Source organism: Cytobacillus citreus, assembly GCF_018343665.1.
Lineage (GTDB): Bacteria > Bacillota > Bacilli > Bacillales > Cytobacillaceae > Cytobacillus > Cytobacillus citreus.
In genome coordinates, this window is the sequence record NZ_JAGYPM010000002.1 from 1 (window position 1) to 388,360 (window position 388,360).

The 388,360-nt window shown below is 38.4% G+C and carries 342 protein-coding genes, 3 tRNA genes, 1 rRNA gene, 5 pseudogenes and 6 riboswitches; of the genes and pseudogenes, 256 read left to right on the top strand and 95 right to left on the bottom strand.

All coding sequences use genetic code 11. The features are described 5' to 3' along the window. Positions 1-21: 21 nt before the first annotated feature. The 9 genes from KHA94_RS06345 to dnaA form a co-directional block, all read right to left on the bottom strand. A 16S ribosomal RNA gene (locus tag KHA94_RS06345) occupies positions 22-1,572 on the bottom strand. Positions 1,573-1,875: 303 nt separating this feature from the next. Then, positions 1,876-2,967 carry an HD-GYP domain-containing protein gene (locus tag KHA94_RS06350; RefSeq protein WP_213101332.1) on the bottom strand — a complete coding sequence of 364 codons (1,092 nt, stop codon included), beginning with the start codon at positions 2,965-2,967 and terminating at the stop codon, positions 1,876-1,878. 97 nt (positions 2,968-3,064) lie between these two features. Beyond that, entirely contained in the window at positions 3,065-5,584 is a 2,520-nt protein-coding gene (gene gyrA, locus KHA94_RS06355; protein ID WP_213101333.1) for a DNA gyrase subunit A, read from the bottom strand. Between the two features lie 374 nt (positions 5,585-5,958). Continuing rightward, positions 5,959-7,881, bottom strand: a complete 1,923-nt coding sequence (gene gyrB / locus KHA94_RS06360; protein ID WP_213102226.1) for a DNA topoisomerase (ATP-hydrolyzing) subunit B — start codon at positions 7,879-7,881, stop codon at positions 5,959-5,961. Positions 7,882-7,984: 103 nt separating this feature from the next. Beyond that, entirely contained in the window at positions 7,985-8,233 is a 249-nt protein-coding gene (gene remB / locus KHA94_RS06365; protein WP_213101334.1) for an extracellular matrix regulator RemB, read from the bottom strand. A gap of 9 nt (positions 8,234-8,242) precedes the next feature. Next, positions 8,243-9,361, bottom strand: a complete 1,119-nt coding sequence (recF, locus tag KHA94_RS06370) for a DNA replication/repair protein RecF (protein WP_213101335.1) — start codon at positions 9,359-9,361, stop codon at positions 8,243-8,245. Positions 9,362-9,399: 38 nt separating this feature from the next. Next, on the bottom strand, positions 9,400-9,609 hold the full coding sequence (gene yaaA / locus KHA94_RS06375; protein ID WP_213101336.1) for a S4 domain-containing protein YaaA: 210 nt from the start codon (positions 9,607-9,609) through the stop codon (positions 9,400-9,402). A 184-nt stretch (positions 9,610-9,793) separates the two neighbouring features. Beyond that, on the bottom strand, positions 9,794-10,930 hold the full coding sequence (gene dnaN / locus KHA94_RS06380; RefSeq protein WP_213101337.1) for a DNA polymerase III subunit beta: 1,137 nt from the start codon (positions 10,928-10,930) through the stop codon (positions 9,794-9,796). Positions 10,931-11,105: 175 nt separating this feature from the next. Beyond that, positions 11,106-12,452 (bottom strand): chromosomal replication initiator protein DnaA, encoded by a 1,347-nt coding sequence (gene dnaA / locus KHA94_RS06385; protein WP_213101338.1) that lies wholly within the window; start codon positions 12,450-12,452, stop codon positions 11,106-11,108. A 960-nt stretch (positions 12,453-13,412) separates the two neighbouring features. Between dnaA and rpmH the strand changes: the two genes are divergently transcribed. The 11 genes from rpmH (at position 13,413) to KHA94_RS06440 (ending at position 24,379) form a co-directional block, all read left to right on the top strand. Continuing rightward, complete coding sequence (gene rpmH, locus KHA94_RS06390; RefSeq protein ID WP_053478303.1) at positions 13,413-13,547, top strand: 50S ribosomal protein L34; 135 nt, start codon at positions 13,413-13,415, stop codon at positions 13,545-13,547. Between the two features lie 102 nt (positions 13,548-13,649). Then, a complete protein-coding gene (gene rnpA / locus KHA94_RS06395; RefSeq protein WP_213101339.1) occupies positions 13,650-14,015 on the top strand; it encodes a ribonuclease P protein component in 366 nt (121 codons plus the stop codon). Between the two features lie 214 nt (positions 14,016-14,229). After that, on the top strand, positions 14,230-15,006 hold the full coding sequence (spoIIIJ, locus tag KHA94_RS06400; RefSeq protein WP_213101340.1) for a YidC family membrane integrase SpoIIIJ: 777 nt from the start codon (positions 14,230-14,232) through the stop codon (positions 15,004-15,006). Then, positions 15,003-15,623: an RNA-binding cell elongation regulator Jag/EloR gene (gene jag / locus KHA94_RS06405; RefSeq protein WP_213101341.1), complete on the top strand. Its 621-nt coding sequence runs from the start codon at positions 15,003-15,005 to the stop codon at positions 15,621-15,623. The genes spoIIIJ and jag overlap by 4 nt, the downstream gene beginning before the upstream one ends. Positions 15,624-15,942: 319 nt before the next feature. Continuing rightward, complete coding sequence (gene mnmE / locus KHA94_RS06410; protein WP_213101342.1) at positions 15,943-17,328, top strand: tRNA uridine-5-carboxymethylaminomethyl(34) synthesis GTPase MnmE; 1,386 nt, start codon at positions 15,943-15,945, stop codon at positions 17,326-17,328. Between the two features lie 359 nt (positions 17,329-17,687). Next, entirely contained in the window at positions 17,688-19,580 is a 1,893-nt protein-coding gene (mnmG, locus tag KHA94_RS06415; protein ID WP_213101343.1) for a tRNA uridine-5-carboxymethylaminomethyl(34) synthesis enzyme MnmG, read from the top strand. A gap of 3 nt (positions 19,581-19,583) precedes the next feature. Beyond that, the gene (gene rsmG, locus KHA94_RS06420) at positions 19,584-20,300 is read left to right on the top strand and encodes a 16S rRNA (guanine(527)-N(7))-methyltransferase RsmG (RefSeq protein WP_213101344.1); all 717 of its coding nucleotides are present in this window, start codon (positions 19,584-19,586) and stop codon (positions 20,298-20,300) included. Positions 20,301-20,492: 192 nt separating this feature from the next. Next, the gene (noc, locus tag KHA94_RS06425) at positions 20,493-21,416 is read left to right on the top strand and encodes a nucleoid occlusion protein (protein WP_213101345.1); all 924 of its coding nucleotides are present in this window, start codon (positions 20,493-20,495) and stop codon (positions 21,414-21,416) included. 395 nt (positions 21,417-21,811) lie between these two features. Next, on the top strand, positions 21,812-22,573 hold the full coding sequence (locus tag KHA94_RS06430) for a ParA family protein (protein ID WP_213101346.1): 762 nt from the start codon (positions 21,812-21,814) through the stop codon (positions 22,571-22,573). Continuing rightward, positions 22,566-23,405, top strand: coding sequence for a ParB/RepB/Spo0J family partition protein (locus KHA94_RS06435; RefSeq protein ID WP_213101347.1), 840 nt, complete (start codon positions 22,566-22,568; stop codon positions 23,403-23,405). The genes KHA94_RS06430 and KHA94_RS06435 overlap by 8 nt, the downstream gene beginning before the upstream one ends. A 260-nt stretch (positions 23,406-23,665) precedes the next feature. Beyond that, positions 23,666-24,379 carry a DUF554 domain-containing protein gene (locus tag KHA94_RS06440; protein ID WP_213102227.1) on the top strand — a complete coding sequence of 238 codons (714 nt, stop codon included), beginning with the start codon at positions 23,666-23,668 and terminating at the stop codon, positions 24,377-24,379. A gap of 108 nt (positions 24,380-24,487) precedes the next feature. Here the strand turns inward: KHA94_RS06440 and yyaC are convergent, their stop codons facing one another. Next, entirely contained in the window at positions 24,488-25,117 is a 630-nt protein-coding gene (gene yyaC / locus KHA94_RS06445; protein ID WP_213101348.1) for a spore protease YyaC, read from the bottom strand. A 507-nt stretch (positions 25,118-25,624) separates the two neighbouring features. Here yyaC and KHA94_RS06450 point away from each other — a divergent pair. From KHA94_RS06450 to KHA94_RS06570, 25 genes are all read left to right on the top strand, one after another. Then, the gene (locus tag KHA94_RS06450; RefSeq protein ID WP_213101349.1) at positions 25,625-26,527 is read left to right on the top strand and encodes a mechanosensitive ion channel family protein; all 903 of its coding nucleotides are present in this window, start codon (positions 25,625-25,627) and stop codon (positions 26,525-26,527) included. Beyond that, on the top strand, positions 26,527-26,724 hold the full coding sequence (locus KHA94_RS06455; protein ID WP_057772405.1) for a DUF951 domain-containing protein: 198 nt from the start codon (positions 26,527-26,529) through the stop codon (positions 26,722-26,724). The genes KHA94_RS06450 and KHA94_RS06455 overlap by 1 nt, the downstream gene beginning before the upstream one ends. A gap of 600 nt (positions 26,725-27,324) precedes the next feature. Beyond that, positions 27,325-28,425: a redox-regulated ATPase YchF gene (gene ychF / locus KHA94_RS06460; protein WP_213101350.1), complete on the top strand. Its 1,101-nt coding sequence runs from the start codon at positions 27,325-27,327 to the stop codon at positions 28,423-28,425. 232 nt (positions 28,426-28,657) lie between these two features. Beyond that, positions 28,658-28,945, top strand: a complete 288-nt coding sequence (rpsF, locus tag KHA94_RS06465) for a 30S ribosomal protein S6 (RefSeq protein ID WP_213101351.1) — start codon at positions 28,658-28,660, stop codon at positions 28,943-28,945. A 113-nt stretch (positions 28,946-29,058) separates the two neighbouring features. Continuing rightward, on the top strand, positions 29,059-29,562 hold the full coding sequence (gene ssb / locus KHA94_RS06470) for a single-stranded DNA-binding protein (protein ID WP_213101352.1): 504 nt from the start codon (positions 29,059-29,061) through the stop codon (positions 29,560-29,562). Positions 29,563-29,615: 53 nt separating this feature from the next. Beyond that, positions 29,616-29,852, top strand: coding sequence for a 30S ribosomal protein S18 (rpsR, locus tag KHA94_RS06475; protein WP_213102228.1), 237 nt, complete (start codon positions 29,616-29,618; stop codon positions 29,850-29,852). A gap of 724 nt (positions 29,853-30,576) precedes the next feature. Next, positions 30,577-32,577, top strand: coding sequence for a methyl-accepting chemotaxis protein (locus tag KHA94_RS06480; RefSeq protein ID WP_213101353.1), 2,001 nt, complete (start codon positions 30,577-30,579; stop codon positions 32,575-32,577). 210 nt (positions 32,578-32,787) lie between these two features. Then, the gene (locus KHA94_RS06485) at positions 32,788-33,723 is read left to right on the top strand and encodes a YybS family protein (RefSeq protein ID WP_213101354.1); all 936 of its coding nucleotides are present in this window, start codon (positions 32,788-32,790) and stop codon (positions 33,721-33,723) included. Between the two features lie 75 nt (positions 33,724-33,798). Continuing rightward, positions 33,799-35,772 (top strand): DHH family phosphoesterase, encoded by a 1,974-nt coding sequence (locus KHA94_RS06490; protein ID WP_213101355.1) that lies wholly within the window; start codon positions 33,799-33,801, stop codon positions 35,770-35,772. Further along, a complete protein-coding gene (rplI, locus tag KHA94_RS06495) occupies positions 35,769-36,218 on the top strand; it encodes a 50S ribosomal protein L9 (RefSeq protein WP_213101356.1) in 450 nt (149 codons plus the stop codon). The genes KHA94_RS06490 and rplI overlap by 4 nt, the downstream gene beginning before the upstream one ends. Before the next feature lie 456 nt (positions 36,219-36,674). Further along, positions 36,675-38,039 (top strand): replicative DNA helicase, encoded by a 1,365-nt coding sequence (dnaB, locus tag KHA94_RS06500; RefSeq protein ID WP_213101357.1) that lies wholly within the window; start codon positions 36,675-36,677, stop codon positions 38,037-38,039. 243 nt (positions 38,040-38,282) lie between these two features. Then, positions 38,283-39,575, top strand: a complete 1,293-nt coding sequence (locus KHA94_RS06505; RefSeq protein ID WP_213101358.1) for an adenylosuccinate synthase — start codon at positions 38,283-38,285, stop codon at positions 39,573-39,575. A gap of 1,101 nt (positions 39,576-40,676) precedes the next feature. After that, positions 40,677-40,752 (top strand) — tRNA-Lys (locus KHA94_RS06510). 10 nt (positions 40,753-40,762) lie between these two features. Continuing rightward, positions 40,763-40,834: transfer RNA gene (locus KHA94_RS06515), tRNA-Glu, on the top strand. 148 nt (positions 40,835-40,982) lie between these two features. Then, positions 40,983-41,055, top strand: a tRNA-Phe gene (locus tag KHA94_RS06520). Positions 41,056-41,450: 395 nt separating this feature from the next. Then, entirely contained in the window at positions 41,451-42,926 is a 1,476-nt protein-coding gene (locus tag KHA94_RS06525) for a peptidoglycan DD-metalloendopeptidase family protein (RefSeq protein ID WP_213101359.1), read from the top strand. 567 nt (positions 42,927-43,493) lie between these two features. Beyond that, positions 43,494-44,204, top strand: a complete 711-nt coding sequence (gene yycF / locus KHA94_RS06530; RefSeq protein WP_213101360.1) for a response regulator YycF — start codon at positions 43,494-43,496, stop codon at positions 44,202-44,204. A gap of 9 nt (positions 44,205-44,213) precedes the next feature. Beyond that, on the top strand, positions 44,214-46,043 hold the full coding sequence (gene walK, locus KHA94_RS06535) for a cell wall metabolism sensor histidine kinase WalK (protein WP_213101361.1): 1,830 nt from the start codon (positions 44,214-44,216) through the stop codon (positions 46,041-46,043). Beyond that, entirely contained in the window at positions 46,040-47,362 is a 1,323-nt protein-coding gene (locus tag KHA94_RS06540; protein ID WP_213101362.1) for a YycH family regulatory protein, read from the top strand. The genes walK and KHA94_RS06540 overlap by 4 nt, the downstream gene beginning before the upstream one ends. Further along, complete coding sequence (locus tag KHA94_RS06545) at positions 47,349-48,152, top strand: two-component system regulatory protein YycI (RefSeq protein ID WP_213101363.1); 804 nt, start codon at positions 47,349-47,351, stop codon at positions 48,150-48,152. The genes KHA94_RS06540 and KHA94_RS06545 overlap by 14 nt, the downstream gene beginning before the upstream one ends. A gap of 6 nt (positions 48,153-48,158) precedes the next feature. Then, positions 48,159-48,953, top strand: a complete 795-nt coding sequence (locus KHA94_RS06550; protein ID WP_213101364.1) for an MBL fold metallo-hydrolase — start codon at positions 48,159-48,161, stop codon at positions 48,951-48,953. Between the two features lie 212 nt (positions 48,954-49,165). Beyond that, complete coding sequence (locus tag KHA94_RS06555; RefSeq protein WP_213101365.1) at positions 49,166-50,392, top strand: S1C family serine protease; 1,227 nt, start codon at positions 49,166-49,168, stop codon at positions 50,390-50,392. A 231-nt stretch (positions 50,393-50,623) separates the two neighbouring features. After that, complete coding sequence (locus KHA94_RS06560; protein WP_420828147.1) at positions 50,624-50,803, top strand: CxxH/CxxC protein; 180 nt, start codon at positions 50,624-50,626, stop codon at positions 50,801-50,803. An 80-nt stretch (positions 50,804-50,883) separates the two neighbouring features. Then, positions 50,884-51,363, top strand: coding sequence for a 23S rRNA (pseudouridine(1915)-N(3))-methyltransferase RlmH (gene rlmH / locus KHA94_RS06565; RefSeq protein ID WP_213101366.1), 480 nt, complete (start codon positions 50,884-50,886; stop codon positions 51,361-51,363). Positions 51,364-51,642: 279 nt separating this feature from the next. Next, on the top strand, positions 51,643-52,284 hold the full coding sequence (locus KHA94_RS06570) for an SGNH/GDSL hydrolase family protein (RefSeq protein WP_213101367.1): 642 nt from the start codon (positions 51,643-51,645) through the stop codon (positions 52,282-52,284). A gap of 479 nt (positions 52,285-52,763) precedes the next feature. On the opposite strand, the gene KHA94_RS06575 is transcribed toward KHA94_RS06570, so the two are convergent. Continuing rightward, positions 52,764-54,143: a sensor histidine kinase gene (locus KHA94_RS06575; RefSeq protein ID WP_213101368.1), complete on the bottom strand. Its 1,380-nt coding sequence runs from the start codon at positions 54,141-54,143 to the stop codon at positions 52,764-52,766. A 9-nt stretch (positions 54,144-54,152) separates the two neighbouring features. Beyond that, complete coding sequence (locus KHA94_RS06580) at positions 54,153-54,863, bottom strand: response regulator transcription factor (RefSeq protein WP_213101369.1); 711 nt, start codon at positions 54,861-54,863, stop codon at positions 54,153-54,155. Positions 54,864-55,036: 173 nt separating this feature from the next. Between KHA94_RS06580 and KHA94_RS06585 the strand changes: the two genes are divergently transcribed. The 3 genes from KHA94_RS06585 to KHA94_RS06595 are packed head-to-tail and all read left to right on the top strand — an operon-like array spanning position 55,037 to position 58,005. Further along, positions 55,037-55,804: an ABC transporter ATP-binding protein gene (locus KHA94_RS06585; RefSeq protein WP_213101370.1), complete on the top strand. Its 768-nt coding sequence runs from the start codon at positions 55,037-55,039 to the stop codon at positions 55,802-55,804. After that, positions 55,791-57,626, top strand: a complete 1,836-nt coding sequence (locus KHA94_RS06590) for an FtsX-like permease family protein (protein ID WP_213101371.1) — start codon at positions 55,791-55,793, stop codon at positions 57,624-57,626. Before KHA94_RS06585 ends, KHA94_RS06590 begins: the two co-directional genes overlap by 14 nt. Before the next feature lie 25 nt (positions 57,627-57,651). After that, positions 57,652-58,005, top strand: coding sequence for a YxeA family protein (locus KHA94_RS06595; protein WP_213101372.1), 354 nt, complete (start codon positions 57,652-57,654; stop codon positions 58,003-58,005). 413 nt (positions 58,006-58,418) lie between these two features. On the opposite strand, the gene KHA94_RS06600 is transcribed toward KHA94_RS06595, so the two are convergent. The 3 genes from KHA94_RS06600 to KHA94_RS06610 all read right to left on the bottom strand — a co-directional run bounded on the left by KHA94_RS06600 (position 58,419) and on the right by KHA94_RS06610 (position 60,255). Then, a complete protein-coding gene (locus tag KHA94_RS06600) occupies positions 58,419-59,111 on the bottom strand; it encodes an LrgB family protein (RefSeq protein WP_213101373.1) in 693 nt (230 codons plus the stop codon). Further along, positions 59,081-59,485, bottom strand: coding sequence for a CidA/LrgA family protein (locus tag KHA94_RS06605; RefSeq protein ID WP_213101374.1), 405 nt, complete (start codon positions 59,483-59,485; stop codon positions 59,081-59,083). Before KHA94_RS06605 ends, KHA94_RS06600 begins: the two co-directional genes overlap by 31 nt. A 116-nt stretch (positions 59,486-59,601) precedes the next feature. Next, complete coding sequence (locus KHA94_RS06610) at positions 59,602-60,255, bottom strand: GntR family transcriptional regulator (RefSeq protein WP_213101375.1); 654 nt, start codon at positions 60,253-60,255, stop codon at positions 59,602-59,604. 436 nt (positions 60,256-60,691) lie between these two features. Here KHA94_RS06610 and KHA94_RS06615 point away from each other — a divergent pair, with 436 nt between their 5' ends. The 5 genes and pseudogenes from KHA94_RS06615 to KHA94_RS25880 all read left to right on the top strand — a co-directional run. Further along, positions 60,692-61,018 (top strand): replication protein, encoded by a 327-nt coding sequence (locus tag KHA94_RS06615; RefSeq protein ID WP_213101376.1) that lies wholly within the window; start codon positions 60,692-60,694, stop codon positions 61,016-61,018. Between the two features lie 214 nt (positions 61,019-61,232). After that, the gene (locus tag KHA94_RS06620; RefSeq protein ID WP_213101377.1) at positions 61,233-61,547 is read left to right on the top strand and encodes a DnaD domain-containing protein; all 315 of its coding nucleotides are present in this window, start codon (positions 61,233-61,235) and stop codon (positions 61,545-61,547) included. Between the two features lie 280 nt (positions 61,548-61,827). Beyond that, the gene (locus tag KHA94_RS06625; protein WP_249365383.1) at positions 61,828-63,432 is read left to right on the top strand and encodes an alkaline phosphatase D family protein; all 1,605 of its coding nucleotides are present in this window, start codon (positions 61,828-61,830) and stop codon (positions 63,430-63,432) included. Between the two features lie 321 nt (positions 63,433-63,753). Further along, positions 63,754-64,569: a pyrroline-5-carboxylate reductase gene (proC, locus tag KHA94_RS06630; protein WP_249365384.1), complete on the top strand. Its 816-nt coding sequence runs from the start codon at positions 63,754-63,756 to the stop codon at positions 64,567-64,569. A 216-nt stretch (positions 64,570-64,785) separates the two neighbouring features. Beyond that, a pseudogene (locus KHA94_RS25880) lies at positions 64,786-64,983 on the top strand (hypothetical protein); the annotation flags it as partial. A 251-nt stretch (positions 64,984-65,234) separates the two neighbouring features. On the opposite strand, the gene bla reads toward KHA94_RS25880, so the two are convergent. After that, entirely contained in the window at positions 65,235-66,173 is a 939-nt protein-coding gene (gene bla, locus KHA94_RS06635) for a class A beta-lactamase (RefSeq protein WP_420828148.1), read from the bottom strand. Positions 66,174-66,707: 534 nt separating this feature from the next. On the opposite strand from bla, the gene KHA94_RS06640 reads away from it, so the two are divergent. Together KHA94_RS06640 and blaI are read left to right on the top strand one after the other, a co-directional pair. Continuing rightward, positions 66,708-68,477, top strand: coding sequence for a BlaR1 family beta-lactam sensor/signal transducer (locus KHA94_RS06640; RefSeq protein ID WP_213101380.1), 1,770 nt, complete (start codon positions 66,708-66,710; stop codon positions 68,475-68,477). 61 nt (positions 68,478-68,538) lie between these two features. After that, positions 68,539-68,922: a penicillinase repressor BlaI gene (gene blaI / locus KHA94_RS06645; protein WP_213101381.1), complete on the top strand. Its 384-nt coding sequence runs from the start codon at positions 68,539-68,541 to the stop codon at positions 68,920-68,922. A 306-nt stretch (positions 68,923-69,228) separates the two neighbouring features. Here blaI and KHA94_RS06650 read toward each other — a convergent pair whose 3' ends face one another. After that, positions 69,229-70,134, bottom strand: a complete 906-nt coding sequence (locus KHA94_RS06650) for a LysM peptidoglycan-binding domain-containing protein (protein ID WP_213101382.1) — start codon at positions 70,132-70,134, stop codon at positions 69,229-69,231. Between the two features lie 594 nt (positions 70,135-70,728). On the opposite strand from KHA94_RS06650, the gene KHA94_RS06655 reads away from it, so the two are divergent. The 5 genes from KHA94_RS06655 (at position 70,729) to KHA94_RS06675 (ending at position 76,608) form a co-directional block, all read left to right on the top strand. After that, positions 70,729-70,977 carry a hypothetical protein gene (locus tag KHA94_RS06655; RefSeq protein WP_213101383.1) on the top strand — a complete coding sequence of 83 codons (249 nt, stop codon included), beginning with the start codon at positions 70,729-70,731 and terminating at the stop codon, positions 70,975-70,977. Positions 70,978-71,337: 360 nt separating this feature from the next. Further along, positions 71,338-72,342, top strand: coding sequence for a LacI family DNA-binding transcriptional regulator (locus KHA94_RS06660; protein ID WP_213101384.1), 1,005 nt, complete (start codon positions 71,338-71,340; stop codon positions 72,340-72,342). Positions 72,343-72,559: 217 nt separating this feature from the next. Next, positions 72,560-73,969 (top strand): hypothetical protein, encoded by a 1,410-nt coding sequence (locus KHA94_RS06665; protein WP_213101385.1) that lies wholly within the window; start codon positions 72,560-72,562, stop codon positions 73,967-73,969. Further along, a complete protein-coding gene (locus tag KHA94_RS06670) occupies positions 73,970-75,391 on the top strand; it encodes an aldehyde dehydrogenase family protein (RefSeq protein ID WP_213101386.1) in 1,422 nt (473 codons plus the stop codon). It begins immediately after the preceding gene. 14 nt (positions 75,392-75,405) lie between these two features. Beyond that, a complete protein-coding gene (locus KHA94_RS06675) occupies positions 75,406-76,608 on the top strand; it encodes an iron-containing alcohol dehydrogenase (RefSeq protein ID WP_213101387.1) in 1,203 nt (400 codons plus the stop codon). Positions 76,609-76,778: 170 nt separating this feature from the next. Here the strand turns inward: KHA94_RS06675 and KHA94_RS06680 are convergent, their stop codons facing one another. Next, the gene (locus KHA94_RS06680) at positions 76,779-77,018 is read right to left on the bottom strand and encodes a S8 family serine peptidase (RefSeq protein ID WP_213101388.1); all 240 of its coding nucleotides are present in this window, start codon (positions 77,016-77,018) and stop codon (positions 76,779-76,781) included. 70 nt (positions 77,019-77,088) lie between these two features. Here KHA94_RS06680 and KHA94_RS06685 point away from each other — a divergent pair, with 70 nt between their 5' ends. The 7 genes from KHA94_RS06685 (at position 77,089) to KHA94_RS06715 (ending at position 84,227) form a co-directional block, all read left to right on the top strand. Next, positions 77,089-77,445: a nucleotide excision repair endonuclease gene (locus KHA94_RS06685; protein ID WP_213101389.1), complete on the top strand. Its 357-nt coding sequence runs from the start codon at positions 77,089-77,091 to the stop codon at positions 77,443-77,445. A gap of 171 nt (positions 77,446-77,616) precedes the next feature. Further along, entirely contained in the window at positions 77,617-78,489 is an 873-nt protein-coding gene (locus KHA94_RS06690; protein ID WP_213102231.1) for a TRM11 family SAM-dependent methyltransferase, read from the top strand. Between the two features lie 373 nt (positions 78,490-78,862). Next, positions 78,863-79,699 carry a DMT family transporter gene (locus KHA94_RS06695; RefSeq protein WP_213101390.1) on the top strand — a complete coding sequence of 279 codons (837 nt, stop codon included), beginning with the start codon at positions 78,863-78,865 and terminating at the stop codon, positions 79,697-79,699. A gap of 36 nt (positions 79,700-79,735) precedes the next feature. Continuing rightward, positions 79,736-79,888, top strand: coding sequence for a hypothetical protein (locus tag KHA94_RS06700; protein WP_249365386.1), 153 nt, complete (start codon positions 79,736-79,738; stop codon positions 79,886-79,888). Positions 79,889-80,129: 241 nt separating this feature from the next. Next, positions 80,130-82,454, top strand: a complete 2,325-nt coding sequence (locus KHA94_RS06705) for a DUF11 domain-containing protein (RefSeq protein WP_213101392.1) — start codon at positions 80,130-80,132, stop codon at positions 82,452-82,454. A gap of 739 nt (positions 82,455-83,193) precedes the next feature. After that, a complete protein-coding gene (locus KHA94_RS06710) occupies positions 83,194-83,685 on the top strand; it encodes a hypothetical protein (protein ID WP_249365387.1) in 492 nt (163 codons plus the stop codon). A 26-nt stretch (positions 83,686-83,711) separates the two neighbouring features. Beyond that, positions 83,712-84,227, top strand: coding sequence for a hypothetical protein (locus KHA94_RS06715; RefSeq protein ID WP_213101393.1), 516 nt, complete (start codon positions 83,712-83,714; stop codon positions 84,225-84,227). A gap of 84 nt (positions 84,228-84,311) precedes the next feature. Here KHA94_RS06715 and KHA94_RS06720 read toward each other — a convergent pair whose 3' ends face one another. Beyond that, positions 84,312-84,938, bottom strand: a complete 627-nt coding sequence (locus KHA94_RS06720; RefSeq protein ID WP_213101394.1) for a sterol desaturase family protein — start codon at positions 84,936-84,938, stop codon at positions 84,312-84,314. Positions 84,939-84,959: 21 nt separating this feature from the next. Next, positions 84,960-85,643, bottom strand: a complete 684-nt coding sequence (locus KHA94_RS06725; RefSeq protein ID WP_213101395.1) for a GntR family transcriptional regulator — start codon at positions 85,641-85,643, stop codon at positions 84,960-84,962. A 457-nt stretch (positions 85,644-86,100) separates the two neighbouring features. Here KHA94_RS06725 and KHA94_RS06730 point away from each other — a divergent pair, with 457 nt between their 5' ends. Next, a complete protein-coding gene (locus KHA94_RS06730) occupies positions 86,101-87,603 on the top strand; it encodes a malate:quinone oxidoreductase (RefSeq protein ID WP_213101396.1) in 1,503 nt (500 codons plus the stop codon). 389 nt (positions 87,604-87,992) lie between these two features. Here the strand turns inward: KHA94_RS06730 and KHA94_RS06735 are convergent, their stop codons facing one another. The 3 genes from KHA94_RS06735 to KHA94_RS06745 all read right to left on the bottom strand — a co-directional run bounded on the left by KHA94_RS06735 (position 87,993) and on the right by KHA94_RS06745 (position 91,773). Further along, positions 87,993-88,736, bottom strand: a complete 744-nt coding sequence (locus tag KHA94_RS06735; RefSeq protein ID WP_213101397.1) for a glycosyltransferase — start codon at positions 88,734-88,736, stop codon at positions 87,993-87,995. A 1-nt stretch (position 88,737) separates the two neighbouring features. After that, positions 88,738-90,129, bottom strand: a complete 1,392-nt coding sequence (locus KHA94_RS06740; RefSeq protein WP_213101398.1) for a GMC oxidoreductase — start codon at positions 90,127-90,129, stop codon at positions 88,738-88,740. 462 nt (positions 90,130-90,591) lie between these two features. Further along, positions 90,592-91,773, bottom strand: a complete 1,182-nt coding sequence (locus KHA94_RS06745; RefSeq protein ID WP_213101399.1) for an MFS transporter — start codon at positions 91,771-91,773, stop codon at positions 90,592-90,594. An 80-nt stretch (positions 91,774-91,853) separates the two neighbouring features. Between KHA94_RS06745 and yeiL the strand changes: the two genes are divergently transcribed. The 9 genes from yeiL to KHA94_RS06790 all read left to right on the top strand — a co-directional run bounded on the left by yeiL (position 91,854) and on the right by KHA94_RS06790 (position 101,293). Further along, positions 91,854-92,525, top strand: coding sequence for a transcriptional regulator YeiL (gene yeiL / locus KHA94_RS06750; protein WP_213102233.1), 672 nt, complete (start codon positions 91,854-91,856; stop codon positions 92,523-92,525). A gap of 101 nt (positions 92,526-92,626) precedes the next feature. Beyond that, positions 92,627-92,881, top strand: coding sequence for a zinc ribbon domain-containing protein (locus tag KHA94_RS06755; RefSeq protein WP_213101400.1), 255 nt, complete (start codon positions 92,627-92,629; stop codon positions 92,879-92,881). 189 nt (positions 92,882-93,070) lie between these two features. Next, a complete protein-coding gene (locus KHA94_RS06760; protein WP_338030754.1) occupies positions 93,071-94,588 on the top strand; it encodes a spore germination protein in 1,518 nt (505 codons plus the stop codon). Further along, positions 94,566-95,654, top strand: coding sequence for a GerAB/ArcD/ProY family transporter (locus KHA94_RS06765; protein WP_249365388.1), 1,089 nt, complete (start codon positions 94,566-94,568; stop codon positions 95,652-95,654). The genes KHA94_RS06760 and KHA94_RS06765 overlap by 23 nt, the downstream gene beginning before the upstream one ends. A gap of 5 nt (positions 95,655-95,659) precedes the next feature. Further along, positions 95,660-96,781: a Ger(x)C family spore germination protein gene (locus tag KHA94_RS06770; protein ID WP_213101402.1), complete on the top strand. Its 1,122-nt coding sequence runs from the start codon at positions 95,660-95,662 to the stop codon at positions 96,779-96,781. 134 nt (positions 96,782-96,915) lie between these two features. Further along, entirely contained in the window at positions 96,916-97,512 is a 597-nt protein-coding gene (locus KHA94_RS06775; protein WP_213101403.1) for a TetR/AcrR family transcriptional regulator, read from the top strand. 62 nt (positions 97,513-97,574) lie between these two features. Further along, complete coding sequence (locus KHA94_RS06780; protein WP_213101404.1) at positions 97,575-98,720, top strand: MFS transporter; 1,146 nt, start codon at positions 97,575-97,577, stop codon at positions 98,718-98,720. A 226-nt stretch (positions 98,721-98,946) separates the two neighbouring features. Further along, positions 98,947-100,572, top strand: coding sequence for an ATP-binding protein (locus tag KHA94_RS06785; protein WP_213101405.1), 1,626 nt, complete (start codon positions 98,947-98,949; stop codon positions 100,570-100,572). Next, positions 100,565-101,293 carry a response regulator gene (locus tag KHA94_RS06790; RefSeq protein WP_213101406.1) on the top strand — a complete coding sequence of 243 codons (729 nt, stop codon included), beginning with the start codon at positions 100,565-100,567 and terminating at the stop codon, positions 101,291-101,293. Before KHA94_RS06785 ends, KHA94_RS06790 begins: the two co-directional genes overlap by 8 nt. A 296-nt stretch (positions 101,294-101,589) precedes the next feature. Here KHA94_RS06790 and KHA94_RS06795 read toward each other — a convergent pair whose 3' ends face one another. Beyond that, on the bottom strand, positions 101,590-102,624 hold the full coding sequence (locus KHA94_RS06795; protein ID WP_213101407.1) for a 2-hydroxyacid dehydrogenase: 1,035 nt from the start codon (positions 102,622-102,624) through the stop codon (positions 101,590-101,592). Positions 102,625-102,647: 23 nt separating this feature from the next. Beyond that, the gene (locus tag KHA94_RS06800; protein WP_213101408.1) at positions 102,648-103,706 is read right to left on the bottom strand and encodes an AEC family transporter; all 1,059 of its coding nucleotides are present in this window, start codon (positions 103,704-103,706) and stop codon (positions 102,648-102,650) included. Between the two features lie 392 nt (positions 103,707-104,098). Here KHA94_RS06800 and lpdA point away from each other — a divergent pair, with 392 nt between their 5' ends. The 7 genes from lpdA (at position 104,099) to KHA94_RS06835 (ending at position 115,781) form a co-directional block, all read left to right on the top strand. Continuing rightward, positions 104,099-105,505, top strand: coding sequence for a dihydrolipoyl dehydrogenase (lpdA, locus tag KHA94_RS06805; RefSeq protein WP_213101409.1), 1,407 nt, complete (start codon positions 104,099-104,101; stop codon positions 105,503-105,505). 199 nt (positions 105,506-105,704) lie between these two features. After that, positions 105,705-107,162 carry a DASS family sodium-coupled anion symporter gene (locus tag KHA94_RS06810; RefSeq protein ID WP_213101410.1) on the top strand — a complete coding sequence of 486 codons (1,458 nt, stop codon included), beginning with the start codon at positions 105,705-105,707 and terminating at the stop codon, positions 107,160-107,162. 62 nt (positions 107,163-107,224) lie between these two features. After that, positions 107,225-110,065, top strand: a complete 2,841-nt coding sequence (locus tag KHA94_RS06815) for a 2-oxoglutarate dehydrogenase E1 component (RefSeq protein WP_213101411.1) — start codon at positions 107,225-107,227, stop codon at positions 110,063-110,065. 230 nt (positions 110,066-110,295) lie between these two features. Beyond that, positions 110,296-111,513, top strand: a complete 1,218-nt coding sequence (gene odhB, locus KHA94_RS06820; protein WP_213101412.1) for a 2-oxoglutarate dehydrogenase complex dihydrolipoyllysine-residue succinyltransferase — start codon at positions 110,296-110,298, stop codon at positions 111,511-111,513. A 2-nt stretch (positions 111,514-111,515) separates the two neighbouring features. Further along, positions 111,516-112,709, top strand: a complete 1,194-nt coding sequence (gene sucC / locus KHA94_RS06825) for an ADP-forming succinate--CoA ligase subunit beta (RefSeq protein WP_338030756.1) — start codon at positions 111,516-111,518, stop codon at positions 112,707-112,709. Positions 112,710-112,735: 26 nt separating this feature from the next. Further along, positions 112,736-113,638 (top strand): succinate--CoA ligase subunit alpha, encoded by a 903-nt coding sequence (gene sucD / locus KHA94_RS06830; RefSeq protein ID WP_213101414.1) that lies wholly within the window; start codon positions 112,736-112,738, stop codon positions 113,636-113,638. Positions 113,639-114,165: 527 nt separating this feature from the next. Further along, a riboswitch (ZMP/ZTP riboswitch) is annotated at positions 114,166-114,245 on the top strand. 148 nt (positions 114,246-114,393) lie between these two features. After that, positions 114,394-114,474, top strand: a riboswitch (glycine riboswitch). A 107-nt stretch (positions 114,475-114,581) separates the two neighbouring features. After that, positions 114,582-115,781 (top strand): phosphoglycerate dehydrogenase, encoded by a 1,200-nt coding sequence (locus tag KHA94_RS06835; protein ID WP_213101415.1) that lies wholly within the window; start codon positions 114,582-114,584, stop codon positions 115,779-115,781. Between the two features lie 226 nt (positions 115,782-116,007). Here KHA94_RS06835 and KHA94_RS06840 read toward each other — a convergent pair whose 3' ends face one another. Both KHA94_RS06840 and KHA94_RS06845 read right to left on the bottom strand, forming a co-directional pair. Further along, positions 116,008-116,676: a hypothetical protein gene (locus KHA94_RS06840; protein ID WP_213101416.1), complete on the bottom strand. Its 669-nt coding sequence runs from the start codon at positions 116,674-116,676 to the stop codon at positions 116,008-116,010. A 146-nt stretch (positions 116,677-116,822) separates the two neighbouring features. Continuing rightward, on the bottom strand, positions 116,823-117,236 hold the full coding sequence (locus KHA94_RS06845; protein WP_213101417.1) for a MarR family transcriptional regulator: 414 nt from the start codon (positions 117,234-117,236) through the stop codon (positions 116,823-116,825). A gap of 303 nt (positions 117,237-117,539) precedes the next feature. On the opposite strand from KHA94_RS06845, the gene KHA94_RS06850 reads away from it, so the two are divergent. Together KHA94_RS06850 and KHA94_RS06855 are read left to right on the top strand one after the other, a co-directional pair. After that, positions 117,540-118,796, top strand: a complete 1,257-nt coding sequence (locus tag KHA94_RS06850) for a DUF445 domain-containing protein (RefSeq protein ID WP_213101418.1) — start codon at positions 117,540-117,542, stop codon at positions 118,794-118,796. 592 nt (positions 118,797-119,388) lie between these two features. Beyond that, a complete protein-coding gene (locus tag KHA94_RS06855) occupies positions 119,389-121,797 on the top strand; it encodes an Ig-like domain-containing protein (RefSeq protein WP_213101419.1) in 2,409 nt (802 codons plus the stop codon). 231 nt (positions 121,798-122,028) lie between these two features. Here KHA94_RS06855 and KHA94_RS06860 read toward each other — a convergent pair whose 3' ends face one another. After that, positions 122,029-122,658, bottom strand: a complete 630-nt coding sequence (locus tag KHA94_RS06860; protein ID WP_213101420.1) for a GNAT family N-acetyltransferase — start codon at positions 122,656-122,658, stop codon at positions 122,029-122,031. Positions 122,659-122,780: 122 nt separating this feature from the next. Here KHA94_RS06860 and KHA94_RS06865 point away from each other — a divergent pair, with 122 nt between their 5' ends. Then, positions 122,781-123,581 (top strand): MerR family transcriptional regulator, encoded by an 801-nt coding sequence (locus KHA94_RS06865; RefSeq protein WP_213101421.1) that lies wholly within the window; start codon positions 122,781-122,783, stop codon positions 123,579-123,581. Positions 123,582-123,944: 363 nt separating this feature from the next. Here KHA94_RS06865 and KHA94_RS06870 read toward each other — a convergent pair whose 3' ends face one another. From KHA94_RS06870 to KHA94_RS06880, 3 genes are all read right to left on the bottom strand, one after another. After that, the gene (locus tag KHA94_RS06870) at positions 123,945-125,177 is read right to left on the bottom strand and encodes a polysaccharide deacetylase family protein (protein ID WP_213101422.1); all 1,233 of its coding nucleotides are present in this window, start codon (positions 125,175-125,177) and stop codon (positions 123,945-123,947) included. Between the two features lie 44 nt (positions 125,178-125,221). After that, positions 125,222-125,962 carry a hypothetical protein gene (locus KHA94_RS06875; protein ID WP_213101423.1) on the bottom strand — a complete coding sequence of 247 codons (741 nt, stop codon included), beginning with the start codon at positions 125,960-125,962 and terminating at the stop codon, positions 125,222-125,224. Positions 125,963-126,158: 196 nt separating this feature from the next. Continuing rightward, on the bottom strand, positions 126,159-129,242 hold the full coding sequence (locus tag KHA94_RS06880) for an efflux RND transporter permease subunit (RefSeq protein WP_213101424.1): 3,084 nt from the start codon (positions 129,240-129,242) through the stop codon (positions 126,159-126,161). Between the two features lie 95 nt (positions 129,243-129,337). Between KHA94_RS06880 and KHA94_RS06885 the strand changes: the two genes are divergently transcribed. Next, positions 129,338-130,171, top strand: coding sequence for a TetR/AcrR family transcriptional regulator (locus KHA94_RS06885; protein WP_213101425.1), 834 nt, complete (start codon positions 129,338-129,340; stop codon positions 130,169-130,171). Positions 130,172-130,566: 395 nt separating this feature from the next. Here KHA94_RS06885 and KHA94_RS06890 read toward each other — a convergent pair whose 3' ends face one another. The 4 genes from KHA94_RS06890 to KHA94_RS06905 all read right to left on the bottom strand — a co-directional run bounded on the left by KHA94_RS06890 (position 130,567) and on the right by KHA94_RS06905 (position 133,829). Further along, positions 130,567-130,938, bottom strand: a complete 372-nt coding sequence (locus KHA94_RS06890; protein ID WP_213101426.1) for a VOC family protein — start codon at positions 130,936-130,938, stop codon at positions 130,567-130,569. A gap of 322 nt (positions 130,939-131,260) precedes the next feature. After that, the gene (locus KHA94_RS06895; RefSeq protein WP_213101427.1) at positions 131,261-131,893 is read right to left on the bottom strand and encodes a queuosine precursor transporter; all 633 of its coding nucleotides are present in this window, start codon (positions 131,891-131,893) and stop codon (positions 131,261-131,263) included. Between the two features lie 14 nt (positions 131,894-131,907). Continuing rightward, on the bottom strand, positions 131,908-132,408 hold the full coding sequence (gene queF / locus KHA94_RS06900; RefSeq protein ID WP_213101428.1) for a preQ(1) synthase: 501 nt from the start codon (positions 132,406-132,408) through the stop codon (positions 131,908-131,910). 126 nt (positions 132,409-132,534) lie between these two features. Beyond that, positions 132,535-132,581: riboswitch (PreQ1 riboswitch) on the bottom strand. A gap of 114 nt (positions 132,582-132,695) precedes the next feature. Beyond that, entirely contained in the window at positions 132,696-133,829 is a 1,134-nt protein-coding gene (locus KHA94_RS06905) for an MGDG synthase family glycosyltransferase (protein WP_213101429.1), read from the bottom strand. A gap of 240 nt (positions 133,830-134,069) precedes the next feature. Between KHA94_RS06905 and KHA94_RS06910 the strand changes: the two genes are divergently transcribed. The 3 genes from KHA94_RS06910 to KHA94_RS06920 are packed head-to-tail and all read left to right on the top strand — an operon-like array spanning position 134,070 to position 137,137. Then, positions 134,070-135,404 carry a UDP-glucose dehydrogenase family protein gene (locus KHA94_RS06910; protein WP_213101430.1) on the top strand — a complete coding sequence of 445 codons (1,335 nt, stop codon included), beginning with the start codon at positions 134,070-134,072 and terminating at the stop codon, positions 135,402-135,404. A 23-nt stretch (positions 135,405-135,427) separates the two neighbouring features. Next, positions 135,428-135,958: a phosphatase PAP2 family protein gene (locus KHA94_RS06915; protein WP_213101431.1), complete on the top strand. Its 531-nt coding sequence runs from the start codon at positions 135,428-135,430 to the stop codon at positions 135,956-135,958. Between the two features lie 36 nt (positions 135,959-135,994). Further along, positions 135,995-137,137, top strand: a complete 1,143-nt coding sequence (locus tag KHA94_RS06920) for a glycosyltransferase family 4 protein (protein WP_213101432.1) — start codon at positions 135,995-135,997, stop codon at positions 137,135-137,137. 84 nt (positions 137,138-137,221) lie between these two features. Here the strand turns inward: KHA94_RS06920 and KHA94_RS06925 are convergent, their stop codons facing one another. From KHA94_RS06925 to KHA94_RS06940, 4 genes are all read right to left on the bottom strand, one after another. Beyond that, the gene (locus tag KHA94_RS06925; RefSeq protein WP_213101433.1) at positions 137,222-138,229 is read right to left on the bottom strand and encodes a FecCD family ABC transporter permease; all 1,008 of its coding nucleotides are present in this window, start codon (positions 138,227-138,229) and stop codon (positions 137,222-137,224) included. Further along, on the bottom strand, positions 138,226-139,236 hold the full coding sequence (locus tag KHA94_RS06930; protein WP_213101434.1) for a FecCD family ABC transporter permease: 1,011 nt from the start codon (positions 139,234-139,236) through the stop codon (positions 138,226-138,228). Before KHA94_RS06930 ends, KHA94_RS06925 begins: the two co-directional genes overlap by 4 nt. A gap of 72 nt (positions 139,237-139,308) precedes the next feature. After that, complete coding sequence (locus KHA94_RS06935) at positions 139,309-140,229, bottom strand: iron-hydroxamate ABC transporter substrate-binding protein (RefSeq protein ID WP_213101435.1); 921 nt, start codon at positions 140,227-140,229, stop codon at positions 139,309-139,311. Further along, complete coding sequence (locus tag KHA94_RS06940; RefSeq protein ID WP_213101436.1) at positions 140,180-141,025, bottom strand: ABC transporter ATP-binding protein; 846 nt, start codon at positions 141,023-141,025, stop codon at positions 140,180-140,182. Before KHA94_RS06940 ends, KHA94_RS06935 begins: the two co-directional genes overlap by 50 nt. A gap of 145 nt (positions 141,026-141,170) precedes the next feature. Here KHA94_RS06940 and KHA94_RS06945 point away from each other — a divergent pair, with 145 nt between their 5' ends. Next, positions 141,171-142,220 (top strand): NAD(P)/FAD-dependent oxidoreductase, encoded by a 1,050-nt coding sequence (locus tag KHA94_RS06945; protein ID WP_213101437.1) that lies wholly within the window; start codon positions 141,171-141,173, stop codon positions 142,218-142,220. A gap of 66 nt (positions 142,221-142,286) precedes the next feature. On the opposite strand, the gene KHA94_RS06950 is transcribed toward KHA94_RS06945, so the two are convergent. Both KHA94_RS06950 and KHA94_RS06955 read right to left on the bottom strand, forming a co-directional pair. Then, complete coding sequence (locus KHA94_RS06950; RefSeq protein ID WP_213101438.1) at positions 142,287-143,576, bottom strand: NCS2 family permease; 1,290 nt, start codon at positions 143,574-143,576, stop codon at positions 142,287-142,289. Between the two features lie 244 nt (positions 143,577-143,820). After that, on the bottom strand, positions 143,821-145,002 hold the full coding sequence (locus tag KHA94_RS06955) for a NupC/NupG family nucleoside CNT transporter (RefSeq protein ID WP_213101439.1): 1,182 nt from the start codon (positions 145,000-145,002) through the stop codon (positions 143,821-143,823). 395 nt (positions 145,003-145,397) lie between these two features. Between KHA94_RS06955 and KHA94_RS06960 the strand changes: the two genes are divergently transcribed. The 3 genes from KHA94_RS06960 to KHA94_RS06970 all read left to right on the top strand — a co-directional run bounded on the left by KHA94_RS06960 (position 145,398) and on the right by KHA94_RS06970 (position 147,826). Then, positions 145,398-145,730: a PadR family transcriptional regulator gene (locus KHA94_RS06960; RefSeq protein ID WP_057772569.1), complete on the top strand. Its 333-nt coding sequence runs from the start codon at positions 145,398-145,400 to the stop codon at positions 145,728-145,730. 1 nt (position 145,731) lies between these two features. Further along, on the top strand, positions 145,732-146,760 hold the full coding sequence (locus KHA94_RS06965; protein ID WP_213101440.1) for an HAAS signaling domain-containing protein: 1,029 nt from the start codon (positions 145,732-145,734) through the stop codon (positions 146,758-146,760). 88 nt (positions 146,761-146,848) lie between these two features. Further along, the gene (locus KHA94_RS06970) at positions 146,849-147,826 is read left to right on the top strand and encodes a carbohydrate kinase family protein (protein WP_213101441.1); all 978 of its coding nucleotides are present in this window, start codon (positions 146,849-146,851) and stop codon (positions 147,824-147,826) included. A gap of 94 nt (positions 147,827-147,920) precedes the next feature. On the opposite strand, the gene KHA94_RS06975 is transcribed toward KHA94_RS06970, so the two are convergent. Then, positions 147,921-148,592 (bottom strand): lysoplasmalogenase, encoded by a 672-nt coding sequence (locus tag KHA94_RS06975; protein WP_213101442.1) that lies wholly within the window; start codon positions 148,590-148,592, stop codon positions 147,921-147,923. A 451-nt stretch (positions 148,593-149,043) separates the two neighbouring features. On the opposite strand from KHA94_RS06975, the gene KHA94_RS06980 reads away from it, so the two are divergent. Further along, complete coding sequence (locus KHA94_RS06980) at positions 149,044-149,442, top strand: HU family DNA-binding protein (RefSeq protein WP_213101443.1); 399 nt, start codon at positions 149,044-149,046, stop codon at positions 149,440-149,442. A 482-nt stretch (positions 149,443-149,924) separates the two neighbouring features. Here KHA94_RS06980 and KHA94_RS06985 read toward each other — a convergent pair whose 3' ends face one another. After that, positions 149,925-150,455, bottom strand: a complete 531-nt coding sequence (locus KHA94_RS06985) for a hypothetical protein (protein WP_213101444.1) — start codon at positions 150,453-150,455, stop codon at positions 149,925-149,927. A gap of 611 nt (positions 150,456-151,066) precedes the next feature. On the opposite strand from KHA94_RS06985, the gene KHA94_RS06990 reads away from it, so the two are divergent. Further along, the gene (locus KHA94_RS06990; protein ID WP_213101445.1) at positions 151,067-151,321 is read left to right on the top strand and encodes a hypothetical protein; all 255 of its coding nucleotides are present in this window, start codon (positions 151,067-151,069) and stop codon (positions 151,319-151,321) included. On the opposite strand, the gene KHA94_RS06995 is transcribed toward KHA94_RS06990, so the two are convergent. Next, on the bottom strand, positions 151,315-151,698 hold the full coding sequence (locus tag KHA94_RS06995) for a hypothetical protein (protein ID WP_213101446.1): 384 nt from the start codon (positions 151,696-151,698) through the stop codon (positions 151,315-151,317). The two genes, KHA94_RS06990 and KHA94_RS06995, sit on opposite strands and share 7 nt — an antisense overlap. Before the next feature lie 178 nt (positions 151,699-151,876). Between KHA94_RS06995 and KHA94_RS07000 the strand changes: the two genes are divergently transcribed. From KHA94_RS07000 to KHA94_RS26240, 23 genes are all read left to right on the top strand, one after another. Next, a complete protein-coding gene (locus KHA94_RS07000; RefSeq protein ID WP_213101447.1) occupies positions 151,877-155,101 on the top strand; it encodes a DEAD/DEAH box helicase in 3,225 nt (1,074 codons plus the stop codon). A 328-nt stretch (positions 155,102-155,429) separates the two neighbouring features. Then, positions 155,430-155,885 (top strand): hypothetical protein, encoded by a 456-nt coding sequence (locus KHA94_RS07005; RefSeq protein WP_213101448.1) that lies wholly within the window; start codon positions 155,430-155,432, stop codon positions 155,883-155,885. Positions 155,886-155,926: 41 nt separating this feature from the next. Then, a complete protein-coding gene (locus tag KHA94_RS07010; RefSeq protein WP_213101449.1) occupies positions 155,927-156,856 on the top strand; it encodes an NERD domain-containing protein in 930 nt (309 codons plus the stop codon). Positions 156,857-157,663: 807 nt separating this feature from the next. Next, a complete protein-coding gene (locus tag KHA94_RS07015; RefSeq protein ID WP_213101450.1) occupies positions 157,664-158,518 on the top strand; it encodes a MurR/RpiR family transcriptional regulator in 855 nt (284 codons plus the stop codon). After that, on the top strand, positions 158,511-159,491 hold the full coding sequence (locus KHA94_RS07020; RefSeq protein WP_213101451.1) for a serine hydrolase domain-containing protein: 981 nt from the start codon (positions 158,511-158,513) through the stop codon (positions 159,489-159,491). Before KHA94_RS07015 ends, KHA94_RS07020 begins: the two co-directional genes overlap by 8 nt. Positions 159,492-159,678: 187 nt before the next feature. Then, positions 159,679-160,968 carry an ABC transporter substrate-binding protein gene (locus KHA94_RS07025; RefSeq protein WP_213101452.1) on the top strand — a complete coding sequence of 430 codons (1,290 nt, stop codon included), beginning with the start codon at positions 159,679-159,681 and terminating at the stop codon, positions 160,966-160,968. A gap of 234 nt (positions 160,969-161,202) precedes the next feature. Next, on the top strand, positions 161,203-162,153 hold the full coding sequence (locus KHA94_RS07030) for a carbohydrate ABC transporter permease (protein WP_213101453.1): 951 nt from the start codon (positions 161,203-161,205) through the stop codon (positions 162,151-162,153). A gap of 12 nt (positions 162,154-162,165) precedes the next feature. After that, a complete protein-coding gene (locus KHA94_RS07035; protein ID WP_213101454.1) occupies positions 162,166-162,990 on the top strand; it encodes a carbohydrate ABC transporter permease in 825 nt (274 codons plus the stop codon). Further along, a complete protein-coding gene (locus KHA94_RS07040; protein WP_213101455.1) occupies positions 162,977-163,978 on the top strand; it encodes a BadF/BadG/BcrA/BcrD ATPase family protein in 1,002 nt (333 codons plus the stop codon). Before KHA94_RS07035 ends, KHA94_RS07040 begins: the two co-directional genes overlap by 14 nt. A gap of 21 nt (positions 163,979-163,999) precedes the next feature. After that, positions 164,000-164,914 (top strand): N-acetylmuramic acid 6-phosphate etherase, encoded by a 915-nt coding sequence (gene murQ / locus KHA94_RS07045; protein ID WP_213101456.1) that lies wholly within the window; start codon positions 164,000-164,002, stop codon positions 164,912-164,914. Between the two features lie 190 nt (positions 164,915-165,104). Then, positions 165,105-165,839, top strand: a complete 735-nt coding sequence (locus tag KHA94_RS07050) for a sulfite exporter TauE/SafE family protein (protein ID WP_213101457.1) — start codon at positions 165,105-165,107, stop codon at positions 165,837-165,839. A 145-nt stretch (positions 165,840-165,984) separates the two neighbouring features. Further along, on the top strand, positions 165,985-166,830 hold the full coding sequence (locus tag KHA94_RS07055; protein WP_213101458.1) for a VOC family protein: 846 nt from the start codon (positions 165,985-165,987) through the stop codon (positions 166,828-166,830). Between the two features lie 228 nt (positions 166,831-167,058). Next, a riboswitch (cyclic di-GMP riboswitch) is annotated at positions 167,059-167,163 on the top strand. A gap of 97 nt (positions 167,164-167,260) precedes the next feature. Then, positions 167,261-167,824 carry a helix-turn-helix domain-containing protein gene (locus tag KHA94_RS07060; RefSeq protein WP_213101459.1) on the top strand — a complete coding sequence of 188 codons (564 nt, stop codon included), beginning with the start codon at positions 167,261-167,263 and terminating at the stop codon, positions 167,822-167,824. A gap of 86 nt (positions 167,825-167,910) precedes the next feature. Next, a complete protein-coding gene (locus tag KHA94_RS07065; protein WP_338030757.1) occupies positions 167,911-168,648 on the top strand; it encodes an EAL domain-containing protein in 738 nt (245 codons plus the stop codon). 373 nt (positions 168,649-169,021) lie between these two features. After that, positions 169,022-170,722, top strand: a complete 1,701-nt coding sequence (locus tag KHA94_RS07070; protein WP_338030716.1) for a methyl-accepting chemotaxis protein — start codon at positions 169,022-169,024, stop codon at positions 170,720-170,722. 199 nt (positions 170,723-170,921) lie between these two features. Continuing rightward, the gene (locus KHA94_RS07075; protein ID WP_213101462.1) at positions 170,922-172,190 is read left to right on the top strand and encodes an MFS transporter; all 1,269 of its coding nucleotides are present in this window, start codon (positions 170,922-170,924) and stop codon (positions 172,188-172,190) included. Between the two features lie 327 nt (positions 172,191-172,517). Next, positions 172,518-173,726: an MFS transporter gene (locus tag KHA94_RS07080; RefSeq protein WP_213101463.1), complete on the top strand. Its 1,209-nt coding sequence runs from the start codon at positions 172,518-172,520 to the stop codon at positions 173,724-173,726. A 233-nt stretch (positions 173,727-173,959) separates the two neighbouring features. Further along, positions 173,960-175,642 (top strand): M14 family metallopeptidase, encoded by a 1,683-nt coding sequence (locus KHA94_RS07085; protein ID WP_249365391.1) that lies wholly within the window; start codon positions 173,960-173,962, stop codon positions 175,640-175,642. A gap of 190 nt (positions 175,643-175,832) precedes the next feature. After that, complete coding sequence (locus tag KHA94_RS07090) at positions 175,833-176,366, top strand: sigma-70 family RNA polymerase sigma factor (RefSeq protein WP_213101464.1); 534 nt, start codon at positions 175,833-175,835, stop codon at positions 176,364-176,366. Then, positions 176,359-177,381 carry a DUF4179 domain-containing protein gene (locus KHA94_RS07095; RefSeq protein WP_213101465.1) on the top strand — a complete coding sequence of 341 codons (1,023 nt, stop codon included), beginning with the start codon at positions 176,359-176,361 and terminating at the stop codon, positions 177,379-177,381. Before KHA94_RS07090 ends, KHA94_RS07095 begins: the two co-directional genes overlap by 8 nt. 323 nt (positions 177,382-177,704) lie before the next feature. Beyond that, positions 177,705-177,899 (top strand): hypothetical protein, encoded by a 195-nt coding sequence (locus KHA94_RS07100; RefSeq protein WP_213101466.1) that lies wholly within the window; start codon positions 177,705-177,707, stop codon positions 177,897-177,899. A 241-nt stretch (positions 177,900-178,140) separates the two neighbouring features. Next, the gene (gene msrA / locus KHA94_RS07105; protein ID WP_213101467.1) at positions 178,141-179,097 is read left to right on the top strand and encodes a peptide-methionine (S)-S-oxide reductase MsrA; all 957 of its coding nucleotides are present in this window, start codon (positions 178,141-178,143) and stop codon (positions 179,095-179,097) included. A 280-nt stretch (positions 179,098-179,377) separates the two neighbouring features. Beyond that, positions 179,378-179,512 carry a hypothetical protein gene (locus KHA94_RS26240; RefSeq protein WP_275950868.1) on the top strand — a complete coding sequence of 45 codons (135 nt, stop codon included), beginning with the start codon at positions 179,378-179,380 and terminating at the stop codon, positions 179,510-179,512. A 65-nt stretch (positions 179,513-179,577) separates the two neighbouring features. Here KHA94_RS26240 and KHA94_RS07110 read toward each other — a convergent pair whose 3' ends face one another. After that, on the bottom strand, positions 179,578-180,180 hold the full coding sequence (locus tag KHA94_RS07110) for a TetR/AcrR family transcriptional regulator (protein WP_213101468.1): 603 nt from the start codon (positions 180,178-180,180) through the stop codon (positions 179,578-179,580). A gap of 437 nt (positions 180,181-180,617) precedes the next feature. Here KHA94_RS07110 and KHA94_RS07115 point away from each other — a divergent pair, with 437 nt between their 5' ends. From KHA94_RS07115 to KHA94_RS07125, 3 genes are all read left to right on the top strand, one after another. Continuing rightward, a complete protein-coding gene (locus tag KHA94_RS07115) occupies positions 180,618-182,192 on the top strand; it encodes an AMP-binding protein (protein ID WP_213101469.1) in 1,575 nt (524 codons plus the stop codon). A 62-nt stretch (positions 182,193-182,254) separates the two neighbouring features. Beyond that, positions 182,255-183,562, top strand: a complete 1,308-nt coding sequence (locus tag KHA94_RS07120) for an MFS transporter (protein WP_213101470.1) — start codon at positions 182,255-182,257, stop codon at positions 183,560-183,562. A gap of 119 nt (positions 183,563-183,681) precedes the next feature. Beyond that, on the top strand, positions 183,682-183,984 hold the full coding sequence (locus KHA94_RS07125) for an SRPBCC family protein (RefSeq protein ID WP_213101471.1): 303 nt from the start codon (positions 183,682-183,684) through the stop codon (positions 183,982-183,984). 83 nt (positions 183,985-184,067) lie between these two features. On the opposite strand, the pseudogene KHA94_RS26620 reads toward KHA94_RS07125, so the two are convergent. Beyond that, positions 184,068-184,379 (bottom strand): annotated as a pseudogene (locus KHA94_RS26620) (DeoR/GlpR family DNA-binding transcription regulator); the annotation flags it as partial. 395 nt (positions 184,380-184,774) lie between these two features. Between KHA94_RS26620 and KHA94_RS26625 the strand changes: the two are divergent. The 5 genes and pseudogenes from KHA94_RS26625 to KHA94_RS07160 all read left to right on the top strand — a co-directional run. Then, positions 184,775-185,301: pseudogene (locus tag KHA94_RS26625) on the top strand (IS1634 family transposase); the annotation flags it as partial. Between the two features lie 469 nt (positions 185,302-185,770). Next, positions 185,771-186,208: a hypothetical protein gene (locus KHA94_RS07145; RefSeq protein WP_249365392.1), complete on the top strand. Its 438-nt coding sequence runs from the start codon at positions 185,771-185,773 to the stop codon at positions 186,206-186,208. 329 nt (positions 186,209-186,537) lie between these two features. Further along, positions 186,538-187,492 (top strand): annotated as a pseudogene (locus KHA94_RS26630) (IS1634 family transposase); the annotation flags it as partial. 692 nt (positions 187,493-188,184) lie between these two features. Beyond that, complete coding sequence (locus KHA94_RS07155) at positions 188,185-189,357, top strand: ParM/StbA family protein (RefSeq protein ID WP_213101474.1); 1,173 nt, start codon at positions 188,185-188,187, stop codon at positions 189,355-189,357. 9 nt (positions 189,358-189,366) lie between these two features. Then, a complete protein-coding gene (locus KHA94_RS07160; RefSeq protein WP_213101475.1) occupies positions 189,367-189,978 on the top strand; it encodes a hypothetical protein in 612 nt (203 codons plus the stop codon). A gap of 143 nt (positions 189,979-190,121) precedes the next feature. Here KHA94_RS07160 and dapA read toward each other — a convergent pair whose 3' ends face one another. Beyond that, a complete protein-coding gene (dapA, locus tag KHA94_RS07165; RefSeq protein WP_213101476.1) occupies positions 190,122-191,021 on the bottom strand; it encodes a 4-hydroxy-tetrahydrodipicolinate synthase in 900 nt (299 codons plus the stop codon). A 126-nt stretch (positions 191,022-191,147) separates the two neighbouring features. Next, positions 191,148-191,327: riboswitch (Lysine riboswitch) on the bottom strand. Positions 191,328-191,404: 77 nt separating this feature from the next. Next, positions 191,405-191,782, bottom strand: a complete 378-nt coding sequence (locus KHA94_RS07170; RefSeq protein ID WP_213101477.1) for a VOC family protein — start codon at positions 191,780-191,782, stop codon at positions 191,405-191,407. Positions 191,783-191,977: 195 nt separating this feature from the next. On the opposite strand from KHA94_RS07170, the gene KHA94_RS07175 reads away from it, so the two are divergent. From KHA94_RS07175 to KHA94_RS07185, 3 genes are all read left to right on the top strand, one after another. Further along, positions 191,978-192,487: a cupin domain-containing protein gene (locus tag KHA94_RS07175; protein ID WP_213101478.1), complete on the top strand. Its 510-nt coding sequence runs from the start codon at positions 191,978-191,980 to the stop codon at positions 192,485-192,487. A gap of 128 nt (positions 192,488-192,615) precedes the next feature. Continuing rightward, entirely contained in the window at positions 192,616-193,902 is a 1,287-nt protein-coding gene (locus tag KHA94_RS07180) for an MFS transporter (RefSeq protein ID WP_213101479.1), read from the top strand. 56 nt (positions 193,903-193,958) lie between these two features. Beyond that, positions 193,959-194,948: an ornithine cyclodeaminase family protein gene (locus tag KHA94_RS07185; RefSeq protein ID WP_213101480.1), complete on the top strand. Its 990-nt coding sequence runs from the start codon at positions 193,959-193,961 to the stop codon at positions 194,946-194,948. A gap of 407 nt (positions 194,949-195,355) precedes the next feature. Here KHA94_RS07185 and KHA94_RS07190 read toward each other — a convergent pair whose 3' ends face one another. The 3 genes and pseudogenes from KHA94_RS07190 to KHA94_RS07200 all read right to left on the bottom strand — a co-directional run. Further along, entirely contained in the window at positions 195,356-196,846 is a 1,491-nt protein-coding gene (locus KHA94_RS07190) for a peptide MFS transporter (RefSeq protein ID WP_213101481.1), read from the bottom strand. Between the two features lie 271 nt (positions 196,847-197,117). Beyond that, a complete protein-coding gene (locus KHA94_RS07195; RefSeq protein WP_213101482.1) occupies positions 197,118-197,624 on the bottom strand; it encodes a hypothetical protein in 507 nt (168 codons plus the stop codon). A gap of 16 nt (positions 197,625-197,640) precedes the next feature. After that, positions 197,641-198,059: pseudogene (locus KHA94_RS07200) on the bottom strand (hypothetical protein); the annotation flags it as partial. Between the two features lie 185 nt (positions 198,060-198,244). On the opposite strand from KHA94_RS07200, the gene KHA94_RS07205 reads away from it, so the two are divergent. Further along, positions 198,245-198,730: a PaaI family thioesterase gene (locus KHA94_RS07205; protein WP_213101483.1), complete on the top strand. Its 486-nt coding sequence runs from the start codon at positions 198,245-198,247 to the stop codon at positions 198,728-198,730. A 304-nt stretch (positions 198,731-199,034) separates the two neighbouring features. Here the strand turns inward: KHA94_RS07205 and KHA94_RS07210 are convergent, their stop codons facing one another. Beyond that, entirely contained in the window at positions 199,035-200,453 is a 1,419-nt protein-coding gene (locus KHA94_RS07210; RefSeq protein ID WP_213101484.1) for a PAS domain-containing sensor histidine kinase, read from the bottom strand. A gap of 445 nt (positions 200,454-200,898) precedes the next feature. Here KHA94_RS07210 and ybaK point away from each other — a divergent pair, with 445 nt between their 5' ends. From ybaK to KHA94_RS07225, 3 genes are all read left to right on the top strand, one after another. Then, a complete protein-coding gene (ybaK, locus tag KHA94_RS07215; protein ID WP_213101485.1) occupies positions 200,899-201,381 on the top strand; it encodes a Cys-tRNA(Pro) deacylase in 483 nt (160 codons plus the stop codon). A 338-nt stretch (positions 201,382-201,719) separates the two neighbouring features. Then, entirely contained in the window at positions 201,720-202,820 is a 1,101-nt protein-coding gene (locus KHA94_RS07220; protein WP_213101486.1) for a PRK06851 family protein, read from the top strand. Between the two features lie 252 nt (positions 202,821-203,072). Continuing rightward, positions 203,073-204,065, top strand: a complete 993-nt coding sequence (locus KHA94_RS07225) for a hypothetical protein (RefSeq protein WP_249365395.1) — start codon at positions 203,073-203,075, stop codon at positions 204,063-204,065. A gap of 63 nt (positions 204,066-204,128) precedes the next feature. Here the strand turns inward: KHA94_RS07225 and KHA94_RS07230 are convergent, their stop codons facing one another. After that, entirely contained in the window at positions 204,129-205,484 is a 1,356-nt protein-coding gene (locus tag KHA94_RS07230; RefSeq protein ID WP_420828149.1) for a YjiH family protein, read from the bottom strand. A gap of 170 nt (positions 205,485-205,654) precedes the next feature. Here KHA94_RS07230 and KHA94_RS07235 point away from each other — a divergent pair, with 170 nt between their 5' ends. The 3 genes from KHA94_RS07235 to KHA94_RS07245 are packed head-to-tail and all read left to right on the top strand — an operon-like array spanning position 205,655 to position 208,291. Continuing rightward, positions 205,655-206,458, top strand: a complete 804-nt coding sequence (locus KHA94_RS07235; protein WP_213101487.1) for an ABC transporter permease — start codon at positions 205,655-205,657, stop codon at positions 206,456-206,458. A gap of 3 nt (positions 206,459-206,461) precedes the next feature. After that, positions 206,462-207,268 (top strand): ABC transporter permease, encoded by an 807-nt coding sequence (locus tag KHA94_RS07240; RefSeq protein ID WP_213101488.1) that lies wholly within the window; start codon positions 206,462-206,464, stop codon positions 207,266-207,268. A gap of 15 nt (positions 207,269-207,283) precedes the next feature. Continuing rightward, positions 207,284-208,291: an ABC transporter ATP-binding protein gene (locus KHA94_RS07245; protein ID WP_213101489.1), complete on the top strand. Its 1,008-nt coding sequence runs from the start codon at positions 207,284-207,286 to the stop codon at positions 208,289-208,291. 390 nt (positions 208,292-208,681) lie between these two features. Here KHA94_RS07245 and KHA94_RS07250 read toward each other — a convergent pair whose 3' ends face one another. Further along, a complete protein-coding gene (locus KHA94_RS07250) occupies positions 208,682-210,001 on the bottom strand; it encodes a short-chain fatty acid transporter (RefSeq protein ID WP_213101490.1) in 1,320 nt (439 codons plus the stop codon). A gap of 375 nt (positions 210,002-210,376) precedes the next feature. Here KHA94_RS07250 and KHA94_RS26245 point away from each other — a divergent pair, with 375 nt between their 5' ends. Continuing rightward, positions 210,377-210,502, top strand: coding sequence for a hypothetical protein (locus KHA94_RS26245; protein ID WP_275950869.1), 126 nt, complete (start codon positions 210,377-210,379; stop codon positions 210,500-210,502). A 176-nt stretch (positions 210,503-210,678) separates the two neighbouring features. Here the strand turns inward: KHA94_RS26245 and KHA94_RS07255 are convergent, their stop codons facing one another. Together KHA94_RS07255 and KHA94_RS07260 are read right to left on the bottom strand one after the other, a co-directional pair. Then, a complete protein-coding gene (locus KHA94_RS07255) occupies positions 210,679-212,436 on the bottom strand; it encodes an ABC transporter ATP-binding protein (RefSeq protein WP_213101491.1) in 1,758 nt (585 codons plus the stop codon). Then, on the bottom strand, positions 212,426-213,199 hold the full coding sequence (locus tag KHA94_RS07260) for a MerR family transcriptional regulator (protein ID WP_213101492.1): 774 nt from the start codon (positions 213,197-213,199) through the stop codon (positions 212,426-212,428). Before KHA94_RS07260 ends, KHA94_RS07255 begins: the two co-directional genes overlap by 11 nt. Before the next feature lie 160 nt (positions 213,200-213,359). Here KHA94_RS07260 and KHA94_RS07265 point away from each other — a divergent pair, with 160 nt between their 5' ends. From KHA94_RS07265 to KHA94_RS07280, 4 genes are all read left to right on the top strand, one after another. Then, on the top strand, positions 213,360-213,551 hold the full coding sequence (locus KHA94_RS07265) for a hypothetical protein (protein ID WP_213101493.1): 192 nt from the start codon (positions 213,360-213,362) through the stop codon (positions 213,549-213,551). Positions 213,552-213,613: 62 nt separating this feature from the next. Next, positions 213,614-214,273, top strand: coding sequence for a DNA alkylation repair protein (locus KHA94_RS07270; RefSeq protein ID WP_213101494.1), 660 nt, complete (start codon positions 213,614-213,616; stop codon positions 214,271-214,273). Between the two features lie 130 nt (positions 214,274-214,403). Continuing rightward, entirely contained in the window at positions 214,404-215,261 is an 858-nt protein-coding gene (locus KHA94_RS07275; protein ID WP_213101495.1) for a Cof-type HAD-IIB family hydrolase, read from the top strand. Positions 215,262-215,286: 25 nt separating this feature from the next. After that, complete coding sequence (locus tag KHA94_RS07280; protein WP_213101496.1) at positions 215,287-216,348, top strand: PQQ-dependent sugar dehydrogenase; 1,062 nt, start codon at positions 215,287-215,289, stop codon at positions 216,346-216,348. 171 nt (positions 216,349-216,519) lie between these two features. Here the strand turns inward: KHA94_RS07280 and KHA94_RS07285 are convergent, their stop codons facing one another. From KHA94_RS07285 to KHA94_RS07295, 3 genes are all read right to left on the bottom strand, one after another. Further along, positions 216,520-217,167 carry a TetR/AcrR family transcriptional regulator gene (locus KHA94_RS07285; RefSeq protein ID WP_213102238.1) on the bottom strand — a complete coding sequence of 216 codons (648 nt, stop codon included), beginning with the start codon at positions 217,165-217,167 and terminating at the stop codon, positions 216,520-216,522. A gap of 370 nt (positions 217,168-217,537) precedes the next feature. Beyond that, on the bottom strand, positions 217,538-218,566 hold the full coding sequence (locus tag KHA94_RS07290) for an ABC transporter permease (protein ID WP_213101497.1): 1,029 nt from the start codon (positions 218,564-218,566) through the stop codon (positions 217,538-217,540). Beyond that, on the bottom strand, positions 218,517-219,287 hold the full coding sequence (locus tag KHA94_RS07295) for an ABC transporter ATP-binding protein (RefSeq protein WP_213101498.1): 771 nt from the start codon (positions 219,285-219,287) through the stop codon (positions 218,517-218,519). Before KHA94_RS07295 ends, KHA94_RS07290 begins: the two co-directional genes overlap by 50 nt. A 303-nt stretch (positions 219,288-219,590) precedes the next feature. On the opposite strand from KHA94_RS07295, the gene KHA94_RS07300 reads away from it, so the two are divergent. Together KHA94_RS07300 and KHA94_RS07305 are read left to right on the top strand one after the other, a co-directional pair. After that, a complete protein-coding gene (locus KHA94_RS07300; protein ID WP_213101499.1) occupies positions 219,591-220,310 on the top strand; it encodes a Crp/Fnr family transcriptional regulator in 720 nt (239 codons plus the stop codon). A gap of 94 nt (positions 220,311-220,404) precedes the next feature. Then, complete coding sequence (locus KHA94_RS07305) at positions 220,405-220,857, top strand: SRPBCC family protein (RefSeq protein WP_213101500.1); 453 nt, start codon at positions 220,405-220,407, stop codon at positions 220,855-220,857. Positions 220,858-220,971: 114 nt separating this feature from the next. Here the strand turns inward: KHA94_RS07305 and KHA94_RS07310 are convergent, their stop codons facing one another. The 4 genes from KHA94_RS07310 to pdxK form a co-directional block, all read right to left on the bottom strand. Further along, on the bottom strand, positions 220,972-221,316 hold the full coding sequence (locus tag KHA94_RS07310; RefSeq protein ID WP_213101501.1) for a rhodanese-like domain-containing protein: 345 nt from the start codon (positions 221,314-221,316) through the stop codon (positions 220,972-220,974). A 23-nt stretch (positions 221,317-221,339) separates the two neighbouring features. Next, positions 221,340-222,005 carry a bacillithiol biosynthesis deacetylase BshB2 gene (gene bshB2 / locus KHA94_RS07315; protein ID WP_213101502.1) on the bottom strand — a complete coding sequence of 222 codons (666 nt, stop codon included), beginning with the start codon at positions 222,003-222,005 and terminating at the stop codon, positions 221,340-221,342. Between the two features lie 206 nt (positions 222,006-222,211). Beyond that, on the bottom strand, positions 222,212-222,556 hold the full coding sequence (locus KHA94_RS07320) for a YojF family protein (protein WP_213101503.1): 345 nt from the start codon (positions 222,554-222,556) through the stop codon (positions 222,212-222,214). Positions 222,557-222,741: 185 nt separating this feature from the next. Beyond that, on the bottom strand, positions 222,742-223,569 hold the full coding sequence (pdxK, locus tag KHA94_RS07325) for a pyridoxine/pyridoxal/pyridoxamine kinase (RefSeq protein ID WP_213101504.1): 828 nt from the start codon (positions 223,567-223,569) through the stop codon (positions 222,742-222,744). A 147-nt stretch (positions 223,570-223,716) separates the two neighbouring features. On the opposite strand from pdxK, the gene KHA94_RS07330 reads away from it, so the two are divergent. The 5 genes from KHA94_RS07330 to KHA94_RS07350 all read left to right on the top strand — a co-directional run bounded on the left by KHA94_RS07330 (position 223,717) and on the right by KHA94_RS07350 (position 228,447). Next, on the top strand, positions 223,717-224,388 hold the full coding sequence (locus KHA94_RS07330) for a response regulator transcription factor (protein ID WP_213101505.1): 672 nt from the start codon (positions 223,717-223,719) through the stop codon (positions 224,386-224,388). Then, positions 224,385-225,743: a sensor histidine kinase gene (locus tag KHA94_RS07335; protein ID WP_213101506.1), complete on the top strand. Its 1,359-nt coding sequence runs from the start codon at positions 224,385-224,387 to the stop codon at positions 225,741-225,743. The genes KHA94_RS07330 and KHA94_RS07335 overlap by 4 nt, the downstream gene beginning before the upstream one ends. Before the next feature lie 352 nt (positions 225,744-226,095). Then, positions 226,096-227,010: an ABC transporter ATP-binding protein gene (locus KHA94_RS07340; protein ID WP_213101507.1), complete on the top strand. Its 915-nt coding sequence runs from the start codon at positions 226,096-226,098 to the stop codon at positions 227,008-227,010. Continuing rightward, positions 227,010-227,720, top strand: coding sequence for an ABC transporter permease (locus KHA94_RS07345; protein ID WP_213101508.1), 711 nt, complete (start codon positions 227,010-227,012; stop codon positions 227,718-227,720). The genes KHA94_RS07340 and KHA94_RS07345 overlap by 1 nt, the downstream gene beginning before the upstream one ends. A 1-nt stretch (position 227,721) precedes the next feature. Continuing rightward, positions 227,722-228,447 carry an ABC transporter permease gene (locus KHA94_RS07350; RefSeq protein ID WP_213101509.1) on the top strand — a complete coding sequence of 242 codons (726 nt, stop codon included), beginning with the start codon at positions 227,722-227,724 and terminating at the stop codon, positions 228,445-228,447. Between the two features lie 34 nt (positions 228,448-228,481). On the opposite strand, the gene KHA94_RS07355 is transcribed toward KHA94_RS07350, so the two are convergent. Further along, entirely contained in the window at positions 228,482-229,171 is a 690-nt protein-coding gene (locus KHA94_RS07355; RefSeq protein ID WP_057773185.1) for a response regulator transcription factor, read from the bottom strand. Between the two features lie 363 nt (positions 229,172-229,534). Beyond that, complete coding sequence (locus tag KHA94_RS07360; protein WP_213101510.1) at positions 229,535-230,476, bottom strand: c-type cytochrome; 942 nt, start codon at positions 230,474-230,476, stop codon at positions 229,535-229,537. Positions 230,477-230,881: 405 nt separating this feature from the next. Here KHA94_RS07360 and fdhD point away from each other — a divergent pair, with 405 nt between their 5' ends. The 13 genes from fdhD to KHA94_RS07425 all read left to right on the top strand — a co-directional run bounded on the left by fdhD (position 230,882) and on the right by KHA94_RS07425 (position 243,719). Then, positions 230,882-231,628, top strand: a complete 747-nt coding sequence (gene fdhD / locus KHA94_RS07365) for a formate dehydrogenase accessory sulfurtransferase FdhD (RefSeq protein WP_213101511.1) — start codon at positions 230,882-230,884, stop codon at positions 231,626-231,628. A 60-nt stretch (positions 231,629-231,688) separates the two neighbouring features. Next, positions 231,689-234,661: a formate dehydrogenase-N subunit alpha gene (fdnG, locus tag KHA94_RS07370; RefSeq protein WP_213101512.1), complete on the top strand. Its 2,973-nt coding sequence runs from the start codon at positions 231,689-231,691 to the stop codon at positions 234,659-234,661. Then, positions 234,661-235,479, top strand: a complete 819-nt coding sequence (locus KHA94_RS07375) for a 4Fe-4S dicluster domain-containing protein (protein WP_213101513.1) — start codon at positions 234,661-234,663, stop codon at positions 235,477-235,479. The genes fdnG and KHA94_RS07375 overlap by 1 nt, the downstream gene beginning before the upstream one ends. Beyond that, the gene (locus KHA94_RS07380) at positions 235,472-236,143 is read left to right on the top strand and encodes a formate dehydrogenase subunit gamma (protein WP_213101514.1); all 672 of its coding nucleotides are present in this window, start codon (positions 235,472-235,474) and stop codon (positions 236,141-236,143) included. Before KHA94_RS07375 ends, KHA94_RS07380 begins: the two co-directional genes overlap by 8 nt. 155 nt (positions 236,144-236,298) lie before the next feature. Then, a complete protein-coding gene (locus KHA94_RS07385; protein WP_213101515.1) occupies positions 236,299-237,096 on the top strand; it encodes a formate dehydrogenase accessory protein FdhE in 798 nt (265 codons plus the stop codon). A 19-nt stretch (positions 237,097-237,115) separates the two neighbouring features. Further along, positions 237,116-237,718 (top strand): molybdenum cofactor guanylyltransferase, encoded by a 603-nt coding sequence (gene mobA / locus KHA94_RS07390; protein WP_213101516.1) that lies wholly within the window; start codon positions 237,116-237,118, stop codon positions 237,716-237,718. Between the two features lie 38 nt (positions 237,719-237,756). After that, the gene (locus KHA94_RS07395) at positions 237,757-238,986 is read left to right on the top strand and encodes a molybdopterin molybdotransferase MoeA (RefSeq protein ID WP_213101517.1); all 1,230 of its coding nucleotides are present in this window, start codon (positions 237,757-237,759) and stop codon (positions 238,984-238,986) included. 12 nt (positions 238,987-238,998) lie between these two features. Further along, positions 238,999-240,936 carry a molybdopterin biosynthesis protein gene (locus KHA94_RS07400; RefSeq protein WP_213101518.1) on the top strand — a complete coding sequence of 646 codons (1,938 nt, stop codon included), beginning with the start codon at positions 238,999-239,001 and terminating at the stop codon, positions 240,934-240,936. Positions 240,937-240,964: 28 nt separating this feature from the next. Then, positions 240,965-241,432, top strand: a complete 468-nt coding sequence (locus KHA94_RS07405) for a molybdenum cofactor biosynthesis protein MoaE (RefSeq protein WP_213101519.1) — start codon at positions 240,965-240,967, stop codon at positions 241,430-241,432. Further along, positions 241,425-241,658, top strand: a complete 234-nt coding sequence (gene moaD / locus KHA94_RS07410) for a molybdopterin converting factor subunit 1 (RefSeq protein ID WP_213101520.1) — start codon at positions 241,425-241,427, stop codon at positions 241,656-241,658. Before KHA94_RS07405 ends, moaD begins: the two co-directional genes overlap by 8 nt. 18 nt (positions 241,659-241,676) lie before the next feature. Continuing rightward, positions 241,677-242,696, top strand: a complete 1,020-nt coding sequence (locus tag KHA94_RS07415) for a MoeB/ThiF family adenylyltransferase (RefSeq protein WP_213101521.1) — start codon at positions 241,677-241,679, stop codon at positions 242,694-242,696. A gap of 309 nt (positions 242,697-243,005) precedes the next feature. Further along, complete coding sequence (locus KHA94_RS07420) at positions 243,006-243,299, top strand: YwdI family protein (protein ID WP_249365397.1); 294 nt, start codon at positions 243,006-243,008, stop codon at positions 243,297-243,299. A 48-nt stretch (positions 243,300-243,347) separates the two neighbouring features. Continuing rightward, positions 243,348-243,719 (top strand): DUF423 domain-containing protein, encoded by a 372-nt coding sequence (locus KHA94_RS07425; RefSeq protein ID WP_213101522.1) that lies wholly within the window; start codon positions 243,348-243,350, stop codon positions 243,717-243,719. A 130-nt stretch (positions 243,720-243,849) separates the two neighbouring features. Here KHA94_RS07425 and gerQ read toward each other — a convergent pair whose 3' ends face one another. Both gerQ and hemQ read right to left on the bottom strand, forming a co-directional pair. Beyond that, positions 243,850-244,323: a spore coat protein GerQ gene (gene gerQ / locus KHA94_RS07430; RefSeq protein ID WP_213101523.1), complete on the bottom strand. Its 474-nt coding sequence runs from the start codon at positions 244,321-244,323 to the stop codon at positions 243,850-243,852. A gap of 583 nt (positions 244,324-244,906) precedes the next feature. Beyond that, the gene (gene hemQ, locus KHA94_RS07435; RefSeq protein WP_213101524.1) at positions 244,907-245,653 is read right to left on the bottom strand and encodes a hydrogen peroxide-dependent heme synthase; all 747 of its coding nucleotides are present in this window, start codon (positions 245,651-245,653) and stop codon (positions 244,907-244,909) included. Positions 245,654-246,124: 471 nt separating this feature from the next. Here hemQ and pta point away from each other — a divergent pair, with 471 nt between their 5' ends. Both pta and lipL read left to right on the top strand, forming a co-directional pair. After that, complete coding sequence (gene pta / locus KHA94_RS07440) at positions 246,125-247,102, top strand: phosphate acetyltransferase (protein ID WP_213101525.1); 978 nt, start codon at positions 246,125-246,127, stop codon at positions 247,100-247,102. A 260-nt stretch (positions 247,103-247,362) separates the two neighbouring features. Continuing rightward, positions 247,363-248,199, top strand: coding sequence for an octanoyl-[GcvH]:protein N-octanoyltransferase (gene lipL, locus KHA94_RS07445; protein WP_213101526.1), 837 nt, complete (start codon positions 247,363-247,365; stop codon positions 248,197-248,199). Between the two features lie 228 nt (positions 248,200-248,427). On the opposite strand, the gene KHA94_RS07450 is transcribed toward lipL, so the two are convergent. Next, the gene (locus tag KHA94_RS07450; protein WP_213101527.1) at positions 248,428-249,165 is read right to left on the bottom strand and encodes an RsfA family transcriptional regulator; all 738 of its coding nucleotides are present in this window, start codon (positions 249,163-249,165) and stop codon (positions 248,428-248,430) included. A 314-nt stretch (positions 249,166-249,479) separates the two neighbouring features. On the opposite strand from KHA94_RS07450, the gene KHA94_RS07455 reads away from it, so the two are divergent. From KHA94_RS07455 to KHA94_RS07465, 3 genes are all read left to right on the top strand, one after another. After that, positions 249,480-249,704 carry a YuzB family protein gene (locus KHA94_RS07455; RefSeq protein ID WP_213101528.1) on the top strand — a complete coding sequence of 75 codons (225 nt, stop codon included), beginning with the start codon at positions 249,480-249,482 and terminating at the stop codon, positions 249,702-249,704. A gap of 156 nt (positions 249,705-249,860) precedes the next feature. Continuing rightward, on the top strand, positions 249,861-251,174 hold the full coding sequence (locus tag KHA94_RS07460; RefSeq protein WP_213101529.1) for an HD domain-containing protein: 1,314 nt from the start codon (positions 249,861-249,863) through the stop codon (positions 251,172-251,174). 22 nt (positions 251,175-251,196) lie between these two features. Then, complete coding sequence (locus KHA94_RS07465; RefSeq protein ID WP_213101530.1) at positions 251,197-251,706, top strand: YwgA family protein; 510 nt, start codon at positions 251,197-251,199, stop codon at positions 251,704-251,706. Between the two features lie 226 nt (positions 251,707-251,932). Here the strand turns inward: KHA94_RS07465 and KHA94_RS07470 are convergent, their stop codons facing one another. Beyond that, on the bottom strand, positions 251,933-252,118 hold the full coding sequence (locus tag KHA94_RS07470; protein WP_057772753.1) for a 2-hydroxymuconate tautomerase: 186 nt from the start codon (positions 252,116-252,118) through the stop codon (positions 251,933-251,935). Positions 252,119-252,679: 561 nt separating this feature from the next. Here KHA94_RS07470 and KHA94_RS07475 point away from each other — a divergent pair. Continuing rightward, on the top strand, positions 252,680-253,336 hold the full coding sequence (locus KHA94_RS07475; RefSeq protein WP_213101531.1) for a site-2 protease family protein: 657 nt from the start codon (positions 252,680-252,682) through the stop codon (positions 253,334-253,336). 150 nt (positions 253,337-253,486) lie between these two features. After that, entirely contained in the window at positions 253,487-253,999 is a 513-nt protein-coding gene (locus tag KHA94_RS07480) for a YwhD family protein (RefSeq protein WP_213101532.1), read from the top strand. Positions 254,000-254,311: 312 nt separating this feature from the next. Here KHA94_RS07480 and KHA94_RS07485 read toward each other — a convergent pair whose 3' ends face one another. Beyond that, entirely contained in the window at positions 254,312-256,375 is a 2,064-nt protein-coding gene (locus tag KHA94_RS07485) for a transglycosylase domain-containing protein (protein WP_213101533.1), read from the bottom strand. Positions 256,376-256,645: 270 nt separating this feature from the next. On the opposite strand from KHA94_RS07485, the gene speE reads away from it, so the two are divergent. The 5 genes from speE (at position 256,646) to KHA94_RS07510 (ending at position 261,140) form a co-directional block, all read left to right on the top strand. Then, a complete protein-coding gene (gene speE, locus KHA94_RS07490) occupies positions 256,646-257,476 on the top strand; it encodes a spermidine synthase (RefSeq protein WP_213101534.1) in 831 nt (276 codons plus the stop codon). A 130-nt stretch (positions 257,477-257,606) separates the two neighbouring features. Beyond that, complete coding sequence (gene speB / locus KHA94_RS07495; protein WP_057772763.1) at positions 257,607-258,482, top strand: agmatinase; 876 nt, start codon at positions 257,607-257,609, stop codon at positions 258,480-258,482. A 196-nt stretch (positions 258,483-258,678) separates the two neighbouring features. After that, positions 258,679-259,116 (top strand): YwiB family protein, encoded by a 438-nt coding sequence (locus KHA94_RS07500; RefSeq protein ID WP_420828150.1) that lies wholly within the window; start codon positions 258,679-258,681, stop codon positions 259,114-259,116. Next, positions 259,113-260,783 (top strand): arginine--tRNA ligase, encoded by a 1,671-nt coding sequence (gene argS / locus KHA94_RS07505; RefSeq protein WP_213101535.1) that lies wholly within the window; start codon positions 259,113-259,115, stop codon positions 260,781-260,783. Before KHA94_RS07500 ends, argS begins: the two co-directional genes overlap by 4 nt. A gap of 201 nt (positions 260,784-260,984) precedes the next feature. Then, positions 260,985-261,140: a XapX domain-containing protein gene (locus KHA94_RS07510; RefSeq protein WP_338030758.1), complete on the top strand. Its 156-nt coding sequence runs from the start codon at positions 260,985-260,987 to the stop codon at positions 261,138-261,140. Between the two features lie 31 nt (positions 261,141-261,171). On the opposite strand, the gene cls is transcribed toward KHA94_RS07510, so the two are convergent. Then, the gene (gene cls / locus KHA94_RS07515; RefSeq protein WP_213101536.1) at positions 261,172-262,374 is read right to left on the bottom strand and encodes a cardiolipin synthase; all 1,203 of its coding nucleotides are present in this window, start codon (positions 262,372-262,374) and stop codon (positions 261,172-261,174) included. A 217-nt stretch (positions 262,375-262,591) separates the two neighbouring features. On the opposite strand from cls, the gene KHA94_RS07520 reads away from it, so the two are divergent. The 10 genes from KHA94_RS07520 to KHA94_RS07565 all read left to right on the top strand — a co-directional run bounded on the left by KHA94_RS07520 (position 262,592) and on the right by KHA94_RS07565 (position 278,306). Further along, positions 262,592-264,682 (top strand): (Fe-S)-binding protein, encoded by a 2,091-nt coding sequence (locus tag KHA94_RS07520; protein WP_213101537.1) that lies wholly within the window; start codon positions 262,592-262,594, stop codon positions 264,680-264,682. 732 nt (positions 264,683-265,414) lie between these two features. Further along, entirely contained in the window at positions 265,415-266,602 is a 1,188-nt protein-coding gene (locus KHA94_RS07525) for an acetyl-CoA C-acetyltransferase (RefSeq protein WP_213101538.1), read from the top strand. A gap of 274 nt (positions 266,603-266,876) precedes the next feature. Beyond that, positions 266,877-267,728: a 3-hydroxybutyryl-CoA dehydrogenase gene (locus KHA94_RS07530; RefSeq protein ID WP_213101539.1), complete on the top strand. Its 852-nt coding sequence runs from the start codon at positions 266,877-266,879 to the stop codon at positions 267,726-267,728. Positions 267,729-268,148: 420 nt separating this feature from the next. After that, positions 268,149-269,279, top strand: coding sequence for an acyl-CoA dehydrogenase (locus tag KHA94_RS07535; protein WP_213101540.1), 1,131 nt, complete (start codon positions 268,149-268,151; stop codon positions 269,277-269,279). A gap of 91 nt (positions 269,280-269,370) precedes the next feature. Further along, on the top strand, positions 269,371-270,510 hold the full coding sequence (locus tag KHA94_RS07540; RefSeq protein ID WP_213101541.1) for an acyl-CoA dehydrogenase: 1,140 nt from the start codon (positions 269,371-269,373) through the stop codon (positions 270,508-270,510). A 238-nt stretch (positions 270,511-270,748) separates the two neighbouring features. Further along, a complete protein-coding gene (locus KHA94_RS07545) occupies positions 270,749-271,393 on the top strand; it encodes a TetR/AcrR family transcriptional regulator (protein WP_213101542.1) in 645 nt (214 codons plus the stop codon). 171 nt (positions 271,394-271,564) lie between these two features. Next, the gene (icmF, locus tag KHA94_RS07550) at positions 271,565-274,831 is read left to right on the top strand and encodes a fused isobutyryl-CoA mutase/GTPase IcmF (protein WP_213101543.1); all 3,267 of its coding nucleotides are present in this window, start codon (positions 271,565-271,567) and stop codon (positions 274,829-274,831) included. 289 nt (positions 274,832-275,120) lie between these two features. Further along, positions 275,121-275,309: a hypothetical protein gene (locus KHA94_RS07555; RefSeq protein WP_213102296.1), complete on the top strand. Its 189-nt coding sequence runs from the start codon at positions 275,121-275,123 to the stop codon at positions 275,307-275,309. Positions 275,310-275,865: 556 nt separating this feature from the next. Next, positions 275,866-276,441, top strand: a complete 576-nt coding sequence (rpoE, locus tag KHA94_RS07560) for a DNA-directed RNA polymerase subunit delta (protein WP_213101544.1) — start codon at positions 275,866-275,868, stop codon at positions 276,439-276,441. A gap of 260 nt (positions 276,442-276,701) precedes the next feature. Continuing rightward, the gene (locus KHA94_RS07565; protein WP_213101545.1) at positions 276,702-278,306 is read left to right on the top strand and encodes a CTP synthase; all 1,605 of its coding nucleotides are present in this window, start codon (positions 276,702-276,704) and stop codon (positions 278,304-278,306) included. A gap of 645 nt (positions 278,307-278,951) precedes the next feature. Here the strand turns inward: KHA94_RS07565 and KHA94_RS07570 are convergent. Further along, on the bottom strand, positions 278,952-279,479 hold the full coding sequence (locus KHA94_RS07570; protein ID WP_213101546.1) for a DUF2529 domain-containing protein: 528 nt from the start codon (positions 279,477-279,479) through the stop codon (positions 278,952-278,954). Between the two features lie 226 nt (positions 279,480-279,705). Here KHA94_RS07570 and KHA94_RS07575 point away from each other — a divergent pair, with 226 nt between their 5' ends. The 46 genes from KHA94_RS07575 to nuoN all read left to right on the top strand — a co-directional run bounded on the left by KHA94_RS07575 (position 279,706) and on the right by nuoN (position 325,210). After that, positions 279,706-280,080 carry a response regulator gene (locus tag KHA94_RS07575; RefSeq protein ID WP_213101547.1) on the top strand — a complete coding sequence of 125 codons (375 nt, stop codon included), beginning with the start codon at positions 279,706-279,708 and terminating at the stop codon, positions 280,078-280,080. A 308-nt stretch (positions 280,081-280,388) separates the two neighbouring features. Further along, positions 280,389-281,246 carry a class II fructose-bisphosphate aldolase gene (locus tag KHA94_RS07580; RefSeq protein WP_213101548.1) on the top strand — a complete coding sequence of 286 codons (858 nt, stop codon included), beginning with the start codon at positions 280,389-280,391 and terminating at the stop codon, positions 281,244-281,246. 81 nt (positions 281,247-281,327) lie between these two features. Continuing rightward, on the top strand, positions 281,328-281,972 hold the full coding sequence (gene fsa / locus KHA94_RS07585; RefSeq protein WP_213101549.1) for a fructose-6-phosphate aldolase: 645 nt from the start codon (positions 281,328-281,330) through the stop codon (positions 281,970-281,972). Between the two features lie 338 nt (positions 281,973-282,310). Further along, positions 282,311-283,597, top strand: a complete 1,287-nt coding sequence (locus tag KHA94_RS07590) for a UDP-N-acetylglucosamine 1-carboxyvinyltransferase (protein WP_213101550.1) — start codon at positions 282,311-282,313, stop codon at positions 283,595-283,597. A 121-nt stretch (positions 283,598-283,718) separates the two neighbouring features. Beyond that, complete coding sequence (glpX, locus tag KHA94_RS07595; protein WP_213101551.1) at positions 283,719-284,681, top strand: class II fructose-bisphosphatase; 963 nt, start codon at positions 283,719-283,721, stop codon at positions 284,679-284,681. A 603-nt stretch (positions 284,682-285,284) separates the two neighbouring features. Continuing rightward, the gene (gene rho, locus KHA94_RS07600) at positions 285,285-286,553 is read left to right on the top strand and encodes a transcription termination factor Rho (RefSeq protein WP_213101552.1); all 1,269 of its coding nucleotides are present in this window, start codon (positions 285,285-285,287) and stop codon (positions 286,551-286,553) included. 212 nt (positions 286,554-286,765) lie between these two features. After that, on the top strand, positions 286,766-286,972 hold the full coding sequence (gene rpmE / locus KHA94_RS07605) for a 50S ribosomal protein L31 (protein ID WP_213101553.1): 207 nt from the start codon (positions 286,766-286,768) through the stop codon (positions 286,970-286,972). 69 nt (positions 286,973-287,041) lie between these two features. Beyond that, positions 287,042-287,659 carry a thymidine kinase gene (locus KHA94_RS07610; protein WP_213101554.1) on the top strand — a complete coding sequence of 206 codons (618 nt, stop codon included), beginning with the start codon at positions 287,042-287,044 and terminating at the stop codon, positions 287,657-287,659. Between the two features lie 259 nt (positions 287,660-287,918). Next, positions 287,919-288,356, top strand: a complete 438-nt coding sequence (locus KHA94_RS07615) for a hypothetical protein (protein WP_213101555.1) — start codon at positions 287,919-287,921, stop codon at positions 288,354-288,356. Between the two features lie 223 nt (positions 288,357-288,579). Continuing rightward, positions 288,580-289,569, top strand: a complete 990-nt coding sequence (locus KHA94_RS07620; protein ID WP_213101556.1) for a DMT family transporter — start codon at positions 288,580-288,582, stop codon at positions 289,567-289,569. A 172-nt stretch (positions 289,570-289,741) separates the two neighbouring features. Further along, the gene (locus KHA94_RS07625) at positions 289,742-290,404 is read left to right on the top strand and encodes a GntR family transcriptional regulator (protein WP_213101557.1); all 663 of its coding nucleotides are present in this window, start codon (positions 289,742-289,744) and stop codon (positions 290,402-290,404) included. A 468-nt stretch (positions 290,405-290,872) separates the two neighbouring features. After that, positions 290,873-291,946 (top strand): peptide chain release factor 1, encoded by a 1,074-nt coding sequence (gene prfA, locus KHA94_RS07630; RefSeq protein WP_213101558.1) that lies wholly within the window; start codon positions 290,873-290,875, stop codon positions 291,944-291,946. Then, complete coding sequence (gene prmC, locus KHA94_RS07635) at positions 291,939-292,814, top strand: peptide chain release factor N(5)-glutamine methyltransferase (protein WP_275950870.1); 876 nt, start codon at positions 291,939-291,941, stop codon at positions 292,812-292,814. The genes prfA and prmC overlap by 8 nt, the downstream gene beginning before the upstream one ends. 239 nt (positions 292,815-293,053) lie before the next feature. Continuing rightward, a complete protein-coding gene (locus KHA94_RS07640; protein WP_213101559.1) occupies positions 293,054-293,605 on the top strand; it encodes a manganese efflux pump MntP in 552 nt (183 codons plus the stop codon). 603 nt (positions 293,606-294,208) lie between these two features. Further along, the gene (gene spoIIR / locus KHA94_RS07645) at positions 294,209-294,901 is read left to right on the top strand and encodes a stage II sporulation protein R (RefSeq protein ID WP_420828157.1); all 693 of its coding nucleotides are present in this window, start codon (positions 294,209-294,211) and stop codon (positions 294,899-294,901) included. Positions 294,902-295,183: 282 nt separating this feature from the next. After that, positions 295,184-295,624, top strand: a complete 441-nt coding sequence (locus KHA94_RS07650) for a hypothetical protein (RefSeq protein ID WP_213101561.1) — start codon at positions 295,184-295,186, stop codon at positions 295,622-295,624. 176 nt (positions 295,625-295,800) lie between these two features. Beyond that, complete coding sequence (locus KHA94_RS07655) at positions 295,801-296,844, top strand: L-threonylcarbamoyladenylate synthase (RefSeq protein ID WP_213101562.1); 1,044 nt, start codon at positions 295,801-295,803, stop codon at positions 296,842-296,844. A 155-nt stretch (positions 296,845-296,999) separates the two neighbouring features. Continuing rightward, positions 297,000-297,452, top strand: a complete 453-nt coding sequence (locus tag KHA94_RS07660) for a low molecular weight protein arginine phosphatase (protein ID WP_213101563.1) — start codon at positions 297,000-297,002, stop codon at positions 297,450-297,452. Between the two features lie 10 nt (positions 297,453-297,462). After that, positions 297,463-298,758, top strand: coding sequence for a methyl-accepting chemotaxis protein (locus KHA94_RS07665; RefSeq protein ID WP_213101564.1), 1,296 nt, complete (start codon positions 297,463-297,465; stop codon positions 298,756-298,758). 239 nt (positions 298,759-298,997) lie between these two features. Beyond that, positions 298,998-299,438: a ribose 5-phosphate isomerase B gene (gene rpiB, locus KHA94_RS07670; RefSeq protein ID WP_057772831.1), complete on the top strand. Its 441-nt coding sequence runs from the start codon at positions 298,998-299,000 to the stop codon at positions 299,436-299,438. Between the two features lie 101 nt (positions 299,439-299,539). Further along, positions 299,540-300,115: a TIGR01440 family protein gene (locus KHA94_RS07675; RefSeq protein WP_420828151.1), complete on the top strand. Its 576-nt coding sequence runs from the start codon at positions 299,540-299,542 to the stop codon at positions 300,113-300,115. Between the two features lie 162 nt (positions 300,116-300,277). Next, on the top strand, positions 300,278-301,519 hold the full coding sequence (locus tag KHA94_RS07680; RefSeq protein WP_213101565.1) for a serine hydroxymethyltransferase: 1,242 nt from the start codon (positions 300,278-300,280) through the stop codon (positions 301,517-301,519). Between the two features lie 353 nt (positions 301,520-301,872). Then, positions 301,873-302,502: a uracil phosphoribosyltransferase gene (upp, locus tag KHA94_RS07685; RefSeq protein ID WP_213101566.1), complete on the top strand. Its 630-nt coding sequence runs from the start codon at positions 301,873-301,875 to the stop codon at positions 302,500-302,502. 317 nt (positions 302,503-302,819) lie between these two features. Next, positions 302,820-305,054: a S8 family serine peptidase gene (locus tag KHA94_RS07690; protein WP_213101567.1), complete on the top strand. Its 2,235-nt coding sequence runs from the start codon at positions 302,820-302,822 to the stop codon at positions 305,052-305,054. A gap of 391 nt (positions 305,055-305,445) precedes the next feature. Then, complete coding sequence (locus KHA94_RS07695) at positions 305,446-305,586, top strand: AtpZ/AtpI family protein (protein WP_338030759.1); 141 nt, start codon at positions 305,446-305,448, stop codon at positions 305,584-305,586. Between the two features lie 6 nt (positions 305,587-305,592). After that, positions 305,593-305,964, top strand: a complete 372-nt coding sequence (locus tag KHA94_RS07700) for an ATP synthase subunit I (protein WP_213101568.1) — start codon at positions 305,593-305,595, stop codon at positions 305,962-305,964. A 20-nt stretch (positions 305,965-305,984) separates the two neighbouring features. Continuing rightward, entirely contained in the window at positions 305,985-306,698 is a 714-nt protein-coding gene (atpB, locus tag KHA94_RS07705) for a F0F1 ATP synthase subunit A (RefSeq protein WP_213102243.1), read from the top strand. A gap of 77 nt (positions 306,699-306,775) precedes the next feature. Beyond that, positions 306,776-306,988, top strand: a complete 213-nt coding sequence (atpE, locus tag KHA94_RS07710; RefSeq protein WP_057773197.1) for a F0F1 ATP synthase subunit C — start codon at positions 306,776-306,778, stop codon at positions 306,986-306,988. A 138-nt stretch (positions 306,989-307,126) separates the two neighbouring features. Then, positions 307,127-307,639: a F0F1 ATP synthase subunit B gene (locus KHA94_RS07715; protein WP_213101569.1), complete on the top strand. Its 513-nt coding sequence runs from the start codon at positions 307,127-307,129 to the stop codon at positions 307,637-307,639. Beyond that, positions 307,636-308,172 (top strand): F0F1 ATP synthase subunit delta, encoded by a 537-nt coding sequence (locus KHA94_RS07720; protein ID WP_213101570.1) that lies wholly within the window; start codon positions 307,636-307,638, stop codon positions 308,170-308,172. Before KHA94_RS07715 ends, KHA94_RS07720 begins: the two co-directional genes overlap by 4 nt. 24 nt (positions 308,173-308,196) lie before the next feature. After that, positions 308,197-309,708, top strand: coding sequence for a F0F1 ATP synthase subunit alpha (atpA, locus tag KHA94_RS07725; RefSeq protein WP_213101571.1), 1,512 nt, complete (start codon positions 308,197-308,199; stop codon positions 309,706-309,708). A 194-nt stretch (positions 309,709-309,902) separates the two neighbouring features. Next, positions 309,903-310,760, top strand: a complete 858-nt coding sequence (locus KHA94_RS07730) for a F0F1 ATP synthase subunit gamma (protein WP_213101572.1) — start codon at positions 309,903-309,905, stop codon at positions 310,758-310,760. A 68-nt stretch (positions 310,761-310,828) separates the two neighbouring features. Next, positions 310,829-312,250, top strand: coding sequence for a F0F1 ATP synthase subunit beta (gene atpD, locus KHA94_RS07735; RefSeq protein ID WP_213101573.1), 1,422 nt, complete (start codon positions 310,829-310,831; stop codon positions 312,248-312,250). A gap of 22 nt (positions 312,251-312,272) precedes the next feature. Further along, positions 312,273-312,680 (top strand): F0F1 ATP synthase subunit epsilon, encoded by a 408-nt coding sequence (locus KHA94_RS07740; RefSeq protein ID WP_213101574.1) that lies wholly within the window; start codon positions 312,273-312,275, stop codon positions 312,678-312,680. Positions 312,681-313,247: 567 nt separating this feature from the next. Continuing rightward, positions 313,248-313,955 (top strand): DNA alkylation repair protein, encoded by a 708-nt coding sequence (locus tag KHA94_RS07745; protein WP_213101575.1) that lies wholly within the window; start codon positions 313,248-313,250, stop codon positions 313,953-313,955. A 720-nt stretch (positions 313,956-314,675) separates the two neighbouring features. After that, positions 314,676-315,050, top strand: coding sequence for an NADH-quinone oxidoreductase subunit A (locus tag KHA94_RS07750; RefSeq protein WP_275950871.1), 375 nt, complete (start codon positions 314,676-314,678; stop codon positions 315,048-315,050). After that, positions 315,041-315,553 carry a NuoB/complex I 20 kDa subunit family protein gene (locus KHA94_RS07755; protein ID WP_057772860.1) on the top strand — a complete coding sequence of 171 codons (513 nt, stop codon included), beginning with the start codon at positions 315,041-315,043 and terminating at the stop codon, positions 315,551-315,553. Before KHA94_RS07750 ends, KHA94_RS07755 begins: the two co-directional genes overlap by 10 nt. A 3-nt stretch (positions 315,554-315,556) precedes the next feature. Further along, a complete protein-coding gene (locus KHA94_RS07760; protein WP_213101576.1) occupies positions 315,557-316,831 on the top strand; it encodes an NADH-quinone oxidoreductase subunit C in 1,275 nt (424 codons plus the stop codon). Positions 316,832-316,834: 3 nt separating this feature from the next. After that, positions 316,835-317,935: an NADH-quinone oxidoreductase subunit D gene (locus KHA94_RS07765; RefSeq protein WP_213101577.1), complete on the top strand. Its 1,101-nt coding sequence runs from the start codon at positions 316,835-316,837 to the stop codon at positions 317,933-317,935. Continuing rightward, positions 317,935-318,942, top strand: a complete 1,008-nt coding sequence (nuoH, locus tag KHA94_RS07770) for an NADH-quinone oxidoreductase subunit NuoH (RefSeq protein WP_213101578.1) — start codon at positions 317,935-317,937, stop codon at positions 318,940-318,942. The genes KHA94_RS07765 and nuoH overlap by 1 nt, the downstream gene beginning before the upstream one ends. Positions 318,943-318,982: 40 nt before the next feature. Continuing rightward, entirely contained in the window at positions 318,983-319,402 is a 420-nt protein-coding gene (gene nuoI, locus KHA94_RS07775) for an NADH-quinone oxidoreductase subunit NuoI (RefSeq protein ID WP_213101579.1), read from the top strand. Beyond that, the gene (locus tag KHA94_RS07780) at positions 319,399-319,920 is read left to right on the top strand and encodes an NADH-quinone oxidoreductase subunit J (protein WP_213101580.1); all 522 of its coding nucleotides are present in this window, start codon (positions 319,399-319,401) and stop codon (positions 319,918-319,920) included. The genes nuoI and KHA94_RS07780 overlap by 4 nt, the downstream gene beginning before the upstream one ends. Continuing rightward, positions 319,917-320,231, top strand: coding sequence for an NADH-quinone oxidoreductase subunit NuoK (nuoK, locus tag KHA94_RS07785; protein WP_213101581.1), 315 nt, complete (start codon positions 319,917-319,919; stop codon positions 320,229-320,231). Before KHA94_RS07780 ends, nuoK begins: the two co-directional genes overlap by 4 nt. A gap of 84 nt (positions 320,232-320,315) precedes the next feature. Further along, complete coding sequence (gene nuoL, locus KHA94_RS07790; protein ID WP_213101582.1) at positions 320,316-322,178, top strand: NADH-quinone oxidoreductase subunit L; 1,863 nt, start codon at positions 320,316-320,318, stop codon at positions 322,176-322,178. After that, positions 322,175-323,686 (top strand): complex I subunit 4 family protein, encoded by a 1,512-nt coding sequence (locus tag KHA94_RS07795; protein WP_213101583.1) that lies wholly within the window; start codon positions 322,175-322,177, stop codon positions 323,684-323,686. Before nuoL ends, KHA94_RS07795 begins: the two co-directional genes overlap by 4 nt. 6 nt (positions 323,687-323,692) lie before the next feature. After that, positions 323,693-325,210, top strand: a complete 1,518-nt coding sequence (gene nuoN / locus KHA94_RS07800) for an NADH-quinone oxidoreductase subunit NuoN (protein WP_213101584.1) — start codon at positions 323,693-323,695, stop codon at positions 325,208-325,210. A gap of 92 nt (positions 325,211-325,302) precedes the next feature. Here nuoN and KHA94_RS07805 read toward each other — a convergent pair whose 3' ends face one another. Then, the gene (locus KHA94_RS07805) at positions 325,303-325,473 is read right to left on the bottom strand and encodes a hypothetical protein (protein WP_213101585.1); all 171 of its coding nucleotides are present in this window, start codon (positions 325,471-325,473) and stop codon (positions 325,303-325,305) included. A 1,500-nt stretch (positions 325,474-326,973) separates the two neighbouring features. On the opposite strand from KHA94_RS07805, the gene KHA94_RS07810 reads away from it, so the two are divergent. The 5 genes from KHA94_RS07810 (at position 326,974) to KHA94_RS07830 (ending at position 332,298) form a co-directional block, all read left to right on the top strand. Beyond that, positions 326,974-327,222, top strand: coding sequence for a DUF1146 family protein (locus KHA94_RS07810; RefSeq protein WP_213101586.1), 249 nt, complete (start codon positions 326,974-326,976; stop codon positions 327,220-327,222). Positions 327,223-327,801: 579 nt separating this feature from the next. Beyond that, complete coding sequence (locus KHA94_RS07815) at positions 327,802-328,545, top strand: YwmB family TATA-box binding protein (RefSeq protein ID WP_213101587.1); 744 nt, start codon at positions 327,802-327,804, stop codon at positions 328,543-328,545. A 33-nt stretch (positions 328,546-328,578) separates the two neighbouring features. Beyond that, a complete protein-coding gene (gene murA / locus KHA94_RS07820) occupies positions 328,579-329,892 on the top strand; it encodes a UDP-N-acetylglucosamine 1-carboxyvinyltransferase (RefSeq protein ID WP_213101588.1) in 1,314 nt (437 codons plus the stop codon). A gap of 243 nt (positions 329,893-330,135) precedes the next feature. Next, positions 330,136-331,167 (top strand): stage II sporulation protein D, encoded by a 1,032-nt coding sequence (spoIID, locus tag KHA94_RS07825; protein WP_213101589.1) that lies wholly within the window; start codon positions 330,136-330,138, stop codon positions 331,165-331,167. A 231-nt stretch (positions 331,168-331,398) separates the two neighbouring features. Continuing rightward, a complete protein-coding gene (locus KHA94_RS07830) occupies positions 331,399-332,298 on the top strand; it encodes a stage II sporulation protein SpoIIQ (RefSeq protein WP_213101590.1) in 900 nt (299 codons plus the stop codon). 245 nt (positions 332,299-332,543) lie between these two features. Here KHA94_RS07830 and KHA94_RS07835 read toward each other — a convergent pair whose 3' ends face one another. Then, positions 332,544-333,188, bottom strand: a complete 645-nt coding sequence (locus KHA94_RS07835) for a LysM peptidoglycan-binding domain-containing protein (protein WP_249365399.1) — start codon at positions 333,186-333,188, stop codon at positions 332,544-332,546. A 763-nt stretch (positions 333,189-333,951) separates the two neighbouring features. Here KHA94_RS07835 and spoIIID point away from each other — a divergent pair. The 8 genes from spoIIID (at position 333,952) to KHA94_RS07870 (ending at position 340,593) form a co-directional block, all read left to right on the top strand. Then, positions 333,952-334,224, top strand: coding sequence for a sporulation transcriptional regulator SpoIIID (gene spoIIID / locus KHA94_RS07840; RefSeq protein ID WP_057772888.1), 273 nt, complete (start codon positions 333,952-333,954; stop codon positions 334,222-334,224). Between the two features lie 673 nt (positions 334,225-334,897). Beyond that, positions 334,898-335,899, top strand: a complete 1,002-nt coding sequence (gene mreB / locus KHA94_RS07845) for a rod shape-determining protein (protein WP_213101591.1) — start codon at positions 334,898-334,900, stop codon at positions 335,897-335,899. Between the two features lie 236 nt (positions 335,900-336,135). Then, a complete protein-coding gene (locus KHA94_RS07850; protein WP_213101592.1) occupies positions 336,136-336,957 on the top strand; it encodes a flagellar hook-basal body protein in 822 nt (273 codons plus the stop codon). 231 nt (positions 336,958-337,188) lie between these two features. Continuing rightward, positions 337,189-338,031, top strand: a complete 843-nt coding sequence (locus KHA94_RS07855; RefSeq protein WP_213101593.1) for a flagellar hook-basal body protein — start codon at positions 337,189-337,191, stop codon at positions 338,029-338,031. Between the two features lie 15 nt (positions 338,032-338,046). Then, positions 338,047-338,319 (top strand): DNA-directed RNA polymerase subunit beta, encoded by a 273-nt coding sequence (locus KHA94_RS07860; protein ID WP_213101594.1) that lies wholly within the window; start codon positions 338,047-338,049, stop codon positions 338,317-338,319. Positions 338,320-338,487: 168 nt separating this feature from the next. Then, positions 338,488-338,613: a hypothetical protein gene (locus tag KHA94_RS26250; protein ID WP_275950872.1), complete on the top strand. Its 126-nt coding sequence runs from the start codon at positions 338,488-338,490 to the stop codon at positions 338,611-338,613. A gap of 957 nt (positions 338,614-339,570) precedes the next feature. Then, on the top strand, positions 339,571-339,993 hold the full coding sequence (gene fabZ / locus KHA94_RS07865; RefSeq protein ID WP_057772902.1) for a 3-hydroxyacyl-ACP dehydratase FabZ: 423 nt from the start codon (positions 339,571-339,573) through the stop codon (positions 339,991-339,993). A gap of 288 nt (positions 339,994-340,281) precedes the next feature. Further along, entirely contained in the window at positions 340,282-340,593 is a 312-nt protein-coding gene (locus tag KHA94_RS07870; protein WP_213101595.1) for a hypothetical protein, read from the top strand. 64 nt (positions 340,594-340,657) lie between these two features. Here KHA94_RS07870 and KHA94_RS07875 read toward each other — a convergent pair whose 3' ends face one another. Next, a complete protein-coding gene (locus tag KHA94_RS07875) occupies positions 340,658-341,092 on the bottom strand; it encodes a YwpF-like family protein (protein ID WP_213101596.1) in 435 nt (144 codons plus the stop codon). Positions 341,093-341,421: 329 nt separating this feature from the next. Here KHA94_RS07875 and ssb (KHA94_RS07880) point away from each other — a divergent pair, with 329 nt between their 5' ends. The 6 genes from ssb (KHA94_RS07880) to KHA94_RS07905 all read left to right on the top strand — a co-directional run bounded on the left by ssb (KHA94_RS07880) (position 341,422) and on the right by KHA94_RS07905 (position 345,192). Next, complete coding sequence (gene ssb, locus KHA94_RS07880; protein WP_213101597.1) at positions 341,422-341,781, top strand: single-stranded DNA-binding protein; 360 nt, start codon at positions 341,422-341,424, stop codon at positions 341,779-341,781. Between the two features lie 4 nt (positions 341,782-341,785). Continuing rightward, positions 341,786-341,986, top strand: coding sequence for a hypothetical protein (locus KHA94_RS07885; protein WP_213101598.1), 201 nt, complete (start codon positions 341,786-341,788; stop codon positions 341,984-341,986). Between the two features lie 664 nt (positions 341,987-342,650). Then, positions 342,651-343,448, top strand: a complete 798-nt coding sequence (locus KHA94_RS07890) for a MerR family transcriptional regulator (protein ID WP_213101599.1) — start codon at positions 342,651-342,653, stop codon at positions 343,446-343,448. A 22-nt stretch (positions 343,449-343,470) separates the two neighbouring features. Continuing rightward, on the top strand, positions 343,471-344,115 hold the full coding sequence (locus KHA94_RS07895) for a methyltransferase family protein (RefSeq protein WP_213101600.1): 645 nt from the start codon (positions 343,471-343,473) through the stop codon (positions 344,113-344,115). Between the two features lie 542 nt (positions 344,116-344,657). Then, positions 344,658-344,987, top strand: a complete 330-nt coding sequence (gene ssb, locus KHA94_RS07900) for a single-stranded DNA-binding protein (RefSeq protein ID WP_213102246.1) — start codon at positions 344,658-344,660, stop codon at positions 344,985-344,987. A gap of 4 nt (positions 344,988-344,991) precedes the next feature. Then, positions 344,992-345,192, top strand: coding sequence for a hypothetical protein (locus KHA94_RS07905; RefSeq protein WP_213102297.1), 201 nt, complete (start codon positions 344,992-344,994; stop codon positions 345,190-345,192). Between the two features lie 191 nt (positions 345,193-345,383). On the opposite strand, the gene KHA94_RS07910 is transcribed toward KHA94_RS07905, so the two are convergent. Together KHA94_RS07910 and KHA94_RS07915 are read right to left on the bottom strand one after the other, a co-directional pair. After that, a complete protein-coding gene (locus tag KHA94_RS07910) occupies positions 345,384-346,481 on the bottom strand; it encodes a copper resistance D family protein (protein ID WP_213101601.1) in 1,098 nt (365 codons plus the stop codon). Positions 346,482-346,484: 3 nt separating this feature from the next. Next, the gene (locus KHA94_RS07915; RefSeq protein WP_213101602.1) at positions 346,485-347,033 is read right to left on the bottom strand and encodes a copper resistance CopC family protein; all 549 of its coding nucleotides are present in this window, start codon (positions 347,031-347,033) and stop codon (positions 346,485-346,487) included. 182 nt (positions 347,034-347,215) lie between these two features. Here KHA94_RS07915 and KHA94_RS07920 point away from each other — a divergent pair, with 182 nt between their 5' ends. The 3 genes from KHA94_RS07920 (at position 347,216) to KHA94_RS07930 (ending at position 349,461) form a co-directional block, all read left to right on the top strand. Next, the gene (locus tag KHA94_RS07920) at positions 347,216-347,536 is read left to right on the top strand and encodes an ArsR/SmtB family transcription factor (protein WP_213101603.1); all 321 of its coding nucleotides are present in this window, start codon (positions 347,216-347,218) and stop codon (positions 347,534-347,536) included. A gap of 98 nt (positions 347,537-347,634) precedes the next feature. Next, positions 347,635-348,717, top strand: a complete 1,083-nt coding sequence (locus tag KHA94_RS07925; RefSeq protein ID WP_338030721.1) for a heavy metal translocating P-type ATPase — start codon at positions 347,635-347,637, stop codon at positions 348,715-348,717. A gap of 123 nt (positions 348,718-348,840) precedes the next feature. Then, complete coding sequence (locus KHA94_RS07930) at positions 348,841-349,461, top strand: class I SAM-dependent methyltransferase (protein WP_213101604.1); 621 nt, start codon at positions 348,841-348,843, stop codon at positions 349,459-349,461. 99 nt (positions 349,462-349,560) lie between these two features. Here KHA94_RS07930 and KHA94_RS07935 read toward each other — a convergent pair whose 3' ends face one another. The 7 genes from KHA94_RS07935 to KHA94_RS07965 form a co-directional block, all read right to left on the bottom strand. Next, positions 349,561-352,383 carry a DEAD/DEAH box helicase gene (locus KHA94_RS07935; RefSeq protein WP_213101605.1) on the bottom strand — a complete coding sequence of 941 codons (2,823 nt, stop codon included), beginning with the start codon at positions 352,381-352,383 and terminating at the stop codon, positions 349,561-349,563. Beyond that, positions 352,376-353,992, bottom strand: coding sequence for an SWIM zinc finger family protein (locus KHA94_RS07940; RefSeq protein WP_213101606.1), 1,617 nt, complete (start codon positions 353,990-353,992; stop codon positions 352,376-352,378). Before KHA94_RS07940 ends, KHA94_RS07935 begins: the two co-directional genes overlap by 8 nt. A 589-nt stretch (positions 353,993-354,581) precedes the next feature. Then, entirely contained in the window at positions 354,582-354,800 is a 219-nt protein-coding gene (locus tag KHA94_RS07945) for a DUF2922 domain-containing protein (protein WP_213101607.1), read from the bottom strand. A 79-nt stretch (positions 354,801-354,879) separates the two neighbouring features. Further along, entirely contained in the window at positions 354,880-355,098 is a 219-nt protein-coding gene (locus KHA94_RS07950) for a DUF1659 domain-containing protein (RefSeq protein WP_213101608.1), read from the bottom strand. Between the two features lie 213 nt (positions 355,099-355,311). Further along, a complete protein-coding gene (locus KHA94_RS07955; RefSeq protein ID WP_213101609.1) occupies positions 355,312-355,581 on the bottom strand; it encodes a hypothetical protein in 270 nt (89 codons plus the stop codon). A 48-nt stretch (positions 355,582-355,629) separates the two neighbouring features. Continuing rightward, on the bottom strand, positions 355,630-356,514 hold the full coding sequence (locus tag KHA94_RS07960; protein ID WP_213101610.1) for a helix-turn-helix domain-containing protein: 885 nt from the start codon (positions 356,512-356,514) through the stop codon (positions 355,630-355,632). Positions 356,515-357,478: 964 nt separating this feature from the next. Then, positions 357,479-358,033 (bottom strand): 3D domain-containing protein, encoded by a 555-nt coding sequence (locus KHA94_RS07965; RefSeq protein ID WP_213101611.1) that lies wholly within the window; start codon positions 358,031-358,033, stop codon positions 357,479-357,481. Positions 358,034-358,672: 639 nt separating this feature from the next. Here KHA94_RS07965 and KHA94_RS07970 point away from each other — a divergent pair. Further along, a complete protein-coding gene (locus KHA94_RS07970; RefSeq protein WP_213101612.1) occupies positions 358,673-359,947 on the top strand; it encodes an L-cysteine desulfidase family protein in 1,275 nt (424 codons plus the stop codon). Positions 359,948-360,516: 569 nt separating this feature from the next. Here KHA94_RS07970 and KHA94_RS07975 read toward each other — a convergent pair. Together KHA94_RS07975 and KHA94_RS07980 are read right to left on the bottom strand one after the other, a co-directional pair. Next, positions 360,517-361,722, bottom strand: a complete 1,206-nt coding sequence (locus KHA94_RS07975; protein WP_213101613.1) for a homoserine dehydrogenase — start codon at positions 361,720-361,722, stop codon at positions 360,517-360,519. A gap of 112 nt (positions 361,723-361,834) precedes the next feature. Further along, positions 361,835-361,941, bottom strand: a riboswitch (SAM riboswitch). A 67-nt stretch (positions 361,942-362,008) separates the two neighbouring features. Next, positions 362,009-362,572, bottom strand: coding sequence for a competence protein ComK (locus KHA94_RS07980; protein WP_213101614.1), 564 nt, complete (start codon positions 362,570-362,572; stop codon positions 362,009-362,011). A 337-nt stretch (positions 362,573-362,909) separates the two neighbouring features. On the opposite strand from KHA94_RS07980, the gene KHA94_RS07985 reads away from it, so the two are divergent. The 4 genes from KHA94_RS07985 (at position 362,910) to KHA94_RS08000 (ending at position 367,453) form a co-directional block, all read left to right on the top strand. Next, positions 362,910-363,398, top strand: a complete 489-nt coding sequence (locus KHA94_RS07985; RefSeq protein WP_213101615.1) for a sigma-70 family RNA polymerase sigma factor — start codon at positions 362,910-362,912, stop codon at positions 363,396-363,398. Positions 363,399-363,786: 388 nt separating this feature from the next. Next, positions 363,787-364,539, top strand: a complete 753-nt coding sequence (locus tag KHA94_RS07990; RefSeq protein WP_213101616.1) for a hypothetical protein — start codon at positions 363,787-363,789, stop codon at positions 364,537-364,539. 93 nt (positions 364,540-364,632) lie between these two features. Further along, positions 364,633-365,769: a plasmid pRiA4b ORF-3 family protein gene (locus KHA94_RS07995; protein ID WP_213101617.1), complete on the top strand. Its 1,137-nt coding sequence runs from the start codon at positions 364,633-364,635 to the stop codon at positions 365,767-365,769. 301 nt (positions 365,770-366,070) lie between these two features. Beyond that, complete coding sequence (locus KHA94_RS08000; protein ID WP_213101618.1) at positions 366,071-367,453, top strand: S41 family peptidase; 1,383 nt, start codon at positions 366,071-366,073, stop codon at positions 367,451-367,453. 342 nt (positions 367,454-367,795) lie between these two features. Here the strand turns inward: KHA94_RS08000 and KHA94_RS08005 are convergent, their stop codons facing one another. Continuing rightward, positions 367,796-368,263 carry a MarR family transcriptional regulator gene (locus KHA94_RS08005; protein ID WP_213101619.1) on the bottom strand — a complete coding sequence of 156 codons (468 nt, stop codon included), beginning with the start codon at positions 368,261-368,263 and terminating at the stop codon, positions 367,796-367,798. 182 nt (positions 368,264-368,445) lie between these two features. Between KHA94_RS08005 and KHA94_RS08010 the strand changes: the two genes are divergently transcribed. From KHA94_RS08010 to KHA94_RS08025, 4 genes are all read left to right on the top strand, one after another. Beyond that, complete coding sequence (locus tag KHA94_RS08010) at positions 368,446-369,165, top strand: DUF6022 family protein (RefSeq protein ID WP_213101620.1); 720 nt, start codon at positions 368,446-368,448, stop codon at positions 369,163-369,165. 1,656 nt (positions 369,166-370,821) lie between these two features. Then, a complete protein-coding gene (locus KHA94_RS08015) occupies positions 370,822-372,924 on the top strand; it encodes a methyl-accepting chemotaxis protein (RefSeq protein WP_213101621.1) in 2,103 nt (700 codons plus the stop codon). Between the two features lie 223 nt (positions 372,925-373,147). Next, positions 373,148-374,965, top strand: coding sequence for a coiled-coil domain-containing protein (locus KHA94_RS08020; RefSeq protein WP_213101622.1), 1,818 nt, complete (start codon positions 373,148-373,150; stop codon positions 374,963-374,965). A 504-nt stretch (positions 374,966-375,469) separates the two neighbouring features. Then, positions 375,470-376,900 carry an IS4 family transposase gene (locus tag KHA94_RS08025; RefSeq protein ID WP_213101623.1) on the top strand — a complete coding sequence of 477 codons (1,431 nt, stop codon included), beginning with the start codon at positions 375,470-375,472 and terminating at the stop codon, positions 376,898-376,900. Between the two features lie 268 nt (positions 376,901-377,168). Here the strand turns inward: KHA94_RS08025 and KHA94_RS08030 are convergent, their stop codons facing one another. Continuing rightward, entirely contained in the window at positions 377,169-377,807 is a 639-nt protein-coding gene (locus KHA94_RS08030) for a glycine zipper family protein (RefSeq protein ID WP_213101624.1), read from the bottom strand. Between the two features lie 462 nt (positions 377,808-378,269). Between KHA94_RS08030 and KHA94_RS08035 the strand changes: the two genes are divergently transcribed. After that, positions 378,270-378,605, top strand: a complete 336-nt coding sequence (locus KHA94_RS08035; RefSeq protein WP_213101625.1) for a RepB family plasmid replication initiator protein — start codon at positions 378,270-378,272, stop codon at positions 378,603-378,605. On the opposite strand, the gene KHA94_RS08040 is transcribed toward KHA94_RS08035, so the two are convergent. Further along, positions 378,579-379,010: a terpene synthase gene (locus tag KHA94_RS08040; RefSeq protein WP_249365400.1), complete on the bottom strand. Its 432-nt coding sequence runs from the start codon at positions 379,008-379,010 to the stop codon at positions 378,579-378,581. The genes KHA94_RS08035 and KHA94_RS08040 overlap by 27 nt on opposite strands. Positions 379,011-379,435: 425 nt before the next feature. Beyond that, entirely contained in the window at positions 379,436-380,263 is an 828-nt protein-coding gene (locus tag KHA94_RS08045; protein WP_213101626.1) for a TrmB family transcriptional regulator, read from the bottom strand. 148 nt (positions 380,264-380,411) lie between these two features. Between KHA94_RS08045 and KHA94_RS08050 the strand changes: the two genes are divergently transcribed. Next, positions 380,412-381,308: a DMT family transporter gene (locus KHA94_RS08050; protein ID WP_213101627.1), complete on the top strand. Its 897-nt coding sequence runs from the start codon at positions 380,412-380,414 to the stop codon at positions 381,306-381,308. 649 nt (positions 381,309-381,957) lie between these two features. Here the strand turns inward: KHA94_RS08050 and KHA94_RS08055 are convergent. The 3 genes from KHA94_RS08055 to KHA94_RS08065 are packed head-to-tail and all read right to left on the bottom strand — an operon-like array spanning position 381,958 to position 383,955. Next, a complete protein-coding gene (locus KHA94_RS08055; protein ID WP_213101628.1) occupies positions 381,958-382,224 on the bottom strand; it encodes a hypothetical protein in 267 nt (88 codons plus the stop codon). Next, positions 382,225-382,974: an Ig-like domain-containing domain gene (locus KHA94_RS08060; protein ID WP_213101629.1), complete on the bottom strand. Its 750-nt coding sequence runs from the start codon at positions 382,972-382,974 to the stop codon at positions 382,225-382,227. Further along, positions 382,975-383,955, bottom strand: a complete 981-nt coding sequence (locus KHA94_RS08065) for an Ig-like domain-containing domain (protein WP_213101630.1) — start codon at positions 383,953-383,955, stop codon at positions 382,975-382,977. It lies immediately after the preceding gene. Positions 383,956-384,845: 890 nt separating this feature from the next. Between KHA94_RS08065 and KHA94_RS08070 the strand changes: the two genes are divergently transcribed. Beyond that, positions 384,846-387,017 (top strand): hypothetical protein, encoded by a 2,172-nt coding sequence (locus tag KHA94_RS08070; protein WP_213101631.1) that lies wholly within the window; start codon positions 384,846-384,848, stop codon positions 387,015-387,017. Positions 387,018-387,185: 168 nt separating this feature from the next. Here the strand turns inward: KHA94_RS08070 and KHA94_RS08075 are convergent, their stop codons facing one another. Together KHA94_RS08075 and KHA94_RS08080 are read right to left on the bottom strand one after the other, a co-directional pair. Then, positions 387,186-388,007, bottom strand: coding sequence for an IS3 family transposase (locus KHA94_RS08075; RefSeq protein ID WP_213101632.1), 822 nt, complete (start codon positions 388,005-388,007; stop codon positions 387,186-387,188). Positions 388,008-388,033: 26 nt separating this feature from the next. Continuing rightward, positions 388,034-388,336, bottom strand: a complete 303-nt coding sequence (locus KHA94_RS08080) for a helix-turn-helix domain-containing protein (protein WP_213101633.1) — start codon at positions 388,334-388,336, stop codon at positions 388,034-388,036. Positions 388,337-388,360 lie beyond the last annotated feature (24 nt).

The window sequence follows — 388,360 nt, forward strand, 5'->3', positions numbered from 1 at the left end:
AATACTTCTATATATCCTTAGAAAGGAGGTGATCCAGCCGCACCTTCCGATACGGCTACCTTGTTACGACTTCACCCCAATCATCTGTCCCACCTTAGGCGGCTGGCTCCTTACGGTTACCCCACCGACTTCGGGTGTTACAAACTCTCGTGGTGTGACGGGCGGTGTGTACAAGGCCCGGGAACGTATTCACCGCGGCATGCTGATCCGCGATTACTAGCGATTCCGGCTTCATGCAGGCGAGTTGCAGCCTGCAATCCGAACTGAGAATGGTTTTATGGGATTCGCTTAACCTCGCGGTCTCGCAGCCCTTTGTACCATCCATTGTAGCACGTGTGTAGCCCAGGTCATAAGGGGCATGATGATTTGACGTCATCCCCACCTTCCTCCGGTTTGTCACCGGCAGTCACCTTAGAGTGCCCAACTGAATGCTGGCAACTAAGATCAAGGGTTGCGCTCGTTGCGGGACTTAACCCAACATCTCACGACACGAGCTGACGACAACCATGCACCACCTGTCACTCTGTCCCCCGAAGGGGAACGCCCTATCTCTAGGGTTGGCAGAGGATGTCAAGACCTGGTAAGGTTCTTCGCGTTGCTTCGAATTAAACCACATGCTCCACCGCTTGTGCGGGCCCCCGTCAATTCCTTTGAGTTTCAGCCTTGCGGCCGTACTCCCCAGGCGGAGTGCTTAATGCGTTAGCTGCAGCACTAAGGGGCGGAAACCCCCTAACACTTAGCACTCATCGTTTACGGCGTGGACTACCAGGGTATCTAATCCTGTTCGCTCCCCACGCTTTCGCGCCTCAGTGTCAGTTACAGACCAGAAAGTCGCCTTCGCCACTGGTGTTCCTCCACATCTCTACGCATTTCACCGCTACACGTGGAATTCCACTTTCCTCTTCTGCACTCAAGTTCCCCAGTTTCCAATGACCCTCCACGGTTGAGCCGTGGGCTTTCACATCAGACTTAAGGAACCACCTGCGCGCGCTTTACGCCCAATAATTCCGGACAACGCTTGCCACCTACGTATTACCGCGGCTGCTGGCACGTAGTTAGCCGTGGCTTTCTGGTTAGGTACCGTCAAGGTACCGCCCTATTCGAACGGTACTTGTTCTTCCCTAACAACAGAGTTTTACGATCCGAAAACCTTCATCACTCACGCGGCGTTGCTCCGTCAGACTTTCGTCCATTGCGGAAGATTCCCTACTGCTGCCTCCCGTAGGAGTCTGGGCCGTGTCTCAGTCCCAGTGTGGCCGATCACCCTCTCAGGTCGGCTACGCATCGTTGCCTTGGTGAGCCGTTACCTCACCAACTAGCTAATGCGCCGCGGGCCCATCTGTAAGTGATAGCCGAAGCCATCTTTCAGCTTTCCTACATGTGTAGAAAAGAATTATCCGGTATTAGCTCCGGTTTCCCGAAGTTATCCCAGTCTTACAGGCAGGTTGCCCACGTGTTACTCACCCGTCCGCCGCTAACTTGCGAGAGCAAGCTCTCACAAGTCCGCTCGACTTGCATGTATTAGGCACGCCGCCAGCGTTCGTCCTGAGCCAGGATCAAACTCTCCAATAAATTGTGAGTTGATTAGCTCATAGTATCTTTTTAATAAAAAGACTAAAAGAATTAACGTTGACGTTTTTGTTCGTTCAGTTTTCAAAGAACAATGTTTCTATTAATACCATCGCTCAGAAGCGACTTTATTAATATATCATTTTTTCATATATTACGTCAACACTTTTTTAATAAATTCTTTTTAAAGAATCTCATTTTCTTTTGCTGACCTGGATAAGTATATCAGGATAATAATCCTTTTTCAAGTGTTTTTTTAAAAGTGTTCGTATCGCCTTATTAAAAAAAAGACCGCATTTTAACGGTCTATTGCAATACTTCTTCTATATATAGTTGACGATTTTTCACTAAATTCAGGATTTCCTCTGTATTATTAATTTTCACAAGAGGCCTAGTTGGTGATTTTTCTTCTATAAAAAGAATTTCTGCAATTTGCCCATCAGAAAGCTTTACACTGCTTCCTATTGAGAAAGTCATAAAGCCAGATCCTATTGCATGCATAGCTGCAATATCATATTTTCCAAACATATCTTGCAGCATCATTTCTAGCACTTTGAATGGAGATTGTTTTCCTCGGTAAAGCCTATTGCTGCTCATGGCGTGAAATGTATCAGCTACGGCAATAATTTTTGCGAATGTATTTATTTTACTGCTTTGTTCTCCAAAGGGATATCCACTTCCGTCTAATCTTTCATGATGCTGAAATATACCTAACTTTGTACTTTCCCTTAAAATGGATATATTTTGAACCATTTTATAGCTGTAAGCTGGATGTTTTTTAATCTCATCAAATTCCTGTAAAGTTAATATAGAATTTTTAAGCAGGATCGATGGTTTTACTTTGGCCATTCCTGCATCTGACAAGCATCCTCCGAGAGCTAGCTGGACTATATCTCCTTTACTAAACTTTAATTTTCTTCCTATAAAAGCACTTAACAGCCCGACAGCAACTGAATGCTGAAATAAATATTCTTCATTTGTAGATAAATGGTGTAAATAGAATAGGTCAGATGGACAGGATTCTGATTTCTCAATTAGGGGAATCAGAATATTTCTGATTTTTGAAATATCAATAGGCAAACCAGATTGCCAATTTTTAAATTCTTTTTTATATTTTTGAACTCCAATAAGAAACATATCTCTTAATTCTGCTTCTTGCTCCGGTACTATTATTATTGTTTTACTTTTTCCTTCGTCCAATGGTTCTATTGGATTAAAAGTTTTACCGTTGACCATTAAGCTTTCAACTGCTACAGAATCAATAAGAAATACCTTTAATAGTTCTATTAATTCATTCGAAAGTACTGTCTTTTTGTCAATAATTGGACGAATCGTTAAGCTGAATACATCCTCAGATAAAATACATCCTTCTTGCAATTCATTTACTCGCACACGCACAGTTTTCCACCCCAAATGTCATGAGTCCTTAATCCTATCCTACCCCATTTCGTGAAAAAAGAGGAACACAAATTTTGTGTCCCTCTAATTATTATTCTTATTCTTCCTCGTTTTCAGCTTCTAGAGGAAGTGATTCAGCGTTTTCTAATGGTTTTGTTAACTCTTCTTCAGGTTTATCTTCTTCTTTTTCAACCTTCGCCACGGTGGCTACAAACTCATTGATATTTTCATCTAAACGAATAAGTCTTACACCTTGTGTGTTACGTCCCATTGTGGAAATATCGCCGACAGCCATACGAATAAGGACCCCGCCTGTTGTAATGAGCATCAGATCTTCTTCTCCAGTTACAGCTCTCATTGATACAAGATTTCCATTTTTCTCGGTAATATTACATGTTTTAATCCCTTTTCCGCCTCGTCCTTGAATGCGGTATTCTTCGGAAGGAGTCCGTTTCCCATAACCATTTTTCGTAACGATTAATATTTGGGAATTCTCTTCTAATACTTCCATTCCTACTACTTCATCGCCATCGCTCAAATTAATTCCCTTCACACCAGTTGCTGTACGTCCCATAGAACGAACATCCACTTCTGGGAATCTAATAAGAAGACCTTTGCTTGTTCCAATAATAATCTCTTTATTTCCATCTGTTAGACGGACAGAAATCAATTCATCATCTTCTTTTAGATTCAATGCAATTAATCCATTGTTTCTAATATTAGCAAATGAAGTAAGAGGAGATCGCTTAGAAATACCTTGCTTCGTTGTAAAGAATAAGAACCAATCGTCTACAAATTCTTCTATAGGAATAATGGCGTTAACCCATTCATCCTTCTCAATTCCGCTTAGCAGGTTAACAATCGGAATCCCTTTTGCTGTTCGGCTAAATTCTGGGATCTCGTACCCCTTAGACCGATAAACTTTTCCTTTATTCGTAAAGAATAGAATTGTATCATGAGTAGATGTTGTTATTAAATGCTCTACAAAGTCATCCTCATTTGTTCCCATACCTTGAATCCCGCGGCCTCCGCGTTTTTGAGCTCGGTAAGTGGATACTGGCAGACGCTTAATATAGCCTTTATGTGTTAAAGTAATGACAATATTTTCTTGAGGAATCAAGTCTTCATCTTCAATTTGTTCAATTCCTCCCGCAACAATTTCAGTGCGGCGCTCATCATTAAATCTTTCTTTAATTTCAAGTAATTCTTCACGGATAATTTCAAGTACTTTTTCCTCATCCGCTAAAATTGCTTTAAGTTCTGCAATTAATTTCACTAAGTTTGCATATTCTTCTTCAATTTTTTCTCGTTCTAATCCTGTTAAGCGTTGAAGACGCATATCTAGAATCGCTTGTGCTTGCTTTTCTGAAAGGTCAAACTTAGTTATGAGACCCTCTCTGGCAATATCCGCTGTCTGGGAACTGCGAATAAGAGTAATTACTTCGTCTAAATGATCAAGAGCAACCCGTAAGCCCTCTAAAATATGAGCCCGAGCTTCCGCTTTTCTTAATTCAAATTCTGTCCTGCGGCGGATAACCACCTTCTGATGGTCAAGATAATGCGCCAAGCATTGCTTTAAGTTTAATACCTTTGGTTCACCATCTACTAACGCTAGCATATTAATCCCAAAGCTCGTTTGCATGGCTGTTTGCTTATAAAGATTATTCAGTAAAACACTAGCATTGGCATCTTTTCGGACTTCAATGACAATTCTCATACCTTCACGATCTGATTCATCACGGAGATCGGATATGCCATCAATTTTCTTTTCTCTAACGAGTTCCGCAATTCTCTCAATTAATTTCGCTTTATTAACTTGGTAAGGAATTTCATTAACAATAATTGTTTCTCTACCATTTGCTTTTTGTTCTATCTCTACTTTGGCTCTTAAAGTGATCGAGCCCTTTCCAGTTTCATAAGCTTTACGAATACCGCTTCTTCCTAGAATCATACCTGACGTTGGAAAATCTGGTCCAGGAATAATATCCATTAGCTCTGGGATCGTAATATCAGGATCCTTGCTCACAGCTAAAACCCCATCAATCACTTCTCCTAGCTGATGTGGTGGGATATTTGTCGCCATTCCAACCGCTATTCCAGATGTACCATTCACTAATAGATTAGGGAATCTAGCAGGCAAAACAACTGGTTCTTTTTCTTCTCCATCATAGTTATCTTGAAAGTCAATGGTATCTTTATTAATATCTCTTAAGAGTTCCATTGAGATTTTCGACATACGTGCTTCCGTATAACGCATTGCAGCTGCAGAATCACCATCAACAGAACCAAAGTTCCCATGTCCATCTACAAGCATGTAACGGTAGTTAAAATCTTGGGCCATCCGCACCATTGTTTCATACACTGCTGAGTCACCATGAGGATGGTATTTACCTATTACATCCCCAACGATACGTGCTGATTTTTTATACGGCTTATCAGAATGCATTCCAAGATCATGCATCGCATATAAAATACGGCGATGTACTGGCTTTAAACCGTCACGCACATCAGGAAGAGCACGTGAAACAATAACACTCATAGCATAGTCAAGGAAAGATTCACGCATTTCCTCACTAATATTTCTTTCCTTTACTTGGGGCTTCGGAGTTTCAGCCATTTAAAGAACCTCCCTTAATAAGTGAAACTTCCTACAGTTCATTTTTTTTTTTGTGCATGAATCTTAGAAAACCAGGATTTATCCTGGTTTTACTAAAAAGATAAAAAAGTATAACTTTTCTCGAGTTAGAGAAATGTCTAGCTCCAGCGCCTACCCCCGAAGTACAGGACGTACTAGTGTCGACAATGCGACAAGGACGTCGCGTTTTTGTCGACCTCAAGGTCATAAGCCAGTCCGCCAAGAAGGTTAAAGAACAACCTTCCTGTCGGCCCGTCTTATGCTTGCCTTAGGGTGAGCACTACGGAAAGCTCCATAGAGTAATCATCGCAGTAACAATCTGTACTTTGATTGTTCCGAAGGCGCTTGCGCTTTTCTTATATATCTAAATTCTTTACATACAAAGCATTTTCTTCAATGAACTGACGGCGGGGCTCTACTTTATCCCCCATTAGAATTTCAAAAGTTTCGTCTGCTTCAATTGCATCTTCAAGACTTACTTGCAGCAGGGTTCTTGTCTCTGGATCCATTGTTGTCTCCCAAAGCTGTCCTGCGTTCATTTCTCCCAAACCTTTATACCGTTGTATATTCGGCTTAGGTTGACTTGATAAATTTGCAAGAATTTCTTCAAGCTGTGAGCTATTATAGGCATACTCGATTTTTTTACCCTGTTGTACTTTATATAGAGGTGGCTGTGCAATATATACATAACCAGCTTCAATTATTTGTCTCATATAACGGTAAAAGAATGTTAATAATAGAGTACGTATATGTGCACCATCGACATCCGCATCCGTCATGATCACAATTTTATGGTATCTCGCTTTTGAAATATCGAAATCTTCACCAATGCCTGTACCAGCAGCTGTGATCATGGCACGAACTTCATTATTGGATAGAATTTTATCGAGCCGTGCCTTCTCGACATTCAAGATTTTCCCTCTTAATGGGAGTATCGCTTGGAAGTGGCGATCGCGGCCTTGCTTAGCAGATCCACCGGCAGAGTCACCCTCAACAATAAATAATTCTGAAATAGAAGCATCCTTAGAAGAACAGTCTGATAATTTCCCTGGCAGACTTGATACTTCAAGCGCACTTTTTCTTCTAGTTAGTTCTCTCGCTTTTTTGGCAGCATCTCTTGCCCTTGCAGCCATAAGTCCTTTTTCAACGATTTTACGAGCTGTCGTCGGATTTTCTAGCAGGAATTTTTCTAATGCTTCTGAGAAAACTGTATCAGTAATAGCTCTTGCTTCCGAATTTCCTAGCTTTGTTTTGGTCTGCCCTTCAAATTGAGGATCAGGATGCTTGATCGAAATAATCGCCGTCAACCCTTCGCGAACATCCTCACCAGACAAATTAGCATCGTTATCTTTAAATATACCGTTTTTACGGGCATAATCATTAATGACCCTTGTTAGGGCAGTTTTGAAGCCGACTTCATGGGTTCCGCCCTCATAGGTATTAATATTATTGGCAAAGGAATAAATATTGCTTGTATAGCCATCATTGTACTGAATAGATACTTCAACATTAATTCCTTCCCGCTCACCCTCAATATAAATCGGTTCTTCGTGAAGGGCTTCTTTTGAACGATTCAAATGCTCAACGTATGACTTTATTCCGCCCTCATACATGTATTCAAGTTTTTTATTTTCTTCTCGTTTATCCTCAATTGTAATTTTGAGTCCACGATTTAAGAAGGCTAATTCTCGAATTCTATTTGCTAACGTTTCAAACTCATATACAGTTGTTTCTGTAAAAATTTCTGGATCTGGCTTGAAATGAATCGTGGATCCTGTGTGATCGGTCTCGCCGATAATCTTTAGTTCCTCAGATACAACCCCGCGTTCAAATTTTATATAGTGAATATGTCCATCACGATGAACATAAACTTCTAATTCTGTAGAAAGTGCATTTACAACTGATGCACCCACTCCGTGTAAACCACCAGATACCTTGTATCCGCCACCGCCGAATTTCCCTCCTGCATGGAGGACAGTCATGATGACTTCTACAGCTGGACGACCCATTTTCTCCTGAATACCCACAGGGATTCCGCGTCCGTTATCAATTACGGTAATACTATTATCTTTCTCGATGCACACATTAATTTCTGAACAATATCCGGCCAATGCTTCGTCAATACTATTGTCTACGATTTCCCATACTAGATGGTGAAGACCTTTCCCACTCGTAGAGCCTATATACATTCCGGGACGTTTCCTTACTGCTTCAAGACCCTCTAGAACCTGTATCTGATTCGCATCATAGGACTGTTCCTGCACAGCCTTTTGCTCCATTGACACATCGATCACCTACACTTTCATATGCATTACTTCAATATCAATAATTTATAAAAAAGCTTGGCGTGCTTGTCTTCTTGTAACGCCAAACTGTTATCTTTTAATATTCTTGAATTGTTGATCTATTGGAACGCTTTTTTAATGTACCTGAAGCCAATGGGGAAAAATAGATTTCCGTTGTGGTAATAACCACTGATTTGTATGACCCTTTCGAGAGGTTAATGATAGTGTGCTTTTGACGTTCTAAAAACTCTTCTATCGTTTTAGAAGAGCTGACACTTTGTTTATCAATAATGGCAATAATATCTTTGGACTGAACTAAAATATCTTCTCCAACATGGATGTACAAAGGCTCACCTCATTGAATCTTTATCATGCTCCCGGCTTCCACCTTAAAAGTAGCAGCCTCCTTTAATGTTTGATGATCAATTCCATCTACGCTTGTCGTTGTGACGAAGGTTTGTACCTTCCCTTGGATTGTATTTAGCAGATGAGATTGTCTGTAATCATCAAGCTCAGATAGAACATCATCTAGAAGGAGAAGTGGATATTCGCCAATTTCTGCATGAATGAGTTCTATTTCAGCAAGCTTAACAGATAAAGCGGTTGTTCTTTGCTGCCCCTGGGATCCAAAGGTTTGCACATCACGCCCGTTAACATAAAAGAGTAGATCGTCTCGATGAGGTCCGAACATCGTTACACCACGTTCTATCTCTCTATTCTTTATTTTACCAAATTTATCCTCATATACATTTATCATTTTCGACAAATCTTGATCTTCTGATACATCAGCGGACGGCTTGTACTGGATTTTCAATGATTCTAGCCCCCTTGATATTCCCTCATGAATCGGTTTCGCCCAATTTTCTAGCAGGTGAAGGAATTCGAAGCGCTTTGAGATGATTTTTACTGCACACTGTATATATTGTTCTGTCAATATTTCAAGCATCGTATGGTCTGTTTGCTTTTTCATTTGCAGCTGCTTTAAATAGTGATTGCGCTGCTGAAGAATTTTTTGATATTGGCTTATATCATGCAAATAAACGGGAGATACTTGACCAATTTCCATATCAATAAAACGTCGTCTCACTTGAGGGCTGCCTTTTACAAGATGAAGATCCTCTGGTGCAAACATGACAACATTCATATTTCCAATATATTGGCTTAATTTTTGCTGCTCAATATGGTTGCATTTTGCCTTTTTTCCCTTTTTAGAGATCACTAATTGCATAGGCAATGATCCGCTTATTTTTCGGACCCTACCTTCTATTTTAGCATACTCTTCGTCCCAGCGAATAAGATCTTTATCATTTGAGGTTCGATGCGATTTTGCCATGGCTAAAACATAGATTGATTCCATGACATTTGTTTTCCCTTGTGCATTTTCTCCTAAAATCACATTCACCTTATTTTCGAAGTTTACCTCTAGCTCATTATAGTTACGATAATTTTTTAACAGCAAATGCTCTATATGCATGGACGCTACATCCTTTTAAATATAACTCTCTACTTTCTTTAAACAATAACAAACAAACCAAAGCCTGGAATGTTTATTTGATCTCCCGTACGGAGCTTTCTTCCTCTTCTTTGGTCTTGCTCGCCATTAATAAATACTTTATATTCACTTAAAAACCATTTAGCCATTCCGCCTGACTGGATAACATCTGCAGCCTTAAGTAATTGACCTAATGTAATATACTCGGTGTCTATATTAATTTCTGTCATATTGTCACTCTTTCTGATTGTTTGAAAATCAACAATTTCTAGAATGGGATCTAATACTTTATTTTACTAAATAATTGACTAATATACAAAGAAAAGCTTTAACACTCCTCAATGTTGAAGCCAAGTTCCTTTAAAAATGAAGAGCTACCAGCTTGATCTGGCAGCTCTTCTTCTGCATAAATTTCTAATAGGTTCTTACTGGCAATATGAGCTGGAGAATGGAATTATCATTGATGGGGCGAATAACAAATGGTCTCATCGCACCTGTGAAACTTATTTTAATTTCTGATCCTTCCAGTGTTTTTAGTGCGTCAATCATGAATTTAGCACTGAAGGATATCTTTAGCTCTTCTCCTTCAATTGATTGACTCTGTAGCTCTTCAACAACATGTCCGATTTCTGGTGTATTTGAGGATATTTCAATCACTTCATCTTCATTTGTTGTAAATTTAACGACATTATTTCTTCCTTCTCTAGCCAATAAAGAAGCACGATCAATGGCATGTAAAAATTCCTTCGTGTTCACTACAACATCTGTTTTGCTTTCCGTTGGAATAAGTCTTGAAGTATCAGGATAATTTCCTTCTAGTAATCTAGAGAAAAATAAAAGGTGTTTCGCTTTGAATAAAACTTGATTTTCTGTAATAACGATTTCAACTAATTTATTCGTATCGTCTAATATTTTACTTAATTCGTTTAAGCTTTTTCCTGGGATAACGACATTATAGTGTTCAGCAGTTTCTGTCTCGATGCTCGCTTTTCTTAAAGCTAAGCGATGGCTATCTGTTGCAATACAGGTTAATTCACCATTTTCTACCCCCCAGTTTACACCTGTCAAGATTGGGCGTGTTTCTGAGGTGGACACTGAAAAAACAGTTTGACGAATCATAGCTTTTAAAAGATCTGTAGGAATTTTAATCACATTTTCTTCTGTTATTTGTGGTAACAGAGGATACTCTTCCGCATCTAAGCCGTTCAATTTGAATTCCGATTTACCTGAACGGATGATTGTTTGCAATTGATTTTCTACATGAATTTCAACAGAGTCAGTTGGCAGCTTTTTCACGATTTCACTAAAAAACTTCGCTTGAAGTACAATGGAGCCAGTTTGTTTAATTTCTGCAATTTCATCTCCGTCTTCTTCTTTTGGAATAAATGATTCAATCGAAATATCAGAATCACTTCCTGTTAATGTTACTCCCTCTGATGTCGCTACAATTTTGATACCAGTTAATATTGGAATAGTTGTACGGCTCGTTACTGCTTTCATTACATCTTGAACGCTTTGAACTAAACGATCCCGTTGGATTATAAATCTCATTTTTTAATCCTCCGTTTTGAGCATTTTTTATATATTTTTAGTATATATTTTTCTTTTAAAAATACTAGAAGTACTAGTAGGACTTGTTAACATGTGGATAACTGCATTTTTGAAAGGAAATACAGTCTATCCACATGTGGACAGACTGTGTGTAACCTCTATGATGTTATGCACACTATACTTTTAGTACTTCATGAATTTCTTTAATCTGTTTTTGGAAATGAGTATCTGTTTGTATTAATTTTGATATTTTTTCATGTGCATGAATTACTGTGGTATGGTCTCTTCCACCGAATTCTTCTCCAATCTTTGGCAAAGAAAAATCTGTAAGCTCTCTTGATAAGTACATAGCGATTTGCCGTGGAAAAGCAACTGATTTTGTTCTTTTCTTCGCTTTAAAATCCTCTAATTTAACATGATAGTGTTCTCCGACAACGCGCTGGATATCTAGAATGGTGATCACCTTAGGTTTTGAGCTTGGGATGATGTTTTTAAGGGCTTCAGCTGCTAAATCGGCGTTGATATCTTTATTAATTAAGGATGAATACGCGACAACGCGAATAAGAGCTCCTTCTAATTCACGGATATTGGAATCAATTTGATTAGCGATGTAAAGCATTACTTCATTTGGGATATCCAATCCTTCAGCCTTCGCTTTTTTGCGGAGAATAGCGATTCTTGTTTCGAGATCAGGTGGTGTTATATCAGTAATGAGGCCCCATTCAAATCTTGAACGAAGTCTATCTTCAAGTGTAGGTATTTCCTTTGGCGGACGATCACTTGAAATGATAATTTGCTTGCTTTCCTCATGCAATGTATTAAAAGTATGGAAAAATTCCTCTTGAGTTGATTCTTTTCCGGCCAAAAACTGAATATCATCAATAAGAAGGACATCTACTTTTCGATATTTATTGCGAAAATCGACAGCCTTATTGTCACGAATCGAATTAATAAATTCATTGGTAAATTTTTCTGATGATAAATAAACTACTTTAGCTGATGGATTATGATCTAAAACATAATGGCCAATAGCGTGCATAAGGTGAGTTTTCCCTAGACCTACCCCTCCATAAATAAATAATGGATTATAGGCTTTAGCTGGTGCCTCAGCTACAGCCAATGATGCAGCATGAGCAAAGCGGTTTCCTGAACCAATGACAAACGTATCAAAAGTATATTTTGGATTAAGCATGTTTAAAGGCAATTCAGGATGCTCTTCCTCTTTGTCTAGCTTTTTTGGCGGATTTGAGGGATTCAATCCTTCTTCGCTTTGATTTTGAGGAATAATAAATTTTACTCCTAATTCTTCTCCAGTAATGTCGTAGAGAATTCCAGAGATCAGTTGGGAATAACGTTCTTCTAGCCAGTCACGAGCAAACTCATTTGGCGCTGTGATCACTAAGCTGTCACTTTTAAGAGAGTGCGCTTTTGTCGACTTCAGCCATGTTTCATAACTTGGTTTGCTTATTTTCATTTCGATGCTGGCAAGAGCTGTATTCCAAAGATCCGCAATGTTCTCCAATTGAAAGCCCTCCTTTGCTTTTTGCTATTAAAGAAAATGAAACTTTGGATGTAAAGCATTCATACATTGCGATAAAGTAAAACTTCAATCAGCAGAGGGATTCGATTCAAAGGACTTGATAGTGCAGACGCGTAGCATTGGACACCAAGTTTTTTTGTCTGCTTTCCATTCTCACTGATCGTGCTTTTACGGGATATTGCCCCCTTAGTCCTTAGGTCAACCATCCCTAAATATCGTGCTTTAGAATGATACATCCAAAAAAAATATAGGTTATACCACCAGTACAACCTATATTTTTATAAATATACAAGCCTGTGTATGTGGAAAAACATATAATAAGGAAGAAAAATAGGATTTCGACAATATCCACTATCTGTGGACAAGGTTTTACAACCTCTTAGAATAACTCATCCACAAGTTATCCACAATCTGTGGATAATGAAGTTATGCACATAGAATTATTAAGTGTGAAAACACAAATATGATAACAGATATTCCTAAGAGGTGCAACGTTTTTTCAGATTTTATCCACAAGCATAAGAGCCTGTGGACTTAAATTGTCCACAAGGATTGATTGTGTGAAAAAGCTGTAAATATGTGCTGTGGATAATAAAAAACATGTCGAAAAATTATCCACACAGTGAAGTAATAACAAATAATTGGAGAAAATTACTTTTTTAATAAACAAATTTTTAAGTGACATAGCTTTAAAAAGAGGGTAAAATTTCTAGGTGGATATTTAGAATAATATGAATAGCTTTCTTGAATAGAAAACTGCCTAGCTTCAAATGAGGCTTTTGCAGCGCCCACATCTAATAGACGCAGGGCTAAAAAAAAATTAGATAGGTCTGAGTCTGATCAAGGCGCATACGATATTCTTCCAGTTGACAACTTTCTAGTTACATCTTTATAATTAGTAAGACTGTCTTTAACAGCTATTCCTCAGGGAGGTGTCATATAATGAAAAGAACTTACCAACCAAGCAAACGTAAAAGAAGTAAGGTTCATGGATTCCGCAGCCGCATGAGCACTCCGAACGGACGTAACGTCCTTGCTCGTCGCCGCCGTAAAGGAAGAAAAGTATTATCTGCTTAGGCCACTGAAACGTCAGTGGTCTTTTTTTCCATAATCTAATAGATATTATTTTTTCCATTGTAAGTGAGCTTACGCTTTTCTATGAAAGGGTAGGTAAAGGTCATGAAAAAAGAATTTAGAGTAAAAAAAAATAAAGAATTCCAAGAAGCCTTTAAAAAAGGAAAATCTTTTGCAAATCGGCAATTTGTTGTGTACTCGCTTAAAAAGCCAGATCAAGAGCATTTTCGGATTGGTCTTTCAGTGAGCAAAAAGATTGGAAACGCTGTAACAAGAAATCAGATCAAACGATATGTTCGTCAGGCTTTTCATGAGCTGGAACATGAGATACATAATCAATATGATTATATTATTATTGCGCGAAAGCCAGTTGCTGATATGGGATTTCATGAAATAAAAAAGAGTCTCATGCATGTATTAAAGATTTCAAAGGTTTTGACTAAACAAATGCCTGGCAATAATGATAAATAGTCATATTTTTAAATCCGATAATGAAATCAAAAATCAACGATTAATAAATTTCCTTTATAAAAGACATGATCTTTTAAAAATGTTACTATGTATTTAAGTTTGTTTTTCCACAATCTTCTGAATTAGTATAGTGATCATAGCTTTTCAGAAGGGGATAAATGAGGAGATACATTTTTCATATACAATTTCCATAGTAGTAAGGAGGAATAACCGTTTGAAGAAAAGAATACTTCTAGTATTCGGTTTAATTTTTGTGATGGCGCTGCTGTCAGGCTGTTCAGAAATTAATCAGCCGATTACATCCCAGAGCGAAGGCTTTTGGAATCAGTACATTGTATATCCGCTTTCACTTTTTATAATAAAGGTTGCAGAAATTACAGGAGGCAACTACGGCTTATCGATTATTCTCGTAACAATTACCATTCGCCTAGTTTTGCTTCCATTAATGATTAAACAGACGAAAAGCTCGAAGGCAATGCAGGCAATACAGCCTGAAATGCAAAAATTAAAAGAAAAGTACAGCTCAAAGGATCAAAAAACGCAGCAAAAGCTGCAGCAGGAAACGATGGCATTATTTCAACAGCACGGTGTAAATCCATTAGCTGGATGTTTCCCATTATTGATTCAGATGCCAATTTTAATGGGGTTTTACCATGCGATTTCTCGAACACAAGAGATCAAGGCTCATTCATTTTTATGGTTTGAGCTTGGTGCTCCAGATCCAATTTATTTATTGCCGCTCATCGCAGGTGTTACAACTTTCATTCAGCAAAAGATGATGATGGCAGGAACTGCCAATCAAAATCCGCAAATGGCTATGATGCTTTGGTTGATGCCGATTATGATCATCGTTTTTGCCATCAACTTCCCGGCAGCACTTTCATTGTACTGGGTAGTAGGTAATATCTTTATGATTGTTCAAACATATTTTATTAAAGGTCCGGAGCTGAAAGCGACAGCAACGGGTAAAGCAGGAGGAGCAAAAAAGTGAAACAAGTAACTGCTACGGGGACTACCGTCAATGAAGCAGTAAAGTCTGCTCTAGCTCAGTTACAGACATCCGAAGATCGCGCAGATATTACTATTGTCGATGAAGGTAAAAAGGGCATTTTTGGAATTTTTGGTTCACGACCTGCAATTGTTAAAGTTATAAAGAAGCAAGATCCGATTGAAGAAGGTAAGAAGTTTCTCTTAGAAATAAGTGAAAAAATGGGTGCTCAAATTGAAATTGAAGAAATAAATGATGGAAGGAACATCCAATTTATTCTCTCAGGGGATAAAATAGCCTTATTCATAGGAAAAAGAGGACAGACTTTAAATTCATTACAATATTTAACACAGCTAGTTATGAATCGTTATTCAGATCAATATTTGAACGTTTTGCTCGATGCAGAGGATTATCGCAAAAGACGCAGCGAAACGCTTATTCAGCTAGCGGAACGACTTGCACAAAAGGCAATTAAAACAGGAGAGAATGTGGCTTTAGAGCCGATGCCATCCTATGAACGTAAGGTTATTCATACGGCTCTGGCAGAGAATAAGAAGATAAAAACTTTTTCCAGTGGAAATGATCCGCATCGCCATCTTGTGATTGCGCCAAATAAATAAATGTTAGGAACCCAATCATTTGATTGGGTTCTTTTTTTGGCAAATAAAAGGGTATAGGAAGAAATCGTAGCTATTATTGTTATTCACATGTGGATAAGTTAAAATAAAACATATTTATTCTTGGTGGTTGTGGATAAAGAACCTTAAACTAAAAAAAGTTAATCTTGTGGACAAGTTTTGGGCTTCATCAAATTTTTTATAAAAAAGTCATACTTGTTTTCTAAAAAAAAGGCATGTGATATTCTATTAATTTGGAGAAATAAATAATGAAATTTTTAGCTAGTAGATAAAAGCTTTGAATGAAACGAGGTGGAATGGAATGGAGTTTGATACAATTGCAGCGATATCAACACCAATGGGAGAGGGAGCCATTGCTATTGTGCGGTTGAGTGGTGATGATGCCATCGCTATAGCGGACAAGATGTTTAGAGGAGTTGGAGGAAAAAGGCTTAAAGTGGTAGCGTCACATACTATTCACTACGGCCAAATGATTGATCCGAAGACAAATGAAATTGCTGAAGAAGTAATGGTGTCGGTTATGAAGGCTCCGAAAACCTTTACGAAAGAGGATGTAGTTGAAATTAACTGCCATGGTGGGATTGCATCTGTTAACCGGGTGCTTCAGCTGCTTTTAAGTAATGGAGCAAGACTTGCAGAGCCAGGTGAATTTACGAAGAGAGCCTTCTTAAATGGACGGATTGATTTATCGCAAGCGGAAGCAGTGATGGATTTAATTCGGGCAAAAACCGATCGAGCAATGAATGTCGCTTTAGGTCAAATGGAAGGGCGCCTTTCAAAGCTTATTAATAAGCTGCGGCAGGAAATTTTAGGGACGCTTGCACATGTAGAAGTGAATATTGACTATCCTGAATATGATGATGTTGAAGAGATGACCCATCAGCTTTTATTAGAGAAGGGCACCTATGTCAAAGAGGAAATTGAAAAACTGCTCCGTACATCTCATCAGGGGAAAATTTTACGTGAGGGTTTATCAACGGTTATCGTCGGGCGTCCGAATGTAGGGAAATCTTCATTATTGAATAGTCTTGTACAAGAAAATAAAGCAATTGTTACGGATATCCCAGGAACGACACGTGATGTTATTGAAGAGTATGTGAATGTTCGTGGTGTGCCATTAAGATTATTGGATACGGCAGGAATACGTGAAACAGAAGATATCGTGGAGCGAATCGGTGTGGAAAGATCCCGGCAAGTATTAAAAGAAGCGGATCTTATTTTGCTTGTTCTTAATTATTCGGATGCTTTAACTGAGGAAGATGTGAATTTATTTAAAGCTGTTGAGGGTATGGATGTTATAGTCATTGTCAATAAAACAGACTTGCCGCAGCAGATTGATATGGACCGTGTTCAAGAACTTTCACAAAAACATAAGCTTGTTTCAACATCCTTACTAGAAGATAAAGGAGTAGACGAACTAGAAGAAGCAATTGCTTCTCTATTTTTCGAAGGCTCAATCGAAGCGAGGGATATGACGTATGTATCCAATTCACGTCATATCGCCTTATTGAATCAAGCATTTAATGCGATGGAAGATGCTCTTATGGCTGTTGAAATGGGAACACCAATTGATATCGTCCAAATTGATTACACTAGAACATGGGAACTTCTCGGAGAAATAATTGGAGATAGCGTCCATGAAAGCTTGATCGATCAGCTATTCTCCCAATTCTGCTTAGGGAAATAGAAAAGCGGAGAGCGCCTGTTTATTCAAGGAACGCAGACTAAGTACGCCACGTCCTGTGGCAACGTCTGCATGACCCTCTTCCTGCGGGCCTCAAGCTTAAGACGAGCCGGCGTGAAGGTCGTACTTTACCTTCATGACGGATTGGCTTAAGACCTCGAGCTGATGGCGCTCGGAGCTAGACAAATAGAAAAGCGGAAGCGCCTTGTACACCCCCGACAAGCACAAGTCGAGCCTCTCAGAAAGGTGTTTTTTACCTTTATGAGAGGATTGGCTTGTGACCTCGAGGGGGTAGGCGCTGCAGCTAGACAAATAGAAAAGCGAAGGAACCAATACAAGAAATAAAAAAAGGAGGCAGCATCATGCCATATGAAGCTGGAACATATGATGTCATTGTCGTCGGGGCAGGTCATGCAGGCTGTGAAGCTGGCCTTGCGTCCGCCCGTATTGGAGCAAAGACATTAGTTGTCACCATTAATTTAGATATGGTTGCTTTTATGCCATGTAATCCGTCAATCGGAGGACCAGCAAAAGGGACCGTAGTTAGAGAAATTGACGCTTTGGGTGGGGAGATGGCTAAAAATCTAGATAAAACCTATATCCAAATGCGTATGCTGAACACAGGGAAAGGCCCAGCAGTCCGGGCATTAAGAGCACAAGCTGATAAGTTTATGTATCAGCATGAAATGAAAAAGACACTTGAAAATGAACCGAATCTAACGCTTATACAAGGTATGGTTGAGCAATTGATTGTGGAGGATGGTGTTTGTAAAGGGGTTATTACAAAAACAGGTGCCGTCTATCAATCGAAAGCTGTTATTATAACGACAGGGACATTTTTAAGGGGAGAAATTATATTAGGGGAGCTGAAGTATTCAAGTGGTCCGAATAATCAGCAGCCATCTATTAAGCTTTCTGAGCATCTTGAGGAAATCGGTTTTGAGCTTGAACGCTTTAAAACAGGTACACCTCCACGTGTTAACAGTCACACAATTGATTATAGTAAAACAGAAATTCAACCTGGTGATGATACGCCGCTAGCTTTTTCTTATGAAACGACCAAATTTATTACAGATCAGCTGCCGTGCTGGCTTACGTATACAAGTGAAAGAACACATCAAATAATCGAAGACAATTTACACCGGTCCCCGATGTATTCAGGAATGATTAAAGGGAAAGGGCCACGTTACTGTCCATCCATAGAAGATAAAGTGGTTCGTTTCAATGATAAACCACGTCACCAAATTTTCTTAGAGCCGGAAGGGCGGAATACGCAAGAGGTTTATGTTCAAGGTTTATCGACAAGCTTGCCAGAGGAAGTTCAGCATGACCTCCTCCGCAGTGTTCCAGGCTTGGAAAACGCTAAAATGATGCGTGCAGGATATGCGATTGAATATGATTCTGTTAGACCGACTCAGCTATGGCCTACATTAGAGACGAAAAAGGTAAAAAATTTATATACAGCAGGGCAAATTAATGGTACTTCCGGCTATGAGGAAGCAGCTGCACAGGGTCTTATGGCAGGGATTAACGCCGCTATGAACATTTTAGGAAAAGAAGAGGTTATTCTGAGCCGTTCGGATGCCTATATTGGGGTTATGATTGATGACCTAATTACAAAAGGAACACAGGAACCATATCGCTTGCTGACTTCACGTGCTGAATATCGCTTATTGCTGCGCCATGATAATGCTGATTTACGATTAACAGAGCTTGGATATTCTGTCGGTCTTATTAGTGAAGAGCGTTATAAAAAATTTCTTGCTAAGAAACAATTGATTGAAGCAGAAATTGAGCGGTTAAAAAGTATTATCCTTAAACCGTCAATGGATGTTCAAGAGTTAATTAATAGTCAAGGCGGTAGTGAATTAAAAGATGGAATTCGGGCATCGGACCTTTTGAAACGACCAGAAATGACATATGAGCATATTTGGAAGCTCGTTCCTGGTGAAGAAAAGCTCGATCATGAAGTTGAAGAACAAGTGGAAATTCAAATTAAATATGAAGGCTATATCGAGAAGTCGCTTCAGCAGGTTGAACGATTAAAGAAAATGGAAGACAAAAAAATCCCTGATAACATTGATTATGATGCTATTACAGGTCTTGCGATGGAAGCAAGACATAACTTAAAAGAAGTCATGCCATTATCCATTGCGCAAGCCTCTCGAATCTCTGGTGTGAACCCTGCTGATATTTCGATTTTGCTTGTTTATATTGAGCAAGGACGAATTGCCAAGGTATCAGGAAAGGAATAGCAAATGAATACAGAACAATTTATAGAAGCGCTGGCAGCGAAGGGAATCAACCTTTCGCCCCAGCAAATTGAACAATATGAGATGTATTATTCGATATTAGTGGAATGGAACGAGAAAATGAATCTAACCGCTATTACAGATAAGTCAGAAGTTTATTTAAAGCATTTTTACGATTCTATTACTGCTGCTTTTTATTTTGATTTTAATCAGCCATTTCACTTATGTGATGTAGGAGCAGGTGCAGGTTTTCCGAGTCTGCCGATTAAAATTGCCTTTCCTGAATTAAGGATTACCATTGTCGATTCTCTTAATAAGCGAATTGGCTTTTTAGAGCATTTATCGAAAGAACTTGGATTGAAGAATATTCAATTAATCCATGATCGTGCAGAAACATTTGGTCAGAAAAAAGAATATCGTGAGACCTTCGACGTTGTTACTGCTCGTGCTGTCGCAAGACTTTCCGTTCTTAGTGAACTATGCCTGCCACTTGTGAAAACAGGCGGCACATTTGTAGCGATGAAAGGTGCAAGTGCCAGGGAAGAATTAGATGTAGGAAAAAAAGCGATAGCCATTCTTGGCGGAAGATTGCAACAATCTTATTCCTTTACACTTCCTAAGGAAGAAAGTGAACGGAATATATTAATCATTAATAAGGAAAAGGCTACACCGAAAAAATACCCAAGGAAACCTGGGACTCCAAACAAAACTCCAATTGAATAGTATTACGTTTTTAAAAGAAATATGGCATAATTAGTCTGTATGTATATAGCGTACTAAAATGAATTTTGCCAGCAGATGGTGTAATAGTGGTGTTTTTTATTGAAAAAACTTAATTATTGCTGATTTTCGGCAGGACTTGTCAATATTATCGAGAATATGTAATAGGGAGTTTCGTAAAGGTGGTGTAGGGTGATGAAGCATTCTTTTTCACGCTTTTTTGGCCTAGGCGAAAAGGGAGAACAAGCAGAAATAGAAAAGCAAGAACAAGCAGAATTAGAAAAGCAAGAACAAGCAGAAATAGAAAAGCAAGAACAAGTGGATATTGAGAAGATAGCGGAATTCGAAGAAATAAAGAAAATCCCCATTGATCATATTGTTCCTAACCGTTTTCAGCCAAGAACGCTATTTGATGATGAAAAAATTGAGGAACTGTCACGAACGATACATACACATGGCATTATTCAACCGATTGTTGTTCGAGAGTTTGAAAATGGCCAGTTTGAAATAATTGCTGGTGAACGTAGATGGCGGGCCATGAAGAAGCTTGGCTGGGACGAAGCTCCAGCCATTATTAAAAATTTAAATGATACGGAAACGGCATCTGTTGCATTAATTGAAAACCTGCAAAGGGAAGAATTATCCCCGATTGAAGAAGCCGTTGCATATGGAAAACTATTGGAATTACATAATCTAACGCAAGAGGCATTAGCCCAGCGTCTAGGAAAGGGACAATCAACCGTTGCGAACAAGCTTCGGTTATTAAAGCTACCTCAAGAAGTTCAGGATGCATTATTGTGTAAGGCGATTACAGAGCGCCATGCTCGTTCTCTAATTCCACTTAAAGATCCTGAGAAGCAAGTGAAGCTAGTTGAGGAAATTATTGAGAAAAATCTAAATGTCAAGCAGACAGAAGATCGGGTTGTTCGGCTTTTAGAGCAAAATAATCCTAAACCAAAGCCAAAAAGAAAAGCATTTAGCAAGGATATGCGAATTGCGGTTAATACAATCCGTCAATCATTAACAATGGTCTCAGATAGCGGAATTAATTTAGATTCCCATGAAGAAGAATTTGATGAATTCTATCAAATTACAATCAAAATTCCTAAAAAGAAATAATAAAAATAATGACCTATGAGAAATTAAGCAGACTTCTTGTTTAATTTCTCATCTTTTTTTACTGCAAAAATCCCTTCAAATCATTTATTTCTCCAGACCATAATCTACTACTAAGTGTTGGTTGCCCACACGATGTGGTTCACAAAGACGTAGCCACAGGACATGGCGTTCTTAGTCTTTGTTCTTCAAAATCAGGCTTTTACAAACAGTTAACCTAAATCTATTTATGTGTGTTCTTTGAATTTTAGATGGTTAGGGTTTTACTGTCCGTTAATCTGCGATAAAATAGAATACATGATTGCTAATTTACAAGCTTGCCAGATAATTTTCCAATTAAACTAAAAACTATTCATAACAAATAGAAGATGAAATTAATAATGAAAGTAGGTGACATCGTGGGCAAAGTAATTTCGATTGCAAACCAAAAGGGCGGAGTAGGAAAAACAACTACCTCCGTTAATCTTGGTGCATGTTTAGCATACATAGGAAAGAAAGTCCTGCTAGTGGATATTGACCCTCAAGGAAATGCAACGAGCGGGGTAGGAATTGAGAAAGCTGATGTAGATCAATGTATTTATGATGTTTTAGTAGATGATGTTGAAGCGACGAAGGTCATTCGCCCGACATCTGTTGAAAACCTATATGCGATCCCTGCAACGATACAGCTTGCAGGAGCGGAAATTGAATTAGTGCCAACGATCTCAAGAGAAGTTAGATTAAAACGAGCATTAGAGGAGATTAAAGAGGATTTCGATTATATTATTATTGATTGTCCACCTTCACTAGGCTTATTAACGCTGAATTCTTTTACAGCATCAGATGCTGTCATTATTCCTGTTCAATGTGAATATTATGCACTTGAAGGGCTAAGTCAGCTTTTGAATACTGTTCGCCTTGTTCAGAAGCACTTGAATCATGATTTAAAAATTGAAGGTGTATTATTGACCATGCTTGATGCGAGAACGAATTTAGGTATTCAGGTCATTGATGAAGTGAAGAAGTATTTCCAAGATAAAGTATATAGAACCATAATTCCTCGTAATATTCGTCTAAGCGAAGCGCCAAGTCATGGTGAACCTATTATTACTTATGATCCAAAGTCCCGTGGAGCTGAGGTGTATATAGATTTAGCAAAGGAAGTGGTTTCAAATGGCTAAAGGTTTAGGGAAGGGACTTAACGCTTTCTTTACAAACATGGAATCTAAAGAGGAAGCAGTTAGAGAGATAAAATTGAAAGAGTTGAGACCCAATCCTTATCAACCACGGAAGGTATTTGAGGAGGAAGCCATCGAAGAGTTAAAGCAATCAATATTAGAGCATGGGATTCTTCAACCGATCATTGCACGAAAGAGCATTAAAGGCTATGAAATTGTAGTAGGTGAAAGACGTTATCGCGCTGCTAAGGCTGCGAAATTAGAGACAGTTCCAGTTGTGGTAAGAGAATTAAATGAGCAGCAAATGATGGAACTTGCGATATTAGAGAACCTGCAGCGTGAGGATTTGTCTCCGATTGAAGAAGGAGCTGCCTACCAGCTTTTAATGGAAAAACTAAAAATAACCCAAGAAGAGCTTGCAAAACGATTAGGCAAGAGCCGTCCACATATTGCTAACCATATTCGTTTACTTTCATTGCCGCCCAAAATTCAGACTTTGATCTCTGAAGATAAAATTTCTATGGGGCATGGCCGTGCATTATTAGGTTTAAGAAACAAAGATAAGCTAATGGCAGTAGTTGAAAAGACGATTAAGGATGGATTAAATGTTCGTCAATTAGAGCAGCTTATCGGGCAGCTAAATAATGTTTCACGTGAAACAAAGAAGCCTGTCCAGAAGAAGGATGTTTTTATTAAAGAACAAGAAACCTTTTTACGGGAGAGACTTGGTACAACGGTTAATATTAAACAGTCTAACAATAAAGGGAAAATTGAAATTGAATTCTTTTCAAAAGAAGACTTAGATCGAATTTTAGAGCTGTTAGAAACAAATTAACACCTTTTATAAGCCATCATAAGGATGGTTTATTTTTTTTGGCTAAAACGAGAGTTTATTAGCGTACTAAGGTCGATGTGAGTTTTCGATAAAGTCTGTGCTAAAAAGATCACATAAGTAGAACAAATTTATCGAAAATAAATAAATTGAAAGTTTTAAAAAACACGAAATTTTTAAAAAATGATTGTAAGAGGCTCTTCTTCGTGGTAGTGTATGTAAATAATATTCGTATGACGAAATTTTGGAGTAAGGTGAAAAGGATGTTTCTTCTTGGTACGCTTGTAAATGGATTGTTAATCATTGTTGGTACTTTATTAGGTAAAATGCTGCATCGGATTCCTGAAAATATTAAAGGAACTGTTATGCATTCAATTGGACTGGCTGTGATCGTTCTAGGTCTGCAAATGGCCTTGAAGGGCGAGGATTTCTTAGTTGTGATTATTAGTTTGGTATTTGGGGCTGTTATTGGGGAGTATTTTGCTTTAGAGAATAAACTGAATACACTTGGGGATTGGCTAGAAAGGAAAATGGGCTCAAGCAGCCAGGGCAGTATTTCTCAAGGGTTTGTTACCGCTACTCTCATTTTTGTCATCGGTGCAATGGCGATTATTGGTGCATTAGATAGTGGGATTCGTGGAGATCATGATGTTCTTTATACAAAAGCTATTATTGACGGTTTTACTGCCTTAATATTGACGACGACATTAGGGATAGGCGTTCTCTTTTCAGCTATCCCCGTGGTAATTTATCAAGGACTTATTGCTCTTTTCGCGACACAAATTGATCAGTTTGTACCGAAGCTGCTTATGGATAGCTTTATTAAAGAAATGACTGCGACTGGCGGAGTGATGATTTTTGCCATTGGATTAAATTTGACTGGGCTAATAAAAATTCGTGTCGCTAACTTACTACCGGGTATTTTTGTTGTAGGGGTAATAGTGACAATCATGTATTATTATCAATTATATTTTTAAAGAATGATTGTGCACAACATTAAAGAAAAGGAGAGAATTGTCTTTTCTCTCCTTCCGTTATTATCATGATATTATTGCGTTAGCATTGACATAATAGAAAATAGGTGTTCAAATATGTTCTTGCTCAGAATCTAAATCCCATTTAAAGGAAGTTAAAATATGCTTTGGCTCATAGGCTAAGCTTGCTTTATAAATCCCATTTGCGATGATTTTTGCCATATTTAAGACAAGATGGAGCCTTGTATTTTGCAGGACGAAAAATTCCATAAAGCCGCTGACATTGACAATTCCTGTTATATGCATATGACCAACCTCTGGAAGCTCTTTATTTACACCAGCTCCGGGCTTTACAGGTCCCTCTCCAACTTGAATGACTCCAACACTTTTTAACCGTCCTAAACATGCATCAATGCCGATAATAAAAGGATTAAAATGTTTTTTCTTAATTTCCTCTAGTTTTTCTGTTAAATTCACTGCATGAATAGGATTTTCAAGCGTTCCATATACAAAGAAGGATGATATCTTTTTTTCCTCTAAAAATGTACCAATCAGTGGACCTAATGAATCGCCTGTAGACCGATCGGTTCCAATACAGACAAACACAATAGGACGGCTGCTAATTCCAGTAGGCAATAAATGGATAATTTCTGTTGCGAGCTTAGTGGCAGCAGTCAAATCATCATGCATGATCTTCAAAGTGCCGTCCTTTTTTTCAAACAGATTATGTTTTAAATTCATTGGTTCCACCCCTTTATATAAGAAAAACGCAAGCGCCTCGATCGACCTCAGGCATAGCGACGAGTAGGTTGTTCTTTAACGTTCTTGGCGGACTGCTATGATATCCGACGTATAGGACGAAGCCTTACTTGTGGAGCTAGACATTTCTCTAACTCATAAAAAGTTACGCTATCTAATTATTAAAAAACTCTCGCTAATCTCCATATTTCTAACAGTATACGGATAAAAATAGGAATCTATACATGCTGATAAGATTTGTTAAGTAAAACTATGTTGAAAGTCCTAAATACATATAAAACAGTAAAAGGAAGAGGTGTATCGCTACAAAATATGAATAGAAATTGTTAAAATAAATTAGTCTTTTTCATCTTTTTAGAGTCTTTTCTACTCTATGTTGCTTGCTAGAGAAAGATGAAATAAGCTTTAATAAATCAATAGGAATTTTTTAAGGGCTATGAAATCATTTAAATTTTATTGCCCGATCTATAAAGAAGTGCAGGTGAGAGAATGAGCAATATTGAAATGTTTATAAACAAACAATTAGAAAATTTTTCTAAAGAAGATGTGTGGATGGCAATTGGAGAAAGCATCTTAAAAATCTTTTTAATTATTATTTTAACGAGCCTTTTTATTAAAATAGGGAAAATGATCATTCATAAAATTTTTGAGGTAAGGGATCGCAGCTCACTTATTCGTACATCCGATCGTCGAGAAGCAACTTTAGTGAAGCTGTTAGTTAACATTCTGTTTTATTTTGCTTCCTTTTTTTCCTTCATAATGATCTTGGAAACGGTGGGGATTGACGTAAAAGCCTTGTTAGCAGGGGCTGGAATTGTTGGCTTAGCCGTTGGATTTGGTGCACAAAGCCTGGTGAAGGACGTTATAACCGGTTTCTTTATCATTTTCGAAGATCAATTTTCTGTTGGGGACAATATTCAAATAGATCAGTTTACAGGAACCGTTGTGGAGATTGGACTAAGAACAACAAAAATCAAAAATTGGACAGGTGAGGTCCATATTTTACCAAACGGAAGCATTAATCAAGTAACGAATTTTTCATTGAATAATAGTGTCGCCTTTGTAGATGTGAATATTGCATATGAAAGCGATATAAATAATGCTGAAAAAGTATTGCAGGAATTATTAGAAAAAATGCCTGAAAAATATGAGGATATAGTCAATCCACCAGAATTATTGGGTGTTCAAACAATGGATGTCTCGAATCTCACGCTTAGAGTAACCTGCGAAACATTGCCAACAAAAAATTTCTATATTGCTCGGCAATTAAGAAAGGAAATTAAGCAATGCCTTGAGGAGAATGGGATTGATGCTCCGTTTCCTCGTCTGGTTATGTATTCTCGGAGTGAAGTGAATCTTAAGAAAACAAAAGGTGAATTGGGGGGGCCATAATGGAGCAAAAGGAGTTTAACTTAAATGATGTTGTCGAAATGAAAAAACAGCATCCATGTGGAACGAATCGGTGGAAAATTATTCGGATGGGCGCTGATATTCGGATCAAATGCGAGGGCTGTGCTCACAGTGTATTAATCCCTCGTAGGGAATTTGCACGTAAAATGAAAAAGATCCTTGTGAAGCATGAGGAATAAAGCGCGTGCTTGCGCTTTTCTTATTGTCTAGCTCCAGGCACCATCGGCTCGAGGTCTTAAGCCAATCCGTCATGAAGGTTAAAAAACAACCTACACGCCGGCTTGTCTTAAGCTTGTCGCCGATAAGCGGGTGCCTTGCGCTTTTCTTATTGTCTAGCTCCAGGCACCATCGGCTCGAGGTCTTAAGCCAATCCGTCATGAAGGTTAAAAAACAACCTTCACGCCGGCTTGTCTTAAGCTTGTCACCGATAAGCGGGTGCCTTGCGCTTTTCTTATTGTCTAGCTCCAGCGCCTACCCCCGACGTACAGGACGTACTAGTGTCGACAATGCGACAGGACAGGGAAAGCTTCGTCAGCGACACATCGCACGACCAAAAGAGAAGCTTTTGGGAGGACGTCGCGTTATTGTCTACCTCGAGGTCACAAGCCAATCCTCCCAGAAAGGTAAAGAACACCTTTCCGTGAGGCTCGTCTTGTGCTATGCCTGAGGGTGACCAAGGCGCTTGCGCTTTTCTCAGTTACTCTCTATAATTGTGAGGGACTAAATGACTGAATGAAAGCTGATTTTAATAGATATTTACTATTTGAGGAGTGACATGGATGGCTTTAACAGCTGGGATTGTAGGGTTGCCGAATGTTGGAAAGTCTACATTATTTAATGCTATTACTCAAGCGGGAGCGGAGTCAGCGAACTACCCGTTTTGTACAATTGATCCAAACGTTGGGATTGTAGAAGTACCAGATGAGCGCCTAAATAAGCTAACTGAGCTTGTACAGCCGAAAAAAACAGTTCCGACTACATTTGAATTTACTGATATTGCTGGAATTGTAAAAGGGGCAAGTAAAGGAGAAGGTTTAGGAAATAAATTTCTATCACATATTCGTGAAGTAGACGCTATATGCCAGGTTGTTCGCTGCTTTGCGGATGATAATATTACCCATGTTTCAGGCAAAGTTGATCCGATTTCTGATATAGAAACGATTAACCTAGAGCTGATTTTGGCTGATCTTGAATCAGTTGAAAAGCGCATTGCTCGTGTTGGGAAATTGGCGAAGCAAAAAGATAAAGATTCGGTGTTTGAGCTTGAGATTCTTGAAATGTTAAAAGAAGCCTTTGAAGCGGACAAGCCTGCTCGTACAGTTGAATTTACTGAGGAGCAAATGAAGGTTGCAAAGGGACTTCATCTTTTAACGATTAAACCTGTTTTATATGTAGCAAACGTTGGAGAAGACGATGTTTCAGATCCAAACTCGAATGAATATGTTCAGCAAGTGAAAGAGTTCGCGAAGAATGATAATGCTGAAGTTATTGTCATTTGTGCAAAAATCGAGTCAGAAATTGCAGAGCTTGAAGGGGAAGAAAAAGAAATGTTCCTTCAAGAGCTTGGAATCGAAGAATCTGGTCTTGACCAGTTAATCCGTTCTGCTTACCATCTACTTGGCTTAGCGACTTATTTTACCGCTGGTGTTCAAGAAGTACGTGCATGGACGTTTAGAAAAGGAATGAAAGCTCCGCAATGTGCAGGGATTATCCATTCCGATTTTGAAAAAGGCTTTATCCGTGCGGAAACGGTATCCTATGATGATTTATTATTTGCTGGCAATATGGTTGCTGCACGTGAAGCAGGTAATGTTCGATTAGAAGGAAAAGAATATATTGTTCAAGACGGGGATGTTATCCACTTCCGTTTCAATGTGTAAAAGGAATCTCTGCAGAAAAATTTCTGCAGAGATTTTTTTTAGAAAGATAAGAAAGTATAAATTTTAGGGTCTATCACAGTCGCTTAGGCAGTTTAATAATTGTTCTTATTTAAAGTAAAGCATGCATTGCAAAAATGGTTATTATATGCTATACTTTCATCTTGTGAGTAATGAACAATTGCTCCTTGCCCTTTATGAAAAGGGCCGCTTAGACCAAAAGGAGGTGAATGTGATGAGAAAGTACGAAATTATGTACATCATCCGCCCAAATATTGAAGATGAGGCTAAAAAAGCTGTAATTGAGCGTTTTAACTCAATCTTAACTGAAAATGGCGCGGAATTGACTGAATCAAAAGATTGGGGTAAGCGCCGTTTAGCTTATGAAATCAATGATTTCCGCGATGGCTACTACCAATTAGTAAATGTTAATGCTGAAGCTACAGCTGTTGACGAGTTCTCTCGTTTAGCGAAAATCAGCGAAGACATTATCCGTTATATCGTAATTAAAGATGAGAAATAATAGATAAACACTTTTAACTATGAGAGTTCAAAAAGGAGGATAATCTGAACTTTTTGAACATCCTCTAAAATGTTCCATGTGAAACAATCGTTGGAAGGAAGGAGTTGATTCTGATGATGAACCGCGTTGTTCTTGTCGGACGTTTGACAAAGGATCCTGATTTACGATATACACCAAATGGAGTAGCGGTTGCTTCATTCACTCTTGCGGTTAATCGTACATTTACGAATCAGCAGGGTGAACGAGAGGCTGATTTTATTAACTGTGTTGTTTGGAGAAAGGCAGCTGAAAATGTGGCAAACTTCTTAAAGAAGGGAAGCCTTGCAGGTGTTGATGGCAGAATTCAAACTCGCAGCTTTGATGGTCAGGATGGAAAACGTGTATACGTAACAGAGGTTATGGCTGAAAGTGTTCAATTCCTCGAGCCGCGTAATAGCGCTAGAGCAGAAGGTGGAAATTTCGGTGCACCTAGAGATCAGGATTTCCCATTTGGAAATAACAACAATCAGAGTCAACAAAATAACAGAAATAATCAAGGGTATACACGTGTAGATAACGATCCATTTGCAAATGATGGTGGCCAAATCGACATTTCAGATGATGATCTGCCGTTCTAACCTGTTTTATTTTTGAACGAAATAATCATTAAAGGAGGGAAAACACAATGGCTATGGGAGGACGCAGAGGCGGCCGTGCAAAGCGCCGTAAAGTTTGCTTCTTTACAGCAAACGGAATCACTCACATCGATTACAAAGATGTAGATCTTCTTAAAAAGTTCATTTCTGAGCGCGGTAAAATTTTACCTCGCCGTGTAACTGGTACTAACGCTAAATACCAACGTAAATTAACAGTTGCGATTAAGCGTGCACGCCAAATGGCATTACTGCCGTTCGTTGCAGGTGAATAATTCTTAATAATCAAAAGCACAACAAGGACATTAAAATCCTGTTGTGCTTTTTTATTTCACATGTTCTTTGACATCAATGATTAGGATAAGGGTGGAGAATTATTATAATTACTCTTTAAGTTGCTCCAAATAATATAAGAACCATTCTCCGTTTCTACTATGATTACTCCTGTTTGCCCATTATTTGTATTATACAAGGTTGTTCCTTTTGTAACTTAGTAGCTGGAAAATTTCCAAAAAGAAGTAGATATGTTTTAACTTTTTTAATTTCCCCAATTTTTCCCCTTTGTTAAACTTACTCTTTTCTTTTTCAAACCATTCAAGTTCCGTAACATTAGAATAAATACGGCCCTCATATTTGATGATATCCGCATCTTTACCTTGATTTAGAATATCCCAAGCTGTTCTCCTTCCATCACACTAATAAGCCCATTCCCACTAAAAGAAAACAAAATAGAAGTAGAACAATTATCATACTCTGCTACAAGAAATCCATTAAAATACCAGATATACATTACTGATTATTCTCGAAATTAAAAATTTTGAAACAAAATATAAAGCTTTGTTTTTATGTTACTATTATCATGGTAAAAATGTAGGTGTTTTCATTACAAACTCAAGGTGGCATAAGCGAATTAAAGTCTTTATTAGCTAATAAATAAGTTCATGTTCGCAAAGACCCACCCCATTTATCATATTTAATACATATTAGTGGAGGAAAGATATGCTTAAATCAATTAAAGGCAAAATTATTTTATTATTTGTCCTGCTCTTAATTGTCACTCTGTCAACTGTTTCGGTTTTTGTTGGCTACCAAACAAAATCACAGTTTGAAAAAGACGTAGTTCAGCAAACAGAAAGTATTGTCTCTGAAATGAATAATACAATTGAATTATTTGCTAAGTCTTATTCTAATAGCATTCAGTACATAGCTGCATCCAAGCAAGTAATAGATTTTGTGAAATTTACAGAAAATCCTGAGTACAGCCAAGCATCAGCAGATTTAGAAAAAGAATTCGAAAATTTCATTGATAAGTATGAGGGTGTCACTTCCATTTATGCAGCAAGCGAAAATAAAGATTTAAAAATTATTCCTGCTGCTGATTTAGGCTCAGATTTTGATCCAACAACAAGAGATTGGTATAAAAATGCAGCCGAAAACCCAGATGGAGTTGTTTGGAGTGAGCCGTATGAGGACCACGCTGCAAAGAGTTATGTGGTAACTGCTTCCTATGCTGTTAAAGAAGGCTCTAAAGTTATTGGGGTTGTTGGCCTAGATATCCAACTAAAGGATATTACGAATATGATCAGTAAATTGGAAATAGGCTATAATGGCTATCCATTTGTTTTTTCAAAAGAAGGAGTAGCAATTGTTCATCCTTCTAAACAAAGTGAAAACCTTATAGACCTTCCTTTTATTAAGTCCATGTACGAGGATCAGGACGGGAAGGGCGTTGTTGACTATGAATTTGAAGGCGATGGTAAGCTGCTTGTTTACCATACGGTTCCAAGTACATCATGGAAGGTTGGGACAGCTTATTCCTATAAAGATCTGCTCGCAAGTGCAAAGAGCATTCAACTGAACATCTTGATTATCTCTATCATTGCGCTCGTTTTTGCAGGTGTTGTTACCTATTATGTAACAGCGAAGATTACGAAACCAATTTTCATCTTGAAAAAGGCTGTGAAGCAGGTAGCTGCTGGAAATTTAACGGTGAAAGCAAATATCTCTTCTAAAGATGAGATTGGCGAATTAAGCCTGGATTTTAACGATATGGTTGAAAATATGAGATCATTGCTGACAGTTGTTCAAACATCCGTTAATAATGTAACCATTTCAGCTGAAAGCTTAAGTGCTGTATCTGAAGAAACGAATGCTTCCAATGAGGAAATTGCAGCTGCCATTAATGAAATTGCCAAAGGGGCTACACAGTCTGCTGCGGAAGCGGAAACAGCCAATACGTTATCAGGTCAATTGAGTAATCAAATTAATGATATTAGTCATCATACTGGTCAAATGAATTCTTTGGCTGAGAAAGCGGATGAAATAAATCGTTCTGGCATCAGTCAAATTAGCCAATTAAAGGAATCGTTCGAAACATCGAAGGGCTTCCTTGATTCAATGGAAAATGTTATTCATGACTTAGAAAATAAAATTAAACAAATTGAAATGGTTTTGTCCACAATTACAGATATTAGCTCGCAAACGAATTTATTAGCGTTAAATGCAAGCATTGAAGCAGCTCGCGCTGGCGAATATGGAAAAGGGTTTGCCGTTGTGGCTGAAGAGGTTAGAAAGCTTGCAGAGCAGTCTGTTGCAGCAACAGATGAAGTGAAAAAAACGATCACAGATATTCAAAATGGTGCGCTCTTAGCCGTGGATTCGATGAGCAAAACAATGGAAAACTTTGATCAGCAATCAAAGGTTGTTCATGAAACCGAAACGAACTTCCACTCTATATCTGATCTAGTTGAGAAAATGAAGCAGTCCATCATCTATATTTATTCTCAGGTTGATCAGGTGACAGAAAATACAGGTGAAGTTGTAAGTGGTATCCAAAGCATGGCAGCCATGGCAGAAGAGTCTGCAGCATCTTGTGAGGAAGTGAGCGCCTCAACAGATGAGCAAGTTCATGCCTTCCAAACAGTTGCAGAATCAGCGGAAACATTAACGGAGCTAAGTAATGAATTAGAAGAAGTAGTGAATAAATTTAAGCTGAAATAGTTGAGGAGGGGATATGATTTAAGATATCCCTTCATTAGCCTGAAAAAGTATTAAATTATACTATGTATACACTTTAAAGGGATATCGTTTAAGATATCCTTTTTTAGCTGATTAGGGAAGTTTAAAATTATCGTTAAAAGTTGAACCGAACAATAATACTAGCTAAAATAGATTTTACGGGTGAAAAATCCCGGTTTAAGGGGTGAGATATTGAGAAATGTACATAAGTTAACTGAAGGTGCTGTTTTATTAGCTGCTTTCGCTGTTTTATTGTTAATAACGATCTATATTCCATTTTTAGGGATTGTCAGCAATTTATTTTTAGCCGTTCCTTTTATATTATTTGGCACAAAAAATACGCGCATGTATGCTGTCGTTTTTCTCATTGCTTCTCTCATGATTTCGCTAATTGTGGGAACAATTCTAGCTATTCCGCTGACCCTTTCCTTTGGAATGACTGGACTCGTCATTGGGCAATTAATCAAAGAGGGGAAAAGTCGAACCAGCTCGTTTATTGCAGCTACACTTGTTTTCCTCATAACTCTATTATTACAATATGCAGTTGCTGTTGTCTTTTTCAACATAAACTTTATTGAAGACATTATGAGTTTGATGACGGAAGCCTTCAATCGTTCGAGGAGTATGCTTGAAGCTTTTGGTCAAAATCCAGCAATCATGGAACAATTTGAAGCAGCGTTAAAGATGTTAGAGTCACTGACACCAAGCTTGTTCGTATTAGCCTCCTTATTTGCTGTCATTCTGATCGAATTAGTTTCATTTCCAGTTGTCAAAAGATTTGGCGTCAAGGTGGAGAACCGGAAGCCATTCAGAGAGATCGTCTTTCCTAAGAGTATTCTATGGTATTATTTAATCACTATTTTGGCCACTTTAATCTTTAAGCCTGAGGAAGGAAGCTATTGGTTTTTAGCGTTAGTCAATATTAGCTTCATTCTTCAGCTTTTGATGGTGCTGCAAGGTTTATCATTTATTTACTATATTTGTTATAAAAAAGGCATGTTAAAGGGAATTCCTATTATAGCAACAATCTTCACTTTCATTCTTCCAATTTTTCTTTATATTGTGAGGATATTAGGTATAATTGACTTAGGGTTTGATCTAAGAAAGAGATTTGAAAAGAGTGAGTAAATGTATGTTCAAGAGGAGGACTATTTCCTTAGACGCTGACCATACTCTAAACACTACTGTTTGGGAGCTGAAAACATGCCTTCATTTTTAGAAAAGCGGTCCATTCGATATCCAATTTTTGGATTGATAGGCATATTAGTGGTTCTTCTCGGAGTATTGGCGTATTATAACTGGATTTTTAGTCTCATTGGAGTACTTCTAGCTGTTCTGCCCTTTTACTTTATTTTTAAAATGGACTATATACAGAAAAAGAAGACCGAGGAGTATATATCCACTTTATCTTATCGGGTAAAAAAAGTCGGTGAAGAGGCTCTCTTGGAGATGCCGATTGGAATTATGCTGATTAATGATGATTATTACATCGAATGGACAAATCCATTTTTAACGTCATGTTTTGATGAAGATACGTTAGTGGGAAGATCTCTTTATGATGTGGCCGATTTGCTTGTTCCATTAATCAAGCAAGAAGTGGAAACGGAAATCATTACTCTTCACGATCGGAAATTCCGTGTCATTCTAAGACTTGAAGAGCGCCTGCTTTATTTTTTTGATGTGACAGAACAAACAGAAATTGAAAAGCTGTATCAAGAAGAAAGAACCGTACTATCCATTATCTTTTTAGATAATTATGATGAATTAACGCAAGGAATGGCTGACCAGACAAGAAGCAGCCTGAATAGCATTGTCACATCTATTTTGAATAAATGGGCCACAGATAATGGCGTCTTTCTAAAGAGAATATCTTCTGAAAGATTTATTGCTGTCTATAATGAACATATTCTTCAGCTTCTTGAGAAGGGGAAATTCTCCATTCTTGATGAAGTTAGAGAGACAACATCTAAGCATAATGTTCCATTAACCTTAAGTATTGGAGTCGGTACAGGTGTATCCTCGCTTCCTGAACTCGGTGTTTTGGCACAATCAAGTCTTGATTTAGCTTTAGGGCGTGGCGGCGATCAAGTGGCGATTAAGCAGACGAATGGGAAGGTAAAGTTTTACGGAGGAAAAACAAATCCGGTCGAGAAGAGGACTCGTGTGCGTGCCCGCGTAATAGCTCATGCTTTAAAAGAGCTAATCACTGAGAGTGATAAGGTTATTATTATGGGTCATCGAAATCCAGATATGGATGCAATTGGAGCAGCCATTGGGATACGAAAAATTGCTCAAATGAACCAGCGAGAGGGTTATATTGTCCTTAATCCAAACGATATTGATACGGGCATTCAAAGGCTAATGACAGAAGTTCAAAAGAATGAAGCGATGTATTCGAAGTTTATTACACCTGCGCAAGCATTAGAAATAGCAAGAGAAGACACGTTATTGGTTATTGTAGATACGCATAAGCCATCCATGGTTATTGAGGAAAGATTAATTCAAAAAATAGATCATGTTGTCGTAATTGATCATCATCGCCGAGCGGAAGAATTTATTCATAATCCATTGCTTGTATATATGGAACCCTATGCCTCTTCAACGGCGGAGCTTGTGACGGAGCTTCTTGAGTACCAGCCTAAATTTGCAAAGGTTGAAATGCTTGAAGCGACTGCTCTATTAGCAGGAATTATCGTCGATACAAAGAGCTTCTCATTAAGGACTGGTTCAAGAACCTTTGACGCGGCATCATACTTGCGTTCTCTAGGGGCTGACACAGTACTCGTGCAGAAATTTTTAAAAGAGGATGTAAATACGTACATCAAACGAGCGAAATTAATTGAACAGGTGTATTTTTATCGTGAGGGTATTGCGATTGCAAAAGGGCAGCAGAATCAGGAATTTAGTCAAGTGTTAATCGCACAAACGGCAGATACTTTATTAACGATGGATGGTGTTCTTGCTTCTTTTGTCATTTCGAAACGATCAGAGCATTCTGTTGGCGTTAGCGCACGATCATTGGGAGATATTAATGTGCAAGTTATTATGGAAAGTCTTAATGGCGGAGGGCATTTAACGAATGCAGCCACCCAGCTTGCAGATCTTTCAGTGGATGAAGTAGAAGTGCAATTACAAGCTGCTATTGAAGAATATTTGGAAGGGAGCAAAAAGGAATGAAGGTTATTTTCTTAAAAGATGTTAAAGGAAAAGGCAAAAAAGGCGAAGTGAAAAATGTAGCTGATGGCTATGCGCAAAACTTTCTTATTAAACAGGGTTTAGCCGTTGAAGCAAATCAGGCGAATGTCAGCACATTAAATGCCCAAAAGAAAAAAGAAGAAAAGCTTGCTGCAGAAGAGCTTGCTGATGCAAAAAAACTAAAGGAAAAAATGGATAAAATCACATTAGAATTCTCAACAAAAGCTGGAGAAGGCGGCCGTTTATTCGGTTCTATTACGAGTAAGCAAATTGCTGAAGAGCTCCAAAAGGCTCATAATATAAAAATTGATAAACGAAAAATTGAACTGACCGATGCAATCCGTTCATTAGGCTATACGAAGGTTTCTGTAAAGCTTCATGCTGAAGTAACGTCTACATTGAATGTCCATGTAAAAGAAGCAAACTAAATTTGGAAGTTCCATTACCAAATATACATGATAAAATAGAATAGCATGAAAAAATGTGATCGGTTCTCGCTGGTCACATTTTTTCTAAGTTTATTAATGATTGGTGAAGCTACCAAAATGAATAGATTATCGTAACTCTTTCTAAGCAGGTATTACTGTATTTCTATAATTATCTAGCTTCAAGCGCCTAGTCCAGACATACAGGACTTACTAGTGCCGACAATGCGACACGACAAGGAAAGCCTCGTCAGCGATACATCGGACGACCAAAAGGGAGCTATTGGGAGGACGTCGCGTTATTTGTTAACCTCGAGGGTCCGCCCAGAAAGTTAAAGAATAACTTTCCTGTCGGCCTTGCACAGGATGTGCTGACGCCGATGTTCGCCACAGGACGTGGCGGCCTTTAGTCGACGTTCCATTTGAAGCTTTCGCATTTCTATTAAGGAGGTTAATGAGATGAGTGATTTGATTGCTGATCGCCTTCCACCGCAGAATATGGAAGCGGAGCAGGCGGTTCTTGGTGCTATATTTCTTGAGCCATCTTCCCTCACTTTAGCTTCTGAAATATTGATTCCTGAGGATTTTTACCGTGCAGCCCACCAAAAGATCTTTAATATCATGCTAAAGCTGAATGATGAAGGGAAAGCGGTAGATTTAATTACAGTTACGGAGGAGTTAGGAGCTGCAAAGCTTCTTGAGGACACTGGCGGCGTTAGCTATTTAAGTGAGCTTGCTGGGTCTGTTCCAACAGCTGCCAATATTGAATATTACGCAAAAATTGTTGAGGAAAAATCTTTGCTACGCAGACTTATCCGTACTGCAACAGGGATTGCTCAAGATGGTTATTCTCGTGAAGATGAAGTAGAGGCTCTTTTAGGTGAAGCAGAAAAGAGTATTCTAGAAGTGGCGCAACGTAAAAATGCAGGAGCCTTTCATAATATTAAGGATGTACTTGTTCGCACTTACGATAATATTGAAATCATGCATAACCGCAAGGGCGATATTACCGGAATAGCGACCGGGTTTACGGAGCTTGATAAAATGACAGCAGGGTTCCAGCGCAACGACTTGATCATTGTAGGCGCCCGTCCTTCCGTTGGTAAAACTGCCTTTGCCTTAAATATTGCTCAAAATGTTGCCACAAAGACAGGAGAAAATGTCGCGATTTTTAGTCTTGAAATGGGTGCAGAGCAGCTTGTCATGAGGATGCTCTGTGCTGAAGGAAATATTGATGCACAAAGGCTTCGTACAGGTTCGCTTACAGACGAAGATTGGGGTAAGCTTACTATGGCGATGGGGAGTCTTTCAAATGCGGGTATTTTCATAGATGATACACCAGGCGTACGGATTACGGATATCCGTTCTAAATGCCGCCGCTTGAAGCAGGAGCATGGTCTGGGTATGATTTTAATTGACTATTTACAGCTTATTCTCGGAAGCGGGCGGTCAGGAGAAAACCGTCAGCAGGAAGTATCGGAAATTTCACGTTCATTAAAACAATTGGCTCGTGAATTACAGGTTCCGGTTATTGCTCTTTCTCAGCTATCCCGTGGGGTGGAACAACGTCAGGATAAGAGACCTATGATGTCAGATATTCGTGAATCCGGAAGTATTGAGCAGGATGCTGATATTGTTGCATTCTTATATCGTGATGATTATTATGACAAAGAATCAGAGAATCAAAATATAATTGAGATCATCATTGCTAAACAGCGTAATGGTCCTGTTGGTACTGTATCGCTTGCTTTCGCTAAAGAGTATAATAAATTCGTAAACTTAGAGAGACGCTTTGATGATTCTGCTGTTCCTTCTGGTGCGTAGAGAACTAGTTTAATGGCTAGTTCTTTTTCTATTTTCATAATTTGGAATATTGACGAACGAATTTTCATATTTTCATTGAAACGTTCGTGTTTTATTGACTTTTGGCTGTGTAAATTGATAAAATGAGAATGTTTGAAATGGATATAAGAAAACACCACTTTTTGTGGTGACACATGAAATAGAACATTTTGTACATTATAGAGCAGGATAAAAATGATTAGGAAATTCGGAGGTGCTTTTAGTATGTCATCAGTAGTTGTAGTAGGAACACAGTGGGGAGACGAAGGTAAAGGAAAAATTACGGATTTCTTATCTGAAAATGCTGAAGTCATTGCACGTTATCAAGGTGGAAATAATGCGGGTCATACGATTAAGTTTAATGGTGAAACTTATAAGCTGCATTTAATTCCATCAGGAATTTTTTACAAAGATAAAATAAGCGTAATTGGAAATGGAATGGTTGTAGACCCGAAAGCTCTAGTTAAAGAACTTGCCTACCTTCACGATAAAGGAGTTACAACTGACAACCTCCGTATTAGCAACCGTGCCCATGTTATTCTGCCATATCATTTAAAATTAGATGAAGTTGAAGAAGATCGTAAAGGCGCGAATAAAATTGGAACGACTAAAAAGGGAATTGGCCCTGCTTATATGGATAAAGCAGCTCGTATCGGAATCCGAATTGCTGATTTATTAGATCGTGAAGTTTTTGAAGAAAAGCTTGCCCGTAATCTTGAAGAAAAGAATCGATTATTCGAGCGCATATATGAAACACAAGGAATTACGAAAGAAGAAATCTTAGACGAATATTATGAGTATGGCCAGCAGATTAAGCAATATGTGTGTGATACATCTGTTGTTCTTAATGATGCTCTTGATGAAGGCCGCAGAGTCCTTTTTGAAGGGGCACAAGGTGTGATGCTTGATATTGACCAGGGTACGTACCCATTTGTTACCTCTTCAAACCCTGTTGCTGGAGGCGTCACAATCGGTTCTGGTGTGGGTCCTTCGAAAATTAAGCATGTTGTCGGAGTATGTAAAGCTTATACAACACGTGTTGGAGATGGTCCTTTCCCAACGGAGCTTGATAATGAAATCGGTCATCAAATCCGTGAAGTCGGCCGTGAATACGGTACTACAACAGGTCGTCCTCGCCGTGTTGGCTGGTTCGATAGTGTAGTTGTTCGCCATGCTCGCCGTGTAAGTGGACTTACAGATTTATCTTTGAACTCAATTGACGTATTAACAGGCATTGAAACACTGAAAATCTGTGTCGCTTATCGTTATAAAGGGGAAGTGATTGAAGAATTCCCTGCAAGCTTAAAGGTTTTAGCCGAATGTGAGCCAGTCTATGAAGAACTGCCTGGTTGGACAGATGATATTACTGGCTGTAAATCATTAGACGAGCTGCCTGTAAATGCCCGTCATTACATTGAGCGTGTATCTCAATTAACAGGTATCCCACTTTCAATCTTCTCAGTTGGTCCTGACCGCACACAGACAAACGTAGTGAGAAGCCCTTGGCGTCAAAACTAAAAGCGATAGATTGAAAAAAATCTGTTCATAGATCAAAACCGCAGTGCAATTCGAAAGAGAATTTACACTGTGGTTTTATTTTTACTCTTTGTAAATGTTGATCTATCTTAAAGCTTAATCGTACCAGTGAATCGGAAAAAAGGAAGCAATCGGTCACGAATAAAGACTAATCGTACCCATGAAGTAGAAAAAAGAGAGATATCGGTCACGAATAAAGGCTAATCGTACCCGTGAAGTAGAAAAAAGAGAGATACCGGTCACGAATAAAGACTAATCGTACCCGTGAAGTAGAAAAAAGAGAAATACCGGTCACGAATAAAGAGTAATCGTACCCGTGAAGTAGAAAAAAGAGAGATACCGGTCACGAATAAAGACTAATCGTACCCGTGAAGTAGAAAAAAGAGAGATACCGGTCACGAATAAAGGCTAATCGTACCCGTGAAGTAGAAAAAAGAGAGATATCGGTCACGAATAAAGACTAATCGTACCCGTGAAGTAGAAAAAAGAGAGATATCGGTAACAAATAAAGGCTAATCGTACCCGTAAAGTAGAAAAAAGAGAAATACCGGTCACGAATAAAGAGTAATCGTACCCGTGAAGTAGAAAAAAGAGAAATACCGGTCACGAATAAAGAGTAATCGTACCCGTGAAGTAGAAAAAAGAGAAATACCGGTCACGAATAAAGGCTAATCGTACCCATAAATGAGAAAAAAAGATACCGTGCATGATGAAAATATCTCTACACCTCTTAATTACGAACACAAGTTGAATGCTAGCCTACATATCTGATAAAAATTATTTAATGGAAAATAAGAATACAAAGTCAAAAAAAACATTCAAATGAGAAGCCCTATTCTTATTGATTGTAATAAATTTATTTTTTTAAAAGGCATTGCACTCCTATATAACTCTATGATAATATAAAAAGCGTCGTCATAAAAGTATATGAGCCATTAGCTCAGTCGGTAGAGGATTGCGAAAGTTTACAGTCCGAAGCGATACATCCTCGAATAGTAAGCTGTAGCAATCTGCAACAAATCACAAAGAGATTTGGAGCACATTTCGACTACAGATAAAATAGAGGAAACAGTACTTTATACCGAGCCATTAGCTCAGTCGGTAGAGCATCTGACTTTTAATCAGAGGGTCGAAGGTTCGAGTCCTTCATGGCTCACCATGTTTTTTTAGGCCCGTTGGTCAAGCGGTTAAGACACCGCCCTTTCACGGCGGTAACACGGGTTCGAATCCCGTACGGGTCATGGAAAATGACAAATCAGCAGATTTTAAAAGATTGCAGTCCGAAGCAATGCTTCCCGAATAGCAAACTTTTAAAATCTGCGACAAATCGCGCAGAGATTTGGAACACAGTTCGACCACAATTTAGATTTAGGAAACTACATCATATACGGCTCAGTAGCTCAGTCGGTAGAGCAAAGGACTGAAAATCCTTGTGTCGGCGGTTCGATTCCGTCCTGAGCCATCAAAAAACGCAAACAAAAGGAGTATGATAACATTCATACTCCTTTTTGTTACACAAATGTAATATATCTCCTATTTTTTTACTGGCAGCTTTCTCTCTACAATACAATTTTCTCTACTATCTCCGCTTTAAGAAAATCCTCAAAAACCCAATAATATTAGGATTAATTTACTATTATTCTTCTTTTTTTCTACAAATAACAGCATTATTTTTTCATAAAAATGGTAATAAATTGTCATTAATTATACATTTTTGTTACATTATCAAGTTTACTAGTAAATTGGAATCGTTTTATGGTAGAGTATAAAAGTGTAAAATTTTTCTGGAAATAATTAATAGTTACATAGCACTATATGAAAGTGTATTTTGTTGCCTTAGTCTAGGAGGATGTAACAATGCAAGATTCGAATAAAAACTTTACGCAGATAAATAATCATACATATAAGAATATTAAAAATGCATTAAAAAAGACAGCAATTACGGCTATTGCTGTGGCTGGGATCACATTTACTGCTGGTGTTTCAGCTCATGCTAGTGCCGAAAAGCTAACAACTGTCTATTATGTTTATATAGATGACCAATATATAGGAACTGTTACTGATAAAAGCAAAATTGAAGACTTAATAGACAAAAAGGTAAAAGAAGAGGAATCTGTTTATAAGAATTTGAATCTATCATTGAATTCAGAAGTGTCTTTCGTACCAGAGCAAGTATTCCATGCTAACTCTGTGGCAAATAATTCACAAGTAGCCGAAGAGATTAAAAAGGAAATTAGTGTACAAGCAGATGCTTCTGCTCTAATCATTGATGGAAAACCGGTTGCCTATGTTGAAAATAAAGATAAGGCAAAGGAAGTTCTTGATCAGCTTAAATTAAAATATGTTTCAGAGGCTGATTTAAAAGCAGTGGAAGCAAAAAAAGCTTCTGATGCTGTTACATTACCACCGTTAAAAGAAAATGAAACTCGTATCTTAGACGTTCGACTATCTGAAGAAGTTTCAGTTTCTGATGAAAAAGTTGAACCAGCTAAAATTATGTCTGTTGAAAATGCGGTCAAGCTTCTCGAAAAAGGATCATTAGAAGAAGTTAAGTATAAGGTAAAAGAAGGGGATGTGCTTGGTGGAATTGCCAAAGCTCATAACTTAACTACGAAAGAGCTTCTAGCTATTAATCCTGGATTAACAGAAGAATCAACACTGCAAATTGACCAGGAACTGAATGTAACGGTTTTAAAACCATTTGTTCAAGTTATTATTGACAAGGAATACTATACAAAAGAAGTTATGCCATTTGAAAAAGAAGTAGAAGAAACTGAATCTATGTTCAAAGGCGATACAAAAGTTAAGCAAGAAGGGAAAGATGGGATGCGCGCAGCAACCTATCGCATATCTGAACAAAATGGAACAGTCATTACGAAGGAATTAGCAAAAGAAGAAGTTCTTCAACCACCAGTTAAACATATTATTCTAAAAGGGACGAAGGTTATTCCGTCTCGAGGTGAAGGCAACTTTATTTGGCCAACAGGTGGCGGATATGTTTCAAGTAATGTTGGATATCGTTGGGGAAGAATGCATAAAGGAATCGATATTGCAAGGCCGAGTGATCGTACAATCAAAGCAGCTGATAATGGGGTCGTTGTTTCAGCAGGCTATGATGGCAGCTTCGGAAATAAAATTGTAATCGACCATCAAAATGGCTACCGCACCATTTACGCTCATCTTTCATCGATTAGTGTGAATCCAGGCCAAGTCGTATCAAAGGGTTCTAAAATTGGGGTTATGGGATCTACTGGAAATTCAACAGGTGTCCACCTACACTTTGAGCTATATAAAAATGGAAGCTTACAAAATCCATTAGATTATATTCGCTAATTAAAATCTGTTAAAGTCTCTAGTTTCGGAACTAGAGACTTTTCTTGTTGAATAGGAAATAATAAAATTCGCTAACTGTTGATAACTTGAGATATAGTTTATCTACGTTCAGCTCCAGCACCTACCTCCGACGTACAGGACGTACTAGTGTCGACAATGCGACAGGATAAGGAAAGCTACGTTAGCGAAACATCGCACGACCAAAAGAGAAGCTTTTGGGAGGACGTCGCGCTTTTGTCGACCTCGAGGTCATAAGCCAGTCCGCCAAGAAGGTTAAAGAACAACCTTCCTGTCGGCCAGTCTTATGCTTGTCGGAGGTGAGCACAAAGGAAAGCTTCTTTGAATATTCATCTCAGGAACAATTTGTCCTTTAATTGTTCGAAGGCGCTTGCGCTTTTCTTATTCAAAGCAATCCCTAAATTTACCTTGACTTATCGAAGGTTCTTCCATGTAAAATAGATGAATTCATATTTATAACATGATAAAGTAAAATTGAGAACATACATTGAAAATACAAAATCTAATAGATCCAAAATAAAAATTGATATATTTAAAAAGGAGAACACTATGGAAAGAAAAATTCTAGTTGTAGATGATGAGAAACCAATTGCGGATATTCTGCAATTTAACTTAAAAAAAGAAGGCTTTGAAGTGTTCTGTTCGTACGATGGAAATGATGCGATAGAGAAGGTTGAAGAAATTAAGCCAGATTTGATTCTGCTTGATATTATGCTTCCGCAAAAGGACGGAATTGAGGTTTGCCGTGAAGTAAGGAAAAAATATGATATGCCGATCATTATGCTGACGGCAAAGGACTCAGAGATTGATAAAGTCATTGGACTAGAGCTTGGTGCTGATGATTATGTGACGAAGCCATTTAGCACGAGGGAGCTCATTGCTCGAATTAAGGCTAATTTAAGACGACACTCCCAAATTGCTGCAAATACAGCTGAAGAAGAGGAAACAAATGAAATTACGGTTGGCTCCTTGATCATTCATCCAGACGCCTATATTGTTTCGAAGCGTGGGGAATCGATTGAGCTTACTCATCGTGAGTTTGAACTGCTCCATTACTTGGCCAAGCATATTGGACAAGTGATGACACGGGAGCATCTGCTTCAAACCGTATGGGGCTACGATTATTACGGAGATGTTCGTACAGTCGATGTAACGGTTAGACGCCTCCGTGAAAAAATAGAGGATAACCCAAGTCATCCAACATGGATCGTCACGAGAAGGGGAGTTGGGTATTATTTGAGAAATCCTGAACAGGAGTAAGGACATTCAATGAAAAAAGTAGGTTTTTTTCGTTCGATTCACCTAAAATTTGTCATTATCTATGTGCTGCTTATTTTAATTGCTATGCAGATTATTGGTGTTTACTTTGTGAGGCAATTAGAATTTACGCTTAAAGATAATTTTAAGACAACTATCCAAGATCGGGTCAATTTGCTTGCTTATTATCTAGAGGAACAGATGATGAAGGTGCGAGTGCCAGATGAAGACGAGACTCTTGAGGATGACGTAAAAAAATTACTGAGGGATTATTATTCTGAGGATATCAACGAAGTTCAAGTAATTGATGCCGATACGTTAAAAATTCTTGGAACCTCAGACCCTGATAATCAAGGCATCGTAGGTCAACGAACGACGGAAAATTTAGTACGGATGACGATTGCTACAGCTCAGCCAGTAACGGAGGACTTTATCGACCCTAATACGGGCAATAGAATTTGGGTTCTTGTCACACCCATTAAGATAGATGGGGAAGTGAAGGGTGCGATTTATCTCGATGCAAAAATTGAAAATGTATATGATCAATTGAAGCAAATTAATAATATTTTCATTTCTGGAACAGCGATCGCCCTTACCATTACAGCTATTTTAGGTGTTCTTCTTGCTCAAACCATTACTCGTCCGATGTCAGATATGAGAAGGCAAGCCCTTGCAATGGCAAAGGGGAATTTCTCAAGAAAGGTTAAAGTGTACGGAAATGATGAAATTGGTCAATTAGCGATGACCTTTAATAATTTAACGAAGAAATTGCAGGAGGCACAGGCGACAACGGAAGGGGAGCGACGCAAGCTTTCATCTGTACTTTCGCACATGACAGATGGTGTGATTGCAACAGATCGTAAAGGCAGGGTTATTCTGATCAATGAGCCGGCTGCTGAAATGCTGAATGTTTCACGTGAAACAGTATTGTCAACACCGATTGTGTCTCTGCTTGGCCTTGAAGAGGATTACACGTTTGAAGAATTGCTCTCTGAACGGGACTCCGTTATTTTAGATTTCAGCAATCCAGCAAACACGTTGATATTACGAGCAAATGTATCTGTGATTCAAAAGGAAACTGGATTTGTTAATGGACTCATTACAATCCTCCATGACATAACTGAGCAGGAAAAAATTGATATGGAGCGACGGGAATTTGTTGCGAATGTTTCCCATGAGCTAAGAACGCCATTAACCACAATGAGAAGCTATTTAGAGGCTCTTGCAGAAGGAGCATGGCAGGATGATGAGATTGCTCCAAAATTTCTAGATGTTACTCAAACTGAAACCGAGCGGATGATTCGTCTTGTCAATGATCTGCTCCAGCTTTCGAACATGGATAGTAAGGATTACAAGCTTAATAAAGAATGGATCGATATTATTTCTTTCTATAATCGAATTATTGACCGCTTTGAGCTATCAAAACAACAGAATGTAACATTTGAGCGCAAGCTTCCTGTTCATTCAGCATTCGTTGAAATAGATGGGGACAAGCTTACTCAAGTTATTGATAATATTATTTCGAATGCCTTGAAGTACTCTCCAGAAGGCGGCAAAATTACGTTCCGTCTTGAAGAGAAGAATGATATCGTCGTTATCAGTGTCTCTGACCAAGGAGTAGGGATACCGAAAAACAATATTAATAAAATCTTTGAGCGTTTTTACCGAGTGGATAAAGCAAGAACGAGGAAGCTGGGCGGTACTGGTCTTGGGCTTGCCATCTCTAAGGAAATGGTGGAAGCACATGGCGGTGAAATATGGGCAACGAGCAAGGAAGGAAAAGGGACGACCATTTCTTTCAGCCTGCCTTACCTTCGGACTGAAGAGGATGATTGGGAATGACTTATGAAAATATTAAATCACTCATATTAGTCATTTTAGTAGGCTTTAGTGTGCTTTTAACATGGAGCATTTGGACGTACCAGCCAAATTATGAAATTATGGAAAAAGCAAAAACGGTTCAGGAAGTAGAAATTAGTGCGCCGAAAGATGCAAAAGAAATTATTAAACCGGATCGGATTTATTACCATTACGATAAAGACAGGCATTATGGGACGATCGATCCAAATGAAATAGAAAAAGTAATGGCAGAGATTAGCAGATGGGATTTTTCTGATTTTGTCAATATCTCAAGTCAAATAAAAAATTATTCATCTTTCATCCATAATCCTGGGAATGCGGTTATTCTATTTCCTGATTCGATTCCAACTGAATTTTTTCGAACAATTATTAATACGAAGGAAAAAAAGATCCCTGAATTCTATTTCGATCGAATTGTCATCGATTTAGAAGAAGTACAGAAGGATCATGGCTTTGTCTATTTTGTTTCTACAGAAAATGAGGAAGTCTACAGAAGCCATGTATCAGCATCGTTCGTGCATAACTTTAGAAATAGCTTCTTTAAAAATGCCGAATACAGTCTGAAATATGCGAAGTATTTCCCTTATAAGACGGGAAATGATCGAATTCTATTCTTGCCTGTGGAAGAAACGAAAATGCAGCGATATCAATATTTATCAACACCTTTAGATTCTGAGAAATTTATGAATGCCTTATTTAAAAATCCAAGTGTCGTTCAGAAAAATCATCCAACCTCTGGGGAAGAATATACGAACGGATCAAGCCTAATGCGTGTGAATGATGATGAAAGCACGCTTCAGTATATTAATCCTGTTGAAAACAATGAGAGTTCTTTTATTTCTAATAATCTTTTAAAAAGAAGCATTGATTTCATTAATGAGCATGGCGGCTGGACAGATAATTACCGGTTTGTATCCATGGATGAATTGAATCATCAAGTGCTTTTCCGCCTTTATGACGACAAAGGGTATCCCGTTTTTAGCGAGGAAAGCGGTATTTCTGAAATAAGCCAAACATGGGGTCAAAATGAAATCTATAAGTATTTCCGCAGTAATTTTTCTATCGGTTCAAGGGTGGAAGCGTCAGAAATGACATTAAGCTCTGGGGAGGAAGTCATACAGTTTTTGGAATCGGAAGGATATAACATGGATAACTTAGAGGATCTCGTACTGGGATACACCATGGAAAAAAATGCAAGGATCCTGTACTTGGAGCCTTCCTGGTATTATCGATACAATCATACATGGAGTAAATTATCGATGAATGAAATAGAAGGAGGGCCTAACCATGGATTGGAGTAGGATCAAAACTATTTTCATCTTAACCTTCCTTGTGCTTGATATTTATTTAATGTATGAGTTCTTTACATTGAAGGATTCAAGTCAGTATGAATATATAACGGAAACATCCTTAGAAAAGAAGCTTCAGGCTGCCGAGATTGAGTATAAAGAGCTTCCGAAAAACCATACGAAAGATATGTATTTAAGTGCGAAACCGAAGAATTTTAATAATGAACTAATCGAGTCATTAGAGAAAACAAAGTTAAAAGGCCAGGATCTTGAAGTGAGCACGGACAATGCCTTAAAGTCTATACTTGATAAGCCGTATGACCTCAAAGATAAGTTTGAAGTGGCAGATGTCAATTCCTTTGTCAAAAATAATGTTTTGAATGGCGATCAATATCGTTTTTGGAAGAAGGAAGGAAGTACTATTTACTATTACCAGCAATTTAACGATAAGGTTTTTTACCATAATAATAACGGTCAATTGGCCATCTACTTGACTGAAGAAAATGATATTGCGTCCTATCGGCAAACGATGCTTGAGGATATTGAAGAGATTTCTAAAGAAGAGAAGATTATTCAACCTTTAAAGGCAATTGAAGCATTGTATGAAAATAATTCTCTGGAGCCTAAGAGCAAAATTACAAAGGTTGAGCTAGGGTATTTTACTTTTGATCAAACGAGCACGACACAGGTTTTGACACCTGCATGGCGTTTTGTTATTGAAGATAAAGAGGACTTATTTGTCAATGCCTTCGAGGGGCAAGTTTTCCAATTAAACACCGAAGATAAAAATATAGTGGAGTGAGAGAATATGTCTTTACAATTCAGCGTTCTCGCGAGCGGAAGTACGGGGAATGCCATCTTTGTCGAGACGGAGGACCATTCATTTTTGGTTGATGCGGGATTGAGCGGAAAGCAAATGGAAGCTTTATTTCAAAAGATTGATCGAGATATGGGGAAACTCTCCGGATTATTAGTGACACACGAGCATAGCGACCATATTAAAGGAGTCGGGGTGCTAGCCCGCAAGTATAAATTGCCAGTCTACGCAAATGAGAAGACATGGAAGGCAATGGACAGTTTAATTGGACAAGTCCCTGTGGAACAGAAATTTACCTTTGAGATGGAGACAGTGAAAGCATTTGGCTCTTTAGAAATTGAATCCTTCGGTGTATCACATGATGCTGCAGATCCGATGTTCTATGTCTTTCATCACCAAGGCAAGAAGCTTGTCTTAATTACCGATACAGGCTATGTCAGTGATCGGATGAAGGGACTGATTTCTAACGCGGATGCTTATGTGTTTGAAAGCAATCATGATGTTCAGATGCTCAGAATGGGACGTTACCCATGGAGCATTAAGAGAAGAATTTTAAGTGATGTTGGCCATGTGTCCAATGAGGATGCAGCAATTGCGATGGGCGAAGTGGCTGGAGATCGGACGAAGCGAATTTACTTAGCTCATTTAAGCCAAGATAATAATATGAAGGATTTAGCGAGAATGTCTGTATCGCAAACACTCGAAAGCAGAGGAATTATTGTGGGAGAGCAGTTTGAATTGTATGATACAGATCCGAAGATTCCGACTGCATTAACAGCAATCTAGGATTAGAGTAAGGATGAGAAGTCTATAGGGTACATGGGCAGAAATTTGATTTTTTTATTGGATCAATTTCTGAATGCGTGCCTATAGGCTTTTTTTAGTAGATTTTTAATAGATTCTTTAAAATGATTGATTATAATATTGAATTAGGAGGAAGAATAAGTCTTAGCACTTATTTCTTACACAGTAAAGAATGAAGAAAGGAATGGTCCAGTATGGGTTACTATGATCAAGAAGATTATGAAAACAGTAATAAGAAGCAAAAGGGAAATAAGGGCGGTTATTTTTTGGCGAGCCTTGTTGGGGCAATTCTAGGTGCCATTCTTGTCATTATTGCCATCCCGATAATTTCAGGTTCTGATGTTTTTCCATTTTCCGCGCAGCCGGATGAACAGGTGCAGGAAAACGCCGATAATAAAGGCAATATTCCTACACAAAATGTATCCTTGAATGTAGTATCTGATGTAACAAAAGCGGTGGATAAAGCAGGAGATGCTGTTGTTGGAATAACCAATATTCAAACGACCAGCTTCTGGGGAGAAGGCGGAAGTGTGAATGAACCGGCTGGGACTGGATCAGGCGTGATTTATAAAAAGGCTGGTAACAAAGCGTATGTTGTGACAAATCATCATGTGATTGAGAAGGCTAACAAGCTCGAGGTTACTCTCGCAGATGGGACTAAGGTGCCCGCTGAGCTTAGAGGCAGTGATATATGGACGGACCTTGCCGTTCTTGAAATTGATGAAAAAAATGTGAAAAAAGTTGCTGAGTTTGGTAACTCTGATGCTTTAAAGCCTGGCGAGCCAGTTATTGCAATTGGAAATCCTCTTGGCCAGACCTTCTCAGGCTCTGTTACACAAGGAATTATTTCCGGAGTTGAGCGTACAATCCCTGTAGATATTAATGAAGATGGAGTTGCGGACTGGAATGCAGACGTATTGCAAACAGATGCTGCGATCAATCCAGGAAATAGTGGAGGAGCTTTAGTCAATATTAAAGGACAAGTTATCGGCATTAACTCGATGAAAATTGCTCAGCAAGCGGTAGAAGGCATTGGTTTGGCCATTCCGATTAATTCTGCTCAGCCGATCATCAATGATTTAGAGAAATTCGGAGAAGTGAAAAGACCTTATATGGGCGTAGAATTAGTATCAGTGAATGAGATTTCTAGGTATCATCAGCTTGAAACCTTAAAATTGCCAAGTGATGTCAATTATGGTGTGGCACTAAGAAGGGTTGTTCCAAACGCACCAGCTGCTCAAGCAGGATTGAAGGAGCTTGATGTCATCGTTGAAATGGATGGAGAAAAAATCAATGATGTTGTCGATCTTAGAAAGCTTCTCTATAATAAAAAGAAAATTGGCGACCAATTAGAGATAAAATATTACCGTGGTGGAAAGCTTCATAAGACAACCTTGAAGCTTAGAGAAGAGACGTTTTAATTAAATTGTTTTGCGGGGCAGGAAAGCGAAAAAATTGCTTTCCTGTTTTTTTAACGCCAAGTTTCTCTAATAGGGAAAAAGACGGATATTAACATTGTGCATAACATTGGATAGGGGTCGACACTTTCGATTTAGGTTCTGTTTTGTTAAGATGTAGTGTGGATAAGTGAAAAGAATAAAATTAATAGAAATTATCCACAATTCGAATAATGAGAATAGGTGTATTTGTATATGAAAGGATGGAAGAAAATGATTTATAGTTGTGAGGAACACATTGATATAGCAATAGATACAGTCGTTGACGAGCACGAAACCTTCCCGATTTTAACCAAGATTTCAGAGGGGGAAAAGTTATCAACAACCTGTGAATATTGTCGAAATTCAGCAGTATATCTTGTGGCGAACGAATGATCCCACACAATATGTGGATAGAAAATGTGGATATGTGTATAACTTATGTGGATATCTTGTTTGTAAAGTGAGGATTACGTGTGAATATCTCGATTATTACCGTTGGAAAACTAAAAGAAAAATATTTAAAGCAAGGAATAGACGAATATTTAAAGAGACTTTCGGCCTATGCCAAAATGGACATCATCGAGGTTCCAGATGAAAAAGCGCCAGAAGAACTAAGCGAATCCGAAATGCTGAAAGTCAAACAAAAGGAAGGCGAACGCATCTTAGCAAAAATCAACCCAGATGCCCACGTCATTGCCCTTGCGATTGATGGGAAAATGAAATCATCAGAAGAGCTTGCTGATGGAATAGATAAGCTAGCCACTTACGGGAAAAGTAAAGTAGCGTTTGTGATTGGTGGATCGCTTGGGTTGAGTGAGGAAGTGTTGAAGCGAGCGGATGAGAAATTAAGCTTTTCGAAGATGACATTTCCGCATCAGTTGATGAGGTTGGTTTTGGTGGAGCAGGTTTATCGTGCGTTTAGGATTATTAGGGGGGAACCGTACCATAAGTAAATGAGGTTTTTTTATTTTCATTGAACAATAGCCCTAATTCCTTTTGGAAGTAGGGCTATAATAATTTTTAGGAGGAATGAAAATTGAATTTTTATGGATAACAATAATTAATTACAACTACCATTCCTAATAAATAGTCTAAAATAAGTGCCTGTCGCCACCCGCATTTTGTCGAATGCATCGATATTACTCGGGGAGTGACAGGCACTGCTCTTATAGTTCCGAATCGTAACTGATTTGAATACTATAAGAATAAAAATTTACCACTTGGGGTGGAATATGGATTTCAATCTATTACGTTATCTTGCGATAGGCGATTCCCTTACTGATGGTATCGGCGTTCCTTTTTTGGACCCAGGATTTGTTGAATATTACAGAGGCCTAAGTCAGCGAATTTTAAAAAAGCCTATTCTTTATCAAAAATACGCGAGGTCAGGTGCAACGACGGGGGATGTTTTTATGATGCTCCATTCCCCTTTTGTAATGGAATCTGTAAATTGTGCAAATATCATCACGATAACGGCTGGAGGAGATGACTTAATAAACGCTGCTAAAGGATTGATTATAAATGGAAAAGAAGCGAATATATCTCATGTTATTAAACAAACCCAGAATAATTACTCAAAAATAGTAGAAAGAATTCATCATCTAGACAAACAAGACAAGTACATTTTACGGTTAACGAATTTATATACTCCGTTTCCCGATATTCCTATAGCAGATGAAGCAATTAAAGCGTTTAATTCAATGATTAACAGTTTTGGTCGGGAAACGAATGTTAAAGTAGCTGATATCTATAGTGCATTTAAGGGGAATGAAGAAGCTCTATTATCAAAAGGAGGGGTCCACCCTAATAGTGAGGGGTATTATCAAATGGCATTAGCTTTAAGTAGGCTCGGATATTCCCCATTTAAAGGTTAAAGGGTATTATAGAAACTTTCAATTCAAAAAAACCTCATCTATATACTCTAAACTGAACCGTATCATAAGTAAAATGAGGTCATTAATATTTAATTATTTAAGGAGTACTTTTTACATAGAAAGGAGCTCACTTTTAGTAAACTAAATAAATAAGATTTTAAAACAAGGATTATAAAAAGTATTGAGCTTTATCTATTGAAAGATATTTGGTATTGTATAATTTTCTCTCAATTGATGAAGCTGTTGATAGTTAACCTTTTACTTAAGGATGAAATAATTTCTCCTGAAGAGTGTTAATTGCACAAATAGCTTTTTTGGCTATAGATGAATTGCCGGCTTATTAAAGCAGACTGAATCAAATAGAATCCTGCCGGAGATGTAACAATGGTGAGACGCCGCAGCAAGATGTCTCGCCTGTCACACGCTCAAAAGCGAGGTGTATTCAGCCTGCTGATTAACTAGCTGCAAATAGAGACTTTTTATTCATTCAACTGAATCTCCACAGTTGTCCCAATGCCAATCTTGCTTGTTAAGCTTACTTTCCCGCCATGTGCCTCGATAATATCTCTTGAAATGGCCATGCCGAGACCTGTGCCGCGAATGTTGCCAGTATTTGTGCCCCGATAGTAGCGTTCGAAGATTTGTTCCAGGTCATCTGCTGGTATGCCTTTTCCGTTATCTTCAATCGTTAGGTTGTCTGTATTGATGCGAATCGTTACGGCAATGTTTTCGTCATTATGGATAAGCGCATTGTATATGAAATTTAAAATCGCGCGTTTCATGAGATGACGGTCGATATTCCACTTCAAATCCGGTGAATCACTAATGAAGGAAATCTCGTATTGCCCAAATTGCGGATCATTTAATAAATCAATGACAATTTCGCGCACAAAACTTTCCAGTCGTGTTTCCTGCAAGGTGAGGGGCATTTCCTGATTGCGGAGACGCATCGTTAAATTAAAATCATCAAGCAGGTCTTTCATATAAATTGATTGACGTTCAATGACTTCGGAGTATTCCAAACGCTCCAATTGCGATACGTCTTGATCACGAAGTAATTCTGCATATCCTCGTATCGAAGCTAGCGGCGTTTTTAAATCATGAGAGACATTGCTGATCCATTCATCACGCATCTTTTCCAATTTTAGACGTTCTTCTTCATGTGCCTGCAGTGTTTGCGATACATCATTTAAATTTGAAAAAACAGGCTTGTAAATACCGGGCTTTTTCGTTTCTTGTACGGTAAAATTCCGTTTTTTGAGCTGCGAAATCCGGTCAATGATATTGGAGACAGGCTTTGTTAGAACGGTACTAAATAATAAACCAACGAGCATGGCAATGAATAAATCGACGATTACAATTGCTAACAAAGACATGGTCGCATAGGAAAAAACAGTTTTAGGATCCATCATGAATACGACGCGTTCTTCTTTCGAATCAGGGACACCAATCAAATAGCTGTATGATTCAAATTCTCCAATGAAATAAGTATTTAATTCATCGTCCATATATTTATATTTGTGGATGAGTTCAATTGGGCTATAATGTGTTGAAAGATCTTCCGGTGCAAGATAAGAAGATTGAACCTGTCCGTTCTGATCTAAAATCTGTATCCATCCTCCGAATACCCGTAGTGCTTCAATGCCTTCTTCGGAAACAACAGGCTCTCCATTTTCAAGCGATATATACTTGTCAAATCCGCGTGTAAAGGTTTCGCCTGAGTTCTCGGTCACTTCATCGATTCCGTGTTTCTGCTGATAAAAAAGCATGCCAATTAAAATAAATGTATTAAGGAAGATAACGATAAAGACAATGCTCAGCACCGAAATCAAGTAGCGGATTGTTAATTTCCATTTCACCTCAATCACCTATTTCACGATAAATCTATAGCCAAGCCCTTTGACTGTTGTAATGAAGGCTGGCTTTGAGGGGGTTTCTTCAATTTTTTCACGGAGCCTTCTAATATGAACCATCAATGTATTGTCTGCCCCATAAAAATCCTCTCCCCAAACTCTTTCAAACAGTGTTTCTTTGCTGATGATCCGGTTTGGGTTGTGCATAAAGCACGCCAATAAGCCGACCTCTTTTGCCGTTAGTTCAAGAAGCTCACCATTTTTCGTTACTTCCGTTTCGTCATGATTGATTGTAAACGGACCGACTGTCATCGCTTTGTTCGCATTTGTCTGCACAGACATTTCCATCGTATATACGCCTGCACGCCTAAGCTGAGCTTTTACACGAAATGCCACTTCTTTTGGACTAAATGGTTTTGTTATATAATCGTCGCCGCCAATCGCCAGTCCCAAAATTTTATCGATTTCATCAGATTTAGCAGATAAAAATAACACAGGAATTCGTGAAACCTCGCGGATTTTATTGCATAAATCATAGCCCTCGCCATCTGGCAGCATGATATCTAATACGGCGATATCCGGGTTGAACGAATTAAATTTCTCCCAGCCCTCTTGAACAGAACCCGCCATTTCAACCTCTGAAAATCCTTCCTTCGCAAGCGCAGTTTTTATTAAATGACATAAGTCGCTCTCATCATCCACGATCAAAATACGCGGCTTTTCCAACGCTGGCACGTCCTTCCTTTTTAAAAATGGAGCCTGTCTTTCTTTTTACAGTATAAACAAATCAATTTGAGCTAATGAAGCTATTTTAGCATTTAAGGATTTTGTAAGGTAGCCGTGAATTTAGCGTAAGGTTTGCCCGGTATAGTTAAGACATAAGAAAGAGGTGCATATGGATGGAACCATTATTAGTAGTACGAAATGTAGAAAAAATTTACGGAAATAGCGCAAATACCTTTAAGGCGCTTGAAAATATATCATTTGAGATTGACCATGGAGAATTTGTAGGTGTCATGGGGCCTTCAGGAGCAGGTAAATCAACATTGCTTAATGTGCTTGCAACAATCGATTCACCGACAAATGGAGATATTTTAATCAGTAAAGACAATATTGCCAAGATGAAGGAAGAGGCGCTTGCAGATTTTCGCCGGGATCACCTTGGATTTATATTCCAGGATTATAACCTGCTGGACTCATTAACTGTACGTGAAAATATTCTTCTTCCGCTAGCAATTGCAAAGAAACCGGCTGCTGAGATTCAAGAGCGTGTAGACATAATTGCCAGTACATTCGGCATTTCAAATTTACTCGACAAATACCCATACCAAATCTCTGGCGGTCAAAAGCAGCGTACAGCTGCGAGCCGTGCGCTCGTCTCTAATCCAAAGCTTATTTTTGCTGATGAACCTACAGGGGCATTGGATTCGAAATCAGCTACTGACTTGCTGGAGAGTTTAAGCAAATTGAATGTTGAGCATGAAACAACAATTATGATGGTGACGCATGATGCATACGCTGCAAGCTTCTGCCGTAGAATTTTATTTATCAAGGATGGCCACTTGTCGAAGGAAATATTCCGCGGAACAAAAACACGCAAGGAATTTTTCCAAATGATATTAGATGAACTGGCACAAATAGGCGGTGACGTGCATGACGTTATTTGATTTAGCTCTGAAGAATATTCGCCGTAACATGAAAAGCTATTCACTTTATATCGGTTCGACCATTTTTTCAATTATTATTTACTTCACTTTCGTGACTTTGAAATATAGTGAGGACATTAGTGCATTAGCAGAAACATCAAAACAGATCAGCGGCATCATGAGCGCTTCCGCCTTCATATTAATGATATTTGTGGCGATTTTCATTGCTTATTCCAATTCTTTCTTTATGAAAAAAAGGAAAAAGGAAGTCGCACTTTATTCGCTTCTAGGTGTGCGCAAACGTTCGATCGGCTTTATGCTGTTTTTTGAAAACATGGTCATCGGGCTACTTTCACTAGTAGTTGGTGTTGCGCTTGGCTTTTTATTGTCGCGCGCATTGCTGACTATTTTAATGAAATTGATGGGGCTAGATATCGTGATAGGATTCGCATTTTCAATGGATGCAGTTACCAATACATTGATTGTATTTTTCATCATTTTCTTATTTACCTCAATGCAAGGATATCGTGTCATTTATCAATTTAAGCTAATCGATTTATTTCATGCTGAGAAAAAAGGAGAGGAATTGCCAAAGGCACGCATAATATCAGCTATTTTAGGTGTGGTCACTTTGGCAGCGGCTTACTGGCTGGCATTGCAGGATTTAACGACTTCATCAATTTGGCGCATGCTCAGTTTGGCGATGCCAATCGTCATTATTGCCTTAACAGTCATTGGCTCTGCACTAATATTTAATAGCGTGCTTGTCTATGTGTTATCAGTCATGAAAAGAAATAAGCGCTGGGCTTGGAAGGGGCTTAACTTAATGACTTCCTCGCAACTGCTGTACCGCATTAGGGGCAATGCGAAAACTTTAACGATCATTGCCACTTTGAGTGCGACGACCATTACAGCAGGCGGAGCCGTATTTGGGCTTTACTATAATGCAGATAAAAATGTACAAGCCTATACACCATATACATTTATGTGGGAAGGCGCTCCGCAGGAAATTAATCCAAGTATAGTAGAGCACGCTGAAACTATTCATAGCAAGACGGTTCGGATTGAACAAGGCACGTATGAAATGGAATATGCAGTCATTAATCAATCAACATTTGAAAAATTGACGAGAAACCTAGATTGGTCAAATATACAAGTAGCAAAAGATGGGGAAGTGTTATTGATTGATGCATTTTATGATGAACGCTGGTCGCAAAAAATAGACTCAGTCATGATTGATGGTGCGGAATACGCGGTGGCGAAATTATATGACAAAGCTGTATTCAATACATTCACGGTTGGTGCAAGTGCCCTCGTTGTCACAGATCAGCTATACAGTGAAATCACTGCAAATGAAAAAACATACCAAGCTGTGCAAGTAAAGGATTATAAAAACCAATTGGCATTATCAGAGGAATTAGCAGCTAAAACCGAAAACTTCTCGAGTGCAACTGAAGAATATAAGGGTTCAATTGAAGCATCTGGTGCGCTGTTATTCGTCGGCAGCTTTTTAGGACTCGTTTTTCTCGTAGCAACCGGCAGCATCATTTTCTTTAAAATGATGACGGAAGCAGAAGAAGATAAAGGCAAATACGCCGTGCTATATAAAATTGGTGTATCAAAACGAGAAATGAAGCGGACAATCCGCAGTCAAGTGGGGATGATATTTGCGGCGCCGCTAGGATTGGGCCTTCTTCACGGAGCGGTGGCATTAACAGCCTTCTCCAATTTATTGATGATGAATTTGCTCATGCCGGTGCTTATATGGATGCTTGCTTATACTTTAATTTACACCATTTATTATTTAATCACAGTACGAGGCTTTAACAAAACAGTTCATTAAGGTGATATGATATGGAGGGTTAAATATGAAAAATGCTTTAGCGATACTTGGCGTGTTATTAGTAGGTGCCATTGTTATTTTTGCAACAGTGGATTTTAATAGATTTGGGAAAGATAAAGCGTATGTGCAAATTACGGACGCAGTTTCAGTGGAGGAAACAAAACTAGATTCAGGCGAAATTATGAAGCGGTACTGGTATAAGCTGCCTGCATATAACGAAAATGGCGATATGATAGAAGTTGAATTTTCTGGAGCAAAGGAACTGCGCAAAGATGCATATTTAATGCTGTATATAAAGGACGGTAATGAAGTCACTTCTTATGATGAAGTGCAGCTAAATGATATTCCGAAAAAAGCAAAAGAGAAGTTGGAAGGATAAGCGAAAAGCCCCTGAGCAGCCATTCGTGCGCAAAGGGGCTTAGGTCCAAAACTTCATTGAGTATGCTATCGGAAAGCAAGTTTTAATTTGAGAGCGAGTAAAAGAACGCCCGCCTAACTTCATATGAAGAAGTATAGGCGTTTTTTTATCTATTATAACGCAGGGACCTCATTTAGATACATCACGGAGAACCGTACCATAAGTAAATGAGGTTTTTACAAAGGAAATTATGAAGTGATTGCTAAAGCAATGAAAGTCTATTTAAGTAGGACTTTTAGCAGCAATTTTAGGCTGAGTACATTTCTGCTAGATAAAAAGTCCAATTTCCAAAGAGGAAATTGGACTTTTCTATAGTCGGGTGATTAGGGTTCTACATGCATACGTAAACAATATTTTATTCGTGAAGAGGTTTCTTAAATTTGAAATAGCCACACAACGATTGGGCCTATAAAGGAGCCAATGATTGCACATAATGCCATTGTAACAGAACTCATTGAAAAGGTTAGTTCGCTATATTCAGCTGCCTTAGAAGTCCCTATAGCATGTGATGTGCTACCAAGAGCGATCCCTCTGCCAATGGGGCTATGAATTCGCATCAATTTAAAGATAGTAGGAGCAGCTATTACACCAAAGATTCCTGCAATCATAACACCGACAATTGCCATTGAGGCATTTCCACCCAATCCTCTAGCTACTTCAATCGCAACAGGAGTAGTGAGAGATTTAGGGATAATGGAAAGAATTAACGTATGATTGATCCCGAAGATTTTAGCCAGGAGGCCAACACTGACCATTCCAGAAATGGTACCAACCAAAACCCCTCCTAATATGGTGAATAAGTGATTTATTATAAAATGACGTTGTTTATACAAAGGGTAAGCAAGTGCTACAACGGATGGACCTAAAAGGGAACTAATCCATTGCCCGCCAATCATATAGCTTTTATAAGGAATATGAAACACTAAAAGGATCATGATAATAAAAGCTGTCGCAGTTAAAACAGGAGTTAAATACGGATAAGAATACCGTTTATAAATTCTAGTCATCACAAAATAAGTAACGACAGTTAATAAAATCATGCAGAATGCGAGGAGAATTTGCTGCATTCTTTATCATCCTTTCTTTTTTGTGCTTTTTTCTCAAAAAATTGACCTACCTTTCCTGCTATTGCAATGGAAATGATGGTACTTAATAGTACGGCTAAAACGAGCAATGCACCTTGAAAAGACAGTAATGAAGGATAGTTCATGATACCAACTGTTGTTGGGATAAAAAATAACATTAATATACTTAACAAAAAACCTGCTCCGTTTTCAATCCACTTTACTGGAACTATTTTTAAACATAAACAAATAAAAAGTAATATGAGTGCTATGATACTACCCGGAATGACCAGGTGGAAAAAGTTATGAATAACGGTTCCAATAAAGGAAAAGATGTATAGAATAAAAATTTGTAAAAAAATGATGAGAATTTTCATGTTGTGTTGTCCCTCATTTTGGAAACAACTTCCCTTCTTTCTTATAAAAATGGACATTATCGTAAATCGAATAAAAGATGTGAATTTGTAGATTATTACCTTTTCAACCTTTCCATTCACTCCTTAAGACTCTCTAATATTGTGCTATACGTGTTATCAATATGGTTTAAAACAGCATTTGTTGTTTGGTGTATATTCCTTGCTTTTAGTCCCTCAATAATTAGTTTATGCTCGTAATAAACCTCATCTAAACTTATTCCGGCCTTTAATGCAGCGAATCCATACCAATTAAAATGATCGGTAAGGTTTTGGATTAATTGATACAGTCGAAGATTTTGACTTAACTCCGCTAAAAACAAGTGAAAGGAAGAATCATGATACACAAACTTTAAAGGTTCTTTCTTGATATCAGAAAGTTGTTTATCCACTTTCTCAATCTTTTCAATTGTTTCGTTATCAAGAAGAGGAATTAGTAGTTCAATAACCAAAACTTCATTAGCCTTCCGTAGTTGGAAAACGTCATCAACATCTTGTCTATTTATGGTTTTAACAAAGATACCTTTTCTTGGTACAGATTGAATCCACCCTTCTACTTCTAGCTGTTGCAAAGCTAATTTTAATGGGGTCCGGCTAATTCCAAGGATTTCACTAAGTGAACGTTCATTTAACATGGAACCAGGTTCGACTTTGTGTTGAATAATTCCTTTCTTAATTTCTTTATAAGCATGATCTTTAAATAATTGGGGTTGTTCTGCCTTTAGGAAAGTCATCCATTTTCATCCTTTATCATAATATTATTAAATCTTAAGGGATTATAATTATTTTCTAAGAAAAGAGGAAAAGAATTATGGTATGTGGTATACCAGATACCAATTAAAATAATATATCATTTGTTTCGTCTTTTTACAACTTTGCTAAAGGTTAGAAGAGTGTAAGTGGCTGAGTTTAAAGAAATTGATAAAATAGTGATATTCTTTTTAGAAGATTTATAAACATAAACCTCATTTAGAGATCTTGCGGTGAACCGTATCATAAATAAAAACGGTTTTGTTTACATACGAATGATTATAAATCCCTACAAAAAACGAATCAGGGCCTCGGCTCTGATTTTTTTTTATGAATATAACCTGTCCTTTTTTCGACCCAATCCATATATATGAGGTGAATCGTTTATTTGAAAGAGTCTCGGAGAAAGGGAGAGAAGCGATGGCAAAGTATCGTGTGGTTTACACTCAATTTTGGGATGATCCGAGGGTTGTGGAGGAAATGACACCGGAGGATAAGTATGTGTTTCATTATTTGTTAACGAATAAAAATACGAAGCAAATCGGGATCTACACCATCACGAAGAAGCAAATGGCTTTTGATACAGGGTATTCGCAAGAGACCATTCAAAGTATCTTAGAGCGCTTGATCAATAAGCACCAACTTGTGAAATATAACCTGGATACACGGGAAATCCGATTAAAAATTGGGGGAAATTCAATTTTATTCGCAAGCGGAAAACCGGTGGAAGATTGCATGAAAAAGTGAGTTAGAAAAGGTAAAAGACTTACAGCTCATTCGATATGTTGGAGAACATATTCGAAACGAAAGGGTGCGGAAACTATATGAGTCCTATGCTGATTCTCCCTTTGAATGGTCTAAAGACAGGCCAGATGGTCAACCCATTAGTGACGGTTTAGACGATACGTCCACGATACGGAGGCAAAAAGAAAAACAACTACTAAATCGTAGGTGTGGTCAGGTGTTTGATTTTTACCAACACAATTTTGGAGTACTTTCGCCATTTATCGCAGAGGAGATTGGTGATTCCATAGACGAATTTGGGGAACCTCTTGTGATGGAGGCTATGAAAATATCTTTATCTGTAGGCAAACGAAATTGGCGGTATACATATGGGATTTTGAAAAAATGTCGTGAGGAACAGGTAAAAACACTAGAAGATGTATGGGCGATGGAGAAGGAGTTTGAACAGCGGAAAAAGGCTCCAGCCATGACGGAAACGTGTCCCAATGTACCAGGCATTTATCAGCATAATCCGTCAGAGGTGGAGGCTTGACATGACCGTCGAAAAAGCGCTGCTTGGCTGTATGCTGAAAGAGAATTTTTACATAGGTGGTAGTGTGATCCGGCCTGAAAAGACATCCCCTTTCTTTTAATCATTCTGCAAATTTATGTTATTTAATGGAATTACCCTACTTCTTTTATCCTTATATTCCATGTTGGGAATTAATCCTAATCTATCATTTTTCTACGATTTACGTATATTTTACAAAAAGCTCAAATTCTACATACAATTAGAGCCTAAACTTTTCCATGAATGCAAAAGGAGGATGAATATGAGAGAATTTGACAATAATCGTAGAACATTCTTAAAAAGCACGGGAAAGGGAATAGGAATTGCTCTTGGTGCGACTATTGTGAGTTCGTTGCCTATCGGGACGGCGTCCGCAGCAGAAGAGAACAACAAATCTAATAAACTACAATATCCTTTTACATTAGGGATTGCTTCTGGCGACCCGCTACCAGATGGGGTTGTCTTATGGACGAGACTTGCGCCGGATCCATTAAATGGAGGCGGCATGGATAACCATCCATACCCAGTCCATTGGGAAGTCTCACTTGATCCCGATTTTGAAAAAGTCGTCAAAAGAGGAACCGAACTGTCCAAGCCTCAACTTGGCCACTCTGTCCATGTAGAAGTTGAGGGCTTGAAACCTTCCACATGGTATTATTACCGATTTACAGTACACGCTGAAGTCAGTCCAACAGGCAGAACAAAGACGGCACCGGCCAATAATAGCGAGGTTGATCAGCTCAACTTTGCCTTTGTTTCCTGTCAAAACTGGCCTACCGGCTTTTTCACAGCCTATCAGCACCTGGCCAAGGACGACTTGGATTTGGTCGTCCATCTTGGAGATTATATTTACGAAGGAAGTGTTAATTCAAAGGTTCGTCCAGAGAATTATTCTGCTCCTGAAATCTATACGCTTGATGACTATCGTAATCGTTATGCTCTGTACAAAATGGATAGCGATTTACAGGCTGCCCATGCTAATTTTCCATGGATCGTGACATTTGATGACCATGAAGTGGATAATAACTATGCCGGGGATATTCCGCAGGATCCAGACAAACAACCAACTGAAGATTTCTTGAAACGGAGAGCTGCTGCTTACCAAGCTTATTACGAACATATGCCGCTTCGCCGCACATCGTTTCCGCAAGGTAGTGATATCCAAATTTATCGCCGTTTGTCATTTGGTAATTTAGTAGAATTTAATGTTTTAGATACTAGGCAGTACCGAGATGATCAGGCAAATGGAGATGGATGGAAACCCCCAACCTCTGAATCTGAGGATCCAAGCCGTACCCTTTTAGGTGAGGAACAGGAACAATGGTTATTAAATGGATTGGCTGTATCACAGGCCAAATGGAAAGTACTCGCTCAACAAGTCTTTTTCGCTCACCGTGATGGTGATTTTGATCCTGACGAAGAGAGTGTAAGTATGGATGCCTGGGATGGATATCCTGCCGCACGCCAACGTATTGTGGACTTTATAGCTGAAAACGATATTAAGAATGCCGTTGTCCTCACCGGGGATGTTCATACCAACTGGGCAAATGAAATCAAGGTAGACTTCCATGACCCTGATTCAAAAAATGTGGGGGTTGAGTTTGTTGGAACTTCTATTACTTCCAATGGAGACGGTTCTGATGTAAACAGCAATACAGGTCAGTATCTGAAGGAAAATCCCCATATTAAATTCTTTAATAACTATCGTGGCTATGTGCGCTGTAAAGTGACACAAGACATTTGGCAAACAGATTATCAGGTCATTAAATATATAACAAGACCAGGTGCCTCAATCAACACACGTGCCTCTTTCGTTGTGGAAGATGGAGTACCTAGTTTGAAGCAATTAGTATCGAATCCGGTGTAGGGTTGAGAATCTAATTTACTTTTGATGATTGAATCATGACTTTCGAAAGAGAGTGATAGATTGAAAAATTGATCTAGTATCAATGAAGGTGGTACCACGGAGACAAAGCTCTTCCGTCCTTTTTCGGGGATGGAAGGGTTTTTTTATTAAAAAAAGGTGGTGAGGGAAAAGTGAAGAAGAAAGTTAAGTTTGAATAAATCAGTAACTATCACTGGGCTATGTAGTTTTTTTTCCTTGCTATACTTATAATAAGAAAAAATAGCTGGTTTAGAGATAAATTTTCTTAAAAGTTTTATTAAAATAAACACCAAGGAGGTTTTAATGATGAAAGTTGGATTTATTGGGACAGGTAATATGGCAAATGCGATTATTAAAGGAATGATTAATAATGAGCATACAAAAGCGGAAGATATATTTGTATTTGATGTAGATACAGAAAAGATGCATCAGTTTGCTTCTGAAACTAAAACGAATGCATGTGCATCTAGCGAAGAGGTAGTAAAAATGGCAGACGTTTTGATTTTAGCGGTTAAACCAAATCAATTTGAGGTGGTTTTATCACCATTAAAAGAATTGATCAAAGATAACAAACCGCTGATTGTTTCAATTGCAGCTGGTACTTCTATTGAAAAAATTCAAACGCTTATAGATGCAGGAAACGACCTGGCGATCATTAGGGTAATGCCAAACGTCAATGCCATGATTGGTGAAGGTGCTGCAGCTGTATGTGGAAATAAAGAAGCTAGTAAGGAACAAGTAAACTTTGTTTTAGAAATGTTTAATGCGATTGGTATGGCAATTGAATTACCTGAAAATCATTTCAGCACCTTTACGGCCATTGCAGGCAGCTCACCAGCTTATGCGTATTTATTTATTGATTCATTGGCTCGTGGAGCTGTAAAAAATGGATTACCGAAAGATTTAGCAAATAAAATTGCAGCACAAGCTGTTTTAGGAAGTGCTAAGATGATTCTTGAAAGTGACGAGGATCCATGGGTGCTAATTAATAGAGTCTGCTCTCCTGGTGGAACAACGGTTGCCGGATTAGTGGCATTAGAAGATCAAGCTTTCATCTCAACCGTGATCAAGGGTGTTGATGCAACGATTAAAAGAGATGAGGAATTAATGAAAAAATAATTCTAGCTGGTGTTCCGAATTTATAAGTGTTTCGAAGGACATAACCATTAGTATTAAAAGAGTAGAATATGAGAGTATCTTAATCTAGGATAACTCTTTGATAATAAATTATTAGGCATGATTCGACATATGATTGAATCATGCCTAATGTATTATTTACAATAAAGATGTATAAAACTCACAAAAAAGTTTTATTTTTTGAAAAGAAGTGGGATTATTCAGAAATTTTTTTGTACTACTTGTGGCATTCAATATCCTTTGTCATTAGAGCCGCCTCAATCATGTCTTATCTGTAATGAGGAACGTCAATATGTGAATTCAAAAGGTCAATCCTGGACAACGTTAGAAAAAATGACACTAGAAAAGAAGTATAAAAATGAAATTCTTCATGAAGAACACGGACTATGTAAAGTCATCCATTTTTTCAATAGGAGGTAAAGGGAAGGGAATATCCCACATAATACTAATATGCTACAGCTAAAATCAAGGATTTTTTTAACAGGAGTAGCGTCAGGAAAATGCTTTTCCTGACGCTATCCCACCTATAAAATTTTTAACAACTTCGCTCATTTCTTTATAACAGGTCCAATATAACCCCATATGGGCAACGCATACCCAAAATTGCTTCAATCCTTCCAGTTCATTGGTGAAAACTAGTCAGCCTCTCATTCCTTTAGAGCGTTAAGTGCGATCTTAGCAGCCTGCGAGATCAGCGTATCGTCATACTCAGCATCCTCCGTATTATGTCTAGACAGAATCGCAATGACAATTGGTTCTCTGTTTGGCGGCCAAACAATAGCAATGTCATTCCTTGTCCCATAACCTCCGGCCCCGCTCTTATCACCAACCTCCCAGCCTTCAGGTGCGCCTGCACGAATTAGTGTATCTCCTGTAGCATTGCCTTTTAGCCAATCCGTGAACAATTCATGTTTATCGTCGGAAAGTAAGTCGCTGACTGCGAAAGCCTGAAGACTGGTGGCAAGAGCTCTCGGTGTGCTGGTGTCACGAGTATCTCCCGGGGTGAAATTATTTAAATCTGGTTCAAAGCGATCCGCCTTGGTAACGTTATCACCTATTTCTCTTAAGGCTTGTTCAAATCCTTTAGGACCTCCCAATGCCTCAAATAAGAGGTTCCCCGCTGTGTTATCACTGAACCGAACCGCCGCCTCACATAATTCCAAAAGGGTCATCCCGGTATCCACGTGTTTCTCTGTAATCGGAGAATAGGTAACTAAATCATCCTCGGTGTAAGTAATAACTTCCTTAAGTTCTTCCAAAGAGTTCTGCTGCAGCAAGATGGCTGCGGCTAAAGCTTTGTAAGTAGATGCAAAAGCGAAGCGCTCATCTGGTCTATATTCAATGGTTTGATTCGAGCCCGTATCAATCGCATAGACACCAATCCGAGCGTCAAATTCATTCTCGAGTTGGGTAAACTTTTCATCTGTATTTGCTGTTTGTTCTACTTCATTCTCCTCTTTAGACAAAGTATTAGTCGAATTGTCTTTATCCACGCAAGCAGTGAGTGTAATCACTGCGACCAACAACATAAGCAGGGTAAAATGATGCATGCTGAATTTGTGTTTATATGTTTTTATCAAATTCATAACCTCTTTCTAGTTTTTATCTATCCAAAATATAACTGGCTTCTTTTACCTAGCAATGATGAAATGTGTACTGTTTCACTGATTGCTAATAAAAAAATATTAATTTGTTGGCTGGTTGCTGTATCTTTACTTACAGCATCAATTCAAAATCACTGATGTAGCCACGTAATACCCAATCTTTACCTCCTTTAATCATCGCAAGACTACAAATGTAGTCCAATATTACAACTGTAGTCTACGAATGTCAATCCCTTTAAACTAAATTCCTCACTCTTCCTTTCAGGAAAAGATCATAAAGTCCATCATGCTCTAAGGCTATTAGTTTCACCCCTTTATGCAAAAAAATGATAATTTGATAAACTAGTAATGAAGTGTTAAACAGAGATGTTATAAAACTACAAAAGGAAAATAGGAAACAAATTAGTGATCACTTTTATGGAATAAATTACAATAAAAGTCGTTGAAATTTCTTGAAAGGAATTAGCGGAATGTAAAGTATTATAGTGATACTTCGGAAAATGGAGGTAAAGAAGTATGCTTTTCACTCATTTAGTCACAAGTTTTATTGTATCCTCTATTACTATAGTGGTTATTTTGCTTATTAGGAGATTATTCTCTAAGCAACTTTCAGCGAAATGGCAATACAATCTATGGTTTTTATTATTAATCGCATTAACGCTTCCATTTATACCGAAGCAGTTGCTTCATTTTGAAAATCATTTTATTTTATTCAATATAAATCAAAGCAATAGAGTTGGCTCTTCTATCAGCACCACCGAAGGTTCTATGCTTAGTAACGTAAACTGGATGCAGGACTTTACGATACCTGTCAATCATCTTAATCTGAAATTCTTGAATGTCGGATTAACCAGTATTTGGATTGCAGGCATGTTAGTTATGGCTGTTCTATTCCTATATGCGTGGTTCAAATTAAAGAAAATTAAAAATACGACAACAGTCTTGAACAACAAAGACATTTTACACTTATTTGAACGATGCAAGCATCGTTTAAATATATCTAAACCTTTAATCGCAGGAGAATCATCACTTGTCAAATCTCCAATGACATTCGGTCTGTTTAAGACCTACGTTGTGCTGCCGATACATCTTGACGAATGGATGTCTATAAAAGATATCGAATACATTTTTATGCATGAACTGCATCACTATAAATACAAAGATATAGCAACGAATTACTTCATTATCATTTATCAAATATTGTATTGGTTTAATCCGCTTGTATGGATTGCTTTTAAAAAAATGAGAATGGATCGTGAGATAGCTTGTGATATGGCTGTTTTAAAATCTTTAGATGAGCATCGTCATGCAGATTATGGGAATGCGATTATTAATTTCGCAGCTCTAGCATCACACTCAAAAGATTTTGCTTGGGCCAATCAGTTTAACGGTCCCAAGGAGCAAATGAAAAAACGGATTGAAAAAATCGCAACCTTTACAATTGAGTCGAAGTGGATGAAGCTGAAGAGTATTTCAATCTTTACCCTTATAGGTGTATTTGTAGCAAGCCAGGTTCCATTTATTTCTGCAATGGCCACTAATAATGACCGTTACGATTTTAATAATGAACGCACGCTTTATGAGGATTTAAGCGATTATTTTGTTGGATACGATGGAAGCTTTGTATTATATGATATGGAAGCTGGTCAATATAGTATTTATAATAAAGATAAAAGCACGCTGAGAGTTTCCCCGAATTCTACTTACAAAATTTATAGCGCATTAATTGGATTAGAGTCAGATGTAATAACAAGTGACAATTCCACTATGAAATGGAATGGAACGAAATATCCTTATGAATCTTGGAATACGGACCAAAACTTATCAACTGCCATGAGAAATTCGGTAACCTGGTATTTTCAGGAATTGGGTCAAAGAATTCCGCGAGAAACCATCCAAGCTTATCTGGAACAGATGGGCTATGGAAATTATGATCTTTCTGGTGGATCAGACTATTGGCTGGAATCTTCATTAAAGATTTCTCCAGTTGAACAGGTACAATTACTATCAGCGTTTTATACAAATCAATTTGGATTCGAGGACAAGAATATCCAAACCGTTAAAGATTCCCTTACATTAGAGGAAAACGACGGTTCCCGCCTCTCCGGGAAAACCGGTACGGGCAACGTTAATGGCAGGAATATAAACGGATGGTTCATTGGATATGTAGAGACCAAGGACAATACTTATTTCTTTGCAACAAATATACAAAATGAAGATAATAGTTATGGAAGCAAGGCAGCGGAAATCACGTTATCAATTTTAAGAGATAAAGGAATCTATTAAGGAAACAGGAGAATGGGTTGAAGCATTTTGCACGTCATCCAAAAGAAGGAGGAGAATAAGGTTGACGAAAGAAATCCCTAATATTTCAGAATCAGAATGGGAAGTAATGAATGTTCTATGGAAAAAGGCTCCACAAACGGCCAATGACGTTATATCCTCTTTGCAGGAGCAAACGGATTGGAAGCCGAAAACCGTACGCACTCTTTTGGATCGTCTCGTTCACAAAAAAGTTATAGGTGTCAATAAAGATCAGAGGATCTATACTTTTTTCCCACTTTATTCGCAAGATGAGTGTCAGCGCGCCGAGGCACATTCTTTTATTAAGCGAATTTATGGTGGGGCGTTAAAGTCGATGCTAATTCAGTTCGTCCAGGAGGATTCCTTGTCGGAAACGGATATTAGAGAATTACGTTCCATTTTGAACGAAAAGCCTAAAAAAAAGTGAATCTATTACTACAATTACAAATGTTTGAAGGCAAAATTAAAAGGCTTAAGCCCGGTATATTACCTAGCTTGAGCCTTCTAAGTTGGATTCCTATAGATGAAAAGCAGGTGTCCCTAAAGGTTAAAATTAATTAACTTTTAGGGACAGTCTTAGTTTTTGGCTATAAGACGATAACAAACCTATTGGAAGGGCTGAAAAAATAAGCAAAAAAGGACCAAATCTGATTCTTTTTTGCTTATTATAAGGATTCAAATCATCTTTTTGTACATATATAGAAATCCTAAGGATAGGCTGGTTATAGATATGTTAGTCTAATATTGTTACCTTTAATTGTTTTACTCCAAAATTGATTGCATCCTGTTGAGAAGGAATAAAGACATCGATTCGATTTCCTTTAATGGCTCCGCCAGTATCCCCTGCGATTGCTTCACCATAGCCTTCTACATAAACTTTACTACCAAGTGGAATAATAGTTGGGTCAACTGAGATGACCTTTGCATTTGGGTTTGCTTTAAGGTTAATTCCAGTAGCGGTAATACCGGAACATCCCTCACATGAAGCCGTATAGGCTGTAGCTTCCATTGTAATTTCCTTTGAACCTGTATTACTTGTTGATGGAGCGGTTGCTTCAGGTGTACTTTGCTTTGAACCTGTATTACTTGTTGATGGAGCGGTTGCTTCAGGTGTACTTTGCTTTGAACCTGTATTACTTGTTGATGGAGCGGTTGCTTTAGGTGTACTTTCCTTTGAACCTGTATTACTTGTTGATGGAGCAGGTGCTTCAGGTGTACTTTCCTTTGATTCTTGAGCTGCAGGCATTATTGGTTTTTCAGTTACAGCCGTATTACTAGTTTTCAAACCATCAAAGATTATTAGATTTAAACCAGGATGAATGAGATCAGTATGTAATTGGTTCCATTCATTAATTTGCGAAACTGTTACTTGATGATCTACGGCTATGTCCCATAATGTGTCACCTTGCTTAACGGTATATTGTTTTTGCGGTGCAATGGTAAGGACATCCCCGGGGTGAATAAGGTCGGTAGAAAGATGATTTAACATTTGAATATTTTCTACAGTTGTATTATTTGCACGTGATAGATCCCAAAGAGTATCTCCTTCTTGTACGGTAATCATCGCAGCTTGTACATTAACACTTAAAGTTACCGAGAGTACAGTAACTAGTGCAATTGATATAATTTTTTTAAGCATTCATTTATCCTCCATGTTCTTTGGTTGCTAATATTAAGTAATCGTAACATAGATTTTTCTGAGAAAAAGAACAAGGAGGTGTTAATTCGTTTACGTCTATGGCAATTATATTGCAATAATATTGCTAATATTAATCAGAAAGTATTATTATTTCTAGAGCCCCTTTCAAAGCAAAAAAGCCAGTTTATGCCGTTCTAAGCAAACCTTCTATTTATTTTAGTCATATCTCATATTATGAATCTGATGTTTATAATAGTGGTAGATCGACACCAAAATGCATTTGTCCTAGATGTGACTAATTCACTTAACTATCCGACCAGGAAAGCCTTTCAGGATTATAACGGTGCCCTTGACGGCGCTCGTGACAAAAATGAAAACTAATAAAATGGACGAGAATAAAGACGACTAATTAAAAGTGAAAATCTTTAGTCCAGACTTCAAAATGAAAACCTCATTTAGACCCGGAGAACCGTATCATAAATAGATGCGATTTTTCAATAATATATCTCCCTTAATAAAAAAGTAATATTAGAAATAAAATGAAAGTAAGAGGGGAGTTTTTATGCACTTGATTGAGAAGATAGATAAGCGGTTTTGGTATATGACTCCAATATCGGAGACCGACTGGCCCATGATGAAGAAACATATATCCTTTCCCATTGGAAGCCGATTTCAAAAGAGGAATTTAATCAGGAAGTTACTATGCTTAGAACCATTGCAAGATACACAGATATTTTTAAAGGGGATAAACAGAGAATAATAGAAGAATATGGGAAATACATAGAGAGGGAACTTACAGAAGACGAAATGGCAACAATAACCGAGTTTGTAAATGGATATTAAAATGGACTAAATTTAAGTAGAAACTATTTAATTATTGAGCATTCCTTTCCTTTCTAAAAAAGCTCCTTTCATCATGAAACCTAAATAGCTCTTAATGTATGTGTATGAATGAAAGCGAGAGGAACGAGGTATGAAAATCCATCATGAAAAATGACTGGATTTTTTTCTGGGTTCAACTGGTTTTCTTCATCTAGATTTTAGCAAGCTTCTCCCACTGAGGGATGTTACAGGGGTATCACAATGAAAATTTGGAAACAATTATTTATTCGTCATGGAAACTATATAGTACGATTGTTTAAAATGTTGTATTATCAACATTAAACAATCATGTAAAGCAATTTCATAAAAGGAGGTAGCGCCTTGGTATCATCGAAAGATGTCGCAAAACACGCAGGCGTATCCCAAACGACTGTGTCACGTGTATTAAACACGCCTGATTTAGTTAAAAAACCTACTCTTGATAAAGTTATGAAGGCAATTAATGAGTTAAGCTATATACCTAATGCACATGCAAGATCACTTGTTCAAAATAAAACGAATACAATTTCCCTTTTATCTGGACCGCTGCACAATCCATTTTTTGTCGATACAACATCAGCCATTATCAATTATGCTAATGAAAGGGGGTACCGTGTAAACGTACAATACGTAAACGATCATAAATTAACTGAAGCATATGCAACAGCTTTTGAAAACAGAGTGGATGGTATTATTTTATCGTGCATTTTGATTGATGATCCGATATTCGATAAGCTCAAACAAATGGATATTCCATTCATTACATACAATCGTAAACACAAAAATAATGAAAACTTTGTTGAAATTGATAATTTTGAAGCCGGATATTTATCTGCAAAACATTTAATTGAGCTAGGGCATAAAACCATTGCTTGGGTTGGTGGCCCATTAACCGTCAGCACATATAACAATCGTTATTGTGGATTTCTTCAAGCGATGAACGATTATAAATTACCCTTGTCCGAACAATATATTTTCAACACTGATACTTCTAAACAAAATATAACACATGCTTTTCAACAAATAACAAAACTAGGATCTCGCCCTACTGCCATTTGTGCAGGTGCAGATTCACTAGCATTAAATTTAATAGACGATGCCATTAGGGAGAATATAATAGTACCTGATGACTTAAGTATTATTGGGATTGATAACGTAGATCTTAGTCATCATGGATTAATCCAATTAACTACTGTTGGCAGTATCTCTGAACAAAATCTAGGATACTTGGCAATTTCTGAATTGATTAAAATGATAGAAAATAAAAAAAATTATTGCGTTAAAATAACTGAGCCTGTTAAAATGTTTAACAGAAGAACAACTAGAAAAATAGAAATTAGACAATAATGTTGTTTGTTTCTATTTTGTAAAATGAATACGTAACCATTTGATGGTTCATAGCTTAAACTTCTTTCAACCTTTCCTAACGAAAGGAAGGAATACCAAGAATTAATGTCTGCTTCTCAAAAATGGTTACGTATTCATAAAAGAATATACTAAAGGGGTTAGTATATTTAGGGTAATTTGTAAGGGGTTACATCCAAAAAAGGGGGAGAAATTTTTTATGAAATGGAAAAATCGTCAGCATGGTGAAGAATCACCATACATGCCAGCGGGGCCGTTTAAAATTAGGCTGCCTTTTATTCATTACCGTTTTGAATGGCCAGACTATGTTCAAGGTCTATTAATGTGTGCAGTTGACTTAGGAGCTATTACTCTATTAGCCCAACATTTAGGCATGCCATTTGAGGTTGCTTTAGCGGTTGTTGTATTAAATGGGCTGCTTTATTTATTTCACCATATACTAGGGGATCCTGTCATTCCAGGATGGATTACACCAGCAATTCCGCTGATCGTCTTGTTTGTTACTCAATTTGATGAGGGGCCTGATCGGGTTTATGCATTGATCGCCTTTCAGTTAACATTAGGTATTTTATCCATCATTCTAGGTATAACCGGCTTAGCAAGTAAAGTTGTTCATATGGTTCCAAATGCAATTAAAGCAGGAATTATTTTTGGAGCTGGTATTGGTGCTGTCGTTTCCGTATTTGGAGAAGGTGGCCAATTCAGCTTATTCCCAGTCACCATTACAATCTGTATTGGTTTTGCCTTTTTCCTTACTTTTTCAAAGGCATTTGAACAAATTAGAAAAAAGAATAAAGGATTTATATTTACTCTATTAGGAAACCTCGGAATTCTTCCGGCGATTTTTCTCGCCGTTATTGTTGCTCCGCTATTTGGAGAAGCAAACTGGCCAGATATTCAGTGGGGATTTAGTAAACCAGATTTTGCAACCCTTTGGGCGGAGTATACTGTATTCGGATTAGGAATTCCGGATATGTCTTTTTTTCTACAAGCAATCCCTGCTGTACTGGCTACTTATCTAGTAGTTTTCGGTGATGTTCTTAAAACGAAAGCATTACTTTCTGAATCTGATGTCGTTAGAACCGATGAAAAAGTAGATTATAATCCAAACCGTGCACATTTAATTTTTGGTGGCAGAAACGCATTGATGAGTATGATTGGTCCTGATATTACCATGTGCGGTCCGATGTGGGCAGCGATGCAGGTTGTAGTAATTGAACGGTATAAAGAAGGAAAAAAAGCGATGAATTCCTTATTCGGAGGAATTGGATCCTTCCGTTGGGGTACAAATACCGGATTATTATTATTGCCAATCGTAAGTTTAGTTCAACCAATTCTTCCTGTCGCATTAGCTTTGACTTTGCTTGTCCAAGGATACGTAAGTGTTCGAATTGGGGTTATGCAGGCACAAAGTCAACGTGATTTAGGAATAGCTGGCGTGGTCGCTGCTCTTCTTGTCATCAAAGGTGCTTCATGGGCATTTGCGGTAGGAATCCTACTTTGCGTCTTGATTTATGGTAAAGACTTCTTTAAAGGAGAAGTTGATAATACGTTTGTCAAAGATTCCCTGGATTCATCTAAAAAAGAAGAAATGAAAGAGGTAAGTTAAATGAAAAAGCCATATTACGTAAACGGTGAATGGAAGACTACAGAGAAATTTGTGGATCTCTACTCTCCGTACTCTAAAGAAGTAATCGCTCAAATACCACAAGCAACACGAGAAGAAGTAGAACAAGCGATTGAATCCGCCCATAATACTAGAAAACAAATGGCAGAGCTAACTGCCTATGAGCGTGCGGCAATTTTAGAACATATTGCAAAATTATTCATTGAAAACCGACAAAAGGCAGCGGAAATTATCTCGCTAGAAGCAGCAAAGCCAATAAAATTCGCATTAGGAGAAATCGATCGTACGATTGAAACCTATAAATTTGCGGCCGAAGAAGCAAAACGACTAACTGGAGAAATGATTCCGATGGATGCGGCGAAAAACGGAGCCAATCGCTTCGGTTATACGATCGAGCAGCCACTTGGTGTAATTGGGGCCATTACACCATTTAACTTCCCGCAAAACTTAGTAGCACATAAAGTGGGACCTGCGATTGCAGCCGGAAATACAATTGTTCTTAAGCCTGCATCACAAACGCCACTTTCAGCACTATTTTTAGCAGAATTAATTGATCAAACGGCTTTGCCTAAAGGTGCCTTTAACGTTATTACAGGTAGTGGCAGAACCGTTGGAGATACATTGGTTACAAGTGACAAAGTAAAAATGATTACCTTCACTGGCAGCCCGTCTGTTGGGATTGGTATTCGCAACAAAGCTGGGTTGAAAAAAGTTGCCCTTGAACTGGGCTCGAACGCTGGTTTAATCATCGACAAAAATGTTGATTTATCCCAAATTGTTCCTAAATGTGTTGCTGGAGCTTTTTCAAACCAAGGTCAGGTTTGTATCTCATTACAACGTACCTATGTAATGGATGAATTATTCGATGAATTTATTGAACAATTTACAGCAGCAGCTAAGCAGTTAGTCATGGGAAGCCCACTTACAGAAACAACGGATATTTCCGCCATGATCAACCCTGATGAACAAGATCGGGCACTAAGCTGGGTTCAAGAAGCTGCCGAGAACGGTGCTGAAATCGTTACAGGTGGCGTGATTGAAAATGGTGTCTTCTTGCCAACGATTTTAACGAATGTGGACTCTGCTCTTAAAGTATCCTGCCAGGAAGTTTTTGCACCAATTGTAGTTGTAAATCGAATTTCTTCTATTGAAGAAGGGATTGCAGCCATTAATGATTCAAATTATGGTCTGCAAGCAGGGATTTTCACAAATGACATTCAAACGGCATTCAAAGCTTCAAAAGAGTTTGAAGTAGGTGGTGTCATGATTAACGAAATTCCAACTTACCGTGTAGACCAAATGCCGTACGGAGGCGTGAAAGAAAGCGGCACGGGTAAAGAAGGATTAAAATATGCAATCCATGAAATGACTGAAACGAAACTGGTTGTTTGGAATCAAAATTAAGGAGTGACCCAAAATTGTCTGAAAAAATTACCTTTACACCAATTAGTTATACCGGATGGGATTCTCTAGCACACCTATTAGACGAAGTAAATCGCTTCAATGTGAAAAAGATTCTTGTCATAACGGACCCGTTCCTTAAAGACATTGGATTAACCAATAAAGTGGTAGATCCTCTTGAAGCAGCTGGTTATGTAACAGAAATATATACAGATGTTGTACCTGAGCCCCCGCTGGCAATCGGAGAAAAATTGGTTGCCTACACCCGTGATCATCAATTCGACATGGTCATTGGAGTGGGTGGAGGCAGTGCGTTAGATTTAACAAAGCTTGCAGGCGTATTAGCTTCACATGAAGGTAAAGTAGAAGACTACTTAAACTTAACTGGTACGAAAGAGATTACGAAAAAAGGTCTTCCTAAAATCTTAATCCCAACAACCTCTGGAACTGGTTCAGAGGTGACGAATATTTCCGTTTTATCTCTAGAAACGACAAAAGATGTTGTAGCGCATGACTATTTATTAGCTGATGTTGCGATTGTTGACCCTGCTCTAACGATTTCCTTGCCCCCAAAAGTAACTGCTGCAACTGGCATTGATGCACTTACACATGCAGTAGAAGCTTATATTTCTAAAAATGCGAGTGTAGTTTCTGATGCATTGGCATTGCAAGCCATTCGCCTAATCAGCAACTCGATTCGCACAGCTGTATCGAACGGTCAGGACAAACAAGCTCGTACCGATATGAGCTACGGAAGTTACCTTGCAGGACTTGCATTCTTCAATGCTGGGGTTGCTGGTGTACACGCGTTAGCTTACCCGCTCGGCGGGCAATTCCATATTGCACACGGTGACTCAAATGCCGTATTGCTTCCATATGTAATGGGCTATATTCGTCAAAGTTGTGAAAAACGGATGAAAGATATCTATGATGCAATGGGCTTTAGCTCTGTAAATCTTTCACAAGAAGAAGCTTCATATAAGTGTGTAGCAGAGTTAAAAAGATTAGTAGAAGATGTAAATATTCCATCTTCATTAAAAGGATTTGACATTCAAGAGGATGCACTTGAAAGTTTAACGAATGATGCGGTTGAGCAAAAGCGCATATTAGCTCGTAGTCCAATGACTCTATTAAAAGAGGATATCTATAAAATTTATAAAGCTGCATTCGACGGTGTTGTCGTTGAAAAATCAGTAGATAGTAAGGCAGTCCATATTTAAAGATTTTTTTGAGCATCCGAGAAGGTTATGAAGTGGTTCCGAAAAAAAATAATCTTTGCTCCCACCATATTCTAGTATCGGGAAGGGGAATTCTATTAATAACCTTAATAAGGACAAGTGCCAGGCACCTTCCAAAATTCTGGATGGTGCCTGGTACTTGTCGTTCTATTTTATTTTCTAATTAAAGCATTTACTGCATTAATAGAACCAAATCCAGATTCTCCATCATATCCCGGCTTAAACCAGTCATCAGCAGAGCTTTGGATAATATGTTTAACTTGAGAAGGACTTAAAACATCCTTTCCATATTTTGCAATAATTACTCCAGCAAGTCCTGCAGTTTTAGGAGCAGCCATGGATGTTCCTGCATAAAAAGCATATCCACCTGGAACAGTAGATAGACATACCATACGTAAATTAGTTTTTTAATTCCTATTATGATAGCATTTAATGAGATATTGAAGGAGGAAGTGAACGTACATGATAAACATAACGATTCCAAAACCAAGTGTGACCATTACTAAACAGAAAAATCCTGAGCTAAGTAATATTTATGGGTTTACTGATTTTCATCTTATCCCTAGAGATAAGGGTGGTATTTTTATGTTTTATAACAATAATCGTGAGCTATTATTTGTTGGGAAAGCAAGGAAGCTGAGACCAAGAATTAAAAAGCATTTTGAAGATACTGTATCCCCAATTAAAAGTCATAGAGATGAAGTTACTAAAATTGAAGTTTGTGTTATTGATGATCCTGTAGATAGAGAAATTTACGAAACGTATATTATTAATGAATTAAAGTCAAAGTACAACATCGATAAAGTGTTTTATAAGTAAAGCTTCGTCAGGAGAGGCAATAGGTGTAGTCAAATTAGAACATACCTATTGCCTTTTATCATTAGAGAGATTAAAGGATGAGAACTGTTGGATAGTAAATACAAAAGAATAACGAAATATATATATACTTACAACTGCAATGAAGAGGAACGTTCATTATGTGCTTTGGAAATGTGCTCATTATTTGGGAGTGAGCCTCAAACTAGCATTGTGGAAAGCCATGTAAAGATTGATCCAAGTCGGAGTCCGTTTATTAAGGAAAGAATTTCTGTCATCTATGAGGAGGAAAGCCTTCAAAATCTTCTTAAACAAGTTGAATCCTTACAAGTGACTGGTGAAACGTATAAAGTAATATATGTAAAAAATGGTGATCGTTCAAAAACTGAAAAGGCAGGATTTGAAAACCGGCGTGCCATTGAGAAGAAAATGGGATTACATATTAACGGTGTGGCTGATCTTCATCATCCAAACCGATTGTTTGGCGTTATGGTGGTAGACGGCAGATGGGTATTCGGTGATTATGTTAAAAGTGAGCCTGTTTGGTTTCGGCATCAACAGAAGCCACATAGTTACTCCACTGCGCTTAATACACGTATGGCAAGAGCTATTGTAAATATCGCTATTCCTAATACGAGTGAGATAAAGGCAATTGACCCTTGCTGTGGAATTGGGACCGTACTAGTAGAAGCTTTATCAATGGGAATTGATATAGTGGGAAGTGACAGGAACCCTCTTGTTCTTGGAGGAACCAGAGAGAATATCGCACATTTTGGGCTGTCTTGCGAAGTGAAACTAGCAGATATCCGTGACATTACAAATCAATATGATGTAGCGATTATTGATTTACCATATAATTTGTGTTCTGTCATCACTTTAGAAGAGAAGACCGAAATGCTCCAAAGTGCGCGTAGGTTTGCTAAAAAAGTCGTAGTGGTAACCGTTGAACCAATCGATGAAATCCTCGTAAATACAGGATTTGTCATTATTAACCGGGCAGCCGTTAAGAAAGGGTCATTTACTCGCGAAGTGATTGTTTGTAAGTAAATCTTTTAAATTGATTTGTCACGGTGATCTGATCATAAATATCTACAATATTTCCCTAGAAAATCAGGCGAAAAAGAATTATGTCGTGCAATTTTTTAGAGGGGATATAAGTCCATTATTAAAGATCCTAGTTAATTTTGAATAAATCAGTAACTATCACTGGGCTATGTAGTTTTATCACCTTGCTATACTTATAATAAGAAAAAATAGTAGGTTTAGAGATAAATTTTTTTAAAAGTTTCACTTTAGAGTAAATTTTAGGGGTCAGTTTGTGGTAAAAAACGGACAAGTTTATTTTTTATTTGTAAAAATCATATGAAGTGCTAGAAATCTATATTAAAATAATTCTATCAAAGGGAGAGAAGGATTTTTAATGTGGATTGTAGCAGCAGTACTGACGATGTTTTGCTTTGGAATCAATAATCTGATTTTTAAGTTCACGTCAGGAAAAGGACTATCAAAGGTGCATATGCAATTTTTCTTTTATCTTATCGCGTTTTTATTAATGCTTGGCTATGGAACAGTCGTAGGGTTTGCATCATTTAATGGATTAACAATTGTACTAGGTGCGGTCATCGGAATATTGAATGCAAACGGTAATATTCAAATGTCAAAGGCGTTTGAAAAAGGACCTGCGAGTTTAACGTCGCCGCTTATTAGCACAAATACGGTTATTCCCATACTAAGTGCGGCACTTATTTTCCACGAGAATATTACACTAATTCAGTGGATTGGCATTATTGTTATGCTTGCTTCTGCAGCTGTCATTCAATATGTACCAGGTAGTGATATTAAAATGGATTATAAGCCGTGGATGTACCGCGTTTTATTATCGATTTTATCGTTTGGTGTACTCGGTGTGCTGATGAAGACGTCTTCGCATTTACATATTGATTCAATCAATACGCTTGTTTGTATGTATGGTGGCGGTGCGGCTTATTTAATCATTAATAGCTTTATTATGAAGGAAAAATGGCGGCGTTCAGAGCTGAAATTTGGAGCAATTATTGGATGTTTTAGTGTTGTAGGGTATAGTAGCTACTTTTTTGCTCTTGATACAGGAGTAGCGAGTATTGTATTCCCAATCGTTAGTTTAAGTTGTTTAGTTGTCGTTCTCGGTAGTTGTTGGCTATATAAAGAAAGGCTTAAAATGTATCAAGTCATAGGGGTTATATCTGCACTAGCTGGTATTGTGCTGACAAAGATTTAACAAAAGATGGTTATTTTTTCAGAGGAGGGGAGCCTATTGAAATGGATTTCAAAAAAGAATAAGAAACCCCTTTTATTTTTAATCATTATTATTTTTCTCATTGCTGGTCTACTCGATATCAAATATGAAGGATTATTCTTTCAACTATTACCTGAATCGATTCAATCCTATTTAGCTGATATTTTTTAAAGAAGAGGATTGTATCTTATAGAATACCCAAAAGGGTTAGTTCCACTTGATTAACAAGATAACTCATTTAGATTCAATGTGGTGAATCGTATCATTCACCTAAAAATTAGGCGTTTCGAAAATTCCCATCAGCTATTTGAAATCAGATAGCCTTTTTTTATTTAATGGTTATTAGTATTATACAGCTTGTTTATTGTTTTCATAAGCTAGTACAGAAAAAGCTGTAAAGGAGACATTACAAATGAGTAATGCAGATAATCAAGAAAAAGGGGACAAAGTACAAGCAGAAACTAGAAATGTACAAGATTGTGGGTGTGATAAATATTTAGCAATGAGTAGCATTGCACCCTTTATTGAAAAAGAGGAAACAGAGCAAGTATCACCGGAATCTGATTCAATGCTTCAAGCATGTACTGGATGTGGAAATGGAAATACCGGTACAGGAACGCCAGGAGTAGAGAGACAGGTTAGCTCAAATAATATAGCAGCTAGTGAAACGAGTTTAGCTAGATCAGGAAACTCTATCCTCTATGGATACAACGATTTAAGTACTGGTAATTTTGCTGGTTTCTCTTTCTCAAGTGATGGAGGTACGACGTGGTCTATCTGTGGAGATCTGCCAACAAATCCAAATGGGTTTAATGATGGTGATCCTGTGATGGCAGTTGATCGCAATGGGGTATTCTATTATGGCCAACTCAGCCGAGAACAAATCCCCCAACCGCCACCCAATCCACCTGCCCTAGAAAGTGTTATTAGTGTTTCAACCGGAACCGTTGATGGAAATGGATGTTTAACGATGAATCCTCCTCAAGTAGTGGGACGTGGCACTAACCCATCTTCTACTCGTGGCACTCAAGATAAAGAGTGGATTACAGTTGGACCGGATTTTAGTAATCTAGGAAATGAAGCTTTATATATTACTTGGACGGATTTTACAACAAACCCCACCAGTATAAGATTTTCAAAATATACAACAGGAGTAACCTTAAATCCTATTATTCAAAACATGACTATTGTTAGTGGAGGTAATTTTGTAACAGGAACGTTCGTTTTGGTGGATAATGCAGGAATTATCTATGTATTTTATGAAGATAACAGTGGATTTGCAACACTTGCTGTGCCCAATCGAAGAATTAGAATGGTTCGGTCGTTGAATGGGGGCACTAGCTTCCAACCTGCTGTTGATGTTTCTAATCTTTTTGCTGCTGCGGCTGATCAAATAACAAATTGTAACAATACTAATCGGCCAACAATACAAGTAGGTACTCAAAACATACGAATGAATGAATTCCCTCACGCCGCAATCGGTCCAGATGGAACCATATATGTTGTGTGGAACGAGGGTAGAGTCGTTGGCGGCACGACCTTTATTGATATTATATTGGGGTATAGTCAAAATGCAGGCGTTACCTGGAATCGAGTAAACATTACAAATTCCCTTCCGTATAAATTTTTCCCAACTGTTGCTGCTAATCAAAACGGGGCCCACATTCAATATAATCGTTTTAATGATCCGAACGGAGTGGGAGGTATAGGAGATGGGACGTTTGCAATATTTATGAAAACTTTCTCTCTCAATACGGGTTTAAGTGAAGAAAGGCAGATTAGTACCCAATTCTCCCCTGTAACAACATTCCAATGTTATATGGGAGATTACAATCAAATTATAAGAGGACCTGGAAACTCTCTACTCCACTCTTGGGGAGATAACCGCAATAGTGGCAACCCAGTTGTTTTCTTTCTACAATCTGATACAATCGATCTCTCCCTGGAAAAAAGCGACTCTCAAGATCCAGTTAAGCTCGGTGACAATCTGACGTATACAATAAATGTACGAAACCTCGGTCCGAGTGCAGCTAACAATGTGATGTTGATAGATACACTTCCTAATGAAGTTGACTTCCTATCATCTACCTCAAGTCAAGGGTCATGTACGGAAGTAAACGGAGTGGTCACTTGCAATTTAGGTACGATCATGAACGGGGCTACAGCGACAGTTACTATAAAGGTCAAACCTAAAACCACAGGCACCTTCTGCAACACGGCAAGAGTCTCGGCTAGCGAGTTAGATACGAATGAACTCAATAATACGGTAACACAATGTACAACTGTTCTTGAAACTAAATGTATGGAAGTTACAGAAATTATCGATTCTTGTATACAACAAGAGATAAAAGAGGAAATAGTAAAAGTCCCAGGGTGTAATTGTACTTCTCATACGTGCCAGATTGTGGATACCCAATGCAGAGTGAAAAGTGTGACACCGCCTGATCCTACAGGCAATGTTAGTGCTTCGCTATTGATTAGAATTTGTGTAAAAATTACTTGTAAAGAATTTACACGTGAAGAATGCTTTACTTTTTCCAAAACTGTGACACTGAAATCTTCTCCCGGTGCAGAAGTAAAGTGCCAAGTCAAGGACTCCGATTGCACCTGTACCAGAATAGCAAAAAATAAAGTACGCTGTATCTTAACCTTTACAGTTCTAACTAAGTCGGTACAAACTCTTCAGCTTAACATCCCTTTCATAGGAGAGTGTAATCCAAGAAATTGTAATGGTTAAGCATCAAAGGTGAAGTAAAAGAATGAACATTATTGTTAGTCTATTCTTTTATTTTTTTAATCTAAATAATTCGCCCCTTATCACTTTTCATTTAGTTTAATTAAAGAATAACTCTACATTTCTCCCGCATTATTACCCGATTGCCTCAATCCATTAGATAAAGAATAAGAAAGCCCTTTTATTATTATCATTATATTGCTGGTCTACTTGATATCAAATATGAAGGATTTTTCTCCTAATTATTACCTGAATCGATTCAATCCTATTTAGCTGATATTTTTTAAATATATGGATTGTATGTTCTAGAATATCCAAAAGGGCTATATCCTTTTGATAAACTAGATACGGAGACAAGCTAAAATAATAAACTGCAAACCATAAAAAAGCTATAACCTCTTTATGAAGGGGTTATGGCTTTTTGTGCTTAATCAAAGTCTATAAATATATTATTAGGCGTTGCCCTACGATCTTTCTCTACTTCATAAAAAACAGATTGCTTTAATGTTGCAATATTTATCATAAGGACAGAATAGGACCGAATATTTTTACCTTGAAGGTCTATTTAAGCTAATAGGAAAATTTAAGTTTATTAACGTACTAAAGTAAAGTGTGTGTTCAATTGAATATCTGCTAATAAGATCGCATAAGAAAAACTAAGGCATTCGCCAAAAAGGACTTGGCGAACGCCAAGTTTTTCTAATGAGAAAGGGGAAGTTCGGTAAAAAGGGGGGATTTATTTTTGAATTTGGGGAGTAGTCAGTGGAATGGTTATCTTGATGCGATAGATGCTGCTTTAGAGAAAGGGATGGCTGCAAAGGAAGTGGTTTGCTCCATTACGACTGGTTTTCGTCAAATATCTTCGTTACGGAATGCACCGGGGTTGAACACGTATCATGCTACTGTGGCTGACATTGGCTACGGTTTTGATGCTGTCAGAGGAACGATTGCACGGCTTCGTAAGGGCGAAACGATTGCTCTTGGAAAAGAAATGCTTGTTTTTGATCTAGATACTTTGCGAATTAGCGAGATTCAATTGCATCCCAATTTTGAGCTAGTAGCAAAGGAAGCGACACCGGATACTTATTATTTAATTGAGCAAAGTCGGCTTTTGAACCAGCAAATCGCTCAAAGAATTAACGAGGCCAACCGGGGCGGCAAGGCTCTTTTGGGAGCAGAATGGAATGTGATTCTGAAACGTGTCCAAAACGTTCAAGCTATTCCACGCCTTTAGTAGACTACGTAAAGGGAGAGAAGGGAATGCCACAACAATCTTCCATTCATATGACTGAAGAGGAACAACAGCGTTTATTAGAATGGTGGGAAGCGACGGAGCAAGGGACAGTAGTGGTGAAGCGCTTAGTTTCGTACATTACGGAGCTCAGGTTGCACCCTGAATCAAGCCATGCAGACGGGATGATTTTGTTTTATCGTGCTGCATCGGAGATTTCCTATGGTTATGCAGGGATGAGGGGCTGTATTCGTCGTGCTTTCACACCTGAATATTCCAAGTTTCTCCGCAATAATATTGTCAGGTGCCATAGCTTTGCGCGGAAATTTTCTGTTGATACAAAGATTCTTCTGGAACGAGTCGCTAAAGAAATCACTGGAGCAAACGCGATGCAGATTGTAGACAGAATCCGCGAAACACTTCGTGAAAATGATGCAATGTTAACAGTAATAGAGAAAAAAGCGGATTCATTTTTCGGTAAGGAAACCTTTCAAACATTGCAAACAAGCCTTATGCAATCTATTACCATGCTTTCTTCTCAATAGGAAAAAATGCCTGTCACTCCCTGAGAAATGTCGAAGCTGCAAAGTACATTCGACATTTCTAGGGTGATGACAATGGATCATTTATCATAATTCTATTTCCTGGTCGCCGCGTTTTTCTAGATTCTTAGCAGTTTTACTTTGGGCAACATCCTTTTGGTCTTTAAAGGTACCCATGAGAAAATCATAGGCTGGGTTCGTAACACCATACCAGTAATTTTCATTTTTGAAGTGATGCCATAAATGAACCTTTTTCATCCAACGCCCCCATGGTGATATTGGTTGAAGGGGGCGATGGGCGATATAATGCTTCCACTCATAAAATAATAAAAAGAGCATAATACCTGCAATAAATGCGTTTGTCATGACAAAGCTGGATGAAAGAAAATAAAAAACGGCTCCTGCAATTGCAATATTTGGCACACTATACCATATGGGTAAAAATAATAAATGTAATTCATTCGGATTTGTATGGTGGTCATAATGTAAGCGCTTAAGCATTTTTAACAAAAATGCATTCTTTGGTGGCTTCAGATGAAAAAGAAACCTGTGTGTAAAATACTCAGCTAAGGAATACATAATCATTCCCAGAATAAAAGCACCCCAAATTCCGATAGAGGTTAAATGTAGAATCATAAATCCGAAGCTAATGAGGAATAGACAGCTCATGATTAATATATCAGGGTAGGAAAAATATTCTTTAAAATATTTCATTTATCACGCCTCCAGCTTTCTTTATTTTTTTCTATCTTTCCAGAGAGCCAAGCTTTTCTCCATTGTTGTCTTAGACAATCTCTCCGCTTCCAATGCATCTCCCTTTAATGCAGCTTTTAATAGATCTTGGTAATAGTTGAACGACAACTCACGATGTTCTTTTACAGAAAAATATCTCTTCGCCATATCTACATAAATGGAATCGAAGCTATTTAAAATGAGTAGAAAGATCGGATTGGCAGCAAGGCCAGCACACCTTTTTTGCAAATCCCAATCAAATGCTGCATAGCTATCTGCACGATCTTCAAGCTGCTCTAGATTGGCAAGGAGAGCAACCACTTTAGGTTGATTAAATGTAACAGCATCACGTATATAAGTCGGAGTCAACGAACTTCTTACTTCTAATAAATACGAAATAAATTCATCTGTAATGGTATGATGATTCTCAACAATATTAACAAGTGTCGTTAGATTCCCATTGCTCCAATAATCATTAACAATCGCAGGCATTCCTTTTCTCCCTGTTATCCATCCACCCCTTCCTAAACGTTGAAGCGCCTCCCGAATAGTTGGGCGACCAACACCAAATTCTTTCGCAAGTTCTCTTTCTGGCGGTAAAGTACTTCCTACAGAATAAACACCAGCCAATATGGATTTAATTAATTCATTCTCAATTTTATCTGAGGAGCGTTCCTTTTCTTTCAAGCCCTCGTCTCCTTTTTTTATTATGGTAATACATGTTAGCAACAGTGGTAATACCAAAAATTATATATCAAATTCGAATTTTCCGTCAATGAAAAGAGGCGAATTTTTATAAATAGAATTATCGAACAAGCCCGTGGACTATTTAGTAGGATGTAATATAAACAGCAGCAAGGTTTGGATAAGGAGGCAGTTAAAATTCGCAGGGTTAAGGCCTTGGTTTTTGTATGTTCCTAGGACCTTGTGGACGGACTTCTCACTTTTACCAACTATTTAATAGCTTAATAACTTATCAAAATAATAGTAAATATTTAAATCTACAAATAATAGTGATACACTATAATAAGGTTATAATTGATCCAGAAAAGGTGTGTGACTAGTCGAGCCCTGGCTTGCTGTGATGCCTAAGCAGGAGCGCCTACATCCTTTCTGCAAATCTTAGGATATAAGGATGGTAAAAATGAGTAACAGACAAACTAAAACAGACGTTATCTTAATTGGTGCCGGAATTATGAGTGCCACTTTGGGAACCCTCTTAAAAGAATTAGTACCGGAATGGGAAATTACAATGTTTGAGAAGCTCGAAAACGCAGGTGAGGAAAGCTCTAACGAATGGAATAATGCGGGAACGGGGCATGCAGCACTGTGCGAGCTTAACTACACGGTCGAAAAACCGGACGGTTCTATAGATATAAGTAAAGCTATAAAAATAAATGAACAGTTTCAGGTTTCAATGCAGTTTTGGTCTCATCTTGTAAACAGCAATTTGATACAAAATCCACAGAATTTCATCAGGCCATTGCCTCATATGAGTATGGTACAAGGGGAACAAAATGTAACGTTTTTAAAGAAACGTTTTGAAGCGCTGTCAAACAATCCCCTATTCCAAGGGATGGAATTTTCCGATGATCCAAAAAAACTGATGGAATGGATTCCACTTATTATGCAAGACCGCTCATGGAATGAACCGATAGCGGCAACAAAAATCGACTCTGGAACGGATGTCAACTTTGGTGCTTTAACGCGCATGTTGTTTGAGCACTTAGAGAGTAAAAACGTCAATATAAACTACAATCATAGTGTTAATGATATTAAACGTACTAGCGATGGCTTGTGGGAATTGAAAGTACAGAATACCTTTAGCGGTACTGTCGAACGCCATGCTGCAAAATTCGTCTTTATCGGAGGCGGGGGAGGAAGCCTGCATTTACTACAAAAATCAGGTATTCCTGAAGGAAAACATATTGGGGGATTCCCGGTTAGCGGAATTTTTATGGTGTGTAATAATCCAGATGTTGTAGAGCAGCATCATGCAAAAGTATACGGCAAAGCTAAGGTCGGTGCTCCGCCAATGTCTGTTCCGCATCTTGACACAAGATTTATCGACAATAAAAAATCGTTGCTATTTGGACCGTTTGCTGGCTTCACACCAAAGTTTTTAAAAACCGGTTCAATGTTGGATTTGGTCACTTCCGTAAAACCAAATAATGTCTTAACTATGTTGGCTGCTGGCGCAAAAGAGATGTCATTGACAAAATACTTGATTCAGCAAGTTATGTTATCGAAAGAAAAGCGCATGGAAGAGTTACGAGAGTTTATCCCGAATGCTAGGCTTGAGGATTGGGATTTAGTAGTAGCGGGCCAACGTGTACAAGTTATCAAAGATACTGAAGCTGGCGGCAAAGGTACACTTCAATTTGGTACAGAAGTTATTAGTGCAGCTGATGGCTCAATTGCAGCATTACTAGGTGCTTCTCCAGGTGCGTCTACAGCTGTTCACGTTATGCTTGAGGTCTTTAAAAAATGCTTCCCGCAGCATATGAATGAGTGGGAACCGAAAATTAAAGAAATGATTCCTTCTTATGGCGAGTCACTAATGGAAAATCCAGAGCTTCTGCACAAAATTCATACTTCAACAGCAGAGACGCTTGATCTAAGCGAAAAAGAGCTAGTCTATAGTTAATTCTTTGGATGTAGAAGCAAAAAAGGCAATCATTAAAAATAAAATATAGAATCTTTGATCTATCTATAGATTGAAGGTTCTTTTTTTAGCTAAAAGGAAAGTTTAAGTTTATTAACGTACTAAAGTAAAGCGTGTTTTCAATTAAATATCTGCTAATAAGATTGTATAAGAAAAACTAAGGCATTCGCCAAAAAGGACTTGGCGAACGCCAAGTTTTTCTAATCAATTCGCAGTTAGAGAGGCTATGGAGAACCTATTTTAAGAAAAGTTGCAAAAAGTTTTTTAAAACGTAAAATTTAAACGCTGACCTATTATTTAACTAATAGATCAGCGCTATATGATCTTGGAATACCCTTTGTATAAATTGGTAGTTGTAAAACACTCTGCTCTTATTCTTTTTTATTAATGCGAGGCATACAAAAGTCCTTATAATCATCTGTATAGGTAATAAATTTACAACTTTTAATGAGTTTTTTGTCGTTTATTTTCCATGTATGATATTCCGGGTTTGCTCTTCTTACGTACACTAGATGATATCGGTCAGTCGAATATATTTTAAATCCATGTTTCACGCAATCCTTGCAAAACTTTACGTCCTCATTATTTGAGATGCTCCGAAACCTGACCTTATCGAAGACATTTCTTTTTACAATTTTCTTTCCACCGCATACCCAATCTACAAACTGGTTTTCTTGATTTAGATTTCTGAGGTAAAGGGCTTTGCAGCTTTCGAAATAGACAAAATGTGTTTTTTTTCCAATAATATCAGCATCGGTATAGTCAAATGCCAGCATCATATTGTTTAAATAAAGAGGAGCATAATAATCGTCGTCGTCAAAGATAGCAATAAAGTCACATTGCGTTTGATCAATTGCAAAATTCAGGCATTGGCCTAAGGATAAATTCTCTGGAAGTTGATAAATAAATATATTTGGATCACCATTTGCTTTTCTTCTCCATTGGGCCAAATCCATGTCATCCTTGTTTAAAATAATGATCAGCTCTTTTTCAGACCAAGTTTGATTCCAGTAGTTTTCAAATATATTATTCATATAAATGGGCTTATTAGTACAAGTGATAATCGATACCCCTTTTGCCTTTTTGGCCGTATTGGTAAATAGGGAACTTTGCATTTCATTTTGTCCTTTCTTTTGAGTAGGTATTCGAGATATGATCCGCTATTCGGATGGCTAATGCAACTGTGGTAAGAGTGGGATTTGAAGCACCAATCGAGGAGAGTATGCTATTATCGGCTACGTAAAGGCCGGTAATACCATGAATTTGACCATAGCGGTTCGTTGCAGATTGTGAGGGATCATTCCCTATACGGCATGATCCTGATTCGTGGTAATCCTCTCCAGGCTCCATAACATGTATCTGAGCTTTTCCTTTCTCGTGGACTACTCTTGCTCCCAGAACATTGAAAACCTGATGTAACGCCTCATTCATTTGGCGAATAATCTCCATGTCCTTGACAGAATAGGAAAAATTAATCTTTATTTTCGGCATACCGTATTCGTCTACAATTAGCGGGTCTAATGTCAGATAATTATCAAAGAGGGATTCAACTTTCCCGAAGCCCACTACATTTATCAATCGTTTATTTATATATATTTGAAATTGGTAAGGGGTTTCGTCCGTCTGCGGTAATAAAAAACGAATATCCTCTGAAATGTTCCCAAACTTTTTGCTAATAAATTCTCCTTTTGCCTTAATAAAAGAATGATTTGTTAAAAAGTGCCCAATTGTATTCCCAGGGATTTTTGAATGAAGCAAGAGGCGTGGGGTTTCCAGAGAACCAGCGGCCAATACGATCGTTTTTGCTCTTAGTACATGTATTTTTTTGTTGTGATCTCCTACTTTCAGACCTACTGGTTTTCCATTTTCCATAAGCAACTGTAACGCTCGAGCCTTTACCGCGAAATCAAATGGGTGTTGTTCCCAAGCATTTTTTAAGAAGCATAATGAACTAAAGGTTTTCCCATGTGAAGTCGCAATAGGAATCGGCCTTGCTTCATGAAACCCTTTTGAATGAAGGTGTTGAAGTATGGCTTGTAAGTGTAATGAATTTATTGAAGATGCCTGACGAATCTGCATGATATCTTCGGCAATCTGGTAATAGGTGTCTATTTCTTGTTCGGATATTGGCCAATTTATGAATTCGGATGCGTGCATTCTGGGAGTAACTGCTCCCCAAAATAGCGTTCTTCCACCCACAGCGAAAACCTGCTCCGCCCCCAAAAACTGAGGAAGGCGCTGTCCGATAGGATTGGAAACTTCATTATAGTATTTTTTCCATTTTTTACTTAATCTAGGGATGTTATGGATATGCGTTGGTAATAATAGATCACCGGATTCAATGACACCAATACTCTTCCGATTTTTTCGCCACTTTTCGCATAATCTCCAGAGAACAGCTCCTCCTCCGGCTCCTGTACCTACAACCAAAACATCGTAATTTTTCTCTTCCATATGTTCTAAAGATTGGAGAGGGATAGAAAAGGGATTTGATGATCCTCTTACCACTGATAATACCTCCATTCACCCTAATCATCTTGATAAAGCCCGTAATTCCCATTGTATTTTCATATTTATAATTATGTCTATTGAATGGTTAAGGTGTGGTTATCTGCCGTAAGGAAAGCGCATATTTCATAACCATAGCTTTGAAAATGATGGCCTTAGACATATGCCGTTTCAGGTGTTGTAGATAGAGCTTTTCCATAAATAGAGGAGGTTATTAAGATCCCATATTTAGAGGTGATACAAATTTATATCACCTTTTTAACACATTAAGAAAGTATAAATTGCCAGCGCAGAAGATAAATCGACGTAGTTGCCAATTTTAGGAATTAAGTGTAAGTGCAACTACGCCTCTGTCTTCGCCTTTCCAAGGCTCGCCAATCAGCGAGTTTTCTTTATAGATTAATATGTTTTGTTATCCCGTAATCATCGCCATTTCGGGTCACAATGATTGACCATTTGGAATTAGCTAACGAGACTTTTGGTTTGGTCTTCCCTTTTAAATTCTAATTTCCGATAAACAAGTGCAAGCAACATCGCTGGTATGGTGCAAATGATCATTCCGATAAAGGCGTATCTTGGTTCAATTTCGTATAAATACCCACCGAAAATGGTGAACACCGCTGTGCTCCAGCTAAGTGCCAGAGCAGAGTATATCCCTTGTGCCTTCGGAATCTGTTCATGTGGAATATGTTTGATTAAGTATTTCATAAAGGCATAATGCGCCATAGCAAATGAGCATGCATGTAATACTTGTGCGATAGAGAACACAACGACATTTGGAACGGCAAATACTAATATCCAACGAACGGTTGAACCAAGAGCTGCTAGTGTCAGTAAGGAGCCTACTGAAAATTTTCGGAAAGTCCGATCAGCAATGGAAAAGAAAAGAATTTCTGCAATTACAGCAATGTTAATAATCACACCAATTAAATATTTAGGTGCGTGGATTTCTTGTAAATATATATAGCCATAGCTGTAATAAGAAGCATGTGCCGCCTGCAGTAAAATCACGATGACGAGTACCACACCAAAGTGTTTAATACGAAATAATTTCAACATGCCACCTTTTTTTGTTCCACTCGCTTGTGGTTTTTCGGATAAAACAACGGGTGCATGCATAAAACCAAGGCTCACGAATACCAATGTGCCGAGTAACAGCGCCCATAAAATCATGTCGTCCCCAAGCGTCCCTGTAAAGAAGGTTAAGATCATGCCAGCCACGACAAACCCGATAGATCCCCAAGAGCGGCTCTTCCCGTAATGTTTTAATTGTTTACTCTGTACAAGAACGCTTGCTGCACTATCTAATGCAGGCATCAATGTAGGATAAAAGAAATGCAATAATAACGTTACAACAAGTAAGCTAGCAAATGAATGTGCCGGAATATAACACAGAATGGCTATCAGCGTACCGATTGACATCCCATTTAGTAAGGTTTTACTGCTAAATTTCCCTGATAAATAAGGAAATGCCAATAATGTAGAAAGTCCTCGTGCAGCCAATCCTAAACTCATAATTAAACTCGCTTGTGAAACCGTAATTCCTTTTGTATGAATCATCCAACCAGTCCAATAGGGCAGAAAAACACCCCATGTCATATAGAAACTGAAGAACTGTCTGCTCATCCAGCGTTGTGTATTCATTGTGAATCCCCCCAATATTTGCATAATAACAAGAGGATACGTACAATAATATGAGATATCTCATATTTTAGGTGTGGATGATGGAAATATATAAAAAGCAGAAAAGGCAACATTATTTGGAGGAACACTCCATTTCGCATTTATTTTCTTTTCCGATTGAAGAGTTTATAGAAGTACGCGAATATAAGCGTGATGAATGGATTATTCGAGAAGGCATGCGGCCGGATTATCTCTTTTATGTAATTGAAGGAAAAGCTAAAATTTACGTCACTTACCAAAATGGGAAAGTTTCCTTGATCAATTTTATCAGTGCACAAGATTTTATTGGGGAAATGGAACTATTAAATGAGGTGTACTATACAAAAGGGATACAAACCTCCACAAAGACCATTTGTTTTGCAATTCCTTTTCATCAATGCCGCACACAAATGCTCGAAGATACGACATTTCTTCGAGCGCTAACCAAATTTTTAAGTATAAAAGCAACACGAATGTCTGCAAAGTATTCACAAAGTCTTGCCTTTCCGCTTGAAAACCGGCTAGCGGATTTTATATTGCAAACCGCTGATGAAGGTGTATATAAGGAGAAACATGTAACAGTGTGTGATTTTCTAGGTGTATCCTATCGCCATTTATTGCATGTATTTGCACAATTTTGTGATAAAGGGTATTTGAAAAAGGAAGGACATCACTATCGCATTCAGCAGCATAATAAATTAAATGAACTTTCTATGATATTGAAGAATGAATAACGGATCTATTACTTTTGGTTTGCTACAACAAACAGAAACAATGGGAAATTTTGAGTCAAAAAAATGTATAAAGCTATAAAGACATTAGGAGGAGGGGAATAATGGAAGTATATAAAAAATGTCAAAGCTGTTCCATGCCATTAAAGAAAGAAGAAGACCGTGGAACTGAGAAAAATCTAGAAAAAAGTTCTATGTACTGTAAGCATTGTTATCAAGAAGGGGACTTCACACAAAAAGATATAACAGTAGGAGAAATGAAAGAATTTGTTAAACAAAAATGCATTGAAATGGGAGTTCCGAAATTTTTAGCTGGCATGTTTGTAAAAAACATTCACAAGCTTGAGAGATGGAAATAGAACGCATTTTGAGTATGGCAGTGTTTAAATTAATAAAAGCTGAAATGTACAAGATTTAATGAATTTTGTATATTTCAGCTTTTTTATTTTCCTCATTTAGTTATCTATACGAATGGCATTTTTAGGGATAATCCCCATTTTATTGGTTAAATTAATAAAAATTGAATGGGACCTAGGAGAAGTATAATGATGGATCTTTTTAGAAAATTATTTTCGAACAAACGTGCAGAAAAAAGCTCGTACATAAACGTGTTTCCTTCCTTGCAAAAAAATAAAGAATACATTCAAAACCAGCTGTTTCATTCAAGTGATCTGAAGTGGCGGAGCATAAGGTTTAATCAATTGTCGGGTCTTATTGTTTTTTTTGAATCCCTGTCTGATCAACAGAGAATTCAAAATGAGATCATTCGGCCATTAGAAGAAAAAAAAGAAGGAAACGTAGATGCAATCATTGCTTCTGTGGATATTGCGAAGAAATCGGATCTCAGCCAGTTGCCCCAATCGTTAGTTCAAGGAAATTGCGTATTGTTATTTGAAGGTACAGCAGAAGCTTATATTGTCGGCATGGCGGCAGAAAATAAACGGAATATTGTAGAGCCAGAAAACGAAGGAGCCATTCGCGGCGCACATGATGGTTTTATAGAGCACCTCATCACGAATCTGTATCTGGTTCGAAAGCGTATTGAAAATCCGTCCCTGGTCGTCCGTTACTACCAGGTCGGAAAGGCAACCAAAACAAAATTGGCACTTCTCTATATGCAGAATCTGGCGAATCCGGATTTGGTCGAGGAAGTGGATCAAAGACTTGGTTCCATTGTGATGGACACCACGATTTCACCTGGATTCATTGCCGAAATGATTGAGGATAACCCATCTTCTCTATTTCCGCAAATTTTATTTACGGAAAGGCCAGATCGGGCAGTAGCCCATCTGATGGAAGGTCGTGTCGTTATCTTATCTGATGGAGATGCAACTGCGCAGATTTTGCCGGTGACTTTCTTTGCGTTTTATCAAAGCCCGGATGATTATCACAGCAGGTGGATTGTCGGATCGTTCATTCGATTGCTTCGTTTGGTAAGCTTTATCATCGCATCTCTAGTACCTGCTTTATATATTGCCATTATTGGCTTTCATCCCGAAATACTTCCTGTAAATTTGATTTTTACCGTAAAAAGCAGTATAGACAAAGTTCCATTTCCACCTATTTTGGAGGCTTTGCTTATGCAGATTACTTTAGAAGTGCTACGTGAAGCAGGAGTTCGTTTGCCGAGCAGAGTAGGTCAAACTATAGGGATTGTTGGCGGCTTGGTCATTGGCGAATCGGTCGTACGAGCTGGATTGATTTCGTATCCCATGGTTATCGTTGTCGCTTTAACCGCTATTTCGTCATTTGTGGCGCCGTCTAATGAAATAAGTACCGCCACGCGGATTCTGGGTTTCCCGCTTATGATCCTGGCCGCGATGTTCGGTTTGATCGGAATCATGTTTGGCATTCTTTTTATTTTGATCCATTTATGTAAATTAGAGAGCTTTGGTACAGCCTATTTTGCGCCTGTTATGCCTCTTCGAATCAAGGATTTGAAGGATACTTTTACACGCTTTCCAATTTGGAGCTTGAATCAGCGTCCTCATGATCCTCATCCCAAAAGGGTAAATCAAGAGAGATATTCAAGGGGGTGGGTACATGATGATCCTGAAAAAGAGTAAAATTACTCAGGGTCAGCTCATGTTTTTTGTTATCCAGTCTCAAGTGGGGGTTGGAATCTTATCCCTTCCGAATAAATTGCAGGCAACTGCCAAAGGAGGAGCGTGGATCTCTAGTTTAATTGCCGGATTGGCCGTACAAGTGATTATTTTGATTCTTTGGGCTCTTTGTAGACGGTTTCCTTCTGATACGATATACAGTTTCTTGCCGAAAATCACTGGAAATTTTCTTGGGAAGCTGCTTGGTTTTGCTTATATTGTCTATTTTCTGTTTTCTGTTAGTACAATCTTATCCTTTTTTGCCGATGTCGTTGGAAAGTGGGTGCTCCAAACAACACCAAGATGGGCATTATTAATTCTTACTCTTTTCACATGTGCATATTTGGCTAAAGAAAACCTTCGCGTAATTGCCAGGCTTTTTGTCATATCTTCATTTACGATCATAGTAATCGTGATATTATCCTTGTTCGGTTATGCCCATACAAATATTACATATATATTTCCTATCATGGAAGCTGGGTGGGGGGAGATCATCAAAGCTTCGAATGCAGCATTGTTTCCTTTAGTCGGGTACGAAGTCATATTAGTCATTTATCCTTTTGTTGAAGGGAAAAGCATTGGGAAATTAAAAGCAGCATCTTTAGGTAGTTTGGTGATTATACTTTTATACACATTTGAGGTGTTTACTAGTTTAATCATTTTCAGCCCGGAGGTCATGCCTGTCATTTCGGAACCTCTTCTCTATATGCTGAAAGGTTTTTCTTTCCAGATTATTCAACGGATCGATCTAATCTTTTTATCCTTATGGATTTTTATTATTAGCACTGCTACTGTCTCTTGGTTATACATGGCAACAACAGGCTTAGGTCACTTCTTTCACCGGGGTGAACATAAAAAAGCAGTCCCCTATGCCGTTTTCATTGTCTTTATTCTGGCTATGATTGCTCAAGATCCAGCGATTACTGACCTTTACGATCGAATGATTAAGATATTCCATTATACCTTTGTGATTGGGCTTCCTTTGATACTGCTCATCTTCTCATATCTTTTAAGAAAAAGGGGGGCGTAAGCCAGGTGAAAAGAATCTGCTTTTCAAGCACTTTTATTTTTGTTTTCCTATTGTTAACAGGGTGTTGGGATCAAGATCTTTTAAAGGATGCTCGTTTGATTTACGGAGGAGGGTTTGATCTAGAGCCAAATGGAAAGATTCTATCCACCTTTGTCATTAGGGACGTACCCGTTTCCGAACAACAGAGTCCTAAAAACGAGTTGATATACACGGTGGGAAATACGCCAAGGGAAGCCCGCCATAAAGCGGATAATCAGATATCCCGGAATATTCGTACATACAGAAATCGGATCCTTATTATTGGAGAAGAGCTGGCAAAACAAGATGTTCATCAACTCCTCGATGTTTTTTACCGCGATCCCAAAAGCCCTTTTAATGCTAGGATTGGAGTGGCGGAAGGGAAGGCTAAAGACATACTCTCTCTTAAAAAAGTAGGGAATGTTTTAATTGCAGAAGAAATTGATGAACTAATCAATAGTAAAGAAAAGACTACAACCGTTCCTAAGGTAACCATTGAAACGATTTTCCCTGTGATGATGGATCCCGGAGAGGATTTTGTTCTTCCATACATCATGAAAAAAGGGAAACGAGTGGACGTTTCGAATAGTGCCATGTTTCATAAGTATCAATTTACAGGGACACTGAACCCTGATGAATCTACCATGTATTTACTTTTAAAAGATGAAAAAGGGAAAATGGCGACCCTAACCAAAAAAATAAGTATCGAGAAGGATCAAAAAAAAGTCTATAATTTTATGACCTTTAATGTAGAAAAATCAAAGCGAAGGATGAAAGTGTTGATTCAACCGGACGATCAAATTACGGTTAGGCTGGATCTGAAATTGAAAGTGAGTGTCTTAGAATTTCCTAAGGATCTCTTAGATGATAAAAAAAGAGTTGCCCGATTAAACCAGATTCTATCCAAAGAGATGACAGATTTAGCAAATAAAACGCTAAAAAAAATGCAAAAAGCCCGCTGCGATGGATTAGGTATCGGCAGACAACTCATAGCGTTCCATCCCGATACTTGGAAGAAGCAAAAGGAAGACTGGGGGAGCAACTATCAAAAAGTGCATTTTGTTCCTAAGATTCAGGTAGAAATAATAAAGAAAGGGATAATAATGTAGTTTTATAAAAAAGATTGATCATTTAATAAAATAAAGTTCGATAATTTTAAATAAGAATAAAACACCTTTATTGACTGATCGGTACAAAAGGTGTATTCTACTAATGTTATCTTTAAAATGAGAGGGGAATAAGATTGAATAATCGCGGCAGACCCAGAGAGTTTGATTATTCCTCAATTGTAGATGTTGCAATGAAAACATTTTGGATAAGAGGATATGAGGGGTGTTCTACACAAGATTTATGCAGTGATACAGGACTTGGAAAAGGAAGTTTATACAATACTTTTGGTAGTAAACATGAACTGTATAAACAAGTATTAGAACGCTACCATGAAATTGGGATTAGGGAACAAAAGAAATTGTTAGATACTCCAATTCCAGTTAAAGAACGATTAAGTAATTTTTTTGAATGGGCATTGAAGGAAGACTTTGAGAATATTGATCAAAAAGGATGTTTATTGATTAATGCCAGCGTAGAAGGTGCTAAAAACGATTTAATGGTTCAAGAAATTTTCTCAAGGCATGTTGAGCTTCTTAAACAAGCTATTGAAACAGTGATGGAGGAAGGATTACAAACAGGTGAAATTTCAAAGAAGCAATCAGCTGAGGAATTAGCTAGTCTGCTTTTAAGCAGTTATTACGGATTCCGTGTTCTTAATGTATCGATGCAAAATCGGATGTTAGCTGAACAGGTTATCAAAGGAACAATGGAGACTATTTTTGGCGCTTAGTGCGCTCTTTTTTCGCGCTATTTTTGTACCGAACGTTACAATAATGGATAAGGAGTGTTTTTATGCCATCGATTATTTATTTATTAGCTTTAGCAATCTTTTGTATGACTACATCAGAATTTATGGTTGCTGGTATGATGAACGAACTTGCTCTTGCATTTCAGGTTTCTATATCGTCTATTGGGTATTTAATTACAGCTTATGCAGGAGCAATGGTCATAGGAGGTCCCATTGTAACTGCAACTCTCCTACGAGTACCCAGTAAACAAGCATTATTGTTTTTAATGTTTATATTTTTAATTGGTCAATCACTCGGAGCTATTGCTTGGAACTATGATACGATGTTGATTTCACGTATTATAACTGGTATCGCTTCAGCTTCAGCTTTTGGAGTTGCGATTTCCTATTCTGCAGCATTAGTTCCATCTGATTCAAGGGGTAAAGCTGCGTCAATTGTACTTGCAGGTTTAATGATTGCAACTGTCTTAGGGTTACCTATAACAACCGTTATTTCGCAATATTATGGCTGGCGTATTAGCTTTGGGGCTGTTTCTGTTCTTGTTCTAGTATCAGGAATTATGATCCAATGGTTGTTACCATCATCTTCAAATAAAGAGCAATTAAACTGGAAAGACGAAATTCTACGATTTAAGAATATTCATCTTTGGGCAGCGTACGTAACAAGTATGTTTATTATTGGTGGTACGTTTGCAGCATTTAGTTATTTTACTCCCATCTATACAAATGTTACAGGCTTTTCAAGCACAAGTATTCCATATTTACTTGCTGTCTATGGTAGTGCGACAGTCATTGGGAATATTATAATTGGAAAGTTTGCTGATAAGTTCACAATGAAAATACTTATGAGTGGGTTAATTATATTGATAGTAGCAATGTCTTTATTTGCTTTAGGAGCGGAAAATAAATATATTGCCGTTATTTCTACTATTTTTATTGGCTTAACTGGCGTAGCAATGAATCCAGCTATGGTTGCGAGAGTAATGAAAACAGCTAATAATAGTACAATGATAAATACCGTACATAGTTCTTTTATTACGCTTGGTATTGTTATTGGTTCGTCACTAGGTGGTCTTGGAATCAGTAAAGGATATGGTTTTGTATCTCCGCTGTGGATTGGAGCTTGTTTAGCTATCCTGGGGGTAATTTCATTATTACCATATTTACATAAGGGAAAGCATTCGCCATAAAGGACTTGGCGAACGCCAAGTTTTTCTAACACGTTAAGAAGTATAAATTGTCAGCGCAGAAGATGATTCGACGTAGTTGCCAATTTTAGGAATTAAGTATAAGTGCAACTACGCCTCTGTCTTCGCCTTTCCAAGGCTCGCCAATCGGCGAGTTTTCTTTATAGGAGTAGAAGGTGCAATCGAAAATTGTTAAAATAGGAATAAATTAGACTGAAGGATTTTAAATATGATGGTAAATAAATGGATGTCTGAATTATCATTAAAAAAAATGACGACATTATTGGTTTTAATGTCAGTTATCGTTTCGTTGATCGCATGTGCTACTCTTTTAAATTTATATGTGTTGGAACGAGAGAACAATGTTGTAAAAGAAAAATTAAAAAGTATTGCTAGAATGGTTGCAAAAGATCCCCGTGTCATAAATGAGGTTGATAATGATTCGTTCAGTTCAGCAATACAGGACTATTCGTTGGAAGTGATGGAATCGACAGGTGTTAGCTTTGTTGTTGTACTCAATAATGATCTTATTCGAAAATCACATCCAGATGAAAGTGTCATAGGAAAACCTTTTTCAAATATTGAGGATGCCAAAAAATCATTAGACGGTTCTGAGCATTTTTCAAGGGAAGTTGGTGTGTTGGGAGAAGGCACACGTTTCTTTACTCCTATATGGAATAAAGAAGGCCAGCAAGTTGGAATTGTTTGTGTAGGTTTTGTACAGCAAACAATCAATCAAGAACTATGGAAAGCACAGAAAAATCTGTTCTTGGGATTAGGACTTGGACTTTTTGTGGGAATAATGGGGGCACTGTTCTTAGCACAGCAATTAAAGAAAATATTATTAGGACTTGAACCTAAGGAGATCGTGGCCAATATTAAGGAACGCGATATTATTATCGATTCAGTAGGAGAAGGGATCATTGCTGTTACGCCAGATCGAAAAATTCTTTTGCAAAATTTAAATTTTGCAAAACTTATAAAGAATGCCAAGTTTGCTGGGGATAATATGAAAGATGGGTATCTCGATAAAGATATCTTTTCAACGTTTTTTTGTGAAGTATTTACAACAGGAAAGTCCATTTCCGATCATGTCATTGTCGTGAATCAGTTTGAGTTCATCGTTAATATTCAGCTTATCTATATAGAGAATAGGATTTATGGAGCGGTCGCAACTTTACGTGATCAATCAGAAATGCAACAGCTTATTCGAGAGCTTAGTGGAACAGAACAATATATTGATACCTTGCGTGCTCAAAATCATAAATTTATGAATCAATTGCATACGATTTTAGGATTAATTGAATTGGAAAAATATCAAGATGTCGCTCACTTTATTCGTGTATTAAATGCTGATTATCACCGAGAGATTGGATTTGTTACAGATAAAATTAAAAGCCCTGCCGTTGCAGGCTTCTTACTTGGGAAAACGAGCGAGTTAAAGGAGCAAGGTGTAAAGTTAACAATAGACTCATTTTCTTATTTTCCAAATATGAAAATGGGTGAGATGCTTCATGATTTGCTTTTATCAATGGGGATCCTACTAGATAATGCCAAAGAGGCCATGTCGTTAACAACGATAAAACAAGCGACACTCTTTCTTCACTATGATGAGGAGGAGGAAGTGATCTTAATTGAAGTGAAGGATACAGGAATAGGCATGGATGAAGAGTTGAGAGAAAGGATTTTTGAGAGAGGATTTTCAACAAAAGGCGGGGCAAGAGGTTATGGATTGGATGCTATTCAATCAATTGTCAAACAATATCATGGACTTGTTGATGTACAATCAGAAGTAGGGAATGGAAGTATCTTTCGAATGGAAGTACCTTATAAATGGAGGAACATAGATGATTAAAGTTATCATAGTTGAGGATGACCCTATGGTTGCAATGATCAATCAGCAATTTATTGAGCGGTGTGAAGGATTTCAAATTGTTGCTACCGTCGGCAGTATTGGGGAACTATGGAATGTAATTAATGAGGATATCCCTGATTTAATATTACTTGATGTCTATTTACCAGGAGAAACGGGGATTGATTTTTTACAATCGGTACGTCAAAAACAGCTTTCAATACCCATTATTATGATTACAGCTGCTCACGATATACCTACTATTAAGAAAGCGCTAGAGTATGGTGTGATTGATTTCTTAATTAAACCCTTTTCATATGAAAGATTTGAACTAGCAATTGAGAATTTTCTCCAATATCACTCACTAACTACTAAGTTAGAAAAAACAGATCAGGATACGTTAGATCAAATATTAATAAAAGAGAGAGGTCCTTCATGTTTACATCCTGCCGGAAATGAATTACATTCAACATTGCCTAAAGGATTATCAAAACTAACATTAAAAAAAATTCTTCATGTGGTAGTGGATCAAAAGGGGTATTTTTCAACAGAGGATATCGCTAAAGAAGTTGATTTATCACGTATTTCAACTAAAAAGTATTTGCAGTATTTAAATGAGATTGGTTATTTAAGTGAAGAATTAAAGTATTTAGCAGTTGGACGACCGATTATGGTATTTCATATCGTCCCTGAGAAAGAGCATTTAATTATGTCTTTTAAATAATTTGGCTATGTTGATTTCCGCTGCAGGCACTTAGCGATCGCGGGCGGTCCGGGAGCCTCCTCGTCGCTATCGCTCCTGCGGGGTCTCCCTATGACTCGCTTCTCCCGCAGGACATTGAATAATCTTCCCCGAATAATCACCGCACGAAGGAAATGCGAATGCATTTTCGAGGATCTCGCGCCTTCCGCTTCAATCAACAACAAAATAGCATTATCAACACTGATCTTTAATACAGCCAATAATTAAAAAAGGGTCAAACTTGACATAGTTTGGCCCTTTTTAATGGAAAATAGTAATTAGTCTTTAGAAACAAGATCTCGTTTTTTCGGTAAAGGAACAGCATTGGCTGTGTGCCCTTTTGTGATGATATCATGTAGGTTTTCAAAGCTTGTTTCAATCATATTGGTAAGTGCTTCATCTGTATTAGATCCCATATGAGGTGTCACAAGGACACGAGGGTATAAATCAAGCAGTGCCTGTACTGTAGGATCTAAGTTTTTTGCTGTTTTGTCAAATTTTTGGAAGAATATTTTTTCTTCATTCGCAAATACATCTGTTGCAAAGCCTTCTAGTTTATGAGATTGAAGGGCTTTCAGAATGGCTTCATTATCTTGAAGTTCACCCCGAGCAGTGTTAATGAGAATGGCGCCATCTTTCATTTTTGAAATGAATTCAGCATTGACCATCTTTTCATTTTCTCCTGGAATATAAGGTACATGTATACTTACGATATCACTTTCTTTTAATAAATCGTCCAACTCCATAAAAGTAACTGTTTGTTTCGCTGCATCACTTTGGAATAAATCATACCCAAGAACTTCAGCGCCAAGGCCTTTAAAAAGTTTCGCTTCCGTTAACCCAATTTTACCAGTACCAATAATACCAACCTTACAGTTTCTGATTTCTTTGCTGAACATAGCCTTATCTACTGTGAAATCTTTATTCGCTGTTCTAGTTGTTGTGTAGGTTGTATGTCTTAATAATGACATGGCAAGTGTTAAAGATAACTCTGCAATGGCATTTGGAGAGTAGGAAGGAACCCTTGCAACACGCATGTCGTAATCTGCTGCTGCCTGCAAATCAATATGATTATAGCCAACCGTACGTGTGAACAAATATTTTACACCGTATTCTTTCAATTTTTGAATGTTATCCTCATCTGCTATACAATTTCCTCTTAATAAAACAGCATCCATCCCTTTAGCAGTCTCAATATTGTCATGTCTAAGTAAATCTTCAATCAAGACTAGCTCGAATTGATACTTATTTAATTGATTAAAAAACGGTACTTCATTTTCTCTAACCCCGTAACAAGCTACTTTTAATGTCATGATTAAACTCTCTCCTTTGTTATTTATCCAAATATTCCTGTACTACTAATTAAATTAATGGCGATAACCCATATTGGAATCATCACAACGGCAGTGATCGTTGAAAGCAAAGATGCATTAGAAGCAAGCAGTGCATCCTTATCAAAACTAATTGCATAGGCAGCTGCTACAGTAGCAGTTGGTGTCGCCATCATAATGACAATAACCCCTAAGCTAACAGCACTCATCGGTAGAATTCCTGTTAGTGATAGAATCGCAAGAATAACAATATTGATAATAGGAACGAATACAATTTTGTTTACACTGTAGATTAAAGATGTACGATCTGTAATAGCTGTTTTGAAATTGACAGCACCGAGTGTTGCTCCAATAGAAAGCCAAGCAAGTGGTGAAGCGAGTCCGGATAAATAAGTCATAGGTTTATATAACCAAACGGCAGTCTGGTCAATTCGTAAAAATCCAAAATTGGATGTAGTTCCATCAGCAGCTACAACGGCCACTTGAGGCAGATAGTCTTGGAACATCCAGATGAATAGTCCTAGAAAGGTAGCAATGACAATAGGATTTAAAAACATTTCTTTTATATTTTTTGCTTCCATTTTAAGTCCACTCATTTTGATATAACCATAGGAATATAGAAAAACTCGATATCCAATATTAAAAATGGAAGCGTACAGAACACCCTCTGGTCCGTATATAGCACCTACAATAGGAATACCAAAGAAGGTTGTTGAACCGAAAATGGTTAAAACACGCAAGGTATCTTGCTTGTCCCCTTTATATTTAAGATACATAGGTTTAGATACAAAAATTAAAATAATGTAGATAAGTAGTCCCCAAATTAAAATGTTCATTCCTTCAGATAAAGTTTTTTGATCAATATCCATCAAAAAGGATGTGAAGGCCATAGCAGGTAATGCAACGGTTAATACGACCTTTGATAGCATTTTTCCAATCTGATCATTAAAAATGCCTTTTTTACGACAAAAGAAGCCTAGTAGAATAATAAAGATTGTTGAAGTAATGGCACTTTGAATATTCTTGTCAGTAAGCGTTGTCTGAATAATTTCAAACATATTCATGGATTTTTCCTCCAAATCGATTCATTTGTGAATATTTTCACAAATACCATTAAAAATTATTAGCCGGCTATTTCTTACAAATCCATCATAAGTTAATTTGTTTTAAACAAAAATATAATGTAATTAACATAATTTATGTAATTAAAGTAAGTGAAATATTGAGCAAAGTATAAGTGACTTCATCATAATAGGAAAGCAAATGCTTCCTTTCGATAATTACAAATCACTTTCTTTATTTACGTATTCTAGAAATGCTAGAATTTTTTTTTTACATTTAGAACGGAAATAGGATTCTATTATTTGTTCACATGAATGTTATTTTACAAAAGTTTGAAAGCGTTTCATTGTAGACCGCTCTTGTGAACAAAATAAATGTATTAGGAGGATGAAATATGAATACAAATGAACTTCATTCAACAGACACAATGGTAATTGGAGCTGGTCCAGGAGGTTATGTGGCAGCGATTCGTGCTGCACAGCTGGGACAAAAGGTTACGATTGTTGAAAAAGAAAACCTTGGAGGGGTTTGTTTAAATGTAGGCTGTATTCCATCAAAAGCATTGATTACAGCTAGCCATCACTTTCATCAAGCTCAAAATCTAGATGCATTTGGTATTTCAGTTCATAAGGTTGAGGTGGACTTTTCAAAGGTCCAAGCTTTCAAAGACGGTGTTGTCAAAAAATTAACAGGTGGAGTCGGAACGCTTTTAAAAGGGAATAAAGTAGAAGTAGAGAAAGGTACTGCAACTTTTGTTGATGCGAATACAGTGAAAATTAGCAGCAGTGAAGGAGAAAAAACAATTCGTTTTAAACATGCGATTGTGGCAACAGGATCTCGTCCAGTCGAACTGCCTACAATGAAATTTTCTAATAGAATCATTGATTCGACAGGTGCTTTAAATATAAAGGAAATTCCGAAGAGTTTAGTCGTTGTTGGCGGAGGCGTAATTGGAATCGAACTAGCTGGAGTCTATGCTAATTTTGGTACAAAAGTAACGATTTTAGAAGGACAGAGTGATTTGCTGGGTGGAATGGATAGTCAGATTACCTCTATTGTGAAGCGTAACATGAAGAAAAAAGGTGTTGAGATCTTTACAAAAGCTTTCGTAAAAGGTGCGAAAGAGGTAGATCAAGCCGTAGAGGTTACGTTTGAAGTAAATGGAGAAGAGAAAACATTACAAGCAGATTATCTACTTGTGAGTGTTGGAAGAAAACCGAATACAGACCAAATCGGTTTACAAGAAATTGGTGTAGAAATCGATCCTAAAGGAGTCATTAAAACGGACAAGCAATGCAGAACTTCCATACAAAATATTTATGCAATAGGGGACATTGTAACTGGACCGCAGCTTGCCCATAAGGCTTCCTATGAAGGTAAAGTAGCTGCTGAAGCCATTGCAGGAGAAAAGGCAGTTGTCGATTATACTTGTATTCCAGCTGTCGTATTCTCAGAACCAGAAATAGCGGTTGTCGGTCAAACGGAAGAGAGTGCGAAAGAAAAAGGGATTGATGCTAATAGTGCGAAATTCCCATTTGCTGTTAATGGAAGAGCGATTGCCCTCAACCAAACAGAAGGCTTCTTTAAACTGATTACACGCCAAGATAATGGAGTTGTCATTGGAGGACAAATTATTGGGCCGAATGCTTCAGATATGATTGCTGAGCTTTCATTAGCGATTGAAGCAGGATTAACAGCAGAAGATATAGCCTTAACCATCCACGCCCACCCAACTCTAGGGGAAATTGTGATGGAAACAGCAGAAGTCGAACTAGGAAACCCTATCCACATTGTAAAATGATAAAGTGAAACTTCAATCAGTGGGGGTCTTACTGCCCTCTAATGCGGGATAAATGGTTCATTGGCTTAGGTAAATGTGTCTAAGACGAACTATTTATGACTTTTGTAACTTATGAAAGTGATATGTAACTTTGTAAAGCGCTTTCATCGTTTTCTTTTATTTTACAATAGTATTGTAAGTAAAAAAGGAGGGGAATAAGTTGGAAAAGAAAAAATTGATATCTATTTGCCTCGCATTTGCAGTATTTTTTATTATCATATTGCTTCCAAATCCTGAAAGTCTTCCGATTGCAGGACAAAGGGCACTAGCAATATTAGCTTTAGCAGTCATTCTTTGGGTGACTGAAGCGGTATCTTATCCAGTAAGTGCTGCTGTTATCGTCGTACTCATTACAGTTTTTATAGGACTGTCACCAACGATAGAAGATCCATCCGTCACTTATACTAGTCAAGGTGCATTAAAACTAGCGTTTGGCGGATTTAGCTCTTCGGCTGTGGGACTTGTGGCAGGAGCATTATTCATAGCTGCAGCCATGGAAATAACAGGTTTGCATAAACGTCTGGCCCTATTCATTATGTCAAAAGTAGGGACAAAAACGAGCAGTTTAGTTTTTGGAACAATTTTAGTCAGTATCATTCTTGCTTTATTCGTACCAAGTGCAACAGCACGTGCAGGTACAATTATTCCAATTCTAATGGGAATTGTAGCTGCTTTCAGTCTTCCAAAAACAAGTAGATTGGCAGCTTTACTTATCATAACAGCCGTTCAATCCATTTCTATCTGGAACATTGGTATTAAAACGGCGGCTGCGCAAAACATGGTTGGCTTAGGTTTTATGGAACAAGCATTTGGTACTAATATTACATGGGGACAATGGTTTTTATACGCAGCACCTTGGTCCATCATCATGTCCATTTTCTTATTCTTTATTATGAACAAGCTCATTAAGCCTGAAATTGGAGAATTAGAAGGCGGAAAAGAAATTATCAGTGCTCAATTAAAGGAATTAGGTAAGATTTCAACAAAAGAATTACGATTAATCATTATTTCACTTGTACTATTAGTCCTTTGGGCAACAGAAGGAGTCCTACATCCATTTGATTCTACTACTGTTACCATTGCAGCAGTTGCTTATATGCTTTTCCCTGGTATTGGAATTTTTTCATGGAAAGAAGTTGAAAGTAAAATTCCGTGGGGAACGATTATCGTATTCGCAATCGGAATTTCGTTAGGAACTGTTTTATTACAAACACAAGGTGCATCATGGTTGTCAGAAAATACATTAGAAGCTATTGGATTAACCAGTATGCCACTCATTTTTATCATCATGGTTCTAACTTTATTTAACATTTTGATTCATTTAGGTTTTGCTAGTGCAACAAGCTTAGCTTCAGCTTTTATTCCAATTGTTATTGCCCTCGTGGCATCAATGGAACCAACGTCCTTTAATGGACCAGGGCTTGTATTAATTCAACAATTTGCTATCAGCTTTGGGTTTTTATTACCAGTAAGTGCACCACAAAATATGCTTGCATATGGAACAGGTGCCTTTACAACAAAAGACCTTTTGAAATCAGGTATTCCAATTACTCTCGTAGGTTATGCCTTAATTGTCATTTTCAGTTTAACGTACTGGCAATGGGTAGGTATGCTCTAAGAAAGAGAAGAAATTCAAACTTCCTTTTAAATCGTTAACTTAATTATAAGGGGTGTCAAAGTATGAATAACAAAACTAGCTCGTGGCATGATGTCTTTGGACCTAACTTAGGTTATTTGTTAGAACAGTATGAACTGTATTTGACTGATGCGAATTTAGTGGACGAAAGCTTACAAGGGTTATTTGCAGCGTGGGGTGAACCACAATTAGAAATGACCCAGAATAATGAAGCAGGATCACAGCAAGGATATTCACCGACATTCGTTATGAATAAAATGAAGAAGCTTGTAGATGTATTGAAGCTAGCGGAAAATATTCGCACAAATGGTCATTTAGAAGCAAATATTTATCCATTAGAAAAACAAGCTCCATCCAATTTACTCACTTTGTCTTATTATGGTCTAACAGAAGAAGATGTAAGGGAAATCCCAGCAGAACTGATTTGTCCAGAGAAGAAGGGACAATTATCTGATGGATTAGCAGCGATTCAATATTTAATGGAAGTGTATACTGGCCATATCGGATTTGAAATCGGGCATGTTGAACCAGAAGAAAGACTATGGCTTCAAAACAAAATTGAAAATAATGATGGTGCATTATCCTTTTCAACAGCAAAAAAAGCGGATCTTTTAAGCAAGTTGTATAAAGCAGAAGGATTTGAACAATTTATTCAAAAAACGTATGTTGGGCAAAAACGTTTTTCTGTTGAAGGATTAGAAACACTAGTTCCTTCCATTGAAGAATTGGTCGCTTTATCAGCAGAAGATGGAATTGAAAACGTCATGATCTCGATGGCGCATAGAGGTAGATTGAATGTCCTTGCACATGTATTGGAAAAACCATATGAAGCCATGTTTTCGCAATTTCAACATTCAACATGGGTGAACGATAATCCTGATTATTCGGAAACAAAGGGCAGCACAGGTGATGTTAAGTATCATATGGGGGCTGTAAAGAACAGACAAATCCAGGATAAAAAAATTAAAGTCACCTTAGCAAATAACCCAAGCCATCTGGAATTTGCAGGTACAGTAGTAGAAGGATATGCAAGAGCAGCACAAGATGATCGTTCTGAAAAAGGTTATCCGCAGCAAGATGTATCAAAAGCACTTGCACTATTGGTGCATGGAGATGCTGCTTTCCCGGGCCAAGGTGTTGTAGCAGAAACCCTGAATTATTCAAGAATAAAAGCTTATCAAACAGGTGGAACCATTCATATTATTGGGAATAACCGTATTGGTTTTACAACAGAGAGTGAAGATTCAAGATCAACAAGATATTCCAGTGATTTGGCGAAAGGATATAGCATACCTATTTTTCATGTCAATGCTGATGCTCCAGAGGCAAGCTTGGCAGTTATGCGCTTAGCATTCGAATATCGGAAAAACTATAAAAAAGATGTTTTAGTTGATTTAATTGGGTACAGAAGAATGGGCCACAATGAAATGGATGAGCCAATGGCTACAAACCCGGTAACCTATAACATTGTCCGAAAGCATCCAACGATTACAGCTGTTTATAAGCAGCAGCTATTAGATGAAAAATCACTGACAGAAGAGCAAATAAAAGAAATTGAAACAACCGTATTAACGAAGTTTTCAGAGGCGTATAAAAATATTGATAAAGAAGCTTCAGAGGTTCGTTCGATTGCAGAATTACAAGCGGAACATCATCATGAAATTCCAAAAGTAGATACTACTGTCGATAAAGCAACTTTAACAAATATTAATTCCGAGCTTCTAGAATGGCCAAAAGGCTTCAACGTGTTCGGAAAGCTGCAAAAAATATTGAATCGTAGACTAGAAGTTTTTGAGAAAAAAGGAACGATTGATTGGGCACATGCTGAAGCATTAGCATTTGCAACGATCTTAAAAGATGGCACTCCGATTCGATTAACTGGACAAGATTCTGAAAGAGGTACATTCTCCCACCGAAACATTGTTTTATCGGATGAAAAAACGGGTGAAAAATATTGCCCATTGCATGCAATCAGTACATCAAATGCATCCTTTGCTGTTCATAATAGTTCACTTTCGGAAGTATCAATTCTAGGCTTCGAATACGGTTACAATGTTATTTCACCTGAAACGCTTGTACTTTGGGAAGCACAATTTGGTGATTTTGCAAACGGTGCACAAGTCATCATTGACCAATTTATTTCGGCTGGTCAATCCAAATGGGGTCAAAAATCAGGAATGGTCATTTTATTGCCACACGGTTATGAAGGCCAAGGACCTGAACATTCAAGTGCTAGATTAGAACGTTTCCTTCAAATGGCAGCTGAAAATAACTGGACTGTTGCGAATCTGTCTTCCTCAGCTCAATATTTTCATATTTTAAGAAGACAAGCAGCGATATTAAAAACAGATGAGGTAAGACCTTTAGTCTTAATGGCTCCAAAAAGCTTATTACGTAATGCTTCTGCTGGAGCGTATTTAGAGGAATTTACAAATGGTCAGTTCCAAGCGGTTATTGAACAACCAGGGCTGGGAAGCAAACCAGATCAAGTAGAGCGAATTGTCTTCTGTACAGGTCGACTTGCAGTGGAATTAGCAGATCATGTGGCAGATTCAAAAGCCTTTAACTGGTTAGATATTATTAGAATTGAAGAATTGTATCCATTCCCAGAAGAGCAAATTAGAAGCTTAATGGGTAAATATAAAAACCTAAAAGAAGTTATCTGGACACAGGAAGAACCAAAAAATATGGGTGCATGGAGCTATATTGCACCAAAGTTAGTACGTTTAGTGTCAGATCAAATTAAAGTTTCCTATGCTGGCCGACCAGAAATGTCCAGCCCTTCTGAGGGAGATCCAATTATTCACAAAAACGAACAACAAAGAATCATCAATGAAGCTTTAACACCAACTGATAAAAAAGCAAAAGAAGTCGTAAGTATTTAGTTTTTTTACGAGAAACGAAAATCATAAGCTGACGGATTGATTTTAAACTTGGCTAATATGAAAGTTTAAGTTTATTAACGTACTAAAGTAAAGTGTGTTTTCAATTAAATATCTGATAATAAGATCGCATAAGTAAAACTAAGGCATTCGCCAAAAAGGACTTGGCGAACGCCAAGTTTTTCTAATTAATACATTGGAAATTCATATTTATAAAAGGATGTGTAAAGAAGATGGCAGAAATAGTCGTTCCCGAATTAGCTGAATCCATTACAGAAGGTACCATTGCTCAATGGCTAAAACAACCAGGTGATCCGGTTTCAAAAGGTGATTATCTATTAGAGCTTGAAACAGATAAAGTAAATGTGGAAATTATTTCTGAGTTTAGTGGTGTATTAAAAGAGCAATTAAAAGCAGAAGGCGATACCGTAAATGTAGGGGAGACGATCGCTATTATTGATGAAAATGGTGTTAGTGGCTCTGCACCACAAGCAAGTGAAGAAAAAGCAACTCCAGAAAAAGCGCCTGTTGTTGAAGCAACTACTGAATCTTCAAGTGATGTAATTGCTTCTCCTGCGGCAAGAAAATTAGCGAGAGAACGAGGAATTGATTTACAAAATGTATCGACTGTCGATCCATTAGGAAGAGTTCGCCAACAAGATGTTGCGAACCATGTTTCAGAGGGTCGTCCAGCTGCAAACACAGCACCGCAAACAGCAGCTGCTAAGCAACCGGCTGTAACAGATAGTAAACCAGTAGAAAGAATAAAAATGTCTCGCCGTCGTGCAACCATTGCTAAAAATCTAGTAGAAGTCCAGCATACAGCTGCCATCTTAACAACATTCAATGAAGTAGATTTGACTGCTGTTATGAATCTAAGAAAGAAAAGAAAAGATGCATTCTTGAAAGAGCATGATGTAAAACTAGGATTTATGTCGTTTTTTACAAAAGCTGTCGTCAGTGCTCTTAAAGCCTATCCGTTATTAAATGCAGAAATTCAAGGTAATGAATTAGTCGTTAAGAAATTCTATGATATTGGAGTGGCTGTTTCTACTTCTGATGGCTTGGTTGTTCCAGTAGTACGAGATGCAGACCGGTTAAATTTTGCTGAAATAGAAAAAGAGATTGGACGTTTAGCATTGAAAGCAAGAGAATCAAAACTTGCTTTATCCGATCTCCAAGGCGGTACATTCACGATCACAAACGGTGGTACATTTGGTTCTTTATTATCGACACCAATCTTAAATGCTCCACAAGTCGGTATATTGGGCATGCATTCTATTCAAAACCGACCTGTCGCTGTCGATAACGAAAGAATTGAAATTCGCCCAATGATGTATCTTGCACTTTCTTATGATCACCGTATTGTAGATGGAAAAGAAGCGGTTGGATTTTTAGTGAGAATAAAACAACTGCTTGAAGATCCAGAAAAATTACTTTTAGAAGCATAAGAATAGAAAGTCTTACTTTTTTAAGGAGGCAGAATATGAATATCCATGAATATCAAGGAAAAGAAGTCCTCAGACAATATGGAGTATCGGTTCCAAACGGAAAGGTAGCTTTTACTGTTGATGAAGCAGTAGAAGCTGCAAAAGAACTTGGAACAAAGGTTTGTGTAGTTAAAGCACAAATCCATGCTGGTGGACGCGGTAAGGCTGGTGGTGTTAAGGTTGCCAAAAACCTTGAGGAAGTTCGGCTTTATGCTAATGAAATTTTAGGTAAAACGCTTGTTACACATCAAACGGGTCCAGAAGGTAAAGAGGTTAAACGGTTACTGATTGAAGAAGGCTGTGATATTCAAAAAGAATACTATATCGGCTTAGTATTAGACCGTGCTACATCACGTGTTGTTTTGATGGCCTCTGAAGAAGGCGGAACGGAAATTGAAGAAGTTGCTGAAAAGACGCCGGAAAAAATCTTTAAGGAAGAAATTGACCCTGTTGTTGGATTGACTGCCTTCCAGGCACGCCGTATTGCTTTTAATATCAACATACCAAGCAACCTTGTTGGACAAGCTGTTAAATTTTTGATGGGCTTATACAATGCTTACATCGATAAGGATTGCTCAATTGCTGAAATCAACCCGCTTGTTGTCACTGGTGATGGGAAAGTAATGGCACTGGATGCTAAGTTAAACTTCGACTCCAACGCACTATACCGTCGCAAAGACATAATGGATCTTCGTGATTTGGAAGAAGAAGATGCAAAGGAAATTGAAGCTTCCAAACATGACTTAAGTTATGTAGCTTTAGATGGAAATATCGGTTGTATGGTTAATGGCGCGGGGTTAGCGATGTCCACAATGGATATTGTAAAGCACTACGGAGGAGAGCCAGCTAACTTCCTTGATGTTGGGGGCAGCGCTACAGCTGAAAAGGTAACAGAAGCATTCAAAATCATCCTTTCTGATCCAAACGTAAAAGGTATTTTTGTTAATATCTTTGGTGGAATTATGAAGTGTGACATCATTGCAACAGGTGTTGTCGAAGCAGCAAGACAAATTGGCTTAACAGTACCTCTAGTCGTACGTTTAGAAGGGACAAATGTTGACTTAGGCAAGAAGATTCTAGCTGAATCAGATATTGATATAATTGCAGCTGAATCTATGGCTGACGGTGCCCAAAAAATCGTTTCATTAGTAGGTTAACTGGAGATCAGAAAGGGGAATTTGACGTGAGTGTATTTATTAATAAAAATACAAAAGTCATTGTTCAAGGGATAACAGGTTCAACTGCACTATTCCATACAAAACAAATGCTTGAGTACGGTACAAAAATTGTCGGTGGTGTTACTCCAGGTAAAGGCGGCAGTGAATTAGAAGGAGTTCCCGTCTTCAATACAGTGAAAGAAGCCGTTCAAGCTACTGGTGCTACAGTATCAGTCATTTATGTCCCAGCTCCATTTGCCGCTGATGCTATTATGGAAGCAGTTGACGCAGAGCTTGATCTGACAATCTGTATTACTGAACATATTCCTGTACTAGACATGGTTAAAGTAAAACGCTATATGGAAGGAAAGAAAACGCGTCTTGTCGGTCCGAACTGCCCTGGTGTGATTAGTGCTGATGAGTGTAAGATTGGCATCATGCCTGGATACATCCATACGAAAGGCCATGTGGGGGTTGTATCTCGTTCTGGTACTTTAACCTATGAAGCGGTTCATCAACTAACGCAGGCTGGAATCGGACAAACATCAGCAGTAGGGATCGGTGGTGATCCGGTAAACGGCACAAACTTTATCGATGTTTTAAAGGCCTTCAATGAGGACCCAGAAACATACGCAGTCATTATGATTGGAGAAATCGGCGGTTCTGCTGAAGAAGAAGCTGCTGAATGGGTGAAAGCCAATATGACGAAGCCTGTAGTCGGATTTATCGGCGGACGCACTGCACCGCCAGGAAAACGAATGGGACATGCAGGAGCCATTATATCTGGTGGTAAAGGAACAGCAGAAGAAAAAATTCGCGTCATGAATGAATGTGGAATTGAAGTGGCAGATACTCCATCCGTAATGGGAGAGACACTGATTAAGGTTCTTAAAGAAAAAGGGCTATTTGAAAAGTGCAAAACAAACTAAATTTTCAGTAGGTAATAATGATAAACATTGAGGTATAACAGTCTTTTGACTTAACATAGAAATACTTATGGGAGCTCCTTTTGTAGAAAGTTTGTTTATGTGAACAAACATCCAACATTTCTACAATAGGAGCTTTATATATATATCTACAAAATACTTTGATTAATTTACTAATTCTGGAGCCTGTGCGAAGCTAGTGGGGACAGGTTCACAGTCTAAGTTTGAAAACTATTTAATTTTTCTGTTTGTCGAAGATTAAAATTGGCGTTGTGATGGAAAAGGGACAATGGGCGAGCTGGGATAAAGTGAAACTTCCATCAGTGGGGGTTTTCTTTCATCCCCCACTGATGGATAGTTGAACCAATCGGGCCTTTACGGGCAGTTGATCCCCCACTTAGGTTTCTTTAATTCTCTCGAAACCTTGAAGTGGGGGTCATACTGCCCGTTAATCTGCGATAAACGAATTAATTATTTGAAAATTTTAGGTTGAAGGTTGATAGAAGATCTGATAAGATAAAACAAATGAAAAGGCTATGTGTGACTGGCGAAAACGGATAACCGTGGGGGAGCACATAGTGTCGAGTAGCCGTTCGCCTGGGCAGAGGTAAGGAAAGTTTTCCTTGCCTCTTTATGTTTATAAGGGGGATCGTGGAGGCGAATCAATACAATATATTTATAAATGTTGAATATTGGATATTCCACCAACTAAAAACTAAATAATGGATGCTATGATTGTTATGGATCACACTATAACAGGAGCAGCTTCTGGAGAGAATGCAGTATAACTGCAGCGCCGAAGGGTTCAAAATCTCAGGTAAAAGGACAGAAGAGAGACAAATATTAATACCTATTTGTTTTTTTGACGTCTAAAGAGATTGGAGAACACCAGTCTCTTTTTTTAGTAAATATAAAAAACTATTATATGTAAAGAGGAGAAAACGAAATGAACACAGTGACTGAAATAAAAGTAAAAACAATAAAAACGTTAAATAATATTGCAGAAAGCGGATTAAATGTATTTAATAAAGATCAATATACAATCGACAATGTCAGTGAAAACCCTGATGCCATTGTTGTTCGCAGTTTTAACATGCATACAATTGAGTTCGGCAATCATTTAAAGGCCATAGCACGCGCTGGAGCGGGTGTCAATAATATTCCAGTCGACAAATGCACAGAACGTGGAATTGTAGTTTTTAATACCCCAGGAGCGAATGCGAACGCAGTAAAAGAACTTGTGTTAACTTCATTAATGGCTTCATCTCGTAATCTTTTTGCTGGTGTAGGCTGGGTAAAGTCATTAGAAGATGAAGGAGAACAAATTCCTAAGCTTGTAGAAGCAGGAAAGAAACAATTTGTTGGAAAAGAAATTAAAGGGAAAACTCTCGGTGTAATCGGTTTAGGTGCAATTGGTGCGCTTGTAGCGAATGATGCGCTCGATTTAGACATGGATGTGATTGGGTTTGACCCGTTTATCTCTGTTGATACGGCTTGGAACTTGTCCCGTAATGTACAGCGCGCTTTGACGATTGAACAGTTGTTTGCTACCTCTGATTATATCACCGTACATGTTCCGCTAACCGATGATACAAGAGGAATGTTCAATGAAGCATCCTTTAGCATTATGAAACCAGGTGTTCATATTTTGAACTTCTCTCGTGGTGAGCTTGTGAATGAAAAGGATATGGCAGCTGCACTTGAAAGTGGAAAAGTAGGGAAGTATATTACAGACTTTCCGAATGAGAATGTGTTAAAAATGAAAAACGTCGTTCCAATCCCTCATCTTGGTGCTTCTACCATAGAGTCAGAGGAAAACTGTGCCATCATGGCGGCTCGTCAGGTGAAGGAATTTCTTGAAACAGGTAATATTAAAAACTCAGTAAATTTTCCAAACGCGTCCATCCCTTATACAGGAAAGCGTCGTGTGACAGCTTTCCACCAAAATGTTCCAAACATGGTTGGCAAGATCACATCTGCTATATCAAACTATCATTTGAACATCGCTGACATGGTTAACAGGAGCCGAGGGGATTACGCCTATACGATCATTGACATTGATAATAAAGTAAACGGTGATATCATTCCTAGTTTGGAGGAAAAAATCAACGAGATCGAGGGTATTATAACAATTCGTATGATTTAAATAAAGTGATCGTCAGAACCGTTCTAAAACATTCAAAAGGGACGTGGTTTCTCGTCCCTTTTCTTAAAATCTAATATTCTACTCATTTTTATCTGTTCAAAGCCTAGTGTTCGTAATATACCAGCAAGCACTGAGATTAACGCACTCAAAATCAGTCCTGCGTATAGGACGGATAGGACAGGGATTGTTAACGAGCACAAAAAGGTGCGTATCATTTTTTTTATTTTCATTCCTTTTCACGTCTTATGATATGCTGTACTTTAGCGTCTGGAGATATTGTATATTTATCTTTATAATAAAGTGTTTGGAAATGACAATTTTTGCCGATTACCACAACATCCCCTTCAACAATTTCCGCATCTGTATAGGAAAGCTGCAGGTTTTTCCCTTTAATATATTTGCAAGTCAGCTTTTTCTTAAATAAAGAAAAAGATATTCCATCCTTTTCTACACATGCTTCATCTGTGATAAGCCTTTCGATCTCACTTTCACCTGACAGTTTTAACTGAAAGTGCTTTGCCTGTATTTCTTTCGCTCGAACAATGCCAGTTGAATAAATCTGTTCCGTCTGAAGAATTTGTTCGATTGTCAGTTTTCCAGTACTAGTAATCGTTGTTGATTGCCCATTCTTCATCTTTAAACTACCTGCATTTACAATCTCTTTAACCTCGCAATTGTCTTTTATGGCACATGATCCTGTATTTTTTAAAACATCTGCTACAACATGAGCATGAAAAGAACTATGTCCATGAGTAGAGATTTCTTTTAAGTGTACTTCTTGGTGTAAAGCAACGGAGCCGCGAATTTTTAACAGTTCACATTCTGATGCTAATTCTTTGATATTGCCACTTGTAAGGGTTATACTGCGTAGCTTCTGACCTTGTTCAATTGTCATTCATAAACACCACCATATTTTAATTAATATATATTTTAATGATTGAAATATATATTAATTAAAATGTATTGATCCTTATTTTGTCAAGAACAAAAAATCATGCCGTACTTAGACAATAAAAAAAGGATTTCAACTTTATGAAATCCTTAAAAAATCGTACTCATTAACTTATTCACATCTATTAATACTTTCGCTATATCTGTTAGTTTTTCTTGTGATAATTTTAAAAATAATTCTTGGACCTTAACTTCACCACTATTCGTTAAGACCATTTTCACTACTCGTCGGTCTTCATTTTCTCTTACCCGTTGTACTAAATTCAATTTTTCTAGTTTGTCGCACATCGATGTAACAGCTCCAGGGGTTACACTGAAAAAATCAGCAATTTCAGTTGCTTTCATTTCATCATTGAATTTCAGCTGGAGAAGAAGAATAAGCTGGCTTTGGGATAGCGACTCTCCTTCAGAGAGCAGATTTACAAACATCTTAGACTTCTGTTGTATTTCAAGCATTTCCCTCATAATGATTTCAACATTGTGCATTTGACTATTCTTTGACATATGATCACAGCCTAATATAATATTTACTAATTAAAATATATAGTAAGTATATAATTAATCTTGGCCACTGCCAATCCCCAGGAGTAGCACGAATGAAATGCCATTACCCATTATTATTGTGCTTTCTAATATAGTGGTAAAGCAGAGGAGGCAGCCGATTGAAATCTGTGGTTCAATTACATTAAATATTTATCACAGTAAGAGCAATGAACCGTATCATAAGAAAATGAGGTTTTTTATAAGTAAACGGCTATTAAAATGGTAAGATAAAAGAAATTCAATTTATATCCGAGGGAAAATACTATGTCAAAACAACAAAAAAAATCAAAATATTTTGCAGGAATATCATTAGGAGTTATGGGGGCAGGATTTATCTTAACGATTCCTTTCCAAGAATTTTTTATTGGCCGATTATTGCAGGGAGGATTTGAGGCGGGTCTAGTAGGCGGACTGGCAGATTGGTTTGCTGTCACAGCTCTTTTTCGTCATCCACTAGGTATTCCGATTCCACATACGGCATTACTTCCAAAAAACCGTGATAGAATGACCAGGGCTCTTATTTCTATTCTTGAAAATGATTGGCTGACAAAAGAAAGTATTCAGGAGAAAATCAAACAGTTTCATATTGCAGACAAATTAATACAGATTGCAGAGAAGGAATTATATTCGGATTCCTTTAAAAAGTGGATTAGTTCTATCCTTCATCAGGCGATCAGTCATATAAATGTAGAAAAAATAGCACCTTTAATTGAAAAGGAGCTAAAGGACTATATTCTTACTTTAGATGTGAAAAAATTCCTTCAATCACTCGTAGGCCAAGCATTAAACAGAAATTTGGATGAAAAAGCCTTGGACTATATTCTGGCTGAAACTGAAAAGTGGGTAGTGAAAGAAGAAACAAAAATGAAAATAGGCGTAATGGCGAAACAATTACTTGATAATACGGAAGCGGATGGCTTTTTAAAGTTAGCCCTTAGTTCTTTTAGTAATTTTATTAATGAGGAAAAGCTTGGAAATATTATTCAACCATTTATTTTGAAAAGAATCATTCTCCTTCAAAAGGACGATAATCCATATAGACAATTGATTCTTTCTCGAATTCATAATGAGTTAGAAAGTGTGTTAGATAGAAAAGAAGTAGTATCTGAAATAAATGAATGGAAGAATACATTCGTAAATGACTGGAGCCCAACTGATCAAATTACAGTGATGTTAAAGAATCTGCAGAATAAAATGATTCTACTAACCCAAAGTGAAGAATTTATAGATCAATATGTGCTTACATTTATTAGAGGCCTCATAGATCGAATGAAAGATGCTCCTGAGAAAATCGATAGCATTGAAAATTGGATTCAAAAACAAATTTTCAATATTATTGACAAAAACCATTCCAAAATAGGCATTCTTGTAAAAGAAAACCTTGATAAGCTGGATAACGAAACGCTTATCGATTTAATGGAAAATAACATAGGTAAAGATTTACAATGGATCCGAGTGAATGGAGCTATTTGCGGTTTTTTAATAGGAATTATCTTAACGATTTTTAAGGCTGTTATATAAGTAAATTTTGTGAAATGGCTGAAGACGACCAAAATATTAGCGTCGATGACATATCCAAAACTAAACTTAGATGTATTGTGGTGAACATTACCACAAATAGCTGCTAAAATTTGAGCCTCTCTTTTGGTATAAAGAGAGGCTCATTTAACTATATAAGAAATTGTAAATAAAGGATGATCCTCGTTTGAATTCTACCTTTTCTTTTCCCTTGATAAAAAGTAGTGTTCGATTCCATCTAAAATCCGTTCAAGTCCAAAATCGAAGTCATCACCTATTGTGTTCTCTCCTTCATTTTCCTCGGTATAAGCTCCTGACATTAAAACGGGGTAAAGGTCTGGGTAACGTTCCTTTGTAACCAGCTTTTTTAGAGCTGCGCTGTAAAAATATGGATTGATAAGACACTAAAATAGCAGAGTGCTGAAATAAATTATCACATTCTACTCTTTTTTTTGTGTTTTCTAATAAGCACCTGTAAACATGTAATATTTAGATCTAATAATAAAATAAATCATTACAAAAAATTAATATTAAATTAATATTTATTAGGTTTAATTGAATAGGAAACTATAAATCTACTAGGAGGATTTATGAGATGATTAATAATAAAATTATGAAAAAAGGAGCTGCTTTAGCACTTGCTTTAGCTGTTACAGTTCCAGCATTATCACCTGCAGCAGCGGCTGCTCAAAAAGATATTAAGATAGAATCTGTTAGATTTAATGGAATGAAAGCACCAGCTACTATTGATGAAATGGTACAAACGTATACAACTGCAACAGTTGATGTGAAATATAGCAATGGAAAAGTAAAAACATTTCCGTTGTCTTACAACTACCTATTTAAATCGGAAGATAAGGTTGCAACAGCTAAAGGTGGAAAAATCCCTGCAGGAACTCCAATTGATGTAAACGGAAATCCAATTAAGGATCCTAGCAGCACAGACGGAAAATACTTTGTCTCCGATGCTCCGGATTCAAACAGCTTAATGATGCCTATTGACGGCAAGCTTTATTTGGTTACACATTATGAATATCAAACAATTGATGCTGCTGGTAAATCAGCATACGGTTTAGTTCCAGCATCTATGTCTTTAACTGAGTTGAAGCAGGACAAAAAAACAGGTGAACTTAAACCTATAAAAGTAGAAAAAATTGATTTTTCAGCGGTGAATGGACTTTGGATCCCATGTAACGGATCTTTATCTCCATGGAATACACATTTAGGTTCTGAAGAGTACGAACCAGATGCCCGTCTTTACTTAGACCCAACTTCGAAAGTAAGAAGTCAAGTTGAAACATTCTCTGAATTCTATTTTGGTGATAAAGCAAAGGCTAATCCTTATTTCTATGGCTTCACTCCTGAAATTGCAGTAGAGAAGAATGGTAAAACATCAGTTGTAAAACATTACAGTACAGGACGTTTCTCTCATGAGTTAGCTAAAGTAATGCCTGATAACAAGACTGTATTTTACGGTGATGATGGTGGTAATACAGGATTGTTTATGTATGTAGCTGACAAAGAAAAAGATTTATCATCAGGTACATTATATGCAGCTAAATTTAATCAAACAGGTACTGAAAACGGTGGTTCAGGAGACTTACAATGGATTAATTTAGGACATGCAACGGATAAAGAAGTGAAAGATATTATTGACAGCGGCATTACATTCAATGATATTTTTGAAACTTCAGATGCTCCTAAAGAAGGTTTTACAGCTATTAAAACATACTCAAATGAAGGAAAAGTAGAGTACCTAAAACTTAAACCTGGTAAAGAAAAAGCAGCAGCCTTCCTTGAAACACGCCGTTACGCAGCGATGCTTGGTGCAACTACTGAATTTAACAAAATGGAAGGTGTAGCACTAAACGAAAAGGATAAAAAAGTATATATTGCTATTTCTGATCAAAGTAAGGGCATGGAAAAAGATTCAACAGGAAAAGATCCAGCAGACCATATTCAATTACCAAAAATTAAAGCTGGTGTAACCTATCAATTAGATTTACAAGGTGGTCAAAAGGATAGCGAAGGAAAGGCTATAAATAGCTCTTATGTAGCACCTTCAATGTCTGGATTGGTAGTAGGAGAAGACCTCCCTGCTGCTGATGCATATGGAAACACGGCGAATGTAGAAAAAGTAGCTAATCCAGATAACTTAAGTTACTCTGAAGCAACGAGAACACTCTTTATTGGTGAAGATAGTGGTGCTCACACAAATAACTACGTTTGGGCTTATAATGTTGATACGAAAGAATTAGATCGTATTTTATCTGTTCCAGCAGGAGCGGAAGCAACTGGATTATTTGCTGCTGATGACCGCAATGGTTTCTCATACATTTTCAGTAATTTCCAACATCCTGGTGATGAAGTAGATGGTAAGTCAATTACAGCTGTTAATAAAGATGAATTACTTAAAGCTGTTGACGAACAAATTGGTATTAATAAAACAGGTGGTATTGGTTATATCTCTGGTCTACCTTCTTTTACAAAAATGCCAGATTTCACTGCACCAGGTGTTCCAGGAATAAACAATGTGACTGACTCTGCAACATCAATCAGTGGTAAAGCAGAAGCTAATTCAGTAGTGAAATTGTATATAAATGAAAAATACAGCCAGCAGACAAAAGCTGATAAAAATGGAAACTATAAGTTTAATATATCTAAGCTAAGTGCAGGCACAAAAATTAAGGTAACTGCTACTGATGAAGCTGGTAATGAAAGTGCTGCAAGCACTACTACAGTGATTGATAAAACAGCCCCTAATGCTCCTAAAGTAGATAAAGTAACAGCAAAATCTAAATCAGTTACTGGTACAACTGAAAAAGATGCTACTGTACAAGTTTATAATGGAAAAACATTATTAGGGGAAGCAAAAGCAAATTCAAAAGGAAAATTCACAGTGAAAATTAAAGCCCAAAAAGCAGGCACAAGCCTAAACGTTGTGGCTAAAGACAAAGCTGGAAACAAAAGTGAATCAACAGTAACAAAGGTTGCTTCTAAATAATAAACAAGTTCATTTATTAGACCTATAAAAATGAAAAGGGCTGTCATAAAAGTGATAAAAAAATGACTTTTGTGACAGCCTTCATTCGTTTTAATTTGACTCTACTATTTGTTGGGGTTAAGACAATTGGATAAGAATGTTATCATTTAGTCACCATCCTAAATTGATGGTTCCCCTTATTACAAATAAGGGGAACCGTTTTTCCTTTAATACTTTCATTTTTTCTATTCGTTAAAAATGATAACCGTATAAAAATACATTAAGTTTATCTTGTTTTGAATCAAAATAAATTTCTTTTTCTTTCATACGTTCAAAGTTTTGACTGTCGTAAAATCCATAGTTACATTTATCATCTGTATATAGATATAAAGATTCCACATCCGTACTTTTCATATAATTAAACAAATGATGAATTAGAGACTTTCCAACCCCAAGACCTCTAGATTCCTCTGATACAATAAATAATTGTATACAACCTTGAAAATCATCTTTTTTTCCTTGTATAAGTTCTTCATATGTGTCTTGAACCTTTGAAAATTCTTTCATAAATTTTTTATTTTCTTTATTAGACATGCTTACTTTCAGCATGGTATAGGCAAGACTTAAAATATTATGAGCTTTCTTTAAACGATTTTTGTCATTTTTTGAATCCCCCAAAATAACACCAATAATCTTATTGTTTTTTACTGCTACTTTGCTAAATGTACTTTCTAAAATACAGCCTTGTAGATAGATGTTTAATAGTGAATCTAAAAAATTCCTATCCTTAATAAATTTATTGAAGCCAAATGCTTCACCAATTAATTCTTTAATGGAGTCATAATCTTCTTTATCTAGACTTCTGTATATTACTTTATCCATATTTATCAAATCCCTTTGATATAATTTGGTATTTTAATGTAAATACCTTATTATGATCATAAAGTCTCCTCTAAAAGGAGAGTCAATGATCATGTAAGTAATAAATAAAGGAAGTGATTAGAGTGAAAAAGTTATTTTCTATTGGGGAAGTTGCTAAGATAAAAGACATTACAATAAAGGCGTTAAGATATTACCACCAAATGGGTATTCTTATTCCTAGATATATTGATGAGAAAACAGGTTATAGATTTTATTCTATAGATCAGTTTATTTATATAGATATTATAAAAAGTTGTAGAGAGTTAAGAACTAGTATAAGTGAACTTCAAGAGATATTTAAGGACTGTGATACTGATAAATTACTTAAATTTTTACAATTAAAAAGAGATGAAGCAGAAGAAAACATAAATAAAATGCAAGAAGTAATTAAAAATATTGATACCTTAAATATGCAGGTAGAGAATTCTAAGGATCTATTAAATAATGATGAAATATCTATCAAATTCTTTGAAGAGCGTTACATAATTGTAGCACCATGTAAAGAAGTGGGAGGTTTAAAGGAGTTACTTTACTATTCGGATTTAGAGAAAATCATTCAAGATAGAGAAGAAAAAATGTCAATGGATAGAGGAATCATATATAACTTAAATTCAGAGGGCAATGTAGAACCGAAATATGTTTTTAGTCAATTTCAAGGAAATGCTAATATTGAAATTGAAGAAAATGTAAAAATATTACCAAAGGGACAGTATTTAACTTTAGCCTATAGTAAAGAGAATGAGGAGGAACGTAGAAGAGAAATGGTTAAATATATAAAAGAAAATAATTTGAGAATTAACAGTTTGATTGAAGTGGAGTTATTTGCTGATTTCTTTAATACAGAATCCTATAGTTGTCAAATTCAAATGCTTATCCCGCATTAACGGGCAGTAAGACCCCCACCTCAAGATTGAGAGAGAAGCGAGGAAGATAGGTGGGGGACAACTGCCCGTAAAAGCCCGTAAAATGAACACAGACTAATAGCGCCACATCGTGTGGCAACGTCTGTGTGACCCACTTCCTGTGGGCCGCAACTAACCATCAGTGGGGGATGAAAAAAACCCCCACTGATGGAAGTTTCACCTTATCGGAAATAATGAGTCAGTTGACTGTAATCTTCAATCCTAACAAAGATCCTATAGAACGAAGTCATTCATCGATCTATAGGATCTATTTTGTTTCGGTAAAAGTATTTTAAATCGGATTGATGTTTATTCGTATTTGTATCAGCAAAAGAACGATCCAATTTACTGCAAACTGACAATTTTTAAATTCTGTTCTTGCAAGTGCTCAATGATTTTAGGTAAAGCATCAATCACAGCTTGAGATTCGTGCAAAAGGATGATGGAACCGGATGATTCCGTGTTATGAATATAATTAAATATTTTATCTGCATCACGAGATTTCCAATCTTCCGTATCCCTATTCCAAAGTACTATTTTGTTTTGGTGATGATTGACTGCATCTTTTGTCTGGTCATTAAATGCTGCATAAGGTGGTCTGAAGAGGACTACTTTTTCATTCGTAATATCCTCTATTACTTTATTTCCTTGTATAAATTCATTTTCTTGTTTTTCATAGGAAAGGTCAGACATGATTAGATGATTCATAGAATGGCTGCCAATCGAATATTTATTTGATTGAACATATCGAACGTCGTCAGGACGTTTTTTTGCATTCGTTCCTATAAAGAAAAAAGTACCGCCAACCTTGTATTTCTTTAAAATATCAACGATCTCCACTGTATATTTAGAAGGGCCATCATCGAAAGTAAGGGCCACATAGCCTTCTGGAAGGCTGTATGCTATGGACTCATCCAGTTTTATATAAGGAGGACTAGATGGAGTGGATTCATCTTTTACTAATTTAGTAGCTGGCGTAACAACGTTATTACTATTTACTTCATTGACATCAACAGTTTTCGCTTCTGCAATTGGAATAGTGTTATTATTGATTTCAGGCTCATTTAAATTTGAGTGATTTGAATATCCAAACAGTATGGAAAAAATAACACAAATCATGACAACGCTCACCCATTTAAATGGAAGCTTGTATCCTTTTGAATTGACTGCTTTATTTTTCTCTTCAATCTTTTTTTCTTCAATTGCTGATAGATTAGAAGATAAGTAAGGAAGTTTTTTAAAATCGTTAACACTTTGTGTGTTTTTAATAGAATCTAAGTTGTTTTTGTAATCTGCTGAACAAGCAAAATAAATTCGCTCACTTTTTTCACGGTATGTCCTTGTCATATAACTTATGTATTGTTTTTTGTTTGTGTCTATTGTTGTATGTAACGATAATCTGTATTTGTGATTTTCATCAAATTCAGATATGGTTATTAAATTTTCAGCTGTATCACTGTCAATTTCCCAAAAAAGTTCATCTTCTTGTTCAAAGGATAACTTTATGCGTAAATATGATTTTTCGTTACTCTTTTCAATTGCTACTAGTTCAAGTATTTTTCCGTGGTAGACTGACATGGTTGCCCTCCCCTCTCTAGTTGTCTCGAACGAGCGGCTAGCTGTTATTCTGATTGATTAGAAGTACTTGCTTTTGTTGTAAAAGAAAAGGACATTTTCTCTGTAAAATCATTAATGGTTTGCATTAATTGAGCCTTATCATCAACGAGCTTCTGATATTGTTCTGCATATTTTTGATTTTCTATTTCTAGGTTTCTAATTTTATCTTCAAGCTCATTGATTTTTAACATACTTTGATATTGAGCATTCGTAGATTCTTCAGTAAGCTTGTTGTATTTAGCTGTTTCTGTTTCAAGCTGATTGGAGATCTTCTCAAATTCCATGTTTGATGTAAGCTGATATTCTTTATAATCCTCAAGGAGCTGATCATATCTCATTTGTTTGTTTGTCAGGTTATTTTCTAATTCACGAATTTCCTTCTTCTTTTCTTGGATAAGCTGGTCTTTCTTAATTTGATCATGCTTATAACGATTAATTGTTTCATTTGCTGTAAATAATTGATCCTCAAGCCCTTTATATTTATAAGACTGCAATTGACGATCCTTAAGCATGTTTTCTAAAGAAACAATAACATCCAATGCTATTTTATCCTGGTCATTTTTTGAAAATAGGTTTTTATTACCATTTGTAACAGGCTGCTCATACTCGTTCATAGAATTAGCCGGCTCATCTACAATCATTTCTGCGATTTCTTGCTGTTCTGCACTATTTTTCTCCACTTGGTTTTGATAAGACAGGACGCCTTTAAACCAACCAATTCCTTTTTTATCCATTTCGCTAGCCAAAATCTCATCTCCTATATATGAATATTTAAGATTAAAGACCTATCCATACTAAAATATTAACATACAAAATATAGTATAAAATATTAAAAAAGTCCTTATTTTGTAGGATTTATGTCGAAAGATGTAAACTGTTGTATAAATTAAGCTAAATAAAAAGCCCTACAAGATGAAGTATCACCTTGTAGGGCCTTTTGTTTTAGTTTTCTTCTACTTCCTTACGGTTTTTCTTAAATAACTTAGATAATACTTCAAAAACAATTGGGACAATAAATAATGTTAATAACGTCGAGCTTGTTAATCCACCGATTACTGTAATTCCAAGCCCTTTTGAGATTAAACCGCCACCGCCTGTGCCGAGTGCTAATGGGATTAGCGCACCAATCGTTGCGATTGCTGTCATTAGGATTGGACGTAGACGTGTAGAGCCAGCTTCTAGAACCGCTTCACGCATACTCATACCATCACGTTCCATATGAATAATACGGTCCACAAGTACGATGGCGTTCGTTACAACAATACCGATTAACATTAATAGACCCATCATGACAGAAACAGAGATGGTTTCACCAGCGATAAATAAACCAACAAATGAACCAATTACTGCAAATGGTAATGAGAATAGGATCGCAAATGGTGCGACACCTTCACGGAATGTTACAACAAGGATGAAGTACACGATTGCGACTGCCGCAAGCATGGCAACACCAAGCTGTGTAAAGGTTTCAGTCATATCAGCAGCTACACCCGCAACGCCGACTGTAACCCCTTTAGGTAAATCTAATTTATCAATGGCCTTATTTACTTCAGAGCTTGCCTTTGAAATATCTTCATCAATACTCGTTCCTGAAACGGTTGCGTAGTATTCACCTTTGCTGCGTGCAAGTGTATTGAAAGTTGTACCTTTCTCAACGGTTACAAGCTCTGAAAGTGGCATTGTCGTACCAAGTGCTGTCGGTACTTGTGTTGCTAACATATCATCGATTGATTTTGGTTGTGCAGCTTGTTCCTGTTGAACGATCACATCTAATGAGTCACCGTTCTTTTCAACCGTTGTTAGAACATCTTGTGTTTTTGTTGGGTTTAGCATCATGACGATTTGACCCGTTGTTAATCCATATTTCAGTAATTCATCTTGTGCTACATTGAATGTGTACTCAACATAGGCATCCTCTGCAGATGAAGAAACGTCTTTTATGCCGTCATTTTTCTTCATAATGTCTTCAACCATTTTTACAGAATCATTTAGTTTATCTAAATCTTCACTGTAGAATGTGTAGCTGATTTCATTTGTAGGCATCGACATAGAAGAGAAGTTCTGACTCTTCCACTCGCCGCTTTGACCAATATTGAACACATAATCTTCAATTTCCTCGCGGGCTTCTGGGAAGTTTTCCATGTCTGGATCAAAGATTAGGTACATTAATGCACCGCCTGCTCCGCCACCCATCATCGCTGCCGCTGGATCGCCGCTTTCCGTTACCGATATTTGAACGATATCAATATCATCCCGTTTTAACATCTTCTCCTCGACTACACTAATGTTTTCTAATGTATCTTCTGGCAGCTCACCTGCTTTTGGTGTGTATGTTAAATACATTACTTTTTCTTCGTCACTGCCCATGAAGCTAAAACCGATTAATGGTGTTAACGCCAAACTGCTGGCTAATAAGACAACAGCAAGGATTGAAGTAATCACTTTATGGTAAAGTGCCTTATTAAGAAGCCCTTTGTACCATTTAGCCAATTTACCAGCCTCTTTATGACTGCTTTCTGTCTTTTCACTATATAATTTTTTCTTAAATAAGTAGTGAGATAATGCAGGAACAATGGTTATGGCAACAATTAATGAAGCTCCAAGTGCAAACGTCATTGTTAGTGCGAACGGCATGAACATCTCGCCGACCATACCACCAACGAAGATAAGCGGGGCGAATACCGCAACCGTTACTAATGTTGATGACAGGATTGGTTTGAACATTTCAATTGTCGCTTCACGTATAAGAGCGCGACCTGTTAATTTCTCTTCTTTTAAATGCAGACGACGATAAATATTTTCAACTACTACAATAGAGTCATCGATTACACGACCGATGGCAACTGTAATTGCACCAAGCGTCATAATATTAAGTGTAATGTCCATCCAGTTTAGTATCATTAAAGCCATGAAAACCGAAACAGGAATAGAAATGATCGAAATAATGGTTGATTTAAAATCACGTAGGAATAGAAGTATGATTAATACGGCAATTAAACCACCAAATAACGCTTTTTCAATCATTGTTGAAACGGATTGTTCAATTGGTTTTCCTTGGTCAAGTGATACATCGATAATAAGACCGTCGATGTTTGCCTTTTCTTCTTTCATTAACTTCTTCACACTGTTTACAACTTCAACAGTGTTTGCTTGTTGCTCTTTGGCGATTTGAACAGCAATGGCATCTTTACCGTTTGTACGTGAAACGGATTGTACTTTACCAACTACTTCAATCGTAGCAATGTCGCTAAGTTTCACAAATGGAGAAGGATTGCTTGCTGATGGTGTGACAGGAATAAGCATATTCTTTAATTCATCAGCTGTCATGAACTTGCCGTCTACTGCTACAGCTTGTTCACCTTCTTCAAACTCGTAAAGTCCTAATGAAACGGCTAAATTACTCGCTTGAATGATTTCCTTTACTTTATCTTCGGTTAAGCCAAGCTCAGCCATTTTCGCTTGGTTATAAGTAAGGTCCACTTCTTCAATATGCTGACCTGTAATAGTTGCAGACGCAACACCATCGATTTTCTCAATTTTCGGCAGTAAAATGTCCTCTACTGTTGACGTTAATTCAACAATATCCTCTTCTGAACTACTTACACTTAGTGCAACAACTGGCATCATGTTCATGCTAATGGCCGAAGTTGTAGGCTTTTGTGCTCCTTCTGGTAATTTCACTGCATCCAACGCAGATTCTAAGGAACGTTTCGCCTCGTCCATATCAACACCGTAGTCGTATTCCACTTGAATACTTGCCATGTTAGAATATGAATTTGAATAAACGGCTTTAACGTCTTCGAGACCCTCTACTGCTTTCTCTAAAGGTATGGATACTTCTTCCATTACTTTCTCAGGAGTTGCTCCAGGGTATACGTCCATTACCATCAAGTAAGGAATTGAAATATCAGGAATTGTCTCCATATTCATTCGTGTACCTGAATAAATACCAGATGCAGTAATAATTATTGTAAGAAGCCATACAGCTAGTTTATTGCCTAGGACAAAATTGACTAAACCTTTCACTGTTACACCTACCCTAAATTGACTTATCAAACTCAATTATTTATAATAATTGACTAATGAGTCATTTGTCAATGAAAGACTATAGGAGCGATCAAATGATGAAAAAACAATTAATTATGGAAAAAGCGTTAGAACTATTTGCGAAGCAAGGTTTTGAAGCAACCTCAGTTCAACAAATAACAGAGCATTGTGGAATTTCTAAAGGTGCTTTTTACTTATCCTTCAAATCGAAGGACGAATTAATTTTAGCATTAATTGACCATTTTATGATGCAGTTCACCTCTGATATTGACTATATAGTCAGAGGCGCAATTCGTGACGAGGATCTTTTATATGAATTTTATTATGAAACCTTTCATTCGTTTCATAAGCATTCTGATTTCGCAAAAATCATCATGAAAGAGCAATCGCAAACATTAAATAAAGAACTCATTTTAAAGACGCAATACTACGACAAATTAATTGAGAACATTATTTTATCGATGATTGAACGTATATATGGTGATGAAGTCAAAGAGACAAAATATGATTTAATTTATTGTATTAAAGGCTTTATGAATATATATTCACAGTTAATTCTATTCTATAATGTTCCGTTAGATTTGAAATTACTGTCGGAGTCGCTTGTGGAAAAAACAAATTTACTAGCTCGACATACGACTGTACCATTTATTTCGCAAGAGCTAATCCAAGTATTTACGCAACCGATGAATGAAGAAGTATCAAAAGAACAGATCCTTGAAATTTTGGAACAAAAAATAGATGAAATTGAAGAACCTATTGTAAAAGAATCGGTCATCCTGCTAAAGCAGCAACTGCTTGAACCGACATTCAGTCCTGCTATTGTAAGAGGATTACTAGAAAATATTAAAAATCATCCTCATTGTAAATGGATTTCTTATTTACTTCGTCGTTATTTTGATTATTAAAAGCCTAAGAAGGTTTTGGGGGCAGTCCCAGCGAATTTTTAGTAAAAAGAATTCGCTATTAGAGTGGCTACGATGAATCGTTTACCTTTGGAGGTCCTTATATGAATAAATGGCATCGAGTAGATTATGAATCATCAATTGGAGTTATTGAAATAGTGGCAACAAATGAAGCGATCTGTTCTATCGTGTTCTCTGAACGGGATAAAGCATTCAAAAACTAATAAGAATTAAAAGCAAATAAAAGTATGATTCAATTGTACTTGAATCATACTTTTATTTTTTTCCTCAATTTCCCAAAGATTTGCTTCAAAATGATAACCGATTACCTGAAATGATGGATTCTTAATAACTTTTGGTTCCAAAATTAGGCATCTTCTTCACAATCTAATGAATTTTTATTTATCCACTATGACGCCGAACATATTGCCATCCAAGTCATAAAAATTAAAACACATGATGGGACCATGATCTTTAATTTCTGTAACATGTACCCCTTTCTGTTGTAAGTGTTGGTGATAAGATTCTATATCTGTTGTTGTAAAGTTATAGTAGGCATTGTAGTGTTTAGCAGTAATTGCAAACTCTATTTCTTGCTTTTCCTCTACTTTTACGAGCGTCAAATATTGTTTCTCCGCGGTAAAATAAAAATCTGCACCGGTATTTCCAGGCCATGTGCCTACATAATTAAGCCCAAGCTTCTCCTTATACCACTCGATTGCAGTTTCAACATTACGTACAGGTACAAATACGGCTCCAATTTTGATCAATTTAATGCTCCTTCCTAGGATAATAGAACTTTCAGAAAAAGGAATGAAAATTAATAGTAGGTCAAAGAAGTGATAAGATTAGGGAAGTGGATTTGAGTGTATTGGTACTATCTGATTTAGTCATAGGGGCTGTAATCGCGAGCAATTTCCCCTTTATTAGTTTTCGCTATCTTTTTGTTTTTTCCTTTTTCTAATTTAGTGGCTATGTTATTTAACTCAATAAAATGGCTAGTTCGCTGTTAAAAGTGTGAAAAAACTAGTGTAATGAATAACCCCCTTGGCCATTCATAACAAAGGGGGTTAGTGCTATTGAATCATATTTTTATACTTCCTTTGACAAAGAAGCTTCTGGTTCCCGTTTCCTAATAAGATGAACAAGTAAATAAACGAGCGGAGTAATGAATATGGATGCAAAAAATTTAAAGATATATTGCGTTACGATTAAGCCGCCTAATACAGCTAGAGGCATTGTTCCGATGAAGGCAATTGTAATAAAAATGGTCGTATCAATCAATTGACTCAGCATGGTTGAAGCATTATTTCGCAGCCATAATTTCTTTTGCCCATGCATGCTCTTTAAACGGTTAAACACAAAAACATCTAGATTTTGACTTACTAAATAGGAGATAAGGCTCGCAACGATTACTCGAAAGCTTCCATTTAAAATCGTTTGAAAGGATTCCTGATCTTTAAAAACAGGTGCTGCTGGCAAGTGGACGGTAATAGCAATAAAGATAAGAGCAAGAATTTGTGTAATGAGTCCCGCCTGAACCGTCCTTTGTCCTGCTTTTTTTCCATATACCTCTACAATTACATCGATAATGGGATACGTAAAAATATAGACAATGACAGCAGCAGGAAGTATAGCCCAATCTCCTATGCTAAAAAGCTTTACAGCCACTATGTTTGCTAAGATTAATAGTCCTACAAAAATACCATTTAAATATAAAATCATTTCTTTGCTCTCCCTTAACGATTATCTATTTTTTCAGGATAGATATCATGGTTCATTAAACGAAAATGGGCCATTTCCTCGTACTTAGTACCAGGTATTCCATAATTGCACCAAGGATCAATAGAAATTCCGCCACGTGGTGTGAATTTACCCCAAACCTCAATATATTTTGGTTCAAGTAATTTGATTAAATCGTTCATGATAATATTGACGCAATCCTCATGGAAGTCACCGTGATTCCTAAAACTAAATAGATATAACTTAAGGGATTTGCTCTCTACTATTTTTTTATTGGGGATGTACGAGATGTACATCGTTGCAAAGTCAGGTTGATGTGTTAATGGGCATAAACTGGTGAACTCTGGACAATTAAATTTTACGAAGTAGTCACGATTGGTATGAAGATTATCGACTGCCTCTAATACCTCTGGAGCATAATTAAATGTATATTTTGTTTGTTGATTACCTAATAATGTTAAGTCCTTTAAACCTTCTTCATGGCTTCTGCCAGACATAAAAAAACCCCCTTGTAAAATTGTCCCGAGACTTTTCCAAGAGAGTTTTCTTAAACCATTCTATTTCAACTTATAGGATCAAAAACATAAAAAGCCATGTCCAGTATGGACATGGCGTATTGTCATGTATCCATAGTTTTTTATAGAGGGTATTAGCTATGAACCTCTCCCGTTCAAGTACGGGTATTCTCATTACCATATAATAAAGAATAATTCATAAATCGTCAAATGGGATTTTAATCCTTTAGCTCCAACTCTATAAGTCTTTTAATAAAGGAAGTTTAATTTCAGCGATATAGCGTTTTGCAAGCTGGCTGCCTCACTTGCTCGATTGCATGATCGATAATCGTTGAGGCCGAAAGCTGGATAAAAGTATTTTTCAATGCTTTTTTCATGTTTTGGGTTTTTTCTTTATTTTGTAAAAGAGTTTTTACATGTTCAACTGATTCAATGACTGATCTTGAAACAAGAGCAGCACCTTTTCTGGAAAAACACACGGCATTTTCACCTTCTTGTCCGGGTAGAGGGTTATGAAGAATTAAGGGAACTTGCAATGCTGCAGCCTCAGTAAGGGTAATTCCTCCTGGTTTTGTGATGATGCAATCGGATATGGCAAAAAGTCCTTGGATATCCTCTACATATCTCAACAAACGGAAAGACTTAGGGAATAAAAGAGTTAATGGCATAAGAAGTTCATATAAATTTTCGTTATATCCTGAAATAGCGATAATTTGAAAGTCGGGATGATTTAAAAGCAGCTGGCACAACTCCTTTACATTTTTTAAAACACCAAATGCTCCTGAAAGAACTGTAATGACTTTTTTCTGAGGAGAAATATTGTATTTTTGATAGAAAGTTTCTTTATGAATAGGCATCTCAAACTCTGGACGAATCGGAATACCACTGACGGTTATCCGATTTTCAGCTATTTTATATTTTAGCAGAGAGCTTTTGACCGATTCAGAACCAACAAAATAATGATCAATTAATGGGTTTATCCAGTAAGGATGCAGGCAGTAGTCAGTGATGACTGTATAAGTCGGGATGGAGTATTGCGCTTTTTTTATAAGAAAGGGTGCAGCATGAAGTGGAAATGTTAAAATAATAAAATTTGGCTGGTGTTCATGGATGAGTTCAAGAAGCCTTTTACGGCCAAGATATCTAGAGAATTGTGAGAGTCCTTTTGAATTTAATTTATTTGTACCGTAATAAAACCACTTATAGAAAGAGGAACCGTACGAAAAGCTTTTCATAAATAATGATTGGGTAATGGTAGAGAAGGCAGGGTAGGACTCGCCAAACAAATCGGATATAACAGGCTCAAAGCCTTTTTGCTGTAGTTCGTGGAAAAGAACATTAGCTGCTTTAAGATGCCCACTTCCATAACGGGCTGTAAGAATTAATGTGGTAGGACCACTCATTAACGAAAACCCTCTTTCCTTGTTAGCTATCGCTTAATGATATTTGCGAATTTATTGTATCATGAAAATTTATAGAGAATATGGAGAGACAAATTAGTTTTGTAAAGAAATCGAAAAGATTAAATGAATTTTTTCAGCAGTTACAAATTGTTAACACTGTTTTAACACTAGCTCAAGAAAGAATTTAAATTCGTCTAATAAAATGGTGGTAGAGAAAGCAAATTGATAGGGAGGGATTGTGTGAAAATTACGGTTGCTGGTACAGGATATGTGGGGTTAACTACAGGTGTTTGCTTAGCTGAAATTGGTCATCATGTAACATGCATCGATATCCAAGAAGAAAAAATCTCACTTTTGCAAGCTGGGTTATCTCCAATTTACGAGCCTAGACTTAAACCTCTGCTAATTAAAAATCTTTCTAGCGGCCGATTGGATTTTACAACAAACCCTCAATATGCATATTCAGATGCGGAAATCATTTTTATCGCGGTTGGAACACCAGAGAATGACGACGGAACAGCAAATTTAGATGACGTCTTTGCTGTGGCTCGCTCGATCGCCTTAAATATTGAAAATGACGTGCTTATTTGTACGAAAAGCACGGTTCCTGTTGGCACAAACGACAGAATTAAGCATTTAGTTCATTGCGAAAAACCTCCAAACGTACATGTAGAGGTGGCCTCAAATCCTGAATTCCTTCGCGAAGGCTCTGCTATTTTTGATTTTTTTCACGGTGACCGTATTGTCATTGGCGCCTCACATCCTCAGGTAGCAGCCGTGTTGGAACAAATCTATCTACCTTTGAAAATTCCAATAATAAAAACAGATATTAGAAGTGCAGAAATGATTAAATACGTGTCCAATGCATTTTTGGCTACGAAAATTAGTTTTATTAACGAAATTGCGTTTATTTGTGAACAAGTCGGTGCGAATGTTGAAGAAGTTGCTTATGGAGTTGGGCAAGACAAACGAATTGGTCATCGATTCTTAAGAGCTGGAATTGGCTATGGGGGTTCTTGTTTTCCGAAGGATACGAAGGCACTTGTTCAATTATCGGGAAATGTTAAACACAAATTCGAATTATTAGAGGCCGTGATCAAGGTAAATAATCGACAACAAACAATCGCAGTTACGAAAGTAAAGGGTGCGGTTGGGCATTTAAGAGGGAAAAAGGTTGCTTTAATGGGCCTTTCCTTCAAACCTAACACAGATGATGTTCGCGAAGCTCCTTCCTTAACCATTATTAGAGAATTGCTGGAGGAAGGTGCGGTGATTACAGCCTATGATCCAGTGGCCCTAACGAACGCACAATTAGTCTTAGGAGACACGATTGAATATACGACGGAGATTAGGGTGGCCCTAACGAATGCGGAGATTGCAATTATTGCAACCGAGTGGGATGAGATCGTTCAACTCCCTTTAAATACGTATGTGGAATATATGAAAGAAGCAGTTATCATGGACGGACGAAATTGCTATCCACTTGAAGAGGTCCAGAAGTATCCAATAACCTATTTGTCAATTGGAAGACCAATGATAACAAATGCACTAATGAATACGAAAAGTATTATTTAGAAATGGAAAAAGGGGAAAAGACAATGATGAGAAAGCTACATTTTTTATATGATTATGAATGCCGCTTATTTAATAAAGTTAATCGTTACTTTCATAAAAAATGGTTAAATCTTTTTTTTCGCCGTATCACTCACATTGGGGGAGCGACAGTTTTGATTACGACGCTCCTATTACTGATGTTTATTCTGAATGGACAGAGCAGGATGACGGCTGTTTCCAGTGCTGTAGCCTTAGCTATAAGTCATTTACCAGTACACATTGTCAAAAAAATGTACCCTCGAAAAAGGCCGTATATGATTTTGGCAAATGCCCATTATCCCTCCAATCCTTTGCAAGACCATTCGTTCCCTTCAGGTCATACAACGGCTATTTTTTCAGTGGTGATTCCATTTGTCCTGTATATACCTATTTTAGCTTTTGTGCTGCTTCCTTTAGCGTTTATTGTCGGTTTATCAAGAATTTACCTTGGCTTGCATTATCCATCAGACGTAATAGCTGGCGGGATTCTAGGAGCAAGCTTGGGAAGCCTCTGTTTTCTTGTTTTACATGTATAAAATGGATATTTTCGATCTAAGTCGAGGGAGGATCCTATGAAAATTGCATTTTTCACAGATACCTTTTATCCAGACATTAATGGAGTTGCTCGAACATTAAAGAGGTTTACGGATTATTTAGATGATCAGAACATTTCCTTTAAGGTTTTCGCTCCGAGTACTCGCTCGGATGAATATGTTTCGGAGCATATTCACCGTTTTAAGAGTCTTTCCTTTTTCTTATATCCTGAATGTCGCTTAGCATTTCCGAACATTTTTCAGATCAAGGAGGAATTACAAAATTTTGAACCGGATATTATCCATGTTGCTACCCCTTTTAACATGGGACTTTGCGGTTCTTATTATGCTAAAAAACTAAATATTCCTCTAGTCGGTTCATATCATACTGATTTCGATTATTATTTAAGCTTCTATGAACTTGAATTTCTTTCAAGTTATCTTTGGACATATATGAAATGGTTCCATCTTCCATTTAAAAAAATTTTTGTCCCTTCAAGGGAAACATTAGAAAAGTTAAGAAGCAAAGGATTCAGTAAAATGGAAATATGGTCAAGAGGAGTGGACTGCACTTTCTTTCATCCTTATTATGATCGGTTCGCGGTTCGTCAGCAGTATAGAATTCGCAAGAAATACATTTTAACCTATGTTGGACGATTAGCTCCAGAGAAAGATGTAAAAACACTCCTTGAAGTGGTTAAATTGATCCCTGATGAAGTAAATGAGAATATTCAATGGGTCATTGTCGGAGATGGTCCTTTAAAAGAACAGCTTCAAAATAGTGCACCCAAAAACATGTCTTTTGTTGGATTCCTAAAAGGAAAGGCATTGGCTGAGGTTTATTCTGCATCAGATTTATTCGTATTTCCATCCCCAACTGAAACATTTGGAAATGTCGTCCTTGAATCACTAGCAAGTGGAACACCTGTCATCGGTGCCAATTCAGGAGGTGTTAAAAGTATTATTCAAGATGGTGTAACAGGCCGCCTTTGCCAGCCAGGTGATGCACAAGAATTTGCAACGGCAGTCTTAGATCTTTTGAACAATGAAAGCTTACGGAAACAAATGAGCTCTGCTGGAAGAAATTATGCATTAACGCAAAAGTGGGAGCAGATATTTGAGCAGCTGCTTTTAGCTTATTCCGGTGTTATTGGGGAACTAGAGGAACAGAAGTATGCTTAACGGGATAGGGAAAGGTACAATAAATATGGAAATCATAAATATTATAAAAAACCCCCTTGAGGCTTCAATCCTAAAGGGGGTTAATTATTTCTTCAACAATAAATACATAAAATACGGAGCCCCAATTAATGCAACCATAATCCCTGCTGGTATTCCATCGGGTTCAACTAAGTTTCTTCCGATGGTATCTGCAACTACTAAGAGCCATCCGCCAATGAGAATGGCGACGGGGAGGAACAGTTGATTTCTTGGTCCTACTAATGCTTTGGCAATATGTGGAGCCATGAGTCCGATAAAGGAAATCCCTCCCGTGACGGAAACAGCAGAGGCTGCAAGCGCAACAGCAGCTAAAAGTAAGACGATCCGTTCTTTTTCAATCGATACTCCCACACCAATTGCTACGGGTTCGCTTAAGCCAAGGAGGTTCAATCGATTGGCTTTGTACAATGTAAATGGAATTAGGACAGCCAGCCATGGGAGAATGGCCAAAATGAAAGGCCAATCCGTACCCCAAATATTCCCCGCCAACCATTTGGCGATAAAGTCTACTTTTGCACGTTCAGCAGAAGAAATAAGGACAATCATAACTCCGGAAAGAGCCATTGAGAATCCAACTCCAACGAGCACGAGCCGTACTGGCTGAAGGCCTGCATTTTTGTTATAGGCAAACATATATATGATACATGCCGTAAGTAATGCCCCGGCAAAAGCGACAAGTGGAAGCAAATACACAAATGAACCAGCTTCGATCGGGGAAAATAAAAAGAAAACGGTAATAGCCACACCTGCTCCAGAGTTAATCCCGATAATACCTGGGTCAGCTAAATCATTACGAGTGATACCTTGTAAAATCGCACCAGATAGCGCGAGTGCCATTCCAGCTAACAAAGTAATGATGATTCGCGGTAAACGTACGGAAAATAAAACAAATTCCTCTTTAAACGTACCTTGGCCGAGAAAGGTTGGAATGAGTCTGTCATACGATAGTGAGGAGTAGCCGATCCCCATTCCAATAACAATCGTGAAAATAATAAGTGCTAGTAAAACGGCTAATATGATTCGTTGTTTTTTTAATAATGCTGGATGTATCATGAGAATGCTTTCCCTCCTTTGCGCACGATGAACAAGAAGAAAGGAAGTCCAAACATCGCAACGATGGCTGCAACAGGTGTTTCATAGGGTGAATTAATTGTCCGGCCAAGCGTATCAGCAAATAACATAAAAGTCGCTCCAACAATGCCTGACATTGGTAGGATAAAACGGTAATCCGTGCCAACGATCGCCCGGACGATATGAGGGACCATCAAACCAATGAAAGCCATATTCCCTACAAGTGCAACAGATGCACCTGCAAGGAGGGTAATGACAATGAATAGAATCGTCTTGATTTGTGTTGTCTTTTGCCCTAAACCAACGGCTATTTCTTCACTCAAACTAAGAATGGTAAGCTGCCTAGAAAGGAGAAGAGAAATAAGAATTCCGATTAAAATGAAGGGAATGATAATCTGAAGCTGATTCCAAGAAGCTCCGATCATTCCTCCTGCCGTCCACATCGATACATCTTTGGAGATTTTGAAGTAAATCCCAATTCCTTCTGCAATTGCATATAAAAATGCGGAAACGGCAGCGCCAGCAAGGACAATACGAAAAGGAGAAAAACCCCCCTTTTTCAAGGCTCCCATGCCAAAGACCATTAGCGCTCCGACTGCCGCCCCAATAAAACATGCAATTAGAATCCCAAGGTAATTCGCTGATGGATTAAATGCAATCGTCAGTGCTAGTGCCGCATTTGCCCCCGCAGTTAACCCAAGTAAGCCTGGGTCGGCAAGTGGATTTCTAGTCATTCCTTGCATGATGGCACCAGATATGGCCAGTGCCGCACCAACAAAAATGGCTGCTACTTCACGAGGGAAACGAATTTCACGGATAATGGACATTTTATCTCCTGTTGCTTGAGAAGTAAGTGCTAGCCACACATCTTTGATAGTCGTGTCGGCAGCTCCAAATACCATAGAAATAATAAACATGCAAAAAAATGCAAGGATTCCTGCAATAAACTTATATATAAATGGAATGGAATGTTGATTTTCTTTTGTCATCTTCACTCACTTCTCTTTTTAAATAAAATAAGGAAAAGGAATTCTTCTGAGTAAGAATCCTTTCTCGCACAATTAGTTGCCAAGAAAGCTTTTTTTAAAGAATTCTAATTGGAAATCTAATGTTAAAGGATCATTAAAATAGAACTCCTGTGCATTTGCTTCAAAGACCTGATTGTTTTTGACAGCTGGGATGTTTTTGTACGTGTCCGTTTCTTGGAATGAATTGTCAGTGTCTTTGTTTTTACTTAAGATGACATAGTCTCCAGCAAACTCAGGAAGAACTTCTAGAGATATTGCATAGTAACCGTCCTTTAAAGCCATTTCTTTTACTTTTTCAGGCATGGCCAATTTCATCTCTTGGTATAGAATTTCGGTTCCGCGTCCCCAATTATCGCCGTATACATATAACTGTTTATCCCAGTTTTCAATGACTGAAACCGTTGCGTCCTCACCAATTTTTGCTTTAATCTCTTCTCCAGCTGTTTGTGCACGTTTTTTGAAATCATCAATCCAAGCCTGTGCCTCTTTTTCTTTATTTAATAGTTTGCCAATTTCTAAGTGTTGAGTTAAATAATCTACTTTTCCGTATGTATACGTTACAGTAGGAGCAATTTCGCTTAGTTTATCAACGTTTTTAATATTGGATAAGCCAATGATTAAGTCTGGATCTAATTCAATGATTTTTTCTAAGCTTTCATCTGAAACTTCTTCCACATCTTTTAATTTTGAATCAAAACGAGGATTCATCTTTGACCATGAATCTACCCCAACAAGATTTACACCTAACGACATGACGTTACCTGCGAAAGAAGAAAGAACGATTACACGTTGTGGGTCAGCAGGTACTTCGATCGGGCCATTTTCAGATTGATATGTAATGGTGTCCGTTTTTTTCTCATCTGGAGTGGAATTGGCTTTATCTGTTGCCTTGTTCCCACAGGCACTAATAAGTAGCACTGAGAGAAGAATAAATGGGATCAATCGTTTTTTCATCTTTATATTCTCCTTTTAATAAATTATATGTGATACACATTGGTTTCTTAGTCCTGGGATCTAGACCAATTTCAGCATCAATGTGAAATACTTTTTTTAGCACATTGTGGTTTATTACTTCTTCGCAATCTCCAGCCTTTACAATTTCTCCGTCCTTTAAAGCGATAATAAAGTCAGCAAAGCGGGCTGCTTGGTTTAAATCATGAAGAACCATAACAATCGTTCGCCCTTGTTCTTCATTTAGCTTTTGTAAAAGCTCTAATACTTCTAGCTGATGAGCCATATCTAAATAGGTGGTAGGTTCATCAAGAAAAATAATTTCCGTTTCTTGGGCAAGGGCCATAGCAATCCAAACGCGTTGACGCTGACCACCTGATAGCGCGTCAACAGGACGGAATTTAAAGTCCTTTGTACCTGTAACTTCAAGTGCCCAGTCAATGACTTCATAATCTTTTTTCGTTAATCGTCCGAAGCCTTTTTGATAAGGGAAGCGGCCATAGGAAACAAGCTCTCCAACTGTTAAACCACTTGCACTTTCTGGTGTCTGTGGAAGGATTGCTATTTTCTTAGCAAGCATCTTTGTATTTTCTTTTATGATATTTTCTCCATCTAGAATAACTGCCCCGGATTGATGAGAAATAATACGAGTGATAGCCTTCAAGAGAGTAGACTTTCCACAGCCATTCGGTCCAATAATTGTGGTGATTTTATTATTCGGAATTTTTACGGAAAGCTCTTTCACAATTAAACGTTCCTCATAGCCAATGCTTAAGTCTTCTGTATATAGGCAAGACATTTGTGTCCTCCATTTCTTGAAAAATAGAAAATTTGATTGATAATGATTATCAATTTCAATATAATCTTAAATATAATGTTACGTATTTGTCAACAACTAATTGAAAATGATAATCAATTACACTTTTTCAAAGGGGTGAACTGGAATGGAAGAACAAGCTTTATTTGATGTGACTGTAATTGGAGGAGGGCCAGCAGGTCTGTACTCCACTTTTTATAGTGGACTTAGAGAAATGAAAACAAAGCTGATTGAGTTTCAGCCGCAATTGGGTGGAAAAATCCACGTCTATCCAGAGAAGATGATTTGGGATGTTGGCGGGCTGACGCCTATTTCGGGAGCAAAATTAATTGAGCAGCTTGTAGAGCAAGGATTAACCTTTAATCCGGAAGTAGTGTTGAATGAGAAGGTAGAGTCAATCACACGCAATGACGATGGGATTTTTGTCTTACATACGGCCTCTGGGAAAAAGCACTTTTCGAAAACAGTTATCATCGCTGTTGGCAGTGGTATATTGAATCCGCAAAAGCTAGAAATAGAAGGTGCAGAGAGATTTGAAGTGTCTAATTTAAACTACACGGTAAAGTCTTTAAAACGATTCAAGGATAAAAAAGTGATCATCTCTGGAGGGGGCAATTCTGCCATTGATTGGGCAAATGAATTGGAGCCGATCGCCAAAAAGGTGTATTTAACATATCGCAAAGATGCCTTAACAGCTCATGAAGCACAAGTAACACAGCTTATGAACAGCTCTGTGGATTGTTTCTTTCATTCATCCATAACAAAGCTCATGGCAAGCCCGAATCATGAGGTCATCGAACGGGTAGAGCTGACAAACCATGAAACTGGTGAGGTTTCTCATCTGCTTGTTGATGAGGTAATTATTAATCATGGCTATGAACGTGATACGACATTACTTAAAAACAGTGAATTACCTATTAAAATTGCAGAAAATGATTATATTGCTGGGAATACGAATAGTGAATCCTCCATTGATGGAATTTACGCAGCTGGAGATATTCTCATGCATGAGGGGAAATTAAATTTAATTGCTGGTGCTTTCCAAGATGCAGCAAATGCTGTAAACAAAGCGAAACAATTTATTGACCCAAAAGCTCATAAAATTGGAATGGTCTCATCACATAATGAAGTTTTTAAAAAGAGGAATCAAGAATTAGTGAAGCAAATGATGAAATAACGGAGAGTTTCATTGAAATAATAAGCAGAATGACGATAATGTCATTCTGCTTTTTTGTTTTCCCTTTTATCCGACTGCATGCAGAAGGAAATTGGTTAAGAAAAGGATAGAAATAATAATGATTGATAGAGAAAGCTGTTTTTGTTTATTTGTAAAAATTTTCAACAGCGGGTAGGCGATGAATCCGAATGCAATTCCATCCACAATGCTATATGTTAATGGAATCATAATAATAACAAGAAAAGCCGGAAATGCTTCTGTAAAATCAGTGAAATCAATATTTACTACATTTGTCAGCATCAACCCTCCGATGATAATGAGGATCGGAGCGATTGCAGTATCCGGTACTAGCTTAATAAAGGGCATGAAGAATAGAGATGATAGGAATAATAATCCTGTGACAACAGAGGTTAACCCTGTTCTTCCGCCAGCTGTAATTCCTGCCGCTGTTTCTACCGTTGAAACAGGAGGGCTTGTACCTAAAAATCCGCAAACGACTGTAGAAATAGAAACGGCTTTTAATGCTTTCTCATTTTTTTCAGGCTGCTGCAGCATTCCGTTCACTTGGGAATGAAGGATGCCGATGTTCTCAAAAACAAGCACTAAAACGAGTGAAAAGGCAGCTGTCCAAAACGGAAGGGTCGCTAACTTTCCAAAGTCTGCACTAAGAAAGACATTTTTATAGTCCTCAAAGGAAATAAAGCTAGTATCCATTGCCGATAAATGAACAATTCCAAAGAAATAGGATACGATCGTACCTAAAATGATACTGATTAAAAAATTTCCTGGTACCTTCTTCAAAAACAAAAATAGCGTGAGGATTAGATTAATAATCGAAGCTAGGACAATCGGCGTCGACAAGTCACCAAGCGCTACAAAACTTGTCGAGTTCCCAACAATAATTCCACTTTTTTGCAGGCCAATAAACGCAATAAATAAACCAATTCCAACTGTAATCGATTCCTTTAAAGAATGCGGAATGGCTTTTGAGATAATTGTGGATAATTTTGTAAAGGCCACAATGACAAAGAGAATGCCTGATAAGACAACCGCTCCTAAAGCTTCCATATAATTTAACCCTAATGAACCTACAATCGTATAGGTAAATAAGGCGTTTATTCCCATTCCGGGAACGATGATCAAAGGTGCATTTGCAATAAATGCAGCCAATAAACAGCCAATTAATGAAGAAAGTACAGTAGCAATGATACCAGCTTCAAGCGGTATTCCTGCATCCTTTAGAATATTTCCATTTACGGCAATAATATAGACAATGGAAAAGAATGACGTAAATCCTGCTAAAACTTCCTTTTTTATCGTTGTTTCGTGCTGCTTAAGCTTAAAAACTCCTTTCATATTGTTATCACACTTTCATGTTGCCCTCTCCCACCCGCATGAAGTAAATAATATTTCAATTCAACTTATGCCGGGAATATTATAACACAGAAAATGGAGAAAACAAGAAGCTACAAAAAAGAGCCACTAACCTATTTTTGGGAATAGATTATTGGCTCTCCTTGAATTAAATTTCCAAATAACTAAAATCTTTATTACGGTCGATGATAAAGAAAAATTTTCTTACTTATTGATGAATTGAGAATCAAAGCATGATTCCTGTAATCGCCGCAGCCAGTAAACTTACGAGTGTTGCTCCGTAAAGCAATTTAAGGCCAAACCTAGCTACTTGATTTCCTTTCTTTTCATTCAAGGCTTTTACTGCTCCTGTAATGATCCCGATGGATGAAAAGTTCGCGAAGGAAACAAGGAACACTGAAATAATCCCAACGGTTCTGCTTGATAAAGAGTCAGCAATTTTTCCTAAATCCATCATGGCGACAAATTCGTTTGATAATAATTTTGTTGCCATTATTGTTCCGGACTCCACCACTTCATTAGCCGGAACTCCTATAATAAAGGCAAGTGGTGCAAAAAGATAGCCAAGGGCTACTTGGAAGCTGATTCCGAAGATCGCTTCAAACACTGCATTAATCATGGCTATGAGGGCAACAAACCCGATTAACATTGCACCAACGATGATCGCTACTTTAAAACCATCTAAAATATATTCCCCCAGCATTTCAAAAAATGATTGCTTTTCTTCTGCTTGAATTTCAATAATATCCTCTTCTTCGGATACTTTATACGGGTTAATAATATTTGCAATCATGAATCCGCCGAATAAATTTAACACAAGTGCCGTAATGACATATTTCGGTTCAATCATCGTCATATAGGCACCTAATATTGAAGCCGAAACCGTTGACATGGCAGAGGTGCACAATGTATAAAGGCGATGTTCAGGGATTGAAGGAAGCTGTTTTTTAACAGAAATAAATACCTCTGATTGTCCAAAGACAGCTGATGCAACACCATTATAAGACTCTAGTTTTCCAAGACCATTCACCTTACTTAATATGAGACCAAGATAATGAATGATAAAGGGAAGGACTCTCAAATATTGTGCAATCCCAATTAAAGCAGAAATAAATACAATGGGCATTAATACGTTTAAGAAAAAAGGCATTGCTCCTTCATTGGCGATTCCACCGAATACAAAATTGATTCCCTCTGCTGCGTATGCTAATAGATACGTAAACAAGCCAGATATCCCTTTAATGATGAAAAGACCTGCTTTTGTATTAAGAAGTAGAAAGGCTAATCCGAGCTGCAAGACAAGCATAATCAAGATGGGTTTAAACTTGATGCCCTTTCTATTATTACTCGCGATATAGGCCAGTAAAAAAATAATGAATAATGCTGCTAAAAATAGAATGAATTTCAAAACAGTTACTCCCTTTTCTAAGTTGGTTTCTATAACAAATATTTTTTTATATTATCATTAAATTATTCATGTGCTTAATTTTTTTAATAATGCCACTGTTGAGATAGTAGTTTCCATCAGATTACTAACTAGTATCTTTTACCGGTTTAATGAATAGTAATGCTTAAAAAATTAGGTTTCCCTATAGAAAAGAAACTCATGCAAGTTAATTATTCTAAGAGTGATAGGCATTTTTGAAAGTTTTTTAGTCTAATGATAAATTCTTAATATTATAAAAATTTTATTACTGTTGGAACTAAAATAGTGTATGATACATAGTATAGAATATACTGTATGACACATAGTATAGAATATACTGTATGACACATAGCAAAAAGGGATGATGAGGTGACGAAATGGATGCTTTGCTGAATTCGTTAACGACGGAATTAAGGAGAGGGACTTTGACTTTGGCTGTTTTAAGTCAGTTACAGACACCTCAATATGGATATTCTCTTGTCCAGTTATTGGAGAAGAGTGGGATTTCGATTGACCAGAGTACCTTATATCCATTGCTTCGCCGTTTGGAAAAACAAGAGTTAGTGACGAGCAGCTGGGATACTTCTGAGAGCAGACCACGCAGGTATTATGTATTAAGCGAATATGGAATTAAGATTTTCCACCAGTTGAAGAAGGAATGGGAAAAGACATCTGAGGAGCTATACAATTTATTAAAAGGAGAGGAATGAAATGAATCTGATTGAGCTTTATATTCAGGAAGTAACACGGAGACTTACTGAAAAAAATCGTGAAGATATTGCGCTTGAGCTGCGTTCGACCATTGAGGATATGCTCCCAGAGGATTATTCGGATCAAAACGTAAAGGCAGTACTATCGAAGCTTGGCAATCCAGCAGTTCTTGCTGGTGGCTATTCGGATCGACCAATGCATTTAATTGGCCCCTGTTATTACGATGTATATATCAGTCTGTTAAAAATGATTTTGCCAATAGCGATTGCCATTTCCACGATTCCCTTAGTGGTTGATAGCATTTTGTCATATAACGGTGATCAAGTGTTTTTAGAAGTTTTGCTTTCCTTTTTAGGAGAAGGAATATGGAATGTCTTCAGTACGGGTATACAGGTGTTTTTCTGGTTAACACTGGTCTTCGCTTTATTGGAACGTACCGATCATGGGAAAATAACAGTACCAATAACAGCTGGTTTTAAAGAATGGACTCCAGATGATTTAAAGGATATTCCTTATATTCCTAAGGAAAAGGCCATTTCAAAGATGAATGTATTTGGAGGATTATTATGGACAGCGATATGGGTAACGTTTTATTTTAATGCTGCCAGATTACTGGGGATTTATGAAAAAGGGGAGCATGGTCTTGAATTTATCGCTCCAACCTTTAACCATGAGGTCTTACTTTCCTATTGGCCAATCGTTGTCATCGTAATCGGCTTAGAAGTAGCCTTAACCATTTATAAATGGATCACTGCACAATGGACAATAAGAGTCGCATGGCTCAATGCGATTTTTCAAATCGTTTCGTCCATTGCCATCATTGTCATATTCAGTGATACAAATTTGCTGAATCCAGAATTTATTGAATATTTGAATAAATTATTTAGTTTCTCATTCGACCTGAAAAGCAAGATTATGTTGGGTGTCATGATCATATGCGTTTTCTTTGCTGCATTAGATACGTATCAGGGCTTTCGAAAAGCTAGAATTCATTCGGAGAAAAATAATACTGTGAACCGGCATATGTAAGGAATATTCTGTGATATAGATTGGTTTTTTATTTTTGATATATTGGCAATATATGAAGATACTTGTTCCTAGATTTGAGGTGAACGTATTGAAAAGGGCTTTTTGCATAGGAGAAGCATTAATCGATTTCATCCCTGCTCAAAGGGGAAAATCATTAAAAGAAGTGGATGGCTTTGGGCGTGTGGCTGGCGGTGCGCCGATGAATGTTGCCATTGCGATTGCAAAGTATGGCGGGAAATCGGTTATGCTGACAAAAATAGCGAATGATCATTTTGGGGATTATTTAATCGATGTGCTTAAAGAAAACAATGTAGACACGTCTCAAATTATCCGAAGTGATGAGGGTGAAACGGGTTTAGCCTTTGTTTCTGTCGATCAATTTGGAGAAAGAACCTTTAATTTTTATCGAAAAAATGCTGCCGATTTGTTGCTTTCAGCTGATGAGATGAGTTCAGAGTCGTTTCGGGAAGGGGATTTTCTTCATTTTTGTTCAGTGGATTTAATTGAAAGTCCAATGAAACACACCCATAAAAAAGTAATTGATGATTTTCGGAACATAGGTGGGATTGTAAGCTTCGATCCGAATGTGCGGCTTCCTTTATGGCCCAATGCAGAAAGCTGCAGACTAGCCATACACCAATTCCTGCCACTGGCTGATATTGTGAAAGTGTCTGATGATGAATTAACCTTCATAACAGAAATCGAGAATGAAAATGAAGCCATCCAATCTCTTTTTGTGGGCCATGTCAAAATCGTAATCTATACAAAGGGCTGTGAGGGGGCAATTATTTTCTTCAAAAAAGGCGGAAAATATGAAGATAAAGGATTTGCAGTAAGTGTTGTCGATACAACAGGTGCAGGCGATGCCTTTATCGGTGGTTTTTTATCAGAATTACTTTCACTTAATATAACAATCCATAATCTATGTCAGAAGATCAAAGAAAATCATCAGCGCTTACTTACCTTTGCTAATGCTAGTGGGGCTCTGACTGCTACAGCTAAAGGTGCCATTCAAGCTGCACCTGGAAAAGACGAAGTATTAAAGCTAATCGCTGCCCAGCGGTGAAAAATGTAGAAAAGAGGCAGGTATCCTTAGGAACCTGCCTCTAGTTATTTTTCATATACACGGGAGTAAAAATGCCCCCCTTTGTTTATCAACTTTAAACAACTCCATATTTAGTAGAATATAGTGTGTCTTTGCTCGAAAGTGTTCGAACGCTAGAGGCGATAAAAAACTGAGCCGTGTAATATGTGGACATAATTAGTGCATTTGAGTACGGAATATCGGATACGAACATGTTCCATGATAATATGGAATCAGATATCACAAACAAAATACTGCCTATCATGGCCCATTTATCACCAGTCATAATAGCAGACCAAGCCATTAAAGAAATAATGATCACATAAGCGAGGACAGGAAAAAATAACTCGCTGTTACCATCTTGAATGATTGAGGCTAACAATCTTTTACTAAAAATAAACGCGTAAACAGCGATTGGTATAATCATTGCAAACCGAATGATAGAAAAGCTCCAGTTCTTGAAAAATCCAGTCAAATAAAAGAGGTGACCAATAAGAAAAGCAGCTAAACCATAGACAAACCACCACTGAATCAAGAAGTCGCCAAACATACAGAATATTAAGCCTAAAAATAGAATCCAATGAGTACTCTTTGCTTGAGTGGGAAATTGCCGAAATGCATAGAAGATAATTAACCACATCGGAATTAACTTAAAAAGGATCTTAATGGAAACAGGCTCAGACGGAATAATAAAAATATAAAGTAAGCCCATAATCAAAATGAGCAATGGCAGAACATATTTTTTCAATGTAATCCTCTCCTTCATAAAAGACTTTCTTAATATAGTTTATTAGATTTCTTCATAAATATATAATAATCCTCTAATCTAATTAAAACCAAATACTTTGCGGAACCGACAGAAGCGGACCTGCATGCGATGCAGCGCGACAGCTTAAAGCGGTTTAGTAGAGATGGTGAAATGAGGGCCGCGGGTTTATCCTACACGGGTCACGCCCCAGAAGTGAAGACCCATGCGCGCCGGTCGTATCAGCAGACCAGACAGGAAGAAATGATGGCTCAAGACATCAAGGGTAATAGATATGACAAACAGTACGATCGTTACGTTCGGGGTCGGGGTCACACATATCAGAAGATGACAGCCGGTGATGATTATGGGTTCGATGAACGAGACGACGAACCGGAAAACGATGGGCCGGAACTATGAGCTAGAGAGAGAGTATGTAAGGAGTGATACGTACATGAGTACAGGTAAAGAAGACAATACACAACACAATACGCAACAGGAAAAACAAAACACACTAGATGATTGCGCCGGGAATGTGCGTAATCAGAACGATATCGAAATCATGGCGTCTAAGGCGACCGGTGTTCACAAAGACACGGTAAAGACCGTATTTAATGCCATGTGGGATGCCATATGCGAGGAGCTCGAAAACGGCAATGAAGTGAAATTGCATGGTAAAGGTAGTTTCTACTTATCGAAGCGATCTTCTCGTATTGGTAGAAACCCGCTTACTGGGGAGGAATTTGATGTCCCAGAGCGGGAAGCGATGGCGTTTCAAACAAGTCCTGCTTATGCCCGACGTTTGCGACGAAGTCGCAAGGCGTTATCTGAGCAGGACAAGAACAAAGAGTAATTCCGGTAAGTATAAAAACGATACCCGCTTATTTTTCACAGAGTGAGCGGGTTTACGTTTAGTACAATCGGCTCGTTACCCTCACACCTTTTCTCTATCTCCATTCCCTGATATATAGGTCCTATTGGACATAAAAATAAGCGGTAGGTGCCATACCTTCCGCTTTTCATATTTATCACGGTTTTGCTCATCTTGTTTTACTTAGTATTTCTTGAATATTCTTTTTCAAAAAGGTGTGATTTAGGGAAATTTGTGAAAAAGGCCCCTTTTAAAGAAATTTACTTCTTAGTATCTCGAATAAAACAAATATAATTATCGCTGCAATATACAAAAGTATAATTAATGATATTTTTTGCTTCTTTGATAAATTTAATTTAGTGGTCTTTTTTCTTTTTTTGAATCTAACAATTTTATTGTTTCTCATTTGTTATACATCCTTTATGGTATAAGAGGGCTCTATTTGTAAGGTTTAGTCTTTTAATTTAGCAGAATGCACCTGCACAAAATACAATACAAGCTGCAAAGGCTGCTGGTATTTCTACTAAGGCAGCACAGTACAATATGCAAGTAAGACAAACTTGGGGCTGGATTTGGGACTCGTTCATTTCTTTTAATTTTTCTATTTGATCTTGATCAAAGTTTTTCACTTGACCAGTATTGTCATTGTAAAGAATGTAAGCATATTGATCTTTTTCCGTATCTTTTTTAACTAATACCAATGTAGTACCAATAATACCCTCATGAGATTTTCCAACTTGTGAATCTTCAAGTACTAATTGGTATTCTTGTGCTTTATAATTCTCTAATAAATCTGAAACCTCTTTATCTTCAATGGCATTTTGAATGTAATGATCTTTGAGTTGTCCAGAGAGAAGTTCTCCTTTTTCGTTATTCTCGCAACTCTTACATGTTGATGAATCTGAGGATGTTTCTCCGATGGTAGAAGCGTAAGTGTTTGTCATAGAGGTAAATGCAAGTAAAAACACAGCGATTAATAAGAGTTTTTTCACCATATTTATTCCCCTCCATAGTAGTTTATATCCTACGAATAGAACCATCTTATAACCATATTACACCATTCCAACCACAAAGAGGTAAAAAGATTGCTAGAAAAAAAGACTTCAATCTTAGGACACTAAGAAACTGTTCCGAAGTGGGTATTTTCTCCGTACGGAGTAGAGGAAAAGCCGGAGATTGCATCAAACGCTTACCTATTGCTGAGGATTGTGAAGCAACGTAGGTGGACACTAACCTATTAACACCACTCCTTCCCACCTCCGTTTCGATATAGATTTTTGACCAACCGAACAACCAACCAACCAACCAACCCAAAGATATTCCCCCCGTACTGGAAAAGACGCCTCCCATAATGTATAACTGCACCAACAGTTATACATTATGGGAGGCGTCCCACCAAAAAGTATATGGTTGTTGTATCAGATTATCAGTTGAACCATTTAATCCTTTTTTGTATAGACTACGCATCCAGGATGTAGCGGACGAGATCCAGCACCTTCTGTGGGCCCTTCGCCGTTTCCCGTGTAACGACGGAATCCGGACGCTCTACTTGGCGTATGATGTCATAAATGACAGAGGCTTTCGTCTGTGCACTTGAATGCACGTCATGGTAGGCCGGGTTATTGAACAGATATTCAATGAAGTAAGGGAACGATTCTTTGAAAATAGTCTTGTATTGTCCGCCAATAGATGCGTATTGCACCTGGCGTTGTCGCTCCTGTTCCGCCAAAAGACGGGACCGTTCTTCAAGTTCTTTGCGCTGTTCTTCCGCCTGTCTCTGCGCTTCGGCGTTGATTTTGAGTTATCGTCCTTCTCTCTGGACGAACTCCACGCTTGGGTTCTGTTTGAACAAGGTCAATAACTGAAATCCTGTAGAGGTAATCCCCATTCATTTTCTAGCTCGACGGCGGTATTCCACGCATACAGCGTCTCGTTCACCATCGTGTGGTCGGATTCCTTCACTTTTTGAGTTTTTGCCCCGGAAATCAGTTTCGGAAACAAGAGTTTGAACCGGCTGAAATCCGCCAGCTCCGGGGCGTACTCCCCGAGCAGAGGGAAACGGTTCATGTTCGCTTCGAACGTGGCTCGTACTTCCTCCCAGCGCTTGGCGCAGCGGTCTGCATCTACATCTTTCTTTAATTGCTTAATATCGGACTGGGCTCGCTCCAGTTCGTTAAAAGATGCCCCTTCTAGCCGTTTGTCGAGGGTGTCAATGAGTTGGTCTCGGACACCGTTCATATATTTTGTGTTTTATTAAATTAGTTTAGAAGTGAGAAACCCATTCCCGATAAGTGAAAAGCCATTTGCGTGTATGATACAATCGTGATAACGATATTTAATGAAGATGAACGTACAGTCATACTAATTCATTTTTTCCTAAGCAAAAGGGTGATGTCCCTAGGAAGGAGCTAGTCCTTTGAATGTTGAAATAAATCATAAAATCATTAAAGAAATGTGCGGCACAGTCTCCTTCAAAAGAGGGGACTCTTTTTATCGCGCTAATAAAGTTATATTAGAATATTACAGTCCTGCCCGGTGTGAGGCGACAGTTAGTGGAATGGAAGATTTTCATGTCACGATTGAAAAGGATGAGAACGGCAGTCTTCTTACTGCTTGCAGCTGTCCTACGCTCGCCTCCGTCAAAACGGATTGTCAACATATTGCCGCAACTTTACTAGCGATTTATGAGCATCAACGACAAGGTACAGCTCCTATAGTTCCAAGAGAATATCCGTCTGACTCTACAACAAATAAAGCGTTGACAGAAGGGCTGCTGTCTCTATTCAATAATCAGCCTATCCGTTCAAGCAGTCATCAGCTTCATTTTGAAAACAGGAAAGTGCTTGATGTGGAATTTACGTGTAAACCCGTCTCGATCGGAAAAGGACAATTCATGTTCGGGATTGAAATGAAGATCGATTCGACCCATGTACAGCATATCCGTGATTTCCTTGAGCAAATAAAAGGAGGAGATCCGAGTTTAATCTCCCAATCACTTACTTATGATTCAAGCCTTCACTGCTTTCATATGGAATCGGATGCTGTTATTCAGCAGCTCATCCAAGTCGTTCATGATGAGAAAGTGTTTGTTGACTCACTCCAAGATCATTTCGATCGCAGTAATCGCATGCTGATCATTCCACCTTCTTCCTGGGAAAGGCTCTTACCCTTGCTAGTAAAAGCACCATTGGTAAAGCTAGAATATGGCGGAGAAACATATGAAGGCCTTATCCTTTCGGAAGAATTGCCTCCTTTGCATTTTGATTTTACAAAGACGGAGAGAGGCAATTATCAACTAAAAATTAATGGGCTTCATCGTTTACTCGTGCTGAATTCCTATCTGTCTATTTTATCTAGGGGAAAATTAATCCGGCTAGAAAAGGAGGACTGCGGGCGTCTATCGGAACTAAAGCAAATGATAGAGATTTCCGGAACGAATCAAATTCCGATCCTTGAGGAGCAACTCGAATTTTTCATGGAAAAAGTGGTACCAGGTTTAAGGAGGCTTGGCGAAGTCCAAATCTCTCCATCTATTACGAATCAGCTTATGCAGATTCCACTGATTGCCAAGCTATATTTGGACCGTGTAAAAAATCGCCTGCTTGCTGGATTGGAGTTTCATTATGGAAATATTGTCATAAATCCACTAGAGGATCGGAATATCCAGAAAGAAGCAGTGTTAATAAGGGATGAAGCGAAAGAAAATGTGATCCTGCAGCTTATGGAGGATAGCTCATTTGCTAAAACAGAGGGTGGCTATTTTTTGCATAATGAAGAACTGGAGTATGAGTTTTTGTACCATGTTGCTCCAAAGCTGCAGAAGCTTGTACAAATTTATGCAACGACAGCAGTAAGAAATCGTATTTTTCGAGAGAATACACGTCCTCAGATTCGCGTGAAGGTCAAGAAGGAACGGACGAATTGGCTGGAATTCAAATTTGAAATGGATGGCATTCCTGAGAAGCAGATACGTGAAGTTTTAATAGCACTTGAGGAAAAACGGAAATATTATCGGCTGCGGAACGGTTCACTGCTCTCGTTGGAGGCAAGAGAATTTGAAGAAATTCAACGTTTCCTTCATGCCATTCCGGTTCAGAATGAGGATTTAGAAAGCGGCTTGAATATGCCGATTGTTCAGGGGCTTCGACTTCTTGATTCTGCCGATGAAGGCAGTGTATTTACATTAGAAGAATCATTCCGTCAGTTCTTGAAAAATATCCTTAACCCAGACAGCTTGGAAATCGAAGTGCCAAAAAGTGTAGAACCGATATTGCGCGATTACCAAAAACAAGGCTATAAATGGATGAAGACGCTTGCAAGCTTTCGATTTGGAGGCATTCTCGCAGACGATATGGGACTTGGGAAAACGCTGCAGAGCATTACATTCATACTATCAGAGCTATCAATTATTCGAGAAAAGAAGCAACCTGTCCTGGTTGCTTGTCCAGCCTCATTGATTTATAACTGGCTCAGTGAATTCATGAAATTTGCCCCAGAAGTACAAGCTGTTGTGATCGATGGCAATAAATCTGAGAGAGTGAATCTACAGAAGAATGCTTCGGATATAGACGTTGTCATTACCTCCTATCCGCTGTTACGAAGGGATATCAAGTGGTATGAAAAACAAATTTTTCACACCGTGTTTTTTGATGAAGCACAGGCCTTTAAAAATCCTATTACACAAACCGCAAGAGCGGTAAAAAGGATTCAGGCTGATCATCGCTTTGCTCTTACTGGCACACCGGTAGAAAATTCGTTGGAGGAGCTGTGGTCCATTTTTCACGTTGTGTTTCCTGAGTTATTCATGGGATTAAAGGAATACAGTCATCTCACAAGGGAGACAATTTCAAGAAGGATCCGTCCGTTTTTACTTCGGAGGTTAAAAGAAGATGTCCTAGCTGAGCTTCCTGAAAAAATTGAGACGGTTGATTCAGTGGAGTTGCTTCCTGAGCAGAAAAAGCTGTATGCTGCCTATTTGGCAAAGCTGCGGCACGAAACATTGAAGCACCTCGACAAGGAAACCATCCGGAAAAATCGCATAAGAATCCTTGCCGGATTGACGCGGCTACGACAGATTTGCTGTCATCCCGCTCTATTTGTAGATGGCTATAAAGGCAGCTCAGCAAAATTTGAACAGCTTCTGAAAATAATAGAGGAATCCATGCATTCTGGCAGGAGGGTGCTGATTTTTTCACAATTTACGAAAATGCTTCAAATCATCGGGAGAGAATTAGCACATCAAGGGCTTCCTTTCTTCTACTTAGACGGGCAAACACCTTCAGAAGAAAGAGTAAAAATCACCAATCGGTTTAATGCAGGCGAACGCAATCTATTCCTTATCTCCTTGAAAGCAGGCGGAACAGGCCTCAATCTGACGGGCGCCGACACCGTGATTCTGTATGATCTATGGTGGAATCCGGCAGTGGAGGAGCAAGCGGCCGACCGTGCCCACCGTATTGGGCAAACAAAGATTGTCCAGGTTATCAAGCTTGTCGCACGTGGGACGATTGAAGAAAAAATGAACGAGCTGCAAGAGAAAAAGCGAGATTTAATCGAAGAGATTTTTGATTCAAATGATAGCGGACCTGCTCTAACGGAAGAGGATATTCGCGAAATCTTTGAAATGCCTTTAAGTGAATGAACTTGTTTAGAGTCAATCTTATTAATGGATTGGCTCTTATTGCGCATTGTAACTAGACTACTTCAACCGGAAACTGACTTGACAATTTTACGAATAGAATTAAAATTAAGGCAAAATGTCCCCTCTTCTTAATCAATTTTTAACCCCCACTCTTAAAATCAACCATTGCAAAACCAGCTTCATAGAAACCTCTTAATTGTTCTTAACCTTGGATTGTTTAACTCCTTCTGTTTGAAATCACTTCAATTCGCTTAGCTTTTTCACTACTTTCATTCATAAAAAAATTAATATTCGACATTTTATTCAATTATGTAAAGGAGATGATGCAATGGCATCCAATTTGTCTGCAGTAAAATGTCCTCAGTGCGGCCGATCTGCGTTTGAAGAATTTTATTATAGAAGTGACGAACAATTTATTTGTTGCTATCGATGCGGATATAACTATTTTAAAAAAATAAGAAAGGCGACTAGAAATAAAGTTGAGTACCGGGAAAATACGGAGGATGGACATGGTGTGTTTTTATTAGTTAACAAAGATGGAAGTAGAGAGATAACTTTATTGAATATTGAAATCACTGCTGCTGAAATAGAAAAATACAAAACTGCATTTACATCGGACGAAATTGATCAAGAGAAAAGTTTTTTAGCTACCTTTAAAGACGGGAGATTTACGATACAATTCGGCAGTCCCTCAGACAATTTCCATTTGTCCTTTGAGGAGTACAAGGAGAAGATGATCAAAAAATATGGAGGGATAGACTTTTTAGTTCCTATTGAAGAATAGTTGATAGTTAGTGTGAAAAATAATTAGAGGGGAAGTGTAGTATGATCATAAAAACGCGCTCTGAATCAGCAGAATTAATGATTTTGAGATCATTAAGTATACGAATGAATTTATCAGAAAAGGAAAGAAGTAACTTTTTGAACTTAGAAAAGGGATTTATAGGGGAGCAGCAGTTTGATAAATGGTTTGAGACGAATTTTTCAAATGAAGGATTGATTCTAAATGATTTATTGCTAGAAAGCAATAATACCATTTTCCAAATTGATTCATTGCTAATCACTTCAGATGTGGTTTACCTTTTAGAAATAAAAAACTATGAAGGTGATTTTTATACGGATGGCGATATATGGTCCACATTATCGGGAAATGAGATAAAAAATCCGTTACTTCAGCTTAAACGAAGCGAATCCTTATTCCGACGATTGCTTCAAAATTTTGGATATAATATATCGGCCGAAGCGAATCTTATTTTTATTAACCCCGAATTCTTCTTGTATCAGGCTCCCTTAAATCCTTCAATTATTTTTCCATCACAGTTAAATCGCTTTATGGACAAATTAAACAAAAAATCAACGAACATAAAAGATAGACACCTTAAACTTGCAAAACATTTAGTCTCTATTCAATTAAAAAACTCACCTTATACACGGCTACCAGATTATAGCTATGACCAGCTAGAAAAGGGGATTATCTGTGGTGGCTGCAACACATTTGTTACAACTATTAATAAAGAAATGGTTGTATGCAATGAATGTGGTTACAAAGAGGATATAACAGCAGCAGTCCTTCGCGGTGTAATGGAATTTAGACTTCTTTTTCCAAATCAGAAAATTACAACTAATGGTATTCATAATTGGTGTAAAATAATTCAATCAAAGAAAACGATTAGAAGAATTCTTTCGAGAAATTTTCAACTTGAAGGCCACGCGAAGTCATCTTATTTTGTTAACCGAAAGGAAAATATTGATTAGTTCCAGTTAAAAATTTTATGCAAATTAATACAGGTTCAATTGCAAGTATGATTCCCGTTCGCGGAAGAAAAAGCTGCAAGCGGTCATCAAAGGGTAGTATTGGTTCCCGTTTGCGGAAGAAAAAGCGGCAAGCGGTCATCAAAGAGAAGTATTGATTCCCGTTGGCGGAAGAAAAAGCGGCAAGTGGTCATCAAAGAGAAGTATTGATTCCCGTTTGCGGAAGAAAAAGCGGCAAGCGGTCATCAAAGAGAAGTATTGATTCCCGTTGGCGGAAGAAAAAGCGGCAAGTGGTCATCAAAGAGAAGTATTGATTCCCGTTTGCGGAAGAAAAAGCGGTAAACGGTAATCAAAGGGTAGTATTGGTTCCCGTTCGCGGAAGAAAAAGCGGTAAACGGTCATCAAAGGGTAGTATTGATTCCCGTTCGCGGAAGAAAAAGCGGCAAGCGGTAATCAAAGGGTAGTATTGGTTCCCGTTCGCGGAAGAAAAAGCGGTAAACGGTCATCAAAGGGTAGTATTGGTTCCCGTTCGCGGAAGAAAAAGTGGCAAGCGGTAATCAAAGGGTAGTATTGGTTCCCGTTCGCGGAAGAAAAAGCGGTAAACGGTCATCAAAGAGAAGTATTACTTCTCCCACTCCTAAGTAAAATCAGTTTGCCTTCATCAAACCAAAACCCCCCATTTTTTTCGACTCACGCCAACCCAACTAAGTGCATATTTTGTTGAAATAAAGTTTCGTAATTTATATTGTTTTTTGAAATTTTGTTTTATATAATGTGAATTAAGAAAATTCTGAGAATGGTGATGTTCCTATGAGTACTGAAATTAACTTTATCGAGGAAAGTATTCATACCTTTAAACCAACTGAGAAAAAAGCTGCAGAATATATCCTAAAATATCCTGATAAAGTGGTAAATCTATCTGTTCAGAAATTAGCAGAAAAAGCTAAGGTAAGTGAGGCTACTATTATACGATTATCAAAGTCGCTAAAATGTAAGGGTTTTCAAGAGCTGAAGTTAAAAATAGCTTATGAGCTGGCAAAATCTGAAAATACAAATAGCTTGTATGATGATATTCCAAGCGATGATTCGATGAAATCCTTTATCCAGTCTGTTTCGCAAAACAATATACAATCAATCCAAAATACACTTCTTGTCCTTTCAGAGGAAGAGTTGGAAAAAGCGGTTTTGCTTATTTCGAATGCTCGACAGGTGGCTGTGTATGGAATTGGTGCCTCAGCGATCATAGCGCAGGATTTTAAACAAAAATTAACCCGTATTAATCGTTGGTGTGAGGCTGCTTTTGATGGGGATACACAATTGACGGTTTCTGCCAACCTTTCCGACCTGGATGTTGCTTTTGGTATCTCCTATAGTGGTCAAACAAAAGATGTAATTGAATCAGTTAAGGTAGCGAAGGAAAATGGTGCAAGTATTATTACCTTGACCAAATCAGGGGATAATCCTCTATCTTCCTTGGCAGATGTGAAGCTAAATACGACATCTTTAGAAAGAAATGTTCGAAGTGGAGCTACAAGCTCGCGAATTGCCCAGTTAAATGTCATAGATATTTTATTTCTAGGCGTGACGAAATCAAATCAGGATCGAAATATCCGAGCATTGGAAAGAACCCGTAAAGCGGTGAGGATATCTAAACAAAATGGTTAAAAATTACTTGCAACAACTCGTTGAAGATAGGCATATTCCTGGGGCAGTTCTGTATATTTCTAAGAATAAAGAAACGAAATTTTTCCAATCGTTTGGGTCATTTTTAGATAAAAATAACCAACAGCAGTTAATCAATCAAGATACGATTTTTGATGTTGCCTCCTTAACGAAAGTAATGGCAACGCTTCCATCAATATTATTGCTGGCTTCTAAGAAAGAGATAGACTTAGAGAGCTCTATTCATTCATTTTTACCAGCATTCAAAAATAAAGATATAACCATCAACCATTTATTACAGCATAGATCAGGACTTCCTGCTGATCTTCCTTTTCAGGATCGAAATACGCAGAGAGATGTCATGCAAGAGATCTTGGATACAAAACTAATCAATACACCAGGAACCACCACATTATATAGTGATTTAGGCATGATTCTATTAGGAAAAGTGATTGAAAAAGTTTCTGGGCAGCAGATGCATGTTTTTACAAAAGAGAATATTTTTGAGCCATGGGGTTTATACGATACTACTTATCTATTACCTGATGAAAAAAAGAAGCTAGCTGCATCGACAGAATGGTATAAAGATCAATACATTCAAGGGGATGTCCATGACGAAAAGGCTTTTCAGCTAAGTGGGGTGAGTGGAAGTGCAGGAGTATTCTCTACTGCTAAAGATGTGGCTGCATTTGCGTCCAAATGGCTTTATCCAGAAGAGCAGGATTTAATTCCGCAAGACTTTTTAAGAGAAGCCGCAACACATAGACAAAATAATCGGGGTCTCGGCTTTGAAGTATGGAGTGGAGCTGGAGAATCACTCTCGATCGGGGAGCTTTGGCCAATTGGGTCCTTTGGGCACACAGGGTTTACAGGCACAAGTGTATGGATGAGCCCATCGGAAAAGATAGCCGTCGTATTTCTGACAAATGCCGTGCATTTCGGCAGGGAAACAACGATAAAAAAGATTAGAAAGTAGCTTCATTCATTCATTTACTCCGCTTATATCGCAAATGCACTGTAGAGTGATCCTAGCAAATTTGGAAACTACATTTACAGTAGGCGTGATATAAGCTCATCTATCATCCATAGGTGACCGTTGCCGATAGTGGACATCACTTTGTGGAGGTAAATATATATAAAATTTTTAAAGGAGGTTAATGGTTATGAAAAAGACAGGTAAAATTTGGTTATTCGGTTTATTTTCTATTCTTTTAATTTTTGCTTCAGCATGCTCGAAAGATACTGGCAGCTCTGAGAAACCAGAAAAAACAGATGAAGGAACAAAGGAAACAGTAACTTTATCAATTGGAAGCTGGAGAACAGAGGATACGGCTGGTTATGCCAAGGTAATCGAGGCATTTAATAAGCAATATCCAGATATTAAGGTTGAGTTCAAGCCTTCGAAAAACACTGAATATAACACGATTCTAAATACAGCTCTACAAAGTGGTGAAGGTCCAGATATTTTCCATCTGCGTCCATATGCACCTGGCATTGCTTTAGCGGATGCAGGCTATATTGAGCCATTAGATGGATTGGAAGGCTTAGATGCATTTCCTGAAACAGCTCTAGCAGCTTCAAAAGGATCAGATGGTAAGCAATATGGTGTCCCTTTAAATATGAGTACGACTCAAATGTTCTATAACAAAAAGATTTTTAGTGATTTAGGATTAGAAGTGCCAAAAACATGGGATGAATTCATCGCATTAAATGAAAAAATTAAAAAAGAAGGCATTATCCCAATTGCATTAGGAACGAAAGAAGGCTGGTTATTATCAGCTGCACACGGAATTATCGGACCTGCACATTATGGCGGAAATGATTTCGTAGAGAAAATCACAAAGGGTGAGACAGACTTTAAGAGTGCTGAATTCGTAAACTCTATTAAAGCGATGGATGAGCTAAAAGCATATTTCCCTGATAACTATGAAGGACTTGGGATGGAAGATATCCGTACATTATTCTTTACTGGTAAAGCAGCGATGTTCCCAATGGGAAGCTGGGAAATTGAAGTATTGCGCAGCATGAACCCTGATTTAGAACTTGGCTTTTTCCCAATGCCTTCTGCAGTTGGAAAGGATGCAACGATTACGGCTTGGGTAGATGGATCATTTGCGGTGAACGCAAATTCCAAGCATAAAGAGGAAGCAAAGAAATTCCTCCAATTCTTAACGACAAAGGAATTTGGTGAACCATTTACAAAAGAATTTAAAATGATTAGTGCGAATCCTGAAGTTAAATCAGACGACGAATTAGTAAATAGTTTAAGTGAAGCCGTTTCTAAGATTTCTACTCCGTATATGATGGTTGTCTATTTTGCTGGAGGAAACCCTACTTCTAAGGCAACATTAGAACTTGAGCTCCAAGGCATGTACCTTGGCCAGCAAACACCAGAAGGAGTTGCAGGGAAGGTTCAAGAAAATGCAGAAACTTGGTATAAGCCGTTTCAATAAGAAAAGCGCAAGCGCCTTGCTCACCCCCGACAAGCACAAGACGAGCCTCCCAGAAAGGTGTTCTTTGCTTTTCTGGGAGGATTGGCTTGTGACCTCGAGGTCGACAAAAGCGCGACGTCCTGTCGCATTGTCGACACTAGTACGTCCTGTACGTCGGGGGTAGGCGCTGGAGCTAGACATTTCTCTAACTCGAGAAAAGTTATACTATTCTTAAAAAGTAAGGTGGCGGTGAATATGCAGACAGAGTTAAACACAGAAACGATAAAGCAGATGAAGCAAAGGAAGTGGAAGAGATGGAATATCCATCTCTTCCCTATTCCCGCCCTCGTAATATACGGCTTATTTATTGTTTATCCTTTACTTGCAGCCCTTTCCTACAGCTTTTTTGATTGGAAGGGAATAAAAAGAGGGGCCTTTATCGGGTTTGATAATTATAAAGATCTATTTACCCTCGAACCATTCAGCAGCATGTTTTGGAATGCCTTTTGGCATAATGTTTTGTACTTTATTGTGCAAATGGTGGTTCAGAATGGATTAGCCTTCCTCCTTGCATTCATTATTTATCAAAAAATCCGAGGAGCAGAGTTTTTTAAGATCGCTTATTTCCTGCCCAGACTGTTGTCTGTTATTGTCGTAGGATTTTTATGGAAGCTTATCTTTAATCCCAACTTTGGAGCTTTGAATGTACTTTTAGGAAAATTTGGGCTAGAGTCTCTTCAAGAAGCATGGCTGGGGAATACAAAGACGGCACTTATGGCTATTATATTGGTAAATTGTTGGTTCGGGCTTGGCTTTTCCGTATTAATTTTTCTAGCTGGCTTTCAATCGATTCCAAGGGAATTGATCGAAGCCGCAAAATTAGATGGTGCGAATGGCTTTAAGATGCTAACAAAGATCTTGCTGCCTTTAATGGTTCCATCCATTATGATTATCACCGTGCTAACATTTATTCAATCCTTTGAAGCCTTTGAATTGGTTTATGCGATGCAAGGATCTCAGGGGGAGCCTTATCGTTCAACGGATACGCTAGCAGTCTATTTCTATCGGCTTGCCTTTGGAGGATCCTCCGGGGATTCCACGGCGATCGGACTGGGGTCTGCATTAGCGGTTGTATTATTTATTTTTATATCAACATTTACGGCTATTTTATTGAAAATGATGAAGAAAAAAGAGATAGAGATGTAAGGGGGAAATAAGGTGAAACATACGATCTGGACTAGACCTATATACTATATTATTGCCTTTTTATTTGCCTCTATTAGTCTGTATCCTATTATACTAATGATTCTTTCCTCTTTTAAACCGAGTGCTGAAATATTTATGAGTCCACTCGCGTTTCCAAAAAGCTTTAGCTTGGATACGTATCGTAACCTTTTGGATCAAATTCCATTCATGACTTATTTTTATAATAGTGTGTTTGTAAGTGTTGTTTCTGTTTTGCTCATTCTGATCACGACATCATTAGCCGCTTTTTATATTGCTAGGTATACATTTTGGTGGAATAATATTATGTTCTTCTTCTTCTTAATGGGGATGATGATCCCTATCAAGCTAGGAATTGTCCCATTGTTTTTATTAATGAAGGATCTTGGTTTAACAAATTCCTTATGGTCTTTGATTATGATGTATACCGCACAAGGGATTCCTCTATCCATCTTAATTCTGACAGGTTTCTTCCGAACAATGCCAGTTGAGCTAGAAGAAGCGGCTCGGATTGATGGAGCAAGCGACCTTCGCATTCTATGGAATGTTGTATTGCCATTAATGCGCCCTGCGTTGGGGACAGTCATGATTATTAACTTTATTTCCGCATGGAATGATTTCTTCTTCCCATTGATATTTATCTCAGATGAGATGAAAAAGACGATTCCAGTAGGGATGATGAAGCTATTTGGAGAGTATTCAGCTGACTGGGGAGCATTATTTGCTGGCTTGACGTTATCATCGCTTCCAATGATTATCCTATTCTTCATCGCTTCAAAGCAATTTATGGAAGGGTTGACAGCTGGTGCCGTTAAATAATGACTTATTTATAGGATTTGATGGTGGAGGTACAAAAACGATCGCCATCCTTGGAGATTGCTATGGTAATATAATTGCTTCTGCGACAGGTGCCTCCACCAACTTAAAGTCAAGACCGCAAGAAGAAGTGAAAGCTGTTATCCATGAGTTGTTAGACCAACTTCTTCAACTGGAGAATACGAATATACACCAAATAAAAGGTGCATTTGTATCGACAGCTGGAGGCGATCGAGAAGAGGATCGAAAGCGTTGGGAGCAATGGATACTTGAATATGGGCTTCAGCCTAATCAGATCATCGTAGAAAATGATGCGGTAGGAGCTTTAACAGCAGGTACAAAAACGAAAGATGGAATTGTATTGATTGCTGGAACAGGCTCGATTGCTTACTTTGTAAAAGATGGTATGGAAAAGCCTGTACGTTCAGGGGGCTGGGGTTATCTGTTTGGTGATGAGGGCAGCGGCTATGATATCGGAAATCAAGCACTGCGAATGGTCGTCCGGTCACATGATGGAAGTGATGATGAAAAAGAGACATTTACAAGCTATATTTTAGAGCAGGTTGGCTTAGAAAGCCCTGAACAATTCATCACCTTTATATATGAAGATCCATACCCAAGGAAATTAATCGCTTCTATTGCGAAACATGTCATTTCTTTAGCTGAACATGGAGAGTCAAATGCTAAGGCAATCATTCAGCATGCTATAGATAGCTTAGTAGAATTAGTTGTTTCCATTATTCGTCGTGAACGAGACGGAAATGCATATCCATTAGTCATTTCTGGAGGATTATTTCATTCAGCCTATTTTAAAGAGGTATTTGAACGCTCGATAAGGATAAAAGGTTGTCATATTCCGATTATTTCACCTAAGTATCCTCCTGTAGTAGGTTCATATATCCGTGCTCTTCTTCAAAATGGAGAAATCATAACAGATGAAGTCGGATATAACATAGATAAATCATGGGAAAGAGCCCTAAAGAGTGTTTAACAAAATATGGAGGCAGAACATATGAATGAAATGAATCCTACATCCTTAACGGAAATGAGAAACAAGGAGTCTGAGAATTTACATCAATTTTCAACTCTCGAAATTATCCAATTAATGAATCAGGAGGATAAAAAGGTACCAGAAGTTGTTGAAAAAGCCCTGCCGCAATTAAGTAATGCAATTGATGCTGTAGTAGACGCCCTTAAGTGTGGAGGCAAGCTGTTTTATATAGGGGCGGGGACAAGCGGACGTCTAGGCGTGTTAGATGCTTCTGAATGTCCGCCTACCTTTGGGGTCTCTCATGATCTAGTAAACGGTATTATAGCTGGTGGAGAAAAAGCTGTTCGTTATCCAATTGAAAATGCTGAAGATAATCGAGAAGCGGGAATCGCTGAGGTAGATCGTCTTTTGACTCAAAAGGATATTGTCATTGGTATTGCTTCTAGTGGAAGCACTCCTTTTGTACTAGGAGCCCTTGAAAGAGCGAATGAAAAAAACATTCCTACAGTAGGAATTTCATGTAATATAGGATCGGATTTAGCAAGAATATCCAAGTACCCAATTGAAATTCCGGTTGGACCCGAAGTCGTTACGGGTTCTACACGATTGAAAGCTGGTACAGCACAAAAAATGGTATTAAATATGATATCCACTGCAAGTATGATCAAGATGGGCAAAGTCTACAAAAACTTAATGGTAAATGTTCAAGCCACAAATGAAAAACTGAGACAAAGATCCATTTCCATCATTCAAGACGTTACAGGTGTGGAAGAGGCAGTTGCCAAGGAAATGAGTAAAAAGGCGAATGGGGACACTAGAATGGCCATATTAATGATCTTGTTTTCAATAGAATGTGAAACAGCAAAATCCATTCTTAATAATTATAATGACCATTTTCCAAAAGCATTAGAGGAGCTTCAAAACCAAAAGAATTAAAAACCTTGGCATTTGCCAAGTTTTTTTCACACGTTCTCTGTCTTCGCCTTTCCAAGGCTCGCCAATCGGCGAGTTTTCTTTATTATCCGTACACAGTAGATTGATAAGATTTCCTTATTTATTTTCATAAAAACAATTAAATTTATTTATATACCAATTAATTCTATACTTTAAGAAGGAGGTGTCAAATATGGAATATGTGCTGCTTTTTTTAATTGGTGTTTGTGCGACAACGATTGGCACGCTGGCGGGTGGAGGAGGGCTCATTAGCTTTCCGGCAATGCTGATTATGGGGATACCTGTACACTCTGCGATTGGTGCGAACAAAGTATCGAATACCATTAGTTCCTTCTCAAGCTTCTATCACCTTTATCGGAAAAAAGAAATTTCACTAAAAGAGTCATTTTGGATCATACCTGTTAGTCTTTCTGGAGGAATAAGCGGAGGGTACATCGCGTCAAAAATATCTGGAGAGAATTTGCAAATCATTGCTATGATCCTTCTTATATTTGCGTTTATCACATCTTTTAGCGGAAAGGGTAATTTCACTGGTGAAGAGCCTTTGAAGATGAACAAATTCAGTGTGCCTGGTCTCTTCGGTATTGGAATATATGATGGCCTTTTTGGACCTGGCCAAGGAACTTTGATGCTCTATTTATTTGGATATTTGAATATTGCCTATATTCAAGCTGTAGGTTTGGTTCGACTTGCCACTTTTTCAAGCTGTTTTGGAGCAGCTATCACCTATATCGCAACTGGAAAAATTATCTGGCCCCTTACCATTGCCCTTCTTCTTGGCTCCCTTACAGGTGCACAAATAGGTGTACGTATTGCCAAAAAACTAAAACCGCAAATCATAAAACCAATCCTGCGAATGGTCACAGTCGCTTTAATTATTCAAATCTTTGTGGATCAAGTTCTTTAAATATTTATTAGTTCAATAATCTTTACATTTTATTTATCTCGAATTAAAATATATTTAAATTGAGATAAAATCATGATACTGAATGAATCCTTTTAAGATATAAATAATATTAGAAATGAAAATTTTAAGTAAGGGTAGGGTGAAAATGGAAAAATTTCATCAGAAACCAAATGTCTTCGTTGGTGAGGTCAATATTAAAGTAAAGGATTTACAAAACGCTATTACTTTTTATCAAAATATAATGGGTTTTCAAGTATTGGAAAAAACAGATCAAATCGCAGTCTTAACAACAGATGGGAAAAATCGCATTTTAACACTTGAACAGCCTGCGGAAGTTATTCCGAAAGCTGGGCGTACGGCAGGCTTGTATCATTTTGCGATTTTACTGCCATCCCGCGCGGATTTATCTGTATTTTTACGGCACTTGCTTCAGACAGGCTACCGATTCGGAGCAGCGGATCATTATGTAAGTGAAGCATTATATCTTAACGATCCAGACGGTAATGGAATTGAAGTCTATCGGGATCGCCCTTCTCATGAATGGACGTGGAACAACGGTTTAGTGGATATGGCAACAGTACAGCTTGATGGGGAAGGGATTCTTACTGAAAGTAATGCGGAATGGACCGGTCTGCCTGCTGATACGATAATGGGGCATATTCATCTTCATGTAGGAGATCTTCATAAAGCAGAAGAGTTTTATACAAAAGGGCTTGGTTTTCAGACGGTTAGTTACTATCCTCAAGCTGCTTTTCTTTCTACCGGAGATTACCATCACCATATTGCCATCAACACTTGGCAAGGTGTTGGGGTTCAAGCGACACCCAAAAATAGTGTCGGTTTAAATTGGTACACCCTTGTTTTTCCTGATGAAGCTACGAGAAAGCAAGTGCTCGCACAACTGCAGCAAATTGGTGCTCCAGTAGATGAAGAGGGAGATTATTTTGTCACTGCTGACCCATCGGGAAATCAAATACGATTAGTTATTTAACAGCACTTGCTTTACTAAAGGGATATCCTGATGATGGGATATCCCTTTTCATATCAAACAGAAGAAGCTTGCTGTATGTACCAGGTCGATTTCCATTGAAAACGAATATCTGGGTATAAAGACTTATAGTTAACCAGAAATATGTCAACATATGTTGAACTTTATATAATTTTGTTGAATTATGAAGAAGTTTAGTTTATTATGAATACGTTATTGATGAAAAAGTCCTATATGTAAAGGCAAACTATTCGAAAGAATAGGACGCAAAGCCGAGGGTCTAAGGGTTTATGGGTGAGTACATTTTCCTACAAGCTACGACAGCCGGTTGCCCAATTTTTGGATTGGTTTATAAAAACCTTAGGCTATTCTATGTTTTCAGAGAATAGTCTTTTTTCTGTTTTTTTAAACATATAAGGAGGAATAATTAGAATTGAGTAAGGTTTGGAATTTAGAAGAAATTGAGTATCTAAAAGAACAAATTGGTGTCCATAAAATAACGACAATCGCACAAACAATGGATCGCTCTTATCATTCTGTGATTGTAAAAATGAATCGATTGGGAATATCGAATACAAAGCTGCACACAGGATTGATTACAATTGGAGAGCTCGCCAAGCTGGTAAAGGTAGACAGAAATACAGTTAAATGGTGGGTTGAAAAGCACGGGCTTCCCTGTACGAAGAAGGTAACAAGAAAGTCAAAAGGCTTTTATTTTATAGATCCATCTGACTTTTGGAAATGGGCAGAAGAAAATAAGGATAGAGTTCAATTTTCGAATATTGATTCAAAGGTTTTATTACCTGAGCCTGAATGGGTTCAAGAGGAAAGACAAAAGGAAAATGATGTTGTCAAAAAGAGAGCCTATAAGACTTGGACAACAAAAGAAGATCAACTCCTACTAAAACTACGAAGTGAAGGCCTTACCTTTACAGAAATTGCTGTAAAAATGAACAGGAGTTCTATTAGTGTGGCACGCAGAATTAAAAGGATTTAATAAATTTACTAGCTTTTTAATTTGCAGAGTAAAAAGAAATAACAAAGGAAGAAGGGTGCAAAATAGAGCCAAATATTCCGTCACTGATTAGGAAAAATTTATTGTTCAGTGAATATCAACCACTGACTAATTCTAGTAATGATTCAATTTTTGCCTATGAAGCCTTAATGAGAACGACACCACGAATAAATCCGCTAATTGTTTTTCAACAAGCTCAAATAAACGGATTGTTATATGAGCTAGATACAGCTTGTATTTCTAATGCTATCAAAGAATTCCCTATAGAGTATTTTGGACATTACTCATTATTTATTAATATATTGCCGACTACGATTATACATAATGAATTTAAGAGCTTTATCAATAATCTCCTAATACATTATCCGATGATCGAGGGGCAAATTGTTTTTGAAATTAATGAAAATATTGTCAAAGAAAGCATATGGGAGCAAAAGGAATTTTTGAATAGTTTAACTTACCTAAAATCATTAGGCTTTAGTATCGCTTTTGATGATTTACCTGTATCAAAGGCCTCATTTCAGATCATTGAAAACCTTACCCCTGATTTTGTTAAGCTAGACCACACAAAGTCAAAAGGGTTATCCAATTCAAAGGATAAACAAGATTTGATTTCCCTATTTTTGGAATACACTGACAACAAAGTGAAATTAGTGTTAGAAGGTATTGAAACAGAGGAGGATCTATTGACCGCCAAACGATTAGGAGTTCCATTGCTTCAAGGCTTTTATATTTCAATGCCGAAGCGATTGCAGGTGTTTGACAGAGTACTAGAAAAAGAGGTGCAATTGATTCTTAAACCTTAATAGCTAATAGAATAAAAAATGTTATTTAGGTTTTCATTCGTGATTTAACTTGTTAAGTGGTCGCTGCACTTTTCGAAATATGTCGATATTATGGTTTAAAAGGAGAAGTAAAATTATCTGCTAATGGTAATTTTGCTTCTTTTTTTGCTATTTTTATCACTTTTATATAGATGGAGAGTATCAAATATCATAGTCATAAAGAAGTATTTATTGTAGAATTTTGAAATAATTTCACTAAATGGTCCTATAATACAGAAATAGTTAATATATAGGAAAATTAGTGAATGGTAATGAAAGAAAGGTGGGAGTTAAGGAGACTCTTGTGGGCGAAAGACAGTATGTAATGTTATTTTCCAAAACTATAAAAAAATAGGTGATTACTTTGAAGATCAAACTAAAATTAGGGCTGAAGATTAATTTAATTGTTTTGTCTGTTATTCTCTTTTTATCAGCGATTATAGTAGTTGTCGTAAATAAGGAAATTGAGAAAGGAGTAGAAGAATTAGCTGTTGAAAAGGCAAAAGGTGATTTAGCTCTTGCCTATAGATACATAAATGAAAAATATCCTGGGGAATGGGCAATTAAAGGTAACCAGCTTTATAAAGGAACTGTTCTCATGAATGGAAATGAAGAAATTGTAGATGAAATTGCGAAGGATACAGGGGATACTGTGACGATATTTCAAGGGGATACACGTGTATCGACAAATGTGATAAAAGACGGGAATCGAGCCGTTGGAACACAAGTTTCCCAGGAAGTGGCAGATGTTGTTCTGAAAAAAGGTGAATACTATTATGGTGAAGCAAATGCTGTGGGAAATATATTTCAAACAGCCTATATGCCAATAAAAAATGGGAATGATGAAATTATCGGTATCTTTTATGTTGGTGCTTCTCAGAGCATTATCGAAAGGATTATATCCGATGTTTTAATGAAGGTTTTAACCATCCTAGGTATCGTGATTATCTTGTCGAGCCTTGTTATTTATTGGTTTTCAAGAAGAATGATAAAGAGATTAAATAATATATCATCCGCTCTTGAATTAGCGGGAGATGGGGATTTCACTAAGAAAATTAGTGATCAAACAGGTGATGAAATAAGTAATCTCACGATAAGTTTTAACCGAATGTCTGATAATCTTAGGAATATGATAAACGAAGTAAACAACGCTTCGGAGCAAGTTTCTTCTTCTTCCGATGAATTAACAGCAAGTGCAGAGCAAACAAATAAGGCCATCGAAACGATAACAGAGACCATTCAACAAGTAGCTCATGGTGCCGAGCATGCGACAGCAAGTGTACAAGAAAGTGCAACTGCATTAGAGGAAGTTAGTACTGGAGTACAAGCTATTGCTGAAGCAGCTTCTTCCATTTCAGAAGCAAGCTTTCAGGCAACAGAAAAAGCGAAAAGTGGTGGAGAATATGTAGCGAGAACTGTTCAACAAATCCATGCAATCAGCCATTCTGTTAAAGAGAGTGGAGAGATCATTCAATTATTAGATAAGCGTTCAAAGGAAATTGGTGAAATCACGAATGTCATCTCTAATATTGCAGAGCAGACGAACTTGCTGGCGTTAAATGCAGCGATTGAAGCTGCAAGAGCCGGCGAACATGGGAAAGGATTTGCCGTTGTAGCAGATGAGGTGCGAAAACTGGCAGAACAATCTCAAGCATCCTCTTCCCATATTTCAAGCTTAATCGTTGAAATTCAACAGGATATGGTGCATTCGAATAAATCAGTCAAGCAGGTAACAGAGGATGTGAAGGGCGGGCTGAAAATAGTCGAACAGACAGAAGGCAGCTTTAAAGAGATCCTTCACTTTATGGAGCAGCTCGCAGATAAGATTCGTGATATGGCTGCAACAGCAGAACAGGTATCTGCAAGTATTGAAGAAGTGGCAGCAACCGTATCCAGCATTACCCGAATTTCAGCTGATACTTCCGAGCATTCACAAAATGTAGCAGCATCAACAGAAGAACAGCTTGCTTCTATGGAAGAAATATCATCATCCGCCCAAACACTGTCCAAACTGGCAGAAGATATGCAAATGTTAATTAGTAAGTTTAAAATATAAATTTAATTTTCGAATTTTTTTGATATAGATCAATGAAAGAAAGAAGGAAAAATCATCTCTTACTGGTGATTTTTTCTTCTTTTTTTTGCTGGAAATAATTTTTTTAATATGTAAGCGCACTCATTTGAAATCTAAATTCATATCTAAAAAATCTAGCGTATAATATAAGATTGAATATAATTAATAGGAGTAGAGATCAGTGGAAAAACAAAATAGTCGATACAGATGGGTTGTATTTGCGACGGTATTGTTTACCTATTTTTTAATCGTTAGTCAACGAACAGCCCCTGGACTCATTACAGATCAATTGATGAAAGATTTCAATATGACAGCATCGACCATTGGATTACTGACAAGTATTCAATTTTTGGCATATGCTAGCTTGCAAATTCCGATTGGGTTATTGTCAGATCGTTTTGGCCCCAATCTTTTTCTTATTTTAGGGACGATTTTAAATGGAGTCGGAACAGTTATTTATAGTCTGGCAACGGGTGAAGAAGTGCTTCTTTTTGCCAGATTATTAGTGGGAATTGGAGATGCGGCCATTTGGGTTAATTTAGTATTAATATTAAGCCTTTGGTTTAAAGGGAATGAATTTGTTGGATTAATTGGAATAGCGGGAATGGCAGGAAGCTTTGGTTTCTTGTTGGCTACGGTTCCCTTTTCTGCTTGGATCACCTTATGGGGATGGAGAATACCTTTTCTGGCAGTTGGAATTATTCTATGTCTTAGTGGCATCGCTCTTTATTTTGTTCTCGTTGTAAAACCAAAGCAAATGTTTCGCAATCATTCAGATAAAAAAGAATCATCACCAAAAGCAGAGCAACAACGGGAAAAAACGCTCACGTTATTACGACGAATACTTTCTAACCGCCAAGCATGGGCTACATTTTTTTGCCATTTCGGAGTTGTCGGAACATATGTAGGATTTATTGGCTCATGGGCAGTCCCGTATGGAATGCATGTGTATGGAATGGATCGATCAGATGCTAGTCAGCTCATTATGGTTGGTCTTATAGGAGCTCTTCTTGGTGCTCCTATAACAAATTGGATGGCAAACCGTATGAATTCAATAAAAAAGCCGTATACTGCTGTACATCTCGTAACTTTTTTATGCTGGGTTGCTTTTCTTTTGTTTAGCGGAAAACCGCCATTTTTTATGCTTATCATTCTTTTCTTTATCATAGGGTATTGTAATGGGGCAAACACTTTAACATTTGCCGTTGTTCGCCAATCTTTTGACAGAAAAGAGGTTGGTTTTGCCTCTGGGTTTGCGAATACGGGTGGATTTTTAAGTGCTGTGCTGCTGCCTGTTATTTTTGGAAAAGTATTAGATCATTTTCATACAGCACCAAGTCATGTAGGTTATCTATACGCTTTCATCATTCCAGTCTTATTCTCCATGCTCGGATTACTTGGAGGATTTATGATTAAAGAACAGAGGCAGGAAGCAAAGGGAACAGTTTAAAATAGATCGACTCTCTCCCTCGAATATTGCCGAAATAAAGTGAAACTTCCATCAGTGGGGGTTTTTAGACGGACAGGACGTGCTAGTGCCGACGTTGCCACAGGACGTGGCGCTTTTAGTCTGTGTTCATTTTATGGGCCTTTACGGGCTGTTGATCCCCCACTTAGGTTTCTTTAATTCTCTCGCAACCTTTGAAGTGGGGGTCTTACTGCCCGTTAAACTGCGATAAATTGTATGAGTTTCCTAGAAATTTGTATTATTCAAATAATTTTTGGTATATAATCATATATATTTCGATTCTCGAATGGATATTGAAAGGAAATAAATATGTGGACTAACAGAAATGTTTGGATTATTTTAACGGGGGAGCTTATTGCCGGACTCGGATTATGGATGGGGATTATCGGAAATTTAGAATTTATGCAAGAGAAGGTGCCATCGGATTTCATGAAATCTGTCATCCTTGCGATTGGATTACTAGCTGGAATTGCAGTCGGGCCGCTCGCAGGGAGAATTACAGATCAAAAACGAAAAAAGACTGTCATGATTTATGCAGGTCTTGGCAGAATGGTTAGTGTTATATTTATGTTTATTGCTTTGTATATGGATTCCGTTATCTGGCTTGTCGCCTTTGTTATTTCCATTCAAATGGCGGCGGCTTTCTATTTTCCAGCACTGCAGGCAGCGATTCCTTTAATTGTCGGTGGAAAAAACTTATTAAGAATGAATGGTGTCCATATGAATGTGGCGACGGTTGCCAGGATCCTAGGCACGTCACTAGCTGGCATCTTACTAGTAGTGATGTCTCTGTTTATGTTATATCTATCTTCTTTTATCGCTTATTTTCTATTATTCATCTTTACATTATTTTTAAAAATTGATGAACCAATAGAACAGAAGAATACGAACAAACAAAAATCAAAAGGGAGCTTTAAAGATGTACTGCCTGTTATTAAAGGGCTGCCGATTGTCTTGATGACCCTTATCCTGACACTGATTCCACTGCTATTCTTAGGTGGTTTTAACCTGATGGTGATAAAAATAAGTGAGATCCATGATGATCAAATGATCAAGGGGATTATTTATGCAGCAGAAGGAATTTCCTTTATGCTAGGTGCTTTTGCTGTGAAGAAAATAAGTGATCGTTGGTCTCCGTATAGCATTATGTTTTTCTTTTCGTTAATTGTCGGATTTGCACAAATTTCATTGTTCTTAGTCGAAATGAAAATTGTAGCTGTTGCTGCATTTGCAATTGTCGGTTTTTCATTGGGCTGTTTCTTTCCGACGGCTGCAACGATCTTTCAAACAAGAATGCCAAAAGAATACCACGGGCGCTTCTTTTCTTTTCGTAATATGTTAGAAAGGGTCATGTTCCAAGTGGTTCTTCTAGGTACAGGATTCTTTTTAGATCTCGTAGGTCTGCAAATAATGGTCGTTATCTTTGGTATGATCTCAGTAGGATTATCTGGTTTCTTCTATTTTCGCTTTAAGCGCCAGTCAATTCAAGAAGATAATAAGAACACTGTATCTTTATAATTTGAATAGAAAGGGTATCTTAAAAGGAGGTTAATCTTTTCCTTTTGGGATACCTTTTTTTGGCTGTACACTTCTTAAAGCCTAGTGCAATACTCTTGCTTATCTCATGGAAATGCTAAAAACATAGGGAGAAATATCGGTTTTTCATTCATTCCAATTCTATTTATTAAAATTAATTAAAAATTGTGTTAATTTAGAATAATAAAATAATTATTTGAATAGGAGGCCATTTGATGAAAAAAATGATCCGTGTTTCTTCACTTGCTACTGTACTTATTTTTACAACTGTTTTGCCTTTTTCAGGGAATGAGTTTCATAAAAGTGTATTTGCAGAACAAGTTGATCTTGAATTTACACCTTATTATGGGACAGGCCCAAGCTATGTCCAACCAGACAACATAGCCCACCTTTTTCCAAAGCCTAATATAAAATTCAGCACTCCTGGATTTGAAAAGGGAAAAAACCCGTTTACAAGTCAGGAAGAGATGATGTCCTTCTTAAAAAAACTATCAAACAAAAACAAGCATGTGTATCTTGAGACCATTGGTAAATCCTTAGAGGGGCGAGATATACCCTTACTAATATTCACAAAGGATAATCCAAAGAAAGTAAAGGAAAATAAGAAAAAGCCGCTCATTTGGATTCAAGGACAAATTCATGGAAATGAACCAGCTGCAGGAGAGTCCAATCTTGTCGTGGCACAGCTATTAGCGGAAGGGAAGCTTGGCGATGTTCTTGATAAGGTAAATGTTGTTATTGTTCCACGAATTAATCCAGATGGCTCTTATTATTTTAAACGTTTTATTGCGACTGATCTCGATGCTAACCGGGACTATATGAAGGTGGAATATCCTGAAGTACAGGCTGTAAATAAAGCCATTAACGAGTATCAGCCTGAGGTTGTATTAGACACACATGAATACACAGTTAACTCAAGCCTGTTAATGGATTATGGGGAAAAAGGGTCAATCTCTTCCTATGACGTTCTCATTTCATCTGCTCAAAACCTGAATATTCCAGAACAGCTTCGGAAGACATCAGATAATCTTCTTCTTCCTGATGTCAATAAAGAACTAGATAAAGCAAAGCTTACTCACTATGATTACTACACTCTTAGCAAAAATGATAAAGGAAAACTTGTTGCCACTGAAGGAATCACAGAATCGCGTACTGGCCGAAATGCTCTTGGCTTAAAAAATACACTAACCTACTTAGTCGAAACCCGGGGCATTAATATCGGACGTGCAGACTTTGAACGCCGCGTTTATGCCCAAATGATCGCTCAAACGAATTTCATTATATCAACGGCGGCAAATGCAGAAAAGGTAAAAAAGATCGTTAGTGATGCTCGCAATGAAGTGGTTGAAAAAGGAAAGCGTATTAATGACAATGATAAAATTGTGATAAAGAGCGAATACAAACTGATCCAAGACCAAACTTTAGATGTCGTTGATCTTGCAAAAGGAGAGCGGAACGCCATCACGATTGACTGGATGGATTCTACAGAAGCCTATGCAACACTAGTACGTGAACGTCCGACTGCCTACATTATGCCGCCAGCCTATCATGACATCGCGCGCAAACTTGAAATCATCGGTGTAAAGGTCCAGAAGCTTGATAAACCAATGATCCTTCCAATTGAAAGCTATAAAGTGACAGATAATAAAGTTTCAACAACGCTGGAGAACGGACACTATACGAAACAGGTGACAACAGAAGTCGCTACGAAAAACAAACATTTCCCTAAAGGTAGCTATGTTTACTCAATGGACCAGCCAAATGCAAACTTTATTGCATTAGCTCTAGAACCAGAGTCCGTTGATAGCTATGTCACCTTTAACTTCATCCCTGTTCAAAAAGGCGATGAGATCCCTGTCTACCGTTATATGCAGGAAGAGAAGCTTCCTAAGAAATAAGTCAAGGTCCAATAAGGAAGGGTTCAAACACTCTATTTGTTTGAACCTATTTTTATTTCTAGTAAGGTTTTGCATAAGTAGCAACTTGATATCCCCTTTTTTCTCAGTATTAAATACAACTGAATTAATTTCTTGCAACGATTTTATGTTCCCATTCGACTTTATTGTGAAAAGGAGGGGAAAAACAAGAATGGACATTGCAAATTTAGTAACAAAGGCGAAAAAGGGAAATGACGAAGCATTTGAACAGCTTATAAGCTCCGTTCGCCATAAATTATATCGAACTGCATACTCATATGTAAAAAATGAACAAGATGCTCTTGATATTTATCAAGAAACTATTTATAAAGCATTTACGACGCTGAAAACATTAAAAAAACCGGAAGCATTTCAAGGGTGGATTACGAAGATTCTTATCTATAAAGCAATTGACTTTATTCGAAAAGAGTCAAAGCATTTTCCGACAGATAAGGAAGAGTTATTTGCACAATTAATGACGGAAGAAAATATTGATACTATCACCTATTCATTGGATTTAGCAGAAGCCTTTAATCATTTGTCTCCTACATATAAGGCCATCATTTTGTTGAGATATTATCATGATTTATCAATAAGAGAAATTGCTGACATCATGAATTATCCAGAAGGCACGGTGAAGTCTCATTTAAACAGAGCGAAAAAAGAGCTGAGACCTATATTGAAGGAGGGCTATATTTATGAATAAAGATAAGGTTCATCATTATATGAATGACATTGAGGTTCCTGTTCAGCAGTTAGTGGCTAGAGAAAAAGCCGCTATTTTTCAAGCTAAGAAAAAACAAAAGGCAGGAAAAGCGGCGAGATATTCGCTTCTTGTAGCATGTGGATTATGTGTATCCATACTTGGCTTTGGCTTTGTATCAACAGGGATGGCTACTGCCTTAGCAAAAGTACCGATCATTGGCCCGATTTATGAGCAATTTCGCGATATTTCTTCTGATAAGTTACAGAGCGACAAATTAGCAACAGTCATTGAAAAACAGGATAGCCAAAATGGTTTAACCATGACAGTGAAGGAAGCGGTTTACGATGGTGGACGATTAATAGTAACAGTAGCTTATACAGGAGAGAGAGCATTGTCTCTTGAGGAAACAAAGATAGGCTACAATGAAGTCTTAATAAACGGGAAACAATCAGAAGTGGCGATTGGATCGACGATTCAGGGTCCAATAGACGAAAATACGCTTATCGAGTACCACCAGTTTACTCTATCAAAGTTTAATGAGTTTGGTGACAATATTGATGTTACAGTACAAGGTAAAGATTTATTTGGATATTCTGGTGAGTGGAAGGTGGATTTCCCACTGGAAAAAGTTCAAGGAGAAATTCAAGAATTTCACCCTTATGTAAAGGCAAGTACATCTGATCATATTTATTCTCAAGCAGTTGAAAAAATTACGTTTTCACCGCTGTCAACGAGAATTGATTTGACTTCAGATTACCCGGAAGAAATGGATGAGAACGATACATGGCCATGGTTTGAATACATGATAAAAGATGACAAAGGAAAGGTATATGAAGGCCTTGATCAGCAAATAGGGATGGCTGGTAAAAACGGTAGAAAAGTCGTCTTGGCTTTACCCCCAATGGAGAGGATACCGAAATCATTCACAATCCTACCTATCGTTACAGATGAGAAAGGAAATAAGGAGGAAATGAAAGAATTAGAGCTAGTTGTCCAATTGGATATGAAGGAATAGGAATTCAAAATTTAGTTCATATAAAGTGAAACTTCAATCAGTGGGGGGTTCCTTCATCCCCCACTGATTGTTAGTTGCGGACCACAGGAAGTGGGTCACGCAGACGTTGCCACACGATGTGGCGCTTTTTGTCTGTGTTCATTTTACGGGCTTTTACGGGCAGTTGTCCCCCACCTATCTTCCACGCTTCTCTTTCAATCTTGAAGTGGGGGTCTTACAGCCCGTTAATCTGCGATAAACTTTTGATACTACGTCTTGACGAATAATGTCTGCTCCTTTGGAAAATCTATATATGTACTTTTGAAAAAAAGGAGTGTAATGACATGCTAAAGAATCGCAAAGAAAATACAGAACAGGATCAGCAGCAAGTAATTGCAGCACAAAATCAAACAGGGCAATTTGATAAAACGGATACAGAGTTTTCATTAGAAGAAAGTGTACAAGGGGCGGTAGCGAAGAGCCAAGCATTCCAAGCAGAAAACCAGCAGCCAACATACGAGCCAAATAAACCAATTTAAACAAAATGCGATAAGAATCCCGTCCTATTCAGAATTTAGGGACGGGATTCTTTATTGGCTAATTGGAAAGTTTAAGTATTTTGATAAAATTTCTGGTAAGGAGATCGCATAAGAAAACTAAGGTATTCGCTAAAGGACCTGGCGATCGCCAAGTTTTTCTAATGTTTTTAAAATGGTTATAATGGAAATAAGTGAAATGTTTAAGATGAAGGCTCAGAAAAAGTGAAAGGGGTAGGAAATAATGTCTGATCAATATGAGTTGGCAACATTTGCGGGTGGCTGTTTTTGGTGCATGGTGGCGCCGTTTGATGAACAGCCAGGAATTAAAGAGGTCATCTCGGGCTATACAGGAGGCCATACGGAAAATCCGACCTATGAAGAGGTATGCTCAGATACAACAGGGCATTATGAAGGGGTTCAAATTACATTCGATCCAAGCGTTTTTCCTTATAAAAAACTACTTGAGCTTTTTTGGCAGCAGATTGACCCAACAGATCCGGAAGGACAGTTCAATGATCGTGGGCAATCTTATAAAACCGCTATTTTTTACCATAATGAAGTGCAAAGGGAATTAGCAGATGCTTCGAAGCTTGAGCTTGCGGCAAGCGGCCGTTTTCAAAAGCCAATTGTAACGGAAATTCTCCCTGCAGGGCCTTTTTATCGGGCAGAGGAAAGACATCAGCATTATTATAAAAAGAACTCGTTTCACTATAATCTTTATAAAGAGGGTTCCGGACGAGCGGGGTTTATCCGTGAGAACTGGTCAAATCGCAAAAATGATGAGCAATTGCGCAAGGAACTGACGCCAATTCAATTTGAGGTGACAAGAAGAAATGGTACTGAGCCTCCATTCCATAATGAGTATTGGAACCATACGGAAGATGGGATCTATGTCGACATCATTACTGGTGAGCCACTGTTTAGTTCAAAAGATAAATATGATGCTGGCTGTGGCTGGCCTAGCTTTACGAAACCATTACGTCGAACCGAAATGGAAGAAAAACTTGATACCTCACACGGAATGCGGCGGATTGAAGTACGAGCAAAATCATCCAACTCCCACCTTGGCCATGTATTCGATGACGGACCTGGCCCCGATCATTCAAGATATTGCATTAATTCAGCCGCACTTCGGTTTATTCCTAAGAATAAGCTCGAAGAAGAGGGATACGGACAGTTTGTAAGTCTGTTTAATTGAGGAAGACAATCCTCATTCTTCGTTGAAAAAATAGTTGTAGCCCCTCTGTTCTTAAAAGAATAGGGGCTACTTTTTTCTGTTATTCATGTTAATTTTGCGACAAAACAATGATCTTACGTAGCTGAATCCGAATGCCACAGGACGTGGCATGTATGAGCGCGATAAGTTATCATGAACGAAACTAGCTCCTCACTCGTAACAACGTAGGTTAATTTGGTTAAACTGTTTACTGGAAAAACCCAACCAAAAAAGAGCTATATTACGAAAGGAGCTAATTATTATGAAGGATACCATAAAATACGTTGGTTTAGACGTGTCAAAAGAAAAAATTGCAGTATCAATTGCAGAGGAAGGTCGAGCATTTAGCATGCCTCCGGATCTATTGCAAAAAGTAGAAGAACTAGTAGAGAAGTAATGTTTTTGTTTCCTCTAGGTCTATACTTCATAAAAAAAACATATCATCAGACAATTGTTTCTCTGTTAAATCTCCTTCTGAATTCCTTCTAAGATTGCTTGGATGAATTTTTCTCCCTCTAGTACAAGATCGAAGTGATCAAATAATTGCCAATCATATAATGTTCCCCGCATGCAGCGCGTTATTACCATAGTTAATTCACCGGGAGACCGGTCTTCTTTTATCTCCCCTGCAATCTGTCCTTCCTCCACTATTTTGTAAACAAGCTTATAAAGCTGTCTTTCCATATTCGAGAAGTAATCTGATTTATTAGGAATTAATGCACTGACATAAACAGTTCTGAGCAGGTCCTTTCCTAAACTGTCACGTAAATAAACCATTTGTGATTTAACCAGCAGAGAAATTTTCCCATATGATTTCATTTCTTTTGGCAGGGTTTCCATAAAGTCAGCATAAAATTCATCAATTTCTTTGAACTTTTCTAGGAAAATATCATATTTTGAGTTGAAGTGAACATAGAAAGCACCTTTAGAAGTTTCACTTTTTGCAGTTATTTCATCTACGGTGACATGATCAAACCCCTTCTCACCGAATAATGCCAATGCTGTATCAAGGATCCTTTTCTTAGTTTCCTGGGCTTTTAATTGTCTTTGTGTTAAACCTGGCATTTCGATTCTCCTTTTAAATTACTCTGTTTATTATATCAGAATTAAATAAATTTTCTAAAAATTAATTGACTCGCATATCACATTGGACTAAAATAAATTTCAAAGACTACAGTCAAAAACCGTGGTCTTTGAAATTTATTTTAAACTTAGAATAAAAAAATGTAAACGCTTTAATTCCAAAAGGTTGTTTTCACAAAGTTGTTGCTTTCAGGCGATTAGCCAAGTTTAACCACTGAGTTGGTTGGAGCGGAAGGCGCGAGACCCCTACGTTTGTAGCGTAACCAAGGGAGACCCTGCAGACGCAGAGCGTTGAGGAGGCTCCCGGCAGCCCCGCGGAAAGCGAGTACCAGCAGCGGAAATCAACGGGTTAAATTTATTAGCTAGAACAACAATCTATAAGAAAAGAGCCTTTTAAAAAGAAAAAGGAGGCATACTGTTTGGAAATTGTCGGTAATAAAACCTTGCGTGAATTGTTAAGCGAAAAAGTCGAAATGTATCCGGATAAGACCTTTATCCTCTTCGAAGATCGTAAACAAAAAGTACATGAATTAACCTACCGCCAGTTTGCAGATCAAGTGAAACGTTTAAGTCAGTCTTTCCTCAAGCTTGGAGTAACAAAAGGAAAGCATGTTACCCTGCACCTGCCTAACAGTATTGAATTTATGACCTCATGGTTTGCTCTTGCAAATATTGGTGCAATCATGGTTCCGACCAATATCTTATCAACATCAGATGAAATGGAATATGTGATAGGCCATTCTGATTCAGTATTATTGATTACTGAAGAGGAGTATTTGGCAAAATTTAATAAAATTCGTGACAGACTCCCTAACCTTCAGGAAATTCTTCTTGCCAGATACGAAGGGGAGGAATACAAGCATCAAAGTTTGAAGCATTTGAAAGAAGGTGCAGAAGCTTTAGTCCCTGATGTTCCTTTAAATGCTGGAGATGTGGCTGCTATGCTTTATACTTCTGGCACAACCTCCAAGCCAAAAGGCGTGCAAGTGACTCATGCGAACTATCTGTTTGCAGGAGAGGTGATGTCTAAGTCCATTCGTTTAGCCCCTGAGGACAGACAATTAATCGTGCTGCCGCTATTCCATGGAAATGCCCAGTATTACTCTGCAATGTCGGCGTTAACAGTGGGGGCGAGTATGGCGATTACAGAAAAATTCAGTGCATCCCGCTACTTCAAACAGGCAATCAATCTCGGTGCAACAGTAGGATCGCTCTTTGCTGCACCAATTAGGATGATCCTAGCACAGAAATACGATCCTGCTGACAGTAAAAATTCGATGAGGGTCATTTGGTATGCCCAAAGTGTTGCGGAGGATCAAGTTGAAATATTCGAGAGCCAATATGGTGTTCCGCTGCTTCAAATGTATGGAATGACAGAAACAATTGGTGTTCCATTAATGAACCCAATTGATGGAGTCCGGAAAAATATGAGTATTGGCAAGCCGACTCTTGGCTATGAAGTAAAAATAACGGATGAGGATGGGCATGAAGTCCCTGAAGGGCAGGTTGGCCAAATTACAGTTAAAGGAGTACCCGGCCGGACATTGATGAAAGATTACTTTAAAAATCCTTCAGCAACAGCAGAAGCATTAAGAGAGGGCTGGCTTTATACCGGCGACAATGCAAGGATCGGAGAAGACGGTTATTTTTATTTTGTCGATCGAATAAAGGATATGATCAAGCGTGCAGGGGAAAATGTAGCAGCCAATGAAGTGGAGAGTGTCCTGGCTGATCATCCGGCTGTTTATGAATCTGCTGTTATTGGGGTACCGGACGACATCCGCGATGAGGCCATTATTGCCTATGTTATTGTAAAGGATGGTTTTGAAGTAACGTGCGAAGAATTATTATCCTACTGCGGTGAACGGCTGGCGAAATTCAAAGTTCCAGACTCCATTCATTTTGTGGAAGACTTTCCGCGTACATCCGTTGGTAAAATCCAAAAAAATATGATAAGAAAACAGCATTTGGAGCAATGTAATCGTATTTCATAGAAAAATAGCTTTGTGTATGCTTTTAAGATAATAAAAGATACTTTAAAAAGGGAGTAGGTTCTATGAAAAAAAGCCGCATACTGATGGCCAGTCTTGTTGGTTCTGTCATTGAATGGTATGACTTTTATCTATATGGGACGGCAACAGGTCTAGTATTTTCATATCTTTTTTTTCCTAATCATGATCCTGCCATTTCTTTGCTGATTGCCTTTGCAACATTTGGAGCTGGTTATGCAGCAAGACCAATCGGAAGTATCATTTTCGGCCACATGGGCGATAAAATCGGACGGAAGGCCGCGCTAATGCTCACTCTGATCGGGATGGGAGGAAGCTCTTTTCTCATTGGTCTACTGCCTACATATGCCCAAATTGGGTTGTTTGCACCTATTCTGCTGGTTTTGCTTAGACTCATACAAGGCATTTCCCTTGGAGGTGAATGGGGAGGAGCTGTTTTGCTGGCCACTGAATATGCGCCAAAAGGAGTTCGGGGGCTCTACGGTTCCATTCCCCAATTAGGTGTTCCATTAGGGCTTGTGGCAGGATCCTTCAGTTTAACATTAATCAGTTCCTTAACGACCGATGAACAGTTTTTGGCATGGGGCTGGAGAATACCGTTCCTTCTGAGTATTGTGCTGGTTGCCCTGGCATTATGGATCCGAAATGGCATCGATGAAACACCGGCTTTTCAGCAGCAAAAAGAAAGCGGCGATCTTGCAAAAGTCCCATTCTTTGAAACATTTCGTTCTAATTGGAAAACGGTCCTTCAAGTTATTGGCCTAAAGCTTGGAGACGGATTTTTTAATGTATTCCTCATGTCCTTTGTTCTTGTATTTTCTACCATGTATTTAGGCTATTCAAGGGATATAGCCTTAACTGCTTTGACAATTGGCTGTGCGACGATGATTATTACCATTCCTGTGGTAGGCTACCTATCCGATTTTATTGGAAGAAAAACAATCTATACAGCTGGGTTAATTCTTATGTTTCTATTGGCGATTCCTTATTTCACCATGGTTGGTGAGAGTCCGGCATGGCTTTACTTCTTCCAGGCCGCCATGTTAGGGGTCATCTGGGCAGCTATTTTTTCCACACAAGGAACATTATTCTCAGAACTATTCCCTGCTAAAGTCCGTTACACTGGATTATCCGTCGGCTATCAAATTGCAGCTGCGATTGTTGGCTTCGGGCCAATGCTCTGGACATCCATGGCTGAAGCGTATGGTCCATCCCCTTGGGTTTTTGGAGGATTCATGATGGCAGGGGTAACTATTTCTCTTATTTTGATCTTATTTACAAATGATACAAGAAAAGTCTCCAGTTATCAGGATAGTGATGAAAGCGTGGAAACGGATAAATCTCTTTCTATTTAATAAAATGACTTTTATAGAAAATTATTTTATATGAGGAAGATGTATGGTTGGTGTAAAATCTATCTAGATTTGATTATTTTCCAATAAATTTATATTTCGTCCCAGGAAACAAAATAGGAATGAATACAAAAGGATGCAAGATAACGAGATTTGTTGCGGAAAAAGAACTGCAGTTCACGTGGAAGGGACCTGACCAATTCACTGACATCATGAATCATGAAAATGAATTAACGAAAGTAACGATACATTTTGAAACAATTAACGAAGACTCGACGAAAGTGATCGTGGAGCATTCAGGGTTTAAGGATGATGAGAGATGGTTAGAAGCATTTAATTGGCATCAAATGGCCTGGTCAGGTGTTCTAGGCAGCCTGAAGTCTGCACTAGAAAAAGGTGAGGGGAATTTGTGCTGCCAGCCTTAATTGGAAATAATTTAATTGTAGCTGCCTATCTTTCATTGCATTCATTGAATTTTGAACAGTGCTAGATAAGGCAGTTATCCATTTCAAAATGAACGATAAATATAATTCTTTTCGTTTAAAGCTACAATTATATTTACTCCTTGTGCTTTAATCATATCAAGATTTTCTTGCGTTGTTTCTTCGTCAGTAATGATTAAGTCTAATTTCTTGATTGGGTACATGCCTGAAAACATATCATGACCAATTTTAAAATGCTCGATGTGAGCGATGATTTTCCTCGAGTTGTCAAATATAGTTCTGTGAAAAACGGAAACCTCTGGTGAAGCTGTACTTAATCCTTTTGAAGATAATGCTCCAGCCGTTGCAAAACAAAGATCAAAAGAAAACGGGTGAGCGAATTCAGTATCATTTTCGCGCGTTTACAAAAACGTTTACATGTACACGAAAAGTAAACAAGTTGTACACGTATTCGTTTACGTGTATACAAAAACGTTTACTTCTTTTTATATCAGCATGTGTACAGAATTGTCATGTGTGTATACGGATTGTTTACAGATTAACAGTTTGATTTTATTTCGGCTGGTATTATTGAAGAATGTATTCAGCACCTTTAACCTTGATATCCTAATTTTGCAGTGCTTATTATAATTAGATAACTCGAAGCCGTTGATACTATTATTGGCTTCGAGTATTTTTATTTTATTTTTATGTAAAAATTTATGTAGTTTAACAAGGTAATATGGTAAGGTATTAGTTTTTCGTAGCTTTTGATATTGTGAGGAAAGATTGTATGTTTCTTCGGAAAATGAAAAATAAAAAAACGGGACGAACATATTTATCTATTAGTTACCGTGATAAGGCAACCAAAAAAACCAGAGGAAAAACAACTGAATCTCTTGGCTACCTTGATGAAATGGAAAAACAATACGATAATCCAATTGCTTTTTTTTAAGAAAAAGTCAAACAAATGAATGCACAACAGGATACGGATCGTTCTCCGATTACTTTTACCATAGACAAAGCGGAACGCATTCAGACAGATACTATAAACCGTAAAAATTTGGGTTATGCGGCGCTGAGCAAAATCTATCACGAACTTGGCCTTCATACCTTTTTGAATAACAGGCAGCACCATACCAAAAATGATCACGATACCAACAGCATTATGAAACTGTTTGTGTTTGCACGTTTGCTTTATCCCGCATTCAAAAAGAAAACATATGACAACAAAGGTCTATTCTTTGAGAAAACAGATTTCTCATTAGATGTCTCTATGGCTGTCTATCTTTTTTTAATAAGCATAATGTAGTTTTGAAATAAAGTTCGATAATTTATAATAAAGATTGATAATTTATAAAAAAGTTTGATCAAAAATCCTGTATTCCAGGATTTTCTCTTGTTCAGCAAACGGGCCAGTTTCTTTAAGAAGGACATTAGAATAAGATTTTCGCATAAATTGATAAAAAAGGAAATTAGGAGGTACAATGGACTTTTTTCTAAAAATAATAGCGTATATAATTTTTATTCTTGGTTCACTGTATTTCTTCTTTGGTGGAAGTTACTCTGCCGAAAAAACAAGAGGAAAACATTTTGAAATCATATTGATAATAAGCATTTTAATATTAAGTTACTATTTCTGGTTTCCACATTAAAATGATTTAACTTATTCCAGAATCGGGCGCAATTCTGCAGCAAGAATTACGCTCTTTCTTTATGTTAAGGGCAATATTGTTGCATAAACATACGGTAGCATAAGCATACCTATAATAAAGGGAGGTATGTTAAATTGAAAAAGGTTATTATAAGTATGCTATTCATAGTTTGTCTTGGTTTTAGTGAGCTTTTTATTATTAGCAATAACTTAGAGAACACAGTTGTGCTTGCCAATTCCAAGGGCGAAAAGCCACCTAAGGACGTTTGTATAGAAGAATACAGAAAAAAGTGGGAAGAATTTGATAGGAAGGTGTTAAAGGATATAGTTAAAGGCTTTAACCTTGATTTATCAGGGTACCAAGAAATTATATATGATGATTTGATGTTGAAAGTAGGTGAAAATCTTAATGACCATTCTGACAAGCTTTCATTACAGTCTTTATTTGTCGGTACCAGTAGTGGCACAAGGCGATTATTCTTAAAGAATGGCTTGGAAGGAACAGAAGGTTATTTTCTTTATAAAAGAACCGACGGAAGCAATGTCATAAAAAAAGTTACACAAGATGGGTGAAGTCTGGGTTGTTATGAAAGTAGATGAAAAGAAGGCAAAAAGGTTTAAAATAAAACGATTCGATTGGAGCAAATGCTCTGAACGTTAATATCCCCAAGACAATTAATAGACATAGCTTAATGCTTGTCGCACTGACGGAAACCATACCTAAATAACGTCTTCCACAATCGGGCGCGATTGTGGAAGACATAGATAGGAAATGATCAAACTTTTTTATAAAAGAATGAACCAACTGAAAATATTAAGAGCGTGTTTTGATCAATCTTTTTTTCAAAACACGCTCTTTTCTATGATCGTTTATCAAGGTTGTTAGTATCAATTTGATCAAACTTTATTTTAAAGCAACACATAAGGATGCACTTCAACTATGAATTCAAGAACGAATAACGGAACAACAAGGTCGTAACACAAGTCTCGTCTACTATGATGTGACGAATTATTATTTTGAAATTGATGAACAGGATGAATTAAAAAGAAAAGGGGTTTCTAAAGAACACCGCACCAACCCAATCGTGCAGATAGGATTATTCATGGATACGGATGGCATTCCCGTTACGTATGGGCTTTATTCTGGAAATACGCTTGATAAACAAACCCTGATCCCGATGCTTGGAAACATACAGCGCAACTTTTCACTTAGTAAAATAATTGTTATCGCAGATAAAGGCATGACTACAGGAGACAACATCTGGTATAGGCTTTCTGCCAAAACGGCTATATCTTAAGCTATTCAATCCGAGGAGCCAACAAGAAGTTCAAAGATTATGTCCTTGACCAGAACGGTTACCATTCCATCGGGGAGGATTTCAAAATTAAATCGAGACTCTATCCAAGAGAGATTACGCTTACCACAAAAAGTGGAAAAAAGATCAAAAAGACAGTGGATGAAAAACAGGTCATCTAATCAGACGAACGAATTGTAGAACTATACAGAGGACTGTGGAAAATTGAAGAATCTTTCAAGGTAATGAAAAGTGATTTAGAAAGCCGACCAGTCTATCTTTCAAGACAAGAACACATCGAAGCTCATTTCCTTACCTGCTTTATCTCGCTTGTCATCGCATGATTATTAGAGCACCGATTGAAGGGAAAGCATTCAGTTACCGCCGTGCTCGATATCCTCAGAAAGGCTTCCTGCATCCATATACAGGAAAATTATTATCTGTTTGATCATTATGATGAAGTACTGGCCGATATCGAGAAGGAATTAAGAATCGATTTGGGGAAAAAATGCTTGTCATTAGGAGAAATTAAAATATTTTAGGGGCGGTCAAAAAAGGGTGATTTACACTACAACTTTATGACAAACAAAAACAGCCTTGAACCTAGCATTCATACGGGTTCAAGGCTGTTTTTTATTCACTTTAACTGCAAAAGTCAGGAAAACTGGTGTGCGAATTCAGCAGCATTTTCGTATGTTTACAAAAACGCTTACGTGTACACAAAAAGTAAACAAGTTGTGTACATATTCGTTTACGTGTGTACAAACACGTTTACTTCTTTATGTATCAATATGTGTACAAATTTGTCATTAATGCATACGAATTGTTTACAAAACGACTGAAAGTTTACAAGTTGTTTACAGATTTACAGTTTGATTTTATTTCGGCTGGTATTATTGAAGAATGTATTCAGCACCTTTAATCTTGATATAGAAACACACAACATACATAACTATTAATAAGGCTGTTGTGTTACTTCTTAGTGTTGAAAATGCTATTTTGTTGTTGATTTTCGCTACAGGCGCGAGCTCCTCGGAAATGCATTCGCATTTCCTTCGTGCGGTGATTATTCGGTGAAGATTATTCAATGTCCTGCGGGAGAAGCGAGTCAAAGGGAGACCCCGCAGGAGCGCTCTTCGACGAGGAGGCTTTCGGACCGCCCGCTACGCTTTAGTGCCTGCAGCGGAAATCAACAGGAAGTTTAAAATAGCCATTAATAAAAATAAGTTATTGATCGAGGAGAAGGATGTATTTATGACAAAATCCAGAATTGCAGCTATTGATGTAGGAAATGACTCAGTTAAGTCTATTTTTGGGGAATTAGATTACGAATTAAATATTCCTAACATTGTCGCAAGGGATACAGAAGATCGTCCCGTAATCGGAATTGAAGAGCTAGATAGTAAAAATCCACTAGATGGTATTCATATCAAGGTGCACTCACCAGCATTGAAAGAGAATAACGTGGTATATCGAATCGGTATGCTAGCTGCAAAAAGCAATAATGCTGCAGAGCTTGATCCAGGCAGCAGTAAGTCTGAGGAAGATCAGACATTAGTTATGCTCTTTGCCACATTGGCATTAGATGCGGTAAGGGAGGAAAATAAGGACATCTTCCAACGGACGAAAAATGTGATTGATGCCAACTATACACTAGGAACTGGACTTCCTCTTCGTGAAGTAAAGGAAGGCAAGGACGCGGGATATCGTTCGAAATTAATGGGCTCCGTCCATCAGGTTGAATTTCTAGTTACACCAAAGTACCAAGGACTTAAAGTGAATATAAAATTTGGCGAAGTAAAGGTGTACCCTGAAGGCTTTGCGGCCTATATTAACCTTGTGATGGACAATCAACTCAAGATTATTAATAAAGATTTTATTGATAAAAGGATTATCATTCAAGATATTGGAGGCTTATCAACGGATATCGCGGTCATTAAGAATCGAAATGTCGATGATGATAAGGCACAAGGGTTTAATCTCGGAGTATCGGAATCATTGGAATCGATAAGAGAAGAAATCAGATCCAAGCATGGTGTTGAATTAGATAGCCGCAGAGATGTTGTTGAAATTATTACGAAAAAAAATGACCGTAATCATATTATGGTTAAAGGCAGTCGGACAAGCGTTCATGATATTACAGATCGAATCCTTCTTGATTTAGCAAAAAAACAATATCGGTTGCTGCGAAATGTATGGCAGAAAAACTCCCAAACTGAAATCTGCTATTTTGTAGGCGGAGGAGCTGCTGTTCTAAAAGAATATATTAAAACATTAAATAATAATTTAGATGGCTATAATATTGATTTTTTTGAAGATGAAAAAGAAAGTATTTGGATGATGGCCAATGCTTATTATAAGTTAATTACCGATTTTGTAAGGAAAACAGAGAAGCCGAAAGCGGTCAAAGAGCCTGTTAAGAGCTAAGGTGATTCTATGGATAAGTCTAAATCGGGTCATATTAAGAGGGGGCAAGCCATTTCTTTTCGCGTCCCTTCTGATACACCTGACCATTTATTAAAGCATCTGCAAAAGCTAAAGGAAACAGAAAGAAGAAATTTCTCAAGCAAAATTGCTGATTTTGTCCTGCAAGGAGTCGGGAAATCTTATTCAAGGGAAAGGGAAACGATCACAATTCCCCTCCCCCATAGATTAAATAAATCCCAGCGGGATTGGTTAAAGCATGAACATTCAGAGGCTTTGCTTGGCAATATTATTTATCAGCTGTTAACTGACCCCATTCGATCTGTTTCATTACTAGCTTCATTAAATAGTAACTCTTTAGATATAAATGAGGCATTGTATCTTCAAGAAGAGACAGCAATAAACGATCAGGAAGCTGCAGCTTCCTATGTTGACAGCCAATCAAAATTTATTGAAGAGACAGCTTCAGACTCGGATATAGACATAGTGAATGATGATTTAGATACATTTGATTGGGATAACGCAAAACATTCTCAGCCTCCTATTGCAGATGAAGAAAATGACGAAACAGAACATGATTTAGATGACCTGCTGGGCGATTTTCTTGCTAAAATGAATAAGTAGAATAAAAGAATATTTCTTATCTTGTGGAGCTTACAAAAATAGCCATTCATTTATCTTCAAGAATGGATCACATGATAGGGTATATTAAAAAGCCGGAGAGAATAGGCCAAGCTCTCCGGCTTTAATTTTTTTAGGTTATTGAACTATATATTAACAAGTTTTTGATCGCTAGTTAGAATCAGCTGCAGTGCTTGCTCAAGTGTTCTTTTTTCCTCATTGTTTAATGGAACCAATGGCAATCGAACACCACCAGCATGTATTCCCCGCATATTTAAAGCTGCTTTTACCGGTGATGGGCTAGGGGCTGAAAATAATGCTTTCATAATCGGGAGAAGGCTGAGATGGGTTGATGCCGCACGTTGGACATCCCCGTTTTTAAACTGATTGATCATTTCTTGCATTTCGTTTCCGATAATGTGTGAAGAAACAGAAACAATTCCTGCTCCGCCAATTGCTAGAACTGGTAATGTTAATCCATCATCACCACAGTATAGCGTAAAGTCATCTTCTGTATTGCTAATGATTTGTGCCATGGCATCTAAGTCGCCGCTCGCTTCTTTTACAGCTACAATATTTTCAATCTCTGATAGTCTAACAATTGTCTCTACTGATATGTTCACTACGCTTCGGCCTGGAATATTGTAAAGCATGATAGGTAAGGTTGTTGATTCGGAAATCGCTTTAAAGTGCTGGAATAATCCCTCTTGAGACGGCTTGTTATAATATGGAGCTACGAGCATAATTCCATCAACGCAAGCTTCCTCTGCTTGCTTTGTTAAGCTGATTGATGCTCTAGTATTATTTGATCCTGTTCCTGCAATAACTGGTACTCTTCCATTGGCAGCCTCTACAACAAATTTGAATAATTCAACTTTCTCTTCCACCGTTAGGGTTGGAGACTCCCCAGTTGTCCCTGCCACAACCAATCCATCTGAACCATTTTCAATTAAATAATCCACTAAATTCCGAGTAGCTTGAAAATCAATCTCCCCATTTTGATCGAATGGGGTAACCATGGCTGTTAAAACTTGGCCAAAATTCATTACTTCACACCCTTTTTTAAATTTTTTAAAAATAGAGGTGATAGGGCCGCTCGAAACGGAACGCAAAAAGCAGCAACGAGGGATTCGCTGCTGCAGTAGAAACAATATCATAACAATAATCGTTTCCTGTGCGATAGCCCTCCATATAGTTTCCTATATGACAGTTCTGCATTTATTCAACACAGACCCAGCTTTAAGAACATGAGATTCTAAAAAAGCTTCGGCAAATTCCCCTTTCCATAATCATCCTAGGACCTCATTATCCTCCGGTTATGTACTGATGGTTTTTGCACCTCTATCCTCACTTCAAATGATCTTGAAATAAGAAAGTATTTAATTGTATACAATATAACTGAAAATTCATTTGATTACAAGGGAAAATCCTATATTTGCACTTCACATAAGAGAGCATGCGTATTGTCTTCTGAGTCCTTAAAGAAGGTCATCCACGTTTCTGTATCACCTATTTTGGCAACAACATGTGGTTCATCGATGAAGCTAACTCCCTTATCGATAAGATCCTCATAAGCTTTTTTAATATTTTCAACTTGAAAATAAATAACGGAGCTTGAGTGAGCAAATTCCTCTTTTTCAGGCAGGCTTAGAAGCAGTCTAAGCCCATTGCACTCAAAGAATGCCATACTGTCTGTACTGAAAAGAAGCGGGAGACCCAGCTGATTTTTATAAAAACTAATAGCTTTTTCTAAGTCTTTAACGGGTACGCCAATTTGTCCGACCTTTTGAATGGTGTTCGTTCTCATTGTCATCTCTCCCAATATATAATAAATACTAAATTTTCTGATATGTAGATTATACATAATTATGGAAAATAATACGATAAAGACTAGTAGTTTTGTTCTTTTTTTGCTTTATTAAATTGACCTCTATTCTTCTAGGCTTTAATATTTTGAAAAGAAAAGAAGTACCCAAAACGTAAAGATGAAAGGAAATTGAAAATGCAAACTATGAATCCTCAAGCTTGGATCTCGAAGCTAGGGCTGACTCCTCATCCTGAGGGCGGTTATTATAAACGGACGTATGAAGCTGAAGGGAAAACAGAGCTAGGAAAAGGAAAGGAACGAAAGCTCTATACGAGTATTTATTTTCTGTTGCGATCTGAGGACATCTCCCATTTCCATCGATTGAAGTCAGATGAACTCTGGTATTTTCATGGGGGGAGTCCTTTAACGATTCATGTTATTGATGAACAAGGGGAATATAAGGAATATAAATTAGGATTAAATTTGGATAATGGAGAAGTCCCTCAAGCATTAATTTCGAAAAATACAATTTTTGGTTCATCCGTCCAGGAATTAGATTCATTTTCCTTAGTTGGCTGCATGGTATCACCTGGCTTTGATTTTGAAGACTTTGAATTGTTTACTCAGAAGCAGCTGCTCAAGCAATACCCTCAGCATGAGGAAATAATTATGAAAATGGCTTACGAAATATATGATGAAAAATAGATTGTTAATAAGGCAGGGAATTTCCTTTTTCTTTTTGTTCAATGTACTAAAATATTAAAATAGTCAGATTTTAATATTGTAAAGTAGTAGAGCAACCGTTAAGATGTAATAAAGAAAAGGGGATACATATGGATAAAAAGGTTGCTAGAAAAGTGTTAATCGCTAGTCTAATCGGAAGCTCAATAGAGTGGTTTGATTATTTTTTATACGGAACGGTTGCTGCTCTTGTATTTAATCAAATGTTCTTCCATAGTGAAGATCCAACAGTTGGTCTTATGTTAGCTTATGCTTCTTTTGCTCTGGCCTTTTTCATTCGCCCGCTTGGCGGGGTGATATTTAGTCATATCGGGGATCGTATTGGAAGGAAAAAAACACTAGTCCTAACCCTATCTCTTATGGGGGGATCAACTGTACTAATGGGTTTTCTGCCGACCTATGAAGCAATTGGTGTAGCTGCTCCCATACTTCTTATTCTCTTACGTTTAATTCAAGGAATTGGACTTGGAGGCGAATGGGGAGGCGCTCTTCTGCTTGCAGTAGAATATGCTCCGAAAGACAAACGAGGGTTCTTCGGAAGTATACCGCAGATGGGTGTAACCATTGGGATGCTGCTTGGAACTTTAGCGCTTTCGATCATGACGTTGTTACCTGAAGATACATTTATGACATGGGGCTGGCGTGTTCCTTTTATATTAAGTGCTCTGCTTGTTATTTTCGGCTTATGGATTCGTAAAGGGATCGATGAAACACCATCCTTTAAAAAGGCTCAAGAAAAAGGGGAAATTACAAAAATTCCATTTTTGGAGACGATGCGCACACACTGGAAGGAAGTTTTGATTGCGGTAGGAGCAAAAGTGGTGGAAACGGCGCCATTCTATATCTTTGGAACGTTTATCGTCTCCTATGCGACGACACAGCTTGGCTTCTCACGCGCTACGACGTTAAGTGCTGTTACAATTGCTACGATTGTGACAACAATCTTAATCCCAGTGATGGGGAGTCTCTCTGATAAAATAGGCCGTAAAAAGCTTTATGTTGGTGGAACCATTCTAATGATGCTCTATGCTTTCCCATACTTCTGGTTGCTTCACCAAGGTTCTGCTGCTTTGCTAATTCTTGCAACAGTACTTGGACTAGGCATCATTTGGGCGCCGATTACAGCTGTATTAGGAACAATGTTTTCCGAAATCTTTAAATCAAATGTCCGCTATACAGGTATTTCCCTTGGCTATCAAATTGGAGCCGCATTAGCTGGCGGTACAGCACCGCTTGTAGCAACAGCACTGCTTGCAGCCTATGATAATTCTTACGTACCGGTCGCGCTATATATCATATTAGCTGCAGCTATTTCACTTATTGCAGTAGCAGCTGTCCGTGATCGCAAGAATGAGGAATTAGACTCGGAAGCTGCTTAATATTAGTGGAATCGCTAATGAAGCGGTTCCTTAATCTAGAAGGAAGGTAACGCGCTATGCTTATATTATCAGAAAAACAGATTCGCTCTTTATATAAGATGAAGGATGCGATTCATGATTTGGAACAGGCCTTATCCAACTACGTAGAGGGAAAAATTCTTAATCCGCACAGAACCGTACTTGAATTCCCTGAAAAAAGCGCATCTGCACTCTATATGCCAAGTGCAATGGAACCAATTGGGAAAACAGCGGTAAAGGTAGTGACCATTTTTCCGCATAATCCATCGTTAGGAAAGAAAACGACACAAGGAATGATTGTTTTAAGTGACACTAATAATGGAGATCACCTTGCTTGTATGAATGCTTCATATTTAACTAGGCTGCGCACTGGAGCAGCAAGTGGTATTGCAACGAAGTACCTTGCGAAGGAGACAGCCTCAACCGTTGCTGTGATCGGCTGCGGGGCAATGGCAGAGGAGCAGCTTCAGGCGGTGCTTGAGGTTCGTGACATTAAGACGATCATGCTATTTAACAGGACAAAAGATAAAGCCCATTCCTTTGCTAAAAGAATTGCATATTTAAGTCCAGAGTATGAAGGTGAAATCATCATCATGGATGAAGCGGATGAGGCAGTGTCTAGAGCTGAAATTGTCATCTGCAGCACGCGTTCCGAAACCCCTGTTTTTTCAGGGAAGGCATTGCAGCCGGGAACACATATTAACGGAGTAGGCTCCTATCTCCCGCATATGCAGGAAGTAGATGTCGAAACGCTTTTGAAATGCTCAAAAATTGTTACCGATACAATAGAAGGAGTGAAGGATGAAGCTGGTGACTTCATTATTCCTGCAAAGGCTGGGGAGTGGAGCTTTTCTGCCCTGCATGGTGAGCTTGGAGAATTGATAACTGGACAAATTACGAGCAGAGAAACAGAAGATGAAATCACATTTTTTAAATCAGTTGGTATAGCATATTTTGACCTTGCGGTTGCCGCTGCAGCTTATGAAAAAGCTATTCAAGCAGGTGTGGGGACTGAAGTAGACATTTAATAGAATAAGGAGCATAAGAAGATAAAGTTTTATCTTTTTACGCCTTACTGCAGAAAATAGAAAAGGACAGGGGTTGCCTGTCCTTTTTAACACTTTAAGAAAGTATAAATTGCCAACGCAGAAGATGATTCGACATAGTTGCCAATTTTAGGAATTAAGTACGACGGACGGGACAAGGAATGCTTCGATAGCGATTATCATCGCACGAAGGAAAAGCGATAGCTTTTACGAGGATGTCCTAGTCGGGCGAATGCCACAGGATAAGGAAAGCTTCGTCAGAGATACATCGCACGACCAAAAGAGAAGCTTTTGGGAGGACGTGGCATGTATGAGCGCGATAAGTGCAACTACGCCTCTGTCTTCGCCTTTCCAAGGCTCGCCAGTCGGCGAATTTTCTTTAAGTAATATTATTGAACGCCCTTCATAAAACGTTGAATTTTTGGAGCTAATGTGAAAAGGATGATGGAGAGCACAATAGACGCTCCGCCAATGATTCCAAAGTACATTATTTCTGTTTCAGGCGTATAGAATTTAACAAGTTGTGCATTGATAGCCTGTGCAGCAGCATTTGATAAGAACCATAAGCTCATAGTCTGCGCTGAGAATGCTGCAGGTGCTAGTTTAGTTGTAGCTGATAATCCAACAGGGGACAAGCATAATTCACCTAGAACAACAATGAAATAGCTAAGAACAAGCCATAGTGGACTTACTAATGCATCAGCACCGCCGAAGTATGCTGGTAAAAGAATGACTAGGAATGATAAACCAGCAAACAATAGACCTAATGAAAACTTTTGTGGAACAGATGGCTGGCGTTTCCCTAATTTCACCCATAACCATGCGAACATAGGAGCAAAAATGATAATAAAAAATGAGTTTAGTGATTGGAACCAAGCAGGTGAAATTTCAATGCCTGCAAATTCTAATTGTGTACGTGTATCCGCATAGCTGGCAAGGATGGTTGCACCTTGCTCTTGAATCACCCAGAACATAACTGCTGCAATGAACAGAGGGATATAAGCGATAATTCTTGAACGCTCCACAGCTGTTGTTTTTGGACTGCGGTACATGACAATAAAGTAAGCAGTTGGGATTAATATACCTAAAATTCCGACAAGCGCTATAAAGCTATCAAATGTTAAATAACCAGTAGGAATGGCAATACCAATGAGGATAGCAAGAACAACTACAGCTGCTCCAAATATTGTATATACTTTTTTCTTCTCAGCAGGTGACAGTGGATTGTGGACAATTGTTCCGGCAAGGCCGAGGTTTTTTTTCTTTGTAAAAACAAAAATTAAAAGTCCAAAAAACATTCCGACTGCAGCAATACCAAAGCCTAAGTGGAAGCTATAATCCATCACACTTCCGACAATTAACGGAGAGAGGAATCCTCCAAGATTAATTCCCATGTAGAAAATACTGAATCCGGCATCGCGTCTGTTATCTTCTTCGCTATATATTTCACCAACAACACTTGAAACATTTGGTTTCAATAATCCCGTACCAAGCACAATCAATACCATAGAAATAAAGAATAGTGTGACATTTCCGGGAATAGCTAAGCAAATATGACCAAGCATGATTAAGATTCCGCCATAGAAAACAGCTTTCGACGTTCCGAAAACCCGGTCAGCAAACCAGCCGCCAATGATTCCAGACATGTATACTAATGATCCATAGATGGACATAATCGAAAGGGCAGTAGTCTTATCAAGCCCTAAACCGCCTTGAGAGACTTCATAGTACATATAGAAAACAAGGATTGCCCTCATTCCATAATAAGAGAATCGTTCCCAGAACTCTGTGAAGAATAATGTAAATAGGCCTTTAGGATGACCGAAGAAGCCTTTTTGGGGAACGCTTTCAACAATTTTTTGCTTATCAAAGTTTGCCATGAAAAAACCTCCTTATGTTATACTATAATACTTTTGATTGTTTTTAATTGTCAAAAACAAAATTTGCAAAAAAAAAAATAATCCTGCATAAACATTGATAATACTAGTTATTTTGTGATTGATCAAGATAAAAGTAAATTTTTTTAAAATAATAAATCTATTTAGATAAAATGGAATTTTTGCACAATGATCTCTTTTAAAATACCAACAAAAATAAAAAACTTCCAGTGAAAGAAGTTTTTATTGTTATTTATTTGGACTCATCAGCTATTTATTGAAGACTTTTCAATTCTTTTGCCAATTTTGAACTTCTAAGTTCTTTTTGACGAATTAAATTCTTAATTTCATCAATGTTTTGATAGGAAAGTCGAATGTGGTAGTAGTTGATATATTCAATTATTGCGAAAAAGTAAAGGAATACAAACCAATAAAACTCAAGCGGAAATACTATTAATTGATATATTATTACGATTATTCCTATTACTATTAAGGAAAGGTTAATTCTCTTAAACAATGCAAAAATTCGCAGTGGATGATAAGGTAAATGAGAGAAATCTTTTCGTTGGGCTTGTTTCCACTTAAGAAACCAATAATAACTACCTTGAAGCAAGATAAATTCTAATAAAACAAATGCATATAAAGACGAAAATGAAGTTAAGTAGGGTTCTGCCCATTCAAAAAGCTTTAGATATATAATCCACACCAGTGCAAAAATAACAGTAGCAGATAATTCACCTATAAATAAACTTAATAACTTTTTCTTTACTTTTTTTTGCATCTAATCCCCCATTTTATTATAAATTATACATTCTTAATGACTGATAAGTTTCATTAATTGGAAATAAATAACTATCTACTATCATATTTCTTAATGAAGTATTATCACTTCTTTGCTCAACAATATCGAATAAATTGAAACCAACTTAAATAATGGTTGAGGTATTTTGTAGCCACACCATTAAACACAGACTTATTCGTAATTAATCCCGCGAAATTTGAAGAACCTCCACGTTTGCGAGGCTTACGCCCTTCAATGTTTCTTTTACCTTTTTAAGAGTACACAAAAATATGTTTCTTCTATCTCCACAATCTCTGAAAATGTGTCGAAATTCATTTGTTGTAGAGCAGACAATACTTTATGTCTCCAATAAAATAAGGTAACGTAATGAAAGTCCCCCATTAGGTCTGCTGATTTACGAAGGAAGTAGCCCTCTTAACATACATTTTATGACAGGATAATATATGAAAGCGATAAGGAAATGACCAATAATTTTTCAAAGGACAAAGAGCAGATTGTGGTTTCCCTAAGAGTCACATTTCAATTTGAAGTAATAGTCTGAAAACGCTTTCCCGCCATTCTCCAAATGATATATAATATTCTAAAAAGGGGGAGAGAAAATGAAAGAAAAGATCCAGAATGCAGTTCAAGATTATTATCCAGATGATTTTGCATGGTGCTATGGGTGTGGGCGCTTAAATGAGAGTGGTCATCATTTCAGAACAGGATGGCTTGGGGAACAGACAGTAACCATTTATACACCGAAACAGGAGCATACTGCAATTCCGGGTTTTGTCTACGGCGGCTTAATTGCCTCACTCATTGATTGTCATGGGACAGGATCAGCAGCATTAGCCTTACACCGCAAAAATGGACATGAGATTGGGGATGGGACAGAGCCAGCGCGGTTTGTGACAGCTTCATTAAAAGTAGACTTTGTTAAACCAACTCCACTCGGTGTGCCGTTAAAAGCGGTCGGAACGGTTCAAGAAATTCATCCTAAAAAGTGGAAGGTGGACGTCGAGGTATTTGTGAACGACGACGTTTACGCACGCGGTGAGGTTGTTGCAGTCGTGATGCCAAGTACATTTGCGAAAAAGGATTAATGAGCTACATACTTGGGAAAAAGCAGGCTAATCCCTGCTTTTTTTGGTTGAATTTTGTTTTTTAACATACTAAGTATGTTTTCGATTAAATATCTGCTAATAAGATCGCATAAAGAAAGCTCGCTGATTGGCGAGCCTTGGAAAGGCGAAGACAGAGGCGTAGTTGCACTTTTCGCGCTCATACATGCCACGTCCTCCCAAAAGCTTCTCTTTTGGCCTGGCGATGTCTCTTTTACGAAGCTTTCCTTGTCCTGCGGCATTCGCAAAAAGGACTGGGCGAACACCAAGTTATTCTATTGAACATTTATGAAGTTGGGAAATGGATTTCGATGCGAGTTCCGCTAGGAGAACTCGCAATTTTAATTTTCCCTTGATGCTCTTCAATTATATTTTTGCAAATCATTAATCCTAAGCCAGTCCCTTTTTCCTTTGTTGTAAAAAAAGGTTCTCCAACGCGATTTAATAAATGCTCTGGAATCCCTGAACCTTGATCCACAATTCGAATTAGAATGGACGAGGCAGACTGTTGAAGCACATCAATATGGATCATGCCACCTCGAGGCATCGCTTCGATTGAATTCTTTAGGAAATTTATAAATACTTGCTTTAATTGATTTTCATCACATTTAATAAGTGGAATGCTAGGTTCAATATTTTTAATGATTTGGATGTTGTTCAAATTTGTTTGGGATTCCAATAATGTGAGGACATGATTTAAGATTACTTCTATGTTTTTGAATTCAAATTTCGCTTCTTGCGGTTTGGCAAGTAATAACAATTCATTCAGAATGACTTCAATTCGATTAATTTCAGAGCCAATCACATCGAAGTACAATTTATTTTCCATTACATCCTTCTCCATCATTTGAAAAAAACCTTTGATGGCAGTTAAAGGATTTCTCACTTCATGTGCAATCCCTGCAGCTAATTGCCCAGCAATCGTTAGTTTTTCTGAATTGATCATAAGCTCCTGAGCTTTCTTGCTCACGCTAATATCTCTAATGTTTACATGTACGGCAGGCTCATCCTGGAAAGTGGTTGGAATTGCTTTTAGTTCAACGTTGATAATCTTTCCATCCAAACGTATAAACCTTTTTTCAAAAGGGCCTACCGATTCCCTGCAAAAATCTCTTTTTTTAAACGCATTGTGATCCTTATTATGTATGAAATCAAAAATGGTTCTTCCGATTATGTCTTTTTTACTGCTCAGACCAAGAAGTTCAACACCTGTCTTATTAATAAAAACACATATTTCATTTTTTAGAATAACGACTCCATCTGGGGATTCTTCAACTAAACGATGATACCTTTCTTCACTTTCTCGCAGTTTTTCCACAGTAAGTAACTGAGCGGAAATATCTTGAATTTGACTTATATAGAAAAGAGGTTGTTCGTGCTCATCCCTTACTAACGAAACATTCATAATTGTCCAGATTTCATGGTTGTCTTTATGGATATAACGTCTTTCCATTTGATATGATTTTCTTTTTCCTGCAGTCAATTCTTGAATAATAAGTTTATCAATAGCTAAATCGTCTGGATGAAAAAGATCTTTAATCGATAAATGCAATAGCTCTTCCGCTGAATAGCCGAAACTAGTACATAAAGACTGATTTACTTTTAATAGTTTTCCATTAAGTGCTATTATCGCCATTCCGATTCCGGCGTTTTCAAAAGCATGGATGAATAATTGTGGATTCTCAACATTAATCTTATCCAACATTCAAATTTACCTCTCATCAATGTGATCGTGAATACTTATTATGCCTACTGATTAAATGTGAAAAAGTATGAAGAGCCTTAGCTATATAATAGCATTTTTCAACTAATTATTGACAGAAAAAACAAAAAAATCTATTGATAAGACTTGGCGAACGCTTTTCTAATCGATCCATGTTTACTAAGATCCCAAGTGTTTCTGTTCACAACCCTATTAGGCAATGGCTGTGTTAAAGCTAAATGTTGTTAATGCTATTTTGCTGCTTATTGGAGCGGAGGGCACGAGACTCTAGCGGGAGAAGCGAGTCAAAGGGAGACCCCACAGGAGCGATAGCGACGAGGAGGCTCCCGGACCGCTCGCGATCGCTTTAGTGCCTGCAGTGGAAATCAACAAGAAAGTTTAACATAGAAATGATAAAATAGAGGAAACAATTTTGTAAGGTGATAACATGGCTCAAGGGAAAACAAATGCAATGCGTATTCTTGACGCAAAAAAAGTGAAATACGAATTAATGACTTATGATAATAAAGATGGGAAAATTGATGGCGTTTCAGTTGCGCAAAAAATCAATAAAGATCCGAAGGCAGTTTTTAAAACACTTGTTGCTCATGGAACGAGCACGCAATTATTTGTGTTCATAATTCCTGTCGAAGAAGAACTCGATTTAAAGAAGGCAGCAAAAGCGGCAGGCGAAAAGAAGATTGAAATGATTCCGGTCAAGGACATCCAGAAGTATACGGGATATATCCGCGGCGGCTGCTCACCAATCGGCATGAAAAAGCAATATCCGAGTTTTATTGCTGCACAAGCCTCTGAGCTAGAGGGGATAATTGTTAGTGGCGGTAAAATAGGCGTTCAAATTGAAATAGCTACTGAAGATCTGATTCAAGTCATACAAGCCAAATTAGAAGATGTTTGTAAATATTTGTAAGGTGATGGAGTGCAAAATCGAAAAGATTTTTGCGCTTCTTTTTTTGCTAAAAGGAAAGCTTAAGTTTATTAACGTACTAAAGTAAAGTGTGTGTTCAATTTAATATCTGCTAATAAGATCGCATACAAAAACTAAGACATTCGCCAAAAAGGACTTGGCGAACGCCAAGTTTTTCTAATGAAAATGAACACGATAACGAAAGAAAAATGCATGAGCAAAAAAAAGATTAATAGTATGGAAGCAATGAGCAAAAGATAGGCTTTCACCCATCAATGCTTTTTTGCATATGGTAAGGATGAAAACAAATTAGGCAATTGAACGGGAAGGGACGTGTAGTAGTGGCTGGAAAAATATTGAATTACTTTGGCGGAGGAAATACAGCACGTGGTTTTTACAGCTTATTCGAGTCTAACCTGCAAGGACTCGAACGGTTATTCATTTTAAAGGGCGGTCCTGGAACGGGAAAATCATCGCTAATGAAATCAATCGGCTCAGAATGGGCAGATAAAGGATACGATCTTGAGTACATTCATTGTTCTTCAGATAATAACTCGATAGACGGGGTAATCATTCCTGTGCTTAAGGTAGGGATTGTAGATGGAACAGCTCCTCATGTCATTGAACCGAAGGCACCTGGAGCGATAGAAGAATATGTTAATCTCGGTGAAGCTTGGGATTCAAAAGCGTTAGCAGAGAGAAAAGGAGAAATTGAGAATCTTACCGAGCAGGTTAGTCAAACCTTTGAAACTGCTTATAATAAATTGAGTGAAGCACTAAAAATACATGACAAATGGGAAAACATATACTTTGACAATATGGATTTTGCAAAAGCCGATCAGCTGACGAACCAGCTTATTCAATCTTTTTTCGGTAATATGTGTTTAAATAAGCAATCGAATGTGAAGCACCGTTTTTTAGGAGCAGCAACACCAAAGGGTGCAGTGGACTTTGTTCCGAATCTTACAGAGGGGCTTCCGAAACGGTATTTTATTAAAGGCCGTGCGGGCACTGGAAAGTCTACTATGCTAAAGAAATTAGCTGCTGAGGCGGAGAAACGAGGCTTTGATATTGAAATATATCATTGTGGATTTGATCCTCATAGTCTAGATATGTTAATTCTTCGTGAGCTTGGTTTTGCGATCTTTGATAGCACGAGTCCTCATGAGTATTTTCCAGACCGAGCGGGAGATGAAATTATTGATATGTATGATATTTTAGTCTCGCCTGGTACAGATGGGATTTTTGCTGAACAAATAAAGGAAGTTAGCCAGCAATATAAAGGAAAAATGAAAGAATCTATTTCTTATTTAGCTCATGCTAAAACGCTGCGGGATGAATTAGAAGCTATTTATATTCATGCAATGGATTTTTCGATCGTTGACAGTTTGAGAAATAGCATTCGCTCGGAAATTTTACAAAAAACTGAAGTATATAAGTGAATTAATACATGTTCTTGTCTATAAGGAATGTATAAGTTTATTCACGCATTAAAGTGAAATGTCCATTAGGTTTCTTTTCTGTTAAAAGATAAAAACAAAGGTATTCGTCAAGTTTTCTAATAAGTCATTCGAAGCCAAAGCAGCTTGAAGCTGCACCTCTGACAGTACCCAGAAACGAAGTATATGTCAAACACCATTGTAGGCGATTTGCATACATTAAAAGGAAGGTATAAAGAGAGGAGGTAAAGACCTATGGATTTTGGAAACTATCCTTATGATGAAGAAGTGTCTACATCTGATGAAAGAATGCTTCCAGGAGGAATGCCAGGCTGGATGCCAGGTGGAATGCCAGGAGGAATGCCGGGCGGAATGCCAGGAGGAATGCCAGGCGGAATGCCGGGCGGAATGCCAGGCGGAATGCCAGGCGGAATGCCGGGAGGAATGCCGGGAGGAATGCCAGGCGGAATGCCGGGAGGAATGCCGGGAGGGATGCCGGGAGGAATGCCAGGCGGAATGCCGGGAGGAATGCCAGGCGGAATGCCGGGAGGAATGCCAGGCGGAATGCCAGGGGGGATGCCAGGCGGAATGCCGGGAGGAATGCCAGGCGGAATGCCAGGGGGGATGCCAGGCGGAATGCCAGGCTGGATGCCGGGAGGAATGCCAGGCGGAATGCCAGGAGGGATGCCAGGCTGGATGCCAGGCTGGATGCCAGGCGGAATGCCAGGCGGAATGCCAGGAGGAATGCCAGGAAGAATACCAGGGGGAATGCCAGGGGGAATGCCAGGAGGGATGCCAGGGGGAATGCCAGGAGGGATGCCAGGAGGGATGCCAGGGGGAATGCCAGGAGGGATGCCAGGGGGAATGCCAGGAGGGATGCCAGGGGGAATGCCAGGGGGAATGCCAGGAGGGATGCCAGGGGGAATGCCGGGAGGAATGCCAGGCGGAGCTCCAGGAGGCAATCCAGGTGGATTCCCAACTGGGCAGCAGCAAGGAGGACCGCCAAGCGCACCTCCACCAGCCTTCACACCACAAATGCAGCAGATTACTGCTTTTGCTGTAGATCCAGGTGCTATACGTGGCTGCTTGTACCGTTTTACTTACCTCTGGCTTGAAAGTGGCCGCAACTTCTGGTTTTATCCAACATTTGTTGGAAGAAACTCTGTTGCCGGGTGGCGCTGGAGAAGGAATCGCTGGGTATACTACGGGACAGACCTGAGCAGTATCCACTCCTTCCGATGCTTCTAGTTATTTTCGTTGTCAGACTTCACATAGCGAAAAGACGGGATCACATGAGCCCGTCTTTCCATTTTAGAATATTATATGTGCCGCTAAAACAATCACGGGCAATGTAATAAGGGTTCTTTCTAAAAAGATAATGAATAGATCCTTTAGTGAAACAGGGATTTTTGACCCGAGTAAAAGGCCACCAACCTCTGACATGTAAATTAATTGCGTCACCGATACACTTGCAATAACAAAGCGAGTCATATCGCTTTCAATTGATGCACCGATAACAGACGGAAGAAACATATCAGCAAACCCAACTACTAATGTTTCAGAAGCAGCTTTTGCTTCGGGAACCTGCATAATTTCGAGCAACGGAATGAATGGCAACCCTAAAACTTTGAAAACAGGTGTGTATTCAGCAATCACTAATGCAAGTGTACCTAGCGCCATCACGATCGGTGCCACACCCATCCACATATCTAAAATATTCTTTGCACCTTGTTTAAAAAAGTTTCTCAAGCTTTGATTTGCTTTTGCTTTGTCTACAGCTTGGACAAGCCCCCAGCTTAATGAGGTATACCCTTTTGGAACTGACTCTTCCAACTTCTTCGTATTTCCGCGATAATACGTATCCGGCTTTCTTGATAGCGGCGGAATTCTTGGGCAGATAATCGCTGCTGCCAATCCAGCAATCGTAACCGTCACATAGAAAGGAACGAATAAATATTCTAAATTCACCTGTGAAATCACGACTAAGCTAAACGTTATCGAGACGACAGAAAAGGTTGTCCCAATAATTGCTGCTTCCTTCTTAGTGTAAAACCCATCCTCATACTGCTTACTTGTTAACAAAACGCCAATCGTCCCGTCTCCAAGCCAAGAAGCAGCACAGTCAATAGAAGATCTTCCTGGAAGCTTAAAAATAGGACGCATAATTTTTGTAAACAAAGTGCCAAAGAATTCTAATAGCCCAAAATCTAAAAGCAATGGCAAGAATAAACCGGCAAATAAAAAGACAGAAAAGAGAATGGGAAGGAGATCATTTAATAATAATCCTCCCGTATTTTCAGACCAAATAAATTCGGGTCCAATGTGAAAAAAGGTCATGACCGCAAAAATACCGCCTAATATTCTAGCAAAAACCCAAACTTTTGGGACATTAAATAAATTATTAAAAAAGTGGTTATTAACGATCAAAGCAGGCTGGAAAAACTTTGTTATTAAAGTACCTATTAATGTTAATACGATAATAATAACCATAATCCCCGGCAGGTAAGATGCGAAAACCTCTTGAATCCATCCTGAGAAAATGGCAATAGGAATCGTAATGTCACCTTGATATTTAATAGGAACCATGAATAAGCTAATTCCAATGAGGGAAGGAATAACAAATTTTAATATATCCTGCAGAGAAAATGTTCTTGCTGATTTGTTCAAATCTATCACCTATTTATGTTGTGTTATATTTATGAGTCAAAAGTAATTTTAATGCATAATTGAATAAATGCCAACTATTTTATCCTATCTTCCACTGCTTTCCTCTTTATTCATCCATTTTATGTTAAAATATCAAATAGTCAGAAAAATTAAAAAGCAGGTGTGTTTAAATGCATCAATATCGTATGTACTGGGCTTTTACAAGAAAAGCTTTCCTGCGCTCGGCTGTCTATCGATTCGATGTTTGGTCGAGATTAGGGTCTAATCTCATCTTCCTGCTTATGTGGGGCTCTATTTGGACTGCCCTTTATGCTGGAAGGGAAGAAGCAGGCGGCGTCAGCTTTGAAGCTATGCTGACCTATATCGTCGTCAGTCAATTTTTATCAGGGATTAATGGCGCGGGCACTCCTCTTTGGGAGATTCAAGAGAAGGTGAGAACAGGAGATATTGCTATTGAGCTAATGAGGCCCTTCAATGTTCCCCTGCGCTATTTATTTGCGGATTTTGGGAGTGTAGCATTTTATATCATCACGGCTCTTTTACCACTCTATATTGTTTTATTTATTTTCATGGATTTAACAGTTCCTGCTAGCTGGCTGACTTGGGTTTATTTTATCGCTGCAGCTTTTAATGGATTTTTAATTCGATATTGCATCGAAATGGCATTTGGACTGTTATCCTTCTTTTTAGTCGAAACAGGTGGGATTGAGGATATATTCTATTTTGCGATGTCACTTCTGTCTGGCTCTGTGATTCCACTTTGGTTCTTTCCTGATTGGCTGGAAAAAATCGCAGTCTACTTGCCATTTCAAGGAATCTATTACATACCAAATGCTATTTTCATTGGTGAAATTTTCGGCGGGGAAATCCTTTTCTCGATTGGCATACAGCTTTTCTGGGTCATCGCATGTTTTTTCCTCTTGAGATTTGTCTGGAATCGCGCCTCACATAAAGTCATCGTTCAAGGGGGATAGAATATGCCTATTCTAAAATATGTGGATCTCTATTTTAAGCTTGTTTCAGCAGGTATTAGAGCACAGTTTCAATATCGCTTTGCCTTTTTCATGCGAATTATCGGTTTGATTACGGCATATTCAGGTACGGCGATTACAATGTGGGTCATGCTATACCGCTTTCAGGAGCTCGGTTCATGGAGCTTTTTCGAGATGCTGTTCCTATTTGCCATAGCCATATTATCATGGGGTTTTTGTATTATTTTATTTTTCCATTTTCGTAGTTTAGATACGTATATCATTAATGGAACCTTTGACCGGTTTTTAGTCAGGCCGATCAATCCGTTTTTCCATTTTATGGCGATGAGGTTTGATGTCGCCTCGTTCGGTCAGTTTATTTTTAGTATTTTAATCTTTATCTGGGTCAGCTTTGAAATAAATATTGGCTGGACATTTGGTAAGGTCTTATTTTTATTCGCGTCTATTATTGGAGGCATCCTCATTCAAGGAGGACTGCTCGTTCTCATTTCGGCGCTTGCGTTTTGGACGACGAAATCAGAGCAGTTTTATTGGGTAGCGATGTACCCGGCAAGGAATTTAACGAACTATCCTTTAGTGATTTATCCAAAGATTGTTCAATGGTTTACTGCTTTTGTCGTACCATTTGGCTTCGTAAATTATTTTCCTGCCGCCGTTATTTTAGAAAAAGAAACACCGTTCTTTCCTGCCTATATCGGATATTTTTCCCCATTGGTAGGGTTGGTGTTTTTTATGATTGCCTACTGGATCTGGATGCTCGGATTAAGCCGATATAAAAGCACTGGTTCATAGATGAGGAGGATGACAATGCCGATTATCGAAGTAGAGAATTTAAGAAAAGACTTTATGATAGCCAAAAGAGAAACGGGCATGATGGGCGCATTAAGAAGCTTAGTGAAGCGGGAATATACAAAAAAAGAGGCAGTCAAGGACATTAGCTTTTCGATTGAGAAGGGGGAGATCATTGGTTATATTGGACCGAATGGTGCAGGTAAATCAACAACAATTAAAATGCTGACGGGGATATTAGTGCCAAGTGACGGAAAGGTTCTCGTAAACGGGATTGTCCCTTATGAAAATAGGCAGAAAAATGCCAAGAACATTGGGGTTGTGTTCGGACAAAGGACACAGCTGTGGTGGGATTTGCCAACAATTGAATCCTTCGAGCTTTTAAAGGAAATCTATCAAGTGTCTAATGAAAGGTATAAGAAAAATATGGATACCTTTACGGAAGTACTAGGCTTAAATGAATTTTTAAATACACCGGTTCGGCAATTATCTCTTGGCCAAAGGATGCGTGCTGATATTGCGGCATCTCTACTACATGACCCGCCTATTTTATTTTTAGATGAACCGACGATTGGTCTTGATGTTGTTGCGAAGGAGAAGATGAGAACCTTCATAAAGGAAATTAATCAGGATAGACAAATAACCGTTATTCTGACGACACATGATATGGAGGATATTGAAAAGCTCTGTGAACGGATGGTGCTCATTGATCATGGTACTAAAATGTATGATGGCGAAATAGCGTTAGTGAAGGAGAGGTTTGGGAAAACGCGAACCTTAATTGTTGATTTAGAAGAATCTAAACAAAGGCCTCCTCTTACTGGAGGAGAGATTTTTAAAGAAGAAGGCAGCCGCTTCTGGATCAAATTTAACCGTGATGAAGTGTCGGCTTCGGATCTGATTGCGCAAATTACAAAGACTCATAATATTAAAGATTTAACAGTAGAGGAGCCTGAAATCGAATCCATTATTAGCAAGATCTATCAAGAGGGGTTCCAGGACCTGCCTGATACGGTAAAAGTATAGGCTGCTTTTGTTATAGGCATATTTTGAAACTATTAAAGAGTAGGATTGACCGAATGTTTGTCCTTTTGTCTTTGGGGACATGAGTTAAAGTTAGTAGGTATTGCCCTATTCCCAAATAAGGCTTAAACCTTGTTTAGGGCCTATTAAAGCGAAAATTTGGGAGAGAGTAGTCAATAGACCATCAAAGTTGAAAATAAGAGAGAGGGTGGTCAAATAAAGCCTGAAATAGACCCTAAAAATAAAAAAAGTTAGAATAATAGTCTTTAACAGCACTTGCGAGCCAGTTAAATACCAAAAAGCCTGTGGAGCACACGATTGAAATGCGATTCAAAAGAAGGATCAACATTTTCCCGTATACCCCACAGGCAAGACAAATAATTTAGGCTTTATTTAAAAAAATGTAAGACCGAGCGAAATAATGACACCGGATACTACTAGTGTTAGGACACAATATCCCATAATATCCTTGGCTCTCAAACCTGCAATGGCTAAAGCTGGAAGAGCCCAGAATGGCTGAATTAAATTTGTCCATGCGTCTCCCCAAGCCACCGCCATGGCTGTTTTTGGAATAGAGACATTTAGCACCTGTGCTGTCTCAAGCATGATAGGTCCTTGTACAGCCCATTGGCCTCCTCCGGACGGAACAAAGATATTCACAATCCCAGCACTGATAAAAGCAAAGAATGGGAAAGTAACATCATTTGAAATCGATACGAAGGCTTCCGAAATAACAACTGCTAAACCTGAAGCAGTCATCATGCCCATAATTCCCGCATAGAAAGGGAACTGTATAATAATTCCGCTTGCTCCTTTTACTGCATTAAGGACAGCATCAAGGAAATGCTTTGGAGTTCCATGGAAAAGAATGCCTAAGAATAGGAATAAGAAATTAACAATATCAAGATTCAATTTAAATCCGTTAGTAGCAAAATAATAGAATAAGAATACTAGTCCGAAGATCCCAATTAATAAAGAAATAATACGGCTGTTTTCAAGTTTTTCAGCAGGCGTCATCGCCCCTTTTTCTAAAGTGGCTGCCTGAACATCATCTTGTAAAATTGCTGGATCAATCGTAATCGTTTCTTCCTTAGATGGCATCATCAATCTATTAACAAACGGAATAATTAAAAAAATACCTCCTACAATCACCATATTAAATACAGAAAAAATGGTTTGCTCCGTTGGGATGATTCCAATCATATCCTCTGTAAAATGGCCTTTCGTGGCAATCGTTAAAGGCACAGACCCTGATATCCCCCCATGCCAAACGACAAACCCTGAGTAAGCGCTGGCAATTAAAAGCCGGTAGTCTACATTTTTCACCTTTTTTGCTAATTCTTTTGCGAATAGGGCTCCAATAACAAGTCCGAATCCCCAGTTAATTAAGCTGGCAATGATGGAAACAACTGTGACAATAATAATAGCCTGGCCTGGCGATTTCGCAGTGCTTGCAAGAGCGCCTAACCCTTTTTTGAAAATCTGGCTGCTTGCTAGTACGTGCCCTGTAACTAATACGAGCACCATCTGCATGGAGAACGTAAGAAGCCCCCAGAAGCCAGAGCCCCAATGCTGAACCATTTGATATGGTCCGCTGTCAGTGAAAATAAGCCCTAATCCAAAAACGACAAAAGTTAAAATGATGACAAATATAAATGGATCAGGCAAGAACCGCTGCATGACGCGGTTAAAAAAAGAAACTAATGCTTTCAATGATATGAACCTCCTAAAAAATGAACTTTTTTCCACTATGTATTTTCTACAAAAAATAATAATATTCCTTCAATTCAGAATAAATAAATGAAAGCTTCTTCTTTTCTCGAATATGTTACTGGGCAAATGTCTAAAGGAGAGGATCTTGGATGTATCCTATATCCTCTTACTACAGTAAGAAAAAGAAATGTAGAAAAGTATCGATTTCTTTTCCCCTCAGCATCAAAATGTTCAACCAGGTTTTGAATATGTTATGAATCCAAGGCCTATTTCGAAAAATCTAGCTTATAAGGGATCTGGTAAATTAAAGGGGAGGTTTGTATAATTTCTGGCGTCGGCCAAACGGTTGCTTATTCGTTTGTAAAAGAAGGAGCGATGATGGTCATCGTGTATTTAAATGAACATCGTGATGCAGCCGAAACTGAACAGAGGATCAGGGAGCTTAGGGGTGAATCACTCTTTACCGTAATCGATTTAACGGATGAAGACGCCTCCTCATGAACACTCTAAGAGACCGCTTTTTCTTTTTTTTCAGCTTGAAGCGGTTCCATGAACTTTCTATGAAACCGCTTTTTCCCTCTTTCCAGCTTAATTCAGTCTCATGAACACTCTAAGAGACCTTTTTTAAGTGTCTCTTCTATTGAGTACATTTTATATAAAACTTCTAATCTTCCTACTTAATTAAATGAATGTTCAAACTGCTGTTCAGCAAGCTTTCGATAGAGGGAGTGGGTTTCTAGTAATTCAGAATGTGTCCCTGTCCCTGTAATGGTTCCAGCTTCAACAACGGCAATCTGATCTGCATCAACAATCGTTGATAAGCGGTGGGCGATAATTAAAGTCGTTCTGCCGTCCATGAGCTGTTGAAGAGCTCTTTGAACAAGATGCTCGGATGCACTATCAAGATTGGATGTGGCTTCATCAAGGAGAAGAATCTTTGGATTGCGGATAATGGCTCGTGCAATGGCAATTCTTTGCCTTTGTCCGCCTGAAAGCTTCATTCCTCTTTCTCCTACTTCTGTTTCATACCCATCCGGCAACCTTTCAATAAATTCTGCTGCATGGGCAAGCTTAGCGGCTTCCTCAATTTCTACATTAGATACCGTTCTTTCTATTCCATAAACGATATTGTCTTTTATGGTGCCTGACATAAGAGGACTTTCCTGTGACACATAGCCAATTTGGCTTCTCCATGAACGGAGGTTGAAATCTTTAATATTTGTTCCGCCAAGCAGGATCTCGCCGCTATCAGGCTCATAAAAGCGTTCAAGCAGGGCGAAAAGAGTTGTTTTTCCTCCTCCGCTTGGTCCTACGAAAGCGGTTGTTTTTCCAGCAGGAAGGGTCAAATTTATATTTTTGATAATGGGGTTTTCCTTGTAAGAGAATGAAAGATTTTGAAACGTTAGATTTTGAGCTGGGTCCTCCACAAGAAGTGTCTGTTCGGAAGGCTCATTATAAAGGCTTAGGATCCCTTGAATTCGTTCCGTTGCTCCAATTGCTTTTTGAAAAGCTGTAAAGAATGAAGCCATTTGCGTAAACGGAACAATGATTTGGAACATATAAATGATGATGGCGACAAGCGAGCCTGCTGTTAAATCACCAGAGGCAACGCGTACCCCTCCATAGCCAATTAGAATCACAAGGACAAGCATCATCACAAAGGTCATAAATGGAGAAATGATTGCTTGAATCTTCGCTTCTCTCAGCCCGAATTGGAATAGATGCTGTATTCCTTTTTCGCCACGGACTTTCTCTGCTTTTTCCGCATGGGAGGCTTTAACAAGTCGGATGTCTGTAAGAACACGACCAAGGTTACCGGAAAAATCAGCCATTTCATCCTGTGTAGCTTTTGATATTTTATACATTTTTTGTCCAAGCGGCATAATCAATCCGATCGAAATAGGTACAGAAATAATCATAATTAAGGTCATTTTCCAATCGATCATTAATAGAATGGCAACGGCTCCGATAATTGAAATGAGCCCTGTTAAAAATGTAATCATATGCTGTGTAATAAGGGTTTTTACAATATTTGTATCCTGTGTTACCCTGCTCATCGTTTCCCCTGATTGATGCTTGTCAAAAAAAGGAATGGGCAAGTGTAAAATTTGCTTCCATAGCCGTTTTCGAATAGAAGCAACAATCGACTCTCCGATGTATGTCATAAAGTAAAACGAGAAGCCGGAAGAAATCGTTTGGATGATAAAGGCAGATGCCAGCAAAATGATCAAGGAAGTTTCTAGTGCAGATGCTGCAAGCTGATCAACGAGATTTTTTGTAAAAAGCGGAACAATCAATCCTGCCCCAGTTTCAATAAGGCTTAGTATGATTGCTATAATAAAAATCCACTTTGGAGGATTTGCTTCTTTTAATAATTGCCAGAAGGATCTCCAGTTTGTACTGCTTTGGCTTTTCTTAGTCACTTTACTTACCATCGACAATCACACCCTTCTTTCTTAAATAAATGTCCATTGCCTTTGTCACCCATTCTTCCTCCTCAGGAGTAAATGGAGAATGAAAGAGGTTATGAGTATCTATTTGACTTTCTGATTCGTTCCCCATATCATAAAGCTCTTGGACTAGTTTAAAATCATCTCCAATAATTTCTTGCACAATCTCCATATAGCCTTTGATCACCTCCTGAACCTGATTACTTTCAGGATCGTGTCCATATAGATTTTTTAAGTCGGAGTAAATGGTAATTGCTTTTTTATTCAGCTCCAGCTGCTTTTCCTCTGGAATGTCATACATTGCGTCAACCTTTTTCTCCTCAATAAATCCTTTCAGCCATTTTTTATGCTCACTTTCCATTTGAATATTTAAAATAAGCGAGATAAAGATGGAGGAATCGACCTCCCCGTCATCGTCCATAATATGCAGGGCATGATCTAGAGCACGAATTACTTTTTCAATGTGCAGCTTTTTTTGCAGCATTTCTTTTCTCTGAAAGGATAAGGATTCCTTTAAATTCCAGTCGTTCATATGAATAAACTCCGTAATTTTCTCTAATGAATAGCCTAAATATTTTAGTGAGACAATTTTTTGTAATTTGATTAAATCATTATCTGAATAATATCTTCGTCCTGACTCTGTAATAAATGCAGGCTTCAAAATCCCGATTTCATCATAGTATCGAAGAGTTCTAATAGTCGTACTAGTCTTTTTTGAAAATTGTCCGATGGAATAGTTGGCTGCCATAGTTTTTGCCTCCCAATTTATTATCTATATTAATCATAAAACCTAACGTAACGAGAGATGCAAGCATAAACTTATTTAATCTCCAACAAATGTAAAAAAGACAATTTGGCTGTCTTTATTTTCAGAAAAATGTTAAAATTAAACTAAGGGGTGATAAAATATGTGGTTTCTCCTTATTTTCTGTATCATATTACTTGGAATTGGTGTTATCGTCGATTGGTGGAATAAAAAGAACGGAATTCGAAATTTTGATCCAAATGAAAATGAAAGGCATGTTTCAGATTCGGAAAAAGCATATGTCGAATCCTATATGCATAATATGAAAAATGATCATAGCAACGGACCATTTTGATAAGTGGGCATACTGTAAATAAGCAGTGATGCCTTTTTTAGTTTATAAAAGGAGTACATAAAATGATCCAATTATTAGTTGACCTTATTGAGCAGAAAAGGAATAGGGAGAAGGCGATCCCGATGGAAAACTATATGAAAAATCACTTCCCTTTCCTTGGAATTAAATCACCGGAAAGAAGTCAGTTGATGAAGCTTTTTTATCAGGAAAGCGGAATTTTAAAGAAAAGCTTTCAGGAAGACTTTGTGATAGCATTATGGGAGAAGGATGAAAGGGAATACCAGTATGCTGCGCTCGATTATATTGGGCGTTCTTTGAAAAAACTGGACAAGCAGCATCTGCCGCTAATGAAGAAGCTTATTATGACGAAGCCATGGTGGGATACAGTAGATTTGCTAGCATCGAATCCAGTGGGAGCCATTGCAGCCAATCATCCGGAAGTTATTCAGGAAGTGATAGATACTTGGGCTTATGGTGATCATTTATGGCTAAGGAGGACCGCCATTCTTTTTCAATTAAAATATAAAGAGCGTACAAATGAAGAGCTCCTATATCACTATATTCAGCAAAATAAAGAGAGCAATGAGTTTTTTATTCAAAAAGCCATCGGCTGGATATTGAGGGAATACTCCAAAACGAACCCCACTTCTGTAAAGGCATTTATAGAATCCACTCCTCTTCCCAAATTAAGTGTCAGGGAAGGAAGCAAATATATTAAGTAATAGTGGAAACTGGCCGATAAACGCAACATATAAGGAATCCATTCAGTACGCTTTTCATATCAAGAATTTAAAAAAGGTGTTAATAAAATAAGCGGAAGCATAACAATAAAGTGAATTAGAAGGTGAAATCATGATAAAATGCATTGCAATTGATATGGATGGAACACTCTTGACAGCGACACAGCAGATCACAGATGAGAATATTGCCGCCATTCGAAAAGCGCAGTCACAAGGAGTAGAGGTTGTGATTGCTACTGGAAGATCCTTTAAGGAAGCAAGATTTGTTTTGGATAGAGCTGGGCTTATTTGTCCAGTAATTTGTATTAATGGGGCAGAAATCCGCTCGGTTAACAATGAAATTATTGCGGCAAATTCTCTTGAAAAAACGATTGCAAAGCAGGCTGCTTCCATTCTTTCAGAGAGAAATGTTTATTATGAGGTATATACGAATCAAGGAACATACACACTGGATGAGGATAAGGCTATTTCCATTATCGCTGACATTGTTTTAAGTGCAAACCCAGAAGCAGATATAGATCAAATCATGAAGGTGGCGAAAATAAGACTTTCGAAAGGTCTAATCCAAAAAGTAGACAACTATGATGTTATTTTTAATCATGAAGAGCATCAAATTTATAAACTATTAGCTTTTTCGTTTGAGCAGGATCTTTTAAGTTCTGCTAAGGAAGCTTTACTTAAGCTCGGTCAGTTAGCTGTAAGTGCCTCTGGGAATGAAAATCTTGAGTTAACAAGCTTGGATGCTCAAAAGGGCATTGCCCTTGAGGCATTTGTGAATGAAAAAGGAATCACTTTACAGGAAACGATGGCCATCGGTGATAATTACAATGATCTTTCCATGTTTAAGATGGCAGGCAGAGCGGTCGCAATGGGGAATGCTGATGAAGTGATCAAAGCACAGTGTGATGCAGTAACATTAACAAATGAGGAAAGCGGAGTTGCCAAAGCGATATTGGAGGTTTTAGCCTAAAACATCTATTTAGGGAGGAACATGAATGAAGCATGTTCTCGGCATTATTTTTCTTGCCCTTGTATTCGTTGTCGGATGTTCAGGTGCAAAGGAAAAGGAAGTAGAGGAACAGGAAGTAAGTGTCCCATATGCAGAAGTGGAGGTTGTGGCTGATGAACTGCAAATACCTTGGTCAATCGATAAAATTGGAAGTACCTTTTATCTTTCGGAAAGATCAGGGAGTATCGTCAAAATAGAAAAGGGGCAAAAGGAACGCCAGAAGGTATCTCTTGAAAAATCAATAGCCACAGCTGCGGAAGCTGGATTACTTGGGTTTGTACTAAAACCTGATTTTTCACAATCGAAGGAAGCCTTCGCGTATTATACCTATAAGGATCAAACAGGACAATATAACCGTATTGTTGTGCTGCAGCTTGAGGACAATGTCTGGAAAGAAAAGCGGCGGCTGTTAGATAAAATTCCGAGCGGCGAGTTTCATCATGGAGGCAGACTTGAAATCGGGCCGGACGGCAAGCTATACGCAACGGCTGGAGATGCTGCCATTAAACCGGAAATTGCTCAGGATTTGAATTCTTTAGGTGGAAAGATTTTAAGAATGAATTTAGATGGCTCCATTCCTTCGGATAATCCTTTTCCGAATTCCTATGTATACAGCTATGGCCATCGTAATCCGCAGGGGCTTGACTGGTCTTCAGACGGCACACTTTATGAAAGTGAGCATGGCCCTTCAGCAAACGATGAGATTAATAAAATGATGGCTGGGAAAAATTATGGGTGGCCAGTCATCAGGGGTTCGGAAAAAAAGGAAGGTATGGAATCGCCTTTATTTACTTCTGGTGAAAATACGACTTGGGCGCCATCAGGAATGGCTTATTCGAACGGAAAGCTTTATGTTGCAGCTTTGAGAGGAACTGCCATATTGGAATTTAACCTGCAAACAGGTGAACAAAAAGAATTCATTACCGGTCTTGGCCGGATCAGGGATGTGTTTATAGAGGATAACGTCCTCTACTTTATTAGCAATAACACAGATGGCCGCGGGATCCCGCTTGAGAAGGATGACAAGCTATATAAAGTTCAACTTTAATTAGTGGGGGTCTTAAAGCCAGTAAAATATTATTAACAGAACTATAAGTATTAGGGGCTGTCTTAAAATCACCGAATTGATTTTAAAGGGCAGCCCCTTTCTGAAATGTTCTATTTTTATAAACTCTGCAATCTTGGTATTTTCTTAGACACAAACTATGTCTAACACCGATTATTTTTGACCTATCCCTCTCATTAAAAATTGTATCGTAAGTTCAATTTCTTCCTCATCGTTCCAGTCCGCTTCCGGAAGAAATAAGTATCTGGCGATGAAATAGCCCATAATCGTTGTAATCGTCAATCTTATAATTTGTTGGGGTGGAAGATCAATAATTTGCCCTTTTCTCTGATAATACTCCGTTAATTTTGTAAAGCGATCGAAGACCTTCTTGGCAATATGCTCAGTGAATTGTTCCTTTAGCTCTGGATGAAAAGGAATTTCCTGAATGAAAATTTTAAAGAGTGGTAAGTTTTGCTTCAAAAAAGCCGCTCGGTTTTCAATCATCGCTCTAAGAAAGTCCTCGAAATGCTCGTACTTCGTATCTAATACTTTATATAAATCCTTAATGACAAATGGAGCAAGTAATTTCGCCATTGCAGGAGCAACAATTCCTAAAAGTAAATCCTTTTTTGTTTTATAATGCCTAAAAATCGTTCCCTCTGCTACCCCAGCCTTTTTTGCGATTTCACTTGTAGATGTAGCTGCATAACCCTTTTCTGAAAAAGACTCGATCGCTGCAATAATTATTTTTTTCTGCTTATCTGTTAAGTCTTCTTCTTCGTCGAAAAGTTGTGTAATCAATGAATCTTGATCTGCTATGATGAACAACCCCTTTTATACGCACATTTCGTTACAATTATTATAAATGATTTTTTTATTGAATAGAAACGGGCATGCTCTAGGCATTAGCGACTGACTAAGAAATTATAACTTTTAGAGTTAGAGAAATGTCTAGCTCCATCGCCTACCCCCGACGTACAGGACGTACGAGTGTCGACAATGCGACAGGACGTCGCGTTTTTGTCGACCTCGAGGTCATAAGCCAGTCCGCCAAGAAGGTTAAAGAACAACCTTCCTGTCGGCCCGTCTTATGCTTGCCTTAGGGTGAGCACTAAGGAAAGCTCCTCCGAATAATCATCGCAAGAACAATCTGAACTTTGATTGTTCTGAAGGCGCTTGCGCTTTTCTATTAAAGCTTCCGATATTTTCTTAATGCGGCAATATTGAGTATCATGAACAACAACGAGAAACCAAATAATATAAGCAAATCTTTATAAATCATATCCCAGCCATATCCTTTAATCATAACACCGCGCAATGCTTCACTTGCATAATACAGCGGTGTTATCGGGCCAATCCAGCTAAGCCAGCTTGAGACAGTTTCAAGATTGAATAGACCTGAAAAGAAGACCTGCGGGACAATGACAAGCGGAATAAATTGAATCATTTGCAGCTCATTGTTCGCAAAGGAAGATAGTAAGATTCCTAATGTTAAGGCAGTAAGGGAAACGAGTAACGTAATAAGCAGGACATAACCGAATGCACCTTCCATCATCATGTCTAATACATAGATGGAATACCAGGCTATGATCGTTGCTTGGATCATGGTAAAAATACCAAAGCCAATGACATAACCCATGACAATCTCCCATTTTCTTAGCGGGCTGGATAATAATCTTTCTAGTGTTCCAGTCGTCCTTTCCCGCAAGAAAGACACACCGGCAATAAGAAAAACAAAGAAAAAGATAAAAAAACCGAGCAGGATAGGGCCAATATAATCGAACTGTCTCATTTCACTTGAGCCATACAAATAATCAACGGCTATTTCCTTCTGGGGAGCATTCTGCTGTAAAGGCTTCAAGGCCGTTTGCATCCATTTCATAACGGACCCATTAATACTAGGATCGCTTCCTTCTAAAACTACAGAAGGCTTCTGGTTTTCAAAAAGAAAATATGCATCGAGCTCATGATTTGATAAAGCTTTTTTTGCTTGATGAATAGAATCATATTGTGTGATTTCAGCATCATCTAAGTTTAGTTGATCCTGGATCTGCTCAGGGATATCTACAAAACCAATCTTTGGAATATAATCATCCCCATTAAAAACCAAATAAAGCATGGATAATACAAGGATTGGAGCGAAAATTAACAGGGCCATTGTCCTTTTATCACGAATAATTTGCCGAAGAATTCGAATGACTAGAGCGTTTATTCTCATTTCCAGCACCTCCGTACACTAAGAATGCTTCTTCAATACTAGTGGAATTTGTTTTATTTTTCAGCTCTTCAGGAGTCCCTAAAGCAATGAGCCTTCCATCTCGGATCATCCCAAGCCGATCACATTTTTCTGCCTCATCCATCACATGAGTAGTCACGATAATCGTTGTTCCGATCTCTTTCAGCTCATAAAAGGCATTCCATATGCTTTTTCTTAGAACTGGATCGATGCCAACAGTTGGTTCATCGAGAATGAGAAGCTGAGGTTGATGTAAAAGAGCAATGGCTAGCGAAAGACGCCGCTTCATTCCACCAGAATAGGTTGATACAAGCTTATTTATGTGTTCTGATAACGAAACGGTTTCCATTACCACTTTGATTCTTTTTTTTCTTTTTGCTCCTTTTAATCCATACAGGGCAGCAAAAAATTCAAGATTTTCCTTGGCGGATAGTTCACCATATAAGGCATCAGATTGAGCCATATAACCTGTTTTTTCGATTAGCTTTAGGTTCGGCATTTTTTCTTGAAAAAGATAAATTTCTCCTTCTGATGGGAGATCAAGGCCGACCAGCTGTTTAACAATTGTTGTTTTGCCCGCACCTGAAGGGCCGAGGAGACCAAATATCTCCCCAGATTTCATTTCTAAGCTGATATTCTTGAGGACTTGATGTTTTCCGAAAGATCTGGACACGTTGTGAATGGTAACAATTTTCTCTTCCATTTTTTCACCCCATTTTTAAAAGTGAGTAATCACTCATGTTCATTTTAAAACGATATTCCAGATTTGTAAAGTGAGTAATCACTCATTATCGAAATAAAATAAAACCTCTTCCAGAAAGAAAGAGGCTCTTTAATAGTGACTATTTTTTGCAAAAAGAAGATAACACAAATAAATCGATAAGAAAACAACATTTTATTCATAGATTTCTTCTGTTAAAGCACTTATATTATGTGAAATATGTCACATTCAATGAGTATAAGCTTCGATAGAATGTAGAGAGAAAACTGGGTGAGGTGGATAAGAATGAACAGCCATACAGCCATACAAAAACCAGATCTGGTGAATTTTTTAGGAAAAATTGAGATTTTTAAAAATCTCCCAGAGCAAACAATCCGGTTAATGGATAAGAGAATTGTCAAAAAAAGCTTTAAAAAGGGAGAGCAGGTCTTTTCGGAATATGAAAAGGCAGAAGGAATATACTTTGTTCTTTCCGGTATAGTGAAGATGACAAAGCAAGATGATCAAGGAAATGAAGTGATTACTTGTATTAAGAAAAAGGGAGAAATATTCGCAGAGGTATGCCTATTTAAAAAAGAGGGGGCGTGTTATCCTGCAACTGCTACGATGATTCAAGATGGAGAAGTTTATTTCTTAAACTCGGAGGATTTGGAGCAGGAGCTAATGGTCTCTCCAGAAATGGCTGTTCAAATGATCCGTTATATGAGTGAGCAGCTGCGAGATTTAACAGCGATATTAAGGGATATAGCTCTTTTAGATGTTTACATGAAAACGATTCGGACATTAGATCGACTAGCAGAAAAATTTGGTGCGAACCACAGCAATCGAATGTTCATTGAGCTGCCTATTACCGTTCAGGAGTTCTCAACATTGGTCGGAGCCTCTCGGGAAAGCGTAAGTCGAGTATTCTCAAAGCTAAAAAGGGATGGAATTATTGAAATTAGAGGGAAGACGATTGTTATTTCAGATTGGAGTAAATTTTGTTCCCTATATCATAAGCTTTAACAAAGCCAAAATAAAAACAGGATTCTAGTTCGAAGAATTCTGTTTTTTTGTTATATAATAGTTGTATTGATTATATTTTATTGAGGTGCAGAGCATGGCAGATTTCCGTTCAAGTGTGATTATTCATAAACCAGTAAAGGAAGTATTTGATTATATCGCTAGCATGGAGAATACTTCAGAAATAATGCCGAATGTAGTCAAAATGGAAAAGCTGACTGAAGGACCAATTGGCAAAGGAACAAAGTTTAAAGAAACAAGATCAGTAAGAGGAAATACTGTAAATGCTGATGTTGAAATGGTGGAATATGAACAAGATAAATTATTTAAAACCCGGAGCAATTCAAATGGTTTGATTGTGGAGTATACATACATCTTCCATGAAATAAAAGAAGGAACACAGGTAGAATTAGACGCATCTGTGAAGACAAGCGGGTTAAGAATGAGATTAACAAAATACTTTATTGTCAAGATGGTCAAAAGGGAAGACGGCTTCCAGCTTGATTATTTAAAGGAAATGCTTGAAGATGAGAAAAGTGAGGATGAGTGATTGTAAAAGCACTGCTTTTTAATTGCAACAAAATAAACTTTACAATAAAAGCAGCTTTCCGCTATGAACAGGGAAAACTGCTTTCTATTTCCTTATTCTAGTTCATATTTCCATTCATTCATTCATCCCTTTTTCGACATTAGAGACATGCTTAAAGCCGTTTTCGATAAGAATTTCACTTGCCTGCGCGGAGCGATTTCCGCTTCTGCAAATGATTAAATAGTGCTGATCCTTATCAAGCTCATCAATTCGGCCCTCTAATTCAGGGAGGGGGATTAATGTTGCTCCTGGAATATGCCCTTCATTAAACTCCTCTACTGAACGGACATCAATGACGTTAACTTTATTCCCATCAATTAATTGTTTTGCTTCCGCGATGCTTACATTTTCATAAGAAGCATTTGAACTGCATCCAGCTAGTAGACTAGCTATGAAAATGAACAAGAAAAACTTTTTCATTGAACACTCCCCCGAGCTTTTACTTAGAACGGATAGGACCAAAATCTTTCATAATGAAACCGTGCTATTACTTCAGGGTCTTGATTCTTTAAATTTATCGCGGTCTGACTTACCATAAGCTGCGTTTGGGATACATGCGCTTTAATTGCAGCAAGTTTTTGATCGGCATAAGCAGCGACATGATTGACAATATCTGCTTGGCCAATTTCTTCCTCACAGTTATGGGAAAAGGCGACACAATGAACCTTTGGCCGGTTTTCTGCCGGCATCTCTTTGACAGCTCGAATCACGGCCGCACCGCAGGCATCATGGTCAGGATGCACGGAGTAGCCAGGGTAGAATGTAATAACTAAGGAAGGATTCACATCCTTAATGATGGCGCCCATATGGCTAGCTAATACTTTCTCATTCTCAAATTCCACTGTTTTATCACGATAGCCAAGCATTCTTAAATCAGTAATTCCGAGGATATTCGCTGCATCCTGTAATTCCTTTTTGCGAATATGGGGTAATGACTCCCTTGTAGCAAAAGGAGGATTTCCCATATTTCGTCCCATTTCTCCCAACGTCAAACAGGCATAGGTTACAGGTGTCCCGTTTTGGGTATAGGAAGCAATTGTTCCTGACACGCCAAATGCCTCATCATCGGGATGAGGGAATACAACAAGAACATGTCTTTCTTTTTCCATGTGGTGTACTCCTTTCCATGATAAAGTGAAACTTCCAACAGTGGGGGGGTACTTTCATCCCCCACTTAGGTTTCTTTGATTCTCCCGCAATCTTGAAGTGGGGGTCTTACTGCCCGTTAATCTGCGATAAATGGATTTCGGATTCTTTAGAATCCTATCGAATAAGGAAAATTGGCGAAATTATTGCCAATCTTACCTTTTACTTTTTAGAAGGGTGTTTCGCTAAGTTGTAGGGCAACAGCAAGCTTGCCTTCGAAATCATGTCCAGCTAAAAGGAGATGACCCTGTTCATCGATTTCAAAATGTGTAATGCCCTCTGCGTATACCCAGCCAAAGCTCATTTTGAGCCCTACTCGATAAGGACCTTTTCCTGTTATTTTTCCGTGCTCATATTGTAGGAGGGCATTCCGAATATAGGCGCCAGAAGAGAAAAAAGTCTTATCGAAATGGGAAGCATATGCTCCATTTGTTGTTTCTAGATGAATATACACATCTTTTTTTGCCAGGCGGTCAATTTCTTTTTGGACTTGCTCAAAGATAACCGGTTCCATTATGGGCCTCCTTTCCATGCTTTATCAAATCTAAATTAATATATGAATCAAGCTTCTAAAAATTGTTCATCAATTACCCATATATTTTACTAAATAAAAGCCGTAAATGCGAAACTAATGCTTAAAAAAACAGAGCTCAAAGGCTCTGTTCATAGATTTATCGCAGATTCGTATTATGAAGTAACTTATTCTGATTCCAAACGTCCCTCACCAAATTTGCGGTGAGCACAATGCATAGTCGGCCCAACAAATTGGTTTAATTTAAAGCCATGGTTGATGGCAGCTGTAATGAATTCTTTTGCGGTTTGAACAGCTTCCACGACAGATTTGCCTTTTGCAAGCTCTGCTGTAACGGCAGATGAGTATGTGCAGCCAGCACCATGTGTATAAGTTGTATTAACGCGTTCGCTTTCGTATAGCTTGAATTCCTTGCCATCGAATAGAAGGTCAACTGCTTTCTCATGCTCCAATTTGCTGCCGCCTTTTATTAACACATATTTTGCGCCAAGCTCATGAATTTTGACAGCTGCTTCCTTCATATCATCAACGGTTTTAATTGGACCTGTTTTCGCTAATTGCCAAGCTTCAAAGAGGTTTGGTGTGACAACAGTTGCACGAGGAACAAGGATTTCTCTTAATGCATCTGCTGTTTCAGGATGAAGGACCTCATCCTCTCCTTTACAAACCAAAACAGGGTCAATGACGACACGGTCTAATTTATTTTCATCAATTGTTTTTGCAGCAAGCTCAATAATTTCTACGGAACCTAGCATGCCTGTTTTCATCGCATCAATGCCAGTTGATAAAATGGTTTCCAATTGAGCTTTTAGTGTATCGATGGCAATTGGAAATACATTATGACCCCAATTATTTTTCGGATCCATTGTTACGATTGTAGTTAGTGCGGTCATTCCATATACGCCAAGCTCTTGGAATGTTTTAAGGTCAGCCTGAATTCCAGCTCCTCCGCTTGTATCTGAGCCCGCGATTGTTAAGACTTTTTTCAACGACATGTGCAAATTCCTCCCTGAAGTTTTGCTTCCTAAAGATAAGGTTAATCTTTTTCTAATTATAGCAATAATCACTTTGGGGAGAAACTTTAAAATAAGATTCTTTAATTTCCAGTTGATTTTCTCTATGATAATGATAGGTGATGAAAAATGAGGAGAATTCTATACATAGAAGATGATTTAGAGATTGGTAGCTGGGTAAAGGAAGATTTAGAGCATAGAGGTTTTGAGATTCAATGGTTAAAATCAGGTGATGGATCTGAAAAAATCGTAGCTAATCATGACCTTGTCATACTAGATGTGATGCTTCCTGGCCTTGATGGCTTTACAGTAGGTCAGCGGTTAAAAAAGGAGGCGCCTCAAATCCCGATACTAATGCTATCAGCCCGTACAGCTGTAGATGATAAGCTGCAAGGGTTACAATTTGCTGATGACTATTTAACAAAACCCTTCCATCCAGACGAATTGGCTGCAAGGATTGAGGTATTGCTTAGAAGATCAGGTCTATCACTTTCAAATGAGCTGCATCTTGGTCATATTCAAGTTAATCTTTCCGAAAATACGTTTATCGATCAGCGTACAGGAGAGGAAATTATTTTGACGGGCAAGCAATACCAGATATTCATGCACTTCCTCCGTCATCCGAACCAAATTTTAACGAAGGAACAAATCTATGAGTCAGTATGGGGTGAGCCTTATCTAGAAGGCGATAAAACACTGATGGTTCATATTCGCTATCTCCGTGAGAAAATAGAAATAAACCCAGGTACTCCTGAAATAATCGAAACCATTAGGGGAATTGGCTACAGGGTGAAGCAATGAAATTGAAAAACTCTTTATTGAACCAATATTTATTAATTATATTTCTAGCCATTATAATTTTGCCAATTTCCTTTTTCCTTATTTCAATTTTATTTTACACTCAATTTAGTGGTACAGAGGAACCGAATAAATATCAAAATGGTATCGATTTAGAATCGATGTGGCAAGCAGAAGCACAAAGCTTAACAGGTGCTACAGACGAGCAAATAGCTGAAAGATTAAAGCAGCTTCAAACAGAATATTCTGAAGCAACAATGTATTGGGTGGATGAAACAGGGCAAACGAAATATAAGCTGCCGGAAAATGCAACTGTTCCGTCGTCATGGTCACCATCTCATACTATAGATTTTATGAAAAAAAACCGGGGGTCAAGCGTTGACCCTTTTACAGTAGTAGCATTAATTGGCGAGCAAAAAGAAGAAGGCTTTATGGTTATGCAGGTACCTCGGTCTGCAATGGAAACAACAGGGAATAGTTTAGCTGATAAGTATAATTATTGGATTATGCCTTCAGTTGCGGTCGTATTAACGATCTTTATTTTCATCTCATGGATATTCTTTTCTAGAATTAGGAAGCGTTTATTGAGGTTGAGGCAGGCCATGTCAAGTCCAGCGGAAAACGGTATTCCTGATCAAATTAGTGTTTTCAAAAAAGATGAAATTGGCCAATTGGAAATAGAATTTAATGAAATGATTCATCAGCTTGAAAGCAGCCGTCTCCGTGAAAAAGAAGAAGAGACGCTAAGGAGACAGCTAATTGCAAATTTATCACATGATTTAAGAACACCGCTAACGACTATAAGAGGCCATGCTTTTAGTTTGAAAAAAGAAGCGTTAAGTGAAAAGGGGAAGGAATCTCTCGATTTAATCGATAGTAAAATAAATTATCTTGGTCAATTAATAGAAAATCTACTTTCCTATACCTTACTTACTTCGGGAAAGTATCCATACAATCCGAAGAAAACAGATATCGTCCGGCTAGTGAAGACCTCCTTTGCGGCATGGTATCCGGTGTTTGAAAATAGGGGCTTTCAGATGGATGTTGAATTTCCAGAAAAAACCTTTCGTTGGGACATCGATTCACAATGGATGGAACGTATACTCGATAACTTTTTTCAAAATATCAACCGTCATGCAATGGAAGGTAAGTATATTGGTGTAAAGGTAGACGTGGTGCAGGAGCAAATCATTATTGCCGACCACGGACCAGGAATGAGCGGGAAATCGGCAGGAAAAGGAGCAGGAATTGGACTCTCCATTGTTTCTCTCATGTTAAAAGATATGAAGCTCCATTGGGATATTCAAACTGGAGAAACCGGAACCATTATTCGAATAAGTAGGAAAGAACAAAGCTGACGCTGTCGGCTTTTTTTTCTTTTTTGGCTGTGTTAAAGCTCAGTGTTGATAATGCTATTTTGTTGTTGATTGGAGCGGAAGGCGCGAGATCCTCGAAAATGCATTCGCATTTCCTTCGTGCGGTGGTTATTCGGGGAAGATTATTCAATGTCCTACGGGAGAAGCGAGTCAAAGGGAGACCCCGCAGGAGCGATAGCGACGAGGAGGCTTCCGGACCGCCCGTGATCGCTAAGTGCCTGCAGCGGAAATCAACAGGGAAGTTTAACATAGACTCTTTTTTAAACGAATTTTAAACTTCATCCACCCTTCTTTTTAACCAAGGCTGGTTATGATGGTAATCGAGGTGATAAGGATGAGTGAATTTATTATTGAAACAAATAAATTAACGAAAAAATTTAAGAATCGGTATGCAGTGGAAAGTGTGAACCTTCAAATTAAGAAGGGTGAAATTTACGGATTTCTAGGACCGAACGGAGCTGGAAAAACGACAACGATCCGCATGCTTCTCGGACTAGCGAAGCCTACATATGGTTCCATTCAAATTTTTGGAAAGGATATGAAAAAAGAAAAGCTTACAGTATTAAAGAAAGTGGGTTCATTAGTCGAATATCCTTCCTATTATGGCCATTTAACGGCGTATGAGAACCTAGAAGCGATTCGTATTTTACTGGACGCTCCGAAATCAAGGATAGATGAAGTTCTTTCTATTGTCAGATTGTCTAATGATGCAAAGAGACCAGTTAAAGGCTTTTCCCTCGGAATGAAGCAAAGATTAGGGATTGCGGCAGCATTATTAGGAAAACCGGAATTGCTGATTTTAGATGAGCCGACAAATGGCCTTGATCCATCAGGTATTCTTGAAATTAGAGAATTGATTAAAAGCATGCCTAAGGAACATGGCATTACGATTCTAGTTTCGAGCCATTTACTTTCCGAAATGGATCAAATGGCGACCCAGGTAGGAATTATTACAAAGGGGAAAATGATTTTTCAAGATTCCATTGAAACTTTAAGGCAAAGGTCGAAAAGCAAAATTGCTATTAAAGTGAATGAAACTGAACAAGCATGGAGAATGCTTCTTTCAAAAGGCATCCAAGCAGAGATGGAGAATAAGCAGATCTATTTGCCGCATTCCTCAGATGAAGCTATCTCCACTGTTGTTGAGGAGCTTATTCATAACCGTTTCTCCGTATTTCGAGTTCAGGAGGAGAAAAAATCATTGGAAGATATTTTCCTAGAGTTAACAAGCGGGGAGGGGAGTCTTTAATGTTAAAGACCTTCGCTTCCGATTTGATAAAAATAAAACGAAAAATGATCTGGTTTTTAATTTTCCTTGGGCCTTTTGGAGTCGTGGCATTAGAAGCAGTCAACTTTGGTCTTCGCTACGACTATTTAACGAAGCTCTATGCAGACGATTTGTGGGGAGGGCTAATTGGTGAGGCTCGTTATTTAGCCATTCCAGCTCTCATGCTCGGATTAACGATCATTGCATCGATGATTGCCGGCATCGAACATCAAACGAATTCGTGGAAGCAGCTGTTAGCTTTGCCTATATCGAAGCTAAGAGTTTTTACAGGTAAATTTGCTTTAGCGGCCGTTTTACTTTTTGCATCAAGCACGCTGCTCTTCATAGGAATCATTATTTTAGGTATTATTCTGAAATTCGGGACGGAGATTCCTTTTCTTTCCCTGCTAAAAATGGCTTACTTCCCTTATTTGGCGGCCATGCCCTTCGTTGCTTTCCATATGTGGTTGTCCATTACAATGAAAAACCAAGCCATTCCATTGGTCGTAGGAATTGTTGGCACGATTTTATCGATGATGTCCTTTAACTTCCCAGATTGGTTCCCTTGGAAATGGCCATCTTTGGAAAATGGCTGGGGTGACCCGATTTATTCAGTATTTGCTGGATTGGGCTTAGGGCTAATTATCTACTTAATGGGCAGTATTGATTTTGGCAGAAAGGATGTGCAATAGCATGGGGAAAGTGTTGCGATCAGAATTTTTAAAGCTAAGGAAATCATCTATATGGCTGTTAATATTTATTAGCCCGGTGTTAGCCACTTTAGCGGGCTTAGGGCAATCGGTTGAAGATACCCCTTATAAATGGGAGATAACCTTAAGTGCCATGTCTTTTTTACATGCGTTATTATTTTTCCCTTTGTTAACCGGTGTTTTTTCAGCATTTGTTTGTCGTTATGAACATCTTGGAGGCGGTTGGAAGCAGCTTCTAGCTATGCCAGTTTCACGCAGCAATGTTTATATCGCGAAATTCCTTATTGTGATCAGCTTACTTGCCATCACACAGGTTTTGTTTGCCGGAGGGTTAGTACTTGTCGGGCAGCTAAAAGGATTCGAGGGGGCATTGCCTTGGAAAATGATCTTAACAAGTGCAATTGGGGGCTGGATTGCAAGTCTTCCTCTTGTAGCACTGCAGCTATTTGTCTCCGTTGCTTGGTCGAGCTTTGCTGCCCCTCTTGCGATCAATGTCGTTTTTACACTGCCCAATATTTTGGTTGTGAATTCAGAGCAATTTGGACCTTACTATCCGTGGGCACAGCCTTTTTTAGCTATGATGCCAACAACGGAGGAAAGCTTCGGTGCATTGAATGTGCCAATGGAAACTCTGATGATTGTTATTCTCGGAAGTCTAGTTCTGTTTTTTCTATCAGGCTTCACCTATTTTCAAAGGAAAGAAATTTAGCATCCTTCTACTTTTTGGAGGATGTTTTCTTTATTTATGTCGTAAACTTGTACCCAATGCCTCTGACCGTTTGGATAAAGGGATACTCTGAATATTGGGCAATTTTCTCGCGCAAATTTTTAATATGAACATCAACGGTTCGTTCATTAATCAATTTTTCTTCGTTTTTATAAACGAGTGTGATCAATTGTTCTCTTGAGAATACTTGATCAGGATGAGTCATAAATTGATAAAGCAATTTGTATTCAAAAAGGGTTAAATCAAGTACAGCATCCTCGAATTTGGCCATACCGACAATCGGCTTTAGAGTCAATCCTCGATAGCTTATTTTGCTACATCTGTTCGCCGTTCTTCTTAATACTGTTTCGACTCTTGCTGTTAATTCGTCAAGACTGAAAGGTTTTGCCATATAATCATCCGCACCTAATTTCAATCCTTCCACTTTGTCCTTTTCAGTATGGATGGCGGAGAGCATAATAATAGGTACATTGCTTTTTAAATCTTGACGAAGCCAGGAGCAAATCTCTTTGCCGTTTATACCAGGAAGCATAATATCTAAAATGATAAAGCAAGGGTCGTATTTTAAATATTGTTCCTTTGCCTCAAATCCATCTGCTGCTTCTAAAACCTCAAATCCAATTTTTGTTAAAGCCATTTTTATTAATCTTCTGATCCGTTCCTCGTCCTCTACGATAAGGACCGTTTTTCCTCTAAGCTTTTCCATCAAAAGATCACATTCCTTTGTAGATTTTTTAAGATCAATCATTTCTATTATATAGAAAATACTTCCTTGTTTGGGTTATATCCTGAAACTAAAATGCAAAAACCCGGATAAAACCGGGCTCTAGTTAAACATATCCTTTTTACTTAAAGATAAGAAAGTATAACTTTTCTCGAGTTAGAGAATTGTCTAGCTCCAGCGCCTACCCCCTCGAGGTCATAAGCCAGTCCGCCAAGAAGGTTAAAGAACAACCTTCCTGTCGGCCTGTCTTATGCTTGTCGGGGGTGAGCATAAAGGAAAGCTTCACGAATAGACATCGCAGGAACAATCTGTTCTTTGATTGTTCCGAAGGCGCTTGCGCTTTTCTTATTTCTTTTCAGCGTTATCAGTCTTTTTCCCTGCAAGTGTTTCGTATGCTGCATCATCTGGGGCATCGCCATTTGGCCAATCATAAATTTTATCAGGGAAGTCTGGGCGCATTTGTGAATTAATATATGCAGCAAGATTCATTGCTTCTTCATCTGTGAGTGAGCCTGGTGCATATCCGCCTACCTCCGTTTTTGGCATATATTCTTGAATGAACCCAGCTGACGTTCTTAATCTGGCCATTCCAGCTCCGATATTATATGAATCATCTCCCCAGAGGGCTAATGAAGTTCCTTGGCCGCCATTTTCGCCGTGGCATGAGATACAGGCTTTATTGTATATTTCCCTTCCGTTTTCAATATCAACATTCTCAATATCTGCTTCAGATTTTTTTAATTTTGCCCAAGGCCTTTCGGTTGTTCCATCAGGGACATTTTGTGAGATGTAATCGTAGAAAGCAACCATCGCTTTCATTTCTTGTGAATCCTTCGGAAGAGGTTTCCCATTCATGCTCCTTTTAAAGCAGCCATTAATTCGATCTTCAAGTGTAACCTCTTTACCGGCCCTAGGATTATATTGTGGATGGGTTTTTGAAATACCTACTAGGTCCAGAGAGCCTCCATATCCCCCATCAGCATGACAGCTTGCGCAGTTTAATGTGTTTCCAACATACCCATCTAATGCTGTGCTAGTTTCCGTTGCGTATTTGTAGCCAAGCTTTATCAATTCTCCTTCTTCTCCTTCAGGAACATCGTCAAGACTTGGAGGAGCATATGGATGCTTAGCCACTTCTTCTGACGGATCTTGGCTGTCTTCGTTATTTATCTGTGAATCTACTGCTACATTTTTATCTGAAGCTTTTACAACTAAATAAGTTATGGAAAATCCTACAACTAATAGTGTGGCAATTCCAATAACAGATGATAGAAATAATTTGTTCATGGTAATCTCCCTTCCTATTTGAAAATTGTCATTTCAAGGGTTTGAAAACTATTACTAATTTTCGCCTTCAGTATAGGGGGGAATTATTAAGATTTGATTAATTTTCTCTGTCCTGAAAATTTGAACATTCTATGAAGACACAAATCATTCACAAATTATAAATGAACATATTGTGAACAATCTGAAGTTAGTAATATTTTCACTATATACATGTGATAAATATTACTGTTTGTTTATTCGTGGGCAGTTAAGATGAAACCGTACTATGATCAAGTAAATAATTTACATTATAGCAACATAATAAATACCCAATAGTCTTACTTTTTTGTGACTTAAGTCACGGAATAATATAGTATTCCTTCTTAGAATACAAAGAGGTGCATTCCTCATAAAGGAGAGAAAGTAATGAATAAAAAGGGGTGCCCAGAAGAGTTTCCTATAACTCTCAGAATCAATGGATATGAAATGGCTGTTTTTCAGCTAACGAATCACGATTTAGAAGATTGGGCATACGGATATTTGTTTTCAGAAGGTATGATTGCTAGTCGAGAGGATATAAAGTCCATTCATTATGATGAAACGACAGGAATACTTGAAGTCTCCTTTAAGGATGGTTTTGATCCAGAAATAATGTTTTCGAAGAAGAAGCATTATACAGCTGGCTGTGGAAGAGGAGTCACATTTTTCTCGATGACGGATGTGAAAACGTTTACTAAAGTACAGTCAGAAAATACCTATCTATTAAGCTATATATTGAAGAAGCGAAGCGAATTTGCCAAAAACTCTCCATTGTATGCGGAAACAGGAGGCATGCACGGTGCGTGTATTGTTCATGCAAATGGTGAAATAACTGTTCGAGAGGATATAGGCAGACATAACGCTGTGGACAAAATTATTGGTCATGCCATCCGGACAGGCTGTAATCCAAAGGAGTTGCTTCTTTTGACAACAGGACGCGTTTCCTATGAAATGCTTTCTAAAGCAGCAAAGTTTGGATTTGCTGTTATCGGCTCACGGACAGCAGCAACAAAACAAGCTATTCAATTAGCCAAATTTTTAAATGTCGAAGTGGTTGGTTATTTAAGGGGAAGAATGGCTATTCCTTATACTTCATTTGGAAGGGTCATCAATGACCTTGAAGAAAGAGCTTAGGGGTTTACCCATATTATTTGGTTTAAATAGATCCTATATATGTAAAAAGGGGGAGAAGGCATGGATTTTACTAGAAGGCAGTTCTTAAAATTGTCTGGTGCTGTAGCGGCTACGATTGCTGTTGTTGAACTAGGCTTTGACGATAAGAAAGCAAGAGCAAAGTCCAAAGATTTTAAAATTGCAGAATTAAAACCAACATCTACTATTTGTCCATATTGCTCAGTAGGATGTGGAATACTCGTTTACTCGAAAGATAACGATGTTATTTATTCAGAAGGAGACCCGGATCATCCGATCAATGAAGGGACCTTATGTAGTAAAGGAACAACAGTACGTCAAGTTTATACGTCTGAAAAACGGATTACAAAACCAATGTACCGTGCTCCGGGAAGTAATAAATGGAAAGAGGTAGACTGGGACTGGGCACTTGATAAAGTTGCTCAAAATATTAAAGAAACGCGTGACCGTACATTTGTTCATAAGGAAAATGGCGTGATCGTGAATAGAACAGACGCAATTGCCTATTTAGGCGGAGCCGCTCTTGATAATGAAGAATGTCATTTATTGCATAAATTATTTCGTGCCGGTCTAGGGTTAACTTATATCGAGCACCAGGCCCGAATATGACATAGTTCAACGGTTGCCGGTCTGGCACCTTCATTCGGTCGTGGCGCAATGACAAATCACTGGAATGATCTTCAGTATGCTGATGTACTAATGGTCATCGGTGCGAACCCTGCTGAGAATCACCCGATCAGCTTTAGATGGATTTCTAAGGCTATTGAAAAGGGCGCAAAACTAATCTCAGTTGATCCACGCTATACTAGAACATCGCAGATGGCTAATACCTATGCTCAGCTCCGCTCTGGAACTGATATCGCCTTCATTGGCGGGATGATAAACTATATTCTCGAAAATGAGCTCTATCATAAAGAATATGTATCAGCCTATACAAATGCCTCTTATATCGTTGATGATCAGTATTCATTTAAGGATGGTATTTTCAACGGATATGATGAGAAAACAAGAAAATACGATAAAAAGCAATGGGGCTTTAAAAAGGACAAGGAAGATAAAATTATCAAGGATCCAACATTAAAAGATCCTCGTTGTGTCTTCCAGCTTATGAAAAAGCACTATTCTCGCTATGATATTGATACAGTTGTTGGTGTAACAGGCACTGACAAAGAAACTTATAAAGAAATTTGTAAAGCATATGCTTCAACAGGAGAAGTAGGAAAGGCAGGTACAATTCTGTATGCGATGGGTGGCACTCAGCATACAGTTGGTACACAAAATATTCGTTCTTACGCTATTCTCCAACTGTTGTTGGGGAATATAGGGATTGCCGGGGGCGGTGTTAATGCGCTTCGCGGGGAATCAAATGTTCAAGGCTCAACAGATTTTGGTCTACTTTACCATAACGTTCCAGGCTATATGGAAGTGCCGACTGACGCTGATGTAACGTACCAAGGATTCCTTGATCGCATTACACCAAAGTCTGGTTATTTGACAAATAAGCCGAAATTCTATACGAGTATGTTGAAATCATTCTACGGTGACAATGCTACAAAGCAAAATGAATTTGGGTATCATTTTATGCCGAAGCTAGGTGCTGGCAAAGATTATTCTTATATTCGATTATTTGATGCCATGTACCGTAAAGAGTTCGAAGGATTAATGATGTTCGGTGCCAACCCGGTAGTAGGGGGACCGCATGCAAGCCAATCCATTAAATCACTTGCCAATTTAAAATGGATGGTGTCGATTGACTTATTTGAAACAGAAACATCTTCATTCTGGAAAAAAGAAGCAGGATCTGATCCAGCATCAGTTCAAACGGAAGTTATTTTCCTTCCAGCATGCTCATCTTATGAAAAGGAAGGCTCAGTAACTAATTCTGGGCGCTGGATGCAGTATCGCTGGCAGGCAATTAAACCAAAAGGTGAGTCAAAAGCCGACTTAGAAATAGTCCATATGTTAGCACGTCGTCTTAAAGAGCTGTACAAAAACAGTCCAAATCCTTCTGATATGTCATTGAAAGCTTTGACTTGGAATTATGGTGAATCCGATCATCCAGATATCGACTTAGTTTGTCGTGAAATAAATGGTTATGATATGAAAACAAAACAGCAGATTAAAAGCTTTGGAGATTTAAAGGATGATGGATCAACGAGCAGCGGCTGTTGGATTTATTGTGGCTTCTATCCTGAAAATGAGAATCTGGCAAAGCGCCGGGATAACACGAATGAGGGCATGAGTAATTTCTTGAACTGGTCTTATGCTTGGCCAGCAAATCGCCGTATTTTATATAACCGTGCAAGTTCAGACTTGAATGGAAAAGCATGGAGTAAAGATCGAGTAGGGATAGTATGGAATTCAGTCGAAGGAAAATGGAAAGGAAATGACATTCCGGATTTCGCAGCAACAAAAGGACCGGATGATCCAACATTCATAGATCCATTTATTATGATTGCAGGCGGTAAAGGAGCATTGTTCGCGGGCATTAACGAGGGACCATTCCCAGAGCATTACGAGCCGTATGAAAATCCAATTTCTAATGCGTTCTCTAGCGTTCAATTAAACCCAGCTGTTCAGTTCGGTGAAAAAGCAACAAATGCTAAAGGCGATGTTTCAAAATATCCAATTGTTGCAACGACTTACCGTGTATCTGAGCATTGGCAATCAGGGAGTATGACTCGAAATGTTCCTTGGTTGGCTGAGCTTGTTCCGCATATGTATATTGAAATTAGTGAAGAGCTTGCAAAAGAAAAGGGTATTGCCTATAAAGATAGAATAATTGTTTCGTCAGCCCGTGGTGAAATTGAAGCATATGCATTGATCACAAAACGCTTTAAGCCTTATAAGCTAAAAGATAAAACCGTTCACCATATTGGTATGCCGTGGCATTTCGGTTATAACGGGATTGCAACAGGTGCAACTGCCAACGTCTTAACTCCAAACATTGGAGATGCTAACACAACAATTCCTGAATTTAAGGCGTTCCTTTGTGATATTAGGAGGGCGAAATAATGGCGGATTATATTAAATTTGTTGATGTGACGAAATGTGACGGATGCCGTGCATGTATGGTGGCGTGTAAAAACTGGAATGACCTCCCTGCTGAACCAGAGGAGTTCACAGGCAGTATTCAATCTCATAATACACTAACAGCAAATACTTGGAATGTCATTACCTATGACGAACAAGTAACGGCAAACGGTAATTTTGAATGGTTGTTTAGACATAAGTCTTGCCATCACTGCGGAGAAGCTTTCTGTGAAAAAGCATGCCCAGAGACAGCGATTAGCCATACAAAATTCGGTTCTGTTGTTGTCGATGCCGATAAATGTGTAGGCTGTGGATATTGTGTGAATAACTGTCAATTTGGTGTGATCCAACTGGCAACTTATGTAGATAAGAAAGGCAAAGAGTACCGTAAAGCACAAAAATGTGATCTTTGCACAGGCCGCTTAGAAGAAGGACTAAGACCTGCATGTGTAACATCTTGCCACACAAACTGCTTAGTTTATGATGACAAGGATAAAGTGTTAGCGGAAGCTGAGAAGCGTTTAGCAAAAATTAAAGAACGTTTCCCTAATGCAAATATTTACAATCCTTCAGGGATTAAAGGTACAACGACAGTCTATCTTCTTGCTGATAAGCCAACTGTTTATGGCCTACCAGAAGATCCAAAGGTTGCTCTTTCCCAAATTGTTTGGAAGGATTATGCACAGCCACTTGGGAAAATGATGCTAGGTGCAACGACGATGGCAGTTATTGGTGCAGCGATTTCTACTGCGATTAATAAAGGAAAAGGTGAACATGAAGGAGGCCAGGATCATGAGTAATGGAAAAACCCCAAAAACGATTAAACGATTCAATAAAGGTTTTATCATAGCTCACTGGGTAAATGCAGGCGCATTTTTTACTCTATATATTTCGGCCCTTCCAATGTACACGGAGTTTTTTGACTGGCTATATCCTGTTTTTGGTGGACCGGCTGGTGCTCGCTTAATACACAGAATCGCTGCGGTGGCATTTATGTTACCACTATTCATCATGATCATTTTTGATTTCAAAGGCTTTAAAAATTGGATGAAAAATATATTCTCTTGGAAAAAGCATGATTTAATGTTTTTTCCACAATTTCTAAGAGAGTTCTTCGGACTAAAAGCGAAGGTTCCAAAACAAGACTTCTTTAACGCTGGAGAAAAAGTGAATTCTTGGTTAATGATTGTAACAACACTCATGCTAATTAGTTCAGGTTTAGTTATGTGGTTTCCAGCCTTTTTCCCATCTGTAGTTGTATGGTGGGCATACCCAATCCATAATATCGGCCTCGGCCTAGCTGTAGCTGTCGCTGTTGGTCATATTTATATGTCTCTAGTAACTGCTCGCCCTTCTATGAGAGGTATCACAAAAGGGGATGTTACAGAAGAGTATGCAAAAGACCATCATGGACGTTGGTATGATGAATTACAAGAGGAAAAGCAACAAAGGAAACAAGCTTAATGTGAACGCCGAAAGGCTTTTGACATTTGGAATAAAGTGAAACTTCCATCAGTAGGGGTCTGACTGCCCGTTAATATGCGAAAGAGCTACCCTGAATGAAGGGTAGCCTTTCCTCTATTTGCATTAGTTAAATAAAACCGAAAGCGGTGTTTTTTATGGCAAAAATAAATGTGCTTGATTCAGAGTATGAAAAGCTGCAAAAAGATATTCAGGCGTTAAATGATAAATGGAGTGAGCAATGTTCCGATATCATCATTAATGGAATCGAAAAAATAAAGGAAATGAAAGCTCCATACCTCTCACAGCTGGAACTCGCTATTGACTTCCATCAATACCGAACCTTTATTGAAGAGTTGTTCGCATTAATATGTCGCAATAAATCAGAGCTGAAAGTTTCAGCAGATAAAACAATTTCACTTTTAAATGACGATGTGCTTCAACGATGGTTTAAAGAAGCAATTGTTGTAAATGATATTTATTTTAAGAAATTTGCTGAAGAAAATGATCTACCAGAATGGCTTCCTATGTTTGCAGCAGAGCACGCTGTTCGCCCTTATTTACAAAAATCAGCAGAAAAATTAAAAGATAAATTGAAAAAATCGGATCATAATCAAGGCTGTCCTTCCTGTGGTGAACCTGCTCGTTTTGCCATAATTGATAAATCGGGCAAGAAGGAAATGACATGTCCTCGCTGCCTCCATTCTTGGGAAGAAAAGAAAATTAGCTGTGCCCACTGTGGAACAGAAGGAGAACTTGTCATAATCAAAATCGAAGAGGAAGAAAGTGCAGAAATCCATGCGTGCAACAAGTGTAAAGGGTATACTAAAGTTATCGATGTGAGACAAATGTTCAAAAAGGAATCTCCAACTTTATTAGATGTAAAAAGTATTCACCTTGATTATATAGCTCAAGAGAAGGGTTTTGGTATTCCACAAGTTTCGGGAGCTCATTAATTTTCAGGCAGGTGATAATATGCGGACAACGGGAATCATAATGGCAGGCGGCAAATCGAGCAGGATGGGAACAAATAAAGCCCTATTGAAAATAGATGATAAAACGGTTATTGAAAAAATTGCTGCAGAACTTAAAAAGGCAGTCTCTGAAATTATCATTGTGACAAATACATTTGAAGAGTATCAATATCTCGGTTACCCGATGGTGCACGATCAATGGAAGGGGATGGGCCCCCTTGCAGGAATACATGCAGGATTGGATGCCTCTCATACTGATAATAATCTAGTGGTTGCCTGTGATATGCCGTTTATATCATCAGAATTAGGCACGATTTTGCTCGACTTTTTAAAAGATTACCAGGCAGCTGTACCGAACATCTCCGGACAGCTTCATCCTTTATTTGCAGCGTATCGCAAAGATGCTCTTACGGAATTGAATGGTTCTTTACAGAATCAGGAGCTGCGAATACGACAGTTTTTAGCTAAGGTAAATACAAAGATCGTCACGGAAGCTGATCTTCAAGAGGCTGAATTCCATTATAGGGAACGTCACTTATTTAATATGAATCATCCAGTGGAATTCGAAGAGGCTTTAAAAATAGAAAACGATCATTTGGAATAAAACCAGCCTATGATAAAAAAAGAAAGCAGAGATTAAAAATGAAATTTTTTCAGGTTAAATCGGTTGAAGAAACATTCAAGTTAATAAGTGATCAGATTAATCCGTTGACTGAATATATAACAAAGCCTCTTTTTGAAGCGCTTCATTTCGTTTTAGCTGAAGATATTTACGCAAAGGAAAATGTTCCAGATTTTCGCCGCTCATCGGTTGATGGGTATGCGGTAAAGGCAAAGGATACATTCGGTTCCTCTGAAAGCATGCCAGGATTTCTTACTCTCGTTGGAGAGGTAAAGATGGGTCAGGCCCCACATCAAGCCATTCAAGCTTCTGAGGCTATGTATGTTCCGACAGGCGGGATGCTGCCAGAGGGAAGTGACGCAGTCGTAATGATTGAACACTGTGAGGATTTGAGCGGTCTGCTTAATATATACAGACAAGCAGCTCCAGGAGAAAATGTCATTTCTGTTGGAGAAGATATGCGGCAAGGTGAACTTTTATTGAAAAAGGGTACGATGCTTCGCTCACAAGAATTAGGCGCACTCGCTTCACAAGGGATTACAGAGGTAGTTGTTGTTAGAAAGCCGGTTATTGGATATCTATCATCAGGAGATGAAATTGTCCCAATCGACACTGACAAGCTTGCACCAGGTCAGATAAGGGATATGAACAGCATGACGATTGGGGCACTTGTGAATGGATGGGGGTTCACCTTCCTATACGGAGGAATCGTACCGGATAATCGAGAAGAGTATAAGAAGGTAGCAGAAGAATTATTAGCCAAAACAGATTGTTTAGTCATCTCTGGAGGCAGTTCAGTTGGAACAAAGGACTATTCTGTAGATGTCATTCAATCACTTGGTGAGCCTGGTGTGTTCGTCCATGGTGTGGCGATAAAGCCTGGTAAGCCTACTATATTGGCATTAGCAGATAAAAAGCCTGTCATTGGTCTTCCGGGTCACCCGGCTTCAGCGGTCATTATTTTTCATCTGTTTGGAAAAGTCATTTTAGAACAGCTGCAGGGCTTAAAGTCTCAAGAAAAGCAGCTAACCTTTGCAAAGGTAACAAAAAATATTCCGTCTTCTCCTGGAAGAACAGACTTTATAAGAGTCCGGCTTTTTGAAGAGGAAGGACAATGGTATGCTGAACCGATATTTGGAAAATCTGGCCTCATTTCCACTCTCGTACAAAGTGAGGGGATGATTGAAATTGAGGCTCCGAAAGAAGGAGTTCAAAAGGGGGAACTCGTTCCGGTAAGAATATTTCAATAAGGGGTAGGACCAATGACAACAAATCATTATAGAAGAAAAATATATTTGGAGGACAAGCCACGACTTGAGGCAAAAAATGAGATGATTAAACATTTTAGGCCAAAAAGGGAAGTAGAGTGGCTTGAATCAACAAAATCTATAGGAAGAGTTTTGGCTGAGCCGGTTTTTGCAAAAAGTTCAATGCCTCATTATCATGCATCAGCAATGGATGGGATTGCTGTAGTCGCTGAACAAACCTATTCAGCTCATGAGCAAAATCCGATTCAGTTAAAACGTAATGAAGATTTTATCTATGTGGATACAGGGAATCAAGTACCCTCGTCATTTGATGCAGTTATTATGATTGAACACGTAGAGGAGCTTAATGAAGAGACGGTCGAAATCATTGAGCCCGCTTCACCATGGCAGCATATTCGTCCAATTGGGGAAGACATCGTGCAGGAAGAAATGCTTTTTCCGCAGGGGCATATCATTCGTCCAGTTGATATCGGAGTGCTTCTTGCATCACGTACATTAACCATCCCAGTGATAAAAAAGCCTTCAGTTACAATTATTCCAACTGGAAACGAGCTTATGAATCCAGGTGATGACATTGCCCCTGGTAAATTAATTGAATTTAATGGAACTGTTATCGTGAATTATATATCTGAATGGGGTGGAGCCTCTCAACTAAATGCCATTGTGAAGGATGAGCCTGAGCAAATAAAAGCGACTCTTTTGAAAGCCTCGGAGCAAGCTGATATCGTCGTGATTAATGCAGGATCCTCAGCTGGCTCAAAGGATTATACAGTCCATATGATTGAAGAGCTGGGAGAGGTCTTTACTCACGGGGTAGCAACTCGGCCAGGTAAGCCTGTGATTATTGGAAAGATTAACGAAACGATCATCATTGGTATCCCGGGATATTCAGTATCCGCCTATTTAGCGTTGGAATGGTTCGTAAGACCATTGATTTGTGAGTTTTTGCAAGTTTCGGAACCAAAAAGGCTGAAGCTAAAGGTGAAGCTAGGACGCCGAATCGTAGGGACGATGGGCGCTGAAGATTTTATTCGTATGAATATTGGCTTTGTTGCTGGAGAATTTATTGCCAACCCGCTTTCACGGGCCGCAGGTGTGACTATGTCGCTTGTCCGTGCTGACGGGCTGCTTGTGATTCCTCCGACGAGCCTTGGCTATGAACAGGGAGAATATGCTGAGGTTGAATTGCTAAAGCCTTTGGAAGAGATTAAAAATACCATTGTATTTATCGGAAGTCATGATTTAACAATTGATCTATTATCCTCTGAAATGAAAAAAAGGAATAGAAGCGCTAGCATTATGTCTTCCCATGTTGGAAGTCTAGCAGGAATGATGGCTATTAAGAAGGCTGAAGCTCATGTGGCTGGGATCCATCTGCTAGACCCTGAATCGAAAACATATAATAAAACCTATATTCAAAGATTTTTAGCAGATAAAGAGGTTGTTCTTTATCCATTTTTAAAACGAAAACAAGGCTGGCTGTTGCCGAAGGGCAATCCGCTTGAAATAAAAACAATAACTGATATTAGAAATAAGCAGGCCCATTTTGTTAATCGACAAAAAGGCGCGGGTACAAGAATCCTTTTCGACATGCTGTTAAGAGAAAGTGAAATGAGTGTTGAAGAAATCATAGGCTATGAACGCGAAATGTTTTCTCATTTAAGTGTTGCTGCAGAGGTGAAAGGGGATCAGGATACTGTTGGCCTTGGTATCTATCCTGCAGCAAAATCAATGGGACTTGATTTCATTCCAGTCTCAGATGAGCATTATGATCTACTGATGACAAAAGATTTTTATGAAAGTGCGCAAGGAAGAAGTTTAATTGAAGTTATTCAGTCTGAGGGATTTATAGAGCAAGTAGAAGGAATTGGCGGTTATATGATAGAAAAGAACCCAGAGCCGATTTATTTTAATAGCAAATGTGAAGGATAATTTTTTAAAGGAAAGGACGGGTGAGCAATTGAACTTCTACGAGATTTCTAAGGAACCTATTATCATTCAGGAGGTCATTGATAAGGTTGTACAGCGCGAAGCGGGCGCCATCACAACCTTTATCGGGACCGTTCGTGAGCTAACTCATGGGAAAAAAACTTTATACTTAGTTTATGAAGCCTATGAATCAATGGCTGTGAAAAAGCTTGAGCAAATTGGCCAGGAGATAAAGGAACGATGGAGTGGTGCCGACGTTGCGATTACTCATCGAGTCGGGAGGCTGGATATTACAGATATCGCAGTCGTTATTGCTGTTTCCACACCTCATCGAGCGGATGCGTATGAAGCAAATCGATATGCGATCGAGCGTATTAAGGAAATCGTCCCAATTTGGAAAAAAGAGCATTGGGAAGATGGGGAAGAATGGATCGGAAACCAACTTGAAACAGTTGCATATCCAAAAGGAAAACCGGAGGAGAAGGACTTAAATGAATAATATCTTATTTTTTGCTCATTTACGTGATGCGGTAGGAAGAGACTCTGTTCAGCTAGATGCTAGCGGTAAAACAGTCGCTGAGCTTAAACAGCTTATATCTGATAAATATGAAGCAGTGAATCTTGAACATGTCATGACAGCAATTAATGAGGAATTTGCTTCAAATGAGGAAGTTATTCATGATGGGGATGCTGTAGCCTTTATTCCTCCTGTTAGCGGAGGTTAATCGAGGGGAGTTTTGATCATGGATGAAAGGTATTCCCGGCAAACACTTTTTCCTTCCATAGGAAAAGATGGACAAGAGAAAATCCGTTCAAAGCATGTTTTAATGATTGGGGCTGGAGCTTTAGGTTCTGGCAACGCAGAAATTTTAACAAGAGCTGGCATAGGTAAGCTAACAATTGTTGATCGCGATTATGTGGAAGCAAGTAATCTCCAGCGTCAGCAGCTTTATACGGAGCAGGATGTAGAAAAGAAGCTCCCTAAGGCAGCAGCGGCGGCCAGCAGATTACGAATGATTAATTCAGATGTAGACATTCAAGCGGTTATTACGGATGCTACTGCATTAAAACTTGAGGAGCTCGTTCAAGGTGTAGATTTAATAATAGATGCAACGGATAATTTTGAAACGAGAATGGCCATTAATGATATTTCTCAGAAGTATAAGATCCCATGGATATTTGGAGCGTGCGTCGGCAGCTTTGGCATGAGCCTCTCCATTGTTCCAGGGAAGACACCTTGCTTAAATTGTTTACTTAAAAAAATGCCCATTCAAGGAATGACCTGTGATACAGGAGGGATCATTGCCCCGACCGTGCAAATGGTTATTTCACATCAAACCGCCGAAGCTTTAAAAATGCTTGTGGAAGACTGGGATGCTGTTCGATCTTCTTTTGTAAGCTTCGATTTATGGAGAAATCAATATACGAGTATGAAAGTTTCGAAGGCAAAGGATGAAGGCTGTCTGTCATGCGGAATAAATCGAACGTATCCATATCTCGACAGCGAAAATATGATGAAATCAACCGTCCTTTGCGGAAGAGATACCGTACAGATTCGCCCGCCAATGCAGCAAGATCTTCATTTAGGAGATTTGTCTCGACAGTTAACATCTCTTGGATATACTGTCAAAGGGAACCCTTACTTGATCTCTGTTGAAATGGGCGAACAGCGGCTTGTTATTTTTAAAGATGGACGAGCATTGATCCATGGTACAAAAGATTTAGCACAAGCAAAAACCATATACCATCGATTGCTAGGATAATAGGAGAAAAAGTCCTGACCTTTTGGTTGGGACTTTTTTTGATTAACTAGAAAAAACATGTATATTGTTGAAATCATTTAGGTTTAATGAGGATTTTACAAAAATCGACACGTTTCACGTGAAACAGACATTTTTTGACTATTAAAGGGCAAGAGAAAGCAGTGTAATCGAAAATCCATATGGTTTCATGTATAATGTAGATTGAACAATCTGCCTTCAGTAGAGGTAATGCGAGCTTCTGGCAAGCATTGCTTACGTTTTGAAAAGAAAGCTCTTTGAATATAATAAGTATTAGAATCGTAAGAGGTGATGATGTTGAATATTTCCGTTCAGCAATTGCTTGGAAAGATTGAGAAGGAATTAATGGAAGCGAAGGATAGTTCAACAACTGCCAGGATGAGGGAAAGAGTCCAAGCTATGAAATCACTATGTGAACTCATTCTTGATGAGCCTGAGACAACAAAGGGAATCTCTTCAACACCAACTGCATATATGCCCCCAGCCGTCCAACAGGTCCAACCAGTACAACCAGCTAGTATTCAACAGACAAAGAGATTGGAAATGGAGGATGAGGCAAACGGGGATTCATTATTTGATTTTTAAAATCAAATAAGTTTGAACTATATTTTTTGAGATGCGAGGGAAGATGAAATGAAGTTATTTATTATTCTAGGGGCATTGAATGCTTTCTTATCAGTGGCACTAGGAGCATTCGGTGCTCACGGACTTGAAAAAATGGTAGAACCAAAGTATATGGAAATTTGGCAAACAGGTGTACAGTATCAAATGTTCCATGCAACAGGCTTATTGGTGATAGGGGTATTGCTTGGCAAATTGCCGGACAGTTCCTTATTATCTTGGTCTGGATGGATGATGTTAATTGGTATTATCCTTTTCTCTGGAAGCTTATATGTATTAACGCTCACAAAAGTAGGTATACTGGGTGCGATCACTCCGTTTGGCGGAGTTTCCTTTTTAGTAGCTTGGGTGCTGCTGATTATTGCTGCTGTTAAGTATCTATAACAAAAAGAAGCTTTGACCATTGTGTCAAAGCTTCTTTTTGGGGTTGAACATATATTTTCTTTTCAATGTAGATACTGGTTTTATTATTCGCATAAATAATAGCTAAGGCTTTCGCTAAAAAATCTAAGTATTATCGTGGGCTATATTGCGATAGCATACCAGATGGTGGGGTAATTCCAGGAAATTCGTATTCGATTGGCTCACTAAATACCACATAATCCAAATAAACCATTGGGATTAAGTATCTCACACCTGTTTGCGGATCACTTATTATGAGGTGGTCTCTGCCGGCTGCTTCTATAATACCTTCAAATTTTTTTTGTTGCTTGTCTTCGAAGGTAGCATAGACAGTTACAAGCTTCCCTTTGTTCAAACGCAAAATGTTTTCAATGTATGACTGTTCAATTGGAAGCATGCCAGTGACTTGCGATCCTGTAGTTGGTACAGGTTGCATTGGCATTGACGTAGGCGGGACTCCATACGGCGTAGTCCTTTGTGCAGAAGCACCTGCAAATGGCTGCTGATACCCATAATATGGTATAGTTGTGTACGGATTAAAATTAGATTGACTCACTCTTTTTTCCCTCCCAAAAATCAAAATCATTCCAAACCCATAGAGTGGAGCTCGCGGCCACTAAAGCTGAACGATATAGTAGTGCAAGTGGAGCAACGTTTTGCTTATTTAATTCTCAAAGCAGCTTTAAAACAAAAAAGTGGAGTTTAATCATATTTTCTCAAAAGGGTCCGAATCTTAAATAACGATTGAAAGATTTCCTTGCGATACCTTGAGAAAAATCAATAACATTGAAAAGGTAAGGATAAACACTCACTAATTCATAGGTATGTATTGGCCGTTTTTTTTATTCCAATATTTATTGCGGGTAAATGCTCTAATTTATCGCTTATTTTAGGAGAGATATTGTAGAGGTTAAGGATCAAAAAGGGGGATCATTCGTTAATTTCTTAGGAACAAATGCGCAAGCGCCTTGCTCACCTCCGACAAGCACAAGACGAGCCTCACGGAAAGGTGTTCTTTACCTTTCTGGGAGGATTGGCTTGTGACCTCGAGGAGGTAGGCGCTGGAGCTGAACGTAGATAAACTATATCTCAAGTTATCAACAGATAGCGAAAATTATAATTTCCTATACAATAAAAAAACTCCCAGACAGAGCTGGGAGTTTAAGAGATTAATTTACATGCAGCAGCTTGCCTACTCGATCTTCCTCAAGAAGATTTCCAATGAAGAATGAGCCGAATTCGCCATAACGTGCACTTACTTCATCAAAGCGCATTTCGTATACAAGCTTTTTAAATTGAAGAGAATCGTCAGAGAATAAAGTAACGCCCCATTCGTAATCATCGAAGCCAACAGAACCAGTAATAATTTGCTTTACTTTGCCTGCGTATTGTCGGCCAATCATACCATGGCTGCGCATCATGTCACGACGGTCCTCCATCGGAAGCATATACCAGTTATCATTGCCTTGACGGCGTTTATCCATTGGATAGAAGCATACATGCTTCGCTTTAGGCAATATTGGGTAAAGCCGAGCAAGGATTTCAGGGCTTTGATATGGATCCTGATCGGAAGGTAAATAATTGCTTAATTCAACGACTGACACATAGGAATAAACAGGTACTGTATATTCTGCTAACTTTGTCTTATTGAATTCATTTTCAATTTCATTAATTTCCTCTAATGTCGGTCTTAAGATCATCATCATAAAATCAGCTTTTTGGCCAACGATTGAATATAATGCGTGGCTGCCATTTTTCTCACTTTGAGTTCTGTTCCACTTGTCAACAAGGGATAGGAACTCATGAATAGCCGTTTGGCGTTCATCACTTGATAACATCTTCCAAGACGTCCAATCAATTGCGCGGAAGTCGTGTAAACTATACCAGCCTTCAAGTGTTTTTGCTGCTTCACTCATTACGATCACTCCTAATATGTATTAAGAAATGCGAAAGCGCCTTGAGGACATTCAAAGGATAATTATTCCTGCGAAAATCAATCGAAGGAGCTTTCCTTGTGGAGTTAGACATTTCTCTAACTCAAAAAAAGTTATTCTTACTTTTAATTTTCACACCATAACTATACCATAGTTTCTCCAATTAACATGTTAATAAAACTTGAAAAAGGGAAGGAAGCCGAAAGAGTATGGTTTAATTGTGGATATTTTGTTACAGGTAGCAAATGTTAAAATTTGTAAACTTGGAGAAAAATGGTCAAATATCTAGAAATTATTTAAAAAAACTACATTTCTATTGGAATGCTGGTCAGTATTTAATATCTTGAAATTACAATTGTGTACGGTATTCTAAATAGGTGAAGTAAAACAAGCATCAAGTATTATTCAAAAATACATAGATACCTACATACCTACATCCAAAGGAGAATTCGAATGAGTGATTTATTTACATTGCTAAAAGAAAAAGTAAATGGTCAAAATGTAAAGATAGTATTTCCAGAAGGGATGGACGAGCGAATATTAGGGGCAGCAGGAAGGCTAGCTGCTGAAAAAATTATTACCCCAATCTTGATCGGAAATATTCAAGATATTGAGTCAAAAGCTAATCAGATGGGCATTTCTCTGGAAACGACTGAAATCTATGATCCTAACCAATATGCGATGGCGGATGAATTGGTTGCGGCATTTATAGAAAGACGGAAAGGGAAAGCTACCGAAGAAGAGGCTCGCAGGATCCTCCTTGCTGAGAACTATTTCGGTACGATGCTCGTTTATACAAATAAAGCAGATGGGCTTGTTAGCGGTGCAGCTCATTCTACAGCTGACACAGTTCGACCAGCACTACAAATCATTAAAACAAAGGAAGGAGTCCGAAAAACTTCTGGTGTGTTTATCATGGTTCGGGATGATGAAAAATACGTCTTTGCGGACTGTGCCATCAATATTTCCCCTAACAGCCAAGATTTAGCCGAAATTGCGATTGAGAGTGCAAAGACAGCGAAAATGTTTGATATGGAACCGCGTGTAGCTATGCTCAGCTTTTCAACGAAGGGGTCTGCGAAATCGCCAGAAACGGAAAAAGTGATTGCGGCCGTTGAAGAGGCAAAAATTCGCGACCCACTCTTAATCCTTGATGGAGAATTTCAGTTTGATGCAGCTTTTGTTCCGTCTGTTGCCAAGAAAAAAGCTCCAGACTCGCCGCTGCAAGGAGATGCGAATGTATTTATTTTTCCAAGTCTTGAAGCCGGAAATATAGGCTACAAAATTGCCCAGCGCCTAGGTAACTTTGAAGCAGTTGGTCCAATTTTACAAGGACTTAATCGTCCTGTGAATGATTTATCTCGTGGCTGCAATGAAGAGGATGTTTATAAATTGGCATTAATTACGGCGGCACAGGCGCTAAATCATTAAGGACAAGCAGTTTCAAAGAGCCGGGCTTCATGCCCGTCTCTTTTTTTCTGCCTTTTTAGCTGTTATAATGGGGTCTGGCCGATATAATAAAAAAGTGACCGATATATGGCTAAAATTGACCGATATATTTAGTGAAGTGACCGATATATGGCGAAAAGTAGCCGATATTTTAAATGCAGAATGATAATGAGATTAAAAAATAGATAAAAAAGGATCATTTTTGATGGATTTGTTCCTTTTTAGATAAAAGGAGTACAAAAATGAGTGATTTATTACAGCAAGACAGGTGGAGAGTTGTCGATCAATCGGCCCTAGCCGTTCATTTAAATGCTTTATATTCATTCGGGATGGACGATACCTTATGTAGATCTGTTGGGGCGAACATGGCTCCACCGACAGCTCGAGCTTGGGTTCACCGTGATACCATTGTATTAGGGATACAGGATACGAAGCTCCCTTTTCTTAAGGAAGGGATAGAGTATTTAAAGGGGAAAGGCTACCGTGTGATTGTCAGAAATTCCGGTGGACTCGCGGTTGTATTGGATGAAGGTGTATTAAATCTTACGCTTGTTTTTCCTGAAAGTGAAAAGGGCATCGATATTAATCGTGGATACGATGCGATGTGGGACCTTATTAAAGAAATGTTTTCAGATTTTAATAAGGAAATAGAAGCGAAGGAGATTGTAGGCTCTTATTGTCCAGGAAGCTATGATCTAAGTATTGAAGATAAGAAATTTGCGGGTATTTCACAAAGGCGTATTCGAAATGGGGTTGCCGTGCAAATATATCTTTGTGTAAATGGCAGCGGAAGTGCTCGTGCAGAACTGATTGAGCATTTCTATTCTCTTTCGAGAAAAAACGAAGTAACAAAATTTCAATATCCAGAAATTAAGCCGTCTGTCATGGCCTCTTTATCTGAATTATTGCAGGCGGACTTGACGATTCAAGATGCAATGCTTCGTTTCTTGCTAGCCTTAAAAAATAAAAGCAATCACTTATTTTCAGGAGAGCTGTCTGGGGAAGAGCCTTCTTTGTTTGAGGCTTATTATAACCGAGTGATGGAACGAAATGAAAAAATACTAGGTGAAGAGAAATAGTGAAAAGCCGTAAATCTAAGATTTACGGCTTTTCTTTATCGAGGATTTGTTGGTTGCCTTCTCCTTCTCCCAAAATAGGAAGATTTATTTATAGAATAATTAGAATTTTTTGCGTTAGAGAAATGGCTAGCTCCGAAGTATAGGACGTACTAATGTCGACGTTGCCACAGGACGTGGCGTTCTTAGTCGACCAGCGCCTACACCCGACAAGACGCTTCCGTTTTTCTGTTACTCAGCTAATTTTTCCAAATTTCCGTTTCGGTCCATTTTAAATTTTGTTGCGGGCCTTTCTTCTTCTTCAAAAAGGACAAGCTTGCGAGCCCGATTCATGATTTTCATTAGGGTCTCGTAATCTTCTTGAATCGTTTCTGTATTTTCCTCCAGCTGATTAATTTTACCTTCTAATTCATTATTGCGGCTCTTAATCTGCGCATTTTCACGTTTTAATCTTTCATTCTCATTTTTTAAAATTTCCAATTGAATACTCGAGTGTTTTAAAGTTTGTAAGTATGAAATGACGCGATCAAGATTTAATTCTGAACTAACTTGATAGCTTGTTTCTTCAGAATTAATCGGGACGGCTATCGTTTCAATGGTTTCCACTATTTCTCCTTGCTCTTCCATAGGAGGAGCTATTAGGGGAGTTGCAGTTACAGTCACTGATTCAACCTCTGATATAGATGGTACTGGTGGTGAATAAAGAAGCTTTTTCTTACCGCTTTGTTCCTTTCCAAGTAATCGATGCCTTTGCTTTCTCTGCTTTTTAGCAAGCTGCAATGCTTTTTCATATTGGTGCCTGACAACAGCATTCCAGCGAAAACCGCAGGCTGCAGAGGTTCGGTCTAATCGATCTCCTACTTCCTCAAAAGCATTTAATTGTGTACTGCCTTCTCTCACATGTCTTAAAACAGTTTCAGCTAGTAATAAATCATTTTCTTCAGTCCATGCATCTTGACGAACTTTCATATTCTCAACTCCAAATTCATTTACATTTTTTAATTCCTTAGTCTAAGCATGGACAGTTAAGAAGAAAAATATACAATTTTGGATTAAAAGGATAGTAGATTTTTCCTTTTTCCATTTTTTCACTAGATAGATATTGTAAACGGCTGAAGATTCATAAGATGCCGCTGCTCCATTGTCTAGAACTCGGTTCAGGCGGCTTGCATTACTAGGAAAGAAGCTGTAAAATACAGCAAGGAGCTAGATAAGTAAGCAAGAAGAAAATCGGCCCAATTTTAATCAATAAAAAGTTAGACCGTAGAAAGGTTGTAATATATATGGCAAACGAATTTCGTGTTTGCGACGATTGTCAAGGTGTTAATCTAAAAACATTAATCCCTCGTTTAAAGGAAATTGATCCGGAGGCGAAGCTAGAAATAGGCTGCCAGTCTTATTGTGGACCTGGACGGAAGAAAACATTTGCGTTTGTGAATAATCGTCCGCTTGCTGGTTTAACAGAAGAGGAATTAATGGGAAAAATTAACAAAAAACTCAAAAAGTAAAATCACCTTTTGAATATAATCTGAAGGTGATTTTTTATTTCAAAGCCTTACCCATCAAGGCTCTGTCGAATGTTGGTAAAATGACAGAAATTCGATAATGAATTGCTAGGAATTTAAGGATATAATATAGACATATTAGAAAATCGGAGGTAAAAGATGGCATATCCGGTGGAGAAATTACGTGAAGAAAAGGTTTTTAAAGATCCTGTGCATCGGTATATTCACGTGAGGGATAGAATAATCTGGGATTTAATTGGGACGAAGGAATTCCAGCGTCTCAGAAGAATTAAACAGCTTGGAACAACCTACTTAACCTTCCATGGTGCCGAGCATAGCCGATTTAATCATTCTCTTGGTGTTTACGAGATTACACGACGGATTGCCGATGATGTTTTTCATGAAAGACCTGAATGGAATGAAGATGACCGACTCCTCTCTTTATGTGCCGCATTACTCCACGATTTAGGACATGGCCCATTCTCCCATTCCTTTGAAAAAGTATTTGATTTAGACCATGAGTATTTTACAAGAGCTATTATTCTCGGAGAAACAGAAGTTAATAAAGTTCTTCTGACAGTTAGTAACGATTTTCCTATAAAAGTAGCTGAAGTCATTGCGAAAACTTCAAAAAACAAATTAGTAGTTAGTCTTATCTCAAGCCAAATTGATGCAGATCGGATGGATTATTTGCAACGAGATGCCTATTTTACAGGTGTTAGCTACGGCCATTTTGATATGGAGCGAATATTGCGCGTCATGCAGCCTGGAGAAGATCAGGTTGTCTTTAGAAAAAGCGGCATGCACGCAGTTGAGGACTATATCATGAGTCGCTACCAAATGTACTGGCAGGTTTATTTCCACCCTGTTACGCGAAGTGCGGAAGTAATTTTGACGAAAATTTTGCACCGGGCTAAGGATTTACATAAACAAGATTATTGCTTTAAATCAGATCCGCATCATTTTCATTCCATGTTCAATGGAGCCATCACACTAGAAGACTATATCAAGCTGGATGAGGCGATCGTTCTTTACTACTTCCAAATGTGGCAGGAGGAGGAGGATCTAATTCTTAGAGACCTTTGTCGCCGCTTTATGAATCGAAATTTATTTAAATATGCTGAATTTGATCCTGCAAAAGAATACAAGAAGCTTGCACAGCTATCGATTTTGTTCCAAAAAGCAGGCATAGATCCGGAATATTATCTTGTTGTCGATTCATCTTCAGATCTACCTTATGATTTTTATCGTCCAGGAGAAGAGGAAGAACGTCTGCCTATTCATTTGTTAATGAAAAACGGAGAAATTCGTGAATTATCTAGAGAATCCGAGATCGTAGACGCGATTTCTGGAAAAAGAAGGACAGACCATAAATTGTATTATCCTGCTGATGTCCTCAAAGACAATTCAACTGCAAAAGAAATAAAGGAAGAAATTCGTAAACTATTAGAGATAGACGAGTCACGGTATTAATCGAAGTAGGAGTTGACGAAGCTTGTTAAAAGATCATGCTAAAATCATTCATGCCATTGCAGCATCAGAGGAAATTATCGGACGGAAAAAGCTGCAGAAAATGGTTTATATCGCGAAAAAACTGGAATTCCCATTTCAAGAGAGATTTCAATTTCACTTTTATGGCCCTTATTCAGAGGAATTGACATTAAGAGTTGAAGAACTATGCAATATGGGATTTTTAAATGAAGTAAAAGAAAAAAAGGGCGGATACTATCAATATCGATATACCCTAACAGAAAGCGGCAAGGAGTTCTTAAGCCTAAATGAACAAGTTTCCATGCCTAAACTTCAAGATTGCATGTCTGATATGAACAGCCAAAATGCAAGATTTCTCGAACTCGTGTCGACAATATTATATTTTGATAACCTTCCGAAAGAAGACGTGCAGGAAAAGGTTTTTACGTTAAAAAGCAAGCAGCGCTATACAGAAGAAGAAGTAGGGACTGCTTATCAATATATTAAAAGCTTAAAGGGAAAAGCTGGGCATTAATGAATCGGCTTATGACTTCGAGCCGATGGCGTCTGGAGCTGGACATTTCTCAAACTCATGAAAACTTATACTTTCTTACGCGATCATATTAGCAGTTATTTAATTGAATACACACTTTACTTTAGTACGTTAATAAACTTAAACATGCCTATTAGCAAAAAAGAAATCGGCCAATTAGCCGATTTCTTTCATTCTAACCTTTGGAAAACACTTTTTAAATTTTTCTCTATTGGTCACTCAATCGTTTTCCTGCGACTGCATAATGATTTTTAGACATTTCTTCAATAAATACAACGACATTTTCCTTCGGTGCTCCTGTTGTTTCACTAACAGCGTCTGTTACCTTTTCTACGAGTGATTTTTTTTGTTCCTCTGAACGGCCTTCAAGCATTTTTACAGTTACATATGGCATAGTCGGTTCTCCTTTGTATAAGAATAAAAATGTATAACTTTTCTTGAGTTAGAGAAATGTCTAGCTCCAGCGCCTACCCCCGACGTACAGGACGTATTAGTGTCGACAATGCGACAGGACAAGGAAAGCTTCGTCAGCGATACCTCGCACGACCAAAAGAGAAGATTTTGGGAGGACGTCGCGTTTTTGTCGACCTCGAGGTCACAAGCCAAAGGTATAGGACACCTTTCCGAGAGGCTCGTCTTGTGCTTGTCGGACTTGCACAGGATGTGCTGACGTCGATGTTCGCCACAGGACATGGCGGTCTTTAGTCGACGTTCCTTTGCAAAGGCGCTTCCGCTTTTCTTACATGAAATCAGTTTTTCATATTTCTGAAAAATGTGCAAGTGTTTGGATAATGGTTCTTTCTCACTTTGCTGGTCATATCGTGAATACTTAGGTTTGCCTGTAATGAATCTACTCGATATAATTTAAGAGCATAATTGATTTAGGATATTTTTATAAAATAGGGGAATTCTCCTTAGCTTTAAGGAATTTCCTTTTAAAAAGGGGTTATGAAAGTTGGAGCAATTTTTGGCCTTTTCATTGAGGGAAATTCCATATGTCGCCATTACGTTAATGATAGCCTTTTCTGTTCATGAATTTGCTCATGCCTATGTCGCATATAAATTTGGAGACCCAACTGCAAAAAATCAAGGCAGATTAACTTTAAATCCAATCCAGCATTTGGATCCAATTGGAACCATTCTTATTTTTATCGCCGGCTTTGGGTGGGCTCGTCCTGTCCCGGTCAATCGATTCTTCTTTAAAAATCCAAGATTAGCCGGAATATCTGTCTCCATTGCGGGACCAATAAGTAATTTTATTATGGCGATTCTAGGGTTTATTATTTGGTATACGCTGCTAGGATTGGGATTTGCTGCATCGGTCCCATCGTTTGTACCAGATTTTTTAGATGTATTTATTCATCTCAATCTAGTATTATTTGTCTTTAATCTACTCCCATTCCCACCACTCGACGGGTTTAGGATTGTTGAAGATTTGGTGCCAGCCACAATGAGGCCAAAGCTTACTCAATTAGAAGCATATGGGTCTGTAATATTTTTAATACTTGTGATTACGCCGCTTGATCAATATACAATTCAGCCGATATTTAGAGTTGTTCTGCCTGTACTAGCAGATGGTTTGAACCAATTCTTTAGTGGTATATTTTTGTGAAATGTTTGGATAGTGTGAAATTGCCTTTGGGGGGCATGCGGGCAGAATTTTGATTCGCTAATCGGATCATGTTCTGAACGCGTGCCCCGCAGGCATGTATATAAACCAGATTTTTGTTGAAATAAAACTTCTTTGAAGGAGGACTTAATTTTGGAAGAGAAAAAGAAGAAAAATATAGGATTCAATATTATTAAAAGTGATCCAACTGCTGGACATAAGGGGTTTGGCACTGGAGCACTAAGCTTGGACAATGTATCACCTGTTATTATTGATGTAGAAGCAGGAGAGGCTGCGATTGAAGTGGGCGCTTTGCACGCTCGCAGCCCGGTAGAGAAGGGCATTAAGTTTCTTTCTAATAAAGATGAGGTGCCGAATGGAAAGCCTTACTGGCTTATTTGGGTGACAATTGACCGGAAGGAAGATGGCCCATACTATGCAGGCGTAACAGCTTGTGAAATGACAGTCGACAGAGCCATTCGCCGAGGCTTTAAATCATTGCCAGAGCATGTGAATCGGATGGATAAATCCATCAAAAGACAAATTATTGTTGCCCATATGGATGATAAATCGAAGGGGATTCTCACTGAGTTTTTGAAAAACCATGATTTAGGGATGTGGGAACGCTCTATACAACAACTTAAGGATGATTTACAAGTGAATTAAGAAAAAAACTGTCATTTATGACGAAATTGTGACAGTTTGCTGACTTAAATTTCTAACTACTTGCCCAAATCAGATAAAAAAAGTAAACTATTTATCAGTGTGAAGACACTGTATAGAACTAGGACACGAAAAACCTCGGGGTAATCCCCGAGGTTTTTCACATTGTTTTTTCCGCTTTTCTATGTCCAGCTCCAGCGCCTACCCCCTCGTCTTGTGCTTGTCGGACTTGCACAGGATGTGCTGACGTCGATGTTCGCCACAGGACGTGGCGGTCTTTAGTGGACGTTCCTTTGCAAAGGCGCTTCCGCTTTTCTATGTCCAGTCAAATAATTTTTTGTACCAGGGCTTTTTGGCCGGCTTTGTTTTTTTAGCAGGAGCCTCTTTCTGATATAACAAATGATCGGTACAATATTCAGTCGGTTCTGTTCCCTCAACAAAGTAGGTTAGCCTCTTAATCGGGCAGTTATCTGTGGCTAACTTTCCGTTTTCTGGATTTACATAGACGCCAACCGTCCCTTTTGGAGGCTTGAAGCCTTTTATTGGCATGCCTTTATGTGCATCCTCCATAAAACGGATCCAAATATTTTTTGCGTATGATTTGTCGGCGGTCAAATGGATGCTCTGCCCTTTATCATAGCCAGTCCATACGGCTGAGACAAGTTGTGGAGAATAACCGATCATCCAGCTATCCGTATCTGTAGACCCCGATTTTCCGGCATATGTTCTAGTCATGTCATTGATGATAGTCCTTCCAGTGACACTTGTATAACCGTTAAGCTTCGGATCAAATATTCCCGTCATCATCTGTGTCATGACAAACGCCAATTCAGGCTTTAAAATGGGGAATGCCTCTTCTTTATTCTCGTAAATAATATCCCCTTTATAATTCTCCACACGTTTGATTAAAACGGGTGAGACCTTTTTTCCTCCGTTAGCAATTATGCTATAGGCATTAGCCATTTCAATCACACGAACGCCTGAGGTTCCAAGCGCCAAAGAAGGAACTTTGTTCATTTTTGTAGAAAGTCCAAATTTTTTAGCTGTATTGACAAGCGTATCAACGCCCAAAAATAAATGGGTTTTCACAGCGTAAATATTATCAGAAAGGGCAAGGGCCTGTGCCATTGTAATCTCTTCATTGGCATATTGGCTATTGAAATTCTTTGGTGAATATTCTGCTCGATCATCATCAAATCGAAAAGTTGTTGGCTCGCTGCGCATCACCGTAGAAGGGGTAAACCCATTCTCTAAAGCAGCGTAATAGAGCAGTGGCTTCAATGTAGAACCAGGCTGGCGAATTGCCTGCACAGCTCGATTAAAAGAGCTTTCTTCGTAATTTCTGCCTCCAACCATAGCCTTTACATGTCCGTTTTTCGGATTCATCGATACAAGGCTAGCCTGAATTTCGGAGTCTTTTGAGATTAATCTTTCAATAGTCTGTTCAGCAATTGCTTGCTGCTTCAAATCAATGGTTGTATACACCTTTAAACCGCCTAATTCAATCGTCCGATCGTCAAGCTCCAGCTCCGTTTTTAAGGCATGGCGAACAGCATCCTGGAAGTATGGCGCAGTACTCGTTTTTGTATGGAGATGTTTGCCGACAATAGTGAGTGGTTCAGTTATAGCAGCATTAGCAGAATTCTTGTCAATATAATGGCTTGTGACCATTGTCTGTAAAATAATTTTTTGTCTTTTCTTAGCGTTTTCCATTGATACAAGCGGTGAATAAATACCCGCCCCTTTTGGTACGCCGGCAAGAATAGATGCTTCTCCAAGGGTAAGCTCATTGGCTGGCTTGCCAAAGTAAAACTGGCTTGCCGCTTCAGCTCCGTAAGCGCCATGTCCATAATAAATCGTATTTAAATAGCCCTCTAAAATCTCCTTCTTCGAATAATTCATTTCAAGTCGAATGGTGTAGAAGGCTTCCTTTAATTTGCGCTCCCATGTTTTTTCGTGAGCAAGAAATAAGTTTCGAGCATACTGCTGGCTAATTGTGCTTGCTCCTTGAACCTTAGCCATTGCTTTAATATCTGCGATAAGGGCACCTGCAATTCGCTTAAAATCAAATCCATTATGGGAATAAAACTTTCGATCCTCAATTGAAATCGTGGCATCCACAAGGTAGGGGCTAATTTCATCTAGCTCTACCCAATAACGCTTTTGGCCATTATGACTTTCTCCAATAACTGTTCCATCATCTGAGTAAAATAAAGTCGACTGCGGGACAGCAAGTGTTGGTGGCCCTAGCAGCTTTGCATAAAGCAAAATACCAGAAGCCAAAATGATCGCTGTTGCGACCCCAATAAGGCTGAAAATAACAAATGCCCGTAGATACTTACCTGCTTTTCTGAAGCGTTGATTCGTCATAATCTCCATCGTGAAAACCACCACCTAATCTGGGGAAAATTACATCTTTCCATAGTATTGAAGAAATGAAGCCGTTTTAAACATTTTTCTCTAGTAAAAGCATTTTTTTCTTGCATTTTTGCTAGATTCATCTATACTTTTTCTCATGTTTGTATTTATAGAGTTTGGGAAGTATAAGAAAAGCGATAGTACTTAAACTTGAATAGTTCTCTCTAACTCGAAAAAAGTAATACTTATTCTTAAAAAATATAGATTCTAACCGAAAGGAATGATCCAAAAATGGGTGGACTTTGGTTTACAGAGAAACAAACTGATAATTTTGGAATTACAATGAAGGTGAAGCGCACTTTACATACAGAACAAACTGATTTTCAAATGCTTGAAATGGTAGAAACAGAAGAATGGGGAAATATGCTTTTACTAGATGGGATGGTCATGACCTCTGTTAAGGATGAGTTTGTATATCATGAAATGGTGGCTCATGTGCCGTTATTTACTCATCCTAATCCTGAAAAGGTGCTTGTTGTCGGTGGAGGAGACGGTGGAGTAATCCGTGAAGTTTTAAAACATCCAAGCGTGAAAAAAGCAACGCTTGTCGATATTGATGGAAAAGTCATCGAGTATTCTAAAAAATACCTTCCAGAAATTGCGGGCATGCTTGAAGACCCTCGCGTTGATGTACAAGTGGGAGATGGATTCATGCACATTGCCGAAAGTGAAAATGAATACGATGTCATTATGGTGGACTCAACAGAGCCTGTAGGGCCTGCTGTTAATCTATTTACAAAAGGTTTTTATGCTGGAATTTCTAAAGCTTTAAAGGAAGACGGGATTTTTGTCGCACAATCTGATAATCCTTGGTTTAAGGCAGACTTAATTCGCAGTGTTCAAAAGGATGTAAAGGAAATTTTCCCGATCACACACCTCTATGTAGCGAATATTCCAACCTACCCAAGCGGCTTGTGGGCCTTCACAATTGGTTCTAAAAAATATGATCCATTAGAAGTAAGTGAAGACCGATTCCATGAAATCGAAACAAAATACTATACAAAAGAACTTCACAATGCTGCTTTTGTATTGCCGAAATTCGTACAGGATTTAGTGAAGTAGTTCGGCAGAAAATGCTGATTGGCTGATAAATCGAAAATTCGGCTGATAAAACAGGTGAATTGGCTGATAAACCAATAAAATTGGTTGATAAACTGTTTTAGGTTAATTACTTATGAACGAGGGATAGCAAATGGTACGTTTTGATGAAGCATACTCTGGTAATGTTTTTATAAAAAGCCATCCAAATTATGAAGAAAGCGAAGCGGTCATTTACGGAATGCCTATGGATTGGACAGTAAGCTATCGTCCAGGCTCCCGTTTTGGTCCAGCGCGCATTCGTGAGGTTTCCATTGGACTTGAAGAGTATAGTGCTTATTTAGACCGAGAATTAGAAGAAGTGAAATATTATGATGCCGGTGATATCCCTCTTCCATTCGGGAATGCGCAAAAAAGTCTTGATTTAATTGAAGAATTCATTGATAAGCTTTTAGCTGAAAATAAATTTCCTATCGGAATGGGTGGAGAGCATCTCGTCTCTTGGCCGGTTATCAAGGCAATGTATAAGAAATACCCGGACCTAGCTATCATCCACATGGATGCTCACACTGATTTACGTGAGAATTACGAAGGGGAGCCACTATCTCATTCAACTCCAATTCGAAAAGCGTGTGATTTAATGGGACCGCAAAACATTTACTCATTTGGAATTCGCTCTGGTATGAAGGAAGAATTCCAATGGGCTAAAGAAGTCGGTATGCATATTTCTAAATTTGATGTCCTAGAGCCATTGAAGGAAATCCTTCCGACACTTGCAGGACGCCCAGTGTATGTTACAATCGACATCGATGTCCTTGACCCAGCACATGCACCTGGAACAGGAACGGTTGATGCAGGAGGCATTACATCGAAGGAGCTCTTAGCTTCTATCCATGAAATCGCCCGTTCCAATGTAAAGGTCGTCGGCTGCGACCTCGTGGAAGTAGCACCAATCTATGATCCATCTGAACAAACAGCGAACACAGCAAGCAAGCTGATTCGCGAAATGATTCTTGGGTGGGTAAAATAGAGGAAGTACTAGGGCTAAATTTGTTGATTTTTCCAGTTTATTGTCTTCATTCAAGCTCTATGAGGCCAAGTTACTTTAATTAAGTTAAACCAGAAACGGAGACAAGCTGTCTCCGTTTTTTTTCAAGTCATTGTCCTTGAAATGTAGAACCTGTTGCTCAATTCAACTATAATGAAATGAAAGGGAAGTGTTGCCGTTGCCTAGGGAACAAATGCCTGTAAAAATAAAAGTGAAAACGGACATTCGCGATGGAAGTAGCAAAGATACTTTTGAATTAACAGCGTTTGGTCGATACTACATAAAAGAAAATGCCCGCTTTCTTCAATATGATGAGGCAATGGAAGAGGGAATGGCAAAAACGATTATTAAAGTATCTGATCAGGAAGGTCTTATATTACGAAGTGGAGCAGTCAAAATGAGGCTTCCTTTTAAAATGAATAAAAAGCTTCAAGGGAACTATCATACTCCGTATGGCGTGTTTGAGATCGGGACAATGACAAAAAGGCTTGACCATCAGTTTGATGAAGAGACAGGCTCAGGTTCAATCGACCTTTTATATGAATTAAAAATGCAGGGGGCTTCCACAGGGACATATCATTTATTCATCACATTTGAAGAGGAGGAAGAACAATGAACAGTGTAGAGCAAATGCAAGAAAAGCTAAAGCAGGAAATCAAAGCTGCTGTTATGAAGGCAAATTTAGCCTCAGAAGAACAAATTCCAAATGTTATTTTAGAAACACCTAAAGAAAAGGCGCATGGTGATTATTCTACCAATATGGCAATGCAGCTTGCACGTGTTGCTAAAAAGGCGCCAAAAATGATTGCAGAAGAGCTAATCGCTCATTTTGACAACTCAAAGGCTTCCATCGAAAAGATTGAGATTGCAGGCCCAGGCTTTATCAATTTTTATATGGATAATAGCTATTTGACAAACTTGATTCCAACCATTCTTGAGGCAGGGGATCAATACGGGGAAACAAATGCTGGTGCGAATCAAAAAATTCAAGTTGAATTTGTATCCGCCAACCCGACTGGTGACCTTCACCTTGGACATGCACGTGGTGCTGCAGTAGGGGATTCCCTATGTAACATTCTCGCGAAAGCAGGATATGATGTTTCCCGTGAGTACTATATTAATGATGCAGGGAACCAAATTAATAATCTCGCATTATCTGTTGAAGCTCGCTATTTTCAAAGCTTAGGCATAGAAAAAGAAATGCCTGCCGATGGCTACCATGGAGAAGATATTATTGGAATTGGGAAAAAGCTTGCAGAGGAATTCGGCGATAAATATGCGGGCTTCGATGAAAAAGAGCGGTTCGACTTTTTCCGTGAATATGGATTAAAATACGAAATGGCGAAGTTAAAGACGGATCTTGAGGAGTTCCGTGTACCATTTGACGTTTGGTACTCTGAAACATCCTTATACAATAATGGAAAAATCGATACCGCATTAAAAGCTCTTAAAGACAACGGCCATATCTACGAAGAGGAAGGTGCAACATGGTTCCGCTCCACTGCATTTGGCGATGATAAGGACCGTGTACTCATCAAAAATGACGGCTCCTACACGTACTTAACACCAGATATTGCTTATCATAAGGATAAGCTTGAGCGTGGCTTTGAAAAGCTCATTAATATTTGGGGTGCAGACCATCACGGCTATATCCCGCGTATGAAGGCAGCCATTCAGGCATTAGGCTATGACCGAGATGCACTTGAAGTCGAGATCATTCAGCTTGTTCATTTATACAAAAACGGCGAAAAAATGAAAATGAGCAAACGGACAGGAAAAGCAGTAACAATGCGTGACCTTGTAGAAGAAGTAGGGCTAGATGCAACCCGTTATTTCTTTGCGATGAGAAGTGCAGATACCCATATGGACTTTGACTTAGATTTAGCCGTTTCAGAGTCCAATGAAAACCCTGTCTATTACGCACAATATGCTCATGCACGTATTTCAAGCATTCTACGTCAAGGTGAAGAACAGGGCTTGACTGCAGGCAGCAACGCAGATTTCTCTTTAATTGCAGCGGAAAAGGAAATGGACGTTTTGAAGAAGCTAGGTGAATTCCCACAAGCAGTAGGAGAAGCCGCACAAAAACGTCTGCCGCATCGAATTACGAATTACATTTTCGAATTGGCTTCCACTTTCCATAGCTTCTATAATGCTGAAAAAGTATTAGATGCCGATCATCCTGAACGTACGAAAGCAAGGCTTGCCTTAATTAAAGCCGTCCAAACAACTTTGAAAAATGCACTCGCATTAATTGGCGTTTCTGCTCCGGAAAAAATGTAATATCAAAAAGCTGGCTCACAAGGAGAAAACTCCTTATTTTGAGCCAGCTTTTTCTGTTTGAGTAATAAATTGTCGGCCGATTTTTACATACCGGTTGAGAGCGAGAGATTAAGAATGTTTATTATGATCAAGGAAATTGGGGAATATAAGAAAACCGGCATAAATTAGGAGGACAATATGAAAATTGTGATCTAATCACTAATCACTGGTTTTTTGGTCGGTTTTCTTTTTGCTTTGCTGAAGTTGCCAATCCCTGCACCTCCAGCGCTTGCTGGTGTTATTGGAATTATTGGTATTTATCTAGTTTTTAAATTGTTTGAGTTGATTACGCCAGTTCTCCAAAATATGATGAAATGAAAAAAAGCGGCAGTCAGCCGCTTTTTCATACTTAAAGAAACATTCTTATCAAACGGGCAACGATTTCTTTACATGTCCGCCACGGGTCAAACTGATTTAATTCCTTAAGCGTCAATTGTTTGGAATGATGAATATCTGTTTCAATCACCTTTAGCACTTTTTGAATAAAAGCATGATCATATATGTAACAGTTAATTTCATAGTTTAGAAATAGACTCCGATGATCAAAATTCGCTGTGCCGATATCGCAAATTTTGTCATCAATGATATAGGTTTTTGCGTGATAAAAACCATTAAGAAATTGATACACAATCGCACCCTGACTTATCAATTTTCTTAGAAAAGGATAGGAGGCTTCCTTGACAAAAGGATGATCAGCTGTCTTCGGAACAAGAATGGTAAGGGTGACTCCTTTGCCCAGTGCAGCTAATAAATCATTCATTAATCTTTTGCTCAGAATAAAATAGGGTGAGCCAATGATGATGCTTGTCCTTGCATTTCGAATCATGGATGAGAAGGTTTCCTCTAAATAGATTCCTCTAGAGGGAATAATTTGATGCTGACAGCCACCTTTTGGCAGAGAAGGAAAATAAATGGGGATTTCTAATAAATGTACTTTCTTCTCATTGTACCAGTCCGTTAAAAATTCCTTTTGCAAATCTGCTACACCTTCACCAATCATTTTTAAGTGATAGTCTCGCCAAGGACTTAGCTTTGGATCTAAATTAATATATTCTTTGCCAATGTTAAAGCCGCCGATATATCCAATCTTCCCATCAATGACGGTTATTTTCCGATGGTTCCTTGCCTGTGAGGAATAAAAAAGAAAAGGAAACCGTAATGGATGGGAAAAGGCAAACTTGACTCCGTGACTCTCCAATGACTGAATGGTATTTTCCTTAATTACATGGCTTCCAATCCGGTCAAGAAGAAGGCGAACCTCCACTCCTTCTTTTGCTTTATCCTTCAATATATTCAAAAAATCTGTACTAAATTGATCGTCTTTTACAATATAAAATAAAATATGAATATGATGCCTCGCCTTCTTTAACTCAGAAAAGAAATCGGCGAATAATTCCGGTCCATCTGTGTATAAATCAATATGGCTATGTCGGAAAGGAGGATCTTGCCGTGTAAAATTTTTTATATGATTTTTTCTTCCAAGGTAAAAATCAAGCGATAGCCAAAGTACGATGAAAAGAAGAATGATCAAAAGAATAAATAATACTTTCATTGCTATCTGCTCCCCGAAGTTGTTTCCAGTTATTATCTCCTGCATAGGCAATTCTATAATATTTTCTAGTTAAAAATAAAAAATTGGTTGACTGAATGCTCATTCATAATATAATAGATACAAGAGATAAATTCTGAAAATTTGGTTGTATTAAAAATTTTAGACTAGTAAGTAATACAGTCCATTTTGAATTTTCACGAAAGGAGAGGTAATTATAGTGACAGGCTTATTATGGGTGAATTTAATCGGATTTCTTCTTGTAACCGTTTACGCAATCAGTTTATTTGTGTATGTCATTAAGACGAGAATTCAATATATCAAACTCGGAAAAAAGGTAGAGTTTGATAACAATGTGAAAGAACGTCTCGGGAAGATTTGGGTCAACGTGTTTGGCCAAAAGAAACTTTTGAAGGACAAGAAGAGCGGGATTATCCATGTTATGTTTTTCTATGGATTTATACTTGTCCAGTTCGGTGCAATTGATTTTATCATAAAGGGGATTAAACCAGGTGCACATTTGCCACTTGGCCCGTTATACCCAGGTTTCACGTTTTTCCAAGAACTTGTGACCTTAATGATTCTAATAGCTGTAATTTGGGCTTTTTATCGCCGCTATGTTGAAAAGCTCGTCCGTTTAAAAAGAGGTTTTAAATCGGGACTTGTTCTTATTTTCATCGGGGGCTTAATGCTTTCTGTACTGCTTGGAAACGGAATGAGTATGATTTGGCATGGTCATGAGGGGGCATGGACTGAGCCAGTTGCTTCAGTCATTGCTGCTACTTTCTCTTGGATGGGAGAAACAGCTTCCATCGTTGTCTTCTATATTGCTTGGTGGATCCACTTAATTTTCTTATTAGCTTTCTTAGTTTATGTTCCACAGTCCAAGCATGCTCACTTAATTGCTGGACCAGCGAATGTTTACTTCAACCGTCTAGAGAAGCCAGGTAAACTAAAGAAAATTGATTTTGAAGATGAAACACAAGAGAGCTTTGGTGTTGGTAAAATAGAAGATTTCAACCAACTGCAAATGATTGATTTCTATGCTTGTGTGGAATGCGGACGCTGTACGAATATGTGTCCTGCAACTGGAACAGGCAAAATACTTTCACCAATGGATTTAATTCTCAAGCTTCGCGATCACTTAACGAATCATGCTGCAGTCGTAACATCAAAGCAGCCATGGGTGCCAACCTTCGCATTTTCCAATACAATGGGTAATCAGCTTGCCTTATCCGCAGCTGGAAAGGCTGCAGAAGAAGCGGCAGCAGGCCTTGCTTATAGCCCGAGCTTAATTGGGGATGTCATTACGGAGGAAGAAATTTGGGCTTGTACAACTTGCCGAAACTGTGAAGATCAGTGCCCAGTTATGAACGAGCATGTGGATAAAATTATTGACCTTCGCCGTTATCTTGTTTTAACAGAAGGGAAGCTTGATGCAGATGCACAGCGCGCGATGACAAATATCGAACGCCAAGGCAACCCTTGGGGATTAAATCGTAAAGAGAAGGAAAACTGGCGCGAAGCTCGCGAGGATGTTCATATACCAACCGTTAAAGAAATGAATAAAGCTGGGGAAGAATTCGAATATCTTTTCTGGGTTGGTTCAATGGGATCCTTTGACAACCGCAGCCAGAAAATTGCCCTTTCTTTTGCAAAGTTGATGAATGAAGCTGGCGTAAAGTTTGCCATCCTCGGAAACAAGGAAAAGAACTCAGGTGATACGCCAAGAAGGCTTGGAAATGAATTCTTATTCCAAGAGCTTGCTACGAAAAATATTGAAGAGTTTGAGAAGAATGAAGTGAAGAAAATCGTTACGATTGACCCTCATGCCTACAATATTTTTAAAAATGAATATCCTGATTTTGGATTAGAGGCAGAGGTTTACCATCATACAGAGATCCTTGCGAAATTGGTAGAAGAAGGAATACTTAAACCGCAATACCCAGTAAATGAGACGATTACATTCCATGATTCCTGTTATTTAGGGCGCTATAACGAAGTATATGATCCACCACGTGAGATCTTGAAATCGATTCCTGGTGTGAAGCTCGTGGAAATGGAAAGGAACCGTGAGACAGGAATGTGCTGCGGTGCAGGCGGAGGATTAATGTGGATGGAGGAAGAAACAGGCCACCGTATCAACGTATCTCGTACAGAGCAAGCATTGGCAGTGAATCCATCGATCATTAGCTCAGGCTGTCCATACTGCTTAACGATGCTTTCTGATGGAACGAAGGCGAAGGAAGTAGAAGAAGCTGTTCACACTTACGATGTAGCGGAAATCCTTGAAAAATCAGTTATCGGGTAAAGAAAACTCGCCGATTGGCGAGCCTTGGAGAGGCGAAGACAGAGGCGTAGTTGCACTTATCGCGCTCATACATGCCACGTCCTCCCAAAAGCTTCTCTTTTGGTCGTGCGATGTACCTCTGACGAAGCTTTCCTTATCCTGTGGCATTCGCCCGACCAGGACATTCTCGTAAAAGCTATCGCTTTTCCTTCGTGCGATGTTAATCGCTATCGAAGCCTTCCTTGTCCTGTCCGTCGTACTTAATTCCTAAAATTGGCAACTGTGTCGAATCATCTTCTGCGCTGGCAATTTATACTTTCTGCTTAACGTGGAAAAAGAAACCCTTGTATCGTAAGTAGATGAAACTTCTATAAACGGCAGGTCTGAAGCGCAGATCGAGATGTTTTTCGTAAGTCTGCAATATTTGATAATTTGTAGAAATTGAAGCATAGCAAAAGATTATCTCAGAAGCAATATTGAAAAAATTCTGTAAGATAATTTTATGAATTTTGCGCAAAGTGTTTCAATTTCTACTATTTTTAGAGTAAAATAGAATATAAGATAAAGCGCTTTCAAAATTCCTGAAGCGAGGGTGCAATCATCCTCTTTTTTTACTGAGGCATTGAGCGAGCGTTCAGTCGTTGGCTAGTCCATTATAGATAAAACAGCTATGAACGAAAGCAATTAACATTATTTTTTCATCGGAATTTTTTGACTATAAAAAATAATTAAATTCAGGAAGGAGCAATTCTAATGGGAAAAACCGTAATCATAGGGGGAGCAAGAACACCATTTGGGAAATTTGCAGGGGGGTTAAGCAGCTTTTCAGCATCAGATCTTGGCGGATTTGCTGTGAAAGAAGCTTTAAATCGTGCTGGGGTCAATCCTGAGGAAGTTGATGAGGTTATTTTAGGAACGGTTCTTCAAGGAGGGCAAGGTCAAATTCCATCTAGACAGGCTGCACGAAAAGCTGGTTTGCCATGGAATATAAAAACAGAAACTGTTAATAAAGTTTGTGCTTCTGGTATGCGCAGTGTAACGCTTGCTGATCAAATCATCCGTCTTGGTGACGAAGAGGTGATTGTAGCTGGAGGCATGGAATCGATGAGCAATGCTCCATACTTCATGCCAAAAGTTCGCTGGGGATTGCGCATGGGAGATTCTGCTGTGAAAGATCTAATGACACATGATGGCTTAAGCTGCAGCTTTACTGGAGTTCATATGGGTACGTATGGAAATGGGGTAGCGGAAGAATTCGAGATTAGCAGGGAAGAGCAAGATGCTTTTGCTTTTAGAAGCCATAAGCGTGCAATTGCTGCTATAGAGTCAGGGAAGTTTGCCGAGGAGATTGTACCTGTTGAGGTTCCGCAAAGAAAAGGAGAACCAGTCATCATTTCCGAGGATGAATCTCCACGAAGGGATACTTCCATTGAGAAACTAGCTAAACTTGGCTCAGCCTTTGGGCAGGGCGGTACGATAACAGCTGGGAATGCACCTGGAGTCAACGATGGAGCGGCGGCATTAGTTCTGATGAGTGAGGAAAGAGCAGCCCGAGAAGGAAGAAAACCAGAAGCCATTATTCTAGGTCATTCAGCTATTGCGGTTGAAGCAAAGGATTTTCCGAAAACACCTGGCCTTGTCATCAATGAGCTTCTAAGAAAGACTGGAAAAACAGTTGATGAGATTGACTTATTTGAAATTAACGAAGCGTTTGCAGCAGTCGCTTTAACAAGCGGAAAGATTGCAAATCTAGATGAAAATAAAGTGAATGTGAACGGTGGAGCTGTCGCACTAGGTCATCCGATTGGAGCGAGCGGCGCGAGAATCATATTGACACTGATGTATGAATTAAAGCGATTAGGCGGAGGAATCGGAATAGCTGCTATTTGCAGCGGCGGCGGTCAAGGTGACGCCATTATGATTGAGGTACCGAAAAACTAATTTGTCTTTTTGGGCGGTTTTGTGTTAAAGCTCAGTGTTGAAAGTGCTATTTTGTTGTTGATTGAAGCGGAAGGCGCGAGACTCCTCGAAAATGCTAACGCATTACCTTCGTGCGGTGATTATTCTAGGAAGCTTATTCAATATCCTACGGGAGAAGCGAGTCAAAAGAAGACCCCGCAGGAGCGATAGCGACGAGGAGGCTTCCGCGTGCCTGCAGCGGAAATCATCAGGGAAGTTTAACATATCCTTTAACAAAAAGAATGGGGGAACAAAAATGAACGTACAAAAAATCATGGTAATCGGTGCAGGCCAAATGGGATCAGGTATTGCGCAAGTATGTGCACAAGCAGGATATAGTGTGCTATTAAATGACTTAAAACAAGAGTTCGTCGATCGCGGCCTTGGGATAATCAAGAAGAATCTATCCCGTCAAGTAGAAAAAGAGCGGATAACGGCTCAGCAAATGGAGGATGTATTAAGCAATCTTACTCCATCTACAGATATTCAGGATGCCAAAAACGTCGATTTAATTATTGAAGCGGCTGTTGAAAATATGGAAATCAAAACAAAAATTTTTAGTCAGCTTGATCAAATTGCTCCAGAGCATGCCATCCTTGCGAGCAATACATCTTCCTTGCCGATCACAGAAATTGCTGCTGCGACAAAACGTCCTGAAAAAGTAATTGGCATGCATTTTATGAACCCTGTGCCAGTGATGAAGCTTGTTGAAATTATCCGTGGGTTAGCCACAACGGATGAAGTCTATCAAACCATTGAAGATATAACAAATACACTGAAAAAAGTACCTGTTGAAGTGAATGATTTTCCGGGCTTTGTATCAAACCGAGTGCTAATGCCGATGATTAACGAAGCAATTTTTACCCTTTATGAAGGAGTTGCAACAAAGGAAGCAATTGATGAGGTTATGAAGCTTGGAATGAATCACCCGATGGGACCATTGACTTTAGCCGATTTCATCGGACTTGATACTTGCCTTTATATTATGGAAACACTTCATGAAGGCTTCGGAGATGATAAATATCGCCCATGTCCGCTTTTAAGAAAATATGTAAAAGCAGGCTGGCTTGGAAAGAAAACAGGCAGAGGCTTCTACGTTTACGAATAAGACTAAAATAATGACAAATGACAATCTGCGCATCGCCGATTGCTCTAATTACGACCTCTAACCTCAAGGGTTACAAATTTATCGCAGATTAACGGGCAGTAAGACCTCCACTACAAGGTTGCGAGAGAATCAAAGAAACCTAAGTGGGAGATCAACTGCCCGTAAAGGCCCGTAAAATGAACACAGACTAAAAGCGCCACATCGTGTGGAAACGTCTGCGTGACCCACTTCCTGTGTGCCGCAACTAACCATCAGTGGGGGATGAACGCAGACTAAAGACACGACGTCCTGTCGTAACGTCTGCACTAGCACATCCTGTGCTTCGGAAACCCCCATTGATGGAAGTTTCACTTTATCGCAAGAGATTACGAAAAAAATTGAACACAATACAGCAGAGAGTTAGTAACGGAGGGATAGCATATGAACTTGAGATTCACAGAAGAACAGGAAATGATGAGAAAGATGGTGCGTGATTTCGCACAGTCGGAAATTGCACCATTTGTTGAAAGAATGGAAAAGGGTGAGTTTCCTCGAGAAATTTTACGAAAAATGGGGGAGCTTGGCCTAATGGGAATTCCAATTCCTGAACAGTATGGCGGTTCAGAGATGGATTTTACCTCGTATATTATTGCGATCAATGAATTATCAAAAGTAAGTGCAACGGTTGGCGTTATTCTTTCAGTTCATACTTCTGTTGGGACGAATCCAATTCTGTACTTCGGTACGGAAGAGCAAAAGCAAAAATATATCCCAAAGCTTGCCTCAGGAGAATACCTAGGTGCATTTTGTTTAACAGAGCCAAGTGCTGGATCAGATGCAGGCAGCCTGAAGTCAAAAGCGGTTAAAGACGGCGATCATTATATCATTAATGGCTCGAAAGTATTTATTACAAACGGTGGAGAAGCGGATGTTTATATTGTTTTCGCTTCAACAAATTCAGAGCTTGGAAGTAAAGGGGTTTCTGCTTTTATCGTCGAAAAAGGAACTCCTGGTCTTGTAATCGGCAAGGACGAGCATAAAATGGGCTTGCATGGTTCAAGAACATTGCAGCTTAGCTTTGAGGATATGCGTGTTCCGGTTGAGAATCTTCTTGGCGAAGAAGGGGAAGGCTTTAAAATTGCACTGGCTAATCTCGATATAGGTCGAATCGGCATCGGAGCTCAGGCTCTTGGAATTGCAGAGGCAGCACTTGAAGCAGCAACAGCGTATGCCAAGGAGCGTGTACAATTTGGCAAACCGATTGCTGTCCAGCAAGGTATCGGCTTTAAATTAGCAGATATGGCAACAGCTGTTGAAGCGTCAAAGCTATTAATCTATCGTGCGGCTAGTCTAAGGCAGAGAGGGATCAAGTGCGGCAAGGAAGCGTCTATGGCAAAGCTTTTTGCCTCCAGAACTGCAGTAGATGTGACAACAGATGCCATCCAAGTATTTGGCGGATACGGTTATACAGAGGATTACCCAGTTGAACGCTATTTCCGTGATGCAAAAATCACTGAGATTTACGAAGGAACAAGTGAAATTCAACGTATTGTTATAAGTAAGCAGTTATAAAGAGGATTTAGTCATTCTTTCAATGGAATTTTCAATATTTTAGATAAAATCAAAATAAACAGGCGAAAAAACAATAATGGGGGATAGGCAAATGAACTTTCAATTAACTGAAGAGCATGAAATGATTAGAAAAATGGTACGTGATTTTGCAAAAAACGAAGTGGCCCCGACTGCTGCAGAGCGTGATGAGGAAGAACGCTTTGACCGCGAAATTTTTGATAAAATGGCGGAGCTTGGCTTAACAGGTATTCCGTGGCCAGAAGAATACGGTGGAATCGGCAGTGATTATTTAGCCTATTGTATTGCAGTTGAAGAGCTTTCAAGAGTATGTGCTTCTACAGGCGTTACTCTTTCAGCCCATACATCTCTAGCTGGCTGGCCAATTTTCAAATTTGGCAGCGAGGAGCAAAAACAAAAATATTTACGCCCTATGGCTCAAGGGGAGAAAATTGGCGGCTACGGATTAACTGAACCAGGAAGCGGATCGGATGCAGGTGGAATGAAAACGACTGCTCGTCTAGAAGACGATCATTATGTGCTTAACGGTTCAAAAATCTTCATAACAAACGGTGGAATCGCTGACATCTATGTGGTCTTTGCTCTTACTGACCCTGCAGAAAAACAAAAAGGAACAACAGCATTCATCGTTGAGGCTGGATTCGATGGCTTCTCAGTTGGCAAGAAGGAGAAAAAGCTTGGAATTCGTTCTTCACCAACAACAGAAATTATTTTTGATAATTGTAAAGTTCCAGTAGAAAATGTATTAGGTCAAGTAGGAGAAGGCTTCAAAATTGCTATGATGACACTTGATGGCGGTCGAAACGGGATTGCCGCTCAGGCTGTAGGAATCGCACAGGGAGCTCTGGATGCTTCTGTTGAATATGCGAAGGAGCGCGTTCAGTTCGGCAAACCAATCGCTGCTCAGCAAGGAATTGGCTTTAAGCTTGCAGACATGGCAACAAGCATTGAGGCTGCTAGATTATTAACCTATCAAGCTGCATGGTTAGAATCCGAAGGGCTCCCATATGGAAAAGAGTCGGCAATGTCTAAATTATTTGCTGGAGATACAGCCATGAAGGTAACGACAGATGCTGTCCAAATTTTTGGCGGCTATGGCTATACGAAAGATTATCCTGTTGAACGCTTCATGCGTGATGCAAAAATCACACAGATTTATGAAGGAACACAAGAAATACAGAGACTCGTTATTTCTCGTATGATAACAAAATAGGAGAATCTGTTTGCTTTTTATGAATGGACTGCTTTGGCGTTTTTTCGACTTAAACAAAGGAAAACAGCCAAAAGCGGTCCGAAAGCAAGCGAAATAGACCATAGAACCAAAGAAATCGTTGAAGAGTGGTCACAAAGAAGCCAAATTAGACCACAAACCAAAGAAGCCAATAAAAAGTGGTCTCAATAAGGCTAATTGTTATTGAAGGCGCCAGCGCTTTCCAAAAAGGTGGTGTGAAATGAAAAAACGTGAAGTTCAAGCGTCAGTTAAAGACGAACGCCTTGTGAAAAAAAGACGTGACCAGATGATTAAGGGTGCGGTAACCCTTTTTATCCAAAAAGGATTTCATCGTACAACTACGAGAGAAATTGCAAAGGCAGCTGGTTTTAGTATCGGAACATTATACGAATACATCCGGACGAAGGAGGATGTATTATACCTTGTTTGTGACAGCATTTATGACCAGGTTAGCGAGCGGCTTCAAAAGGATCTCGATACAAATCGGGGAACAATTGGAAGCTTAAGAATGGGGATTGCTGATTATTTTCGAGTTGTTGATGAAATGCAGGATGAGGTTCTCGTCATGTATCAGGAAGTAAAATCATTATCAAAAGACGCTCTCCCCTATGTTCTGAAAAAGGAAATAGAAATGGTGGAGATGTTTGAACAAATTATTACCGGGTGCGTAGAGAATAAGGAGCTAGATTTGTCAGAATCTCAGATTAAGATGATTGCTCATAATATTTTTGTTCAGGGACAAATGTGGGCTTTCCGCCGCTGGTCACTGAAAAAGTTGTACTCTATCGAGGATTATATAAACCTGCAAACGGAATTACTTTTCCAGGGGATAAAAAGCCCTGTAAATAATGAAAGCACCATTTAATTTTTCTGAATTTTTATAACTATCTATCTTAGAAATACAAAATGCACGTACCGCTAGACAAGGAAAGCTTCGTCAGTAATACATCGCACGACAATAAAGTGAGAGGGCGTAGCGGTATTAGACCGCGTTCATAATGATGGAACCCTACGCCTTTCGTTTAGGAGGAAAATAATGAGTAATCTAGAAGTATATAAGCCAAAGAATCATATCCGATTTGTAACTGCTTCAAGTCTATTTGATGGTCATGATGCTTCTATTAACATTATGAGAAGGATTATTCAAGCAAGTGGAGCAGAAGTCATCCATCTTGGGCATAACCGTTCGGTAGAAGAAGTGGTGAATGCGGCGATTCAAGAGGATGTTCAAGGAATTGCTATTTCTTCCTATCAAGGGGGACATGTTGAATATTTCAAGTATATGTATGACCTGTTAAAAGAAAGAGAAGCTTCACATATTCGTATTTATGGCGGTGGAGGCGGGGTCATCATCCCAAAAGAAATAAAAGAGCTGCATGACTACGGAATCGCAAGAATCTTTTCTCCTGAGGATGGTCGCCAGCATGGCCTTCAAGGCATGATTGATATGATGATTAAAGAATGTGATTTCCCGACGTATACACTAGAAGCAACGGAGCAAATTGAAAAGCTTCAAGAAGGGAATATCAATTCAATTGCAAAGTTAATTACTCTAGCTGAACACCATGTCAATATTGATAAAGAATCAGCAGCAGCCCTAGACTCTGTATTGGAACAAGTGAAAACATTAGAAAAATCTGTGCCGGTTCTAGGAATTACAGGGACAGGCGGAGCTGGAAAAAGCTCTTTAACGGATGAACTAATCCGCCGTTTTATCAATGAAATTCCTGATAAGAAAGTAGCGATTTTATCAGTAGATCCGACAAAGCAAAAAACAGGCGGGGCTCTTCTCGGAGACCGTATCCGTATGAATGCCATTTTCAATCTTCGTGTTTATATGCGAAGCCTAGCAACAAGGAGGTCGAAAACTGAATTATCACTTGCTATTAAAGATGCTATTTCAGTGGTAAAAGCGGCAGGCTTCGATCTGATCGTTGTAGAGACGAGTGGAATAGGCCAAGGAGATGCTGAAATAACTGAAATATGCGACGCTTCTATGTATGTGATGACAAGTGAATTCGGAGCTCCTTCTCAGCTTGAGAAAATTGACATGATCGATTATGCCGATTTAATTGTTATCAATAAGTTTGAGCGTAAAGGCTCAGAGGATGCCAAACGCCAAGTACAGAAGCAGTTTCAAAGAAGCCACATGCAATTTGAAAAGGAATTGGATGAAATGCCTGTTTACGGCACGATCGCGAGCCAGTTCAATGATCCGGGAACAAATGCTGTCTTTGCTGCTATCATTGAAAAATTAAATGAAAAAGCAGGTACAGCATGGCAAACTAGTTTTTCCAAACACGCTCTTGTTGAAAAGCAAAATGTCATTATTCCGAATGAGCAGCGCTATTATTTACGGGAAGTATCCGAAGCGGTGCGTAACTATCACAAGAAGGCAGAAGAACAGGCTAATCTTGCCCGTAAACTATTCCAGCTAGAAGGGGCTATTCTTGCAGTGAAGGAGCAAGAGGCAAATGAGGAAGTGATTGCTTCCCTTGAAGCAATCAAATCTAATGTTATGTCCCAGCTCACAACAGAAACGAAGAAAATCCTTGAAGGCTGGGAATCATTAAAGGAAAAATATACAGGCGACCAATTTGTTACAAGAATTCGTGATAAAGAAATCGTCACAGTATTAAAAACAAAAAGCCTATCTGGATTAAGTATTCCAAAGGTTGCTCTGCCAAAATATAAAGACTATGGTGAAATTATCCGATGGGTCTACAGAGAAAATGTACCAGGGTCCTTCCCGTATACAGCAGGTGTATTTCCATTCAAGCGTGAAGGGGAAGATCCGAAAAGACAGTTTGCTGGGGAAGGTACACCGGAAAGAACGAATCGCCGTTTTCATTATTTATCAAAGGATGATTCAGCAAAGCGTCTAAGCACAGCCTTTGATTCCGTTACTCTTTACGGAGAAGATCCTGATTACCGTCCTGACATTTATGGAAAGGTTGGAGAAAGCGGAGTTAGCATTTGTACATTAGATGATATGAAAAAGCTATACGAAGGCTTTGATTTATGTCATCCATCTACATCCGTATCGATGACAATCAATGGTCCAGCACCAATTATTTTAGCGATGTTTATGAATACAGCTATTGAACAGCAAATCGAGAAGAAGGAACAAGAACTTGGCCGCGTATTAACAGAAGCAGAATTTACTGAAGTTAGAGCTCTAACATTACAAACAGTAAGAGGAACGGTTCAGGCTGATATATTAAAAGAAGATCAAGGCCAAAATACATGTATTTTCTCGACAGAATTTGCGCTTCGCATGATGGGTGATATTCAGCAATATTTTATTGACCAAAAAGTACGCAACTACTATTCGGTTTCCATTTCCGGCTATCATATTGCGGAAGCTGGGGCAAATCCGATTTCGCAGTTAGCCTTTACACTTGCGAATGGCTTTACGTATGTTGAGTACTATTTGAGCCGAGGAATGGATATCAATGATTTTGCACCGAATCTTTCGTTCTTCTTCTCTAATGGACTGGATCCGGAATATACGGTACTTGGCCGCGTGGCCCGGCGTATCTGGGCGACAGTTATGAGGGATAAGTATAGGGCAAATGAACGAAGTCAGAAGCTTAAGTATCATATTCAAACATCCGGACGATCACTTCATGCTCAGGAAATTGATTTCAATGATATCCGTACGACTTTGCAAGCGTTAATGGCGCTGCATGATAACTGTAATTCTCTTCATACAAACGCTTATGATGAAGCTATTACAACACCGACGGAGGAATCTGTTCGCCGCGCAATGGCGATCCAAATGATCATTACGAAAGAGCACGGCTTAACAAAGAATGAAAACCCGCTGCAAGGTGCATTTATTATTGATGAGTTAACAGACCTTGTGGAAGAACAGGTTCTGCAAGAATTTGATCGGATTAATGACCGTGGAGGAGTTCTTGGAGCAATGGAAACGCAATACCAGCGCGGAAAAATCCAAGATGAATCCATGTATTATGAAATGAAAAAGCATACAGGTGAGCTTCCAATAATCGGTGTGAACACCTATTTAAATCCGAACCCGCCTTCTGAAGAAGAAATGAATAATATGGAACTGGCAAGAGCAACGCAAGAAGAAAAAGAAACACAAATCCAAAACCTGCGCAGCTTCCAGGAACGCAATAATGACAAAACAGAAGAAGCTCTTAAGCGCTTAAAGGAAACAGCTGTAACAGGCGGAAATATTTTTGCTGAATTGATGGAAACCGTCAAAATGGCAAGCCTAGGCCAAATCACGCGCGCGCTTTATGAAGTAGGCGGACAATATAGAAGAAACATGTAACTACGAGAGGTTGGAAAAAGAGAAATCGGTGACCGAGCCGATTTCTTTTTAGTTAATAGGAAACTTTAAGTTTATTAACGTACTGAAGTAAAGTGTGTGTTCAATTAAATATTTGTTAATAAGATCGCATAAACTAAGGCGTTCGCCAGAAAGGACTTGGCGAACGCCAAGTTTTTCTAACGCCCTTTACTGAACGTTCACAATCTTTGCTAATTCCTATATAATCAAATTAATAGAGAGAGCTGGAGAATCGTTTCTTCTTGGATATTAAGTTGCAGGATGTGGAAAAGTGAAACGGATATTTATGTTTGCAGCCATAATGGGGATTGTTATTGGAACGTACTTTCTTTATCAAAAACAGCTTGGTGCAATTGCATTTTTTTTATTATCTATTTATTTCTTTTCTCTAGCTTATAGCCAGCTCTCAAAAAAAACACATGATGGTGATGAAGAAAAAGAGAATGGACGTAAGATATAGCTAGCATAAACCCTAAAATTTTGTTTATAATGAAGAATATGCATTCTTAAGGGTGTATAAAAGCATAGAAATCAATATGGTTAAAACGATTAACAGCTCATTTATCGCAGATTAACGGGCAGTAAGACCCCCACTTCAAGGTTGGGAGAGAATTAAAGAAACCTAAGTGGGGGATCAACTGCCCGTAAAGGCCCGACGACGGACACGATGTCCTAGTCAGGCGAAAGCCACAGGACAAGGAGTACTTCATCCGCATTTCATCGCACGACCGAAAGCAGAGCTTTTGGGAGGACGTGGCGTTTTGAGCGTGATTGGTTCAACTAACCATCAGTGGGGGATGAACGCAGACTAAAGACACGACGTCCTGTCGTATCGTCTGCACTAGCACATCCTGTGCGTCGGAAAACCCCCACTGATGAAGTTTCACTTTATAAAATAGGATAGGTGAGAGGGTTATGTATTTGGATTCATGATTGTTGTAAGAGAATCCGGCTCAGTTTTAAATGGTTATTTTCGCTTGCAAGGAAGCGTTACATAGGGAAAGGACGTGCTAATATTGAATTTAAATGAACTTACAAAAGAAGAATTACAGGAAATGTCTTTTATTGCAATCGCTTATGAACTATTAAAAAGTAAAAAAGAAGCGATGGCATTTAAAGAAATTATGGATGAACTCATTAATCTTCTTGAGCTAACAGATGATCAAGTAAAAGCAAAAATTGCTCAGTTCTATACAGATTTAAATATTGATGGCCGCTTCTTAGGTTTAGGAGACAACAGATGGGGACTGCGAGTATGGTATCCAGTTGACCAAGTGGAAGAGGAAATTGTTACACCTATTAAACCGAAGAAGAAGAAATCGAAAAAGGCTATTGAAGATGATGATCTTGATGATTACGATGATCTAGATGACGAAGATATCGATTATGATGATATCGACGATTTAGAAGAAGAAGAAGACCTATTAGATGATGATGACGATTTGATAGATGATGATGATGATGATGATGATGAGGATGAGGATTTGAAAGATGATGAACTCGTTGATCGAGATGAAGAGTACGATCTTGGTGATGAGGACGAAGAGCTAGAGGACGAAGATCTCGACGTAGACGAGGATGAAGAGGAATAATAATCATCTTGACTTTTCATTAATAGGCTTGTACAATCATTTTTGGGCTCCTTAAAAAAGGAACGATTCATTAGACGCGAATAGCGCTCCCTTACTTGTGATGAGTAAGCGGAGCGTTTTTTATTTTTTATGGAACCAGATGACCCCCACTACAACCGCACAGCCATTTCTGAATGAGTGCTGCGCAATAAATTAAATTCATTATTTTAGTCTTTAAATAAAGGCGAATATGCACAAACTTAAGATGAGGGGGAATTAGGATGACGAAGTATATTTTTGTAACAGGTGGCGTTGTGTCATCACTTGGAAAGGGGATCGTTGCAGCTTCTCTTGGCCGTTTATTGAAAAACAGGGGTTTAAGCGTTACGATTCAAAAATTCGATCCCTATATTAATGTGGACCCGGGAACGATGAGCCCTTATCAGCACGGAGAGGTATACGTAACGGGTGACGGAGCTGAAACGGATCTGGATTTAGGTCATTACGAGCGTTTTGTTGATGTGAACTTAACAAAGTACAGCAGTGTGACAACAGGAAAGATTTATTCAACTGTTCTTCGAAAAGAACGTCGTGGCGAGTACAATGGTGGTACTGTTCAAGTTATTCCTCATATCACAAATGAAATTAAAGACAGAGTTTTCCGTGCAGGACATGAAACGAATTCAGATGTGGTCATTACAGAAATTGGTGGAACTGTAGGGGATATTGAATCACTTCCATTCTTAGAAGCTATTCGTCAAATCAAAAGTGACATTGGCCGAGATAATGTCATGTACATCCACTGTACGTTAGTGCCTTATATTAAAGCAGCAGGTGAAATGAAAACAAAGCCAACACAGCATAGTGTAAAGGAATTAAGAAGCTTAGGAATTCAGCCAAATGTAATCGTCGTTCGAACGGAAATGCCGATTTCACAGGAAATGAAGGACAAGCTTGCATTATTCTGTGATATTGATAAAGAAGCAGTTATTGAATGCAGAGACGCTGATACTTTATATTCAATTCCACTCGCTCTTCAAGATCAAAATCTTGATAACATTGTTTGTAACCACTTAAAACTAGCTTGTGGTGAAGCGGATATGACAGAATGGAAGCAGCTAGTTGAAAAGGTAACAAATTTATCTAAGACAACAAAAATTGCACTTGTCGGAAAATATGTTGAGCTTCAGGATGCGTATATTTCAGTAGTTGAAGCGTTAAAGCATGCAGGCTATGCTCATGATTCAGATATTGAGATTAAATGGATTAATGCTGAAGAGGTAACAGAAGGCAATGTTCCTGAGCTATTGAATGATGTAGATGGAATTCTTGTTCCTGGGGGATTCGGCGACCGCGGAGTAGAAGGGAAAATTCTTGCGATTCAATTTGCCCGTGAGCAGAAAAAGCCATTCCTTGGTATTTGCTTAGGGATGCAATTAGCTTCCATTGAATATGCTCGAAATGTTTTGAATTATAAAGGAGCACATTCATCAGAAATTGATCCAAATACAAAGCATCCTATTATCGACCTTCTCCCAGAGCAAAAGGATGTTGAGGATCTAGGCGGAACTTTAAGATTAGGAATTCAGGCATGTAAACTAGTTGAAAATACAAAAGCGTATGAAGCCTATCAGGATGAAGTCGTTTATGAACGCCACCGTCATCGCTATGAGTTTAATAACCATTATCGACAAGAGATGATCGATGCAGGTTTTGTTTTCTCAGGTACAAGCCCAGATGGACGCCTTGTTGAAATTATTGAAATTAAAGATCATCCATGGTTTGTGGCATCACAATTCCATCCTGAGTTTATTTCAAGACCAACCCGTCCGCAGCCTTTATTCCATGACTTTATAGGTGCTTCAATAAGATTTAATGAGATTTAATTAGAAAAGCGCAAGCGCCTTGCTCACCCCCGACAAGCACAAGACGAGCCTCTCAGAAAGGTGTTCTTTACCTTTTTGGGAGGATTGGCTTGTGACCTCGAGGGGGTAGGCGCTGAAGCTAGACATTTCTCAAACTCGAAAAAAGTTATACTTTCTTATTATTAGAAAAGGGGGCGAACTCTTAGTCGATTGCTCGGCTTAGAGACGCCCCTTATTTATTAACAATGTTTTTTATCGCAGATTAACGGGCAGTAAGACCCCCACTTCAAGGTTGCGAGAGAATTAAAGAAACCTAAGTGGGGGATCAACTGCCCGTAAAGGCCCGACGACGGACACGATGTCCTAGTCAGGCGAAAGCCACAGGACAAGGAGTACTTCATCCGCATTTCATCGCACGACCGAAAGCAGAGCTTTTGGGAGGACGTGGCGTTTTGAGCGTGATTGGTTCAACTAACCATCAGTGGGGGATGAACGCAGACTAAAGACACGACGTCCTGTCGTAACGTCTGCAATAGCACGTCCTGTGCGTCGAAAAACCCCCACTGATGGAAGTTTCACTTTATTGTGGAGATATTTCAGCCTTTGGATAATTTAGAAAGAAATCAACTACTCGTCGCTTTCTCTAATCCAACCTCCAACTTTTAATTACTCATATTCTTCAAGAATTTCTTCTAGTATGAACTTAATTCCATAATACACATAAAGTGCAGCCATCGATGCAGGATAGCCAAAGCGGTTGCCGGCTTCGTCTGGCAACAGGCCTTTTGTGAGCTTTAGGTCAATATGGATATCAGCTAGTTCTGCTAAGCCTTTATCATTAGATTGAATCGAGGACACCACAACAAAGGGGATTCTTTTCTCTGAAAGGGATTCTGCCAGTTTGATTGCCTCTTCATCTGTGGCATTTCTCGTTACAATAAGAAATCTGTCTGTTTCAGATATTTCTTCAAGTGGTTTATCAATGGACCAAATGGAGGCGTTTTTTAGAGGCTCTTGACTTTTTGTTGCTTCATATCCAACGGCCTTCATTTCCTTTGTTGCAAAAATGTAGATCCTTCCACTACCGATAGCAGCCTGTGCAAGAAGTCTAGCCCCATCCTCCATTGCATAATTTTCCTTTTCCTGTATGCGATTAAATAGCCCAGTAAGCTGAGTAGAAAACATTTTTAACATAATTTTTCCCCTTTACAAGATTCTGAAATAGTTAGCAATGTTAATGATTATTGTTTAACATGTCCTAATAATTAACTCAATTATATGGAATGTGGGCAAAAAGGTAAAATTACGGATGGCAAATTTTAATGACGGCAGGATTTTACAGGTGGAAAATAGAATTAATGAGAAGGGGAAGATAATAAGTTTGATTAAACTTTTTATACGAAGGGAAGAGGTGGGTTGATTGAAGGGGAAAATTTTAATTGTAGATGATCAGTTCGGAATCCGTATTTTACTTAATGAAGTGTTGCAGAAAGAAGGGTACGAAACATACCAGGCTGCTAATGGCGTCCAGGCGCTTGAAATTGTCTCCGAACATTCACCTGATTTAGTTCTGCTCGATATGAAAATCCCAGGTATGGATGGGATTGAAATATTAAAAAGAATGAGAGTGATTGATAAGGAAATTCGTGTCATCATTATGACAGCTTACGGAGAACTAGATATGATTCAGGAAGCTCGGGATTTAGGAGCATTAACCCATTTTGCGAAACCTTTTGATATTGATGATATCCGTGCGGCTGTTAAGAAGTATTTGCCGTTAACAAACTCCTATTAATCATCATTTATATTGAAAAAAAGCTAATGGGTAATGGCATTTTTTTTTTCCTTTTGGTATGATACAAGTGAATTCCATAGGATCGATTTCGTTTGAACAGGAAGTTACATATTCGAATTTATTAAAGGAAAGACTTTAATAGAACAATTTCAGTCTTTCAAATCTCTGTAAAAGAAGGTATATTGGACCGCCATATAAAATAGATGGCGGAACGGATGTTTGTCAGCTTTTGCTAAAGAGAAACATCATATCCTTCACAAAAAAATCCTGTGAGAATAAGAAACGATGATGATTAAGGAGGAAGAAAGATGCCTTTAGTTTCAATGACTGAAATGCTTAATAAAGGAAAATCCGAAGGTTATGCGGTAGGTCAATTTAACTTAAATAATCTTGAGTATACTCAGGCCATTCTTCAAGCAGCAGAGGAGGAGAAATCCCCTGTTATTCTTGGTGTGTCTGAAGGTGCTGCCCGTTATATGGGTGGGTTTAAAACCGTTGTAAAAATGGTAGAAGGCTTGCTTGAAGATTATAAAATTACAGTACCTGTAGCGATTCATTTAGATCATGGATCTAGCTTTGATAAATGTAAAGAAGCAATAGATGCTGGCTTCACTTCCGTTATGATTGATGCTTCACATGATCCTTTTGAAGAAAATGTGGCCATCACTTCAAAGGTAGTCGAATATGCACATGCAAAAGGAGTATCTGTTGAAGCGGAATTAGGAACTGTTGGCGGACAGGAAGATGATGTTGTCGCTGATGGGGTTATTTATGCAGATGCTAAAGAATGTGATGAGCTTGTTAAACGTACGAAAATTGACTGTTTAGCTCCTGCTTTAGGTTCTGTACATGGTCCATACAAAGGGGAGCCAAAACTAGGCTTTGCTGAAATGGAAGAGATCGGAAACCTTACAGGAGTGCCACTTGTTCTTCATGGCGGCACGGGAATCCCTACAAAGGATATTCAAAGAGCAGTTTCTCTAGGAACTGCAAAAATTAACGTAAATACGGAGAACCAAATTGCTTCTGCCAAGCGTGTGCGCGAAGTATTAGCGGAAAATCCAAATATGTACGATCCTCGCAAATACCTAGGTCCTGCCCGGGATGCCATTAAAGAAACAGTCATTGGCAAAATGCGTGAGTTTGGTTCTTCTGGTAAAGCTTAATAAGAGCAAATATTTTTTTAGGAAACCGCCTTCGATTATAGAGGCGGTTTCCATTCATTTATCTAAAAGGAGGAAATTATTATGAAATTTTTTATTGATACAGCAAATATGGAAGAAATTAAAGAAGCGTATTCATTAGGCATTGTGGCAGGGGTAACAACAAACCCATCTTTAGTTGCCAAAGAAAAAAATGTTTCGTTCCACGAGCGCCTTCGAGAAATTACAGAGCTTGTCCCTGGTTCTGTAAGTGCGGAAGTTATTGCTCTTGATGCAGAAGGCATGATTAAAGAAGGTAAAGAATTAGCAGCGATTGCTCCAAATATTACAATTAAAGTACCGATGACACCTGATGGATTGAAAGCTGTCCATGCTTTTTCAAAAGAAGGTATCAAAACAAATGTCACTTTAATTTTTAGCGCTAATCAAGCATTGCTTGCAGCTAGAGCTGGTGCAACGTATGTATCTCCTTTCTTAGGAAGACTAGATGATATTGGCCATAATGGGCTTGATTTAATTTCAACCATTGCAGAAATATTTGCGATTCATGATATCAAAACTGAAATTATTGCTGCTTCCATTCGCCATCCGCAGCATGTGACGGATTCAGCATTACGAGGTGCTCATATCGCAACAATTCCGTTCAAAGTAATCAAGCAATTATTCAATCACCCGCTTACAGATAAGGGCATTGAAGCCTTTCTTGCAGACTGGAATTCACGTTCTTAAACAACCTCACCATACTGCGTGCCTATAACTAAAAAAATATATTAGTTTAAATAGATTTTATACAAGTTTGGGTTTTACTTATCGTCTATTTAGGGTAAAGTGTTAATGATTAAATCTTAGGAATTCTGACTTAATTTTAACTTTTTCTAATATCATGACATGAGAATTGTTTTTTCGTGTAAACTAGAAGATAGGGAAAATGTCTGTATTTTTAAGTTTGTTTTGGTAAAAGGACAAGCTAGTGACCAGAAATCGGCAATCTCGTCGATTTCTGCCATTCAAATAACTAACAAGCACGCATGTTTCTTATTATTTTACGGCGTAGAAGGGAGCAAAAAATGGAAAAGCTTATGATTGCAGGCGGTTACCCTTTAAAAGGAACTGTTCGAATTAGCGGGGCAAAAAATAGTGCAGTGGCATTGATTCCGGCTACAATTCTGGCTGATTCGCCTGTCATAATTGAAGGACTGCCAAATATTTCGGATGTTCAAATTTTAAAAGGACTGCTTGAAGAACTTGGAGGAACGGTTCATTTTGATGGAAATGATATGACCGTTGACCCGTCCTCTATGATTTCCATGCCTATGCCGAATGGAAAAGTAAAAAAACTGCGTGCCTCTTATTATTTAATGGGTGCCATGCTAGGAAGGTTCAAAAAAGCAGTCATTGGCCTGCCAGGAGGTTGTCATCTTGGTCCAAGACCCATTGATCAGCATATTAAAGGCTTCGAGGCTCTTGGTGCAAGTGTGACAAATGAGCAAGGTGCGATTTATCTTCGAGCAGATGAGCTTAGAGGAGCTCGAATATACCTTGATGTTGTCAGTGTCGGAGCTACAATCAACATAATGCTAGCTGCCGTTAAAGCAAAGGGAAGAACGATTATTGAGAATGCGGCGAAGGAACCGGAGATCATTGATGTTGCAACTTTGCTGACAAATATGGGTGCAAAGATCAAAGGAGCCGGAACGGATGTAATTCGAATAGATGGCGTCGAGAAGCTTCACGGATGCCAGCATACGATTATCCCGGACAGAATAGAGGCAGGAACTTATATGCTTCTGGGCGCCGCAGCAGGTGAAGGAATTACGATCGATAATATTATCCCTCTGCATTTAGAATCCCTTATTGCTAAGCTGAGAGAAATGGGTACTCATATTGAAGCTGGGGATGATCAAATATATATCAAGCCAGCTGACAAAATGAAATCAGTTGATATTAAAACACTTGTTTACCCAGGGTTCCCAACAGACCTTCAGCAGCCGTTTACTTCTTTATTAACTAATGCCGTCGGGACAAGTATGGTGACAGACACTATTTATGGTGCCCGATTTAAACATATTGATGAATTACGAAGAATGAACGCTAATATTAAAGTCGAAGGCCGTTCAGCCATTATTAATGGTCCTGTCAAACTCCAAGGTGCTAAAGTAAAGGCAAGTGACTTGCGTGCTGGTGCAGCATTAGTGATTGCTGGCTTAATGGCTGAGGGTATTACAGAAGTTACCGGGTTAGAGCATATTGACCGGGGTTATAGCCACCTTGTCGAAAAATTAAATGGACTAGGTGCAACGGTTTGGCGTGAAAATTTAACAAAAGAAGAACTAGAACAAATGAAAAATACTTAGTTGAAAGAAGCTATTGATTTTTTGGAAGAAATAACAATTGGATCCCTATCCATTTAAAAATTCAACAAATGACAATCAAGCATGAAATTGAAACAGCATAGAACTAGAGGGGGAATTTAGGATGGAACGAAGTCTTACAATGGAACTTGTCCGTGTAACAGAAGGAGCAGCATTGGCATCTGCCCGCTGGATGGGAAGAGGAAAAAAGGACGAGGCTGATGATGCGGCAACAACTGCTATGCGAAATGTGTTTGATACCGTGCCAATGAAAGGAACAGTCGTTATTGGCGAAGGTGAAATGGATGAAGCACCAATGCTTTACATAGGAGAAAAGCTTGGTACAGGCTACGGTCCACGAGTAGATGTGGCGGTTGATCCACTCGAAGGAACGAATATCGTTGCATCAGGCAGCTGGAATGCATTAGCGGTACTTGCTGTTGCTGATCATGGCAATTTGCTTCATGCTCCTGATATGTATATGGATAAAATCGCCGTTGGTCCAGAAGCAGTTGGCCAAATTGATATTAATGCATCCGTATTAGATAATTTGAAAGCAGTGGCAAAAGCGAAAAATAAAGATATCGCTGATGTTGTGGCAACCGTATTGAATCGCGACAGACATGAACATATTATTCGTCAGCTTCGAGAAGCCGGAGCAAGAATTAAACTAATTAATGATGGCGATGTTGCAGGTGCAATCAATACGGCATTTGATCATACTGGGGTCGATATTTTATTCGGATCTGGTGGAGCGCCAGAGGGCGTTATAGCTGCTGTTGCACTTAAGTGCCTTGGGGGAGAACTTCAAGGAAAGCTTATTCCTCAGAATGATGCTGAAATCGAGCGTTGCAAAAAGATGGGATTAGATGTAAACAAAATCCTTCTAATGGAAGACTTAGTAAAAGGCGATGACGCTATTTTTGCAGCTACTGGCGTGACGGACGGTGAACTTCTGCGCGGCGTGCAATTTAAAGGATCTTATGGTTCCACACATTCAGTCGTTATGCGAGCGAAGTCAGGAACAGTACGCTTCATTGATGGTCGCCATAGTCTTCAGAAAAAACCAAATCTAGTCATTGGTTAACTTTTTTCAAAGTCTATTGGAAAATGGATTCTAAGAACCAATAATAAGAGGATCATAAATAGATAAGGTCTGGCATAATATTGTCAGACCTACCCACTTCTTCCTGCCAAAAATACTTGTTTCCGTGATATAAATAAAATTTAGTTGATTAAAACTTCTATTAAAGGGTAAAATAGAAATTGTTTTTGATAAAGAAAACTCGCTGATTGGCGAGCCTTAGAAGGCGAAGACAGAGGCATAGTTGCACTTATACTTAATTCCTAAAATTGCCAACTGCGTCGAATCATCTTCTACGCTGGCAATTTATACTTTCTTAACGAGTTAGAAAAGCTCGGCGTTCGTAAGTCTTCTTGGCGAATGCCTTAGTATGAGTATGCTAACAAACTTTAACAATCCGATTGGAAAAGAAAGGAAACCTCGATTACTAACCATTCAAATGGTTGGATTAGAAGTATGGCTCCTTATTGGACTTATCCTCAGGTTATATGTAAATATATAATAATAGTTTTGCCTCAATAATTTATTTTCCTTTTTTTTGTATTTATTAGTAAGTCTGAGTGTTAATAAAAAAGATGTTTGAAAATTCAAAAGTGTGGTGTCAATATGGGATTAAATATAACAAGTTTAGAAAATATGAAATTAAAAGAGCTTTACGAGCTTGCTCGCGAATATAAAGTTTCTTATTACAGTAAATTAACAAAGAAAGAATTGATTTTTTCCATTTTAAAGGCGAGAGCTGAAAAAGAAGGATATTTCTTTATGGAGGGTGTTCTCGAGATCATCCAATCAGAGGGCTTTGGCTTCCTCAGACCAATTAATTATTCTCCTAGCTCAGAAGATATTTATATTTCCGCTTCCCAAATTCGTCGTTTTGACTTAAGGAATGGAGATAAAGTATCTGGTAAGGTTCGTCCTCCAAAGGAAAATGAACGCTATTTTGGCCTTCTGCAAGTCGAAGCTGTAAATGGCGATGACCCAGAATCTGCAAAGGAACGTGTGCATTTCCCTGCCTTAACACCTTTATATCCAGATAGCCAGATGAAATTAGAAACAACCCAAAAGCATCTATCCACTCGAATTATGGATGTCCTTGCTCCGGTTGGATTTGGTCAGCGTGGATTAATTGTTGCTCCACCAAAAGCAGGTAAAACAATGCTTTTAAAGGAGATTGCTAATAGTATTACAACTAATCACCCTGAAGTGGAGCTAATCGTTCTATTAATTGACGAGCGTCCAGAAGAAGTGACAGATATAGAGCGTTCTGTCGCGGGAGATGTTGTCAGCTCAACCTTTGACGAGGTTCCTGAAAATCATATTAAGGTTGCCGAGCTTGTTCTTGAGCGCGCGATGCGTTTAGTTGAGCATAAGCGTGATGTTGTCATCTTAATGGATAGCATAACAAGATTAGCGAGAGCCTATAACCTTGTGATTCCGCCGAGCGGCAGAACATTATCAGGGGGGATTGACCCAGCTGCGTTCCATCGTCCAAAGCGCTTCTTCGGTGCAGCTCGTAATATTGAAGAGGGCGGCAGCTTGACGATTTTAGCTACTGCACTCGTGGATACAGGTTCACGGATGGATGATGTAATTTACGAGGAATTCAAAGGGACGGGAAATATGGAGCTTCACCTTGACCGTTCGCTTGCTGAGCGGAGAATCTTCCCAGCGATTGATATCCGCCGTTCAGGTACACGTAAAGAAGAGCTTCTTATTCAGAAGGATCAGCTTGACATGCTTTGGGCAATTCGCAAATCAATGTCAGATTCACCTGATTTTGCTGAGAAGTTCTTGCGTAAACTAAGACAGACAAAATCAAATGAGGATTTCTTTGCGAATCTGGCAGAGGAAATGAAAGCAAAGCGTACACATTAATTGAAAAGTGATGGCGTCCTCGAATCTTTAGAAGCCAATTCTAGGCAAAAAGAATAAATTTCCTTTTCTAGAATTGAATCAAATATTGCAAAATGGGAATTGCCTTGTTATAATAATTCCAGTGTGTTTTTGAATTTATTCGGTTGTCATTTGATTGCCGGTAATAGATAACTCTGTTTCAGTATGATTCAGGGCGGAAGGAGATGAAAAGAATGAAAGCAGGAATTCATCCAAATTACAATAAAGCAATGGTGAAATGTGCATGTGGTAATGAGTTTGAAACGGGTTCTGTTCAACAAGAAATCCGTGTTGAAACTTGCTCTGAGTGCCATCCATTTTATACAGGACGTCAAAAATTCGCTGAAGCAGGCGGACGTGTTGATCGTTTCAACAAAAAATACGGCCTTAAGCAACAATAATAAAAACCAAAACAGGCAAGTTTACTTTCTTGCCTGTTTTTTATTGTCTAAAAGGAGGACAGGCCTTCTATGTATGTAATGAAGCATCACGGGTGGGTAGAGGTTATTTGCGGAAGTATGTTTTCGGGTAAATCTGAGGAACTAATTCGTCGGGTGCGCAGAGTGCAATTTGCGAAGCAGCAGTTGGTGGTTTTTAAGCCGCAAATTGATAATCGCTATAGTGATGAGGCGGTTGTTTCTCATAACGGTACTGCTTTTACAGCCATACCTATTTCACGTTCAACTGATATTTTTAAACATATTCATTCTGAAATTGACGTCATTGCGATTGATGAGGTTCAATTTTTTGACTCTGAAATAGTAAAGGTCATCCAGCATCTTGCCGATAGCGGTCATCGCGTCATTGCTGCGGGGCTTGACCAGGATTTCCGCGGAGAACCGTTTGGTCAAATGCCAGCTTTAATGGCGATCGCAGAATTAGTTACTAAGCTGCAGGCTGTTTGCGCTGTTTGTGGGTCACCTGCTAGCCGTACACAAAGATTAATTAATGGGGAGCCTGCGTCATATGATGATCCAGTCATATTAGTTGGAGCATCAGAAGCATATGAGCCTCGCTGCCGCCACCATCATGAAGTGCCAAAATCACCAAATATTTTAGATGGAAAAAAGAAAACTCAATCTTTATAATTTCTACCTATATTCCTTAAAAAAACTGTCTGAAATCATTCAGGCAGTTTTTTTATGTTTTGATGAACTAGCGGATATATTACTGAAACTCGCGGAAATAGTCATAGTATTGGCGGATAAAACACCTGAAGTGGCGGATATATTCTCAAAACTGGCGGATATACCTTTTTAAAAGGGTGCAGAAGAGATCTGTTGGCTGAAATTGGTAGGCACAAACTCCTGTTATAGCGGAAAAGCTATATAAAGGAGGTGTATAGAAATGAAAAGGTTTGGTGTTTTTATTCTGCTTCTGGCTTTTTTGGCAGGCTGTACTAACTTTAATCGTGGAGTTGAAGAGTTTTCTGGCACAAATGAGGACAACGACAATATTTCCAATGTGTCTAACCGGCTTGACAGAGAAGATACACAGGAATGGACGATGGATTCACAAAATCCTAATTTTCTTCCATTAGATAGAAGAGATAATGTTAGTGACCAATCAGATATTAATAAAGCACGTCAGGTAATCGAGGAAACGGGTACTTATCGTGCTGGACAAGTGTGGATAAATGGGGATGATATGTGGGTAACTGCTTATAAAAAGGGAATGATGACTGAAAGTGAAAAAGTAGATGCCTCCTCCAAGCTTCGAAAACAATTACTAAAAGCCTTGCCTCGTTATCATATCGAAGTAAAAGTTCAAGAAGACCGTACGTAAAACGCCTTGTGCTAGCAGGGCGCTTTTTCTTACGCAAATTAACGTGCTGAATTTTTGGTTAAGGTCTGTAAATAAAATCGCATAAGAATGACTAAGCCATTCGCCGAAAGGCTTGGCGAACGCCAAGTCTTTCAAAGAAAAAAACTGTTGATAAAAAACCGAAATGCGATATATTAGTTATATGAATTGACATAATTTTTCCGCGATTAAGGGAGAGAACAATATGCGTCCGATCATTATTGGTATATTTGCGGCCTTCTTTTTTGCTTTTACGTTTGTGCTAAATCGATCTATGGAGCTTTCCGGGGGAAGCTGGATTTGGAGTGCTTCATTACGCTATATATTTATGATTCCCTTTTTGTTTGTACTTGTTCTGGGCAGGCGAAACTTAAAACCCCTTTTGATAGAAATGAAAAGGAATCCAGGAAAATGGTTTTTATGGAGCTTTGTCGGATTTGGCATGTTCTATGCTCCTTTATGCTTTTCAGCAGCCTATGGTCCCGGATGGCTGATTGCTGGAACATGGCAAGTGACAATTATATCTGGTTCGCTACTTGCTCCATTATTTTTTGAGACAAAACAAACAGACAAAGGACCTATTAAAGTTAGAGGGAAAATTCCATTGATGGGCCTTGCGATGTCTCTAATTATTCTCCTTGGTGTAGGGTTAATGCAGCTTGAGCAAGCAAACGTATTATCTATAAAAACACTGATGTTAGGAGTTTTACCAGTGCTCCTTGCTTCCTTTGCGTACCCGTTAGGAAATCGTAAAATGATGGAGATTTGCGAAAATCGGTTTGATGCCTATCAACGAGTACTTGGCATGACAATAGCAAGTTTGCCATTTTGGCTTCTTTTAGCCATTTATGGTGTAGCTACAGTTGGGCTTCCTAGCACTGGGCAAATGGTTCAATCTCTCTTCATCGCGCTTTTCTCAGGAGTGATTGCAACTGTTCTCTTTTTCAGAGCAACTGATTTAGTAAAAGGGAATATGCAAAAGTTAGCAGCAGTGGAAGCTACTCAATCCTTTGAGGTTTTATTTGCGGTATTAGGAGAGCTACTCATTCTCTCAGCACCTGCACCATCTTACGTATCCTGGATAGGCATTCTTTTAGTCATCGCGGGAATGGTATTGCATAGCTATGTTTCAAATAAAGAAAAAGGTGAATGGAAAAGAAGCCGATATAGTGCTAAAAGTGACCGATATATATGAAGAAGTAGCCGATATAATGCTGAAAGTGACCGATATACTGAAAAAGAAGCCGATATAATGTTGGAAGTGACCGATATATTGAAAAAGAAGCTGATAATATGCTAAAAGTAGCGGATATTACGAGAATATAGAGCTAATTGACAGCCTTAACCAATATCGATATATTGGTTTTATGAAATCAATAAAAACGATTGCGCGTCCAGCGTTAAGAGATCAAGTATATGAATCACTGAAGAAAGCAATTATTACATTGGAGCTAGAACCTGGCCAACGGATTATGGATAAAGACTTGGCAGCCGAATTTGGTGTCAGCAGGACTCCAGTAAGGGAAGCTCTTAAAAGGCTTGAAGATCAGGGACTTGTCGAGTCTTTACCAGGTTCACAAACCCGAATTACCCAAATCCATTTAGAGGAGGCGAAAAACGCATTTACAGTTGTCGCTGCATTACATAGATTAGCGGCGCGACTTGCAGTACCGAATATTTTAGAGAAACATATTCATCTAATGGAAGAAATGAATGCAAAATTAAAGACAGCATTAGATAATAAGGATGTTTTGGGTGCGGTAGAAGCTGATGATCAATTTCATGAAATCCTATTATCTGTCTCTGGCAATCAAGAGATCAGTTTAGCCTTAGATCGGATTATGTCAAAGGTACGCAGACTTGAATTTTCAAAATTTAGTTCTCTTGATGGGATGAAATCTATTGATCAACATAACGAAATCATTTCAGCCTGCAGGAGGAAAGATGCTAGCTTAGCATGCTCCCTCGTAGAGGAAAACTGGCTTAGCTTAGGGAGGATTTTAGTCGGAGATTCAGAATCAAATAAATAAATTTTCTAGTGCGTATGGCTTTGACTAAAAATTCAATTGTACAGCCTTCTGAAACAAATCAGGAGGTGTTTTTGTGCGGTTGAACGACTCACTTTCTGCAATAAAAACAGAACATCCAACTTTATAAATATTTGGGAGCACATCCTTTCACAACTATTTTTGTTTCTTAACTCCCAAATTATTTTGACTGAGCTTTACACCTATACTATAATTATAATGTTATGGACTTGTATGATTAATATTTGTTTTACTTGGTGATCGCCAAGTTAGTTTAAGAATGAAGTATAACTTTTTTAAGCTAGAGAAATGTCTAGCTCCATAAGGAAAGCTTCGACAGCGTAAGCATCGCACGACCAAAAGGGAAGCTTTTGGGAGGACGTGGCGGTCTTTAGTCGACGTTCCTTTGCAAAGGCACTTGCGTTTTTCTATTATAGATTGCTCGGAAAAAATAATTAGAGGTGAACTGCTGTGTTTGATCGTCTTCAATCTGTGGAGGATCGCTATGAAAGATTAAATGAGCTTTTAAGTGATCCCGATATTGTGAATGACCCGAAAAAGCTGCGAGAATATTCGAAGGAACAATCAGATATACAAGAAACCGTTGAAACATATCGTGAATATAAGGATGTTCGTCAGCAATTTCTAGATGCGAAAGCGATGCTTGATGAAAAGTTAGATCCAGATATGCGTGAAATGGTAAAAGAAGAGCTTGATGAGCTTGAAGAAAAAGTAGAAGAGCTAGAGGCACGTCTCAAGATTCTTCTTATTCCGAAAGACCCGAATGATGATAAAAACGTTATTATAGAGATCCGTGGAGCTGCCGGCGGAGATGAAGCTGCACTTTTTGCTGGTGACTTATATCGTATGTACAGCCGCTTTGCTGAGATGCAAGGCTGGAAGACGGAAGTTATTGATGCTAGTACAACTGGAGTCGGCGGATATAAAGAAATTATTTTCATGATTAACGGAAATGGTGCTTATTCAAAGCTGAAATTTGAAAATGGCGCACATCGTGTTCAGCGTGTTCCAGAAACAGAATCTGGCGGCCGTATTCATACGTCAACTGCGACTGTAGCAGTCTTGCCCGAAGCGGAAGAAGTGGAAATTGAAATCCATGACAAAGATATTCGCGTCGATACATTCGCTTCAAGCGGACCAGGCGGACAGAGCGTTAACACGACGATGTCAGCAGTACGTTTAACGCATATCCCAACGGGTACAGTTGTTTCCTGTCAGGATGAAAAATCGCAAATTAAGAATAAAGAAAAAGCAATGAAGGTTTTACGTGCTCGTGTCTATGATAAATTCCAACGAGAAGCTCAGGCAGAATATGATCAAGCGCGTAAATCTGCTGTCGGTACAGGTGACCGCTCTGAACGTATCCGTACGTACAACTTCCCGCAAAATCGTGTAACAGACCATCGAATTGGTCTAACGATCCAAAAGCTAGATCAAATTCTCTCTGGAAAACTAGATGAGGTTATCGATGCGTTAATTCTTGAAGAACAATCTGCAAAGCTTGAAAGTGCTTCAAATGAGTAATCCTAAACTGAAAGTATATGAAGCCCTCCAGTGGGCTTCTTCTTTTTTAAAGGAAAAAAAACGTGACGATAATGCGGGCGAGCTATTATTACGACATTTTATGGGAATAGACAGGGTGAAATTTTTAGCAAGTATGCGTGAGGAACTTGAAGCTGCTACGTTTGAAGCTTTTCAAAAAGCAGTCATTCTTCATTCGGAAGGGAAGCCAGTCCAATATATAATGGGGTTCGAATCCTTCTACGGGCGCGATTTCAAAGTGAATGAGGACGTTCTTATTCCACGTCCGGAAACAGAGGAATTGGTCTATCATGTTTTGCAGCGGATCGATCAGCTTTTTGAAAAGGGAGACCGGCTTGAACTAGCAGATATTGGAACGGGAAGCGGGGCCATTGCGATTACGCTCAAGCTAGAGAAGCCAGATTTAAATGTAACAGCAACAGATATTTATAAGCCGACGCTTCTTTTAGCACAGGAAAATGCACGAACTCTTGGAGCACCTATCCAGTTTGTACACGGCGACCTGTTAAAGCCGTTTATCGAGAGCGGTAAACAATTTGATGTCGTCCTCTCAAATCCGCCTTATATACCTGATAGAGATATGGAGTGGATGTCAGAGGTTGTAACAGAGCACGAACCGCATAGGGCACTGTTCGCAGGAGCAGATGGTTTAGACATTTACAGAAGACTTGCAGAAGAACTGCCATTCGTTGTAAGAGATCAGGCTTTAATCGGTTTTGAAGTAGGAGCAGGCCAAAGCGGTGCGGTGGCAAAGCTGCTCGAACTAGCATTTCCACATGCAAAAATTGATATTGCTTATGATATTAATGGGAAGGATCGAATGGTATTTGCCGAAATTGGTTTTGAATAAGAAAACAGGTTAAACGTAAGAAGCCGCATTTGCGGCTTTTTTGGTTTGGCGTTCGAAATGGAAATAGAAGAAATCGGCGAGCTAGCCGATTTCTTTATTTAAAGGGATGAACCCCATTGCACTAGTAAGTTTTGTAAATTGATAATCCCCTTCTTTTATATTTATTTTGCAAATATGTCCCATTCTAAAACCTCTTGGACGTGCATATGTTGAATTAGCAAGTCCAAGGAGGAGAAAAAATGGAAGCTATGTTCGGAGAGATATTAACATTATCATTAATGGCATTCGCATTAGCTATGGATGCCTTTTCAGTAGGATTAGGTATGGGTATGTTTAAGCTCCGCCTTAGACAAATTTTTAAAATAGGGGTAACAATCGGTTTTTTCCATATTTGGATGCCTCTTATCGGCATCATTGCCGGAAGATTTTTATCGGAAAAATTTGGCGAGATCGCTACCTATGTGGGTGGTGGATTGCTTCTAATATTAGGGATTCAAATGTTTTTGTCAGGAATTCGCAAGGAAAGAGGGTATATGATTACCCCTGTTGGTACGGGATTAATGCTGTTTGGCTTTAGTGTGAGTTTGGATAGCTTTTCAGTTAGTCTGACTTTGGGGATATATGGAGCAAAAACGATATTAGTTTTATCATGCTTTGGTATCGTGGCTACCATCTTAACTTGGTTCGGTTTACTCATTGGCCGAAAAGTTCAAGGCTGGCTTGGCCCTTACAGTGAAGCCCTCGGTGGCAGCATCCTCCTTGCATTCGGGCTCAAACTCCTTTTTGGGTAGAAGCTCATCCCCCTTCTCCATTCATATTTCCAATTTTTTTAGAAAAGTCTGAGTTAAGCTCAGTGTTGATAATACTATTTTGTTGTTGATTTTCGCTGCAGGCGCGAGATCCTCGAAAATGCATTCGCATTTCCTTCGTGCGGTGTTTATTCGGGGAAGACTATTCAATGTCCTGCGGGAGAAGCGAGTCAAAGGGAGACCCCGCAGGAGCGATAGCGACGAGGAGGCTCCCGGACCGCCCGCTACGCTTTAGTGCCTGCAACGGAAATCAACAGGAAAGTTTAACATTGCCTTAGATAAAAGGAAAGTTAAAGTTTATTAGCGTATGAAAGTGAATTTGAAATATCCATTCGTTTTCTGCTATATAGATCACAAAAATAAAACTTGGCATTCACCAAAAAGGACTTGGCGAACGCCAAGTTTTTCTAATATGAATCTATTCTTTGTGCGTATAAGAAATTATGTTGATGGGATTTGTTAATCAGCTTTGCTAGATTAATATAATTTTAATAGTTTAAGATTCTGCTTCTTTGTCCACAATGAGTTAGTGAAGGGGCGGTGGTGGAATTGAAGACAAAAACAATTGTGAGATTATATATAATGATGTTAAGTATAGGAACGATTTTGAGTTTATATATACCGAAAACGGAAGTGATGGCAAATGAATCACTTGTTATTCCGAGTGAAGCGATTAGACTGCGTATTCTTGCTAATAGTGATAGTGAAGCAGATCAGGAATTAAAGAGGCGTATAAGGGATGCAGTAAATGCTGAAATTACTGAATGGGTGGAGGAATTAACATCCATTGAAGAAACAAGAAGATTGATTCGTTCTAGGCTTCCGGAAATACAGAAAATAGCTGAGAGTGTTGTAGAAAAAGAAAAATTAACGCAAGCAGTGAAAATAGATTTTGGTAAAGTAGATTTTCCAACTAAGCTATATGGTGAATTCCTTTATCCTGCAGGGGAATATGAAGCAATTCTAATTACACTTGGTGAAGGAAAAGGGGCCAACTGGTGGTGTGTATTATTCCCGCCACTATGCTTTCTGGATTTTTCAAATGGAGTAGCTGTAAGTGACGGTTTTGAAGAAGACGACCAAACGACTCAAACACAAGAAATAAAAAGCCCAACTGAAGTGAACGAGGATATCGATTTGGTTGAAACCAAGCAAGAAAAAAAGCCATCCAATCAAAAAACGATAGAGAAAGAAGCACCAGTTTTTGTTGATAAGGATGAGCAAGAAGTTGAGGTAAAGTTCTTCTTAAAAGAGCTTTGGGATAAAATATTTGAATAAAGTGAAACTTCCATCAATGGTTTTTTTTTTCATCCCCCACTGATGGTTAGTTGAACCAATCGGGCCTTTACGGGCAGTTGATCCCCCACTTTAGGTTTCTTTGATTCTCTCGCAACCTTGTAGTAGGGGTCTTACTGCCCGTTAATCTGCGATAAAATTGCATTTGTTAACAATCTATTAAATGGCATTCATATGAAATAGATAATAGAAGAGTGAAAAATAGTTCTACTTTCCTTATTTCTTCATATTCATAGAATAGAATATAAAAAATGAGGTGGAATAATGGAAGCTATCATTAAATGTGCAGGGTCAGAAGACCTTTCGAGATTAGAACTGTTTCTGCAGAAGGCGAATTTGAGCACAGAGGGCATCCAGAAATCAATTGACTATTTTTTGATTATGGAAAATAAGATGACAGAAATGAAAGCGACAATTGGTATCGAGCCAATTGGAAAAATAGGTTTGCTTCGTTCACTAGCAATAACGAAGGGTTCATCTGAAAAGGAATTATTTCTTCTTTTTGAACAAATCCTAAAGTTGGCAAAAGATAAACAGCTAGAAACCTTATACCTTGCTTCTAATAAAAAGAACTCATTGGAATTTTTCCGATTGCTTGGCTTTGTTCAGGAAACGTCTGACTTGCCTGCAGCGCTCCATGAGTCAGAACATGTAAAGCATATTTTGACTGTGGATAACTCCTATTTCTTGAAATTATCCATCTGAATTGTGGGTATCTTGGCAAAGTTATTCACAATTAAGCTTTATCTATCCACAAATTGTGGATAATGCTTGAGTTATCCTCCATCTTCTTTTATACTTTCAAAAGTAAATAACATAAAAATCACGGGAATAAAGGACTAGGTTAATTTTTCCTAACGTGATTAATGAAGGTGGACAGAATGAACACAAAAAGATGGTCGGTGGATAAATATGTGGATGAACTCGAAAGATATCCACAAATTACACAAGCTGCTAGCCTATTAATAAAAAATGAAGTTGTTGCATTTCCAACAGAGACAGTATACGGATTAGGAGGGAATGCCGAAAATAATGATGCAGTTGCAAAAATTTTCGCGGCAAAAGGCAGACCGAGCGATAATCCACTAATTATCCACATAGCTGAAGAAGAGCAGCTGCAGGATTTTGTTGAAGAAATACCTGAAAAGGCGAAACGATTAATGAAAGAATTCTGGCCGGGGCCGTTAACCCTTATTTTTAAAAAGAAAAACGGCAAGCTTTCAGATAAAGCAACAGCAGGATTATCTACAGTAGCTGTTCGAATGCCAGACCACCCGATCGCCCTTGCCGTTATTAAACAAGCAGGCCTTCCAATTGCTGCTCCAAGTGCGAACCGCTCAGGCAGACCGAGCCCTACTACGGCAGACCATGTATGGGAGGATCTAAACGGAAGAATTGGCGGGCTTATTGACGGAGGCCCTACAGGTGTTGGTGTCGAATCTACCGTATTGGATTGTACCGTAAGTGTCCCGACCATTTTAAGACCTGGAGGAATTACAAGGGAACAGCTTGAAGCAGTAATAGGAACGGTAAATGTTGATCCAGCGCTCGTTGACACGGAGAAGGCACCAAAATCACCTGGAATGAAATATCGCCATTATGCTCCCGATGCACCTCTTTATTTAGTAGAAGGACCGAGGGGATTTATCCAAAAGCTTGTGAATGAAAAACGAAAAGAAGGACTTTCCGTCGGAGTCTTAACAACAGAAGAAAATAGGGACTATTATCAAAGTGATTTTGTGTTTGCTTGTGGAAAACGTGCTGAGCTTGAAACTGTTGCAAGTTCTTTATATGAAGCATTAAGGTATTTTAATAGTACGAAAGCCGATGTTATTTTTAGCGAAATGTTTTCAAATGATGGTGTTGGAAACGCAATTATGAACCGTCTGATGAAGGCAGCAGGACATCGTGTGATTAAAGGTTAAAGCCGTCTCGTTTACTGAGAGCGGCTTTTTTTCAAGTTATTGTATAAAAACAAGTTGAACTTTGTAGAATTGTTGAGAAAAAGGAATAATTTTTCATATAGAGACTATTGCATCTAGGAGATTTGTCTTATAATGATAAGGAAGGAGGCACAGCTATGACTCATATTTTATTTGTATGTACAGGGAATACATGTCGGAGCCCGATGGCTGAAGCCATATTGAAAAGCAAGAATATCCCTAGAGTTGAAGTGAAATCTGCAGGTGTTTATGCATTTGATGGCAATGATGCATCAGTTAATACAAGAAGAGCATTGGAAGAACAAGGGTTAGCTCTTAATCACCGTGCTGCGTTATTAAATGAAAGTTTGGTGAATTGGACGACGTTTATTTTGACAATGACAAGGAGCCATAAGGAAGCGGTCATAAGCATGTTTCCGAGTGCTGCAGTGAAAACATTTACCTTGAAGGAATTTGCGGGTAAGAGCGGAAACTGCGATATTATCGATCCTTTTGGAGGGTCAATTGAGATCTACAGAAATACTTTTAAGGATTTGAATGAAACGATTTCTGATATCATGAATCGATTACAAAGCGAAAAGCATAACTAGGGGGAAAGTAATGGGAGAGAAGCATCGGTATAAATTTGGTTTGAGGAAGAAGCTTGTTCTTTTTATTACAATTTTAGCACTCATTACATATACGACAAGCGCATTCTTTATTTATATTCTATATCCGCTAATTAATAAATCTTGGCCTATTGACGAAGTTCTATTTTCGATTATTACATTAAGTCTTGGGATTATTTGGTCGGGTATCTTAGCCTTTTTCGCAGCTGGCTTTATCATCAAGCCTTTACAAAAGCTAGAGAAAATGGCTTTAAAGGCTGCGCAGGGAGATATTCAAGAAGATGTAGAATTGGCGAAAACAGATGATGAAATCCGCTCGCTTGGCGTTGCCTTTAATGACATGTTATTGAACTTAAGGCAAATGGTTCATCAAATTGAAGAAAACTTCAGAGAAACAAATGATAAAGTAATTGCTATTTCTAAGGAATCTGCTTTTGCAGCTGAACAAGCAGATTCCATTGCAAGAACGATAAACGAGATTTCCATAGGGGCTGATAATTCCGCTATTTCCATTCAATCTACTGCCGAATCTGTCGAGGATGTCATTAGAATTGCGGAAGAAGTTCAGGAAAAGGCAAACGCATCTGAGGTTGTGTCGAAAGAAATGGTTCAGGATCTTCATGAATCAAAGAAAATTATTCACTCTCTTGTTTCAGGAATCGAGAGACTTGCGCAAGAAAATCGGGAGTCACTTCAAACAGTCATGCGTCTAGAGGAGAATGCGACAAAGGTTGAACAAATCATCCAGCTTGTCGGTGATATTGCGGCTCAGACGAATCTTTTAGCTTTGAATGCATCAATTGAAGCGGCTAGAGCTGGAGAACATGGGAAAGGCTTTGCTGTTGTAGCGGAGGAAGTAAGAAAGCTTGCTGACGAAAGTGCGAAAGCTGTACAAGGCATTTCGGAACTTATTGCAAACATCCAAGCTGAGGTTCAAAATGTTGTTAAGCAAATTACCGAACAAGTAGAAACGGCTAATAGTGAGGCGAAAAAAGGAACAGAAACGAATACCGTGATCGAAGAGATGACGAAAACGGTTAATGAAATGGCTTCATTTGTTTCTACAATTACTATTTTAGTAGATCGCCAAATGGAAAGCATTCAGCATACTTCTACGCAATCCCAGGAAGTGGCTGCTATTGCAGAGGAGACATCTGCTGGTGCTCAAGAAGTTGCAACCGCAACGGATCAGCAAACGGCAGTAATGGCAAATGTTGAAAACCTTGCAATTGAATTAAAAGAGCAGGCGGAAAAATTAAAAAATACCATTACTAGATTTCAGATTTAATAGAGAGGAGGGCCTTCGTTTTTCGGAGGCTCTTTTTAGTTAATAAGAAGGTTTGAGTTTATTTAAGTACTAAAGTAAAATTGAAATTAGATTAAGTCTCTGCTACGGAGATCACATAAAAAAACTAAGGCATTCGCCAAAAAGGACTCGGCGAAGGCCAAGTTTTTCTAATATTTTCTAAGGTTTATGTAAAAATAATAGCAGGTGCTAGAAAGTTCAGTTCATAGGAGGATTATTGAATGAAAGTTGCAATTGCTTCAGATCATGGCGGCGTTAATATTCGCGAAGAGATAAAGAATTTAATGAATGAAATGGGAATTGAATTTGAAGATTTTGGCTGTGAATGTGGAACTTCTGTCGATTATCCTGATTATGCATTGCCAGTCGCTCAAAAGGTAGCGAACGGTGAATTTGATAAAGGCATTCTCATTTGCGGTACTGGAATTGGCATGAGTATCGCGGCTAATAAGGTGAAAGGCATCCGCTGTGCGCTCGTACATGATGTATTTAGTGCGAAAGCAACTCGTGAACATAATGACAGCAATATGCTCGCAATGGGAGAGCGGGTAATTGGTCCAGGACTAGCGCGCGAAATCGCGAAAGTATGGCTGACGACTGATTATGAAGGCGGACGGCACGAAAATCGTGTTGGGAAAATTAAAGCTTACGAAAATCAATAAAGTGAAACTTTCATCAGTGGGGGTCTTACTGCCCGTTAATCTGCGATAAAGTGAAACTTTCATCCGATAAAAGAGGAAGCTTCCGGAAAGGGTGAGCTTTTTTGAAAGAGTCAATCGAAACATGGGAAATGCAATTATCCAACATTATTGGTGAATTTAGTGAACAGGTTCCTCTAAATGATAGGCATATTCTTGTCATTGGCTGCAGCACTAGTGAAGTAGCTGGGAAGAAAATCGGCACAGCTGGTACAGAGCAGGTGGCTGAGTTGATTTTTTCCCAATTAAGGATACTAAGTGAGAAGACAGGTGTCGAACTTGCTTTCCAATGCTGTGAACATTTAAATCGAGCATTGGTTGTTGAAAGAAAAACAGCCCTGGAGAAGCATTTAGATGAAGTCAGTGTTCTTCCTGTTCGTACCGCAGGCGGTGCAATGGCAACTTATGCTTTTGAACATATGGCAGATCCCATTGTCGTTGAGCATATTAAAGCAGATGCAGGGATTGACATTGGCGATACTTTTATAGGCATGCATTTAAAGCATGTGGCAGTTCCGATTAGAGTTACACAGAAATCGTTAGGTGAGGCTCATGTCACATTGGCAATGACAAGACCTAAGCTAATTGGCGGAGCTAGAGCTGTTTATGAAAGAAAAATGGAAAATAAAACCTGCAGCTAGGAAGCCTTTGTGTAATGCAAAGGCTTTTCTCTTTTAAATCATTAAAGCTAATTCAATCTCTTCTTTTCCCTAGTAAAACATGATAAGATATAATGGAATTTTCAAAATAGAACCGTTACATATCTATTTGATATAGTTCGAGGAAAAAGGGAGGCTTTTAGGATGAAGCATTTAGCGAAACAAGATGAGCTAGTTTTCAACTCAATTCAAGATGAATTAGGGCGCCAAAGAACAAAGATAGAATTAATAGCTTCTGAGAACTTTGTCAGTGAAGCAGTAATGGAAGCACAAGGTTCTGTTCTTACGAATAAATATGCAGAGGGTTACCCAGCTAGACGTTATTACGGTGGCTGTGAGCATGTAGACGTAGTGGAGAATTTAGCTCGTGATCGGGCAAAAGAAATTTTTGGTGCAGAGCATGTTAATGTTCAGCCGCATTCTGGTGCACAGGCAAATATGGCTGTGTATTACACCATTTTGGAGCATGGGGATACGGTTCTTGGTATGAATCTTTCTCATGGCGGCCACTTAACACATGGAAGCCCAGTTAATTTTAGTGGAGTTCAATATAACTTCGTTGAATATGGCGTTGATGAAAAGACTCATATGATCGATTATGATGTCGTCCTTGAAAAAGCACGCGAGCATAAACCGAAGTTAATCGTAGCAGGTGCAAGTGCTTATCCACGTGCGATTGATTTTAAACGCTTCCGTGAAATCGCTGATGAAGTTGGAGCTTATTTAATGGTAGACATGGCTCATATTGCTGGACTAGTTGCAGCTGGATTACATCAAAGCCCAGTCCCTTATGCAGACTTCGTTACGACTACAACACATAAAACCCTGCGTGGTCCACGCGGTGGTATGATTCTTTGTAAAGAAGAATTTGCGAAGAAAATTGATAAATCTATTTTCCCTGGAATTCAAGGCGGTCCGTTAATGCATGTTATTGCAGCAAAAGCCGTTGCACTTGGTGAAACTCTTCAAGAGGACTTCAAGACCTATGCAAGCAATGTCATTTCAAATGCAAAGCATCTAGCAGAAGGCTTGCTAAAGGAAGGACTTGATCTTGTTTCAGGCGGTACAGATAATCATCTTTTACTTGTTGACCTGCGCTCCCTTGGTTTAACAGGTAAAATTGCTGAAAAGGTTCTTGACGAAGTAGGCATTACTGTGAATAAAAATACAATTCCATACGATCCAGAAAGCCCATTCGTTACTAGCGGCGTTCGTATCGGTACAGCTGCAGTCACTTCCCGTGACTTCGGTGAAAAGGAAATGGAAGAAATTGCATCCATCATTGCTTTCACACTAAAAAATTACGAAGACGAAGGCAAGCTTGAGGAAGCAAGAAATCGCGTAGAATCACTAACTAGCAACTTTACATTATATCCTGAATATTAATCCAAAAGGGTCTGACTTAGGTCAGATCCTTTTTTATGAAGGTTGCGGAAATAATGAGCAAAGTGGCGGAAATAATAATGAAACTAGCGGATATATTGAAATTGTGGCGGATATTGTAGCAAAACTAGCGGATATCCGGAAGCTAAGCAATATTTAAGCAATAAATTCTCTTCTTTAGCCCCTTTTAACAAGCCTTCTTTGACGATTCTTTTACAATTAAAAAATGAAAGTTGCCCTGTGAAAATTTTTTCTGTAAAATTAGACGAAGTGCAAGTCGAGAAAATTGTCGAAGGAAGTATTTCTTTACTTATTAATATTGAAAAATGAATAAAATTGAAAAGGGGAGATTTTTCATGGCAAAGGTATTCGTATTTGATCATCCATTAATTCAGCATAAGCTTACATACATTCGTGATAAGGCTACAGGAACGAAGGATTTTCGTGAATTGGTCGATGAAGTATCAACTTTAATGGCATTTGAAATTACAAGGGATATGTCATTGGAAGAGGTAGAAATCGAAACACCAGTTAGTCCAATGAAATCTAAAGTTCTATCTGGCAAAAAGATGGGGATTATTCCAATTTTACGAGCTGGAATCGGAATGGTTGATGGAATTTTGAAACTGATCCCTGCGGCAAAGGTAGGCCATATCGGTTTATACCGTGATCCGAAAACACTAAAGCCTGTTGAGTATTATGTAAAACTCCCTAGTGATGTAGAAGAAAGAGACTTTATCGTTGTTGATCCGATGCTCGCAACAGGCGGATCTGCGGTGGAAGCGATTAATTCTTTGAAAAAGCGCGGTGCCAAACATATTAAATTTATGTGCTTAGTTGCTGCTCCAGAAGGAGTCGAGGTGTTAAAGGAAGCTCATCCAGATGTAGATATCTTTATTGCAGCTTTAGACGAAAAGTTAAATGATCATGGCTATATTGTACCTGGTCTAGGTGACGCAGGAGACCGTTTATTTGGTACAAAATAAAGTGATACTTCCATAAGTGGGGGTCTTACTGCCCGTTAATCTGCGATAAATTCAGTATATAGAAATCATCTAAAGAACTAGCAAACTGGTCCTATTTTTAAAGGGCCAGTTTTTTTCTAATGTTTAGCTTTTCCTGTGTACAAATAAAATTGTCGTCGGATTCGTTGAGCAAGCCTTGATGTACGAAGAGATCACCAGAGCAGCGAAAATGAAACCGACGACATTTTGCATACAAGGTTGAGAGTGGATACTCATAATTGTTTCTTATGCATATATATTCCCTATTAAGACACCCTAAGCCAAAAAGGGTGATTTTTATGAAAAAACTTATCACAATCTCAACCCTCTTCTTACTATTGTTACCCCAGCCATCTGTGCATGCACGAACCCTTCATCACCCTTCCGTTCCAAAAGAATCCACAGATATCGAAAAAGTATCGATTATTATATTAAATAAAGAAAAAAGTGAACAAGAAATTAGGCAACTAATTCGTTCCACTCCCAATCTAGAATTAAGGCATATTTACAAATACGCGATTAATGGCTTTTCAGTTAAAGGCAAACAGTCTGACATTGACAAGCTTTCGAATCTTGCGGGAGCATCGGATTCTCCTGTTCATTCATATCAAGTTCACGCGGAAGAAAGCATCAAAATGATCGGAGGAGAAGAAGTTAGAGGCTTATTTGATGCAAAAAACCAGAGATTAACGGGTAAAGGAATAAAGGTGGGTGTGATCGATACGGGGGTTGACTACACACATCCAGATTTAAGAACCAATTACGGGGGAGGGCAAGATTTAGTGGACGGGGACAATGACCCGATGGAGACAACCGAGAGAGAGGGAGAGAGCACGCTTCATGGAACACATGTTGCTGGAATTATAGCGGCGAACGGCAAAATCCAAGGGGTAGCTCCTGAAGCAACCATAATTTCTTACCGGGCGCTCGGTCCAGGAGGAAACGGAACAACGGAGCAAGTGATTGCAGCGATTGATCAGGCAGTAAAGGATCAAGTAGATATTTTGAATCTATCTCTTGGAAATAATGTGAACGGACCGGATCTTCCGATAAGTATGGCTTTAAATAAAGCAGTAGAAAAGGGAATTACCGCCGTAACCTCTTCAGGGAATTCTGGGCCAAATAACTGGACAGTTGGGTCACCAGGCACGGCCTCTAAAGCGATTTCGGTAGGTGCTTCCACTCCTGCACTGAACATAGCCTATTTAGAAGCAGCTGGGAAGAAGTTTAGGCTTGAGCCGCTTCAAGGATCAGTCGAATGGCATTTCAATAAATCATATGAAATCATGTTTGCTGGTTTAGGAAGTAAAGAGGAATTGAAGGACGCTAATGGAAAAATTGTGTTGCTTGAAAGAGGCGAACTTACGTTTACCGAAAAAGCGATAAATGCTTACGAGGCGGGAGCAATCGCTGTAATTATCTACAATAATACGAAAGGGACATTTTTCGGTAATTTAGAGAAGGGCGTTTCGATTCCTGTTACGGCCGTGTCTAAAGCAAGTGGGGAGAAGATAAAAAAGGAAATGACCAATAAGAGGCTGTTTGCAAGGACATATATAATAGAAGAAAAGGATGTTCTTGCAGATTTTAGCTCCCGCGGTCCTGTCACCTCTACATGGGAGATCAAACCTGATGTCCTAGCTCCTGGAGTCGCGATTAATAGTACTGTTCCAGGAGGGTATTTACCTTTGCAGGGAACAAGCATGGCCGCACCACATGTTGCAGGTGCATGTGCTCTCATTAAGCAAGCTCATCCTGAATGGAGCCCCGAAAAAATTAAAGCTGCTCTTATGAACACTGCAAAGCCGCTTTTAAACAAAAAAGGAGAGCTTTATCGAACCTTTGAGCAGGGCGCTGGGAGGATACAAATAGAGAAAGCTTTAAAGACAAACACCCTTGTGATGCCAGCTTCTCTACAATTTGGTAAGTTTCAGCTTTCTGACCGGCTTCATGAGCATAGTGGATTTGTTACAATCGAAAATATCGGGTTAAAAGGGCAGAACTACTCGTTCTCCATTCCGCGTGCTGAGAAAGGTTTAAGCTGGAGACTGCCTCTCCCCCTTTATTTAAAACCGGGGGAGAAGAAAAGAGTTGAAATCAAATTATCCGTAGACACCCATCTATTAGACAAAAAAGTTTATGATGGCACACATATTCTGAATGCAGGCTCAGAGAAAATAATGCTTCCTTATCTATATGTTCTTGAAGAACCAGATTATCCACGAGTAATGGGATTTGGAATTGGGAAAGGTGATCAAAAGCAAACCTATCGGTACGAGGTATATTTACCAGGTGGTGCAGAGGAATTCGGAATCGCTATGTTTGACTATGATAGTCTTCGATTTATTGGCTTCCTAGACTGGAAAAGAAATATTGGAAAAGGAGAGCTAAAGCAAGAGATTAAAAGTGAACAGCTTCCAAGGCCGGGATTGTATGTCATAAAGGTATTCGCAAAAAAGGCAGGAAAGGAAGACGCAATTGAATCGTTTCTGTTTGTCCAGTCAAATGGGCAAATTGCTGAACAGCATGACTAGATAAAAAGATTAATCAGCTATTGAAAATGGGATGAAGCAAAAACTCATTCCATTTTCAATAGCTTAGTTAAATGAATTTGTGATCAAACTGTGAACATGCCAAATTTTAGCCTTTTTGTTAGTGACTTTTTTCACTACAAACACATTGACATTGACATGCCCCTATTGTATGCTTACAAAGGGTATAAGATGATAGGGTTTTCATAATCTTTTTGCAGTTATTATTCCCGAATCTGCATGTTCTAATATTGGAAAGCAGAACCTCAAAACTCACTTACCATTCTCTTAATTTTTTAGAGAGATGCGTTATGATGCGTCAAAAAAACCGCAACCTATTCCATCTATGGGCTTAATGTCAGCAATACTTTAACAATTAGTAGGATCTGTCCTAATCGGCATTTTCTCAGGAAGATGGCTAGATAGGTATGCGGGTACCGAGCCGCTGTTTTTAATAATCGGCTTGCTGCTCGGATTGGCAGCGGGAATATTTGCTATGCTTCGCTTGATTCAACATTACTTCACAGGAGAATAACTAAAGATGTCAGATTTAAAAACCATGTATGTTCGCCTACGCAAGTACATATTTTTGCTGTTGTCTTTTTATGTTCTCGGCTGGGGGTTTACGTCTTACCAATCTATCTTTCTAGGGTTAATACTGGGTACAGTAATGAGCCTCTATAATTTGTGGTTAATGACGAGGAAGACAGAGCAATTTGGAGCAGCAGTAGAAAAGGGAGAGAAGGTTCGTTCTCTTGGAACGGCTTCAAGAATGGCAACGGCAGTGTTAGCTGTTATGATTGCTATGAAATTTCCAGAACATTTTCATCTTATCAGTGTAGTAATCGGATTAATGACATCCTATATCGTCATTATGATAGATTTTTTTCTTCAGACATTTTTACGTAAATAGCAGGAAGAGAGGTGAAAAATATGCATCATGGAGCTCCTATAAAAGAGTTTATGGGCTTAACCTTTAACTTAGGGAATATTATGATGATTACAATTGCTAGTGCCATTGTGTTTATCATAGCTGTTCTTTCTACTCGTCGTCTTGCTATGAAGCCAACGGGTATGCAAAACTTTTTCGAATGGGTAATGGACTTTGTCAAAAATATTATTAATAGTGCTATGGATTGGAAAGATGGAGGAAGATTCCATATTCTTGGTATCACATTAATCATGTATATCTTCGTTTCCAACATGCTTGGTCTTCCTTTCTCAATTTCTTACAATGGGGAATTGTGGTGGAAATCGCCAACAGCAGATCCAGCAATAACCTTGACATTATCAGTCATGGTTGTGGCGTTAACGCATTTTTATGGTATTAAGGCCAAAGGAGCGAGAGCTTACGGGCGAGAATTCTTGAAGCCGTTCTGGATAATGTCCCCTATTAAAATTATTGAGGAATTTGCAAATGCCCTCACATTAGGCTTGCGTCTTTACGGAAATATTTATGCTGGGGAGATTTTGCTTTCATTATTAGTTGTAGATCTTGCTGGCAGTGGATGGATTGGCAAAATTTCGGCTATTCTTCCAACAATTGCATGGCAAGGATTTTCAATCTTTATCGGTTCAATCCAAGCGTTTATCTTCTGTATGTTATCTATGGTTTATATGGCACACAAAGTGAGCCGAGACCATTAATATATAACTGTTCATTTACTGAACAAGACACAAATTAAAAATTTATTATACAATTCAAGGAGGAAATAAGAATGAGTTTGGGTGTATTAGCAGCAGCAATCGCAGTTGGTTTAGCAGCACTAGGTGCTGGTATTGGTAACGGTCTTATTATTTCTAAAACAGTTGAAGGTATGGCTCGTCAGCCAGAAGCACGCGGTATGCTTCAAACAACAATGTTTATTGGTGTAGGTTTAGTTGAGGTATTACCAATCATCGCTGTCGTTATCGCGTTCATGGTAGTTGGACAGTAATTCCTTGATACACAATTTGAAAATGGCGAAGATCATTCCATGAGAACCTTCGCCATTCCTTTATGTATTACAATGAAATGTTTTAAAGAATAGATGATTTTTCTTAAGTGAACGACTCTTGAAGGGAGTGAATCGAGGGTGTTATTGAACAGTTTTGTTTTAGGTTCCGCTTTTAACAGTGGGGATATGATATACCAGCTAATCGCTTTTATCATATTATTACTTCTTCTTAAAAAATTCGCTTGGGGTCCTCTGATGGGTGTTATGAAACAGCGTGAAGACCATATTGCAGGTGAAATTGAAGCGGCTGAGCAAAGTCGTGAAGAAGCGAAAAAGGTTTTAGAAGAGCAAAGAAGCCTTTTAAAAGAAGCCCGTACAGAGGCGCAAGGATTAATTGAAGGTGCGAAGAAGCAAGGCGATGTGCAGCGTGAGGAAATCATTGTAGCAGCACGTGCTGAGTCAGAACGCTTAAAGGAATCTGCTAAGCTTGAAATCGAACAGCAAAAGGAAAAAGCTGTTGCGGCCATTCGCGAGCAGGTAGCTTCTCTATCTGTCTTAATTGCATCGAAGGTTATTGAGAAGGAATTAAGTACAGAGGATCAAGAAAAGCTGATTAACGAATATATTCAAGAGGCAGGAGAAGGCCGATGACAGGCTCTACAGTAGCAAAGCGCTATGCGTTGGCTCTTTTCCAGCTTGCACAGGAACACCAGCTTCTGAACCAAATGGAAGAAGAGCTCCGTGTAGTTAAGGATGTAGTAAACCAAAACTCTGATTTAAAAGCAGTATTGAAATCTCCGAAGCTTTCGATCGCGAAGAAAAAAGAGATTTTAACGGGTGCATTTGAATCTGTTAGCACTTACGTGTTAAATACATTAATGATATTAATTGATCGTCACCGTGAGGATCATATTTCTGATGTGGCTGATTATTTTATAAGCCTTGCGAATGACGAAAGAGGCATTGCAGAGGCAAAAGTTTATTCCATCCGCCCGCTAACAGAGGCGGAGAGTGAAGCATTATCTGCATCATTTGCAGCTAAAGTTGGAAAAAAATCACTTCGTGTTGACAATATTGTTGATTCTAATTTACTGGGCGGCATCAAGCTTCGAATCGGAAACCGAATTTTCGACGGCAGCTTGCGCGGTAAGCTAGATCGTCTTGAACGTCAATTGTTAGGCTAAGATTCGTAGATAGGGGTGAAACTCATGAGCATCAAAGCTGAAGAAATCAGTGCGCTGATAAAAAAGCAAATCGAAAACTATCAGTCGGAAATTCAAGTGAGTGATGTAGGTACGGTTATCTCAGTAGGTGACGGTATCGCTCGTGCTCATGGCCTCGACAATGTCATGGCTGGAGAACTTATTGAATTTTCAAACGGCGTTATGGGTATGGCACAAAACCTTGAAGAAAATAACGTCGGTATCATTATTTTAGGACCATTTACAGAAATTCGTGAAGGCGATGAAGTTCGCCGTACAGGCCGCATCATGGAGGTTCCGGTTGGGGAAGAGTTAATCGGACGCGTGGTAAATCCACTTGGACAGCCTGTTGATGGTATGGGTCCAATTAATACAACAAAAACACGACCAATTGAAGCAGTAGCACCAGGTGTTATGGATCGTAAATCTGTACATGAGCCGCTTCAAACGGGAATTAAAGCGATTGACGCATTAGTGCCAATCGGACGCGGACAACGTGAGTTAATCATTGGTGACCGTCAAACAGGTAAAACATCTGTTGCAATCGATACTATCTTGAACCAAAAGGATCAAGATATGGTTTGTATCTACGTTGCTATCGGACAGAAAGAATCAACTGTTCGTAACGCAGTTGAAATGCTTCGTAAGCATGGTGCATTAGATTACACAATCGTTGTAACTGCTTCTGCATCACAGCCAGCTCCATTATTATTCTTAGCTGCGTATGCTGGGGTAACAATGGGTGAAGAGTTCATGTACAATGGCAAGCACGTTCTTGTTGTATATGATGACTTAACAAAACAAGCGGCTGCTTACCGTGAGCTTTCATTATTATTACGTCGTCCTCCAGGTCGTGAAGCTTATCCAGGGGATGTATTCTACTTGCACAGCCGTCTTTTAGAGCGTGCTGCTAAGCTAAGTGATGCTAAAGGCGCAGGTTCCATTACTGCATTGCCATTTATTGAAACACAAGCAGGTGACGTTTCTGCTTATATCCCGACAAACGTTATTTCCATTACTGATGGACAAATCTTCTTGCAGTCAGATCTATTCTTCTCCGGTGTTCGTCCGGCGATCAACGCAGGTCTTTCAGTATCACGTGTAGGTGGATCCGCACAAATTAAAGCGATGAAAAGTGTTGCAGGTACTTTACGTCTTGACCTTGCTTCTTACCGTGAGCTAGAATCATTTGCCCAATTCGGTTCTGATCTAGATAAAGCAACACAAGCGAAATTAAATCGTGGTGCTCGTACAGTAGAGGTACTTAAACAAGATCTTAATAAGCCGTTAAAAGTAGAGAAGCAAGTTGCCATTCTATATGCACTTACTCGCGGCTTCTTAGATGATATTCCTGTGCAGGATATTCGTCGTTTCGAATCTGAGTTCCTTTCATGGTTAGACCACAACCGCAAAGAGTTGTTAGACCATATCGCTACAACGAAAGTGCTTCCAGCTGACGAGGATATGGGTGCTGCAATTAACGACTTTAAGAAAACATTCGCAGTATCCGAAAAATAAGAAAATACTTTATTGAAAAAATAGGTCAAGTAAAAATATTAGAAGAAATCAGCTTGCAACCTGATTCCTTCTAATCTAGTCTCTGACTTCTGATATTTAGAATTTTCTTATTTTTTGGTCTGACAATAGGAAAGCAAGCAGTTCCTAATAGGTGCTGCGTGCTGACATTCTTTGAAAAAGGGTGGTGAGAACCTGTGGCATCATTACGCGATATAAAATCTCGTATTACTTCTACGAAGAAAACGAGCCAAATTACAAAAGCAATGCAAATGGTATCTGCTGCGAAAATGAGCCGTGCAGAAATAAATGCTAAGTCATTTGTTCCCTACATGGAAAAAATTCAGGAGGTTACTGCTTCTATTGCGCTAGGAAGTAAGGATGCATCCCATCCAATGCTAACGAGCCGTCCAGTTAAAAAGACCGGCTATCTCGTTATCACTTCTGACCGTGGTCTTTGTGGAGCTTATAATAGCAATATCTTAAGAAGCGTTTTTCAAACGATCCAAAGTCGCCATAAATCTTCTGATGAGTATGCAATTATTGCAATCGGACGTAAGGGGCGCGACTTTTTCAAGAAACGCAATATGAATGTTATTCTTGATATCGTTTCGGTACCAGATCAGCCGGAATTTGCGGAGATCAAAGATCTTGCCAGCAAAGCGGTTGGTATGTTTGCAGATGAAACATTTGATGAACTATATGTGTATTACAGCCATTATGTCAGCGCGATTCAACAGGATGTAACAGTGAAGAAGCTTCTTCCGCTTACGGATATCTCATCTTCTACAAAGCTTACATCATACGAGTTTGAACCGTCTGCTGAAGAAATCTTGGAAGTATTGCTGCCTCAATACGCTGAAAGCTTAATTTACGGAGCGCTTTTAGACAGTAAGGCAAGCGAGCATGCTGCAGTTATGACAGCTATGAAGAGTGCAACCGATAACGCTATGGAGCTTATCAACTCACTTAGCCTTAGCTATAACCGTGCTCGTCAAGCAGCAATTACACAAGAAATCACAGAAATTGTCGGCGGTGCAGCCGCTTTAGAATAGTAAGGATATGGAGGGGCTTAGGAGAAACACCATCCCCTTCCTTTAAATGAACGTTAGGAGGGAAAAAGATGAACAAAGGACGCGTTCTTCAAGTTATGGGTCCAGTTGTTGACGTAAAGTTCGAAAGCGGTCAGCTTCCTGAGATCTATAATGCATTGACAATCGTAAATAAAGCGCGTAATGAATCTGATGTTGACATCAACTTAACCCTTGAAGTTGCCCTTCATTTAGGTGATGATACAGTTCGTACTATTGCAATGTCTTCTACTGACGGCTTAACGCGCGGAAGTGAAGTAATTGACAGTGGTGCTCCAATCTCTGTACCAGTTGGTGATGTAACTCTTGGCCGTGTATTCAACGTACTTGGAGAAACAATCGACTTAGATGATGCTATTCCAGCAGGTACTCGTCGTGACTCCATTCACAGAGAAGCGCCAAAATTTGAGCAGCTTTCAACTGAGGTAGAAATTCTTGAAACTGGAATTAAAGTAGTAGACCTTCTTGCTCCATATATTAAAGGTGGAAAAATCGGTCTATTCGGTGGTGCCGGTGTAGGTAAAACCGTATTAATCCAGGAATTAATCAATAACATCGCTCAAGAGCACGGCGGTATTTCCGTATTCGCTGGTGTAGGTGAGCGTACACGTGAGGGTAATGACCTTTATCATGAGATGACTGATTCTGGCGTTATCAAGAAAACGGCAATGGTATTCGGTCAGATGAATGAGCCGCCAGGAGCACGTATGCGTGTTGCTCTAACTGGTTTGACAATGTCTGAGTACTTCCGTGATGAGCAAGGACAAGACGTTCTTTTCTTCATGGATAACATCTTCCGTTTCACGCAAGCAGGGTCTGAGGTTTCTGCGTTATTAGGACGTATGCCTTCTGCCGTTGGTTACCAGCCAACTCTCGCTACTGAAATGGGTAAATTACAAGAGCGTATTACATCTACAAACGTAGGTTCTGTTACTTCTATCCAAGCGATTTACGTTCCAGCCGATGACTATACGGATCCTGCTCCAGCAACGACTTTCGCTCACTTAGATGCAACAACAAACCTTGAGCGTAAGCTTTCTGAGATGGGTATCTATCCTGCTGTGGATCCGCTTGCATCAACTTCACGTGCATTGTCACCTGATATTGTTGGTGAAGAGCATTACGAGGTTGCTCGTCATGTACAGCAAACATTACAACGCTATAAAGAATTACAAGATATTATCGCGATCCTAGGTATGGATGAACTTTCTGATGATGACAAGCTTGTTGTACAACGTGCTCGTCGTATTCAATTCTTCTTGTCACAAAACTTCCACGTTGCTGAACAGTTCACTGGTCAGCCAGGTTCATACGTACCTGTAAAAGAAACTGTTAAAGGTTTCAAAGAAATTCTTGAAGGAAAATATGACCACCTTCCAGAAGATGCATTCCGTCTCGTTGGTAGAATCGAAGAGGTTATCGAGAGTGCAAAGAATATGGGCGTAGAGGTCTAATTTCGGACCAGGAGGGTAAAAAATGAAGACGATTAAAGTCAGTGTTGTTACTCCCGATGGCCCGGTGTATGAATCAGATGTGGAAATGGTAAGCACGAAAGCTCAAAGCGGTGAGCTCGGTATTTTACATGGTCACATTCCAATGGTTGCACCGTTACAAATTGGAGCCGTCCGTTTGAAAAACGGCGGAAAAACAGATTTAGTAGCAGTAAGCGGCGGCTTATTAGAAGTTCGCCCGGACAAAGTAACGATTTTAGCACAATCAGCTGAAAAAGCAGATGACATTGATGTCGAGCGTGCGATCCGTGCCAAAGAACGTGCGGAACAGCGCTTAGGTGAACAAAAGCGTGATAACATCGATTTCAAACGAGCAGAACTTGCCCTTCAGCGTGCACTAAATCGTATCGAGGTTTCAGAAAAGCATTTTTAATAAGTGATCAAACACTTCTCAGCGATTGCTGGGAGGTGTTTTTTTAGTTTTAATGAAATTAATGTACAGTATACGATAAAGATGAAGAGCCGAATGATCCCGTATTTGAGGAAAGAGAGAGAAATCGGTCACATAGAAGAGTTGAATAATCCCGTATTTGAGGGAAGAGAGAGAAATCGGTCACATAGAAGAGCGGAATGATCCCGTATTTGAGGAAAGAGAGAGAAATCGGTCACATAGAAGAGTTGAATAATCCCGTATTTGAGGGAAGAGAGAGAAATCGGTCACATAGAAGAGCGGAATGATCCCGTATTTGAGGAAAGAGAGAGAAATTGGTCACATAGAAGAGCCGAATGATCCCGTATCTGAGGAAAGAGAGGGAATCCGTTCACATAGGGAGCGTCAAATGCCCCTGGTCATATGAAAATGAAAAAAACTAGTCACCATGATAGAACTCTGAAAGGATTTTAGTCATAATAAAAGAATATTTGCTAGTTACGTTTATTTCTTAACAAAAATTGAAATGAATAAGAGAATGAATTTTATAATATTGGAGGGGAAATCCGGATGACATATGATGAAATAATGAAGAGTTTAGAGGAACTGGGGACGGAGCAAACGAAAAAGACATTTATACGACACGGTGCCAAAGAGCCTTTGTTTGGAGTGAAGGTTGGGGATTTGAAGAAGCTTGTCAAATATGTAAAAAAGGATCAAGAGTTAGCATTAAAGCTATATAATTCTGGGATTTATGATGCGATGTATTTGGCGGGACTTTCGATAAATCCTAAATTAATGACAAAAGAAGATTTACAAGATTGGGCAGAAAAAGCCAATTGGCATGCTGTTGCCGAATATACGGTTGCTGGGGTAGCAGCAGAAAGTGAATATGCTCTTGAATTAGCGAGAGAGTGGATGAAGTCAGAGGAAGAAATAATTGCCTTATGTGGGTGGAATACATATGCAAATTATATATCTATCACTTCTGATGAAGAATTAGACCTAGCCGAAATCCAATCATTGCTTGAACAAATAGAGCAAACCATCCACGAAGAAAGAAACCGAGTGCGATACGTGATGAATGGTTTTGTAATATCAGTAGGCACCTATGTTCAAGCACTATCCCCTGATGCTAAAAAAGTTGCGGATCAGATTGGAAAGGTACATGTAAATGTAGGAAATACAGCATGTAAAGTTCCTCTAGCTACCGAATATATTAAAAAGATAGAAGACAAAGAGCGGGTGGGAGTAAAAAGAAAAACTTGTATATGTTAATGATGGTCGGCCTTGCTAATAAAGCAGGGCTTTTTTTGTGTGAAAGTTAAAATTTCCGGCCATAGAGCAGACGTTCATGAAGGTTTTTGGTGGAAAATTTTGAGTTAGCTCTGTAAATTGACTCAAAATCGGTTTTTTAAATCTCACAAAGCTTGTAAGATGATGAGTGTGTCTAATTTGTCGGCCAATTCCTGCCGTTTATCAGCCAAACTTTATCATTTGTCAGCCAATTTTGCTAGTTTATCAGCGAATCAATATACTTTATCAGCCAATACCGAAAATCAGACATTACAGGAATTAAACAACTTGGTTATTTTTTTGTATTTTTTTAATAAGAGTAGTAATAAGAAAAATAATTTTGTTGATATATCTCACTGACAAGGAAAGCGATTTCATTTTAAATAAAGTGGGGATGTATTCACGGGTTTGTCACTATTTTACTGGGAAGGATTTGTGTTGATAATGGGGGGAAGCTTAGGGAATTCTCACTTCCGATGTGCTTCTTGGATCTCTTGCTTCAGCTTCGATGCAGCCCCACAAAACAAGCCTATTTCGTTTTTAAAAGCACATTTTTAAAACGCTGCATTAGGTTTGTTCTGTGGAAGAGAGAATTTCCATAATTGTCTAGGGTTTATCGACACAAAATGGTAACAATGCTATAATGGGTACGGTTACAGATGTAAAGGTAGGGAAAATTCAATTAAATTGGAGGGGATGGACATGGAGATGCTAAATTTATATCAAAATAACTATTTGATTGTTTTTGTGTTCCTATGTCTAGGGATTTTGTTACCTGTGGTGGCCCTGTTTTTTGGGAAGCTTTTGCGGCCCTATAAACCGTATGAGTCGAAGTACACCACTTATGAGAGCGGGATTGTGCCATTTCATGATTCGAGGGTACAGTTTAATGTCCGCTATTATATTTTTGCACTAATGTTCGTTATTTTTGATGTAGAGACGGTGTTTTTATATCCGTGGGCCGTTGCGTACGAAAAACTCGGAATCTTTGCATTAATAGAAATGTTGATTTTTGTATTCATGCTAGTAATAGGACTTATTTATGCATGGAAGAAGAAGGTGCTAAAATGGACTTAAAACTGGAAAATATTTCACCTGAAGAAATGGAAGAACTGCAGCGTAATGTATTTATGGCAACATTAGAACAAATAAAAGCTTGGGCACGGAGTAACTCATTATGGCCAATGACCTTCGGGCTTGCTTGTTGTGCCATCGAAATGATGGGTGTCGGCGGTGCTCACTATGATTTAGATCGTTTTGGGTCGTTTTTCCGAACATCTCCTCGTCAATCAGATGTCATGATTGTTTCAGGTACAGTGACGAAGAAAATGGCACCAATCGTTCGCAGACTGTATGATCAAATGCCAGAACCGAAATGGGTCATTGCGATGGGATCATGTGCGACAGCAGGTGGTCCATATGTGAAATCCTATGCAGTTGTAAAAGGCGTTGATCAGATTGTACCAGTTGATGTTTACATACCAGGATGTCCTCCGAATCCGGCGGCATTAATATATGGGATTAATAAATTAAAGGAAAAAATCCGCTACGAGGCTAAAACTGGGAAGAAGGTGATCTAACCTATGAGCGGGGAGAAGGATCTTGAGCAGTTAAAAAAAGAGGCTGCTGCAAAGGCAAAGGCAGCCGCACTGGCCAAAATGAAGGAAAAAGAACAGGTCGAGTCAAAAGAGGAAACAGCAGCCGCAGACCTTGATATAGCGAAACAAAAAGCCGCAGCAGCTGCAAAGGCAAAGGCAGCCGCACTGGCCAAAATGAAGGAAAAAGAACAGGTCGAGTCAAAAGAGGAAACAGTAGCCGCAGACCTTGATATAGCGAAACAAAAAGCCGCAGCAGCTGCAAAGGCAAAGGCAGCCGTACTGGCCAAAATGAAGGAAAAAGAACAGGTCGAGTCAAAAGAGGAAACAGCAGCCGCAGACCTTGATATAGCGAAACAAAAAGCCGCAGCAGCTGCAAAGGCAAAGGCAGCCGCACTGGCCAAAATGAAGGAAAAAGAACAGGTCGAGTCAAAAGAGGAAACAGCAGCCGCAGACCTTGATATAGCAAAACAAAAAGCCGCAGCAGCCGCAAAGGCAAAGGCAGCTGCAGCAGCGAAAGCGAAAGCAGCTGCTCTAGCAAAGCAATCTGACGCAGCTGGAGATGACGAAAAGGCAAAAGCGATTGCTGCAGCAAAAGCAAAGGCTGCAGCCGCTGCAAAGGCAAAAGCCGTAGCTTCCGCAAAAGCTGGAGGCGGAGCGGGTGATGACGAGAAAGCAAAAGCGATAGCCGCTGCAAAGGCAAAAGCCGCCGCAGCAGCAGCCGCAAAAGCAAAAGCAGCTGGCGGGAAGGTCGAAGCAGAGCCGGCGGAAGAGAGTAAACCATCACCAAACCAGCCTTATCTTGATAAATATGTGAAAGTCATTGAAGAGAATCTCGGACAAGATGTTTTAGAAGATTACTATATCAATAGTCTTTCAAAGGATGTTCCAACACTGGTGGCTAAGAGAGAGTCATATTTTAAAGTGGCAGAATTTCTAAAATATAATGAACAGTTAGGATTTGATTATTTATCCGAGATCCATGGGACAGACTTCGAAACACATATGGAAGTGTATGTTCATCTTTACTCATACAGAAATCGTCAGTCTGTTGCATTAAAAGTAAAGATTGATCGTAATGAACCAACTATTGAATCATTGCAGCCATTATGGGCAGGAGCGGATTGGCCTGAATGTGAGGCATATGATTTGTTAGGTATTCGCTTTACGGGACACCCGAACCTCCACCGGATTATGCTTGGGGAAGAATGGGTTGGCCATCCGTTGAGAAAAGACTATGAACCGTATGATGTGGAGGTGTAACCAATGATACGTACCGAAGAAATGCTCTTGAATGTGGGACCTCAGCATCCAAGTACGCACGGTGTATTCCGTCTCGTCGTCAAAATTGATGGGGAAATTATTACAGAGGCGAAACCAGTCATCGGTTATTTGCATCGGGGAACGGAAAAATTAGCTGAAAATTTACAGTATACTCAAATTATTCCTTACACAGACCGGATGGATTATCTGTCTGCAATGACGAATAACTATGTCATCTGTCATGCGGTTGAAACGATGATGGGCATCGAGATCCCTGAACGTGCCGAATACTTACGTGTCATGGCAATGGAGCTTGGACGGGTTGCCAGCCACTTAGTTTCGTGGGGAACATTCTTATTAGACCTAGGTGCAACAAGCCCGTTCATTTTTGCATTCCGAGAGCGGGAAATGATTATTAATATGCTGAATGAACTTTCAGGTGCTCGTTTGACATTTAACTATATGCGTGTAGGCGGAGTAAAATGGGATGCACCAGAGGGCTGGGTTGAAAAGGTAAAAGAATTCATACCATATATGCGTGAACAGCTTGTAGGCTACCACCAGCTCGTAACGGGTAATGAAATTTTCATGAACCGTGTTAAAGGTGTGGGTGTTTATTCAAAAGAAGATGCCATCAACTATTCATTAAGCGGGCCAACACTTCGCTGTACAGGGGTGAAATGGGATCTTCGCAAAGATGAGCCATACTCTATTTATGATCGTTTTGATTTTAACGTCGTGACCAGAGAAGAAGGAGACGCTTGGGCACGCTATCATGTTCGCTTGGAAGAAATTGAGGAATCATTGAAAATTCTAGAACAAGCTGTAGAACAATTTCCTGCAGAAGGAGAAATTTTGGCGAAGGTGCCAAAGATTATTAAAGCACCAAAAGGCGAGGCCTTCGTTAGAATAGAATCTCCACGTGGAGAAATTGGCTGCTATATTGCAAGTGACGGTAAAAAGGAACCATATCGATTAAAGTTTAGAAGACCATCATTTTATAATCTTCAAATTCTCCCAAAATTACTTAAAGGAGAAAACATGGCAAACATGATTGCAATTCTAGGAGGAATTGATATTGTCCTCGGGGAGGTGGACGGTTAATGGTAGAAGATCTATTACACTCTAGTGCCGGATGGCTTAATTTCGGTATTTTCTTCTTACTGGCCGTCGTATTGCTTTTAGTTGTGTTAGGCTTCGTAACATATGCGATTTTAGCAGAGCGAAAAGTCATGGGTTATATGCAAATGCGCCACGGTCCAAACCAAGTCGGTGGTCGGTGGGGATTATTGCAAACAGTTGCAGACGTCCTAAAACTCCTATTAAAAGAAGATGTCATTCCGAAGCTAGCTGATCGTCCTTTATTTATAATAGCACCGGTTATTGCGTTTGCTCCTGCATTTATGGTTTTAGCTACGATCCCTTTTACCGATAAGTTTCAGTTTGCTGACATCGGTGTAGGACTGCTTTATTATATTGCTGTGTCAGGCATTACGACGGTTGGAATTGTTACAGGCGCTTGGGCTTCGAATAATAAATACGCCCTTCTTGGGGGAATGCGTGCAGCTGCACAAATGATTTCCTACGAAATTCCGCTCATTATGTCTGTTGTTGGCGTTGTTCTTTTGTCTGGTAGCTTAAATTTAAATGACATTGTCGAGGCGCAAAAAAATGGCTGGTTCATCGTATGGCAGCCAATCGGTTTCATTGTCTTTTTCATTGCAGCAGTTGCGGAATTAAATCGTGTACCGTTCGACTTGCCGGAAGCAGAATCAGAGCTTATTGCCGGTTTCCATATTGAATACTCTGGTTTCCGCTGGGCATTCTTTATGCTTGCAGAGTATGTTTACTTCTTTGCAATGGCAGCTTTGATTACCGTATTATTCTTAGGCGGCTGGCTCCCGCTTCCATTTTTAGGCTTTATTCCAGGAGCTGTTTGGTTTGCCCTTAAATTTACGGCTGTTGTATTTATCTTACTTTGGTTCCGTTCAACATTCCCACGTGTTCGTGCAGACCAATTAATGGAATTTGGTTGGAAGGTGCTTTTACCAATTGCATTGGCAAATATCTTCTTAACCGCTTTAATAATGGAATTAGTGAAATTATTTTAAATAAGCAATTTGACCATTTGAAAATAAGGGGTGAAAAAACATGCTTGGATTAGCGAAAGGTTTATCATATACCCTAAAAAACTTAACACGCAAAAAGGTTACTTATGATTACCCGAACGAACCGCTTCCAGTACCAGATCGGTTTCGAGGGATTCAAAAATTTTATCCTGAAAAATGTATTGTATGTAATCAGTGTGCGAATATCTGCCCGACGGAATGCATTCAGTTAACAGGTAAAAAGCACCCAGACCCGAATAAAAAAGGCAAAATTATTGATACGTATGATATTAACTTTGAAATATGTATTTTATGCGATTTATGCACAGAGGTTTGCCCAACAGAAGCGATTATTATGACAAATAACTTCGAATTGGCCGAATACAGTCGTGATGAATTATTTAAAAATCTGGAATGGCTTGACGAAAATGATGAGAATATACGGAAGGTGAATAAAGCATGACGTTATCAGGTGAATTTCTAGCGTTTTTGTCACTCGCGGTCGTTTCGGTAATGGGCGGAGTGCTTTTATTGAACCTTACCAAAGTCGTGCATGTGATAGTGGCGCTTGTTTTTACATTTATTAGCATAGCGGGAATCTTTGTTTTACTATCAGCTGAATTCCTTGCAGTTGCCCAAATCTTACTTTATTCCGGTGCCATTACGATTATCATGTTATTTGGGATTATGCTTACCCGCCACGATGATACGAGTGAGACGAAAGCAGGTGGCTTACGCAAGGTGCTTCTGTTTTTAGGTGTTCTCGGATTTGCATTTTCAGTTTATATCGGAATTTATAACCTCGATTTTGGGCAAGTGCCAAATACATTACATGAAAATAACACTGAGCAAATTGGAATGGCCCTCTTTTCGAAGTATATCATTCCGTTTGAATTAACCTCAGTCTTGTTATTGGCTGCTCTTATCGGAGCTATTATTTTAGCGAAGAAGGACGATGAGAAGGGAGCGGAGAAGGAATGAGTTCAGTTCCCATTTCAGCCTATCTGGCTCTGGCATTAATTTTATTCTGTATTGGTTTATACGGCGCTTTGACAAAACGAAATACAGTCATTGTCTTAATTTCCATCGAGCTCATGTTAAATGCAGTGAATATTAACTTAGTAGCTTTCAGCAAATACGGTGCTGTGCCTGCGATTACAGGTCAAATCTTCGCCCTTTTTGCCATGACAGTCGCTGCAGCAGAGGCTTCGGTCGGATTAGCGATCTTAATCGCTCTTTACCGTAATCGAAAAACGGTTAATATTGATGAAATGAATTCAATGAAAAACTAGAGGTTCTCTAACTTGGCCTCAATCAAACACGCTGATTCAACAGAAAAAAAATAAGGCAGCGTGTTCAAAAAGGGGATAGTGATATTGATGGAGAATGCATGGATCATACCGCTTTTCCCGCTTTTATCATTTTTATTCCTTATCTTTTTCGGCAAACGGCTTAAAGGTGCGAGTGCTTACATAGGAATTCTGCTTTCGCTTGCATCATTTGTCTACTCCTTGTTGGTGTTGTTCGAAAGGTTTTCTTCGCCAACGCATAAGGCAGAGGCTGTTTGGCTGACGATCGGGGATATTCAGTTAACAGCGGGTTTTGAAGTAAATCAGTTAAATGCATTAATGCTTGTAATTGTTTCACTCGTCAGCTTCCTTGTACACACATATTCAAAAGGATATATGCACGGGGATGACAGGTTCCATGTTTACTATGCTTATTTAGGTTTATTTACCTTTGCAATGCTAGGGCTTGTTCTATCACCTAATCTATTGCAAACATATATATTCTGGGAGCTTGTCGGTTTAGGCTCATTCCTATTGATTGGTTTCTACTTTTATAAGGAAGAAGCGAAAAAGGCTGCTAAAAAGGCGTTTATCATGACGCGTATTGGGGATGTGGGCCTTTTAATCGGAATGATTCTCTTATTCTGGCAGGTTGGCAGCTTTGAATATGATGAAATCTTTGCAGCGGTAGCCGCTGGATCGATTTCAACAACAATGATTACATTAACAGCTATTTTAATATTTGTCGGAGCTGTTGGGAAATCAGGTCAATTTCCACTTCATACATGGTTACCGGATGCAATGGAAGGACCGACTCCTGTTTCAGCTTTAATCCACGCGGCAACAATGGTTGCAGCTGGGGTTTACTTAGTGGCTGCATTGTTCCCGCTATTCACAGCTAGTGAAACCGCGTTGATGACAGTTGCGACCATAGGTGCCATTACAGCTATTTTCGCAGCAAGCATTGGTCTAGTCCAAACCGATATTAAAAGAGTATTAGCTTACTCAACAGTCAGCCAGCTTGGTTATATGATGCTCGCGCTTGGATCTGCTGGTTATGTAGCTGGTGTGTTCCATTTAATGACACACGCTTTCTTTAAGGCATTGCTATTCCTTGCTGCAGGAAGTGTCATCCATGCTGTTCATACACAGGATATTGAAAAAATGGGCGGATTATGGAAGAAGCTTCGTGTGACAGGTCCATTGTTCTTAATTGGAACATTGGCGATTAGCGGTGTACCTTTATTTTCTGGATTTTTTAGTAAGGATGAAATCTTAATTGCAGCGTGGGCACATGGGAATACGGTGTTATTCTGGCTCGCTGTTATCGCAGCATTCTTTACGGCATTCTATATGTTCCGTCTATTCTTTATGGTTTTCTCAGGAGAATCCCGCTCGGATATGAGCCATGTAAAGGAATCGCCTGGCGTGATGACGATTCCAATGGTCATTCTCGGTATTCTCGCTGTTGTAGCTGGCTACGTGAATACACCATGGTTCGGAACATATCTTGGGGACTGGTTAACAGAAGGCAATGCCGCTCTTGGACACGGTCATATTGAAGGTCCATCATGGATTATGATTGTGGCAACTGTAGTTTCGCTGCTGGGAATCTTCCTTGCTTGGCTGATTTATTGCAAGCGTTCTTTATCACGTGACTGGCTTGGCGCAAAAACGATGTACAATATTTTATATAACAAATACTATATAGATGAATTTTACGAGCTGACAGTAGTAAAGGTGATGAAATTCTTTAGTCTATTCCTCCACTACATCGAGACCTTCCTAGTTGAAGGGCTTGTAAAAGGGGTATCGGCAGCTGTATCTGGCTTAGGCAGATTAGGTTCGAAGTTCCATGATGGTCAAGTACAAAGATATGGAACGGTTGCTTTTGTCGGCTTAGCCATTTTAATTGTTGTATTTGCAGTAACAGGGGGGTATTTGAAATGAACTTTGATTACTTTCTAACCTTTTTAGTTTTCTCCCCTCTGCTTGGTGTTTTAGTATTATCCTTTATACCGAATACGAAGGAATCTGTCATCAAAACAGTTGGATTCCTAGCGACTCTTCCTGCTCTGCTTTTGTCATTGGTAGCCTTCTTTCAGTATCGGGCAGGGGTATCTTTGGAAGAATTAAGTGAAAATGTACGCTGGGTTCAATTCGCTGATCCAGACACACTAGGAAACTTGTTTTCTATTAATTATGAGCTAGGGGTAGACGGTTTATCCCTTATCATGATTGTATTAACGGCGATCCTATCAACTCTAGCAGCAGTAGCTTCCATGTATATTAAAAAAGAATGGAAGGGTTATTTCATGCTATTCCTTCTTCTTGAAGTAGGAATGCTTGGGGTATTTGCTGCAGAAAACTTAATCTTATTCTTCATCTTTTTTGAAATTACGCTTATTCCGACATTCTTCCTTATTGGAAAGTGGGGATATTTTGAAAAGGAAAAGGCTGCATTTAGCTTCTTAATTTATAACGGTTTAGGATCAGCTGTGCTTCTGATTGTGATCATGGTGCTATTTGCCCGCACAGGGACATCTAATATTAACGCACTTGCTTCCATTTTAGCAGCTGATAGTCAAAATTTAGTTTTTTCTTCAGGTACGAAAATGGGCTTGCTCATTGCGATGCTAATTGCTTTTGGAGTAAAGCTTCCAATTTTCCCATTGCATAGCTGGATGGTACGAGTTCACGTACAGGCGCCGCCATCAGTCGTTATGCTTCACGCAGGGATATTATTAAAAATTGGTGCTTACGGAATTATCCGCTTCGGTATGGGAATTTTCCCTGAGCAATTCCAGGACATAGCTGTCCTCATTGCCGTCCTAGGGGTCGTGAATTTGCTTTACGGAGCATTCCTTGCATTGATTCAAAAAGATTTCAAAATGGTTCTTGCTTACTCGTCCATTTCCCATATGGGAATCGTCTTAATTGGGCTAGGCGCTATGAATGAGGCGGGAATACAAGGAGCTATTTTCCAAGTGGTTTCACATGGTTTGATCGCAGCTCTTCTATTCTTCCTGGTTGGTGTATTTTATGAGCGTCTGGAAACATCCAATATTAAGAATCTTGGAGGCTTGGCAAAGGGGATGCCGATCACAGCTGGCTTTTTGCTTGCAGGGGCAATGGCTTCATTAGGGATGCCAGGAATGTCAGGGTTTGTTAGTGAATTTATGGCCTTCCTTGGTTTATTTAAGGAATTGCCGATTTTGGCTGCAGTTGGGGCACTGGGAATTATTTTAACAGCCGTTTACCTGCTCCGAGCCGTTTTAGGTATTACTTATGGAAAAGCACATCGGGAGTTTGCCGGTGTAACGGATATTCGCAATAAGGAATGGGTTCCGGCATTAGTTTTATTAGGAATCATTGTTTTGATTGGTGTGTACCCAAGTGTCTTAAGCGACCCGCTGACTTCGACAATTGAAACTATTATCTTTAAGATTGGAGGGTGATGAAGGATGGATCTGGAAACATTATTATCGTATAAATGGAGCATCATGACACCTGAGTTCATCATCCTTGGTGTAGCAACATTACTTACTTTGTTAGATTTATTTATGCCGAAGTCTGTGAACAGAAAGGTTCTTGGCTGGATCGGTCTTACTGGTATATTGGCAGCCATCGCTTCGTTAATTAGCTTGCTTGGACATGGCCCAGAATCAATTCTGTATGATACTTTTAGATTGGATTCATTTGCGAAGGCATTCAAGCTGTTATTGCTAATTGGAGCTGCATTTGTCATGCTTCTTGCGATAAGCTATGAGCCGAAAGAAGGGATAACGGAGTATAGAGGAGAATTCTACTATCTTTTTCTAGCTGCTTTACTTGGCGCGATGATGATGTCTTCAAGCGGCGATTTAATTACACTGTTCGTTGGCCTTGAGCTTCTTTCCATTTCGTCTTATATTCTCGCTGGGATACGGAAGAAAAACCTTCAATCCAATGAAGCATCCATGAAATACGTCATTAATGGCGGGATTTCGACAGCGATTACCTTATTTGGGATGAGTTATGTTTATGGGATTACAGGAACGACGAATCTACTCGATATGGCTCGTAGTTTACTAGCACTTACGGATATTCAGCATATATATCTGATGGGCCTTGCTTTATTTATGATTCTTGTTGGTTTGTCATTTAAGCTGGCAACGGCACCATTTCATATGTGGGCACCTGATGTGTATCAAGGGGCACCAACACCTGTTACTGCTTTTTTAAGTGTTGTTTCAAAAACAGCAGGATTTATCATCATTGTTCGTATTATGATGGTCGTTTTCTTCAACACACCATCTTCCTATATACCAAATTCAATGCCGCTTTTAATAAAGGTTCAGGATTACATTGCTTTCCTAGCAGCGGCAACGATGATTATTGGGAATGTTATTGCATTAAGGCAGAAAAACATTAAACGATTATTTGCCTATTCAAGTATCGCCCAAGCTGGGTACCTTCTCGTTGTATTGGCATCCATGTCCGTATTTATGTTTGATACGCTTTGGTTTTATCTAGGGGCATACTTGTTTATGAACCTTGGCGCATTTGCGATCATTCAGCTGATCACGCAAAAAACAGGCTCTGAGGATATTTCACAGTTTGCTGGTTTATATCGAAGAGCACCTATTCTTGCGATCGCGATGGCGATATTTATCCTAAGCTTGGCAGGAATTCCAGGAACAGCGGGCTTTATCGGAAAACTAAATATCTTTATGGGCGCATTAGCTGTAGAGCCAGCCCATTATGTATTAGTATCGATCATGATCGCAACAACAGTCGTCTCTTATTTCTACTATTTCGGCGTTATGGTCCAAATGTTCTTTAGACCAGCAGCTGAGCAAGAGAAAATTAAATTGCCGATTGGCCTTGGTATTGTCATTGGTGTCTGTGCATTTGCAACCATCCTCTTTGGGGTAGCGCCAAGCATTGCATTTGATTTCTTACACGAAAACTTTAATTCATTTAGTGACTTCTTCCAGTAAGAGGAGTTTTACAGGGGTAGAGGATTTAATAGGGGTAAGGATAAATATTTAACAGGCTTTTCGATGGAGGTAAAAAACTGGCCTATCCGTGATTACGGATAGGTCGTTTTTTTTATTGTATAGTAATTCATGACCATTGCTTTCTGTAGAACCTTTGAAGCATCGATAGGAACGATTAAAACTTTTTCTAAATCAGCACCTTTAAGTTCTTTTGCGAATTGACTTCTTCTTCTTAACCCTTGTTTACTATTAGATAGTCTCATTGACTATGTCCTCCTTGTCGGGTGGGTGATTGAGTTGAACTTGGTTAAGTACTTCAATCGTAACATAGTCACTGGGACATTTTTGTTTCTAAAATCATTATTTCATACACCAGGAAATTATAATTTTCGCTATCTGTTGATAACTAGAGATATAGTTTATCTACGTTCAGCTCCAGCGCCTACCTCCGACGTACAGGACGTACTAGTGTCGACAATGCGACAGGATAAGGAAAGCTACGTTAGCGAGACATCGCACGACCAAAAGAGAAGCCTTTGGGAGGACGTCGCGCTTTTGTAGACCTCGAGGTCACAAGCTTGTCTAGTTACGGCTCCTAGGGACTCGCGTCATAAGCCGATCCCTTCCAGAAGACAAAGAACGTCTTCTTACAGGGCTCGTCTTATGCAGTCGTCCCTAAGCAGTCGCCTTCACATTTCGATCAATCCTCCCAGAAAAGTAAAGAACACCTTTCCGTGAGGCTCGTCTTGTGCTTGTCGGAGGTGAGCACAAAGGAAAGCTTCCTTGAATAAACTTCGCAGAAACAATTTGATCTGTAATTGTTTCGAAGGCGCTTCCGCATTTGTTCGGGAGTAAGTCTCTTATTTGATTCCTTGAAGATTCAGCTTGCAGAAACGAGCTATCTCTATTTTTGTGATATAAAGGAATTGGTTTATGCACTTGGAAGTTAAATTTCTTACTTCGATATTCTGGAAACCATCAACAGCTGGGACCTGTGAAACTGCTGGATCTTGTTCTTTTAGGATAAAATGAAACTATTAACTTGTTAAAATCACTTGTCTTCAGAGAACTTTGTTAACTCGATCCGGCCATGTTTTTTCGTGACGAACTGTCATCAGACTGAGGAATTGGTGCCTGTTTTGCCGAAAAAATCGAGAGCACCGGTAATAAAACACTCTATGAGACCACTTTTTCCATTTTTTCCAGCTTGATGCGGTCTCGTGAACTTCCTATGAGACCACATTTTCTCTTTTTATAGCTAGAGGGGGTTCCGTGAACTTCCTATTGGACCACTATTTACCTCTTTCCAGCAAGAAGAGGTCTCATGAAGACTCTATGAGACCACATTTTCTTTTTTTCCAGCAAGAAGAGGTCTCATGAAGACTCTATGAGACCACTATTTCTTTTTTTATAGCCAGAAGAGGTCTCATCAACTTCCAATGAGACCACTTTTCCCCTTTTTCCAGCTTGTCTGGCCTCATCAAACCAGATTAGTGGTGTCCGTCACGCAGAAAATACGAGCACCCCGTCATCAAACAGCATGGATGTTTCTCACCACTATATTTTTCGATTACACCAGTCACCAACTAGTGCAATCAAACTCCGTCCATTTAATTTTCCCCCTGCTCCCCGCAATTAATCACACTTTTTTAACTTTCATCGCTCTTTGAAGTGTAATTCCTATTCTAAAAGGGAAATTAATGCTAATATAAAAGGCGGATTGTAAAGTAATTGGCGGTGATTTATGAAGGGAGTTTGTATTCATGATGTCAGGATTTGGACAGCAGGCCTTACTTAGTATTATTTCACACTTAGTTTTTATTGCAATTTCTTGGTGGGCACTACAGGCACTGCGCTTTGATCAGATTTTGCGTCCTAACCATGTAATTCAAGCAAGGGTACTCTACATATTATTATCGATTGTTATCGGGTCGGCAGTAAGTAATTTTTTCCTTGATTATCTGTTATGGTCAAGGCAGCTACCTCTTATTTTACAAACAATTCTTTTGTAGAGAAATGATTTAGAAATCAGCTTTAATCCCAAAAACGAGATAATATCCGAAAAACATGTTAATATAGGTCTTCGTACATGTTTTCATTCACTTGGTAATTGAGTACAATTCTATTTGGTGTGCTTCCAATTTACGAAAAGAGATAAATAATCCCAATTATTACGTTTGTGAATATAATAAAGTGAACTTCAAGCAGTGGGGGTCATACGACGCACAGGATGTGCTAGTGCCAACTTTGCCACAGGATAAGGAAAGCTGCGGCAGCAAGACATCGCACGAAGAAAAAGCGTTTTTCTTTTCCGAGGACGTGGCGCTTTTTGTTGGCCACCTCGTTTACCTGCTTAACAAAATAGGGAATATTTATTCCTTTTCTTAGTTTAGTTACAACAAGAAAGGCCATAGCAACATAATCATCGTACGAGTAAAAGCGATCGCTTTTCCGAGAACATGGCTGTTTTAGTCTGCGTTTATTTACTAAGCGGACGCCTTCCTGCTTTCTATTGTCAAAAAGTGACGACATTTCCCAAGTATGCTCTTCTTCTCCTTGGTAACAATGGTATTAAGGGGGAGGAAGTAGATATGAAGACCACGAAATTAATTTTGTTAATTATTGGAATAATCGGTTTTGTGATAATAAACATTGGGAATAAAACGACTGTAGCCAAAGGGGAGTTTGACCTCTTGGCGTTAGCCTCCATTTTACAGGACGAGAATATTTTGATCACTGAATGGTCTTTACATGCAAGAGAAAAAATGGAAAATGTCGAAAGCCTTGAGCAGGTTCAGAACTTTACAGAGAATTTAAAGCAACAATATTCTAATTGGGAATGGACCAGTAAGTCATACGAGAAACATTTGGAAACAGTGGCTTTTTTAAACTCTAATGCCCAAAATGAAACAATAAAAATTCTTACGACCCCCACAAAGGGTCAAGTTCAGACGTATCTCATTTATGAGGTCAAAGGAAAAGGTTGGCATGAAAAAGTAGAGAAAAACATTTCAAAACAATTGCAAAGCAGAATTTCTGACATTTTTCGTGGAAATGCCACATTTTTCTCTTGTTTAAAAGGCGAATTCAATGATAAGATTGATAAGACTTTGTCTAATGAAATGGACCATTTATTGACAGCCTTTAATGCAGAAGAAGTTGAAGCGTTAAGTGAGGAAAATTTCATTTCCACATCGGCTTATTCAACAAAGTTTGATAAATCCATTGCAACGAAAAGCAAGGATATGAATTTGCAAATTGCAATTAGAAATCAAGGATTGGGCGGGGAGACTAACCTTGTAGTTGGCACACCCATCATAACGATTGAATATTAATATAGAGAAAATGGACGCGGAGGGGAATACAATTTGGAAAAAATCATCGTCCGCGGCGGAAAAAGGCTAAGCGGTATAGTTAAAGTAGAAGGAGCAAAGAACGCTGTCTTACCAGTTATCGCCGCAACACTATTAGCAAGTGATGGCAAAAGCGTAATTCGTGATGTACCGACACTCTCCGATGTATACACGATCAATGAAGTATTACGCTATTTAAACGCAGAAGTGGAGTTTAAAAATAACGAAGTAACTGTAAATGCATCTCGAGAGTTAAAGGAAGAAGCACCTTTTGAATATGTTCGTAAAATGCGTGCTTCAGTTTTAGTAATGGGGTCATTGCTCGCCAGAAATGGCCGTGCCCGTGTAGCATTGCCTGGTGGATGTGCTATTGGTTCTCGCCCAATTGATCAGCATTTAAAAGGCTTTGAAGCAATGGGTGCTACGGTTAAGGTTGGAAATGGGTTTATTGAAGCTGAGGCAGCAAATGGCCGCTTATATGGTGCAAAAATATATCTTGACTTTCCAAGTGTTGGTGCAACGGAAAATATTATGATGGCTGCTACCCTTGCAAAAGGAACAACCATTTTAGAAAACGTAGCGAAAGAACCGGAAATCGTAGACTTAGCAAATTTCCTAAATAAAATGGGCGCAAAGGTAAAAGGCGCTGGTACAGGTACTATCAAAATAGAAGGTGTCGATCAATTATTTGGAACAGAGCATCATATTATTCCAGACCGAATTGAAGCGGGCACTTTTATGGTTGCTGCTGCAATTACAGGCGGCGATGTACTTGTAAAGGGTGCTGTTCCTGAGCATTCCACTTCCTTAATTGCAAAAATGGAAGAAATGGGTGTTATGTTTATTGAAGAAGCTGATGGGATTCGCGTATTAGGACCTGAGAAGCTAAAGGCCGTTGATATTAAAACGATGCCACATCCTGGCTTCCCGACAGACATGCAATCACAGATGATGGCTTTATTACTGCATGCGAACGGTACGAGTGTCATTACTGAAACCGTATTTGAAAATCGCTTCATGCATGTTGAGGAATTCCGCCGCATGAATGCCGATATTAAGATTGAAGGTCGTTCTGTGATTATGAATGGTCCTTCCGACCTTCAGGGAGCTGAGGTAGGGGCAACAGATTTACGCGCAGCAGCTGCACTTATTCTTACTGGATTGGTTGCAGACGGAGTGACACGAGTAACAGAATTAAAGCATCTTGACCGCGGATATGTGGACTTCCACGAGAAGCTTGCCGCTTTAGGTGCTGATATTGAGCGAATTCATGAAATGGATGAAACAGCTGTCCAAGAGCGTAGCTATGTTTCCGATATGAATGCATAATTAGTGGTCCCTATATATCTGCAATTAAGATAAAGTCACGCAAGATCAACCTGTCAGACATCTGACTGGTCGATCTTGCGTTTTTGCTTTCAAACCTTAATAGCTTGATCTAATGAAAGGAAATTCATGCATATATAAGTAAAAAAATATTGTCATAATAGCCTGTTCAAGACCATAAAAATGAAAAGAGACGAGACTCGTAGATAAGAGTCTATAGAATACATTCTTATGGAGGCTTAAATCATGACAAAATTCAAACCTATCATCGCACTAGCCGCACTGCTGTTTTTCATCACACTCTTGATCCCTTCTTTGTTAGTACTCCCTTTTACAGAGGATAAGGTAACCGGCAAGTTAGGGGAGCAACTAAAAAAGGAAGGTAGCACAGCCCGAACAGCATCTTCTCCTACTGAATCTTCCATAGAAGTAGCCGTTTTTCGAATGGAAAAAAAGAAAGTTGAAAAACTTCCGCTTGAGGAATATGTTGTTGGTGTAGTTGCTTCAGAAATGCCGAGAGAATTTGAAAAAGAAGCTTTAAAGGCTCAAGCCTTAGCAGCAAGAACATATATTGTTAATCAAATGCTAAGTAAAACGAAGTCAGAATTGCCTGGAGGTGCACTTGTTACTGATACAGTGGAACACCAGGTATATAAAGATAAGGAAGACCTAAAAAGAATATTTAAAGCGGATTATAACTGGGCGATTAAAAAAATTACGGAAGCGGTTAGAGAAACAAGCGGGCAGATTATAACATATGATGGTTCTCCGATAGATGCAAGTTTCTTTTCGACAAGTAATGGATTCACGGAAAATTCTGAGGACATCTGGTTAACTCCATACCCATATTTGAAAAGTGTAGCAAGCCCATGGGATTTAAAATCACCTAAGTTCAGTGATCAAAAAGTATTATCCATTACAGAATTTGAGGCGAAGCTTGGGGTGAATCTTCCTAATAATAGTACAATCGGTACGGTAACAGAGAGGACTGCTGGAAAGCGTGTAGGTAAGGTTGAAATAAACGGTAAGGTTGTGAAGGGGAAGGAAATAAGGGAAGAGCTCGGGCTCAATTCCACAGACTTTACTTGGGAGCGTAAGGGCGACAATATTGTCATTAACACAAAGGGTTATGGGCACGGCGTTGGTATGAGTCAATATGGGGCAAATGGAATGGCAGCTGAGGGGAAAAACTATAAAGACATTATAGCCTATTATTATCAAGGAGTAGAAATCACCGATTCAGATAATATTTTAACAAAGGTCTTTGCAAAAAAATAAAGGTGTCAGACACCGCTCGTGAACAAGAAATTGAAGGAGTTACCTTAAAGATGGTAGCTCTTTTTTATGCTTTTTATGTAGTTAAAATTAATTTTATCGAGCACAGAAAAAATTTTTAACAAAAATGTATAATTTCATCAATCATGTCGAAAAATAATCGAAAAAAATATTTTTTACAAAATGTATATAATTCTTCTAATCTGTTCAGAATGATTGCTGAGGTGATGATAAATGAGAGAGGAAGAAAAGAAACGATCTTCTCAAAAATCCAGCTTTAAGAGCTTTTTCAAGAAGCGTTGGGCATTCCCAGCTATCTACATTGCAACAGCAGCAATCATTCTAACCGCGGTCCTTTGGTATCAAAACACAAATAACAGTGCAACGGATCCAAAAAGCCTAGATAATAAGGCGACTGATGTTCAAGGCAAAAAGTTCAACGATCCAGGAATTGAGGTTAACCGTACTATGGAAAACTTCACGATGCCTGTAAAAGACGTTGATTCAGCTGTCATTCTAAGAAAATTCTATGATAAGAATGGCAAGTCTGAAGATCAGGAAGCGGCACTTGTGTTTTACCAAAATCAATACCATCAAAACACAGGTATTGATATTCGAATGGGAGAAGGCGAAACATTTGATGTTGTAGCATCACTAAGTGGGACTGTTACAAAAGTGGATGAAGATATGCTTTTGGGAAATGTCATTGAAATTGAACATGACAAAGGAATTGTAACCCAATATCAGTCAGTTAAAGAGATCGTCGTTGAGGTTGGCCACGAAGTGAAGCAAGGACAAGTTATTGCAAAAGCTGGAGAAAGCATGTTTGACGAAGAAAGCGGTGTACATGTACATTTTGAAATTCGCAAGGACAATGTAGCAGTAAATCCGCAAGATTACTTACAAAAGCCGTTAAGCACATTACAGGAGCTTGAGCAATCCGATAATACGGAATCAGCTGATGAAAAAAATTCAACAGAAGAAAAAGATGCCGTAGAGGACAAAACTTCAGATGATGAGTCTGAAGAAGATAAATCAAGCGATGAAGAGAAGGATTCTGGAGACAAAGAAAAACCTAATAACAAGACAAAAGAAAATACTAAAGAAAATAAAAAAGAATCCTCAAATGCATAAGAAAACCCGCCAATGGCGGGTTTTTTAATTACAACTCAAAATTCGAGTTATGAATGAGTTCAGGATACAAAATCGACAAATTTCCCGAGAAATACCGGAGCTTATGTCATTTTTCTTCATAAAATCTGGTATATTAATAAACTGTAACAAAAGACTGATTGGATTAGTTATGTCATTTGGAGTAAATAAAAATGATTATCTACGCAGTTTTTTTTCGGGAAGAGGCGAAGAATGATCTCGGTTGATTATTGAATTTGAATTAGTGCTCCATTTTTATAGGAAACAATTACTTCCTTACCAGCGAGTTTTTGATAGGAATGTGCTGTGCCGTATGGAACCATTAAGACAAAATGGTTATTATTAGAGATGAATTCAACTGTCTGTTTATCAACAGCACCAATGACCTTTGCTTTTTTATAAAAAATGTTATCAAGAATGATAAGTTTTTGATCGATAAGAACCATATTTTTCGTCAGATTGTTTTGCTTTTTAAGCTCCTCTACTGTAATACCAAATCTATTTGCGATACTCCAAAGAGTGTCTCCAGGGGCAACAGTATAGACAGCAGCACTTTGCAAAGAATCTCCTGGTGTTTGAAGCTTTACAGGAACCTCTAGGGTTTGTCCGATATAAATTTTGTCGGAAGTAAGCTTATTGATACTTTTTAGCTCTTTAATAGATATTCCATTTTCCTTTGAAATACGGTAAAGAGAATCTCCTTCCTTGACTGTATAAGTGCCGCTGAGTGCTTTTGCTTCATTTGTTGTTAATGCAAAAGATGAAGCAGTAATTGCTGCGGCAAGTGATGCTCCAGCAAACGTAACCTTCCGCTTTCTAGCCTTTGTTCTCCTTTCTGCCATTATTCTCTCTTTACGACTTTGCATAATCATCGAAAACTCCCCTTCTTCTAACAACTAGGAAATAAATGGATAAATATGGTACTAAAACCATAAATATGAATAGCTATTCAGACTCATTTTATTTGAATCTATTAATGTCGAAAATAGGGATAATATCATGATAATTGAGGCTTTTTGTCTCCTTCTTATCCACTAGGTTAGTATTCAAGATGCAGGCAAGAAAGACTAGATATGTTGCTGATTATGGTAATGAATTCCTATAAATATGAAAATAAAGATTCGGAAAGCAATGTTTACATTGTAAAGACATAATTTATTAAAAAAGAAAATGTCGAATGATAAGGTAATAAGACTTAGTTTTGTACAGTGAAAATCTTCCTGAATTAGGTGTTTAGATCTGGTGAATTTGACATTTGTATTATTTTATATATATATATCAGGAAAATTATTTTATTAAATAAGATGAGTTATATTTGGTAAATCGTCAAATTTTCAAAAAACTTTTATAATACCTTGTCCCTATTGAGTATTTCGTGCATATATCAGCAACCAAGCTAATACACTGATACAAACCTACAAAGAGAGTGTTTGAGGTGAGGAGTCGTTTAGCAGTAACACTGAATGTGCCTCGGGACATGTTTATTCACCGTAAGTTCAGAAAGTAATGGCTTTCTGCCGCATGAGTAAGATCATTTAAGTACCCTTTTTTTCATGCGGAATGGAGTATAGGTCAAGGCGAAAAAGCGAGTCTCATTTCACGCTTCTCACATCCAATTTAGGGAGGGCGAGTGGTGTGCACGATTACATCAAAGAGAGAACTATCAAGATTGGAAAGTATATCGTGGAGACGAGAAAAACAGTTCGCGTCATTGCGAAGGAGTTTGGCGTATCCAAAAGTACAGTCCATAAAGACTTAACAGAAAGACTTCCTGAGATTAACCCTGAACTGGCGAATGAAGTGAAGGAAATTCTAGATTATCATAAATCAATCCGACATTTACGCGGGGGAGAAGCAACAAAAATGAAATATAAGAAAGAGGAAATGGAAGGAGAGGTCGTCAAGTAAAGAAAACTCGCCGATTGGCGAGCCTTGGAAAGGCGAAGACAGAGGCGTAGTTGCACATATCGCGCTCATATATGCCACGTCCTGTGGCATTCGGCCGACTAGGACTTCCTCGTAAAAGCTATCGCTTTTCCTTCGTGCGATGATAATCGCTATCGAAGCATTCCTTGTCCTGTCCGTCGTACTTCATTCCTAAAATTGGCAACTACGTCGAATTATCTTCTGCGCTGGCAATTTATGCTTTCTTAATGTGTAAAAAAATCCTAAAGCGACTGATCGGCTATGATATTCGAAGTGCAAAAGCAATCGGCAATTTCAGCTGGTTGCTTTTTAAATATGCAGCAGGACCTATGAAAGAAGTGAAAATGACCAATATTCACCTAATCTTTTCTACCTACGACAAATTTCTTCAAAAACTCTCACAATTTCTGACAAAATGTTATTTAAATTTCAATGAGTGTGGTAGAATATTGAATTAGGATAGAACTTAGATCGTATATCATAAAGTTTATAGTTTCATACATGAGATGAAAAAATCAAAAATATAGCGAGGTTCGCTTAACATAGCTGAAAACATAAGAAATTGTGCCTGGCTTAGGATCGGGCGCTTAATTATGTCCATAAGTCGAAAATGGCGGACAGTGCTGGCCAGTAATCAAGGAGGAACGAATAAAGAATGTTTGCAAGGGATATTGGAATTGATTTAGGTACGGCAAATGTGCTCATTCACGTTAAAGGCCGTGGAATTGTATTGAATGAACCATCAGTTGTTGCAATTGATAAAAACACGAATAAGGTACTTGCAGTTGGTGAGGAAGCACGTCGTATGGTCGGGCGTACTCCTGGAAATATTGCAGCTATTCGCCCTCTTAAAGATGGAGTTATTGCAGACTTTGATGTCACAGAAGCAATGTTAAAGCATTTTATTAACAAATTGAATGTGAAAGGCTTTTTATCAAAGCCACGTATTTTAATCTGCTGTCCGACAAACATCACTAGTGTCGAGCAAAAAGCAATTAAAGAAGCAGCCGAAAAAAGTGGTGGAAAGAAGATTTATTTAGAAGAAGAGCCGAAAGTAGCAGCAATTGGTGCCGGTATGGATATTTTTCAACCGAGCGGAAATATGGTTGTTGATATTGGTGGGGGAACGACTGATGTGGCCGTTCTATCCATGGGCGATATCGTTACTTCCTCTTCTATTAAAATGGCTGGGGACGCATTTGACAATGAAATTCTCCAGTATATCAAACGCGAGTACAAGCTTCTAATCGGGGAAAGAACATCTGAAAATATTAAAACAGGCATAGGTACTGTTTTCCCGGGTTCCAGAAATGAAGAAATGGAAATTCGCGGACGCGATATGGTTACTGGTCTTCCTAGAACCATTACTGTTCGTTCAGAGGAAATCGAGTATGCATTAAGAGAATCAGTCTCAGTTATCGTTCAAGCAGCGAAAAGTGTATTAGAACGCACACCACCAGAATTGTCAGCAGACATTATCGACCGCGGTGTCATTCTAACAGGTGGAGGAGCACTTCTCCATGGCATTGACACCCTTCTAGCTGAAGAATTAAGAGTCCCTGTACTTATTGCTGAAGATCCAATGGATTGTGTTGCAATAGGCACAGGAATCATGCTTGATAATATTGATAAGCTTCCTAGCCGAAAGCTTGGATAATGAAAAAAAGAGCCCGCCAAAATGCTGGCGGGTCTTTTTTTATACAACAGTTCCCTATAGATTGTTGATTTAACTAACATATAAAAAAACATAGAAACAGTAAGAAATGCTTTTTTCGAAAAATTTAATGTTTATTTCGTGGATTTTTTTTATAATAGAAATAGCGTCTAAATCTGTGAAAAATTAAGCTTTTATACATAAATATAAATCCAAGTTTTTACAATGAGGTGAACTTTATGTTCAGAGGTTTTTATACAGCTGCTTCCGGTATGATCGCTCAGCAAAGAAGAACGGAAATGTTAACAAATAACATGGCAAATGCCAATACACCTGGCTTTAAAGCTGATCAATCCTCTTTACGTGCATTTCCCGAAATGCTTCTGACGCGATTCGACCAGCAAACGAGTTCTACTCCAAAAGGGGTTAATCTTCCCTTTAATAAAAAAATTGGTTCCCTAAACACTGGAGTATATATGCAAGAAACGATTCCTGCTTTTATGCAAGGGGATTTAAAGGAAACGGGAATTTCAACAGACATTGCCTTGATGGATGTTTCCTTGCCGGAGAATAGCAGTGTGTTTTTTACAGTTGCTGGTCCAAATGGGGAGCAGCAGTATACACGAAATGGAAACTTTACAGTTGATGGACAAGGATTCTTAACTACGGCAAGCGGATTATACGTTTTAGACGAAGCGGGAAAGCAGATACAGCTAACAAGTGACCAATTTACCGTGAATGAAAATGGTGTTTTAACTGGTGAAGCGGGAGAAACAGCAAGACTAGGGATTGCCTTTTCAAATGATCCAAACCGACTAATTAAACAAGGAGACGGTCTGTATCGTACAGAAGATGGCAATGCTCTCGGCAGCGCATACAATGAAGCCGGTGGTGGCTTTAAGCTTCAGCAAGGATTTATCGAGCGGTCTAATGTAGATGTTGGAAGAACGATGACCGATATGATGACAGCATACCGTGCATTTGAGGCCAACCAGAAGGTCCTTCAAGCATATGACCGCAGCATGGAAAGAGCAGCAAATGAAATCGGACGAATTGGGTAAGAGGCTACAGACATTAATAATTAATTTTGTAAAAAAATGTCCCGAGAAGCAGTTATGAGACCGCCGAATCTTGTTTTTAACGTAAAAAAGGTCTCATGAAGCAGTTATAAGATCAGCAAAGCTCATTTTATGAATTAAAATGGTCAATAAATACAGTAATAAGACCACCCAGGCAAGATTTTCGTAGAAAAATAGTCAATAATATATATAACCCGATAAGGGGGATGAAATATGAACAGAACAATGATCACTGCACAAAATACATTAACCCAGCTGCAAAAGCAAATGGATATTGTCAGTAATAATATGGCTAATATTGATACGACTGGCTATAAGCGCAGAGAAGCGAATTTCACCGATTTGCTTGTTCAGCAGTTCAATAATCAGACAATACCTAATGCTGAAGGAAATCGGTTAACACCTAATGGGATTCGCGTAGGAGCGGGGGCCAAGCTTGGTCAATCTCAGCTCGTAATGACACAAGGAAGTTTAAAAACAACTGACCGGCCTCTTGATGTGGCTTTCACGACTTCGGGTCAATATTTTCGTGTATTAGAGCAAGGGGAGAATGGTTCAGCTGTACGCTATACAAGAGATGGCGCCTTTTATTTAACGCCGTTATCACAAAATGAAACAATGCTTGTGACGGCTGATGGCTATCCTGTACTAGATGAGAATAACAATACAATCACCATTACTGGAGATGTGAAGGAATTTAAGGTGACAGAGCAAGGAAGATTGATTGCGAAGATGAATAACGGAAATACAAGCGAATTCAATCTTGGAATATCCCTTATAAAAAAACCTCAATTTCTTGAACAAAAAGGAGGCAATCTCCTAGGTCTTCCAGAAAATTTCGAGGAATTAAATACGCCTGTAGAGGATATTTTAACCGAAATGAATGGGCCTTTACGTAATCAAATTGCTGTTCAGCAGGGTGCTCTTGAACAGTCAAATGTTGATATGGCAAAGGAAATGACCGAATTAATTAATCTCCAACGATCCTATCAATTTCAGTCTAGATCCATTTCAATAGCCGATCAAATGATGGGACTTGTCAACGGAATTCGTTAAAGGGGAAATCGAAATATGGCTTTGAACAATAATAATCAAGAAGCAGCAAAATCGCGTGAACAATTTAAAAAAGAAAACACCGTTAAAGAAGGATCAAAACGTAATCGACGTATTCGCGTGCGTATGATTCCTATTTGGCTGCGGATTATCATTGTTGCTGTTTTAATTCCCTTAAGTGCAATTGCGGGAGCCGCTTTCGGATATGGCGTCGTGGGCGACGGGGATGCTAAGGATATTTTTAAAAAATCAACCTGGACGCATATCAAAGACCTTGTTGAAAAAGAATAAGTGTAAATGTTAAGGAAGGGGAGACCCTTCCTTTTTTTAGCTAATCGGAAGGTTTAGGTTTATTAACGTATTAAAGTAAAGTGTGTTTTCAATAAAATATCTGCTTATAAGATCGCATAAGAAAAACTAAGGAATTCACCAAAAAAGGACTTACTTTTTGATGCATTATTGGAACGATATTATGAGGTTGATAGTTTATATGTTCCAGAGGTTGATGAAGTTCCTCTTGCCGACGTAGTCATTCCTACTGAAGCTAGCGACCTTGATATGTTTTTGCATTTTATTTTTCGATAAGCATGGAAATGAACTTGATATTGAGCCATATAAATACGGATATATCATCAAAGATGATAAAGGCTACTTCAAAGAAGATGGTACCCTTGTTGATGCTTATGTAAAAACAGTTTTTCCAACTAGGTGGCTCTTGTTTTCGTTTTTTCCGCGAATATCTTCAAAAGTGGAAACTAACGAAGCTTTGTTTCCACTTTTCCACGATTTTTCTAAAAAACAGGAAACTATACGGCTCTTATTTCCATTTTTTCCGCGAATATCTTTAAATTTGGAAACTAACGAAGCTTTGTTTCCACATTTCCACGATTTTATTAAAAAAAGGGAAACTAAGCGGCTCTTGTTTCCATTTTTTTCGCGAATATCTTTAAATTTGGAAACTAAAGAAGCTTTGTTTCCACTTTTCCACGATTTTATTAAAAAAAGGGAAACTAAGCGGCTCTTATTTTCATTTTTTCCGCGAATATCTTTAAATTTGGAAACTAACGAAGCTTTGTTTCCATTTTTCCACGATTTTATTAAAAAAAGGGAAACTAGGCGACTCTTGTTTCCCTTTTTTCCGCGAATATCTTCAAATTTGGAAACTAAAGAAGCTTTGTTTCCACTTTTCCACGATTTTTCTAAAAAACAGGAAACTACACGGCTCTTGTTTCCACTTAGTAAAACTTTAATTTAATATAATTTGAAATATGTGGAAATTTATGCGTAATTCGTTTTATGCTTTCCCGATAGACAGGGATGATGGAGTTCTAACAAGCCTACCTATGTTCTCAAGTGTATCCAGCTTCTCATAAAGAAGGTATGGGATATAGTATAAGTTAACGAATAAAAGGACAAGGTGAGGTTTGTTATAATTTCTATTTTTGAAAGAAGTTTTTGACGAAGATGATATCCCTTTGCGAATTACGATTTTTTTTAGTAAAATAAAAATATTACACCTAATATTAGGAGGAGGTACTAAATATGTTGGATATCCAGCAAATTAAAGAAATCATTCCCCACCGTTATCCATTTTTACTTATTGATAGAATTCTTGAAGTTGAGGAAGGGCATAAAGCAATTGGCATCAAAAATGTAACCGCGAATGAGGAATTTTTTAACGGTCATTTTCCAGATTATCCTGTCATGCCAGGGGTGCTTATCGTCGAAGCATTAGCACAAGTTGGTGCTGTTGCCATGCTAAAAAAGGAAGAGAACCGAGGCCGCCTAGCCTTTTTTACTGGAATTGATAAATGCCGATTTAAAAGGCAGGTAAAGCCTGGCGATCAGCTCCGTCTTGAAGTTGAGATGATTCGAATTAAAGGACCAATTGGTAAAGGTAAAGGCATTGCAACTGTTGATGGTGAGCTTGTGTGTGAAACGGAAATTATGTTTGCATTGCAGTAGGATTTCTCCTAACTTGTCAAAAAATACTTAGTGAAAAGCCAGCATATAAATTGCTGGCTTTATTTTTTTGCTAATAGGGTATGCTAATTTTTATTCCATACTTAAGTTAATATGAGGCTTCGAAATAGTATCTGCAAAAAAGATCGCATAAGTAAAACTAAGGCATTCGTTGGAAAAAATTGACGAATGCCAAGTTTTTCTAATGCAAGTTGCAACTGAATTTGGGAAATATAACAGAAGACCAAGTAAAAAAGGTCACCATAAATTGATTGAAAGGAGCTATTTCTTATGATTAAAAAGTTTATAAGCATCATTGGAGGATCTTTCCTCGCAGCGATACTTTTCGCCGGATGTGCGACAAATGACCAGGAACCGCCTCCGGAAAACCAAAATAATAACATCAATACCCCAGGAGTGAATGATAATAATGGAAACAATGGTGTGAATGACGATTTAGACCGAAACAATGATATTCAAAATAACAATAACGACATTAATACAGATAACGATGGGGACATGATGAAAGATCAGAACGATCCTGGTGAAGAACCAATTGAAGATAAAAGAGATCGGAATGACAAAGATAATGTAGATAGATAATTTATTCAGATTGGCTTGAAATAACAGTTACAAACCATAAAACTCCCAACAGGATGTGGGAGTTTTATTCGTTTTTTATGGCTGTCATCTGAGGCTTGCTTCGAACAAGAGTTTTAAATTCTTTTAAGAGCTCCTCACCTGAAAGTCCTTTGCTAATCAGCTTCTTTAAAACAATTTCTGCATAATCATAATTCGTTTTCATAAGTTTTCCTTCAAAAAGAATACTGATATGCTCTGTTAGCTGTTTTATTGTAACAATCTTTGTTAGAAATGCAGCTGGGCTGTTTTCCTTTTTTGTAATAACAACTTGAACAGTAACATCATCACCTTTTTTGCTAAGTTGTTGGAAGTAGTCAAGATAGGAATTATTAATGTAAGCCTCAAGCAGCCATTTGCTAATATCGTCCTCTTGATTGATAATCAACCCGTCTTCAAGTTTGATATCCACCAATGAATCTTCTTCAACAATCTGTAACGAGATCAATTTAAAAGTCTTCATCCTATTCTCCTTTCGAAATTTATCGTTATTGTAAGATCCAAAACGCTTCTGATTACCCAAATTATAACATAGACACTTAAACGAATCGAAATTTCGTCTTAGAAGTTGTTAAAAAGGAACAATAATGAACATTTATACATGTCGAAAATTATTTATTGCGTTGTCAAAAAATGAATTATCTACTCATTTTTCGTCAACAACAATACCTTTTACCTATAAAAATTCCTGTTTTTATAAACATTATCAGGTGAAAATTATATTTTGCACTTTTTACGGGTACATCATGTAGAAGCTATGATAATGGCATCAAGTAGAAAGGAGAAATACTTATGATTAATCAAGTAACATTAGTTGGTAGACTGACAAAAGACCCTGAGCTAAAAAGAACAGCTGAAGGTACTCCCGTAACCAATGTAACCCTAGCTGTGAATCGCCACTTCCGCAATCAGCATGGGGAAATTGGGGCAGACTTTGTCCAATGCACACTTTGGAAAAAAACCGCGGAAAATACTTCTCGCTATTGCCGAAAGGGCTCATTAATCGGCATCACCGGTCGAATTCAAACGAGACATTATGATAATCCAGAAGGCACTAGAGTCTATGTGACCGAGGTATTGGCAGATTCAGTAAGATTTCTTGATCAAAAAAAGCAAGAGGAAACATGGATTGCAGCAGGGAGGGAGGCATGACTAATTGAATGTCGCACGTGAGAAGGAATTAGAAAATTTAGTTGAGGCCTTAATAAGAATGCTCGGAAAATCGAATGAAAGGGTGAATGACTTAAATAAGCGGGTTAATCAATTAGAGGTCATTCTTCGTGAATCGATATTGCAGGGCTGCAACCCAATCCAAGCAGGAGAGAATGCTACACATTCTCCTAATTATACTTCATGAAAATATCCTCGGGTTTTCCATCCCCCTTTCCTACAATACAGAAAATCAATCGACTCCCCAAACATCCTCATTCTCACCGGCGCTTATTGCGCCGGATTTTTATTTATGGAGGGCTTTTGATTTCCGCAGCGATGAAAAGGCAATAAAAAAAATCAGTTCTCAAGTCTTAAAGAAAAAAGACACTTAGAGGGGTAGCGTCAGGAAAATGCGGTTATCTTAACCGGTCATAATGGATGACTTTACGGTATTCAATGTAAAGTTATCCATTTTTTTGTTTCTTTATAGACTATTTAACCACACTAATTTTTATAGAATTTATAGTAAATAAAGAAAGGAGGAAGATTATCCTAGATTAAGAGACTGAAAGCTATCTATCAGACTATTACACTCTTATTGATATATTGTAAGTTTAAAATAAAGTCATACCGTTTATAAAAAAGTTGCACCGTTTTACCCATTTGGATTTTGTGTAAACAAAGTGGAGGCTATTCTTGGTTTATATTGTAGGAACATTTAAAAAATCTTTTTAAGTTTAGAAGACAGATTCAATTTAGAATGTATGACATAAATAATAAATAATTAAAGAAAATTTATCTGTATTGATTGACCTTACCCTTACAGGAAGCTTTATATTTAAAGTACTACATAACAGGAGGTAATTGTTATGCTTTCAATTGGTGAGTTCTCTAAAATATCACATCTCACTCTGAAAACGCTTCGCTACTATGATGAAATTGGTCTTCTAAAGCCCGCTTGGACAGACGCTAAAAGCGGATATCGTTACTATAATATTTCACAATTGGAAACAGCATTATTGATTACACGCTTAAAAACCTATTTATTTTCTCTTGAAGAAATTAAGGTTATTTTAACTAATTGGCAGGGTGCCGATCTTTTTCAGGCTAAAATGAAGGCCAAACAAGAAAATCTAACACAACAGATAACTATTTATTCATCTCTATTAAAGAAATTGGAGCTTGATATTCAACTATTAGAAGAAGAGAAAAACATCATGGGTTATTTAGACCAGATTGACATCAAACTTTGCGATCACTTAACATTAAATATTTTATCTCAGAGAAAACAAATTAATATTTCTGACTTCCTAATACAATTTAATGAATTGTTTAGTAAAGTAGTTTTTGAAAAATTAACACCTGTAGCTAAACCGCTTGCTATTTTCCATAGTGCAGAATATGTACCAGAAAATTATGACGTAGAAATTGCGATCCCCATTGTAGAAGCCACAAATGAAACAAAAGTGTTTAACCCTGGTCTTTGTGCAATGGCAACGCTAATTGGTTCTTATGATGATTTACCTTCTATTCATACAAAGTTACATGCATGGATTGAAGAAAGTCATTATAAACTGAATGGTGCTCCTTTTGAAGTTTATCAAACGGACCCTCATACAACACAGGAGGAAAATAATATCATAGAAATATATTTCCCAATAAAATAAATACACGAAGGAGCGTTTCCCCATGTATGGTATACACAAGCCAACTATAAAACAAAAAATCTTGATTTTGTTTGCCGAGATTATATATTTAATCATTGCATATTATTTACTTTTCATTGCTTATGAAAAATCAGCCATGTCAATCGGGCTTTTTATCGCTTTAATTATTACTGCATTAAGATTAACAGCTATGATGTTTATCTGGCTACCTAGAGGCATTAGTTGGCAAGAAGCCATCATGAACAGTGTAGCTTTTGGAATTTATTATTTAGGCTTTCCTATTTTAATGGTAATCAGTAATCAGGAGCCAAACTTGACTTTACTTATTATAGGTTGGGTATTGTTTTTTGTAGGCAGTATGTTAAATACTGTTTCAGAATTGCTTAGAAAACCTTTTAAAGACAATCCTGCAAATAAAGGAAAGTTGTATACAGGCGGGTTATTTAAATATGCGATTCATATTAATTATCTTGGCGATTGCCTTTGGGTACTAGGTTTAGCACTCATATCTAATAATGTTTATAGTTTACTTATTCCTCTAGGTATATTCTTAGTATTTGTTTTTAGCTATATTCCAAAATCCGATGATTATTTACAAAACAAATATGGAGAGCAATTTACAGCATACAAAAAGAAAACAAAAAAATTAATTCCGTTTATCTGGTGAATCATCACAATAGACAATCCAAGCTTTCTCAAAATATAAGATCCTTTTGGATCTTATATTTTTTTAGGCGACTTCTTATTTATTTAATACTGTATTTTTATATTCGCTGCTTTAAAAGAGGGGATATGGTATAATAGTTTTCTATTTTAGCAGTAATTAAGTTTCGCTCTTGGGAGAGAAACATACTTTTTATAATGCGCTTTTTAGAAGTGATTAAATTAATTCTGTTTAAACAGGTTAATACATTTCTAAAAGGCGCTTTTATTTCACGTTAAGAAAGTATAAATTGCCAGCGCAGAAGATGATCCGACGTAGTTGCCAATTTTAGGAATTAAGTATAAGTGCAACTACGCCTCTGTCTTCGCCTTTCCAAGGCTCGCCAATCGGCGAGTTTTCTTTATGTTTTTTTAGAAAACTTTAAATGGGAGTTGAGATATTCTATTTCTACTTACATATGAGAGAATGATAATGTGAAAATAAAACACAATTATTACACTATCAAAAATGAATAGAGATTTAACAAAGTAACATTAGTTGGAAGACTGACAAAAGACCCTGAGCTAAAAAGAACAGCTGAAGGTACTCCCGTAACCAATGTAACCCTAGCTGTGAATCGCCACTTCCGCAATCAGCATGGGGAAATTGGGGCAGACTTTGTCCAATGCACACTTTGGAAAAAAACCGCGGAAAATACTTCTCGCTATTGCCGAAAGGGCTCATTAATCGGCATCACCGGTCGAATTCAAACGAGACATTATGATAATCCAGAAGGCACTAGAGTCTATGTGACCGAGGTATTGGCAGATTCAGTAAGATTTCTTGATCAAAAAAAGCAAGAGGAAACATGGATTGCAGCAGGGAGGGAGGCATGACTAATTGAATGTCGGACGTGAGAAGGAATTAGAAAATTTAGTTGAGGCCTTAATAAGAATGCTCGGAAAATCGAATGAAAGGGTGAATGACTTAAATAAACGGGTTAATCAATTGGAAGTCATCCTTCGTGAATCGATATTGCAGGGCTGCAACCCAATCCAAGCAGGAGAGGAAGCTAAAACTTCCCCTAACTATACTTCATGAAAATATCCTCAGGTTTTTCCATCCCTTTTCCTACCATACAGAAAAACAATCGACTCTCCAAACATCCTCATTCTCACCGGCGCTTATTGTGCCGGATTTTTATTTATGAAGGGCTATTGCTTCTTATCCTTTTGACATATGAGTAAGTGTTGCAGGAGTACCTTACCCCTTGTATTTATGATCAATACTTTCTAAATAATACTTAACACTAGAGATAGATAACCTGTAAATACGAATAGAACACTCATAAAGAGGGATGTTACCGGTGGTGCCTTCTTTATAAATGATAATACTGTTAACATTAAAAACAGCACAGCTAATATCATAAGGATCCCACTTGTTACATTTATATTAAAACTCACAATCATTTCTGGATAAAATGAACCTTGGTATAGTGTTGTAAATAATTTTGAAGCCCCTACACTTTTAATCGTTTGTACAATTTCGTGAGGTGGCGATTGTTGTCCTAATGCTGCTGTAACAGAAAAAACAAGCAGGATTACTATGCTTTCCATTCTTGTCCAAGGTTTTGGGTTAAATGATTTATTAGTTCTTAGTTTCCTTCTAACTAGTATGCCATTGATTATTGCATAAGCTAGCAACGGAATAATTAACAAATGCTTGATTAGAAGAGCCTGTCCATAAGATAGCACCCAACTTCTTACATAATCGTTGATATCAACAACAAATGTCATTAGAATAATCCCCGTAATAACTATCACTGTAAAACAAGTAATGGCAACTGGTGTAAACCATCTTAAAAAGTTCTGCCAATTAGAATAATCCTTTGAAAACCAACTTACAACCAGTAAAATCCCTGCCCAAACAGTAACGGCAGTAAAATGGGAAGTATGGGTTATGAAACCTTTCCACAGATCAAGAGAACTGGCGTGACTTGCCCATCCAAGACCTAAAATTAATAATAAAGTGAAGAGAAAGCCAATAAATGAATATATTCGCTTATTCTGATAATCAAACCAAACAATAAAAATAAATAAAACATTGGCGAGAATATAGGAGAAGATCCAGGCTTGCCCAACTTCAAACGTAAATATCACAGATTCTATAGTTTGATATAATCCTATATCCTCATAAAGAAATAATATTAGTTGTAATAGTGGAAAAAATGATAAAAATGCTATTCCACCTGCTGCGGTCATTAATGTTCCTCTACGAACATGAATATTAGGACGATTAGAACTTGGTACCATATAAAGGAGAAAGCTCCCCATTAAAAGTGAAAAGCAAAGATATAATAAAACCTCGCTTACAATTACTGCATATAACATTAATTAGTTTTTCCTCCTCATAAGCAATAAGAAGCTCCCGATAACTATTAGGATTAAAACCACAATTACCGAAGGAATTACATATGAAGGTAATTTTTTTTGTTCAAATTTTTTGCTTTCCTCATTTGCTTTTTTATTTTCATCTTGTTTAGGCTGTTTTACTTGGTTTTGCTCCTGCTCAATTTGGGATTGTTTATCGGGAATTTGAACAGTAAAATGATATTCCCCTTCGATTGGATGACCATCAGCACCAATAATATTCCATTCTACTTTATAACTTCCGTTTTCTAATGGATATTGTAAACTCCCAACTATTTTGTTGTTAGTTAAAGAGATATTTTCTATAGGTATCGATTCACCAATAGAGTTTTTTATTTGAAAAGTGCTACTTTGTTCTACTTTTGTTTCAAAGGTTAATGTGATCTCTTGAAGGTCCTCTTTAACGATTTCATTATCTTGAGGAGATGAACTCTCTAAGCCGGTATGTGCAAGACCATTGTTAATAAATGTTAAGAAAAATAAAAAAGTAAATAACATTGATTTTCTGACCATAAAGTACCTCCATTGTTTTACCTGTATTATGTAATCAAATGAATAAAGAAGCCTTAACATGATGCAAATGAGTAAAACTTATTAATTTATTTTATTAAATTGACACACATATTAGTGGTTGCTAATATGATGATATCAGAACATATTAGTAATGTCTAATATGATTGGAGGTAAAGTTACCGATGATAAAAACAGATGTTGATTTAATGGTAAAGTTTCTACGTGGATTTTCAGATAAAACAAGAATTCAAATTCTTGAATCAATTAAAGATCAAGAAAAAACTGTTTCGGAGATTGTAGAGGACCTTAATGGCAAGCAATCAAATATATCCCAACATTTAGCTTGTTTAAAAGGCTGTGGACTTATTGTGGGCAGACAAGATGGTAAATTCATTAAATATAGCTTGCGAAACCAACAAGTAAGGGACTTACTAACAATGTTCCACACAGTGTTCGAAGAAGTGCAAACGGATATAGCTTGCTGTGAGAATCATATCGAATAAGGTGGTGAAATGCTCTGGCTGATAAATGTTGCAGTTCTAAAGATAAAGATGAAAATAAAAGTTGTTGCAGTGATACCTCAAAAACTTTTGAAAATTTTGTGGAAGTAAAGACTTCTTGCTGCAGCAGTGATTCCAATACTCTAGAAAAACCTAACCAGGCAAAAAGTTCTTGTTGCAGCAGCGATTCTATTACATTTGAAAAAACAGACAAGGCAAAAAGCTCCTGCTGTAGCAGCAAGGTTGAAGAACAATCAAAAGACATTCCTCTTTCACCAGCTACTTCTGAAGAAAAAGTTGTATATCGTGTACACGGAATGGATTGCCCAGCTTGTGCTGTTACAATTGAAAAAGGGTTAGGTGCTTTAAAAGGAATCAGAGATGTAAAAGTGAACTACAGTACAGCCAAACTACAGATGGTTGGAGATGTCGGTTCATTTGATCAAATTGAAAATCAAGTTCAAAAACTTGGTTATGCGGTCGAATCATTGGAACAGAACAAAAATATGAGAACGTACAATATCGAAGGAATGGATTGTGGCAGTTGTGCTAAAAGTATCGAAAACCATTTAAATACTTTGCCTTCAGTGCGAAATGTAAGTGTGAATTTTTCTACAGGAAAAATGAAGATTGATCACGATAATAGCGTTGAAGATATAGTCTCAGAAGTGGCTAAAATTGGTTATAAAGCGTTCTTGCTTACGAAGAGTGGGAAAACTACCGAAACGCCTAAAAATAAAGAAGGAAATGGTTTAATCATCTTTTCAGGGGCTTTAATAGCTCTAGGGTTTATTGGGTCATATAATGGTATCTCGCCGATAATGAGTAATATTTTGTACGCGATAGTAATCGTTTTAACTGGATATAAGCCTGTGAAGAGTGCTTACTATGCTTTAAAAAGCCGTTCACTTGATATGAATGTATTAATGTCGGCTGCGGCAATTGGTGCTGCATTAATTGGTGAATGGTTAGAGGGAGCAACCGTAGTTTGGTTATTTGCTTTGGGGATTGTTCTGCAAAATCGTTCAATCGAGAAGACAAGAAATTCTATTCGAAATTTAATGGATTTAGCTCCACCAGAAGCGTGGGTGTTAAACGGCACTGAATTGGGGAAAAAGCCGGTTGAAGAGATTTCAGTTGGTCAAATAATCATTTTTAAATGCACTGCGCTTATTAAAAGTTAAAGGATAAGAAAATAATGAAACTTTACGTAAAAATATAACTAATCCCATTAATATAGCGATGCTAAAACGAGGCATCGCCCTTTTTTTTACAAGGGAGGATTGTGAAGATTTGAGGTGTGAGATTTGAATAATAAATGGAATAAGTTGATATATAAATTCTGGGCGCCTATTTATGATAGATTTTTTAACTCAAGGGGATTCCTTCAAGCGCGTAAACTGACATTTGAGGGAGTCAAATTTGAAAGTGGGTGTAAAATTTTATTCGTCGGTATTGGAACAGGTGCTGACTTAGAGCTAATCAATGATTCTGAGTTAGATATTACAGCCATTGATTTTTCACCAGATATGCTAGAGAAAGCAAAAGCGAAATTTAATACTTCATCCATTAGATTTATGGAAATGGATGCCCAAGAGATGAGCTTTGATAATAATTCATTTGATATGGTAATTGGAAGTTTAATTCTTTCAGTAGTTCCGGATGCGGAAAAATGTTTTCAGGAAATGGTGAGAGTTTTAAATCCTGGAGGTAAAATAATTATTTTTGACAAATTCGATTCAAGTGGAGATAGACTTTCCCTTCCAAAAAAGCTAGTAAGACCACTTATTAAAGTTTTAGGAACGGACATAGGGCTAAGTTTTGAAGAGATATTTATTAAACATAAAGAGAAGTTGAGTATTGAAGAAGATAAACCAGTAATGCTAAATGGAATGTATAGAAAAATTGTTGTTAATAAACTTAGTTAACTTGGAGTACACAAAGTGACTTTTTTCCATGCTGGCCAAAAAGGTAATAAAAAATCAGCCCCCAAGTCTTAAAGAAAAGACATTAAGAGGCTGAACTAATCAAGATAAATTCACAAGATCCCGCAGCTCATCCGTTGATAATTCAGTAATCCAGCTTTCACTTTGGATGATCTGATCATTGAGCGATTGCTTCTTTTCAAGCATGGCATCAATTTTTTCCTCAAGTGTGCCAGTGCTGATGAATTTATGAACATGGACAAAGCGTTTTTGTCCGATACGGTACGCTCGGTCGGTGGCTTGGTTTTCAACAGCTGGATTCCACCAGCGATCATAGTGGATGACATGATTAGCGGCTGTTAAATTCAATCCCGTACCCCCGGCTTTTAAGGATAAAAGAAAGATAGGAAATTCTTGATTTTGGAACCGGGTGATCATTTGATCCCGTTCATTTTTTGGTACACTTCCGTTTAAAAATGGTACATCCTGTCCAAATTTCTTTTTAATCGTCTGCCGGATGATATTTCCCATCTCAATATATTGGGTAAAAATCAGACAGCTTTCACCTTGATCAAGAACAGAGTCGATAAGCTCGCAAAGCTTTTCAAGCTTAGCAGACCTTACAATATTGTTCGTTGGCTTCTCTTCCTTTAAATAGAGAGCAGGGTGGTTACAAAGCTGCTTCAAACGGGTCAGCATTTGCAGAATTAAGCCCTTACGCTCAAAAGCGGAAAGTTTTTCAATCTGCTCAAACGTATCCTTCACAAGCTGCTCATAAAGGGAAGCTTGTTCTGCTGTTAATGGGCAGTACTCCTTTTGCTCGAGCTTGTCTGGGAGATTGAGCGCGACTTCTTCGTCCTTTTTCGTGCGGCGCAGGAGGAAAGGGCGAATAAAGGCTTGAAGCTGCTTAACCCTTTCTTTATCATCATCCTTTTCAATCGGCAGGACGAACCCCTTTTGAAATTGGCCCATGCTGCCAAGATAACCATGGTTTGTAAAATCAAAAATCGACCAAAGCTCCGATAGTCGGTTTTCCATTGGTGTTCCAGTTAGGGCGATATGGTGCTTTCCCTTCAATTTCCGGACAGCCTTTGACTGCTTCGTTTGCGCATTTTTTATATTTTGTGCTTCGTCAATGCTGATGGAGCTCCATTCGATGCCCTCGAAATGCTCCGCATCCAAGTGGGTAAGTCCGAATGAAGTAAGGACAACATCACTAGCTGTTACCTTTTCTGAAAACTCATCACCTTTAGAACGATTTCCTCCGTAATGGAGATACACATTTAGATCGGGAGCAAACCGCTCAATTTCCTTTTGCCAATTGCCTAGAACAGAGGTTGGACAAATGATAAGAGCGGGGCCACCGTCTTTCTCCAGCTCTTTCACTTTTAAAAGATAACTTAAGAGCTGAATCGTTTTCCCAAGTCCCATATCATCTGCCAAGCAAGCCCCGAATCCGTACCGACGCAAAAATAACATCCAGCTCATACCAAGTTGTTGATATGGGCGCAGTTCACCTTGAAATGTGTCGGGAACCTCTACAAGAGGGATGTCCTTTGTATCTCGGAGCTGCTTCACCATTTGCTTCCACCCGCGGTTCAGTTCAATTTGAATGCGGGCAAACGCCTTCGGATTCTCTAGTTCATCTTCAGAGGAAGCTTCCTCTGAAAGAAGCTCTTGTTCGATTAAATCGCGGACATGAAGTCCTTCTTTTTCAGCCTTTTTCATTAAATCTTGAATTTGGCGAACGAAGGCTGGATCAAGCTTAATCCATCTGCCGCGAATGTAGACGAGCCGTCTTTTTTCTTCGACCATGCTGCGGAACTCATCCTCTGATAAATCCACGTCGTTCATGGATATTCGCCAGTCATAATCAAGCATTGCCTGCAGCCCGACGAAGGACGGACGATGGCTTGCGGATTGCCCTTTTACACGTGCCTTCACCTTTAAGCTGGCGTTTTTCATAGCCTGCCACCAGGAAGGCAGCAATATTTCCACTCCGAGAGAGAGAAGGGTTTCACTTGCTTCTGTCAAAAAGGTCCATGCTTCATCCTCCGTCAGACGAGTGGCAATTCCCTTATCTCCAGCAAGCCAAGGAAAAACATTGATCCATCTCTGCTGTTCCTTCAAAATGATTTCATCATATTTCTTCCAACCGCGAGGATAATTAGCAAAATCATTCACATCAATGAGCACATCAGGCTGCTTTTTCCCACGAAGGAAGATGCCGAGATCCCATAAACCGTCCAAATCTGCAGGCTCTTCCAATTTAAGGCCGATCGTAAAAGGGACTTCACTTTCCTTAAGTCCGATCCATTCCTGAAAGCTTTCCTCATCGAAGTATGCTGCAAGATCACGAGGTGAGAGCTGTTCATTCCGTAAAGTGTTTAATTTACTGCTTAATTCCTTTTTCAACATGCTGTTTCGGAGGAAAAAGCTGTCGAGTGCATGATGAAACCACTCGTGAATAAAGTCTTTTACTGACGTGTCTCCAATCGTTTGCTCCCAAAAGGAAGAATTGAATTCATAAATGACACTGTCAGGCAATGCCCAGCGAAATTGCCCATTCTCCCATGCTGAAAAGTCTGGAATCCATTCCTTTTCCATGATCGCCTCGTAAATGGGAAGGGAGGAGGCTAAACACACCTGCGCCAATTCATCCCAATCCCAATCGATAAGCTGGTTGAATCGTTCTTTTGCAAGCAAGGTGACAAGCTGCCAGCCGTTAAGAGGGATCTCTATTCTTTCCACAGATTTATCTGTATGAAAAAGAGTTCCGAAGAAGCTTTCCTCATGGTAGTGGAAAAGAAGCTTGCTCCAGAAATCCGTATTTAAATAATCCCCTTCCTCATCAACGGCAGAGATGCAATAAAGATCAGAATGTATATGTCGTATGTTAATTTTTATATACCTAGTATCAAGCATCGATCAGCTTTCCCCTTTTACATTCTTCCTGGAAGGCGCGAAGCCGCTTTGTTTTTTCCAGCAAGGCTTCTAAGAAAAACTCCCAGTCCTGTTGTCGTTTCAGCTTTTTATATAAAGTGCGGAGCTTTTTCAGTTTCCGAACCGCCTCACGGTAATGATCTCTGCCTTTATGAGTAATATGGCTGTGAATGGAATGATGGTAGAGCGGCAGCAGCAGTGTAGGCTCTCTTTTTTCGATTGCTTTAATGCGATCATTCGACAGCATATCAATATCATGGTTCATAAAGGCCTGCAAATCAGTCCACTTATCAAAGTCTTCATTTTCGAAAAGAATATATTCATATTCACTAAAGCTATATGGAAGCGTCTCAATGAGTGCTTTTTCAAATAATTCCTGTCTGCCCGTTTCTAAACAATACGGCTTGATGGAACGAATGACTAGATCCGTGTAGTTTCTCTTTGCATAATAGTCATCCGTAACGCCAAGATATTCACGTAGTTTTTTTATAAATTCCTCCACGAATGGCCCTAATCGCTTCCATTCCCTTTGGCTAGTAAATAGTTCAATCCAATAAAGAAAATAAGGCGTCATCCACTTATCAGGGAGAGCCAAATGTTCAAGAGCGATTTCATCTTCACCTAGAAGGATATGCAGATGTAGAATGCCCACTGAAACGGGATCATTTTTATTCTCTACTGCACGAAGCTTTTCGATCTCTGCTGTACACCAAGCCTTTTTTTTGAAAAATTTTGTCCATAAAAACCGATACAATTGAGTTCGTTCGTATTCAAGTGCAAAGTCAACTGTCAGCAAGTCGGACGAATCCTCTTTCAATTTCTCAATAAATTCATCAAAGGCAAAGGGGAGAGAGTGGACAGATAGCTTATTCATCAATTCAACGGTATCCTGCATCAAATCCTGAAAGAGGTGAATGTAGTAGCGATTGATCATATCCCCTGAATGCTCAAGTTCTATGCTTAATTCCATCAATTTTTTAAACGAAAAAAAGGAGGCAACTAGCTGATAAAGGAGCTTCCATTCCTGCTCGAAGGGTGTATTCGCTTTCCAGCGCCTTGTGTATACATGATAGAGCTCAGGAATGATGTAAGGCTTTGGCACTCCGTTTCCTGTCATAATGGTGTCAAAGCTTTCATTAAAAGCTGCAATCCATCGATCATAATCTGGCTTTTGCCGGCCTGCTGTCTTTAATAAATCTTTGGCTCTTTGCATTCCTAATTGTTTAGCGACCTTCTTCTCCTTCAATGGCTGTCTCCATTCTTCTACCCACATAGTCACGCTTTTAGTATGTGAAAGGATCTGGAAAAACACGGCAAGCTGATGACGGCAAAATCCCTCTGCTGGACACGAGCATTCACTTAATTGGATGAAATCAAGATTTAGCTGAACCTTTGCAGGTGTTACGTCCTGAACAACGGCCGTAATCTTGACTCCGTCAAACCGCACTTGAGAAACAAGCCGCTGCCGAAAAAGCAGCAGTCCCTTCTGTACAAGCCGCTCATCCTCCTCCATATCCGCACGTAATAACCCCATCAACTCCTTCGCCGCAAACTCCAATGGCTCAAGAAACCGCTCCGGGATCGTAGACATAGAAAGACCTCCTTTTACACGAGACAATAAGAATAAGAATAATTATAACATAAACGGGGGGCAGAGAAGAGTGCCTGTCACCTTAGTGCCGTGAATGGATGAGGAAAGATAATAAAAATAAAAAAGAGACCGGATGCAATAACAGCTTTGCATCGGCCTCTTTATCATATTGTCTAGCTCCAGCGCCTACCCCCGACGTACAGGACGTACTGGTGTCGACAATGCGACAGGACAAGGAAAGCTACGTCAGCGACACATCGCACGACCAAAAGAGAAGCTTTTGGGAGGACGTCGTGCTTTTGTCGACCTCGAGGTCACAAGCTTGTCTAGTTACGGCTCCTAGGGACTCGCGTCATAAGCCGATCCCTTCCAGAAGACAAAGAACGTCTTCTTACAGGGCTCGTCTTATGCAGTCGTCCCTAAACAGTCGCCTTCACATTTCGATCAATCCTCCCAGAAAGGTAAAGAACACCTTTCCGTGAGGCTCGACTTGTGCTTGTCGGGGTGGACACTAAGGAAAGCTCCTTAGAATAATCACCGCAGGAACAATCGGCTTTTGGATTGTTCCGAAGGCACTTACGCTTTTCTTTTAAACAAGTTCGTATTCAGTTACATTGCGCTCAATGACACGAGCATCCTTAGCGGAAGCAAAACTGCCGTTAGTCGTTTGGAAAATATCGGCAGTAACGATTTGGTCCATTGCCAGTTTAACAGCAGCTGGATCAATCGGTTCTTTTGGATTATCGATGGAAATTCGTGATAATTTCCCCTTATCCGTTAAAAACGTCAATTCTAATGATTTTGCCATGAGATTCAACCTCCTTTTTTATATTGTATTGAACATTGCATATAAGCTGAGCTGGAGCTGGTTAATTCCAGCCATTTGATTATCCAACAATATCAAAGCTGTCATTTCGTACCACTGATGCTAAAGGGTCATTGCTGAGAGCAGCAATTGCCTGAGCCACTTGTTGAAGCTGATCTGCAGTAGCTGAGCTTTTCACATTCCCGAATGTTTTTGTTTTGAATACCGGCTCGCCTTTATCATTTAAACCTGTTTCAAAGCTTAAACGAAGCTTCGTATCCATAATCATTGCCTGTGCCATGTTCATCCACCTCCTTTCACCCTCTATATATATTGGAAGAAGGGAAAAGGACATGTTGGATGCAGAAATTTTGAGGAGCGCCTTACGAATAATCTTGTTTCACATGAGGATTTATTTGAAGAGGAGCGGGGGATTTGCCGTCACATATGGCAAACACGATAAGAAATTGCACAAAAAAAGCGGGTGAATGTGTAATCACCCGCTTTTTCTTAATTAATGTTGAACAGGATACCCGTTTAATTCAATGCCATGTTGAACAGGATATCCGTTTAGTTCAATGCCATGTTGAACAGGGTATCCGTTTAATTCAACGCCATGTTGAACAGGATATCCGTTTAATTCAACGCCATGTTGAACAGGGTATCCGTTTAATTCAATACCATGTTGAACAGGGTATCCAGCTAATTCCGTTGAGTTGGAGCCAAATGTGCTCACACCAAGAATAGTTAGTGCTAGAGCTGTACCCGCAAGTAACTTTTTCATTTTTTCACCAACTTTCTCAAAATTTTATAATTTCTGTAATTTATTGTATCAAGAATTTAGTAGTTTATCAATCTCTTCTTCAATAATATTAAAAATTTTTGTTTTTCTTTCTAACTTTAAGAGGTGGAGGCACTCCTCTAAGTATTCCTTTCCTTTTTCAATCTCCCCCATTTTGACGTAGTTTTCACCAATTTGATAATGAAATTCATTTAAAAGATATAGCAATTCCTCATTAATACAAAGATTAAGCCCTTTATGACAATAAGTAAGTGATTCTTCATATTCCCCTATATCTGTTAATGCTTGTGATAACCCAAATAATATTCTTAACTTCCCTTTCATATTTAAGATAGAGGGTAGATTCTCGATGTTACTTAAAGCTTCCATAAAAATGGTAATAGCACTTCGATAATTCTGCGTTTCATAAAAGATGAGACCAATACTTGTTAATATTTCTATTTCTCTTTCTGAAAGGGAAACTCTTCTTGGATTTGTTAATGCGATCGCTTTACTAAGGATATCAAATGCTTTGTCTGAATTTTTGTCAAGGTGATGGCAACAAATGCCTTCATGCCACATCAGATACTGTTTTAATGGTTTTTGATTAAAGAGAGGATTACGCTGCTCCTGTTGAACAATCGTGTTTATTGCCTCATAATTGCGTTCTCTTTTGTATTTTTCAATGATTTGAATAACTGCATTTGGATAGCTAACAGTTGATTTTGATGCAATATCAAGGAAGTGTGTTAATTCTACTTCGAGCTTGATGGCAATTTTGAAAAGAACATCGAGGGTAGGGTATGATCTCTCTTTCTCAAAGGATATTAATTCTTCCTCTGTACATATCCCTTCTGCTAATTCTTTTACAGTCAAATTTTTAAACTGGCGAAAGGATTGAAGCATTTCACCGAATAAATATCCATCTAGTTTCATAAAATCCCTCTTTTCAACTATCTCTACTATGATATTAACATATATTATTTATTTTGTTATGAATAGCCATGGTAAAATTTTCTGAATTTTGTTTCGATTATTACTAATCCATTAATAAACGTTCTAATTAGTAGAAAAGAAGTCTAAATAAGGTTTTTTAGTCTGAAAAAATGGATTTAATAGCTAGATAGCATGGTTAGCTCAGCCAAAATCCATAGGGATCGGCCCAAAAAATGAATTTATAAGCCAAATGACTACGCTAATCCTCCAATCAATAAACCCTTCAGTCCTTTGATCGACCTCCTTTTATTCGTACTAAATTATTTCGAGTAATATTCTGACTTTCCTCTACAAGATCGTAATTTTTTTAAAATAATAACCAATTAAAAAGATTTCCTCTCATGCAGCAAGTGGATTAGCATTGGAAAAGCTCGTTTTGAATTTCTCCATACCGCTGTCCTTCCCTGACTAGGGAATGGACAGCGGTATGGAGAATTCTGTCAGTGTTTGAAAAGTACTCCGCTTGAGAAGGATTTTACATGAGAGCTTCAGTAAGGACCGATTGAATAAAATTTGCATGAAAATCGTCAATTTCTTTTTTTTATTCTTTTTTACTAAAGAAATCTAAACTGTTTTTTTGGGGGCTTTAATTTATCCTGGTGTTTAACTTGTCATTCGAATTCCCTAAAAAATTCATGTCCTTTTCGAAATTTACCATAAATTTCGAAAAAAATTTAAATATGTAATTTAGCCGAACGGGGTCAGATACCCCATTTCAAGCAAAAAGCCTCGCAGAAATCAAACCCTCAAAGCCATATGTTTTTATGTAACTGTGAAACAAAATAACGCAGGAAATAAAACGCTCCCTCAATCTGCATAGTTATAGAAAAAAGAGGAGCAGACGAAGCTGTTCCTCTTTTGATTGGTTAATTTTTTGTATTCAAAGTTCCTAAATCCAAAGAAATTAATTATATACTTTAATCTTTATCGTTTTATTGCCCCAATTGATGGCATTCTGTTTAGAAGGGATAAACACATCAATTTTGTTTCCTTTGATAGAAGATCCTTTATCAGCAGCAATGGCTTCACCGTAGCCAGGTACATAAACCTTTGATCCTAGTGGAATCACATTTGGATCAACGGAGATCACTTTAGCATTTGGATTCTTTTTTAAGTTGATTCCCGTATAAGTGATGCCGCTGCAGTTTTTACAGTTCGCGGTATATGCTGTTGCTTTGACGGTAATTTCTTTGAAGCTTGCAGATTTTACAGGAGGAGCAGGCTTGTTTGCTTCCGTAGCAGTTTTCGTCAATTTTAAAACTTGATTTGGTTTGATTGTATCGGATTTAAGGTTATTCCATGATTTTATTTGTTGAACGGAGACATTGTTCTTTTTAGCAATTCCCCAAAGTGTATCTCCATTTTTTACTTTATATGTATTTTCAGCTGCAAAAGTAGCAGTTGATAGTCCAAATGTTAGAAAAATAGCAGTAGTAAAACCGATTAGTAGTTTCTTCAAAACTGTTAACTCCCTTTCATTTCTTTTAAGAGCATGTTAACAGGAGAAGATGACAGCCATGTTTCAGAATAAAACTATTTTTATTACAAAATATGATGGGTGTTGTAATAATTAATTAATAGAACCAAAATTTTCTAGTATGGGAAAATAGCTAGAATTTAAGGTTTTACAATTGATACTGCGGGTTTTAGAAAAAATTGAGCAATCATGCAGAAATTTATCTGCATGGTTGCAAGGGAAAGCTTATTAGAAATGTTATTGTTGCCTCTTTTATATGGAAATATTGATACTCAAGCTGCCGAATTCGTGGAAAGAGAAAGGAATCCAAGAGGGAAGGATCTCAGAGAAAAGAAAAATTGCTTTAGAATTGTTAAGAGAAGGGATATCTACTAAGATAATAGCTCGGGTAACAAATCTTTCAGAGGAATAAATTGGAAAATTAAATAAAAAACAATAGAATTAAACTTTTTGGACAGGATTTTTACACTACTAAGTTTCCATTCTGTATCGATTAACTTCCTTCTTTGAAACAGTCCATTGAAATTAAAGCGAAAAAGAGATAATGTAAGTTAAGTAATTATCGAAATTATAAAAAAACATAATGGAATTTTTTAAATAGAAGGATGGTGGAGAAATCAAATGCAAAAGGACAAAATACTATCTATCTTGGAAAAAGAGTTAGTAGTGGCGCTTGGCTGTACAGAGCCAGTAGCGATTGCGCTGGCAGCGGCGAAAGCGAAGAGCTATGTGAACGGAGTCATACAAGAAATTCAAGTAAAGGCAAGCGGGAATATTATTAAAAACGCGAAATCAGTCGGTATTCCTGGGATGACTGGTAAAGGCTTAGATTTCTCTGCTGCACTTGGAGCAGTTGCGGGCAACTCGGAGAAAAAACTAGAAGTGCTGGATGGTCTTACAAAGGAAGATGAGCTGTTAGCCTTTAAGCTGATTGAAGAGGGGAAGGTTAAAGCAAGTCAAGCGGATACACCGAAAAGGCTTTATATTGAAGTTATTGTTCAAACAGACAAACAGAATGCGAAGGTTGTTATTTCTGATAATCATAGTAATATCACATTAATTGAAGTAGATGGCAAACCTATTTTCCTCGGTGGATGCGAGAATATTGGCATTCAATCGGCTGAGGAAGATTTGGAGTATCTCACCATCGATGAAATTTATGAATGGGTTCTACAGACAGATGTGAAGAGTTTAGGCCTTGTTAAAAGAAGTATCGAGTTAAACCGAGTTATTGGTATGGAAGGGCTCGCAGGCGATTACGGCTTAAATGTCGGAAAAACGATAAAGGACAATGTGAAAAAGGGAATCTTATCAGATGATTTAGCAACTGCTGCCATGTCACTAGCCGCTGCTGGTTCAGATGCAAGAATGGCAGGCTCGACGCTGCCGGTTATGGCCAATACAGGAAGCGGCAATCAAGGAATAGCAGTTACCCTTCCTGTCGTTGCTGCGGCAGAGAAGCTCCAGGTGTCTGAAGAAAAAATGCTTCGCGCCGTTGCACTCAGCCACTTAGTTACAATTCATATTAAATCGAAATTCGGCCGTCTGTCAGCCTTATGCGGTGTCACGGCTGCGGGAATGGGAGCAAGTTCGGCTATTGTTTATTTGCTGGATGGATCCCTTCAACAGGTAAAGGCGGCAGTTCAAAATACAATTGGCAATGTATCCGGAATGATCTGCGATGGTGCGAAGGCAGGCTGTGCCATGAAGGTTTCTACCTGTTCAAACGTCGCAGTCCAATCGGCATTACTGGCGTTGAACCATAAAGAAATTCAATCCACAGATGGATTTATTCACGATGATGTTGAGAAAAGCATCGAAGCCTTCTGCCAGCTAGGAAACGAAGGAACACGGCAAACCGATGAATTAATCTTGAAATTAATGATGGAAAAATAGTTTCTTAAGTGAATATAGAGTAGTGGAAAAGGCCATCACGATGAGTGTTGGCCTTCTATTGCTGTGTTACAAGAATAAGGAGAACCCCCGTATACCTGTCCTTATAGCCCTGTTATAAGAAAAGGCTGTTTTCGTAAAGTTTGTTGTTTTAATGCAATTTTTATCGCAGATTAACGGGCTGTAAAACCCCCACTTCAAGAAGTTGAGTTAAGAATAAATTTCTAAGTGGGGGATCAACAGCCCGTAAAAGCCCGATTGGTTCAACTAACAATCAGTGGGGGATGAAGGAAAACCTCCACTGATTGAAGTTTCACTTTATTTAACTATCTGAGTTGATTGGAGCGGAGGGCACTTGACTCCTCGAAAATGCATTCGCATTTCCTTCGTGCGGTGTTAATTTCAAGGAAGCTTATTCAATGTCCTGCGGGAATGGAGGGAAGCGTGAGACCCCACAGGCGCAAGCGCCGAGGAGGCTCACGTCTCTCCCCGCGGAAAGCAACGGGCAAAATTTGAAGGCAAAAGCAACAATATATGCGAAAAGAGCCTAAGAAAAAAACATTCAAAAAAACCTAACTAACAACCAATCCCTTATACGCCACGTCCCCAAGAATTTGATAGACATGAACATTCGGCAAATGAATCGCGTATACCGTCTCTTCAGGAGCTTTAACTAATAAAACATTTGGATGAATTCTTTCGATTACTTGAATAGGTGTGGGTAATATGGAGGCATTTACATCCCCGCCGATTGCCCAAAAGGATACAGCAGATGTCTCATCTCCATCTGGCTTCTGTTCGGTAATGATAGGAGATACGCTTTTTCGATTAATATGAACTAAGTCCTCTAGAATCGCACTTGCGGTTGGAAACATTCCTGCACCTGGTCCTTGCAAGCTGATGTTTCCAACAATATCCCCATCAATGGATACGGCATTTTGAACTCCTTCCACATGGTAAAACGGATGCTGTTCATTCACAAGCACAGGCTTTACGGCGCATTGAACGCCATCAGCAGTTCGTTCAATTGAAGCTACATGCTTAAATCGGAATCCTAATGATGAAAAGATTTCAATCTGTTCGGGTGTAATTCCTCGAATCCCTTCTCTAATCGACTCACCCCAGTTCGGCGCTTCCCCAAATGTAAGCTCACTTAAGATCACCGCTTTGTAAAAGGCGTCATATCCCTCGACATCATTGGTTGGATCGGCTTCAGCGTAGCCTTTTTCCTGAGCGAGCTTTAAGGCTGATGCAAATGGTACGTTTTCTTCCCTCATCTTTGTCAAAATAAAATTTGAAGTTCCGTTAAGAATACCTTGTATTTTTTTGATATTGTTGACATTAAGTAATTGCTTTAGCGTTTGGATGACGGGAATCCCGCCGGCGACAGTTGCTTCAAAGCTGAGTGTAACGCCATGCTCGTGAGCTAACCGTTTTAATTGACTTCCATAATGGGCAAACATTTCTTTATTCGCCGTGATCACATGACAGCCCCGCTTAATGGCTCTCTGTAAATAGGAAAAGCACGGCTCTTTTCCAACAATAGCATCAATCACGATATCAAGCTTTTCCAATGAAATAATCTTGTCAAAATCATCTGTTAAAATGACATCATCGTCTGGCGAGTGGTGCTTATCTAAATTTTTTACGAGAATCGCAGAAATTTTCACTTCTTTTCCAAAAATAGCTTGAAGCTTTTTCTGATGGGATTGAACGGTCTGATAGACACCCTTCCCAACAGTACCGTATCCTAATAAGGCAATATGAATAGCTGACATGATTCATTCCTCCTGTTTTTGTTTGTAAAATGAAAATGGAAAAACAAAAAACCCCCTCTGCATAGAAAGACAGAAGGGGAGCATGAATAACATAAACTGTATCCGTTCCACCTTCTCATCTTCGGAATTGTGATTATTCCTCTGAAATTGGCACCGGGCATATAGATGCTGGTTGCCGAGGCTTCGCAGGGTCAGTCCCTCCACCTCTCTTAATAAGAAGATTTTTAATTATGAAATTATTTATAATCATATCTATTTCGTAGGGTCTCGTCAATAAAAAAATTGACTAATCATCATCCCTCTTCATTTTGTCAAAATTATAACCGCCATTTTCTTCTATAATGAAGACCGGCTCTTTTTTTTCGTCGAGAATCATGGTCATGGTGAGTCTGCCTCTATCGTGGGTGATTCTTCTGTATTGATGGGCAATCTGCAGCTTATTGTTAAAAGTGGACAATTTTAAGTTGACTCGAATGATAACCCCATTGCTTAATTTTACATCTGTCTTACTGCCATAGGGGAAGGTTTGTACAATATGATCGGGGTTGAACCATATGTTGTCGTGCTTATCAGGAGAGTTGATTGGGAACATACAAATGCCTAACGCCTGATTCAGAACAATCGGACACATACTGTTTTTTCGAAGAATCGATTTTGCACCTGTCTTAGCACCTTTGTAATTGAAGCCATAGAATTTTAATGTTTCATCAAGCAATTTGATTGGCGAACAATCTACTAGAAATGTCTTTCTTCCCTCTAATACCCTCGAACACAGCTTCCCGTACTCATTGTGCTCACCCTTAATCAATGATGTTTCCTGATTGATAAGATAATACTTTAAAAAATACATTTCCCCACACTCCATTTTTTAGAATTTGATATGAAGTAGGACAAAAGATGCGGTTAATTTGATCTAAATCCATCATACCAGAAATATTCGAAGAAATATATTACAATTTTGTGAACAATTGGAATATTTAATATTTGATTAAAATTGCATTTTTTTCGCAAATATCTCTTTTTATTGATCTGTACAGAAAGATTTGAGGCAAATTTTGCGAAAATCGACCATGATGAAGGTGAATATTCACGTATTCCATTGTTAGCCTGGCTTCCTCCGACTCGGTTATGTTTAAGGCACCCGGGAATACAATAGCAAGCGCGCTCTTTGAAAGGATTTTTTTAACATGGAGGGCTTTGAGCAATTAGTAAAACAATACGGACCTATGATTCATAAAATCATGAACACGCTGCATATTTACAAGAACAAGGATGAATTCTTCCAGATTGGAAGGATTGCCCTATGGGAGGCAAATGAACGATTCGATCCGGAAAAAGGAGAGTTTACTAGCTTTGCCTACACTTATATCAAAGGCAGATTTTTGTCCGAGATGACGAAGCAAAATAAACATGAGGAAAGGAGTGTATACGCTAAGGAGGAGTTTTGGGAGGGGATCGAGGACAACTCTCTTGAACAGCCCTTCGAAGTGAAATTCCTACTTTCCTATTGCGAGGGGTTAACGGATAATCAGAAGAAATGGGTTTTGTACACTTGCATTGATCATTTAACAATAAAGGAAATTGCCCTTAAGGAAGGTGTATCTGTATCGGCTGTTAAAGCATGGCGGAAGGGTGCAAAGGAGAAGCTGAGGGGAAGCTTAGAGATAAGGGATTAAGAAGCCAGCGCAGACTGCTTCGTTCTAAACAAAAAAAGGCCATCTCATAATTGAGATGACAAAGAGAGATTTGAAAGGCTATTGTACTTAAAAAGTAAAATAGCATGGGTTGAAACTAGAACTGCTTCTTCTATTAAAGCATAATGTTAATTTTCCTGTTATCGCCGAAAATCAGAAAATTTTGAGGAAAATCCTATCTTTTCTCCTGTTTTCGCCAAAACTGATAGATCAATATTACTTTAGTAATATTTTGGGGAAAAATTTCACTTTAGTTTACGATTGTTATAGGAGTTTTTTGCAGAATAGGGATCCATTTTGGAATTGGCCGTGAATTCAGAGATATTGTATTATGTTCAATATAACTATAAGAAGGACAAGGAGGCACCTGATGAAACCAATTGTAATTGAAACAGCCCCGGACAATGTAAAGGTCAAGCTAGATAACCGCCCTATTAATCTACCATTTGAAATTCGACAACAACACCACCATCACTGGGAACAACAAATAGGAAAGAACCCTTCTCTACGAAACGGAGCAGCTTATACAATAACGAAAATTGACAAAAACCCCGAAGAGCTTGAAGTAACTGTCGCAAAGACTGACTACAAACACTATTTATTCACCCTCCACCATGAAGATTGCGCTGCTCCTTGTAAAGTCATCTATACATGTGCAGCTGTCATCACAAGCGACCACCATATAGCTATTGGGCGAATGAACGAAGCAACCTCTACACCTGGACGCCTGCAATTCACAGGCGGTGGGCTAGATGAATCAGATCTAGTAGGATCCATATTTGATTTAGAAAAAAATATCTGTAAAGAGATAAAGGAGGAGATGGGGGTGGATATTCACTCCTCATCCACACGCTCTTTCCTTCCTAAGTTCATTAAGCATAAAGGATCGCATGATTTTTGGGCGGTTATGTATGAGCTATCCGTCCATTCCACCGCAGAAGCGCTTCACACTCAATTCTTAAAGCACAACCAGCAATTAATAGAAAGCGGGCAGCAGCCAGAATTCGATGAGCTTCTATTCATCCCGCTAGAAAAAGCAGCCATAGAAGCCTTTGTTCAAAATGAGTCATCACCAATGGTAGATTACTTGGCTCCGATTCTCGAAAAATATACAGAATCATAGATGCCTTCCTAACGGTCCTTTGGTTAAGACTGGACATGGAAGGAAATATATAGAGTATAATCTAAATATAAATAGTAATAGGAGCTAATAAACATGCTTATTCAATGTACAAAAAAACTTTTAGATCAGCTCGATATCAAACCTCAATCCCATATAGAGGCTGAACCGCTCTTTTCTTGGCATGCTCATTTATTAACCATTAATCGCAGGAAAACGGTTGTGCTTGTGAATGATCAAAATCGGTATGCGATTGTTTTCCATGGCCTAAAAGCAAAGGATTTTAAAAAATTGGATGAAGTGTTATTACAAGGAATCCGTGAAACATTTCTGCAAGAGGGGATGAAGGAAGAGATAGTCGAGAAATTTCTCCTTCAATCTAAGGAGTTCACCTACACGAAAACAAAGGATCGGACTTCTGTTGCAAGAATGAACAAGGCTTGTGAGAATGTTCAATTTTTCGAAGAGCTGCTGGACAGCGATTCTATCTTTAATACGAGAATGAGTATGAGAGTCAGCAGAGATTTAGTTGGGGATGGGAAGAATAAATATATTTGCCCAAATGAAGAGATGTATAAGGATCTTGAGCTTTTTGCGGGGGAACCTATTTTTAGAACGAAGGCTGTTCAACTAAAAGTTTCGCTAAAGCTAGGGAAGAAGCGGAATGTTTGGCGTCGAATTGTCGTTCCGGTAAATATCACATTTGATCAGCTTCATGAATTTCTCCAGACAGCGTTTGGATGGCAGGATTATCATCTCCATGAATTTTACGTTTACGAAGATGCTGCATCTGTTCATGAACGATCCATCAACAATTTTGTTTATCATGAGAAGGGGCATAAGCCGATTATTAATCTCGTTTGTGATGAAGAGGCCTTTGCTTATCCGAATGATGTTGAAATGAAGCTTGAAACAGATATAAAGCTATCGGAATACATCCCTGCCTATAAGAAGCTTGAATATAATTATGATTTCGGGGATAACTGGCAGCATGAAATTAAAGTAGAGAAAATGATCGATGATTACGATGTAAATTATCCGGTTTGTCTTGAGGGTGAAGGAAGCACTCCACCAGAAGATGTTGGCGGAGAACATGGTTATGAAGAATTTCTTAAAATATTGGCTAATCCAAAGCATCCAGACTATAAACATATGGTTGAATGGGGAGAGCTGCAGGGTTATGGGGATTTTGATATCGGGAAGGTAAATCATATACTTAAAAACAGGTGGTGAGTTCCCGTATCGGGCACCACTCGAAAAATCTAGTTCCAAAAGGTGTTTTTAGGATAATGAAAAAATGAGTCGACTGTTTCGGATGGTCGACTTTTTTCTGTTAAAACGAGCCATCACCAAATATAGATTACTTTGCCTTAATTCTCGAAAAATATGTGAGCGAGTAGCTATTCTATTTTTAAAAAGACCTATCACCTCATCAATATATATACTAAAATAGAAATAAATAACATGTCATTTTCCACCACCACGTACCAATTAGGCAATCCGTAGTGGTGCATGACACTGAAGGAGGCCATCCATGCACAACTTGAAAAAGTATATTAGTTTTTTACTAGTTTTATTACTTTTGTCGAATGTGACGGCTGTTTCGGCAGCTGTGCCGATTGATGAAATACGAGATTTAATTAAGGAATATTACATAGAGGATGTGCCTGCTTCCGTATTAGCGAAGCCAACGGCAAAGGAAATCACGAAGCATCTGGACCCTTATTCTGTCTATATGACCACTGAGGAATTCGCCCAGTTCTCAAATGGAATCGAGCAACAGCTAGTTGGAGTTGGGATCGTTCTTGATGAGGATGAAAAGGGCATCAAAATCATGTCCGTGATCAAAGGGGGTCCAGCAGATCGAGGCGGGATGAAGGCAGGAGATATTATTGTCAGCGTCAATGGTGTAAGCCTAGTTGGACAACCTGTGCAAAAAGCCGTTTCACTCATAAGCGGCAAGGCCAATACGTCAGTCACGCTACGCTATATATCAGCCGATACGAATGAAACCGTAACAAAAACATTGACGAGAGAAGTAATCAAGCTTCCAAATGTCGAATATCAAATGCTCGGTGGAGAGATCGGATATATTCGCCTGAACAGCTTTTCCAATGATGCTACGAAGGAAATCACAAACGCAATTGGTAAATTAACCGGAGCCAAAGGCTGGATTTTCGATCTTCGAGACAATGGAGGAGGCTATGTATCCACTGCTCAAGAAGTAGCTGGACTTTTTCCAAACGTGAATAAGGCCTTTCAGATTCGAGATAAAACAAAGCAGCCGGAAATTTACGCAGCTACTCCTCAAAAAGTGAAATTTACAAGCCCGACTCATATTCTGATCAATGAATACAGTGCAAGTGCTTCAGAAATGGTCGCAGTTTCGGTAAAAGAACAAAAAGGTGCGACACTATATGGACAAACCTCCTTTGGGAAAGGCTCCATGCAGTCATTATTCCCATTAAGCGACAACAGCATGTTAAAACTAACAACAGCCCGTTTCTATTCACCAAAGGGAGTGCCAGTCCATGAAACAGGTGTCAAACCAAATATTGAAACAGCTGTAGGTGAAGAATTAATTACGTCCCACAGAGACCAATTAATCGCAAAACACGCTACTTATCAGAAGCTTCCTGCTCTTAATAGTGTTCCTGTTACAAAAACATTCACCGTTGAAATGAACATGGAAATGGATTGGTCAAAGCTAAGCCCACAGGATGTTCAACTCATCCATTTAGGTGGTAATGAAGTGCCTGTTGAAGTGAATGCAGAAGACCATTCCAAAATGACCATCAAGCCAAAAGCAAACCTTCAATCAAAAGGAAAATATATGCTCATCATTCATCCAAAATGGACAAGCAAAAACGCTAACCGTATGCAAAAAGGGATTTACCTTGAAGTGACGGTTCAATAGGCATAATACCTAGGTATCTTACCTAGCTACATCATCAAATTTGCGTAAAAATGTTGCTTTGAAAAAAAGTTTGATCAAAAATACCTCACAAACCCGTATATTAGGATAAATAAAAAGAATCCATTTTGAAAAAAAATTAATCAAGATGGATTCTTTTTCTACAGTTTTAAGTTTCGGTTTTATAAAAAAGTTTGATCATTTTCTACTGTGGTGCTCTCCACCATCATGCCTGATTGTAGAGGATTGTTTTTAAAAATTCAGGATTACCTCCATGTCTTTCCAAAATATCTGGCATGCCCACTCCGACTTCATCTGCAAGGACATTAGTTTAAGATTTCCTCTTCATCTTAATTTCTTTGACTCTTCGCGAAGGATAGCTCGGCTGCGGACCAAAAAGTCAAAAAGAAATTTAATCTCCTGATCATTATATTTTTCGAAAAGTTCTCTTATAGATTGGCTAAAAGAGGTGAAGACGGGGAGAATCTCTTTCTCCACTTTTTCAAGATTTACATGTATGATAACACGTCTGCGGTCATTCGGATCTTTATCTCTATACACATAACTAGCTTTTTCAAGTCTGTCAATCACGCCAGTAACAGCCCCCGTCGTAAATCCGGTCATTTCGGCCAGCTTGCCGGCAGTCATCGGATAGTTCTGTAAGATAATATCCAGGCATTTGTGATCCGTGGAATTTAAGCCCAGTTTTTCAGCCACGTTTTGATGGAACATGATCGTTTCCGTGCTGAAGTTTCGCAATTCCTCATTGAACAATTCTAATAATTTTTCCCTTGACAGATTTTCTATTGACATTTTGATAACCCCCACATATAATTATTTTATCTCACGAGATAAGATATTTATTAAACGAGATAAGAATCTTATATAACATATTATATCAAAAAACAATAACAGTTCAATGCAAGCAAATCATTAGTGGTCGATGCAGAAATGTCTTATATGTGTGGGAAAAATAAACTAAGAGGTGTTTTTTTATGAATTCACTGAAAGAAGTTCTTACGCAAGAAAAAGAGATTACTATTCATACGCTTGCAAATTACATGAAGCAATATACCCGGAATAATTGGAAATCCGTATTGGAAGAACATCAATCGGAGTTTCAGGATGCATTTGATAAGTCGGGAGAATTTGCTTACGGTGTCTTCGGACGTAAGTTATTCGGACCTTTGATCAAAGAAATTGAGCGTGAAGGGTTTGTCTTGGAGTCTGACCATTTGGCTTCTTCCGTAGAGTATTGGGGACCGCCGGAAGAACGGGAACGGTGTATGTGGCATGTTTGCAAAAAAGCCGATGGTACTCTGATGGGAAGCCTGATCACCCGTGTCTTTCACGATCATACTCAGTTTCGTATACCCCGTTCGCCGGATATCATAGCACTTGAGAAAACGGAAAGAAGCGAGATTGTTGAGGCACTTTCGCGCGCTTCCAGCCGCATCACCAAATATAACGAATTTACTGGCACATTTTTAACAGAAAAAATTGACAACGGCGAACAAAAAAATCATGGTTGGGAATACAGCGTTGAGGTCGGGTTGGGGGATTATCTTGAAATCGACAACCCCGAAATGAGCGAGGGAATGCTCGATCATGCTCTTTCTCTTTGGGGACGCAATAACTGGGAACTAACGTCGGTTGTTCCTTATCAAGGACGTCTAATCGCGTTCTTTAAACGTCCTGTGTTCGGAAGAGATTAGAAATTAAGATAAGCTTGGTAGTTAACGACCTAATTAGGGGTAATACCATGGGAATTAAATGACTCTGTTTGAAGTCATTTCGTAAAAATCCCCCTTTAGATAACCATATCCAAAGGGGTAAAACGGTGAAGTTTTTCATAACATCGCGAACATCAAATCTTTTTTATAAACATAGGGTGACTTTATTTCAAAGCCACAAAAAATCTCCTTTAGTCATCACGACTAGAGGAGATTTTTCTGTTACATAACAAGAAGTTCAACTGCATTGCCTGGCGATTAGCTATTTGTGTCCATATTACAGGGGATAGGTGTCACATTAAATAATTATGGTTCCCCAAATGATCGTTTTCCAAGGTAAACGTAACCAAAGTATGATGCCAGAAAAGTAAGTTTTGCGAGTTAACCGATAACCTAAAACGAAGAGAAACAGACCGCACTTCAGGATTTTTTAAAAAATGGGAAACTAGTCGTCTTTTGTTTCCACCTTTTTCGCGAATATCATTAAATTTGGAAACTAACGAAGCTTTGTTTCCACTTTTTCACGATTATTTTAAAAAAATGGGAAACTAGTCGTCTTTTGTTTCCATCTTTTTCGCGAATATCATTAAATGTGGAAACTAACGAAGCTTTGTTTCCACATTTCCATGATTTTTTAAAAAAATGGGAAACTAGTCGTCTTTTGTTTCCACCTTTTTCGCGAATATCATTAAATTTGGAAACTACTGAAGCTTTGTATCCACTATTCCAGGATTTTTTTAAAAAATGGGAACCTAGTCGTCTTTTGTTTCCATCTTTTTCGCGAATATCTTCAAAATTTGGAAACTACTGAAGCTTTGTTTCCACATTTCCAGGATTTTTTAAAAAAATGGGAACCTAGTCGTCTTTTGTTTCCATCTTTTTCGCGAATATCATTAAATTTGGAAACTAACGGAGCTTTGTTTCCACCTTTCCACGATTATTTTAAAAAATGGGAACCTAGTCGTCTTTTGTTTCCACCTTTTTCGCGAGTATCATTAAATTTGGAAACTAACGAATCTTTGTTTCCACTTTTTCACGAAAAATCAAAGCCGAGTGGTCATAAACAAAGAGAAATAGACCACATTTCAAGAAAAATCAGTGCCATGATGTCATAAACGAATAGAGAAACAGACCACATTTCAGGAAAAACCCGATCCCCAAAAAGCCCTTTTATGCATAAAAAGCAAGATTTTCGTGATCATCGGTAACCAAGAGGTATCTATGATTCCCACAATGATCGTTTTCCAGGGTAGACGGTTACCGATTGCCTTCTATTATCCCCTGGAATTTATTGTAGAATAACATTTTCCGCTTGAAGCAGCCTCCGAGTTTCTTTCGTCTCGCTCCATCCTTGGCATCACCAAAACTCTTAAGTGGTCATCTATCATATGATATTTCAGAATATACTCCCCCTAGTTGTAAAAAGAAAAACACACTCCGATTCTTGTAATCGATTTCATTTTAAATCACAAAAATCCCTTATTTGGAAGGTTAAGACTAGTATGGTTTTAATTTGTAAAAAAAGGTGATTTTTTAATACGATCACAGTAAAAAAAGTTATTTCAAGCTATTAATGAACATTATTTTCTACCGATGATAATAGAGTGATAGGACTTTTTTACTGGAGGAAATGAATAGATGAAACGAACAAAAAGCATTGCATGGAAGTTGTCGGGACTGATTATTGGGTTATTTTTAGTTTTGTTTTTATTATACTCCGTTGTGACGAATAGCATTTTGTATAATAAAAGTATGAAAGATTCAGAAGATTACGTAAATGAGTTGACAAAAGTATACGCTGCAGAAATGGGCGATCGTTTTAAGCAGACGAAGGAGACTTTAACAACAAGTAAGAATATAATCGAAGCACTTAACAACAATGAAATGTTGACAGCCCAAGCCGTTTTAAAGATTATTGAAAGTAACCTTGCTAAAAATGAGCATATTAGTGGAATGTCGGCTGTTTTGGAGAGTGGCATTCTGCCAGAGGATACCTCTATTGATCCAAGCTTATTAGATAAGCAAAAACGTTTTGTTCCTTACGCGTATAAAGATGGAGAGAAGATTCATACAGGTGCAGTGAGCGGGTATGAAACAGAAGGTGAAGGAGATTGGTATCTCATACCTAAAAAAGAGAAGAGGGCTATATTATCAGAGCCGTATGAGTATCAAGTCGGAAATCAGACAATCTGGATGGCTACCATATCTGTTCCATTGTTTTCGAAAGATGATCAATTTATTGGCGTTTTGACAGCTGATTTCTCAGTAGATTATTTAAATGAGTTAGTGAAGAAAATAAAAATAGAAGGCGGCTATGCAAACATTATTACGGATCAAGGCCTTATAGTAGCAAACAGCAAGAATGAAAAATTAATTGGAACGAATATGAAGGAACAAATTGATTGGGAAACAGTTAAGTCCGATTTAAACGATAGAAAAGTATCCAATTTATATAGGGATTCAAAAACGTTAAATGAAGAGGCATTTAATGTATTTGCCCCTGTCTCGATAGAAGGAATCGATGAAGTCTGGTCTGTACAGGCGGCCGTTCCAAAATCAAGTATTCTTGAAACATATAAGACGATTTTATATATAACCATTGCCATTGTGGTGTTAATCATTTTAATCATGGCATTTGCTTCGTCTTGGTTTATTCATCGACAATTAAAGCCTCTTACTTATTTAAGAAAGTCTCTTGAAACTGCTGCCACAGGTGATTTAACAGAAAAGGTGGCGGAATCACAATTTCGCAATGATGAAATTGGTGTCGTGGCAATGGCTTTTAACGATATGTTAGATAAGACGAATGAGGCTATAAATATTGTAAAGGAATCATCTGATCAATTAAATCGATCTTCTAATGAAGTGCATCATACGTTTGAGGAAGTCTCCGCTTCTAGTGAAGAAGTAGCAGCAGCAGTGGATGAAATTGCCCAAGGAGCCTCTCAGCAGTCAGAAGATGCAGAGCATACAAATAAACAGATGGTCGATCTCGCGAAACAAATTGATTTATTAGCTGTACTTTCCGATGAAATGAATCAATTATCACAACAAGCTGGAGAGTCTACTGTACACGGGATGGAACAGGTGAATCTACTTCGTGAACATAATGAAGCTACCAATGAAATGAACGAAAAAGTCCAGCAGCAGACTCAAACACTTGTCAAAAAAATTGCCGATATCGAAACCGTTATTGAATCTATCAATGGCATTACCGCACAGACGAACTTGCTTGCACTAAACGCAAGTATTGAAGCGGCTCGTGCCGGAGAACATGGAAAAGGTTTTGCTGTCGTTGCAGAAGAGGTAAGGAAGTTGGCGGAGGAGTCACGTAAGGAAACAGAAGTCATTCAAAAAACAGTTCAGGAAATATTGGATGAGTCGAAACAAACGGTGGATGTGATCACACAAAATATTGAATTAATGAAATTGAATAATCAGTCCGTTTCTGACACCGAATCTTCCTTTAAACAAAACGCCAATTTAGCCGAACAGCTAAGCGAATCGGTTAGCAATATATCCGCAAAATTAAATGACATGATCAATTATAAAGAACAGGCAATAGAAGCGATTCAAAGTGTATCCGCCATTTCGGAGGAAACCGCAGCATCCGCTGAGGAGGTAAGTGCTTCTGCAGCACAGCAGCAGGTTGAAATGGAACGTGCTGCTGCCTTAACCGAGCAAATGAACAACATTGCCGGAGAATTGCAGGAAGTTGTGAATCGATTCAAATTAAATTAATTGAAAAAGAAAGCCATTTGGCTTTCTTTTTTCATAGAATAGGTAGTCATACCTATTTACCTTCAACCACATTGTTCTTTATTAAGAAATTTTCTTTTTTTTCCTGTTTTATTCTATCAGGTTGTGTTGTATAATGTGTATTATAATCCATTTGTCACATTATTCAGCATGTTTTTTTGTTCCGGATGTTCTATATAACGAATCAAAGAGGGAGGACGTGACCGTGGTACCAAGGTCTTCTAGATATAAAAAACGGAAGAAAATGCAGCGAAAAAAGATGCTGAAGAACTTCACAACAAGTGTAGCGATATCATCTATATTACTAGGAAGCGCACAGATCACAAGACCAACGTATGGGGAATTCAATTCCCGAAATGATCAAGATTCTGATATTCAAGCCTGCTTTATTTTTCCAAGAACGGTCGAAGAGTATCGAGATCGTACATATGAACTCCAACAAGAAACAGAAGTTTTGATTAACGATGCATTAGCGAAACTTAGCGAGCTGGACATTTCGACTATGAATGAAAAATTAGACGCCTTAAATGAGGAAAAAGCGGATGAAGAAGGCGCCACACCCCCAGATTTCCAAGCGGATACAAGTACAATTGAAGGACTTCAAGCACTCCAGAGCCAGTTACAATCAGAAATCATCGCAATTCAAAATACCATTGCCGCGAATGAACAACAAATAGCCGCACTCCAAGAGATCATCACAGAGGTTCAAGAATTAATTACGAAATTGGAAGAAATTGTTTCAACTGTTTTCCCAGAGGCAAAGGAACAAGCCCAATTAAAATTGGACGAAATGATTGAAATCATTCAAATTATCGAAGAGATCAAGGATCGCGCCATTCAAGAGTGCAAATTTGATCCAGAGTTTTTCAATAATATATTGGAGCAAATGAATATGTATAAAGCCAAAACGGAAGAATTAATTCTAAAGCTGGATGAAGAATTGGTTAAAACGGAAGAACTCATTCAGGAGATGAATGAGAAAGCAACGGAGCTTAATGATAATATCGAAGCGCTGCAAACTGAAAACGAAGGCTTGTTAGCAAAAATTGTAGAGATCGAAAGCCAAATTGCTGCCATTGATCAACAAATTGCGACCTTCAGAGCACTCCAAGCACAAAAGGAAGGCTTAAAGGAAGGAACGGCCTCGTTAATTCAAAAGCTTAAAGAGTCCACATCTTTAACAGAGGAACAAATCAAACAATTAATAGAAAAATTAACAGGCGTTATAGGAGAGATAGATAAAATTAATCTAGGTAACCAAGATGTGTCTGCGATCGAAAAGGCCATTGCAGAAATTGAGAAGGAAATGAAGCAAAAAGAAGAGGAAGCTAGATTAGAAAAAGAGAGACTTGAAAAAGAAAAATTAGAAAAAGAACGGTTAGAACAAGAAGAGAAGGAAAAGCTAGAGCAGGAACAGAAAGAAAATGAGGAATTAGAGCAAGAGGAGCAACAAGAAGGTGAAGAGGATCTAGAGGAAGAGAAGGGAGAAGGAGAAGAAGCTCCAGAGGAAGAAGAGAAAGAAGACGGTGAAGAATTAGAGGAAGAAAATAAAGAGGATCAAGAGAAAGAAGAGGGTGGGTCAGAAAAGGACGGACAAGATGAACAAGGTCAAAACGAGGACGAGCAAGGAAATGATCAAGAAGATCAAGATAAGCCAGGGAAAGAAAAGCCTGTAAAAGAAGATCCTAAGCAACCAAATCCAGATGATCCAAAAAAGGATAATCAAGAAAAACCAAAGCAAGAACCAAAAGCATCAGAACCGAAAGATATTAAACAGAATAAAGATGTAGATACAGGAAACAAAGGGAAAGAGAAGGATGCCATTAATAGTCTAGCAGCAGCCGCTAAATTAATGGGCATGCTAAGCACACCATATTCAGTTCCTTCCATTCTTAAAAACGAGGATCAAAGAGAAAGCAATAACCTTACGATCGCAAACAGCAAGCTAGATATGAGGATTGAAGAGGAGTCAGATGATCAAGCAAGAGAAGTGACACCAGGTCCTACAATAAGTCCAGTTTAATATTAACCAGACACATGCAATACTCCGGTAAGCCTTCAAAGCAATAATGAAGCAGCCGGAGTTTTTATTTAGCTAATAGGAAAGTTTAAGTTTATTAGCGTACTAAAGTAAAGTGTGTGTTCAATTAAATATCTACTAATAAGATCGCATAAGTAAAACTAAGGCATTCGCCAAAAAAAGACTTGGTGTTGCTTTAAAATAAAGTTTGATCAAATTGATACTAATAACCTTGATAAACGATCATAGAAAAGAGCGTGTTTTGAAAAAAAGATTGATCAAAACACGCTCTTAATATTTTCAGTTGGTTCATTCTTTTATAAAAAAGTTTGATCATTTCCTATCTATGTTGCACCACAATCGCGCCCGATTGTTTAAGACTAACTAATTAAATTTTATCTTGGGGTACAGCCACATACCCATCAAGCTAAGTTAAAACAATACCCCAAAAAGGGAAAAAACGCTATGCTTATCGTAAGAAGTTTACGAGAAGGATGGTGTTTTTTTATGAATCCTATCAACTTCAGTGAACTGACACTTTTCGCACAAGAATTACAACGCTTTCTATCTCCAATAGCCCTACAAGAAATCGCTAAACAAGTTGGTTTTGTGAAGCGATCTAGTAAGTATCAAGCAGATGAACTTATCGCCCTTTGCGTTTGGCTCAGCCAGGATGTCGCTAGTACATCGCTTACGCAACTATGTAGTCGGTTAGAGGCTTCGACGGGTGTACTCATGAGCCAAGAGGGGCTCAATCAACGATTTAATTCTGCAGCTGTCGCATTCCTCCGAGAAGTCTTTACTTCACTCCTAACACAAAAACTCTATGCGACACAATCGCTATCTTCACACATGATTTCTGTTTTCGAACGTATTCGGATTTTAGATGCGACTGTGTTTCAGCTACCTGATTCCTTTGCTACTGATTATCAAGGATCTGGAGGGAGTAGTAATACTGCAGGCGTGAAAATTCAATTGGAATACGATTTACTGAGTGGCCAGTTTTTAAATGTGCAGCTGGGACCAGGAAAGAACAATGATAAAACATATGGTACCATCTGTCTTGAAACTGTAAAGGCAGGCGATTTATGTTTGCGTGATCTTGGTTACTTCGATTTAGGAGACTTACAAGCTATTCACGATAAAGGGGCTTACTATATCTCACGGTTGAAGCTGAATACACGCATTTATATCAAAAACCCTAAGCCAGAATACTTCAAAAATGGCACGTTAAAAAAGCAAACAGAATACATCCAACTTGATATGACACAAATGATGTCTGATCTAACCCCTGGTGACACGATGGAAATTCCCGATGCATACATAGGCCAAAATCAGAAGCTTCCAGCACGTGTTATTATCCATCGTTTAACCGATGATCAAACGCAAACACGCCTGAAAAACCAAGCGATACGTGAAAAGAAGAAAGGCATTGTCATGAAAGATAAAAGTAAACGTTTAATGGGCATGAATGTATATATCACGAACACATCGATAGAAGAAATACCGACGAACTATGTGCATTCATTGTATTCACTTCGTTGGCAGATTGAAATTTTGTTTAAAACGTGGAAGTCATTCTTTGAAATTGATGAATGTAAAAATATTAAAAAAGAACGCCTAGAGTGCCATTTATATGGACAACTCATTGGCATTCTCCTCTGTTCTTCTACAATGTTTCAAATGCGACAACTTCTGCTTGAAAAGAAAAAGCAGGAGTTGAGTGAATACAAAGCAATTTATATGATTAAAGATTACTTTTCGTTACTGTTTCAAGCGATAGCAGTTGGCACAGAGGAACTTTCGGAAATTCTGTATCGCCTTTATCAGCTGCTCAAAAAGAACGGTCGTAAATGTCATCGGTATAAGAAGATGACCGTCTTTGATATTCTAGGGGTTGTGTATGAAACGACGGTGAAGCATAGACAAGCTGCCTAGAAAAAAATCGCGTTTTAACAGGCTTCTTTGGCATGCCTACTTTTCTATCACTCGTAGTTTTAAAATAAGTATCATTTCGTATCTAGTAATTTGGGTTATAAGCATTTTAATAAAAGCCTTTTGAGACATTGAGAAGCCATTTAAAAGAATGGGAAATCACCTGTCTTTTTTAAAATATCGGAAAGTATATATTTTTTCGGGAGATCCGCCTCACAGTGTGGAGGCGGTGAACATCGCGATAAACGAATAACTCAGCCTAAAATTACCCTCAATCCATCCAAGCCGCGACAGATTTTACTCCTGCGCCAATAACAGCTCCTCCAATAGCACCAAAAATAGCACCCCATATGGTTTTTGTTTTTTCGCCAACAATTGCTCCAGCAATCGCCCCGTCAAGAGCACCGTCTGCGTCTTCGCTTGCAACTGATTTTTTATCATCTTTTTTATCATCTTTTTCAGCGTAAATAACAGACGAATTTTGCGATTCGGAAAGAATACTATTCAACACTATGCTGGAAATTTGAATAGCAAGGGGGCTTGTACCCACATTTTGATCTATTAACTCTTCGTGTATCTTGTTTACTGTATGAAAGAGATCCATTGTTTCCTCTTTAGACGAGGTTCTTTTGTCATTTAATACACTATAAATTTTTTCTAAAAGAGTTACATCATATGCAGACAACAACCTTCGGTTCTTCAGCTCGTTTAAAAGAACACTTCGATATTGAGTGCGATTCCCTTGGGTTTGCTCACGAAATTTAATGAGTTTCCTAACAATCATTCCATGTATTTCTCCAGATGATAGAGAGAAAGAAGGAAATGGATAAGGATCAGGATAGGGATCACATGGCCAAGGCCAAGGTTCGGGTTTGATTATAGAATTATTTAATGCTTCTTTTTTATCCATGGTATATCATTCTCCTTTGACATATATATTCAATAATATTGTCTCCATAGATTTGTTTATTACTTTTGAAAAATCTACCAAAATTCAAAATTGAATATTTGTCAAAGAAATAAAAAGAGAGCCGGTTCCTGAAAATCAGGATGCCAGAGAAAAAGATTCGGTAAACCAAAAGCTGTAATAAACTACAGTCCACTCTTATAAATTTGCGGGAATTGGCTAGGTTTAGGGTGTTTTAATGATTGGTTAACAGTTTAAATCATTGGGAAGATAAAAACATCGTACAAGCTGTTTAGAAGCATTTTAAGGGTGTCTTTTTTCTAGTAACTTTTATGGCTACAAAAACACACCCATCAGCTACTAATTAAAATATAAAGTATATTTAATTCATAATTAAAAACTTATAAAACTCGAAAAGTATATTTCAAAGGATAAAAAAGATTCAATAAAAGGAGTGTCTTTTTGATGAGAAAAAACGAAAAAAAGACCTTAACTAATTATGAAAACAGTATTAAAAAGAGCAATGAACTATCGATGGCTAAGTTGAACCAAGGGTTAACTTTAAATCAAATGAAGTTGCTCGTTTATGCGATCTACTCTACACAGCAAGATGGAAAAACAGAATTTAACAAGGTTGATTTCGAAGAAAAGTTTGAGATTGAGAAGTATCAAACACGTCATGCAAAGGAAGATGCACAGCGTCTTTTGGATTTAATATTTAGTATTGAGGATTTGGAAAACAATTATTTCGAGTATTATAATGTGTTAGGAAACTCAAGACTTTCTGTACAAATTTCTTAGCGTATGTTTTTCGCTTTTCGTTGGTAGGACCCCATCTTGAGATAATAAATTCAACCAATTCTTCTCATCAATGGCTTGGATTTTATAATTTGATCCAACGATATCTAACATTCTTTGATAAGTTTTAATATCCCAAGAATCGTCTATATGTTCATATAAGTCATTTTGTACATATTCTTTAATAATAAAGTTCGTAATAGAACTAATGTCGACTAAATTTCCAAAAAACTCTCTTAACATAATTGAATCCCCTTTATCTAAAGGTTCATCCGTTAAAAGGTAAATTTTGAATACATTAACAATTTCATTTAAATCTTCTTCATCTAAAAAACAAAGTGGATCTAACTTTTTGTCTTCTTCTGTATAAGGTCCTCTAGTATCTTCAAAAATGACATAAGATAACACTTCGTCGTCTTTAAAGAAACGAAAAATCTCTAAATCTCATAATCTTGGTTTTCTATCAATTGAAATCATTTTTTTCACCTATCCAATAAAAGAATTAAGGTTTTACGGTAATATTCATTATTTAACTTAACATAATTATCCATCAAAACTGAAATGGATTTGCTCCACAATCTGGCCCGTTTGCTGAACAAGAGAAAATCCTGGAATACAGGATTTTTGATCAAACTTTTTAATAAATTATCAATCTTTATTATAAATTATCGAACTTTATTTCAAAACTACACATTCATATGAAAGTCGTTTAAAATTTTCTTTGTACTGACTATTTTATGGAATGATTGACACTTCTGCCATACTAGAAACCTCCTCAATAATTACTAATACTAACGTTTTTTTTCAAGATTCACAGAAAAAGTTAGGCATTTCTATTTCACGTAATGTTTTTTGAAATCAGGATAAATGGAAAATTTATGGCGTAAATCTATGAGGTTTTTTCCAAAACTCTCCTCTAACACTTTACGATGTTTCTCCATAATTTCCATAAGGTACAAATCATGAATCATAACTTCTGTAATCGGCATGACTAAACCCACATGCATTGTCCAAGCAGCACGACTATCTTTATCCAGTGAAACAATACCTGCTACGACTTCTGCATCATCTCCACTAAATACAATCCATCGCCCATCATACTCTTCAGTAATTTCACGACTCATATCGTGGTGGTAAATATGAGCGAAATCAGATTCGATTTCCCCATAAGTAATAATGGTTATAGTGACACCTTTGTTTGCTGCCTGTCTCAGTTCTGATTCTAACTCATTGAATTCCTCCTCCCAAATTTCTAAGAGAACTCTTTTTTCAGCAGATAATATACATGCTTTTACCTTATCGAGTATCTCGTTTCGCCCAGTGATGTTCCAGATATTTTCACGGTCATTTGAGGATAGTTCGAATTTTGCTAAAGATTTTTCCACCTGTTCAAACGCTTCCTCCGCTTTCAAACGACGGTTTCTTATCAACTCCTTAGCAGGAACAGGAATATACTGAGGCGTGTTTCCGTAACTAACAAAAATATCTCCCCGTAACGCAAGGCTCTCTAGGACTTCATATATCTTTGAGCGTGGAACACCAGAATTTTTCGCAACAGCATATCCCGTTAAGGGCGACTCTTCCAATAAGGCAAGATATGCTTTGGCTTCATATTCCGTGAAATTTAGATTTTTTAACGTTTCTATTGTATTTTCTTTCATAGGACCCTCCAAACAAAATAGTAGCTACCATTGTAACTAATATTTTATCAAAAGCTATTGTTATTACCAAGCAATTTTGATAAAATTCATTCAATTAAGTAGTTACTAATGTAGCCACTAATTAGAAAGGCAGGGTCAGAATTTTATCATGAGAGTTTATTATTTTGCTTGTATCAGTGCAGTCCTATTATGGAGTGCGTCCTTTATTGCGACGAAGATAGCATATGAAACGTTCGCACCTATTCAACTAGGTGTTGTTAGAACATGTTTGGCTGTGCTGATATTTTGGATAATTAATAAAATAGTGAAAAATAAGGAAAAAATTCGAAAAGAAGATCGTAAACGAGTTGCAATAAGTTCCCTTTTTGGAATAACATTATATTTTACTTTAGAAAACATTGGGGTCAGCATGACATCTGCCTCTAATGCGGCATTAATTGTTGCTTCTTTTCCAGCTATAACATCACTACTGGAGTTTTTTGTTTTCCGTTCAAAACCTAGTTTTCAAAAGTCTTTAGGAATTATCCTCGCTATCATAGGTGTAGCAATACTAACACAGATTACCATTAGTGGAAGTTCAAAGTCGTTTTGGGGAAATCTTATTCTTATTGGAGGGGGGATTGTTTGGGCATTTTACAACTTTATTACAAGAGACTTAACAAATAAGTATTCGGCGTTGACATTAACCTATTATCAGATGTTAATAGGTGCCATTTGGTTTATACCATTTGTTTTTCTTGAGGATAAACCTTGGAGAATACCTAGCGTAACTTCAATGAATGCATTAATTTTTTTATGTGTCGGATGTTCAGTTGCTGCATTTGTATTGTATAATTTTGGGTTAAAAAAACTTTCAGCTAGTGTTTCAGTATCTTTGATGAATCTTGTTCCAGTTTTAGGGTTAGTATTCTCCGTTTTAATATTGGGTGAAGTCGTCTCCCTATTACAAATAATAGGTGGAATCATTGTCATTATAGGTGTTATTTTAAGTTCTATTCAGATAGAAGAAGTTTCAAATGAACCTAATTCAAATTCTGCAACTTAATTAGAAAATCCTTGGATTTTTTGTTTTAAAAATATTTAATAACCAGATGAAAATCCTGAAAATCCTCTACAAATTTTCAGGATTTTTCTATTATTTAATTAATACGCTGTGATAATTTCGCAATGTGCAAATTAGTAACACAAAAAGTCTGAATGGGTGGTGCCACTATTAAACTCCCTTTACTTTCAGTGAAAACATTCATAAACTCCATCTTTACATAAATGTCCAAATACTACTGATTGCTATTCAACAATCTGGTCCGATTGCTGAATAACCCTATTGTTACTAAATAATTCTCTAATACACCTTTTGGTTCAGAAATACTTTTCCTTTCACTATAAGATTACCCTTTAGATAACCATATCTAAAGGGGTAAAGCTTCGCAACTTTCTTTAAAACATCGTGACTTTCTTCAAAACATCGCAACTTTTTTATAAACATCGCGACTTTATTTCAAAACTACACTTGGCGAACGCCAAGTTTTTCTAAAACTTTGAAATTGCTAGAAAAAATAAAAAAAGTCAGTATCCTCATTGGGAATACTGACAAATCATTTGGCAGTCGCGCTGCCTTAGTTAGGTAAGCACTACCAATGGAGTTACCCGTTGCTAGTGTCCACCTATAAGACGTAGTAACGGCCGAAAAGGTTTCATTCAATCTTAAGAATTTTAAAAGCTTTTTTCTCCGAAGGCGTATCTTGAGGTGAATCTGTATTTTCTACACCCTTGACAGATGAATCTTCTGCTCCGGTATCCGCTGTTTCCGTTTCAGACTTCACCGACTGTTCCGATGTTTCCTGATCAACACTAGCTTCCCCAGAGTCCTCATTTAAATCCATGAAGATTGCCGGCCAGATGATGAGGTTGATAATGATGAGTGTGAATATTATTGTGTTTACGAAAGCTTTCTTAGCCATTTACGGAATCACGATCTCCTTTGTTTCCAGCACCTTATTTGAGATGCTGTATCCTTTTACCGTAAGCTTTTCGCCTTTTTTAAGGTCTGGTTTATAAAGCACGAATAGATTATTGCCCTTATACTCAAACTCATCACTGCCGGTCTTTACCTTTGCTACCTGATCACTTACATTGACTGTAATCTCAACGAAATGCGAATGGCACTCTGTTTGAACACTCGTTAAGTTTTTTGCTTTATTTTTTTGATTTGGCTTAGAGCTTGAGCTCGTTTCGCTCTTGCTGGTATTAGTTTCGCTCTTGCCGGTATTAGCTGAAACCTGTTTTTTGTCGGTTCCCGACGTCTTATTCGTCCCTTTGTTCGAGCTTGTTCGAGTTTCCAGCTTAAACGGTAATATCGTATGCTCGTTTAAAAACGTCTTTCCAGATTTCACATTTCCTTTAATATGTAAATAATATTGAACATTATCCTTGTAAGGGGATTCCGGCGTAATTGTCACTTTACTTTCATCTTCCGAAACGCGGAGCTTTGTCTTCAGCTCTCGTTTTCTTTCATCTATAATATAGAAGTTTTGCTTTTTAATCGTTCCTTTATTAACCGGCTGGGTAAAAGTAACAGACCAGCTCTTTAATGGATCTTGAATCGTTCGATCCTCCAGAAGCACCTTTTCAATCGACGCCTGCCCGACAAGAATGCCTGGAAATAGAACAATGATGACAAGCATCATAAGGAGTATTAAAGGCTTTCTCATTTACTTATCCTCAACCTGTACTTTGATGTCCGTTAGCGGGCTTTCTGCTAGAAAATCCGAGAAAAGCGATTCCTTGGATAGAAGCTCATGCAGGGTATATCCTTTCCCCTCTGTCTTATATTTAAAAGACTCTTTATAAGTGTTAATAATTTTGCCTTCTTCTGTTGCAAATTTAAGAATCTTAGAATCTATAATTTTTTGAGAGCTATCGAGTGCGGTTACATGCACATCAAAAAAGTCCGGCATCTTGGAAAAACCAATGTCAAATTTTAATGTATTTTTTTGTCCCTTATCTTCATTTAATGAGTGGGCATACCCTTTCTGAAGGAGCTTGCCATTTTTCAAAATTTCAACATGCACATTTTTAACATCTTCGCTCTTCGTCGTAATATCGATGTTTGTAATGCCGCTAATCGATGTTTGGTCCTCTTTAAAGGCACCAGGTTTTTTATGGGTAACATTGATTTCATTTATATATCTCTTTGGAGCGAATGCTTTTATTTCCCTCGGCGTATATTGAGTAAGCAAATTTTCTAGGCGCTGTTCGTTAATCACCATTAGCTCATAAAAATCAATATAGTTTGTTGAGAATTCGTATGAAAGAGACTGGCTATAAGTGCCGTTCTCCAATTCGATCGCAGGTCCATTAATCTGAACGAGATAATCCTTGTTAAATTCAAGGGATTGCTCAGGAATAATGTTTAATACGTCTCGATCCTTACGAATGGTTTTTATCGGGAGATCGGTATAGGTTCCATTAGTTTTGACAAATAGTTTAATATAATTCGCGGAAATTTTAAGAATATTGCTATTAAATTGAATGCGAATATCGGTGTCAATCGGCACATGTTGATCGCCGGCTGCAGGGATCGTCTTTTCGATTTTCGGATAATTAGATGCCTGTACTGGATGATTGACAGCAGGAACGAGTATCGAAAGGAGCAAAAGGAAAACAACTCCTAGAATGTTTACTTTTCTCATATAGTAACTAACCACCTTCGTATGTAATGACGCTCTAGTCTTAATATACTACGAAATTCGACATATCTCCATAAAAAAAGGAAAAAGCCGCCAAAACTGGCGACTCTTCCTGAACGCTGAAGCGAAGGTTAGTACATGCGTACTATACAAGTTAAAGAAAGCATCCATTTGGGAGAAAACCTTCTTAACCATAGTGTACCAAATAAATCGAAAAAATACATGTAAAAATTTCTAATATAGCCAATTTTTTATTCCAGCACGCATCTTTGTGAAACTTCTGAATAGAATGAAAAGGTGTGCGTTTCAATACAATCATTTTAAGCTTTTTCAAGTTAGAGAAATGTCTTTCTCCACATGAAAGGCTTTAACAGCGTATGCATCGTAGGTCTAATTGGGAAGCATTAGGAAGAGGAGCACTTTCCTCGCCGGCTAAAGACGCCACATCCTACCAAAGGCATGATTTCGCAACTTTCCTTGTCCTGTGGTGACATCGGCACTAGTACGTTAGTATGTCCTACACGTCGGAGGTGAGTATAAAGGAAAGTTTCTGCGAATAGATATCTCAGGAAAATTATTCTAATATTATTTCAAAGGGGTTACACTTTTCTATTAAACAGCGAATATATTACAAATTTATTAAAAACATGATAGAAATTGTAGAAATTTTGCAAGCTTTGTATTATTATATGATATATAAACCATAGTTGGAAAACCTATCCCCGCCTACCAAAAAAATATATATATTGGTAACTATTGCATAAAAGATAATACTTTGGTATACTATTTTACTAGTTAGGTAAGCGGTGGATATAGAGGAAAACACAACCATTGGTTTATTCATTGCTAACAAAAAATATGCACTACATAGCATGAAGGGAGAATACAAGTTTATGAAAAAGAAAGCTATTAAAATCGCAGCTTCAACTGCAGTAGCAGCTTCAGCATTCGTTGCTGCAGCACCAGCTAACAAAGCTGATGCAGCTACAAATGTAGAACAATTAGTTAAAGCAGCAGAAGCAACTGCTAAAGTTTTACAATGGTCAATTTCAGTTGAGGGAACTGCTGATTTTGTAACTCGTCCTTACGCTGAATACAATGCAGCTAAGAAAGCAAACAAAGCAGCTAAAGCTGAAGTTGCAAAATTAAAAGGTGCTGACAAAGCAGTTTACGAAGCACGTCTTTTAGATTCTGATCTTCAAATCAAGCGTGCTGGAGCTTACATTGATGCACTTACTTCTGGTGAAAAAATCAAAACTAAACAAGCAGCATTAGATAAAGCTATCAAAGCTGCTGATCTTAAAGCTGTTCAATCAAGCTATCATACATTAACAGCTGAAATCCGTAAGCAAGCTGAATTACTTTACAGAGTTTACGGTCAATCAACTCGTGATGGTATCTTAAGAACATTTAAAGATCCAGCTGAAAAATTATACAAAAGTGTAATTAATGAAGTGACTGTTCTTGATCACACTGATTTAGTTGATAAGTATACTAAATCTAAAGAATATGACAAAGCAGTTGATCATGTTGAAAAAGCTGAATATGCATTAAAAGATGTTAAGCAATTTAAAGATGCTTTAACTAAAAACTTAAATGATGCTGTAGATGCTTTACCTTTAACTGTAAAATCTGTGACTCGTGTTAACTCTACTACTGTAGAAGTTAAATTTACGAAAGCTCTTGATGTAGCACCTGTTACTCACTTCACTTTTGATAAAGGATTAGAAGTATCTTCTACAAAATTAAGTGATGACAAGAAAACAGTTACTTTAACAGTAAATGGAGAAAAAGCTGGAGAGACTTATACTTTGTCTTACAAAGGTGAAGCTACTAAGTCATATACAGCTCCAAAGCAATCTACTGATGACCCAATTACTTCTGCTGATAAAGCTGAAAGAATTGAAAAAGATCAATACCGCACATATACTTTCGACTTGAAGGACAGTGATGGAAGAAAGTATAATGGTTATGCAGATGTAGAATTAACAAAAGCTGGTGTTGTTGACATCGTTTCTGTTAATGGTGATTCAAAGCTTACAAATGTAAAAGTTAAAGATGGCGTTTTATCTGTTGTGGTTAAGGGTGCAGCACAGGGTGAGACTACAGTTAAAGTTACAAATCTTGATACTGGAAAGTCATTTGAAAGTGGCAAAACAATCGTAATGGTTGATGGAGACAAGATAGCTCTTGAGAAAGATACAGTCCTACATGTAGACAGTGATAAAGACTATTTCACTGCAAAAGTAAAGGGTGCAGACCCTGAGTATAAGTATTCTTTCACTAAAAATGATACTTTCCAAGTAGAAGGAAAAATTGTATCATATGATGACTTCAAAAAAGCATTAACACAATATTCAAAAATCAGTGTTGATTATAAAAAGGGTGAAAGAAACTTCTTCAATCTTGTTGAAAAAGTTGATGTTAAAGTAATTACTGTTACAAATCCTTCTAAGAAAGATGTACGTGTAAATCCGAAAACTAATCAAAAGTACTTCGATTTACGTGGAACTGGTGAACCAGGAAAATATGTTAAGATTAATGCTGATGCAAATGGCAACTCTGATCATGCAGTTAAAGTTGATTCATCAGGCAGATGGGAAGAACGCGTTTATTTATCAGAAGGCGTTAAGAACACATTTGTAATTGGCCAATATGAAGGAAAGAATTCATCTGATGTTGTAGTAGGTGGTACTAAGACAATTAACCTTTATGAAGGTGAGTTTGAAGTAGCAGCTGTTGCTGGAGAACTTGGTTTTGCTGAAGAACTTACGTTTACTTTCTCTTCGATCGATGGATATAAAGATGAAGCTAAGTTCACAACAAGTTCAGTCTTAACATTTGTCGATAAAAAAGGTGAAAAACTAGAATATCGCATTGGTTATGATAAAACTGAACTTGTAAATGATAATAATAACTCAAACGAAATTAAAGTTAAATTAGGTGGACCAAGTAAATCTAACAAAGACTTTGATGCTGATACTGCACAATTATATAACATCTCTAATGTAACAAACCAAGATGGTTTGAATTTAACTGTTAATAAAACATTACCATTACAGTAATTGGGAAAGGTGCCTGTCACCACCCGAAATTTGTCAAAAGATTAGTAAACAAATAGAGTAAGATGGAAGGCTCTGTGGAGAGTAATCTCTACGGGGCTTTTCTTTTTGCATTTCAGAAAGGTGCCAGTGGTCAAGACCCCAAAATATAGACATTATCAAAATACGACATTATATCGCTTTTTGATAGTTTAAATAGTAACTTTGGGTTCGTTTTTCATTGTAGTAACGGATATATTTATTTAAATCTTGTTGAAATGTTTGTAATTGAATTTTTGGATAGAAACAAGGGAATTCTGTTTTCAATTGAGAAAAGAAGCTTTCAATCACAGCGTTATCCCAACAGTTTGCCTTACGAGACATACTAGGTGTAAACTTCAAATTCTTGCTCAAGTTATAATAATTAAACGATCTATATACACTTCCTTGATCACTGTGTACGGTGACTCCTTCAAGCGTTTTTAATTTTCGTTTCTTTCGAGCTGATTCAATGGTAGCTTTAATAAGCTCTTGATTAGGGCTAGAGCTAACTTCTAGGGCAAGAACTTCCTTATTAAATAGATCCATCAAGGCTGATATATAAAGTTTTTCTTGTTCAACTTGAATTTCTGTCATATCCGTAACCCATTTTTGGTTGGGGTGACTGGCATGAAAATCTCGTTCTAAAAGATTTTTATACACATATCCGGCAGCCTGGCCTTTTGTTTCTTGCGTTGTTTTAGGCCGTCTTACTAATGCTTTAATATTTGCTTCCCTCATAATACGAGCTACTCTTTTATGATTTGCAATAGTCCCCTTATCTTTTAAATATTTTGCAATTCTTTTGGCTCCATACGTGCCTTTATGAAGAGTGTATGCCCGTTTTATCTTAGTTAAGAGCTTACGATCCTTGTTTGAGACTTGCTTTTTAGGTCTACTAAGATAAGCATAATATCCACTTTTTGAAACCCCTAATACACGACAAAGAAGAACAACTGGATAATCCTTTCTCAAAAAAGAAATAGCTTCGAATTTCTTGCTTATTCGTTCTCTTTGAGAAAGGCCTGGAACTTTTTTAATATCTCATTCTCCAATTCTTTTTCTTTTAGTTTTTTCTCTAACTCCTTAACTTTTTTATTACTATTTTTAGATTGAGGGGTACTATGAGAATGTGGATTTTCTAAGCCCTTTTCTCCTCTTTCCTTATATGCATTAACCCAACGATTAACAGTATCACGGTGTAAATTTAGTCCTCTAGCAGCCTCTATTACTGATTTCTCCCCATCTATTATCTGAAGTACAGCTTTTAACTTAGTTTCGACACTTGTATGTTTTCTTGTCATTTTGTATGTCCCCCAATAATGTAG

Excerpts from the sequence above, each read along its gene's own strand:
- KHA94_RS07955 (WP_213101609.1), bottom strand. The coding sequence starts at position 355,581 with ATGAAAAAGTTACTTGCGGGTACAGCTCTAGCACTAACTATTCTTGGT.
- KHA94_RS06735 (WP_213101397.1), bottom strand. The coding sequence starts at position 88,736 with ATGCAAAGTTCCCTATTTACCAATACGGCCAAAAAGGCAAAAGGGGTA.
- KHA94_RS07190 (WP_213101481.1), bottom strand. The coding sequence starts at position 196,846 with ATGGCAAACTTTGATAAGCAAAAAATTGTTGAAAGCGTTCCCCAAAAA.
- KHA94_RS07005 (WP_213101448.1), top strand. The coding sequence starts at position 155,430 with ATGGCATCCAATTTGTCTGCAGTAAAATGTCCTCAGTGCGGCCGATCT.
- KHA94_RS06670 (WP_213101386.1), top strand. The coding sequence starts at position 73,970 with ATGAAAAAGCCATATTACGTAAACGGTGAATGGAAGACTACAGAGAAA.
- KHA94_RS06490 (WP_213101355.1), top strand. The coding sequence starts at position 33,799 with ATGCCTTCATTTTTAGAAAAGCGGTCCATTCGATATCCAATTTTTGGA.
- rpsR (WP_213102228.1), top strand. The coding sequence starts at position 29,616 with ATGGGAGGACGCAGAGGCGGCCGTGCAAAGCGCCGTAAAGTTTGCTTC.
- KHA94_RS07590 (WP_213101550.1), top strand. The coding sequence starts at position 282,311 with ATGGAAAAGCTTATGATTGCAGGCGGTTACCCTTTAAAAGGAACTGTT.
- gyrB (WP_213102226.1), bottom strand. The coding sequence starts at position 7,881 with ATGGAGCAAAAGGCTGTGCAGGAACAGTCCTATGATGCGAATCAGATA.
- KHA94_RS06850 (WP_213101418.1), top strand. The coding sequence starts at position 117,540 with ATGTCAAAACAACAAAAAAAATCAAAATATTTTGCAGGAATATCATTA.
- KHA94_RS07010 (WP_213101449.1), top strand. The coding sequence starts at position 155,927 with ATGATCATAAAAACGCGCTCTGAATCAGCAGAATTAATGATTTTGAGA.
- KHA94_RS08050 (WP_213101627.1), top strand. The coding sequence starts at position 380,412 with ATGAGAGTTTATTATTTTGCTTGTATCAGTGCAGTCCTATTATGGAGT.
- rsmG (WP_213101344.1), top strand. The coding sequence starts at position 19,584 with ATGAATACAGAACAATTTATAGAAGCGCTGGCAGCGAAGGGAATCAAC.
- KHA94_RS06960 (WP_057772569.1), top strand. The coding sequence starts at position 145,398 with ATGGATGCTTTGCTGAATTCGTTAACGACGGAATTAAGGAGAGGGACT.
- KHA94_RS07205 (WP_213101483.1), top strand. The coding sequence starts at position 198,245 with ATGAAAGAAAAGATCCAGAATGCAGTTCAAGATTATTATCCAGATGAT.
- hemQ (WP_213101524.1), bottom strand. The coding sequence starts at position 245,653 with ATGAGTGAAGCAGCAAAAACACTTGAAGGCTGGTATAGTTTACACGAC.
- KHA94_RS08080 (WP_213101633.1), bottom strand. The coding sequence starts at position 388,336 with ATGACAAGAAAACATACAAGTGTCGAAACTAAGTTAAAAGCTGTACTT.
- KHA94_RS07455 (WP_213101528.1), top strand. The coding sequence starts at position 249,480 with ATGGCAAACGAATTTCGTGTTTGCGACGATTGTCAAGGTGTTAATCTA.
- spoIIR (WP_420828157.1), top strand. The coding sequence starts at position 294,209 with ATGTTAAGTATAGGAACGATTTTGAGTTTATATATACCGAAAACGGAA.
- KHA94_RS08065 (WP_213101630.1), bottom strand. The coding sequence starts at position 383,955 with ATGAGAAAAGTAAACATTCTAGGAGTTGTTTTCCTTTTGCTCCTTTCG.
- KHA94_RS07015 (WP_213101450.1), top strand. The coding sequence starts at position 157,664 with ATGAGTACTGAAATTAACTTTATCGAGGAAAGTATTCATACCTTTAAA.
- nuoK (WP_213101581.1), top strand. The coding sequence starts at position 319,917 with ATGAGTTCAGTTCCCATTTCAGCCTATCTGGCTCTGGCATTAATTTTA.
- KHA94_RS06585 (WP_213101370.1), top strand. The coding sequence starts at position 55,037 with ATGGAACCATTATTAGTAGTACGAAATGTAGAAAAAATTTACGGAAAT.
- nuoI (WP_213101579.1), top strand. The coding sequence starts at position 318,983 with ATGCTTGGATTAGCGAAAGGTTTATCATATACCCTAAAAAACTTAACA.
- KHA94_RS06680 (WP_213101388.1), bottom strand. The coding sequence starts at position 77,018 with ATGGTATGTCTATCTACTGTTCCAGGTGGATATGCTTTTTATGCAGGA.
- KHA94_RS06800 (WP_213101408.1), bottom strand. The coding sequence starts at position 103,706 with ATGAATATGTTTGAAATTATTCAGACAACGCTTACTGACAAGAATATT.
- KHA94_RS07810 (WP_213101586.1), top strand. The coding sequence starts at position 326,974 with ATGATGTCAGGATTTGGACAGCAGGCCTTACTTAGTATTATTTCACAC.
- fsa (WP_213101549.1), top strand. The coding sequence starts at position 281,328 with ATGAAATTTTTTATTGATACAGCAAATATGGAAGAAATTAAAGAAGCG.
- KHA94_RS06815 (WP_213101411.1), top strand. The coding sequence starts at position 107,225 with ATGAATAACAAAACTAGCTCGTGGCATGATGTCTTTGGACCTAACTTA.
- KHA94_RS07020 (WP_213101451.1), top strand. The coding sequence starts at position 158,511 with ATGGTTAAAAATTACTTGCAACAACTCGTTGAAGATAGGCATATTCCT.
- rho (WP_213101552.1), top strand. The coding sequence starts at position 285,285 with ATGGGATTAAATATAACAAGTTTAGAAAATATGAAATTAAAAGAGCTT.
- KHA94_RS06945 (WP_213101437.1), top strand. The coding sequence starts at position 141,171 with ATGGAAGAACAAGCTTTATTTGATGTGACTGTAATTGGAGGAGGGCCA.
- KHA94_RS07195 (WP_213101482.1), bottom strand. The coding sequence starts at position 197,624 with ATGCAAAAAAAAGTAAAGAAAAAGTTATTAAGTTTATTTATAGGTGAA.
- KHA94_RS06950 (WP_213101438.1), bottom strand. The coding sequence starts at position 143,576 with ATGAAAGGAGTTTTTAAGCTTAAGCAGCACGAAACAACGATAAAAAAG.
- KHA94_RS07940 (WP_213101606.1), bottom strand. The coding sequence starts at position 353,992 with ATGTCTACGATCCCGGAGCGGTTTCTTGAGCCATTGGAGTTTGCGGCG.
- KHA94_RS07355 (WP_057773185.1), bottom strand. The coding sequence starts at position 229,171 with ATGGAAAAGCTTAGAGGAAAAACGGTCCTTATCGTAGAGGACGAGGAA.
- KHA94_RS06795 (WP_213101407.1), bottom strand. The coding sequence starts at position 102,624 with ATGACATTAAAAGTAGCTTGTTACGGGGTTAGAGAAAATGAAGTACCG.
- KHA94_RS06540 (WP_213101362.1), top strand. The coding sequence starts at position 46,040 with ATGACTTATGAAAATATTAAATCACTCATATTAGTCATTTTAGTAGGC.
- KHA94_RS07525 (WP_213101538.1), top strand. The coding sequence starts at position 265,415 with ATGGGAAAAACCGTAATCATAGGGGGAGCAAGAACACCATTTGGGAAA.
- KHA94_RS07895 (WP_213101600.1), top strand. The coding sequence starts at position 343,471 with ATGTATGGTATACACAAGCCAACTATAAAACAAAAAATCTTGATTTTG.
- KHA94_RS07960 (WP_213101610.1), bottom strand. The coding sequence starts at position 356,514 with ATGAAACTAGATGGATATTTATTCGGTGAAATGCTTCAATCCTTTCGC.
- KHA94_RS07030 (WP_213101453.1), top strand. The coding sequence starts at position 161,203 with ATGCAGACAGAGTTAAACACAGAAACGATAAAGCAGATGAAGCAAAGG.
- KHA94_RS07345 (WP_213101508.1), top strand. The coding sequence starts at position 227,010 with ATGTTAAAGACCTTCGCTTCCGATTTGATAAAAATAAAACGAAAAATG.
- KHA94_RS06895 (WP_213101427.1), bottom strand. The coding sequence starts at position 131,893 with ATGATTTTATATTTAAATGGTATTTTTGTAGGACTATTAATCTTAGCA.
- KHA94_RS07420 (WP_249365397.1), top strand. The coding sequence starts at position 243,006 with ATGATGTTGAATATTTCCGTTCAGCAATTGCTTGGAAAGATTGAGAAG.
- KHA94_RS07240 (WP_213101488.1), top strand. The coding sequence starts at position 206,462 with ATGCCTATTCTAAAATATGTGGATCTCTATTTTAAGCTTGTTTCAGCA.
- KHA94_RS06480 (WP_213101353.1), top strand. The coding sequence starts at position 30,577 with ATGCTTAAATCAATTAAAGGCAAAATTATTTTATTATTTGTCCTGCTC.
- KHA94_RS07210 (WP_213101484.1), bottom strand. The coding sequence starts at position 200,453 with ATGTTGGATAAGATTAATGTTGAGAATCCACAATTATTCATCCATGCT.
- KHA94_RS07920 (WP_213101603.1), top strand. The coding sequence starts at position 347,216 with ATGATAAAAACAGATGTTGATTTAATGGTAAAGTTTCTACGTGGATTT.
- KHA94_RS07300 (WP_213101499.1), top strand. The coding sequence starts at position 219,591 with ATGAACAGCCATACAGCCATACAAAAACCAGATCTGGTGAATTTTTTA.
- KHA94_RS06590 (WP_213101371.1), top strand. The coding sequence starts at position 55,791 with ATGACGTTATTTGATTTAGCTCTGAAGAATATTCGCCGTAACATGAAA.
- KHA94_RS07535 (WP_213101540.1), top strand. The coding sequence starts at position 268,149 with ATGAACTTGAGATTCACAGAAGAACAGGAAATGATGAGAAAGATGGTG.
- KHA94_RS07610 (WP_213101554.1), top strand. The coding sequence starts at position 287,042 with ATGTATGTAATGAAGCATCACGGGTGGGTAGAGGTTATTTGCGGAAGT.
- KHA94_RS07120 (WP_213101470.1), top strand. The coding sequence starts at position 182,255 with ATGAAAAAAAGCCGCATACTGATGGCCAGTCTTGTTGGTTCTGTCATT.
- KHA94_RS06610 (WP_213101375.1), bottom strand. The coding sequence starts at position 60,255 with ATGACTTTCCTAAAGGCAGAACAACCCCAATTATTTAAAGATCATGCT.
- KHA94_RS07975 (WP_213101613.1), bottom strand. The coding sequence starts at position 361,722 with ATGTCAGCTATTCATATTGCCTTATTAGGATACGGTACTGTTGGGAAG.
- KHA94_RS07545 (WP_213101542.1), top strand. The coding sequence starts at position 270,749 with ATGAAAAAACGTGAAGTTCAAGCGTCAGTTAAAGACGAACGCCTTGTG.
- KHA94_RS07995 (WP_213101617.1), top strand. The coding sequence starts at position 364,633 with ATGCTTATTCAATGTACAAAAAAACTTTTAGATCAGCTCGATATCAAA.
- atpB (WP_213102243.1), top strand. The coding sequence starts at position 305,985 with ATGCATCATGGAGCTCCTATAAAAGAGTTTATGGGCTTAACCTTTAAC.
- rplI (WP_213101356.1), top strand. The coding sequence starts at position 35,769 with ATGAAGGTTATTTTCTTAAAAGATGTTAAAGGAAAAGGCAAAAAAGGC.
- KHA94_RS06720 (WP_213101394.1), bottom strand. The coding sequence starts at position 84,938 with ATGAAATATTTTAAAGAATATTTTTCCTACCCTGATATATTAATCATG.
- KHA94_RS06685 (WP_213101389.1), top strand. The coding sequence starts at position 77,089 with ATGATAAACATAACGATTCCAAAACCAAGTGTGACCATTACTAAACAG.
- KHA94_RS07160 (WP_213101475.1), top strand. The coding sequence starts at position 189,367 with ATGGATAAGTCTAAATCGGGTCATATTAAGAGGGGGCAAGCCATTTCT.
- dnaB (WP_213101357.1), top strand. The coding sequence starts at position 36,675 with ATGAGTGATTTGATTGCTGATCGCCTTCCACCGCAGAATATGGAAGCG.
- KHA94_RS06940 (WP_213101436.1), bottom strand. The coding sequence starts at position 141,025 with ATGTCTTGCCTATATACAGAAGACTTAAGCATTGGCTATGAGGAACGT.
- rpsF (WP_213101351.1), top strand. The coding sequence starts at position 28,658 with ATGAGAAAGTACGAAATTATGTACATCATCCGCCCAAATATTGAAGAT.
- KHA94_RS07805 (WP_213101585.1), bottom strand. The coding sequence starts at position 325,473 with ATGAGACTATCTAATAGTAAACAAGGGTTAAGAAGAAGAAGTCAATTC.
- KHA94_RS06930 (WP_213101434.1), bottom strand. The coding sequence starts at position 139,236 with ATGACAAAAGAAAATCAACATTCCATTCCATTTATATATAAGTTTATT.
- dapA (WP_213101476.1), bottom strand. The coding sequence starts at position 191,021 with ATGAATTTTGGCCAAGTTTTAACAGCCATGGTTACCCCATTCGATCAA.
- rnpA (WP_213101339.1), top strand. The coding sequence starts at position 13,650 with ATGAAAAAAGAATTTAGAGTAAAAAAAAATAAAGAATTCCAAGAAGCC.
- KHA94_RS07870 (WP_213101595.1), top strand. The coding sequence starts at position 340,282 with ATGATTAAAAAGTTTATAAGCATCATTGGAGGATCTTTCCTCGCAGCG.
- KHA94_RS07835 (WP_249365399.1), bottom strand. The coding sequence starts at position 333,188 with ATGATTATGCAAAGTCGTAAAGAGAGAATAATGGCAGAAAGGAGAACA.
- KHA94_RS06570 (WP_213101367.1), top strand. The coding sequence starts at position 51,643 with ATGGATTTCAATCTATTACGTTATCTTGCGATAGGCGATTCCCTTACT.
- KHA94_RS08000 (WP_213101618.1), top strand. The coding sequence starts at position 366,071 with ATGCACAACTTGAAAAAGTATATTAGTTTTTTACTAGTTTTATTACTT.
- KHA94_RS06885 (WP_213101425.1), top strand. The coding sequence starts at position 129,338 with ATGATGAAAAAACAATTAATTATGGAAAAAGCGTTAGAACTATTTGCG.
- KHA94_RS06605 (WP_213101374.1), bottom strand. The coding sequence starts at position 59,485 with ATGAAAATTCTCATCATTTTTTTACAAATTTTTATTCTATACATCTTT.
- KHA94_RS07050 (WP_213101457.1), top strand. The coding sequence starts at position 165,105 with ATGGAATATGTGCTGCTTTTTTTAATTGGTGTTTGTGCGACAACGATT.
- KHA94_RS07395 (WP_213101517.1), top strand. The coding sequence starts at position 237,757 with ATGAAATTTTTTCAGGTTAAATCGGTTGAAGAAACATTCAAGTTAATA.
- KHA94_RS07720 (WP_213101570.1), top strand. The coding sequence starts at position 307,636 with ATGACAGGCTCTACAGTAGCAAAGCGCTATGCGTTGGCTCTTTTCCAG.
- ssb (WP_213101352.1), top strand. The coding sequence starts at position 29,059 with ATGATGAACCGCGTTGTTCTTGTCGGACGTTTGACAAAGGATCCTGAT.
- KHA94_RS06615 (WP_213101376.1), top strand. The coding sequence starts at position 60,692 with ATGGCAAAGTATCGTGTGGTTTACACTCAATTTTGGGATGATCCGAGG.
- lpdA (WP_213101409.1), top strand. The coding sequence starts at position 104,099 with ATGAATACAAATGAACTTCATTCAACAGACACAATGGTAATTGGAGCT.
- mobA (WP_213101516.1), top strand. The coding sequence starts at position 237,116 with ATGCGGACAACGGGAATCATAATGGCAGGCGGCAAATCGAGCAGGATG.
- KHA94_RS08030 (WP_213101624.1), bottom strand. The coding sequence starts at position 377,807 with ATGGATAAAAAAGAAGCATTAAATAATTCTATAATCAAACCCGAACCT.
- KHA94_RS06905 (WP_213101429.1), bottom strand. The coding sequence starts at position 133,829 with ATGAGTGGTCCTACCACATTAATTCTTACAGCCCGTTATGGAAGTGGG.
- dnaN (WP_213101337.1), bottom strand. The coding sequence starts at position 10,930 with ATGAGATTTATAATCCAACGGGATCGTTTAGTTCAAAGCGTTCAAGAT.
- fdhD (WP_213101511.1), top strand. The coding sequence starts at position 230,882 with ATGAATAAAAAGGGGTGCCCAGAAGAGTTTCCTATAACTCTCAGAATC.
- spoIID (WP_213101589.1), top strand. The coding sequence starts at position 330,136 with ATGACAAAATTCAAACCTATCATCGCACTAGCCGCACTGCTGTTTTTC.
- KHA94_RS07740 (WP_213101574.1), top strand. The coding sequence starts at position 312,273 with ATGAAGACGATTAAAGTCAGTGTTGTTACTCCCGATGGCCCGGTGTAT.
- KHA94_RS07620 (WP_213101556.1), top strand. The coding sequence starts at position 288,580 with ATGCGTCCGATCATTATTGGTATATTTGCGGCCTTCTTTTTTGCTTTT.
- KHA94_RS06525 (WP_213101359.1), top strand. The coding sequence starts at position 41,451 with ATGCAAGATTCGAATAAAAACTTTACGCAGATAAATAATCATACATAT.
- KHA94_RS07265 (WP_213101493.1), top strand. The coding sequence starts at position 213,360 with ATGTGGTTTCTCCTTATTTTCTGTATCATATTACTTGGAATTGGTGTT.
- KHA94_RS06695 (WP_213101390.1), top strand. The coding sequence starts at position 78,863 with ATGTGGATTGTAGCAGCAGTACTGACGATGTTTTGCTTTGGAATCAAT.
- KHA94_RS07125 (WP_213101471.1), top strand. The coding sequence starts at position 183,682 with ATGAATACAAAAGGATGCAAGATAACGAGATTTGTTGCGGAAAAAGAA.
- KHA94_RS06730 (WP_213101396.1), top strand. The coding sequence starts at position 86,101 with ATGAGTAACAGACAAACTAAAACAGACGTTATCTTAATTGGTGCCGGA.
- fabZ (WP_057772902.1), top strand. The coding sequence starts at position 339,571 with ATGTTGGATATCCAGCAAATTAAAGAAATCATTCCCCACCGTTATCCA.
- KHA94_RS07295 (WP_213101498.1), bottom strand. The coding sequence starts at position 219,287 with ATGGAAGAGAAAATTGTTACCATTCACAACGTGTCCAGATCTTTCGGA.
- KHA94_RS07875 (WP_213101596.1), bottom strand. The coding sequence starts at position 341,092 with ATGAAGACTTTTAAATTGATCTCGTTACAGATTGTTGAAGAAGATTCA.
- KHA94_RS07170 (WP_213101477.1), bottom strand. The coding sequence starts at position 191,782 with ATGAGAACGAACACCATTCAAAAGGTCGGACAAATTGGCGTACCCGTT.
- KHA94_RS07755 (WP_057772860.1), top strand. The coding sequence starts at position 315,041 with ATGGACTTAAAACTGGAAAATATTTCACCTGAAGAAATGGAAGAACTG.
- atpD (WP_213101573.1), top strand. The coding sequence starts at position 310,829 with ATGAACAAAGGACGCGTTCTTCAAGTTATGGGTCCAGTTGTTGACGTA.
- yycF (WP_213101360.1), top strand. The coding sequence starts at position 43,494 with ATGGAAAGAAAAATTCTAGTTGTAGATGATGAGAAACCAATTGCGGAT.
- KHA94_RS06690 (WP_213102231.1), top strand. The coding sequence starts at position 77,617 with ATGTGCTCATTATTTGGGAGTGAGCCTCAAACTAGCATTGTGGAAAGC.
- KHA94_RS06505 (WP_213101358.1), top strand. The coding sequence starts at position 38,283 with ATGTCATCAGTAGTTGTAGTAGGAACACAGTGGGGAGACGAAGGTAAA.
- bla (WP_420828148.1), bottom strand. The coding sequence starts at position 66,173 with ATGAATTTGATAAAAACATATAAACACAAATTCAGCATGCATCATTTT.
- KHA94_RS06855 (WP_213101419.1), top strand. The coding sequence starts at position 119,389 with ATGATTAATAATAAAATTATGAAAAAAGGAGCTGCTTTAGCACTTGCT.
- speE (WP_213101534.1), top strand. The coding sequence starts at position 256,646 with ATGGGTGGACTTTGGTTTACAGAGAAACAAACTGATAATTTTGGAATT.
- KHA94_RS07700 (WP_213101568.1), top strand. The coding sequence starts at position 305,593 with ATGTCAGATTTAAAAACCATGTATGTTCGCCTACGCAAGTACATATTT.
- queF (WP_213101428.1), bottom strand. The coding sequence starts at position 132,408 with ATGTCTGGCAGAAGCCATGAAGAAGGTTTAAAGGACTTAACATTATTA.
- moaD (WP_213101520.1), top strand. The coding sequence starts at position 241,425 with ATGAATAATATCTTATTTTTTGCTCATTTACGTGATGCGGTAGGAAGA.
- KHA94_RS06435 (WP_213101347.1), top strand. The coding sequence starts at position 22,566 with ATGGCTAAAGGTTTAGGGAAGGGACTTAACGCTTTCTTTACAAACATG.
- KHA94_RS07815 (WP_213101587.1), top strand. The coding sequence starts at position 327,802 with ATGAAGACCACGAAATTAATTTTGTTAATTATTGGAATAATCGGTTTT.
- KHA94_RS06745 (WP_213101399.1), bottom strand. The coding sequence starts at position 91,773 with ATGAATACACAACGCTGGATGAGCAGACAGTTCTTCAGTTTCTATATG.
- upp (WP_213101566.1), top strand. The coding sequence starts at position 301,873 with ATGGCAAAGGTATTCGTATTTGATCATCCATTAATTCAGCATAAGCTT.
- KHA94_RS07380 (WP_213101514.1), top strand. The coding sequence starts at position 235,472 with ATGAGTAATGGAAAAACCCCAAAAACGATTAAACGATTCAATAAAGGT.
- KHA94_RS07255 (WP_213101491.1), bottom strand. The coding sequence starts at position 212,436 with ATGGTAAGTAAAGTGACTAAGAAAAGCCAAAGCAGTACAAACTGGAGA.
- KHA94_RS07185 (WP_213101480.1), top strand. The coding sequence starts at position 193,959 with ATGCTTATATTATCAGAAAAACAGATTCGCTCTTTATATAAGATGAAG.
- KHA94_RS07235 (WP_213101487.1), top strand. The coding sequence starts at position 205,655 with ATGCATCAATATCGTATGTACTGGGCTTTTACAAGAAAAGCTTTCCTG.
- KHA94_RS07100 (WP_213101466.1), top strand. The coding sequence starts at position 177,705 with ATGCTAAAGAATCGCAAAGAAAATACAGAACAGGATCAGCAGCAAGTA.
- mnmG (WP_213101343.1), top strand. The coding sequence starts at position 17,688 with ATGCCATATGAAGCTGGAACATATGATGTCATTGTCGTCGGGGCAGGT.
- KHA94_RS07110 (WP_213101468.1), bottom strand. The coding sequence starts at position 180,180 with ATGCCAGGTTTAACACAAAGACAATTAAAAGCCCAGGAAACTAAGAAA.
- KHA94_RS06455 (WP_057772405.1), top strand. The coding sequence starts at position 26,527 with ATGGAGCAAAAGGAGTTTAACTTAAATGATGTTGTCGAAATGAAAAAA.
- KHA94_RS06935 (WP_213101435.1), bottom strand. The coding sequence starts at position 140,229 with ATGAAAAAACGATTGATCCCATTTATTCTTCTCTCAGTGCTACTTATT.
- KHA94_RS07765 (WP_213101577.1), top strand. The coding sequence starts at position 316,835 with ATGATACGTACCGAAGAAATGCTCTTGAATGTGGGACCTCAGCATCCA.
- KHA94_RS07260 (WP_213101492.1), bottom strand. The coding sequence starts at position 213,199 with ATGGCAGCCAACTATTCCATCGGACAATTTTCAAAAAAGACTAGTACG.
- KHA94_RS06990 (WP_213101445.1), top strand. The coding sequence starts at position 151,067 with ATGGTAGGCCGGGTTATTGAACAGATATTCAATGAAGTAAGGGAACGA.
- bshB2 (WP_213101502.1), bottom strand. The coding sequence starts at position 222,005 with ATGGAAAAAGAAAGACATGTTCTTGTTGTATTCCCTCATCCCGATGAT.
- ychF (WP_213101350.1), top strand. The coding sequence starts at position 27,325 with ATGGCTTTAACAGCTGGGATTGTAGGGTTGCCGAATGTTGGAAAGTCT.
- KHA94_RS07085 (WP_249365391.1), top strand. The coding sequence starts at position 173,960 with ATGAAAAAAATGATCCGTGTTTCTTCACTTGCTACTGTACTTATTTTT.
- KHA94_RS07760 (WP_213101576.1), top strand. The coding sequence starts at position 315,557 with ATGAGCGGGGAGAAGGATCTTGAGCAGTTAAAAAAAGAGGCTGCTGCA.
- yeiL (WP_213102233.1), top strand. The coding sequence starts at position 91,854 with ATGGAAATATATAAAAAGCAGAAAAGGCAACATTATTTGGAGGAACAC.
- atpA (WP_213101571.1), top strand. The coding sequence starts at position 308,197 with ATGAGCATCAAAGCTGAAGAAATCAGTGCGCTGATAAAAAAGCAAATC.
- KHA94_RS07080 (WP_213101463.1), top strand. The coding sequence starts at position 172,518 with ATGTGGACTAACAGAAATGTTTGGATTATTTTAACGGGGGAGCTTATT.
- mnmE (WP_213101342.1), top strand. The coding sequence starts at position 15,943 with ATGGAGTTTGATACAATTGCAGCGATATCAACACCAATGGGAGAGGGA.
- KHA94_RS07850 (WP_213101592.1), top strand. The coding sequence starts at position 336,136 with ATGTTCAGAGGTTTTTATACAGCTGCTTCCGGTATGATCGCTCAGCAA.
- speB (WP_057772763.1), top strand. The coding sequence starts at position 257,607 with ATGGTACGTTTTGATGAAGCATACTCTGGTAATGTTTTTATAAAAAGC.
- KHA94_RS06450 (WP_213101349.1), top strand. The coding sequence starts at position 25,625 with ATGAGCAATATTGAAATGTTTATAAACAAACAATTAGAAAATTTTTCT.
- pta (WP_213101525.1), top strand. The coding sequence starts at position 246,125 with ATGAGTGATTTATTTACATTGCTAAAAGAAAAAGTAAATGGTCAAAAT.
- KHA94_RS07950 (WP_213101608.1), bottom strand. The coding sequence starts at position 355,098 with ATGGCACAGGCAATGATTATGGATACGAAGCTTCGTTTAAGCTTTGAA.
- walK (WP_213101361.1), top strand. The coding sequence starts at position 44,214 with ATGAAAAAAGTAGGTTTTTTTCGTTCGATTCACCTAAAATTTGTCATT.
- KHA94_RS07375 (WP_213101513.1), top strand. The coding sequence starts at position 234,661 with ATGGCGGATTATATTAAATTTGTTGATGTGACGAAATGTGACGGATGC.
- murQ (WP_213101456.1), top strand. The coding sequence starts at position 164,000 with ATGAATGAAATGAATCCTACATCCTTAACGGAAATGAGAAACAAGGAG.
- KHA94_RS07270 (WP_213101494.1), top strand. The coding sequence starts at position 213,614 with ATGATCCAATTATTAGTTGACCTTATTGAGCAGAAAAGGAATAGGGAG.
- KHA94_RS06765 (WP_249365388.1), top strand. The coding sequence starts at position 94,566 with ATGATGATCCTGAAAAAGAGTAAAATTACTCAGGGTCAGCTCATGTTT.
- KHA94_RS07830 (WP_213101590.1), top strand. The coding sequence starts at position 331,399 with ATGAGAGAGGAAGAAAAGAAACGATCTTCTCAAAAATCCAGCTTTAAG.
- KHA94_RS07990 (WP_213101616.1), top strand. The coding sequence starts at position 363,787 with ATGAAACCAATTGTAATTGAAACAGCCCCGGACAATGTAAAGGTCAAG.
- KHA94_RS26240 (WP_275950868.1), top strand. The coding sequence starts at position 179,378 with ATGAAGGATACCATAAAATACGTTGGTTTAGACGTGTCAAAAGAAAAA.
- KHA94_RS06995 (WP_213101446.1), bottom strand. The coding sequence starts at position 151,698 with ATGAACGGTGTCCGAGACCAACTCATTGACACCCTCGACAAACGGCTA.
- KHA94_RS07330 (WP_213101505.1), top strand. The coding sequence starts at position 223,717 with ATGAGGAGAATTCTATACATAGAAGATGATTTAGAGATTGGTAGCTGG.
- KHA94_RS06965 (WP_213101440.1), top strand. The coding sequence starts at position 145,732 with ATGAATCTGATTGAGCTTTATATTCAGGAAGTAACACGGAGACTTACT.
- KHA94_RS06650 (WP_213101382.1), bottom strand. The coding sequence starts at position 70,134 with ATGCTTAAAAAAATTATATCAATTGCACTAGTTACTGTACTCTCGGTA.
- KHA94_RS07650 (WP_213101561.1), top strand. The coding sequence starts at position 295,184 with ATGGAAGCTATCATTAAATGTGCAGGGTCAGAAGACCTTTCGAGATTA.
- KHA94_RS07750 (WP_275950871.1), top strand. The coding sequence starts at position 314,676 with ATGGAGATGCTAAATTTATATCAAAATAACTATTTGATTGTTTTTGTG.
- KHA94_RS08070 (WP_213101631.1), top strand. The coding sequence starts at position 384,846 with ATGAAAAAGAAAGCTATTAAAATCGCAGCTTCAACTGCAGTAGCAGCT.
- KHA94_RS06755 (WP_213101400.1), top strand. The coding sequence starts at position 92,627 with ATGGAAGTATATAAAAAATGTCAAAGCTGTTCCATGCCATTAAAGAAA.
- gyrA (WP_213101333.1), bottom strand. The coding sequence starts at position 5,584 with ATGGCTGAAACTCCGAAGCCCCAAGTAAAGGAAAGAAATATTAGTGAG.
- KHA94_RS07340 (WP_213101507.1), top strand. The coding sequence starts at position 226,096 with ATGAGTGAATTTATTATTGAAACAAATAAATTAACGAAAAAATTTAAG.
- gerQ (WP_213101523.1), bottom strand. The coding sequence starts at position 244,323 with ATGATTTTGATTTTTGGGAGGGAAAAAAGAGTGAGTCAATCTAATTTT.
- noc (WP_213101345.1), top strand. The coding sequence starts at position 20,493 with ATGAAGCATTCTTTTTCACGCTTTTTTGGCCTAGGCGAAAAGGGAGAA.
- KHA94_RS07225 (WP_249365395.1), top strand. The coding sequence starts at position 203,073 with ATGGATTTTGGAAACTATCCTTATGATGAAGAAGTGTCTACATCTGAT.
- KHA94_RS07640 (WP_213101559.1), top strand. The coding sequence starts at position 293,054 with ATGGAAGCTATGTTCGGAGAGATATTAACATTATCATTAATGGCATTC.
- KHA94_RS07400 (WP_213101518.1), top strand. The coding sequence starts at position 238,999 with ATGACAACAAATCATTATAGAAGAAAAATATATTTGGAGGACAAGCCA.
- KHA94_RS06440 (WP_213102227.1), top strand. The coding sequence starts at position 23,666 with ATGTTTCTTCTTGGTACGCTTGTAAATGGATTGTTAATCATTGTTGGT.
- KHA94_RS07530 (WP_213101539.1), top strand. The coding sequence starts at position 266,877 with ATGAACGTACAAAAAATCATGGTAATCGGTGCAGGCCAAATGGGATCA.
- KHA94_RS07450 (WP_213101527.1), bottom strand. The coding sequence starts at position 249,165 with ATGAAAGTTCGTCAAGATGCATGGACTGAAGAAAATGATTTATTACTA.
- nuoH (WP_213101578.1), top strand. The coding sequence starts at position 317,935 with ATGGTAGAAGATCTATTACACTCTAGTGCCGGATGGCTTAATTTCGGT.
- KHA94_RS06550 (WP_213101364.1), top strand. The coding sequence starts at position 48,159 with ATGTCTTTACAATTCAGCGTTCTCGCGAGCGGAAGTACGGGGAATGCC.
- KHA94_RS07890 (WP_213101599.1), top strand. The coding sequence starts at position 342,651 with ATGCTTTCAATTGGTGAGTTCTCTAAAATATCACATCTCACTCTGAAA.
- KHA94_RS06705 (WP_213101392.1), top strand. The coding sequence starts at position 80,130 with ATGAGTAATGCAGATAATCAAGAAAAAGGGGACAAAGTACAAGCAGAA.
- KHA94_RS08055 (WP_213101628.1), bottom strand. The coding sequence starts at position 382,224 with ATGGCTAAGAAAGCTTTCGTAAACACAATAATATTCACACTCATCATT.
- ybaK (WP_213101485.1), top strand. The coding sequence starts at position 200,899 with ATGGCTCAAGGGAAAACAAATGCAATGCGTATTCTTGACGCAAAAAAA.
- KHA94_RS07175 (WP_213101478.1), top strand. The coding sequence starts at position 191,978 with ATGCAAACTATGAATCCTCAAGCTTGGATCTCGAAGCTAGGGCTGACT.
- KHA94_RS07280 (WP_213101496.1), top strand. The coding sequence starts at position 215,287 with ATGAAGCATGTTCTCGGCATTATTTTTCTTGCCCTTGTATTCGTTGTC.
- KHA94_RS07680 (WP_213101565.1), top strand. The coding sequence starts at position 300,278 with ATGAAGCATTTAGCGAAACAAGATGAGCTAGTTTTCAACTCAATTCAA.
- KHA94_RS06925 (WP_213101433.1), bottom strand. The coding sequence starts at position 138,229 with ATGATACATCCAGCATTATTAAAAAAACAACGAATCATATTAGCCGTT.
- KHA94_RS06555 (WP_213101365.1), top strand. The coding sequence starts at position 49,166 with ATGGGTTACTATGATCAAGAAGATTATGAAAACAGTAATAAGAAGCAA.
- KHA94_RS06785 (WP_213101405.1), top strand. The coding sequence starts at position 98,947 with ATGATGGTAAATAAATGGATGTCTGAATTATCATTAAAAAAAATGACG.
- KHA94_RS07985 (WP_213101615.1), top strand. The coding sequence starts at position 362,910 with ATGGAGGGCTTTGAGCAATTAGTAAAACAATACGGACCTATGATTCAT.
- ssb (WP_213101597.1), top strand. The coding sequence starts at position 341,422 with ATGATTAATCAAGTAACATTAGTTGGTAGACTGACAAAAGACCCTGAG.
- nuoN (WP_213101584.1), top strand. The coding sequence starts at position 323,693 with ATGGATCTGGAAACATTATTATCGTATAAATGGAGCATCATGACACCT.
- KHA94_RS06600 (WP_213101373.1), bottom strand. The coding sequence starts at position 59,111 with ATGCAGCAAATTCTCCTCGCATTCTGCATGATTTTATTAACTGTCGTT.
- KHA94_RS07795 (WP_213101583.1), top strand. The coding sequence starts at position 322,175 with ATGAACTTTGATTACTTTCTAACCTTTTTAGTTTTCTCCCCTCTGCTT.
- KHA94_RS07655 (WP_213101562.1), top strand. The coding sequence starts at position 295,801 with ATGAACACAAAAAGATGGTCGGTGGATAAATATGTGGATGAACTCGAA.
- KHA94_RS06560 (WP_420828147.1), top strand. The coding sequence starts at position 50,624 with ATGAAAGGATGGAAGAAAATGATTTATAGTTGTGAGGAACACATTGAT.
- yaaA (WP_213101336.1), bottom strand. The coding sequence starts at position 9,609 with ATGACAGAAATTAATATAGACACCGAGTATATTACATTAGGTCAATTA.
- icmF (WP_213101543.1), top strand. The coding sequence starts at position 271,565 with ATGAGTAATCTAGAAGTATATAAGCCAAAGAATCATATCCGATTTGTA.
- KHA94_RS06790 (WP_213101406.1), top strand. The coding sequence starts at position 100,565 with ATGATTAAAGTTATCATAGTTGAGGATGACCCTATGGTTGCAATGATC.
- msrA (WP_213101467.1), top strand. The coding sequence starts at position 178,141 with ATGTCTGATCAATATGAGTTGGCAACATTTGCGGGTGGCTGTTTTTGG.
- KHA94_RS08015 (WP_213101621.1), top strand. The coding sequence starts at position 370,822 with ATGAAACGAACAAAAAGCATTGCATGGAAGTTGTCGGGACTGATTATT.
- KHA94_RS06665 (WP_213101385.1), top strand. The coding sequence starts at position 72,560 with ATGAAATGGAAAAATCGTCAGCATGGTGAAGAATCACCATACATGCCA.
- KHA94_RS07660 (WP_213101563.1), top strand. The coding sequence starts at position 297,000 with ATGACTCATATTTTATTTGTATGTACAGGGAATACATGTCGGAGCCCG.
- prmC (WP_275950870.1), top strand. The coding sequence starts at position 291,939 with ATGAGTAATCCTAAACTGAAAGTATATGAAGCCCTCCAGTGGGCTTCT.
- KHA94_RS08025 (WP_213101623.1), top strand. The coding sequence starts at position 375,470 with ATGAATCCTATCAACTTCAGTGAACTGACACTTTTCGCACAAGAATTA.
- KHA94_RS07625 (WP_213101557.1), top strand. The coding sequence starts at position 289,742 with ATGAAATCAATAAAAACGATTGCGCGTCCAGCGTTAAGAGATCAAGTA.
- mreB (WP_213101591.1), top strand. The coding sequence starts at position 334,898 with ATGTTTGCAAGGGATATTGGAATTGATTTAGGTACGGCAAATGTGCTC.
- yyaC (WP_213101348.1), bottom strand. The coding sequence starts at position 25,117 with ATGAATTTAAAACATAATCTGTTTGAAAAAAAGGACGGCACTTTGAAG.
- KHA94_RS06715 (WP_213101393.1), top strand. The coding sequence starts at position 83,712 with ATGCCACAACAATCTTCCATTCATATGACTGAAGAGGAACAACAGCGT.
- KHA94_RS07155 (WP_213101474.1), top strand. The coding sequence starts at position 188,185 with ATGACAAAATCCAGAATTGCAGCTATTGATGTAGGAAATGACTCAGTT.
- recF (WP_213101335.1), bottom strand. The coding sequence starts at position 9,361 with ATGCATATAGAGCATTTGCTGTTAAAAAATTATCGTAACTATAATGAG.
- KHA94_RS07470 (WP_057772753.1), bottom strand. The coding sequence starts at position 252,118 with ATGCCATATGTAACTGTAAAAATGCTTGAAGGCCGTTCAGAGGAACAA.
- KHA94_RS08045 (WP_213101626.1), bottom strand. The coding sequence starts at position 380,263 with ATGAAAGAAAATACAATAGAAACGTTAAAAAATCTAAATTTCACGGAA.
- KHA94_RS07095 (WP_213101465.1), top strand. The coding sequence starts at position 176,359 with ATGAATAAAGATAAGGTTCATCATTATATGAATGACATTGAGGTTCCT.
- KHA94_RS06640 (WP_213101380.1), top strand. The coding sequence starts at position 66,708 with ATGCTTTTCACTCATTTAGTCACAAGTTTTATTGTATCCTCTATTACT.
- KHA94_RS07385 (WP_213101515.1), top strand. The coding sequence starts at position 236,299 with ATGGCAAAAATAAATGTGCTTGATTCAGAGTATGAAAAGCTGCAAAAA.
- KHA94_RS07565 (WP_213101545.1), top strand. The coding sequence starts at position 276,702 with ATGACGAAGTATATTTTTGTAACAGGTGGCGTTGTGTCATCACTTGGA.
- KHA94_RS07855 (WP_213101593.1), top strand. The coding sequence starts at position 337,189 with ATGAACAGAACAATGATCACTGCACAAAATACATTAACCCAGCTGCAA.
- KHA94_RS07245 (WP_213101489.1), top strand. The coding sequence starts at position 207,284 with ATGCCGATTATCGAAGTAGAGAATTTAAGAAAAGACTTTATGATAGCC.
- KHA94_RS06595 (WP_213101372.1), top strand. The coding sequence starts at position 57,652 with ATGAAAAATGCTTTAGCGATACTTGGCGTGTTATTAGTAGGTGCCATT.
- KHA94_RS07360 (WP_213101510.1), bottom strand. The coding sequence starts at position 230,476 with ATGAACAAATTATTTCTATCATCTGTTATTGGAATTGCCACACTATTA.
- KHA94_RS07910 (WP_213101601.1), bottom strand. The coding sequence starts at position 346,481 with ATGTTATATGCAGTAATTGTAAGCGAGGTTTTATTATATCTTTGCTTT.
- KHA94_RS07055 (WP_213101458.1), top strand. The coding sequence starts at position 165,985 with ATGGAAAAATTTCATCAGAAACCAAATGTCTTCGTTGGTGAGGTCAAT.
- KHA94_RS07335 (WP_213101506.1), top strand. The coding sequence starts at position 224,385 with ATGAAATTGAAAAACTCTTTATTGAACCAATATTTATTAATTATATTT.
- KHA94_RS07980 (WP_213101614.1), bottom strand. The coding sequence starts at position 362,572 with ATGTATTTTTTAAAGTATTATCTTATCAATCAGGAAACATCATTGATT.
- KHA94_RS07570 (WP_213101546.1), bottom strand. The coding sequence starts at position 279,479 with ATGTTAAAAATGTTTTCTACTCAGCTTACTGGGCTATTTAATCGCATA.
- KHA94_RS07415 (WP_213101521.1), top strand. The coding sequence starts at position 241,677 with ATGGATGAAAGGTATTCCCGGCAAACACTTTTTCCTTCCATAGGAAAA.
- KHA94_RS07350 (WP_213101509.1), top strand. The coding sequence starts at position 227,722 with ATGGGGAAAGTGTTGCGATCAGAATTTTTAAAGCTAAGGAAATCATCT.
- KHA94_RS07485 (WP_213101533.1), bottom strand. The coding sequence starts at position 256,375 with ATGGAGATTATGACGAATCAACGCTTCAGAAAAGCAGGTAAGTATCTA.
- KHA94_RS07615 (WP_213101555.1), top strand. The coding sequence starts at position 287,919 with ATGAAAAGGTTTGGTGTTTTTATTCTGCTTCTGGCTTTTTTGGCAGGC.
- KHA94_RS06985 (WP_213101444.1), bottom strand. The coding sequence starts at position 150,455 with ATGGTGAAAAAACTCTTATTAATCGCTGTGTTTTTACTTGCATTTACC.
- rpiB (WP_057772831.1), top strand. The coding sequence starts at position 298,998 with ATGAAAGTTGCAATTGCTTCAGATCATGGCGGCGTTAATATTCGCGAA.
- KHA94_RS06760 (WP_338030754.1), top strand. The coding sequence starts at position 93,071 with ATGGATCTTTTTAGAAAATTATTTTCGAACAAACGTGCAGAAAAAAGC.
- KHA94_RS07275 (WP_213101495.1), top strand. The coding sequence starts at position 214,404 with ATGATAAAATGCATTGCAATTGATATGGATGGAACACTCTTGACAGCG.
- KHA94_RS07540 (WP_213101541.1), top strand. The coding sequence starts at position 269,371 with ATGAACTTTCAATTAACTGAAGAGCATGAAATGATTAGAAAAATGGTA.
- KHA94_RS07745 (WP_213101575.1), top strand. The coding sequence starts at position 313,248 with ATGACATATGATGAAATAATGAAGAGTTTAGAGGAACTGGGGACGGAG.
- KHA94_RS07690 (WP_213101567.1), top strand. The coding sequence starts at position 302,820 with ATGAAAAAACTTATCACAATCTCAACCCTCTTCTTACTATTGTTACCC.
- KHA94_RS06625 (WP_249365383.1), top strand. The coding sequence starts at position 61,828 with ATGAGAGAATTTGACAATAATCGTAGAACATTCTTAAAAAGCACGGGA.
- KHA94_RS26245 (WP_275950869.1), top strand. The coding sequence starts at position 210,377 with ATGATGGTCATCGTGTATTTAAATGAACATCGTGATGCAGCCGAAACT.
- KHA94_RS08035 (WP_213101625.1), top strand. The coding sequence starts at position 378,270 with ATGAGAAAAAACGAAAAAAAGACCTTAACTAATTATGAAAACAGTATT.
- KHA94_RS07935 (WP_213101605.1), bottom strand. The coding sequence starts at position 352,383 with ATGCTTGATACTAGGTATATAAAAATTAACATACGACATATACATTCT.
- pdxK (WP_213101504.1), bottom strand. The coding sequence starts at position 223,569 with ATGTCGTTGAAAAAAGTCTTAACAATCGCGGGCTCAGATACAAGCGGA.
- KHA94_RS06845 (WP_213101417.1), bottom strand. The coding sequence starts at position 117,236 with ATGTCAAAGAATAGTCAAATGCACAATGTTGAAATCATTATGAGGGAA.
- lipL (WP_213101526.1), top strand. The coding sequence starts at position 247,363 with ATGAGTGATTTATTACAGCAAGACAGGTGGAGAGTTGTCGATCAATCG.
- KHA94_RS06980 (WP_213101443.1), top strand. The coding sequence starts at position 149,044 with ATGAGTACAGGTAAAGAAGACAATACACAACACAATACGCAACAGGAA.
- KHA94_RS07780 (WP_213101580.1), top strand. The coding sequence starts at position 319,399 with ATGACGTTATCAGGTGAATTTCTAGCGTTTTTGTCACTCGCGGTCGTT.
- KHA94_RS07180 (WP_213101479.1), top strand. The coding sequence starts at position 192,616 with ATGGATAAAAAGGTTGCTAGAAAAGTGTTAATCGCTAGTCTAATCGGA.
- KHA94_RS07025 (WP_213101452.1), top strand. The coding sequence starts at position 159,679 with ATGAAAAAGACAGGTAAAATTTGGTTATTCGGTTTATTTTCTATTCTT.
- KHA94_RS07320 (WP_213101503.1), bottom strand. The coding sequence starts at position 222,556 with ATGGAACCGGTTATCTTTGAGCAAGTCCAAAAAGAAATTGACCGCCTG.
- KHA94_RS06870 (WP_213101422.1), bottom strand. The coding sequence starts at position 125,177 with ATGTCAGTCTACCACGGAAAAATACTTGAACTAGTAGCAATTGAAAAG.
- rpmH (WP_053478303.1), top strand. The coding sequence starts at position 13,413 with ATGAAAAGAACTTACCAACCAAGCAAACGTAAAAGAAGTAAGGTTCAT.
- KHA94_RS07090 (WP_213101464.1), top strand. The coding sequence starts at position 175,833 with ATGGACATTGCAAATTTAGTAACAAAGGCGAAAAAGGGAAATGACGAA.
- KHA94_RS07305 (WP_213101500.1), top strand. The coding sequence starts at position 220,405 with ATGGCAGATTTCCGTTCAAGTGTGATTATTCATAAACCAGTAAAGGAA.
- KHA94_RS08005 (WP_213101619.1), bottom strand. The coding sequence starts at position 368,263 with ATGTCAATAGAAAATCTGTCAAGGGAAAAATTATTAGAATTGTTCAAT.
- proC (WP_249365384.1), top strand. The coding sequence starts at position 63,754 with ATGATGAAAGTTGGATTTATTGGGACAGGTAATATGGCAAATGCGATT.
- KHA94_RS08060 (WP_213101629.1), bottom strand. The coding sequence starts at position 382,974 with ATGAGAAAGCCTTTAATACTCCTTATGATGCTTGTCATCATTGTTCTA.
- KHA94_RS06915 (WP_213101431.1), top strand. The coding sequence starts at position 135,428 with ATGATGAGAAAGCTACATTTTTTATATGATTATGAATGCCGCTTATTT.
- KHA94_RS07970 (WP_213101612.1), top strand. The coding sequence starts at position 358,673 with ATGCAAAAGGACAAAATACTATCTATCTTGGAAAAAGAGTTAGTAGTG.
- KHA94_RS07460 (WP_213101529.1), top strand. The coding sequence starts at position 249,861 with ATGGCATATCCGGTGGAGAAATTACGTGAAGAAAAGGTTTTTAAAGAT.
- KHA94_RS07310 (WP_213101501.1), bottom strand. The coding sequence starts at position 221,316 with ATGAAAAAGTTTTTCTTGTTCATTTTCATAGCTAGTCTACTAGCTGGA.
- KHA94_RS07945 (WP_213101607.1), bottom strand. The coding sequence starts at position 354,800 with ATGGCAAAATCATTAGAATTGACGTTTTTAACGGATAAGGGGAAATTA.
- KHA94_RS07425 (WP_213101522.1), top strand. The coding sequence starts at position 243,348 with ATGAAGTTATTTATTATTCTAGGGGCATTGAATGCTTTCTTATCAGTG.
- KHA94_RS06780 (WP_213101404.1), top strand. The coding sequence starts at position 97,575 with ATGCCATCGATTATTTATTTATTAGCTTTAGCAATCTTTTGTATGACT.
- KHA94_RS07580 (WP_213101548.1), top strand. The coding sequence starts at position 280,389 with ATGCCTTTAGTTTCAATGACTGAAATGCTTAATAAAGGAAAATCCGAA.
- KHA94_RS06920 (WP_213101432.1), top strand. The coding sequence starts at position 135,995 with ATGAAAATTGCATTTTTCACAGATACCTTTTATCCAGACATTAATGGA.
- KHA94_RS07290 (WP_213101497.1), bottom strand. The coding sequence starts at position 218,566 with ATGAGAATAAACGCTCTAGTCATTCGAATTCTTCGGCAAATTATTCGT.
- KHA94_RS06840 (WP_213101416.1), bottom strand. The coding sequence starts at position 116,676 with ATGACAATTGAACAAGGTCAGAAGCTACGCAGTATAACCCTTACAAGT.
- KHA94_RS06545 (WP_213101363.1), top strand. The coding sequence starts at position 47,349 with ATGGATTGGAGTAGGATCAAAACTATTTTCATCTTAACCTTCCTTGTG.
- KHA94_RS07665 (WP_213101564.1), top strand. The coding sequence starts at position 297,463 with ATGGGAGAGAAGCATCGGTATAAATTTGGTTTGAGGAAGAAGCTTGTT.
- KHA94_RS06835 (WP_213101415.1), top strand. The coding sequence starts at position 114,582 with ATGAACACAGTGACTGAAATAAAAGTAAAAACAATAAAAACGTTAAAT.
- glpX (WP_213101551.1), top strand. The coding sequence starts at position 283,719 with ATGGAACGAAGTCTTACAATGGAACTTGTCCGTGTAACAGAAGGAGCA.
- KHA94_RS07860 (WP_213101594.1), top strand. The coding sequence starts at position 338,047 with ATGGCTTTGAACAATAATAATCAAGAAGCAGCAAAATCGCGTGAACAA.
- KHA94_RS06860 (WP_213101420.1), bottom strand. The coding sequence starts at position 122,658 with ATGGATAAAGTAATATACAGAAGTCTAGATAAAGAAGATTATGACTCC.
- rpmE (WP_213101553.1), top strand. The coding sequence starts at position 286,766 with ATGAAAGCAGGAATTCATCCAAATTACAATAAAGCAATGGTGAAATGT.
- cls (WP_213101536.1), bottom strand. The coding sequence starts at position 262,374 with ATGAAAGTATTATTTATTCTTTTGATCATTCTTCTTTTCATCGTACTT.
- odhB (WP_213101412.1), top strand. The coding sequence starts at position 110,296 with ATGGCAGAAATAGTCGTTCCCGAATTAGCTGAATCCATTACAGAAGGT.
- KHA94_RS08010 (WP_213101620.1), top strand. The coding sequence starts at position 368,446 with ATGAATTCACTGAAAGAAGTTCTTACGCAAGAAAAAGAGATTACTATT.
- argS (WP_213101535.1), top strand. The coding sequence starts at position 259,113 with ATGAACAGTGTAGAGCAAATGCAAGAAAAGCTAAAGCAGGAAATCAAA.
- KHA94_RS07915 (WP_213101602.1), bottom strand. The coding sequence starts at position 347,033 with ATGGTCAGAAAATCAATGTTATTTACTTTTTTATTTTTCTTAACATTT.